The 455627-nt window shown below is 70.5% G+C and carries 414 protein-coding genes and 28 pseudogenes (2 of these 442 only partly in view); 225 read left to right on the top strand and 217 right to left on the bottom strand.

Annotated features, from left to right (window positions below; translation table 11 throughout):
- The 6 genes and pseudogenes from RI578_RS39360 to RI578_RS39330 form a co-directional block, all read left to right on the top strand.
- A pseudogene (locus tag RI578_RS39360) lies at positions 1-76 on the top strand (NF041680 family putative transposase); its annotated part reaches 1278 nt to the left of the window's first position; the annotation flags it as partial.
- Positions 77-1623: 1547 nt separating this feature from the next.
- Positions 1624-1758: pseudogene (locus RI578_RS39350) on the top strand (IS5/IS1182 family transposase); the annotation flags it as partial.
- Between the two features lie 267 nt (positions 1759-2025).
- The gene (locus RI578_RS39345) at positions 2026-2412 is read left to right on the top strand and encodes a DUF1330 domain-containing protein (protein ID WP_310875569.1); all 387 of its coding nucleotides are present in this window, start codon (positions 2026-2028) and stop codon (positions 2410-2412) included.
- Positions 2413-2642: 230 nt separating this feature from the next.
- A pseudogene (locus tag RI578_RS39340) lies at positions 2643-2976 on the top strand (DoxX family protein); the annotation flags it as partial.
- A 402-nt stretch (positions 2977-3378) separates the two neighbouring features.
- On the top strand, positions 3379-4821 hold the full coding sequence (locus tag RI578_RS39335) for an alanine/glycine:cation symporter family protein (RefSeq protein ID WP_310875568.1): 1443 nt from the start codon (positions 3379-3381) through the stop codon (positions 4819-4821).
- A gap of 150 nt (positions 4822-4971) precedes the next feature.
- Positions 4972-5289 (top strand): annotated as a pseudogene (locus RI578_RS39330) (hypothetical protein); the annotation flags it as partial.
- Between the two features lie 730 nt (positions 5290-6019).
- Here RI578_RS39330 and RI578_RS39325 read toward each other — a convergent pair.
- A complete protein-coding gene (locus RI578_RS39325) occupies positions 6020-6274 on the bottom strand; it encodes a hypothetical protein (protein WP_399062936.1) in 255 nt (84 codons plus the stop codon).
- A 182-nt stretch (positions 6275-6456) separates the two neighbouring features.
- Here RI578_RS39325 and RI578_RS39320 point away from each other — a divergent pair, with 182 nt between their 5' ends.
- A complete protein-coding gene (locus RI578_RS39320; RefSeq protein WP_310875567.1) occupies positions 6457-7266 on the top strand; it encodes a hypothetical protein in 810 nt (269 codons plus the stop codon).
- Positions 7267-7425: 159 nt separating this feature from the next.
- On the opposite strand, the gene RI578_RS39315 is transcribed toward RI578_RS39320, so the two are convergent.
- A complete protein-coding gene (locus RI578_RS39315; RefSeq protein ID WP_310875566.1) occupies positions 7426-8580 on the bottom strand; it encodes a HEAT repeat domain-containing protein in 1155 nt (384 codons plus the stop codon).
- A gap of 795 nt (positions 8581-9375) precedes the next feature.
- Between RI578_RS39315 and RI578_RS39310 the strand changes: the two genes are divergently transcribed.
- On the top strand, positions 9376-9549 hold the full coding sequence (locus RI578_RS39310) for a hypothetical protein (protein ID WP_310875565.1): 174 nt from the start codon (positions 9376-9378) through the stop codon (positions 9547-9549).
- Here the strand turns inward: RI578_RS39310 and RI578_RS39305 are convergent.
- Positions 9546-9719 carry a hypothetical protein gene (locus RI578_RS39305; RefSeq protein ID WP_310875564.1) on the bottom strand — a complete coding sequence of 58 codons (174 nt, stop codon included), beginning with the start codon at positions 9717-9719 and terminating at the stop codon, positions 9546-9548. The genes RI578_RS39310 and RI578_RS39305 overlap by 4 nt on opposite strands.
- Before the next feature lie 1060 nt (positions 9720-10779).
- Entirely contained in the window at positions 10780-13053 is a 2274-nt protein-coding gene (locus tag RI578_RS39300; protein WP_310875985.1) for an AbfB domain-containing protein, read from the bottom strand.
- Positions 13054-13463: 410 nt separating this feature from the next.
- On the opposite strand from RI578_RS39300, the gene RI578_RS39295 reads away from it, so the two are divergent.
- Positions 13464-13646 (top strand): hypothetical protein, encoded by a 183-nt coding sequence (locus RI578_RS39295; RefSeq protein ID WP_310875563.1) that lies wholly within the window; start codon positions 13464-13466, stop codon positions 13644-13646.
- A gap of 487 nt (positions 13647-14133) precedes the next feature.
- Here the strand turns inward: RI578_RS39295 and RI578_RS39290 are convergent, their stop codons facing one another.
- The 3 genes from RI578_RS39290 to RI578_RS39280 are packed head-to-tail and all read right to left on the bottom strand — an operon-like array spanning position 14134 to position 16290.
- Positions 14134-15312 carry a cytochrome P450 gene (locus RI578_RS39290; RefSeq protein WP_310875562.1) on the bottom strand — a complete coding sequence of 393 codons (1179 nt, stop codon included), beginning with the start codon at positions 15310-15312 and terminating at the stop codon, positions 14134-14136.
- A gap of 4 nt (positions 15313-15316) precedes the next feature.
- The gene (locus tag RI578_RS39285) at positions 15317-15646 is read right to left on the bottom strand and encodes a hypothetical protein (protein ID WP_310875561.1); all 330 of its coding nucleotides are present in this window, start codon (positions 15644-15646) and stop codon (positions 15317-15319) included.
- The gene (locus RI578_RS39280) at positions 15643-16290 is read right to left on the bottom strand and encodes a hypothetical protein (protein ID WP_310875560.1); all 648 of its coding nucleotides are present in this window, start codon (positions 16288-16290) and stop codon (positions 15643-15645) included. Before RI578_RS39280 ends, RI578_RS39285 begins: the two co-directional genes overlap by 4 nt.
- A 238-nt stretch (positions 16291-16528) precedes the next feature.
- Here RI578_RS39280 and RI578_RS39275 point away from each other — a divergent pair, with 238 nt between their 5' ends.
- Together RI578_RS39275 and RI578_RS39270 are read left to right on the top strand one after the other, a co-directional pair.
- A complete protein-coding gene (locus RI578_RS39275; RefSeq protein WP_310875559.1) occupies positions 16529-16762 on the top strand; it encodes a DUF6207 family protein in 234 nt (77 codons plus the stop codon).
- A 500-nt stretch (positions 16763-17262) separates the two neighbouring features.
- Complete coding sequence (locus tag RI578_RS39270; protein WP_310875558.1) at positions 17263-18273, top strand: hypothetical protein; 1011 nt, start codon at positions 17263-17265, stop codon at positions 18271-18273.
- Positions 18274-19320: 1047 nt separating this feature from the next.
- Here the strand turns inward: RI578_RS39270 and RI578_RS39265 are convergent.
- Positions 19321-19773: an ATP-binding protein gene (locus tag RI578_RS39265; RefSeq protein ID WP_310875557.1), complete on the bottom strand. Its 453-nt coding sequence runs from the start codon at positions 19771-19773 to the stop codon at positions 19321-19323.
- Between the two features lie 568 nt (positions 19774-20341).
- Between RI578_RS39265 and RI578_RS39260 the strand changes: the two genes are divergently transcribed.
- On the top strand, positions 20342-20557 hold the full coding sequence (locus tag RI578_RS39260; protein ID WP_310875556.1) for a hypothetical protein: 216 nt from the start codon (positions 20342-20344) through the stop codon (positions 20555-20557).
- Positions 20558-20915: 358 nt separating this feature from the next.
- Positions 20916-21911, top strand: coding sequence for a YihY/virulence factor BrkB family protein (locus RI578_RS39255; RefSeq protein WP_310875555.1), 996 nt, complete (start codon positions 20916-20918; stop codon positions 21909-21911).
- Positions 21912-21945: 34 nt separating this feature from the next.
- Here RI578_RS39255 and RI578_RS39250 read toward each other — a convergent pair whose 3' ends face one another.
- The 8 genes and pseudogenes from RI578_RS39250 to RI578_RS39215 form a co-directional block, all read right to left on the bottom strand.
- Entirely contained in the window at positions 21946-22224 is a 279-nt protein-coding gene (locus RI578_RS39250) for a hypothetical protein (RefSeq protein ID WP_310875554.1), read from the bottom strand.
- A 19-nt stretch (positions 22225-22243) separates the two neighbouring features.
- Positions 22244-22423, bottom strand: a pseudogene (locus RI578_RS39245) (DUF4235 domain-containing protein); the annotation flags it as partial.
- Positions 22424-22463: 40 nt separating this feature from the next.
- The gene (locus RI578_RS39240) at positions 22464-22577 is read right to left on the bottom strand and encodes an LPXTG cell wall anchor domain-containing protein (protein WP_310875553.1); all 114 of its coding nucleotides are present in this window, start codon (positions 22575-22577) and stop codon (positions 22464-22466) included.
- A gap of 9 nt (positions 22578-22586) precedes the next feature.
- On the bottom strand, positions 22587-22895 hold the full coding sequence (locus tag RI578_RS39235) for a DUF3618 domain-containing protein (RefSeq protein ID WP_399062925.1): 309 nt from the start codon (positions 22893-22895) through the stop codon (positions 22587-22589).
- Positions 22892-23329 carry a phage holin family protein gene (locus RI578_RS39230; RefSeq protein ID WP_310875552.1) on the bottom strand — a complete coding sequence of 146 codons (438 nt, stop codon included), beginning with the start codon at positions 23327-23329 and terminating at the stop codon, positions 22892-22894. Before RI578_RS39230 ends, RI578_RS39235 begins: the two co-directional genes overlap by 4 nt.
- Before the next feature lie 85 nt (positions 23330-23414).
- Positions 23415-23870, bottom strand: a complete 456-nt coding sequence (locus RI578_RS39225; RefSeq protein WP_310875551.1) for a phosphatase PAP2 family protein — start codon at positions 23868-23870, stop codon at positions 23415-23417.
- 152 nt (positions 23871-24022) lie between these two features.
- The gene (locus RI578_RS39220; protein ID WP_399063273.1) at positions 24023-25078 is read right to left on the bottom strand and encodes a YihY/virulence factor BrkB family protein; all 1056 of its coding nucleotides are present in this window, start codon (positions 25076-25078) and stop codon (positions 24023-24025) included.
- Between the two features lie 65 nt (positions 25079-25143).
- Positions 25144-25581 (bottom strand): DUF6463 family protein, encoded by a 438-nt coding sequence (locus tag RI578_RS39215; RefSeq protein ID WP_310875550.1) that lies wholly within the window; start codon positions 25579-25581, stop codon positions 25144-25146.
- Positions 25582-25760: 179 nt separating this feature from the next.
- Here RI578_RS39215 and RI578_RS39210 point away from each other — a divergent pair, with 179 nt between their 5' ends.
- From RI578_RS39210 to RI578_RS39190, 5 genes and pseudogenes are all read left to right on the top strand, one after another.
- Positions 25761-26351, top strand: coding sequence for a TetR/AcrR family transcriptional regulator (locus tag RI578_RS39210; protein ID WP_310875549.1), 591 nt, complete (start codon positions 25761-25763; stop codon positions 26349-26351).
- A gap of 917 nt (positions 26352-27268) precedes the next feature.
- Positions 27269-27678 (top strand): annotated as a pseudogene (locus RI578_RS39205) (helix-turn-helix domain-containing protein); the annotation flags it as partial.
- Positions 27679-28354: 676 nt separating this feature from the next.
- Complete coding sequence (locus RI578_RS39200; protein WP_310875548.1) at positions 28355-28909, top strand: DUF308 domain-containing protein; 555 nt, start codon at positions 28355-28357, stop codon at positions 28907-28909.
- A gap of 125 nt (positions 28910-29034) precedes the next feature.
- Positions 29035-29796 (top strand): ZIP family zinc transporter, encoded by a 762-nt coding sequence (locus tag RI578_RS39195; protein ID WP_310875547.1) that lies wholly within the window; start codon positions 29035-29037, stop codon positions 29794-29796.
- A 230-nt stretch (positions 29797-30026) separates the two neighbouring features.
- A complete protein-coding gene (locus tag RI578_RS39190; protein ID WP_310875546.1) occupies positions 30027-30596 on the top strand; it encodes a hypothetical protein in 570 nt (189 codons plus the stop codon).
- A gap of 84 nt (positions 30597-30680) precedes the next feature.
- Here RI578_RS39190 and RI578_RS39185 read toward each other — a convergent pair whose 3' ends face one another.
- The 4 genes and pseudogenes from RI578_RS39185 to RI578_RS39170 form a co-directional block, all read right to left on the bottom strand.
- Positions 30681-30944 carry a hypothetical protein gene (locus RI578_RS39185; RefSeq protein WP_310875545.1) on the bottom strand — a complete coding sequence of 88 codons (264 nt, stop codon included), beginning with the start codon at positions 30942-30944 and terminating at the stop codon, positions 30681-30683.
- A gap of 127 nt (positions 30945-31071) precedes the next feature.
- Positions 31072-31773, bottom strand: a pseudogene (locus RI578_RS42760) (ANTAR domain-containing protein); the annotation flags it as partial.
- Between the two features lie 105 nt (positions 31774-31878).
- Positions 31879-32190, bottom strand: a complete 312-nt coding sequence (locus RI578_RS39175) for a CBS domain-containing protein (protein ID WP_399062917.1) — start codon at positions 32188-32190, stop codon at positions 31879-31881.
- A gap of 280 nt (positions 32191-32470) precedes the next feature.
- Positions 32471-33295, bottom strand: a complete 825-nt coding sequence (locus RI578_RS39170) for a fumarylacetoacetate hydrolase family protein (RefSeq protein WP_310875544.1) — start codon at positions 33293-33295, stop codon at positions 32471-32473.
- A gap of 128 nt (positions 33296-33423) precedes the next feature.
- On the opposite strand from RI578_RS39170, the gene RI578_RS39165 reads away from it, so the two are divergent.
- A complete protein-coding gene (locus RI578_RS39165; protein WP_310875983.1) occupies positions 33424-34254 on the top strand; it encodes an NAD(P)-binding domain-containing protein in 831 nt (276 codons plus the stop codon).
- 54 nt (positions 34255-34308) lie between these two features.
- On the opposite strand, the gene RI578_RS39160 is transcribed toward RI578_RS39165, so the two are convergent.
- Positions 34309-34455 (bottom strand): hypothetical protein, encoded by a 147-nt coding sequence (locus RI578_RS39160; protein ID WP_310875543.1) that lies wholly within the window; start codon positions 34453-34455, stop codon positions 34309-34311.
- A 98-nt stretch (positions 34456-34553) separates the two neighbouring features.
- Here RI578_RS39160 and RI578_RS39155 point away from each other — a divergent pair, with 98 nt between their 5' ends.
- The gene (locus tag RI578_RS39155) at positions 34554-34961 is read left to right on the top strand and encodes a heavy metal-responsive transcriptional regulator (protein WP_310875542.1); all 408 of its coding nucleotides are present in this window, start codon (positions 34554-34556) and stop codon (positions 34959-34961) included.
- A 77-nt stretch (positions 34962-35038) separates the two neighbouring features.
- On the opposite strand, the gene RI578_RS39150 is transcribed toward RI578_RS39155, so the two are convergent.
- Positions 35039-35413, bottom strand: coding sequence for a metalloregulator ArsR/SmtB family transcription factor (locus RI578_RS39150; RefSeq protein ID WP_310875541.1), 375 nt, complete (start codon positions 35411-35413; stop codon positions 35039-35041).
- A 42-nt stretch (positions 35414-35455) separates the two neighbouring features.
- The gene (locus RI578_RS39145) at positions 35456-36517 is read right to left on the bottom strand and encodes an FAD-dependent oxidoreductase (RefSeq protein WP_310875540.1); all 1062 of its coding nucleotides are present in this window, start codon (positions 36515-36517) and stop codon (positions 35456-35458) included.
- A gap of 107 nt (positions 36518-36624) precedes the next feature.
- Here RI578_RS39145 and RI578_RS39140 point away from each other — a divergent pair.
- The 4 genes and pseudogenes from RI578_RS39140 (at position 36625) to RI578_RS39125 (ending at position 39227) form a co-directional block, all read left to right on the top strand.
- Positions 36625-38029: pseudogene (locus tag RI578_RS39140) on the top strand (NAD(P)-binding domain-containing protein).
- Positions 37989-38803 (top strand): annotated as a pseudogene (locus tag RI578_RS39135) (MFS transporter); the annotation flags it as partial. The pseudogenes RI578_RS39140 and RI578_RS39135, both read left to right, overlap by 41 nt.
- A 28-nt stretch (positions 38804-38831) precedes the next feature.
- Positions 38832-38987, top strand: coding sequence for a hypothetical protein (locus RI578_RS39130; RefSeq protein ID WP_310875539.1), 156 nt, complete (start codon positions 38832-38834; stop codon positions 38985-38987).
- Positions 38988-39104: 117 nt separating this feature from the next.
- On the top strand, positions 39105-39227 hold the full coding sequence (locus tag RI578_RS39125) for a hypothetical protein (protein ID WP_310875538.1): 123 nt from the start codon (positions 39105-39107) through the stop codon (positions 39225-39227).
- 168 nt (positions 39228-39395) lie between these two features.
- On the opposite strand, the gene RI578_RS39120 is transcribed toward RI578_RS39125, so the two are convergent.
- From RI578_RS39120 to RI578_RS39100, 5 genes and pseudogenes are all read right to left on the bottom strand, one after another.
- The gene (locus tag RI578_RS39120; protein ID WP_310875537.1) at positions 39396-39707 is read right to left on the bottom strand and encodes a hypothetical protein; all 312 of its coding nucleotides are present in this window, start codon (positions 39705-39707) and stop codon (positions 39396-39398) included.
- A 413-nt stretch (positions 39708-40120) separates the two neighbouring features.
- Positions 40121-40579: an SMI1/KNR4 family protein gene (locus RI578_RS39115; RefSeq protein WP_310875536.1), complete on the bottom strand. Its 459-nt coding sequence runs from the start codon at positions 40577-40579 to the stop codon at positions 40121-40123.
- Positions 40580-40647: 68 nt separating this feature from the next.
- Positions 40648-41312: pseudogene (locus RI578_RS39110) on the bottom strand (IS5 family transposase).
- A gap of 517 nt (positions 41313-41829) precedes the next feature.
- The gene (locus RI578_RS39105) at positions 41830-42291 is read right to left on the bottom strand and encodes a hypothetical protein (RefSeq protein ID WP_310875982.1); all 462 of its coding nucleotides are present in this window, start codon (positions 42289-42291) and stop codon (positions 41830-41832) included.
- Between the two features lie 53 nt (positions 42292-42344).
- Positions 42345-42491 (bottom strand): NUDIX domain-containing protein, encoded by a 147-nt coding sequence (locus RI578_RS39100; RefSeq protein ID WP_310875981.1) that lies wholly within the window; start codon positions 42489-42491, stop codon positions 42345-42347.
- A gap of 493 nt (positions 42492-42984) precedes the next feature.
- Between RI578_RS39100 and RI578_RS39095 the strand changes: the two genes are divergently transcribed.
- From RI578_RS39095 to RI578_RS39080, 4 genes are all read left to right on the top strand, one after another.
- Positions 42985-43188 (top strand): cold-shock protein, encoded by a 204-nt coding sequence (locus RI578_RS39095; RefSeq protein WP_121745217.1) that lies wholly within the window; start codon positions 42985-42987, stop codon positions 43186-43188.
- 228 nt (positions 43189-43416) lie between these two features.
- Complete coding sequence (locus RI578_RS39090) at positions 43417-44913, top strand: DEAD/DEAH box helicase (RefSeq protein ID WP_310875535.1); 1497 nt, start codon at positions 43417-43419, stop codon at positions 44911-44913.
- Between the two features lie 58 nt (positions 44914-44971).
- Positions 44972-45376, top strand: a complete 405-nt coding sequence (locus tag RI578_RS39085; protein WP_310875534.1) for a CBS domain-containing protein — start codon at positions 44972-44974, stop codon at positions 45374-45376.
- A gap of 49 nt (positions 45377-45425) precedes the next feature.
- Positions 45426-45740 carry an SCO5918 family protein gene (locus tag RI578_RS39080; RefSeq protein WP_310875533.1) on the top strand — a complete coding sequence of 105 codons (315 nt, stop codon included), beginning with the start codon at positions 45426-45428 and terminating at the stop codon, positions 45738-45740.
- Positions 45741-45865: 125 nt separating this feature from the next.
- Here RI578_RS39080 and RI578_RS39075 read toward each other — a convergent pair whose 3' ends face one another.
- Positions 45866-46225 carry a hypothetical protein gene (locus tag RI578_RS39075; protein ID WP_310875532.1) on the bottom strand — a complete coding sequence of 120 codons (360 nt, stop codon included), beginning with the start codon at positions 46223-46225 and terminating at the stop codon, positions 45866-45868.
- Positions 46226-46624: 399 nt separating this feature from the next.
- Between RI578_RS39075 and RI578_RS39070 the strand changes: the two genes are divergently transcribed.
- Positions 46625-47227 (top strand): GNAT family N-acetyltransferase, encoded by a 603-nt coding sequence (locus tag RI578_RS39070; RefSeq protein ID WP_310875531.1) that lies wholly within the window; start codon positions 46625-46627, stop codon positions 47225-47227.
- Positions 47228-47352: 125 nt separating this feature from the next.
- Here RI578_RS39070 and RI578_RS39065 read toward each other — a convergent pair whose 3' ends face one another.
- Entirely contained in the window at positions 47353-47850 is a 498-nt protein-coding gene (locus RI578_RS39065; protein WP_310875530.1) for a hypothetical protein, read from the bottom strand.
- Positions 47851-47896: 46 nt separating this feature from the next.
- On the opposite strand from RI578_RS39065, the gene RI578_RS39060 reads away from it, so the two are divergent.
- From RI578_RS39060 to RI578_RS39045, 3 genes and pseudogenes are all read left to right on the top strand, one after another.
- Complete coding sequence (locus tag RI578_RS39060) at positions 47897-48433, top strand: dihydrofolate reductase family protein (RefSeq protein ID WP_310875529.1); 537 nt, start codon at positions 47897-47899, stop codon at positions 48431-48433.
- Positions 48434-49082: 649 nt separating this feature from the next.
- Positions 49083-51125 (top strand): TerD family protein, encoded by a 2043-nt coding sequence (locus RI578_RS39050; protein ID WP_310875980.1) that lies wholly within the window; start codon positions 49083-49085, stop codon positions 51123-51125.
- Positions 51126-51325: 200 nt separating this feature from the next.
- Positions 51326-51700: pseudogene (locus tag RI578_RS39045) on the top strand (VWA domain-containing protein); the annotation flags it as partial.
- A gap of 315 nt (positions 51701-52015) precedes the next feature.
- On the opposite strand, the pseudogene RI578_RS39040 reads toward RI578_RS39045, so the two are convergent.
- Positions 52016-52286, bottom strand: a pseudogene (locus RI578_RS39040) (helix-turn-helix domain-containing protein); the annotation flags it as partial.
- A 310-nt stretch (positions 52287-52596) separates the two neighbouring features.
- On the opposite strand from RI578_RS39040, the gene RI578_RS39035 reads away from it, so the two are divergent.
- Positions 52597-52797, top strand: a complete 201-nt coding sequence (locus RI578_RS39035) for a hypothetical protein (RefSeq protein ID WP_310875528.1) — start codon at positions 52597-52599, stop codon at positions 52795-52797.
- Between the two features lie 268 nt (positions 52798-53065).
- Here the strand turns inward: RI578_RS39035 and RI578_RS39030 are convergent, their stop codons facing one another.
- The 3 genes from RI578_RS39030 to RI578_RS39020 form a co-directional block, all read right to left on the bottom strand.
- A complete protein-coding gene (locus RI578_RS39030) occupies positions 53066-54784 on the bottom strand; it encodes a RecQ family ATP-dependent DNA helicase (protein ID WP_310875527.1) in 1719 nt (572 codons plus the stop codon).
- 806 nt (positions 54785-55590) lie between these two features.
- Positions 55591-56439 carry a methyltransferase gene (locus tag RI578_RS39025; protein ID WP_310875526.1) on the bottom strand — a complete coding sequence of 283 codons (849 nt, stop codon included), beginning with the start codon at positions 56437-56439 and terminating at the stop codon, positions 55591-55593.
- 141 nt (positions 56440-56580) lie between these two features.
- Positions 56581-57165: a helix-turn-helix domain-containing protein gene (locus RI578_RS39020; protein ID WP_399062903.1), complete on the bottom strand. Its 585-nt coding sequence runs from the start codon at positions 57163-57165 to the stop codon at positions 56581-56583.
- 95 nt (positions 57166-57260) lie between these two features.
- On the opposite strand from RI578_RS39020, the gene RI578_RS39015 reads away from it, so the two are divergent.
- The 6 genes and pseudogenes from RI578_RS39015 to RI578_RS38990 all read left to right on the top strand — a co-directional run bounded on the left by RI578_RS39015 (position 57261) and on the right by RI578_RS38990 (position 61246).
- A complete protein-coding gene (locus RI578_RS39015; RefSeq protein WP_310875524.1) occupies positions 57261-57452 on the top strand; it encodes a hypothetical protein in 192 nt (63 codons plus the stop codon).
- An 88-nt stretch (positions 57453-57540) separates the two neighbouring features.
- Entirely contained in the window at positions 57541-57765 is a 225-nt protein-coding gene (locus tag RI578_RS39010) for a hypothetical protein (RefSeq protein ID WP_310875523.1), read from the top strand.
- A 119-nt stretch (positions 57766-57884) separates the two neighbouring features.
- The gene (locus tag RI578_RS39005; protein WP_310875522.1) at positions 57885-59477 is read left to right on the top strand and encodes an MFS transporter; all 1593 of its coding nucleotides are present in this window, start codon (positions 57885-57887) and stop codon (positions 59475-59477) included.
- Between the two features lie 146 nt (positions 59478-59623).
- Positions 59624-59728 (top strand): annotated as a pseudogene (locus tag RI578_RS39000) (helix-turn-helix domain-containing protein); the annotation flags it as partial.
- A 130-nt stretch (positions 59729-59858) separates the two neighbouring features.
- On the top strand, positions 59859-60377 hold the full coding sequence (locus tag RI578_RS38995) for a zeta toxin family protein (RefSeq protein ID WP_310875521.1): 519 nt from the start codon (positions 59859-59861) through the stop codon (positions 60375-60377).
- A gap of 713 nt (positions 60378-61090) precedes the next feature.
- Positions 61091-61246 (top strand): hypothetical protein, encoded by a 156-nt coding sequence (locus RI578_RS38990; protein WP_310875520.1) that lies wholly within the window; start codon positions 61091-61093, stop codon positions 61244-61246.
- Between the two features lie 174 nt (positions 61247-61420).
- On the opposite strand, the gene RI578_RS38985 is transcribed toward RI578_RS38990, so the two are convergent.
- Positions 61421-62260 carry an NAD(P)H-binding protein gene (locus tag RI578_RS38985; protein WP_310875519.1) on the bottom strand — a complete coding sequence of 280 codons (840 nt, stop codon included), beginning with the start codon at positions 62258-62260 and terminating at the stop codon, positions 61421-61423.
- Between the two features lie 92 nt (positions 62261-62352).
- Here RI578_RS38985 and RI578_RS38980 point away from each other — a divergent pair, with 92 nt between their 5' ends.
- From RI578_RS38980 to RI578_RS38970, 3 genes are all read left to right on the top strand, one after another.
- Complete coding sequence (locus tag RI578_RS38980) at positions 62353-62763, top strand: helix-turn-helix domain-containing protein (RefSeq protein ID WP_310875518.1); 411 nt, start codon at positions 62353-62355, stop codon at positions 62761-62763.
- 1163 nt (positions 62764-63926) lie between these two features.
- Positions 63927-64967 (top strand): terpene synthase family protein, encoded by a 1041-nt coding sequence (locus RI578_RS38975; protein WP_310875517.1) that lies wholly within the window; start codon positions 63927-63929, stop codon positions 64965-64967.
- A 210-nt stretch (positions 64968-65177) separates the two neighbouring features.
- The gene (locus RI578_RS38970; RefSeq protein WP_310875516.1) at positions 65178-65351 is read left to right on the top strand and encodes a hypothetical protein; all 174 of its coding nucleotides are present in this window, start codon (positions 65178-65180) and stop codon (positions 65349-65351) included.
- A 29-nt stretch (positions 65352-65380) separates the two neighbouring features.
- On the opposite strand, the gene RI578_RS38965 is transcribed toward RI578_RS38970, so the two are convergent.
- The 5 genes from RI578_RS38965 to RI578_RS38945 all read right to left on the bottom strand — a co-directional run bounded on the left by RI578_RS38965 (position 65381) and on the right by RI578_RS38945 (position 70926).
- Positions 65381-66298 carry a hypothetical protein gene (locus RI578_RS38965; RefSeq protein WP_310875515.1) on the bottom strand — a complete coding sequence of 306 codons (918 nt, stop codon included), beginning with the start codon at positions 66296-66298 and terminating at the stop codon, positions 65381-65383.
- Between the two features lie 111 nt (positions 66299-66409).
- Positions 66410-67600, bottom strand: coding sequence for a S1 family peptidase (locus RI578_RS38960; protein WP_310875514.1), 1191 nt, complete (start codon positions 67598-67600; stop codon positions 66410-66412).
- Between the two features lie 995 nt (positions 67601-68595).
- Complete coding sequence (locus RI578_RS38955; protein WP_310875513.1) at positions 68596-69174, bottom strand: TetR/AcrR family transcriptional regulator; 579 nt, start codon at positions 69172-69174, stop codon at positions 68596-68598.
- A gap of 164 nt (positions 69175-69338) precedes the next feature.
- Positions 69339-70730 (bottom strand): amidase, encoded by a 1392-nt coding sequence (locus RI578_RS38950; RefSeq protein ID WP_310875512.1) that lies wholly within the window; start codon positions 70728-70730, stop codon positions 69339-69341.
- Positions 70717-70926, bottom strand: coding sequence for a hypothetical protein (locus RI578_RS38945; RefSeq protein WP_310875511.1), 210 nt, complete (start codon positions 70924-70926; stop codon positions 70717-70719). Before RI578_RS38945 ends, RI578_RS38950 begins: the two co-directional genes overlap by 14 nt.
- Before the next feature lie 134 nt (positions 70927-71060).
- Between RI578_RS38945 and RI578_RS38940 the strand changes: the two genes are divergently transcribed.
- From RI578_RS38940 to RI578_RS38920, 5 genes are all read left to right on the top strand, one after another.
- Positions 71061-72365, top strand: coding sequence for an MFS transporter (locus RI578_RS38940; protein ID WP_310875510.1), 1305 nt, complete (start codon positions 71061-71063; stop codon positions 72363-72365).
- A gap of 49 nt (positions 72366-72414) precedes the next feature.
- Complete coding sequence (locus tag RI578_RS38935) at positions 72415-73317, top strand: MBL fold metallo-hydrolase (protein ID WP_310875509.1); 903 nt, start codon at positions 72415-72417, stop codon at positions 73315-73317.
- A 566-nt stretch (positions 73318-73883) separates the two neighbouring features.
- The gene (locus RI578_RS38930) at positions 73884-74219 is read left to right on the top strand and encodes a metalloregulator ArsR/SmtB family transcription factor (RefSeq protein WP_310875508.1); all 336 of its coding nucleotides are present in this window, start codon (positions 73884-73886) and stop codon (positions 74217-74219) included.
- Entirely contained in the window at positions 74219-74941 is a 723-nt protein-coding gene (locus RI578_RS38925) for a cation transporter (RefSeq protein ID WP_310875507.1), read from the top strand. The genes RI578_RS38930 and RI578_RS38925 overlap by 1 nt, the downstream gene beginning before the upstream one ends.
- Positions 74942-75303: 362 nt before the next feature.
- Complete coding sequence (locus RI578_RS38920; protein WP_310875506.1) at positions 75304-75570, top strand: hypothetical protein; 267 nt, start codon at positions 75304-75306, stop codon at positions 75568-75570.
- A 434-nt stretch (positions 75571-76004) separates the two neighbouring features.
- On the opposite strand, the gene RI578_RS38915 is transcribed toward RI578_RS38920, so the two are convergent.
- From RI578_RS38915 to RI578_RS38890, 6 genes are all read right to left on the bottom strand, one after another.
- Positions 76005-76883, bottom strand: a complete 879-nt coding sequence (locus tag RI578_RS38915) for an MFS transporter (protein WP_310875505.1) — start codon at positions 76881-76883, stop codon at positions 76005-76007.
- Between the two features lie 248 nt (positions 76884-77131).
- The gene (locus RI578_RS38910; RefSeq protein WP_310875504.1) at positions 77132-78172 is read right to left on the bottom strand and encodes an ABC transporter ATP-binding protein; all 1041 of its coding nucleotides are present in this window, start codon (positions 78170-78172) and stop codon (positions 77132-77134) included.
- Positions 78165-79175: an ABC transporter ATP-binding protein gene (locus tag RI578_RS38905; RefSeq protein ID WP_310875503.1), complete on the bottom strand. Its 1011-nt coding sequence runs from the start codon at positions 79173-79175 to the stop codon at positions 78165-78167. The genes RI578_RS38910 and RI578_RS38905 overlap by 8 nt, the downstream gene beginning before the upstream one ends.
- The gene (locus RI578_RS38900; RefSeq protein ID WP_310875502.1) at positions 79172-80149 is read right to left on the bottom strand and encodes an ABC transporter permease; all 978 of its coding nucleotides are present in this window, start codon (positions 80147-80149) and stop codon (positions 79172-79174) included. Before RI578_RS38900 ends, RI578_RS38905 begins: the two co-directional genes overlap by 4 nt.
- A 14-nt stretch (positions 80150-80163) precedes the next feature.
- On the bottom strand, positions 80164-81093 hold the full coding sequence (locus RI578_RS38895) for an ABC transporter permease (protein ID WP_310875501.1): 930 nt from the start codon (positions 81091-81093) through the stop codon (positions 80164-80166).
- A gap of 1 nt (position 81094) precedes the next feature.
- The gene (locus RI578_RS38890; protein WP_310875500.1) at positions 81095-82687 is read right to left on the bottom strand and encodes an ABC transporter substrate-binding protein; all 1593 of its coding nucleotides are present in this window, start codon (positions 82685-82687) and stop codon (positions 81095-81097) included.
- Between the two features lie 260 nt (positions 82688-82947).
- Between RI578_RS38890 and RI578_RS38885 the strand changes: the two genes are divergently transcribed.
- The 4 genes from RI578_RS38885 (at position 82948) to RI578_RS38870 (ending at position 88920) form a co-directional block, all read left to right on the top strand.
- Complete coding sequence (locus RI578_RS38885) at positions 82948-84219, top strand: glucarate dehydratase family protein (RefSeq protein WP_310875979.1); 1272 nt, start codon at positions 82948-82950, stop codon at positions 84217-84219.
- Between the two features lie 7 nt (positions 84220-84226).
- Positions 84227-85216: a 2-hydroxyacid dehydrogenase gene (locus RI578_RS38880; protein ID WP_310875499.1), complete on the top strand. Its 990-nt coding sequence runs from the start codon at positions 84227-84229 to the stop codon at positions 85214-85216.
- Between the two features lie 41 nt (positions 85217-85257).
- On the top strand, positions 85258-86169 hold the full coding sequence (locus tag RI578_RS38875) for a 5-dehydro-4-deoxyglucarate dehydratase (RefSeq protein ID WP_399062888.1): 912 nt from the start codon (positions 85258-85260) through the stop codon (positions 86167-86169).
- An 84-nt stretch (positions 86170-86253) separates the two neighbouring features.
- A complete protein-coding gene (locus RI578_RS38870; RefSeq protein WP_310875498.1) occupies positions 86254-88920 on the top strand; it encodes a SpoIIE family protein phosphatase in 2667 nt (888 codons plus the stop codon).
- Between the two features lie 37 nt (positions 88921-88957).
- On the opposite strand, the gene RI578_RS38865 is transcribed toward RI578_RS38870, so the two are convergent.
- The 5 genes from RI578_RS38865 to RI578_RS38845 all read right to left on the bottom strand — a co-directional run bounded on the left by RI578_RS38865 (position 88958) and on the right by RI578_RS38845 (position 95509).
- Positions 88958-90799 carry a hypothetical protein gene (locus RI578_RS38865; protein ID WP_310875497.1) on the bottom strand — a complete coding sequence of 614 codons (1842 nt, stop codon included), beginning with the start codon at positions 90797-90799 and terminating at the stop codon, positions 88958-88960.
- 4 nt (positions 90800-90803) lie between these two features.
- Positions 90804-91685 (bottom strand): carbohydrate ABC transporter permease, encoded by an 882-nt coding sequence (locus RI578_RS38860; protein ID WP_310875496.1) that lies wholly within the window; start codon positions 91683-91685, stop codon positions 90804-90806.
- Between the two features lie 19 nt (positions 91686-91704).
- Positions 91705-92682: a sugar ABC transporter permease gene (locus RI578_RS38855; protein WP_310875495.1), complete on the bottom strand. Its 978-nt coding sequence runs from the start codon at positions 92680-92682 to the stop codon at positions 91705-91707.
- A 92-nt stretch (positions 92683-92774) separates the two neighbouring features.
- A complete protein-coding gene (locus tag RI578_RS38850) occupies positions 92775-94106 on the bottom strand; it encodes an extracellular solute-binding protein (protein WP_310875494.1) in 1332 nt (443 codons plus the stop codon).
- 281 nt (positions 94107-94387) lie between these two features.
- Positions 94388-95509, bottom strand: a complete 1122-nt coding sequence (locus tag RI578_RS38845) for an ROK family transcriptional regulator (RefSeq protein WP_310875493.1) — start codon at positions 95507-95509, stop codon at positions 94388-94390.
- 368 nt (positions 95510-95877) lie between these two features.
- On the opposite strand from RI578_RS38845, the gene RI578_RS38840 reads away from it, so the two are divergent.
- Together RI578_RS38840 and RI578_RS38835 are read left to right on the top strand one after the other, a co-directional pair.
- The gene (locus RI578_RS38840; RefSeq protein ID WP_310875492.1) at positions 95878-97797 is read left to right on the top strand and encodes a phosphatase PAP2 family protein; all 1920 of its coding nucleotides are present in this window, start codon (positions 95878-95880) and stop codon (positions 97795-97797) included.
- A 115-nt stretch (positions 97798-97912) separates the two neighbouring features.
- Positions 97913-100963: a glycoside hydrolase family 38 C-terminal domain-containing protein gene (locus tag RI578_RS38835; RefSeq protein WP_310875491.1), complete on the top strand. Its 3051-nt coding sequence runs from the start codon at positions 97913-97915 to the stop codon at positions 100961-100963.
- Between the two features lie 90 nt (positions 100964-101053).
- Here the strand turns inward: RI578_RS38835 and RI578_RS38830 are convergent, their stop codons facing one another.
- From RI578_RS38830 to RI578_RS38815, 4 genes are all read right to left on the bottom strand, one after another.
- A complete protein-coding gene (locus RI578_RS38830) occupies positions 101054-101752 on the bottom strand; it encodes a nitroreductase (RefSeq protein WP_310875490.1) in 699 nt (232 codons plus the stop codon).
- A gap of 163 nt (positions 101753-101915) precedes the next feature.
- Positions 101916-102650, bottom strand: coding sequence for an NAD(P)-binding domain-containing protein (locus tag RI578_RS38825; RefSeq protein WP_310875489.1), 735 nt, complete (start codon positions 102648-102650; stop codon positions 101916-101918).
- 142 nt (positions 102651-102792) lie between these two features.
- Positions 102793-103386 (bottom strand): helix-turn-helix domain-containing protein, encoded by a 594-nt coding sequence (locus tag RI578_RS38820; RefSeq protein WP_310875488.1) that lies wholly within the window; start codon positions 103384-103386, stop codon positions 102793-102795.
- A gap of 222 nt (positions 103387-103608) precedes the next feature.
- A complete protein-coding gene (locus RI578_RS38815; protein ID WP_399062880.1) occupies positions 103609-104208 on the bottom strand; it encodes a CGNR zinc finger domain-containing protein in 600 nt (199 codons plus the stop codon).
- Positions 104209-104298: 90 nt separating this feature from the next.
- On the opposite strand from RI578_RS38815, the gene RI578_RS38810 reads away from it, so the two are divergent.
- From RI578_RS38810 to RI578_RS38790, 4 genes are all read left to right on the top strand, one after another.
- Positions 104299-105087, top strand: coding sequence for an MBL fold metallo-hydrolase (locus tag RI578_RS38810; RefSeq protein ID WP_310875486.1), 789 nt, complete (start codon positions 104299-104301; stop codon positions 105085-105087).
- A 389-nt stretch (positions 105088-105476) separates the two neighbouring features.
- Positions 105477-106244: an MBL fold metallo-hydrolase gene (locus RI578_RS38800; protein WP_310875485.1), complete on the top strand. Its 768-nt coding sequence runs from the start codon at positions 105477-105479 to the stop codon at positions 106242-106244.
- A 104-nt stretch (positions 106245-106348) separates the two neighbouring features.
- On the top strand, positions 106349-107449 hold the full coding sequence (locus RI578_RS38795; protein ID WP_310875484.1) for an LLM class flavin-dependent oxidoreductase: 1101 nt from the start codon (positions 106349-106351) through the stop codon (positions 107447-107449).
- A gap of 79 nt (positions 107450-107528) precedes the next feature.
- On the top strand, positions 107529-107672 hold the full coding sequence (locus tag RI578_RS38790) for a hypothetical protein (RefSeq protein WP_310875483.1): 144 nt from the start codon (positions 107529-107531) through the stop codon (positions 107670-107672).
- 147 nt (positions 107673-107819) lie between these two features.
- Here RI578_RS38790 and RI578_RS38785 read toward each other — a convergent pair whose 3' ends face one another.
- Positions 107820-108140: a helix-turn-helix domain-containing protein gene (locus RI578_RS38785; protein WP_310875482.1), complete on the bottom strand. Its 321-nt coding sequence runs from the start codon at positions 108138-108140 to the stop codon at positions 107820-107822.
- A 65-nt stretch (positions 108141-108205) separates the two neighbouring features.
- On the opposite strand from RI578_RS38785, the gene RI578_RS38780 reads away from it, so the two are divergent.
- Positions 108206-109042, top strand: coding sequence for an NmrA family NAD(P)-binding protein (locus tag RI578_RS38780; protein ID WP_310875481.1), 837 nt, complete (start codon positions 108206-108208; stop codon positions 109040-109042).
- Between the two features lie 111 nt (positions 109043-109153).
- On the opposite strand, the gene RI578_RS38775 is transcribed toward RI578_RS38780, so the two are convergent.
- The 6 genes and pseudogenes from RI578_RS38775 to RI578_RS38750 form a co-directional block, all read right to left on the bottom strand.
- A complete protein-coding gene (locus RI578_RS38775) occupies positions 109154-109621 on the bottom strand; it encodes a hypothetical protein (RefSeq protein ID WP_310875480.1) in 468 nt (155 codons plus the stop codon).
- Positions 109622-109837: 216 nt separating this feature from the next.
- Positions 109838-109981, bottom strand: a complete 144-nt coding sequence (locus RI578_RS38770; RefSeq protein WP_310875479.1) for a hypothetical protein — start codon at positions 109979-109981, stop codon at positions 109838-109840.
- 451 nt (positions 109982-110432) lie between these two features.
- Positions 110433-111437: an NADP-dependent oxidoreductase gene (locus tag RI578_RS38765; protein ID WP_310875478.1), complete on the bottom strand. Its 1005-nt coding sequence runs from the start codon at positions 111435-111437 to the stop codon at positions 110433-110435.
- A gap of 134 nt (positions 111438-111571) precedes the next feature.
- A complete protein-coding gene (locus RI578_RS38760) occupies positions 111572-111778 on the bottom strand; it encodes a hypothetical protein (protein WP_310875477.1) in 207 nt (68 codons plus the stop codon).
- 161 nt (positions 111779-111939) lie between these two features.
- Positions 111940-112557: pseudogene (locus RI578_RS38755) on the bottom strand (aldo/keto reductase); the annotation flags it as partial.
- A 57-nt stretch (positions 112558-112614) separates the two neighbouring features.
- A complete protein-coding gene (locus RI578_RS38750; protein WP_310875977.1) occupies positions 112615-113256 on the bottom strand; it encodes an SDR family oxidoreductase in 642 nt (213 codons plus the stop codon).
- Positions 113257-113274: 18 nt separating this feature from the next.
- Between RI578_RS38750 and RI578_RS38745 the strand changes: the two genes are divergently transcribed.
- Both RI578_RS38745 and RI578_RS38740 read left to right on the top strand, forming a co-directional pair.
- Positions 113275-113736 (top strand): TetR/AcrR family transcriptional regulator, encoded by a 462-nt coding sequence (locus RI578_RS38745; RefSeq protein ID WP_310875476.1) that lies wholly within the window; start codon positions 113275-113277, stop codon positions 113734-113736.
- A 12-nt stretch (positions 113737-113748) separates the two neighbouring features.
- A pseudogene (locus RI578_RS38740) lies at positions 113749-113964 on the top strand (DUF5713 family protein); the annotation flags it as partial.
- 46 nt (positions 113965-114010) lie between these two features.
- On the opposite strand, the gene RI578_RS38735 reads toward RI578_RS38740, so the two are convergent.
- Both RI578_RS38735 and RI578_RS38730 read right to left on the bottom strand, forming a co-directional pair.
- Positions 114011-114211 (bottom strand): hypothetical protein, encoded by a 201-nt coding sequence (locus RI578_RS38735; protein ID WP_310875475.1) that lies wholly within the window; start codon positions 114209-114211, stop codon positions 114011-114013.
- Between the two features lie 123 nt (positions 114212-114334).
- Complete coding sequence (locus tag RI578_RS38730; RefSeq protein ID WP_399062870.1) at positions 114335-114928, bottom strand: CGNR zinc finger domain-containing protein; 594 nt, start codon at positions 114926-114928, stop codon at positions 114335-114337.
- A gap of 116 nt (positions 114929-115044) precedes the next feature.
- Here RI578_RS38730 and RI578_RS38725 point away from each other — a divergent pair, with 116 nt between their 5' ends.
- From RI578_RS38725 to RI578_RS38715, 3 genes are all read left to right on the top strand, one after another.
- Positions 115045-115827, top strand: a complete 783-nt coding sequence (locus RI578_RS38725; RefSeq protein ID WP_310875473.1) for an MBL fold metallo-hydrolase — start codon at positions 115045-115047, stop codon at positions 115825-115827.
- A 627-nt stretch (positions 115828-116454) separates the two neighbouring features.
- A complete protein-coding gene (locus RI578_RS38720; RefSeq protein WP_310869917.1) occupies positions 116455-117654 on the top strand; it encodes a hypothetical protein in 1200 nt (399 codons plus the stop codon).
- Between the two features lie 10 nt (positions 117655-117664).
- Positions 117665-118252, top strand: a complete 588-nt coding sequence (locus RI578_RS38715; protein WP_310875472.1) for a hemerythrin domain-containing protein — start codon at positions 117665-117667, stop codon at positions 118250-118252.
- Between the two features lie 147 nt (positions 118253-118399).
- On the opposite strand, the gene RI578_RS38710 is transcribed toward RI578_RS38715, so the two are convergent.
- Positions 118400-118630: a YrhK family protein gene (locus RI578_RS38710; RefSeq protein WP_310875471.1), complete on the bottom strand. Its 231-nt coding sequence runs from the start codon at positions 118628-118630 to the stop codon at positions 118400-118402.
- A gap of 449 nt (positions 118631-119079) precedes the next feature.
- On the opposite strand from RI578_RS38710, the gene RI578_RS38705 reads away from it, so the two are divergent.
- The gene (locus tag RI578_RS38705; RefSeq protein WP_310875470.1) at positions 119080-119622 is read left to right on the top strand and encodes a DUF1707 domain-containing protein; all 543 of its coding nucleotides are present in this window, start codon (positions 119080-119082) and stop codon (positions 119620-119622) included.
- 267 nt (positions 119623-119889) lie between these two features.
- On the opposite strand, the gene RI578_RS38700 is transcribed toward RI578_RS38705, so the two are convergent.
- On the bottom strand, positions 119890-120354 hold the full coding sequence (locus RI578_RS38700) for a pRL2-23 (protein WP_310875469.1): 465 nt from the start codon (positions 120352-120354) through the stop codon (positions 119890-119892).
- 818 nt (positions 120355-121172) lie between these two features.
- Here RI578_RS38700 and RI578_RS38695 point away from each other — a divergent pair.
- The gene (locus RI578_RS38695) at positions 121173-122411 is read left to right on the top strand and encodes an IS110 family transposase (protein WP_310875468.1); all 1239 of its coding nucleotides are present in this window, start codon (positions 121173-121175) and stop codon (positions 122409-122411) included.
- 21 nt (positions 122412-122432) lie between these two features.
- On the opposite strand, the gene RI578_RS38690 is transcribed toward RI578_RS38695, so the two are convergent.
- Positions 122433-122663 (bottom strand): hypothetical protein, encoded by a 231-nt coding sequence (locus RI578_RS38690; RefSeq protein ID WP_310872074.1) that lies wholly within the window; start codon positions 122661-122663, stop codon positions 122433-122435.
- A gap of 183 nt (positions 122664-122846) precedes the next feature.
- On the opposite strand from RI578_RS38690, the gene RI578_RS38685 reads away from it, so the two are divergent.
- From RI578_RS38685 to RI578_RS38675, 3 genes are read left to right on the top strand one after another with little or no spacing between them, the layout of a single operon-like run.
- Positions 122847-123077 carry a hypothetical protein gene (locus RI578_RS38685; RefSeq protein ID WP_310875467.1) on the top strand — a complete coding sequence of 77 codons (231 nt, stop codon included), beginning with the start codon at positions 122847-122849 and terminating at the stop codon, positions 123075-123077.
- Complete coding sequence (locus tag RI578_RS38680) at positions 123065-123310, top strand: hypothetical protein (protein ID WP_310875466.1); 246 nt, start codon at positions 123065-123067, stop codon at positions 123308-123310. Before RI578_RS38685 ends, RI578_RS38680 begins: the two co-directional genes overlap by 13 nt.
- Complete coding sequence (locus tag RI578_RS38675) at positions 123291-123662, top strand: hypothetical protein (protein WP_310875465.1); 372 nt, start codon at positions 123291-123293, stop codon at positions 123660-123662. Before RI578_RS38680 ends, RI578_RS38675 begins: the two co-directional genes overlap by 20 nt.
- 282 nt (positions 123663-123944) lie before the next feature.
- Here the strand turns inward: RI578_RS38675 and RI578_RS38670 are convergent, their stop codons facing one another.
- Positions 123945-125297, bottom strand: a complete 1353-nt coding sequence (locus tag RI578_RS38670) for an MFS transporter (RefSeq protein ID WP_310875464.1) — start codon at positions 125295-125297, stop codon at positions 123945-123947.
- A gap of 154 nt (positions 125298-125451) precedes the next feature.
- On the opposite strand from RI578_RS38670, the gene RI578_RS38665 reads away from it, so the two are divergent.
- Together RI578_RS38665 and RI578_RS38660 are read left to right on the top strand one after the other, a co-directional pair.
- A complete protein-coding gene (locus RI578_RS38665; protein ID WP_310875463.1) occupies positions 125452-126417 on the top strand; it encodes a helix-turn-helix transcriptional regulator in 966 nt (321 codons plus the stop codon).
- 319 nt (positions 126418-126736) lie between these two features.
- Positions 126737-127453, top strand: coding sequence for a GAF domain-containing protein (locus RI578_RS38660; protein WP_399062862.1), 717 nt, complete (start codon positions 126737-126739; stop codon positions 127451-127453).
- A gap of 168 nt (positions 127454-127621) precedes the next feature.
- Here RI578_RS38660 and RI578_RS38655 read toward each other — a convergent pair whose 3' ends face one another.
- Positions 127622-128245, bottom strand: coding sequence for a hypothetical protein (locus tag RI578_RS38655; protein WP_310875461.1), 624 nt, complete (start codon positions 128243-128245; stop codon positions 127622-127624).
- Positions 128246-128420: 175 nt separating this feature from the next.
- On the opposite strand from RI578_RS38655, the gene RI578_RS38650 reads away from it, so the two are divergent.
- The gene (locus tag RI578_RS38650; protein ID WP_310875460.1) at positions 128421-129947 is read left to right on the top strand and encodes a helix-turn-helix domain-containing protein; all 1527 of its coding nucleotides are present in this window, start codon (positions 128421-128423) and stop codon (positions 129945-129947) included.
- Positions 129948-130026: 79 nt separating this feature from the next.
- On the opposite strand, the pseudogene RI578_RS38645 reads toward RI578_RS38650, so the two are convergent.
- The 5 genes and pseudogenes from RI578_RS38645 to RI578_RS38625 form a co-directional block, all read right to left on the bottom strand.
- Positions 130027-130584 (bottom strand): annotated as a pseudogene (locus tag RI578_RS38645) (alpha/beta fold hydrolase); the annotation flags it as partial.
- Between the two features lie 222 nt (positions 130585-130806).
- Positions 130807-131220, bottom strand: coding sequence for a GNAT family N-acetyltransferase (locus RI578_RS38640; RefSeq protein ID WP_310875459.1), 414 nt, complete (start codon positions 131218-131220; stop codon positions 130807-130809).
- Positions 131221-131357: 137 nt separating this feature from the next.
- Entirely contained in the window at positions 131358-132155 is a 798-nt protein-coding gene (gene istB, locus RI578_RS38635; RefSeq protein WP_310875458.1) for an IS21-like element helper ATPase IstB, read from the bottom strand.
- A pseudogene (gene istA, locus RI578_RS38630) lies at positions 132152-133785 on the bottom strand (IS21 family transposase). The gene istB and the pseudogene istA overlap by 4 nt, the downstream one beginning before the upstream one ends.
- Positions 133786-133940: 155 nt before the next feature.
- Positions 133941-134256: pseudogene (locus tag RI578_RS38625) on the bottom strand (alpha/beta fold hydrolase); the annotation flags it as partial.
- A gap of 4 nt (positions 134257-134260) precedes the next feature.
- Between RI578_RS38625 and RI578_RS38620 the strand changes: the two are divergent.
- Positions 134261-134545: pseudogene (locus RI578_RS38620) on the top strand (winged helix-turn-helix transcriptional regulator); the annotation flags it as partial.
- A 119-nt stretch (positions 134546-134664) separates the two neighbouring features.
- Here RI578_RS38620 and RI578_RS38615 read toward each other — a convergent pair.
- The 3 genes from RI578_RS38615 to RI578_RS38605 all read right to left on the bottom strand — a co-directional run bounded on the left by RI578_RS38615 (position 134665) and on the right by RI578_RS38605 (position 136129).
- Positions 134665-135105 (bottom strand): DUF2267 domain-containing protein, encoded by a 441-nt coding sequence (locus RI578_RS38615; RefSeq protein WP_310875457.1) that lies wholly within the window; start codon positions 135103-135105, stop codon positions 134665-134667.
- A 70-nt stretch (positions 135106-135175) separates the two neighbouring features.
- The gene (locus RI578_RS38610; protein ID WP_310875456.1) at positions 135176-135598 is read right to left on the bottom strand and encodes a DUF2267 domain-containing protein; all 423 of its coding nucleotides are present in this window, start codon (positions 135596-135598) and stop codon (positions 135176-135178) included.
- A gap of 93 nt (positions 135599-135691) precedes the next feature.
- Complete coding sequence (locus tag RI578_RS38605) at positions 135692-136129, bottom strand: Hsp20/alpha crystallin family protein (protein WP_310875455.1); 438 nt, start codon at positions 136127-136129, stop codon at positions 135692-135694.
- Positions 136130-136257: 128 nt separating this feature from the next.
- Between RI578_RS38605 and RI578_RS38600 the strand changes: the two genes are divergently transcribed.
- Both RI578_RS38600 and RI578_RS38595 read left to right on the top strand, forming a co-directional pair.
- Positions 136258-136914, top strand: coding sequence for a type III effector protein (locus RI578_RS38600; RefSeq protein WP_310875454.1), 657 nt, complete (start codon positions 136258-136260; stop codon positions 136912-136914).
- Between the two features lie 126 nt (positions 136915-137040).
- Complete coding sequence (locus tag RI578_RS38595; protein ID WP_310875453.1) at positions 137041-137409, top strand: FhaA domain-containing protein; 369 nt, start codon at positions 137041-137043, stop codon at positions 137407-137409.
- A 110-nt stretch (positions 137410-137519) separates the two neighbouring features.
- Here RI578_RS38595 and RI578_RS38590 read toward each other — a convergent pair whose 3' ends face one another.
- Positions 137520-137864 carry a MerR family transcriptional regulator gene (locus RI578_RS38590; RefSeq protein WP_310875452.1) on the bottom strand — a complete coding sequence of 115 codons (345 nt, stop codon included), beginning with the start codon at positions 137862-137864 and terminating at the stop codon, positions 137520-137522.
- Between the two features lie 613 nt (positions 137865-138477).
- Here RI578_RS38590 and RI578_RS38585 point away from each other — a divergent pair.
- From RI578_RS38585 to RI578_RS38565, 5 genes are all read left to right on the top strand, one after another.
- Positions 138478-138894, top strand: a complete 417-nt coding sequence (locus RI578_RS38585; protein ID WP_310875451.1) for an ATP-binding protein — start codon at positions 138478-138480, stop codon at positions 138892-138894.
- A gap of 351 nt (positions 138895-139245) precedes the next feature.
- The gene (locus RI578_RS38580; RefSeq protein ID WP_310875450.1) at positions 139246-140892 is read left to right on the top strand and encodes a TlrC/CarA/OleB/SrmB family ABC-F type ribosomal protection protein; all 1647 of its coding nucleotides are present in this window, start codon (positions 139246-139248) and stop codon (positions 140890-140892) included.
- A gap of 409 nt (positions 140893-141301) precedes the next feature.
- On the top strand, positions 141302-141865 hold the full coding sequence (locus tag RI578_RS38575; RefSeq protein WP_310875976.1) for a dipeptidase: 564 nt from the start codon (positions 141302-141304) through the stop codon (positions 141863-141865).
- A gap of 54 nt (positions 141866-141919) precedes the next feature.
- Positions 141920-145165, top strand: a complete 3246-nt coding sequence (locus RI578_RS38570) for a BTAD domain-containing putative transcriptional regulator (RefSeq protein WP_310875449.1) — start codon at positions 141920-141922, stop codon at positions 145163-145165.
- A 60-nt stretch (positions 145166-145225) separates the two neighbouring features.
- The gene (locus tag RI578_RS38565) at positions 145226-146512 is read left to right on the top strand and encodes a tachylectin-related carbohydrate-binding protein (protein WP_310875448.1); all 1287 of its coding nucleotides are present in this window, start codon (positions 145226-145228) and stop codon (positions 146510-146512) included.
- Positions 146513-146610: 98 nt separating this feature from the next.
- On the opposite strand, the gene RI578_RS38560 is transcribed toward RI578_RS38565, so the two are convergent.
- The 7 genes from RI578_RS38560 to RI578_RS38530 all read right to left on the bottom strand — a co-directional run bounded on the left by RI578_RS38560 (position 146611) and on the right by RI578_RS38530 (position 156827).
- A complete protein-coding gene (locus RI578_RS38560) occupies positions 146611-147603 on the bottom strand; it encodes a LacI family DNA-binding transcriptional regulator (RefSeq protein WP_310875447.1) in 993 nt (330 codons plus the stop codon).
- 130 nt (positions 147604-147733) lie between these two features.
- A complete protein-coding gene (locus RI578_RS38555) occupies positions 147734-149887 on the bottom strand; it encodes an alpha-galactosidase (protein ID WP_310875446.1) in 2154 nt (717 codons plus the stop codon).
- A 43-nt stretch (positions 149888-149930) separates the two neighbouring features.
- Positions 149931-151964: a beta-galactosidase gene (locus RI578_RS38550; RefSeq protein ID WP_310875445.1), complete on the bottom strand. Its 2034-nt coding sequence runs from the start codon at positions 151962-151964 to the stop codon at positions 149931-149933.
- The gene (locus RI578_RS38545) at positions 151961-152860 is read right to left on the bottom strand and encodes a carbohydrate ABC transporter permease (protein ID WP_310875444.1); all 900 of its coding nucleotides are present in this window, start codon (positions 152858-152860) and stop codon (positions 151961-151963) included. Before RI578_RS38545 ends, RI578_RS38550 begins: the two co-directional genes overlap by 4 nt.
- Positions 152857-153771: a sugar ABC transporter permease gene (locus RI578_RS38540; protein WP_310875443.1), complete on the bottom strand. Its 915-nt coding sequence runs from the start codon at positions 153769-153771 to the stop codon at positions 152857-152859. The genes RI578_RS38545 and RI578_RS38540 overlap by 4 nt, the downstream gene beginning before the upstream one ends.
- 72 nt (positions 153772-153843) lie before the next feature.
- Positions 153844-155196 (bottom strand): extracellular solute-binding protein, encoded by a 1353-nt coding sequence (locus tag RI578_RS38535; protein ID WP_310875442.1) that lies wholly within the window; start codon positions 155194-155196, stop codon positions 153844-153846.
- 443 nt (positions 155197-155639) lie between these two features.
- Positions 155640-156827 carry an MFS transporter gene (locus RI578_RS38530; protein ID WP_310875441.1) on the bottom strand — a complete coding sequence of 396 codons (1188 nt, stop codon included), beginning with the start codon at positions 156825-156827 and terminating at the stop codon, positions 155640-155642.
- A gap of 51 nt (positions 156828-156878) precedes the next feature.
- On the opposite strand from RI578_RS38530, the gene RI578_RS38525 reads away from it, so the two are divergent.
- A complete protein-coding gene (locus RI578_RS38525) occupies positions 156879-157625 on the top strand; it encodes a helix-turn-helix transcriptional regulator (protein ID WP_310875440.1) in 747 nt (248 codons plus the stop codon).
- A gap of 188 nt (positions 157626-157813) precedes the next feature.
- Here RI578_RS38525 and RI578_RS38520 read toward each other — a convergent pair whose 3' ends face one another.
- A complete protein-coding gene (locus RI578_RS38520) occupies positions 157814-158173 on the bottom strand; it encodes a MerR family transcriptional regulator (RefSeq protein ID WP_310875439.1) in 360 nt (119 codons plus the stop codon).
- 113 nt (positions 158174-158286) lie between these two features.
- Here RI578_RS38520 and RI578_RS38515 point away from each other — a divergent pair, with 113 nt between their 5' ends.
- From RI578_RS38515 to RI578_RS38500, 4 genes are all read left to right on the top strand, one after another.
- Positions 158287-158883: a DsbA family protein gene (locus RI578_RS38515; RefSeq protein WP_310875438.1), complete on the top strand. Its 597-nt coding sequence runs from the start codon at positions 158287-158289 to the stop codon at positions 158881-158883.
- Entirely contained in the window at positions 158880-159389 is a 510-nt protein-coding gene (locus RI578_RS38510) for a nucleoside deaminase (RefSeq protein WP_310875437.1), read from the top strand. Before RI578_RS38515 ends, RI578_RS38510 begins: the two co-directional genes overlap by 4 nt.
- Positions 159390-159399: 10 nt before the next feature.
- Entirely contained in the window at positions 159400-159720 is a 321-nt protein-coding gene (locus RI578_RS38505; protein ID WP_310875436.1) for a multidrug efflux SMR transporter, read from the top strand.
- A 69-nt stretch (positions 159721-159789) separates the two neighbouring features.
- Positions 159790-160230 (top strand): multidrug efflux SMR transporter, encoded by a 441-nt coding sequence (locus tag RI578_RS38500; protein ID WP_310875435.1) that lies wholly within the window; start codon positions 159790-159792, stop codon positions 160228-160230.
- Positions 160231-160325: 95 nt separating this feature from the next.
- Here RI578_RS38500 and RI578_RS38495 read toward each other — a convergent pair whose 3' ends face one another.
- The 6 genes from RI578_RS38495 to RI578_RS38470 form a co-directional block, all read right to left on the bottom strand.
- Positions 160326-162428 (bottom strand): fructose-specific PTS transporter subunit EIIC, encoded by a 2103-nt coding sequence (locus tag RI578_RS38495; protein ID WP_310875434.1) that lies wholly within the window; start codon positions 162426-162428, stop codon positions 160326-160328.
- A 118-nt stretch (positions 162429-162546) separates the two neighbouring features.
- A complete protein-coding gene (locus RI578_RS38490; RefSeq protein WP_310875975.1) occupies positions 162547-163527 on the bottom strand; it encodes a hydroxyacid dehydrogenase in 981 nt (326 codons plus the stop codon).
- 95 nt (positions 163528-163622) lie between these two features.
- Positions 163623-164579: a carbohydrate ABC transporter permease gene (locus RI578_RS38485; RefSeq protein ID WP_310875433.1), complete on the bottom strand. Its 957-nt coding sequence runs from the start codon at positions 164577-164579 to the stop codon at positions 163623-163625.
- Positions 164576-165496 (bottom strand): sugar ABC transporter permease, encoded by a 921-nt coding sequence (locus RI578_RS38480; protein WP_310875432.1) that lies wholly within the window; start codon positions 165494-165496, stop codon positions 164576-164578. Before RI578_RS38480 ends, RI578_RS38485 begins: the two co-directional genes overlap by 4 nt.
- 151 nt (positions 165497-165647) lie before the next feature.
- Positions 165648-166964 (bottom strand): sugar ABC transporter substrate-binding protein, encoded by a 1317-nt coding sequence (locus RI578_RS38475; RefSeq protein WP_310875431.1) that lies wholly within the window; start codon positions 166962-166964, stop codon positions 165648-165650.
- Between the two features lie 174 nt (positions 166965-167138).
- A complete protein-coding gene (locus tag RI578_RS38470) occupies positions 167139-168251 on the bottom strand; it encodes a substrate-binding domain-containing protein (RefSeq protein WP_310875430.1) in 1113 nt (370 codons plus the stop codon).
- A gap of 194 nt (positions 168252-168445) precedes the next feature.
- Between RI578_RS38470 and RI578_RS38465 the strand changes: the two genes are divergently transcribed.
- A complete protein-coding gene (locus RI578_RS38465; RefSeq protein WP_310875429.1) occupies positions 168446-170890 on the top strand; it encodes a polysaccharide lyase 8 family protein in 2445 nt (814 codons plus the stop codon).
- A gap of 5 nt (positions 170891-170895) precedes the next feature.
- On the opposite strand, the gene RI578_RS38460 is transcribed toward RI578_RS38465, so the two are convergent.
- The 5 genes from RI578_RS38460 to RI578_RS38440 form a co-directional block, all read right to left on the bottom strand.
- Positions 170896-171798: a fibronectin type III-like domain-contianing protein gene (locus RI578_RS38460; RefSeq protein ID WP_310875974.1), complete on the bottom strand. Its 903-nt coding sequence runs from the start codon at positions 171796-171798 to the stop codon at positions 170896-170898.
- An 84-nt stretch (positions 171799-171882) separates the two neighbouring features.
- Complete coding sequence (locus tag RI578_RS38455; protein WP_310875428.1) at positions 171883-173364, bottom strand: carboxylesterase family protein; 1482 nt, start codon at positions 173362-173364, stop codon at positions 171883-171885.
- The gene (locus RI578_RS38450; RefSeq protein WP_310875427.1) at positions 173361-173558 is read right to left on the bottom strand and encodes a hypothetical protein; all 198 of its coding nucleotides are present in this window, start codon (positions 173556-173558) and stop codon (positions 173361-173363) included. The genes RI578_RS38455 and RI578_RS38450 overlap by 4 nt, the downstream gene beginning before the upstream one ends.
- 89 nt (positions 173559-173647) lie before the next feature.
- Entirely contained in the window at positions 173648-175429 is a 1782-nt protein-coding gene (locus RI578_RS38445) for a glycoside hydrolase family 3 N-terminal domain-containing protein (protein ID WP_310875426.1), read from the bottom strand.
- A gap of 50 nt (positions 175430-175479) precedes the next feature.
- Positions 175480-176763 carry an MFS transporter gene (locus tag RI578_RS38440; RefSeq protein WP_310875425.1) on the bottom strand — a complete coding sequence of 428 codons (1284 nt, stop codon included), beginning with the start codon at positions 176761-176763 and terminating at the stop codon, positions 175480-175482.
- Between the two features lie 260 nt (positions 176764-177023).
- Between RI578_RS38440 and RI578_RS38435 the strand changes: the two genes are divergently transcribed.
- From RI578_RS38435 to RI578_RS38420, 4 genes and pseudogenes are all read left to right on the top strand, one after another.
- Positions 177024-177701, top strand: a complete 678-nt coding sequence (locus tag RI578_RS38435) for a TetR/AcrR family transcriptional regulator (protein WP_310875424.1) — start codon at positions 177024-177026, stop codon at positions 177699-177701.
- Positions 177702-177845: 144 nt separating this feature from the next.
- Positions 177846-178580: a D-Ala-D-Ala carboxypeptidase family metallohydrolase gene (locus RI578_RS38430; protein ID WP_310875423.1), complete on the top strand. Its 735-nt coding sequence runs from the start codon at positions 177846-177848 to the stop codon at positions 178578-178580.
- Positions 178581-178943: 363 nt separating this feature from the next.
- Positions 178944-181277 carry a ricin-type beta-trefoil lectin domain protein gene (locus RI578_RS38425; protein WP_399063266.1) on the top strand — a complete coding sequence of 778 codons (2334 nt, stop codon included), beginning with the start codon at positions 178944-178946 and terminating at the stop codon, positions 181275-181277.
- Positions 181278-181743: 466 nt separating this feature from the next.
- A pseudogene (locus RI578_RS38420) lies at positions 181744-182274 on the top strand (TetR/AcrR family transcriptional regulator); the annotation flags it as partial.
- Positions 182275-182286: 12 nt separating this feature from the next.
- On the opposite strand, the gene RI578_RS38415 reads toward RI578_RS38420, so the two are convergent.
- Positions 182287-183510, bottom strand: coding sequence for a saccharopine dehydrogenase C-terminal domain-containing protein (locus RI578_RS38415; protein ID WP_310875421.1), 1224 nt, complete (start codon positions 183508-183510; stop codon positions 182287-182289).
- A 159-nt stretch (positions 183511-183669) separates the two neighbouring features.
- On the opposite strand from RI578_RS38415, the gene RI578_RS38410 reads away from it, so the two are divergent.
- Positions 183670-184371, top strand: coding sequence for a TetR/AcrR family transcriptional regulator (locus RI578_RS38410; protein WP_310875420.1), 702 nt, complete (start codon positions 183670-183672; stop codon positions 184369-184371).
- 159 nt (positions 184372-184530) lie between these two features.
- Here RI578_RS38410 and RI578_RS38405 read toward each other — a convergent pair whose 3' ends face one another.
- The gene (locus RI578_RS38405; RefSeq protein WP_310875419.1) at positions 184531-185607 is read right to left on the bottom strand and encodes an Lrp/AsnC family transcriptional regulator; all 1077 of its coding nucleotides are present in this window, start codon (positions 185605-185607) and stop codon (positions 184531-184533) included.
- Positions 185608-185759: 152 nt separating this feature from the next.
- Between RI578_RS38405 and RI578_RS38400 the strand changes: the two genes are divergently transcribed.
- The 4 genes from RI578_RS38400 to RI578_RS38385 all read left to right on the top strand — a co-directional run bounded on the left by RI578_RS38400 (position 185760) and on the right by RI578_RS38385 (position 190382).
- Positions 185760-187022: an MFS transporter gene (locus RI578_RS38400; protein WP_310875418.1), complete on the top strand. Its 1263-nt coding sequence runs from the start codon at positions 185760-185762 to the stop codon at positions 187020-187022.
- Positions 186994-188289 carry an amidohydrolase gene (locus tag RI578_RS38395; RefSeq protein WP_310875417.1) on the top strand — a complete coding sequence of 432 codons (1296 nt, stop codon included), beginning with the start codon at positions 186994-186996 and terminating at the stop codon, positions 188287-188289. The genes RI578_RS38400 and RI578_RS38395 overlap by 29 nt, the downstream gene beginning before the upstream one ends.
- Positions 188286-189566, top strand: coding sequence for a hypothetical protein (locus tag RI578_RS38390; protein WP_310875416.1), 1281 nt, complete (start codon positions 188286-188288; stop codon positions 189564-189566). Before RI578_RS38395 ends, RI578_RS38390 begins: the two co-directional genes overlap by 4 nt.
- 198 nt (positions 189567-189764) lie before the next feature.
- Complete coding sequence (locus tag RI578_RS38385) at positions 189765-190382, top strand: M15 family metallopeptidase (RefSeq protein ID WP_310875415.1); 618 nt, start codon at positions 189765-189767, stop codon at positions 190380-190382.
- A 75-nt stretch (positions 190383-190457) separates the two neighbouring features.
- On the opposite strand, the gene RI578_RS38380 is transcribed toward RI578_RS38385, so the two are convergent.
- A complete protein-coding gene (locus RI578_RS38380) occupies positions 190458-191507 on the bottom strand; it encodes an NAD(P)/FAD-dependent oxidoreductase (protein ID WP_310875414.1) in 1050 nt (349 codons plus the stop codon).
- Positions 191508-191690: 183 nt separating this feature from the next.
- Positions 191691-192152 carry an SRPBCC family protein gene (locus RI578_RS38375; RefSeq protein WP_310875413.1) on the bottom strand — a complete coding sequence of 154 codons (462 nt, stop codon included), beginning with the start codon at positions 192150-192152 and terminating at the stop codon, positions 191691-191693.
- Positions 192153-192359: 207 nt separating this feature from the next.
- Between RI578_RS38375 and RI578_RS38370 the strand changes: the two genes are divergently transcribed.
- The 3 genes from RI578_RS38370 (at position 192360) to RI578_RS38360 (ending at position 194030) form a co-directional block, all read left to right on the top strand.
- The gene (locus RI578_RS38370) at positions 192360-193013 is read left to right on the top strand and encodes a GPP34 family phosphoprotein (protein ID WP_310875412.1); all 654 of its coding nucleotides are present in this window, start codon (positions 192360-192362) and stop codon (positions 193011-193013) included.
- Between the two features lie 188 nt (positions 193014-193201).
- The gene (locus RI578_RS38365; protein ID WP_310875411.1) at positions 193202-193579 is read left to right on the top strand and encodes a hypothetical protein; all 378 of its coding nucleotides are present in this window, start codon (positions 193202-193204) and stop codon (positions 193577-193579) included.
- Positions 193580-193646: 67 nt separating this feature from the next.
- Positions 193647-194030, top strand: a complete 384-nt coding sequence (locus tag RI578_RS38360; RefSeq protein WP_310875410.1) for a hypothetical protein — start codon at positions 193647-193649, stop codon at positions 194028-194030.
- Between the two features lie 32 nt (positions 194031-194062).
- On the opposite strand, the gene RI578_RS38355 is transcribed toward RI578_RS38360, so the two are convergent.
- Together RI578_RS38355 and RI578_RS38350 are read right to left on the bottom strand one after the other, a co-directional pair.
- Positions 194063-194602 (bottom strand): EF-hand domain-containing protein, encoded by a 540-nt coding sequence (locus tag RI578_RS38355; RefSeq protein WP_310875409.1) that lies wholly within the window; start codon positions 194600-194602, stop codon positions 194063-194065.
- A gap of 327 nt (positions 194603-194929) precedes the next feature.
- Positions 194930-195970, bottom strand: a complete 1041-nt coding sequence (locus RI578_RS38350; protein ID WP_310875408.1) for a LacI family DNA-binding transcriptional regulator — start codon at positions 195968-195970, stop codon at positions 194930-194932.
- A 116-nt stretch (positions 195971-196086) separates the two neighbouring features.
- Here RI578_RS38350 and RI578_RS38345 point away from each other — a divergent pair, with 116 nt between their 5' ends.
- Positions 196087-196938, top strand: a complete 852-nt coding sequence (locus tag RI578_RS38345; RefSeq protein WP_310875407.1) for a phytanoyl-CoA dioxygenase family protein — start codon at positions 196087-196089, stop codon at positions 196936-196938.
- A complete protein-coding gene (locus RI578_RS38340; RefSeq protein WP_310875406.1) occupies positions 196931-198349 on the top strand; it encodes a sugar porter family MFS transporter in 1419 nt (472 codons plus the stop codon). The genes RI578_RS38345 and RI578_RS38340 overlap by 8 nt, the downstream gene beginning before the upstream one ends.
- A 216-nt stretch (positions 198350-198565) precedes the next feature.
- Here the strand turns inward: RI578_RS38340 and RI578_RS38335 are convergent, their stop codons facing one another.
- The 4 genes and pseudogenes from RI578_RS38335 to RI578_RS38320 all read right to left on the bottom strand — a co-directional run bounded on the left by RI578_RS38335 (position 198566) and on the right by RI578_RS38320 (position 202896).
- The gene (locus tag RI578_RS38335; RefSeq protein WP_310875405.1) at positions 198566-199489 is read right to left on the bottom strand and encodes a class I SAM-dependent methyltransferase; all 924 of its coding nucleotides are present in this window, start codon (positions 199487-199489) and stop codon (positions 198566-198568) included.
- Positions 199490-199587: 98 nt separating this feature from the next.
- Positions 199588-200691, bottom strand: coding sequence for an NAD(P)-dependent alcohol dehydrogenase (locus RI578_RS38330; RefSeq protein WP_310875404.1), 1104 nt, complete (start codon positions 200689-200691; stop codon positions 199588-199590).
- Positions 200688-202060, bottom strand: a pseudogene (locus RI578_RS38325) (aldehyde dehydrogenase family protein). The gene RI578_RS38330 and the pseudogene RI578_RS38325 overlap by 4 nt, the downstream one beginning before the upstream one ends.
- Before the next feature lie 83 nt (positions 202061-202143).
- Positions 202144-202896 (bottom strand): (5-formylfuran-3-yl)methyl phosphate synthase, encoded by a 753-nt coding sequence (locus RI578_RS38320; RefSeq protein WP_310875403.1) that lies wholly within the window; start codon positions 202894-202896, stop codon positions 202144-202146.
- Between the two features lie 47 nt (positions 202897-202943).
- On the opposite strand from RI578_RS38320, the gene RI578_RS38315 reads away from it, so the two are divergent.
- Positions 202944-203603 carry a class I SAM-dependent methyltransferase gene (locus tag RI578_RS38315; RefSeq protein WP_310875402.1) on the top strand — a complete coding sequence of 220 codons (660 nt, stop codon included), beginning with the start codon at positions 202944-202946 and terminating at the stop codon, positions 203601-203603.
- A 298-nt stretch (positions 203604-203901) separates the two neighbouring features.
- On the opposite strand, the gene RI578_RS38310 is transcribed toward RI578_RS38315, so the two are convergent.
- Both RI578_RS38310 and RI578_RS38305 read right to left on the bottom strand, forming a co-directional pair.
- Positions 203902-204150 (bottom strand): hypothetical protein, encoded by a 249-nt coding sequence (locus RI578_RS38310; protein WP_310875401.1) that lies wholly within the window; start codon positions 204148-204150, stop codon positions 203902-203904.
- Positions 204151-204231: 81 nt separating this feature from the next.
- A complete protein-coding gene (locus RI578_RS38305; protein WP_310875400.1) occupies positions 204232-204423 on the bottom strand; it encodes a hypothetical protein in 192 nt (63 codons plus the stop codon).
- A gap of 285 nt (positions 204424-204708) precedes the next feature.
- Here RI578_RS38305 and RI578_RS38300 point away from each other — a divergent pair, with 285 nt between their 5' ends.
- Positions 204709-205200 (top strand): MarR family winged helix-turn-helix transcriptional regulator, encoded by a 492-nt coding sequence (locus tag RI578_RS38300; RefSeq protein ID WP_310875399.1) that lies wholly within the window; start codon positions 204709-204711, stop codon positions 205198-205200.
- A 69-nt stretch (positions 205201-205269) separates the two neighbouring features.
- Here RI578_RS38300 and RI578_RS38295 read toward each other — a convergent pair whose 3' ends face one another.
- On the bottom strand, positions 205270-206721 hold the full coding sequence (locus RI578_RS38295) for an amidase (protein ID WP_310875398.1): 1452 nt from the start codon (positions 206719-206721) through the stop codon (positions 205270-205272).
- Between the two features lie 315 nt (positions 206722-207036).
- Here RI578_RS38295 and RI578_RS38290 point away from each other — a divergent pair, with 315 nt between their 5' ends.
- Together RI578_RS38290 and RI578_RS38285 are read left to right on the top strand one after the other, a co-directional pair.
- Positions 207037-209343 carry a glycoside hydrolase family 78 protein gene (locus RI578_RS38290; RefSeq protein WP_310875397.1) on the top strand — a complete coding sequence of 769 codons (2307 nt, stop codon included), beginning with the start codon at positions 207037-207039 and terminating at the stop codon, positions 209341-209343.
- A 103-nt stretch (positions 209344-209446) separates the two neighbouring features.
- Complete coding sequence (locus RI578_RS38285) at positions 209447-210703, top strand: family 1 glycosylhydrolase (RefSeq protein ID WP_310875396.1); 1257 nt, start codon at positions 209447-209449, stop codon at positions 210701-210703.
- Positions 210704-210812: 109 nt separating this feature from the next.
- Here the strand turns inward: RI578_RS38285 and RI578_RS38280 are convergent, their stop codons facing one another.
- Positions 210813-212273: an MFS transporter gene (locus RI578_RS38280; protein ID WP_310875395.1), complete on the bottom strand. Its 1461-nt coding sequence runs from the start codon at positions 212271-212273 to the stop codon at positions 210813-210815.
- 256 nt (positions 212274-212529) lie between these two features.
- Between RI578_RS38280 and RI578_RS38275 the strand changes: the two genes are divergently transcribed.
- The 11 genes from RI578_RS38275 (at position 212530) to RI578_RS38225 (ending at position 222333) form a co-directional block, all read left to right on the top strand.
- Positions 212530-213153 (top strand): TetR/AcrR family transcriptional regulator, encoded by a 624-nt coding sequence (locus RI578_RS38275; protein WP_310875394.1) that lies wholly within the window; start codon positions 212530-212532, stop codon positions 213151-213153.
- A gap of 389 nt (positions 213154-213542) precedes the next feature.
- Complete coding sequence (locus RI578_RS38270) at positions 213543-214343, top strand: SDR family oxidoreductase (protein ID WP_310875393.1); 801 nt, start codon at positions 213543-213545, stop codon at positions 214341-214343.
- Positions 214337-215227, top strand: a complete 891-nt coding sequence (locus tag RI578_RS38265; protein ID WP_310875392.1) for a 3-hydroxyacyl-CoA dehydrogenase family protein — start codon at positions 214337-214339, stop codon at positions 215225-215227. Before RI578_RS38270 ends, RI578_RS38265 begins: the two co-directional genes overlap by 7 nt.
- 70 nt (positions 215228-215297) lie before the next feature.
- Positions 215298-216134: a cyclase family protein gene (locus RI578_RS38260; RefSeq protein ID WP_310875391.1), complete on the top strand. Its 837-nt coding sequence runs from the start codon at positions 215298-215300 to the stop codon at positions 216132-216134.
- A complete protein-coding gene (locus tag RI578_RS38255) occupies positions 216131-216487 on the top strand; it encodes a cupin domain-containing protein (RefSeq protein WP_310875390.1) in 357 nt (118 codons plus the stop codon). Before RI578_RS38260 ends, RI578_RS38255 begins: the two co-directional genes overlap by 4 nt.
- A gap of 1 nt (position 216488) precedes the next feature.
- A complete protein-coding gene (locus tag RI578_RS38250; RefSeq protein WP_310875389.1) occupies positions 216489-217310 on the top strand; it encodes a 3-keto-5-aminohexanoate cleavage protein in 822 nt (273 codons plus the stop codon).
- Between the two features lie 117 nt (positions 217311-217427).
- Positions 217428-218222: an IclR family transcriptional regulator gene (locus tag RI578_RS38245; RefSeq protein ID WP_310875388.1), complete on the top strand. Its 795-nt coding sequence runs from the start codon at positions 217428-217430 to the stop codon at positions 218220-218222.
- 79 nt (positions 218223-218301) lie between these two features.
- Positions 218302-219657: an MFS transporter gene (locus RI578_RS38240; protein WP_310875387.1), complete on the top strand. Its 1356-nt coding sequence runs from the start codon at positions 218302-218304 to the stop codon at positions 219655-219657.
- Between the two features lie 104 nt (positions 219658-219761).
- Positions 219762-220721, top strand: a complete 960-nt coding sequence (locus RI578_RS38235; RefSeq protein WP_310875386.1) for an amidohydrolase family protein — start codon at positions 219762-219764, stop codon at positions 220719-220721.
- 170 nt (positions 220722-220891) lie between these two features.
- The gene (locus RI578_RS38230) at positions 220892-221449 is read left to right on the top strand and encodes a quercetin 2,3-dioxygenase (RefSeq protein WP_310875385.1); all 558 of its coding nucleotides are present in this window, start codon (positions 220892-220894) and stop codon (positions 221447-221449) included.
- Positions 221446-222333: an alpha/beta hydrolase gene (locus tag RI578_RS38225; RefSeq protein ID WP_310875384.1), complete on the top strand. Its 888-nt coding sequence runs from the start codon at positions 221446-221448 to the stop codon at positions 222331-222333. Before RI578_RS38230 ends, RI578_RS38225 begins: the two co-directional genes overlap by 4 nt.
- Positions 222334-222459: 126 nt before the next feature.
- Here the strand turns inward: RI578_RS38225 and RI578_RS38220 are convergent, their stop codons facing one another.
- On the bottom strand, positions 222460-223044 hold the full coding sequence (locus RI578_RS38220; RefSeq protein WP_310875383.1) for a PadR family transcriptional regulator: 585 nt from the start codon (positions 223042-223044) through the stop codon (positions 222460-222462).
- Positions 223045-223156: 112 nt separating this feature from the next.
- On the opposite strand from RI578_RS38220, the gene RI578_RS38215 reads away from it, so the two are divergent.
- The 3 genes from RI578_RS38215 to RI578_RS38205 are packed head-to-tail and all read left to right on the top strand — an operon-like array spanning position 223157 to position 226679.
- Complete coding sequence (locus tag RI578_RS38215; protein ID WP_310875382.1) at positions 223157-224287, top strand: aromatic ring-hydroxylating dioxygenase subunit alpha; 1131 nt, start codon at positions 223157-223159, stop codon at positions 224285-224287.
- Position 224288: 1 nt separating this feature from the next.
- Positions 224289-225299 carry a PDR/VanB family oxidoreductase gene (locus RI578_RS38210; RefSeq protein WP_310875381.1) on the top strand — a complete coding sequence of 337 codons (1011 nt, stop codon included), beginning with the start codon at positions 224289-224291 and terminating at the stop codon, positions 225297-225299.
- A 48-nt stretch (positions 225300-225347) separates the two neighbouring features.
- Positions 225348-226679 (top strand): MFS transporter, encoded by a 1332-nt coding sequence (locus RI578_RS38205; RefSeq protein ID WP_310875380.1) that lies wholly within the window; start codon positions 225348-225350, stop codon positions 226677-226679.
- Positions 226680-226746: 67 nt separating this feature from the next.
- Here RI578_RS38205 and RI578_RS38200 read toward each other — a convergent pair whose 3' ends face one another.
- The 6 genes from RI578_RS38200 to RI578_RS38175 all read right to left on the bottom strand — a co-directional run bounded on the left by RI578_RS38200 (position 226747) and on the right by RI578_RS38175 (position 231670).
- Complete coding sequence (locus tag RI578_RS38200; protein WP_310875379.1) at positions 226747-227433, bottom strand: haloacid dehalogenase type II; 687 nt, start codon at positions 227431-227433, stop codon at positions 226747-226749.
- 78 nt (positions 227434-227511) lie between these two features.
- The gene (locus tag RI578_RS38195; RefSeq protein WP_310875378.1) at positions 227512-227763 is read right to left on the bottom strand and encodes a zf-HC2 domain-containing protein; all 252 of its coding nucleotides are present in this window, start codon (positions 227761-227763) and stop codon (positions 227512-227514) included.
- 56 nt (positions 227764-227819) lie between these two features.
- The gene (locus RI578_RS38190; protein WP_310875377.1) at positions 227820-228389 is read right to left on the bottom strand and encodes an RNA polymerase sigma factor; all 570 of its coding nucleotides are present in this window, start codon (positions 228387-228389) and stop codon (positions 227820-227822) included.
- 498 nt (positions 228390-228887) lie between these two features.
- Positions 228888-229967, bottom strand: coding sequence for a methyltransferase domain-containing protein (locus tag RI578_RS38185; protein ID WP_310875376.1), 1080 nt, complete (start codon positions 229965-229967; stop codon positions 228888-228890).
- Between the two features lie 81 nt (positions 229968-230048).
- Positions 230049-230894, bottom strand: coding sequence for a TVP38/TMEM64 family protein (locus RI578_RS38180; RefSeq protein WP_310875375.1), 846 nt, complete (start codon positions 230892-230894; stop codon positions 230049-230051).
- On the bottom strand, positions 230891-231670 hold the full coding sequence (locus tag RI578_RS38175; RefSeq protein WP_310875374.1) for a methyltransferase domain-containing protein: 780 nt from the start codon (positions 231668-231670) through the stop codon (positions 230891-230893). The genes RI578_RS38180 and RI578_RS38175 overlap by 4 nt, the downstream gene beginning before the upstream one ends.
- A gap of 251 nt (positions 231671-231921) precedes the next feature.
- Here RI578_RS38175 and RI578_RS38170 point away from each other — a divergent pair, with 251 nt between their 5' ends.
- The 8 genes from RI578_RS38170 to RI578_RS38135 all read left to right on the top strand — a co-directional run bounded on the left by RI578_RS38170 (position 231922) and on the right by RI578_RS38135 (position 241415).
- Positions 231922-233331, top strand: coding sequence for an FAD-dependent oxidoreductase (locus RI578_RS38170; RefSeq protein WP_310875373.1), 1410 nt, complete (start codon positions 231922-231924; stop codon positions 233329-233331).
- 292 nt (positions 233332-233623) lie between these two features.
- On the top strand, positions 233624-235060 hold the full coding sequence (locus RI578_RS38165; protein ID WP_310875372.1) for a radical SAM domain-containing protein: 1437 nt from the start codon (positions 233624-233626) through the stop codon (positions 235058-235060).
- Positions 235061-235063: 3 nt separating this feature from the next.
- Positions 235064-235852 (top strand): MTAP family purine nucleoside phosphorylase, encoded by a 789-nt coding sequence (locus tag RI578_RS38160; protein ID WP_310875371.1) that lies wholly within the window; start codon positions 235064-235066, stop codon positions 235850-235852.
- Complete coding sequence (locus tag RI578_RS38155) at positions 235849-236523, top strand: TIGR04282 family arsenosugar biosynthesis glycosyltransferase (RefSeq protein ID WP_310875370.1); 675 nt, start codon at positions 235849-235851, stop codon at positions 236521-236523. Before RI578_RS38160 ends, RI578_RS38155 begins: the two co-directional genes overlap by 4 nt.
- Positions 236520-237248 (top strand): TIGR04283 family arsenosugar biosynthesis glycosyltransferase, encoded by a 729-nt coding sequence (locus tag RI578_RS38150; RefSeq protein WP_310875369.1) that lies wholly within the window; start codon positions 236520-236522, stop codon positions 237246-237248. Before RI578_RS38155 ends, RI578_RS38150 begins: the two co-directional genes overlap by 4 nt.
- A gap of 39 nt (positions 237249-237287) precedes the next feature.
- Entirely contained in the window at positions 237288-238967 is a 1680-nt protein-coding gene (locus tag RI578_RS38145) for a radical SAM protein (RefSeq protein ID WP_310875368.1), read from the top strand.
- A 23-nt stretch (positions 238968-238990) separates the two neighbouring features.
- Complete coding sequence (locus tag RI578_RS38140; RefSeq protein WP_310875367.1) at positions 238991-240175, top strand: NAD(P)-binding domain-containing protein; 1185 nt, start codon at positions 238991-238993, stop codon at positions 240173-240175.
- Between the two features lie 97 nt (positions 240176-240272).
- On the top strand, positions 240273-241415 hold the full coding sequence (locus RI578_RS38135) for a polyprenyl synthetase family protein (protein WP_310875366.1): 1143 nt from the start codon (positions 240273-240275) through the stop codon (positions 241413-241415).
- A gap of 238 nt (positions 241416-241653) precedes the next feature.
- Here the strand turns inward: RI578_RS38135 and RI578_RS38130 are convergent.
- Positions 241654-242148, bottom strand: a pseudogene (locus RI578_RS38130) (transcriptional regulator); the annotation flags it as partial.
- Between the two features lie 2 nt (positions 242149-242150).
- Between RI578_RS38130 and RI578_RS38125 the strand changes: the two are divergent.
- The 3 genes and pseudogenes from RI578_RS38125 to rpmF all read left to right on the top strand — a co-directional run.
- Positions 242151-242603, top strand: a pseudogene (locus RI578_RS38125) (sigma-70 family RNA polymerase sigma factor); the annotation flags it as partial.
- 98 nt (positions 242604-242701) lie between these two features.
- Positions 242702-243538 carry a DUF4397 domain-containing protein gene (locus RI578_RS38120; RefSeq protein ID WP_310875364.1) on the top strand — a complete coding sequence of 279 codons (837 nt, stop codon included), beginning with the start codon at positions 242702-242704 and terminating at the stop codon, positions 243536-243538.
- Between the two features lie 81 nt (positions 243539-243619).
- Positions 243620-243790, top strand: coding sequence for a 50S ribosomal protein L32 (gene rpmF / locus RI578_RS38115; RefSeq protein ID WP_310875363.1), 171 nt, complete (start codon positions 243620-243622; stop codon positions 243788-243790).
- Between the two features lie 203 nt (positions 243791-243993).
- Here the strand turns inward: rpmF and RI578_RS38110 are convergent, their stop codons facing one another.
- The 7 genes from RI578_RS38110 to RI578_RS38080 all read right to left on the bottom strand — a co-directional run bounded on the left by RI578_RS38110 (position 243994) and on the right by RI578_RS38080 (position 250449).
- Positions 243994-245007, bottom strand: a complete 1014-nt coding sequence (locus RI578_RS38110; RefSeq protein ID WP_310875362.1) for a pyridoxal-phosphate dependent enzyme — start codon at positions 245005-245007, stop codon at positions 243994-243996.
- Positions 244965-245969 (bottom strand): GHMP kinase, encoded by a 1005-nt coding sequence (locus RI578_RS38105; RefSeq protein WP_310875361.1) that lies wholly within the window; start codon positions 245967-245969, stop codon positions 244965-244967. The genes RI578_RS38110 and RI578_RS38105 overlap by 43 nt, the downstream gene beginning before the upstream one ends.
- The gene (locus RI578_RS38100) at positions 245966-246775 is read right to left on the bottom strand and encodes a Rossmann-like domain-containing protein (protein WP_310875360.1); all 810 of its coding nucleotides are present in this window, start codon (positions 246773-246775) and stop codon (positions 245966-245968) included. The genes RI578_RS38105 and RI578_RS38100 overlap by 4 nt, the downstream gene beginning before the upstream one ends.
- Entirely contained in the window at positions 246772-247524 is a 753-nt protein-coding gene (locus tag RI578_RS38095) for a methyltransferase (RefSeq protein WP_310875359.1), read from the bottom strand. Before RI578_RS38095 ends, RI578_RS38100 begins: the two co-directional genes overlap by 4 nt.
- Positions 247525-247629: 105 nt before the next feature.
- The gene (locus RI578_RS38090) at positions 247630-248640 is read right to left on the bottom strand and encodes an ABC transporter substrate-binding protein (protein WP_310875358.1); all 1011 of its coding nucleotides are present in this window, start codon (positions 248638-248640) and stop codon (positions 247630-247632) included.
- Positions 248641-248654: 14 nt separating this feature from the next.
- A complete protein-coding gene (locus RI578_RS38085; protein ID WP_310875357.1) occupies positions 248655-249428 on the bottom strand; it encodes an ABC transporter ATP-binding protein in 774 nt (257 codons plus the stop codon).
- A 1-nt stretch (position 249429) separates the two neighbouring features.
- Entirely contained in the window at positions 249430-250449 is a 1020-nt protein-coding gene (locus RI578_RS38080) for an iron ABC transporter permease (RefSeq protein ID WP_310875973.1), read from the bottom strand.
- A 481-nt stretch (positions 250450-250930) separates the two neighbouring features.
- Here RI578_RS38080 and RI578_RS38075 point away from each other — a divergent pair, with 481 nt between their 5' ends.
- On the top strand, positions 250931-252169 hold the full coding sequence (locus RI578_RS38075; RefSeq protein ID WP_310875972.1) for an MFS transporter: 1239 nt from the start codon (positions 250931-250933) through the stop codon (positions 252167-252169).
- Between the two features lie 43 nt (positions 252170-252212).
- On the top strand, positions 252213-253007 hold the full coding sequence (locus tag RI578_RS38070) for a TauD/TfdA family dioxygenase (protein ID WP_310875356.1): 795 nt from the start codon (positions 252213-252215) through the stop codon (positions 253005-253007).
- Positions 253008-253518: 511 nt separating this feature from the next.
- Here the strand turns inward: RI578_RS38070 and RI578_RS38065 are convergent.
- The 5 genes from RI578_RS38065 to RI578_RS38045 all read right to left on the bottom strand — a co-directional run bounded on the left by RI578_RS38065 (position 253519) and on the right by RI578_RS38045 (position 257729).
- Positions 253519-254450, bottom strand: a protein-coding gene (locus RI578_RS38065; RefSeq protein ID WP_399062789.1) for an IS5 family transposase whose coding sequence is annotated in 2 segments (ribosomal slippage) — positions 253519-254072 and positions 254072-254450 — 933 coding nt in all. Because the reading frame shifts where the segments join, the coding sequence is not laid out codon by codon here.
- A gap of 55 nt (positions 254451-254505) precedes the next feature.
- Complete coding sequence (locus RI578_RS38060; protein ID WP_310875355.1) at positions 254506-254925, bottom strand: hypothetical protein; 420 nt, start codon at positions 254923-254925, stop codon at positions 254506-254508.
- 54 nt (positions 254926-254979) lie between these two features.
- Positions 254980-255657 carry a hypothetical protein gene (locus tag RI578_RS38055; protein WP_310875354.1) on the bottom strand — a complete coding sequence of 226 codons (678 nt, stop codon included), beginning with the start codon at positions 255655-255657 and terminating at the stop codon, positions 254980-254982.
- Positions 255658-255702: 45 nt separating this feature from the next.
- Complete coding sequence (locus RI578_RS38050; RefSeq protein WP_310875353.1) at positions 255703-256050, bottom strand: hypothetical protein; 348 nt, start codon at positions 256048-256050, stop codon at positions 255703-255705.
- A 173-nt stretch (positions 256051-256223) separates the two neighbouring features.
- The gene (locus RI578_RS38045; protein WP_310875352.1) at positions 256224-257729 is read right to left on the bottom strand and encodes a SulP family inorganic anion transporter; all 1506 of its coding nucleotides are present in this window, start codon (positions 257727-257729) and stop codon (positions 256224-256226) included.
- A gap of 408 nt (positions 257730-258137) precedes the next feature.
- On the opposite strand from RI578_RS38045, the gene RI578_RS38040 reads away from it, so the two are divergent.
- On the top strand, positions 258138-258557 hold the full coding sequence (locus tag RI578_RS38040) for a MerR family transcriptional regulator (protein WP_310875351.1): 420 nt from the start codon (positions 258138-258140) through the stop codon (positions 258555-258557).
- 64 nt (positions 258558-258621) lie between these two features.
- Here RI578_RS38040 and RI578_RS38035 read toward each other — a convergent pair whose 3' ends face one another.
- Both RI578_RS38035 and RI578_RS38030 read right to left on the bottom strand, forming a co-directional pair.
- The gene (locus RI578_RS38035) at positions 258622-259284 is read right to left on the bottom strand and encodes a VOC family protein (protein WP_310875350.1); all 663 of its coding nucleotides are present in this window, start codon (positions 259282-259284) and stop codon (positions 258622-258624) included.
- Positions 259285-259386: 102 nt separating this feature from the next.
- Positions 259387-260043, bottom strand: a complete 657-nt coding sequence (locus RI578_RS38030; protein WP_310875349.1) for a helix-turn-helix domain-containing protein — start codon at positions 260041-260043, stop codon at positions 259387-259389.
- 64 nt (positions 260044-260107) lie between these two features.
- Here RI578_RS38030 and RI578_RS38025 point away from each other — a divergent pair, with 64 nt between their 5' ends.
- Entirely contained in the window at positions 260108-261547 is a 1440-nt protein-coding gene (locus tag RI578_RS38025; RefSeq protein WP_310875348.1) for an MFS transporter, read from the top strand.
- A gap of 399 nt (positions 261548-261946) precedes the next feature.
- Positions 261947-262681, top strand: coding sequence for a dienelactone hydrolase family protein (locus RI578_RS38020; protein WP_310875347.1), 735 nt, complete (start codon positions 261947-261949; stop codon positions 262679-262681).
- 242 nt (positions 262682-262923) lie between these two features.
- On the opposite strand, the gene RI578_RS38015 is transcribed toward RI578_RS38020, so the two are convergent.
- From RI578_RS38015 to RI578_RS38005, 3 genes and pseudogenes are all read right to left on the bottom strand, one after another.
- Positions 262924-263841, bottom strand: coding sequence for an NADP-dependent oxidoreductase (locus RI578_RS38015; protein ID WP_310875346.1), 918 nt, complete (start codon positions 263839-263841; stop codon positions 262924-262926).
- A 93-nt stretch (positions 263842-263934) separates the two neighbouring features.
- Complete coding sequence (locus RI578_RS38010) at positions 263935-264831, bottom strand: RNA polymerase sigma-70 factor (protein ID WP_310875345.1); 897 nt, start codon at positions 264829-264831, stop codon at positions 263935-263937.
- 92 nt (positions 264832-264923) lie between these two features.
- Positions 264924-266130: pseudogene (locus tag RI578_RS38005) on the bottom strand (NAD(P)/FAD-dependent oxidoreductase).
- A 375-nt stretch (positions 266131-266505) separates the two neighbouring features.
- Between RI578_RS38005 and RI578_RS38000 the strand changes: the two are divergent.
- Positions 266506-267690, top strand: coding sequence for a serine hydrolase domain-containing protein (locus tag RI578_RS38000; RefSeq protein WP_310875344.1), 1185 nt, complete (start codon positions 266506-266508; stop codon positions 267688-267690).
- Positions 267691-267705: 15 nt separating this feature from the next.
- Here the strand turns inward: RI578_RS38000 and RI578_RS37995 are convergent.
- Together RI578_RS37995 and RI578_RS37990 are read right to left on the bottom strand one after the other, a co-directional pair.
- Positions 267706-268637, bottom strand: a protein-coding gene (locus tag RI578_RS37995) for an IS5 family transposase (protein ID WP_399062789.1) whose coding sequence is annotated in 2 segments (ribosomal slippage) — positions 267706-268259 and positions 268259-268637 — 933 coding nt in all. Because the reading frame shifts where the segments join, the coding sequence is not laid out codon by codon here.
- Between the two features lie 641 nt (positions 268638-269278).
- The gene (locus tag RI578_RS37990) at positions 269279-269761 is read right to left on the bottom strand and encodes a MarR family transcriptional regulator (protein WP_310875343.1); all 483 of its coding nucleotides are present in this window, start codon (positions 269759-269761) and stop codon (positions 269279-269281) included.
- 148 nt (positions 269762-269909) lie between these two features.
- Between RI578_RS37990 and RI578_RS37985 the strand changes: the two genes are divergently transcribed.
- From RI578_RS37985 to RI578_RS37960, 6 genes are all read left to right on the top strand, one after another.
- The gene (locus RI578_RS37985) at positions 269910-271073 is read left to right on the top strand and encodes a PP2C family protein-serine/threonine phosphatase (RefSeq protein ID WP_310875342.1); all 1164 of its coding nucleotides are present in this window, start codon (positions 269910-269912) and stop codon (positions 271071-271073) included.
- Positions 271074-271215: 142 nt separating this feature from the next.
- Positions 271216-272109 carry an STAS domain-containing protein gene (locus RI578_RS37980; protein ID WP_310875341.1) on the top strand — a complete coding sequence of 298 codons (894 nt, stop codon included), beginning with the start codon at positions 271216-271218 and terminating at the stop codon, positions 272107-272109.
- On the top strand, positions 272106-272531 hold the full coding sequence (locus RI578_RS37975) for an STAS domain-containing protein (RefSeq protein ID WP_310875340.1): 426 nt from the start codon (positions 272106-272108) through the stop codon (positions 272529-272531). Before RI578_RS37980 ends, RI578_RS37975 begins: the two co-directional genes overlap by 4 nt.
- Positions 272510-272953 carry an ATP-binding protein gene (locus tag RI578_RS37970; protein WP_310875339.1) on the top strand — a complete coding sequence of 148 codons (444 nt, stop codon included), beginning with the start codon at positions 272510-272512 and terminating at the stop codon, positions 272951-272953. Before RI578_RS37975 ends, RI578_RS37970 begins: the two co-directional genes overlap by 22 nt.
- Positions 272950-274023 carry a SpoIIE family protein phosphatase gene (locus RI578_RS37965; protein WP_310875338.1) on the top strand — a complete coding sequence of 358 codons (1074 nt, stop codon included), beginning with the start codon at positions 272950-272952 and terminating at the stop codon, positions 274021-274023. The genes RI578_RS37970 and RI578_RS37965 overlap by 4 nt, the downstream gene beginning before the upstream one ends.
- Positions 274010-275758, top strand: coding sequence for a PP2C family protein-serine/threonine phosphatase (locus RI578_RS37960; RefSeq protein WP_310875337.1), 1749 nt, complete (start codon positions 274010-274012; stop codon positions 275756-275758). Before RI578_RS37965 ends, RI578_RS37960 begins: the two co-directional genes overlap by 14 nt.
- A gap of 102 nt (positions 275759-275860) precedes the next feature.
- Here the strand turns inward: RI578_RS37960 and RI578_RS37955 are convergent, their stop codons facing one another.
- The 4 genes from RI578_RS37955 to sigJ all read right to left on the bottom strand — a co-directional run bounded on the left by RI578_RS37955 (position 275861) and on the right by sigJ (position 278977).
- Positions 275861-276358, bottom strand: a complete 498-nt coding sequence (locus RI578_RS37955) for a MarR family winged helix-turn-helix transcriptional regulator (RefSeq protein WP_310875336.1) — start codon at positions 276356-276358, stop codon at positions 275861-275863.
- A gap of 116 nt (positions 276359-276474) precedes the next feature.
- Complete coding sequence (locus RI578_RS37950; protein ID WP_383554594.1) at positions 276475-277074, bottom strand: GNAT family N-acetyltransferase; 600 nt, start codon at positions 277072-277074, stop codon at positions 276475-276477.
- Between the two features lie 68 nt (positions 277075-277142).
- Entirely contained in the window at positions 277143-277880 is a 738-nt protein-coding gene (locus tag RI578_RS37945; RefSeq protein ID WP_310875335.1) for a VOC family protein, read from the bottom strand.
- 161 nt (positions 277881-278041) lie between these two features.
- The gene (sigJ, locus tag RI578_RS37940; protein ID WP_310875334.1) at positions 278042-278977 is read right to left on the bottom strand and encodes an RNA polymerase sigma factor SigJ; all 936 of its coding nucleotides are present in this window, start codon (positions 278975-278977) and stop codon (positions 278042-278044) included.
- 181 nt (positions 278978-279158) lie between these two features.
- Here sigJ and RI578_RS37935 point away from each other — a divergent pair, with 181 nt between their 5' ends.
- From RI578_RS37935 to RI578_RS37925, 3 genes are all read left to right on the top strand, one after another.
- The gene (locus RI578_RS37935; RefSeq protein ID WP_310875333.1) at positions 279159-279641 is read left to right on the top strand and encodes a carboxymuconolactone decarboxylase family protein; all 483 of its coding nucleotides are present in this window, start codon (positions 279159-279161) and stop codon (positions 279639-279641) included.
- A gap of 46 nt (positions 279642-279687) precedes the next feature.
- Positions 279688-280518: an endonuclease/exonuclease/phosphatase family protein gene (locus RI578_RS37930; protein WP_310875332.1), complete on the top strand. Its 831-nt coding sequence runs from the start codon at positions 279688-279690 to the stop codon at positions 280516-280518.
- An 89-nt stretch (positions 280519-280607) separates the two neighbouring features.
- Positions 280608-281153: a YceI family protein gene (locus tag RI578_RS37925; RefSeq protein WP_310875331.1), complete on the top strand. Its 546-nt coding sequence runs from the start codon at positions 280608-280610 to the stop codon at positions 281151-281153.
- Positions 281154-281216: 63 nt separating this feature from the next.
- Here RI578_RS37925 and RI578_RS37920 read toward each other — a convergent pair whose 3' ends face one another.
- Complete coding sequence (locus tag RI578_RS37920) at positions 281217-281696, bottom strand: FAD-dependent oxidoreductase (protein ID WP_310875330.1); 480 nt, start codon at positions 281694-281696, stop codon at positions 281217-281219.
- Between RI578_RS37920 and RI578_RS37915 the strand changes: the two genes are divergently transcribed.
- The 3 genes from RI578_RS37915 (at position 281661) to RI578_RS42755 (ending at position 283111) form a co-directional block, all read left to right on the top strand.
- Positions 281661-281882: an ATP-binding cassette domain-containing protein gene (locus RI578_RS37915; protein ID WP_310875329.1), complete on the top strand. Its 222-nt coding sequence runs from the start codon at positions 281661-281663 to the stop codon at positions 281880-281882. The genes RI578_RS37920 and RI578_RS37915 overlap by 36 nt on opposite strands.
- Positions 281879-282412, top strand: coding sequence for an ATP-binding cassette domain-containing protein (locus tag RI578_RS37910; protein WP_310875328.1), 534 nt, complete (start codon positions 281879-281881; stop codon positions 282410-282412). Before RI578_RS37915 ends, RI578_RS37910 begins: the two co-directional genes overlap by 4 nt.
- 345 nt (positions 282413-282757) lie before the next feature.
- Complete coding sequence (locus RI578_RS42755) at positions 282758-283111, top strand: ATP-binding cassette domain-containing protein (protein WP_399062775.1); 354 nt, start codon at positions 282758-282760, stop codon at positions 283109-283111.
- A 273-nt stretch (positions 283112-283384) separates the two neighbouring features.
- Here the strand turns inward: RI578_RS42755 and RI578_RS37900 are convergent, their stop codons facing one another.
- The 7 genes and pseudogenes from RI578_RS37900 to RI578_RS37865 form a co-directional block, all read right to left on the bottom strand.
- Positions 283385-284920, bottom strand: coding sequence for a fused MFS/spermidine synthase (locus tag RI578_RS37900; RefSeq protein WP_310875327.1), 1536 nt, complete (start codon positions 284918-284920; stop codon positions 283385-283387).
- Between the two features lie 180 nt (positions 284921-285100).
- Positions 285101-286032 (bottom strand): IS5 family transposase gene (locus RI578_RS37895; protein ID WP_399062772.1). Its coding sequence is split into 2 segments (ribosomal slippage): positions 285101-285654 and positions 285654-286032, totalling 933 coding nucleotides; the frame shifts between segments, so codons are not numbered across the junction.
- A 55-nt stretch (positions 286033-286087) separates the two neighbouring features.
- Positions 286088-286727 (bottom strand): annotated as a pseudogene (locus RI578_RS37890) (calcium-binding protein); the annotation flags it as partial.
- Positions 286728-287098: 371 nt separating this feature from the next.
- A complete protein-coding gene (locus tag RI578_RS37880; protein WP_310875326.1) occupies positions 287099-287992 on the bottom strand; it encodes a nucleoside hydrolase in 894 nt (297 codons plus the stop codon).
- A gap of 78 nt (positions 287993-288070) precedes the next feature.
- Entirely contained in the window at positions 288071-288946 is an 876-nt protein-coding gene (locus RI578_RS37875; RefSeq protein ID WP_310875325.1) for a carbohydrate ABC transporter permease, read from the bottom strand.
- Positions 288947-288949: 3 nt separating this feature from the next.
- Positions 288950-289939 carry a sugar ABC transporter permease gene (locus RI578_RS37870; RefSeq protein WP_310875324.1) on the bottom strand — a complete coding sequence of 330 codons (990 nt, stop codon included), beginning with the start codon at positions 289937-289939 and terminating at the stop codon, positions 288950-288952.
- The gene (locus RI578_RS37865) at positions 289936-291273 is read right to left on the bottom strand and encodes an extracellular solute-binding protein (RefSeq protein ID WP_310875323.1); all 1338 of its coding nucleotides are present in this window, start codon (positions 291271-291273) and stop codon (positions 289936-289938) included. Before RI578_RS37865 ends, RI578_RS37870 begins: the two co-directional genes overlap by 4 nt.
- Before the next feature lie 177 nt (positions 291274-291450).
- Here RI578_RS37865 and RI578_RS37860 point away from each other — a divergent pair, with 177 nt between their 5' ends.
- Both RI578_RS37860 and RI578_RS37855 read left to right on the top strand, forming a co-directional pair.
- Positions 291451-292461 carry a LacI family DNA-binding transcriptional regulator gene (locus RI578_RS37860; RefSeq protein WP_310875322.1) on the top strand — a complete coding sequence of 337 codons (1011 nt, stop codon included), beginning with the start codon at positions 291451-291453 and terminating at the stop codon, positions 292459-292461.
- Positions 292462-292580: 119 nt separating this feature from the next.
- Positions 292581-293558, top strand: coding sequence for a LysR family transcriptional regulator (locus RI578_RS37855; protein WP_310875321.1), 978 nt, complete (start codon positions 292581-292583; stop codon positions 293556-293558).
- Between the two features lie 58 nt (positions 293559-293616).
- Here the strand turns inward: RI578_RS37855 and RI578_RS37850 are convergent, their stop codons facing one another.
- The 3 genes from RI578_RS37850 to RI578_RS37840 form a co-directional block, all read right to left on the bottom strand.
- The gene (locus RI578_RS37850) at positions 293617-295044 is read right to left on the bottom strand and encodes a mandelate racemase/muconate lactonizing enzyme family protein (protein WP_310875320.1); all 1428 of its coding nucleotides are present in this window, start codon (positions 295042-295044) and stop codon (positions 293617-293619) included.
- 242 nt (positions 295045-295286) lie between these two features.
- On the bottom strand, positions 295287-296351 hold the full coding sequence (locus tag RI578_RS37845) for a hypothetical protein (protein WP_310875319.1): 1065 nt from the start codon (positions 296349-296351) through the stop codon (positions 295287-295289).
- Positions 296352-296591: 240 nt separating this feature from the next.
- Positions 296592-297554, bottom strand: a complete 963-nt coding sequence (locus tag RI578_RS37840; protein WP_310875318.1) for a LysR family transcriptional regulator — start codon at positions 297552-297554, stop codon at positions 296592-296594.
- Between the two features lie 300 nt (positions 297555-297854).
- Between RI578_RS37840 and RI578_RS37835 the strand changes: the two genes are divergently transcribed.
- From RI578_RS37835 to RI578_RS37825, 3 genes are read left to right on the top strand one after another with little or no spacing between them, the layout of a single operon-like run.
- Positions 297855-299213: an MFS transporter gene (locus RI578_RS37835; protein ID WP_310875317.1), complete on the top strand. Its 1359-nt coding sequence runs from the start codon at positions 297855-297857 to the stop codon at positions 299211-299213.
- Between the two features lie 60 nt (positions 299214-299273).
- On the top strand, positions 299274-299969 hold the full coding sequence (locus RI578_RS37830) for an RraA family protein (protein WP_310875316.1): 696 nt from the start codon (positions 299274-299276) through the stop codon (positions 299967-299969).
- 3 nt (positions 299970-299972) lie between these two features.
- Positions 299973-300974, top strand: coding sequence for a sugar kinase (locus RI578_RS37825; protein WP_310875315.1), 1002 nt, complete (start codon positions 299973-299975; stop codon positions 300972-300974).
- Positions 300975-301036: 62 nt separating this feature from the next.
- Here the strand turns inward: RI578_RS37825 and RI578_RS37820 are convergent, their stop codons facing one another.
- Entirely contained in the window at positions 301037-301564 is a 528-nt protein-coding gene (locus RI578_RS37820; protein WP_310875314.1) for a 2,4'-dihydroxyacetophenone dioxygenase family protein, read from the bottom strand.
- A gap of 366 nt (positions 301565-301930) precedes the next feature.
- On the opposite strand from RI578_RS37820, the gene RI578_RS37815 reads away from it, so the two are divergent.
- On the top strand, positions 301931-302617 hold the full coding sequence (locus tag RI578_RS37815) for an SDR family oxidoreductase (RefSeq protein ID WP_310875313.1): 687 nt from the start codon (positions 301931-301933) through the stop codon (positions 302615-302617).
- Positions 302618-302698: 81 nt separating this feature from the next.
- Here RI578_RS37815 and RI578_RS37810 read toward each other — a convergent pair whose 3' ends face one another.
- Entirely contained in the window at positions 302699-303577 is an 879-nt protein-coding gene (locus RI578_RS37810) for a carbon-nitrogen hydrolase family protein (RefSeq protein WP_310875312.1), read from the bottom strand.
- Positions 303578-303800: 223 nt separating this feature from the next.
- On the opposite strand from RI578_RS37810, the gene RI578_RS37805 reads away from it, so the two are divergent.
- From RI578_RS37805 to RI578_RS37795, 3 genes are all read left to right on the top strand, one after another.
- Positions 303801-304712, top strand: coding sequence for a LysR family transcriptional regulator (locus tag RI578_RS37805; RefSeq protein ID WP_310875311.1), 912 nt, complete (start codon positions 303801-303803; stop codon positions 304710-304712).
- Positions 304713-304805: 93 nt separating this feature from the next.
- On the top strand, positions 304806-306167 hold the full coding sequence (gene hisD / locus RI578_RS37800; RefSeq protein WP_310875310.1) for a histidinol dehydrogenase: 1362 nt from the start codon (positions 304806-304808) through the stop codon (positions 306165-306167).
- Positions 306168-306357: 190 nt separating this feature from the next.
- Positions 306358-307803, top strand: coding sequence for an amino acid permease (locus RI578_RS37795; protein ID WP_310875309.1), 1446 nt, complete (start codon positions 306358-306360; stop codon positions 307801-307803).
- Between the two features lie 4 nt (positions 307804-307807).
- Here the strand turns inward: RI578_RS37795 and RI578_RS37790 are convergent, their stop codons facing one another.
- On the bottom strand, positions 307808-308806 hold the full coding sequence (locus tag RI578_RS37790) for a LacI family DNA-binding transcriptional regulator (protein ID WP_310875308.1): 999 nt from the start codon (positions 308804-308806) through the stop codon (positions 307808-307810).
- Positions 308807-309076: 270 nt separating this feature from the next.
- On the opposite strand from RI578_RS37790, the gene RI578_RS37785 reads away from it, so the two are divergent.
- From RI578_RS37785 to RI578_RS37755, 7 genes are all read left to right on the top strand, one after another.
- Positions 309077-310213: a cupin domain-containing protein gene (locus RI578_RS37785; protein WP_310875307.1), complete on the top strand. Its 1137-nt coding sequence runs from the start codon at positions 309077-309079 to the stop codon at positions 310211-310213.
- A gap of 35 nt (positions 310214-310248) precedes the next feature.
- Positions 310249-311034: an alpha/beta fold hydrolase gene (locus tag RI578_RS37780; RefSeq protein ID WP_310875306.1), complete on the top strand. Its 786-nt coding sequence runs from the start codon at positions 310249-310251 to the stop codon at positions 311032-311034.
- A complete protein-coding gene (hisD, locus tag RI578_RS37775; RefSeq protein WP_310875305.1) occupies positions 311019-312329 on the top strand; it encodes a histidinol dehydrogenase in 1311 nt (436 codons plus the stop codon). Before RI578_RS37780 ends, hisD (RI578_RS37775) begins: the two co-directional genes overlap by 16 nt.
- Complete coding sequence (locus RI578_RS37770) at positions 312326-313099, top strand: SDR family NAD(P)-dependent oxidoreductase (protein WP_310875304.1); 774 nt, start codon at positions 312326-312328, stop codon at positions 313097-313099. Before hisD (RI578_RS37775) ends, RI578_RS37770 begins: the two co-directional genes overlap by 4 nt.
- A complete protein-coding gene (locus RI578_RS37765) occupies positions 313096-313863 on the top strand; it encodes an aldolase/citrate lyase family protein (protein ID WP_310875303.1) in 768 nt (255 codons plus the stop codon). Before RI578_RS37770 ends, RI578_RS37765 begins: the two co-directional genes overlap by 4 nt.
- Before the next feature lie 124 nt (positions 313864-313987).
- The gene (locus tag RI578_RS37760) at positions 313988-315334 is read left to right on the top strand and encodes an MFS transporter (protein ID WP_310875302.1); all 1347 of its coding nucleotides are present in this window, start codon (positions 313988-313990) and stop codon (positions 315332-315334) included.
- A gap of 72 nt (positions 315335-315406) precedes the next feature.
- A complete protein-coding gene (locus RI578_RS37755; protein WP_310875301.1) occupies positions 315407-316408 on the top strand; it encodes an ester cyclase in 1002 nt (333 codons plus the stop codon).
- 52 nt (positions 316409-316460) lie between these two features.
- On the opposite strand, the gene RI578_RS37750 is transcribed toward RI578_RS37755, so the two are convergent.
- A complete protein-coding gene (locus tag RI578_RS37750; RefSeq protein WP_310875300.1) occupies positions 316461-316928 on the bottom strand; it encodes a MarR family winged helix-turn-helix transcriptional regulator in 468 nt (155 codons plus the stop codon).
- A 184-nt stretch (positions 316929-317112) separates the two neighbouring features.
- Here RI578_RS37750 and RI578_RS37745 point away from each other — a divergent pair, with 184 nt between their 5' ends.
- Positions 317113-317658: a GNAT family N-acetyltransferase gene (locus RI578_RS37745; protein ID WP_310875299.1), complete on the top strand. Its 546-nt coding sequence runs from the start codon at positions 317113-317115 to the stop codon at positions 317656-317658.
- A 32-nt stretch (positions 317659-317690) separates the two neighbouring features.
- Here RI578_RS37745 and RI578_RS37740 read toward each other — a convergent pair whose 3' ends face one another.
- Together RI578_RS37740 and RI578_RS37735 are read right to left on the bottom strand one after the other, a co-directional pair.
- On the bottom strand, positions 317691-318353 hold the full coding sequence (locus tag RI578_RS37740) for a response regulator transcription factor (protein ID WP_310875298.1): 663 nt from the start codon (positions 318351-318353) through the stop codon (positions 317691-317693).
- The gene (locus RI578_RS37735; protein ID WP_310875297.1) at positions 318350-319477 is read right to left on the bottom strand and encodes a sensor histidine kinase; all 1128 of its coding nucleotides are present in this window, start codon (positions 319475-319477) and stop codon (positions 318350-318352) included. The genes RI578_RS37740 and RI578_RS37735 overlap by 4 nt, the downstream gene beginning before the upstream one ends.
- Positions 319478-319705: 228 nt before the next feature.
- Between RI578_RS37735 and RI578_RS37730 the strand changes: the two genes are divergently transcribed.
- From RI578_RS37730 to RI578_RS37720, 3 genes are all read left to right on the top strand, one after another.
- Entirely contained in the window at positions 319706-320080 is a 375-nt protein-coding gene (locus tag RI578_RS37730) for a DUF6223 family protein (RefSeq protein WP_310875296.1), read from the top strand.
- Between the two features lie 332 nt (positions 320081-320412).
- On the top strand, positions 320413-321717 hold the full coding sequence (locus RI578_RS37725) for an ATP-grasp domain-containing protein (protein ID WP_310875295.1): 1305 nt from the start codon (positions 320413-320415) through the stop codon (positions 321715-321717).
- A gap of 12 nt (positions 321718-321729) precedes the next feature.
- Positions 321730-323829 (top strand): CocE/NonD family hydrolase, encoded by a 2100-nt coding sequence (locus tag RI578_RS37720; RefSeq protein WP_310875294.1) that lies wholly within the window; start codon positions 321730-321732, stop codon positions 323827-323829.
- Between the two features lie 57 nt (positions 323830-323886).
- On the opposite strand, the gene RI578_RS37715 is transcribed toward RI578_RS37720, so the two are convergent.
- The gene (locus RI578_RS37715) at positions 323887-324315 is read right to left on the bottom strand and encodes a VOC family protein (RefSeq protein ID WP_121750914.1); all 429 of its coding nucleotides are present in this window, start codon (positions 324313-324315) and stop codon (positions 323887-323889) included.
- A gap of 185 nt (positions 324316-324500) precedes the next feature.
- Between RI578_RS37715 and RI578_RS37710 the strand changes: the two genes are divergently transcribed.
- Together RI578_RS37710 and RI578_RS37705 are read left to right on the top strand one after the other, a co-directional pair.
- A complete protein-coding gene (locus tag RI578_RS37710) occupies positions 324501-325691 on the top strand; it encodes an FAD-dependent oxidoreductase (RefSeq protein ID WP_310875293.1) in 1191 nt (396 codons plus the stop codon).
- A gap of 10 nt (positions 325692-325701) precedes the next feature.
- Positions 325702-326640, top strand: coding sequence for a sigma-70 family RNA polymerase sigma factor (locus RI578_RS37705; protein ID WP_310875292.1), 939 nt, complete (start codon positions 325702-325704; stop codon positions 326638-326640).
- Positions 326641-326919: 279 nt separating this feature from the next.
- Here the strand turns inward: RI578_RS37705 and RI578_RS37700 are convergent, their stop codons facing one another.
- A complete protein-coding gene (locus tag RI578_RS37700; RefSeq protein ID WP_310875291.1) occupies positions 326920-327315 on the bottom strand; it encodes a RidA family protein in 396 nt (131 codons plus the stop codon).
- Positions 327316-327454: 139 nt separating this feature from the next.
- Between RI578_RS37700 and RI578_RS37695 the strand changes: the two genes are divergently transcribed.
- From RI578_RS37695 to RI578_RS37685, 3 genes are all read left to right on the top strand, one after another.
- A complete protein-coding gene (locus tag RI578_RS37695; RefSeq protein WP_310875290.1) occupies positions 327455-328429 on the top strand; it encodes a WYL domain-containing protein in 975 nt (324 codons plus the stop codon).
- A gap of 73 nt (positions 328430-328502) precedes the next feature.
- On the top strand, positions 328503-329480 hold the full coding sequence (locus RI578_RS37690) for a zinc-binding dehydrogenase (protein WP_310875289.1): 978 nt from the start codon (positions 328503-328505) through the stop codon (positions 329478-329480).
- Between the two features lie 107 nt (positions 329481-329587).
- The gene (locus tag RI578_RS37685; protein ID WP_310875288.1) at positions 329588-329968 is read left to right on the top strand and encodes a VOC family protein; all 381 of its coding nucleotides are present in this window, start codon (positions 329588-329590) and stop codon (positions 329966-329968) included.
- 87 nt (positions 329969-330055) lie between these two features.
- Here the strand turns inward: RI578_RS37685 and RI578_RS37680 are convergent, their stop codons facing one another.
- Positions 330056-331084, bottom strand: a complete 1029-nt coding sequence (locus RI578_RS37680) for a saccharopine dehydrogenase NADP-binding domain-containing protein (RefSeq protein ID WP_310875287.1) — start codon at positions 331082-331084, stop codon at positions 330056-330058.
- A 110-nt stretch (positions 331085-331194) separates the two neighbouring features.
- Here RI578_RS37680 and RI578_RS37675 point away from each other — a divergent pair, with 110 nt between their 5' ends.
- The 6 genes from RI578_RS37675 (at position 331195) to RI578_RS37650 (ending at position 335983) form a co-directional block, all read left to right on the top strand.
- On the top strand, positions 331195-332184 hold the full coding sequence (locus tag RI578_RS37675) for a helix-turn-helix domain-containing protein (RefSeq protein ID WP_310875286.1): 990 nt from the start codon (positions 331195-331197) through the stop codon (positions 332182-332184).
- A 108-nt stretch (positions 332185-332292) separates the two neighbouring features.
- Entirely contained in the window at positions 332293-333690 is a 1398-nt protein-coding gene (locus tag RI578_RS37670; RefSeq protein ID WP_310875285.1) for a M1 family metallopeptidase, read from the top strand.
- A gap of 139 nt (positions 333691-333829) precedes the next feature.
- Positions 333830-334411 (top strand): snapalysin family zinc-dependent metalloprotease, encoded by a 582-nt coding sequence (locus tag RI578_RS37665; protein ID WP_310875284.1) that lies wholly within the window; start codon positions 333830-333832, stop codon positions 334409-334411.
- 63 nt (positions 334412-334474) lie between these two features.
- Complete coding sequence (locus RI578_RS37660; RefSeq protein ID WP_310875283.1) at positions 334475-334711, top strand: hypothetical protein; 237 nt, start codon at positions 334475-334477, stop codon at positions 334709-334711.
- A gap of 97 nt (positions 334712-334808) precedes the next feature.
- Positions 334809-335408, top strand: a complete 600-nt coding sequence (locus RI578_RS37655) for an FGGY family carbohydrate kinase (RefSeq protein ID WP_310875282.1) — start codon at positions 334809-334811, stop codon at positions 335406-335408.
- Between the two features lie 62 nt (positions 335409-335470).
- Entirely contained in the window at positions 335471-335983 is a 513-nt protein-coding gene (locus RI578_RS37650; RefSeq protein WP_310875281.1) for an FGGY-family carbohydrate kinase, read from the top strand.
- Between the two features lie 13 nt (positions 335984-335996).
- On the opposite strand, the gene RI578_RS37645 is transcribed toward RI578_RS37650, so the two are convergent.
- From RI578_RS37645 to RI578_RS37620, 6 genes are all read right to left on the bottom strand, one after another.
- A complete protein-coding gene (locus RI578_RS37645; protein ID WP_310875280.1) occupies positions 335997-337037 on the bottom strand; it encodes a hypothetical protein in 1041 nt (346 codons plus the stop codon).
- A 29-nt stretch (positions 337038-337066) separates the two neighbouring features.
- Positions 337067-339568, bottom strand: a complete 2502-nt coding sequence (locus RI578_RS37640) for an Hsp70 family protein (protein WP_310875279.1) — start codon at positions 339566-339568, stop codon at positions 337067-337069.
- 15 nt (positions 339569-339583) lie between these two features.
- Positions 339584-340120: a hypothetical protein gene (locus RI578_RS37635; RefSeq protein WP_310875278.1), complete on the bottom strand. Its 537-nt coding sequence runs from the start codon at positions 340118-340120 to the stop codon at positions 339584-339586.
- Positions 340117-341451: a hypothetical protein gene (locus RI578_RS37630; protein WP_310875277.1), complete on the bottom strand. Its 1335-nt coding sequence runs from the start codon at positions 341449-341451 to the stop codon at positions 340117-340119. The genes RI578_RS37635 and RI578_RS37630 overlap by 4 nt, the downstream gene beginning before the upstream one ends.
- Before the next feature lie 53 nt (positions 341452-341504).
- On the bottom strand, positions 341505-342584 hold the full coding sequence (locus RI578_RS37625; protein WP_310875276.1) for a protein kinase domain-containing protein: 1080 nt from the start codon (positions 342582-342584) through the stop codon (positions 341505-341507).
- Between the two features lie 81 nt (positions 342585-342665).
- Positions 342666-343451 (bottom strand): polysaccharide lyase family 7 protein, encoded by a 786-nt coding sequence (locus RI578_RS37620; protein WP_310875275.1) that lies wholly within the window; start codon positions 343449-343451, stop codon positions 342666-342668.
- A 259-nt stretch (positions 343452-343710) separates the two neighbouring features.
- Here RI578_RS37620 and RI578_RS37615 point away from each other — a divergent pair, with 259 nt between their 5' ends.
- On the top strand, positions 343711-345615 hold the full coding sequence (locus tag RI578_RS37615) for a serine/threonine-protein kinase (RefSeq protein ID WP_310875274.1): 1905 nt from the start codon (positions 343711-343713) through the stop codon (positions 345613-345615).
- A 35-nt stretch (positions 345616-345650) separates the two neighbouring features.
- Here RI578_RS37615 and RI578_RS37610 read toward each other — a convergent pair whose 3' ends face one another.
- A complete protein-coding gene (locus RI578_RS37610; protein WP_310875273.1) occupies positions 345651-346439 on the bottom strand; it encodes an FHA domain-containing protein in 789 nt (262 codons plus the stop codon).
- A 225-nt stretch (positions 346440-346664) separates the two neighbouring features.
- On the opposite strand from RI578_RS37610, the gene RI578_RS37605 reads away from it, so the two are divergent.
- Positions 346665-347318, top strand: a complete 654-nt coding sequence (locus RI578_RS37605) for a YceI family protein (protein WP_310875272.1) — start codon at positions 346665-346667, stop codon at positions 347316-347318.
- Here RI578_RS37605 and RI578_RS37600 read toward each other — a convergent pair.
- From RI578_RS37600 to RI578_RS37570, 7 genes are all read right to left on the bottom strand, one after another.
- The gene (locus RI578_RS37600) at positions 347313-348848 is read right to left on the bottom strand and encodes a ricin-type beta-trefoil lectin domain protein (RefSeq protein WP_310875271.1); all 1536 of its coding nucleotides are present in this window, start codon (positions 348846-348848) and stop codon (positions 347313-347315) included. The two genes, RI578_RS37605 and RI578_RS37600, sit on opposite strands and share 6 nt — an antisense overlap.
- Positions 348849-348927: 79 nt before the next feature.
- Entirely contained in the window at positions 348928-350328 is a 1401-nt protein-coding gene (locus tag RI578_RS37595; protein ID WP_310875270.1) for a cellulase family glycosylhydrolase, read from the bottom strand.
- Between the two features lie 106 nt (positions 350329-350434).
- Positions 350435-351994, bottom strand: a complete 1560-nt coding sequence (locus RI578_RS37590; RefSeq protein WP_310875269.1) for an APC family permease — start codon at positions 351992-351994, stop codon at positions 350435-350437.
- Positions 351995-352256: 262 nt separating this feature from the next.
- Positions 352257-353264, bottom strand: a complete 1008-nt coding sequence (locus RI578_RS37585) for an Lrp/AsnC family transcriptional regulator (RefSeq protein ID WP_310875268.1) — start codon at positions 353262-353264, stop codon at positions 352257-352259.
- A 140-nt stretch (positions 353265-353404) separates the two neighbouring features.
- Complete coding sequence (locus RI578_RS37580) at positions 353405-354448, bottom strand: LCP family protein (RefSeq protein ID WP_310875267.1); 1044 nt, start codon at positions 354446-354448, stop codon at positions 353405-353407.
- A gap of 63 nt (positions 354449-354511) precedes the next feature.
- Positions 354512-355546: a GDP-mannose 4,6-dehydratase gene (locus RI578_RS37575; protein WP_310875266.1), complete on the bottom strand. Its 1035-nt coding sequence runs from the start codon at positions 355544-355546 to the stop codon at positions 354512-354514.
- On the bottom strand, positions 355543-356775 hold the full coding sequence (locus RI578_RS37570) for a UDP-N-acetylglucosamine--N-acetylmuramyl-(pentapeptide) pyrophosphoryl-undecaprenol N-acetylglucosamine transferase (protein ID WP_310875265.1): 1233 nt from the start codon (positions 356773-356775) through the stop codon (positions 355543-355545). The genes RI578_RS37575 and RI578_RS37570 overlap by 4 nt, the downstream gene beginning before the upstream one ends.
- Positions 356776-356886: 111 nt before the next feature.
- On the opposite strand from RI578_RS37570, the gene RI578_RS37565 reads away from it, so the two are divergent.
- From RI578_RS37565 to RI578_RS37555, 3 genes are all read left to right on the top strand, one after another.
- Complete coding sequence (locus RI578_RS37565; RefSeq protein WP_383559147.1) at positions 356887-357594, top strand: response regulator transcription factor; 708 nt, start codon at positions 356887-356889, stop codon at positions 357592-357594.
- Entirely contained in the window at positions 357591-359048 is a 1458-nt protein-coding gene (locus RI578_RS37560; protein ID WP_310875263.1) for a HAMP domain-containing sensor histidine kinase, read from the top strand. The genes RI578_RS37565 and RI578_RS37560 overlap by 4 nt, the downstream gene beginning before the upstream one ends.
- A gap of 138 nt (positions 359049-359186) precedes the next feature.
- Positions 359187-359633, top strand: coding sequence for a hypothetical protein (locus RI578_RS37555; RefSeq protein WP_310875262.1), 447 nt, complete (start codon positions 359187-359189; stop codon positions 359631-359633).
- Positions 359634-359699: 66 nt separating this feature from the next.
- On the opposite strand, the gene RI578_RS37550 is transcribed toward RI578_RS37555, so the two are convergent.
- The 6 genes from RI578_RS37550 to RI578_RS37525 all read right to left on the bottom strand — a co-directional run bounded on the left by RI578_RS37550 (position 359700) and on the right by RI578_RS37525 (position 366302).
- A complete protein-coding gene (locus tag RI578_RS37550) occupies positions 359700-361169 on the bottom strand; it encodes a hypothetical protein (RefSeq protein WP_310875261.1) in 1470 nt (489 codons plus the stop codon).
- Between the two features lie 246 nt (positions 361170-361415).
- A complete protein-coding gene (locus RI578_RS37545; protein WP_310875260.1) occupies positions 361416-362270 on the bottom strand; it encodes a DUF4394 domain-containing protein in 855 nt (284 codons plus the stop codon).
- A 160-nt stretch (positions 362271-362430) separates the two neighbouring features.
- Complete coding sequence (locus tag RI578_RS37540) at positions 362431-362889, bottom strand: MaoC family dehydratase (RefSeq protein WP_310875259.1); 459 nt, start codon at positions 362887-362889, stop codon at positions 362431-362433.
- A 54-nt stretch (positions 362890-362943) separates the two neighbouring features.
- Positions 362944-364491, bottom strand: coding sequence for a long-chain fatty acid--CoA ligase (locus tag RI578_RS37535; RefSeq protein ID WP_310875258.1), 1548 nt, complete (start codon positions 364489-364491; stop codon positions 362944-362946).
- A gap of 10 nt (positions 364492-364501) precedes the next feature.
- Positions 364502-365389 carry an amidohydrolase family protein gene (locus RI578_RS37530; RefSeq protein WP_310875257.1) on the bottom strand — a complete coding sequence of 296 codons (888 nt, stop codon included), beginning with the start codon at positions 365387-365389 and terminating at the stop codon, positions 364502-364504.
- A gap of 1 nt (position 365390) precedes the next feature.
- Positions 365391-366302, bottom strand: a complete 912-nt coding sequence (locus RI578_RS37525; protein WP_310875256.1) for an SDR family NAD(P)-dependent oxidoreductase — start codon at positions 366300-366302, stop codon at positions 365391-365393.
- Between the two features lie 208 nt (positions 366303-366510).
- Here RI578_RS37525 and RI578_RS37520 point away from each other — a divergent pair, with 208 nt between their 5' ends.
- On the top strand, positions 366511-366924 hold the full coding sequence (locus RI578_RS37520) for a MarR family transcriptional regulator (protein ID WP_310875255.1): 414 nt from the start codon (positions 366511-366513) through the stop codon (positions 366922-366924).
- Between the two features lie 65 nt (positions 366925-366989).
- Here the strand turns inward: RI578_RS37520 and RI578_RS37515 are convergent, their stop codons facing one another.
- The gene (locus RI578_RS37515; protein ID WP_310875254.1) at positions 366990-367451 is read right to left on the bottom strand and encodes a DUF3237 domain-containing protein; all 462 of its coding nucleotides are present in this window, start codon (positions 367449-367451) and stop codon (positions 366990-366992) included.
- Positions 367452-367667: 216 nt separating this feature from the next.
- On the opposite strand from RI578_RS37515, the gene RI578_RS37510 reads away from it, so the two are divergent.
- Both RI578_RS37510 and RI578_RS37505 read left to right on the top strand, forming a co-directional pair.
- Complete coding sequence (locus RI578_RS37510) at positions 367668-369317, top strand: ABC transporter substrate-binding protein (RefSeq protein WP_310875253.1); 1650 nt, start codon at positions 367668-367670, stop codon at positions 369315-369317.
- 29 nt (positions 369318-369346) lie between these two features.
- Positions 369347-370795: an amidase gene (locus tag RI578_RS37505; RefSeq protein ID WP_310875252.1), complete on the top strand. Its 1449-nt coding sequence runs from the start codon at positions 369347-369349 to the stop codon at positions 370793-370795.
- Between the two features lie 109 nt (positions 370796-370904).
- On the opposite strand, the gene RI578_RS37500 is transcribed toward RI578_RS37505, so the two are convergent.
- The 5 genes from RI578_RS37500 to RI578_RS37480 are packed head-to-tail and all read right to left on the bottom strand — an operon-like array spanning position 370905 to position 376167.
- Complete coding sequence (locus RI578_RS37500) at positions 370905-371693, bottom strand: ATP-binding cassette domain-containing protein (protein ID WP_310875251.1); 789 nt, start codon at positions 371691-371693, stop codon at positions 370905-370907.
- Positions 371686-372681: an ABC transporter ATP-binding protein gene (locus RI578_RS37495; RefSeq protein WP_310875250.1), complete on the bottom strand. Its 996-nt coding sequence runs from the start codon at positions 372679-372681 to the stop codon at positions 371686-371688. The genes RI578_RS37500 and RI578_RS37495 overlap by 8 nt, the downstream gene beginning before the upstream one ends.
- Positions 372678-373535 (bottom strand): ABC transporter permease, encoded by an 858-nt coding sequence (locus RI578_RS37490; protein WP_310875249.1) that lies wholly within the window; start codon positions 373533-373535, stop codon positions 372678-372680. The genes RI578_RS37495 and RI578_RS37490 overlap by 4 nt, the downstream gene beginning before the upstream one ends.
- A complete protein-coding gene (locus RI578_RS37485; RefSeq protein ID WP_310875248.1) occupies positions 373532-374482 on the bottom strand; it encodes an ABC transporter permease in 951 nt (316 codons plus the stop codon). The genes RI578_RS37490 and RI578_RS37485 overlap by 4 nt, the downstream gene beginning before the upstream one ends.
- On the bottom strand, positions 374479-376167 hold the full coding sequence (locus tag RI578_RS37480) for a CocE/NonD family hydrolase (protein ID WP_310875247.1): 1689 nt from the start codon (positions 376165-376167) through the stop codon (positions 374479-374481). The genes RI578_RS37485 and RI578_RS37480 overlap by 4 nt, the downstream gene beginning before the upstream one ends.
- 97 nt (positions 376168-376264) lie before the next feature.
- On the opposite strand from RI578_RS37480, the gene RI578_RS37475 reads away from it, so the two are divergent.
- The 5 genes from RI578_RS37475 to RI578_RS37455 all read left to right on the top strand — a co-directional run bounded on the left by RI578_RS37475 (position 376265) and on the right by RI578_RS37455 (position 380424).
- A complete protein-coding gene (locus RI578_RS37475) occupies positions 376265-376831 on the top strand; it encodes a TetR family transcriptional regulator C-terminal domain-containing protein (protein ID WP_310875246.1) in 567 nt (188 codons plus the stop codon).
- Between the two features lie 119 nt (positions 376832-376950).
- Positions 376951-378663: an amidohydrolase gene (locus tag RI578_RS37470; RefSeq protein WP_310875245.1), complete on the top strand. Its 1713-nt coding sequence runs from the start codon at positions 376951-376953 to the stop codon at positions 378661-378663.
- A 31-nt stretch (positions 378664-378694) separates the two neighbouring features.
- Complete coding sequence (locus RI578_RS37465) at positions 378695-379453, top strand: LuxR C-terminal-related transcriptional regulator (protein ID WP_310875244.1); 759 nt, start codon at positions 378695-378697, stop codon at positions 379451-379453.
- Between the two features lie 141 nt (positions 379454-379594).
- Complete coding sequence (locus RI578_RS37460) at positions 379595-380092, top strand: ATPase (RefSeq protein WP_310875243.1); 498 nt, start codon at positions 379595-379597, stop codon at positions 380090-380092.
- Positions 380089-380424 (top strand): metalloregulator ArsR/SmtB family transcription factor, encoded by a 336-nt coding sequence (locus RI578_RS37455; RefSeq protein WP_310875242.1) that lies wholly within the window; start codon positions 380089-380091, stop codon positions 380422-380424. The genes RI578_RS37460 and RI578_RS37455 overlap by 4 nt, the downstream gene beginning before the upstream one ends.
- A gap of 31 nt (positions 380425-380455) precedes the next feature.
- Here the strand turns inward: RI578_RS37455 and RI578_RS37450 are convergent, their stop codons facing one another.
- The 3 genes from RI578_RS37450 to RI578_RS37440 all read right to left on the bottom strand — a co-directional run bounded on the left by RI578_RS37450 (position 380456) and on the right by RI578_RS37440 (position 382846).
- Positions 380456-380788 carry a putative quinol monooxygenase gene (locus tag RI578_RS37450; protein WP_310875241.1) on the bottom strand — a complete coding sequence of 111 codons (333 nt, stop codon included), beginning with the start codon at positions 380786-380788 and terminating at the stop codon, positions 380456-380458.
- 165 nt (positions 380789-380953) lie between these two features.
- Positions 380954-381745 carry a VOC family protein gene (locus tag RI578_RS37445; protein ID WP_310875240.1) on the bottom strand — a complete coding sequence of 264 codons (792 nt, stop codon included), beginning with the start codon at positions 381743-381745 and terminating at the stop codon, positions 380954-380956.
- A 132-nt stretch (positions 381746-381877) separates the two neighbouring features.
- The gene (locus RI578_RS37440; protein WP_310875239.1) at positions 381878-382846 is read right to left on the bottom strand and encodes a DUF3500 domain-containing protein; all 969 of its coding nucleotides are present in this window, start codon (positions 382844-382846) and stop codon (positions 381878-381880) included.
- 362 nt (positions 382847-383208) lie between these two features.
- Here RI578_RS37440 and RI578_RS37435 point away from each other — a divergent pair, with 362 nt between their 5' ends.
- Positions 383209-385869 (top strand): hypothetical protein, encoded by a 2661-nt coding sequence (locus RI578_RS37435; RefSeq protein ID WP_310875238.1) that lies wholly within the window; start codon positions 383209-383211, stop codon positions 385867-385869.
- A 4-nt stretch (positions 385870-385873) separates the two neighbouring features.
- Here the strand turns inward: RI578_RS37435 and RI578_RS37430 are convergent, their stop codons facing one another.
- Both RI578_RS37430 and RI578_RS37425 read right to left on the bottom strand, forming a co-directional pair.
- Positions 385874-387241, bottom strand: a complete 1368-nt coding sequence (locus tag RI578_RS37430) for an APC family permease (protein WP_310875237.1) — start codon at positions 387239-387241, stop codon at positions 385874-385876.
- A gap of 173 nt (positions 387242-387414) precedes the next feature.
- A complete protein-coding gene (locus tag RI578_RS37425) occupies positions 387415-388254 on the bottom strand; it encodes an endonuclease/exonuclease/phosphatase family protein (protein ID WP_310875236.1) in 840 nt (279 codons plus the stop codon).
- Positions 388255-388439: 185 nt separating this feature from the next.
- Between RI578_RS37425 and RI578_RS37420 the strand changes: the two genes are divergently transcribed.
- Positions 388440-389279: an aldo/keto reductase gene (locus RI578_RS37420; protein WP_310875235.1), complete on the top strand. Its 840-nt coding sequence runs from the start codon at positions 388440-388442 to the stop codon at positions 389277-389279.
- Positions 389280-389303: 24 nt separating this feature from the next.
- On the opposite strand, the gene RI578_RS37415 is transcribed toward RI578_RS37420, so the two are convergent.
- The 6 genes and pseudogenes from RI578_RS37415 to RI578_RS37390 form a co-directional block, all read right to left on the bottom strand.
- The gene (locus tag RI578_RS37415) at positions 389304-389915 is read right to left on the bottom strand and encodes a DUF998 domain-containing protein (RefSeq protein ID WP_310875234.1); all 612 of its coding nucleotides are present in this window, start codon (positions 389913-389915) and stop codon (positions 389304-389306) included.
- Positions 389916-390004: 89 nt separating this feature from the next.
- Complete coding sequence (locus tag RI578_RS37410) at positions 390005-390526, bottom strand: hypothetical protein (protein ID WP_310875233.1); 522 nt, start codon at positions 390524-390526, stop codon at positions 390005-390007.
- Positions 390527-391015: 489 nt separating this feature from the next.
- Positions 391016-391201 (bottom strand): annotated as a pseudogene (locus RI578_RS37405) (hypothetical protein); the annotation flags it as partial.
- A gap of 158 nt (positions 391202-391359) precedes the next feature.
- Positions 391360-391698, bottom strand: a pseudogene (locus RI578_RS37400) (metal ABC transporter solute-binding protein, Zn/Mn family); the annotation flags it as partial.
- Positions 391699-391801: 103 nt separating this feature from the next.
- Complete coding sequence (locus RI578_RS37395) at positions 391802-393070, bottom strand: MFS transporter (RefSeq protein WP_310875232.1); 1269 nt, start codon at positions 393068-393070, stop codon at positions 391802-391804.
- A 199-nt stretch (positions 393071-393269) separates the two neighbouring features.
- Positions 393270-394388, bottom strand: coding sequence for an ABC transporter substrate-binding protein (locus RI578_RS37390; RefSeq protein ID WP_310875231.1), 1119 nt, complete (start codon positions 394386-394388; stop codon positions 393270-393272).
- Between the two features lie 230 nt (positions 394389-394618).
- Between RI578_RS37390 and RI578_RS37385 the strand changes: the two genes are divergently transcribed.
- The gene (locus RI578_RS37385) at positions 394619-395212 is read left to right on the top strand and encodes a VOC family protein (protein ID WP_310875230.1); all 594 of its coding nucleotides are present in this window, start codon (positions 394619-394621) and stop codon (positions 395210-395212) included.
- Positions 395213-395276: 64 nt separating this feature from the next.
- Here RI578_RS37385 and RI578_RS37380 read toward each other — a convergent pair whose 3' ends face one another.
- The 6 genes from RI578_RS37380 to rhaI all read right to left on the bottom strand — a co-directional run bounded on the left by RI578_RS37380 (position 395277) and on the right by rhaI (position 402961).
- Positions 395277-395918, bottom strand: coding sequence for an LUD domain-containing protein (locus RI578_RS37380; protein ID WP_310875229.1), 642 nt, complete (start codon positions 395916-395918; stop codon positions 395277-395279).
- Complete coding sequence (locus tag RI578_RS37375; RefSeq protein WP_310875228.1) at positions 395915-397339, bottom strand: LutB/LldF family L-lactate oxidation iron-sulfur protein; 1425 nt, start codon at positions 397337-397339, stop codon at positions 395915-395917. The genes RI578_RS37380 and RI578_RS37375 overlap by 4 nt, the downstream gene beginning before the upstream one ends.
- On the bottom strand, positions 397336-398091 hold the full coding sequence (locus RI578_RS37370; protein WP_310875227.1) for a (Fe-S)-binding protein: 756 nt from the start codon (positions 398089-398091) through the stop codon (positions 397336-397338). Before RI578_RS37370 ends, RI578_RS37375 begins: the two co-directional genes overlap by 4 nt.
- The gene (locus tag RI578_RS37365; protein ID WP_310875226.1) at positions 398091-399590 is read right to left on the bottom strand and encodes an FGGY-family carbohydrate kinase; all 1500 of its coding nucleotides are present in this window, start codon (positions 399588-399590) and stop codon (positions 398091-398093) included. The genes RI578_RS37370 and RI578_RS37365 overlap by 1 nt, the downstream gene beginning before the upstream one ends.
- An 86-nt stretch (positions 399591-399676) precedes the next feature.
- On the bottom strand, positions 399677-401722 hold the full coding sequence (locus RI578_RS37360) for a bifunctional aldolase/short-chain dehydrogenase (protein ID WP_310875225.1): 2046 nt from the start codon (positions 401720-401722) through the stop codon (positions 399677-399679).
- A 72-nt stretch (positions 401723-401794) separates the two neighbouring features.
- Positions 401795-402961, bottom strand: a complete 1167-nt coding sequence (gene rhaI / locus RI578_RS37355; protein WP_310875224.1) for an L-rhamnose isomerase — start codon at positions 402959-402961, stop codon at positions 401795-401797.
- A 284-nt stretch (positions 402962-403245) separates the two neighbouring features.
- Between rhaI and RI578_RS37350 the strand changes: the two genes are divergently transcribed.
- From RI578_RS37350 to RI578_RS37320, 7 genes are all read left to right on the top strand, one after another.
- Positions 403246-404775, top strand: coding sequence for a sugar ABC transporter ATP-binding protein (locus RI578_RS37350; protein WP_310875223.1), 1530 nt, complete (start codon positions 403246-403248; stop codon positions 404773-404775).
- Complete coding sequence (locus RI578_RS37345) at positions 404772-405827, top strand: ABC transporter permease (protein ID WP_310875222.1); 1056 nt, start codon at positions 404772-404774, stop codon at positions 405825-405827. The genes RI578_RS37350 and RI578_RS37345 overlap by 4 nt, the downstream gene beginning before the upstream one ends.
- A complete protein-coding gene (locus tag RI578_RS37340) occupies positions 405820-406851 on the top strand; it encodes an ABC transporter permease (protein ID WP_310875221.1) in 1032 nt (343 codons plus the stop codon). The genes RI578_RS37345 and RI578_RS37340 overlap by 8 nt, the downstream gene beginning before the upstream one ends.
- A gap of 65 nt (positions 406852-406916) precedes the next feature.
- Positions 406917-408002, top strand: coding sequence for a rhamnose ABC transporter substrate-binding protein (gene rhaS / locus RI578_RS37335; protein ID WP_310875220.1), 1086 nt, complete (start codon positions 406917-406919; stop codon positions 408000-408002).
- 64 nt (positions 408003-408066) lie between these two features.
- Positions 408067-408387, top strand: coding sequence for an L-rhamnose mutarotase (locus RI578_RS37330; protein ID WP_121750875.1), 321 nt, complete (start codon positions 408067-408069; stop codon positions 408385-408387).
- A gap of 78 nt (positions 408388-408465) precedes the next feature.
- Complete coding sequence (locus RI578_RS37325; protein ID WP_310875219.1) at positions 408466-409494, top strand: LacI family DNA-binding transcriptional regulator; 1029 nt, start codon at positions 408466-408468, stop codon at positions 409492-409494.
- A gap of 198 nt (positions 409495-409692) precedes the next feature.
- Positions 409693-412686 (top strand): family 16 glycoside hydrolase, encoded by a 2994-nt coding sequence (locus RI578_RS37320; RefSeq protein ID WP_310875218.1) that lies wholly within the window; start codon positions 409693-409695, stop codon positions 412684-412686.
- A gap of 45 nt (positions 412687-412731) precedes the next feature.
- Here the strand turns inward: RI578_RS37320 and RI578_RS37315 are convergent, their stop codons facing one another.
- The gene (locus RI578_RS37315) at positions 412732-415320 is read right to left on the bottom strand and encodes a SpoIIE family protein phosphatase (RefSeq protein ID WP_399062703.1); all 2589 of its coding nucleotides are present in this window, start codon (positions 415318-415320) and stop codon (positions 412732-412734) included.
- Between the two features lie 293 nt (positions 415321-415613).
- Here RI578_RS37315 and RI578_RS37310 point away from each other — a divergent pair, with 293 nt between their 5' ends.
- The gene (locus tag RI578_RS37310; protein ID WP_310875216.1) at positions 415614-416732 is read left to right on the top strand and encodes a helix-turn-helix domain-containing protein; all 1119 of its coding nucleotides are present in this window, start codon (positions 415614-415616) and stop codon (positions 416730-416732) included.
- Here RI578_RS37310 and RI578_RS37305 read toward each other — a convergent pair.
- Both RI578_RS37305 and RI578_RS37300 read right to left on the bottom strand, forming a co-directional pair.
- Positions 416669-417964: a hypothetical protein gene (locus RI578_RS37305; protein WP_310875215.1), complete on the bottom strand. Its 1296-nt coding sequence runs from the start codon at positions 417962-417964 to the stop codon at positions 416669-416671. The genes RI578_RS37310 and RI578_RS37305 overlap by 64 nt on opposite strands.
- Positions 417958-419334, bottom strand: coding sequence for an N-acetylmuramoyl-L-alanine amidase (locus tag RI578_RS37300; RefSeq protein WP_310875214.1), 1377 nt, complete (start codon positions 419332-419334; stop codon positions 417958-417960). Before RI578_RS37300 ends, RI578_RS37305 begins: the two co-directional genes overlap by 7 nt.
- Before the next feature lie 75 nt (positions 419335-419409).
- Between RI578_RS37300 and RI578_RS37295 the strand changes: the two genes are divergently transcribed.
- The 4 genes from RI578_RS37295 to RI578_RS37280 all read left to right on the top strand — a co-directional run bounded on the left by RI578_RS37295 (position 419410) and on the right by RI578_RS37280 (position 422526).
- Positions 419410-419538: a hypothetical protein gene (locus RI578_RS37295; protein WP_310875213.1), complete on the top strand. Its 129-nt coding sequence runs from the start codon at positions 419410-419412 to the stop codon at positions 419536-419538.
- 159 nt (positions 419539-419697) lie between these two features.
- The gene (locus RI578_RS37290) at positions 419698-420510 is read left to right on the top strand and encodes a M23 family metallopeptidase (protein ID WP_310875212.1); all 813 of its coding nucleotides are present in this window, start codon (positions 419698-419700) and stop codon (positions 420508-420510) included.
- Positions 420511-420620: 110 nt separating this feature from the next.
- Positions 420621-421511: an SDR family oxidoreductase gene (locus RI578_RS37285; RefSeq protein ID WP_310875211.1), complete on the top strand. Its 891-nt coding sequence runs from the start codon at positions 420621-420623 to the stop codon at positions 421509-421511.
- Between the two features lie 88 nt (positions 421512-421599).
- Positions 421600-422526 (top strand): NAD-dependent protein deacetylase, encoded by a 927-nt coding sequence (locus RI578_RS37280; protein ID WP_310875210.1) that lies wholly within the window; start codon positions 421600-421602, stop codon positions 422524-422526.
- Positions 422527-422580: 54 nt separating this feature from the next.
- Here RI578_RS37280 and RI578_RS37275 read toward each other — a convergent pair whose 3' ends face one another.
- Complete coding sequence (locus RI578_RS37275) at positions 422581-425556, bottom strand: LuxR C-terminal-related transcriptional regulator (RefSeq protein ID WP_310875209.1); 2976 nt, start codon at positions 425554-425556, stop codon at positions 422581-422583.
- A 439-nt stretch (positions 425557-425995) separates the two neighbouring features.
- On the opposite strand from RI578_RS37275, the gene RI578_RS37270 reads away from it, so the two are divergent.
- The 5 genes from RI578_RS37270 to RI578_RS37250 all read left to right on the top strand — a co-directional run bounded on the left by RI578_RS37270 (position 425996) and on the right by RI578_RS37250 (position 434326).
- Entirely contained in the window at positions 425996-427591 is a 1596-nt protein-coding gene (locus RI578_RS37270; protein WP_310875208.1) for a S8 family peptidase, read from the top strand.
- Positions 427592-427779: 188 nt separating this feature from the next.
- A complete protein-coding gene (gene lanKC, locus RI578_RS37265) occupies positions 427780-430398 on the top strand; it encodes a class III lanthionine synthetase LanKC (RefSeq protein ID WP_310875207.1) in 2619 nt (872 codons plus the stop codon).
- A 35-nt stretch (positions 430399-430433) separates the two neighbouring features.
- On the top strand, positions 430434-430562 hold the full coding sequence (locus RI578_RS37260) for a SapB/AmfS family lanthipeptide (RefSeq protein ID WP_121750866.1): 129 nt from the start codon (positions 430434-430436) through the stop codon (positions 430560-430562).
- A 162-nt stretch (positions 430563-430724) separates the two neighbouring features.
- Positions 430725-432500, top strand: coding sequence for an ABC transporter ATP-binding protein (locus tag RI578_RS37255; RefSeq protein ID WP_310875970.1), 1776 nt, complete (start codon positions 430725-430727; stop codon positions 432498-432500).
- On the top strand, positions 432497-434326 hold the full coding sequence (locus RI578_RS37250) for an ABC transporter ATP-binding protein (protein WP_310875206.1): 1830 nt from the start codon (positions 432497-432499) through the stop codon (positions 434324-434326). The genes RI578_RS37255 and RI578_RS37250 overlap by 4 nt, the downstream gene beginning before the upstream one ends.
- Before the next feature lie 37 nt (positions 434327-434363).
- On the opposite strand, the gene RI578_RS37245 is transcribed toward RI578_RS37250, so the two are convergent.
- Positions 434364-434963 carry a response regulator transcription factor gene (locus RI578_RS37245; protein ID WP_310875205.1) on the bottom strand — a complete coding sequence of 200 codons (600 nt, stop codon included), beginning with the start codon at positions 434961-434963 and terminating at the stop codon, positions 434364-434366.
- A 571-nt stretch (positions 434964-435534) separates the two neighbouring features.
- Here RI578_RS37245 and RI578_RS37240 point away from each other — a divergent pair.
- Positions 435535-435744, top strand: a complete 210-nt coding sequence (locus tag RI578_RS37240; RefSeq protein ID WP_310875204.1) for a hypothetical protein — start codon at positions 435535-435537, stop codon at positions 435742-435744.
- A gap of 23 nt (positions 435745-435767) precedes the next feature.
- Here RI578_RS37240 and RI578_RS37235 read toward each other — a convergent pair whose 3' ends face one another.
- Both RI578_RS37235 and RI578_RS37230 read right to left on the bottom strand, forming a co-directional pair.
- Positions 435768-436757, bottom strand: a complete 990-nt coding sequence (locus tag RI578_RS37235) for an MASE1 domain-containing protein (RefSeq protein WP_310875203.1) — start codon at positions 436755-436757, stop codon at positions 435768-435770.
- Between the two features lie 50 nt (positions 436758-436807).
- On the bottom strand, positions 436808-437638 hold the full coding sequence (locus RI578_RS37230; protein ID WP_310875202.1) for a PP2C family protein-serine/threonine phosphatase: 831 nt from the start codon (positions 437636-437638) through the stop codon (positions 436808-436810).
- Positions 437639-437794: 156 nt separating this feature from the next.
- Between RI578_RS37230 and RI578_RS37225 the strand changes: the two genes are divergently transcribed.
- Positions 437795-438613, top strand: coding sequence for a siderophore-interacting protein (locus tag RI578_RS37225; protein WP_310875201.1), 819 nt, complete (start codon positions 437795-437797; stop codon positions 438611-438613).
- Positions 438614-438641: 28 nt separating this feature from the next.
- On the opposite strand, the gene RI578_RS37220 is transcribed toward RI578_RS37225, so the two are convergent.
- Genes RI578_RS37220 through RI578_RS37210 form a run of 3 tightly spaced genes read right to left on the bottom strand, consistent with a single transcriptional unit; the run spans position 438642 to position 439999 of the window.
- A complete protein-coding gene (locus RI578_RS37220; protein WP_310875200.1) occupies positions 438642-439034 on the bottom strand; it encodes a VOC family protein in 393 nt (130 codons plus the stop codon).
- Entirely contained in the window at positions 439031-439333 is a 303-nt protein-coding gene (locus RI578_RS37215; protein WP_310875199.1) for a metalloregulator ArsR/SmtB family transcription factor, read from the bottom strand. The genes RI578_RS37220 and RI578_RS37215 overlap by 4 nt, the downstream gene beginning before the upstream one ends.
- Before the next feature lie 42 nt (positions 439334-439375).
- Positions 439376-439999, bottom strand: coding sequence for a glyoxalase (locus tag RI578_RS37210; RefSeq protein ID WP_310875198.1), 624 nt, complete (start codon positions 439997-439999; stop codon positions 439376-439378).
- 316 nt (positions 440000-440315) lie between these two features.
- Between RI578_RS37210 and RI578_RS37205 the strand changes: the two genes are divergently transcribed.
- The 5 genes from RI578_RS37205 (at position 440316) to RI578_RS37185 (ending at position 446688) form a co-directional block, all read left to right on the top strand.
- Positions 440316-441482: an alanine--tRNA ligase-related protein gene (locus RI578_RS37205; protein ID WP_310875197.1), complete on the top strand. Its 1167-nt coding sequence runs from the start codon at positions 440316-440318 to the stop codon at positions 441480-441482.
- A gap of 54 nt (positions 441483-441536) precedes the next feature.
- Entirely contained in the window at positions 441537-442946 is a 1410-nt protein-coding gene (locus tag RI578_RS37200) for an SMI1/KNR4 family protein (RefSeq protein WP_310875196.1), read from the top strand.
- A 63-nt stretch (positions 442947-443009) separates the two neighbouring features.
- Positions 443010-443729 carry a haloacid dehalogenase type II gene (locus RI578_RS37195; protein WP_310875195.1) on the top strand — a complete coding sequence of 240 codons (720 nt, stop codon included), beginning with the start codon at positions 443010-443012 and terminating at the stop codon, positions 443727-443729.
- Positions 443730-443848: 119 nt separating this feature from the next.
- Positions 443849-445066, top strand: coding sequence for an AAA family ATPase (locus RI578_RS37190; RefSeq protein WP_310875194.1), 1218 nt, complete (start codon positions 443849-443851; stop codon positions 445064-445066).
- Positions 445067-445086: 20 nt separating this feature from the next.
- Positions 445087-446688, top strand: coding sequence for a VWA domain-containing protein (locus tag RI578_RS37185; RefSeq protein WP_310875193.1), 1602 nt, complete (start codon positions 445087-445089; stop codon positions 446686-446688).
- Positions 446689-446720: 32 nt separating this feature from the next.
- Here the strand turns inward: RI578_RS37185 and RI578_RS37180 are convergent, their stop codons facing one another.
- Positions 446721-447791 (bottom strand): glycoside hydrolase family 43 protein, encoded by a 1071-nt coding sequence (locus tag RI578_RS37180; RefSeq protein WP_310875192.1) that lies wholly within the window; start codon positions 447789-447791, stop codon positions 446721-446723.
- 251 nt (positions 447792-448042) lie between these two features.
- On the opposite strand from RI578_RS37180, the gene RI578_RS37175 reads away from it, so the two are divergent.
- Entirely contained in the window at positions 448043-448492 is a 450-nt protein-coding gene (locus RI578_RS37175; protein ID WP_310875191.1) for a DoxX family protein, read from the top strand.
- A 102-nt stretch (positions 448493-448594) separates the two neighbouring features.
- On the opposite strand, the gene RI578_RS37170 is transcribed toward RI578_RS37175, so the two are convergent.
- Entirely contained in the window at positions 448595-449155 is a 561-nt protein-coding gene (locus tag RI578_RS37170; RefSeq protein ID WP_310875969.1) for a YciI family protein, read from the bottom strand.
- A 130-nt stretch (positions 449156-449285) separates the two neighbouring features.
- On the opposite strand from RI578_RS37170, the gene RI578_RS37165 reads away from it, so the two are divergent.
- The 7 genes and pseudogenes from RI578_RS37165 to RI578_RS37135 form a co-directional block, all read left to right on the top strand.
- Entirely contained in the window at positions 449286-449630 is a 345-nt protein-coding gene (locus tag RI578_RS37165; RefSeq protein WP_310875190.1) for an STAS domain-containing protein, read from the top strand.
- A gap of 243 nt (positions 449631-449873) precedes the next feature.
- Complete coding sequence (locus RI578_RS37160) at positions 449874-452138, top strand: alpha-N-acetylglucosaminidase (RefSeq protein WP_310875189.1); 2265 nt, start codon at positions 449874-449876, stop codon at positions 452136-452138.
- A 92-nt stretch (positions 452139-452230) separates the two neighbouring features.
- A complete protein-coding gene (locus RI578_RS37155; protein ID WP_310875188.1) occupies positions 452231-453088 on the top strand; it encodes a glycerophosphodiester phosphodiesterase family protein in 858 nt (285 codons plus the stop codon).
- A 61-nt stretch (positions 453089-453149) separates the two neighbouring features.
- Positions 453150-453317: pseudogene (locus RI578_RS37150) on the top strand (DNA mismatch repair protein MutT); the annotation flags it as partial.
- A 123-nt stretch (positions 453318-453440) separates the two neighbouring features.
- Positions 453441-454628: a site-specific integrase gene (locus RI578_RS37145; protein ID WP_310875187.1), complete on the top strand. Its 1188-nt coding sequence runs from the start codon at positions 453441-453443 to the stop codon at positions 454626-454628.
- Complete coding sequence (locus RI578_RS37140) at positions 454625-454960, top strand: helix-turn-helix transcriptional regulator (protein ID WP_310875186.1); 336 nt, start codon at positions 454625-454627, stop codon at positions 454958-454960. Before RI578_RS37145 ends, RI578_RS37140 begins: the two co-directional genes overlap by 4 nt.
- Before the next feature lie 196 nt (positions 454961-455156).
- Positions 455157-455627, top strand: the 5' end (the start) of a protein-coding gene (locus tag RI578_RS37135) for a hypothetical protein (RefSeq protein WP_310875185.1). Its footprint extends 1629 nt past the window's final position; only the first 471 of its 2100 coding nucleotides appear in the window; it begins with the start codon at positions 455157-455159; the stop codon falls past the right edge of the window.

The raw sequence follows: 455627 nt of genomic DNA, 5'->3' as shown, positions 1-455627 counted from the left end.
TGGCTCGAAGAACCAGCGGCTGGCCGCTCGTTACGATGTGGGCAAAGCCCTCGCGACCGGCGAGGCATACAGCCGCCTGACGCGGGACGGCGTGATCTTCGGCGGGGGCTCTCATGACAGGCGGCAACAGGTCCAGCACGGATATCGGCGGCGGTCACATCGGACTGGCCGTGACGATCATTGCTTTGATCGTTGTCGCCAGCTTCTCCGGCGCTCGCTGGACTTCGATCGTCGCAGGAGGCTTCACCGCCTGGTTCATCCTCGCGCTCACCGTCATCCACATCAGAGGCGGACCGCGGCAGGGAAGCTGTTCGACGGGCCTATGTCGTTCCTTGCGGCTGGGGTGACTACGTCACCCTGTGATGGGGTTAAACGACAAGCTCGGCTAGTCTTTTAACCTCTGTCCGTTTGGGTCTGCGGGCGCACCTCCGAGAGGCGCGATTTCTGATCACGCGGAAGGGGAGAGCTGTTCGCGCACCCATTTGGGATCGGGGTTGGTGTGTGGCTGGCCCGCCACGACGACGGTCGGCACGGTCTCGTTGCCGTCGTTGGATGCCCTCACCGCTGCGGCTCCTGCCGGGTCGCGCCAGATGTTGGCGCCGAGCTTGGTGCGCTCGGCGTTGGTGGCGATTTCCAGACGGTCTCGCGAGACCCACCAGCAGGCCAACGGTCACAGGGAGTAGGCACACCACAGAAGGTGGCTCTGTCGCTAATTCGGGGGTGGCGGCTTCTTGATCATGGTGAGAGCAGGATGCGGCGTCGTAGGAGATCGAATCTGGCGCGGCCGTACATCTGTCTCTTCAGCAGCTTGATCCTTGTGACGTTGCCTTCGACTGCTCCGGACGTGTAGGTCGCGGTGAGGGCGGCCTGGTGGCTGCGTGGTCGCGTCGCATGCCGTTGGCCAGAGTTCGGTATTCGCGTTGGCCGTCGAAACGGACGTCGGCGATCGAGACATCGAGGGCCAGGTGTTCACCGCGGCGGTCGCGGATCATGAGTGCCGGATGCGGGCATACTCGTTGGTCGTCGCGAGCGCGGGGTTTCGATCGCACAGTTCGTCGAGACCCTTTCGTGCAACGTTTGTGAGGCGCTCGGGCCGGCGCATGATCCAGTCGGTGGCCTTGCGGACGGTCAGATGAGGCAAGGGGGGCGCCGGGATCGCACCGCTGCGGTAGGGCTTCAAGTGCCGGCGGACGGTGTCGACGTCGCCGCGGTAGCCGAGCCGCTGGATTTCCCGGGTGAGGGCAGAAGCATCGGTGCAGCCCTCCAGCCAGCGATGGCGCAGGTAGAGACGGTAGTCGTCGATCAGGGTGGGTCGGTCGATGGCTGCGATGAGAAGTTCATCGGCGTCGGCGGCCCGTGCGAATCGGTTGGCAGTGCCGCGGCTGAGCTGGAGATCGCGGGCGGTGGCACGAAGGCTATCGCCGCGTTCGATGCGTTCGTGGATCTGCTGGTGGCGTTCGGGGGTGCGGGCGACCAGAGGCCGAGGCCGCCCGTGGATGCCCAGTTCTGCGCGGCTGGGGCCTTGATGGGGCGGGCCGCCTCCGGTCCGGACGTCGAGGAAGGTGAGAGGCTCTCTCCGGTCGGCGCGATGCCGCCCGATGACGCGTTCGACTGCTTGAGCCAGGTGACCGGCATCCGTGTGGGCCCTCTCGCGGCGCAGCAGCTGATCGTCGCCGCCACGGCATCCTGCTCACCGGCGGGAACCGACACGACGTCACCCAACTCCCGCCGCTGCAGGACCCAGTCCCACCGGGGCGACGACTTCGACAAGTACCGTCGCATGCTGTGGAAGCGCGGCATCGACCCAGCTTCCTCCGAACCGGCGCTCACCCGCCTGGACGGGCTGCACAGAGTCGACTTCCCGCCCGCTCGTGACCGACGTTTGCAGAAGGTCGAACTGATCATCCCACGAGAAGCAGGGCGTACCGACCGGGTGGTATGCAAGTGGGCCTGTCATCGCCTAGCCTCGTGTCACCCGGCCCGCGCGGGCGGGCCGCATCCTCCGACGACCGACAGGAGAAGCCCGTGGCTGTCGATCCCGACAAGGCGGTTCTCGACGCCTTCGCCAAGCAAGGCCCCGAGGGGCCGCTCGTCATGCTGAACCTCCTGCGGTTCACGCCGGGCGGCCGGCCGTCCTACGAGGAATACTCACGCCGGGCAGCCGTCTTCCTGAGCAGGTACGGAGGGGAACTGCTCTACGCAGGCGACGGCGCTGCACCCCTCGTGGCCGGAGAAGGCCAGGCTTGGGACGCCGTGCTGCTGGTGCGTTATCCCGACCGGGAAGCGTTCTGCGGCATGGTCGCCGACCCTGAGTATCAGCGGATCACCGCGCTACGGACCCGCGCGCTTTCCGAGGCCGTACTCCAACCGACCGCACCCTGGACATCTCGGTCCGGCTCACGACCGTCCTGAAGACGCGCAGACGGAGGCAGCGGTCACGCACCGGCGAAGCGGCCGACACGGCTTCACCCTCCCGTCGAGGGGAATCGCCGCTGCTCGAGCCCAGGCGCTCGACGCCGTGAAGGAACATGTCGCCGCCTCCGGCATGGGAGTCGCTTACGCCCAGCGAATGATCAACCCGAACCGCCGCCGGCTGATCCTTCGCCGCCCACCATTCCAGCAGTGCGACGACGGACACCGGCATGTTGATCCTGCGGCCGTTCACGGGCCTTCTGGTTGCCGGCCACGGCGTGCAGAAGGTCAGCTTCCACTTGGGCGGCAAAGGGCTGGCGGGCCGCGCGCAGGAGTTCGGGGGAGCCGGGTTCCGCGGTGGAGTCCTGACCGCGCCGGCGGCAGGCTGCGGCCAGATCGGGGCAGGGCTGCTGCGGGCCGCTGGGCTGCTCACCCCTCTGGCCGCGGCCGGCGCCGTCATGACCCTCGCGCTCCGGTCAACTGGCCGCACGGACTACGGGTGCAGAACGACGGCTGCTGTACCCCCTGGCCCTCATCGTCCTGCCTACCGCCCTGACGCTCACCGACCTGGCCGCTGCTCGGTCGGCACCCGCGGCATCAGGCGGTGCGGACCTCGGTCGGCTCACCCCTCATGCGGACAGTTCCTCGGCGGTACGCGGCTCCCCTCGCGGCCGGGCGCCCGATATGCGGGGCGTGCCGCTTCGGCAGCCGACTGCGGAGCATGCGTCGGCGACCAGCTCTGACGACGGCTTCGACCGGTGGCTTCCGGCACGCGTCGGATTCATGTGAGATAGAGCACCTTCAGGAACCATAGGCAGGATCGGCGACGCCAGCCTAAAGTCCTGGGGTTTGCGGAGCCTTTGCCTCCGCACCACCCGGCCCGTCCTTCCGCTCCGTACATGACCTGTACGCACATGCGGAAACCGGGCCGATTCCCCGACTCACGAGGAACCGGGAAGCATTCGCATGAGCACGTTGGAAACCTGGGTCGTCGAGTTCAACGACGCCTTCTGGACATACCTGCTGATTCCACTGGTCGCCGTCGCCGGTGTCTGGTTCACGCTGCGCTCCAAGGGTGTGCAGATCCGTCTCATCCCGGAGATGTTCCGGGTCTTCAAGGACAAGCCACAGTCCGGCATCAGCCCCTTCGGCGCCTTCAGCATCTCCGCCGCCGCGCGGATCGGCACCGGCAACATCGCCGGTGTGGCCACCGCGATCACCATGGGCGGCCCCGGAGCCGTCTTCTGGATGTGGATGATGGCCCTGATCGGCGGTGCCTCGGCGTTCGTCGAGTCGGTTCTGGCCCAGCTGTACAAGGTGCGCGACACCGAGCCCGGTACGTACCGAGGTGGCCCGGCCTACTACATGCAGAAGGCGCTCGGAATGCGCTGGCTCGGCGTGGTCTTCGCCGTTCTGATCACGCTGACGTTCGGGTTCGTGCTGACCGCGGTGCAGTCCAACACCATCACGGTGGCCACGAAGGGCTCCTTCGGCTCGGACGCCTCCTGGTTCAACCCCGTCCTCGGTATCGTGCTCGCCGTGCTGCTCGCGCTCGCGGTGTTCTTCGGCGTGAAGCGCCTGACGGCCGTCACCAAGGTCATCATCCCGGTGATGGCCGGGCTCTATCTGCTGGTCGGCCTGGTCATCGTGCTCCTCAACCTCGACAGCGTGCCGGGCATGCTCGGCGACATCATCGGCGGAGCTTTCGGGTTCCGCGAGGTCGCGGGTGGCGCCGTGGGTACGGCGATCCTGCAGGGCGTGCGGCGCGGCATGTTCTCCAACGAGGCGGGCATGGGTTCCGCCCCGAACGCCGCCGCGTCCGCGGAGACCACGCACCCGGTCAAGCAGGGCCTGGTCCAGACCCTCGGCGTCTACTTCGACACCCTGGTCATCTGCAGCATGACCGCCTTCGTGATCCTCTCCGCCAACCCGACGCTCGGTGAGCGCGGCGGCGCGGACGTCACCCAGTCCGCCTTCACCAGCGCGCTCGGCGACTGGGCCGGTCACCTGCTGACCCTGGTCGTCTTCATGGTCGCCTTCAGCTCCATGATCGGTAACTACTACTACGGCGAGTCCAACATCCAGTTCATCACCCGCAGCAAGAATGTGATGAGCTCGTACCGCGCAATGGTCATCGCCTGTGCCGTCCTCGGCGCCATCGGCTCCGTACCGCTGGTCTGGAGCCTCGCAGACGTCACGATGGGCGCGATGGTCCTGGTCAACCTGATCGCGATCATCCCCCTCGGCACGGTCGCCTTCCGCCTCCTCGACGACTACATGGCCCAGCGCCGCCAGGGCCTCGACCCGGTCTTCCGCAAGGACCAGGTACCGGGCCTGCGCGGCGAGGTGGAATGCTGGGGCGCGTCGGACGAGAACGCCACCCTCAAGGAGCGGACGCCGGTCGGCTGACTCTGACACGCGCGCCCCGACACGACCGTAGACGCCCGAGGGGCGGCATCCTGGAAGGGTGCCGCCCCTCGGGCGTCACGAGGCCGGGCGCGGCTGCGGCGCGAAGGGATGCACGGCCGCTGCGCCATCGAGCGCTTGATGGGCGAGGACAAAGGTGACCGGGTCCACTTCCGCTTCCGCTTTGACGGCGCCGACGCATATTCCGACCCCGCAGTGGATGCCTGCGCGGTCGACAAGGAGCGTGTGGCGTTGGGGTGTCAGACGGTTTACTCGTCCCAGGCGTTCGGGCCGGCCGACGATCCGCTCACGGGCGACGACTGGCTCGCCGTCGAGCACCCTGAGCAGGTTGCCGGAGTGTTGTTTATCCCCGATGACCAGTCCTACGACCGACGCACCTGTGAAGAGGACATCAAGGACGGTGGCGGGGTGCATCCTCCGGAACCGCCCATCAAGGGGGATCAGTTGTAGGGAGGTCAAGGTGGTTGAGCGTGAGGCACGAGTCTGCCGGCGCCCCGGTGTTTGTGCCGTTTGGTGGTCTGGGTTGCGTGCCCATCGCCTCGGTGCCACCTTGTCGCGGCCGCTCCGAATTCTCAGGATCGGCCACCGCTTCGGTTTCTTGATCGCTCGGCCCCAGTCCCGGCCGGACCGGGGCGGCAGCAGACAGGACCGCGCTGGCGGCCCGCTCGGCGGCGAGCCGAACTCGGGGCCCGCAGGCCGGTCAGCACTTGATCGTGTCCTGAAGGGCCTTTGAACGTCGGTATGGATTCGATCGACCGGCCGCGGCCCGGTTCGGCCATTGGAATTGGGCCGCCCCGACAGGCCTCTCGGTGCACCTTCCCGTCCCTCTACGCCCATCCGGCTTCGCTCGGGTCACCTTGTACCTGAGCGTTCACTCTGCGAACTGCGTGGGCCAGGCACTGTCATCGCATCCGCAAGTTCCAGATCCAAGCGGCTGCTCATGTCCACCTCGAACCGGCCGTGCGGATTCACATGGGTCCAGAACAACGGCGACAGCGTCCCACGGTCCGCGTCGGTGAGCTTGTCCGCCCGCTTCGGATCGGCCAGGACCTCCTACATCGGCAGCGTATTGACATTCACCAGCGCCGACTGGAGCAAGTGCAGCGCGAAACATGCTGGCCTCTTCCATCAGGGCGACGGTAATCGGCTCGTGGTTCGAGTCAGTCAGCAGAGCGGCGGATCAGCCCGGCGACACCGCACCCTCTGGCACTCCGAACCACTCCTCCAGCGCCTCCGCCAGCCCGGCCGTCGACTTCGGCGCATGCGCCCCTGCGTCGGCCGCCCAGGCCGTGCAGCCGTCCGGGCGGACGAGGAGCGCAGCCAGTTCCGGGCGGGACGGGCAGCCGACCGTCAGGGTGTCGACGCGGCCGGCATACCCCGCAGCGAGGGCCCGGTAGTGCATGGCGGCCTTCCCCGTGATCCCCAAGAGCCTCATCAGCCGGAGGGGGTCCGCTGTCTGCTGCTTCGTTGAGAATGCGGTCCTGGCACAGGCGGACCAGGGTGAGGCCTGGCGGCACGTCGACACGGAGCAGGGTCTTACCGACGGCGGGGTGGTCGGGGTCGAGCGCCGATCTCTGGCTGACGAGCAGGCGGGGTTGGTCGAGGCGGCCAGCGGCAGTGTCTGTAGTCAAGCCAGTCGGCGGCAATCTGGTGGGTGAGTTCCTCCGGGTAGAGGATGTGCCGTCGAAGGCCGCGGCGGATGACGAGGGTGCCGCGTGCGAGATCCAGGTCGCCGGTCAGGATCGTGCGGAGTTCGTGGACGGGCACGGCATGGACTGCGGCCAGGACGAGGACCAGACGCCCGAGCGGGGTCTTCGTCTGCTGCAAGGCGCTGGCCAGCAGATCGCTGGGGACGGCTTCGGGATGCCTGTCGGGTTCCCGACGCGAAGGTGCTGGGCGGGGTCGCGGAAGACCACCCGTTCCCGCTTCAATGTTCTGAACAAGCTGCGTAGGGCGAGGGCGAGCTGCCTGCGGGCACTCCCCGACGCTCTGCTCTACTACCGCAGCCACGGCACCGACACGGCGGGCAGCAGGGAGGGCGGCGGGTCGATGCTGCGGGCGTTCGTGGAAGTCGACCGGGCCACGATGGGAACCCGAGCGCCTCTCCTAAGCCCAAGACGATCAGGATCTGCAATCCGAGCAATCCGCCACGTCCTCAAATCCTTGATGCCCGAATCATCTGAGGAAGAAGAGCCGCCCTGGTCGCTTTCAAGAATCGCCATCAACGGCGCCATCAGCCGCGACAAGCTTGTCTGCGGCCTCCGGAAGTTCTTGCACAACCCAGATTCGGAGGCCAGCGTCGGCGGTCTCTTCCTCGGTGCGGTGTACACACCGGACGCAGCCACACATGGGGCGGGCCGGCAGCCGGGCAGTCAAGAGTCGAGAACTCGTGTCAGGACAGTGGCCAACCCTCTCAACCACCACTGACCAGCGGCAACACACCCAGGCCCGCTGCCACTCACCCACTGCCCCAAAACCGAAAGATCGCACGTGGAGATCACGATCGACGGCGGGGCGGGGCCGCCGCCGGCCGTCGCCCCCGCCCCGGCGCAGCCTGCCCAGCAGCCCAAACCCAACGCCAAGCCGTCAGCGGCGACGGAACCAACGGCGGCGCTTGGGTTGCGCCGCGCGGAATTCCTCAAGACGGGCCACGTCTGCCGGAGTGGCCACCGTGTCGAAGGCTGCTTTGGCTTCTTTCGCGGTTTCGTCGGCAAGGATGAGGCGGAACAGTGCTGTGCCCGAGAGAAGAGCGGCGCCGGCCTGGCTGTCGCCGTCGGCGGCGAGGCTATGGAGGGCCCGGACGACCGGCATTGGGTCCCTGATGTCGGCTAGCCGGGCCCGTACCCGGCCGTCGACGCGCTCGTCCCGTAGAAGGAGTGCCTCGCGAACCAGATCATCGGTGAGTGGGAAGTTGGCGTAGCCCCCGACGGACGTACCGCTGCCGCGTATCTGCCGAAGTGCCGAGATCGCCCGCCATCGCACGGAACTCTCCTGGTCAAGAGCCATCACGAGTAAGGTCGCCTCGATCTCGGCGGACGCCGCGACGTGGGTGAGGCCGCGGGTAGCAGCCCAGCGGACCTCTTCGTTGTCGTCGTCGACTGCAGCGAGGAAAGCCGTCGCGGGCACCTCTCGCTCGGCGGCGAGATCAGCAAGCAACTGCAAGAGGTTGACCCGCCCCTGCTCGGTCTCCTCCGTCTCGAACCTAGCGATCACCTGCCCCGGTGTGACGCCGTACTCGATGGCGACCGCCGCGATCTCGTTGGTCATCCTGCCGTTGCGTTCCGTGATGACTAGCCCGTCCATGAGCGCGTCAACCGGATCGGCCGCGTGGATGGTCCGCAGCGCCATCGCCGCGTAGTAGACACACGCTTGATCGCGAAGCGCCGCGACAAGAATGGGTGCGGCGCGCTGGTCACCGAGCGCATGTAGCGCCGTCACCAAGCCCTGCCGCAGCTCGTACGGGTCCCTGTACCCGCGCAGCTCTAGCAGCCCGGTCGGTTGGTCTCCGACGTAATCGGCACGCCACGCGTCGAATTCGGCCTTGGCCTCGGTCAACCTAGCAAGGTAGTCGGCGCGGTCGTCGAGCATCTGCTGCAGCCGTGCCACGAGCACGGGCACGGCGTCCTGTCCGATCTCCGTCAGCCGTGTGACAGCCCTGTCCCGCAGGCTCGGACCGCCCCAATCATCATCCCCAGTACGCCAGTTGGCGAGGTTCTCGATTAACTCGTTCAGCTCGGACACGGGCTCCACCCTAACGACAGGCACGGGGACCGGTCCCGCGATGGCTTCAAGCTGGGGTGCGCTTTGCCTCCAGCTCCACACCGTAGGCGGCCTGTAGTCCGTGCCACGCGCACACCGGTCGCCAGCCGATCCTCGAGTCATGAGCCGGTAATCGCACTGGCCTTCCCCGCCTCACATCGCAGACACCTCGTGGCGGCGCGAGCGCGCCAGCCCTGTGTGACGCGCGGAAGCCGACCACTTGGGTGACCTGTCGCCGCAGTCCTGCACGAAGGCCACCACCGTCGCCGCGCCGCGCGACCGGTAACCTCCACGCCCGCGTTTACCGCCCCCACGTCAGCACTCCCACTTGCCCCCGACGTAACGAATACCGGTACGGCTGTGCGCGATCAACCCTGCCTGGTACTCCGCGTCGCGTGCCATCGTCGGCGCCGGCAGGGAGCCAACGGGGGCACAACCGCGCACCGCCTCTCCCGACTCGCTGTGAGCAAAAGGGAGTCCACACGAAGAGGACCGGGCTGCGCTGGTCCCACCTAGCCCACCGGGAACGGCACCGCCCAAGCCGACCCGGAGTACGTATTCATCGCCAACGAGGCGAACTCTCGGCTGGAGCTCGAGACGTCCCCGGACGGGGACGGCGAGGTCGTCCTGGCGTCCCGCACCGCAGACACGCGGCAGCGCTGGCGCCACCAGACCGGGCACGGGGATTTGAGGGCCGACTCGCAGTTCATCGGGAGGCGGCTGACAGCCCCGGTCTGGGCCGGAGGGACCTGCAGGGGTCGCCGCATCGACTACATCATGATTCGCTGCGGCCCCTACGAGCCCACTCTGCGCACCATCTCCTGCCAGCGCGTCCTGGTGAGCCCGGTGAACGGCGTTTACGCGAGTGACCACTACGGCCAGGTCGCCGACCTGTCGATGCCCGAGCACCTGCCAGGCAGTGGAGTGATACTCCCCCACAGCGGTGTCTAGATGCGTGAGGGGAAATGGGCTTCGCGCCGCGCCCGTTCGGTGTCCTCGGGCTCTCCCAGCTCGGTCAAGATGGCGGCCAACAAGGTGATCACTTGGATCGTCAACGGGTCGTTTCGACCGCATGCGTCCTCCGCCATCCCCAGAAGGTCCGGCGCCTCGTCTTCGGCCACCTCAGACTGCCCTGCACCATGCAAGCCAGAGATCCGCCGGATCCGTTGCTCCACCACGTGCCGAGCACCCGGCCCCACGGCCCTGGGTGGGAGTGGCGGGACGGGCGGGACGCCAGCACCAAGCGGTTCATTGGGCGCACGGACACGGTGCCGCGCACGGTTGACAAACACAAAGGACCGCCAGCAGCAGGCAGACCCCGTGGAGGGAGGCCCGCACACGGTTGTAGCGTCCTCGCGCCGCGGGACCAGAGAAAGAGCGGGGACCAGGCAGGCGAGTGCGGCATGGACGCGGGTTCCGAGTGGGTAGTCGCCCGGGATTCGCGTGACGCGGCCTCATCGGTGTGGGGCCCGCGCCGGTCACCTCGGCCTTCGACGCCCGCAGACCGCTCGTCGCCGGCCAACCGCTGCCGAGGCTGCGCGAGAGCGCGTCGAGGCAACGAGAGCGCAGGGCTCAACCCGGGTACAGACGGAGCAGCCTGGCCCAGAGCCGGTCAGACGCACAGCGCCGCCGCTGACACGACCAGCACCGACGTGGTCAACGTCCCGACGGTCCCGTCCGAGGACCGTCGGCTTCGGAGTCCACCCGTGAGCGGGCCAGGGAAACGGAGAGGGCGCCAGTCCAGTGGGGAGGTACGCACGGACAACCCGACGCGGAGGGCCTTCGATCGGGCGAACACACGCGTGCGGTTGCACACCGCTGTGCCTCCGAGCCGACCCGCCGGACGGACGACCCGCCGAGGCCAGGGCCGAGGAGTCGAGCGCATTGAGGACGCCTGACAACAGGGTCGGAACCGTCCCGCTTCCTGTTCCGCCCCCGGATCGTCCCGGGTATCCAGGTCGACGTGGTCGGGTGCCAGCAGGCCTGCGCCACGGCGCACCGTGACGTGTCCGTCTCGCATGGCCTGATCGTGCCCACGACGGCATGCTCAGCCCCTCTCTCGGCACCCGGAAGTGACACTCGCGTGCTGCGGCCAAACCGTGCCCTCCGCAGTTCCGCCGGCATGCCCGCGAGGGGGCGGCCGCCGCCCCCTCGCGTCACCACATCATCACCACGGCCGGTTCACGGCGCCCATGGCGTCTCGACGGCCCAGGTGGTGTCCTCCGTGAAACTGGCCGGATTATCCCACTCGTGTGCGCCGCCCGGAGTCGCCAGCCACAGCTCGGCCCGGTAGTGGCGCAGACACTGGTCGGGGAAGTTGTACGCGGACAGGCGCACGCCTCCTTCCCCCTGGACGGCGCACCACGTGGCGTCCGCCCTGAACAGCGCGGAGTCACCGCCCTCCTTGTAGATCCGGAACTCCCGGTGACGCAGGTACTGGCCGGGGAAGTTGCGGGACTCGAAGGAGTAGCACCTGCTGTCGGCGAGGCCCGGCACGATCTTCCACGTGGCGTCGTTCTTCAGCAGGCCGGAGCTGCTCGCGTCGACGACCTCGGTGAAGCCGAGTCCGTCCTGGTGACGCACGTACCTGGTGGTGTAGCCGGGGGTCGTCACCCGCAGGGACTTGTACTGGTCGGTGGGCAGGGTGACCGGAGGCCGTGCGTTGCGGGAGGCGTTGATCAGGGCCTGGTTGGCGGCCTTCACCCGGCTCTCGTCGACTTTGACGACCTGACGGTCGTAGGTGAGCAGGCCGTTGACCTCGTTCTCGACGTCGGTGATCTCCGTGTAGACGGAGGCCGACAGGCCGAGCGGCATCTGGGTCTCGCGGATCGCGTCGATCAGCCCGACGAAACGGTTGTTGAGGTGAGCGAGGCTCGGCTGGTTCTCGTAGCTGAACCCGCCGCCCGGGTACCACTCGTGGCCAGCCACCCTGTATCCGAGTCCACCGAACTCGCCGAGCACCGCGGCCCGGGTGGCGGACGGCCTGGTGACGCCGGGACCCACATAGATGTGGTGGTCGATGACGTCGCCGTTGCCTCCGTCGACGGAGCCGCAACAGTTGATGCCGCTCATGTTGTTGACCAGGCGGGAAGGGTCGTACGCCTTGACCTTGTCGGCGATGCGGGCCTGGTCGTACTGGCCCCAGCCCTCGTTCTGGTTGACCCACATCACCACCGACGGCGAGCTGCGGTGCTGGTCGATGACGCGCTCGTACTCAGCCTCCCACTGCACGCGGGCGGCGCTGTCGGGGGTGCGCAGGTCCATCGACGGCATGTCCTGCCACACCAGCAGTCCGAGCCGGTCGGCCCAGTAGAACCAGCGCTGCGGCTCGACCTTGATGTGCTTGCGCACCATGTTGAAGCCCAGGTCCTTGTGCTTCTGCAGGTCGTGGCGCAGGGCCGCGTCGGACGGGGCGGTGTAGAGGCCGTCAGGCCAGTAGCCCTGGTCGAGCGTGCCGGTCTGGAAGACGAACTTGCCGTTGAGCAGGGGCCGCAGAACGCCGTCCACCTTGCCGAGCGAGACCGAGCGCATGCCGGTGTAGCTGCCGACGGTGTCGACGACCGCGGAGCCGGAGAGCAGCTCGGCCTTCACGTCGTACAGGAACGGGTCCTCCGGGGTCCACAGGCGCGGGCCGGGGACGGACACGGTGAACTGGGAGCCGACCGCGCCGGTCGCGCTGCCCACGGTCGAGCCGCCCGCGGACACCGTGACCCTGGCCTGGTGGCCGCCCAAACCGGCGCCACGCACCGTCACTTTCAGGGTGTTGTTCGCCAGGTCCGGCACCATGTCGAGGCGGGTGATGCGGGCGGGTGCGGTGGGCTCCAGCCACACCGTCTGCCAGATGCCGGACGCCGCGGTGTAGAAGATGCCGCCACCCGGGTGCGGGGCCACATCCCGGATGCGCTGCTTGCCGACGGCCTGGCCGCCGGTCTCCGTCGGGTCCCACACCGATACGACGATCGTGTTGGTACCGCCGTTGAGCAGCGGGGTGATGTCGTACGTGAAGGAATCGTAGCCACCGCTGTGGACCGCACCGGTCTGCTGCCCGTTGACCCAGACCGTGGTCCGCCAGTCACTGGCGCCGAAGTTGAGCTGGACGCGGCGGCCGTTCCAGTCCGCCGGGACGGTGAAGGTCCGCCTGTACCACAGCTTGTCGTCCTGGGTGATCCTGCGCTGGATGCCGGAGAGCGCCGACTCCGCGGCGAACGGCACCCTGATCCGGTCAGGGAAGGCGGCGGGCTGCCCGACGTCGGCGGCCGTGACGGCGAAGTCCCAGATGCCGTTGAGGTTCTTCCAGTCGGGGCGGGTGAGCTGCGGCCGTGGGTACTCCGGCAGCGGGTTGTCGACCGGGACCTCGTTCGTCCACGGCGTCGTCATCGGCGCGGGTTTCGGGGTCCACGCGGCCGTCTGGCCGGAGGCCGTCGACGTGGTGACGAGCAGGCCGGCGAAGAACATCGCACAAGCCGTCAGCAGTGCCGCGAGGGCGCGCCACCGTCGTCTCGGTCCGAGAGGGCTGAGCGAAAAGCGCATCAGTACTCCTTCGTGGAGGAGGTGCAATGGCGCAGGGAGACACCCGGACACAGAGCGCTGCCGCAAAAGAGGGACTGCAGCTGTCCGGTCTGTCCGCACGGAGGTTTTACATCGTTAGAAGGGCACTGTAAAGGCTCCTCGTCCAACAAGGCATCATCCGCCGGCGGGGTGATCGAAGAACTTGGCCGCCCCGTCCGCGGAACACATCCCGGACTCCGTACAGACCGAAGATCACCTCACCCGGCCGCCCCACAGATCGATTCCAAGGGTTCTCGCTTCTGCACACCGACCTGCACGGCCGCGGTCCGTCCACGGAGGTCGCGCCGCGCGAGCAGATGATCCTGCTGCGCGATGACCCACCCCTGCCGACACAGATGTGGGTCCTGGCACCGCAGATGTGGGAGGACCTGCTCACCGAGTATGGCTTCCGCGTCGACGCCATCGACCTGCTACCGCATCCCGACGAGAGCGCCACAGTGGTCCAGCAACTCACTCGCGCCCGCCGCCTGCCGGGCTGATCCACAGCCGCCTGCGGCACGCAGCCCGATGCCGGGCAGGCCCTGCGGCCACGAGCCTTATGAGACGTGGTAACCCTTCCCAGTTGTAACACCCCACCAGACAACGACCAGTTGCAGTCCTCCGTGCCGCATGTCTCCATGAGCCGGTCAATACCCGCAGATGGCATCCTCGTCCGAACGCCCGCATCATCTGGAACAGGCCGCCTTGCAGCACGGGATACGGCCCGCATCAGCCTTCGCCTAGTGCGCAGCCCCGAGGTACCTGGCAGATCATCGTGCCGCTGAACCGGCCGGCCAGCCCGTTCCTGGTCCCGGGCGACGAGCTGTCGCTGAACGGTCAGGTGGTCGCGCACGTCGAGCGGCGATCAAACCGATCCGGCGCCCCGGGCACTGGGCGCTGCTCGGCGGCAACACCGAGAGGGGTGAAACCTGCGCTGAAGGCATCGTCCGCGAACTCGACGAGGCGACCGCTGACCGAGCCGACCGACTAGGTCAGCACAGGGAGGGAGGTCAGCCCGCGCAGAAGGCGGGTGCGCTGCCATTGCAGCCGATCGGGTGGTACGGCGAGCCTGAGTCGAGGACAGCGGGCCAGGATGGCTCGCAGGGCGATCTCCGCTTCGGCCTTCGCCAGGGGCGCGCCGATGCAGCGGTGGATGCCGTGTCCGAAGCTGAGGTGGCCTGCGACCTTCCGGCTCAGGTCAAGCTGGCCAGGCGAGGGAAAACGCTTCGGGTCGTGGTTGGCAGCGCCGAACGCCACCAGCACGGGGACACCGGAAGGGATATCGGTGCCGCCAAGGGTGACGGCTTCTGTGGTGAACCGGAAGGTGGCTGTGCCAACGGGGGCATCGAAGCGGAGAAGTTCGTCGAGCGAGGCCGATACGGTCTCCGGGTTTTCCCGGAGTCGTTCCAGCTCGGCTGGATGCTGGAGCAGCGCCAGGACTGCGTTGCCGAGGAAGTTGGTGGTGGTCTCGTGTCCAGCGACGAGCAGCAGCACCGCCAGGGACACCAGTTCCTCCTCGCTGAGATGGTCGCTGCCGTCGCGCGCCGAGATCAGGCGGTCGAGGAGTGAGTCACCCGGGTGCAGACGCGTCTCGGTGATGAGGCCGGTCATGTACTCGGCGATGGCGTGCGATGTGGTGTCGATGAGGTCGGGCTTCCCGGCGGCGAACAGTTCTTTGGACCAGCGCTGGACGTCGGGTCGGTCGGCCTCGGGGACACCGAGCAGCTCGCAGATCACGATGACGGGTAGCGGTACTGCCAGGTCAGCGACGAGGTCGACCTGTTCGCCGGCAGACCACTGGTTCAGGAGCGTGTCCGTGACCTCTGCGATGAAGGGGCGGAGTTCCGCGACAGCTCCTGTCGTGAACGCGTTGGTCACCAGTTTGCGGAGGCGGGTGTGTTGAGGCGGGTCGCTGGAGAGCATGTTGTGCGTGACTGCGGGGTGCAGGCGGCGCCGTGATTTCTTGTCGGCGAAGAATGCGGCCGTGTCCTTCGAGAGCCGTGGGTCGGCGAGGGCCTTTCGGGCTTCTGCATACCCGGTGACCAAGTAGCTGCTGTGCCCACTCGCGCCGACCGGCACTTGCTGCACGGGGCACTTCGAGCGCAGGGCGGCATAGGTTGGATACGGGTCGTGCAGGAATGCTGGGTCTGTTGTCGGGTCGCTCATACGATCAGACTCCAACTGGATCGGGCCGGCCGTCGTCGGCGACACGCTCAAGGGCGCGGTGGGCGTAGGCGTCGGCCACCAGGAGCAGCCACTCCGTGTCAGCGCGGGCGATGGGCATCGCCCCCGCCATCGAGGCGACGCCCGAGACCCCCAGGATCAGTCCGACCTCATGGTTCGACAGGTCCACCGCCCGGCTGAGGAACAGCACCGAGGAGGCCAGGTACATGCCCACACCGACCGCGTCCGCCAGTTCGACCGCGTAGATCGGCGCCCTCGATACTCCGGCGCGGTCCGCGCGCGGTGCTTGTTCGGTGAGTGATGGCCCGTCGGTCACGTCTGCTCCTGGTCTGTGTTCCTCGGTGGTGGCATCGGGGGTGTGCTCACCCGTGACGCGCGCCGCCCGGAGGCGTCACCGGCCCCAGGCGCACGTCCAGCGCCTGCTCGACGGCCTCGGCCAGCGCGCGTGCCTCGTCCAGCGTCCCGGCCCGCAGCATGTAGCTGGCCAGATGGAGGGTGCGGGGCCCGGCTGACCTGCTGGCCCGGCCGGAAGCGCGGGCTGAGGTAGACGAGTTCAGGGAATCGCTCGCGCACCTTCGCCGCTTCCTCCTGCGAGGCGACACGCCACTCACCCTCCGGAATGGGCATGAACCGGTGCCAGGCCGCCCGGCGCAGCACGACGTCCTGGGTGGGCGGCAGGCGCAGTGCGGCCCGGCCGATCTGCGCCGCGTAGTCGTAGTCGGCCGCCGTCCGCAGGAGATCCGGTACGGGGCCACCGGCGCGGGCGTTGACCTCGATGACCGCCGGGCCGCGCGCGGTGAGGGCCACCTCGGTGTGCACGGCGCCGCTGGTCAGGCCCACAGCGCGGATCGCCCGGTCCGCGCAGACGATCACGTCCGCCTGTCGCGCCGCCGGAAGCCGTGAGGGCAGGATCAGGCCCTCCTCCGCATAGCCGTGCCGCAGGCGCAGCCGGTCCGTCACCACCAAGTGGTGGGCACGGCCATGCGGTGAGGCCCTGTGCCGTCCAGACGCAGCACGTCGAACACACAGCCGCGCAGGTTCCGAGAACCCCGGACACCAGGACACCGGGATCCGCACGTAAGGCTCAGAATCAGAACGGTTTCACTTCCGAGTGTCCTTCGGTGCCGCCACGCTCGCGCAAGGGTGAATGCGCAGCGGAATGAGAACCGCCGCCCCAGGGCGGGGCGTCGTGCCGGTCATGGAAGCGATCAACGATGTGCACGTGTTCGAACCCGGCCTGGTCGTGGTCGACATCGCCGCGGCCGACGACGACACCGCGTTCACCTTCCACACCGCCCTGGCGGCCGGTTGGGCCACCACCTCCGGGGAGCGCACGACACACGATCCGGGCCAGCCGGGCGTCTGGCTGCGCGGTTACCTCAACCTGCGCCAGCCCCTCAGCCCGCCCGACAGCTTCCACGGCCCCGGGTAGGCAGCTCGCGTCCCTGCAACCCGGGAAGCCGCTACGCGGACGGACTGTCCGTGGCCGGGGACGAAACCCCTTCCATCGTAGGCGCTGGAACATGCTCATGGAGAAGCGCGCCTTGCGCCATGGCAGAAGCAGCGCGCTCGCCATGCACAGCAGACCGGCGATGAGCAGGGCGCCGCGTACCCCCGCTGCGGCGGCGATGAGACCACCGACGATTACGAAGGCGGCCTGGCATGTCTTCGCGCCAACGGACCGGGAGGTGCCGACGCGGGACATGAAAGCGTCCGGTGTGGCCGCCATGCGATACGTGGTGGACGACGGGATGAAAACCCCGGCGGAGAAGAGCAGGCCGAAGTCGGCGGCCACGATGACGAACACGCCGAGAGCGCCGGAGGGCGTCAGCGGCACCCCGCGTGTCGTCCCTGCTTTTGCGACAGGAATACTGCCGGCACCCCCCCCACTTTGCGCGTCGCAGCACTCTTCCTGGAGGGATTCGGCCAACCATGACACTCCTTGTCCTTCCCTGTCTGCTGTTGCTCTGGTGCTGGCTCAAGTACGGCCTGCTGCCGCTGCGGTGGCAGCACTCCTACCTCGCCGGCCCCGATGCCCCGTTGCAACGCGCGTGCAGGGCTGCCGCCCGGGGCCGCTGGGAGCCCGCGGCCCAGCTCTTCGAGGACGCCGGCCAGGACTGGGAGCGCCGCTCCCTGTACGCACAGCGGTTGGGGGACGTCGCTGCCAGAGGGAGCGACCGTTGGCTGAAGGCATGGGAGAAGGCCCGGCCCGAAGACCCAGACGCCGCGCTCGTGGTGGCTCGCGCCAGGATCTCGTACGCGTGGGAGCTGCGAGGCGGTGCGTACGCGGACAGGACATCGCAAAGCCAGTTCGAGTCATTCCACCGGGAGTTGCTGGCCTCGCAGGACGACATCGGGCGGGTTGTGGCCCTGTGCTCCAGCGACCCCACACCGCTCGTCGCGGAACTCTGGAGGGCGCGCGGACTGGGCTACTCCCACGTGGGGATGGACGCGCTGTGGTCGCAGATCACGGACCTGGCGCCGCATCACTTCGAAGCACACACCAGTGCCCTCCAGTACTGGACCGCGAAGTGGCGAGGCTCGCATCAGCTCGCGCGGGAGTTCGCCGAGAGGTCGGCCGCCGGTGCGCCGCCGGGCAGTCTGCTGGCAGCGTTGCCGGTGATCGCCTGGTACGAGAGCCACGTGGACGAGCTGGGTCGTGTCGGATCTTGCACCCCTGATGTACGTGTACTGGTTGACGCGGCGCTCGCCGACGCAGCACTCGCTGACCCGGATCACCCGAGGCTTGCGGAAGTACGGCACCTGTTGGGGTACTTCCTGTACCTGCAGGGCCGGTACAGAGCAGCCAGGGAACAGTTCCGCCATGTCGACGGCTTCACGGAGGCACTCCCGTGGCGGTATTCACGCCTGACGCCGCTGCACTACCGTGCGGTCCGTACGAAGACGGGCCGCATGGCTCTCACGGAACGCCGGCGGCGCTGACCGCCAAGCCGCACTGGACGCAGCGTGGCCCGCCCGACGGGGACGTATCGGTCGACTGAACCCCCGTGCGGGCACACACCAGCACGCCGACAACTCCCGGACAGACCCCCGCCGACGATCGCCCCATGTGTGGCTGCTGCCCGCGAGTACGGTGTGCTGTCGGCCGCAGGCCGGAGCAAAGCGAGGACCTGGCCGGCGCCGCCGTTGACCGGCCGCCCGGCCTATGTGCCGATGATGCGTTGGGTCCTGTCCGGCGGATCATGGTCGGAGCGATAGTCGGATCGCGGCTGCGGTGATTGTGCCGTGGAAGACATATGCTCTCTTGTCAGGGAGAGTCCCGAAGCTGTCCACCGCGAAACGGCCGACGACCTGCGGCCCAGCGCACAGACGGTATTTCCAGGCCGCGGTGCCGGTGGGAAGGGCGTGCCTGAATGAGACAACGCAACGACGGTCAGGAGACCCTTGTCGGCCTTTGTCCCGCAAGGCGCGTTGAGCTCACAGTGCGTGACGATCGTCATCGTCGCCTGCGCGCGGGGCGTCCGCGGCGTGGGCGTGGGCGTGATGGACCTTGCGTTGGTCCGGCCTGTTGGGCATCCGGTGCCCGGACGGGCATACGTTCCGCCCTGCGGCCACCCATCGGTGACAGGACGTACAGGACCTGACCTCGCTCAGGCCTACCAGCCCGGAGGCCGTCAGGCGGCGTAGGCAGTCAGTGTTCCGCTTCACCCACACATTCCACTTTCTGGCCGCAAGTGCAGTAATGCCCGGCATCGGCCGGCTCCTTCCTGGGGCTATCAGCACAAGACCATCTGCCCGCTATTCCGTGTTGCTATCGCCTTGTGGCGTCGTTCGGAACGGGCCCGGTGGGGTGCATAGACTGCGCGGCCTTGCCGTCTGGCTGCACCAGTGAGTCCCGCTGTTACGGGGTCGCCAGCTGATGTGCTTCATGAGCGATCGCCGTCTCCGAAGAGTGCAGGAGGACGACGGCTTACCTCCGAGTCCGCGCTGCCCGCACCGCTACACGTTCTCTGCACAGCGCCGTCACCCTCATTCAGGGTCGTCCAGCAGGGCAATGCGGGCGATGATGCGTTTGCCGACGGGTTCCCGCTGTGCTGCGAAGCCCTGGGCGACGGCCATGACGATCTCCAGGCCGTGCTGGCCCACTCGCCCGACATCAGCGGCCCGGGCCAGCGGCAGCATGGGTTCCGAGTCCCAGACCACTACCTCGACCGTGTCACCGACAATGCGCAGGTCCATCAGCACCGGCCCCGGAGCGTACTTGCACGCGTTGGTGACCAGCTCGCTGACCACCAGCTGCGTCAGATCCATCGCACGCTGGCAGACCGGCAGGCCGTGCTCGGCCTGTACCCGGGTGAGGAAGTCCGCTGCCAGGTGACGGGCCTGGCCGATGCAAGTGCGGTCGCCGTCCAGGGGGACCGTGTTCTGTATGTTCTGCTCGTACCGGGCAGTGCCGTCCTCACCCACAGGCACTGATTCCATCACCACCCCGTTCACACTCCCGCACATACCCACGCCTGTGCGGCACATGCTTATTTGCCGGCCGCCCGCGCGCGGGCATCAGCCGTGCGGTGTAAGGCAGCAGATCTGGCAAGGACCCTGATCTGCGAGTATCGCCCCCATGGCTCAGCACCGATCGAGGAACGGCGGACCACCATGTACTGAGTCTGGCCGGAGAGGTCGACCATCACACCGCGCACCAGGTGCGGCAGGCACGGGAGTCTTTCCTCTGCGGGCGACACGCTGTGTCACAGATCGCCGGCCGTCCTTTCTGCGGGTGATCGCAGGAGGCTACAGTGACATGCCCGCTGGGCAGGCGCCTTCACCCGCCTCCTGCTCCGACCGGTCCCCGTCGGACGTCCCCAAGCGGGCCGGCGGTGCATACAGATTGCCCCCCGGCTGATACGCACCGCCCCACTCCCCGCCTCGGCGAACACCGTCCGATATGGGCTACTTGCCGGAAGGTCGCGTCTTCTTCACGCCCCTTGGGATTGTCCACCTCCCGGATACGGGCACCCGCCTGTCCTCACCGTGAGGGAGGGAACACCCTGTGCTGCTGCTTGCCGTCCTGCTGCTGCCCGCACTCAGTCTGCTGCTGGTGATCATGAGCCGCATCGAGGACCACTTACTCAACGACACCGACCCCACTCACCGCGCCCGGCATGCACGACCTCGCCACCTGCGTCTGGTCCCCGGCGGGAAGAGCGGAGCCAGCAGCCCGGTGCTCCCGGCGCAGCAGTCGGACCTGCGCAAGGACGCCGCCTGACTTTCCGGTGGCACCTTCCTTGGCGACGGGTCCGGGAGGAGGGCAGCGCCTTTGCCTCAGCAGCCCTCTGGAAGGTTCTGGAGCAGTGTTGGAGGAGACCGGCGATGACCTCGGCAGTGGGCAGGGCAGGTTTGGGCAGATGCTCCGGTAGGGCGCCCCACACGCGGTCAGCCGACGTCGCCTCGATGTCGAGAACCGTGTGACCGCGCGTCACGAGCAGATGACTGCTCTATCAGGGCGACAGTGCCGTGGTGCGGGTCGTCGGTCGCCGCTTTCGCGCGCAGGTGGCCCTAGCGTCGGTGGGGCTCAAGCAGTGTCCCCGCCGGCCGGCGTCGGGGCGGAGTGCGGCGGAGGAGTAATGGCGCCATCCGAAGAACCCGACCGCCCAGCCGGTGACCGCGGCGCGGATCCGGTGAAGGGGCCGGGCGATCTGCCGAAGCGGTCCTGGACCAGTGTGCTGAAGCGGACGATCAAGGAGTTCAAAGCCGATGCGTTGACGGACTGGGCGGCGGCCCTGACGTACTACGGCATCCTGGCGCTGTTTCCCGCCGTACTGGCCCTGCTGTCGATTCTGGGGCTGATCGGGAAGTCGGCGATCCAGCCGTTGATCGACAACGTCGCCGGCCTCGCTCCCGGGGCCGTGGGCGACATTCTGACCGCCATGCTCAAGCAGCTCGGCGGCGGCCAGGGCAAGGCCGGAATCGCCCTCGTCATCGGTATCGTCCTCGCCCTGTGGTCCGCCTCTGGATACGTCGCGGCGTTCATGCGTGCTTCCAACAGCGTGTACGACATCGGCGAGGGCAGGCCCGTGTGGAAGACCCTGCCGACCCGGCTGGGCATCACCGTCGCGGTCATCGTCCTGTTGGCCCTGACAGCGGTCGGCGTCGTCGTCACCGGCCCTTTGGCGCAGAAGGCCGGGGAGCTGCTGGGGCTGGGCAGCACCGTCGTCACCGTGTGGAACATCGCTAAATGGCCGGTGATGGTCCTTCTGGTGAGCCTGGCCATTGCCCTGCTCTACTGGGCCGCGCCGAATGTCAAGCGGCGCTTCCGCTGGGTCAGTGCGGGCAGCCTGCTGGCCGTTCTCATCTGGATCGTCGCGTCGGTGGCGTTCGCTTTCTACGTGGCGAACTTCGGCAGCTACAGCAAGACGTACGGCACCTTCGCCGGCATCATCATCTTCCTGGTGTGGCTGTGGATCACGAACATCGCCATCCTCCTCGGCCTGGAGTTCAACGCCGAGATGGAACGGCAGCGGGCGATCGAAGGCGGCCACCCGCCCGGCGACGAGCCCTACGCCGATCCCCGCGACACCCGCAAACTACCGCCCGACTCCCCGCACGGAGACGCCCGATGATCTCGAGAGAACGTCCGGGCTGGGAGAGGTCGTATCAGTCGTGCGGTGGTGGCTGGCTACGCAGCCGCTGCCAGTACTGGTGGACATGCTCTTCTGCCTCGCGCAGGACAGCATCGGGCTGCGGGACTGGCCCGGCCGGATCACTGGAGGGGGCCGCCGAGCCGTGTGGCGGGGTGGTGCGGCGCCAGGGCGGGCGGGCAGAGCTCGCTCCCTGACGCCGGGCGCGGGAGCGGGTGACGGCCCAACGCAGCAGCAGGACCAAGGCGGTGACCGTGCCCGCGGTCATCGCGGGCACGAGTTGGTGTGCGGGCATGAGCGGCGTCTCTTCCTGGTCAGCCGGGCCAGGTGCCGGTCAGGCGTCGGGTTGCCGCAGCGCCACCGAGGTCCACGGCCGTCTTGACGCCCGCGAAGATCGCGCCTTGCCGGACGGCAGCGGTCACGACCTCGCCCCACCCGCGTTCTTCGCCGGTGGCATCGGGTGCGCCCTCGTCATGTCCCAGCACCTTCCACACCCCCACCTTCGACGCCTTCATCTTCTGCCTCCTGTTGCGTTTACTGCCTCTTCTTGCGGCGCAGCAGCAGGCAGGCGACGACCAGCGCTGCTCCTGCGGCGATCAGCGGCGTGCGGTTGTTGCGTACCGGTTCGGGCGCCTGGTCGTGCCACATCTGCTGGGCCTACCCCGCCGTGGCCTTCGCCTGGTCCGCGGCTGCGGCGGCCTTGTCCTTGACCGGGTCGGGCAGCCTCTCCTGCACCAGGTGCGCGGCCTCGGCCGCCTTGGCCTTGACCTGCCCGGTCAGCTCTGCCGCCTTGGCGGACGCCTGCTCCTTGGCCTGGGCTGTCTTCTCCTGGGCGCGCGCCTTGACGTCGGTCTTGTCGGCCAGGGCCTCGACCATGTCCCCCAGTTCGTGGCGGGTGTGCTCGACCTGCTCGCGCAGCTCTTCGGGACTGGCGGCGGTGGGCTTGTCGTGGGGCGGCTGGGTCATCGCTTGGCACTCTCCTTGATCTCGGCCACGTCGGCCTTCACGCTGTCGATGGTCTGTTCAGCGGCCGGCGGGGCGGCCCGAGTGACTTCCTTCTTGCCCGTCAGCGCCAACACACCCGTCACCACACCGAGCACCGCAGTCACGATCAGGGCCGCCGCCCACACAGGCAGTACCACCGCAAGGGCCGCGATCGCCGTGGCGATCAGGGTCTGAAGGGTGAAGAAGCCGGCCAGGCCGGCCCCGCCGAAGAGGCCGCCGCCCTTGCCGTAGCGCTTGCCCTTCTCCTTCATCTCCGCCTGCGCCAGCCGCATCTCTGCCCGCACCAGCTCGGTCAGCTGCTGCGCCGCACGCTGCACCAGCTCCCCCACCGGCTCACCACTCGAAGAAGAACGCTCGGTGTGGCTGCCGAGGTCGGGACGGCTTGTCTCAGCCATCGTCGTCACCCTTCTGCCGTAGTAGCCACCCGAGTCCCACCGACAGGCGCAGGAACACCTGCCCGGCAGCACTGACACAACCCGTTCACGAGATCACCTTCTGTAGCGGGCGCGGGAGCCGGTGTACGGTCCATGCGCCGAGGCCGCCGATGGCGGCTCCGGCGGCGACGTCGCTGGGATAGTGCGCGCCCGAGTGCACCCGTTGCACCGCGACCGCCACGGCCGGCAGGGCACAGACTGCGCCGGCCGCCGGCCAGATCACCGCTACCGCTGCGGTGAACCCGGACGCGGCCGCGGTGTGCCCGGACGGAAAAGACGAGGAGTCGGGGCGGTCGTCGACGTCGTCGTGCGGAACAACCGCCTTGGGCGGGCGACGCCGCTCCCACACCGGCTTGACCACCGCGTTCGACAGAACCTCGGAGACCGCCATCGCGGACAGTCCCGCCAACGCGGCCCGCTTGCCCCGCATCCCACCCACCGCTGCCATGGCCAGCGCGGCGCCCCACCACAGCTTGGTCCGCTCCGCCGCTTCTTCCACCACCGGCGCACACCTGCGCACCCACCCGGGCCGCCACGCGGCCACACGCCGCAGCGGGCCCCGCTCCACCCGGCACAACTTGGCTTCCACGTTCATGACCGGGCAAGTCACCCGTGCGGGCCGTATCAATCCGTGCATGTACGGCAGCCGTAAGGTCACTGTTGTGCTTCGCGGCGGTCCTGCTCGTCCCAGGCGCGGGTGTCGCGCGGAGGTACGTAGGGCTCCTCCTCGGGATCCATGCCGCCGGCGATGGCACGCTGGCGGGCCATCTCCGCGTCGAACTCGAGGCCCAGCAGGATCGCGATGTTGCTGACCCACAGCCACACCAAGAAGATGATCACCCCGGCCAGCGTGCCGTAGGTCTTGTTGTAGGCGGAGAAGTTGGCCACGTAGAACGCGAAGGCGGCCGACGCGAGCATCCAGATAACCAGCGCGACCACGCTGCCCGGGCTGACCCACCTGAAGCCACGGCCCTTCACGTTCGGGGCCGCCCAGAACAGGATCGCGATCATGAGAACGACCAGGACCACCAGCACCGGCCACTTCGCGACCGACCACACCGTCAGCACGGTATCCCCGATACCCAGCGCGGCCCCCGCCTGCTCGGCGATGCCGCCGGTGAAGACCACGATCAGCGCGCTCACCACCGCCAGGACCAGCAGGACGACCGTCACCCCGACACGCACCGGAAGCACCTTCCACACCGGACGCCCCTCCGGCATGTCGTAGACCGCGTTCGCGGAACGGATGAACGCCGCGACATACCCGGAAGCCGACCACACCGCAAGCACGAGACCGGCCACGGCCATCAACGACCCGACACCGCCACGGCCCTGCAACTGCGTCACCGCATCACTGATGATGTCCCTGGCCGAACCCGGCGCCAGCTTCCGCAAGTTCCCCAGGACCTGGTCGGTCGCCGACTTCCCCGCAAGACCCAGCAACGACACCAGTACCAGCAGCGCGGGAAACAACGACAGCACCCCGTAGTACGTCAGTGCTGCCGCCCGGTCGGTGAGTTCGTCGTCCTGGAACTCCTTCACGGTTCCCCTGAGCACCGCCCACCACGACCGCTTACCCAGCTCTGTGGGCTCATCCGGCTCCCGTCGCTCCACCTCAGCGTCGGGGCCCGCCTGCGATTCCGGCAGCGCCGCCTCACGACCTGCTGTGCCACGCGCCCTGCCCCGGTCATCTCCTGAAGTCCCTACCATGACACCCGGAGTAACCACGTCTGATGTGAGCATGCCCGAACAAGGGAATCGGTGTCAGTGACCGTTCAGATTCCCCGCTCGCGGCCAATTGGTGGGGAAGCTGCCTGGTCGCAATTGGGCGCAGGGTTGTCGCGGCGGGCGCGGCCGGCTCCGATCAGCAGCAGGGCGCACGCGAGCACGAAGAGCGGCCAAGGCGTGAACGGGAGGACCACGGCGTCGACGACGGTCCAGCCCCCCAGCGTCCAAGCGATGAATGTCGGCGGGATGATGCCGCGGCGGTCCAGCCACAGCACCGTCAGGCCGACCAGGATGAGCGGTACGCCAAAGCTGTCCAGGCTCAGCCAGTACGCGCTGCCCGCCGGGCTCATATCGGCAAGGTCCTCGCTCCACAGTCCGCCGCTGAACCATGTCCCGGCGTGGCGCGCGGCTTTCTCCACCGTCAGGGCGCCGAGCATGTGCGCGGTTCCACATAACGTGATGATCCAGCCAGCCCACTTGATCATCTGAGTTTCCGTTCTTGTCGCGAAGCCACGGGGTGCGACTTCATCGCGGTTGTCTGTGCGTCGGGCGCCAATGATCTGTACAACTGCCGTTCCGATACTGCTGTTTCGATACTCTCGTTCCGTATCATGTGGGCATGACAGTGAGAAGGCAACGGGGTGGACGCCCCCGAGACAGTCGCGTGGATCACAGAATCCTGCAGACAACGCGTGAGCTGATCGACGAAGTCGGCTACCCGGCCCTGACCGTGGATCAGGTCGCGACGCGCGCCGGAGTGGGCAAGGCGGCGATCTACCGCCGCTACGCTTCCAAGGCCGAGATGGCATTCGTCGCCACCATGCACGAGCAGCAACCGCTTCCGTTGGCCTGCACCGGCTCCTTGCACGGGGACCTGCTGGCATTGGTCCGCACATTTCACGTCCGCATGACCGCCCCGGCGGCCCGACATCTGGCACCGGCCCTGATCAGCGAACTTGCCGTCAATCCTGAACTGGATACCCGGTTCCAGGAAACCTTCCTGGCCGCCGAACAGGCCACTTTCGCCGAAATAATCGAACAGGCCGTGGCCCGCGGCGAACTGGCCGGGACCGTCGACCCCGCGATGGCCCACCTGCTGCTGCTGGGCACCCTGGCGTCCGCGCTGTACATTCTCAACCTGCCCGTCGACGACGCGATGGTCACCGACCTCGCCACCGCCACAACAGCGGGAATCACCGCCCTGGCCGACCGGCACCACAGCGACCCCGGCGGAGCCGCCGAGCAGCGCCGATAAGGCCGTTTCTGCTGGTTGCTCGCCGCCCGGGACCCCACGGCCCCGCCCTCGTGCTCACCACAATGACCGCCCTTCCGCCGGCCAACACCTCGGTCTCCGCGATCCTCTCAGCCTCCCGCCCACCCGTCCGAAGACTGGGGGCGTTGCCGACCACCGGATGACCAGAACCCCGTTGCGTGTAGGGCACTGGAGTGACGGGGGCGTCTGTGGCCATGCGGCCGAAGCCAGTACCGTCGGTGCGGCCGGTCGATGCCGCCCCTCGTCTCACCACGCAGACAGGCCCGCCCAGCGCCGCGTACGGGCCTTCTCGCGAACACGGAGGACTTCCGCCCCTGCCCAGCAGGGAGGCAGAAGCCCTCCGGAGACCGCCTGGCCGTCAGCGCAGGCTCAGAAGCTGATGCACACGGGGCCCTGGTTGACGTTAACCACACAGACCTGCGTGACGTCGGCGTTGCACGCGTTCATGTCGCCCTGGTCCGTTTCCCCCCTTCCCGTCCTCGCTGTAGTCGGACGCCTGGCCGCCGGACGCCTTCGTCGCTGCTCCGTCCTGGCCCTGATTCAAGGACGGAGCAGCGACGGAAGCGGCCGGAGCCGTGGGTCCGTACGTCCATGCCTCGCCAACGTGAACAGCGGGGGCCGGATTGGCGGGTGCTGCAGGCGCCTGCGGGCTCCGGAAGCGGGCGGGGGGTGCCAGGAGCCGGCATAGAGTACACCGTCCAGTTCTCGCCTGCAACCTCTGCCGGGGAACGCTCCTGCAGATATCAACCCCAGCGCGGTAGCAGCGCTGACGGCGACAGCGGCGGCCTTACGGCCTAGGTGTATTGATCACGAGCGTTGTTAACGTCGGCGGGGCTTGATCATGGCGAAGACCTCCGGTGTGGTGGAGCTGTCTAGGACTGCACCGCACGGAGGTCTTCGTGTCCCACCATAATGCCCGGCTGACCGTTCACGGCAGGCGGCTGCTCATCGAGCGTGTCCGTGCAGGCCGTCCGGTCGCGCATGTCGCGGCCGAGATGGACATCTCCCGCGTCACGGCCCACAAGTGGGTTCGCCGCTGGCGGGCCGAAGGCGAGCAAGGGCTGCACGACCGCTCCAGCCGGCCCCGCACGACACCGCACCGCACCGCACCCCGGCAACGACCGAGGTCCGGGTGTGCCGCCTGCGTCAGGACCGCAAGCTCGGTCCCGCACGTCTGGGACCGATCCTGGGCCTGCCCGCCTCGACCACCCACCGCATCCTGACCCGGCACGGCCTCAACCGCCTGGTCTTCCTGGACCGGCCCACCGGGCAGGCCATCCGCCGCTACGAACGCGACCGGCCCGGCGAACGCACACGGCACCGACCTCCCACGCGCCCTTCCCTCGTCCTTTCCTGATGTCCCTTCCATGAGACCGGGAGCAACCGCGTCTGATGTGAGCATGCCCGAAGCAGATCTGCTTTGAAAGCACCGCCTCGCCGTGGTGGTACGCCCGTTGGCACACACAGGCCCTGGCCGTTGGCGCGGTAGGGGCCCGGCCTCCTACACACCTCCCGACAGGGCACGCTCCCAGAGACGTCCGCCAGAACGCGATGCCCGACTGCTGGTCGTGGAAATCCGGTGTCGGCCCGTCCTTCCACGTGCGCACGGCAGTGGAGGAGGGCAGGAGTTCTCACGGCAATCCCACACGGAACTCCACGAGGCGGCCACCCTCGCCGGGAAGCACTTCCCGCCGACCGGGCACCGTCCCCTGGAGGAGGGTGCGCCCCGCTCGCCACAGGGGGGGAGCAGCGGGGCGCACCCCTCGAGTGGCCGGGACACGCGCGCCTTTCACCGCTCCGACTCGCGCGGCCGCCGGCCCCCTCTACCGCGACAGGCACACTGGGGCGGCATGCCTCTGGGCCCCCAGGCCCCCGGGCCGGCGCCTTTGTCCGCCACGCGCCACACCGCATTCGGCAGAGTCGTCCCTGCGAGCAAACGGGGTACGCGGCACAGGCCGGATCGGACTCACAGGAGGGTAGGACACGTGCGACAGCCGCTTGCCTGGATGCTCGCCCTACGGGGCGCAGCGGCCGCGGCGTTCGGATTCTTCGCCCTGATCTGGCCCACCGTGACGGTAACGGCGCTCTCGCTGCTCTTCGGTGTCTATGCGCTGCTCGACGGCACCGCTCGGCTGGTCGCCGTTCTTCGACCGCACAAGGGACACGACGAGACCCACACGGCGCGGGCGAGTGGCGGCATCTTCAGTGTGACAGCCGGCTTCCTCGCCGTGGCGTGGCTGGGCTTCACCGGCTGGACGCTGGTCATTCTCATCGGTGCCTGGGCCATGGTGACCGGGGCCACCGAAATCTGGGCGGTCCTTCGGTCCCGCGGTGTGACTCACGAGCGGGTGCTGCTGGTGACCGGTGGCGCCGCCATTGCCGCCGGACTCCTGCTCTGGCTGCGCCCCGATCACGGAGCGAACGCCATCGCCGACGTGACCGGCGGCTACGCACTGATCAGCGGAGGGCTGATGCTTGCGGTCGCCTGGCGACTGCGGGACACCATGACACTCCCGTCGAAGGCCACACGTCACATCTGAGAGGCCCCGGCACGGTTGCGGGTTCCCCCTGGGCAGGAAGGCTGCGGCACACTCCCGCCGCGCCCTTGGTGGTCTGGCAGGGGTATGTACAGTTGATCGCCGATCCCGCGGGTACCCACGGGATCATGACAGAGGTGGTGCAGGCAGGTCTGTGGGGGCTGGTCGCGGGTTCGGCCCTGTTGTTCGGAGCTTTGCTGGGGTTCGGGCTGCGGGTTCCGCAGAAGGTGATCGCCACCGTGATGGCCTTCGGCGCCGGCGTGCTGCTGTCGGCGGTCAGCTTCGAACTGGTCGCGGAGGCGTACGACCAGGGAGGGCTGGCTCCTGCGGCTATCGGCACCGTGGCCGGTGCCGGCGCGTACACCGTGGGCAACGTGTGGCTGGCACGCCGCGGCGCCCGGCACCGCAAGCGCTCCGGCCACCGGCGGGCGCAGTCCCAACCGTCCGAGGTGCAGCAGGGCGGTTCGGGTCTCGCGCTCGCGCTCGGTGCGCTGCTCGACGGCGTCCCGGAGTCCGCGGTGATCGGCGTGAGTCTGCTCGACGGCGGGGCGGTCAGCCTGGTCACCGTGGCAGCTGTCTTCATCAGCAATGTCCCCGAGGGGCTGTCCAGCTCAGCGGGGATGAAGAAGGCCGGCCGCGGCAAGGCGTACGTCTTCGGAGTGTGGGGCGCGATCGCTGCGGCGAGCACGCTCTCCGCCATCGTCGGCTACACCGTGGTCGGCGGCTTCTCCCCCGCGGTGATCGCCGCCGTGACCGCGGTGGCCGCAGGCGCGATCCTCGCCATGATCGCCGACACGATGATCCCGGAGGCCTTCGAGGACGCCCACCTGGCCATCGGCCTGGTCACCGTCAGCGGCTTCCTCGTCTCCTTCGCCCTCTCCCACGCCTGAAGGCGCCGGCGAGCGGTGCATGGGCGGGCGCGACGCCTCCGGGAGACCGCCCGCAACGATTCGGGGGCCCGGTCGCCGGTTGCCCCAGACCTCGCAGGTCGTCGCTGCCTGGCCGGGGAATCGTCTGGGTCAGCCGTATTGGCGGTGACGGCGCGGTCCGGCGAGGGTGGGAAAGCACGCGACGCCTCGTCGTCGGCCCCCGCTGCCCGCCTGCCTGAAGGAGCACGATCATGTCCGGACGCCACACGCTCATCCGCAGCCTGCACGACGTAGGACTGGCCGCCTGGTTCGGCGGCTCCCTGATGGGTGCGGTCGGTCTCAACGGGGCGGCCGAGGACGAGGGCCCCACGGTCGCCGCCCGGGCCCGGATCGCTTCGGCCGGCTGGGCGAAGTGGGTACCGGTCAACGCCGCCGCCATCGGCGCACACCTCTTCGGTGGCGGCGGCCTGCTCGCCGTGAACGCCCACCGGGTCAGAATCCAGCACGGCGTCGGAGCCTCCACCACCGCCAAGACCGTCGTCACGGCGGCCGCCCTGGCCGCCACCGCCTACGCCCGCGTCCTCGGCAAGAAGGTGGAGCTGGCGTGCTCCTCGGCCCCCGAGGACAACGAGAAGGCCGGTCAGCACCCCATCGACCTGCACAAGGCGCAGCGTCAGCTCGCCTGCGCGCAGTGGGCGGTGCCGGCCCTCACCGGATGCCTCGTCATCCTCAACGCCCTCCACGGCGAGCAGCAGCGCCCCATGGAACAGTTCCACGGCATGTGGGAACACGCCCGGTCTACGGCCCCGCTCGTCCGGTGAGAGGCCCATTCCAGCAGTGAGATTCTGCGAAAAGGAAAGCCGCCCTCCTGGCGAGCAGCACATCGCGCTGCACGCCCGTCCCCCTCACCGTGGCGCAGCTCGGTGGTCCGGTGGCCGGCCCAGGTTCGGTCCGATCAGTTTCCGGACGGCGATCACGGCCGCGGCAGCGGCGATACTGCCCCACGACGGGTCGTCCGCGAGCCTGATCAGTCCGGCTGCACTCAAAAAGTCCAGCAGCACGCCCAGTGACACACTGACCTGACGCGTCACCGTGTAGGTCAGGGAGGCACTCAGCAGCCCCGTCACGGTCGTGAGGACGGCCGCCACATGCAGCCAGTCCGTCATCATGCGGCGGTCTTGTTCTCACCGGCGCCGAGCTCGACCCGTTCCTGCGCGATCTCCCGCCCGAGGAAGTAGTGAGAGCCGTACGGATGGCGGCGATGGCTGCCAGCTGCCCGATCTCGGTGAAACTCGGCGCTACCGCGGTACGCAGGACGTCGCCTGCGAGCTGGAACTCCAGTCCGAGGGTGAGGAGACGCCCGAGGCAGAGGCGGATCCGGTTGAAGCCGGACACCCTTCGGCCCCTGCGCAGGCCGGCGCGCACGAACTGGAGGAAAGCCCAGATGGCGCCGATGAAGATGATCAGCGCTCCGGCCGACTCGACGAGTCTGACGAGTACGCCGATCATGTTGCGCAGGGTCGATTCCGGCAGTACGCCATCGATAAGGGCATGCGGCGCCCATTCCCGTGCCCATAGCGCAGCCACCGCTCGCCGCGGCATCTCACCGGCCTGGTCCATCACGGAGCAATCCGAAGACAAACCGCCGGGCTCGGGGCCTCGGCGCCTTCCGAGCGCGGCCAGCGACGTGCGGCGCCGGAGTCTGGATGCCGTGAGCGCGCTACCCGCGGCTGCGGGACCGCAGCATCTGGCCCAGAGCGCGTCGTATCGGTAAGGGCAGTTGGTGCCGGTTGTCGAAGCCATCAGCTGCCGGGCGACGGCGTGCAGTTTCACGTTGTTGTGCTGGGACAGAGCCACCAGCACCTCCCAGGCCTCTTCTGGGGGGCAGCGTCCGATCACCATGATCATGCCGCGGGCCTGGTCTCTCACCGGGCGGGGCGCCAGAGCGTGCCGCAGCTGCGCATTCTCCTCGCGCAACCGGTGCGGCTCTCGTGCCATCTGGATATTCGTGCCGGGCTCGCCCGCGTCGGGCCCGGGGCGCCGGTGCGGCACAGTGCTCTCCTCATCCGCAGCCGGGCCGGTATGCGCGCTCGGACGCGGTGGTCAGGCGTGGGGGTCGGCGGCGCTCATGGCACCCAGGGCGGATTCATGGTCGTGCTCCACGGCGAGGTCGCCCAGGGCGACGATGCCGACCGGTCGGCCGTCGTCGACGACCGGCAGCCGACGCACCGCCTTGGAGCGCATCAGCTGCACCGCCCGGTCGATGTCGTCGTCGGGCGCGACGGTGACGAGCTCGCTGCTGCACGCCTCGGCCACCGTGCGGACGGAGACGTCACCGCCGTCGGCGAGGACGCGCACGGTCAGGTCCCAGTCGGTGACCAACCCGCGCGGCCGGCCGTGATCGGCTACCAGCACAGCATCGTGTCCAGTTCTGATCTGCGGCCGGGCTGGGCGGGCGAGCCCAAGTGGGACGGCTTCCGGGCGGCCGTCTTGGTCGATGCGGGCCGGGTGGTGATGGGGTGATTTGCCGGGTGCCAGCGTTGGTCGCGGTACGCCTTGGACGCATCGTCCTGGTCGGATGATCCGGGTGCGGGTTTGACGTCGCCGGCCTGGTAGTGCCATCAGTCGGCTGCGTCGCTTTCTCCTCGGGCCAGGTAGTGGAGGTAAGGGCAGCAGGCGGCGGCGCCGGGTCCGATCAGGCCGGTTGGGCCTGCGCCACGGCTGGGGCAGATGGTTGTGAGCGGGTGCGCAGCCGCACGGTCAGCGCGCTTACACAACCGGCGAGGATGCCGAAAACGAGCGCCGCGGGCACACCTGAGCCTATGGAGACGTAGTAGAGCAGTGGCCCGCCAGTGCTGCTCTGGTAGGAGAGCAGCAATTTCCAGATTTCACTCACCTCGACGCCGAGGGTGGTGGCGGCGACGGCGCCGAGCGCGTAGGCCGGGTAGGTCACGCGGTCGAGCAGGCCGGGCAGCAGCCGCAGTCCCCACCAGACCAGGGCGAGCAGTGCCACGTCGCCGAGGCGGTACAGCAGCCAGCGCCCCAAGTCGGAGCTGGTGGGCATGGTCCAGGCGCTGAGCTGGATCCACTGCCGCAGCGGCTCACCGGGCTCGGACAGCCGCCCTCCGGCCCCGGACCCGGTCTGGATCCGCCCGGCGACCCGGTCGTTGGAGAGCGCGACGAGGGCGAAGGCGACGACGAACCGGATGATCTCGGCGACCGGGAAGATCATGTCGGCAGTTGACGCCTTCTGCCGCAGCTCCCCGTTGGCCGTCATCCGCAGCTCGATGTCCTGAGGGCCTGGCAGTTCGTCGGGGGTGACGAGCCAGGGGCCGAGCGGGGTGAAGGTCTCGCAGTTCTTTCCCTTGTCCCGCTGGCCGCCGCGCTCCAGCTGGTAGGCGCGTTCGGACACGTCGTCGCAGAGGGTGTATCCGGCCACGTACGAGAGGGGATCGGTGGTAGGGCTCAGGTAGCGGGCGGTGCTTCCGTGCCGCAGGTCCACGCGGGGCAGCTCGGTCACCCCGCGGTCCGTCAGGGCGCCGGGGGCGAGCCGCGCCTGCAGCCGGGAGATGCCGTTCCCCGGCCAGGAAGTCTCAGGTGGGACACGTCCATCGCTATCCGGTCGTCGAGAGCCAGGGCGGGGCGCTCCTGCCCGGCCCGACATGCGGCGCGGTCCAGGTCGAGAAGCGCTACGACCTGCCCGTGCAGCACGGCACTCGCGTGGACGCCGTACGCCGCGACGCGGGCCGGCTCCTGGTCGAGGCGGAGACCGGCACGTGGCTGGCGAAGGCGGTCATCAGCGCGACCGGCAGCTGGTCGCGTCCCTTCCTGCCCGCTGTCCCCGGCCGATCCGTCTTCACCGGGCGGCAGCTGCACACCGTGGGCTACCGCTGTCCGGCCGACTTCGCCGGCCGCCGCGTCATCGTGGTCGGTGGCGGGAACTCCGGCGCCCAGATCGCCGCCGACCTCGCCCTGGACGGCGACGTCGAGGTGACGTGGGTGACCCAGCGCCCGCCGCGGTTCCTGGCCGACGACATCGACGGCCGCGCCCTGTTCGACGTCGCCACCGCCCGCCGCCGCGCCCTCTACGCAGGCCGCGACGACACCGGCGGCGTCGCCTTCCTCGGCGACATCGTCGCTGTGCCGCCGGTCCGCGCCGCTCGCGACGCCGGACTTCTGCACGTGAAGCCGATGTTCGCCCAGTTCACCGCCGACGGTGTCCAGTGGGCCGACGGCCACCGAGCCGACGCGGACGCGGTCATCTGGTGCACCGGCTTCCGCCCGGCCCTGGCCCACCTCGCCCTGCTGAACCTGCGCGGCCCGCGCGGGCACATCCCCACCGACGGCACGCGCGCCCTCGGCGAGCCGCGGCTGCATCTGCTCGGGTACGGCGACTGGACCGGTCCGGCCTCCGCGACCCTCATCGGCGTGGGCCGCCCAGCCCGGGACGCGGTGCGCGAGATCGCCGGGCTCCTGTGAGCGCGGGGGCAGCCGTCCCCGGCCGCGCGGTACCGGGCGGCCGGGGGCGTGCGACTACGCGCCTTTGACCATGGTCTGGCCGCAGCAGCATGTCGGGTTCTGCTGGCCGCCGCAGCTGGCCGGGGCGCCCTTGGTCACCGTCAGCTCGCAGCCGCAGTTCTCATCGGGGCAGCGATAGATCTCACCCTCACGGAACGGCATCGCGCTCACCTCCTTGTTCGCGTTTCTCTTCCGTCGCGAGCGACGCTAGAACCTGGCCCCTGGGGCAAGGTCAACACTGGGCGGAAGGAGGAACGCACATGGCCATGCAAGGGATGACGATCGGGCAGGCGGCCAAGGCCGCCGGGCTCACACGCAAGGCCGTCCGGGTCTACGAAGCGAAGGGGCTGCTGCCCAGGGCGGAGCGCAACCAGGCCGGCTACCGCCTCTACAACGAAGACGACGTCGAGCTGCTGACGTTCATCCGCCGGGCCCGCGCACTCGGCCTGCACCTGGACGATGTCGGCGAGGTCCTGCACGTCCGCCGCGGTGGAACCCCGCCGTGCGACGCTGTCCGCACCCTGCTCGACGCGCGCATCGCCGAGATCGACGCGACCATCACCGATCTCCTCGCGCTGCGCCAGACCCTCACCGAGACCCGTCGGGGCGCCGACGACCGGCCGTGCGGCGAGCCGGCCATCGTGTGCTCGATCATCGAGGACGCCTGAACCCACCGCCATGTCGGCCGCCACCTACGTGACGGCGGGGCCGCGGCGCACAACCAGAACGCCGGCCCGTTCGATCGTCAGGCCGCGGCCGGCATGGCCAGCAGCTTGCCCATCGCGGCGAGCACCGACGGCTCGACCCGGTGGTACACCCAGGTGCCGCGCCGCTCGGAGGTGAGCAGCCCGGCCTCCTTCAGCTTCTTCAGGTGGTGGGACACCGTGGGCTGGGAGACGCCGACGTCGGAGATGTCGCACACGCACGTCTCCCCGCCCTCGTGCGGGGCCACCGCGGAGAACAGCCGCAGCCGGACCGGGTCACCGAGCGCCTTGAACATCCGCGCGGCCGTTTCGGCCTCCTCGGCGGTCATCGGGCGCTCGGTCAACGGGGGGCAGCACGGCGCCACACCCTGACCTTCGGCGGTCTCGAGCAGTGGCAGCACCTTCGCATTCGGCATACGTCTATATTGACAGGAACCGAACCAGCACGGGCGGAGCTGTCACCCACGCGCAAGGTAAGCGGCCAAGCACCGGGCAATGCGCGCGGCGTCCCGGCCGACGCCGCGCAGCGAGTTCGACGACAGACTGCGCTGCCATTCCAGCCCGACGAACGCCAGCCCCGGCACACCGGTGGCGAGGCCCTCGCGGTGCCGGGGGTTTCCCTCGGTGTCGAGAGCGCCGTCGAGGCCGGCGAGGTAGGGCAGATCGGGGCGGTAGCCGGTGGCCAGCACGATCGCGTCGGCCTCCTCCCGCTGTCCGTCCGGCCAAACGAGTTTGGCTCCGTCAGCGCCGGTGAACAGCGGCTGCCGGTCCGGCCGACCGGCGGCCAGAGCGGCCCGGTAGCGGCCGTCGTCGAGCACCGGCTGGGCCGGCGGGCGCGACAGGAGCCGGCCGAGGGGTGCAGTGTCCAGGCCGGTGCGGGCCGTCCAGAAGTGCAGATCGCGGCCGAGGATGCGCTGGGCTGCGAACTTCACCGGCCCGCGGGTGGCGAGCGTGACCCGTGTCGTCCCTGCGAGCTCGGCGGCAATCTGCACCGCGGAGTTCCCGGCCCCGACCACAACCACCCGCCGGCCGGAGAAGGGGGCCGGCCTGCGGTAGTCGGCGGCGTGCAGCACCTGCCCGGTGAACCCGTCCAGACCCCGAAGCGAGGGCCGGTGCGGGCGCCCGAACGTCCCGGAGGCCGCCACGACCGCCCGCGCGGACAGCCGCCCGCCGCCCTCCAGTTCCACCCCGAAACCGCCGCCGGCGCGGAGGACCACACCGACGCGGCAGCCGGTGCGGATCTCGGCGTCCAGGCGGCCTGCGTAGGCGGCGAGGTAGGCGACGACCTCGTCGCGGTGCGGGTAGCGGTCGCGGTCGGCGCCCGGAAACGGCATTCCGGGCAGGGAGCTGTACCGGGCGGGTGAGAACAGCGTGAGGCTGTCGTAATAGTGCGGCCACGACCCGGCCGCACGGTCGGACGCCTCCAACACCACCGGCCGCAGCCCGCGCCGCAGCAGCGCGTGGGCGGTGGCGAGACCGGACTGGCCGCCGCCGATCACGGCGACATGGATGTGCTCCATGAGTAGCCCCTGGTTTCGACGAATGTCTATGTTGACGCTCATCAATACAGGTTTAATGCTGGGCCGCGCAAGCCATCGACAGATGTCGAAACACGCAAGGAGTCGCCGTGAACGCGCCCGCCACCACCGAGCTGCCCGTCGCCGTGATCGGGGCCGGACCCGCCGGCCTGGCCGCCGCCGCCCACCTGATCGACCAGGGCATCGAGCCCCTGGTCCTGGAGGCCGGGTCCACCGCCGGGGCCGCGGTGCGCGAGTGGTCTCACGTGCGCCTGTTCTCCACCTGGGGCGAGGTCGTCGACCCCGCCGCCGAGAAGCTCCTGGCTCCCACCGGCTGGACCCGCCCCGACCCGGCCACCTACCCCTCCGGCGGCGACTGGGCCGACCTGTACCTGCAGCCGCTCGCAGACGGCCTCGGCGAGCGGGTCCGCACCTGCCGCCACCGTCACCGGAGTCTCCCGGACCGGCCGGGACCGGGTCGTGGATACCGACCGCGAGCAGCAGCCGTTCGTCGTGCACGTCGCCCACGCCGACGGCCGTGAGGAGCGCGTCTTCGCCCGCGCCGTCATCGACGCCTCCGGTACCTGGTTGACGCCGTCCCCGGCTGGCGGCAGCGGCCTCGCCGCCCTCGGAGAGAAGGCCGCCGCGGACCGGATCACCTACCGCGTCCCGGACCTGAAGGACCCCGCCGTCCGGGCCCGGTACGCAGGCAAGCGCACCGCCGTGATCGGTTCTGGCGCCTCCGCGTTCACCGCCCTTGCCTACCTGGCCGACCTCGCCGAGGCCGACGACGGCGCGGGAACGAAGGGCGTGTGGGTCCTGCGCCGGGGCATCTCCGGCTCGACCTTCGGCGGCGGAGAGGCCGACCAGCTCCCGGCGCGCGGCGCCCTGGGCCTGGCGGCGAAGGCCGCCGTCGACGAGGGCCACGCGGACGCGGTCACCGGCTTCCGCACGGAGGCGATCGAGTGTGACGCCGACGACCGCCTGATCCTGGTCGGCGAGGACGGCCGCCGCCTGGACGCAGTCGACGAGGTGATCGTCCTGACCGGCTTCCGTCCCGACCTGTCCTTCCTCGACGAACTGCGCCTCGGGCTCGACGAGCGCCTCCAGGCGCCCGTCGCCCTGGCTCCGCTGATCGACCCCAACCAGCACTCCTGCGGCACCGTCTACCCGCACGGCCACCGCGAGCTCTCCCACCCGGAGCAGGGCGTGTACCTGGTCGGGATGAAGTCCTACGGCCGCGCCCCGACGTTCCTGGCGATGACCGGCTACGAGCAGGTCCGCTCCGTCGCCGCGGCGATCGCCGGCGACCTCGACGCGGCCGACCGCGTGGAACTCACCCTGCCCGAGACCGGAGTCTGCGGCGGCGCCGGCCTCTTCGACGCCCCCGACGCCGCTGAGGCCGACAGCGGCGGCTGCTGCGCGCCGGCGCCGCAGCTCGTCCAGCTCGGCGCCCCCGCCCAGGTCGAGGCGGCTGCCGAGCAGGCCCCGGCGGGCGGCTGCTGCGGCTCGTGACCAGCCTGGGGCCCCCGCACGCGGGGCCGCGACCGGAACAGGGGACCGGTCGCGGCCCCGCGCCGCCGTGCTCCCTCTGCGCCACGCAGATCATGAGCTGGGGCATCGTCTACTACGCCTTCCCCGTCTCAACCCCCAGATCACCGCCGCCACCGGCTGGCCGACCGGAGCGACCACCGCGGCGTTCTCCCTCGCTCTCGCCATCTCCGCACTAGCCGGAATCCGCGTCGGACGCATCCTCGACCATCGCGGCCCGCGCACCGTCATGACCGTCGGCTCGGTGCTCGGCGTCGTCAGCCTGCTGATCGTGGCCGCAGCGCCCAACCTGCCGGCCTTCTGCGCAGGTTGGGCGCTGGCCGGGCTCGCGATGGCGGCCACCTTCTACCAACCCGCGTTCGCCGCCCTCACCCGCTGGTGGGCCCCCGACCACATCCGCGCCCTGACCATCGTCACCCTCGCGGCGGGCTCGCCTCCACCGTCTTCGCACCCTTGACCGCGGCCCTCGCGGACCACCTGTCCTGGCGCCACACCTACCTCGTGCTCGCCGTCATCCTCGCCGCCGTCACCATCCCCGCCCACGCCCTGGCCCTGCGCGCACCCTGTCCCGACGGCCCAACCAGCCCGGCGCAGGCGACCGAAGGCGCGGCCGAGGTCGGGCGCAACCGCCCCTTCCTGCTGCTCGCCACCGCCTTCACCCTCTCGGGCTTCGCGATGTACGCCGTCGTCGTCGCCCGTCCCGCTCCTCCTGAGCGTGGGTACACCACCAGCCGGGCCGGGTGAGGCACGTTCGGGCGGCCTATCAGTGAGTTTCCAGCTGGCCAAGCAGTTGGCGGAGGTGCGGGCCGAGCGCGACGAACTTGCTGTCGCCGAACGTGTCCTTGAGCGGGTGAACGAGCAGCTCGTCGACGAACGCGCCCTGGTTGCGCCGATGCCCGGGCAGGTGGGCGGCCGGGCGTGATGCTGATCCCGCACCGCGAGCCGGGCTCGGACGAAAGCATGCTGCCGCCGCCTTACCAGCGCATCCTCGCCGCCGTGCGGCAGGCCGCCGGACCGGCAAGGCCGCGAGGTCGGCGAAGTGGTGGGGGTGGACGTCAGCGTGCGGGCCAAACTGGAACCACTACGCAGCAAGCTGGTCAGACTCGTCGATCGCGGCTGGCTGCGGAAACTGCCCGACGACCGGTTCACCACCCGCCTGTGACCAGGAACGCCGCCACTCGGAGCGGCTGGGCGCAGGCGTAACCGGGGTGCCCCCGACGGCCGTTGGACTTGTGTGACGAATACCAAAGAGCGCGCCGAGGACAACTACTCGCTTCTCTACCAGTGCCGTCTGCCGCTGTCCACGCACACCGTCAACCACCTCGCCGACCTACTGCGGCGTCACCTGAAAGCGATTGGGTTCCGGAGGCAAATCCTGCCGCCGGGCAAGATCGCGGTGATCGTCCTGGCCGTACTCCGCCACTACCAGCGCCAGGCCGACATGGCAGGTGGTAACAACGTGTCCGAGTCCACCGTCCGCCGCCGGCGCGGCGAGCTGATCGGACTGCTCGCCGCCCACGACGACCACATCCTGGCCCACCTGCGCGCCGCCGGCCTCGGGGCGCTGGCCGACCTCGGCTTCCGCGGCCTGGACAACGACATCCTCGACCCCGTGATCCTCACCGGCCACGCCGCCAGCCACACCCACACGCTCTCGCCAGGGCTTCGCTCACCTCAAGAACTGGCGGATACTCGCCAAACTCCGTGCCGATCCCGCCCGTGCCACCCAACTCTTGCGCGCATTGCTCGTCCTGACGAACCTCGAAGTCAACCGCTGACGGATGATCTTCTCCGCGAACTCACGCCCACGACCAGCGTGAGCACCCCGAGAACCGGTCACACCAGCCTTTTGAATTGCTTCTTCAGGTTGGCGAAGGCTCAAGCAGGGCCACCGCGTCGCCATCACCGCACGCGACGCCGACCGGCTCGCGGCCTTCTCCACCTCCGTCGCGGACCGGGACCGGCTCCTGACCATCCCCGGCGACACCAGCGGTGCCGTTCGGCGATGGACAAGACGGCTAGCAGCGGCTAACAGAATGGGCGTCGCGGGCTGACCTACAGAGATCCCGGCTCGCCGTCGGCAATGAACCGTGTCAGGGATTGCTCCAGCAGTTCTAGAAGCAGCCGCAGGTCATCGGCTACCTTGTCGAGCTCCGGTTCGTCCAGCGACGCCGTCCTCGTCCGATGAACCGACCCATCAGGGCCCGCGACGTAGGACAGGCCGCCACCGTTCGAGCCGATGACCAGACCGGGCCTCTTCTGGTTCGTGTCTACGTCGACAGCGCCGTACTCCTGGAGTCGCAGAAGGACGTCACTTGCTGGGTGCAGGAAGTAGCCGTTGCCGACGTCCGCCCAGGTGACGTCGCCAATGCTGTCGTAGAAGGTGACCAGGTCGGCCGGGATGAGGCTCGCTTGGGCAAGCGCGCGAGCCGCGGTTTGATCGTCGCGGTTGGCCGGCCGGACCTCGTTGACGCCAGGGGGAAAGCCGTGCCGGCGCCCGAACTCGCCTGTCATTACCGTGAGGGTCACGGAGACTCTGTCCGTCCACGAGGCCAGCCAGGCGGGTGCAAGCGAATGGTCACTCATGCGGCCGGATCATGGCATGAGCGGCGGACATACATGAGGTGACCGGCTAGTTTCAGGAATGTTTCGTGGATGTCGGCGCGTCGTTCCCACCGGATCGGCAGGCGTCGGAAGCCGTGCAACCAGGCAAAACTCCTCTCCACAACCCAGCGGTAGGTGCCCAGCCCGGTGCCGTGTCGGGTACCGCGGCGAGCAGGGACAGCGTTGCGTGACGTCGTTGCGGTTGCCGCCGGTCAGCAGGACCGCGAGCGGGGTGCCGCGCCCGTCAGTGAGCAAGTGATGCTTGGAGCCAGCTCGTCCCCGGTCGACCGGCGAGGGGCCCCGTCTGGCACCCCCGTTGAGGAGTCGACCACGCAACGGGACCAGTCCAGTCGTGAGACCGCGTTCAGCTCGACCAGCAGGACCTCGTGCAGCCGCTGCCAGACGCCGACCTGGTTCCAGTCCCGTAAGCGGCGCCAGCACGTCATGCCCGAGCCGAAGCCGAAGCCTTGCGGCAGGTACTCCCACTGGAACCCGGTGTGCAGCACGTACAGGATCCCGCACAGCACCTGCCGGTCTGGCAGCGGCTTGCGGCCCGGGTCCGAAAGCACCGCTCGCGCTGCGGCAACAGCGGCTCCAGGCGGTCCCACAACTTATCCCACACGATCCACGGCGACGTCCCCACACCGGACCGAAACGCTCAACTACTGTTCTGGAGGCGGCAATCAGGACCGAGCCACCTCTTTGTGTTAGTCGCTGTAAGTTCCACTCCCTGATGGATGGCAGGCACGCTGCGCAGCCCGCGATGCACTGAAGCTCTGTCAGCGCATCGCGGGGTGCGAAGAGACAGCCGCCCAGTGCGGGGCATGTCAGGCAGGATCTGCGTACCCGCCGTCCACGGTCGGGTGACTGTCGCCCGGGTACTCAGAAGCCCGCAGGTGCTCCCCCAGCGCCTGGATGACTCTCTGGGGAGCGACGAGCTCCTCGAGGACCTGAGTGGGAACAGCCTCGGCATCCTGCACGACCGCAATTGGTCCACAGGCCACCACTTCTACCCCCTTACGGCCTGTGTGCCGGGCCGATGAGTTTGCCAGTTGTATGGGGTCCTCCTTGTGACGATTCCGCCCCGTCGGCGGGACCAGGAAACGCCGGCCCCCGGCGCCTCAGCCGCTGCTGGAACCAGCCGGGTGAGCCATCTTCCTTCACCGCGGACCATGGTGATCGGAACCTGCAGTTGAAGGACGATCCCTGCTCGGTCGTCCGGCAGGCTCGGGGAGGCGACGGATCTGCTTGATGACGCGCTCACGCAGGAGGAGGTACTCCTCCCAGCGCCGAGGCAGAGCCCCCGGGGGGCGCTCGACGACACGGGCTGCGGTGACAGTCTGGCCATCCTGGAACTGCTCGCGCGTCAGGTCGAGCTCCACACCGCTGGGCAGCCGATTCCACCAGTGAAAGCCTTGCGGTTCCCCGCTGCAGTGGACCTCCCCAACCATGAGGTCGCCACCGAAGATGTCGTTCACAATCAGAGCCGTGACGTCACAGTGGCCCCACGCCGGGTTGCCGGGCTGCCAGCCGGCGCGAGCGAGGTCATCCGGAGAACAGGTGTAGGCGGCCCAACTGGTGCGCAGGGGTTTGTCGATGTCCAGCAGGTTCCAGGGGATCATCCCGTCAGCATCGCTCATCCGGATCCGGGACCAGGGACTCTGTCACGACAGCCTCATGTCCACCCCAACCAGGCTGATCTCCTCTGGCAAAGGAGCTTCGACATGAAACGCACGGACACACGAACGCCCAGCTCTTCGGACAGTTCCCGGGCTGCGGCTTCCTCATACGACTCGTCCACGTCCACGGCACCGCGGACCATCACGCCGGAACCACGGCAGCGGGCCAAGCGCTGCTGCAACCACTCGAACGCCAGCCGTTCGCCCTCCCACACCACCTGCTCCCCGTCCAGGCCGGTGTCGTCGGGCAGCTGCGAGAGGGCGGCAACCCCGGATTTCCCGGAACGCGGCCTCACCGCCGAGTGGAGGGCGCGCTCGCGTTGGACACCATGAGTTGCAGATCTCCTGGCCCTGGGCACCATTTATCTGCACCCGCGGATTGAGGATTTCAGGAAACAGGCACAAAGTTTCTTTACAGTAACGAGCGGAGCGGATTCGTTCAACACGCCCGGAGCGCCGCAACGTGCTACTGTCATGGTCAGTTGCAGTTTTGGTTCCCGAATTCCAGTGCTTCCTGTCGACCTCTGTGCGGATGGAAGTATTTTGGCACCGGTTTTTCCGGACGGGGCGATCATCGCGGCGACGCGGCGTCCGTACAGTGCAGGCGCCGACGCACTGCCCCGAAGGAGAAAAGACATGGCCAGTGGCACCGTAAAGTGGTTCAACGCGGAAAAGGGCTTCGGCTTCATCGAGCAGGACGGTGGCGGCGCCGATGTGTTCGCCCACTACTCGAACATCGCCGCCCAGGGCTTCCGCGAGCTGCTCGAAGGCCAGAAGGTGAACTTCGACATCGCGCAGGGCCAGAAGGGCCCGACGGCCGAGAACATCGTCCTCGCCTGACTCCGGCGCGCCCTTCGGCGCGCACTTCGTAGCTGGGGCCCGCATCCTTCGGGGTGCGGGCCCCAGCTGCATGCTTTTTCGTAGCCATTTTCACCTGCTGCACGACCGCGAGGAATCCGCAGAGTCAAGCACACGGGTTCCCGTTTCACTCGGCCTATTCTTGCAATTCTCCATGCGTTCGCTGCTGCGGGAATTCCTTGATATGTGCCGCATCGAGGAAGGTTCCGCATGAACCGCACACGCACGAACGACCGCTTCTCCCACACTCGCAGCGGCAGCGCCGCCCCCGCGAAGAACGGCGGCCGATACGGTTCCCCGGCCCGCTCCGGCGGGCCGTTCCGTTCCAACGGCGACGGCCGCGGCCGTCGTCCAGCCGCGGTACAGGGCGAGTTCGCCCTCCCGAAGACGATCACCCCGGCGCTCCCCGCCGCGGAAAGCTTCGCCGATCTCGACATGCCCACGCAGCTGTTGGCCGCCCTCGGCTCACAGGGCGTGGCCGTTCCGTTTCCGATCCAGGGTGCGACCCTGCCGAACTCCCTCGCCGGCCGCGACATCCTCGGCCGGGGACGCACCGGTTCCGGCAAGACCCTGGCCTTCGGGCTGGCCCTGCTGGCCCGTACGGCCGGACAGCGCGCCGAGGCCCGGCAGCCGCTGGGACTGGTCCTCGTACCGACGCGTGAGCTGGCGCAACAGGTCACCGACGCGCTCATGCCGTACGCCCGGTCGGTGAGGCTGCGCCTGGCCACGGTCGTGGGCGGGATGCCGATCGGCAGGCAGGCCAGCGCGCTGCGCGGCGGTGTCGAGGTCGTTGTCGCCACTCCCGGGCGCCTCAAGGACCTCATCGAGCGCGGCGACTGCCGGCTGGACCGGGTCCGTGTCACCGTCCTCGACGAAGCGGACCAGATGGCCGACATGGGCTTCATGCCGCAGGTCACCGATCTGCTCGACCAGGTGCACGCCGACGGACAGCGCATGCTGTTCTCCGCCACTCTCGACCGCAACGTCGACCTGCTGGTGCGCCGCTACCTGAGCGACCCCGTCGTGCACTCCGTCGATCCGGCAGCCGGCGCGGTCACGACGATGGAGCACCATGTGCTGCACGTCCACGGCGCCGACAAGCACGCGGCCACCACGGAGATCGCCGCGCGCGAGGGCAGGGTGTTGATGTTCCTGGACACCAAGCACGCCGTGGACCGTCTCACCGAGCACCTGTTGAGCAGCGGGGTCCGGGCCGCCGCCCTGCACGGGGGCAAGTCGCAGCCGCAGCGCACCCGTACGCTGACGCAGTTCAAGAACGGGCACGTCAACGTGCTGGTAGCGACCAACGTCGCGGCGCGCGGAATCCACGTCGACAGCCTCGACCTCGTCGTCAACGTCGACCCCCCGACCGACCACAAGGACTACCTCCACCGCGGCGGCCGCACCGCCCGCGCCGGCGAGTCCGGCAGCGTCGTCACCCTGGTCACGCCGTCCCAGCGCCGCGCCGTGACCCGCCTCATGGCGACGGCAGGCATCGTCCCGCAGACGACCCAGGTCCGCGCCGGGGCGGAGGCCCTGCACCGCATCACCGGCGCCCAGGCTCCCTCCGGTGTCCCGGTCGTCATCACCGTACCGGTGGCCGAGCGCCCCAAGAAGCGTGGCGCCACCTCGCGCGGCCGGCGCCACCCGGCTTCGGCGGCCCGGCGCGCGCCCGCCCGGCGGTCCGTCACAGACGCGGCAGCCTAGAACCATCCTGATCAGAAGGCTGGCCCATCAGTTGACCGAACCCTGCAGGAGGCACTACTTGACGCTGGTCCAGGCGCAAGCCCGCTCGATGAGCACCGACGCCGCGCACAGGACGGCCGCCGACGCGATGGACGCGGCCGGGCCTCAAGTCTGGGAGGACATGACCGTCGAGGTGGCGCTGTCCGTCATGGCCGCCGCCCGCACGGGTCGCCTCGTCGTCTGCGACGAGGACGGCCAGTACATCGATCTGGTCACCCGGGACCGGCTCAATGCCGTGCGGGACGGTTCCGGATACTCGGACCGGGTCCGTCTGCGGGACATCACCGCGACCGTCGGACCCCTCGTCTCCCCGCTGACCACAGTGGCCGAGGCCGAGCACGCAATGCGTCACCAGCGGTTCGGGGCCCTGCCCGTGGGTGACGAACACGGCAACGCCCTGGGCGTTCTCGCCCACTCCCGCTGACCAGCCTCACCATGGTCGGCCCCTGCCCCTCTTCTCACTGTGAGGCATCATGCGCTGTGTCATCGCCCGCTTCCCGTTCGAGCTCACCAAGGGCGGCGTGCTCGAAACGATGAAGGGCGTCAAGCCCGAGCCGGTCACCGGCGACTCGGTGATCATCGGACGCCGCCACTACCCCACCAAGCAGGTCGGTCAGGTCATCACCCGCCAGGACCGCCGTGACTTCAGCGGCGGCGAGGTTCTCCGGGCCATGGCCCGGCTCGGCTTCACCTGCCGCACCGCGCCCGAGGCTGCGACCGTGACCGCGAGGATCGTCGACCCGCTCCAGCGGGCTTCCGCGATGCTCGGCGCCCCCTTGTCCATCTGACCCGGCGGGACAGTCACGAACCAACAGCGGTCAGGGCCCTCACCGGCGCACGCGGGTGGGGGCCCTGACCGCGTGCCACGGCGTTCCCGGTCGGCGGCGGCCCCAGAGCGGGAGGCAGGTGGTGCTCAGTGATCGGAATAGCTGAAGTCACCCACGGTCCAGGCGCTTACGTCCTCGATCGCCACACGGTACATCCCGCCTGTTTCCGGGATCCCCATCGTGCCCTGCAGAATCCTCGCAACATGGAAGTGCAGATGCGTGGGCGGCCCGTCTCTTTCCACAGGGGTATCGAAGACGGCAGAGAACTCGCCCAGGTCGGCGGAGCCCGCCAGTACCTCCGACACCCTCTGCCTCCACACGGCTTCGGGGGCCAGGCGACCGGTGAGGACAGCGCCACCGGTAACCACGGTCAGGGACATCCGACTGCTTTGCCCGGACTCCACGAGGGCGACGATGTCAACGATCAGCCCGTCAGACTTCGACATGAGACGGGATTCTATACACCAAGCGGCCCGGACAGTAACGCCACTCGGTCAGAGCGGGCACTCACGGCCCTGCCACCCAAGGCCCGCGCATCACCGTTCCCGATCGTCGATCCCCCTCTGGCGTCGCTCACGCCGCAGGTCCTGATCGGTGCCTCCTGGAGACGGCCCGGAAGGCCTACCCCGCACCGCGATGCCCCATGTTTGTTCCGCCGGAGGTCAGGCTCCCCGCCGGTGACGCGACGGCCGAGGGCGGCGCCAGGACGGCGGAGACGGCCCCCAGGAGCGTCATGGCGTGGTGGGCGTTCAGGTGTGAGAGTCCGAGTCCCCCAGAACATCTGGTGGGCCCGACGACTGCACCGTTATGCTGCCACGTCCTACAGGTCAGGGAGGTTCCGCACCATGAGCAGCAGCCCGTTGCCGTTTCCCGATCGGATCGAGCTCACAGGGGAGGGCATCGTCCTGCGTGACTGGACGGAAGCAGACCTGGCCGTGATGCCGGATCTGTTCGACCATCCCGACATCGCGTACTGGACGCCGATCGTCTCGCCCTTCGACGAAGCGGCCGCTCGCGCACGGCTGGACAGAGAGCGGAACATACGGGCGGAGGGCACGACCATCCTGCTCGCCATCACCATCGACGGTCGCGCGCCGCTTGGCGAGGTGATGCTGCGGCGCGCTCCCGAGGGCACAGAGATCGGCTACGCGGTCGGCCCGGCGTACCGCGGCCAGGGGCTGGCCGCGCGGGCGGTGCGGGTGATGGCCGCATATGCCTTCGAGCAACTGGGTGTGGAAGAAGTGATCCTGGAGCTGGAGGCCGAGAACACCGCCAGCGTCGCCGTGGCCACCAAGGCGGGCTTCAGCCTGCTCGACGTGCCACTGATCGAGGGGGACGAGAAGGGACGCCCCTATGTCCTGCAGACGTGGGGCCTGCGGGCACCGGCGTCAGGCACGGAGCCAGCCGCCGTCGACTCTGCGTCCTTCATGCGGGAGCCACGCCGCTGAAGCTGTCGCCACGCTAATGGGTCTGTTTCGGTCCTTACTCGTCGAACCCGAAAATCGTAGCCGCGTGAGACCGCGGGCACCGAGGGCCGCCGGAAGCGCGCGCCCTTATGTGGTAGCGAGCCGGGCTAATGGTGCGGCCGATTGCAGAGGAAGCAGCCGTCCCAGAGCGGGAGCGCGCTGAGGACGCGGTGGCGCACGCACGAGGCCATCGAGGCCTCGTTCGGGCCGGGGAAACCGCGTGCGGCGCTGCTCTCGGCGGGTAGGACGCAGGTCTCCACCATGGTCGCGAAGCGGTGCAGGTAGTTGTGCACGCGGGGCGGGTGGTAGCCCAGCTCGCTCCAGCGATGTCCGCTCGCCGCGAGTGCTGTGGCACGCAGCACGAAGTCCTTTGCGCGGGCGCGTTCCCGCTCCGTCGTACCCCAGTCGAACTCCGCCAGGTCGAACCCGACGGCACCGCGCCCCATGACGTTCTGGTCCTGCAGGGTCAGCAGCGCCGCGAAGCGGAAGTCCCAGTCCTCGGAGGCGAGATCGGACACGGCCAGCATCAGCACGTCGATGAACACCGCGGTGGCGCCATTGGACAGGTCCAGGTCGTGGCTGCCGCCTGAGAAGATGTTGCTCACCGACCTATGATGCGGTCCCGGCCCTCCACCTGCTTGGAGAAGACGCATGACGGATGCCAGCACCGGCAAAGTGGTCGTGAACAGAGTGATGTCCCTCGATGGGTTCATCGCCGGTCCCGGCCAGACGATGGACTGGATCTTCGAGCACATGACGTCGGCGACGTTCCCGGAGGTCATGGCCACCACGGGCGCCATGCTCATCGGCCGGGGCACGTACGAGGTCGGCAAGCGCATGTCCGACGAGAACACCGACTACGACGGCGGGACGCGGTTCGTTCTCACCCACCGCCCGCCCGACGAGCCGGACCCCAACGTCACCTTTCTCACCTGCGACATCGAGGAAGCCGTGGCCACGGCACGCCGCGCCGCCGGCGACAAGAACCTGGAGATCCTCGGCGCCGACGTGGCTGCCCAGTGCCTACAGCGCGGCCTCGTCGACGAGATTCTGGTGTACGTGCTGCCGGTGCTGCTCGGCGATGGCGTCCGCTTCACGCCGCCGGGCCTCGACCGGATCGACCTGGAACCGTTCAGCAATGTCCAGTCAGGCGGGGTCACTATGCTGCGCTTCCACGTGCGCAAGTAGGCACGGTCGCCACTACCAGCCTACGCGAGTTGGACCGGCACCGAGACGCGAGCCTGGGACGACAAGGCCTCCCTGCATTCGAGTCGGCTTCGCAATCCTCGTGCTGCACCGGAGGCCCTGGCTTGCGCCCTTAAGGCCGGGCGCACCAGCCGCATGGAGAGGCCAGCCACCCTCCGCCGCGCAGCCTCACAATTTCACGGCACCGGCCATCACCACGAGACTCGAACTCATGTTGGAGCTGTTCACCGAAGGCTTCGGGCCGGCGGGTGAGCTCGACGGCCTGGGCCTGTGCAGCGGGCCCGGCACTCATTGTGGTTGCCGGGCACCGGCTTGCCGACAGCGACGACCAGGCGAGCGTCGGCGTCGATGACTACTGGGTGGTTAGTGGGACCGGTCGTTCCTGCTGGAGGCGACCAATGCCCCCTTTCCGCGGCCGCCCGCACCTCCGTCCGTCCGCCTCACTGTCTGCTTTCTCCTGCGAGGCCGTAGCGGGTCAACCATCCATCCGACTTCACAGAACCTCCACGTTCGCGCTCTGTGCGTAATACAGTTTTCCCGCGTGACTCGTCATCTTGTCGCGCAAGGGGGCAGATGTAGCGGAAATCCTCCGCATGCCCAAGGTGCGCCGCTGGGGGGCTTTGTGCAGAAAATGATCATGGGTTCGAACGTGGCCCTGGCGGACCTGAGCGACAACATCGGTTCAGTGATCGTCAGTCTGCGGTGGGCCAGTCCCACCGGCGAGGGCGACGCGGACGTGTCGGTCCTGCTGCTGGACGAAAACGGCAAGGTGCGCAGCGACGGAGACTTCTACTTCTACAACCACCCGGTGGCCGCCGATGGAAGCGTGCAGCTTCTGGGTAAGACGCCGACGTCGGACGGCAGTGAGGACCGGATCAGCTTCGACCTCACGGCCGTACCGCCAGCAATCGAGCGGATCGTCGTCGCTGCCAGCAGGTACGACGGGGCTCGCTTCGGTGACCTGGAGGACGTGAGGATCACGCTGGCCGACGCCGCCGGTGACAGCCTTCTGCGGTTCGCCGTCGATGACGCGGGCTCGGTGGCGGCGGTCATCTTCGGCGAGTTGTACCGACGGGGCGAGGGATGGAAGTTCCGTGCCGTCGGGCAGGGCTACGAATCAGGGCTTGCCGGGCTGGCGACGGATTTCGGCGTCGACATCGAGGACGACGCGGCCGAGGAGGCAGCGGCAGCGCTCGTCGCTGCAGAAGCCGGCGAGGAGGCGGACGCGACGGCTTCTGGGCCGGTCGAGGAACCGGTCGAGAAGGCGACGCTTGAGGCCATCCCTGCTCCTCGCCAACCGGAGGGCGCAGCCACCGAACCGAAGAAGCCGGCCGCTCGCCCCCGAACGGCGAAGAAGAAGGTCACCCTTCCCAGGACGGTGAAGAAGACCCTCGCGGAGAACGATTCCTGGAAGCAGGCCAGGCTCTTCCCGGTCTCGGTGCTCAAGAGCGACCGGGACCGCGAGATGCGCGCCACCTCGGTATTGCTGTCGGTGATGGCGCAGGTACCGGAGTTCAGTAGGAGGCTGACCGCGGGGTTCGGGGCTCCGGCGGGCCGCATGGAGACGTTCACGGAGGTCTCCCTGCCTCACGGTGACAGTCCGCGGCGCCCGGACGGGGTGATCCGCGTGGAACGGGCGGGCAAGTTGTGGACCGCGCTGGTCGAGACGAAGACGAACGGCAACGGTCTCAAGACCGACCAGGTGCAGGCGTACACGGACATCGCAGCACGCCGCGGTTACGAGGCCGTGATCACACTGACGAACGATGTCGCGCTGGAAGGCAGCCCGCTCGTCGACGTCAAGATCGACAAACGCCGCAAGCACAAGGTTGCCCTCTGGCACCTGTCCTGGGCAGAAGTCGCCCACCAGGCGCAAATGCTGATCAGGCACGAGGGAGTGAGCAACGCGACGCACGCGTGGCTGCTCCAGGAACTCCTGCACTACCTGCATCACGAGAACTCCGGCTGCCACGGTTTTCAGAATATGGGCCCCGCCTGGGTCCCCGTGCGCAACGGCATCGACGATGAAACCCTCTGCCAGGGCGACGCCCGCGCACTGGAAGTGGTCGAGAACTGGGAGCGACTCATCCGCCAGGTCTGCCTCAGACTGGGTGGCGAACTGGGAGAGAAGGTCCTTCCCGTTCAACGTGCCAAACGCGGAACCGGCCCCAAGGAACGCCGGGACCGCCTCGCCGACCAACTGTGCCTCGACGGCCGCCTCCATGCGGCACTGCGCATCGACAACACCCCAGGTGTTCTGGCCGTCAGCGCCGACCTGCGCACCGGGAAGCTACGCACCTCCATCGAGATTCCGGCCCCACAGCAGGGCTACCCCCTCAGCTGGGCCAAGCGACTCGTCCGGCGCCTGGCCGAGGCACCGGCCGACCTGCACATCGAGACCCTCACCGACAGCGATACCGGAGGCCCTCGCGGAACCCTGGAGCGACTCCGCCCCGAACCGGCGGACCTGCTCCCGAAGGAAAGCGGCACCGCAATCACCGGGTTCCGCCTGTCCCTGCTCAAAAGCATGGGAAGCGGTCGCGGCAACGCCGAGACCGGCTTCATCCGCAGCGTCGACGACGCCGTAGACCGCTTCTACACCACCGTCGCCGTCCACCTCGACACCCCAACAACACGCCGGACAACATCCGGGGAACGCGCCACGACCGGATGACGCCAAGACACAGCCGCGGCGACAGCGTCTGTGTCCGCCGGGGGGCTGTCTCTTGCGCACGCCTGCAGCCGGCCTGCGCGAGAGCCCACCTCACGCCTGCACCAGACAACGGGTATCGGAGGACGAGGCCGGCGAAAACGCCGAGGCAACCATGCTGATCGAGATCGGCGGCACGCTGAGCGTCGAACCACACCATGTGCAGCTACCACTGGGCCATGGACGAGGTCATCGACCACTACCTCCAATCCGACAGCCACTGCCCCGCCCTGGTCATCTTCCAGACCGACGGCGGCCCCACCAGCAAGTACGCTGCCGAGCGCTACCTGTGCAAAGCCGCGCGCCTTCCTCTGTTCTGGCAGTTCATCGGCTTCGGCGACCCCGACGACAACGAGTTCGCCTTCCTGCACAAGCTGGACACCCTCGCCGTCCCGACTCGTCGCATCGTCGACAATGCAGGCTTCTTCCATGCTGGGCGCACCCCGCATGCCATACCCGATGACCGCCTCTACGACCAGCTCTTGCAGGAATTCCCCGACTGGCTGACCGCCGCCCGCACCGCCGACATCCTGCAGTAGAGCCGTTGTATACCCACCGAACGTCCCATCAGCGACTGGACCGCACCACTACAGCATGGCGCACGCGGACGCGGGCGGTTCGGATCGAGCAGACGCGACGGCTGACCAAGCTGCGCGGGGAGGGTCTGGTGGACCGGGTGACGCTGCCGCAGCCCGGCCGGACCAGCTGCTGGTTCGTCACCCAGTACGGGGGCAGATCGTCTCCGAGTAGCCGGAGCTGCGGGACTGGCGACCTACGCGAACGGCGTCCGACCACACCGCCGCCCGGCTCCGGGACGGGCACGCGCTGACGGTGACGGAGACCGGGCAGGCCTTCACCTGTCCGGTGGGCCGGTCCGGGAAGGCGATGGGGTTGAGCCGGTGGCGGGCCAGGATCCGGTGGATGGTCGAGGCGGGCAGGCCCAGGATCGGGCCGAGGCGGCCGGACCGAGCTTCGGTCCTGGCGCAGGCGGCACACCTGAGCCTCGGTCGCCGCCGGGGTGCGGCGCGGTGTCGTGCGAGGTCGACTGGAGCGGTCCTACAGCCCTTGCTCGCCTTCGGCCCGCCACCGGCGGACCCACTTGTGAGCCGTGACGCGCCAGATGCCCCGAACCAGTCCCGCCTACCGCAGGCGGATCTCCAGGTCCGTGGACGGTCAGCCGCTACCGCGCCGCAGTTGGCCACCGCGGAACGTGCCGGCCCCGCCGGCCGCCGCCCTCGCATCGGAGGCGGAAACATTCCGGCAGCGACGCCAGGGTGCCTTCCTCCACTCCGTCACCGCAGAAGCAAGCCGCCCTCTCACACACGCCCGTCAGTTCCTCTCAGGTCGGTCCTCCTCCGAGAGGAACTGCAGCTCCATTGACGAGGATGCCTTTCCGTTCAAGACTTAAGGGTCGGCCCTGGCGACGAGGCCGCCCGTGATCAGGTCGGTCAACGCGGTGACCGCTTCGCCGTCGGTTGCCCGCTCCCGGTTCAGCTCGGCGGCGATCGCCTCGGCCGCGCCCAGCACCGCGAGCAGCCGGCCCATCAGCGATCTCGCCGACGACCTGCTGCGCTACGCCGTACCGCGGCACACCTACACCGACGCCATCGCCCTGCTCCTGCTGCGTAACCGATAGGACTCGTCCACGGCCTGCTCCGTAACGCGAAAGTCCGACACTGCAGACACCACCAACGCGTCAGCGCAGCGCCGATGACATCCTTTCGTTCAGGACGGGCCGGTCCTCATGCCCCCCCCCTTCGCGCTGTCGGTGGCGTCGAGAGTGGGACCACTTCGATGCCGGCCACTCCCTGGGCGCGCCGGCTGGGGTGCCGCGACAGCCGAACAGCCGGGCTTCGGGCGGCCTCGACGAGGGCCCCATGGGAACGGGTCCGGGTGCGTGACCACTACCGCGGGTCGTCGTCCGGTCCGGGCCGCCGCACCACTTCGAACAGATCGTTCCGGTCGGCCAGCGTCTCCAGGGACAGGGTGCGGTATCCGGCTTGGTCGAACAGCACAGTGATGCGGTCTCCATCCTCGCTGAGCACCGTTCCCCCGCCCCACTGACCGTGCCGTACCTGAGTACCGACCGGGTAGCGGGCGGCGGTGGGATGTACGGGCCGCTGGGCCTCGGCGGGCCCTTGGCCGCCGGTGACGTCCTCCGCCTCACACCGGTCGCAGTTGTCGCACGGCGGCTCGTAGACCTCGCCGAAGTATCCGAGCAGGAAGTAGCGGCGGCAGCCGGTTTCCTCGGCGTACGCCCGTGCCATGGCCACTCGCGTGCGGTCCGTACGCCGATGCGCCTCGGCCGTGCGTGCGGCCTTCTCCGCCGCCTCGCCAGGTGGTGTGTCCGGCGCCGGGCGTACCTCGCCCTCGTCTCCGGTGGCGACCGTTCCGGCCTCCTCCAGGAGGTTGACCGCGGCCGTCACGCGTGGGCGGGACAGACCCGTGTCCTGGCGCAGTTCCGCCAGGTCGGCCGGGTCATCGTGGTGGTCGTGGACGGCGTCGGCGACGTCCGTCAGCGCCCTTCTGCCGGTGGTGCGTGCGGCGAAGAACGTCTGCATTCCGGTGTCCTCGGGACGGTAGTACAGCACGGCGTTGGCCGGGCGGCCGTCCCTGCCGCAGCGGCCGATCTGCTGGTAGTAGGCGTCGAGCGAGCCCGGGAGCGCGGCATGCAGCACGTACCGCACGTCCTCCTTGTCGATGCCCATGCCGAAGGCCGAGGTGGCCACGATCACGTCGGCCCCACCGGACTGGAACGCCCGGTGCACCCGGGTACGCTCGGCGGCGCTCAGACCGGCGTGGTACGCCTCGGCCGCAAGTCCCAGTGAGGCCAGTTCCCGTGCGTAGTACTCGGTGTCCTTGCGTGTACCCGCGTACAGCAGGCCCGGTTTGGGCTCGGCCGCGGCCCGCTCCACGACGGCGTGGCGACGCTCGTTGTCGTCCTGGAAGCGCCTGACCTCCAACCGGATGTTCGGCCGGTCGAAACCGGTCACCAGCAATCTCGGGCGATTCATGCCCAGTCGCTCGGCGATCTCCTCGCGCACCGGCGGTGCGGCGGTCGCCGTGAGAGCCAGCAGAGAGGGCCTGCCTACTCGTCGTACGGCCTGTTCCAGACGCAGGTAGTCGGGCCGGAAGTCATGGCCCCAAGAGGACACGCACTGCGCCTCGTCCACCACGAACAGAGCGGGCCGTAGCTCGGCCAGCCGCTCGACCACCTCGTCCTTCGCGAGCTGCTCGGGCGCGAGATAGAGGAACCGAGCGCTGCCCTCGCTCACCTGCTTCCAAGCGGAGCGCTCCTCCGAGGAGGCGAGGTCGGAGTTCACGGCGACCGCGCCCGGCGACCGCTCGCCCCCGGGCAGGCCGGCGATCTGGTCGCGCTGCAGGGCCAGCAGTGGTGAGACGACCACGACCGGACCGTCCAACAGGAGGCCGGGGACCTGGAACACCGCGGACTTGCCGGAGCCGGTCGGCATCACCACCAGGGCGTCCGACCCGTCCAGCACCCATTCCATGGCTGTCAGCTGCTCCGGGCGCAGGTTGTCCCACCCGAAGACGTCCGCTGCCACACCGCGCAGTCGTGCGGCCCGCTGCCCGCCCGCGGCCGGTCCCGTCGTACCGCCCATGCCCAGTACCTCACTCCGTTCGCGTCGGCCAGCAGCCCGCGAGCATCCAGGCGGACGCCCTCGCCCGTCCGCATCGCCGAGCGCCTGTCTGCCTCGGTCGGCCGACCCGGCGTGTCCGCCGACGGCAGGGCCCCGGGTACCCCGTCGGTGGAGAACAACCGGTCGGTAGGAGAGGTGATCGGCGCTGTCCGGGGCGGAGCCCCCGTGCAGCTCGTAGCCGTAGCCGTAGCCGTAGCCGGGAAACGGCGGTCGATGGCTCCGGAGCACCCAGGTGGTGCAGGAGGAGGCGTCGAGCAACTCGAACAGGCAGGCCGCACACAGGGGATCGCGCACGTCCCGCCACCAGCCGGCCATGACCGCTCGGCCGGGGTCGACGCCGCGCGGGTCCGGCGGTGGGTCGTAGCGGGCGTGAGGCGCCCGACGGGCCGCACGGCCCTCGGACGGTCACGCCCGGGGGGCAGCCATCCCCGCGAGGCAGCGCTCGGTGAGACCGAGGGGGGCGGCGGCCTGCTCAGGGAGCGACTTCGTTCACCGACGCCCTTGGTTGCTTGCGCAGTCGGTCACCGGAGTCTGTCGGCCGTCGGGGTCGGTTGTGTGGCGAGTGCGGATCAGCTTCGCTGTCCTGCGGAACGAGGTTGGCGTACTCCTCGATGTGGGTGATCAGGCCGATCTGTCCGTCCGGCCCGGGTGAGCCGCGGCCGAGGTGACCGGTGTCGGACCCGGCCGGCGGCGGGTACCGCTCCCAGGGCCAGTCTCCTCCAGGCCGTGAACGCGTTTTGTGGGCAACGCGGGCCCGGAAGAGGCAGTCAGCCGTTACGACGCGCGGCCCAGACGGTGCGCTCGGTGCGCACCGCGAGGTCGTCGCGGCGCAGGATGCTGTGCGGGCTGTCGGTGTCGAGGAGCCGGTCGAGAGCGGCGACGTCGTACGTCGACAGGACGTCGATGGCCCTGTGACGCAGGCGCTGCAGGGTACCGAGGGCGTAGGCACCGATCGCCGGATTGCGGGACCCTTCGATGTCGACGGTGACGGTACGTTCGCCTTCGAGGGAGAAGCCGGCGGCTGTCAGCATGGGCCCCCAGTCCGCACCGCGGTGGGGCACATGGTGGGCGTGGAACTGCCGGCCGGCGGCGTGGCAGCGCTCCTCCAGGCCGGGCCGCTCACTCGGGGCGCCGGCGGGCAGGAAGCGCGGGAAGTCTGCGAGTTCCACGACGGCGAAGAGCCCTCCCGGCGCTAGCAGGTCGTACACGTTGCGCAGCGTCTGGTCCGAGTCGGCGATGTGGTGCATCGATGCGGACGCCCACACCAGGTCCGGGCTGCCGAGGTCCGGCCAGTCGCGCTGGTCCAGGTCGGCCAGGACCGTTCGCACGCGGTCGTCCACCCCCAGGGCACAGCTCTTCTCCCGCAAGCGTCGCAGGTGGCCGGCCGAGGCGTCGACCGCCGTGATCCGGGCACCGGGGAACCGGTCGAGCAGGGCGAAGGTGCCCGCACCTGTCCCGCACCCGAGGTCGACGACGTCGCGCGGGGGCGTCTGGACCGGCAGCCACTGGGTGATGGCGGCCGTGTGTTCGGCCAGGACTTCGGCGTCCAGGTCGAGAATCTCCGCTTGGCCGTCCCTGCTGTGCAGATGGTCATGGCCGTGGGGTGTGTGGGTCATGACCTCACAGTAGAACCGTCATGCGCGTACGGCACGACCTGTCCCCGAATACGCAAGAAGGAGGCTCCAGAGCATGCGAGCTGGGCAAAGCACCCGTGCCCGCACCGCATCACGACGTCATGTGCGTGAAACGCTTCCGCCTCAGTCGCCGGTGCGCTCGCTGTCGCCGTCGCGCTGATGGCCGCGGCGGGCGTCCCGGTCGAAGATGCCCAGGATCTCGCACGGCCCTCCCTCCGCACCGATGGCGTGGGGCAGCATGGTGGGGAATTCCGCGGCCTGGTTGGTCTCGACGCGGAAGCGGCGGTGGCCCAGCATGAGGGTCGCGGTGCCGGAAAGGACGACGAGCCATTCGCGCCCCGGGTGGGCGCGCATGCGGGCTGGGTTGTCCGGTGGGGGTTCGGTCATCCGCTGGCGGACGACGCTCATGCCCGGCTCGCCCTTCATGGGCCAGCGCATGAGCCCGTGGGCTCCGTCGATCATCGGGCTGGTGACGACGTCGTCGGACGCGGTCTCCACAAGCTGGTCCAGCGAGGTGTCCAGTGCGCGGGCGAGGATGACCAGTTGGTCGAGGGCCAGGCGGCGCTGGCCGTTCTCGATGCGGCTCAGCGAGGACTGGCTGATGTTGGCACGGCCGGCCAGTTCCTCGAGCGACCAGCCCTGCGCCACCCGCAGGGCGCGAATCCGCTTGCGTACGAGGCTGTCCAGATCACCATTGTCTTGCGTCATGGGCAACATTGTATGCCGGTACTGCATAGTGGGCTTAGCTTCGTGTGCAGAGGCCCGGGACCAGGCGGGCCAGCTCGAAGGAGAGGGCCGATGTCATGGCTACCGCAACCGCCCCGTACGAAAGCGGCATCCTGCCGGACGAGACCGTAGACAGCGTGGTGATCGGCGGCGGCGCCGGACTGAAGGACACCCGAGCCCGGTTCGCCGCCCGCGATGTTCGCGTCGTCGACACACCCGTCCAGGAGGTCGTCCCGGACGGAACCGGGAGGTGGCAGGAGTTCGCCTGACGGCGGCCAGGCCGTCGAACGTCGCATCCTGGCCGTCGCCACGCGGACGCACGACCGTACCGAAGGGCTGGACGGGCTGAAGCTGCCGATGGAGGACCTGCCCGACGTCGTGGGGCGCCGCTTCGCCTCCGGCATGGCCGGCACCACCGACGTGCCCCGCGTGTGGGTGGCCGGGAACGCCACCGACCTCACCGCGCAGCTCGGCGCCTTGGCTGCCGTCGGTGACCTGGCCGGCTCGCACATCAACGCCGTGCTGGTCGCGGCGGACGCCGACGCCGCCCTCGCCACCGGCCAGGGCACCGCGACCGCCTGAACGCCGGGCCCGTACCGGCTCGCACTTCAGCCGCACGAGGCCCTGCCCCCTGCTCCATCCACCCGGGTGACCGGCCCTGTTCCGGCGCTCGATTCACATGCCCTTTTTGAGAGGAACATATGAGTACGCACCCGTTCCGCCAGGTGGCGGCCGAGAAAGGCATGGGCGCGCCGGACGCGCGTCAGCTGCGCAGCATCCTGATCGCCGTCTCCATAGCCCTGATGGCCGTCATCGCGTCCGTATCGGGTTTGAACGTCGCGCAGACCCACCTCGCGGTCGAGTTCGACGCCTCGCAGAGCACTGTTCTGTGGATCATCAACATCTACACCCTGACCCTGGCGGCGCTGCTGCTGCCGCTCGGCGCGATCGGTGACCGCCTGGGCCGCAAACCCATGCTCCTCACCGGGCTCACCGTCTTCGGCATCGCGAACGTGGCAGCCGGCTTCGCTCCGAACGCCGAGGTGATGCTGGCCTCGCGGGTGGTCTCGGGTGTCGGAGCGGCCGTGATCATGCCGATCACCCTGGCCGTGATCACCTCCACCTTCCCGGAGGAACAGCGCGGCAAGGCGATCGGCGTGTGGACCGGTGTCGCCGGCGGCGGCGGCATCCTGGGCATGTTCCTGTCCGCCCTCCTCGTCGACGTCGCGGACTGGCGCTGGTTGTTCGTCCTGCCCGTGGTCCTGGTCGCCGCCGCGATGGCCATGACGCTCAAGTCCGTTCCCAACTCCCGCGAACGCTCCACGCACCCCTTCGACACACTCGGCGCACTGATCTCCGTGGTCGCCGTGGTCGGCCTCATCTCCGCCCTGCAGGAAGGCCCCGAGCGCGGCTGGACCGACGCCGCGTCGCTGACCGGTCTCGGCGTCGGACTCGTCGCCGCAGTGGCCTTCGTCGCCTGGCAGCTGCACCGCCGCGACGCCTCGCTCCTGGACGTGCGCCTGTTCCGTGAGCGCGGCCTGGCCGGCGGCTCCCTCACCCTGCTCGTGGTCTTCGGTGTCCAGGCCGGTGTCGCCGTGGTCCTCTTCCCGTTCTTCCAGGCCGTGCTGGGCTGGTCCGGGCTGCAGTCCACCCTGGCACTGATGCCGATGGCCCTCATGATGATGGTGCTGTCCGGCGCCGCCCCCAAGGTGGCCGCCCGCATCGGCTCCCGCTCGACCATGGCCGTCGGCATCGCGCTCGGCGCGGTCGGTCTGGCCCTGATGGCCCTGTTCGTCTCCGTCGACGGCGGTTACCCGGCCATCCTGCCCGGCATGATCGCCATGGGTGTCGGCATGGGCCTGGCGATGACGCCGTCCACCGAGGCCATCACCATGTCGCTGCCGCGCGAGAAACAGGGCGTCGCCTCCGCGCTCAACGACGTCACCCGCGAGTTCGGCACCGCGCTCGGCGTCGCCCTGCTCGGCGCCCTGGTCTCCGCCGGCTACCGCAACGCCATCGACGACGAGCTCGACCCTCTCCCCGCCGACACCGCGGACACCGCACGCGAAGGCATCGCCAACGCCCTTGAGGCATCCGGCGGCGCGGGCTCCCATGCCCAGGACCTCGTGCACGCCGCCCAGCAGTCCTTCGTTGACGGCTGGCAGCAGGCCATGTGGGCCGGCGTGGCGGTCATGGGCGTCCTGTCCGTCTACGTCGCCCTGCGGGGCCCGAAGTACGCCGTCCCCGCGCCGCGTCCCGACAGCGAAGTCGCCGAGGCCATTCCCTCCAAGTGATCTGCGACCGCCGGGACTCCCGGACGTACTCCCCTCCCGGCGGGCGCCGCGCGCCACTCCGCACCGGCCGCCCGGCGCCCGTACGCGGCGACGTCACGTAGATACGTCACCGGGACACCACGACCCACCGGGGACCCACCGAAGTCGAACTTGCCGAACGTCTCGGGATCAGCCGCCGTACCGTCCGCCGCGACATCGAGCGGTTGCGAGGACTCGGCTGTCCCTTGCGCGCCACCCCGGCGCAGCCGGGTACCAGCTCGGCGCCCGGCGCCCCGGCCGCCTGGTCCTTCCCGCAGTCCTCGCACGGCAGGCCTGGCGCACCGCTTCGGCGGCCGCCGCGCGTCGTCGGTGGCGTACCGCAGTTCCCAGCACCGCACCGAGGTGGTCGCACTCGCGACGCCGGAGGCGCGGAGCCAGTTCGGGATCCTCGATCGCTTCCTCGCCGAGGCCGCCGACGGAGCGGGCGGCCGATTTGTGTCCTGGGCGAACCACGACACCTGCGCGAAGACCATGCTTACGACTCTCGAGGTCATCGAGACCGAGCAGTTCGCCGACCGCATCATCGTGGTGACCCGCGACGCAACGGCTCTGTACGACAACGAGTTCGTCGATGGCGCGTGGGCCGCTGGCCCGCCGCCGACAAGGCCGTCGCTCGCGGGCGTTGCCGCGTGGTCGGCCCGGGAGACGGCCGGCTTCAATGACGACATCGCTCGCGCAGAGGTGCGTGTGCACCGAGATGTGCCGGGTGAAGACGAGCGCCTGGCCGTCGCACGGGACGCGCGGTTGGCCACCGCGCGTCCCGAGCCGGTCCGCCGCATCGCCCAGCCGCGAAGGCGCGCACCGGGCGTCGACCACCACCAGCTCTCGCCGCCAAGCACCGGTGGGTCTCCGACGAGCTGATCGTCCCGTCCTACCTGAGCGGCGTCGTGACTGCCTTAAGAGCTCGTAACAAGATCATGAGTGAGCCTTCGCCCAGGACGGACTCGGGTAGCCGTCGTGATCGGCCGGGACGTCCGGCGACGGGCGGGATGCCGTCGACCAGGTCGGAGCATCTGGGTGATGTCGTTGACGTTGGCGGCGGTGGTGATGACGTGCAGCGGGTGCCCTTGCCGTCACAGATCAAGTGGTGCTTGCTGCCCGTCTTTCGCCGGTCGACCGGCGACGGACCAGTCGCAGCTCCCCCTTATTCGCTCGGACATGAGAGCCGTCCACGCACGCGCGGGACCAGTCGAGTCCGCCGGCCGCGTCCAGCTCGGCAAGTAGGAGGTGGTGCAGTTTCTCGATACTCCGGCCTGCTGCCAGCGGGCCGGACGCCGCAAGCAGGTCTGTCCGGAGACGAAGCCCATTTTTAGGGGCAGGAGTTGCCAGGCGATGTCCTGGTGGGGACGTACAAGATGCCCTGCAAGCACATCCGGTCGTCCACCGGCTTCGGCCCCGGTGACCGCTCGGGCCCGGGCAGGAGCAGCGGTTCGATCCGTGCCCAGAGACCGTCGTCCACCATGCAAGGCCGAGTCGTCACACGACACGAGCGGCGGAGCCATCACATCGGTCACGCCTGACCAGGGCACATCGCCAAGATCCTGTTACGAGCTCTTAGCCATGGAAATCCCCCATTGACGATATTGATGTCTCCGCGCACGGGCGCGGAGCAGCGCGGCGGCCTCGACCGATGCGGCCAGGCGGCGCTGGAGGCGCGCAAGCTCAATCAGGATCGGCGCCACGTCCACGACGACCTCGGGCTCGGGAAAAGCCTCGCGGCTCAGCTGTAGGTTCTCGCGGTTCGGGTCCTGTTCAGAGACTGTGAGCTGCGGCTTGGACCCGGTGTCTCACGCCGTTTCCAAGCCGGCCAGTCTCACGGTTGCGTCCGAATCCCCGGACCGGCCACGAGGAGCAGCGGCCGGCCGGCAGGAAGCCGTCCACAGGACATCGCCCCGAGTTGTGCCTCAGCGAAATGCGGCGATGCTACGGGCGACCCAGTCGTTGAAAAGACGCGGAGCGCGGCCGAGGACTCGTTCCACGTCCGAGCTGATCCGCAGTTCCGCGGCGTTCGGGGCGGAGATGATGTCCAGGGTGTCGTCGGCGAGCTCCGGCGGCACGAACTGGGTCATCGCGGCCTTGGCCTCCTCGCGGGTGAGTTCGTGGAACCGCACCGGTGAGCCGAGCGCGGCGGCGATGACCTCCGCCTGCTGACGGGGCGTGATCACCTCGGGCCCGGTCAGCTCGAAGATTCCGCCAGTGTGCCGGTCGTCCAGCAGGCAGGCCGCAGCGACCTCGGCGATGTCCGCCGGGTCGACGATCGGAACCCCGACATCGCCGAAGGGTGCGGAGACCGTCCCTTGCGTGCGAACGGACTTCGCCCACGCCAAGGCGTTGGAGGCGAAGCCGCCCGGTCGTAGGACGGCCCAGTCCAGGCCGGACTCTCTCAACGCGTCCTCGACCGCGCGCATCGCGATCCGCGACGGGCCGAGCGGCCTGGTCGCCACGCCCTGCGAAGAGAGCAGGACGACTCGGCGGACCCCGCTTGCAGTGGCCACGTCGATGAGGTCGGTCAGCCTGGCTTCGGGGGCGTGCAGGTCGCCGGACAGTAGGAGGAACAGCGCCTTCGCCCCATCCAAAGTGGGGGCGAGGCTCTGCGGCTCGGCCAAGTCAGCCGGCACGTGCCGGACTCCGTCCGGCATTGCCGCCGCGTGCCGTGACACCGCCGTCACCTGCTCGCCCGCCTTGGCCAGGGCCTGCGTCAAAGGCCGGCCCACATTCCCGGTAGCCCCGGTCACCACGATCATGTTCAGCTCCTAGTCCGTTGTGCACTGCGGCAATTGACGCTAGAAGGCAGACTTACTTTTTGTAAGAACATACCTAGAGGTAAGCTCCAGACATGAGGGAAGGTGCGCAGCTGACGCAGGCCGAGGCGGGCAACCGGTATGAGGTGTTTCACACCGACTGCCCTGCGCGCGACGTGGTCGACCACGTGACCAGCAGGTGGGGTATCTGGGTGCTGATCGCCTTGCGGAGCACCGACCTTCGGTTTTACGAGCTGCGCGACAGCATCCAGGACATCAGCGAGAAGATGCTCGCTCAGACACTGCGCGCACTGGTCCAGGACGACCTGGTCTGGCGGAAGGTCGAGCCGACGACGCCACCACAAGTCACCTACGGGCTGACTGAGTTTGGCCAGGATCTCGGTGAGCCACTGACGGACTTGTTCGACCGGATCACCCAGCGGCTGGCAGCCAGCAGGACGTCTGCCACGGACAAGCCGACCGCAGAAGATCAACGGGTGCCGTAGCCCAATCCCGGTCTTCGACAACAGCGCCGCGTTGCCGCCGAACGCTCGCTGTCGCGGCGATCTCCCCCACCGCACACCTCCAAGCCCACGAGCGATGCCCCGTGAGCCCACGGCGTCAGCGAGCTTCCACCAGGGGCACCAGAAGCAGCGCCCAATCACCTGTACGAGTGAGCGGCTTGACCGGTCAGTCTCAGATTCGTGTCAGATAGGCCATCGCTTGGCCATCGCTCGTGAGATTTGGCCACGAAAGACCTCGCCGGGGCCCTGCGTGTCCAGGTCAGCCGCTGTCTGCACGCGGTGGATGGAATCCCACCGGAGCGCGGCCGTACTGCGTCGGTGGGTGGGTAGCGCGGGCCGCCGCACCGCCCTCCTCGTCGCGGTCCTGCGGGAGGGCCGCCGGTCGCCCGGCCCGCGAGACCGAGCAGAACAGGTCACTCTCTCCGCGACCACGTCCTCGATCCGCCGGACCGTGGCTGCCGGTGATCGTCGCTGCTCGAGGCTTCAGCACCTGCGAGGAGTGGTGCGGCGAGCCGTCGGCTCTCACTGAGCGCTGCCTCTCCGCGTTCGCGGGGGGGGGCGCGTCCGTACTCATGGCCAGCGGGCACCACTCCCCCGGCCTGAGTGAGTACCGGATGAGTAGTAGCCCCCTGCCCCCGAGCAGTCCCTGTGCCGCGCCGTGGTGGCCGGCGCTAGGCGCCATCTCCGGCCGGCGATGGACGCGCCAGCTGCCGTTACGTGCAGAGAAGTTCACCTGGCCGTCGGCATCGCCGCACCAGTGGTACACGCGACCGGCGCCCCATCTGGTTGAAGCTGGGTCTGCCCGTCCGGGCAGAGGCGCCGGTGGAGGAACCGACCCCGACCCCCGTGCCGACGCTGGACGAAGGACGTGCCGGCGGCGGCACAACGGTTCCCATGGGCCGTGGCCGCGCGGGTCTGGTGTCTGCTCCACAGCAATGCGGCGCGGGGGGCGAGGACCTGGCCGCGTGGGGGTACGGAGCTCGTGCGTGCTCTCTGCGTACCTTCACTCCGACGAGCCGACGTTCTTGCGCCCCTCGGCTGGCTGCCGCTGTCATCGTTGGTCGTGACACGCGCTCAGGCGTGATCTGTCGCGCTTGTGCGCGCGAGAGCGTCAGGGACGGGAAGTAGAAGGCGAAGGGTTTTCCATGGTCATCGGGGACATTCCCGCTTTCACCGGCACGCCCGTCGTGGGCCATCCCCACGTCGAAGAAATCCAGTCCCAGTCACTGGCGTGGATGTGTGACATGGGCCTGCTTCCCGTCCCTGAGCTACGGGCCAGGTATGCGGGCATGCGGGTGGGGGCATGGCCCAGCCATTGTTATCCGTACACCAGCTTCGACTACGGCCTGTTGCTCGCGTGCTGGTGGTCTTGGTGGACCTACGTGGACGATGTCGCACCGCAAATGGACTGCGATCAGTGGCTGAAGCTGTCGATGGACATGGAACACGTGCTGCGGTGCGCCGGGGACAGCGCGGTACCGACCGGTGGCTCAGACTCCGGTCAGCCGTTGCTGCGTTCCCTGGCAGACCTCTGCCGACGCACAGCCGCCGCCGGCAGCGACGCCTACTACGAGCAGGTCGCCGCCGGCAGCATCGACGCCCTTTACGGCTTCGGACTTGAGGCACTCAACGAGCGTCTGCACCGCATGCCGGACATCGACCTGGAGCTGTCGACGCACTGCGAGTACCTGCGGGGCCGGTACAAGACGATCGGGCTCATCGTCGACGTGGCTTACATCGAGGGCGCTCTCGGCTTCGACGTTCCGCATGCGGTGCGCCGCACCACCGCCTGGCAGGACGTGCTGGAGACGGCGTTCAGCGTCATGATCCTTCAGAACGACCTGGTCGGAGCGGATCGGGACGACGCAGCCAGCGACACCTACAACGCCGTCAGTCTTCTGTGCCGGCGGCAGGGGCTTTCCCCCGCGGACGCCGAGCGCCAGGTCACCCGCACCATCGCAGCCAGGATCACAGAGTTCCTCCACCTTGAACGCGTCTTTCCCGACCGCGTCATGGACCTTCATCTGTCCGCCCTGGATCTCCAACAGGTGCAAGACGTCATCGGCAAGGTGAAGATCATGAGCCAGGGTGCGCTGGCCTGGTACACCGAGACGTCCCGTTACATCCCCGAACAGAGCAGACAGACCCCCCTCGCGGTGCCAGACATGACTGAACCGGTGGTCTGAAGCCTCCTGGCCGAGCACCGCCGGTGCCGGAGTCGCCCTGCGTCCGACTACTGACGGCGAGCAGCAAGTCCAGCAATTTCCCGACCGGTTCGGCCTGGCGCTGGCCCACTCCGACCGCCGCACCGCCCGCGTTTACGAGAAGCGCCCCAGGCCGGCCGATAGGTGCCGCTGCCGTGGCCCTCCTCCCGCTGGCCCACTCCACTGGACGCGGTGATCGCAGAGGCGCGGCTGTCGACGGAGCATCAGGCAGGTCTCGTCCTCGCTGTCCCGGCCTACACCACCGGGGCGGGCACGTCGATCGGCGGCCGTACCTGGGTCGTTCGCGCGTTGACCCCGATCGGCGACGAGGTCGAACTGACCATCGGCGGCGCTTCCCGCACCTGAGTGCCGGTCTCGGAATCCAGCGTCCCGGTTCAGTCCCGTTCCCACTCGAGCCCGTACACCCCGGGCGGGCACTTGGCGGGGAGCACATGAGCGGCGTGGGAGGCGTCCAGTTCCACCCGGTGACGGTCACGCGGTTCGTCGCCGAGCCGTTCCCGGTAGTAGTAGTGGCAGTGTGCCGGGAGCGCGAGCGGATGGAACCGTACGTGCAGCAGGTAGGACCGGAGCGGGTCCCGGATACGGCGCTCGTGCGAGTGCGAGGTCATGGACGTGCGTCCGATACGAATGGTGTAGTCGACCACCGCTGTCTCGTTGCGGGCCAGGGGCCGGCCGAAGGAGATGTCGGCCACCACGCTGCACAGGTCCGGCACGAATTGTCTGCCGGTCAGTTCCCCGTTGCGTACGACGATGTCGACGTCGTCGGACGGCTGCGCGTCCAGGAAGTGGACGACGGTGACTTGCCGGGCACCGGCACTGACCGCGCGCAGGACGTTGGTCACGGTGATCTCGCGGATGGAGCGGTGCTCGTCCAGAGTCATCGTCTCGTGGCTGACGAGCAGTTGGGTGTCGGCGTTGAAGTGGGCGAATGCCTCGCCGAGGGCTTGCTCGAGGTCGGACTTGTCACCGTAGACGCAGCGGGCGGCGGTGGGATCGTGGGCCAGGGCTCGGCCCCGGGGGCGGTGGGGTCCGAGCAGGGAGCGCAGAGTGCCCGACTCGAGGCCGAGCATGGGCTCCAGAGCGTCGATGGCCTGCAGCGACTGGGAGCGCTCGGGTTGGCTGCGTCCACGCTGCCAGTGACTGAGTGTGGCCACGCTCACGTTGATGCCCTGCGCCTGCAGGCGGCCGCATATCCGCTCCAGGGGCAGTCCGCGGCGCCGCAGAGCATCTCGGAGGGCGAGGGCGAAGTTCGTTTCGGTTCCACAGTGATCGTGGCTCGAGCTGGTCGGCATGACTTCTTTCCACGGGAGTGCTGCCCCCTGCCGGCGACCGGACCGCCCGCCGACGGGACCGCCCACCGTAGCCGGTGAACGGTCCCTGGTCATCCGTAAAGCGGGCGGAGGTCAGTTGGTGTTCAGCGTCAGGCCGTAGTAGCTGAGCGCGTCGTCCAACGGCTGGAAGTAGGAGGAGCCGCGGGAGTTCACACCTCCCGTGCACTGCTGGCCGGTGGGGCCGCCGGAGGTCAGGCCCTGGGCCTGGTTGCCGGAGACGTAGGCGCCGCCGCTGTCACCGCCCTCGGTGCAGACGGTGGAGCTGCCGAGGCCGGTGACCACGGTGTCGGGGCCGCCGTTCTGGTCCGTGTACGTCACGCTGACGTTGTACGACTCGACCTTGCCGCAGGTCCAACCGGTGGTCTGGCCGGACTTGCACAGCGCGGCCCCCGAGGCGGCACGCTGGCTGCCCCTGACGGCGACCGGGCTGCTGTTGCCCCAGGTGCCCACGCTGGTGGCGATGGAGTTGCCGGCGTCGATGGCGGCGACGCCCATGTCCACACTGCGGGAGCCGAGCGCGAACCGGGTGTCCGTGGCCTTGGCGAAGCGCGCGTTGTCGTAGGACAGCACGGGGAGGTCCTGCACGCAGTGTCCGGCGGTGACGAGGTACTGCTTGCCGCTCCGGTCGTGGGCGCCGTAACCGACGGAGCAGACGAAGCCGTTGAAGGTCATCTGACTGCCGGGGTAGATCACCGCCTGCGGGACGAGTTCTTCCCGGCCGCGCACGATCCTGACCGCGGATCCGTACTTCTCGGCCTCGGTCAGGAAGGCCTTGGCGGCGGTGCCACGATCGCTGTTGACCTCGATCGTTACGGTGTCCGAGACCAGGTCGACACGCCAGGAAGCCACGCCGGCCGGCACTCGCTTGACCGCGAGCGTGTCCAGCTTCGCCTTGATCCGGTCCAGTTCGGTCTGGCCCCGGGCGGGGACCCGGGCGGCCAGTCCGGCCTTCTCCACCTTCTTGGCCTCTGCGGTGTCGTCGGCGTTGACGGTCAGCTTGCCGGCGGCGTCGACGAAGGCTCCGTCGGCCGATATTCCGCTCTTGGTCAGGCTCGCCAGTCTGGCCTGCTGTGTCGCCTGCTGGTCCAGACGCTCGACGGCGGCCTTCTCGCTGACTCCGAGTGATGCGGCGAGCGCCTGCACCATCTCCGGCTGGTACCGCGGGGCGGTTCCGGTGTCCTGGGCCTGGGCACCGCTCACGGCGGAAACCGAGAGAAGGACGCCGGCTGCGGCGACGAAGGCATACTTACGCGAAATGCGCACACTGATTCCTTCCAGTAGCAGGCAAGGTCGCGCAGCAGAGGGCGACTGCTTGCCTGGTGGCGACAGTTGGGGGATGGTCGCCACGCCTTGACTCTGGCCGAGCGGAGATCGGCTCATCAAGGCCCGGAGCAGCGAGGGTTTTTAACAGAGATGGTTCAAAACTGTATAGGTCCGCGCCGTGGGACGGGATGCGTAGCGGGTGGGGCGCCGCCAACCTGAATCGCGTCCCCAGCTCAGCCAACAGGAGTTAGTGGAGTAGCACCCGAGGGGGCCTTCTGGCGCCGCGAGATGGGTCGGCTGGTTCAACAACCAGCGTCTCCACAGCCATCGAAGACGAGCCGCCTCACGGGGCGACGCATGGCAACGAGCCCTTCCAGGTGGACTACCGGTGCGGGTCGGTGACAGTGCCTTCCAACGGGAGTCACTGCTACGTCGCGGACGTCGAAGGCACCGAGATCGAGTGCGGCCACCGACGGCCACTCACCGCTGAGACCGCCGTGATACCTGACGCCGCTGATCAGGCCGTCTTCAGCGGCCATCCGCCCCAGCGGGTGCCCTTCTCGCTGCGTATGCGGGCGCGTTCGCGGCGTTTGGCGGCCGTAATGCACAGTGGGCCGGCCACTCCTGTGAGGCCCGGGCCGTGGCCGCGCCGCGCCACCTCAGCCGGGCGTGGAGACGGTCGAAGACGAGGCGGCCTTCCTCCCACGGACCGCGACCGGGCTGTGGCCGTGACGGCGTTCGCCCGCGACGCGGGCCTCGATCCGGGACGGTGCCCCTGGGGATCCGCAAGCTGGAACAGGATCTGGGCGGCGAGCTCCTGGTCCCCGGCGGAGTCAAGCACCCCCGTGCAGTTCACCAGCCTCGGCGAGAAGGTCGTGGACGCCGCGGCGCCGTATACCGACCTGTTCGGTGATCCCCCCGGACCACTAGCCCGCAGGCATGAGCGACGCTGCATCCGGGCGGTATCCCTGCGCGCGGGCCGCGAGGAGTGTGGATCATGGGAGGGGGCGTTCTTGGCCCGCGTCGAGGAGCTCGGTCACGAGCCGACGGGCGTACGCGGCGTCGAGTCCGGCCGGGCGGAAGAGGATGCGGTACATGATGGGGGCGACCAGGCGGTCCATCGCCGTCTCGACGTCGGGAGTGTTCTCCTCGCGGTCGATCGCGCGGGCGAGCATGACGTCGACCTGTTCGGCCGCGTAGGCCGAGCACTGACCGGCGTTGCTGCCGTCCGGGTCGCCGAGCAGAGCGTCACGGATGTAGGCGCGGCCGGAGGGGGACGACATCTCGTCGAGGAACTGTTCGGCCCAGGCCGTCAGGTCGGACAGCAGGTCGCCGTGGCTCTCCGGTTCAGTGTCGGGCCGCAGGCGCTCTACCGCGACGTCCGACAGCAGCTCCTGCAGGTCGCCCCAGCGGCGGTAGATCGTCGAGGGGGTGACTCCGGCGCGCTGGGCGACCAGCGGGACGGTCACCGCGTCGCGGCCCCGCTCCGACAGGATTTCGCGGACAGCGGCGTGCACCGAAGCCTGGACCCGTGCACTGCGCCCGCCGGGGCGCACCATCGGCTTACGACTCATGACTCCACCTTAAAGCACGGTTATTGCGTTTAGGAGGAGCATGCGGCTCGACGGCCGCGTCAGGGCCTCCTCGCCGGTCTCCCCGCTGCGCGCATCCGGTCCTGATCCCGACCGGCCGAACGGCATAGGGGCCGGGCCGGAACCGTCCGGCCCGCACACCGCTCTCAGGCGGTCGGCGCGAGCGATCGGGCGGGCTGCGTCCGCTCGTAGGCGTGGCCCACCCGCAGCAGCTGCCGCTCGCCGAAGGGCCGTCCGAGCAGCTGCATGCCGATCGGCATGCCCGCCGTGTCGTGGCCCACCGGGACGGACAGAGCGGGCACTCCGGTGATGTTGGCCGGGGAGGACAGACGCACGTAGGCGTCGGAGACGGCCTCGGTCGAGCCGTCGGACCATGTGACGCTCTCCTGACCGGCCTTCACCGCGGTCATAGGGACCGCCGGGGCGGCGATCACGTCGACCTTCTCCAGGATGCGGGCCCATTCCTCCTGCATGAGCGTCCGGGAACGCTGGGCACGCAGATAGTCGCCCGCGCCCATCAGCTCACCGGCCTCCAGGAGGATGCGGACGTCCGCCTGGTACAGCTCGGGGACCGTACGCAGTGTGCCCTCGTGGTAGGCGGTGGCCTCCGGCACCATCAGCCCCCACTGGGTGGCCTGGATGTACCGGGTCATCGGGATGTCGATCTCGACGAGTTGGGCGCCGAGCGTCTCCAACTGCGCGATGCCCCGGCGGACTGCGTTCTCCACCTCCGCGTCGACACGGTCGAAGTAGTAGTTGCGTGGCACCCCGACGCGCACGCCCGCCAGGTCCGGCTCCCGTTCCGGCCGGTGGTCGACGGCGGGGGTGTCCAGCGAAGCGGGGTCGCGCGGGTCGTGCCCGGCGAGGACGGACAGGACCAGGGCCGCGTCCTCGACGGTGCGGGTGACCGGACCGACGTGGTCCAGCGACCAGGACAGCGACGTGACGCCGTGGCGCGGCACCAGCCCGTAGGTCGGCTTGAAGCCGACGACTCCGTTCAGCGCGGCGGGAACCCGGATCGACCCGCCGGTGTCGGTGCCGAGGGCGAAGGTCGCCGCCCCGGCCGCCACCGCCACGGCGGACCCGCCGCTGGAGCCTCCCGCGACCCGGCCGCGGTCCCAGGCGTTGCCGGTCTGCGGGGTGGTCAGGCCGTAGGCGAACTCATGGGTGTGGGTCTTGCCGACCAGGACGGAGCCTGCGGCCCGCAGCCGGGCGGCGACCGTGCTGTCGGCGGCGGCGCGGTGGCCGGCCCGGACCCGGGAACTGGCGCTGGTGGGCGAACCGGCGACGTCGATCAGGTCCTTGAGCCCGGCCGGGACGCCGTGCAACGGCCCCCGGAACACGCCGCGGGCCGCTTCCTGCTCGGCCTCCCGCGCCGCGCCGCGGGCCTGCTCGGCGGTGACCGCGACGTACGCCTCGACGTGCGGGTCCACCTGCTCGATGCGGTCGAGGACCGAGTCCACCAGCTCGACGGGGGACAGCCGGCGGGCCCTGATCTGCTGCGCGGCGTCGGCGAGGGTCAGCTCATACGGCTGCATCGCGCTTCTCCTTTCCGGCGCGGTAGGCGCCGGCGGGCGGGGTGTCCCCGAAGTCCAGCTCACGCAGGACCGCGACGACGGAGTGGATGTGCTGGGCGGTGGCGGCAACCGCGGCGTGGCGGTCATCGGGCAGCGGAAGTCCGGCACGGGCGGCCCAGCGGGCGGCCTCGGGCGGCGTGAGTTCAACGGAGGGCACAGTTTCTCCTGATCAGAGGCGTGGTTACGAGGCACTCCAGCACTCCACACCAAAAGCTAACGGTTTGCGTTAACCCGAACGTAGGGCCTACGGTCGGGTTAACGCAAATCCATTGCATTTACAGAAGGAGTCCCATGCCCGGCGTCATCTCCGACGTACAAGCGATGGCCGACGCATCCGCGAACTCCGACGCACCCGCGCACGTCGCTCGCCAGGCCACCCGCACCCGTACGTCTACGCAGAGGCGCACGGCTTCTTTCGCCCTCGACGTGTCGATACTCGCGGCCCTCCTGGCCGCGTCCAGCGCTCCGACCCCGCTCTACCCTCTCTACCAGGACCAGTGGGGCCTCTCCGCGCTCGCCGTCACCGTGGTCTTCAGCGCGTACGCCCTGGCCCTGTTGCTGGCCCTGCTCACCACCGGAGCGCTCTCCGACCACCTGGGGCGACGCCCCGTCCTGGCAGGCGCCCTGCTCATGGCGGCCGCCTCCATGGTCCTTCTGGCCTCAGCGGACGGCGCTGTCTCCCTGGCCATCGCCCGGGTCCTGCAAGGTGCGGCCACCGGCGCGGCCACCAGCGCCGCGGGCGCGGCGCTCCTCGACCTGGAAAACGCCCGGCGCCCGGGCCGGTCCGCCCTGGCCAACAGCGTCACCCCGGTCGCCGGCATGGCCACCGGCGTGCTCGTCTCCACCCTGCTCGTCAGTTTCGCCCCCGCCCCCACCGTCACCGTCTACGTACCGCTGGCGGCGTTGTTCCTCGCCCAGGCGATCGCGGCCACCTTCACCACGGAGACGGCCCACCGCCACGCGGGAGCGCTGCGGTCGCTGCGCCCGCGGGTCGGCGTCCCACCCCCGGCCCGCCGCACCCTGCTGGCCGCGGGCGCCGCCGTCGGCACCGTCTGGGCGCTGGGCGGCTTCTACTCCTCCCTCGGCCCGGCCCTCGTACGCCTGGTGGCCCCCGACGCCCCGCAAGCAGCCCGCGGCATGGTCTTCTTCACCCTCAGCGCCACCGCCGCGCTCACCGTATGGGCGCTGCGGCACAGGCCGCCCTACGCCACGGCGATCGGCGGCTGCCTGTCCGTCCTGCCCGCCGCGGCGCTGACCCTGAGCGGTCTGCACGGCGCCGGGCTGCCCGCCGTCTACGGCGGCGCGGTGCTGGCAGGCATCGCCTTCGGCGCCGTTTCCCAAGGGGCGCTGCGTATGCTCCTCGCCTCGCTCGACGAGCGGGACCGCGCCGCGACACTGGCCGCCTACTACATCCTCAGCTACCTCTCCATGAGCCTGCCCGCCGTCGCCGCGGGCGCCGCCACCCAGCACTACGGACTGGGGACCGCCTCACACGCCTACGCCATCACCACCGCTCTCCTCGCCCTGGCGGCCCTGGCGCCACTCACCGCGTCACGACGCGGGGCGGCCCATCCCGAAGCCGACCGCTCCCCCTGAAGAGAACAACCGACCACCTCCGCTGAAAAGAACAAGGAAACGACGCACCATGCGCACCTCCCCCGCCGCCACCCCCATCCCCTCCTGGAGCGTGGGCGGCGTCACCGTCCACCGCATCGACGAAGTCGCCCTGCCGCCCGCGACCGGACCCTGGCTGCTGCCCGACGCCACCCCCGAGGTGGTGACCGCCCAGGACTGGCTGCACCCCCACTTCGCCGGCCAGGACGGAATCCTGCACATCGACAGCCACAGCTTCGCCTTCGTCGCGAACGGGCTGCGCGTTCTCGTGGACACCGGCATCGGCAACGGCAAGGAGCGCGCCAACCCGGCCTGGCACAACCTGCGGACCGACTTCCTGGAGCGCCTCAGCGCCGCCGGTTTCCCCCCGGACTCCGTCGACCTGGTGGTTCTCACTCACCTGCACGCCGATCACGTCGGCTGGAACACACGGCACGTGAACGGCGAATGGGTCCCCACCTTCCCCAACGCCCGCTACCTCACCTCCCGCGCCGAGCGGGAGTTCTGGGCCACGTACGACATGGAGGAGGCACGCGAACAGATGTTCCGCGACTCCGTGATCCCGGTCGAACAGGCGGGTCTGCTGAGCACGGTCGACGTCCCGCACAAGGGGGCCGAGATCGCCCCCGGCCTGCGCTTGATCCCGACGCCCGGCCACACCCCCGGCCACGTCGCCGTGGAACTGACCAGCCAGGGTCAGACGGCGCTGATCTCCGGCGACTGCGTCCACCACCCCGTCCAGCTCGCCCACCCCGTCATCGGCGCCTGCGTCGACATCGATCCGCGACAGTCCGAGGCCACCCGCCGCGAGCTGCTCGGCTCCCTCGCCGGCACGGACACCCTCCTCCTCGGCACCCACTTCGCACCGCCCACCGCCGGCCGCGTGGTCACCCACGGGGACGCCTACCGGCTGGAACCCGTCCCTGCTTCCTGACGCCGTTGCCACGCCGTCCCGGTCACCGCAGGTATGGCCCAGCCCCCGGACCAGCTGGACGTGGTGATCACCCGACGGACGCACCGGCGAAACCGGCCCCGGACGGATTGCGCCCAGCCCTGGCCTGGCCAGGAAGCTATGTGGCTGGCAGCGCCGGTTGCACCGCAGGCAGGATTTCAGCCCGGGGCAGGTCTTACCGCAGCGGAAACACAGCTCCACCGACACGTCCGGGTGGCTGCGGTGAGAACGTCACAGACCAGCTCGTGGTTGTCGCAGCTCAGGCACCCTCCTGCTGAGACCGCTGCGCCCGGCCCGCATGTCCTGTGTGATTCGCTGCCGGGCCTCGTCGGGGAGGGGCGGGGTGACCTGCGCTCCTCTGTCCGCCGCTGGCCATCTATCGGGCGAAGCCACATAGCGCATGGACGGCATCGGGGCACCTGGGGCGCACCACTGTCCCGTGACAGGGCACCTGGACCGCTGCCATCAGAGTTGGAGTGATGCGGAAGCCCAACAGGCACCGACAGTGCAAGGTTTTGTGAATTCAGCCATGCGTGTACTGTCGTGGTGTGCTGACTCTCGCTGCTGACATCGAGGTGCTGGCGCGGTTCGGCCGCGCCCTCGCCGACCCGATCCGCTGCCGGATCCTCCTTGCCCTGCGCGAAGCCCCGGCCCATCCCGCCGACTTGGCCGATGCCCTGGACATCTCCCGGACCCGACTGTCGAACCACCTGGCGTGCCTGCGCGACTGCGGCCTGGTCGTCGGGGTGCCGGTGGGCCGGCGCACCCGCTACGAGCTCGCCGATGAACGTCTCGGGCATGCGCTGGACGACCTGCGCACCGCCGTGGTCGCCGTTGAAGCCGACAGGACGTGTGTGGACGCGGACGAGAAGGGCTGCTGCTGATGGCCGCCGGGATATCCATCGGCAAAGCCCCTTCCCCGGCCCGCCGCGACGTCCTCGCCAGGCGGATACGGCTGTTGGTCGCGGCCACCATCACCTACAACGTCATCGAAGCGGTCGTCGCGATCACCGCTGGGACGATCGCCTCCTCCACCGCGCTGATCGGCTTCGGGTTCGACTCCGTCATCGAGGTCTCTTCCGCCGCCGCGGTCGCTTGGCAGTTCTCCGCCTCTGACCACCCGACCCGGGAAGCCAGGGAGAGGCGCACCCTGCGGATCATCTCGGTGTCGTTCTTCGCGCTCGCCGCGTTCGTCAGCGTTGACGCCGTCCGCGCGCTGGCTGGTACCGGCGAGGCCGAGCGTTCCATTCCCGGCATCGTCATCGCCGCCCTCTCCCTCGCGGTCATGCCGTTCCTCTCCTACGCCCAGCGCGAGGCAGGCCGCGAGCTCGGCTCCGCGAGCGCGGTCGCCGACTCCAAGCAGACGCTGCTGTGCACCTACCTGTCCGCGGTGCTCCTGGTCGGCCTGGTCCTCAACGCCGCCCTCGGCTGGTCCTGGGCCGACCCGATCGCGGCCCTCGTCATCGCCGCCATCGCCGCCAAGGAAGGCCGCGACGCCTGGCAGGGCAAGGGCTGTTGCGCGGCCCCGGCCGCAGCAATGCCGCCCACCGGTGCCGAGGAGACCGACACCTGTGATTGCCGCTCCGGCTGCGACTGCTGTGGCTGACCGCATCACCTAACGCTGTGGGCCCTGGCGAGACACCGACTGGCTCAGCGAAAGTGCCCGCCGCTGCCCCGTCTCTCCCAGCCCGCACCTGTTGATCACCACCCATAGCGCCCACCACCCCAAAAACCTGACCGTGCCCTCACGGCGCCGGCGGCAGGGGTCCGACCTTCAGGCCGCCGCGGACGCGCAGCACGCGGGGCCGATGACGGAACCGGCCAAACTCCTCCGGTCGTTCCTGGTCGGTCTGGATCTTCGCCACCTCGCTCGCGATGACCCCTCTACGCGCAGACCGACGCCAGCGTGCCCAGGTCGGTGGGCTGTACGAGGTCGACCTGACGTCAGACGGCGCCACCCCGCGTACCGTGGCCACCCGTCTCGGGTGCAGCGTCCGCGTGGCGCTGGACGGCGCGGGCCGCGCGTACGTCTGCGACTCGGTCGGCGGCAAGGTGCACGAGGTCGTCGTGGCCGACGGCGAGGCCAAGGGCCGTCAGCGCATCGTGGCCGACGGCCTGGGCAACGTCAGCGGCATCGGGCTGGACCGCGACAACGGACTGATCTACGTCAGCAACCGGCAGGGCAAGCTGCTGCGGATCTCCGGCGTACTGCGCGGCGCCCCGGCAGCGTCGTAGCGAGGCACGGCCCCCGCGGGGGCCCGGACGACCGTGCTCACAGCGTGCCCAGTTCCACCGCGCGGGCCATGGCCCGGTACTACCCGACGTCCTTCGGGTGCAGGTGGTCGCCTCTGTCGTACGCGGGCGCGATCCGCTCCGGGGCCCGCGGATCTGCGAGAACCTTAGTGGCTCGACGGCCTCGCGAACAGCGGACTGGTCCCTCTCGGCGGTTCCCGCCCTTGCCGGCGCTCAGCGGTGTCATCTGGTGTCGGCCGCTGGGGGTGTGACGGTTGCTGCATCGCGGTGTCCGGCGAGGAGGGCTGCGGCAGATTCTGCACCGGGACCCAACGAGTAGTTGCCTCCGGGAACTGGAACGTTCCTGGAGGCAGCTCGCGGTGAGCGGGCACCGGGTTCGCGCCGGGAGGGGGAAGGCCGGCACAAGTCCCCCTTTTTCAGCTGCTCACCGCGCCGTGAGGACAGAGTCCTCTGCGGCGGTCTGGGTGGGTGCGGTGGTTTTGCGAGGAAGACCGGTCGTGATCAGAAGCCCGATCAGCATGCCCGCCGCGGTGAGCAGGACGACGAGGAACTCCCCGTCCGCGGTGGCATGTCTGAAGGGCATCTCCCGCCTTGCCGTCGGTGCCGACGTCGGCGATGGCGGTCAGGACGGCCAGGCCGATGGCGTTGCCGATGTTGAGGGTGGTGGAGGCCATGCCGTTGGCGATGCCCTGCTCGTTGGGGGCGACGCCGGTGGAGGCGGCGATCCACATGGCGGTCCAGACGATGCCCTGGTCGATGCCGGACAGGATCAGGCCCGGCAGCGCGGTCGTGTAGGTGGCGTCGGCATCGAACCCCAGGGCGAGGACAGCGGTGCCGACGGCACCGACGGCGAAGCCCGCGATCAGCGTGGTGCGGGTGCCCAGGCGGGTGGTCAGACGTTCACCGAGCTGGGTGCCGGTGGCGATGGCCACGGACGGGACGAGGAAGGCCAGCCCGGTTTCCAAGGCACTATAGCCGTGGACGTTCTGCATGAGGACGGTCAGGAAGTACGGCAGGGTCCCGAAGGTGGCCATGTAGATGAAGGTCACGGTCATGCCGACGCTCAGGCTGCGGTTGCGGAAGAGCCGGAACGGCATCAGCGGATCCTTGCTGCGCACCGGAGAGCAGCACGATCGGCCGGAGGAAGGCGCGTGGCGGCGGAAGAGACCGGTGAGGTGGGTGACCGCCCTCTCGATCAGTTCACCGGGGTCCAGGACCTGCCAGGAGGCCGGGGCGCCGAAGACCTTCTGGTCGGTGACGATCCGGGAGATGCCGTGCTCGTAGACCGCGAGCAAGTGGGCGTCCTTGTTGGTGGTGCGGTCGTACAGGGCGCGGGGGGGGCGACCTGGGCCTTCTCGCAGCGGGCGGCGATGGTGACGCGATCCTCGACCACACTCCCCTCCTGCAGAAGGCCGTCGGCGAAGGCACCCCCGGCGACATCCTCAAGCAACTCGAAGAGAGAGATCGACCGAGCCGGAGCCGCCTTCGCCTCCACGTCCGGCCACGCGCGCTGAACCCGTGAACAGGACGAACGCCGCACCGGTCAGGCCCGCGCGGACCGTACCTCCAGGGGGAAGTGGCACAGGGCGGTGTGGTCATCGCCCGCGTCCTCGGGCTCCCGGCCGACGACGGGGGGCGCCTCGGTGGCGCACGTGTCCTCGGCGCGCCAGCAGCGGGTGCGGAACCGGCAGCCGGAGGGGATGTCGAAGGGCGAGGGGATTTCTCCCTTGAGCTGGATCTCCTGGCCGTGGGCGGCGCGGGAGGCGTCCAGGACCGGTGCGGCCGACATCAGTGCGGCGGTGTAGGGGTGCTGGGGCCGGTCGAAGACCTCCTCGGTACCGCCGTGTTCGATGACCTTGCCCAGGTACATCACCGTCACCCGGTCGGAGATGTACCGAACCACGGACAGGTCGTGGGAGATGAACACGTACGCTACGCCGAGGCGGGACTGGAGTTCCGAGAGCACGTTGAGGACCTGGGCCTGGACCGACAAGTCCAGGGCGGAGACCGGCTCGTCACACACGATGAGGTCGGGGTCCAGGGCCAGCGCGCGGGCGATGCCGATGCGCTGGCGTTGACCGCCGGAGAACTCGTTGGGGTAGCGGTGGGCGTCGCTCTCCCGCAGCCCGACCAGGGACAGCAGTTCCCCGATCCGCTTCGCGCGGTCCCTGGCCCCCGGGACGACGTCCCGGTGGGTGCGCCACGGCTCGCCGATCAGATCGGCGGCCGACATACGGGCGTTGAGTGAGGCGAAGGGGTCCTGGAAGACCATCTGGACGCGGCGCCGCCAGTTCAGCAGTTCCTTGCCGCGCAGGGCGAACGGGTCGACACCGTCGTACCGCACCGTGCCCGCGTCCGGGCGTTCCAGCCCGAGCAGCACCCGGGCGAGAGTGGACTTGCCGCAGCCTGACTCGCCGACGAGCCCGAGGGTCTCCCCCCGGCCGAGCCGTACGTCCACTCCGTCCAGGGCCGTCAGTCGGCGGCGGCCGCTGCCGAAGCTCTTGGTGACACCACGGACCTCGAGCAGCGGCGGGTGTCCCTCGGTCCGGGGTCCGGGGGCCTCGGTGGTGGTGGACTCAGTCACGGTCGAGCTCCTCGGAGAAGTGACAGGCGGCCGAACGTCCGGCGCCGGTGGCGCGCAGGAACGGCCGCTCCCGGACGCAGCGCTCCCGCACCAGCGGGCAGCGGGCCTGGAAGACACACCCGGACGGCACCGCGCTCAGCTCGGGCGGGCTGCCGGGGACCGCGGGCAGCGGCTGTCCGCGCACGGCGTCCTCGGGGACGGAGTCGAGCAGTCCACGGGTGTAGGGGTGGCGGGGTGCGGAGAAGACCTCGCGCGCCGTGCCCTTCTCCACGACCGTTCCCGCGTACATCACGACGACGTCGTCGGCGCGCTGCGCGACCACGGCGAGGTCGTGGGTGATCAGTACGACGGCCATGTCCCGCTCGTCCTGGAGGTCCCGCAGCAGCCGCATGATCTGTGCCTGCACGGTGACGTCGAGGGCGGTGGTCGGTTCGTCCGCGATGAGCACGTCGGGGTCGAGGGCGACGGCCATCGCGATCAGCAGCCGCTGGCGCATGCCGCCGGAGAACTGGTGCGGGTAGGACTTGGCCCGCTGCCTCGGCTCGGGAATGCCGACGCGGGTCATCAGCTCGATCGCCTTCTCGTGGGCCTCGCGCCGGGAGAGCCCGCGGTGGATGCGGAACGGCTCGCCGATCTGCCGACCCACGGGCTGCACGGGGTTGAGGGCGGTCAGGGCGTCCTGGAAGACGATGGACAGGACGGGGCCGGCCAGTTTGCGGCGCTCGGCCGGGCTGAGCCGCAGGGTGTCCCTCCCCCGGACCCGTACGGCGCCCCCGGTCACCTCGGCGGCGGGGTCGAGCAGGCCCACGACCGACAGCGCGGTCATCGACTTGCCGCACCCGGACTCGCCGAGGAGGGCCAGGGTGCGGCCGCGGCGGACACTGAAGCCGACGCCGTCCACGGCGCGCACCGTCCCGGAGGCCGTGCTCAGGTCCACGCACAGCCCTTCGACGTCGAGGGCGAGGTCCGCGGCGGACGGGGCGGACGCGGATGTGGTCGTCACGGGATCATCTCCGGGGGAACGGCGGCGGAGGCTCCGCGGCGCTTGCGGGGCAGCGTCAGACGCCAGCGCTGGGCGGGGTCGGTGGCGATGCGGGCCCAAGCGGCGAGCACCGTGGCGGACACGGTGGTGAGCACGATGGCCAGCCCGGGCAGCACGGTGATCCACCAGGCGGTCTGGAGGTACTGCCGGCCCTGGGCGACCATCAGGCCCCAGCTGACGTCCGGGGGCTGGATGCCGATGCCCAGGAAACTCAGCGAGGACTCGGTGAGCATCACGAAGCAGAAATCGAGGGTGGCGACCGTCAGCAGCGTCGGCAGGGCGATCGGCAGGATGTGCCGGTAGATGATGTGCCGGCTGGGGGTGCCGAAGGTGCGGGCCGCGTCGACGAACAGGCGGCTGCGCAGTTCGGCCGCCTCCGCGCGGGAGGTGCGCAGATACACCGGAACGCGGGCCACGGCGAGGATGAGCACGATGTTGAGCGCGGAGGGCGAGAAGACGTACAGCACGACGACCGCGATGAGCAGGGACGGGAAGCTGAGGATGACGTCGGCCACGCGCATCGCCACGCTCTCCCGGCGGCCCCCGTGGTAGCCGGCCCACAGGCCGATCGCCGATCCGACGACCAACGAGCAGAGCACCGCGGGGACGGCCACGGACAGGGTCGTCGCCGCCGCGTCGATCAGCCGGGCCAGCACGCTGCGGCCGAGGACGTCGGTGCCGAGCAGTCCGTGGAAGCCGTCGCTCAGGGAGGGCGCCCGCAGGGAGGCGTCCAGGTCCTGGCGCTGTGCGTGGTCGCCGATGAACAGCCGGCCGAAGAGGGCGGCGAGGAGGACCACGGCGAGGATGACGGCTCCGACGGCGGCGGCCCGGTCCCGGCCGAGCAGTCGCCACCAGCGGGGCGGGCTCTTCCGGGCGGGGGCGGACTCCGGGGCGTCCTCACGCCCGTCCGCGGCGGAGAGTGCTTCTTCGGTCATGATGCTTCCTTCGCTCACGCGGCCGCCGCCTCACGTACTCGGGGGTCGGTCAGCGCGTGGCAGACGTCGACGAGGATGTTCAGCGCGAAGATCGTCACCGCCGTCATCAGGACGGCGGCCTGGAGGACCGCGAAGTCCCGCTGGAGGATGGAGTCGATCATGAGTTTGCCGATGCCGGGCCAGCCGAAGATCGTCTCCACGATGACGGCGCCGTTGACCAGGCCCACCGTCAGGTCGCCGGCGACGGTCAGCACCGGCGTCACGGCGTTGCGCAGGGCGTGGCCGAAGATGACCCGACAGGGCGTGGCACCCTTGCTGCGGGCGATCTTGACGTAGGGCGCGGAGAGCGCGGAGACCATGCTGCCGCGCACCACCTGGACGAGCACGCCGAAGGGGCGGATCAGCAGGGTCGCGATGGGCAGCACCCAGACCTCGGGCCCGCCGAAGATGCCCGAGGTCGGCAGCAGGTTGAGGCTGACGCCGAAGACCAGGACGCCCATGATGGCGAACCAGAAGTCGGGGATGCTGGCGGCCGTCATCGACAGCAGGCTGGCGATCCGGTCCACCGGGGAGTTGGGCCGGTAGGCGGCCAGGCTGCCGATCAGCACCGCGCCGGTGATCGCCAGCAGCATGGTGACGCCGGCGAGCTGGAGGGTGACGGGGAAGGCGTCCAGCACCATTTCGGTGGCGGACTGCCCGGTCCGCAGCGAGGTGCCGAAGTCCAGGTGCGCGGCGTCGACGAGGTAATTCCACAGCTGTGCCGGTACGGAGAGGTCGAAGCCCTGAGCGGCGGAGAACTCCGCGCGCTGTTCGGGGGTGGCGCTCAGCGGGAGATAGAGGTCGACCGGGTTGCCGGTCATCCGGGCCAGGAAGAACACGCCCAGCACCACGCATACGAGGGGGATGGCGCTGGAGAGGATGCGCTTGCGCAGAAAGGCGGCCATGTCAGTGCTGTCCCGCCTTCGCCGAGCCGACCTCTGCCAGCCGCATCTCGTCTCCGGTGGCGGAGTTCGGCTCGTACCGGATGGACGGTGACAGGCCGAGCAGTCCGCTCATGTGGGCCAGGTGGGCGTACTGGACGACCGACCTGTTCTGCTCCGCGAGCAGGCCGGCGAAGGCCTTCTGGCGCTGCTCGCCGAAGAGCGCGCCGGCGTCGGCGACGCGCCGGTCGAGTTCCTCGGTGCCGAAGGTGGACTGAGGGCCGTCGCTCAGCAGGTACTGGCTCGTGGTGAAGGCCGCGTCACCGGCCTGGTTGCCGTGCATGATCAGCAGGGCTATGGGGCCGACGTTCTTGGGCAACGGGCGTAGCTGGTACTGGAGTTGGGTGGCGGTGTCGGCCATGCGGACCTTGACGTTCAGTCCGATCCGCTGCATCTGGTACTGGAGGGCCTCCGCCGTCTCCGACACCCCGGCGAACATGCCGTTGCGTGCGACCAGGGTGATCTGCCGGTCGACGGGTACGCCGTCGGCCGCGGCCTCCTCGATCATGGCCTTGGCCCGTTCCACGTTCTGCCGGGTCGGTTCCATCTCCTCGTTGTGTCCGACCACTCCGGGCGGGACCAGTTGGCCGGCCGGTTCGGCGAGTCCACCGAGCAGGGCGTCGATGATGCCGTCCCGGTCCAGAGCCAGGTCGACGGCGCGGCGTACCCGTATGTCGTCGAGCGGCGCCTCGCGGCCGTCCAGCCGCAGCGCGGTGGTCTCGTTGTTGGGGTAGGCGACCGTGGTGTCCTTCTCGGCCTCGATGGGATCGAGGGCGACGGCGATCTCCGCCTCACGCTTGTCGATCATGGCGGCGCGGACGCTGGCGTCGCTGCGCCATACGTAGCGGGCGCGGGAGAAGTCGGGGGCGTCGCCCCAGTAGTCGTCGTAGCGGCTGAGGTTGATCGCCGCTCCGGGCTGCCAGGAGCTGACGGCGTAGGGGCCGGTGCCCATGGGGATACGGACCTTCGTCTCGGGGTCCGTCGTGCGCGGCACGATCTCCACGAAGCTCAGGCGCAGCGGCAGGATCGGATCGGGCTGCTCGGTGGTGACGGTCAGCCGGGTGTCGCTCTCCGCCTCCACCTTCAGGTCGTTGTCGCCGAAGACGTAGCCCTCGACGTTGCAGGCGAGGTCGGAGTTGACCGCCCGGTCGATGGAGAAGGCGGCGTCCTGCGCGGTGAAGGGCTCGCCGTTCTGGAAAGTCACTCCCTCGCGCGTGTCGAAGGTCCAGGTGCGGTCGTCGGTCTGTTTCCAGCCGGTGGCGAGCAGCGGGTGCAGCTCGCCGGAATCGGGGTCGCGTTCGACGAGGGGCTCGGTGATGTTGGACCTGACGACCACGCCGGTAGCGGTCAGCGATGCCTCGCAGGGTTCCAGGGTCGGTGGCTCCTGGGTGAGCACCACCCGAAGGGTGCGGCCATCGGCACGGCCGGCGTCACCGGCGGCACTGCCCGCCACGGCGCAGCCGCTGGACAGCAGCACCGCGCCCGCCAGGAGTGTCGCCGTCGGCGCGCGCAGGCGCCTTCGTCCGGTGGGCGGGAGGGAGGGAGCGGAGAACTTCATCGTCGACCTGTCTCCGGTGAGTGCTGGTGTGGCGCGTTCCACGTACGGCGACCGCGAGAGGCTGTCTACAGTTGCGTACTCAGTCCGCATCTGTGAACGCCGAAGCTAATCCGGCACTGCGGCAGCGTCAAGACATGCGCGGGAACGGATCCATCTCGCTCGCGCTGCTCACCTGCGGCATCGGGGCCCACCCATTGACACCACCTCAACAGGCTGTCTACAAATGAGAACGTCGACTACATATGAGGATGCCCTTCATGATGCGGACCTCAGAGCGGATCGCCGGCGTCACCGTGACCCCCGTGGCCTTCCGGGACCCGCCCTTGCTGAACGCGGTCGGAGTGCACGAGCCCTATGCGCTGCGCACCGTCGTGGAGATCACCACCGAGTCGGGTGTCAGCGGCGTCGGTGAGACCTACGGCGGAACGGTGCATCTGGAGCGACTGCGGCGTGCCGCCGACGAACTGGCCGGCATGGACGTGTGGCGGCTGAACGAGCTGATCGCCCGCACCACACGTGCGCTGGGTGCCGATACGACGGGCGGCGACGGCATGTCCGGCATGGTCACGGGCAGCAGCACGGTGGACCGGGTCATGTCCCCGTTCGACGTCGCCTGCCTGGACATCCAGGGCAAGCTCGTGGGTCGGCCGGTCAGCGATCTGCTGGGCGGAGCGGTGCGCGACTCGGTGCCCTACAGCGCGTACCTCTTCTACAAATGGGCCGCCCACCCGGGCCGGGAGGACGACGACTGGGGCCCCGCCCTCGACCCGGCGGGGCTGGTCGAACAGGCCCGCCGCATGATCGGCACGTACGGCTTCACCTCCATCAAGCTCAAGGGCGGCGTCTTCCCGCCCGACGAGGAGATCGCGGCGGTCAAGGCGCTGCGGAAGGCGTTTCCGGGGCTCCCCCTGCGGCTCGACCCCAACGCGGCATGGAGCACGGAGACGTCCCTGCACGTCGCCCGCGAGCTGAACGGCGTTCTGCAGTACCTCGAGGACCCGACCGAGGGCGTCGGTGGCATGGCCGCCGTCGCCCACGCGACCTCCACGCCGCTGGCGACCAACATGTGCGTGGTCTCCTTCGACGATCTCGCCCCGGCGGTGGCGAAGGGGGCCGTGGGCATCGTCCTGTCCGACCACCACTTCTGGGGCGGTCTGCGACGCTGTGGACAACTCGCCGCGATATGCGAGGCCTTCGGGCTCGGCCTGTCGATGCACTCCAACTCGCATCTCGGCATCAGCCTCGCGGCGATGACCCACCTGGCCGCCGCAACACCCCGGTTGACCTACGCCTGTGACACGCACTGGCCCTGGAAGCGGCCCGACGAGGACGTCGTCGACCCCGCCCCACTGCGGTTCAGCGAGGGTCGGCTCGCCGTGCCGACGGCTCCCGGACTCGGTGTGGAACTGGACCGGGAAGCCCTCGCCCGGCTGCACCGGCAGTACGTCGACTGCGGGGTGCGCGACCGCGACGACACCGGCTACATGCGCCGCTTCGAACCCTCATTCTCCATCAAGACCCCCAGGTGGTGAGCGGCCGATGCGCATCATGCTCAACCACCGCGTCCTGAGCCGCTTCCACGACCGGCTCAAGGCGTCCACACAGGGCGAACACGACTGGTTCGAGGCCTTCGACTGGGACGCCGCACGGCTCTCCGAGGCCGTCACCGACATCGACGTCTACGTCGGCTCGAAGCTGCGCCCCGAGGACGCCCGGCGCGCGCAGCGGCTGCGGCTCGTCCACGTCGTCGGCGCCGGCTACGACGGCATCCCGCTGGACTCGCTCCACCCTGGAGTCACGGTGGCCACCACCCACCACCACGGCCGCTCCATCGCCGAGCACGTGCTGATGTCGGTCCTGATGCTCTCCCGCGACGTCCTGGGCGCCGACCGCGCGCTGCGCGCCGGGCACTGGCGCAACGTGGCGGTCGATCCCGCGCTGCCCTTCGGGACCACGCTGCGGGGCCGCCGGGTGGGCATCATCGGCTTCGGCGAGACCGGCACCGAGGTCGCCCGGCTGTGCCAGGCGGCCGGCCTGCGCGTCCGCGCCGTACGACGCGACCCCTCGGCCCCGTTCCCCGCGGACCTGCGGCCCGACTGGGTCGGCGGCGACGACCGGCTGCCCGAACTGCTTTCCGACTCCGACATCGTGGTGGTCACCGTTCCGCTGAGCCCTGCCACCCGCGGACTGATCGGCCCCGCCGAACTGAAGGCCATGGGCCCCGAGACCCTGCTGGTCAACGTGGCGCGGGGGCAGGTGGTCCAGGAGGAGGCGCTCTACGAGGCGCTGGCCTCCGGCACCATCGCGGGCGCCGCGCTGGACGTGTGGTGGTCCGGCCCGCCCGACCCGCCGAGCCGGCTGCCCTTCCACGACCTGGCGAACGTGCTGATGACCCCGCACCACTCGGGCCACACCGCCGACACCTTCGCCGCTCGCGCGACCGAGATCGCCGAGAACATCGACCGGTTGGAGCGGGGGGACGCGCTGGCCAACGTGGTCCGTGCCGGTTCCCCCTCCACCGGCCACTGACCACACCACTCCCGTCCCTCCCCCAGAGTAGGAAAGCACTCATGCTCGAAGGCGTTCTCTTCTTCCCCGTCACCCCGTTCACCGCGACCGGTGACGTCGACCTCGACGCGCTGCGCCGGCACATCGCGGCCAGGGTCGACGCCGGCCCGGGCGGAGTCTTCGTCGCCTGCGGCACCGGCGAGTTCCATGCCCTGGACCACGAGGAGTACAGCCTGGTCGTACGCACCGCCGTCGACGCGGTGGGCGGACGCGTCCCGGTGTACGCCGGGGCCGGCGGCGCCGTCGGGCAGGCCCGCCGACTCGTGCGGGCGGCCGCGGAGGCCGGAGCGGACGGTCTGCTGCTCATGCCGCCGTACCTGGTCGAGTCCCCCGCCGCCGGGCTCGTCGCCTACACCCGTGAAGTGGCCGGCGAGACCGCCCTGCCACTGATCGTCTACAACCGGGCGAACGCCCGCTTCGACGAGCACTCGGCGGCCGCGGTCGCCCAGCTGCCCACCGTCGTGGGCTTCAAGGACGGCACCGGTGACCTCGATCTGCTCGCACGGATCGTCCCCGCCGTGCGGGAGGCGCTCGACGGGACCGGCAAACAGTTCCAGTTCTTCAACGGCATGCCCACGGCCGAGGCGAGCCAGCTCGCGTACCGGGCGCTGGGCGTGGAGCTGTACTCGTCGGCCGCCTTCGCCTTCGCGCCCGATGTCTCCCTCGCCTTCCACCGCGCGGTGGAGGAGGGCGACCAGAAGCGGATCGACGCGCTGCAGCGCACCTTCTTCCACCCGCTGGTCCGGCTGCGCGAGCGGGTCCCGGGGTACGCGGTGGCGCTGGTGAAGGCCGGGGTCACCCTGGAAGGCCTTGCGGCCGGACCGGTCCGACCGCCGCTGACACCCCTCACCGCGCCCGAGACCGAAGAGCTGGCGGCCATCATCGCCGAGGCACGCGCCGTACTCGCCTCCTGAACGCGCACAAGGGGTCTCGGGGCGTCCTGATGCCCCTTACGGGCATGAGTCGTCATTGTGCTGTTTCGGTGTTAAATGGACCGTATGGACCAACTGCTCCGGCGGGTGCGGTCCTGGCGTGGGATACGCAGCGTTGCCGGCCAGATATTCGCTCTTCAGGTCGTCGTCGTCATGGTCCTCGTGGCGTCGGCGGCCATCGCTCTGCTGCTGCAGTCACGGAGCGACGCCGAACGCGGAGCGAGGCAACGGTCACTCGCCGTGGCCGCTGCCGTCGCTTCGAGCCCCGCGGTGGAGCAGGCGGTCACCGCCGGCCGTACGAGCGCCGCACTCCAGCAGCAGGCCAGACTGACCCGCGAACGCTCCGACGTGGACTTCGTCGTCGTGATGAGTCCCACGGGCATCCGCTACACCCATCCGAACGCCGCCCAGATCGGCCGGCACTACATAGGCAGCATCACGGAGGCGCAGCGGGGCGGCATCGTCACCGAAACGACCACCGGCACGTTGGGCCCCTCCGTCCGGACCGTCGTCCCCGTGACCGGCCCCGAAGGCAAGGTCGTCGGGCTGGTGTCCGCGGGCATCACCGTCGACCATGTGAGTGGGGTCGCCGGACGGCAGGCGCCGATCGTCCTGGGGGCCACCGGGCTGGCGCTCGCGGCGGCCACCGGTGGAACCGCGCTCATCGGCAGGCGTCTGAGCCGCCAGACGCACGGGCTCGGACCGGTGCAGATGACGCGTATGTACGAGCACCACGACGCCGTTCTGCACTCGGTGCGCGAAGGTGTCCTCATCGTCGATCCGCACGGCTGTCTGCTCCTGGCCAAAGACGAAGCGCGGCGCCTGCTCGCACTTCCGGAAGACGTGAGCGGCCGGCCCGTCGCGGAACTGGGGCTCCCTCCGAGAGCCGAACAGCTCCTTCTCTCGGGCACCGCGACCACGGACCAGGTGATCGAAATCGGCGACCGGCTGCTGGCCGTCAGCCAGCGCCGCACGGCACAGTCCTCCTGGCCGGGGGGCTGGGTCGCCACGCTGCGGGACACCACCGAACTCAGCGCGCTGATGGGCCAGGTGGAAGTGGTCCAGGAACGGCTCAGGCTGCTGTACGACGCCGGGCTGCGCATCGGCACCACCCTCGACGTGACCCGCACCGCCGAAGAACTGGCGGAGTTCGCCGTGCCCAGGTTCGCCGACTACGTCACCGTGGACCTGGCCGATGCCGTGTTGCGCGGCGAGGAACCGGACCAGCTGGGCGCGGCGGAGCTTCGTCGTGTCGCGGTGCACGGCATCCGTCAGGACGCACCGCTGTACCCCGTCGGCGCGCTCATCCACTTCGAACCCGACACCCCGCAGGCGGCCGGCTACGGGTCCGGTCGGGTGACGCTGGAGAAGGACATGCCGGCCTTCTTCGGCTGGCAGGCACAGGACCCCGAGCGAGCGCGCAGGCTGGTGGCCCACGGCATCCACTCCATGATCGTCGCCCCCTTGCTCGCTCGGGGAGCGATCCTCGGTGTGGCGACCTTCTGGCGTTCGAGGGAGCCGGCTTCCTTCAACCAGGAGGACTTGTCGCTCGCGGAGGAACTGGCCGCCCGCGCCGCGGCGAGCACCGACAACGCGCGCCGCTTCACGCGTGAGCACACCATGGCGGTCACGCTGCAACGCAGCCTTCTCCCCCAGGCCCTGCCCGAGCAGAACGCGGTGGAAGTGGCGCATCGCTATCTCCCGGCGGAGGCGGGTCTCGGCGGCGTCGGAGGCGACTGGTTCGACGTCCTCCCTCTCCCCGGAGCGCGCGTTGCCATCGTGGTGGGCGACGTCGTGGGGCACGGACTGCACGCCGCCGCCACCATGGGCCAACTGCGCACCGCCGTGCACAACTTCTCGACGCTCGATCTGCCGCCCGACGAACTTCTCTGGCACCTGGACGAGCTGGTCACCCGCATCGACCAGGACCGCGACGGCGGCAGCGGAACACCGACGCTCACGGGCGCCACCTGTCTGTACGCGATCTACGACCCGGTCTCGCGTCTGTGCACCATGGCCAGGGCGGGCCACCTGGAGCCCATCCTCGTACATCCGGACGGCCAGGCCCACCTGCCCGGAGTACCGGCCGGCCCGCCGTTGGGTCTGGGCGGGCTGCCGTACGAGAACACCGAGGTGCTGTTGCCCGAGGGCAGCAGCATCGTGCTCTACACCGACGGCCTGATCGAGGACCGTCGGCACGACATCGACGAGGGCATCGAGCGCCTGCGCGGTGTCCTGGCGTCGGCCGGGCGCACACCGGACCAGATGTGCCAGGCAGCCATGGACGCCATGTTGCCCGTGACACCGCGCGACGACGTGGCACTCCTCGTCGCCCGCACCCGGCAGCTCGACGAGGAGCACACCGCGGCCTGGGACGTGCCCAACGACCCCTCGGCCGTGGCCGGTGTCCGCGCCGGCGCCACCCGGCTGCTGCGGGACTGGGGCATGGAAGAGGAGGCGTTCACCCTGGAGCTGATCCTCAGCGAGCTGGTCACCAATGCCATCCGGTACGCGACCGGTCCCATCGGTGTGCGTCTGATCCACGACCGGACCCTCATCTGCGAGGTCTCGGACGGCAGCGACGTGTCGCCGCACCTGCGCCGGGCCACCACCATGGACGAAGGCGGCCGGGGTCTCTTCCTCGTGGCCCAGTTCGCCGACAGCTGGGGCACTCGCTACACATCCGGCGGAAAGGTGATCTGGACCGAGCAACGCCTCGGCACGGAGCCATGACCCGGCCTGCATACCATCGCTGAGGCGTGTACCGGGCTCAGTGCGTCGGGGACGACAGCGTCAGCCGCGGTTCACCCTGCCGGTCCGGTGGCCCGAGCACCGCCATGAAGGACTCGGAGCGCAGCAGCAGCCCCTCCCCCGCCCGCTCGCAGCTTACGGTCAGCGGCTCGGTGGCCGGTGTCCCGTAGCGCACCGCGAAGACGTCGAGTCCCTCCGGCATGGCAGGCGCCGGTCCCGCTTCCAGGGCGGTCGTGGTTCGTATGTGCCGCCAGCCCGCGTCGGGGTCGCCGTAGCCGCGCGGATCGGCGGCCAGTTCGAAAGCGGCCTGCTGCTGGGTGAGTTCGGTGCGGGCGTCGAAGAAGTCGGGGCCGCGTTCACGAGGGTGCGTCAGACGGAGTTCGCCGGCCGACGCGACGAGCGGGAAGTCACCCACCCGGCGGAACCGGTGGCAGTCCGCGACCACATAGGGCATTCCCGCGAGCAGGTGACGCTTCCCGTCCAGCCGTTCGACGATCACGGTCGTCCACAGCCGAGTGCCGTCCGTGACGTACAACGACCGGACGTGCCGGAGCACATGGTCCGGGCCGACGACCGGTTTGCTCACCAGTTTGGCCGCGAGCCCGTCGGCCCGGCGATCCGCCACTCGCACGGCGCCCATCGGGCGGCACAGCAGGAATCCGTCCGTCACGGGTCCGAATCCGTGCTGCCGGTTGACGGCGGCCGCGATGAGGGCCGTGCCGCCCACCTCCATCACGGACGGTGTCATCCGGTCGTCGAAGGTAACCGTGACCGTACCGGATCGCAGTTGGTGGCGGGCGGGTGCCGTGCGCGGGGCGCGGTGCCAGCGGGTGGTGTCCTGGATCTGCCACACGAGCATGAACGCGAAGTGCCCGTCGAGACCGCCGTCGGCTCCGACCGCGTGTCTGACCCAGCGCGAGTCCCCGGCGTAGCGGCCGATGTCGGCGCCGATGCGGTGGCCGAAGTACCGCAGCCCGAGGACTGACTCGAAGGCGGAGTGCTGTTCGCTGTAGCGCGGCCCGCCGATGTCGAAGCCGCTCCCGCAGAGCCGCGCGTCGATGTAGCGGGCGAGGGTGTCGCCGTCCTCCGCGAAGACCTCCTCGCCGCTGACCCGGTGGGCCTGGGCGAGGAACGACAGGGAGATCGGACCGTAGTTGTTGTCGTACGCGCCGCCGTGCTCCGGGGGCAGGAGCGCGCCACGGTCCTGTACGCGGCGGACCCGAATCTCGTCGGCGTACAGCCGCATGGCGCGCTCGCGGACCGGGGCGCCGTCCCCGGGCGGAAGGTGACGGGCGAGCATCAGTCCGCCGACCACGCAGCCGATGGCCTGGTTCGCCGCGTCCTGCGGGTTGAAGACCGTGGCCTCGGTGAGCCAGCGCCAGTAACCGCCCGCCACGCTCAGCAGTTCGCGGTACTGCTCCTCGCCGACGAGCCCGTCGGCCGCGTCGAGCACGTTCACCGCCTGGAGCAGTGCCCACACCGTGCTCGGCCAGTCACCCACGGGGTGCGCACCGGCCTGAAGCACGTAGCGCGCGCACGGCAGACCGGAGTCGCGGACCGTCAGGTTCGGGTAGCCCGGGTTGTCCTCGGTGAACACGCGTGAGCGCAGGTGGAAGGCGAGGCCGCGGCGCACGGCTTCCGGCAGGCGCGGGTCCTTGGTGCGATGCCAGGCGAGGGCGAGCAGTGACGTGATGCCGAGTGAGGTGTCGCCGATGTCCTCTCGTGCGGCCGGGTGCTCGAGGTTGCCCTCGGGGGTGATCCGGGACAGTGCCGTCTCGGTGACGCCGGCCAGCACGGCATCGTAGGCGGCCGGGTCGTCCGGGAGATGGTGCAACTGGCCGTGCTGGTGGGGAAGGTGCATGTGCTCAGCCCTTCATGCCCGAGGTCGACAGGCCTTCCACCAGTCGCTTCTGGAAGATGAGGAAGCAGATGAGTGTCGGCAGGAGGGCGAGCGTCGACATGGCGAACATCGCGCCGTAGGAGGAGCCGCTCGTCTGGTCCATGAACAGCGTCAGGCCGAGCGGGACGGTGAACTTGTCGTTCTGCTGCAGGTAGACGAGCTGGTGGAGGAAGTCGTCGTACGTCCAGATGAAGGTGAAGATCGTGGTGGTGATCAGAGCCGGCTTCATCAGGGGCAGGATGATCTTCCAGTAGATCTGGAGGGGGTTGGCGCCGTCCATCATGGCGGCCTGGTCCAGCTCGCGCGGGATGGAGCGGATGAACTGGACCATCAGGAAGATGAAGAAGGCGTCCACCGCGAGGAACTTCGGCACGATCAGCGGCAGGAACGTATTGATCCAGGTCAGGTTGTAGAAGATCGTGTACTGCGGGATCAGGACGGCCTGCGTGGGCAGCATCAGCGTGCCGAGCATGAGACCGAACCAGATCTTCTTGCCGCGGAACTCGAAGCGGGCGAAGGCGTAGGCCGCGAGCGAGCAGGAGATCACGTTTCCGATCACCGCGCCGATCGTGACGATCAGCGAGTTGGTGATGTAGAGCGAGAAGGAGTTGCCGGAGCCGGTCCAGCCGTCGGAGTAGTTCTCCGGGTGCGGCGAGCTCGGGATGAGCCCCGGCTGGGTGAAGATCTCGGTGTCGGGCTTGAGTGAGCTGCTCAGCATCCACAGCAGCGGATAGAGCATGACGATCGCCACGCCGATGAGCACGGTGTGGATGAAGACGCGGCGTGGACCGGTGGCGGAGCGAAGCTTGTGCAGCGGCGACTTCGGGGATGCGGTGACGGCGGACATGGTGGGAAGCGCTCCTCGCTCAGTCGTCGTAGTGGACCCAGTAGCGGCTGGCGATGAAGTTGACCGCCGTGAAGCCGGCGATGACCAGGAACAGCACCCAGGCGAGCGCCGAGGCGTAGCCCATCTGCAGGTCGGTGAAGCCCTTCTTGTACAGGTACAGCGAGTACAGCATGGTCGAGTTGAGCGGTCCGCCGGATCCGTTGCTGACGACGAAGGCGGGGGTGAAGGTCTTGAACGCGTCGATGATCTGCAGAACCACGTTGAAGAAGACGATGGGCGTGAGCAGTGGCAGGGTGATCCTGAAGAACCGGGTGACGGGACTGGCGCCGTCGATCGCGGCTGCCTCGTACACGTCCTTCGGCAGTTGCTTCAGGCCGGCGAGGAAGATGACCATCGGGGTGCCGAACTGCCAGACGGCCAGCAGGATCAGCGTGTAGAGCGCGGTGTCGGGGCTGGAGATCCAGTCCTGGCCCTCGATGCCGAACCAGGCGAGGAAGTCGTTGAACAGGCCGTCGCCGCCGAAGAGCTGCCGCCACACGATGGCGATGGCGACCGCCCCGCCGAGCAGGGACGGCAGGTAGAAGGCGGCCCGGTACAGGCCGATGCCTTTCAGGTCGCGGTTGAGCAGCATGGCCACCGCGAGGGCGAGCGCCAGCTTCAGCGGCACCGAGACGACGACGTACAGCAGGGTGGCGTGCACCGAGTCCCAGAAGACCGGGTCGTCGGTGAACATCTTGCTGTAGTTGTCCATGCCGACCCACCGCGCGGGCGTCAGCAGGTCGAAGTCGGTGAAGGACAGGTACAGCGAGTCGAGCATCGGGTAGATCGTCAGGCCGAACAGGCCGACGAACCAGGGCGCCAGGAAGAGGTACGGCCACCAGCCCCCGCCCCGCCCTCTCGCGAGACGGCGGCGCATGCGGTCGCGGTCCCGCTGGTCGGACCGGGTCGCGGTGGCGGACTGCTCCCTCACGGCCTCGTCTGTCTTCGCGGTGGTCATACTCATCTCTCTGGCCTCTCCGGGTTCACCCAGCGCCGACCGGCGGCGGTCCGCCCACGGCTCTCGAACGGCACGTCGGCCGAGCGGTGCGCTCAGCCGCCCAGAACCCCGGCCGCTTGGTCGAAGAACTCGCCGAGTTGTGCCTTGATCGATTTCTTGCCGAAGGCGACGGCGAGGTTCGACTGGAAGAGCAGGTCCCAGATCTGGTCGGCTCCCTGCGGCGGGGGCGCGGGAGCGGGCAGGACGTCGGCCGCCTTGGAGACGCGCTTGGATATGTAGTCGGCCATCGCCATGTTCCGCTTGTCCGTCTCGTTCAGGCCCGAGGCGATCAGGTTGCGGGCCTTCTCGGTCGGCGGGATGCCGCGGTACAGCTGCATGTCCTTGATCGCCGTGGTGTCCTGAGCGAAGAACGACATGATCTTGACGGAGTCGGCGACCCGCTTGCTGGCCTTGGTGGCGCTCAGCAGCACACCGCCGTTGACGAAGTTGCCCTCACGGGCTCCGGACCCGTCGCCCTGCGGGGTGGGCAGGAAGTCGAGCTGCGCGTCGGTGATGGAGCCGCCGGCGCCGTAGACACCGATGTCGAAGGTGAACAGGGCCTTGCCGATGACGACCGCGTTCTTGGTGAGGTCGTTGTGCGCGGCGGAGGTGATCGCAGGCGGCGGGCAGGCGTTGAGCTTGCGCATCTCCGCCCAGTACTCCCACCACTGCTGGAGGGTGTCGGCGGTGAAGCCGATCTTCTTGCCGTCGTCGGAGAAGAACGTCTGGCCGTGCTCGCGGGCGAAGACCTCGAAGGCCTGGAGAGCGCCGCCACCGACGTCGTCGACGCCGTAGACCTTGCCGCCGCTCTTCTTGTGGACGTCCTGGGAGATCTTCCTCAGGTCGGTCCACGTCCACTCGGGGTCCGGGAACTCCAGACCCAGCTCCTCGAGGCCGCTGCGGTTGACGGTGAGCTGATTGACGCCGATGCCGGACGGGACGCCGTACAGCTTGCCGTCGACGGTGCCGGCCGCGAGCAGGGTCTTGGAGAAGCCCGTGAGGTCCAGGCTCTCGCCGACGTACTCGTCGATCGGGGCCAGGACGCCTTTGCGCGCGTACTGGGCCACCAGGGCGGTGTCCATCTGCAGCAGGTCCGGGGCGCTGCCGCCGGCGATGTTGGTGTTGAACTTGTCGAAGAACCCTTCGTATCCGGAGTAGGTCTCCCGGATCTTGATCTTCGGGTTCTTCTCCTGGAAGTACTTCAGCGCCTTCTTGTAGGCGTTGTGCCGGTCGTCGCTGCCCCACCAGGTCATGGTCAGGTCGCTGCTGGTGCTGCCGGCGCCGGTGCCACCGCTGCAGGCGCTGAGCGCGCTGCCGAGGGTGCCGGCGACGGCGAGGCCACTCGCGGTGCGGAAGAGGGTTCTGCGCGAGATCTGGTGACCCACCGGGTCCTCCTGGCGTACGTGACGGATCCCCGGCCGATCGAACGGCTCGGGCCTTGTCCATCGGGTCTGTTCCAAGGGGCAGGCGTCCCTGTGCGTGCGGCCTCGCCCGGCCGCTGCGCACTGACGGGCGGGGATCCCCGGCCACTTCGGGCCGCAGTCGTACGAGCGCGCCCTCGTACGGCTGCCGTACTTCGCGTACGGCCGGACGCCTCACCCGGAGCCGGGTCCCACCGGCTATGGAAAGCGCTTGTCCGGACATTGGCAGAACCACGTGCGAGCCGTCAATGCTTGACCCGTCTGCCATCGGTCACGGTTTGACGTCCATGGGCCACGGCGAGCCGGCTCGCGCCCGCCACGGTGCCGGTGTCGCCCAGCATGCTGCTGACCACCTCGGTGGGCCAGCTCAGCCGCGCCAGCTCGGCCCGTACACCGCGCAGGAGCTGCGGATACGCGCCCGTGCCGCCGCCCAGCACGAGCAGCCCGGGGTCCAGTACGGCGGTCACCGCGGCGGCGAGCCGGCCGATGTCCGCCGCGTGCCGTTCCACCACGGCAAGGGCTGTGGCATGACCTTCGTCGGCGAGGGCGAAGAGGCGTTTCACCGTACGGGGACACGGCCCCGCGGCGCTCTGCCAGGCATCCGCGGTCCTGCGCAGGAGGGAACGGGAGCCCATGTGCTCTTCCAGAGCCTCACGGCGCGGTTCACGGCTGTCGCTCCACGGGTAGGGCAGCCGGGCCACCTCTCCGGCCGCACCGTTCGCCCCGCTGAGCACGTGACCGCCGACGACGATGCCCAGGCCGATGCCCACGCCGACGCGCAGGTAGCCGAAGGTGTCTCTGCCGCGCGCGGCACCCTCGTGCAGTTCGGCGAGCGCGGCGCAGTTGACGTTGTTCTCCAGGTGGACGGGAACACCCGGGGGCAGCGCGACGGCCATGGCGTCGTAGACGGGTCCGGCCTTGGCGGTCGCGGGACGCATCCCGGCGCCTCGCCGGTCCTGTGCCGCGACGTCGCCCACCGCCACCACGATGGTCCGCAGCGGGGCGCCGGCCGGCAAGGCGTCCAAGGTCGCGCGCACGGTGTCGGCGGACTCCTCCCGCGACCCGGTCCCCTGGGCGAGCAGGCTGCCGTCCAGAGCGCATCCCCGCACCCGGGTGTGGCTGGGGCCGAGGTCGACGGCGAGTACGGCGCCGGCGGCGGGCCCGAGCCCGTAGACGGCGGCGGAGCGGCCGGTGCCGCCGGAGACGGTTCCGGAACGCGCGGCGAGTTCGGCTCTCTCCAGTTCGGCGACGGCCGAGGAGACGGTCGGCTTGGACAGACCCGCGCCGGCCGCCAACTGAGGCCGCGTGGCGGTGCCCTCCTGTGCCAGAACGGCGAACACCGCGCGTGCGCTCTCACTCAGATTCAAGGCTTCTCCCAGGTCGTGCCGCGGTGGTCCGGTGCGAGAGCACGCCGCTGCGGTCCGGTCGAACGTGGGCGGCGGTGGTCCGGTCGGAAAAGGTTGCACGGAACCGGGATTCCGTACCCTTGACGCACCCTACTTCGTTAGTTAACTTCCTAACGAAGTTGCGCGGTACCCGCCTGCCGTGCCCGTCAGGAGCCCGTCCCGGGGCTCCCCCAGTACTTACGCGAGGAAAGAGCACCGTGCAGGACACGGCTCGCCCGCCGTTCGCTCCGCGTGTGTGGGAGGGTGCGTCACTCGCGCCCTCATCCCCCGTGCCCTTCGTCGTGACTCCCCACCCCGCCCGTTGTGACTTCAGAAGGAAAGGCACCCTCATGCCCGGTGCGGTGCACCCCTGTTATCCCACGGACAGAGCCGCCGTCGACCGCCGGGCGTTCCTGCGGGCCTCCATGGGCGTCTCGGCCGGGCTGGCAGCCCTCCCCACGGTCCTCTCCTGGCCGGCGGCCGCCGCCTCGGCCGCCACCAACACCTCCGCCGCCTTCGTCGACGCGTACACCACGAACGTCGTCGGCAATCGCACGTCCGAGACCAACGCGGCCGTGCACATCCTCGACGGCTTCGCCCGCATCTGGAAGACGGGTGCGGCCTGGGACACCGGCACCGCGCTCCTGCCCGGTGTCCTGCGCGCCAACATGCGGTACTGCGCACACGCCACCCGGAGCCGCACGGAGGCCGAGGCACGCACGGCCTTCATCCAGGACCGCCAGCACCAGAGTTACGCGGTGATCACCGGGCTGGGCCCGCTCGCCGACCTGTACAGGAGTGGCGCCAAGGCCGTCACCGGCATCACCTCGGCGCCGGAGGGCATCCCGGCGGACAGGGTCCACGACACGATCCCGGCCGACGCGCCGGCCGGCTCAGCGCTGGGCGCCGGCGCCCACGACTCGGACCTCGGCAAGGTGGCGGAGCTCATCGACACCGTGCGCGGTCCGTTCGCCTCCAGCAACCCCTCCAAGCTCGCCTACCAGTACCCCCGTCCATGGCGCATGAACGAGGACAGCGAGGTCATCGACACGGGGAGGACGGACGAACAGGGCTTCCCCGTGTACGAGTCCGACGTCGTGGTCGTCCCGCAGCTGCTACGGCAGCGCGGCACCGCACCCGCCGACGACGGCGGCTTCACCAGCGGGCACACGAACGCCTTCTACCTCGCGGCCCTGGCCTTGGGCTACGCGGTCCCCGAGCGGTTCCAGGAGCTGGTGGCCCGGGCCTCCGAGCTCGCCCACACCCGCATCGTGGCGGGCATGCACTCCACCGTGGACGTGGTCGGCGGCCGGATCCTCGCCACCGCCCTCGCGGCCGCGGCCCTCGCCGACCCGAAGAACGCAGGTCTGAAGGCGGCTGCCCGCGCGCAGGCCGCCGCGTACTTCCAGAAGATGACGGGCACCACCTCGGACACCCTCTACGAGTACGCGCACTCGGCCGGCCCGGACACCGACCCCTACGCGGACCGCCGCGCCAACCGGGTGGCGGTCGGGCCCCGGTTGACGTACGTCCTGCCCAAGCGGCACACACACGACCCCATGACCGTGCCGAAGGGCGCCGAAGTCCTGCTGGAGACGCGGCTGCCCTATCTCTCGGCGGCCCAGCGCCGCGAGGTGCTCAGAACGACCGCGCTGCCCGCCGGGTACGTCCTCCTGGACGGCTTCGAGAAGTGGGGGCGGCTGGACCTCTTCGCCGCCGCCGACGGTTACGGGGCCTTCGACACGGACGTGTCCGTCACTCTGGACGCCGACGCGGGGGGTTTCGCCGCCGCCGACACCTGGCGCAACGACATCGGCGGCGTGGGCGCGCTCGTCAAGCGCGGCAGCGGCACGCTCACCCTGACCGGCGACAACGACTACACCGGTGGCACCAGGCTGGAGAAGGGCGTCCTCGCCACCTGTTCGGCAACCGCGCTGGGCGGTGGTGACGTGCGGGTGAGGGGCGGGGCACTGCGCGCGATGTCGCCGCTGCGGGTGCGCGGCTCGTACGTCCAGGAGGCCGGCACGACGCTCGACGTGACGCTCGCCGGGGCACGGGTACCGGCGCTGGAGGTGAGCCGTCGGGTGCTGCTCGACCCGGGCAGCAGGCTCGTCGTCCGGCTCGACGACTCCTGCCGTGCGCGGCGGGGCGCCGTCCTGCCGGTGCTCGAGACTCCCGCGCTGCGGGGGCGGTTCGGCAGCATCACGGTGGACGGGTTCGACGCCGAGCCGGTCTTCACGCCCCGCGGGCTGTCGGTACGGCTCGTCTGACCGGCGCGCCGAGCCGGAGGTCCTCGCCGACGACGGGTCGAGGTACACCCCGCCGGGCCGAGGTTCACCTCCGTGCTCGGTGGGCGAGTAAGCGTTCACCCATGAGGAGGCCTTCATGCACGACGAACGCCGGCGCATCGAGGATCGCGCCCGGCGCCTTCACGAACAGCGTGTGAGGCCCGCGATCTACGCCGCCACCGTGCCCCTCGACACGGAGGCCTGGCAAGCGCCTGGGGAGCCCGTCCCCTTCGAGGAGGCCGCCGCGGCGTCCTACGAGCCCTTCTCGATGGGCACCCCGTGGGGTCCGCCGTGGGGCACGACCTGGTTCCGGATACGCGGAAGGGTTCCCGCGGAGTGGGCCGGCAAGCGCGTGGAGGCCGTCATCGACCTCGGCTTCGTCGGCGGCTGGCCCGGCAACCAGGCCGAGGCGCTCGTCCATCGCACGGACGGCACCCCGCTGAAGGCCGTCAACCCCCTCAACCAGTACGTGCCCATCGCCCGTCCCGCGGCCGGCGGCGAGCGGATCGACTACCTGGTGGAGGCGGCCTCCAACCCGGACATCCTCGCCGACAACTTCTCGCGGACCACACCGCTGGGCGACATCATCACCGCCGGCGACAAGCCCCTCTACACCTTCCGGCGCGCCGACATCGCCGTCCTCGACGAGGAGGTGTGGCACCTCGACCTGGACATCCAGGTGCTGCGCGAGCTGATCCCGGAGCTGGGCGAGCACGACCCACGCCGCCACGAGATCGCGCACGCCTTGGACCGGGCCCTGGACCTGCTGGACCTGGAGGACGTCTCCGGCACGGCCGCCGACGTACGGGCCGCGCTGCGTTCCACCCTGTCCAAACCCGCGCATGCCAGCGCCCATGTCATCTCCGGTGTCGGCCACGCACACATCGACTCCGCCTGGCTCTGGCCGATCCGGGAGACCAAGCGCAAGACGTCCCGCACCTTCTCGAATGTCACCGCGCTCGCCGACGAGTACGAGGATTTCGTCTTCGCCTGCTCACAGGCGCAGCAGTACGAGTGGGTGCGCGCCACGTACCCGAAGGTCTGGGCTCGCATCCAGGAATCGGTCGGGCGGGGCCAATGGGTGCCGGTCGGCGGCATGTGGGTCGAGGCCGACGGCAACCTGCCCGGCGGTGAGGCCGTCGCCCGTCAGCTCGTCCACGGCAAGCGCTTCTTCATCGAGCACTTCGGCGTCGAGACCAAAGGCGTCTGGCTGCCCGACTCCTTCGGCTACAGCGCGGCCTACCCTCAGCTCGCCAAGCTCGCCGGCAACGAGTGGTTCCTCACCCAGAAGATCTCCTGGAACCAGACCAACAGGTTTCCCCACCACACCTTCTGGTGGGAAGGGATCGACGGCACCCGGATCTTCACTCACTTCCCGCCGATCGACACCTACAACGCCCGCTTCAGCGGCGAGGAGATGGGCCGCGCCACGCGCAACTACCAGGAGAAAGGCGTCGCCACCCGCTCGCTGGCCCCGTTCGGCTGGGGCGACGGCGGTGGCGGTCCCACCCGCGAGATCATGGAGCGGGCCCGCAGGCTGGCCGATCTGGAGGGCTCGCCGAAGGTCGTCGTCGAGCACCCCGACGCCTTCTTCGCCAAGGCCCGCGAGGAGTACCCCGACCCCCCGGTCTGGGTCGGCGAACTCTACCTGGAGCTGCACCGCGGCACCTACACCTCGCAGGCCCGCACCAAGCAGGGCAACCGCAGAAGCGAACACCAGCTCCGTGAGGCCGAGTTGTGGGCGACGACGGCCGCGCTGCACGTGCCGGACTACGCCTACCCGTACGAGAGACTCGACCGGCTGTGGAAGACGGTCCTGCTCCACCAGTTCCACGACATCCTGCCGGGATCGTCGATCGCCTGGGTACACCGGGAGGCCGAGGCCGAGTACGCGCGCGTGGCGAAGGAGGTCGAGGAACTGACGGCCGGGGCGCTCGCGGCACTCGGCGCAGGCGGACCCTGTGTCTTCAACACGAGCCCGGTCGAGCGCCGGGAGGTCGTACGGACCGCCGACGGCTCCCTGGTCCACACCGTCGTCCCGGCGAACGGCAGCGCGCCCCTCGGCGTCGGTGAGCGCCCGCGGCCGGTGACGGTCGCCGGCCGCGTCCTGGACAACGGCCTGGTACGAGTGGAGGTTGCCGAGGACGGCACCCTGGCCTCCGTACGCGATCTGCGAAGCGGCGGCCGCGAGATTCTCGCCGGCCGGGGCAACCTGCTGCGCCTGCACACCGACCTCCCGAACCACTGGGACGCCTGGGACGTCGACAAGCACTACCGGAACCGCTACACGGACCTGCTGGACGCGCAGTCCGTCACGGTGGTCGAGGAGGAACCGCTGCTCGGGGCGATCCGCGTGGAGCGCTCCTTCGGTAAGGGCTCCACGATCGTCCAGACCATCACTCTGCGTGCCGGCAGCCCTCGCATCGACTTCGAGACGCACATCGACTGGCAGGAGGCCGAGAAGTTCCTCAAGGCGGGCTTTCCAGTGGACATCCGGGCTGCCCACTCCTCCGCCGAGATCGCCTTCGGCCACGTCCAGCGGCCCACGCACACCAACACCAGCTGGGAGTCGGCCCGCTTCGAGGTCTCCGGCCACCGCTGGGTCCACATCGGCGAACCGGGCTACGGCGTCGCGGTCATCAACGACTCCACCTACGGGCACGACGTCTCGCGCACGGTCCGGGAGGACGGCGGTACGACCACCACGGTCCGCCTCAGCCTGCTCCGCGCCCCACGGATCCCGGATCCGGAGGCAGACCAGGGCAGGCACCGTTTCACGTACGCACTGCTGCCGGGCGCGACGATCGAGGACGCGGTCGCCGAGGGCTACGCGCTCAACCTGCCGCTACGGCTGGCGGACTCGGCCGGCCGCCCCGAGCCGGTCGTGTCCGTGGAAGGCACCGGAGTGACCGTCGAGGCGGTCAAGCTCGCCGACGACGCCTCGGGCGATGTCGTCGTGCGCCTCTACGAGTCCCGCGGCGGACGGGCCAGAGGCACTCTGCGCACGGGCTTCCCCCTGGCGGACGCCCAGCTCACCGACCTCCTGGAACGCCCGCTGACGACGGCGGACGCGAACGGCGACAGCGTCCCTGTCACCCTCCGCCCCTTCGAGATCCAGACGCTACGGCTGACCGTGCGGAAGGCCTGAGCAGGCCCTGCGGATGCCTGGTTCTGGGGCCGGCCGAGTGTCGGCCCCAGAGCCAGGCACAGCTCCGGATGGTTCCTGCGGGCGGAGAAACTACTGCCTGTCGAGGACTCCGGGGGTGTCGTGCAGGACCACGCTCCGCTGCAGCGGAACCCGGTCTGTGCGGAGCGTGTTCACGGGCGCCGCCGGGTCAGCGATGCCGAAGGAGATGCCGAACAGCAGCTTGAGCTCCGCGGGGACACCCAGGAACTCGCGGACGGTGTCGGCGTAGACGCCGAGTACGGTCTGCGGGATGCCGGCCAGCCCGCGGGCCGCCAGCGAGAGCAGGAAGTTCTGCGCGTACATGCCGATGTCGCCGGCCGTCCGTACGCCGTCGCCGAGTGCCGGCATGAACAGGAAGGCGGCATGGGGAGCGCCGTAGAACTCCAGGTTCTCGCGTACCGCCGCCCTCCTGCCGTCCCGGTCGGAGCGCTCGACGCCTCGGATCCGGTAGACACTCGCGCCCAGGGCCCGCGACCGCTCGAGGTAGAGGCCGTCCCCGTAGCCGTCGGTGAAATCCGGGGAGGTCCGCCCCTCCTCCTCGGCCCGGAGCAGCTCTTCGGCCAGGGCGTCCCTCGCCGCACCCGAGACGACGTGCACTGACCACGGCTGGGTGTTGCTGTTCGAGGGCGCCGTCTGCGCGTCTTCCAACACGCCGCGAATGTCCGAAGGGGACAGGGCGGTGGGCAGGAACTGCCGGGGGGAGCGTCGTGAGCGTGCGATCTCGGTGAAGGCTGATGTGGTGCCGGGCAAGGCGATTCCTCTCCTAGGCGCGCAGTCGCCGCCACGGCCGCCGCGGCCGCCGCGGCCGCCGCGGCACAGTGCAGTACGGCAGGCCACGAGAGGCGGTAGCCGAAGTGGGGGCTGTGCGCTCTTCATATTCGTCTGTGTGTGCACGAGAGCCGCGTCGGGTGTCTCAGCGGTGGGCGGCGCGGTTCATCTCGACGACGTCGTCGACGGTGGGGTTGGCCGGGAGGGCGGCGAAGCGTTCCGGGAGGCTGTCGCGGATGGCCGAGTCCTTGACGCGGTCGGCCGCGGCCAGGGCCGCCGGCAGCTCGTCGAGGGTCAGTTCGGTGCAGTAGGCGGGGCTGTTCGGCTGCTGGCGCCAGGAGTCGGCCAGCGTGCCGGCGTCGTAGGGGTCGAAACCGGTGTCGTCCACGAGCCGCATGGCCACACGCCGCGCCTCCTCGGAGTCGCCGGCGACGGGGATGGCGAGGCGGCCGGGTGTTCCTGCCGGAACACCCTTGGTCCGCTGGGTCTCTGCCAGGGCGGCGTTCCACACCTTGACCACGGGGCGCCCCAACTGCTTGGCGTTCCACACGCTCTCGACCTCGCCCTTGCCCACGGCCTCGATCTGCCCGCTGAGGTGTGGATAGTAGTTCGAGGTGTCGATGACCACCGTCTCTGCGGGAACCGAGGCGAACAGGCCGGCCAGCTCCCCCGCCACCCCGAAGGGGATGGCCAGGACGATGACGTCCCGGCCCTGGACGGCGTCGGTGAGCTCCGCCGCACGGGCCCCGGACTCCAGCACCTCCGCCCGGACGGCCTCGGGGCCTCGGGCGTCGGCCACCTGGACGTCGTGCCCGGCCGTGCTGAGCTTGGCAGCGAGGTTTCCGCCGATGGCACCGGCACCTATGACAGTAATTTTCATGATTTGTCCCTTACAAGGATGTGCCGCCCCTATGGAAGCGCGACGTGACGATGGCAGCGCGACGTGACGATGGCAGCGCGATGTGATGGCCGTGTGGTGGTGCCGCCTGGCCTTGCGGAGGCGAGACGCGGTGTCTGGCGCTTTACGCCTGGATGTCCTGCTCGCGGTAGCCGCTGGCGATGAGCGTGCGGAGCCGGTCGAGCGACTCTTCCTCGGTACCGGTGCCCTTGATCCAGGCAACGGAACAGGCCGCGAGGAACAGGTCGTGTCCCCGCACCGACGCGCGCACGCGCCCCGCGAGCTGCGCGGCTCGCACGTACTGATCGGTGGCGGCGATGAGGATGTCGCAGGGAATCGTGAGCGGGTTGTCCGGCTCCTGCGCCCGGGCCGCGGCCATCAGTGGGTCCGGCAGCCCACTGAAGGAGCTGAAGTACTCCTCCATCGCCCGCAGCCACTGCTCCAGCGCCTCGGCCGGGTCGCCGAGCTGATCGATGCCCGCCTGACGGGCCTCCAGTTCTTCGGAGCGCGTCTGCAGCACAGCCGCCAGCAGTGCTTCACGGGTGGGGAAGTGCCGGTACAGGGTGGCGGGCCCGACTCCCGCCTCCTTGGCCACTGCCTCCAGGGAGGTGCCGACCCCGTGCTGCAGGAAGTGACGCTGCGCGGTCTCCAGCAGGGCCACGCGGTTGCGCTGGACGTCCGCGCGGGGCTTGCGTCCCCGCAGTTCACCGGCGCTCATGCGCCCTCCCGCCTGCCGTGATCGTGCGGCCGCATCAAAACGGATGCTGCCTCCGTACATAGTCGAGAGTAAAACGGAGGGGGCATCCGGTCAAACGGGCGCTTCGTCTTCGCTGTCGGCGAATCCGCGGGCCGACGCCGCGGTGCACCCGAGCAGGCCGAGGGGGTGCACCGATCAGCACGAGCCGCTACCCGGTCCACCCGGCAGGGCAGCGCGGGCCCGTCACTCCGCCTTGGGCTGGGTGCGGCGGGCGTAGGCGCGGGCGGCGCGGGCGCGGTCGCCGCAGCGGGTGGAGCACCACTGGCGGCGGCCGTGGCGGAGCAGGTACCGGTTGCAGGGGGTGGAGCCGCAGGCGGTGAGGCGTTCGGCGTCGGGGCCGGTGAGCAGGTCGGCGGCGTCGGCGGCCAGGGCCGCCAGGGCGTGGTCGACGATCTCGGTGGTGGGGTGCGGTGTGGCGCGGTAGGGGCCGTTCTTGTCGTCCCACCGCAGGAGCGGGGCGGTGGGGACGCGGGTCATCGCGTCGTTGATGGCCGTGAGGGCGGCGGGAAGGGCGGGAAGCCCGCCGGCGTGGGAGGCGAACAGCGATCTGATCTGTTCGCGCAGCGAGCGCAGCTGGGCCGCACACATTTCCAGCATGCCGGCGTCGACCGGTGCGAGGCCGCGTTCCGTCAGCCAGCGGTTGGTGTGCGCTGGAGTGCCCAAGCGATCGACCGTGTGCCCTCCGGGCATGACGATCGCACTGTTGGCCAGGGCCAGGGAGAGGTGCTGCTCCTCCCCTTGCGCGGGCGGCGGAGCGGGCTCTTCGATCACGAACTCCTGCATAAGCCTCATGGTACGGCTTGCATGCTTCCGTGAGAAATGGTTACTGTCGTCTCACGTTTCACCAACCCCTATCCGTGAGGTCATCCTTCCGTGTCTGCTCCTTCCGCAGCGTCCACCCCGTTCCCGGTCCGCGTGTTCGGCGGACCGACCGCTCTCTTCGAGTACGGCGGTCTCCGCTTCCTGACCGACCCGACCTTCGATGCTCCCGGCGATCACCAGGCGCCCGCCGTGGTCCTGACCAAGACCGCCCCTTCCGCCGTCGACCCCGCCGACCTCGGACCCATCGACGTGGTGCTCCTCTCGCACGACGAGCACGCCGACAACCTCGACACCTCCGGTCGGGCCCTGCTCGCCGACGTACCCCTCACTCTCACCACACCCAGTGGCGGACAGCGCCTCGGCGAGAAGGCCACGGGCTTGGCCGACTGGCAGTCCATCGAGCTCGACCGCCCCGGCGGCGGCACAGTCACCGTCACCGGCGTGCCTGCCATCCACGGCCCCGGCCCGCGCCACGAGGTCGAGCCGGTCTGCGGCGAGGTTGTCGGTTTCCTCCTGACCGGGGAGGGCCTGCCCACCGTGTACGTCAGTGGCGACAACGCCTCCCTCGACGCGGTCAAGGACATCGCCGAGCGCTTCGCCCCGGTGGACACCGCCATCCTGTTCGCCGGCGCCCCGCGCTTCGCGGAGGTCTTCGACGGCGAGGTGATCGTCCTGGACAGTGCCCAGGCAACCGAAGCCGCCCAGCTCCTCAGCGCCCGCCGCGTGGTGCCCGTCCACTACGACAGCTGGGCCCACTTCACCGAGGGCCGCACCGAGTTGGCAGCCGCCTTCGCCTCCGCCGACCTGGCCGACCGTCTCGACTGGGGTCAGCGCCCCTGAACCGGGATGGCAGAGACCTCCACGGCGCCCTGTGCAGGCGCTGTTGACGGCGGCCAGCGCGGTGGCGGGGGCGGGGTGGCCGCCGACCTGGGCGGCGAGCAGGGCGCGCACCTGTTCGCGCAGCGAACGCAAGCGTGCCGCTGGTGGGCGCCCGACGGGGTGCCCAGTGCGTCGAGGAACTGGTCACCCGGCAGGGCGGTGACGCTGTTGGCGAAGTCGAGCGCGGGGTAGTGCTCAGCGCCCGGCACGGACGGACGGCAGCCCGGGGTCCACGGTGTCGACGATGGCGTCGACCCCACTCACGTTTCTCACGGTACGCCTTGCATTTATCCGTGACACACGCCTAGGGTCACGGATGTAGTCCCACCTATCCGTGAGGAGATGTCGTCATGGCAGCAACCAGCGCATCCAGCCAGCAGGCCCCCATTCGTGTCTTCGGAGGGCCGACCGCACTCATCGAGTACGGCGGGCTGCGGTTCCTGACCGACCCGACCTTCGACGCTCCCGGCAGCTACCCCTCCGGGCTGGCCAAGACCGCGCCTCCCTCCGCCGCACCCGCCGACCTGGGCCGCATCGACGTGGTGCTGCTGTCGCACGACGAGCACGACGACAACCTCGACACCTCGGGCCGTGCCCTGCTCGCCGACGTACCCCTGACCCTGACCACGCCCAGTGGCGCGGGCCGGCTGGGCGGCACCGCACGCCCCCTGAAGGACTGGGAGTCCATCGAACTCGACCGCCCCGGCGGCGGCACGATCACCGTCACCGGCGTCCCGGCCCTGCACGGGCCCGGGGCACGCGAGGACCTCGAACCCGTCGTCGGCGAGGTCGTCGGCTTCGTCCTGAGCGGTGACGGCCTGCCCACCGTCTACGTCAGCGGCGACAACGCCCAGCTCTCCCTGGTCCGTGAGATCGCCGACCGTTTCGGCCCGGTGGACACCGCTGTGCTGTTCGCCGGCGCGGTCCGCACTCCCGTCCTGGACCGCTCGCTGCTCACGCTCGACAGCGCTCAGGCCGCCGAGGCCGCCCGCATCCTGGGCGCCCGCCGCATCGTGCCGGTCCACTTCGACAGCTGGGCCCACTTCACCGAGGGCCGCGAGCAGCTCGTGGCCGCCTTCACCACCGCCGGATTGCTCGACCGCGTGGAACTGGCCTGACCTCGAACGCCCTGGCCGCCGCGGTGCGTCACGAGCTCACCGCGGCGGCCCATTCCCCGGCCCGGCCACCCGCGCCGGGCCGGCGCACCGCAGAAGGAATCCTCATGAACGACCCGATCAAGGGCACAGCCCACGGATCGGCTCCCGCGCCGTTGTCCGTCCTCGATACCGCCCTGGCCGGCCGCGGCATCAGTGCCACCGACGCTCTGGCCGGCAGCATCGCACTGGCTGAACTCGCCGAGAGGCGCGGCTTCACCCGCTACTGGGTGACCGAACACCACTCCATGCCCGGCGTCTCCTCCTCCAGCCCCGCCGTCCTGCTGGCCCGGCTGACCGCCCACACCACACGGCTGCGGCTCGGCGCGGGCGGAGTGATGCTGCCCAACCACCCGCCACTGATCGTCGCCGAGCAGTACGGCCTGCTCCAGGCCCTGGCCCCCGACCGGATCGACCTCGGTCTGGGCCGCGCCCCGGGCACCGACCAGGCCACCGCCGCCGCCCTGCGCCGTGGACGCTCCGACAACGACGACTTCCCCCAGCAGGTCGACGAGCTGCTGCACTTCCTCGACGACGACTTCCCCGAAGAACACCCCTACCACGAGCGCGTCTACGCCGTGCCCGGACCGGGACAGGACAAGGAGAACCGTCTTTCCCAGACAACCGGCCGCCCCTCGGTCTGGCTGCTGGGCTCCTCCGGATACTCCGCCCAACTCGCCGCCCACCTGGGCCTGCCCTTCGCCTTCGCCGCCCACTTCTCTCCCGAGCACGTCGCCGCCGCGCTCCAGCTCTACCGCGACCGGTTCACCCCCTCAGCCGTCCTCGCCGAACCGTACGCACTGGCCAGCTTCGCCGTCATGGCCGCCGACGACGAGCACGAGGCCCTGCGCCAGACACACAGCTACGCCCACAGCATGATGCGCATGCTCCACGGCAGGTCCTACCTGGTGCCCACGCCCGACGAGGCCGCCTCCTACTCCTGCACCGCCTCCGAGCAACAGGTTCTCGACCGCTGGACCAACAGCGTCCTGCACGGCACACCCGACCAGGTCACCGCGCATCTCAACCGCCTGCACGAGGCAGCCCGCCCCGACGAGATCATGATCGCCAGCGTGGGCCACACCCCTCATGCGCTCCTGCACTCAACAGAACTCATCGCCGACGCCTACATTCTGCCGACCACGCCGGCCCCCGTGTCCGTTCACTGAACGACCCCGGGCAGTTCGCGCGGGCCACACGCAAGGCACAGTCGACGTCGCCATCGCCATCGCCGGAGCCACCGGTGGTATGACCTCCGGGATCGTCGTGGCCGCAGCCAGCTACCCCCTCCTCGCCCTCACCGGCGCCGCCTTCGCACTGGCACTCCTCCCCGCAGTCATCGTCACCGCCCAGAAGAAGTCGCCCCGCACGTCTTCCTCGGAAGACCGATAGACCGGCACCGAACCTCGTCGACGCGGACGTGGAGGAGGTGTTCATGAAGGAAGCACATCAACCCCAAGCGGTACCTCCGCCAGCGCATGGACCAGGTTCTCGCCGACGAGCCCGAGGACGTCCGCGAGGCGTACCTCCAGGCGCGCCCTACGCGGGATCCGGCACCTCCATGGCCCATTTCCCCATGGCCTCCAGGACATCGCGCAGCCCCGTACCAAGAGGGGTCAGCGCGTACTCGACGCGCGGTGGGATCTCCGCGTACGTCGTGCGGGTCACGATGCCGTGCCGCTCGAACTGCCGCAGCCGGCTGGTCAGCGTGTGCGGACTGATGCCCGGCAGGGCGGCGCGCAGCTCGGTGAAGCGATGCGGGCCGTGCAGCAGTTCACGCACGATCAGGGTGGCCCACGGCCCGTTCAACAAGGTGAGGAATCGGGCGACACCGCACTCAGGAAGGCAAGGATCAGTCATGTTTTCGACGATAACTCCATTAGTGCAGTTGATGTAACCGGTGCTCTGCATGCACTAATGACTGCATGACCTACGTGATTCACGGCGCCACCGGCGCCCAGGGTGCCCCCGTCGTCGCCACGCTCGCCGCCGCGGGCAAGCCCGTGACCGCTCTGACCCGCGACCCGAACGCCGCCGTGGAGGGCGCGCGCACGGTGGCCGCCGGCTACGGCTCCATCGACGCACTGATCGAGGCGTACCGGGACGCCGACGGGGTGTTCGTCCACCTGCCGATGGTCTCCGAGGAGGACCGCCAGACCTACGCACGCAACATCGTGGCCGCAGTCCGCGAGGCCCGCCCGGCCCACGTGGTGTTCTCCACCAGCGGTGCACCGACCGACATCGGCGGCGCGGCAGCGGAACTGGCCTCCGGCCTGGCGAACAGCGGGGTGTCCCACGCCGTGATCGCGCCCACGCTGTACCTGGAGAACCTGCTCATGCCCTACGTCATCGACACGGTCCGCGAGCGCGACGCGCTGCCGTACCCGATCCGCACCGACTTCCCCGTCTCCTGGGCGTCCCACCTGGACATCGCCGACGTCGTGCTCGCCCTGTTCGACCGCCATGACGTGACCGGCCAAGTCTCTGTCGGCCAGTACCCGGCACTCACCGGACCGGAGCTCGCAGGGGCGTTCGGCGCCCACTTCGGCAAGGACGTCGTCTTCGAGCCGATCACCCCCGAGCAGATGCGGGCCTCCGTCGCGCCCGTGATCGGCGAGGGCCCGGCCGCCGACGTCGCCGGGCTCTACCAGGCCATGAGCACGCTGCCCCACCGGTCGATCGCACCGGAGAACTCCGCCCAGAAGCTGCTCGGCATCACCCCCCGTACCACCGGTCAGTGGCTGTCCGACATCGGCCTCTGACCACAACCAGTGTCGGCTCCGGCCGAGTTCGCCGAGGCTTGGCAGGCCGCCGTACGTGGCGGGCGGCCCGCCAAGCCTTCATTTGCTTCTGGACAGGCATCTATAGACAGCTCAACGGATCAGTGGCGAAGCCTGGGCTACGAACGCCTCGATCGCGTGTCTCGCCCGGGCGTCCAGTGCGTCCCGCTCGGCTTGGTCACGTGCGGTCGACACGTCCCGCGTGCACTCGTAGGCCTGCTCGGCAGCGAGGTTCACTCCCTGGTCATCAGTCAGCAACTTGACCCGGTAGAGCACTTGCCGTGTCACTGTTCGGAGGCGGTGTGCTTCATCGCGTGCCGTGATGAAGGCTTCTCCGTCAGGGTCATGCTGCTTGCGGTACCAGCGGTCCGCCTGGCCATGGCGGTAGTCCTCCACTGCCGCGGCGAACGAACTGTAAGTGGCTATCCGCTCCTGCCGGAGTGCCTCTGACCGCGCGAACAGCTCACTGCGTCCGGACGCGAGGCGCTGGAAGAGGTGCGTGATCACGGCACCCATGAGTGTGCCCCCGACCGCTACAACGCTTGTCCATATGGCTTCCATGGCACCAGCTGATCACAAAGGTGACTGACGCACTGTCAGTGCCGGCGTCTCGGGACGGCTGCGAATCCACTTCGTCAGCATGCGGGGTGCCGGTGCGGTGACCGGCCGCGGTGAGGTGCGCTACTCCCCCAGGTGGGCGCGCTCGTCTGTCTCCTTGGCGGCGGACAGCTTCGAACCCCTGGTCACCGCACGTGCAGTTGCGGTGTTCGCCGGTGGTCAACGGGCGAGGAACTCGACCGCGAGGGGCGCGAACTGCTGGTGGTGCTGGAAGACGCCGCCGTGACCGGAGTCGGGGTAGATGATCAACTCGCTGTCCTTGATGCGTCGGTGCAGGTCTTCGGAGAGGACCGAGGGCACCATGCGGTCGTTGTCGCCGTTGGCGATCAGGGTGGGCTGGGTGAGCTGCGACAGGTCGTCGGGGGTGGAGCGCCCCCACTTCTTGATCGCCTTCAGCTGCCTCTGGAATGCCTTGACCTCGATCTCCGCATCGCGGTCGGCCGTGCGCTCCTTGAGCCGGTTGACGAACGCGCGCGCGGCGGACTCGCCGGCGGCGTCGCGGTTGAAGAACAGGAACTCCTTGGGGTCCGACCGGGTCAGGGTGGCTCGCGTATGTCCCAGTACGTGGTGCCGGCGACCTTGTCGATGTCCTTGCCGCCCTTGGGCCCGGTACCGGTGAGGACGAGTTTGTGGACGACCTCTGGGTGCTTCACCACCAGGGCCTGGGCGATGAAACCACCGAGGGAGAAGGAGAAGACGTCGACCTTGTGACACCGCCGGCGGTGCGGAGCCGGTCGATGCCGGCGCGCCCGCCCTACGCCATCGAGACGACGACCTTGCCGGCCTTGGCCCGACACTTCTCGACGTACTCCATGGCTTGAAGGGTTTCGTCGAACGGGAAGACGCGGTCGACGACGGGGCGGATCTTCCCGGCGTCGATGAGAGAGGTGAGTTCGCGCAGCTGGTCGCCACTCGCCTTCATGAACAAGAACGAGTACGTCACGCCGAGGCGCTTGGCCCGGCGCCGGGTCGTGGAGCTGAGCGCGGTCATGGCCAGGCGGAGAGCCGGGTTCGCGCCGAGTTCGCGGGCGAAGGACGGGTCGGGCGGGCCCGCGACGCTGACGGTGATGCCGCCGGGCTTGAGTACACGCAGAGACCTGGCCAGGTTGTCGCCGCCGAGGGAGTCCAGGACGACGTCGTAGCCGTCGAGGATCTCGGTGAAGTCCTGGGCGCGGTAGTCGATGGCGACGTCCGCGCCGAGTTCCCTGACCACATCGACGTTGGCGGTGCTCACGGTGGTGGCCACGTGCGCGCCCAGGGCCTTGGCCAGTTGGACGGCGATGGAGCCGAGACCGCCGGCGCCCGCGTGGACGAGGACCTTTTGACCCGGCTGCACGCGTGCCCGTTCGACCAGCGCCTGCCATGCGGTGAGGGCGACCAGGGGCAGGGAGGCGGCCTCGGTCATCGTGAGGCTGTCCGGCTTCGGAGCCAGGTCGTCCTGGTGGACGGCGAGGTGTTCGGCGAAGGTGCCGATGCGGTCCTTGTCCGGCCGGGCGTAAACCTCGTCGCCCACCGCGAAGCGGGTGACGGACGGGCCGACCCGCACGACCTTCCCGGCGAAGTCGTTGCCCAGGACGAGCGGGAGACGGTAGGGCAGGAACGCCTTGAAGGCCCCGTCGCGCAGCTTGATGTCCAGCGGGTTGACGCTCGCCGCCCGGATCTCGACCAGGACCTCCTCGGCGCCCGCCTGCGGGTCGGCTACCTCTGCGGCGCGCATCCCGGCCGGGCCACCGTACTTCTCGACCAGGAAAGCCTTCATTGTCGTCTCCGTTCCGGTTCCCGTCCGTGGGAGGACGGGGTCTTCGTTCGTCCCGGGTTTCTCTCAGTACGAGATGGTTCGTGGCGTCTTCTTGACTTCGGCGCCGGTCGCCCCCCCCCAGCCGCGTTGACCCTTCAGGCCACCGGCACGACCGGGGCAGTGATCCGGTCGGCGGCGCCTCCCTGGATGCGGTCCAGGGAGACGCCGATCGCCTCGTGGGGAACGCCGAGCGGCACCGCGCTGAGGGAGAGGTTGCGCGGGCCGATGATCGGGACGAGCGTGGCCACGGACCTGGCGGCGCGCTCGCGCACCCAGGCCACCGCCACCTGCGCGGGCGACACGCCGGTCTCCTCGGCGGTGGCAGGACGGTGTCGACGACGAAGGTCTTTTGGTCGGTGCTCTCGGTATGGATGACCACGCCCAGGTCGCTCAGGCGCCCCTCGGCGGAGCTGCGGTACTTGCCGGTGAGCAGTTCGCCGCCGAGCGGGGACCACAGGGCGGCGCCGAGTCCGAGGCTCTCGGCCATGGGCAGGATTTCGCGGTCGGCTGTGCGTTCGACGAGGCTGTACTCGTGCTGGATGCCGATGATCGGGGCCTGGTTCCTCAGATCGGCGAGGGTCACCGCGCGCGAGACGCGCCAGGCTGGGAAGTTGGACAGTGCGGCGTGGTGGATCTTGCCGGCGCTCACCAGGTCGTCGAGTCCGCGCAGGAGCGCCTCCATCGGAGTCAGCTCGTCGGGGAAGTGCACCCACAGCAGGTCGATGTAGTCGGTGCCCAGGCGCTTCAGGCCGGCCTCCACGGAGGCGACCATGTTCTTGCGGCTGTTGCCGGTCTTGGAGATATCCGGCTGCGGCGCGGCACCGAGGGAGAACTTGGTGGCCAGGACGAAGTGCTCGCGGTCGGCGGAGATCAGCTTTCCGGTCAGTTCCTCCGACTCGCCGAACTGGTAACCGTCCGCGCTGTCCAGGAAGGTGCCGCCGGCCTCGGCGAAGCGGTCGGAGATCCGCCGTGCCTCGTCCGGTTCGGCTCCGGCGCCCCAGCCAGTGCCGAAGTTCGCGGTGCCCAGCGCGTACTCGGACACACGCAGTCCGGTCCGGTGTCCAAAGGCCGTGTAGCGCATGAGATGTCCTTGCAGCAGGGGTGGGAAGGCGGTCGCACCGGAGCGGAGAGGTGAGCGTCAGCCCGCGTTCGGCCGGGGTGCCGCGGACAGGCCCTGCTTGACGTACCGGCTGGTCTCGTCGGCGAGAACCTCCGGCAGGCCGGTCTCGATGCCGTACAGGGCCTGGGCCGCGACGTCGGCGGCGGCGGCCTTCTGATCGGCGGGGATGAGGGCGGCCATGTCGGTGTCCATGTAGCCGACGTGCAGCGCCGAGACGGTGATGCCGCGCGGTGCCAGCTCCTCACGGGTCGCATCGCTCAGGGCCCAGGCGGCGGCCTTGAAGGCCGCGTAGGAACCGAGGCCGGCCGGGTGGAACCAGGACAGGGCGGACAGGACGTTGAGTACGGAGCCGCCGCCGTTGCCCTCGATGACGGGGGCGAAGGCCCGGGTGGCAGCGAGCGGGCCGAAGAAGTTGGTCTCCATCTCGCGACGCGCGTCGTCCAGGTCACCGCCGATCAGCGTCGCGCCGGTGGAGATGCCCGCGTTGTTGATCAGCAGGGTCGCATCGGAGGCGATGCGGGCGGCCTCCCGTATCGACTCCTGGTCCGTCACGTCGAGGCGCAGCGGGATGACGCCCGGTACGTCGACCGTCTCGGGGCGGCGGGCCGCCGCGTACACCTGGACACCGCCTCCCGGCTGTTCCGGGAACAGGGCGCCCAGGTCAGCGTCGCCGACCTGATGAAGGCAGCCGGTCTCACTCACGGCGCCTTCTACAAGCAGTTCGCCTCCAAGGAGGCGCTCGTCGACGAGGCCACCGCCCACGCCTTCGGCGAGCTCGCCCGGCGCTACGCCGCCGGGCTCGAGCGGCACGAAGGGCAGCGCGAGGCAGCCCAGCGGGCCCTGATCGACACCTACCTCTCCGTCGAACACCGCGACGCCCCGGCGGACGGCTGCCCGGTCGCCGCACTCGCCACGGACATCGCACGTGAAGGCGGGGGTCGTGAGGCCCGTCGCGTCTACACCGAGGGGGCGGCCGACTTCGCCGATTTCCTCGACAGCGACGAGCAGGACGGCATCGTCCGCCTCTGCACCCTGTTCGGTGCGCTGGTCCTGTCCCGGGCCACCAAGGGCTCCCCGCTCTCGGAGGAGATCCTCGCCGCCGCGCACGCAGCCTTGGCCGGGGGCGCGGCGGTCGAGTAGGTGATGCGGGGTGTACTCACCCAGGCTTCGACGGAGGAGTTCAACCTGCTGTACGGGGAGTTCGTGGCGGCGGGGAGCGGGATCGAGACGGTTGCGCGTGAGTGGATCTGTGACGAGTTCTGCTTCGTCGCGTCGGCATACGGGTTCATGGACGCGGACGCCTCGTTGAGGTGGCCTCCGCCCGGCCCTCCGGCGTGTCCAGGCGGGCGTCGGGCTGCGGCGCGGTGAACTCGATCCCGGCCCGGCCGGGGAAGTGGTTGTTCGCGGCCAGGGCTCAGCCCTGAGCCCGTCCGGCCGCCTCGATCAGGTGGCCGGCCGTGTGCAGCGCGGCATGCGCGGTGCGCAGCGGCAGGTCGACGCGGATCTCGACCGGCTGTCCGACCGAGAATTCAGGCAGCGCGTCGTTGCCGCAGGCCACGGCCAAGGCCAGCCCGGAGTCGTGGTCGCGTACGGGAGTGATCTCGTGGCCGTCCACCTACCCGCGGTCGGCGGGCGCGGCTGACCGCCGGCCCCGCGGCCGGAACAGCCGTCGGCGCGGGTCGCGCAACTTCCAGGTGAGCGGTGTGCCGCGCCGTCCCGGCGGCGCCTGGCTGATGCGTCAGGTGCGTCCGGTGCGGCGGGCGTAGGCGCGGGCGGCGCGGGCGCGGTCGCCGCAGCGGGTGGAGCACCAGTGGCGGCGGCCGTGGCGGAGCAGGTAGCGGTTGCATGGGGCGGAGGCGCAGGCGGTGAGACGCTCGGCGTCGGGGCCGGTGAGGAGGTCGGCGGCGTCGGCGGCCAGGGCCGCCAGGGCGTGGTCGACGAGTTCCGAGGTGGGATTGGACATGGCGCGGTAGGGGCCGCTCTTGTCGTCCCAGGCCAGCAGCGGGGCGGTGGGCACGCGGGTCAGGGTGTCGTTGATCGCGTTGACGGCGGCGGGCAGGGCGGGGAGCCCCGCGACACGGGACGCGAACAGCGCCCGGACCTGCTCGCGCAGGGAACGCAGCTGCGCGGCGCACATGTCGAGCATGCCCGCGTCGACCGGGGTGAGGCCCTGCTGCGTCAGCCACTGGTCGGCCCCGGCAGGCGTACCGAGCTGGTCGACGTAGCGCCCGCCCGGCAGCGCGACGGCGCTGTTGACCAAGGCGAGTGAGGGATGCTGCTCCGCCCCCGGCGCCGGCGGCAGCCCGGACCCGGTGATGACGCTCTCTTCCATACCCCTCATGGTACGACTCGTCCGCAACCGTGACTCACGGTTGAGCTTGCCATCATCCATGACACCCACTTATAGTCGCATCACGGTTCAAGTAAATCTATCCGTGAGGGCTTGTTGTGTCTGTTTCCCGTGCGACCACACAGTTCCCCGTCCGCGTCTTCGGTGGCCCCACGGCCCTGTTCGAATACGGCGGCCTGCGCTTTCTGACCGACCCCACCTTCGACGCCCCCCGCTCCTACCCCGCGCCCCCCGGTGCCCCGGCCCTGACCAAGACCGCCCCCTCCACCGGCACCCCCGAAGACGTCGGCCCCGTCGACGTCGTCCTGCTCTCCCACGACGAGCATGACGACAACCTCGACAACGCCGGCCGCGCCCTGCTCGCCGATATCCCGCTCACCCTCACCACCACCGGCGGCGGCGAACGCCTCGGCCAGAAGGCCACCGGTCTTGCCGACTGGGAGTCCATCGAGCTGGACCGCCCCGGCGGCGGCACGCTCACGGTGACCGCAGTCCCCGCCATCCACGGCCCCGGCACCCGCGAAGAAGTCGAACCGATCGCCGGACAGGTCATCGGCTTCATCCTGACCGGCGAGGACCTGCCCACCGTCTACGTCAGCGGCGACAACGCCTCCCTCGACGCCGTCCGCGAGATCGCCGAACGCTTCGCCCCCATCGACACCGCGATCCTCTTCGCCGGCGCACCCCGCTTCGCGGAGATCTTCGACGGCGGACTGATCGTCCTGGACAGCGCCCAGGCCGCCGAGGCCACCGAGACCCTGGGCGCCCGCCGCGTGGTGCCCGTCCACTTCGACAGTTGGTCGCACTTCACCGAGGGCCGCGACGAGCTGGAGGCCGCCTTCACCGCCGCGGGTCTGGCCGACCGCCTGCAGCTGAGCTGAGCGCAACCAGCCCTCTTCCCTTCCTGTGGGGGTGCCCGGCTCGCCGGGCACCCCCACAGGCCGCAAACGCCCTACCCCGCCCTCTCCTGCGGGCGCGTGTGAAGGCACAGCCCTGCATTCCCCGTCCACGTCCCGAAGCAGTCAGTCATTTTCCGCTCCCCGCCACTCACCGCCTCCGGCACCGGCCCGGCGAACACCCGCACGCAAAAGCGCGTCCCGGCCGTGCTGTTCGCCTCCCAAATCCTCAGCGGCCTGCTCACCGCAGGCTCCGCGCTGACCGCCGGACCCTGATCGGCACGTCTTGGGGCGTAGCGAGGCAGCTGCCGTGCTCGCTGGTGAAGGAGGTGCCGCATGCGGCGGTCAACGCCGCTTGCACGTCCTCGGCGCGGTGGAGACGCACAAGGCTCTCATTCAGCGGAAGGCCGGTGGGGCTCCGGGTGGAGGGCGCCTGAGCACCTGATTGGTCATTCACTGGTCCACTGGGGGCAACCACGCGGGCGGTGAGCGGGCGCGGTGGCCAGAAATCGGTCGTTGAGGGACAGACTCGGTGGTGAATTCGCGTGCGTTGTTCCCTTCGGGGTACTTCGTCGGCGCGCGTCTCCCCCCTCGCGCTCAGGAGGCACCCTCATGACGTTCAATCCGCTGGAGCAGCGGGGTATCCCGCTGGACCGTCAGCTGCGTAGCTGGCGTGAGCTGAACGTGGATCCGATCGACCCGGACCACTGTGACCCGTACACCCGGTGCCGGATCATCACGATGAACGGGATCGAGGTGGAGGCGATCATGTTCAGCCACCAGCTCGCCCGGCACACCGTGGACCCGGAGATCAAGCGGCAGCTGGCGCGCGTGCGCTACATCGAGGCGCAGCAGCAGAAGGTGGTGAACTGGCTGCTGCCGGGTGTCTCCTCGGTGCTGGAGACGACGATCGCGTACGAGCAGGTGGCGGTGGACCTGACGGCGTGGGTGGCGCGGATGGAGCCGGACCCGTACCTGAAGCAGGCGTACCAGTTCGGTGTGCTGGAGGACTTCGACCACCTGTACCGGTACGCGAACCTGTACGAGATGATCGAGCACCGCAAGGCGGAGTCGATCGTCGACGGCCTGACCGAGGTCATGCCCGGCCGGCCCACCAGGCTCCACCACCGTAATCCGGTCGACAACGTCCGCGACCCGTACGCCAAGGACCAGACCGACCCGCTGTCGAAGCTGCACGCGCTGACGGTCATGTCGGCGGAGCAGCAGACCATGAACTTCTACATGAACACCGGTCCCACCTACATGGAGCCGATCGCCCGTCAGCTCTACCAGGAGATCGGGCTGATCGAGGAGGAGCACGTCACCCACTACGAGTCCCTGGTGGACCCGGGTGAGACGTGGTGGGAGCAGCTGGTCAACCACGAGTACAACGAGTGCTACCTCTACCACTCCTTCATGGAGCAGGAGAGCGATCCCAAGGTCAAGGCGATCTGGGAACTGCACCTGAACATGGAGCTGGAGCACCTGCACGCCGCCTGCGACCTCATGCGCCGCCACGACGGCCGCGACCCCGCCTCGGTGCTCGCCCCCGAGCTGCCCAACGTGCTCACGTTCGAGCCGAACAAGGGCTACCTGCGGGAACTGCTCGACACCCAGATGGACCTCACGACGCTCGGGGCGGGTTACGTCCGCGAGGCGCACGAGCGGTTCGAACAGATGCAGGAGCAGATCCACGGCGGCGAGGCACCCCCGAGCGACCGGGTGATGACCGAGCACGACGAGATGTTCGGCCGCGAGTACCGCGTCCAGACCGAGGGCGAGCACCCCGATCCCTCCCAGCGCGAGAAGTAAGGAGGCCGGGATGTCCGAGCTGAAGACCCCGCACGCCGGGGACGACCAGGCCAAGGACGACGACGTCGTCGCCCTGCTGATGCGCCAGCACGGTGACATCCGCAATCTCTTCGACGAGGTCGAGGCGGCCGAGGGCGAGGAGCGCCGCGATGCCTTCCGCCGGCTGGTGCGCCTGCTGGCCGTGCACGAGACGGCCGAGGAAGAGGTCGTCCACCCCTTCGCCCGGAAGGGATTCCCCGGCGGCGAGCAGGTCGTGAAGGACCGTCTCGCCGAGGAGAAGGCGGCCAAGGAAACACTGGCCGCCCTCGACGAACTGGACACCGACGACCCGAAGTTCATGCCCCAGCTGCTCAAGCTCCGCAAAGACGTCCAGGAGCACGCGCGGGCCGAGGAACGCTACGAGTTCAGCCACATCCGCCGCAGCACCGACGCCGCCAACCTGGCCGCGATGGCCAAGGCCATCAAGGCCGCCGAGGCCATGGCACCCACCCGGCCCCACCCGGGCGTCGAATCCGGGGCCAAGAACATGGCCCTCGGGCCGGTCGCCGCCCTCATGGACCGCACCAAGGACGCCGTCCGCAAAGCCATGGGGAACTGAAACTCGTCCCCCTCCGGCTCACCCCCGGGGTCCGCCAAGCCGGACCCCGGGCACGTGGCAGGACACTGGCCGGTTGCACCAAGGGCGCCGTCGACGCCGTGATCCGCCCGGCTCAGGAAAGGGGAGTCGAGGGCTCAGGTGCGGTGGTCAGCTCCCCACTCGCTGGCGGGTCCTGCGCGCGTGGCGGACGAACACTTCACCGAGGGTGCCCGCGAACATGCCCAGCGAGCCCGCCACAAACAGCCACAGAGCGACTTTCTCGAGACTTGGAAACAGGAAACACACACTACCGACCAGAAATGCCGTGTTGCCGAAGCCGCCGATCACCAAGTGGATCAGCGGAAAGTCCTGGAGCAGGTATCGTTCGAATCGGGCCAACAAGCCGTCATTCCTTCCGGTCCTGGGTCGTCCAATGGCTGCACGAGCTACTGGGGTACCGCCCGAAGCGAGGCAGGAAACACCCCGTTGCCGTCTCGCCGACCGCCACTGAGTCACCACGGACTGCCTCCGTCCGTGGGCTTCTGTCTCCGGTCATGGCCGTCCTCGCCGTCGAGCGCAGCACATGGGCCAGGACAGAGACCGTGGACGACGACCAGGCGGTGGCCCGTCCCCACGCGGCTCGGGATCGGCGATGATTCCGTCCGGATGCCGCCGACAGCACCAGGGTGAGGTCAGATGGTGCAACGCCGCCTGGTGCTTTGACCGCACAAGCTCGCCGGGGTCGACGATCGAGAGCATGATGACGAGCGGTCGGCCTCCCCATCGGGTACGCGCCCGCCATGGGCCTTGGAGGGTTCGCATCGCCGGCTCAGCAGTAGGGTGAAACGGTGACCTCCTTACCGGAAAACTCGCCGCCGCTGATCGGCGAAGGCGACCGCAATACGGCCGTGCAGCGCCTGCAGGAGGCGTACGCCGAAGGGCTCATCTCCCATGAGGAGTTGGACAAGCGCCTTCACCAGGCGCTTACCGCCAAGGCGCACAACGAGCTCTCATTAGCTCTGGTCTCGCTCCCCGAGGAGCACCCCGGAAGCACGTCGACGATCGCGGCCGCCGGCGGACGGATCCAGCGGCGCGGCGCATGGCGGGTACCTCGATTCCTCAAGGTCGGGTCAGCATATGGAAGGGTGCGCCTGGATCTGTCCCGGGCGATCATCGAGCATTCGCTCGTCGACATCGAGCTGCAGCTCGGAACCGGCGGGGCCAAAATCACGGTGCCTCGTGACGCGGTGGTTGACGTCGAAGGTTTGAGCACTGGGTGGAAGGACCTGCGCTACAAGGTGCCTCGGCGTTCCCGGCCCGGCGGGCCAACGGTGCGAATCTCTGGAACCATGGGCTTCGGACGCTTGAAGATCCGCCACGCCCGGCGTTGAGGCCGCATCCGGCGCTTCGGCCCCGCCGACTGCGGGGCGCCTCAACGGACGACCGCACTGTCGATTCCCTACAGAGGGATCGTTCGCAATTCCGAATCGGCAGCCGAGTTGTCGTGGGGCGTCGGGCGGCCAATCGTTGGAAGCCACGAACGGCAGGACCATGAAAGCCACACCCGGCGCCCATGAGTGAGCGACCTTGCGAAGGGCTCGCCCGATCCCGAATAAGAGCCCAGCGAACCTTGAGCGTATGCCATCCTGCACTGAGACTCAGCTGGAGATGGGCTGCACGGACTGAGGCGCCAGCGCGGCAACAGTCCTCAGAAACGCATGCTGTTGCTCGCGTGCCTCGTGCGGAGTGCACGTTTGCGTCTGGACACCAAACGTCGCGTCACGAGCGGCCGTCGCCAACTCGAGAAGGCTGTCGTCCCGCGTGGACAGCCGCAGCCGGTTCATCGCGTAGTTCACCTGCGACCGAGAAGCCCAACTTTCCTTCCTGGCCTCTCTTTCCTGCTCAGGCGTCGTCTCGGCAGAGGAACGCAGGCTCGTCTCCCAGTACAACCGCCCTCTGTAGTCCGTCAACGCGTCGGCCAGCATGATCGCTGCCTCTCGAAGACGCTGCAGCCCGGCTTCCCGCTCGGCCCGGACCGATATCCACCGTTGCAACAGTCCCGTGGCGAGTACTCCCAGCAGCGTCCCCGCCACAGCCACCACACTCGCCCACATACCGTTCATGGCCCCCGCCCTTCAAGTGAGATACATGCACTGCCGTCCTACCCACACGATCAATCTTCAGCGGGTACAGCTGCGTGACCTCGAACGCACCCGCCGGTGGACGCCGACGAGGAACGCCGCGAAGCCGAACACCAACAAAACTCCAGCGCTGCGGGTCACACCGAGCAGGCCGGCCACGGAACGATTGCCTTCACCCGTCTACGTACCGGCCGACTCGGGGAGCAGCCGGATGAATGCGCTGTCGAGTCATGCTCAAGACCTAATCCGTAGTTATGAGCGATCCGTCGGAGCGGGTGTTCCTCGGAGCGTTCGAGTACCAGACTGTGACATCCAGAGGCAGCCGGGCCGACAAGGCCTCAACGTAGACCGGGTGCGCGGTCTGGTGCGAGTGGTGGTGGCAGTCACGCAGGCGCCGGACGGATGCCTCACGACCGCCGAGCCTTGACGCCTAGCTGTAGACCGTGCGTCGTCCGGCGCCCGCGCGACCGCCACCACCTTCGTCGGCGCCGGACGGATTCCTAAAGCCAGCCTGGTCCATGAGGCCTCGGCTGAGACCTGGTGCCGTCCGGCGTCGTCAATCCCAATCGCCTTGATCACTCGTTGGCTTTGGTGGTGCGAGCCCATCGCACGGTGACCTCTTGATATGCCCGAGCCGTCTGAGCTCCCGCATAGACCGAGGCCCGTGGGGTGCGCTGGTGCCACGAACGGCTAGTGAGGTGGCGGCCCGACCGCGATGCGGTCGAGGCCTGGGATTAGGTCGCTGCGTGGCCCGCATGCGCTCGTGACCAGCGCAAACACCGAACTCTGGGGAGGGAATCTTGATCTACTGCGGAATCGACTGGGCGGAACGAACCCACGATGTCGCCTTGGTCGACGACACCGGCCAGCTGCTGGCGAAGCGGCACATCACCGACGACGCAGCCGGCTACAGGGTCCTGCTGGAACTGCTCGTCGAGTATGGCGACATCGAGGAGTGTCCGATCCCGGTCGCGATCGAGACCTCCCGCGGCCTGCTCGTCGCGATCCTGCGGACCGGCACGCGCAAGGTGTTCGCGATCAATCCGATGGCCGCCGCCCGCTACCGCGACCGGCACAGCGTTTCCCGCAAGAAGTCCGACCCCGGCGACGCCCTGGTCCTGGCCAACATCCTCCGCACCGACATGCACGCCCACCGGCCCCTGCCCGACGACTCGGACCTCGGCCGCGCGATCACCGTCCTCGCCCGCGCCCAGCAGGACTCGCTGTGGAACCGCCAGCAGCTCGCCAACCAGCTCCGCTCCCTGCTGCGCGAGTACTACCCCGCTGCTCTGGCCGCCTTCGCCAACTGGACCAACGGCCTGTGTCGACCTGAGGCCCGCGAGCTCCTCAAGACCGCCCCGACCCCGGCCCGGGCCGCGCGGCTGAACCGCACCCAGATCCAGGCCGCGCTCAAGCGCGCGGGTCGCCAGCGCGGCATCGAGGCCGAGGCCGAGCGCCTCCGCGAGGTCTTCCGCGCGGAGTGGGCCCACCAGCCGCCGCTGGTCGAGGACGCGCTCGGCAAGCAGATGCTCGCCCTCCTCATCCAGCTGGACGCCGCCTGCACCGCCGCCGACCAGCTCGCCGAAGCGGTTGAAGAGGCCTTCCCGCAACACCCGGATGCTGAGATCCTGCTGAGCTTCCCCGGACTCGGCATCCAGCTCGCCGCCCGAGTGCTGGCCGAGATCGGCGACGACCGCGCCCGGTTCGCCGACGCCCGCGGACTCAAGGCATACGCCGGCTCCTCACCCATCACCCGCGCCTCCGGCAAGAAGTCCGCCATCACCAGACGCTGGGTGAAGAACGACCGGCTCAACCACGCCGGCTACCTCTGGGCCTTCGCCTCACTCCGGGCATCCACCGGAGCCAACGCCCACTACAGGCGCCGCCGCGAACAAGGCGACTGGCACGCGGCCGCCCAGCGCAACCTCTTCAACCGCATGATCGGACAGCTCTACCACTGCCTGCAGCACCGGCGATGCTTCGATGAGAGCCTGGCCTTTCCGGCGTCACCTGAAGCGACAGAAGCCGCTGCTGCATAGATCAACCGACTGGGTCGCAGCTCACTTAGGGATGACCAGCCCGCGGTCACGCAGCTGAGGCAGACAGATCTTCAGGCAGGCCTCCACCGAGGCCGCATCAGTGCGCACGAGCAGGTCCTCATAAAAGGGGCCGCCGTTCGCGACGAAGGTCCACGGCCGGACGCCATCACGCATGCGCTCCGCATCCGCCTTCAAGAGCACCGTGACACCCTGCTCGGCCAGCGCCTCCATCACGCGCACAACGTCGACCATCGTTCCAACCCACCCGTTCGAATAGGGAGGTCACGCTACACGGGCCAGGGGGGTGCGACTTGACGGCATAGCAACGTGAGGTGTCTGTGGATCGGCTCGGGAAGGACGTACCTTCCCGGGTGATCGATCGATAGGCCACCGAGCAAGGCCGGTGTTCGCGGCACTGGCCGGGAAGGCGCCTCCGTGCTCAGCGTAGTGAATGACGACGGCACCACCACCAACCGCTCCTACCCGATCGACGAGATCGCCCGGAAGGGCGCGCGAAGGCGCCTGGCCGCCGCGCTGGAAGCCGAAGTCAACGCGTATACGGCCCAGTTGGCGAGCGACTCCGACGATCGTGTCCAGCACCTGGAAGTGCGCAACGGCTGCCACCAGCCGGCAAGGTCACGACCGCGGCCGGCGTGGTCGAGGTGAAGGCGCCACGCGTGAACGGCAGGCGCATCGACGAGGCCACGGGCGAGCGCAATAGGCTCTCCTCCGCCACTCTGCCGCCGTGGTGCCGCAAGTCCCCCAAGATCAACAATCGGCTGCCGCGGCAGTGGTGGGCCGACCACACCGCGTTCACGAACGACGAGCTGTCCGAAGCCGACTACGTCTGCGTGTGGGCCGACGAAGTTTCCCAAGGAGGTGGAGAAGTTCACCGATGATCAAGGCGCGGGCGGCATGACCGCCACCGGCATGCGGCCGGCCACCGCCGCGGACGAAGAGTACTGCTTCCAACTGCACAAAGCCGCCATGGGCGCCTACATCACCCAGATCTGGGGCTGGGACGAAGACGTCCAACGCGACTTCCACGCCCGCGCGTTCAGCCCTGGGCGCTGGCAGATCATCACCGTCGACAGCGCCGATGCGGGCATGGACGTCCTCGCGGTCAACCAGCGAGCCCATGCCCTCTACCGGCGCATGGGTCTGCACGAAGTCGCCCGGCACGGCAAGAACGACATCAAGATCAGGATGTCAACCAAGCCGCCTCTGCGCGGTCCGAGTCACGGATCTTGACATTGACTTCTGCTGTCCGAGGCCCGCGCCCTGCACGAGCACGACCAGGGCCGTCGCCGGCGGGTTCAGAGCACCGCGGTGCCGACGGAGATCGCCTGCGGAGTTCTGGGGCCGGAGGGTGCGGTCGCGCCCTCTTTGAGTTCGCAGAGCACGACCGCGAAGTGAGTAAAGGCATCAGCCATTACTCGTGGCAGCCTCTCGATTCAGTGCGCCGCCCAGGCTCACAGCGTGAAGCACCGCGAAGAGGGGCGAAACAGGGTCTCGAGGGCGGGTCCGGCGCTGTCAGCGCCGGGGCAGGGCGAGCGCGCACAGGGCGAACACTATGGCGAATGCCGCCTGGACGAGCATGCAGATCGCCAGCGCGTTCGTGTAGGCCTGACCTGTCGGGGCTGTGGAGCCGGCCAGGGTCGCAGCGAGGAGACCTCCGGCAACGGCGACGCCGAGGCCCATCGCGGCTTGCTGTGTGGTTTGAAGCACGCCGGATGCTGCTCCCGCAGACGCCGGAGGGACCTCGGCGATCATCGCTCCGACGAGCGGCCCGAACATGAGGGCCTGACCGACACCGACTCCGACGAGGAGGGCGGCGAACGTCCACGAGTTCAGGCCGGCACCCTGGAGGAATGCGGAGACGGCTGTGATGCTCAGGAGTGCGGCTTGGGTGAGGCCGCCGATGGCGAGGAGCCTGCGGAACCCGAAACGGGGCGCGAGTTTTCCCGACCAGATCGACACCGTGAGGAAGCACAGGGAGAACGGCAGCAGCACGAGGGCCGCGTGCATGGGAGACCATCCGAGCCCGGTCTGCGTGGAGATCGCGTAGAGGAACGTGAACCCACCGAACGCGGACTGGAGCATCAACGCCATCACCAGCCCGATCCGGTAGGAGCTGAGTCGAAACAGGGGCGGCGGAACGAGCGGGACGCGGTCACTACGGTGCAGCCGCAACTGCCACCGCCAGAATCCTGCGAAGAGTACGGGCGTTGCCCCCAGCAGCACCCAGCACCAGACCGGCCAGCCCAGCGCGCCGCCCTGGGAGATCGGGATCATGAGTGCCAGCAGGGCGAGCCCGAGGAGTGTCGTCCCGATCAGGTCGAGCGATCGGTGGCCGGGCGCACTGGTATCGGGCAGCCAGCGCAGCGCAGCGCCGAACGCGATCACGCCCATGAGCACGCTCATAGCGAAGATCATTCGCCAGGGGGCACCGAGCAGGGGGACGGACAGCAGCACGCCGCCGAGGACCTGACCGATCGCCGTGGCCCCGCCCGCGGTCGCACCGAACAGCGCGACAGCCCGGGCACGTTCGGGCCCCTGGGTGGACGCCGTGATCGTCGCCAGCACCTGGGGAACCATGGCCGAAGCGGAGATCCCGGTGAGGGCCCGCGCGGCGATCAACACGGTGATGCTCGGGGCCAGGGTCGCGACCAGGGAGAACAGGGTGAACCCGGCCATACCGAGCAGGAAGAGTCGGCGTCGTCCGTACAGATCCCCGAGTCTGCCCCCGAGGACCATCGGAACGGCGAACCCCAGCGCATACACCGACACCACCAACGACTGCTCGGCAGCCGTGGCCCCCAAAGACGCACCGATGTCGGGCACGGCGATACCCGCCGCCGCGAAACTGACCACCGACAGCAGCAACGCCGACAGTGTCGTCAGGAGTCGGCCCGTCCCGAGCCCCGGAGTTGGAGGCTCGGGCAGGCCCAGTGCAGACGGCGGCGCGGCGCGGTCGTCCTTCCTACCAGGTTCGCCTGTAGGGGAAAGCGGACTGCCCTGCGGTGCAGAAGATGTGGTCATGCCGTCGATCATCGAGCGCCGCTTATCCTGGAACCAGAAGTCCATTTATGGGGGTACTGCCACCACCCGCATACCGGGGCTCTCCGTACGGGAGGACGAAGACATGACAGAGACCGGGCCCGCCGCGGTACGGCGCGAGGTCGGTGACTTCCTCCGCAGTCGGCGCGAACGAGTAACGCCGCAGCAGGTAGGCCTCCCGTCCACAGGGCGACGGCGGACGCCCGGGCTACGGCGCGAAGAGGTCGCCGTCCTCGCGGGGGTCGGCGTCACCTGGTACACGTGGCTCGAACAGGGTCGGCCCATCAACGTCAGCACGCATGTCCTGCAGGCGGTCGCCCGAGCCCTGCAACTGGATGACACCGAGAGGCGGCACCTGCACCAGCTCGCCGGATCGAGTACGCCGAAAGCCCAGCCCTCTGCCGAATGTGATCCGGGGCTCATCGCGGCGTTTCAGCCTGTCCTGGACAAGCTCGACCCGTTCCCCGCGTGCCTGCAAACCCCGCTGTTCGATGTGGTGGCATACAACCGTGCCTACCGGTTTCTGTTCACCGACATGGACCTCATCCCGCCGGATGAACGCAACTGCGCGGTGCAGTTCTTCACCGACCCTGACTGGCGCAGCCGCTACGTCGACGTTGACCTGGTTGCCGCCCGGATGGTCGCGAGATTGCGCGCCGAGGTCGGCGCCGACATCGGCGCCCCTGCCGCTGGCGGAATCGTTGACGACCTCCGGGAACGATCAGAGGATTTCGCCCGCCTGTGGGCTCGTCACGACGTGCTGCCCCGGCAGTACGAGACAAAACGCCTCGACAGTCCTCTTGTCGGGCAGCTCCGGCTGAACTTCGTCTCCACCGATGTTCCGGAGACGGGACACCGGATGACCGTGATGACGCCGGCCGATGAGTCCACCTCCCTACGTCTGACCCAGATGGCGGGCCTCACCGCCGCGACTACGCGGGCGTAGAACTGTAGAACTGGAGAAAATCGCCGCTCGGGGCGGCACCTCACGACTGCGGCAGGCGTGCACGGTTGCGGTGTTCGCTATGGTGGAACGGGTGCTTGGGAAGCAGGCACGCCCGCGGCGCACGCATGTATGTGTGCCGCGGACACTGTTTCCTCCAGGATCTCAGGGAGTCCGTAGCGTGAGCCACGAATGCCGGGATGCGGCGCCTGCCGGTCGCGTAGCGCCTCGTGTCACCGTGACGGTCAGGGGCGCCCAACGGGGTGGCGTCGAAGAGCGTAATCGCCGGCTGGCTCATGCCGGTGTCGCACGTGCCCAGGAGGTGCTCGTCGGCCGCTACCGGTTGGCCGGCCCGCAGGTCTCCTTCGAGTTGCTGCGCCAGACGTCGCAGCGGTTCAACATCAGGCTGCACACCCTGGCCGACGCTGTCACGCATATTCCCGGGCCCGGCGCCGGCGCGGCACAGTGGTTTCCCCGTCGAGCCCGTTACAGTCCGCCGCCGCTGACGGGCCTGGGGGTGGAGGGACCCGAACGCCGCCACCACGGGGCCGTACTGAGGGCTGCGATGCGGCGGATGCTGCACATCACCGACACCGGGATGGGCAACGTGCAGCTGGCGGAAAACGGGCTGCTACGCCTGGAGAAGCACACGGGTCTGAACCAGGAGTTCACCGACTTCTTCGCGTTCGTCCAGGACTCGACCACGGCCTGCGCGCAGGCAGCCCAGGAACGACGTCAAGTCACGGTGAAGGACGCGGCCGTCGCGGACATCTTCGACGACGACTCCCGCCACGCCATCCTGCAGACAGGCGCCCGGGGAGTCCACAGTCTGCCTCTGACCAGTCCGTCCGGGGCGGTGCTGGGCATGGTCTCCTCCCACCACGAACGGCCCCTGCCCGGCCTCAGCCAAGCCCAGCTCGATGCTCTGGACACCCTCGGAACGCAGATCGGCCGATGGCTGCTCTGGCACCGGCACACCGTTGTCCTGGACGCCCTCGAGCACCTCCACAGCATCAGCATCAGCGCCACAGCCCGCTGACCATTCCCGGCCAGAGCTCAGCTGCCCACACCCGATCCCCCGGGCAGGGTGCCCAGGGGGAACTTGGCCGACGTACGACGGCCCCGCCCCGGGGCATGACCGATACGGGGCCGTCCTCCCGACCCCCGTGACGGGAGGACGGCCCCGGCCTTTGCGGTGGCCGCCCGGTCAGTACAGCTTGTCGACGGCCGTGCTCGTGGTCTTCTTGAAGGCGGCCACGGGCGCGTTCCCGAAGTCGCCCATCTGTCCCCACTCCACGACGGTGACGGTCCTGCCGTCCCGCCCGACCGACAGCAGGGCGATGTCTGTGGCGCCCCAGGACGTCTCGGTGTGCAGGCCCCGGACGCGGGCGCCCTCCTCGACCGGCAGCTTGCCGTAGTCCCGGCCCTCGGCCTCGACGTCGGGCGAGGACTCCTCGATACGGTCGGCGCAGGTGCGGATCAGGTCGTCGTAGTGCTTCGCCAGGGCCTTGGCCTGGGCGGCTGTTCCCGTCACGACGGTCAACTGCACGGCGCTGGTCTCCAGGTCGGTCCGGAACTCCCGGTGCCGGTAGTCGTAGGCGGGCACGCCCTCCGTGCTCACACAGAGGCCGAGTTCCTCCGGAAACCCGTCGGTGACCGGCCCGGCGGTCCAGGACGACGTCGGATGCGGCGGCAGCTGGGACGCCGACAGGAACTTGGGCGTGGGAGCCTTCGGCGCGGCGCCGGCGGCCGGTGCTGTGAGGACCGCGCCCACCGCGAGGGCGGCGACGGTGAGTGCGGTGAGAGCGCTCGTTCGGACGCGCATGGACATGGGTGTTCCCCCGTGGATGAGTGCGTGGACGTGGATGCCGCGGCGAGGCCGGCTGGTCTGCCCGGGCCTGGTCGGTGCCGCACCAAGAGCATCAGCGTTCACAGCGGCCGGGCGCAACAGCCGACGGCCGATCGGGCACGGTGGAACCATCCCAGCCCGTCTGACGTGCAGGTACATGGGGTGCCTGGGATACCGTCCCGGGCCGGATGGGCTCGTACGAGGACGGGGGGAACCTGTGTCGGCACAGGACGACGGCGACGGCATCGACGAGGTGGCGGAGTTCGCGGTGCTGCTGCGGGCCCTGAAGGAGCACACGGACCGGAGCTATGGCTCGCTGGCCCGCCGCCTGGGCATGAACACCTCGACGCTGCATCGCTACTGCGCGGGCGACGCGGTACCGCTCGACTTCGCCCCCGTGGAACGCTTCGCGGCCCTGTGCGGGGCGACCTCGGAGCAACGTCTGGAACTTCACCGCCGCTGGCTCCTGGCAGTGGCAGCCCGCCACCGGCCACGTACGGCGGGGGCGGCGGCGAGCACGCCCGACGCCACGGCGGCACAAGCCGTGGACGACGCGGCGGACGGACCGGACCCAGCGGTGGAGGGCATCACCGAACCGAACACGGCGCCGAAGGCCGCCGGCGGCCGCCCGGTCGCCACGCCGGACACAGCGCCGAAGGCCAGCAGCAGCCCGGTCGCCGAAACGGGCCCTGCGCCCGGACCGCCGGGCGCGCCCCCGCTCCCGCGCCGCCCCTGGTACCGCCGTAGACGCCTCGCGGTCGCCCTGGTCTCCGTCTCTGCCGTGCTCGCGACTCTCGGGACCCTGTCCGGCCTGCCGGACGGGCGGCGGACGTCCGCCGACGGTCCTGCCCGGGCCGCCGGTCCGACGGCGTCCGGCCCAGCGGCGTCCGGCATGGCGGAGGCCACGGCGCCTGAGCGACGGGGCGCATCGCCCAGCCCGAGCGGCACCCGCACCTACGAGCGGCCTTCGGGTTCCGCCACCCCGAAGAAGACGCCGGACACCTCTCACCCGCCCGGCGTGACCTCCGGCCCGCCCCGCGGCGAACAGCCCGCCGGGCTGCCGCTCACCTGGTCCGTCAACCCCCACGCCTGGAAGCTCGGTTGTGGTCACGACTACGTCATCGCCAAGCCGCCGCACCAGGTCCCCCCTCCCCCTGCACCGCAGGACGCCGTGCCCTGGGCGGCGACGCAGAGCGCGGTGCACGGCGGCGAGACGCTCGTGCAGCTGTCGGTACAGGGGCGCAGCGACACGGCCGTCGTGCTGGAGGCGCTGCGGGTGCGCGTGGTCGGCCGTACGGCGCCGGCCGAGGGCAACGCCTACGCCATGGACCAGGGCTGCGGCGGCTCGATCACTCCCCGGTACTTCGCCGTGGACCTGGACAAGGACCGCCCCATCGCCCGCGCGGTCGCCGGGAACGATTCCGGCACGCCGATCCCGGCCGTGCGCATGCCCTACCGCGTCTCGGCAAAGGACCCCGAGGTGCTGCTGGTCACCGCCGAGACCAGTTCCTGCGACTGCCGCTGGTACCTGGAACTGGACTGGTCCTCCCAGGGCCGCAAGGGCACCGTGCGCATCGACGACGACGGCCGCCCTCTTCGCACCAGCGCCATCAAGGGCCTGCCCCGGTACACGTACGACACTCTGGAACACCAGTGGAGGCCCGACAGCTCGGACACGGCTTAGTGATCATTTCAGGATGAGGTTCGGAGTCGTCGCAAGCAGACGCCACGCTACCGCGCCGGGCATCGGGCCGGTCGAGTGGTCAAAGGTCCGCCGCGAGGAACGGTCGCAGCAGGATCAGCAGGGCGTCGGGACGGTCCAGGGATGATGTGGCCGCAGTCTTCGATGACGTGTCCTTCCAAGTCATCTGCTAAGAGCGTAGTTGGTGTTCGAGAGCGCGGCCCACTGGGTGAGCGCCGATCGTCATCGCGGGGACGGTCAACCGAGCCGAGTCCACTGCCGACCGGATGTGGCGGGCGGACACCGGCAGCGCCCGGTACGGGCCGAACGCGGCGCGCAGCGCGTCGCTCGGCGCGTAGGCCCGGACTGTCGGGGCGCGCACGTCCCGCGGCACCCCGCGGCCGAGCGTGCCGCGGTCGAGGAACCACTCCACGTACCGCTCCTCGTGCCCCGCCAGCACCGACTCCGCCAGCCCGGGCTCGCCGTGGAAGCCGAACCACCACGGCGGGCCGTCGGCGAGGAAGCCCTCGGCCCCGGGCAGCCGGCCCAGCGACTCCATGACCACCAACCGCCGTACGAGGTCGGGCCTACGCATGGCCAGCAGGAAGGCGGGCGGGGTGCCGACGTCGAAGCCCACCACTGGCTTCGTTGATCTCTAGGAACAGCGTTTGTCGACCGGTTCCGGAGGCGGTTGGTGATCACCCAGCTCGCGGATGTCGATGACAAATGACGGCACTGTCGTGTCTGGGGACACGGGACGGCCAGCCGCCCGACAGGGCGGCTGGCCGTCGAGGGTGGGAGTAGTGACAGAGGCCGACCGGAAGGGAGACCGGGGGCGGTTCAGGCCACGTAAGAATCTCGTTTATGGCGCCATGTCACGCAGATCTGGGCGGTTCCTCGGCAGTCCGAAGCCCGCCATCTCTTTTTCCTCGTAGGACAGGAAGCCCAGACTCCGGTAGAACGCGTGGTTGCGCTTGCCCTCCGGTGACGACTCGTGGTCCGTGGACAGGAGGAAGAAGCGGCAGTGCGAGTAGCGCGGCATGAGGTCCTCGATCAAGGCCCGGCCGATGCCTTGCCGGTGATACGCAGGGTTGACCACGACGTCCTGGACGTAACAGATGTGCTCGTCGTCAGAGATGGTCCGGGCCAGTCCGAGGAGCGTTCCTGAACCGTCTCGTGCCGTGATGACGAGGTGCGAGTTCAGCAGGCCGCGGCAGAGCTTGTCGACGTCGCTGGTGTAGCCCTCCCAGCCGACCGAGTCGTAGAGGCTGAGCATCTCCTCATGATCGAAAGCTTCCTCTTTCGCTATGAACACACCAAAACCCCTATGCAGCGGACTGCTTCTGATTACGAACTCGACACCGCATCTGACTTCACGCTCGTCAAGCACGTCAAGATCGGCAGCCATCGAACTCAGCCGGCTTTGGCGGGTTCCTCGGCTCGTGCGCGGGTGCTGGCGAGGCGATAGGAGTCTGTTTCGGTCTCGATGATGGTGCCGTTGAAGGTGAGGCGGTCAACGATGGCCGCGCAGAGGCGGGGATCGGCGAAGGTCTTGGTCCAGCCGCCGAAGGACTCGTTCGAGGCGATGGCGACGCTGTTCTTCTCCTCGCGTTCCGTCAGGACTTGGAAGAGGAGTTCGGCGCCGCGTCGGTCGAGTTCCATGTAGCCGAGCTCGTCGATGCAGAGGAGGTCGACGCGGCCGTAGCGGGCGATGGTCTTATTCAGTTGCTTCTCGTCGGCCGCTTCGACCAGCTCATTCACCAGCTTCGTGGCCAGCGTGTAGCGGACGCGGTAGCCCTTCATGGCTGCTTCGGTGCCCAGGGCGATGAGCATGTGGGACTTGCCGGTGCCGGAGTCGCCGATCAGGCAGAGTGGCTGGCTCTTCTTGATCCATTCGCAGCTGGCGAGGGTGTGGATGGTGGCGGCGTCGATGTTGGGGTTCGCGTCGAAGTCGAAGGCCCGCAGCGACTTCTCCCGCGGGAATCCGGCCGCCTTGATCCGCCGCTCCGAACGGCGACGGGACCGGTCGTCGCCCTCGGTCATCAGCAACTCAGCGAGGAAGCCTCGATAGGCCATCTGGTCCTTCATCGCCCGGTCGGCGATGTCGGAGAACTCGTTGCGAATCGACGGCAACCGCAGAAGCCGACAGGCGCTGTCGATGGCGGCGTCGGCGGCCTGCTCGGTCAAGCCTCGCTGGCGGGGCAGGGTCACTGTGCTTCTCCCTCACGGTGGTCGCCGCCGCTGGTGCGACGGCGTCGGAGCAATTGGTCATAGGGGGCCACCGAGGGCAGCGGCCTGGTGTCCGCAGGAAGGTGCGCGAGCCGCCACTCGTGCAGGGACGTCACCGTCGCCGACGATTCGCCGGAAACCAGCCGGTCCGCTGCAGGGGCGGGCTCGGTCTCCGCCTGGGCGGCCTTGCGTGCTTCCAGAGCGACCGCGTCCGCGGTCATCGCCCCGGCCCGCAGGGCCGCAGCCAGGCCGGCGACGACATGCTCATGGGCCAGATGACGCCCCAGCAGAAGCACCTCGATCAAAGCCCGGGTGCCGTCCCGGTCACCATGTATCTTCCGGGCCTGATCCCACCAGGCGTCGTGAACCGGGGTGAACCTGCCTGCCGAGCGGGCCTGTTGCAGTGCTGTGGAGCCAGGGAAGGCGCCCGGCTTGCGAACCAGGACTTCCAGGTAGTGGTCCAAGTCCAAGCGGACGGCGCCCTTCGCGATCAGCCGTTCGTGCCGGGCAACTTCCACGTTCTGGTCGTAAACCACCAGGTGAGAGGCGTGAAGTACGACGCGCACGCGTTTGCCGATCAGCCGGATCGGGACCGAGTAGCGGTTGGTGCGGACCGGGATCTGGCCGTAGCGGTCGACCCGCGGGGTGAACAGCCGGCCCGTCTCGAACGGTTCCTCGGGCAGCGGCATCAGCAGCGGTTGTTCGAGGCGAAGTACTCCGCGACCGTCTTGGGCCTGGAGCCGATGCGGCGGGCGTCGTCCTGCCGGTCCCACTGCTCGACCATCTCATTCAGCTCGGCGAGCGAGGAGACCTCGGGGACGGGGACGAAGTGGTTGCGGCGGAAGTAACCGATCATCCCTTCGACTCCGCCCTTCTCGTGGGCGCCTTCGACGCCGGGTCGGCAGCAGAAGCTGTCGATGCCGAAGTGCGAGCGGAAGGCGATCCACCGGTCGGCCTCAACTCTTCCGCGGCTCTGCCCCAGCACCCTGGCGACGGCGGCCTTCAGGTTGTCGTAGCGGACCTTCGTCCTCGGCACCCCGCCCAGCGTCCGCAATACATGAACGTGGCCTTCGAAGAACGCTTCCTGTCCGCAGGAGGCGAACACGCGGTGGACGGCCTTGCCCGAGTACGACAACCGGAAGGAGAAGAGGTAGCAGGTCACCAGCTCGCCGCCCAGGCGCACCGTCACGTCACCGAAGTCGACCTCCGCTTCATGACCGGGCAGGTGCGTCTGCGGGACGAATGCTTCCAACGGAGCCTTGCCGGACTCGACCAGGATCTCGGGCTTCCGGCCGGCGATGTAGTAGCGCACCACCCCATAGGAGACGTCCGCCCCGTGCTCCTCGATCAGCCGGTGAAAGATCCGGGTGACCGTGTGCCGCTGCTTGCGCGGCGCGTCCAGATCCGCCCGCAGGATCCCGTCGATCACCGGCTTGTACGGGTCCAGCGTGGTGGCTCGGGGAGGCAGCTTCTTACGAGGCTCCGGCCAGGACGAGTCCAACGCCTTCCGTACCGTCCGCCACGTCACGCCGTGCTTGCGCTCAAGCTCCCGCATCGACATGCCGCCGCGATGGTCGCGCCGGATCGCCGCGTACAGCTCGACCTTCGACATTTGCGGCATGACCAGGACCTTTCACCAGGAGCATCCCGATGCTGCCCTGGCAAGAACCCCAGTGCCTCCCGAACTCATCAACATCACCCGACCGTGGTTCTGGGCGCCTCCCAAACCCGTCGACAAGTGACGTCGCTACTGCTCGATAAAGCCACCACCACGGCCGCGGAGGGGGCGCCGAGCACTTCCAGCAGGCCTTCGGCGTCATCGGCCAGCGTCCCGGCGTCGTAGCCCTCCGCGGGCCGGGCGCTGTCGCCGAAGCCCCGCAGATCCGGTGCGATCACCCGGTAGCGGGTGGCCAGTTCGCCGATGGCATGGCTCCACACCCGCCAGGTGTGCGGGAAGCCGTGCAGCAGCAGGACAGCGGGCCCTTGCCCTGCCGTCGCCACGTTGAGCTCGACGCCGTTTGGCCGTGACTCGGCGCGACCCGACCTCGGGGTGAGACTCGGGATGAGAGGGATCGGCGGGCAGGGGGACGGCTCTGGCGGTCAAGGTGCTGGCGGAGGCCTCCCCGCAGGAGGTGCGTTTCGCGGAACTGCAGCGCCGGATGCCCGGGATCTCACAGAAGATGCTCTCGGTGACACTGCAGAACCTGGTGCGCGACGGCCTGGTCACACGCCGCGTCGAGCCGACAGTTCCGCCCCGCGTGCACTACCGGATCACCGAACTCGGCCTGTCACTCGAGGTCGCGCTCGCCGGCGTCCGCGCCTGGGCCGAAGAGCACATGGCCGAGGTCGACCGGGCAAACGAGTTGAGCTGAGCCACTGTGTGGCTCCTGCCGGAGCCGGGTGCTTCGTCACCACCTTCGTCACCACCTCCCGGCGGACAGCACCGCACTGGCGTCCTTGCGATGCCCCCCCTGTTCTGTTCCGCCGGAGGTCAGGCTGCCTGGGTGAGTTCTGCGCGGCCGAAGAGGATCGCGTAGCCGGAGGGGAGCTGGGCGAGGATGCGGTCGAGCAAGTCGGGCCCGGCGATGCGGGCGACGACGCCCAGGACGGATCCGACGTCCCAACGGGTGGTGGCCAGGGTGCCGCCGGTGCGGGTGGCGAGGTCCCTGACGAAGGCCCAGCCGGTCATCGAGTCGGTGGCGGGTACCTGGGCGGCGAAGATCTGCGCGGCTTCGCGGGGCAGTCGGGCTGCCAGCTCTACACGTTCCTCGCCGGTGACGCGACGGCCGAGGGCGGCCAGGACAGCGGCGACGACTTCCTCGGCCCGTTCACGCGTGGGGTAGGCGCCGTTGTAGCGGACCTGCTCCAGCATCCGGTCGTACAACATGGCCGGGATCGTGGTGCCCGTCGCCGGGGCCGTCTTGGTCTGCATCGGTGAAGGGTGCCTTTCTCGCTCATGGGGTGGGTGACGGAGTGGTCCGGTGACCGCGGACACGGTGGCTTCAGTCACCGGATGTCGTATCGAAGGTCGTGGTGTCCTGCGGCCGGCCGAAGAGCAGGTCATATCCGGGCGGGAGCTGCAGCAGGATCCGGCGGGTCAGCTCCTCGCCCGCGGCGTCGGCGGTCACGCTGAGCACGGCGCCGATGTCCCAGGCCGCGGTCTTTTCGGTGGCTCCCTCGATCCACGCCGCGGTGGCCCGCACGAACCGTTCCGCGGACAGGGGCTCGGCGGCCTGGAGTGGATTGAGCAGGATCAGAGCGAAGGTCTCCGGGAGCCGGGCAGCCAGGTCCGCCCGGACCTCGCCGACCAGGTGCGCGCCCAGCAGTCCCAACACGGTGCGGGCGGCACGGTCCGCCTCCGCGCGAGTCTCGTACTCGCCGCGTTCCTGTACCTGGTCGAGGAACACGTCCCAGTGCATGGCCATCGGGATCCTCCTTGCCCTGACGGTCCGTGCCGGCGGGCGGAGGGCGGGCGCTGTGGGGAGCCGGCCCGCCCTCCGTCGCCGTGGGGCTGGGTCTCAGCCGGAGATCTCCTTGCGCCCCTCGCCGACGCCGATGGAGATCTTGCGCGGCTTGGCGCGCTCGGCGATCGGGACGCGCAGGGTCAGCACGCCCGCGTCGTAGCCGGCGCTGATGTGCTCGGTGTCGAGGGAGTCGGCCAGCACCACCTGGCGGGAGAAGACACCCAGGGGGCGCTCCGAGAGCTCCATCTGAATGTCGTCGCTCTTGGTGACGGGACGGCGTTCGGCCTTGACGGTCAGCATGTTCCGCTCGACGTCGATGTCGATCGCGTCCGGGTCGACGCCGGGCAGATCAAAGGCGATCACGTAGGCGTCGCCCTCACGGTAGGCGTCCATGGGCATCGCCGACGGACGCGACCAGGTGCCGGGCGTACTGCCGAACAGCTGCTGGGTGATCCGGTCGAACTCACGGAAAGGATCGGTGCGCATCAGCATCGTGAACCACCTCCAATACAAGTAGAACCGCTCATGCGCTGCTTCCTGTATTTCTTGTAGCATGTCATCGAAACGATGACAAGCGCAGAAGTCACCTGTCGGGTGACGTCCTCGAGTGGAGGTGAATCATGACCGCGGACCCCCAGAAAGCCGGTACGCAGCCCGCGTCGTTCCTCGCTGCCAAAGCGGCACTGGCGGCGATCGACGAAGCCGTCCACACCGCCCAGGGACCGCAGTCCGCAGAGCGGCCCGGTACCGAGGTCAGTCCCGACCAGGCCCTTGCCGCGCTGCTGCTCCTGCGCCAGGTCCGCGCCCATCTCGCGGGCTGGGAAACGGGACTGATCGAAACCGCACGTGATGCGGGGGCCAGCTGGGCCGAGCTCGCCCACCCCCTTGGTGTCGCCAGCCGGCAGGCCGCCGAACGCCGCTATCTGCGCCTGCGCCCCGGAGCCCCCGGCACCACCGGCGAACAGCGCGTACAAGCCACCCGGGACCGCCGCGCCGCCGACCGCACCGTCACCGCCTGGGCCCGCGGCAACGCCGCCGACCTGCGCCAACTCGCCGGCCAGGTCGTCGCCCTCACCGACCTCCCCGCCAAGGCCCGCACCCCTCTCCTGCGGGCACTCGGCCACGACGACGCCGCCGATCTCATCGACCCACTGGCCCGAGCCCGCGGCCACCTCGCAGCCGACCACTCAGAACTCATCGTCCGCATCGACAACCTCACCCGCCACACAGCCCAGCTCCGCACACCGGGGCACGGCAAACGCCAGTCCTCCGGGTAACAGACGGCTCCGCCCCCTCCGCGGCGTGCGCTGCGGCGGCGAAAGTGCACCCTTGTGGGCGAGCCTGCCTCACCTTCTGTGGGGCAAGCGCCTTCGATGGGAGTCCTTGTAACCAGCGAACGCGTCATGGAGCGCTGGGCCAGAAAGGTGTGGGTCCGCTTGCTGCCGGTCAAGCATGCACGGGGCGAAGCCTTGACCGCACTTTTACGGCAATGCGACGACAACACGCTGATTGTGGGCCGACGCAACCTCGTGGTACCCAACGCCTTCATCATCGAGTTACTGCCGGAGACCCACCAGTTGATCTCCGCCAGTCCTCTGCCGGTGGCACCAGCCCTCGCCACCGAAGTGCGCCGCCACGCCGCCCAGCAGGGTTACACCTTCGCCGGCCCTGTCACTGTCACCCTGTGTCCCGCGCCAGATGACACGACCGTCCGGTTCCGCGTCCACAGCCGCATCGCTCCGGCGCGTGGGCGACCGTGGCCGCGGACATAGTTCCTGCTCCAGTGGTGGCCTACGGACAGCATCAGGTCCATTCCCGTCCCGCCCGGCCGCCTGCGAAGAGGCGTCCGTAACCCGACCGCCGTCCTCTCGCGCAGGCCAGGTCAGGCGTCGGTCTTGTCGGAGCGGTCAGCGGGACGTTGGCGTAGTTGCTCGTTGATGCGCTGGGCTTCTTCGAGTTGGTCTTCGAGGACGATGATCCGGCAGGCGGCTTCGACGGCGGTGCCGGCGTCGACGAGTTCGCGGGCGCGGGCGGCGATGCGTAGTTGGTAGCGGGAGTAGCGGCGGTGGCCGCCTTCGGAGCGCAGTGGGGTGATGAGGCGGTGTTCGCCGAGGGCGCGGAGGAAGGCGGGGGTGGTGCCGAGCATGTCGGCGGCTCGGCCCATGGTGTAGGCGGGGTAGTCGTCGTCATCGAGAGGGGTGGCGGGGCGGGTACTGCGAGGGGGCATAGACCTCTTCTTCCGTGGACGCGTCGGGGGGCCCGGGCGCCGACTGGCGCCCGGGCCCCGAGCTTTCAACACCATCTGCCGGCTGACGTCAGCCGGTTTTCTTTGTCCGCTTCGGTCCGCCTGGGAGGGCGGGGCTGCGGGGATCGCGGATGCGTGACCGGGGACCACCTTCCAATCCGGGGCCTGCGGTACCCGGGCGGTCTTGCCTGGCCCGGGCGATCCTGATGGCGTTCGGCTCCTTACCTGTTTCGGTTGATCCGTCTGTACTGCTGGGTTGCGCGGTACTGCTGTGCGGCCCCTGGGGCCGCTCGGCCCGGCAGCCAGTGGAGGAACCCGCCACTTCCGGCTCCGCCACTCCGCTGCCGTGCCATCTCCTTTGACCTGCTGCGCGGCAGTTCGTCTCTGCCGCGCCCGTCGACTTCTGGGCTACGAGGAAAACGTTAGCCGGAGGCGACGCCAATGTCTACAGCGGACACGACAGGTTTACTCCATCCGTGGCCCCGGGGATTCTGTCTCTTTTGCACTCGGAAGGAGTACCTGCCTGGTTGAAGACCGATCGCGGGGGCACAAGCCCGACTCAGCAGTGCAACCGACCAGACGGGGTGCTTTGCGCATGAGCGAGACGGAAACAACCCATACCGCGTCCGCTGCGAGGCCCGTGGTGGTGGAGGACGACAGCCCTGCCGGTATCCCCCGCGCCCGCGAGGTGGCCCGCACCTTCGCCGACAACCTCGCACCGGCCCCGGCGGCCGAGACAGCGGAAACTCTCGCCCTGGTGGTGTCCGAACTGGCCACCAACGCACTGCGGCACGGCGGCGGCCGCTACCGAATGCGCCTGCACGCCGACCAGGACACGCTGCACGTCGCCATGAGCGACCCCAACCCCACGCCCCCGCGAGAACGGACTCCCGACCTCAACGGCGGCACCGGCGGCTTCGGCTGGCACATGGTCCGCCGCCTCACCAGCAACATCGCCATCACCCACGGACCCGGGCGCGGCAAGACGCTGCACGCAGCCCTCCCCCGGTGACCACCACCGAGGAGGGCAGTCATGCGCTCCACTGGCAGTCTGGCCTGCTACGGGCGCTGACCCGGTGGGGCCTGTGATCTCGGTGCCGTCGGGGCTCGTCGGCGGTCAGCCGGACACGGCGGCTGTCACTGTTCGTCCGACGCCGAGCGACTCGTAACGACTCAACGAATCGAGACGTATCGTCTTGCCAGTCGCCCCGTCATGTCGTACCGTCCTGCGCATGGGTTCCCTGTGAGATCAACGGTGCCGACCGCGTAGAGCAATGCTCCGCCGTCGCCGCACACAGCCGTGCAGTCATCCACCCCGAACCCGGCCCGCGCCGAAGCACGCGCGGCCAGGAGGAACCCGATCATGCACACCTCACAACTCACCCTTTGCCACGTCACCAAGCGCTACCCCGGCCGCACCGTCCTCGACCAGGTTTCCTTCACGCTCAAACCGGGCGAGAAGGCCGGTCTGATCGGTGACAACGGCGCCGGCAAGTCCACCCTCCTCAGGCTCGTCGCAGGTCAGGAGCGCCCGGACAGCGGCGAGGTGACCGTGACCGCCGCCGGTGGCATCGGCTACCTGCCGCAGACCATCCCCCTGCCCCCGACCGCCACCGTCCAGGACGCCGTCGACCTGGCACTCGCGGACCTGCGCACCCTGGAGGCAGAGCTGCGCCGGGCCGAGCAGGCGCTCGGTGACGGTGAGGACCCGGCGGCACTTGCGGTGTACGGGGTTCTCCTCGGGCGTTACGAGGCTCGGGGCGGCTACGACGCCGACCATCGGGTGGACGTCGCGCTGCACCACCTCGGCCTGCCGGCTCTCCGCCGCGAGCGCCGGCTGGGTACCCTCTCCGGCGGCGAGCGATCGCGTCTCTCCCTGGCCGGAGTCCTCGCCGGCCGACCGGAGTTGCTGCTGCTGGACGAGCCGACGAACGATCTGGACGATCAGGCCGTCGAGTGGCTGGAGGCGCAGCTACGGGCACACAGCGGCACGGTGCTCGCGGTCACCCATGACCGCGTCTTCCTGGAGCGTCTGACGGCCACGATCCTGGAGGCCGAAGCGGGACAGGTCACCCGTTACGGCGACGGTTACACCGGCTACCGTACGGCGAAGGCGGCGGAGCGCCGCCGCCGGCTCCAGGAGTACGACGAGTGGCGGTCCGAGCTGGCCCGCAATGAGCGGCTGGCCGTCGGTCACGCTGCTCGGCTCGACGCCATCCCGCGCAAGACGTCGCTGGCCAACTTCGGCCACGGCGGCTTCCGCGCCCGCGGCCGGGCGCACGGTGCGATGGCCCGCATCCGCAACGCCCACGAGCGGGTCGAGCGGCTGACCGCTAATCCGGCGGCACCGCCGCCGGAGCCGCTGGCCTTCACGGCGCGCATGGCGACCGGGTCCGTCGCCGACGGCACCGAGGCCGACTCCGACGAGCTGCTCGCCCTACGACTGTCGGACGTACGCGTCGGTGACCGCCTCCACCTCGGCTCACTCGCCCTCGGCCGCCACGGCCGGCTCCTCGTCACCGGGCCCAACGGCGCTGGCAAGACGACGCTGTTGAAGCTGCTCGCCGGTGAGCTGCGGCCGGACGAGGGCGCAGTGCGGGTGCCGGGCCGGGTGGGCCATCTGCGCCAGGGCGAGACACCGTGGCCGCCGGACTTGACGGTGGTCGAGGCGTTCGGGCTGGGCCGCGTGGGTACCGCCGACGAGCACGCCGACGCTCTGCTTGCCCTCGGCCTCTTCCGCCCCGCGGAACTCCGCATGCGCATGGGCGAGCTGTCGTACGGCCAGCGACGCCGCGTGGATCTGGCCCGACTGGTCTCGGAACCCGCCGATCTCCTGCTGCTCGATGAGCCGACGAATCACCTGTCACCGGCGCTGGTCGAGGAAGTGGAAGAGGCGCTCACCGGGTTCCAGGGGGCGATCGTGCTGGTCACACACGATCGTGCGCTGCGGAGGCGGTTCCAGGGCGAGCATCTGGAACTGCCGGGGAGAGCGGAAGTCCGGGTGGGGTGACGGCCGGCCGGGCCTGCCCCGGTTCACGGACACAGGAGGGGGAAGTCAGCCTCGGCCCGAAGAGATCGAGGGATGGCGACGGGCCCGCCGTCTGCACTGGGGCGCCGCATGCCCTGTACTACCGCATCGTCCACGAAGAACCCGACCTGAGCGCGCTGCCACCGGTGCTCGGCAACGGGAGTCGCCCACGTGTATGCGATGACCCCTCTGACCGTCCGCCCGAGGGCGCTCACTGCCGGCCGCCCGGCGGCGCGGTTTCGGAGAAGCGGGCTCAACTCCCTCTCCGCCCTCGAATCGCCCTCTATCGGCCACCCGCCACCCGCCACCCACCACCGGTGTTGAAGGATTCCCGCTCGGCTTTGAAGAATCTCTGAAGCCGGTCGTGACAAGGTGCCGCCGGTCGGTGTCCATGCCGTCGGAGGACAGAGTTCTGGAAGAGGTGACCCAGCCGGGTCAGGAGATGGCCGCGGTCCCGGTGCGCGAGTGCGGCGAGAAGCTGGTCGATCTGCGGGCGGTGCGCGCGCTGCGGCTCGCCGGCCGGCTCCCGCCGTCGGCGCCAACCCTGCTGCGGCTGGGAGTCGTGGACCGCCTGGTCACCGCGCAGACCATGCTGCCGGAGGGCCTGCGGCTGCTGGTCCTCGACGCGTATCGGCCCGCCCTGGCGAGGACCCGGCCCGGGTGCTCCGGACATGAGACCGGTGCGGCAGCCGACCTGACGCTCTGCACGGCCGACGGCGCCGAACTGTGGCCGGGAGCCGTCGGGTTGTGGCCGGATACGGCGGCCGATTCCAGTGCGGCATGCCCCGCGCCCGATCCCGTCGCGGCCGAGCACCTGAGTGTGCTGAGTCAAGCGTTGAGCTTTGCGGGGCTGAGTAACTACCCTGAAGCGTGGTGGCATTGGTCCCACGGTGACTGTTCATGGGCGTATCAGCGGGGTGTCGGTCAGGCGAGATACGGCCCTGTCGATCGCTGAGTGACGGCCGCCCGTCGGCCACTGCCGCCTCACAGCGTCGTTGAGGGGGACAGCGTGCTGCACTTGAGGCTGCTCGGCCCGGTCGAGGCCGACAGCGGGGACGTCCGGATCGAACTCGGCGGGGCCAAACCACGCGCCCTGCTGGCGGCGCTGGCGTTGGCCCCCGGGCAGGTGGTGCCCATCGACCGGCTCGTCGACGTCGTGTGGTCCGAGGACCCGCCGCCCAGCGCCCGCGCCCTGATCCACTCCTACGTCTCCACCCTGCGCCGCTCCTTCGCCCGGGCGGGGCACCCCGAGGTCATCGTCACCCGCGCGCCCGGCTACGTGCTGCGACCGGAGTCGGTCACGGTGGACGCGGACCGTTTCACCGCTCTGCGGAGGCAGGCCAAGGACCGCACCGCCGCGCGGGACTTCGCCGGGGCTGCGACGCTGCTGGACGAGGCCAGGGCGCTGTGGCGCGGCCCCGCCCTCTCCGGGCTGGCGGACTCGCTCCTCGGCGGGGAGGCCCGGCGCCTGGACGAGCTGCGGACCTCGGCCTCCGAGGAGTTCTACGCCGCCGAGCTGGCTCTGGGCCGGCTGGATCACCTCGCGGAGCTCACGGCCCTGGTCGAGGCGCATCCGGTCGACGAACGGCTGCGCGGCCTGCTGATGGTGACCCTCTGCCGGCTGGGCCGCCAGGCGGACGCCCTGGCCTGCTACCGGGCGGGCCGCGACGCCCTCGTCGAGGAACTCGGCATCGAGCCGGGGCCCGAACTCGACGCTCTGCACTCGGCCATCCTGCGCGGTGAGGACGACCGGCTGCTGCCCGGGAGCCCGCTCAGCCCGCCCACCTCCGGAGTCCACCGGCCTCCGGCCCACCTCCCGCCCGGATCAGTGGACTTCACCGGACGGTGCGCGGAATTGCGCGCCCTCACCGAGGGTCTGACGGCCAGGGCGAGCGCGGTGCAGGTGGTGGCCGGGCCCGGCGGCAGCGGCAAGTCGGCGCTGGCGGTGCACGCGGCACACCAGGTGGCGGCGCACTTCAAGGACGGCCAGCTGTTCGCGGAACTACGGGGCATGTCCGACTCCTCGGCCACCACGGACGAGACCCTGGGCGGTTTTCTGCGGGCGCTGGGTGTGCCGGACGGACTGCTGCCCCCCAGCACTCAGGCCAGGGTGGAGCTCTACCGCACCCTGCTCGCGGAGCGGCGCCTGCTGATCGTGCTCGACGACGCCGCGAACGAACAGCAGGTGCGGCCCCTGCTGCCGGCGGGCAGCGACTGTGCCGTGCTGATCACCGCGCGGGACCGGCTGGGCGGGCTCGCGGGGGCGCGCCTCACCGAGCTGGACGTACTGGCGCCACAGGAGGCGCTCTCCCTGTTCACCACGATCGTCGGTGCGGACCGGGTGCGGGCGGAACCGGACGCGGCGATCCGCATCCTCGCCGCGTGCAGCCATCTGCCGCTGGCCATCCGTATCACGGGGGCACGCCTGGTGATGCGCAGCAGACTGCCCCTGGCGGTGCTGGCCGACCGGCTGGACGACGAACGCCGCCGGCTCGACGAGCTGTGCGTCGGGGACCTCGCGGTACGCACCACCATCAGCCTGAGCTTCCAGGTCCTGGACGAACAGGCCCGGACGGCGCTGGGGCGGCTCGGCCACCTGGGGCTGCCGGACTTCTCCAGCTGGGTCGTCGGCTGGCTGCTGGGGGTGGCGGAGGCCGAGGCGCAGCAGCTGCTGGAGGCGCTGGTCGACACCCAGTTGGTGGGCTTCACGGGCGTGGACGCGGCGGGCGCCGACCGCTACCGCCTGCACGACCTGGTACGGCTCTTCGCCCGGGAGTACGCGGAGGAGAAGGAACCGGCCGACGTCCTGCGGGCGGCCGTGGAAGCACCCCTGCGCGGCTGGCTGGGGCTGTTGCACGCCGTCGCGGCGAGCCGTCCGCCGGCGGAGATGGTCTGGCAGCCCAGTCACTTCCTGGGGGATGCTGTGGGGGGTCGTGATTCGGCTGCGGCGCCGTCGTGGCTGGACGGCCCCCGCGGCGGAGCCGGACATCGATACGGTCACCCGCCCGTTGTACCCCTTGTGCCCCTTCGGGACGCTGCCGTAGCGTCGGCGCCCGAGCCGCCCGGCGACTACATCGAGCACGTCTGGCAGCCGCACCCCGCCACCCCTGCCCCGTCGCCCGACCTGCCCCGCGCCTACACCGAGCGCGTCCTCGCCGACGTAGCCGGATGGCTGGCCGGTGAGGAGCCCGCGCTGGCGCTTGCCGTGGAGCGTGCCGCCGCGCTCGGCCTGGACCGGCTGGTGTGCGAGGTGCTGTCGGCCCACACGGCGGTCGAGCTCGGCAACAACCGCTTCGAGTTCCGTGAACGGATCACCGGCCTCGCCCTCGACGCCGCCCGGCGCGTCGGCGACCAGCGCAGCAAGGCCGCCATGCACGCCGAATTCGCCCAGATGCGCTATGCGCAGGACCGGTTCACCGAGGCCCGAGCACACTACGGGGAAGCGCTCGACGGCTTCCGCATCGAGCATGATGTCCGGAGCCAGGCCGCCGCATTGGCCGGTCTGGGCACCGCATGCCGCGAGCCGGGGCATCTGACCGAGGCTCTGCACTTCCTGGACCAGGCCGGCGTCCTGCTGCGGGCCCTGGGCGACCACCGCGGCATCGCCTACGTCCACCGGATCCGCGGCTCGGTCCGGCTGGAGCAGGGGGACTACCCGGGCGCGCGGGACGACATCGACGTATCGCTGTGGGGATACCGCAAGGCCGGCAGCCGCCGCGGTGTCGCCCTGGCACTGCGCACCGAGGGCCTGTACCACCGTGCCCGCGGCGACTACGACGAGGCACTGCGTACCTGCGCCGAGTCCGCCGAGATCTTCGCCGGGCTCGGGGACGAGCTGATGCGCTCCTATGCGGTACGGGCCCACGCCAAGGTGCAGTTGCGGCTGGGCCGGGGCGCCGAGGCACTGCCCCGGCTGGAGTGGGCGCTGAGCGTGGCCGGCAGCGCGAACGACCGCTTCGGCCAGGCGGTGACGCTGCGGGTGATCGGGCAGCTGCATCTGGCCGAGGGACGGATCGACCTGGCACTGAGCTGCCTGAACTCCGCGATGGCCCTGTGGGAGGCGATGGACGTCCAGTTGTGGCGGGCCCGTACCGAGTACGACCTGTCCCTCGTCCACGCCGCGCTGGGTGACACGGCCGCCGCCCGGGCGGCCCGGACCCACGCCATGGGCGTCTTCGCGGACCGCGGTGCCCGCGAACACGTCGAGCTGCGGGGACAGTTGAAGGTCGGCGCAGATTGGTTGGAGGTCGATTGAAGGGGGCGCGTCGAGGCTGTGCGGTGCAACGACCGCTCACTCCCCAGGGGGGAAGACACCATGCGCAGAACCCTGCGGCGCTTGGTGACGGCGATGACCTGCGCGCTCGCCGTCACCCTGCTCGCCCTCACCACCGCCGTCGTCAGTGAAGTTTCCGCACCCACCACCGCCCACGCCTCGTCGGTCGGCGGGTCGATCAGCCGCAATGAGGTCCTGAACCGGGCGAAGTGGTGGATCGACAACTACGGCGTCATCTACAGCCAGAGCATGGCGGACGCCAAGCCGTCCGTGACCGGCGAGAAGTACCGGCCGGACTGCTCCGGATTCGTCTCCATGGCGTGGCGGCTGCCCAAGGTGAGCGGCAATGACCGCTGGACGGGCAACCTCAACTCGTTCGGCGACACCGCCACCTTCTCCGACCTGAACGACCTCCAGCCGGGTGACGCCATCCTGGGCAAGGACGCCGGCCATGTCGCCCTGTTCCACCGGTGGACCGACTCCAGCAAGACCAGCATGCAGGTCTACGAGGAGTACGACTGGGGCAAGGCGGGCCGTCACGCCACCCACACCAAGTCGTACTACGCGAACGCGGGGTTCGTAGGCGTCCGCTACGACGAGATCGTCAGGTCCACCGGCCCCGCCGTCGTCTACGGCGCCCTGAGCGACGGCCGCCTCACCTACACCCGGCTCGACACGGAGACCGGCAAGCGGACCCACGGCGCGGTGGCCTCCACGGCCAAGCTGGGCTTCACTCCGAAGGCCATGGCGACGCTCAACTTCAACACCGTCCTCGTGACCTCCACCGCCGGTCATCTGTACCGGGTCGACGTCATTACGAACAACACCTCGCTGGTCTTCTCCAAGCCGGTCGACCTGGGCAAGGGCTGGACTCACGACCTGCTCACCTACGACGGAAGCGGCCACCTCTTCGGCATCGCCGACGGCACCCTGCGCCGCTACAACATCGGGGCCGCCAAGCCCAGCGCCTCGCACATCACCGGGAACACCCTCATCGACACCGGGTTCACCCTGAAGACCCTCGGCTCCACCGGCCCGGACTGGCTGCTGGGCACCACGAGCGCCGGGGAGCTGCTCTCGTACAGGATCGACGGCGCCGGCGACTGGACCCGCTACGAGCTGAAGTCGTCCACCTGGCAGGTCATGGACGCCCTGATCACCCCGGGCGGCGGCGCCTTCTACGGCCACCGCGCCGAAGGCTCGCTGCACGCCTACCTCGACACCCTCCCGTACAACGGCAGCGGCGCCGACCTGGGGGGCACCGGCACGGTGGACGGCAGCGGCTGGACGCAGACCCTGTTGTCCGCCCAGCCCCGCACCGCGGCCTAGAGGCAACGCGTTCCGGTCGGGCCCATCGGCTTGACCGGAACGCGCCGGTCTGAGCGTCCCGGTCGGCCGGGCGGATGCCACGCCCCGGCGGCGTCCTGTCAGACAGAGGAGCGGGCCACGAACTCGGCCATCACATGGACTGTCTTGGGAGCCTGCCGACCGTTGAGCCGCTCGATGAGCAGTTGGGCGGCCGACCGGCCGACCTCGGCCGCCGGATAGCGGATGGTGGTCAGCCGGGGGCGCACAAGCGAGGCGAAAGAGGCATCGTCGTGGCCGATCAGGGCTACGTCACCCGGGATGTCGACGCCCAGTTCATGCGCCTTGTCCATGGCCCCGACGGCGATGACGTCGTTGCCGCAGAAGACCGCGTCGGGCGGATAGCGGCGGCTCATGAGCGCCCCGAATCCGGCCGCTCCAGCCTCTCGGGTGTGCTCACCCCGGACCACCAGTTCGTGCGGCAGCGACATGCCGAACTGCATGGCGAGAGCTCTGAGGTGTTCCAGGCGCGGGTCCCCGCCCGTGGCGTCGCGGGGGCCCGCGATCATCGCGATGCGCCGCCGCTGAGACGTGGACACCCGTTCCAACGCGCGCCGGGTGGCGACCCGGGCGTCGGGCGTCACCAGATCGATCGGGCCGAAGGAGACGTCGGCACTGATGACGACGGGCATGCCGGCGTCGACGAGCGGCTTGAAGTCCTGCTGCTTGAGCCGGAAGGGAGTGATGACGACGCCGGCGAACCGCTGGTGCACCGCCTCCGCCAGCAGGGCCCGCTCCTCGTCCCGGCGCGCGCCGGTGCCGCAGACCACGACGTGCAGCCCCAGGCCGCGCAGCTGCTCCTGAAGCGTTGCCGCGAGTTGGGCAAAGAACGGGTTCGCGATGTCCGGCACGATCAGCGCCACGAGACTGGACCGGCCGGTGCGCAGGCTGCGGGCCGTGACGTTGACGGTGAAGGACAGCTCCTCGATGGCGGCCTCCACCACGGCCCGGGTCTCGGGCGCCACCGGCCGCTTGCCGGAGAGCACGTAGGAGACCGTCGCGGACGACACCCCGGCCGCACGGGCGACGTCGGCCATGGTGACCCGCTCACGCACCACACACGCTCCCTTCCCGGCCACCCTACTTCACGTCCGTTCTCTCCCTGGAAGCGCTCTCACACGGAGGCCGCCCGGGACGCCCCTCGCAGCTTGTGAGCGCCGAGGAGGTGGGAGGAAGGGCACGCGCCTACGCCTCCCGCCCAGGAGCCGCAACGCGACGCAGGCGTACCAGCGTGCTCGCGCAGTCGCCGGGGGGCAGGTCGGGCAGCGGGAGGCCGTGGCCGGTCAGGGTCGCCCCGGACCATGTGCGCCCGGTCTCTTCGTCCCGGTACCGGGCTTCATCGTCCAGTCCGCGCAGTCGCAGGGGTGGCAGCGCGGGGCCGAACGCCGTGCTGGGCCGCCAGATCAGTACGGCGGCGCGGTCGCCGTCCTCACCGACGTACTGCACGGCGGCCAGGGGCCCTTCGCCGGGAGTCAGCAGGCGGTACTGCCGTCCGTGCTGCACCACGGGACGGATGTCCTTGTAGACCCGGACCAGTTCCGCGGCCTCGGCGAGTGCCGTGTCCGACCAGCGCGTCAGGTCCCCTCCGATGCCGAGGACTCCTGCCATGGCGCTGTGGAAGCGGAAACGCATCGGCACCACGCGGCCGGTCAGCGGGTTGGGACTGTCGGTCACCCAGGCGGACATGACACCGGCGGGGTAGAGCTGGCTGAAGCCGTGCTGGATGGTGAGGCGGTCCACCGCGTCGGTGTTGTCGGAGGTCCACACCTGGTCGGTGCGGGCGAGGATGCCCGGGTCGACACGTCCGCCGCCGCCCGCGCAGGCCTCGATCCGCAGGTGCGGGAAGTCCGCTCGCAGTCGGTCCAGTACGCGGTACAGACCCCGGGCGTGCTCCACGTGGACGCGTCGGGCGTCCGGTCCCGCCGCGTGCCCGCCCGCTTCGGTGAACGACCGGTTGAAGTCCCACTTGAGGAAGTCGACCGCGTTCTCCACCACGACCTCGCGCAGCCGGCTCAGGGCCCACTCGGTCACCTCCTGCCGGGAGAAGTCCAGGACGAGTTGGTTGCGCAGCTCGGTGGCGGTGCGGTCGGGCAGGTGCAGGACCCAGTCGGGGTGGTGACGGAACAGGTCGCTGTCGGCATTGACCATCTCCGGTTCCACCCATAGGCCGAACGCCATGCCCAGGCGGTGGACCTCGTCGGCGAGCGGGCGCAGTCCGCGGGGGAAGCGCTCGGGGTGCGGTGTCCAGTCGCCGAGTCCGGCCCGGTCGTCGTCGCGGCCGCGGAACCAACCGTCGTCGAGCACGAACAGTTCGGCGCCCAAGTCGGCGGCGCGCCGTGCGAGGGCCAGTTGGTTGTCCTCGCTCACCTCGAAGGAGGTGGCCTCCCACGAGTTGTACAGCACCGGCCGCGGTTCCTCCGGGTGGGGCAGGACGTGCGCGCGCAGGTGGTGGTGGAAGCCTCTGCTCGCGTGCCCGAAGCCGTGCGCGGTGTGCAGGGCGAGGCTGACCGGCGTGCGGTGCTTCCCGCCGGGTGCGAGCCGCAGTTCGATGCCCTCGTGGCCCTCCCCCGCCACCACGCCGGTCCGGCCGGCGGCGGTGCGCTGGACGGTGAGGCGCCAACTGCCGCTGGCGGCGAGCGCGACGACCCAGACCTCGCCGTGTTCCTCGCCCGCGTCCCCGGCGTCCAGCGCCGCCCAGGGGTTGGCGTGGTGACCGGTGTGGCCGCGGCGGCTCCCGATGGCCGTCTCGCCCACCGGCAGGGCGGGCCTTTCGAGGCGGCCCTCGCTGGACCAGCCGCCGTGCACGGAGCCGATCCGCCAGGCCGGCCGCTGCGGCAGCGGCCAGTGCGCCGAGGCGTACCGCAGCAGCAGGATCTCCCCGTCGTCGTCGGTGCCGGTGTGGTGGAACTCCGCCCACCGTTCCAGTACGTCGCCGTCGGCGGGGACGCGGTAGTGCAGATGCCAGGCCAGCGGACGGGTGCGGTCCCGCATGCGGACCACCAGGTGATCGTGCGCTCGCAAGGTCACGTCCGACACGGTCGGCTCCAGAGGGCTGGAGCCGTCGGCGAAACGGACGTCCAGGGCGGGCACGCCGAAGCGGGCACCGCCGTCGACGGGGTACTCCTCCACTCCGTCCCAGCGGCCGGCGAAGCTGTTGTCGTGCTCGGTCCACACCGGCAGCGCCACCGCGTCGACGAGGGGCAACGGAGCGCCCCAGTGGACGTGCCGCACTGTGCCCGCGGCGCGGTCCACCCTCAGTACGTACGCACTGTGGGTGGTGCGCAGCAGTACGGTGCCACTCGCTTCGTCGATCTCCACCATCGGGGCGGCATGCTTCATGATCACGTGTCCTCGTGGGTGGCTTCTCTGGAGCGTCGGCAGGTCAAGCCGGGGCGATCGTGAGGTCCTCGCGGACCACGACCACGTCGCCGGGCGGCACGACCACCCGGCCGTCGGTGATCTCCGCGCCGGCGACGCCAACTCCGCTGACGGAGACGTGGGCGGTGTCCAGCGTGTGGTTGATCAGGAAGAGGTACGCGTGCTCCTCCCCCGTGCGGCGTACCGCCTCCAGCCCCGGCGGGGCGTCGACGACGGGGTTCGCGCCGGCCTGGGCGCAGAGGGTGCGCAGCACCTCGCGCAGTGCCGTCACCGGCAGGCGGGTGGCCGTGTACCAGGCGGTGCCCCGGCCGAAGGAGTGCCGGGTGACGGCGGGGCCACCGTGCGCAGGCCCGCCGTCGGTGGTGTCCGCGAAGCGCAGCACCGGTGTGCAGCCGCGGGTTTCGACGCGTTCCACCCACTGCCGGACCCGTGTTCCGTCCTCCAGGAGGGCGTGGTCCTGGGTGCGCAGCGGCAGGTACTCGTCGACGACGAGTCCGAGGACTTCGCGCAGCGCCCCTGGGTTCCCGCCGAGGTGCACCCTGTCGTACTCGTCGACGACCCCGCTGAAGCAGCCGACGGCGAGATGCCCGCCCTGGTCGACGTAACGGCTGAGGTTGTCGGCATCGTGGTCGGACAGCAGGTAGTTGCTGGGGGCGAGGACGGCGCGGTAGCCGGTCAGGTCGGCGTCGGGCGGTACGAGGTCGCAGGTGATGTTCAGCGTCCACAGCGCCTCGTACCAGTCGCGGACCGCGTCCAAGTAGCGGGTCTGGTCCGACGGGCGGGCCTGCAGTTCCAGGGCCCACCAGGTGTGCCAGTCGAAGAGCATCGCGACGTCGCCGCGCACGCGGCTGCCGGTCACCTCCCTCAGCGCGGCCAGTTCGGCTCCCAGCGCTTTGGCCTCCTTCCAGACACGGCCTTCGGTGCCGGCGTGCGGAAGCATCGCGGAGTGCCATTTCTCGGCGCCGACGCGGGACTGCCGCCATTGGAAGAACATCAGCCCGTCCGCGCCCCGGGCGAGGTGGGCCAGACTGTTGCGGCGCATCTCTCCCGGCTGTTTCGCCACGTTGACCGGTTGCCAGTTGACGGCCGAGGTCGAGTGCTCCATGAGCAGCCAGGGCCGGCCCCGGGCCATGCCCCGGGCCAGGTCCGCGTTGAGCGCCAGGTCGATGTGTCCGTCGGGGTCGGCGGCCGGGAGGTAGTGGTCGACCGAGACAAGATCGCATTCGGCGGCGAAGGCGTAGCCGTCGACCTTCTTCTCCAGCGTGCCCATCACGTTGGTGGTGACGGGCACGCGTGGGGCGATCCGGCGCAGGATGGCGGTCTCCGCGCGGTGCCGGGTGAGCAGGGCGTCGGAGGAGAAACGGTGGTAGTCGAGTTCCTGTCCCGGGTTGCGGAAGGCCGTGGTGTCCCGGGGCGGGTCGATCTCTTCCCAGTCGCCGTAGCGCTGGCTCCAGAAGTCGGTGCCCCAGACGTCGTTGAGGGCGTCGAGGTTCTTGTACCGCTCCCGCAGCCAGGAGCGGAAGGCGTCCGCGCTGGTGTCGCAGTAGCACAGGGCGTTGTGATTGCCCCACTCATTGTGCACATGCCATACGACGAGTGCGGGGTGGTCGCCGTACCGTGCCGCCAGCGCCGTGACGAGGGCGTCCGCGGCTTCGGCGTAGGCGGGGCTGCTGGGGCAGAAGACCTGTCGGCTGCCGTGGGCGAGGCGGGTGCCCGAGGCGGTGACCGGCCGGGCGTCGGGGTGCTGCCGGGTGAACCACGGGGGCGGGGCGGCGGTTGCGGTGGCGAGGTCCACGGCGATGCCGTGTGCGTGCAGCAGGTCGAGGACCTCGTCCAGCAGGCGCCAGTCGTAGGTGCCGGGGCGCGGCTGGATGCGGGACCAGGAGAACACGCCGACGGTGACGAGGTTGACGCCCGCCTCACGCATGAGGCGTACGTCCTCCCGCCAGACCTCGCGCGGCCACTGCTCCGGGTTGTAGTCGCCGCCGTAGGCGATGCCCCCGAGAGTGCGGGTCACGTCGGTGAGGGGGTGGTTCACGATTTCACGGCTCCAGCGGCGAGTCCGGCGCGCCAGTAGCGCTGCAGGAGGAGGAAGGTGAGCACGATGGGCACGACGGAGATCAGGGCGCCCACGATGGTGAGGGTCTGCAGTTCGGGCAGGCGGCTGGTCTGCGACTGCCAGGTGAACAGGCCCAGGGTGACGGGGTACAGACGCTCGTCCTGCAGCATGATCAGGGGCAGCAGGAAGTTGTTCCAGATGACGACGAACTGGAACAGGAAGACAGTCACCAGGGCGGGCGCCATCAGGCGCAGTGCGACGGTGCGGAAGATACGGAACTCGCTCGCGCCATCCATGCGGGCGGCCTCCATCACCTCGTCCGGGACGGACGCGGCGGCGAAGATGCGGGAGAGGTAGACGCCGAACGGGCTGACGATGCTGGGGAGGAACACCGACCAGAAGGTGTCGGTGGCGTCGAACTCGGCGAACATCAGGAAGAGCGGCAGGGCGAGTGCGGTGGCCGGTACGAGGACGCCGCCGAGGACGACGGAGAAGACGGCTTCCCGACCGCGGAAGGTGTACTTGGCCAGGGCGTACCCGGCCGCGGCGGCCAGGAGCGTGGCGACGGCCGCGCCCAGGCCCGCGTACAGCAGGCTGTTGAGCAGCCAGCGGGCGTAGACACCGTCCTGCTGGGCGAAGAGCGAGGACAGGTTGTCGCCCAGGTGCCATTCGGCGGGGAGGAAACCGGGTGTGCTGACGAGGTCGCTCTGGCTCTTGGTCGACGACACGAGCAGCCAGTACACGGGCAGCAGCATGTAGCAGGCGACCGCGATCATGAAGGTGACGGCGACGGCGGTGGACACGCCGGTGCGCGGCCGTCGGCGCGTGGTGGGTGCGGGAGCGTGGGCCCCCTCGGTGCGGGTGAGGAAACTCATCCCTGCCTCCTGGAGGTGAAGCGCAGGAACGCGAACGAGAGGACGAACGTGACGAGAGCGAGGACCACGGAGAGGGCGGCTGCCTCGCTGTAACTGTCGCCCGAGGCGAGCGAGTACGCGGCGATGTTGGGGGTGTAGGTGCTCGTCACGCTGGTGGATATGGAGCGGAAGACCTGCGGCTCGGTGAAGAGCTGGAACGAGCCGATGATGGAGAAGACACCGGTGAGCACCAGGGCCGGCCGGATGATCGGGATCTTGATGCGCAGGGCGATGGTCCAGGCGCTCGCCCCGTCCACCCGGGCCGCCTCGCCGATGTCGGAGGGCACGGCCTGCAGGGCGGCGTAGATGATCAGCATGTTGTAGCCGGTGTACGTCCAGGTGACGACGTTGGCTATGGACCACAGGATGGCGTCGGGGCCGAGCAGGTCGACATCGGCGCCGACGTTCCGCAGCAGGTCCACCACGGGCGACAGCCGCGGGTCGTAGAGGAAGGCCCACATCAGGGCGGCCACGACACCGGGGATGCCGTACGGCACGAAGTAGACGAGCCGGAAGAACTTCTTGGCGCGCGCCACGGCGGAGTCCAGCAGCAGGGCGAGGACCAGGGAGAGCAGCAGCATCACGGGGATCTGCACGAGGGCGAATCCGAGGACGCGCAGCAGGCTCTCGGTGAAGTAGTCCGCCTGCAGGACCCGCGTGTACTGGTCGAACCCGGCGAACACCGTCTGCGTCCTGCCGAAGGTGCCGCCGGTCCGCTCGGTCTTGTGCAGGCTCTGCCAGAAGGCGTAGCCGACCGGGACGAGGGTGAAGAGGACGAAGGGGATGAGGAAGGGGGCGAGGAAGGCGTACGGGGCGAGGGTCCGGCGCGGGCGTCGGCGCGCCGGGGCCGGTGCGGCGGTGGTGGGAGTCACGGGCAGCCTTTGCGGTGCTGTTCCTGCCGCCCCGAGGCGGCAGGAAGGGCAGGAGGGGTCCGACGACGCGGTCTACTCGGTCACGTCGAGGGACTGCTTGCGCAGCGAGTCCGCGCTCTGCGCGCCGGTGTCCTTCAGCACGTCGCTCAGGGTGGTCTTGCCGCCGATCACGTTCGCCGTCCCGTCGCTGAGGTACCGGTAGGTGTCCGTCATCGTCGGGCCCCAGGTGAAGCCGGTGTCGACGTTGGCGGAGGCTTGCGCGAAGACGTCGAAGATCTTCTGCTTGCCGTAGAAGTCGACCGGCTGCTGCAGCGCGGGCAGCTCCAGGCCCGCCTTGGCCGCCGGGTAGAGCCCGCCCTCACGGTTGAGGATCGCCAGTGCCTCGGGGTCGGTGTTCAGCCACAGGGCGAACTTCGCGGCCTCCGCGGGGTGTTCGCTGCCGCCCATCACCGTGGTGGTGGACCCGCCCCAGTTGCCGGCCTGCTGGTCGCCCGCCTTCCACTGCGGCATCGGGGCGACCGCCCACTTGCCGTCGGTGGACTTGGCGTTGTCACGGATGGTGCTGTAGCCCCAGGCCGCGCTGACCCAGGTCACGACCTCGCCGGTGTTCCAAGCCTTGTACAGGGCCGGGGAGAAGCCCTGGAGGTCCGTGGCGACGAGCTTGTCGTCGATCAACTTCTGCCAGTAGTCGGCAACCTGGCGGCTCTCGGGCCGGTCGACGGTGACCTTCCAGGCGTCACCGTCGCGCTCGAACATGGTGGCCTTGTTCTGCCACAGCAGACCGGTGAACCAGTTCGGGTCCGTCTGGGAGAAGTGGGTGATGAACTTCCCCTCCTTCTTGAGCCTGCGGGCCTGCTCCGCGTACTCGTTCCAGGTGGCGGGGGCCTTCATGCCCAGCTGGTCGTATATGTCCTTGCGATAGAACAGGGCCATGGGGCCGGTGTCCTGGGGCACGGCCCAGACGCCGTCCTTGCCGTCGGCGCCGAACTCCACCTGGGACCAGGTCCAGTCGACGAACTTGTCGCCGGCCTCCTTGACCCCGGGGCAGGAGGAGATGTCGGTCAGGCCCTGCTTGAGCCGGAAGCTGGCCAGGGAGTCGTACTCGACCTGGCCGAGGTCGGGGGCCTTGTCCGCCTTCAGGGCGTTGGACAGGTTCTGGTAGGTGCCGGCGTTGCCCGAGGGAACCGTCTTCAACTTGACCTGGATATCCGGGTTTTCCTTGTTCCACACGTCGATGGCCTTCTGGATGCCGGGGACCCAGGACCAGTAGTCCAGCGTGACCTGGCCGGAGGCGGGCTCGCACGACCCGCCGGCCGCGCCGTCGGTCTCGTCGCCACCTCCTCCACCGCAGGCGGTCACCGCGGTGAGGGTCAGTGCCACTCCGCCGAGCATGCAGCGTCTGGCCAGGTAAGTGCGAGCAGGCATCACCATGAGGTCGCTCCTTGCGCCGATGTCCGCTCCGACGAAGCGGTGGGCACAAGAGATAACGCGAACCCACAGAAGTCAACAGCGCAGGAGGAGAAAGTCGACCTCGATCCTCGTTCGCAATCAGACCGTTACATCGCGCACAGTGATTGAATGGCTGTTGACCTGGAGTTTTAAGGATTCAGTCGACACGGGCGGACAGCGCTCCCGCCGTGCGGAATCGATTACGTTCCGGCGCCCGGCGCCGCCCTCCAAGAACATCGGCGCACACCGGGAACGGCCCGATCCAGCTGTCGGGCCGTCACCGAGCAGAGCTACTCGTGCGATTGCCTTAGCGAACTCACGCGAACGGATCGGTCGGGGTGCAGGAACGATGACTCACAGGACCGACCACGCACGAGTGGGGCGGAGCGGGTTCCGGCCGGGTCCTTGCGGAATCGGGGTCAGGCGTCTTGCCGTGCGGATGCGGGCCCCGGTGCGGTGGCTCGGGGCTCGGGTGCGGTGGGTTCGGGCAGGGTGCGGAAGAGGAGCCAGCTCAGGGCGGGCATGGCGATCAGGGGGGTGAGGGCTGTGCGGAGGGATGTGGAGTCGGCCAGGTGTCCCAGCAGGGGGCTGATGAGGCCCCCGATGCTGACGGTGAGGCCGAGGGTGACGCCGCTGGCGGTGCCGATGCGGGAGGGCAGGTAGTCCTGGCCGAGGGTGACTTGGAGGGAGAAGGGGACGTACAGGCCGGCGGAGGTGAGGGCCACGAAGAGGAACATGACCGGGCCGGGTGTGTAGATCACTCCGGTGACGGCGGCGATCGAGAGCAGGTAGGACCAGCGGGAGACGCGGACGCGGTCGTAGCGGTTGGCCAGGGAGCCGCCCAGGACCGAGCCGACGGCGCCGCCCAGGAACAGCAGGAACAGGGCGATGGTTCCCGCGGTGGTGCTGTCCTGCATGCGCTGCTGGGCGTAGAGGGAGATGAAGGTGCTCAGGCCGGTGAAGACGATGGAGCGGAAGACGACCGCCAGGGACAGTCTCACGAACGAGGCCACATCGTCCGCGCTCCGGGGCGCCTCCGACCTGGACGTGCCGGCCTGGGGTCGGGCGAGCATCCGCAGGACGGGCACGCACAGGGCGGCGCCGGCGAGCGCGGGGATGACGAGCACGGGTGTCCAGTGCAGGGAGCCGTGTCCGATCGCGGCCGCCACCATGAGCGGGGCGAGCGCGAAGCCGATGTTGCCGCCGAGGGAGAACCACGCCATCGCGCTGTGGCTGCCTTCGCTGACCAGTCGGGCCACGCGGGCGGATTCCGGGTGGTAGGCGGCCACACCGACTCCGGAGACCGCGACGAAGAGCAGAGTAAGTCCGTAGGAGCCGCTCAGGCCGCTCAGCGCGATGCCCACACCGCCCAGCAGGGTGCTGACCGGCAGCAGCCACGGCATCGCCCACCGGTCGGTGAGCGCACCGAACAGCGGCTGGGCCACCGACGACAGCAGGGAAGCGGCCAGCACGATGCCGGAGGCCACCGCGTAGGTGTAGTCCCGTTCGGCCACGAAGAACGGGATCAGCGCCGCGACGGCGCCCTGGTAGATGTCGACGCAGGCGTGCCCCACGGCCAGCAGGGAGATCGATGTTTTCCTTCGCACGCCTCCCATGCTGGGAGAAGCATCGCTGTCGCGCTTTCGATAGATTGACAGATGATGCAGGAAATCCGCCACACCCCCGTCGCGCCGACCCGGACCCAGCGTCTTGCGTCCGGCGGCGAGATCGACGCGCACCGCCACGACGACCACCAGATCGCGTACGCCAGCAAGGGCACCATCGCGGTGACCACCAACGCCGGCTCCTGGGTCGCCCCCGCCACCCGCGCGCTCTGGATCCCCGCAGGCACCGTCCACCAGCACCAGGCCCACGGCGAACTCGACCTCCACCTCGTCGGCCTGCCCACCACCGAGAACCCCCTCGGTCTCGACAAACCGGCCGTCCTCGCCGTCAGCCCGCTCCTGCGCGAACTCATCGTCGCCTATACCTGCGACCCCGATAACGACAGCCCGCCCCGACTGCGCCTGCGCGCCGTCATGCTCGACCAGCTCGCCCTCTCCCCCGAGCAGCCGCTGCACCTGCCAACCCCTACGGACCCTCTGCTCCGGGAACTGCACGACGTCCTGCGCGCCGACCCTGCCGACAACCGCTCCCTCGACGACCTCGGACGCCGGATCGGCGCCAGCGCCCGCACCCTTTCCCGCCGCCTCCGCGCCGACCTCGGCCTCACCTACCCCCAATGGCGCACCCAGATCAGGCTCCACCACGCCCTGATCCTCCTGGCCGACGACACCCCCGTCACCACCGTCGCCCACCGATGCGGCTGGTCATCGGCCAGCACCTTCATCGACGTCTTCCGCCGAACCTTCGGCCACACCCCCGGCGCACGCCCCACCACCTGACACCGGTGACCACCGCCACGGCGTTCCGCCCGTCCCAAGTACGGTGCCCAGCCCTGTCGTTGGCTGATGCGCGCACAGCCCAATGGCTGCCCGGCCGGTCTCGACGTGGTGCGTGAGTACGAATGGCGGCCGGAACAACGTGTGGGCGGGGTCGCGATCGCGGTCGGCAGGGCGTGCGCTGCCGTTGGTCACGGGGCTTCACCGGGCAAGGCCGTGTCGATGCGGAGCGCCTGCAGGGTGTCGAGTTCGCGGTCGATGTCGCGTCGCTTGGCCTCCAGGCGCTCGGCCTCCTGGGCGAACAACTGCTCCATGAGACCGTTGCGCTCTTCGAGCGGGGCCTCCATGCAGGGAAGCACTTCGTCGATGGTGGTGCTGCCCAGGCCGGCGGCGAACAGGTGCTGGATCATGACGACCCGCTCCACCATGGAGCTGTCGAAGTCGCGCCAGCCGCCAGGGGTGCGCTCGGAGCGGATGAGCCCGTGTGCCTCGTAGTACCGCAGGGACCGGGTGCTGACGCCGCTGGCAGCCGCCAGCTCGCCGATGCGCATGAGACCTCCTGAACCGTTCGCCAACTCCCGTTCCTTGAAGTTGACACCGGCGTGAAGTTACACGATCTGGGTGTCGCACCCACAGGGGGTGCCTCGGGGAACCGGAGGTCGCCGTGACTGCTCAGATCCATGTGTGGTCGGACTACGTCTGCCCGTTCTGCCTGATGGCCGACGAGCTGATTGAGCGCGCGATCACCGATCGGCCCGATGTCGAAGTCGTCCACCACGCTCACGAGCTGCGTTCCCGGCCGACGCCCACCCTGCGGCCGGAGGACCCGTACCTGCCCGACATCTGGGAGCGTGCCGTGTACCCGATGGCACGTCACCATCAGGTGCCGATGCGGTTGCCGGCCATCTCGCCGCAGCCCTACACCGAGCTGGCCTTCCGGGGCGCCCAGTACGCCGCGGAGCAGGGGCGGGCCCACGCCTACCACCGTCGCGTGATGACGGCGTTCTTCCGCGAGGACCTCGACGTCGGCGACCGCGCGGTCCTGGTCCGGCTGGCCGAGGAGGCCGGGCTCGACCCGGCCGCCTACGCGGCGGCCCTCGACGAGCAGGAGTACGCCGAGCGGCACCGGCAGGCACTGGCCGAGTCGGCGCGGATGAACATCACCGTCGTGCCCACCATCATCATCGGCACCCGGCGCATCGAAGGCGTCGCCACCGAAGGCGTGATCCGCCGGGCCCTGCACGAAGCGGCCGCCGCATGAGCGCGGACACGTCCCGGCTCACGGCTCTGATGGCCGACGCCGTGGAGACCTGCGTCCGCCGGGTCGAGTCCGGCGGGGTTCCCTTCGTCGGACTGCTCGTCGCCGACGACGGGTGGGTCTCCGACCCCGGCGTGAACCTCGTCGACGAGACCGGCGACCCCACCGCCCACGCGGAGATCGTCGCCCTGCGCAAGGCCGTCCGGGCCCGCGGCCGGGCTGCTCTGCAGGGAGCCACCCTGCTGGCGACGGGAGAGCCGTGTGCACTGTGCTACCGCGTCGCCGCCGCCCACGGCATCGCCGCGGTCCGCTTCGCCGTCGATCGCGACACCGCCGCCGCGTGGGGCTTCGACTACCGGGCCGGCTACGCCGTCGACGCGACCGACCGGCTGCCGCTGGCGGCGACGGCCCGGCCCCTCCCGGTGGAGCGGGGCCTGGCCCCCTTCGCCCGCTACCTCGACCTGCACCGCGACGGCTTCACCACCCACTCGTCACCCACCACCACGTAAGGACACCGTCATGCACTGGCTCTACCTCGCCATCGCCGTCGTCTTCGAGATCGCCGTCGCCCTCACCGCCGGCAAGGCCCAGGGCTTCACCCGGCCCGGCTGGACCGCCGCCACCCTGGTCAGCGGTGGCATCGCCACCTACCTCCTCAGCCAGGCACTGCTGACCTTCGAGGTCGGCGTCGGCTACGCGATCTGGACCGCCGTCTCCGGCGTCGGAATCGTCGTGCTCGGCGCCCTCCTCTTCGGCCAGCGTCTGGACTGGCGCAAGTTCGTGGGCATCGCCGCCGTCATCGTCGGAGTCGTCGGCCTCCAGCTCAGCGGAGCAGCCTGACCACACCGGAAACCAACCAACCCCGCCCCGCCCCGCCCCGCCGAGACCGTCCCCGAGGAGAGAACTCACATGTCCAGCGCCACTGCCCCCACCGCCGACAACACCACCCCCACCACCGCCACCACCGAGAACGTCACCGCCCGCAGCGACCGAGCCCGCGCATGGCTGGTCCTCCTCCTCGCGGGCGCCTTCGAGATCGCCTACGCCTTGGCCGTAGGAGGCAGCCAGGGCTTCACCGTGCTCTCCTGGTCCCTGATCGCGGTGGCCTTCTTCCTGCTGACGCTGTTCTCCCTGAGCCTGGCCCTGCGCACCATCGACGTAGGCATCGGCTACGCCGTCTGGGCCGGCATCGGCGCCGTCGGAGCGGCACTGCTCGGCCCGGTCTTCTTCGATGAGACCCTCACCCCGGTCAAGGCCCTCTGGCTCACCGTGATCATCGGTGGCGTCGTCTGGCTCAAGCTCGCGGACAGCTCCAAGCAGACGCGGACCGAGCGGTCCGCCCACCAGTGACGGTCACGGCAGCCATACATGCGAGGGCGGGCCCGGCGATGCCGGGCCCGCCCGCTCGTACGGGGCTACGTCCAGCGCATGGCGCGGTCGAAGCGCTACTGAACCTCGGCCAGCACGCGCAGAATCGCGGCCTCGTCCTCAGCCGTCTGCAGCCGTGCTCTGAAGTCGGGGTCCATCAACTTCCGCGACAGCAGCGCGAGAATCCGAAGATGTTCGTCACCGGCGGCAGCCTCCGGCACAGAGATCATGAAGACGAGCTTTGCTTCCGTCCCGTCGAGCGAGCCCCACTCGATCCCCTCCGCGGACCGTGCGAAACCGACGACCGGTGCGGTGACAGCATCCGTCTTGGCATGCGGAATGGCGATCTCCTCGCCGAGCCCGGTCGTGCCCTGCTCCTCGCGCCGCAGCGCGGTCCGCACGAGCTCCTCGACGTCGGCGACCTTGCCGGTGGCGGCGAGCAGGCTTGCCATCTCACGGATGGCGGCCTCCTTGTCGTGCGCGTCCAGCTGCCGCTTCACCGTCTGCTCGGTGAGGTACCCGGAGAGTACTTCGGGTTCGGGTTGGGGTTCGGGTTCGGCCGTTGCGGCAGTCGACGCCGGGGCGGACGCGGTGACCTGAGTGGCGGATACGGAGCCCTTTGCGGCCGCACTGGCTCCGACGGTGGCGGCTCCGGGCTCGGGTGCCGTGGCGGGGTGCGGCACGGACACCGGTCCGGCCTGCTTCTCCTGCTTGGCGGACTGACGGCTCGCCTTCAGCTCCAGGAGCGCGTTCGTGGCCAGGGCAGTGACAAGCACACCCGCGACGATCGCCACGAAGAACATGGCCACACCGTCGATCGCCGTGAACACGGCGACGATCGGCCCGCCGTGCGGTACCGAGTCCTCGACCCCCGCGAGGCCCGCGATGGCGCCGGCGACCGCTCCACCCAGCATGTTCGCCGGGATGACCTGCGCCGGTCGCGCCGCCGCGAAGGGGATGGCGCCCTCCGAGATTCCGAAGAAGCCCATGAACAGCGCCGCGATGCCGGTGTCTCGTTCCTGCTGCGTGTAGAGCTTTCGGCGCAGCAGCGTCGCCAGACCCTGTCCCAGGGGCATCACCGGGATCGCCGCCGCGGCCATGCCCATGACCGCGTTGTTGGTGCCGATCAGACCGGTGCCCACCAGGAACGCCGTCTTGTTGACCGGGCCGCCCATGTCGAAAGCGATCATCAGACCGATGACGGCGCCGAGCACGATCGCGCTCGACCCGGTCATCCCGTTCAGCCAGCTGGTGAGGTGTGTGAACACCCAGGAGATCGGTGTGCCGATGACGTAGATGAAGAACAGGCCGACGATCAAGGTGGACACGATGGGAACCACGATGATCGGCATGATCGGCTGTACGAACTTCGGCACCTTGATCTTACGTATCCACAGCACGACATAGCCCGCGAGGAAACCGGTGGCGATCGCGCCCAGGAAGCCGGCGTTGGCGTCAGCGCCGTAGATGCCGACGCCGTCGTAGGCGAGGAAGCCTCCGATCATGCCCGGAACGAGCGCGGGCCGGTCGCCCAGGGCGAAGGCGATGTAACCGGAGAAGATCGGCAGCATCAGCTTGAAGCCCAGGCCGCCCAGGGCGTTGATGTCGTACCAGAAGGAGTCCTTCGGGATCTCGATACCGTCCGGCGTCGTATGCCCGCCGATCGCCAGCGCCACCGCGATGAGCAGCCCGCCGACCACGACGAACGGGATCACGAAGCTCACGCCGTTCATCAGCGCCTTGTATGCCGCGCTGCGCTCCTTGCCGCTACCGGACGAGGCCGCGGCGGGGGTGGCGCCGCCGCCGTCCCCGCCGCCATGCACGGGCGCGCTTCGCACCTGCTCGATGAGCTGCTCGGGGTGACTGATGCCCTCGGACACCCCGACCGACAGGACCCGCTTGCCTTCGAACCGGCCGCGGTCGACGTCCTTGTCCGCGGCGATGATGACGCCGTCGGCACCTCTGACATCGTTGTCAGTAAGGACGTTCTCGGCCCCGATGGAGCCTTGCGTCTCCACCTTCATCTCGATGCCGAGGGCGTCCGCCGCCTGCTGCAGCTTCTCCGCCGCCATGTAGGTATGCGCGATGCCGGTGGGGCAGGCGGTCACTGCGAGCAGCTTCAGCTTCTTCTGCTGCGCGGCCGCCCCGCCGCCGGAGTGGGCGTCTGCCGGACTCGTCACGTGGTTCTCCTTTGCGCCTTCTCGCTTCAAGGCCGCACAAGCGTGCGCGGCGGCCCTGCGTGCGTCCCTGCAATGCCACATGTTTGCACAGGAGCGAAAGTGCAAAGGAACAGCCGCCTCACGCCGTCCGGGCCAGGTCCTGGGGTCCCACACTGTGGGCGAAGGGCAGGCCCCGGGCGTAGCGGGAGATCTCGGCGGCGGCGTAGTCGGCCATGCGGCCGAGCTCGCTGCCCAGGGACCCCGCGATGTGCGGGGTCAGGAGCACGTTGGGCAGCCGGTACAGCGGCGACTCGGCCGGGAGCACCTCGGGGTCGGTGACGTCGAGAACCGCGTGGATGCGGCCGGACGTCAGGTGGGTGATGAGTGCTTCCGTGTCGACCAGGGAGCCGCGTGCGGTATTGATCAGTGTGGCGCCGTCGGGCAGCAGGCCCAGCCGCCTGGCGTCGAACATGTGGTGTGTCTCGGGCAGTTGCGGAGCGTGGATGGAGACGACATGACTGCGCCGGGTCAGTTCGTCGAGGCCGACGGACCGCGCCCCGAGAAGGGCGGCGCCGGTGTCGTCCAGATACGGATCGTGGACCAGGACGGTGAAGTCGAACGGACGCAGCAGTTCGATCACGCGGCGACCGGTACGAGAGGCGCCGACGATGCCGACGACGCGCCGGTAGTTGCCGTGGCCGGCGAAGTAGGGCAGCAGTGGGTAGGCGGCGCGCTGTTCACGGTAGGCGCACGCGCTCTCCAGGATGCGCTTGCCTGTGAGCAGGATCGTGGCCACCGTGTACTCCGCGACCGGCAGCGCGTTGGCGGCTGCCGCGCTGGAGACGGTGATGCCGCGGGCCCACACGGCGTCGGTCACATGGTGCTTGACGGACCCGGCGGCGTGGACGACTGCTCGCAGCCGGGGCATCGCCGCGAGGGCCCGCTCCGTCAGCGGTGGGCAGCCCCAGTGGGTGAGCAGGACCTCCGCGTTGGTGAGGGCCTCGGCGGCGGACGGGTCCGCGAAGTCGGTGACCAACAGGTCGGGGTCGAGGTCGGCCGTCTCGCTGAGCAGGTCGATGGCGCCCTCCTCGCGCAGGGCGTCGCGAGTCTCCAGGGACATCGCGAGGACGGTGTGCGGGCGCCGCGGGCGGGGGCCGGGTGTGAGTCGGGGCAGTTCGGTCGCGGCCGGCGCCGTGGTGTGCCTTTCGGTCATCGTCACTTCACCGCGCCCGCGGTGAGACCGGAGCGCCAGAAGCGCTGGAGGCAGACGAAGGCGATGATCAGGGGAAGGACCGAGATCAGTGCCCCCACGATCGTCAGCATGTAGAACTCCGGGTTCTGCTGGGAGGACTTGCTCCAGATCGCCAGGCCGAGGGTGACCGGGTAGAGCTTGTCGTCGCTCAGCATGTAGAGCGGCAGGACGAAGTTGTTCCAGCTCGATGTGAAGGTGAAGAGGAACAGGGTGACGAAGCCCGGGGCGATCATCGGCAGGCCGACCGAGCGGAACACGCGCCACTCCCCCGCGCCGTCCATGCGGGCGGCCTCGATCACCTCGTCGGGGATGTACCCCTCGGAGAACACCCGGGCGAGGTAGACGCCGAAGGGGTTGACCAGCAGGGGAACCAGGACGGCCCAGTAGGTGTTGTCGAGGCCCGCCTTGCCGGCCAGCAGGTACTGCGGCAGCACGAGGACGGCACTCGGGACGAGGACGCCCAGCAGCACCAGGCCGAACAGCTTCTCCTTGTGCCGGAAGTCGTACTTGTCGAAGGCGTAACCGACGGCTGTGCTGACGAAGGTGGAGGCCAGGCAGCCCAAACCGAAGTACAGGACGCTGTTGAGCAGCCAGCGTCCGTAGATACCGTCGCCGTAGGAGAACAGATCACCGAGGTTGGTGAAGAGGTTGAAGTCGGCGAAGGTGAATCCGCCGGTGCCGACGAGATCGCCGTGGGACTTCGTGCTGGCGACGAAGAGCCAGGTCAGGGGCATCAGGGTGTAGCAGGCGAAGAGGGCGAGGATGCCGTTGACGACGGCTTTCGAGGTCCACGAGCCACTCGGACGGACACGCTTCCGGGCTCCTGGGCGGGGGCCGGGTGGCCGCCTCCGGGTCTTCGGGCCGCTCCCCTTTCCGCCGGTGCGGGGGGTGGGAGACCCGGTGACGGTGTGGGTGGTCATGCTGCCTTCCAGCGGTTGCCGAGCTTGGTGACTGCGTAGGAGAGGGCGCCGGCCGTCAACGCGATCAGGATCGCCGCCGCGGAGGCGAGGCCGGGCTGGTGGTCGACGAAGGCCGCCTTGTGGACGAACATCACCGGTGACCAGTCGCGGTTGATGGCCTCCGACTGTGTGGTGAGCATGTAGGGCTCGTTGAAGAGCTGGATGGCGCCGACGCAGGTGAACAGGAGGCTGAGGACCAGGGCGGACCGGATGTGGGGGACCTTGATCTGGAGCGCGGTGCGGATGGCCCCGGCGCCGTCCATCGTGGCCGCTTCGAGCGTCTCCCGGGGGATCGCCTGAAGCGCGGCGTAGAGGATCACCATGTTGTATCCGACGTAGTGCCAGGTCACGATGTTGACGACCGAGGGGATGGCGAGGGGCGCGGAGAAGAAGTCGACGCTGAGGCCCACCGAGTCGAACCAGTCCATCACCGGGCTGAGACTCGGGGAGTACAGGTAGACCCAGATGATGGCGGCGATCACGGTGGGCACCGTGTAGGGCAGGAAGAGGGCGAGCTGGAACAGCCGCCTGGCCCGTGCGACGGTCGAGTCCAGCAGCAGGGCGAGGAGCAGCGCCGCGCACGTCATCAGCGGGATGTAGACCGCGACGTAGCCGATGACGTGGACGAAGGAGGCGCGCAGGGCCGCGTCGCCCAGTGCGTCGGCGTAGTTGCCGAGGCCGACGAAGACGCTCTCGGTACCTCCGAAGCCGAGGCCGGAGGACCGTTCCGCGAACAGGCTCGTCCAGACCGCGTACCCGATGGGGGCGACCATGACGAGCGTGAAGAGGACGAAGAAGGGCACGAGGTAGGCCGCGGCGGCACGGCGTTGGGCGCGCCCGGCAGCGGGGCGGGCAGGGGATGGAGCCGGGACTGTCATGGAGTCTCCTGACCGGGGCGCCGGGCACGGCGGGGCCGGAACAGTGTCGGGTCGGGGCGGTGAGGCGGCCGGACGGGCCGGGGACCGGCGGTATTCGGCGGCCGCCGGGCGCGGCTCAGCCGGCGCTCTTCGGCGGCCGCCGGGCGCGGGCTCAGCCGGCGGTCTTCAGTCCGCGGTCGTCGAGCGCCTTCAGCGCGGCCCGCTGGGCCGCCTCGAAGCCGGCCGACCAGCCGCCCTTGGCCACGGCGCTCTCGAACGCCTCGTTCACCGAGCCCTGCACCGGGCCCCAGGTCCAACCGGTGACGACGGTGTCCACCTGGTCGGCGGCGACCTGGTAGAGGTCGTTGGCGAAGTAGCCGTCGGCGGCTCGGGCGAACTCGGTCGCCGCCACCTTCTGCAGGCCGGGGTCGGCGGGCAGGACGCTGCTCGGTGCCTCGGCGTCGGCGAGCCGGGCCTTCATGGCCGCCGGATCGGTGGTGAGCCACTCGATGAACTCCGTCGCGGCTTCCGTGTGTTCGCTGCCCTTGGGTACGGCGAAGGAGGTGCCGCCCCAGGTTCCGGTCGCCGGTGTGCCGTCCCACGTGGGCAGCGGCGCCACGGCCCACTTGCCCTTCTGTTCCGGTGTCTGGGATATCAGACCGGCTCCGCTCCAGGGGGCGCCGATGAAGGCGGCGACCTGGTTCTTCTTCTTGGCGGTGCTCTCCTCCTCACTCCACGCGGGGTGGTTGAGCACCAGGCCGTCGCCCACCAGGCCGTCCCAGAACCCGGCGACCTTCTGGGCGGGCTTGTCATCGATGTTCACGGTCCAGGCGTCGCCCGCGACGCCGAAGCCCTGGGAACCCGCCTGCCAGGCCAGTCCGTTGATGAAGGGAATGTCGCCGCCCTTGGGGGCGTTCAGGATGCGGGTCCCCTTGTCGGCGGCCTTGATCTTCTCTGCCGCCTTCTCGAACTCGGCCCAGGTGCTCGGCACTTCTACGCCGGCCTTCTCGAACAGGTCGGTCCGGTAGTAGAGGAGCTGCGGGGTGACGTCGAAGGGGACGCCCCAGGTACGGCCGCCCGGAGTGACCAGCGACTGCAGGCTCTCGGGGAACGACTTGACCAGCTTGCCGGAGCGTTCGGTCAGGTCCTCGAGGTTTCCCTGGCTGGCGAACTCGGGGAGCATCGCGTACTCCATGCCGACTACGTCGGGTGCGCTGCCGGCCTTGATCGCGCTGTCGATCTTGGAGTAGCCGTCGGTCCCGGCGGTGATCTCGGTGTACTCGACCTTGATGTCCTTGTGCGTGGCGTTGAACTTGTCGACGACCTCCTCGGTGCCGACCATCCAGGACCACATGGTGAGGGTGACCGGTTCACCGTCCGACGCCCCGGACGTGCCGCCGCCCCCGCCGCCGCAGGCAGTGGCGAGGAGGGCCAGACAGCCCAGGGAGGCCGTGAGGGCGAGACGGGGTATGCGGTGGGCGGGCTTCATGAGCACTGGCTCCTCGATGAGCAAGGCGCCTCAGCGGCCGGAGGCGATTGCGGTCATCATTTGCGCAGAACGATCGCCCGTCAAGACCGAACGACCAACTCGATCAAAACAATCATCCAAGGATCCGGCTGCTCCTGACCCGGCTGCTCCGCTCTTCGACGACCGGACGGAGGCTCAGCGCGGCGGCGCGCAGGACGCCCGCACCGTGAGCCGGGGTACCAGCGAGACGTGCCGGCTCGGCGCCGAGGCACCCGGGCCGGCACCGAGCCGGGCGAACATCATCTCGACGGCCGCCTCTCCCACGGCCGACCGGGGCGGGGCCACGGCGGTCAGCGGCACATCGGCCAGCGCCGCCATCTCGTCCTCGTACGCCACGAGCGACACGTCGGCCGGGAGGGAGAGACCCCATTCGCGCAGCCGTTGCACGACGCCGATGGCGGTCTGGTCGTTGTGGACGATCGCCGCGGTGATCCCGTCGTCCGCCACCGATTCGTACAGCAGCCGAGCCGCGGCCTCCAGGGCGGCCGGGTCCTCCGGATCGACCGACACGATCGGCGGCGCCGACAGGCCACGGGCCGCGACGGCGGCCTCGTACCCCTCGCGGACCTGCGGTGACGTCGGGTTGTCCTGGGCGAGCAGGGCTATCCTGTCGTGCCCCAGCCCGGCGAGATGGTGGACGGCGGCGGCGCCACCGAGCACATGGTCGGAACGCACACTGTCCAGACCGGCCAGCCGGCCCCCGAGAGGGACGCGCCGGTCCACCAGGACGGCCGGGACCCGCAGCGCCAGCAGCTGTTCCTCCTGCGCCGTACTGGGCACCCCGCGTTCCCAACTGGGCTGGAGCAGCAGGCCGTCGACGCCACCGTCGAGCATCCGCCCGATCTGCGCGGTGTCCTCCTCGGACCGCCAGTGCGCGATCCCGAGCACCAGTCGGCCGCCGCGCGCCGCCACGGCGTCCTGGGCGCCCTTGACCAACTCCGCGAAGTAGTGCTCCATGCTGGGCACGACCATGCCCAGGACGACCGCGGCGGATGCCGGCGGTGCGGGCGATTCCGTCCCGGAGGCCGTCGGTTCCGGGCCGTGCCCGACCGGCCGCGGCCGCTCGGGCCACGAGACCGAGCCGTGCAGTCTGGTCAGCCGGCCCTGCTCGGCCAGCGCCTCGACATCGCGCCGCACGGTGACCGCGGAAACCCCCAGTTCCCCCGCCAGCTCCGTGACCCGGAGACTGCCCCGTCTGCGCACGATCTCCAGCACCCGTTCATGGCGCTGATTGACATGAGACCGCATCCGTCGTCCTCCCGGTGAACCCCCGATTGCTGCGCGTTCCACCGTACTCTACTGATCGAATCTTACGAAGCTTACGTATTGAGCATCTCGCACACATCGTGCTAGAAACCCATCCACCCCTCGGGGCGAGGCCCCTCTCCCCTCCCCTCCCCTCCCCTCCCCTCCCCTCCCCTCCCTCCAGCCTTGGAGACATCATGCCGACACCCTGGTCCCGCCGCGGCTTCGTCAAGGCGACGGGCGGTGCCGCCGCCGCGCTGAGTCTTGCCGGAACCGCCTCGGCGACGATCCCGACCAGTCCCGCCCACGCCGCGCCCGCCGAGTTCGAGAACCTCAGAGCCACCTGGCGCGGGCTGGTACTCGGCTCCGGCTTCAGCCCGACCGCGGAGCCCTTCGCCTCCAAACTCGCGCAGTTGGGCAGGAGCGCCGCCGGCTGGAGGAGCACGATGCGGCCCGCGCCGGGCTCCCTGTGGCCGGACATGGTGTGGCTGGACCCGGAGCCCGACACGGACACCGAGTCGTACGCCTACTCCGCACAGATCCAGCTCACCTTCCAGCGGCTGCGTTCCATGGCGGAGGCCTACGCCCAGCCCGGCACCGGTCTGACCGGCGACGACGCCTTCGCGCAGGACGTCGTGACCGGCATCCGGCATACGGTCGGCGACGTCTACCACGCGGGCCGGGCCCGCTACGGCAACTGGTACAACTGGCAGATCGGCGGCCCCCAGGCGCTGCTGGACGCGGCGATCATCCTCTACGACCACCTGGACGCCGAGCTGATCGTCACGATCACGGAAGCCGTCCGCAGCTTCGTGCCGGACAGCGCGGTGGCGTCCTACACGGGCACCTCCACCGGCGCCAACCGCGTCGACCTGTGCCGGACGATCGCGCTCAGCGGCCTGGTCGGCGAGGACGCCGACCGGCTCGCCGTCGCGGCCGGGGCCCTCTCCCCCGTCTTCCCCTACGTGACCTCCGGGGACGGCCTCTACCGTGACGGCTCCTTCGTCCAGCACACGTGGGTGCCCTACGCCGGGTCGTACGGCGCGGACCTGTTCACCGGCCTCAGCCTGCTCCTCGCGCTGCTCGCCGGCTCCCCCTGGGAGGTCACCGACCCCGCCCGGCAGAACTACTTCGACGCCGTCGAACGGGCCTGGGCACCCTTCCTCCACAACGGTCTGTGCATGGACGCCGTCTCCGGTCGCGCCATCTCGCGGGGCCTGCCGCCAGGTGATCCGAAGGGCGCCAACGACGACCACCTGCGCGGCCACTCGATCATCGCCTCCATCGTGGCCCTGGGCGAGGCCGCGAGCACCGAGCAGAACGCGCGCTGGCGTGCCCTGGCGAAGGGATGGATCCAGCGGGCCCGCTTCAGCCCTCCGCACACCAACCCGATGCTCAGTGTCCACAAACTCGCCCAGCTCCACAGCGTCGTGCACGACACCGCGGTCAAGCCCCTGCCCGAGCCGGTCGAACACCGCCTCTTCCCCTCCCAGGACCGGGCGGTGCACCGCCGCCGCGGGTGGGTGGCCTGTCTGTCCATGGCGTCCGATCGCATCGCGCACTACGAGTGGGGCAACGGGGAGAACCTCCGCGGCTACCACACCGGCGCCGGCTGGCTCTGCTGGTGGGGGGACGACTACGCCAACGAGCAGTACTCACAGACCTTCTGGGCCACCGTGGACCCCAACCGACTGCCCGGCATCACCGCCTCCCAGAAGAGGCTCGCCGACGGCCAGGGCGGCCAGTGGGGCGCCGAACGCCCCGCGGTGAAGTGGGTCGGCGGCACGACCGACGGCACGTACGCCGCGGTGGGCCAGCATCTGAAGGGCCTGGCCTCGACACTGGAAGCGCGCAAGTCCTGGTTCTTCCTGGACGAGGGGATCGTCTGTCTGGGCGCCGGCATCACCGCTTCGGACGGCGAGGCGGTCGACACCGTGATCGACAACCGCCGCCTCGGCCCCACCGGCACCAACGCCCTCACCGTGGACGGCCACCGCAAGCCCGCCTCGCCCGGCTGGACCGAGACGCTGACCGACCCGAGCTGGGCGCACATCGCCGGCCACGGTGGCTACGTCTTCCCGGCGGGCGGCCGCGTCACGGCACTGCGCGAGGAGCGCACCGGCCGATGGAGCGACATCAGGACCGGCTCCTCCACCACCCCCTTCACCGACCGCTATCTCACCCTGTACGTCGACCACGGCACCGATCCGGTCGACGGCGCCTACGCCTACGTCGTGTTGCCCGGCGCCGGCGCCGCCCGCACCGCCGCCACTGCCGCGAGCGCACAGGGTCTGCTCAGAACGCTCGCCAACACACCACAGGCCCAGGGCGTCCACGTACCCTCCCTCGGCTTCACCGCCGTCAACTTCTGGACCGCCGGGAAGGTCGGCGACCTCACCGCCGACGCCCCCTGCTCGGTACTGATCCGGCGCCGGCGCGACGGGACCGCGGCCGTCTGCGTCTCCGACCCGACCCGTACCCTCACGACGCTCACCGTGACGTGGCGGCACCGGGTCACCGCGGTCCTCTCGCGGCCCGGCACGGTCGAGCGGGCCGTATCCGGCCGCGACCTGACCCTCACCTTCGGCGATCTCACCGGCGAGGCGGGCGCCACCCAGAAAGTCATGGTCAGGACCGGATGACGAGCTCAGACCGCCGCGTACTTCGCGACCGCCCCGGTGACCTGGTCGCCGTCGAGGGGGAAGCCGGGGAAGCGGGCCAGGCGCGCGAGGGGGATGGCGCGGATCATGGGTCCGCTGTGCGGATCGGACAGGATCGCCCCGAACCCTTCGGTGCCGAGCAGTTCGCGCAGCCAGGGGCCGGCCGCCGGATGGGCGAGCCACTGTTCCGCCGTGGAGTCGGCGTGCAGCGGAACGGCGAAGGTCTCCCCCGTGAGCTCGACGGTCGTCTCCAGGCGGATGTCGCGGGAGGACGCGCCGACACGTAGGGCGAACTCGCCGCCCTCGACCGTCCAGCGCCCCATGGCCTCGTGCCAGAACGCGAAGGCCCGGCGGCCCAGCGTGAGGGTGACCGGGGCGCTGTGCCCCGGTTCCAGCCGGACGCGCGCGAAGGCCCGCAACTCCCGCGCCGGGTGGTGGACGGTCGACTCGCGGTCGGTGACATACAGCTGGACGGTCTCCGTGCCGGCCCTCTCACCGGTGTTGGTCACCGTCAGGGTGACCTCGACCCGCGGGTCGTCGCCGTCGGCTCGGACGGTGGCGGTCAGGTCGCTGTAGGCGAAGGCCGTGTACGACAGACCGTGCCCGAAGGGGTAGGCCACCGGCAGCTGCCGGGTGTCGTACCAGCGGTAGCCGATGAGCAGGCCCTCGCCGTAGCGGACCTGTCCGAACGCGCCGGGGAAGGCGCCGACGGCCGGGGTGTGCTCGTAGCGGACGGGGTTGGCGTCGGCCACCGCGTGCAGCAGCTCGACCTGCTGCGCGGGCAGGTCCATGCGGGTGCGGTCGTAGCCCTCGGACTCGTACGACGGGGGGAGCCCGAGGAACAGGACGGCGACGTCGGCATCGGCCGCGGCACGGACGGCCTCCGCGATGAGTGCGGGGTCGGCGTCCTGCTAGCGTCAACTCCAGGTAGGTGCGAAGGGAGGAAGCCCTCGGGCGGCACGGTCTGTCTCGGATCACCGCGACGGCTGGGGCGGCGCCCAGATCTTCCTCACGGCGCGCAGCGGATCGTGCCGGACGCGCGGTGGATCGTTCCAGAGCATGGTCGCGCGATCCGCACAGCTGTAGCGCGGCCATGACGGTCCCGGGTCCAGGTCTCGGACGAACGCGACCCAGGCCGCGTGCATGGTGTCGGCCAGGTGTTGCGGCGGGCTGTCGCCGAGGGCGGCGGTGACACCCTCGGCTTCGAGGAGGTCGAAGGCGTACGGCAGGTCCGCGCAGTGGTACGCCAGACCCTGGGCGGTGGCTGACCAGAGGAACTGGTAGAGCCAGGTGGGGCGTTGGCGGCGCGCTCGGGCTTCAGCGATGGCCAGCGCCGGTGCGCGGAACATCCTGTCGGTGAGGGCATGGCCGCACAGGGCGCCCGGCTCACTCGCGTGGTCGGCGTACGTGTCGAGGAAGAGCCGGGTCCGCTGGTCGTCGAGGCCGAGGTCGGCGAGCATGCCGTGCAGGTCGGCGTCGGTGAGACCGGGTTGCGGCATGCCGTTGAACTCGTGCGCGGTGAAGCCGGCCATCAGCGGGACGTCTGCGCCCGCGTCACCGGCGGTGAGGGCGTCGGGCACCGCCTCGGGGATCAGCTCGCCGTCGGCGAAGGGGGCGAGGGCGAGCGTGGGCAGCCGCCGACTGCCGGGGGCGGGAGCGGTGAGCGCGTCCTGGTGGACGAGAAGGTCGGCGTCGGTCATGCGCTGGAGCGCGGCAGCGGTGGCGGGGACGCCGGTCCGCCGGGTGAACCGTGCGGTGACGGCCTCGGCCGTGTGCCGGTCCTGGGGCTCCATGACGGCGCCGGACGCGGAGATCGCCGCCCGGAACAGGCCGCGGGCGGTGGGTGTGGCGAGCAGGGTCTGGACGGCGCCGCCGCCCGCCGACTGGCCGGCGATGGTGACCTTGGCGGGGTCGCCGCCGAAGCAGCCGATGGTGTCTCGGACCCACTCCAGGGCCGCGATCCAGTCGCGGACGCCTCGGTTGTCGGGCGCGTCGGGCAGGTGGAGGAAGCCCTCGACGCCGAGCCGGTAGCCGAGGGAGACGAGGACGATGCCGTCGCGGTTGAAGGACCCGCCGTCGTACCACGGGCTCGCGGCCGAGCCTGCGACGAAGCCTCCTCCGTGGATCCATACGAGGACCGGCAGGCCGGCGGTGGGCGAGGGGTCGGGGGTGAAGACGTTGAGGTTGAGCGTGGCGGCGCCGGGGATGGTCGGCTCGGGGATGGTGGTGACGTCGGCGAACGGCCTGCGCTGTGCGGTCGGTCCGTAGGAGGTGGCGTCGAGGACGTCGGTCCAGGGGTCGGGCGGCACGGGTGAGGCGAACCGGAGTTCCCCGACGGGCGGCCGGGCGTAGGGGATGCCGAGGAACCGTGCTCCGGTGGCGTGGCGCGCACCGCGTACCGGGCCGTGCGGCGTCCGGAGAATCACGGACGTCGTGGCGGTGGTGTCGTGGCTCACGAAAGACTCCAGGAAGGCAACTCGCGCAGACCGGCCGACGGCCGGGAGGAGCGGAGGTGCTCCTTCGACGCGGAGGATGACGCGGAGGGTGACGCAGGGGGTGACGAGGTGTCGGCGGCGGCCACGCCGAGGGTCGACAGGACGGCGCCGGACACGGCCGTGGCGGCGAGGAGTTCGCGAGGGGTGAGGACCATGAGCGGATTCCTTCACGTGTGGGACGGGGACCGGGGGCGGCGTCGGGTCAGGCGGCGGCCGCCCCCGGTGGACTGAGCGGACCGATGGTTCAGAGGTCCAGGCCGGCTCCGTACGGGAAGAGCGGGTCGTCGGTGTCGTGCGGCACGTCCGGGCGGGAGCTCTCGACCGCGGCCATCGAGCGGGGCATCTCGAACGGCAGCCGTCCCTCGGCGCGGGCGCGGCCGAAGGCCACGTCCAGCAGGGCCGCGTCGTCCGCGCCGTAGTCGGCGATGAGTGCGGCGGCCCGTTCGGCGATCTCGGGGACGACTGCGGGCCGTTCGAGGTTGAGGAACACGACGGTCGGCACGGTGTCCAGCAGCCGCAGGACCGGCCCCAGTTCGTCCTCGGTGAAGTCCAGCCGTCCGGAGTGGAACAGTGACTCGAAGCGGTTGTCCCGCTGCTCGTACGGGGTGTGCAGCCGCAGTACGGCGAGGTCCGCGTCGGCCGGGTCGCCGACCACGTCGCCGTAGCGGGCCGCGACGGTGGCGTCGACGCCCTCGGCGTACAGCTTCGGGCGTTCCGGGGTGACCGGGAGGGTCCGGTCGCGGTTGACCAGGACGGTCAGCGAGCGGCGCTGGGCGGCCTCGCCGGCGGCGCGGAACTCGCTGTCGCCGACGATCTCCTCGGCCAGGTCCGGGTCCACGTACGGGTTGTCGAAGAGGCCGAGCAGGAACTTCTCGCGCAGCAGGCGGCGTACGGAGACGTCGAGGCGCTCCTCGCCGATGCGGCCGGAGCGCACGAGTTCGACCACGACCTCGGGGCACGCCTCGCCGCCGAACTGGTCGGCGCCCGCGTCGATGGCCTTCGCCGCGCGCGCGGCGACCGTGAGGTGCTCGATGCCCCAGGCGCGGGCCTGGTGCAGCTCGCCGAAGATCTCCTGGTCGGTGAGCAGGCCCCAGTCGGTGCAGACGATGCCCTCGAATCCCAGCCGCTCGCGCAGCAGGCCGGTGACGACGCCGTGGTTGAAGCCGAAGCCGACCTCTTCCCAGTCGGTGCCGACGGGCTGCCCGTAGTACGGCATGATCTGCGAGGCGCCGGCGGCGATGGCGGCCTCGAACGGCTGGAGGTGGTGCTCGCGCATGCCGCCGGGGTAGATCTGCTCCTTGCCGTGCGCGAAGTGGGGGTACTCGCCGTCCTTCTGGGGGCCGCCGCCGGGAAAGTGCTTGACCATGGTGGCCACACTGTGCGGACCGAGCGTGTCCCCCCGGCCCTGGAAGCCGCGGACGTACGCCTGGACCAGCTCGCTCGTCAGGGTGGCGTCGGCGCCGAAGGTGCCCGCCTGGCGCGACCACCGGGGCTCGGTGGCGAGGTCGATCTGCGGGTGCAGGGCGACACGCAGGCCGACCGCCATGTACTCGCGGCGGGCGATGTCGGCGAAGCGGTGGACGAGTTCGGGGTCGCGGACGGCGGCCAGGCCGGTCGGCTCGGGCCATGCGGAGAACGCCCCGGCGTTCATCGAGGCGCCGATGTTGGCCGTGAAGGAGTGGCGGGGGTCGGTGGAGACGGTGACCGGAATGCCGAGGCGGGTGCCGGCGGCGAGTTCCTGGACGGCGTTGTGCCATTCCGCCAGCTGTCGGGGTCCGGCCGTGCCGAAGAGGTTGAAGTGGCTCATCAGCTTGGTGCGGATCGCACCGCTGGTGTCCGCGGGGACGAGCCCCTCGTCGCCGGCCTCGACGGGCCGGCCGTCGGGGTGCAGCGGCAGCATGGTGTGGAAGAGCAGACCGGCCTTCTCCTCCAGGGTCATCCGGCCGAGGAGGTCGGCGACCCGTTCGTCCACCGTGCGGGAGGGGTCCTGGTACGGGTGGCCGTCATTGCGTCGGGCGGGGGGCATGGGTTCCTCCTGGTAGAGGCGGGCGGGTGACCGGGGGGGCGACCGCGCTGTCAGCGGACGCCGCGGATCGGGACGACGGCGAGGGCGCCCAGGATCGTGATCGCGGCTCCGGTGACGAACAGCGCGGTGTAGCCGCCGAGCGAGGCGACGACCAGCGAGGCCATGAACGGGGCGATGATCTGAGGGCCGGAGTTGGCCACGTTCAGGACGCCCATGTCGCGGGCGGCGTCGTCCGCGCTGGGCAGGACCAAGGTGACCAGCGCGGTGTCCACCGCCATGAAGCAGCCGAAGGACAGACCGGTCAGGACACAGAAGACGAGCATGCCGGCCCAGGTCGGGGTGACGACCGGGATCACCATGCCGATCGCGGTGAAGACACAGGAGATCGCGATGAACGGCTTGCGGCGGCCGATGCGATCGGAGAGCACACCGCCGGCCACGGTGGACAGCAGCATGCAGACGGAGCCGAGCGGGGAGACGATCGCGACGGCGCCGGCCGGGGACAGCCCCTCGGGCAGGTCGCTGTGGTCCTGGAGGATGTACAGCTGGTAGAGGATGACGGCGAAGTAGCCGAGCATCATCAGGAACCGGCCGATGAAGGCCCACCGGAAGTCGTCCGCCTTCATGGCGGAGCCGAACGCGGAGAGCTGGCGGCCCAGGGGCACCGTCTCGATCACGGGCAGCCTCTCTTCCCGGACCATGGCCGTGAACAGCGCCGCCGCCACGGCGATGACCGCGCCGAGGACGAGGTAACCGGTCCGCACGTCGTGCGGGACGAAGACCGTCGCGACGGTGACGCCGATGATCGAGCCGATCGGCATGCCGATGCCGACCATGGCGGAGGCGAGGCCGCGGCGCTCCGTCGGCACCCGGTCGGGGACCACGGCGGTGATGGCGGCCTGGTAGACGTTCATCATCGCCTGGACCAGGCACCAGCCGATGGTGACCAGCAGGATGCCGCGCACCGCGCCGAGCAGCGCGAGGGCGCCCAGTGCTGCGAGTCCGCCGCCGAGGATCCACGGGTTGCGCCGTCGGGAGCGGTCGGACAGCAGTCCGGCCAGCGGGTTGAAGAGGGTCGCGAACACGGCGGCGACGCCGGACACCAGTCCCAGGTTGGCGACCTTGTCCGCCGGGTCCAGCGCCTCCACCTGCACGGGCAGCAGCACCTGGCCGACGCCCATGTAGACCATGAACATCGCCGTGTGACCGATGGCCAGCAGGGACAGGAGCCCGCCCAACGCCGTGGAGGTGCGCTGCGGCGCCGACGTCTCGTCGGTGCTCACCGCGACCTCTCCCACGGGTGCGTCGTGCGTATCAGGTCTGGAACTGCTCATATCCGGCCTCCTGGGTGGCGGCTCTCACGGGCGGGAACGCAGAGAGGGGGTCGCCGCCGGCGGCAGCGCGGGACGTGGGCGGCGCAGGCGGCTCGTGCCGCCGAACACCGGACTGTGTCGCGGACGCGGCGTCGGGGCGGCTCCCGCCCCGTGTGGGCGAGCACAGGCAATCACGAAATCTGAGCGGGTAGTGGGTTTTCAAAAAGTGGCTTGGATCACACTTCTGTGGGTTGCCCCGGCGCTCGACTACGGTGATCGGCATGGACCGGACGAACAGCCTTCGGCGCGGAGGCGGCGCCACGGCGCGCGGCCCCTACGCCGTCGGTGACGAGCGCCGACGGCGCATCCTGGACGCAGCCGTGGAGCACTTCGCGCAGTGGGGCTTCCACGCCTCGTCCCTCGCCCGCATCGCGAAGGACGTCGGTGTCACGCAAGGCGGCCTGCTGCACCATTTCCGCAGCAAGGAGGACCTGCTCGTCTCCGTTCTCGAGCGGAGCGAGGAGAACGACGTCGAGCAGTTCTTCTCCTCGGAGTTCGACTCCGCGGCGGACTGCTTCCTGCGTCTGATCGAGCTCGTCGACCACAACGGCCGCCGCCCCGGCCGCACTCGGATGTTCAACGCCCTGGTCGGCGAGTCCTGCGAACCCGGCCACCCCGCGCACGCCTTCTTCACCCGCCGCTACGACAAGGTCGTCACGCAGCTCTCCGGGACCCTCCGGGCCGCTGTCGACACGGGCGAGCTCCTCCCCCGCACCGACTGCGACGCGGTGACCCGGGAACTCGTGGCCGTCATGGACGGGATCCAGCTCCAGTGGGCCCTCAGCCCGGACTCCACGGACATGGCGCAACGCCTGCGCACCTACCTGGACCGGCTGTACCGGTCGATCTCCACCACCGGCACGGACCTGCCGCCCACGGCGCCCCCCGCCGGCGGCTGAGGTCAGGGCCGGACGGTCCGCGCACCGGACCGGCCCTGGTCCACTCGATCAGACTCGGAGCCACCTGGGGCGCCATTGACGCGCGTAGCCCGTTGCCGCACGCTGAGCGTCGGATGTTGTCGACTCAACGGTCGGGAGGCCGGGATGTTCAGACGCATGTCACGTCTGCTTCTCTCACTTGTCATGCTCATGGCTGGCGCGGTGGTCGGGGTCGGCGCCACCGCCGGTGCCGCGCACGCCGACTCCTGCTACACCTGGAACCGCACCCTCTCCCAGGGGTCCTCCGGCGGCGACGTGACCCAGCTGCAGATCCGGGTCGCCGGCTGGGTGACCTCCGGCGAGCGGCTCTCCTACGACGGTCAGTACGGCGCACGGACCGCCGCCGCCGTCAAGAAGTTCCAGGCCGCGTACGGACTCAGCGCGGACGGTGTCGCCGGGCCCGCCACCTTCAGCAAGATCTACGCCCTCCAGGACGCGGACTGCACGCCCGTCCACTTCAGCTACGCCGAGCTCAACAAGTGCAACTCCGACTGGTCCGGCGGCGCGGTCTCCGCGGCCACCGCCAAGTCGAACGCGCTCAAGACCATGTGGAAGCTGGAGGCGATGCGGCACGCCCTCGGTGACGTGCCGATCAACATCTCCAGCGGCTTCCGCTCCCGCGCCTGCAACAACGCGGTCGGCGGATCCGCCACCAGCCGTCACCTGTACGGCGACGCCGCCGACCTCGTCGGCTCGCCGAGCCTGTGCCGGCTCGCCCAGCAGTCCAGGACCCACGGCTTCTCGGAGATCCTCGGCCCGGGCTACCCCGGCCACAACGACCACACCCACGTGGCCTTCGACCCGTCACCGTACTGGTCGGCTCCCACCTGCGGCATCTGAGTCGGCGTGACCGCCGGAACCGGCGGCCCTCGGGAGTGAGGGAGAGCAGGTGGTGAGTGTTCCGGGCCCGTTCGCCAGGAACACCCACCACCTCCGCACGACTCACCTTTTTCCTCACTCGTGACAAAGCATGGACGGCCCCGGCAGAAGTCCCTACTGTGTCCGTTGCGACGCTGAGCGCCCCATGGCCCACGCGTACGCCCCTCCGTATCCGGGACGACGGCGCGCCCCGGCAGCGGTGGATCTCTCGCTTACCCGATCGAGTTCCTCATGCCCGAGGGACCGTCAGGAGGTCACGTGTATCCACGGCTGTACCCCCGCCGGCTCGGCAGACGCCTGGCCGGAACGCTCATCGCTTCCTTACTGGCCGTCGGCCTGTCGTCGTCCCCGTCTCCCGCGGGCACCCCGGCCGCCGCGGACCTCCCCCCGCAGGAACCGGGCGTCACGCTGCGCGTCTTCGACGTGCAAGCCCCGTTGAACGAGATCTGCACACTGAAGGCGGGCCAGACCCCGAACGTCGACAAGCTGATGCCCGTGGTCGACTGGTCCTCGGCCGAGGACTTCGGTCTGGAGAGCAACTTCGTCACCCACGTCCTCGGCAACCTGGACGCCGCCCAGGCGGGCAGCTACACCTTCCGGCTCACCAGCGACGACGGCTCCCGTCTCTGGATCGATGACCAACTGGTCGTCAACCACGACGGCCTGCACGGACCGGAGCCCAAGGACGCGACGGTCGACCTGACGGCCGGCTCCCACTCCCTGCGCATCGAGCACTTCGAGCGCGACGGCGGTCAGCAGCTCACCCTGGCCTGGAAACCGCCGGGCGCCCCGGGCTTCAGTGTCGTGCCGAACTCGGTGCTCAGCACCGACGCCGACGTCGTACGCGTGACGGCACCCGGCCGCAAGGAGTGCGAGGGAGGTACGGACTCACCGGGAGACGGCCTGCCGCTCACCGGTGTCCACCCGAACTACACCCTCACCAACCTCCGGCCGGACGGTTTCGAACCGCAGGTCTCCGCGATGGACTGGCTCCCGGACGGACGTCTGGCCGTGGCCACCTGGGGCGGCAGCAACAACACCGCGGGCGAGGTCTACCTGCTGAGCAACGTCACCGGCGCCACCGGGCCGGACAAGGTGACGGCCAAGAAGGTCGCCTCCGGCTTGAAGGAGCCGATGGGCATCAAGCACGTCGACGGCAAGCTCTACGTCTCGCAGAAGCACGAGCTGACCGAGCTGAACGACACCGACGGCGACGAGGTCACCGACCAGTACCGGCGCGTGGCGACCTGGCCGTTCGGCGGCAACTTCCACGAGTTCGCCTTCGGCCTGCTGTACCAGGACGGGTTCTTCTACCTGAACCTGTCGGTCTCCATCAACTACGGCGGCGCCACCACGGACCCGCAGCCCGCCGAGAACCGCGGTACCACCATCAAGGTGAACAAGGAGACGGGCGAGGTCTCCTACGTCGCCGGCGGACTGCGCACCCCGAACGGCATCGGCTGGGGCCCCGAGGGCGACCTCTTCGTCACCGACAACCAGGGCGGCTGGCTGCCCTCGTCCAAGCTCGTGCACATCAAGCAGGACCGCTTCTTCAACCACTACACCAACCCGGACGGGCCCTTCGACTCCCAGCCGGTGACCAAGCCGGTGCTGTGGCTGCCGCAGAACGAGATCGCCAACTCGCCGAGTACGCCGTTGCAGTTGAAGGACGGTCCCTTCGCCGGCCAGATGCTGTTCGGCGACGTGACCTACGGCGGGATCCAGCGCGGGTTCCTGGAGAAGGTCGGTGGCGAGTACCAGGGGGCGGTCTTCCGTCTCACCCAGGGGCTGGAGGCCGGCGTAACCCGGATCAGCGTCGGCCCGGACGGGGCGCTCTACGCGGGCGGTCTGGGCGCGGGCGGCAACTGGGGCCAGGAGGGCAAGCTCACCTACGGCCTGCAGAAGCTGACCCCCAACGGCGCCGACGCCTTCGACATCGGCGCCATGCGCGCCGTACCCGGCGGCTTCGAGCTGGAGTACACGCAGCCCCTGTCGACCGACACGGCGAACGAACTGGCCAACCGCTACAGGATCAAGCAGTGGCGGTACGTGCCGACGGCCGACTACGGCGGCCCCAAGGTCGACGAGGAGACACTCACCGCGCAGTCGGCCACGCTGTCCGCCGACCGCAAGACCGTCACCCTCGCCGTCCCGGGCCTGAAGGCCGACCGCGTGGTCCACGTCCGCTCGCCCCGTCCCTTCAGCTCGGCCGACGGCGAAGCGCTGTGGAGCACCGAAGCCTGGTACACGCTCAACAAGCTGCCGGGCGGAGCATCCGGAACGGGTGAGGTGAAGGGCGTCAACGGCAAGTGCCTCGACGTCGACAACTCCCAGACCGCCGACGGCACCGAGGTCCAGGTGTGGACCTGCAACGGCACCGGCGCCCAGCAGTGGACGCTGCCCGGCGACGGAACCGTACGCGCCCTGGGCAAGTGCTTGGACGTGTCGGGCGGCGGCACCGCCGACGGCACGAGGGTTCAGCTGTGGACCTGCAACGGCAGCGGCGCACAGACCTGGCTGCCCCAGGCCGACGGCACGGTGCGCAACCCGCAGTCGGACAAGTGCCTCGACGCCTCCGGCGGCATCTGGAACGACGGCACCCCGGTCCACCTGTGGACCTGCCACACCGGGCCCAACCAGAAGTGGACCCTGCCCTGACGGTCGGGCCGACACCACCCCACGGGTGGCACCGGTGAAAGGCGGGCTCCGGCGCCCCCGCGGGGAAGCCGGAGCCCGCTTCATTGAGTGAGGCCGTGACCGTAGGGATACAGAGCGCCTGTGCCGTCGGCGCGGGGGACGGTGACGGGCAGCCGGCCTCGGGATGCGGTAGACGGAGGCGTCGATGCGCTTCTCGGTCAGCTCGCCGTCGGCGACGGCGTCGAGGACGGCCCGGTGGGCGACGGCGGTGTTCGGCGGCATCAGGCGCTGGTCGGCTCCCGCTCGACCTGGTGCAGGCGGGCACGCGACGGGGGTTCGACGAGGCCTTGGGTGCCCGGCCCTCTCCACCCGGAATGCGTCATGGAAGGCGGGAGTTGTCGGTGGCGGCAGCCATGATGGAGGCGTGGACCACAGCCTTGTCATCGCAGCCGCACAGGCCGTCGGCATCCGGTGAGGCCTCGGCGCCACGAGGGTGCGGGACGTCGCCGATCAGGCGGGGGTGGCGACGGGTACGGTCACGTACTACTTCCGGGAGCTGGACGAGCTCTTCGACCTGGTCTTCGCCGAAGCCGTCGACCGTTTCTGCACCGACCGCGAACAACACGCCGACTCCCACGACGACCCCGGCCGGCGGCTCATCGCCGTGCTGAGGTCCGGCCTGCCCACCGGCCCGGACGACGAACTGTGCTGTCTCCTGTACGAGTTCTCGCCCCAGGCCCGGCGCCGGCCCGGCGACGCCCTGCTCCGCAAACAGCTCTACGAGCGTCAGGTGGCCCTCTACCGGCGCATCCTCGTCGACGGTGCCGAGCGCGGCGCCTTCACTCTGCGCAGCCCCGCCGGGCAAGTGGCCGCGAACCTGGTCGCCCTCGAGGACGCCTACGGCTACCACGTCATCGCGCAGACCTCCATGCGACGGGACGAGGCGGAGCGGCACCTGTTCGGCTACGCCGCCCTGGCGACCTCCGCCTCCCTGCCCTCCCCCGTGGAGGCGATGTGACCGGCCAGGCCGTCAGCCCTCTTCGCGCAGGCCCCAGGGGGACCCGTACTCGGTGAGCAGGTCGAGGAAGGGCCGGGCCGGGAAGGCCTCGGGACCGAGGACTCCCCTGCCCTCCCAGGCTCCGGTGGCGAGGAGTTCGAGGGCGACGACCGGGTTGATCGCGGTCTGCCAGACGACGGCCTGTGAACCGTACTCACGCATCGACCACTCGTTGTCGACCACGTGGTACAGGTACACCTCGCGCTCCTTCCCGTCCCTGGTGCCCTTGACCCAGGTGCCGGCGCAGGTCTTGCCGGTCATCCGGTCACCCAGGGTCGCCGGGTCGGGCAGGCAGGCGGCCACCACGTCGCGCGGGGAGACGGCGACCGGCCCGTTCGCGCCGGGCACCGTCACCTTGGCGGTGGAGTCGAGGCCGAGCTCGTGCAGGGTGCGCAGCTTGGTGATGAAGTCCTCACCGAGGCCGTACTTGAACGTCACTCGGCGCGCGTCGACCCAGCGGGGGATCAGCAGCACCTCCTCGTGCTCGACGTTCACGCATTCCACCGGGCCGATGCCCTCGGGGAAGTCGAAGGTCTCCGGCTCGCTGAAGGGAGCGGTGGTGAACCAGCCGCGGTCCTTCTCGAAGACCACCGGCGGATTGAGGCACTCCTCGATCGTCGTCCAGATACTGAACGACGGCGCGAAGTCGTAGCCCTCCACGGTGAGGTTGGCGCCGTCACGGACACCGATCTCCTCGATGTCGTCGAAGAGTTCGTCGGCGGCGTACCGGGCGAAGACGTCCGACAGGCCGGGCTCCACACCCATGCCGACCAGGGCCAGCCGCCCGCACTCCTCCCAGCGGCCCGCCAGGCCGAACTGCTCGTCGCCGAGCTTCACACCGCACTCCTCGTGCGGGCGGTCGGCGTGCGGGGCGGACAGTGACATCGCCATGTCCAGGTAGTGGGTGCCCGCGGCGAGCGCCGCTTCGAACAGGGGCATCACGAAGCGCGGGTCGGTCGCGTTGAGCAGGACGTCGCAGCGGTGCTCGGCGAGCATCCGGCGCACGGCCCCACCGTCCGAGGCGTCCAGCCGCCGCGCCGTGAACCGGTCGCCCTGCTCCCCCAGCGCGGCGACGGCGGCCTCGGCACGGGTGAGGTCGTAGTCGGCCACGACCATGTGGGTCAGGAACTTCCTGCGGGCAGCGATCCGGGTGACGGCGGTGCCGACACCGCCCGCGCCGACGAGAAGTACACGCATGTCGGACACCTTTCGTGCTCCTTGTGAGGGGGGCGAGCGCCTCCCCGGGTGCCCTGATGGAACGGGACGGCGAGAGATAAGGTCAACCGCGTTGGCATAAGGGTTGGCAAACGCGTGGGTACGAGAGCCACCGGTCGCGGTGGTGGCAGGGAGGGTGCGATGGCCAAGCAGGTGGTACGGGAAGAGGCGCGGCGCAGGCGGCGGCCGACCCGGCAGGGGACGGTGCTGACCGAGACACTCATCGTGCACACGGCGCTGCGGCTGCTGCGGGAGCACGGCAGCACCGGACTGACCGCCCGGCGCCTGGGCCTCGCGCTGGGCGCGGACCCGAGCACCCTGTACCGGTACTTCGCGGGCATGGACGACCTGACCCGGGCCATCGGGGACGAGTTGATGGGCCGGGCCCTGGCGAGCTGGACGGCGACCGGTCACTGGCGTACGGATCTGCGTGCCCTGGGGCTCGCCATCCACTCGGCCTACCTCGCCCATCCGCAGGCCGCCGTGCTCACCGCGAGCCGGGTCACCGGGCGCCCGCGGGAGATCGCGGTGGACGAGGCGATCCTCGGCATCCTGCGCGGCGTCGGCCTTCCGGACGAGACCGCCGTCCGCGTCTACCACGCCTTCATCGACCAGAGCCTGGCCTTCGCCGCTCTCGACGCCGGGGCGCTCGCGCTGGCGGAGGAGACCCGCACGGCCGACGAGGAGATGTGGGGCACCACCTACGCAAGGCTGCCGGCGACGTCGCATCCCCATATCGCCGCCACCGCCCGGCTCCTGACCCGGCGGATGCCGCACAGCGCCTACCCGACCGCCCTGGAGATGCTGCTGGACCACACCGCGGCCCAACTGCCCTCGCAGTGAACCGACCGGCGGCCCCGAAGGCCGGTGCCTCACCGGCCGTGCTTATGGTCCTCGGCATCGGTACCGGCCTGCCCACCGCCGGCAACACGCACGAACTGGCCGAGCGCCTCGCGCCGGAGAGCCCTGCTGGGTCGGGGGTGTCGCTGTCGGATCGACCGCTCAGGCGGGACAGGCCGCCGCTGTGATCGGTACGTGCGCGCCGCCCCGCCCGTCGCGGTCCAGGAGCCGGCCCATGCGTTTGGCGGTGTGGAGGGTGATGCCGCGTTCGCTGATCCGCAGTTCCGGGTGGCGGCGCAGTATCCGCTCCTCCAGGGCGGCGCAGTCGCCGGGGGAACGCAGCCACACCGACAGCAGCAGGTTGTCGCGGCCCGTGACGGACGCGCACAGCCGGGTCTCGGACAGCCCGGCCAGCGCCTTCGCGACGGCCTCCACGCCGGGGCCCGGCGCCGCGATCCGGAAGTTCGCGATGACGGGCCAGCCGGCCAGCCGCTGGGTCAGGTCGCACCGGAAGTAGACCTCGCCTCCCGTGATCATCCGCCGCAGCCGTCGGCGTACCGTCGTGTCGCTCAGTCCGCACTCACGCGCCAGTTCGGCGTGGCCACGACGCGCGTCCGCGCCGAGGGCGATCAGGAGCCGGTGATCGCTCTCGTAGGGGCCCGTGCCCGGCCTCGCACGGCCATGGCTCTCGCCGCCGCGCAGATCCGCGCGCTGCCGCTCGTTGAGCGTGTGCACCAGCCATCCGCTGCCCTCCCGGTGGACGGCGGTGCAGATACTCAGCCGCACCGAACGGACCGTGTCCAGGCCGCCCAGCCGCCGGGTCACGAAGTCGTCGAGGGAGGGCAGGTCACGGGCGGCGACACCCAGGAACAACTGGTGTTCTCCCGTGGTGCGTTCGAGGCTGAACACCGGGCCCCAGGACCGCAGTCGGGTGGTCAGGGAGTCCACCGCCGCCGCCTCGCAGGAGAGGTCCACGTAGCCGACCACCGAGGCGTGCCGCGCGGGATAGGCCGTGATCCAGGCCACGCCGCTGTCGGAGAGACGGCGCCATCGGCGGGCCGCGGTGGTGGCGTCGATGCCGATGACCGCGGCGATCCGCGACCAGGGCGCCCGGGGGTCCAGTTGCAGGGCCTCGACCAACGCCAGGTCGATCTCGCTGAGTTCGGTGACGTCGTCGTGGGCGAGGCCGGTGGGCCCGGGCGCGGCGGGTGGCGGGAGGGCGGTGTCGGTGGGGTGCACGCGTCTCATCCTGTCAGGGCCGGCGGGCAGGGGTTGGCGGTTTTCCGGCAGGGAATGGGCGCGCGTGCCGGATTCCTGCGATACGGAGGCGCTGAACGGCGGACGGTGCAGGGTTTCCGCCAAGCGTCGGCTCGCCCAGCGGGAGGACACCCGTGCACCGAACCACTCGAACCACCGCGGTCCTGCTCTTCGTCGCCTGGGCCGTGGACTACATAGACCGACAGGTCATCAACCTGGCCCTGCCGTCGATCGGAGACACCTTCGGTCTCACCCACGGCGAGCGGGGCATGATCCTCTCCGCGTTCTTCGTCACGTACGCGCTCACGCAGATACCCGGCGGGCTGATCGCCGGCCGCTTCGGCGGGGTCCGGGTGATGTGCGTGGCGCTCGCCCTGTGGTCGTTGTTCACCGGGCTCACGGCGATCGCCTGGTCCTTCGCCGCTCTGCTCGCCTTCCGCTGCCTCTTCGGTGTGGCCCAGGGCCTGTTCCCGGCGGCCGCCCTCGAAGCGCTCAGCCGCCGCAGCGTCCCCGAGCAGCGGCTCACGGCCAATGGCTGGGTACAGAGTTCCAACGCGGTCGGTGGTCTGCTGGCCGCCGTGCTGGGCGGGCTGCTGCTGGCGCACTGGGACTGGCGCGTGATGTTCGTCGCCGTCTCCGTACTGGGCCTCGTGGTCGTGGTCGCGATCCGCCGCTGGATGCCCGCCCCGCTTCCGGCGGAACGGACCGGCCCCGTCCTGCACCGCGGCGGCAAGGGCGCCTCCGCCCTGCTGCGGTCCCCGGTCATCTGGGGTTTCGCGGTGATGTTCTTCGCGTACGACACCGTGGTCTGGGGCCTCAACAGCTGGAGCGCCTCCTACCTGATGGAGGAGCGCGGTCTGCGCGTCAGCGACGCCGGGCTCGTGTCCCTGGGGCCGACGCTCTGCGCGGCGGTCGCCGCCGTCATCGGCGGGCGGTTGTCCGACCGGTTCGAGGGCCGGCCGCGTCGCATCGTCGTCCCGGCCATGTCCGCCGCCGCCGTGCTGCTGGTCGTACTGCCGCTCACCACCTCGCTGGGCGGGTTCGTGGTGGTGGGCACGCTCATCAGCGCGGTGATCGGCCTGTGCTACATGCCCTGCTTCTCGGTGCCCCTGCGCAGTCTTCCCCCGGACCTGGCGGGTGCCGCGTCGGGCATCATCCTCTTCGGCGGGCAGCTCTCCGGGATCGTGGTGCCCACCCTGTTCGGCCACGTGGTCGACGTGTGGTCCTACCGACTCGCCTTCTGGTCGCTGGCCCTCGGGCCCGTCCTCGCGATCGCGGCCGTGCTCTGCCTGCCCCAGACCTCCCACCGTTTCCTGGCGCGTCTTCGCGCCGTCGTCGGCGACATTCACACGAAGGAGGACGACAGCGATGCGTCCACAGCTCCCCACTCCGCCTGACACCGGCCTGGCCGCCGGTCTGGCGGCCCACCTCCCGCACTGGGAGGAGGTCTACCGCGAGCTGCACGCCCACCCCGAACTCGCCTTCGAGGAACACCGCACCGCGGCCACCGTCCTGCACGAGCTGTCCCACCTCGCCGGCTGGGACGTGACCGGGCAGGTCGGGGGCACGGGCGTGGTGGCCGTGCTGCGCAACGGTGACGGGCCGGTGTTGTGGCTCAGGGCGGACATGGACGCCCTGCCCGTACACGAGGCGACCGGCCTCCCCTACGCCTCCACCGAGGCGGGCGTCATGCACGCCTGCGGTCACGACGTGCACGTGGCCGCCCTGCTGGGGGCCTGCCGGCAGTTGGCAGCGCAGCCCGAAGCCTGGCGGGGGACCGTGGTGGCCGTCTTCCAGCCCGCCGAGGAGGTGGGCCGCGGGGCGCAGGCGATGCTGGACGACGGTGTCCTCGACCGGTTCCCCGGCCCCGAGGTGGTCCTCGGCCAGCACGTGGGGCCGCTGCCCGCGGGCCTCGTGATCACCAGGCCGGGGACCGTCATGGCCGCGGCCGACAGTGTCCGCGTCACCCTGCACGGAGCGGGCGCCCACGCCTCCACACCCCATCTCGCCGTCGATCCGGTGGTGATGGCGGCGGCTGTGGTCATGCGGCTGCAGACGCTGTCCGCGCGGTTCGCGCCGCTGATTCCGTCGCCTCTCCTCACGGTCGGTGCCCTGCATGCCGGCACCGTCCCGAACGTCATCCCGCACACGGCGGAACTTCTCTGCAGTCTCAGGACGTTCGACGAGCAGACCCGCGAGGAGGCGCTCGCCGGCCTCGGGCGCATCGTCCGCGCGGAGGCGGAGGCACAGGACGCGCCCGCGCCGCCGGACATCCAGACGTACGACTCCTTCCCGCTCACGGTCAACGACGCGGACGCCACCGAACGCGTCCTCATGGCCCTGGAGGCCGGCGGCACGCTCGGCCACGTCCTGCCCGCTCCCCTCTCGGCCAGCGAGGACTTCGGCCGCTTCGCGACGGCCGCCGGCTGCCCGTCGGTCATGTACCACTTCGGCGGCGCCGACCCCGCGGGCTTCGACGCCGAGGCCGTCGCCGCCCTGGAACGCGGAGCGCTCCCGCCGGGCACGGTCATGAACCACTCCCCGCGCTACGCACCCTCCGCACCCCACGCCGTGGCCGCCGGGGTCCGCCACCTCCTCACCGCAGCCGGGGCGTGGCTGACTCCGCCCGCGACCGCCAACTCCCTTGAATGGACAGCCCGATGACGCACTGGAAGCCCCTCGTGCTCGCCGCCGCGCTCGCCCTGTCGACGGCCGCGCCCGCCACCGCCGCGCAGACCGGCAGTCCGGGACGCGACGCGTCCGCCGCACCCGCCGTGCCCGACTGCGCCTGGCGACCACTGGGTTACCGGTCGTCCAATGTGGCCTACCCGGACACCAACTCCCAGTACTGGCTGCTGCACTACACCGTGCAGCAGGACCTCACCATCGAACTCGACGGCCGTTACCCCGACGCCCGCTATGCCTCGTTCGCCTCCTACGACGCGTCCCGCGACAGCTTCACCGGCCCCGACGGCGCCCCCGCCGTCCTTACCGACCACCAGATCGCGCCGGACCGGGGCAGTCACAACCCCTACCGGGAGCACAGCCGCCCCGGGGGCAAGTTCACCGTGTCGGTCACCGACCGGGCCGGCGACCGACGCAACGCCCTGCCGCTCGCTCCCACCGGAACGCCCGAGGGCGCCGAGGGGACGGTGATCTACCGCGTCTACCTGCCGCACGGCGAGATCCGGCTGCCGAAGGTCACCTTCCTCCGCGACGGCCACCGGGTACGCGTCGCGGCCTGCGACGACGCACTGACCACCGGCGTCGCCGCGCCGTCGAGGGGCACGGCGCAAGGTGCCGAGGGGACCGGCCCCGCGCCCGCACCGCCCGCCACCGCGAGCGAGCCGCCCCGGCCGGCCTTCTCCCGCCTGGGCGGCTCAGGACTGTACCCCAACCCCGACAACGCGTACGTGGCCACCGGCTTCGACGCCCCGCCGCCGGGGCAGGTCCTCGTCGTACGCGGCAAGGCGCCCGCGGGGACGACCGGAGACCGTGCGCGGCCCTGGCCCGACCCCGAGGCCCAGGTGCGGTACTGGTCGATGTGCAACAACCTGTGGTGGGGACCCGGCGAGGTCGTCGCCAACCCCCTGCCCGACGGCACGGTGGACACCGGCTGCCGCACCGACCACGACACCCGTCTCGCCGCCGACGGCACATACACGTTCGTCGTCGGCACGGAGGAACAGCGCGCGACCGTCGAGAGCGTTCCGGGCGTCACCTTCCTGCCGCTGTCCGCGGCGACACCGACCGACAAGCATCTGCTGATCCTCCGCAACATGCTGGCCGCCCCGGACTTCGCGGAGGCGATCCAGCGAGTCCCCGTCGGCAGCGAACCTGCCCGCACCGCCGAGGTGATGGGCGACCACTACCCGAGGACGGCTTACTGCGAGCTCACCGCGCTGACCGACTCCGGCCCGGACGCCTGCCCGGTCGGCTGAGCGCCACGAGGCGGCCGTCCCGGAAGACCTCACCGCGGAAGACGAGACGCGTGCGGCGATCTCGTCACGGGGCGGCCCGGGGCGTCTGCCCTCGACGATCGGCACACACCTGCTGTCGATGCTACGAATCGGCACATATCGTCGGCGTATCGAGATGCGCATACGGGCCGGCAACACCGCGCTGCCTTGACTGGCGGCATGCCTCGCCTCACACCTTCAGCACGAAGCAAGGCCCGCCGAATACACCGACTCCTCGCCGTCGGCCTGACAGCCGTCACGGCGGCGATCGCCACTGCATGCGTCTCCCCACAGCAAAAGCCCCCGGCCGCCGGGTTTCCCGCCGCGTCCTCCCCGCCGTCCGCGTCCGAGGCCGACGGTGTCGTCCCCGACGGCGTGACCGTCCTCGATGACGAGGTTCCCGCGGTGGCCAGGCTCCACCCCGATCTCCTCGATGCCCTCCGCCAGGCCGCGACAGCCGCCGCGGACGACGACGTCACGTTCTACGTCAACAGCGGCTGGCGTTCCCCGGCGTACCAGGAGCGGCTTCTTCGTGAGGCGGTCTCCAGGTACGGGTCCGAGGACGAGGCTGCCCGCTGGGTGGCCACCGCGGACACGTCTCCTCACGTGTCGGGGGACGCGGTCGACCTCGGCCCGTCCGATGCGACGGACTGGCTGTCCGAGCACGGCGCCGAGTACGGCCTGTGCCAGATCTACCGCAACGAGCCCTGGCACTACGAACTGCGCCCCGAAGCGATCGACGACGGCTGCCCGACCATGTATGCCGACCCCACCGAGGACCCGAGGATGCGGCAGTGACCGGCAGCGAGCGGAGACGGACCACGACGCGGGCCGACACGGCGCTCCAGCGCTCGGCGGGCCGGCGCTCGGCGGTCAGGATGCCTGGACTTCGTCGAAGAGGGCGAGGGCTTCGGCGGGATTCGGGCTCACGAGGCGTTCCAGACCCGCCGTCGTGATCTCCGCCCACGTGCCGGCCCGCGCCCACATCCGTTCTTCGAAGGCGCGGACGACCTGGTCGACATCTCCGGGGCCGGTGGCGATCGACTCGGCGAGTTCGGCGCCTTCCAGCATCGCCAGGTTCGCGCCCGCCCCCAATGGGGGCATCAGGTGGGCGGCGTCGCCCAGTAGCGTCACCCCGACGACGTGCGTCCAGGTGTGGGACACGGGCAGGACGTGGAGGGGGCGGTGGACGAAAGCGCCGCCGTGGCGGAGGAGTTCGAGGACGGGAGCGGCCCAGCCGTCGAACCGAGCCAGCAGGCTCGATCGCACGGCCTCGACGTCCGCCGGGTCCAGGTTCGTGTGCCAGACCAGCGGTACGCGGAACTGGGCGTACACCTTCACGTGGCCGCCGCCGTTGCGCTGAGCGACGAGCGCCCGGTTCACGCCGTACACGGCAACGGAACCGTCGCCTGTCAACCGGGCGAGGTCAGGGTGACGGGTGTCGATGTCGTCCACAGAGGTCTCGACCAAGGTGACGCCGGTGTAGTGCGGCGTCACCGACGAGACCGCGGGGCGCACCCGGGACCAGGCGCCGTCCGCGCCGACCACGAGGTCGAACCTCTCCTGTCGCCCGTCCTCGAAATGGACCAGCACGCCGCCCCGGTCCCCCGGCACCACCTGCGTCACGCCCCGCCCCCACTGGACGTCGAGAGGGCCGAGCAGCAGGTCGCGAAGCTGCCCGCGGTCGATCTCGGGATTCGCGGTGTCGCCCGGGCGGGGCCGCCAATCGCGCAGGACGGTCCCGGCCGTGTCCAGGATGCGCATGGCCTGCCCCTCGGGACGGGACAACGCCTGGAACTCCGCCAGCAGCCCCGCCTTGTCCAGCGCCGACTGACCCAGCCCTTCATGCAGGTCCAGCGTGCCGCCCGGAGGGCGGGCATCGGGGGCGGGACCGCTTCCGACAACGGCGATCCGGGGTCTCATGCCGGTAACTGTATGGCGCGCCCTCAGAGGCTCATCTGCTGTGCGCCGGGGCCGGCGACTGTGGCCGCGACGCAGTCACGGCGGCGCCCGCGACAGTCGCGGCGGGCCGGCGCCAGCGCCGACGCGGCGGCGCCATGCGGTCGCCGGCGCCGACAGCACTGCGCTTCAGGGGCAGGACAGGGGTCACTCACCCGGCCTGATGCGCCCGCGCCAGGCTCCGGACTCACCGCCGCGGCCCTCGATGTACTCCTTGAAACGCTGCATGTCGCCCTTCACCCGCCGGTCGATCACTCCGAGCATGTCACCGGTCTTCTCCGCGACGCCGGTGGGCTCGACCTCCATGACGAGCTCGACCCGAGTGTGCGTGTCGTCCAGGCGCTGGAAGCGGACCGTGCCCTTCTGCTTGCTGTCACCCGTGGTCGTGCGCCACGTGATGCGCTCGTCGGGGAGCTGGTCGACGATCTCGGTATCGAACTCGCGCTTCACTCCGCTGACGTTGGTGGTCCAGTGGTTGCGGCGCTCATCGACCTGCCTGACTTCCTCCACGCCCTCCATGAACTGCGGGAACTTCTCGAACTGGGTCCACTGGTTGTAGGCGGTGTGCACCGGAACGTCGACTTCCACCGTTTCCTTGACCGTGCTCATCTGGCAACCTTCCTCTCTACTGAATTCGTCGCATCCGGCGCCGGCGACCGGTCCGCGGCCTCGGCACGCCGAAGCGAGTACCCGCAGATCAGCCGTATAACGTCCGGTCAGCACTTGGGCAGGCCGTGGTGGCCGTGGCGACGCGTCTGCTGACCGGTGGGTCGTGGCGGGACACGGCCGCCCGGTTCGAGCAGCACAATGGCGAGCATGAACACTGCTCGGGATCTGTTCGTCATCACCCTGGAAGTGCCGTCCAGCCGACCGATCGCGCAAGGCGACGTCTCCTTGGTCCTCGCGGGCGCCGAACTCGTCGATCTCCGCGACGCACACGTCCTGCGCCTGGACGGCGACCGCATCGTCCCCCTCGACGATCACCCCGACGGCACGGACGCCCTCACGGCGCAGGCCGCCGCCCAACTCGTCACGGAGCCGCCGTACGAGACGGTGGAGCAATGGCTCTGGCGGCGGGGCCGCGGGCTGGCCGGTTCCTACGCCGATGACCTCGCCGCGCGGACTGCGGGCGACGCCCGCGGTGGACTCCTGCCGCGGTTCCTGCGCCACTTCGCTCCCAACCGCTCCCAGGAGCCCTCCGTCCGGCCACTCCACGAAGCCACAGACCCTCATCAGGGACTGGACGACTCCGTTCTGGCCGCCTTCGCGGGCACGCTCGGAATCGGGGAAGCGGCGCCGCCGCCACCCACCGAACCCACCGAACCCACCGACACGACCACGGCCGATCAGGCGGACGACGTCGGGCTCATTCTCGCCGTGGTGAGCGACGCGCTGATGGAGCTCGAGGCCGAACGTCAGCGACGCCAGATCGAGCAGGATGCCTACGACAACGTGTGGCGCGCGCCCTGACTCCACACGTACTGCCGCACTCGCGGCGCCGCGCATCGGCGTTGGGTTGGGACGGGGCCGGGAGAGGTCCGCGTGCGGGTAGGGTCCTTCGGCATGCGCACAACACCTCCCGGCATACGCCCGGTCAGCCTCCGCGCCGTCCTCGAGGCGCTGCGGGACGCCGCCCGTGTCCTGGAACGGGGCCGCCGGTGAACACCCCCCGCTGGGTCACCCCTCGCCGTCTCGGCGCCGCCGCCGCGATCTACGGCGTGTTCGTCTCGGGCTGGTACCTGGGGCAGCCTGTGACCCCCGAATGCCGCGTCGACCAGGCCGCCCTCGACCGGATCACCGAGGAGTACGAAACCGGGCCAACTCCCACGCCCACTCCGACGCGGACGGCGTACCCGCCACAGTACGACTCGGAGACCCGCCTCCCGCGCGACCCGACGCCGGAGCCGTTCCACGACCTGCCCAGGGTCGCCGACGACGGGCTGTCCGTGACGCTCAGGGCCTACGCCGTCGCCTGCGTCAACGATACGAGCGAACGCCCCCGTCTTCAGGGGTGGTTCGAGGGCCACTGGTGGTAATGAGGTGGCGTGACCCGGTGTGTCCGCCGACGCGGGCGACGGCCTCGTGCCGTGGGACACTCCCCGGGTGCCTGCCTGGATAACCCTGCGCCGTCTCGGCGCCGCCACCACTCTGTACGGCGTGTTCCTGGCCGGGTGGTGGCTGGGCCAGCCCGTTCGCTCCGACGGCTGCCTCGAGGACAGGTCCGCCGTCGGCGCGGACGGTCGTCCCGCGTCCGTGGAGCCGGCCGACCCCGGCCGGTACCTCGCGAGCCTCGACCTCGACTTCGGACTCCTCGACTGGGCAGACGACTTGGACGGCTACCGCGACGGCGAGTACGGTCCCAACGACTACGGACACGTCCTGCAGGGCGAACTCGAAGCGCACGTCACGTCCGGTGCGACTTACACGACCTGCTCCTACAAGAAGCGCGCCCGCCTAGTGGCATGGATCAACGGCGACTGGGGCTGACGGTCGAAGAGGCGCCCATGCATGTCTCGGCGTTACCGGGTCTCGGCCGGGACCAGGTGGTCGCCAGGGATGCCGGACTTCTCCGGGCGGTAGTAGTCCCTGATCCCGTCCGCCCAGGTGGACACGCGGATGCGGTCCTCCGCGTCCGGGCCGAAGGCCTGGAAGAGCGCCTCGATGTTGGGCCGTTGGAACCCGATCGCGATCATCAGCGAGACGAACTCGGGGCGGGCGACGAAGCCGTCGCCGTCCGGATCGCCCATCGCGGCGAGCGCTTCCGCGAACTCGTCCACGGTGGCGTCGAACCGTTGCGGATTGAGGACGACGGAGGTGAACTCCTCCGGGCTGACCCGGCCGTCGCCATTCGCGTCCAACTCGTTCAGCAGCGTTTCCCCGTAGCGACGGAAGGCACCGGCGAGCCGGTCCGCGGTCGCCTCGTGGGCATCCGGTACCGCGGCCACGACGCGATCGCTCATCAAGTCGAAGTCGGAGAGCTCCAGGTATCCGTTCCCGTCGGCGTCGAAGAGGGAGAAGACCAGCTCGATACGGTCGGTCGCCTCGGTGGTGGGCGTCATGGTGCACCCCTGCCTTTCCTGATGAAACGTCTTCGGCGAGTTGCTCGCCGGGACCCGGCCCCGGCGGCTGACTCACTCTCCAGGAACTTCGACCACTCCGGCAGGAAAGAGCGGCACTTCGCACCCGAACGAGGGGACTCCTCTCATCCGCGCATGAAGCGGGGCGGGTCTGGACATCACCGCGGCCATGACACCCGCGCGGGACACCCGCGCGGGACACCCACGCGGGACACCTGCGCGGACAACCAGGCGTTGATCCTGACCGAAGGACGTTCCCCCCCCAACACCCTGGTCACCGGGCGGCCGAGACGGTGTGGAACGAGGTCTTCAGCCGGTGCGGCGGCCGCTGCTCGCGCGTACTTCGAGGTGGTGCGGGATCACGATGTCGAGGGGCGCCACAGTGGAGGCCGGGCTGTATATGCGATCGGCGAGGCACTGCAGGGCCCGCTCGGCGATCTGTCGCTTGTCCGGCACCACGGTCGTCAGCGGCGGGTTGGCGTACTGCCCGTCCTCGATGCCGTCGAAGCCCACGACGGCCAGCTCCCCCGGGACGCTCAGACCACGTGCGTGAGCGATGTGCAGTGCGCCCAGGGCGAGTTCGTCGGTGAACGCGAAGACCGCGTCCGGCCGGGCCTCCGCGTCGTCCGTCCGGGCCGCCGCGTCCAGCAGGGCGGTCATCGCTTCCGCTCCGTCCTTGCGGTGCAGGGTCGTCACGGGCTGCTCCAGGGCGGGGTCGGGCTGCAGCCCGGCGCGCTCGATGGCCCTGCGGTATCCCTCCAGGCGCTGCCGGGCCGTCTCGTTGCGCAGATGCGGCTGCGGACCGATCGCCGCGATGCGCCTGCGGCCCGACTCGAGCAGGTGGGTCGTGGCCTCGTCGGCCGCCAGAACGTTGTCGACGGCGACACGATCGGCGAGCCCGTGCGGCTGCCGCTCGCCCAGGAGGACGACGGGCACGTCACGGGACCGGTCGGTCAGTTCCTCCGGTCCGAGGGCCCAAGGGCTGATGATCAGGCCGTCGACCAGACGACCGCCGGCCCCGTCCAGGAGCCGCTGCTCCGCCTCCGGGTCCCCGAACGTCTGGTCGATGACGACGGTCCAGGAGCGGTCCTGGGCTGCATGGACGATGAGGCTGGCGAGTTCGCCGAAGTACGGTGAGTAGAGTTCCGGAATGGCCAGGCCGATCAGGCCGGTACGTCCTGCGCGCAGATTGCGGGCGGCCACGTTCGGCCGGTAGCCCAGCTCGTCCAATGCGGCCTGGACCCGGACCCGTGTTTCCTCCGCCACCGAAGCCGAGCCGCTCACGACGTTGGACACGGTGCGGGTGGAGACCCCCGCCAGGGCGGCGACATCCTTCAGACGACTACTCACAGCCGACATCCTCGCACGTCGCGGTAACGGTCACCAGATTCTTCGGGCTACCTATTGCAACGTCGCATTCAACGTCGCAACATGGTCGCACTCCGCACAGCGCAAGGAGGCGCATCATGAACGTGCCTGTTTTCCCCGGCATCGACGTCGTCGACCTGGACCTCGACGTGTCCGGGGACGTGGAATCCCTGTACACGGACGGCATCACCGCGCGTAAGGGCGCGTTCACTCCGCAGTGGGCCGACCGGCTCGGCGAGGACGTCGACAGGGCGTTCGAGGAGGCCCGCTCACGTCCCGGCGGCGCGGTAGGCCGCGGACCGAACCGCTACTACGTCGAGATCCACCCCGAGCAGATCCGGGGCTTCGTGGACCTCGTCGACCATCCCTGGGTGCGTTCCCTGTGCACCGCGACGCTCGGGCCGGACTACCGCATCGTGGAGCTCGGCTTCGACGTCCCGCTGGAGGGCGCCGTGAACCAGCCCTGGCACCGCGACTTCCCCATGCCCGAGGAGACCCGCCGCGAACGGCGCCTCACCTCCCTGGCCTTCAACGTGACCACCGTCGACACCGAGGAGGACATGGGCCCCTTCGAGATCGCTCCCGGCACCCAGTGGGACGACAGCGAGGAGTTCGAGCACGGCATGTTCCCGCCCCGGTCCCACTACGGCCGCTACGCGGAGCGGGCGGTGCGCAAGTACCCGAAGCGCGGTGACATTTCTGCGCGCACGGCCCTGACCGTTCATCGAGGCACCACCAATCACTCCGCGAAGCCCAGGCCCGTACTGGTCCTGGGCGTCGACGGGCCGGAGGCGACGAACGGCGACCGGCACGACACGGCGGTCACCCGGGCCTACTGGGAGGCGCTGCCGGACCGGGTGCGGCGCCACCTGGACTGCCCGATCGTGGACGAGCTGACGCCGGTGACGCAGAAGCACACCATCGAGGGTCTGGTCATGGGCGATGCCTGAGACCCTCGCGGCCACCCCCGCGACCACCGGGACCGGGTCGCCCGGCCGGCAGCCGGCCCAGGTCTACGCGGTCGCGGCGGTGTCCGCTCTGGGCGGCCTGCTCTTCGGCTACGACACGGGCATCATCTCGGGTGCCCTGCTCTATCTCCGCGAGGACCTGGGGCTGTCCTCCCGGGGGCAGGAGATCGTGGTCAGCGTGATCCTGGTCGGTGCGATGGTCGGGGCCCTGTGCTCCGGCCGTCTCGCCGGACGTTTCGGACGGCGCCGGGTGATCCTCTGGGTGGCGGCGGTCTTCGGCGCGGGCGCGTTGGGAGCCGCCCTCGCGCCGGGGACCGGGACCCTGATCGCCGCTCGCTTCGTACTCGGCCTGGCCGTGGGCGGAGCGTCCAACATGGTTCCCGTCTACATAGCCGAGCTGGCTCCCGCGGCCATCCGCGGCCGCCTCATGGTCCTGTTCCAACTGATGGTGGCCATCGGGCAGTTGATCGCGTACCTCTGCGGTTGGCTGTTCGCCGGCAGCGGCGGGTGGCGGATCATGTTCGGGCTCGCCGTCATCCCGGCGGTGGTGCTGGCGGTCGGCATGCTCAGACTGCCGGAGAGCCCTCGGTGGCTCGTCGAGCACGGTCACGAGGACGTGGCGAGGGCCGTCCTGCGACGCCTTCGCCCGCGTGACGCGGATGTCGCGGCCGAGATCAGCAGTATCCGTGAGGTCTCCGTCGCCTCTCCCCGCGCCGACCGCCGTGCGCTCACCCGGCCCTGGGTCCGGCCGGCCCTGGTCGTCGCCCTGGGCGTGGCCGCCTTCTCCCAGCTGACCGGGATCAACGCCGTCGTCTACTACGCCCCGACGATGCTCTCGGACGCCGGGTTCGGCGACTCGATCGCGCTTCTCACCGGCATCGGCATCGGCACGATGCTCGTCATCGCGGGTGTCACCGGTGCGGTCGCCGTGGACGCGCTCGGCCGGCGCCGCACGATGCTCTGTTTCGTACCGCTGTCCGGGCTGGCCATGACGGTACTGGGAGCCGCCTTCCTGATGGACGACTCCCCCGCCCAGCGCTGGACCGTGATCGCCGCGCTGTTCGCCTACATCCTCTTCAACGGGATCGGCATGCAGTCGGTCGTCTGGCTCATCGCTCCGGAGATCCTCCCGCTGAGCGTGCGCGGCCCCGCGACGAGTCTGGCCACCCTCACGGTCTGGGGGTTCGACCTGCTGATCGCGGTGACCGCGCTGAGCACGATCAACGCCGTCGGGCGGTCGGGGACGTTCTTCATATACGCCGCGATGAACGTGCTGTGCGTGGTCTTCGTGGTGTTCAAGGTTCCCGAGACACGCAACAGGTCGCTCGAGAGCATCGAGAAGGCGCTACGGGCCCCCGGCGGTCTGCGGCGCAATCTGACGGCGCGATCCTGACCGCGGCGCCCGGCGCACCAACCCCGTGGGAGGTACCGGGCCCGCACCCGGCCCCCGGGTGAGCGGCCGGTTCTGCTCGATCAGCGCGTCCGCGGCGATGACCACGAGCCCGATCAACATGTCCACGGCCCCTGCGCGGCAGGAGGACAGCCACGCGGGTCGAGACGGTCCGGCAACGCGTCGGACGCGGCTTCGACCTGCGCGAGCGGGGCGCCGCTAGCGCACCGAGCGCGGCTTGTCCGCGAAGACCCACCGGTTGCCCGCGAGGGCGTCGTTCTCCTCGGGCAGCGGGCCGCGGCCGTGCCGGTGGGTGAAGTCGAAGGGGGTGCGGACCGAGGTGGACCAGCCGCTGTTCGCCAGATGGGCCGCGGAGTCGGGCCTCGGCTCTCTGCTGAACAGGTGCAGCAGGTCGATACCGAGTTCCTGGTGCGTCGACCTGTACAGCGGACTGTCGCGGTACTCCATCAAGTCCTTCTCGAGCTTGACCTCGAACGCCAGCGCGCTGCCCGCCGCACTCAGCCGGTCCACCGTGCTGATCAGGTAGGTCTCCGCCGCGTTGGGCAGGTAGAACAGCAGGCCCTCGGCCAGCCACACGGTGGGCGCCGCCGGGTCGAAGCCGGCTGCCGTCAGCGCGCCGACCCAGTCGGCGCGCAGATCGACGGCGACCGGTACGCGCGTCGTCACCGGTGCCGCCGACAGTGCGCCCAGCACCTCGTGCTTGAACGCGAGGACACCGTCCCTGTCGATCTCGAAGATCACACAGTCGGGTGGCCAGTCGAGGCGGAAGGCCCGGGTGTCCAGCCCCGCCCCGAGCAGGACCACCTGGCGGGCGCCGCCGTCCCGGACCGACCGGAGGACGAACTCGTCGAGCACGCGGGTCCGCAGCCCGAAATAGCGGGCGAAGCGCCCCCACAGCGGGCTCGCGTCCCCGTCCGGCGCCTGGTGCAGGCGGACCGGCCAGTGTGCGGACGCCGGTGCGGAGAGCACGAAGTGCTCCGCGTAGACGTCCTGGGCGAGGCTGTCGGGGCGGTGGGTCTCGATCGCCCGCGCGGCGGCGACCAGGAGGGCGGTGAGACCGACCCCTCCCGCCACGCCGTCCATGCCCTCCGCGCCGGTGCTGCGATGTGCCGTATCGGCCATGCGTTCTCCCCTGGTGCGAGTGGTAGGAGTGGTACGAGTGGAGGCCGGCGTCTGAAGGGGACGGCAGCTCAGGTCGGACGCGTCGTGCGAGGCCTGGTTCACCGCTCCCGTCCTTCCGGGATCAGGACGGGTTTGACGACGCGGCCCGTCTCACAGTCGTGTTCGGCCTCGTTGATACCGGCGAGCGGATAGGTACGGATCAGTCGGTCGAAGGGAAACCGCTCGGCCTGCCAGAGGGCGGTCAGCCGCGGGATCAGCAGTCCGGGGACCGCGTCACCCTCGCAGATGTGGGAGATCCTGCGCCCGCGGTCCAGTGTTCCCGGTTCCAGCGGCAGCGCGGTGTGGAGCCGTGCCACCAGGCCGAGGTGCCCGTTCGGACGCAGCGACCGGAGCGCATCGTTGATCAGTTTCGCGGAGCCCGTGGTGTCCAGCGCGTACCGCGCTCCCCCGCCGGTCAGCCGCTGGATACGGTCGGGAAGTCCGGCCGACGCGGCGTGCAGCGGAAGGGCGTGGAAGCGCTCGGCCAGGGCCAGCCGTTCGGGGTGCCGGTCGACGGCCACGGTCACCGCGCCGGCGGCGTGCGCCGCCATCACCGCGGCCAGCCCCACCGCTCCCGCGCCGAAGACCGCGAGAGTGTCACCCGGCCCGACGCCGAAGGAGTTGAGGACCGCTCCGGCGCCGGTGAGGAAGCCGCAGCCCAGTGGTCCGAGCAGTTCGAGGGGCAGCGCGGGATCGACCCGGACGGCATTGCGGGCCGGGACCAACGCGTACTCGGCGAACGAGGACTGGCCGAACCACCGAGGAGCCATTTCCGTGCCGCCGGCGTCGGTGAACCGGCCGGCCTTCTCCTTGCGCCCTCCGAAGAGGTTCAGCGAGGCGAAGGAGTCGCAGTAGGCGGGGGCCGCGCCCATGCAGTTGTGGCAGTGACCGCAGGAGTCGAAGCTCAGTACGACGTGGTCGCCGACGTTCAGACCGGTGCGGGCGCCGCCCGTCTCCACGACGATCCCGGACCCCTCGTGACCGAGCACGGCCGGGAGCGGTGAGCGGCCCGCCGAACCACGGACCGCGAGGTCGGTCCGGCACATCCCGCAGCCCGCGATCCGGACCAGGATCTCGCCCTCGGCCGGCCCCTCCTTCAGCATCACCTCCTCGACGGTGAACGGGTCCTCGTACGAGCGCAGTACCGCCGCACCGAACTTCACGTCACGCCTCCTCGGGACGCCTCCTCGGGCCGGTGCACGACGAACGGGCTGAGGTTTCCGTAGAGACCCCACGGTCCGCCCGCGACGCCGACGCCGCTCTGCCCGACACCGGCGAAGGGCTGTGCGAGGGACAGTTCGGCGTGGTGGTTGATCCACGCGGTTCCGCACTCCAGGCGGTCGGCCACCGTCGCGGCCAGGTCGAGGTCGGTCCCCCACACCGAGCCGCCCAACCCGAAACCGGTGCCGTTGGCGGCCTCGACGGCCTCGTCGAGGGTTCCGTACGGCAGCACCGGCAGGACGGGGCCGAACTGCTCCTGCGTCACCACCGGGCTGTCGGCCGGTACGTCGGCGAGGATCGTCGGGGCGAAGAAGTACCCCGGCCGGTCCAAGCGGTGCCCACCGGCGGCGGCACGGGCGCCGTCGGCCAGGGCCCGGGCCGTGTAGTACTCGACGCGGGCCAGTTGAGGGGCGTTGCTGACCGGTCCGAGCCGCGAGTGGGGGTCGAGGCCGGGCCCGACGACGGCCGTCTTCGCCCGGTCCGCCAGCGCCTCCACCACCCGTGCGTGGAGACGGGCCGGGGCGTAGACGCGCTTGACCGCCATGCAGACCTGCCCGCAGTTGCGGAACGCCGCCCAGAACAGCCGGTCCGCGCTCGCCTCCACATCGACGTCGTCCAGCAGGATGGCGGCGTCGTTGCCACCGAGCTCCAGGGTGACCCGTGCGAGCGAGGCCGCCGCGCTCGCGGCGAGGGCCCGGCCCGTGGCCGTCGACCCGGTGAAGCTGACGTGACGGATTCCCGGGTGCGATGCGAGCCGGGCGCCGAGTGGCTCACGCCCGGTGACGATCGTCAGCACCCCCTCGGGCAGGACGCCGGAGAGGACGGACCCCAGCAGCCGGGTGGCGAGGGGCGTGAACGGGGAGGGCTTGAGCAGCATGGTGTTGCCCGCGGCGAGCGCCGGCGCGAACTTCGCCGACGCGAGCTGCAAGGGGAAGTTCCACGGGACGATGGCGGCGACGGGCCCGAGCGGTCTCCACCGCAGCTCGCTGCGTACGGGGCGGCCGTCCGTGATCGGCTGGGGCCCGGCGTCCAGCTCGGCGAAGTAGCGGAGCCGGGCGGCGGTACGGGCCACCTCCGCGTACGACTCGGTCAACGGTTTGCCCTGTTCACGGGTGAGCAGGGGGCGAGATCGGCCGCCGCCGCCTCAACGGCGTCCGCCGCCGCGAGCAACGCGGTTCTGCGGGCGCCTGGGTCGGCCCGCCAGCCGCGCCAGGCCGCGTGGGCCCGGTTGACGAGCGCGTCCAGCTCGTCCGGCCTGTGATCGGGAGCCTCGTCGAAGGCCTCGCCCGTCGCCGGATCGACGACGGTCAGGCCCCCGTCCCCGCCCCCACCCCCGCCCTGGCCACTGGGCCGTTGCGGGGAATGCAGGGAATGTCCTGTCACCACGGCGGGGGTCAGCTCGCCGTGGAGGCGGCCGCGTGCTCCCGGACATGCCGGTCCATCTCCGCCCGGAACGCCGCCACCAGGTGCGGCTGGATCCGGCCGGAGTTGCGGTCGCCGCCCTCGCAGACGGCACCGCGCACCCCGACGATGTCCGTCTCGATACGGGCGAGTTCTCCCAGGTCGCCGACCTTGACGCTGCCCGCCAGCGCGGCGAGGAGTCCGGCGTCGTGGGCACGCCGCACGAACTGCGCGCATACGTCGGGCGGAAGGTGGTCGAAGAGCCGGGTGCCGTCCTTGACCGCGGTGTCGAGCATGGCGGCGTCGCAGCCGGAACGGCGCGCGATGTCGGGCAGCGCGAGTGGGTTGACGCAGCCGATGCGGTGGGCGTCTGCGTAGCCGGAGGCGACGACGAACGCGTCCGCCCGGTAGTCCTTCACCGCGCGGACGACCCCTCGCATGACGTCGACGGCCTGTTCGGGTGTCGTGCACCCGTAGAGGCCGACCTTGATGTAGGTGGCTCCGGAGACGGCCGCACCGAGCGCCGCCTGGGCCACCGTGCCGGGCTTGTACGGTACGTCCCCCACGGTGGCGGAGACCGGTTTGTCCGCCGGCACCGCCGTACGGATCTCCCTGATGACCCAGGGGAAGTTCGCGCCGAGGGAGCCCTCGTCGGGCTTCTTGACGTCGACGATGTCGAGGTGCTCGGCCGCCTTGGCGCAGTCGAGTGCCTCGTCGACACCGTCGGGAGAGATGAGAAGCAACAAGGTGGAATTTCGCCAAGGCGTACGCGGCGGAGAACGAGAACAACCTCGTGAACGCGTACTACGAACGGCCCGCGATGTTGACGCTCGCCGGAGACGTGGCCGGCCACCGGGTCTTGGACGCCGGCTGCGGCTCAGGGCCCCTGACCGCCGCACTGCGCGACCGCGGTGCGGTCGTCACCGGGATCGACGCCAGCGCCGGGATGCTCGCACTTGCCAGGCGGAGGCTCGGTGACGACGTAGCCCTGCACCTGGCCGACCTGAGCGACCGCTTGCCATTCGATGACGGTGCGTTCGACGACGTGGTCGCGTCGCTGGTCCTGCACTACCTTGGGGACTGGGAACCGACGTTGGCCGAGTTGCGGCGAGTGCTCAGGCCCGGCGGCCGGCTGATCGTGTCGGTGGACCACCCTGTCACGGCCTACACGATCCGGGACCCTCGGCCCGACTACTTCGCGAACACGAGCTATACCTTCGACTGGATGCTCGGCGGGCAGTCCACCCCGATGCGACTCTGGCGCAAGCCGTTGCACGCAATGATCGATGCTTTCACCACCGCCGGATTTCGTCTGTCCGTCATCAGCGAGCCGCAGCCTGACCCAGCCGCCCGTGACCTGTTCCCCGACGGCTTCCGCGACCTTTCGACCAAGCCGTGCTTCCTGTTCTTCGTCGTCGAGGTACCGCCGTCGGTCACCGGCCCGGAGGGCTGATCAGTCGCGGCGTCGAAGACGCCGAGCCGACACCCCGATGACACAATTTCAGGTCCCCGGCCTTGCCCCGCCGATGCCGCGAAGCCAGCCGGATGGAGAGGGCCCGGCCGGGAGGGCGGGCCGCCGTCCCGGCCGGGCGGCACGACCGCGCCAGGCTGGGAGGTGTCAGCACGAGCCGCTTCCTTCACGCTAGGCCGCCACGGCCGTGCCCGCGCGCGGAGCGCCTGGTCAGTGGGCCGACGGGGTGCCGCCTTGCTCAGCGGCTCACCCCCCATGATCGCGGACGCGGCCGGCGCACCTACTGCGTCGGACCGGCGATGTGCCGAGGGAAGAAGGCGAACTTCACTCGGTAGTCGGGATGGTCCTTCCAGCGGTGGGCGATGTGCTTCAGGGTCTCCCAGTCGTCTGCTGCCGATCGAACACCGTCCGTCTCAGCCCGCAACAGGCTGGCAGTGCTCGCGGCGCGGGCGACTTCGTATTCCAAGGCGTCGACGGCGAGCATCGCGTCGCGAGCGTCTTCCTGGTAACTGTGCACGGGCAGCCTCACGTCGCTCCCGGAGGAAGGCGCCGAGTTGGTCGAAGTCGTCCGCTGTGAGTGCCATGCCCTGCTCTCCTGGATTCGGACTGCTCAGCGGCTGGATTCGGTGATGCCGGCCGCCGGCTCCCCCACCACTGCCAGCACGCCCTGGCCGAACGCGGTCGGTGCCACGAGGATGCCGAAGACCAGGACGATCAGCACGGTCAGCTTCTCATCGTTGCGGCTGCGTGCCTGGGTACGCCGGCCCAGCCGCACGACCTCCTGACAGGTTGTAGCCAGCACGCATTACTGAGACGTCCGTATCCTGCAAGGTTGGCGGCAAATACCTGTCAGATCGGCCGGATTGGCCGTCTTGCCTCCGACGGACCCCGCCCGCAGCCGCGCTCACATCTCGTCCGGACCCACCGGGCCAGGAGAACCGTTCGCGTTCCCAGTACTGGCGGCGGCGCCGCTACGGCGGACCCGAAAGCGACGGTGGTCGCCGGTTTCAATGTGTGCGTAGGGCGAGTTGCGATGCATGCCGCATTCCGATTGTTCAGTGCGTCGGGGGGATGTAGCGTCGCGATCATGGAATCACTGATCGGAACCACCACCGACCAGGCGCCTGCGAACCCGGCCGCCACCGATGACATGCTGGACACACAGCCGGTCGGCTACTGGTGTGGCCTGACGCATACGACCGTCACCCGGCATCTGCGTGACGCCATGGCCAAGATCGACGTCACGCAGCCGCAGTACTGGGTGCTCAACCGCGTGAACGGCGGTCCCACGGCGCCGAGCCGTGAGGAGGTCATCGCGCAGCTGACGCATCTCGCTGACGGGCCACACGAGATCGCCAGGGTCGTCGACCAGTTGCACCACCGCGAATGGCTCCGGATCGACGACGGACAGCGCCTGTACCTCACGGATGCCGGGGAGGCCGCCAGAGTCCAACTCCGTGAGCTGGCGACCGAGGTACGCGCCGTGGTCCACCAGGGCATCAGCGACGAGGAATACGTGGCCGCGCTCAAGGTGCTGCGCAGGATGGTGGCCAATGTCGAGGGCGGCGGGGGGTCGTAGTCATCCCGTTGCCGCTCTGTGCTCTTGTGGCCGCCCGGGGAGAACTCGACGGGTACCCGGTGGGACGCGTTACTTCGGTGCCTGGAAGCCGCCGATCTGCTGTTCGAGCAAGTCGGCCAGCCGCAGTGTGGTGCGATCCTCGAACATCGGACCTATGAGCTGCACTCCCACCGGCAGACCTTCGGAGGACCGACCCGTGGGTATCGCGGTGGCGGGCAGGCCGGACATGGTGGCCAGACCGGCCCAGACGAGCTGGTCGAAGAACGGGTACTCGACGCCGTCGATGTCGAGCCGACGCCCCAGCAGATCAGGGCTGTGGTCGTGCGGGAACGCGGGAGTCGGGGTGATCGGACACACCACGGCATCGAACTCGCCGAACAGCTGCCGCCAGCCGTGACGGTGGAGCTCGCGACGGTTGTTCACCTCGATCCAATCGCTGTGACTCAACACCATCCCGCGCAGCCGCGCCGCGTCGAGACTCTGGTCGTCCGCGCTCAGTCCGGCGGCACGGGCCTGCAGCTGCTCGTACGCTTCTACGGGAAAACGTGCAACGGAGCCCGAGAACAGCAACTGCGTGTAAAGCGTCGCGTCTTCGGCCAGATCGGGCAGCAGCGGACTGTGCCGTTCGACGTGGGCGCCGCCGTCTACAAGTGCTTCGGCCACCCGGTTCACGCCGGCCCGCACATCGGACCCGGTCGGAATGAACGGATGCTCGTCGAGGACCAGGACCCGGTACTCGCTCAGCCGCTCGTGGCGCGCGGGCGGCAGGGTCAACTCGTGCGCCACGCCGAGCGTCAGCGGGTCCGGCCCGGCCATGACGTCGAGCAGGAGTGTGAGATCGCCTGCGGTGCGCGCCATCGGGCCGACGACGGCGAGGTCGAGGTCGACCGGCAATGCCGGTGTGGCCGGCGGGACCATGCCGCGGGTCGCCGCCAGCCCAAGTGTCGGCTTGTGCGCGTAGACACCGCAGAAATGCGCGGGGGTACGCAGCGAACCGGCGATGTCGGAGCCGATGGACAATGCGCCGAATCCAGCCGCCAGGGCCGCCGCTGATCCGCCGGAGGACCCGCCCGACGTACGATCGTGATCCCACGGGTTGTTGGTGGTGCCATAGATCTCGTTGAAGCTCTGCAGATCTTGCAGACCCAAGGGCACATTGGTCTTACCGAGCACCACCGCGCCAGCGGCTTTGAGCCGCGACACCTGCACCGCGTCCTCGGCCGGTACAAAGTCCCGGTACTGCGGCATGCCCCAGGTCGTGGGCATCCCGGCGATGTTGTAAGACTCCTTGACTGTCACCGGAATACCCAGAAGCGGCCGATCCTCGCCCCGACCGAATGCCTGGTCGGCATGTCGTGCAGCCACCCGGGCACCATCGAAGTCGGACACACAGACCGCGTTGATCGCTCCCCCGTCCCGCTCGATCCCAGCGATCGCCGCCTCAGTCAATTCCACCGAGGACACCGCACCAGCACGCAACGCGGCCTTCAACTCTCCGGCCGACCGAAAATTCCAATCCATGAATTCGACGCTAACGGACCGCTACAGAGGACATAAAATCCCACTTCCCGCAACGGAAAAGTGCGCGAACACTGTGGCGAGAGCCGTCAGCAACGTCCGAGCCCGCAACAACGAGGCTCGCTGAGTGAAGACCAAGGATTCGACTTTCTGGGGTTCGACCTCAGAAAGTGCGTTGCCTGTGGTTGATCGCGCGGTCGATCGCACCTGACTGAAGGCGTGCGTCTGGTGGCCCGTCGCCTCACAGGCCCATCCGTGACGTACACCACACCCTCTAATACCTAGCTTTCACTAGGTATTAGTCGCATGATGGCCGCCATGCTTCGCCACTGGACCCCGACCGCACGCGTCGTCAGCCCCCGCCCCACCGGCCCCGTCCCCGCCGAAGGCGGCGCCCGCCCCGCCGCGCTGCTGCGTGGTGAGTTCACCACGCGGGCAGCGGTGCGATCGGCGCAGCTCCTCGTCACCGCCCTCGGCGTCTACGAGCTGGAGCTCAACGGAACCGTGGTGGGCGACCACGTCCTGGCCCCCGGCTGGACGAGCTACCGCCACCGGCACCGCTACCAGTCCTTCGACGTCACGACCCTGGTCCGCGAGGGCCGCAACGCCTGGGGAGCCCAGCTGGCCGACGGCTGGTACCGGGGTCTGCTCGGATTCAACGGCGGCACCCAGGACATCTACGGTGAGCACACCGGTCTCCTCGTCGAACTGCGCATCGAGTACGCCGACGGCTCCGTCGACACCGTCGGCACCGGGGACAGTTGGCGCTGGAGCCCCGGGCCCGTCCGCGCCGCCGGTTTGTACGAGGGTGAGGAGTACGACGCCCGCCGCGAGCAGTCGGGCTTCAGCGAGGTCGGCTTCGACGACTCGGCGTGGCAGGCGGTCGAGATCCTGGACTTCGACACCGCCGTCCTCTTCCCGGCCGACAGCCCGCCGGTGCGCCGCATCGAGCACCTCGCACCCGTCTCCGTGACCACCTCGCCCACGGGCCGGACCGTCCTCGACTTCGGCCAGAACCTCGTCGGGCGGCTCCGCATCCGCGTCCGCGGCGAAGCGGGCCGCACGGTGAGCCTCCGCCATGCCGAGGTCCTGCAGGACGGCGAACTGTGCACCCGTCCGCTGCGGTACGCCACCGCCACCGACCGCTACGTCCTGCGCGGCGACCCGGCGGGCGAGGAGTGGGAACCTCGCTTCACCTTCCACGGCTTCCGCTACGCCGAGGTCGAGGGCTGGCCCGGCACGCCCGACCCCGCCGACGTCACGGCCGTCGTCCTCCACAGCGACCTGCGCCGCACGGGGTGGTTCTCCTGCTCGGACGACTCCCTGAACCGCCTGCACGAGAACGTGGTGTGGGGGATGCGCGGCAACTTCGTCGACGTACCCACCGACTGCCCGCAACGCGACGAGCGCCTCGGCTGGACCGGCGACGTCCAGGTCTTCGCCCCCACCGCCGCCTTCCTCTACGACGTCCGTGACTTCCTGCGCTCCTGGCTGCGCGACCTCGCCGCCGACCAGGGCGACGACGAACGCCACGTCCCCCCGGTGTTCAGCCCCGACATTCCGGTGATCACTCCGGTGCCCGTCCCGCCCGGCAACCCGCCGATGGCCGGCTGGTGCGACGCGTCCGTCATCGTCCCCTGGGTGCTGTACGAGCGGTACGGCGACACCGAGGTGCTGCGCGCCCAGTACCCCTCGATGCGTGCCTGGGTCGACGCCATCGACCGGATCGCCGGGCCGGCCCGGATCTGGGGCGAGGGTTTCCAGTTCGGCGACTGGCTGGACCCGACCGCCCCCGCGGACGATCCCGGCCGCGCGATGACGTCGTCCACCCTGGTCGCCACGGCGTACTTCGCGCACTCCGCACGGCTGTTGGCCCGCACCGCCGAGGTCCTGGACGACCGCCACGATGCCGCTCGATACCACGCCCTGGCCGACGCGGTCCGCGACGCCTTCCTCGCCCGCTTCCACACCGGCGGTGGGCGCCTGACGGAGGAGACCCAGACCGCCTACGCCCTCGCCCTGTGCTTCCGGCTGCTGGAGAACGACGCCGAGCGCGCGGAGGCCGGACACCGGCTGGCGGACCTGGTGGCCGGACGCGGCCATCGCATCGGCACAGGCTTCCTCGGCACCCCCCTGGTGTGCGACGCGCTGACCGACACCGGACACGTGGGCGCCGCCTACCGGCTGCTGACCCAGCGATCCTCCCCTTCGTGGCTCCACCAGGTCGACATGGGCGCCACCACCGTGTGGGAACGGTGGGACAGCATGCTGGACGACGGCAGCGTCAACCCCGGCGAGATGACCTCCTTCAACCACTATGCACTCGGTGCGGTCGCCGACTGGATCCACCGAACCGTCGCCGGCCTGGCACCCGCAGAACCAGGCTACCGACGGCTGTTGATCCGTCCCCGCCCCGGCGGCGGCCTCACCTGGGCAAGGGCCGAGCACGACACTCCGTATGGCCGGACCGAGACCGGATGGCGTCTCGAAGGGGACACCCTGCACGTCGACGTCCTCGTGCCGCCCCACGTCACTGCACTCGTCGATCTGCACGGCGCGGAACCCGTCGAGATCGGGCCCGGCCGGCACTCCTTCTGGACCCCGTTCAACGCAACCGCACGGTGACGTCCGTTCATCGGCTCAGGACGACCCGCTCAACGGCTCAACGGCTCAACGGCTCAACGGCTCAACGGCTCAACGGCTCAACGGCTCAACGCAAGGATCACACATGACGCACACCAGCCTGCCCGACACATTCCTGTGGGGCGTGGCCACCGCGGGGCACCAGAACGAGGGCCACAACAGTGCCAGCGACACCTGGTTCCTGGAGAACACCACGCCCTCCCTGTTCCGCGAGCCGAGCGGACCGGCGTGCCAGGGCTACCAGCAGTGGGACACAGACCTCGATCTGGCCGCCGGACTCGGACTCAACGCCTTCCGGTTCTCCGTCGAGTGGGCCCGCGTCGAACCGGAGCGCGGGGTCGTATCCACCGAGGCCCTCGACCACTACGAGCGCAAGGTCGACGGCTGTCTCGAACGTGGCATGGCCCCCCTGGTGACCTTCAACCACTTCACCTCACCGCACTGGTTCGCTGCGAGCGGTTCCTGGACCGCCGACGACGCCCCGGCACGGTTCGCCGAGCAGTGCGACCGGGTCATGGCCCGCTTCGGCGACCGCATCGCGTACGCCGTGACCCTCAACGAACCGAACCTGGAGCAGTTGCTGCAGGCGGGCGGAAAACTCCCGGCCGAGGCGGAGACGCTCAAGACGCAGATGCTCGCGGCAGCCGCACGCGCCGCCGGAAGCGACACCTACGCCAGCGCGAATGTCATCCCCGCCCACCGACAGGACGAGTTCCAGGCGGCGTTCACCCGTGCCCACCGCGCCGCCCGCGACGCGATCAAGGCCCGCCGCGGCGACGTGCCCGTCGGCGTCTCCATCGCCATCGCCGACGAAGTGGCGCTGCCTGGCGGCGAGGTACACCGGGACGCGAAGCGCGCCGCGGTCTACGACCACTGGCTGCGCGAGGCCCGTAACGACGACTTCATCGGCGTACAGAACTACGAGCGCATCGTCCACGGCCCCGACGGCGAGGTGGCGGTCGACGGTGAGCTCAACGGCATGGGCACGGCCATCGCACCGGAGTCCCTCGCCGGCGCCGTGCGCTACGCCCACGAGGTGGCGGGAGCACCGGTCCTCGTGACCGAGCACGGCATCCAGACCTCGAACGACGCACAGCGCGCCGCCTTCGTGCCCGCCGCGGTCCACGGGCTGGCGGCCGAGGTCGGCGCGGGCACACCTGTCCTCGGATACTGCCACTGGACGCTCATGGACAACTTCGAGTGGATCTTCGGGTACGGGGCTCAGCTCGGCCTGCACGAGGTGGACCGCAAGACGTTCCAGCGCCGTCCGAAGCCGAGCGCGAAGGCGTACGCGGACGTCGTGCGGAGCTACCGAGGTACGCCCGCCCCCAGCTGGACCTGACCAGGCCGGTGAGTCCGACCCGCGCCGCGCAGCGGACGTACTCACAGCTCGCCGCCCACCAGCGCCTCTGCATGCCGCGGAGGTGCTGGTGGGCTACGGCCGTGGGCGGCTAGGCGGCGTCGGTGTCCGCGGGGTCCCGCAGTGGCGGGATGAACAGTGAGATCGCCAACGTCAGCGCGGTGAGCAGCGCTCCGGCCCAGAAGAGCCAGGCGTAGCCGCCGTCCTGGTAGAAGGCGGTGCCGTCCACGACGGTGCTGTGGGTGGCGAGGGCGGCGAACGAGAGGGCGGTGACGATGGCGCCGAAGAAGTTGATGAGCATGTTGAGCATGCCGCTGCCCAGGCCCTGTTCGTCCTTGGAGACCACGCCGACGACCAGCACCGGTGCTCCCGCGACGACGAGACCGGCGCCGAGGTTGGCCAGGCACGAGGTGAGGATGAGTTGGGTCTCGTCGGCGTGGAAGAAGCCCACCAGGCCGTAGCCGACCGCCATCAAGGCCAGTCCCGTCCACCAGATCAGGCGTGCGTCGGTCCTGCGCAGGAGGCGGCTGGCGACGAGGCCGGCCCCGAACATCACGACGTTCCAGGTCGCGCTGACGACGGCGTTGTGCTGCGCGGTCCACCCGAGACCCGCGGACACGCCGGGGATGTGAGGGTAGAGGGCGAGCAGGATCGCCATGCCGGGCATGGTGTAGGCGACGGACTGAGCGAGCCCTCCGGTGACGAGAACCAGGGCGACCGGGCGGCGGCTGAGCACCTTCAGGTCCAGGATCGGGTGGGCGCTGGAGCGTTCCACGAAGAGGAAGACGACCAGCGCGGCGAAGCCGACGGTGAGCCAGCCGAGGGTTTTGGCGTCGGCCCACCCCCAGCTCTGCCCCTGGCCGACCGCGTAGACGACCGCCGTCAGCCCTCCGCCGAGCACCAGGCCGCCGAGCCAGTCGAAGCCGGGCCGGCGGTCGTGCCGCGGGGTCTGCGGCACCAGGAAGGCGATCAGCGCGAAGCCGACGGCGGAGGCCGCGGCGAGGAACCACATCACGCCTTCGTAGCCCCAGCCGTCGACCAGCCAACCGGCCAGGAACGGCGCGGTCAGGGCCACCAGGCCGAGACTGCTGCCCAGGACGGCGCTGGCCGACTTCACCAACCGTGGGGGAAAGACGTCCCGCACCGCGGGGAAGGACAGGGCGGCGAACGGGCCATAGCAGCCGGCGACGGCCCGTCCGACCAGCAGAAGCCAGAAGCTGCCCGCCATCGCGGCGATCACGTCTCCGACGACCCCCAAGCCGGTCATCACGAGCATGAGCCGCTTCTTGCCGTACCGGTCACCCAGTTTCATCACGAAAGGCGTCAGCAGCGTCGAGACGAGGACGACGGTCAGACCGAACCAGGCCACGTGGGTGGTGTGGAAGCTCTGCGCCACGCTGGCGGTGGCATTGGCGCCGAGGATGCCGGCGGCGGCCAGGAGCTGGGTCGGCCAGATGAGCGCGATGAGTATGGCGACCAGTCGCGGGGTCCATCCCGCGGTGCCGGTGGGCGATGCTGCGTCGAGCGGGGGGCTGGCAGACGTCGGCGTCATGGAGCCGCTCCTTTCGCGAACAGGGCAGGGTCGGGGTCGGAGTCGGGGTCGTGTGTGGAACTGCCAGGCCGTGATCCAGGGCTCACATCTCGGCCACAGGCTCGAAACGCTCCCCGGCTTCCGGTTGATGATGAGGTCAATACTTAGTGGATACTAGGCATTAGAGGAGTGATGCACGTCACACGCGCACGACTTCCGGGGCGCTCCCGCCCGGCGGCAACGGAAGCGGGCGGCGGGCACTCGGTAGATTGGCGGCATGGGGACACCACGGGGGCCGCGCGGCGGCTACGCAGCAGGGCTGGCGAGGCGCAACCAGATCCTCGAGGCCGCACTGCTGCGCTTCGGCCAGGACGGTTACCGCAAGACCTCACTGGCCCGCGTCGCCCGCGACGCCGGCATCACCGACGCCGGGCTGCTCCACCACTTCCGCGACAAGCAGCAGCTACTGCTGGCCGTGGTGCAGTACTGGCACCAGCAGCTCGACGAGCAGTGGGCACGCGTGTCCGACTCGGTACGGGACGCCTTCCGCTGCCACCTGGAAGACACGGCCAAAATCCTCACCACACCGGGAATCCTCGAACTCGCCGTCGTAGTGGGCGCCGAGGCCACCGCTCCCGACCACCCCGCGCACGACTTCTTCTCCGGATGGCAGGAGAAGGGCGTGCAGGAACTCGCGGACCGCCTGCGCACCGGCGCCACGACGGGCGAGCTCAAAGCGGACCTTGACCATGAGCGCATCGCCCGGGAGTGCGCGGCACTCGACACCGGGCTGCGGGTCCAGTGGCTGACCAGCGGACGTTCCTTCGACTTGGTCGCCGTGATGGGCTCGCACCTGGACCGCCTGATGCGCCACATCTCGGCCGACGGCGAGGGGCTGTAGCGCTTCGGGGAAACGCCAGAGCTGGTCGGACACGTGGGGCGGCCGCCGCAAGGCGGTCGGCGTGACGGCCGGCCCCGACCCCGACCCCGCCCCGCCCGTCGCGCTGTGCTGCCTGCTCGGCATGCTGTTGAGCCAGGCCGCCCTGGGAGCTCTGTGACCGCAGTACGCCGGTGAAGCTCCTCAACGGCAGGCCGCGCTCATGCACGAGCGAGTCTTCCGAGCCGCCGTCGCTGAGCCCAGAGGCCTGCGACAGCACGAGGTCCGCGACAGCGGTCCGGAGCCACGTGGGCAGCAGATTCCGCACGGCCCATTGACCACGAGCACAACCACCCCTACGTTGAACCGCATTCCGGCACGATTGATTCGCATCACGGAACCAGGGGGTTCTCGTGGCACTCGTTCCTGCTGTTTCCCCTCTCTCCCACTTCACGGTGGAGGGGCGTTCCATCGTCATCACCGGGGCCACCGGCGCCCTCGGCAGTACGGCGGCACGCGCCCTGAACGCCCTGGGCGCTCGGCTCACCCTCGCCGGCGGCAACGCCGACAAGCTCGACGCGCTGGCCGCGGAACTGGACGGTCCCGGACCGGTCGAGACCGTCCGGCGCAGGCCGGACGCTCCGGACGATGCCGAGGCGATCCTCTCCGCCGCCGTGACGACCTACGGTGACGTGCAAGGACTGCTCGTCGCCTCCGGCATGAACCACGTCGCGCCGATCACCGAGATGAAGGTCGAGGACTTCGACGCCGTGCAGTCGGCGAACGTTCGCGGCTCCTGGCTCATGTGCCAGGCGGTGGGGCGGCACATGCTCGGCCACGGCGGCGGCGGCAGCGTGGTGCTGGTGTCCTCCACTCGCGGCCGGCTGGGTCACCCCGCCGGATACTCCGCGTACTGCCCCTCCAAGGCCGCGGTCGACCTGCTCGGCCGCAGTCTCGCCGCCGAGTGGGGCGGTTCCGGAGTCCGGGTGAACGTGCTGGCTCCCACCGTGTTCCGCTCGGAGCTGACCGCCTGGATGTACGAGGACGACGAGAAGGCCACCGCGACCCGCGAAGTCATGCTCGCCCGCATCCCACTGGGTCGGCTGGCCGAACCGGAGGACTTCGCCGGAGCGTTGATCTACCTGCTCAGCGATGCCTCGTCGTTCGTCACCGGACAGGTGCTGTACCTCGACGGGGGGTACACCGCATGCTGACAGTCGCCGTCGTCGGCGCGGGCCTGATGGGCCGCGGCATAGCCGAGGTGTTCGCCGGCGCGGGCCATCCAGTACGTCTGCACGACCTCGACGGCGCCACCGTGCACAGCGCGGTGGAGAGTCTGCGGACGCTCGAAGGGGCCGTCGACGGCAGCACCGACCTCGCAGAAGCCGTCACGGGAGCCGGCCTCGTCGTCGAGGCCGTCGCCGAGAATCTCGCCGCCAAGCAGGATCTGTTCGCCCAGCTCGACCACCTGCTGCCGGACGCGCTGCTCGCCAGCAACACCTCCGTGCTGCCGGTGAGCAGCATCGCCGAACGCACCGCCCGACCCGAGCGAGTCGTCGGCACCCATTGGTGGAACCCGCCCGGCCTGATCCCTGTGGTCGAGGTCGTCCGCGGCAAGCACACCAACGAGGAAACGATGGAGCACACCGCGGCGTTGCTGACGTCCCTCGGCAAAGTGCCGGTGCGCGTCGAGCGCGATGTACCGGGATTCGTCGGCAACCGGCTCCAGCACGCCCTGTGGCGCGAGGCGATCGCGCTGGTCGCGAACGGGGTGTGCACCGCGGAGACAGTCGAGACGGTCGTACGCAACACCATCGGCCTGCGTCTGGCCGCCATGGGTCCCTTGGAGAACGCCGACTACGTCGGGCTCGATCTCACCCTGGCCATCCACGATGCGGTCCTGCCCGACCTGAACCGCTCGCCCACTCCTTCCCCACTGCTCAGTAAACTGGTGGCGGCGGGCGACCTGGGCGCCAAGAGCGGCCGCGGCTTCCTGACCTGGCCCGAAGGCAGCCGCGAACGGGCAGGCGCACGCCTGGCCCGGCACATCACCCGGCAACTCGCGGCCACGGCGGACAACGACCCGCCCACGGCGTGAGCTGCCCCTCCCCGCTTCTCCACCCAAGCGGCCCCGCCCGGACACCGATGAAGAACGAAAGGCAGAAACCATGTCCAACACCCCCTTCGCCTGGCCCCTCGGGCCCAACGAGCAGGGACTGGAGTTCTACGACCTCTCCCACCCGTGGGGGCACGGAACGCCGTGCTGGCCGTACTTCGAGGACGTGAAGATCGAGCGCCTGCACAGTATGTCCAAGTCCCGCGTGCTCACCCAGAAGATCACCACGGTGATGCACTCGGGCACCCACATCGACGCCCCCGGCCACGTCGTGGAGAACACTCCGCTGCTCGACGAGATACCGCTCAGCTCCTTCTTCGGCACCGGTGTCGTCGTGTCCATCCCCAAGAAGAAGTGGGAGGTCGTCACCGCCGCCGACCTGGAGGCCGCCAGCCCCGAGATCCGTCCCGGCGACATCGTCATCGTCAACACCGGCTGGCACCACACGTACGGCGACAACAGCGACTACTACGCCTATTCGCCCGGCTTCTACAAGGAGGCCGGAGAGTGGTTCGCCGCCAAGGGCGTCAAAGCCGTCGGCACCGACACCCAGGCACTCGACCACCCGCTGGCCACCGCCATCGGCCCGCACGGCCCCGGCGCGCCGAACGGCCTCCTCCCGTGGGCCTGCGAGGAGTACGAGACCGAGACCGGCCGCAAGGTCGCGGACGACTTCCCCGAGTGGGAACCGTGCCACCGCGCCATCCTGTCCAAGGGCATCATCGGGTTCGAGAACGTCGGCGGCGACCTTGACAAGGTCAGTGGCAAGCGCGTCACCTTCGCCGCGTTCCCCTGGCGCTGGACCGGCGGCGACGGCTGCATCGTCCGCCTGGTCGCCATCGTCGACCCCACCGGCGCGTACCGGATCGAGAAGGGTGAGCGCGAATGAGCGCTCTGCGCGTCACCCGGCTCGACCAGGCCCCGCCGTACCAGCCGCCGTCGCACCACGGCGTCGGCGCACTGCGGCTGCAGGGCCACGAAGCCGGCCCGACCACGCGGTTCTGGACCGGGCTGTCGTACTACCTGCCCGACGGGGCGGCGGACGCGACGCCCACGGTGGAGGAGACGGTGTACGTCGTCCTCGACGGTGAACTCGTGGTCACCGCCGACGGCGAGGAGGCAACGCTGCGCCCCCACGACTCCGTACACCTGGCCAAGGGCCAGGTCCGCTCGGTGGAGAACCGCTCCAGGCGACCGGCCACCCTGCTCGTCACCGTCGCCCTGCCATACGAGGAGACCTGACGTGGGCGTCGTCATCACCGTCGCGCCCACCGGGCCGATCGCCACGAAGGCCGACAACCCCGTTCTGCCCACCTCTCCGGAGGAAATCGCCGGAGCCGTCACCGACGCCTACCGGGCCGGCGCGTCGGTCGCCCACATCCACCTGCGCGACGAGCGCCAGCGGCCGACCGCCGACCTGGAGACCGCGCGCCGGACCATGGGCCTGATCACCGAGCGCTCCCCGATCCTCGTCCAGCTCTCGACCGGAGTGGGGCTCAGCGTGCCGTTCGAGGAGCGGGAGCGGCTGGTGGAGCTGCGGCCCCGCATGGCCACCCTCAACCCATGCTCGATGAGCTTCGGCGACGGCGAGTTCCGCAACCCGCCGGACAAGGTGCGCCGCCTGGCGGCCCGCATGCGTGAGCTCGGCATCAAACCGGAGCTGGAGATCTACGACACGGGGCACCTGGAGGCGTGCCTGCGCTTGTGGAAGGAGGGGCTGCTCGCCGAACCGCTGCAGTTCTCCATCGTCCTAGGCGTCCGCGGCGGCATGGCCGCCACCGCTGACAACCTCCTCACCATGGTCCGCCGACTGCCACCGGGCGCGATCTGGCAGGTCATCGCGATCGGCCGGCACAACCTGCCGCTCACCGCGATGGGCCTGGCGCTCGGCGGCAACGCCCGCGCGGGCCTGGAGGACACCCTGCACCTGCGCAAGGACGAACTCGCCCCCGGAAATCGAGCCCTCGTCGACCGGGCGATCGCCCTCGCCCGCGACCTGGACCTTCCCCTCGCCGGGGTGGAGGAGACCGCACAGCTCCTCGGCCTTCCGGATCGCATGACCTGAAGGGGACGCCCCGACCTCTGGAGACCGGGAGAAGGGAGCTGCACGGAGGTCGTGTCACCCGGACCGCACCCATGCGGCAGGCTGTCCGGGACACGACGTACGAAGGGAACACACGCCATGACGGCGGTTGACGAGCACTCAAGGCCGGGGCGCGGCAGCGCGGGCGGCATCCAGGTCATCGCACGAGCGGCGGAGGTGCTGCGCCTGCTCCAGGCAGCCCCGTCCGGCCTCACCCAGGCGGAGGTGGTCGAGCGGATCGGCCTCGCCAAGTCCACGGTCCACCGCATCCTCGGTGCCCTGGAGGCGGAAGGACTGGTGACGGTGGCCGGCACCCGCGGGCGGTACCGGCTGGGCCCCGAGATCCCCCGCATGGCCGCGTCCGTGCGGTCAGCGATGATCGTCGACCTGCGTCCCTATCTCGAGGATCTGTCTCGCCTTCTCGAGGAAACGGTCGACCTGTCGATCCTCGAGGACCATCAGGTGGTCTTCGTCGACCAGGTCATCGCCGACCGTCGGCTGCGCGCGGTCAGCGCGGTCGGCGCCGGCTTCCCCCTGTATTGCTGCGCCCCCGGCAAGGCACTTCTCGCCGCCCTGCCGGCGGCCGCGCTCGAGGACGCCGTACCGCACCGGCTCACCGCCGAGACCCCACATACCCTCACCACCCGCTCCGCGCTGCGGGGCGAGCTCGAAGACATCCGCCGCACCGGCATCGCCTTCGACCGTGAAGAGCACACCCTCGGCATCTCCGCCGCCGGCGTCGCCATTCGTACCGCGGCCTGGGGCACCGCAGCCATCAGTGTGCCCACCCCGACGCAACGCTTCTCCGGGCGCGAACGGGCGATCACCGAGGCCCTGTCGCAAGCCAGGGAGCGCATCGAAACGGACTTCGGCGTCATGGAGCCGGCACCGTGACGACGCGTCGCTCGGCTCGGTGCACGTGCTTCCCGCGTCCTCCTCCCGCACCGTTCCCGAGACAGAAGGAATCGCCCTCATGAAAGCGAAACCGTCTCCAAGAGGCCCCGACCCGCAACGTCCCGCGACTGTATGGCTGTTCATCCTCATGGCCGCCCTCATCGCGATGTTCGAGGGCTACGACCTGTCCGTGTACGGGGCCACTGTGCCGGCCTTGCTGCGCGAGCCCGGCTGGGACCTGTCCAAGGGGGAGGCGGGCGACATCGGTTCGCTCGTCGCCGTCGGCATGCTGATCGGGGCCGGCATCGCCGGGGCCGCCGGGCGGCGCCTGGGCACCCGCCGGCTGCTCCTGAGCGGTCTGTCGTTCTTCTCCCTGTGCATGCTCGGCTCCGCTCTGGCCGACGGGCCGGGTGTGTTCGCCGCGTCCCGTCTTTTCGCCGGCATCGGTCTGGGCGTGGTGCTGCCCACGCTCACCGCCGTCGTGGGTGAGATGTCCGTGCCGCGGGTGCGTGCCCGCAACATCGCGGTCATGATGGCCGGTTCATGCGTCGGCTCCCTGGGAGCGCCACTTCTCGGCTCGTGGCTGCTGCCGGACGTCTCCTTCCGGGTGCTGTACCTCGTCGGCGCGGCCGCTCTGATCACTGTGGTGCCGTGGGCCTTGCTGCGCCTGCCCGAGAGTCCGCGGTACCTGGTGCGTACCGGCCGCGCGGCCGAAGCCGCCCGGACCGCCGTCCGGTTCGGGCTGCCGGCCCCGCGACCGCCCTCCACGTCACAGCCCGGGCACCGGTTCCTCGGGCTCGGCCCGCTGCTCCAGCGCCCGCTGGTCGTCACCACGTTGCTGTTCTGGGTGATGACCTTCTGCGGGCTGCTGCTGATCTTCGGCTTCAGCACGTGGCTGCCGACGCTCATGCAGGCCGGCGGCTTCTCCATCGGCTCGGCCCTGACCATGACGTGCCTGTCGTGGATCGGCGCGGGTGTCGGCATGGTGCCCGGAGGGGTGCTCGCCGACCGGTTCGGTCCCAAGCGCGTGGTGAGCGGCGCCTTCCTCGTCGGGGCCGCCGGTCTGCTCCTGATGAGCCGGAATCCGGCCGGCTGGGTGCTGTACCTCTGCCTGCTGCTGTGCGGCTTCGGGCTGCTGGCCTGCCAGGCGTTCGTCAACGCCTACCTGATCGGCAGCATGCCGGCGGAGCTGCGCGTCCCGGCCGTCGGGTGGTCGTTGTCCGTCGGCCGGCTCGGCGCCATCGCCGGCCCGTCGCTCGGCGGGCGGATCCTCGACTCCGGGCTGGGCCTGGAATGGAACTTCTACTTCTTCGCCGCCACCGCCGCCGTCGGCGCCACGGCGGCGATCGCCGTGCCCACCGGTCCGCTCGGCCGTCCCGCCCGGCGCCGGACGACCACTGCTCTCGGCCCGGCCGGCAGCGCCTCGGCCGTCTGAGCCCCGTTTCCGCACCGGCTCCGCCGCCCTCCGCGCCTCACTCGGGCCGTGCCCGCCGGCCGTGCATCCCCTCGTAGCCACACGCTCCCCGGAGAACCCCAGCCATGAAGAAGATCGCGATCGAAGAGCACTTCACCACCGCCGCCCTCGCCCACTACAGCCTGCCCGCCGCGGCTCTGTTCGACCCGCCCCAGTGGGACGCCGCCATGCGGCGACTGCTGGACTTCACCGACGTCCGACTGCCCCAGATGGACGAGCTCGGCATCGACATGGAGGTGCTGTCGCTGACCGCCCCCGGTATCCAGGCCGAGACGGACACCGCCGTGGCGGTCGAACGGGCCGCCGAGGCCAACGACTTCCTCGCCGAGATCCTCCGCAAACACCCCACCCGCTTCTCCGGTTTCGCCGCACTGGCCCTGCAGAACCCGGACGGCGCCGCGGCCGAGCTGGAACGAGCCGTCACCCAACTCGGCCTGCGAGGTGCCCTGATCAACGGTCACACGCACGGCGAGTACCTGGACGCGGACAGGTTCCGGCCGGTGTGGGAGCGCGCCGAGGCTCTCGGCGTGCCGATCTATCTGCACCCGGCCAGCTCCTACGACGTGTGGCACAACGTACGCGGCCACGAGGAACTGATCGGGCCGATGTGGAGTTGGGGCGTGGAGACCGCGACCCACGCCCTGCGCATCGTCTTCGGCGGCGTCTTCGACCGCTTCCCCGGTGCCACCCTCGTCCTCGGCCACATGGGCGAAGGACTGCCCGGCCACCTGTGGCGCCTCGACAGCCGATGGCACTTTCTCAACCAACGCGGCATCCACCTGGCCAAGCCACGCCCCTCGGACTACGTCCGCGACAACATCATGATCACCACCAGCGGGGTGTGCGACCACGCCCCCCTGCTCGGCGGCCTGCTCGCGCTCGGCGCCGACCGGATCATGTTCTCCACCGACTACCCCCTGGAGAGCAACCAGGAGGCCGTCCGCTTCATCGAGACCGCCCCGATCAGCGAGACCGACCGCGCCAAGATCTGCCACCTCAACGCCCGGCGCTTGCTGAGCCTCTGATCAACCGAACCCGCACCCCCCTGTACGGAAGTGGTCTCCTCCCCCGCCCGCGCCGTGCCGCGATGGGGCCGGCTACTCGCGAGCAGGCCGGCGGCGACCACTTGATTTCGACGACCTCTAATGTCAGGCTACCTGACATAATCCCAATGGCACAGATCCGAGGAGACGGCATGACCATCGAATACGCCACCCGCTACCGACAGGCGTCGCGCATTCCCCCGGAGCCCGGCAAGCCGTACTTCATCGAGAAGGGCGAGGGGGACCGCGCCCACCTGTTCGGCGATCTGATCACCATCTACGCGGGCGGCGAGCAGACCGAGAACACCTTCAACTTCTTCACCGTCGAAGGCCCGAAGGGCGACATCATCCCGGCCCACCTGCACACCGACACGCACGAGGTCTTCTACATCACCCAGGGCGCCGTTCGGCTGTTCGTCGAGGACACCGAGGGCGATCAGCAGGAGAAGCTGCTCACCCCCGGCGACTTCGGCTTCGTGCCCAAGAACTGCCGGCACGCCTACCGCATGGAGCGCCACCACAGCCAGGTCGTCGGCGTCGCCGCCGGCCCGGGGGGCACCTTCGAGCGGTTCTTCGAGAACCTGGGCGCGCCCGCGGAGCAACTCGGTCTGCCGCACCAGCCCGTCATACCGGCACCGCACAAGTTCGCCAGCGTCCCCGAGCAGTACGACGTGCGTTTTCTGCCGGACCACCAGTGGCGGAACCGATGACGGCGACCGGGCCCTCGCTGCGGGAACTGATCGCCGCACCTCACCCCGACCACGCTCCGCTGCCGCCCGCCGCCCCGAGCGAGCCCGGCGTACGCGAACTGCGCGGCGTGCCCTACGCCGAGGTCGAGGGCGGCCGTCCCCTGGAACTCGACCTCTGGTTGCCCGGGGCCTCCCGGACAGGGCCTCTTCCGCTGGTGCTGTTCGTACACGGCGGCGCCTGGCGACGAGGCCGGCGTGACGACATGGGTATGCGCACGCGTCACTGGGCCCCCGGGCCCTTCGCACGCATCGCGGCGGAGGGCTTCGCCGTCGCCTGCGCCGACTACCGGCTCAGCGCCGAGGCCACCTTCCCCGCCCCCTTCGACGATCTGCGCGCCGCCCTGCGCTGGCTCACCCTGCGCTCCGCCGAACTCGGCATCGACACCAGCAGAACGATCGTGTGGGGCGAGTCCGCCGGCGGACATCTCGCCTCTCTCCTCGCCCTGACCCACACCGAGCCGCCGCTGGTCGGCGCCGTGATCTGGTACGGACCGAGCGACCTCACCACCGCACGGGGCCGCTTCACTCCCGAGGACGCCGCCACCCCCGAGGCGCTCATGCTCGGCACGGCCCCGGCCGCCGCCCCGGAGCGTGCCCGTGCGGCCAGCCCGCTCACCCACGCGCACGCCGACGCGCCTCCGTTCCTTCTCGTCCACGGCGAGCAGGACACCATGGTGGACTGCTCACACAGCCGATCCCTCGCCTCGGCCCTGGAGAACGCGGGGTCGCCGGTCGAGTTGAGGACGGTGCAGCACGCCGACCATGGCTGGCATGGGCTGCCCGATGACCAGGTGGAGGGGCTCTTCACCCACTCCCTGGCGTTCGCCCATCGTCTCGTGGTCTGACCCCGGGAACCGGCGCCCGCCCGAGCCGGCCGAGGCGATTACCGACCCCGCGTGCCGGTGGCGGGCCGGCCTCGGGGATGGCCGACTGTCCGCAGGCGGGGCCGAAACGACAGCCCGGCGTCGGGATCAGGAGTCGTACAGTTCGTCGACGAGCGCGAACCCGTCCGCGATCCAGGCCAGTTCGGTGCGGGCGCGGGCGATGAGGCCGTCGTAGGCGTACACCTTGTAGCGCACCGCGAGCTCGGCCTCGCGCTCGGTCAGCTTGGACAGGCGGGCCGCCAGGGTGGGATGGGTACGGTCGACGAGCGCGGCCCGGGTACCTTCGAGCATGCTCAACTGCTCCTCCCAGTACGCCTGCTGTGCCCGGAGATGCTCACGCACCGATGCGGGGTCGGCGAAGTCGAAGTAGGCCGCCTTCAGGTACGCCGGATCGCGCTGTCGCTGAGGCGTCAGCGGGGACCCCATCCACTCCCGGAAGTCGGCGAGACCGGCGTCGGTGACGTGGTACTCCTTCTTCGTCCCCTTCTTGCCCCAGGGCACCTCGACCGAGGTGAGCAGCCCGTCGCGCTCCATCCGGTTGAGCTCGGGATAGATCTGCGAGTCCGGGGCGTGCCAGACGTGGGCCACCGAGCGACTGAAGCTTTTCGAGATGTCGTACCCGGTCATCGGACGACCGGTGAGCAGCGCGATCAGCGCGTAACGCAGCGACAAGGCCCCTCCCCCTCCGGATTTCTCAGGCTACCGGCTATTGCCATCTAACTATATCCATAGTTAGTTTGTGGCCCACCCGACACATACCTCTCTTCATAGGGAGTTCGTTCGCATGCCCCGCACCGCCTCCCCCTCGGACACCGCGCCACCGACCACCGCTGCCGCGAAGATCTTCAACCACCCCCGCAACGCCTGGTACGCCGCCGCCTGGGACCACGAGGTCACCGGCAAGCAACCGCTGGCCCGTACGGTCGCCGGCGTGCCGCTGGCGTTGTGGCGCGGCACCGACGGCCGCGCGAGCGCCCTCGCGGACGCCTGCTGGCACCGGCTCGCGCCGCTGTCGAAGGGCAGAATCCTGGGCGACGAGCTGCAGTGCCCGTACCACGGTCTGCGCTACAACGCGACCGGTCGCTGCACCGGAATGCCCGCACAGGAGACGATCAACCCCAGCGCGGTGGTCCCCTCCTACCCCGTCGTCGAACGTCACCGGTACGTCTGGGTCTGGGTCGGCGATCCGGACCTGGCCGATCCGACCACGGTGCCCGACATGCACCAGATGGACGACCCCGCCTGGGCCGGCGACGGCGAGACGATCCACGCCGACTGCAACTACCAGCTCATCCTCGACAACCTCATGGACCTCACCCACGAGGAGTTCGTGCACTCCTCGAGCATCGGCCAGGAGGAGCTGTCCGAGTCCGAGTTCGACATCACTCACGAGGGCAATACGGTGACCGTCACCCGGTGGATGCGCGACATCGACGCCCCGCCGTTCTGGCTGAAGAACATGCGGGACAAGTTCCCGGGCTTCTCCGGCAAGGTCGACCGCTGGCAGATCATCACGTTCGAGGCGCCGGGCACCATCCGTATCGACGTCGGTGTGGCGAAGGCGGGTACCGGTGCTCCCGAGGGGGACCGCAGCCAGGGCGTCAACGGGTACGTGATGAACACGATCACCCCCGAGACCGACCGCACCTCCCACTACTTCTGGGCATTCATGCGCGACTACCGCCTGGACAGCCAGACCATCACCACCCAGCTGCGCCAGGCGGTGCACGGCGTCTTCGGTGAGGACGAGGAGATGCTGCGCGCCCAGCAGCACGCCATCGACACCAACCCCGGGCACGAGTTCTACAGCCTCAACATCGACGCCGGCGGGATGTGGGTACGCCGGATCCTCGAGCGCATGCTCGCCGCCGAGGGACGCCCCTCCTCCGCGCCGGCCGCCGGTCAGGGGGCCTGAGATGGCGGTGCAGACACAGAACCGCCGGCAGCGCGCCCGTGTGGTCGAGGTCTCCGACGTCGCCGACGGTATCCGTCGCATCGTCCTGGCCCCCGAGCAGCCCGAGCACGCCGCGCCCGGCACGCACATCGACATCGAGATCGAGAGCGGGGACGGCGTCCGCCGGGTGCGTTCCTACTCCGTGGTGCGCTCCGAGGACGGCGGCCGCCGGCTGACGCTCAGCGTGCGCCTCTCCCCCACCTCGTCCGGTGGCTCGGCGGCGATGCACCGACTGCGGGTCGGGGACGGCCTGACCGTCACCGGGCCGCTGCAGAACTTCCCGCTCGCGGTCGGCGCCACCCGCTACGTACTCGTCGCAGGCGGCATCGGCGTCACCGCGTTGGTGGCCATGGCCACCGCGCTGCGCCGGCGCGGTGCCGACTACCAGCTGGTGCTCGTCGGTCGCAGCCGCGCCGTGATGGCGTACGTCGACGACCTGGTCGCCGAGCACGGCTACCGCGTGCGCGTCCACGTCGACGACGAGGGCACCTCGCTGGCGATCGACGACCTCGTCGCCGGGATCGCCCGGACACCCGCCGGCGCGGGCACCGAGCTCTACATGTGCGGCCCGATCGGGCTCATGAACGCCATCTCGCGGAGTTGGGCCGAGCACGAACTGCCGGCGACCAATCTGCGCTTCGAGACATTCGGTTCCAGCGGCCGTTACCCGGCCGAGGAGTTCCTGGTGCGCCTGCCCGACCTCGACCGGGAGATCACCGTCGCACCCGACACCTCGATCCTCGACGCCCTCGAGGCAGCCGGGGTCGACACGCTCTCGGACTGCCGCAAGGGCGAGTGCGGGCTGTGTCTGGCGGAGGTGGTCGACTCCACCGGCACCATCGACCACCGCGACGTCTTCCTGAGCGAGACCCAGAAGGAACGCTCGAACAGGCTGTGCCTCTGCGTCTCCCGAGCAGTGACACCCGACAGCGGCTCGGGCGATCCCGCTGTCCTCTCCCTCCGCCTCACCTGAGCCGGTGCACCACCGGGTCCGCACGGACCCCTCACCACCTGGACACCCATGATCACCGCACGCATCTCGCAGGCACCGATGAGCGGCTACCAATGGCTGATCGTCGCCCTCTGCACCTTCATGAACTGCCTGGACGGCTTCGACGTCATGGCGGTCGCCTTCACCGGGCCGTCGGTCACCAAGGAGTTCGCGCTCAGCGGCTCGGAGTTCGGCCTGCTGGTCTCGGTCGGCCTGATCGGGATGGCGATCGGCTCGATGCTGCTCGCCCCCTTCGCCGACCTCATCGGTCGACGCCCGCTGATCCTGATCAGCCTCGCCCTCGGCACGATCGGCATGTTCGGCGCGGCGATGGCATCGTCGGTGCCGGTGATGGGCATCTCCCGGCTCATCACCGGCATTGGTGTCGGCGCCATCCTGGCCAGCACGAATGTGATCGCCAGCGAGTTCTCCAACGCCAAGAACCGCGGTCTGGCCATCGGCATCTACACCGCCGGGTACGGGATCGGCGCCACCGCGGCAAGCCTGGTCGCCAAGGCCACCGTGGGGGGCGACTGGCGGATCGTCTTCTACGCCGGCGGTGTCGGGACCCTGCTCGCCCTGATCGTGATCGCCGTAGTCCTGCCCGAGTCGGTCGCCTTCCTCGAGCAGCGCCGACCCAGCGGCGCGCTGGAGCGGATCAACCGGACACTGGCCCGGATGCGGATGGAGCCCGTCACCGACACCGACCTCGACCAGGCGGCCGCCACCCGGACGGGCACCGAGCGGGCCGGGACGGGATGGCTCAAGCAGCTGCTGACCCCGACGATCCTGCTCTGGCTGATCTTCATCACGATCATGTTCGGCTTCTACTTCGTCAACAGCTGGACCCCTACCCTCCTGGTCGAAGAGGGCCTGTCCGAGAGCGCGGCGGTGACCGCCGGGATGGCGATCTCGATCGGCGGCACAGTCGGCTCGGTCCTTTACGGCGTCGCCGCCCGGGTGCGTACGCCGCGGGTGGTCCTGATCGGGTTCTCCCTACTCGCGGCCGCGATGATGATCGTCTTCATCGTGAGCACCTCGACGCTGTGGCTCGGGTTCGGCATCGGCGTCGTCGTCGGTGCTCTGATCAACGGCTGCATCGCTGGTGCCTATACCGTCGGTCCGCCGCTCTACCCGGCCAACGTCCGCAGTGTCGGCATGGGCTGGGCACTCGGGATGGGACGCATCGGCGCCATCCTGTCCCCGACCATCGCCGGCCTGCTCAAGGACACAGGTGCCTCCGCGACCCTCCTCTACGTCGGTGCCGCCCTGGTGGTCGCCGTCTGCGCGCTCGTCCTGGTGGGCCTGCGCCGGTACGACCCCGAGTCCGCTCCCCCGGCGAAGGAAGCACTCGCCGTCTGACGTACCGTCCGGTCCGGGAAACCGCCCACGAGGCTGTGAACGAGGCAGGAAGGCGCCCCTGGAGGACTTAGCCGAGCATCTCGGCGAGTTCGCGCAGATTTTGGGCCCTGTACGTCGGTGGGATCATGACTTCCGGGTAGGCCGCCGGACCCCGGCGCAGCCATGCGCCGCCGAGTCCCGCCCGTTGGGCGCCATCGACGTCCCACGGGTGGACGGCGACCAGCATCGCCTGGTCGGGTCGCACGCCGACGTGTTCGACGGCGTACCGGTAGGCGGCCGGAGCCGGCTTCCAGCACCGCGGCCCGCCCACGTCCAGCTGGGCCTCGAAGCAGCCGAGAACCCCGGCTCGCGTGAGCAGCCGCTCCGTAAGAGCCGCGCGGCCGTTGGTCATGGTCACCAGCCGGAACCCCGCCCGGTGCAGAGCCTGCACGCCATCGGGGACATCGGGGTGCACGTCCAACTCCGCGAAGCCGTCCAGCACGTAACGCGCCGCCTCCTCGACCGCCTCGCTGTCACCCGGCCATCCGTGGACGGTGGGCAGCAGGGCCCGGATCCCGTCTCGGGCCACGGCGGAGAACTCCGCGAAGGCTCCGGCAGCCGTGAGCGCGAAGCCGTCGCGCAGCACCCCCGCGAACCAGGTCTCGAGCAGGTGCGGGGGTGCGCCGACTTCCTCGAAGCGGACCCGGAGCGGGCTCAGGTCGCTGAGGGTCTCGTTGACGTCGAAAACGAGCACCTGCGGGTTGCGGTTGCTCATGGTCTCCTCCTCAAGACTGGGGCCGCCACGTGCGTCCCGTGAGTCACGACGGAGCGTGCGTCACCTGGCGTGCCGGCGCTACCGTGTCGCGCTCTCCTCTCCGCCGTCGTACTCAGCAGGCGGATCACTCAGGAGCGACTCGCCGAAGACACGGAGCCGGCCCAAGGCATCGGTATCCGGCTCCTCCCTGCGGGCCAGCGCGTTGTGGATCTCCTGGTAGACAGACGCTTCCAAGCCACAGCGCCGGCAGTCCTCCAGGTGTGCCGCGAAGCGGCGCGCCGTGATCTCATCGGTTTCGCCGTCGAGGTAGGACTGGAGCCCGCGGGCCACCTGCAAGCAGTTCATTCGGCGTTCGGCCGACGTACGCCGCCACCATGGACGCCTCTTCACATCACACCTCGTTTCGGCGCCAGTCCTGCCGTGGCCAGGCGCGCCCGTATCCGTTTGCGCGCCCGGTGCAGCCGGCTCATCACGGTGCCTTCGGGCACATCCAGCAGGTGGGCGGCTTCCGCATAGGTGAGGCCGTCGATGTCGACCAGTTGCACCACTTGGCGGTGCTTGTCCGGCAGTGCGCACAGCGCCTCGTCCACCACCTCGTCGAACGCCTCGCCCACAACGATCTCTTCCGCCGAACCACTGGCGCCCGTGGTGCTCAGCCGGTCCAGATCGGTGTCCGGGTCGTCCAGGAGATGGGGACGGCGGCGGCGGTGGCGATTGATCTCGGCCCGTCGCATGATCGTCAGCAACCACGCGCGCGGATGCTTCCCGTCGAAGCGGTCCACGGCCCGGTAAGCGCGCAGCAGGGTGTCCTGCACGAGATCCTCGGCGTCCGCCGGCTGTGAGGTCAGCGTCATCGCCACCCGCAACAGCACCTCCACCTCCGGCAGCACATGGGCGGCGAACGCCTTGGCCCGAGGGTCCGCCGGGCCCAGTGGCGCTGTCACTTCTTCTTCCACGCGGTGGAAACCCCTGATCTGCGGCTCCGCATTCCATCTCCTTCTGATTCTTGTGTTGCCGATCTCCGTCGAGACGGGGCCGAGGAGCTTCCCGAGGCTGGAATGCCGCGTACAGCAGGGCGGGTTTCCGCTGCATGAAATGGCAGCGCGTTCCCGGGCCGGGGCGAATGTGGGCCGAGTGCCGGGAGAAGGTACGCCATGTGCGGCTGCACGGCGAGGTGGAAGCGTACGCCGATGGGCAGCTCACGGGTGCGCATCGCATGCAGGTGGCCGCTCACATCGCCTGCTGCTGGGCGTGCAGCGGCAGCCTGCAACTGCTACAGCTGATCAAGGCGTCCCTCCGGCACAGCCCTCGGCGGACGCCCCCCTCCCTCGCGTCGGCCCGAGTCCGGCGCTTCGCTCAGGACCTCACCACGCCTACGGGCGAGGGCCGGCCCGGCCGTTGACGGGCGCCGGCCCGACAGGTGAGTCCTGGTGGCCCGGCGCCCCGGCCCGCTGTCAGCAGCAGCCCGACGGGGCGCCCGTGCCCGGTGCAGTCGTCCCCTCCGCGGGATCGCACGGGAACAGGCCGAAGTGGTGGCTCTTGTCTCCGGTGACGGTGAAGTGAGCCGCGTAGCGGGTTGCGCCGAGCATGTCGGCGGTATTGCCGCAGACGAGCATCGGCTTGCCGGTATGGAAGCGGTGGTGGTCGTCCAGGTCGAAGGCGTGGGGGTGCTCGGTGAGGGTGCCGCGGTAGACGGCGACCTGGCCGTAGTCCTCGCAGCGGTCCTCGAGGGGCAGCTTGAAGGCACGGACGGTGCGGGAGGTGAAGGTGGCGAATCCGATCTTCCGCTCGATCTCCGGGTCACTGATCGTCACGGGAGAGGACGCGGTGGCTCGGGCGTCCGGACATCCGTTGTCTGCCAAGATGCGGCGGAAGTCCTCGGTGTACAGGGCACCCGCCAGGCACTCCCCGACGAGGACGGGATCGTCGAGGAGGGCGGACGGCAGGCGCCGGTCGGCGAAGATGTCGGAGAAGTACAGCTCGCCGCCGGGCTTGAGGACGCGGAAGATCTCGGAGACGACGCGCGGCTTGTCCGGAGACAGGTTCACCACGCAGTTGGACACCACCACGTCCACGGAGCCGTCCGGGATGCCGGCCGCTGTCAGGTCCTCGATGTAGCCGTGCCGGAAGTCGGTGTTGGCGTGGCCGAACCGTTCCGCGTGCCAGTCCTGGTGGCGGCGGGCCACGGCCAGCTGTTCCTCGGTCATGTCGACGCCGATCACCCGGCCGGCGGGGCCGACCAGTTGGGACAGCACGTAGACGTCCCGACCGGTGCCACAGCCCAGGTCGAGCACGGTGGCGCCCTCAAGCGCGGGAGGGATGGGTGAACCGCAGCCGTAGAAGCGCTCCATGACCTCGTCGTGCACCTGGGCCAGAGCCGCGGCGATGTGTGGCGGCGGCGCCGTGTCCGTGCAGCAGGCCGAGGTCTTGAGGTCGGCGGAGGAGGCAAGCACCTTCCCGTAGTAGTCCCTGACCGATTCCGCCACGGATGCGCGGGCTGTCCGCTGTACTGGGGGTACGTCGATCGTCGCCATGTGCTCTCCCTGATGCGCGTCTTCTCGTGCTCCGGCCGGCGGTTCGCCGGGCCGCGACGGGAACCCGCTGTGCGGCGGTCGTCATTCCCCGCCCGCTGCGCCGTGATCCGTCCCGATGGTGGGTGTCGGGGCAGCGCGTCCCACTGCCGGTGGCGCCTCACTGCCGGTGGCCGGTGGCATCGGCGTGGCTTTTGCACCCACCGACTCCGACGCCGGGGAGCGGACCCGCCGTGCGGCCCACCAGCCCCCCGCGCTCAGCGCCGCCAGACCGGCCAGCGCGATCCACAGCCCGGGGGACGTGGGATCGCCCAACGAACCACCGAGCCCGGTGTAGACGACGGTTCCCGGCACGATGCCCAGGGCCGTGGCGGTCACGTAGGAGGAGAAGCGCACACCGGCCACCCCTGCCCCGTAATTGATCAGCGAGAAGGGGAACAGCGGTACCAGCCGCAGAAGGAGAACGGCTGCGAACCCTCGGCGCGTCAGGTAGGCGTCCAGCCGGGCCAGCCGTCCCGAGCCCGCGTAGCGGGCCACCACCGGGCGCCCCAGCCAGCGGGCGACGCCGAACGACAGTGCCGCGCCCGCCGTCGCTCCCGCGAGCACCGCGCCGATCCCCAGGGGCAGCCCGAACAGCGCCCCGGCGGACGCGGTCAGTACCGAGCCGGGCAGCAGGGCCGTCACCGCCAGGGCGTAGCAGACCGCGAAGATGACCGGGCCCCACCAACCGAGCGAATCGATCCACTGGCGCGCCTCGCGCATCAGGTCCGCGCCACCCCAGGCCACCCAGGACGCGAACGCCACCAGCAGGGTGATCAGGACGGCCAGCCGTACCCACGCCGTGCCCGTCGGCCGCTCCGCCGCCCCCTCCGGGCCGGAATCGGACGGCGCGGGAGGGAGTGCGTGGGAGGGGGACGGCGTGCGCCTCATATCGGCTCCGGTGACGGTTGCTGGGCGGGAAGGTCGGCCACCACGCGGCGCAACGGCAACTCCAGGCGCCGTCCCGAGGACGCCCACCGCGCCAGGGAGCGCTTGGCTGTCTGGGCGCGGTGGTGGGTCAGTCCGGGCAGGTACAAGGCATCGGCCAGCAGGGCCGCCGCTTCGGCCGACTCGATGGCCAGGGTGAAGACGCGCCGCTCGTCGCGGCGGACGCGGAACCCCGCCGCGCCCAGCAGGGGCGCCAGCCCGTCGCGGGCCTGCGGGTTGGGCCACGGCTGGCGCACGGCGCGCAGGGCTGCCATCACGCGGAGCCAGCCGAGCAGGCCGGACGGGGAGAGCCCGGACTGGGAGGGCACCAGCGCCGCGAGCGTCCCCCCGGGCCGCAGCACGCGCCGGATCTCCCCGAGCACCTGCGGCAGCGGGGTGACGACCGGCAGGCATATGGCCGCACAGACGGCCCCGACGCTCGCGGAGGTGACTGGGAGCGCGTCCGCGCCGGCCCTTACCAGCGGCCAGCGGCCCCGGCGCGCCGCTTCCGCGAGTTCCGCCGCCGACAGGTCGACGCCGACCCAGTCGGCGTCCGGCAGCTCGTCGCGGGTGGGTGCCGAGCCGCAGGCCAGGTCGAGGATGGTGCCGCGAGCGCCGTGCAGCGGTTCGGCGAGCCAGGTGTAGGGAGAGGCGTCGGCCAGCGAGAAGAGCTGCTCGGTGATACCGGGGTGCGCGTGGTGGTAGGCGGTGATGAAGCGCCGCCAGTCCGGTTCGTCCATCCGGCCCTGCCTCTCGACCCGCCCATGGCGGACTGCTCGCCCTGCCCTTGCCGTCGGGAACCCTGCCGGGCCGGCTTCCCATTCCGTCGCGGACACGCCGGACGCGGACGGATGACGGGGAGACGGCGATCGTGACCGTGATCGTGGGGCTGGGAAAGGGAAGGACCGGACTGGGTCAGCGGGTTCCCCTCACGTCCCACGACCGCAAGCCGACCGTCACACGACGGCGCACCGATGAGAAAGTCCGAACCATGAGTAGGTACGACCTGGTGGTCATCGGCGGTGGCAGCGCCGGGTTGACCGCGGCCCGCACCGCCGGGCGTTTCGGCGCCCGCACGCTGCTCGTTGAGCGGGACCGGCTGGGCGGGGACTGTCTGTGGACGGGATGCGTACCGAGCAAGGCGCTGCTCCACGTGGCCGCCGATGTCCAGGCGGCCCGCCGCGCCGCTGCCTACGGCCTCCCGCCGGTGTCCGGCCCGGCCGACCTCGCGGCGGCCATGACGGAGGTGAAGCGGGCGATCGGCGCGATCGAGCCGCACGACTCGGCGGAGGCGCTCGCCCCGTACGGCGTCGAAGTCGTACACGGCGCCGCGTCCTTCACCGGCCCGGGCACCCTGACCGCAGGCGAACGGAGAGTCTCCTTCCGGTACGCCCTGATCGCCACCGGCTCTTCGCCGGCCTTGGCGCCGGTCCCCGGCCTGGCCGAGGCCGGACCGCTGACCAGCGACACGGTCTGGGAGCTGTCCGAACTCCCGCGGCGCATGGTGGTGCTGGGCGGTGGGCCCGTCGGCTGCGAGCTGGGCCAGGCGTTCGCCCGGCTGGGCTCGCAGGTCACCCTCGTGGAGGCCAAGGACCGCCTGGTCCCCGGCGAGGAGCCCCGTGCCTCTCAGGTCCTGCGGGAGCGACTGGAAGCCGAAGGCGTCACCGTCCTGACCGGCTACCGCGCCGAAAGAGTCGACACCGGCGCCGTGCACGGGCCCGGCGGGCCGCTCTCGTACGACGCGCTGCTGGCCGTCACCGGCCGCGGCGCCAACACCCGAGGGCTCGGCCTGGAGCGTGCCGGTGTCGAGCTGACCGACACCGGCGATGTCCGCACCGACGGACGGCTGCGCACCACCAACCACCGCGTCTACGCCGCCGGGGACGTGACCGGCCGTTCGGCCTTCACCCACCTGGGCGGCGTGCAGGGCGGGGCAGCGGTCACCGACGCCCTCCTCGGTGTGCGCCGCCCCGTCGACCACCGGGCGGTGCCCTGGGTGACGTACACCGATCCCGAGGTCGCCCGGGTCGGACTGACCGCCGACGAGGCACGCGAGAAGTACGGCGACACCGCGCGTGTCCACACCCTGGAGAACGACCGGGTCGACCGCGCGGTCACCGACGGCCGCACCGAGGGCTTCACCACCCTGGTGCTGGGCCCGCGCGGAAGGATCGTCGGGGCGACGGTGGTGTCACCGAGGGCCGGGGAGACGATCGCCCATCTGGCGGCGGCGGTACGCCAAGGCTGGACGCCCTCCGACTACGCCCGCACCGTGCACCCCTACCCGACCTACGCCGACGGCCCCTGGCACACGGCGCTGGCCGACGTCTACGCCCGTCTGGCACGGGGCAGCGGTCCCATCGGCGCGCTGCTGAAACTCCGCAGAAGGGTGATCCGGTGATCCTCCGTCTCGTCCTGGGCGCCGTCCTCGCGGTGACGGCACTGGGCCGGCTCGCTTCGTTCGACGCCATGCCCGCCCTGCTGACCCGCCTACGGTCTGACGTCCGGCCCGGCCTCGACCGCCCTGGCCGTGTTCCTGATCGGTACCGAGGCGCTGACGGCCGCCCGGTTCCTCGTCCGGCCGACCCAGGCGTTCGCCCGCGGACTCGTTCACTGTGGCACGGACTCCGGCGGGCCCCCTCGCTTCGCGTCCGGCCCGTCACCGCGGCCCTGAATCTGCGGGAGAGCCACTGATGCGGATCATCGCGAGACTGCGTGCCCTCGAACGTGCCACCCGTCCCTACGACACCGAGTTCGCCGAGGCCATGGAACGCCGCTGGGCGGAACTCCCCGGCACTGCCAGGACGCCCGGCCAGATCCTCGGCCGGCACGGCGTCGGCTGCGAGGGCACCCACGGCGTCTTCCCCAAGTGCAACCTTAAGTGCACCCCCTGCTACCACTCCCGGGACGCCAACCAGGTACGTGTGGACGGCCCTCACACCCATGAACAGGTTGCCGCGCAGATGCGCCTGCTCCGTGAGTTGCGGGGTCCGCGCGCCCACACGCAGCTCATCGGCGGCGAGGTCAGCCTGCTCGCCCCCGACGACCACGCCGCCGCCCTCGCGATCATGCGGGAGCACGGCCGGGAGCCGATGAGCTTCACCCACGGCGACTTCGACTACGACTACCTCACCCGGCTCGCGCTCGGCCCCGACGGCACACGACGTTTCGGACGGCTGTCCTTCGCCGCGCACTTCGACAAGTTCATGTACGGCCGGCGCGGCATCGAACGCCCGTCGGACGAGCAGGCGTTGAACCCGTACCGGGCCCGTTTCGCCGCCATGTTCTCCCGTCTGCGGCGCGAACACGGGGTGCGGTTCTTCCTTGCACACAACATGACGGTCACGCCGGGCAACCTCGACGAGGTGGCCGGCGTGATCCGCGACTGCCGTGCGATGGGCTACGGCATGTTCTCGTTCCAGCCCGCCGCGTTCCTCGGCGACGAGCGCCGCTGGAAGGAGAAGTTCCGCGAGGCGACCCCCGACGCGGTGTGGGCGGAGATCGAACGCGGCGCCGGAACCCGGCTGGACTACCGGGTCTTCGAGAACGGCGATGTGCGCTGCAACCGCACCGCCTACGGCTTCTACGTCGGCCCCCGCTGGTATCCGTTCCTCGACGGCGACGACCCGCGCGACCTCGCCGTACGCGACGCGTTCTTCCGCTACTTCGGGAAGATGACCTTCACCGGTACCCCGCCCGCCCTCCTCGCGGCCAGGATCCTGCGGGTGGTGGCGCGCCACCCCTCCACCGCGGTGACCGCGTTTCGCTGGCTGGCCCGCACCGCCCGCCGCGTCGGATGGACGAGGCCGGCCCGCCACGGGATGCGGGTCCGTCCGGTCACGTTCGTGATGCATCAGTTCATGGACGCCGACGTCGTCGCCCCGGCCTGGGAGATGATGCGGCGAGGCGAACGCGCCGCGGAGCCCCGGCTGCGCGAGACCCAGGAGAGGCTGGCCGCCTGTCACTACGCCATGGCCCACCCCGAGGACGGCACCGTCGTTCCCGCCTGCGTGCAGCATGCCGTGCTCGACCCGGCCGAGAACGCGGCCCTGCGCACCCTGCTGCCGATCGTCGAGGTCCGTACCCCGGACGACAGCCCGCCCGGAACGTCACCGAAGGAGAAGAAGTAGACCATGCGCATAGGTGTGATCACCGGCTCCGGCAGCTACGACTGGCCCCACCTGGAGGGCGCGGCCGAGCGGACCGTCGTCACCGGCCACGGCGAGGTCACCGTCACCGAGGGGCGCCTCGGAGACGTGGAGATCGTGCAGCTGTCCCGGCACGGTGCCGGCCACCACCGGCTCTCCAGCCAGGTCGACCACAAGGCGAACCTGGCTGCTCTCCTGGCCTGCGAGGCGGAGGCGGCGGTGTCCCTCACCGTCTGCGGCTCCCTGGACCCGGACCTGCGGCCGGGCTCCCTGGTGGTCTTCGACGACCTGTACTTCCCCGCCAACCGTCTGCCGGACGGCACGCCTTGCACCTGGTACGCCACCCCCGGCGAGGCGGGGCGCGGACACTGGATCTTCGACCGGCCGTTCAGCGAGCCACTGCGCAAAGCCCTGATCACCGCCGCCGAGCAGACCGGGTTCCCCGTCGCCGCACGGGGCGTGTACGGACACGTCGACGGCCCCCGCTTCAATTCCCGCGCCGAGGTGGCCGCCCTGGCCGCGGCCGGGGTGAGTGCCGTCAGCCAGACCGCCGGTCCAGAGGTCGTTCTGGCCGGGGAGGCCGAACTGCCCATGGCCCTGGTCGGCTTCGTCACCGACTACGCCAACGGCGTCGCCTCCGAACCGGAACCGGTGCAGGCGCTGCTGGACCGCATGGCGGCGAGCAAGGAGGTCTTCGCCACGCTGGCCGGGCACGCGCTGCCCGCTCTGGACGCCTTGAGCGGTGCCGGTTTCGTCTACCGGTTCGACGCGTGAACGCCCCCGCCCACATGGGCGTCCCCGCGATCCTGGTCATGGCCAAGGCGCCCGTGCCCGGCACGGTCAAGACCCGGCTGCACCCACTGCTGAGCCCGCAGCGCTGCGGGCGACTCCAGGCCGAACTCATTCGCCACACCCTCGCGCTGGCCACGGCGCACACCCCGCGCACCTACCTCGCCTACGCTCCGCGCGACGGCGAGGACGCCATCGGCACGACCGTGCCCGACGGCGTCCGACGTCTCCTCCAGCGCGGTGATGACCTCGGACAACGCCTTGCCGCCGCCATAACCGACGCCTTCGCGGACGGCGCGGGGCCGCTGCTGGTCATCGGCACCGACGCGCCCACCCTCACCCCCGGCCACCTGACCGCCGCGTTCACCGCCCTGGAAGACCGGGACGTGGCGCTGGGCCCCGCGCTCGACGGCGGCTACTACCTGATCGGCCTGCGGGCCGCCCACACCTCGGTCTTCGCCCTCCCCCCGGACCTCTGGAGCACGGATCGCGTACTCGCGGCGACCCGCACCCGCGCCCGCGCCGACGGACTCGGCGTCCGACTGCTGTCTCCGCTGCGGGACCTGGACACCCCGGAGGATGCCGCCGCGCTCCTGCCCGATCCCGCGCTGCCCGCGCCGATCGCCGCCCTGCTCCAACCCGTGGAGGCACCATGACACGGGTGTCGATCATCGTCCCGGTGCTCAACGAGGAGACCGGGGTCCAGCGTGCCGTGAGCCGCCTGTGCCGGGACTTCCCCGACTGCGAGCTGATCGTCGTGGACGGCGGCTCCACCGACGCCACGGCCGAACTCGCCGCCGTCCACGCCACCGTGATCGCCAGTGAGCGTGGCCGGGCACGGCAGATGAACGAGGGCGCCCGGCACGCGTCCGGCGACACCCTGTGGTTCATCCACGCCGACACCGACATCGATCCCGGCGCACTGGACCAGATCCGGGCCGCGCTCGCCGACCCGGCCGTGGTCGGAGGCGGCCTCACCCTCCGCTTCGACCGCCGCACCCCCGGCCTGGACTACCTCGCGTGGACGTCCAACGCCCGCGCCCGCCGGCTCCATCACATCTTCGGCGACCAGGCCATGTTCATCCGCCGCAGCGCGTTCGAGGCCCTCGGCGGCTTTCCCGACCTGGCCATCATGGAGGACCTGGAGATGTCGCGGCGCCTGCACCGTCGCGGCCGGCTGTGCGTGCTGTCCGCCACCTCGACGGCCTCCTCGCGTCGCCTGGTCGCCCACGGAACCTGGCGCATGATCGCCTTCATGCAGTACCTGAAACTGCTGTACTTCGCCGGCGTCGGCCCGGAGGCCATCCGCGCCCGCTACACGGCGGGCCCCCGCCTCCTGCCGGGCCGGCGCCCGGGGGCAGCACGGACCGGCCGGCCCTGAACGCCCCTCTGCCCTTCCGACACCTTGGAGACCGACCCCATGCGTATCGCCGTCTGCGGAGGCCCCTACGGCAACCCCTACGCCCTCCAGGCATTTGTCGACGACGCCCGAGCCCGCGGCTGCGAGCGGCTGTTCTGCCTGGGCGACCTCGGAGGCTTCGGCGCCGAGGTCGACGCCCTGTGGCCGATCCTGTCCGACAACGGCGTCGAGTGCGTCGCCGGGAACTACGACGTGGCCATCGCCCGCGGCGACACCGACTGCGGCTGTGGGTACCGCGACCCGAAGGACAACGAGTACGCCCAACTCGTCTACGACCACACGCTCGCCACCACCAGCCGTGACTTCGCCGCCTGGATGGGCACCCTGCCCACCGAGCACCGGGAGACCATCGACGGCGTCGACGTCCACATGGTCCACGGCTCGACCCTGGCGCTGAACGACTTCTGGTGGGCGTCGCTCCCCGAGGAGCAGCACCGCCTCCGTGCCGAGGCGTCCGGAGCCGACGTCGTCCTGTGTACCCACAGCGGACTCCCCTGGCACCGCCGCATCGGAGACACCCTCGCCGTGAACGTCGGTGTGCTCGGCAAACCCGCCAACGACGGCCGTCGCGAGGTCTGGTACGCGATCCTCGACCTGTCCGACGGGCACGTCACCGCCGAGCTGGTCCCGCTCGCGTACGACTGGCGGGCACAGGGCCGCTCGATGCGTGCCGCCGGGCTCCCCGAGATCTTCGCCGAGACCATCGAGACCGGCTGGTGGACCACCTGCCTCGAGATCCTGCCACCGCGTGAGCGTTCCCGCGGCCGCTACCATCTCTACCGCTCGACCCTGCCCTCCGGCTTCCGCCCTGCGGACGACGGCTGGGGCGATACCGCGCCCAAGGCCCTGGAAGGCGGCGACCGGCCGGTGGTCCCGCTGTTCGGCACCCCCTACTTCCCGTCGCGGCTGTGGGTCTACACCAACTTCCACTGCAACCTGGCCTGCGACTACTGCGCGGTCGCCTCCTCCCCGAAGGCGGTCGCCCGCACCCTGCCCGCCGACACCTTCCGCGCCCTCGTCGACGAGGCCGTCCAGGCCGGGTTCACCGAGCTGTACCTCACCGGTGGCGAACCCTTCCTGCACCCGGACATCATCGGGCTTCTGGACTACGCCTCCGCCGAGCTGCCCACCGTCGTGATGACCAACGCGATGCTGCTGCGGGGCCGCCGAGCCGACGGTCTCGCGGACCTGGCCGGACGCAAGCTCACCGTCCAGACCTCCCTGGACGGCGCCACCGCCCACACCCACGACCGGCACCGCGGCCCCGGCTCCTGGCAACGATCCGTCGACGGCATCCGGCACCTGATCGACCTCGGTCTGCCTCCGCGCGTCGCCCTCACCGAGACCCCGGACAACACCCACGAGATCCCCGCCGTCGCCGAGCTGCTGGCCGGCCTCGGTCTGCCCGCCGACCACTTCGCCGTACGTCCGCTGCTCCGCCGCGGCTTCTCGGAGACCGGAGTGGAGATCGGCGAGGATTCCAGCGTCCCCGAACTGACCGTCACCGCCGACGGACTGCACTGGCACCCCGCCGGCGCCGACCTCGCCAGCAGCCCCGACCTCCATCTCGCCCCCGTCGGCACCCCGCTCGCCACGGGCCAACAGCTGGTCACCGAGCGGTTCTTCGCCGCCCGCCTCACCGACGGCACCCTGCCCCGCCCCGTCCACTGCGCCATCTGACCCGTACGGAAAGGGAGCCCACCATGCAGCGACACGTCGCGATCCTCGGCGCCGGCCCCGTCGGCCTCGACGCCGCCCTCGCCTGCACCGACGCCGGATGGCCGTTCACCGTCTACGAGGCCGCGGACACCGTCGCCGCCCACGTGCGGGCCTGGGGGCATGTCCGGCTCTTCACCCCGTGGGACCTCAACGTCTCCCGCCGGATGCGGACCCACCTGCCGCACGCCCCGGCCGGCGACGACTGCCCCACCGGCACCGAACTGGCCACCCGCCTCCTCGACCCGGTCGCCGCGCTGCCCGCCCTCGAAGGCCGCATCCGGTACGGCACCCGCGTCGCCGCCGTCGCCCGCACCGGACTGCTCAAACACGAGCAGATCGGCACCGACACCCGAGCCGCCGCGCCCTTCACCCTCCTGCTGGACAGTCCCGACGGCGAGGCGACCGCCGAGGCAGACCTCGTCCTGGACTGCACCGGCACCTACTCCCACCCCAACACACTCGGCCTGGGCGGCATCCCCGCCCCGGGCGAGCGCGCCATCGCCGACCGCATCACCCGCGCCCTCCCGGACACCCGCGACCCCGGCCGCTGGGCCGGAACCGTCCTGCTCGTCGGTGCCGGAAAATCCGCCCAGACCGCGGCCCGCGACCTGGCCGCTCTGCCCGACACGCGCGTCGAGTGGTCGGTGCGCAGCCCCGCACCCGACTGGGGCGCCGTACTCAACGACACTCTGCCCGGCCGTCAGCATCTGGTGGACACCTCCCGCGCCCTCGTCGACGGCGCCAATGACCGCGTCACCGTCCACACCGGCGCCCACGTCCGGGCCCTGCACGGCGCGGGCGACCGGGTGCGCGTCACTCTGACCACCACCGGCGGCCCGCGCGAGGTCGTCTGCGACCACATCGTGGCGCTGACCGGCTACACCGGCGACGCCTCCCTCTACCGGCAGTTGCAGGTCCACGAGTGCTATGCCACCGGCGCCCCGATGAACCTCTCCGCCGCCCTCCTCGGCTCGGCGGGCGGCGACTGCCTCGCCCAGCCGTCCGTCGGCATCGACGCCCTGCGCAATCCCGAACCGCACTTCTTCATCCTGGGCGCCAAGTCCTACGGCCGCCTCAACACCTTCCTGCTGCGCACGGGATACGAGCAGATCGACCAGCTCGCCGCCGCGTACACCGCCGAAGCAGAGCCTCTACCTGCCGGTACGTAACTGGACGGACGTGCCGGACAGGAATCAGCGCATCCGGGACGGGGCACTCGGCGGAAGCACTGACTGGCAGACAGCCGAGAGCGGGAAGGGATCGTGCATGCTTGAGATGCCGCCGATGGCGGCCCCACCGGCCGAACCCGTCGACGCCCCCCTCACCGCGCCCGACGCCACGAGCGCTGTCGGCACCGTCCTCAAGCAGGTCATCGACGTACGCCTACGTCACTCACATGCCGTTGACCCCGTGTTCGCCAAGGAGCTGGCCGATCGCCTGGCTCGGCTGACCGAGCGAGGCGGCAAACGGCTGCGCACGGCGTTCGCCTGCTGCGGCTGGCGCGCCGCGGGCGGCTCGGGTGACACCACGGCGGTGCTGCACACCGGTGCCGCCCTCGAACTGCTCCAGGCGTGCGCCCTCGTACACGACGACGTGATGGACGGGTCCTTGCAGCGCAGGGGCGCACCGGCCATGCATGTCGAACTCGCCCGCGCGCACTGGGCCGCGGGCATGCACGGCTCCGCGGAGTCGTTCGGGACATCCGCCGCCGTGCTCGCCGGTGACCTCGCGCTGGCCTGGGCAGACGACCTGCTGACGGAGACGGCACTCGGCACGCCGCACGGACGGCGCCTGCACGAGGAGTGGCAGGCGATGCGTACCGAGATGGTCGCCGGGCAATACCGCGACCTGCGCGCTCAAGCCGCTCGTTCGTCCGGTGTCGACGAGGCTCTCTCCATCGCCGCCCTGAAAAGTGCCCTGTACACCGTCGCCCGGCCCCTCGCGCTGGGGGCGTCGCTGGCCGGCGCCGACGACCACGCGCTGGACGCGCTGCGGGCGGCCGGCCGATGCGCTGGACTGGCCTTCCAGCTCCGTGACGATCTCCTCGGCGCCTTCGGCGACCCGGCGCTGACGGGCAAGCCGGCCGACGACGACCTGCGGTCGCGCAAGCTCACCTGTCTCCTGGCCGTCGCACTGCGACTCGCCGACGCCACCGGGGACCATCACGCCGCGGCAACGCTGGCACCGGACGGGGGCCCCAGGTCCGAGCATGCCGTCGAGCGGATGCGGGCGGCACTGAAGCGCACCGGTGCCCGGGACCTGGTGGAGGCGAAGATCTCGGAGCTGACGGACATGAGTCTCGGGCACTTCGAGCGTGCCGGCGCACCCCCTGCCGTACGGCACGAGTTCACCAGGCTGGTCCAGCGCGCGACGGGCGTGCCTCAGCGCCGTGCGGAGGAGGCCGCGTGAGGAGGGCCGCCGCCGGGACCGACCGACCATGTCGTCCAGGTGCAGGCAGCACAGGGGCTCTCGGGCCAGGATCCGCCAGGGCAGTACAGCGTCCGGCGCGGTGAGTGCCGCTCGGCCGGCGCCCCGAAAGCACGCCGACACTCGACGACGGGCGAAGCGGGAGCGACCGCCGGTCCGGCGGACCACGTTCCCGCCGGGCGTTGCCGGGCGCCACGGCCGATCGCCCCGGACGGTGATGTCACGAGGACACCGACGACTCCAGGGCGGCGACGGCCTCGGCAAGCCCCGAAGGGCGCGCCAAGCCGGCCACTGTCTGCCCCGCCCAGCCGGGTCCGAGGGTCAGGACGACCGGCCCGCGACGGGCACCACGCACTCCCCACCGCATCGCGGCCACGTGCTGGGCCAACGGCCGGCTGGCGGTGCCCCGGGACTGGGCCCACAGCCCCACCGCGGCCGGCCCGGTCCTGCGCACCGCCGCGACGAGCGACTCGACGGGCAGGGCACCGCCGAACATCCGCACGGGAACACCTCGCTCGGTGAGTGCCGCGGACAGTACTTCCGGGGGCAGCGTGTGGTTCTCCCCCGGTACGCAGGCGAGCACCGTGGTGGCGCCGGGACGGTCCGCGACCGTGTTGGGCGTGGTTCGCCGTAGCGCGCCGGAGACGTGCCAGGACAGGAAGTGCTCGACCTCGACGTACTTCTCCCCCGATGTCTCCCACTTGCGGCCGACGGCTCATGGCCGCCCGGTCCCTCGGCGACGCCTACGAGGCCGAGGACGTGACGCAGCAGGTCTTCATCGGCGCCTGGCGCGGGCGGCACGGTTTCCGGCCCGAGCGGGGCGCGCTCGGCTCCTGGCTGGTCGGCATCACGCGCGGCAAGATCGTCGATGCGCCGGCAGCCAGGACGAGGCGTCTGGCCCTCGTCGACTCGGCCGTTCACGAGGCCACGCCCGCCCGGTTCGTCCAGTCGGCAGCTGACGAAGTACTGGACCGCGTGCTGCTCCTCGATGCCCTGTCCCGGCTGCCTCACGCTCAGCGAGAGGTGCTGTGCATGGCCTTCTACAAAGACCTCACGCAGGTCCAGATCGCGGAACGCACCGGTGTGCCCCTGGGCACGGTCAAGAGTCACACCCGCCGCGGCCTGCACCGGCTGCGTCTGGTGATCGACCAGGCCCGCGCGCACGGCACGAACGACTGGCCGAACCGAAGGAGCCATGCCGCGGGCGCATCCGTGGCACCGCGGAACCGCGAAACACAACCGAGACTCCGCTCGAAGGGATGATCCCCATGACTTCCCGGACCCACATAGCCGTCGCCGCCTCGGCCGGTGCCTGCGCCCTGGCCCTCGGCGTGACCGCACCCGCCATGGCGGCTCCCGCCCAGGCACAGGACAAGGCCATGGTCTCCGTCTTCCACGGCATTCCGGGAATGACGGTCGACGTCTACGCCAACGGTGACGAGCTGCTCAGCGACTTCGAGCCCGGCACGGTCACCGATCCGCAGTCCCTCGACGCCGGGACCTACGACATCCGGATATTCGAAGCGGGCCAGAGCCCCGACGGCACACCGGCCCTCCAGAAGCAGGTGAAGGTGCCTGAAGGCGGCAACGCCACGGTCGCCGCCCACCTCTCCGCCGACGGCGAACCCCGGCTGACGGCATTCACCAACGACGTATCGAAGGTGGACGCCGGCAAGGCACGCCTGACGGGCCGCCATGTCGCGGCCGCTCCCGCCGTGGACGTACGGGCCGGTGGGCAGCCCGTCTTCACCGACCTGACCAACCCCAACGAGGACACCGCGGCAGTCGACGCGGGCACCGTGAACGCCGACGTCGTCCTCGCCGGCACGGACACCGTGGCCATCGGACCGGCCGCCCTGGACCTCAAGGAAGGGACGAGCAACGTCGTCTACGCCTGGGGCAGTGCCGAGGACAAGAACCTGGCCCTGGCCACCCAGACGTTCAGCGGCATGGAATCGATGCCCAGCAGAGCGCACGCGGGCGGCAGCGGCGCCGCCGCCACGCCGAACTCCCCCGACCAGTGGCTGGCCTGGGCCGCCGCGGCCGGAGCGATCACAGTGACGGGCGTCCTGGTGGCTCGCCAGGTCGCGGGCCGACGCGGCTGACGCCGCGCGTCCGCCACATCGTTATGACATCCATTTTCATGAATCGTCTGGCTCGCTCACCGATCGCGCCCGGAGGTCCTCATGGCCGTACCAAAACGCAAGATGTCACGCAGCAACACCCGTCACCGCCGCGCGCAGTGGAAGGCCACGACGCCGCAGCTGGTGACGGTCACGGTGGACGGCGTGCGGCACCGCGTCCCCCAGCGGCTGGCCAAGGCGTACGACCGAGGCCTGCTCCGCCCCGAAGGCTGACCCCGGCATGACCGACGCCCCCTCGCGGCGCCTTCCCGTCACCGTCCTCCAGGGATACCTCGGTGCCGGAACCGGCTGGCGCGCGAGGGGCGTTTCGACTACCTCCTCATCGAGTCCTCCGGTCGCCGAGCCGTCGGGTCCCTACGAGGGCCGCTGACGCTGGGACGCTCTCCCGCCGTCACGCGGCCCGTTCCTGTGGCGACCTATCCGAGGACCGCTCCCGCGGGCGCCGGTGACCCGTCCCATCTCATACGTGACCAGGGGAGGGCCAGTTCGTCCGTGCCGCGTACCGGCCGGGGGGCCAGGTCCTCGATACGCGCGGCCTCCCGGTGCCGGGCGAACACGGTGTCGACGTAGCGATGGCCGGTGTCGGCGGCGATGAACAAGGCAGTACGGCCGGGCTCTTCGCGGCGTTCCCACTGGGCAGCGAGGTAGGCGGCTCCGGTGGACAGGCCCGCGAACACGGCGTGCCGGCGCAGCAGGTCGACGCTGCCGGAGAGGGCGGCGTCGAAGGCGAGCCAGTGCAGGATGTCGTAGAGGTCGTGGCGGACGTTGCCGAAGGGAATGGAGCTGCCGATGCCGGCGATGATGATCTCCGGATCGGCGACGTGCTCGCTGCCGAAGGTGACACTCCCGTACGGCTGGACGCCCACGAGTCGCACGTCGACGGATCGTTTACTCAGGTAGTGGGCGAGGGCGCCGGTGGAGGCGCCGGAGCCCACGCCGCCGACGAAGGTGAGTGAGTCGCCACCGGTCCGGTCGTGGATGAGTTCGGCGACGGCTTCGTAGCCGAGGTAGTGGATGTCGTCGTGGTACTGGCGCATCCAGTGGTAGTCCGGGTTCTCCCGCAGGATCTCGCGGACGCGGGCGACGCGGCGGTTCTGGTCGTGCTTGAGGCTGCTGCTGGGCGGCATCTGCTCCAGATGGGCGCCGAGTACGTCCAGTTGGGTGCGCAGGGTGTTGTCGACGGTGGTGGAGCCGACGATGTGGCAGCGCATGCCGTAGCGGTGGCAGGCCAGGGCGAGTGCGTAGGCGTAGATGCCGCTGGAGCTGTCGACGAGGGTGTCGCCGCGCCGTACGGATCCGGTGTCGAGCAGGTGGCGTACGGCGGCCAGGGCGGAGACGACCTTCATGGTCTCGAAGCGCAGGCAGAGGAGGCCGTCGTCGAGGCGTATCAGGTCCGGGCGGCCGATGGCTTCCGAGATGTGTTCGTCCACGGGAACTCCTCGCTGGTGTGGGACGCGAAGGTGGTGAAGGTCCGGGTCGGTGTGATGCCCTCGCGGTCCAGGGCACGGGTGCAGCGGCGCAGTCTGTGGTGCAGTCCGGGAGTGCGGGGGTCGTAGAGGACGCCGGCGACGTTGCCGCTGTGGGCGATCTGCACGCCGACGGCACCCGTGCTGTCGGCGATGCCGGTGAGGACCGGGAACTCCTGGTGCCGCAGGACGCGTTGGCGCAGGCGGGCACTGGCGGTGCTGACCCGGCCGAGCAGGGCGGTGTCGACGTCGGTCACCGCCCTGCGGAGCATACGGCGCAGGTGTCCGTAGGCGGCGAGGTCGTCGTCGTGATGGAGGGCGGGGAGGGAGAGGGTGTCGATCGGTGCGCCTCCGGCGAGCGCGCACCCGACCACCACGGCGGGCGGCAGCGCGGAGCCCAGGACTTCAAGGACACGGCCCTCGCGCTGCGCGAAGAGCAGTGGGCGTGAACCGTGCATCAGGGGGTCGCTGGCGCCTTCGGCGCGCACCGCGATCCGGGCGATCGTCTCCGCCGGCAGCAGCACGCCCCAGGAGTCGGCGACCGCCCGCACAGTGGCGATGACGTCACTGGTGGAGGAGCCCATGCCGAGACCGACGGGGAGGCCCCCGGTGAGGGTCAACTCCCCACCGCAGGGCTCCGCGCCGCGGCGTGCGGCGCACTCCCGTACCGCGAGTGCGGCCGCCGCCCGCGCCTTGGTCCGGCCGGCGGGTGTCACCGTCACCTCGTCCGGCGAGCTGCCGGGCCGGTGCGCGAAGCGGGCGGTGCTGCCCGGTCCGTTCATGGGCAGCGTGACCAGTGCGTGGACGGTGCGACGCCGCTCGTCGAGGAAGACGCCTTGCAGGATCTCGCCGTGGTGGCAGGCGGCGCGTCCGGTGCCCTCCGTGCCACGGGCCGCGGCCTTCGGCGGGCGGGTGGCGGCCGTCATGCGTCGGCCGCCACCCGGTAGCGGTACAGGGTGGTGGGTTCGGCGCTGAACTGGGAGAAGGGGAAGGGCTCCGCGGACAGGGCGGTCACGCCCTGTCCGAGAAAGGCCCGTGCCACGGCGCTGCCGGTCTGGGCGTAGACCACCAGGGGCACGCCGCGTTCGCGGCAGCGAGCCAGGACGGTGTCGAAGCTGCCGTTGCCGAGGGTCATGCCGGTGGCCACGACGGCGTCGGCGGTGTCGAGGACCTCGTGCATGTCATCGGTGACCAGGTCGCCCCATTGGGTGGTGCGCAGGTTGAAGTCGCAGAGCAGGGGATCACCGCCGCGCTCGCGGATGGCCGCGACGAGCGGGTTGACCACCCCGATCAGACCGACCTTGACTCCGGCGTCGATGTTCAGGAGCCCGGCGATGGCTGCGTCCCGGGCCAGCGCCCGGGTCTCGGGCGTCCCGGCGGGCAGGGTGACCGGTTCCGCCTCGGTCGCCTCCCGGTGCGGGCGGGCGGCGCTGAGGCAGGCGTCGAGCGCGGCGATCCGCAGCGGCCTCGGCGCCTCGCGCAGCAGTGTGTCGAGCGTGGCACCGGAGGCGTCGCGGCATATGGAAGCGTCGACCTCGCCCGCCTCGAAGGCGCAGCCGCCGAAGGAATCGCCCAGGCGGACGAGGACGTACTGGTTGAGGTACGTGGTGTTCCCGCCGGCCAGCCGGGTGCCGTGGTGCACCCAGAACACGCTGGTGGCGACGAGGTCGGCGGGGCGGGGGCCGTGCTCGCCCGCCAGGACTGCGGCCAGGAGTTCCTCGGTGTTCTTCATCGCTGTCCTCCGGTGCGGGGCGTGTCGTGGGTGATGCGGAAGAGGAAGGTCAGCACGCCGTCCTGCCAGTCGTGGAGATGGTCGATCCGCGGGCTGAGCCCGTGGTCCAAGGCGTGCTGGACCAGGGCCCGCAGATCCGCGGTGTTGGAGGCGATGACGTAGATCTCGCCGCCGGGGGCCAGCAGGTCCCGTTCCGCGATCTGGGCGAAGAACTTCGCCAGCAGCGGTGCGCCCACGCAGACGTTGCGTACGACGTCGGGGTCGTCGCTGACGGTCTGGCTGACGGCGGGCGGGTTGAAGGTGACCACGTCCAGCCGGGCATCGTCGGGGAGAGCGTCGAAGACGTCACTCACCGCGGGGAGGAACGCGGTGTCGGGGCGCTCGCCGACCAGGCGCCGGTAGTGACCGGTGGCGGCGGCCACGCTCTCCGCGTGGACGTCGAGGGCGTGGATCTCCCGAGCGCCACGGATGCCCGCCGCCACGGCCTCGACGCCCAGGCCGACACCCATGGCGGCGTATCGGAGGCCGCGGGTCTCGATACGGCCGTCGAGCACCCGTTCGTGGATCAGGCGGCTGGTCCAGCCGGGTATGAAGACGCCGGGCGGAACGTCGAACGTCCAGCCGTTCCACTCGTAGGAACGAGTGGTGTGCAGGTCGGCCTTGGGCTGGTTGAGGGTGATGATCCGGTCGGCGGGCAGGGGCGGGGGCAGCTGCTCCAGAAGAGCCTGGCCGATCGCGTAGCGGTCCATGGGGTCCTTTTCTTCTCGCACAACGGGGTGGTCTGTGCCCACGTCGAAGTCCGGCCTGTCCGGCGGGCGTTCACGTCCGCCGGACAGGCCGTGGCGCGCGGTGACTCAACCCTTGAGTTCGCGCAGGTAGGTGGCGAACTTCTCCAGGCCGTCGATGTTGCGGGGGCCGCTGATGCCCTCGTTGTAGTCGAGGACGAAGAAGTTGTTCTTCTTCACGGCCGGGAGTCCCCTGGTGTGAGGGGATTTCTTCAGGAAGTCGATCTTCTTTTCGGCGGGCAGGTCGCCGTAGTCGAGGATGACGACGACTTCGGGCTCGGCCTCGGCGACGGATTCCCAGTTGACCTGGGTCCAGCGCTCGTCGAGGCCGTCGAAGACGTTCCGGCCGCCCGCCGTCTTGATGATGTCGTTGGGGGGCACCTGGTTGCCCGCGGTGAACGGCTGGTCGGTGCCGGAGTCGTAGAGGAAGACGGGCACCGGATCACCTTCCGGGGCCTTGGCCTTGACCTCCTCCACGCGCTTCTTCAACCCGCCGACGACTTCCGTGGCCTTCTCCTCGACCCGGAAGATCTTGCCCAGCCGTTCGAGGTCGGTGTAGAGAGCCTCGAAGGGGCTCATCTTCTCGGGGTGGCCGGGGTAGTTGAAGCAGCTCTCTGTGTGCATGAAGCTCTGGATGCCGAGCTTGTCGAGGATCTCGGGCGTGATGCCCCGCTCGTCCTTGAAGCCGGAGTTCCAGCCGGCCACGACGAAGTCGGACTTCGCCTCGACCACGACCTCCTTGTTGAGGAGGTCGTCGCTGAGCAGCTTCACCTTCGCGTATTCGGACGCCCACGGGGACTCGCTCACCGGCGGGTTCGCGGGAGGCATCACATAGCCGTGCACGTGCTCGGTCAGACCGAGGGCGAACAGTTTGTCCGCGCTGCCGCCTTCGTAGGCGACGGCCCGCTCGGGCACCGTGTACTCCACCGGTTCACCGCAGCGCTTGACGGTGACCTTGCCGGACGCCTTGGCGTCCGATTCGACCTCGGCGCCGCATCCGCTGAGCACCAGGGCAACCGCCAGGGCGGAGCCGAGAGCGGCAGGTCGGCGGACCGGGGCGAGGGTTCGGGTTGTACGCATGCGTGAGTAGCCTTTCAGCGGGCTGAGTTGAGCGAGTACAGAAGCTGGGGGTCGCCGGTCAGCGGGTGCGGGACGACGCTGGCCGTGACACCGAAGACGTCAGCGACGAGCTGCGTCGTGAGTACGTCCACGGGGGTGCCGGAGGCGACCAGGCGGCCCTGGGAGAGCACGCCGAGCCGGTCGCAGGCCGCCGCGGCGAGGTTGAGGTCGTGCAGGACGACGAGGACGGTGAGCCCCGCCCCGCGCAGGAGCGAGAGCAGGTCGACCTGGTGGCGGACGTCCAGGTGATTGGTCGGCTCGTCCAGGACGAGGATCTCCGGTTCCTGCACGAGCGCCCGGGCCAGCAGGACGCGCTGGCGCTCACCGCCCGACAGCGTCAGAACGCCCCGGTGCGCGAGGTGGGCGATGTCGAGCTGGTCCATCGCCCGCTCGCACAGGTCGCGTTCTCGGCCGCTGAGCGCCTGGTTCCCACGGAGGTGGGGCGCCCGTCCGAGCGCGACGACCTCCTCGACCGTGAAATCGAAGTCGACGCCGCCGTCCTGAGTCATGGCCGCGATGGTCTGTGCGCTGTGCCGCATCGGGAGCCGGGTCAGGTCCTGCTCGCCCACCCAGACGGTTCCGGAGCTGGGACGCAGCGCCCGGTACACGCACCGCAGCGCGGTTGACTTGCCGCTTCCATTGGGCCCCACGAGCCCCACGACCTGACCGTCCGGCACCTCCAGGGACAGTCCGCGCACGAGGCTCTTACCGTCCATCACCACGGAGAGTTCATCGAGTTCAAGGTCCACGTCAGCGCCCTCCGAAGGTGTAGCCCCTGCGGCGCATCAGGGCGATGAAGACGGGCACCCCCACGAGCGCGGTGATGACCCCGAGCGGCAGCTCGCGCGGGGCGACCAGGGTCCGCGCCGCCAGATCGACCCACACCATGAAGATCGCTCCGACCAGTGGCGCCACGGCGAGCACGCGAGCGTGCGTGGCACCGACGACCATCCGCACCACATGCGGCATGACAAGTCCGACGAACGCGATGGCGCCGCTCACGGCGACCATGACGCCCGTGACGAGCGAGACGAGGACCAGCAGCACCTTGCGGTACCGGTCGGGATCGAAGCCCAGGCTCGCGGCGGTCTCATCGCCGAGGGAAAGAACGTCCAGTGCCCGCCCGTACCGGTACAGGACCGCGAGGCCGGCCAGCACCACGATGGAGACGACGGGCAGCGCGCCCCAAGTCGCGGCGCCGAAGCTGCCCATGGTCCAGTAGAGGACCATGCTCGTCGCCTCGCTGTCCGGCGCGAAGTAGATGATCAGGCTCATGACAGCCTGGAACCCCAGCGACATGGCCACGCCCGTCAGTACGAGGCGCAGCGGTGACAGCGCGCCCCGGCTGGAGGATGCGGCGTACACCAGGATCGAGGCGACGAGCGCACCGATGAAGGCACCGACGGAGACGGCGTAGATGCCGAGTATCGCGAACCCTCCGGTGACCGTGACACCGACGGCACCGACGGAGGCGCCCGACGAGACACCGAGGACGAAGGGGTCGGCCAGCGCGTTGCGCACCATGGCCTGGATCGCCACTCCGACCGCACTCAGTCCGGCTCCCACCAGTGCCGCCAGCAGCACGCGCGGTGTACGGATCTGCCAGATGATCTGGTAGGTCGTCACCTCGTCGGGGCCGACGCGCCCTCCGCTGAGAGCCGCCCACAGATGACGGGCGGTCTCCCCCGGGGTGACGACCGCGGGACCGAGTCCGATGGCGACGACGACGGACACGAGCAGGACGGCGGCCAGCACCACGCAGCCGAGCAGGAGCGCCTTCCGAGATGCGAGCCGGCCCCGCGCAGGCGCCGCGGCCCGAGGCGCCGACGCCTCGGCCGGTTCGGCCGTGTCCCCGTCGGCCGAGGCCACGGAGGTCGAGGACGGAGGCACGTGCGTTACCTTCACTTTCCCTCGCTAATGAAAATCATGTTCATGTCGAGAACTTAGCATGCGGACTCGACATGCGGACTCAACCCGGCAGACAACCCGGACCGACAGGCACCACAGGACTGCGACTCCCGTCCCGAGGCGGCGGCCGAGAGCACTCTAATGGAAATGATTATCACTGCGATAGTGTGTTGCCGACGCCGCGCTGCCCGTCGCGTGCCACGGCCGGTCCCGCCGCACAACCTCGCTCTCAGGCAGGGCCGTTGCGGCCGGCTCGCGCCCGATCCGTCACCCCTTCAACAGGACAGGAGTGCTTTCCGTGCCCACCCCCTCCGCCCCTTCCACCTCCGCCGAGGCTCCGCCCCTGAAGCAGCGCTCGATCCTGCTCGACCTGGCCTTCCTCCGTCTCTGGACGGGCGCCACCGCATCGGGCCTGGCCACCTGGGCGCTGCCCTTCGTCCTCGGCCTCGCCGTCTTCGAGCGAACCCTGACCGCCACCGAACTCGGCCTGCTGCTCGCCGCGCGCACCGTCGGGTTCCTCGCCGCGGTGCCCGTGGCCGGAGTACTGGCCGACCGGCACTCCCGCCGGGGCGTCGTCCTGTGGGCGGGGCTCGCCGCCGGAGCCTCAGCGCCGGTGATCGCCGTCGGACTGGACCGCTCGGTGCTTCTGATGGCGGCGGCCGCCGCGGTGGCCGGAGCCGGCCAGGGCGCCTGCCGACCCGCCTACCAGGCCCTGACCGCCGAGGTGGTCGACGCCGACCGCAGGCAGCAGGCCAACGCCGCCATGACCTTGGCGGTACGGGTCACCACGCTCGTGGGACCTTCACTGGCCGCGCTGCTCGCCGTCTTCCTGGACACCTGGGCACTGCTGGTGGGCATCGGACTGCTCTGGCTCGTCGCGGCCTGCGTTCCCGGACGCGGCGCACGGCCGGGGGGCGCGCAAGACACGTCGGAGCCCTCAGCCGCGACGGGCGGGGCATCCTTCCTGGCCGAGTTCACCGAGGGCGTCCGCGAGGCTCGCAGGCACCCCTGGTTCCTCGCCGGTCTCGGCGCGCTGACCGCCGTCATAGCCACCGGCTACTCCGCGACCGGCGTCGCCCTCCCCATGGTCAGCCGCGACGAATACGGCACCGAGGTCGTCCTCGCGGGCGCGATGACCGCCTACACCGCCGGAGCGCTGGGCGGTGCGCTGCTCATTGCCCGCTGGCGCCCCCGCTCCCCCGGCCGGGCCGCCCTGGCCGGCCTCGCCGCCTACGGATTCGCCCCGCTCAGCCTCATCTTCCCCGTGCACCCGGTCGTCGTGATGGCCGCCTACGCCGTCGCGGGTATCGGCATCGAGCTGTTCAACGTGCCGTGGTTCACCGCCGCCCAGCGCGAGGTCGCACCGGACAAACTGGCCCGGGTCTCCTCCCTCGACTTCCTGCTCTCCTACGGCCTCGCCCCGGTCGGCCTCGCCGTCATCGCCCCCGCCATCGACGCCTTCGGTCCCGAGGCGGTCCTCGCGGGCTGCGCGCTCATCTGCTTCGCTGCACCCGCCACCGCCGCCCTGGTGCCCAGCACCCGCACCTTCTCCGCCGCACCCGGGCGCAGCGACGCCCACTGACGGCCGCAGCGAAGAACCCACCCCTGACGGGCAGCCTGGAGCCATGCACACACACGCTCATTCCCACCCTCCACAGGACGTCCTCGCCTCCGGCCCAGGCATCGTCCCCACCCGCGTCCCTCACGGACGCGTTCGCGAAGCGCGCGAACTGCTCGCCCGCGACGGGGCGGTGATCCTCACCGGCCACGAGAACACCTCCGACGCCTTGGTGGTCGCCGCGGCCCAAGTCATCGGCGACCGCCTCCGCGAGCTGTACCCGCACCGGGTCCGCACCTCACGCGAAGGCACGCCGGTCCACCTGCACGCAGACAGCTTCGACATCGTCGTCGACATCGGCGGCGTACCCCACCGGCGTCGACACCCCGACGAGGACCACGTCCTCGTCCAGTGCACACGGCCGGCACCCCACGGGGGCGACTCCTTCGCACTGGACGCCTACGCCTTCGTCGACGGTCTCGCCTCGACCGACCCCGCTCTCCACGCCTTTCTCACCGGCTCGGACGTCGATCTGTACGGCGCGTGGGCGGATCTGCGCGGGCTCCCGGCGAACCCCCGGATCGGGCGGCACGTCGAGTACACACGGACCGGACGGCGCATCGTGCGCCGCACGGACGGCGCCGTGCCGATCCACCGCGACCCCGACATCGAACACATCCGCACCCAGCTCGCCCGCCTGACCGCCGCCGTGCACGGCATCGAACCGTCGCTCCCGCGCTTCCCTCTCGACGAGGGCGACATCCTGGTCCTCGACAACTACCGCTGCTGGCACGGACGGGACGGCCACACCGGTGAACGCACCGTCCGCATCCTCACCGCGCGCAGCTCCGACGCGGGCTGAGGCCCGGCGTACGCTCGCGCCGGTCAGTGCCGGTGGTGACACCCGCTGATCGGCGCGGATCAGGAGAACGGTGGTCTGGTCATCGGCTCGAACGGCGGCGGCCTGTCCCGTGAGGTGCGCCAGTCCCGCACGCGTCACTGGCGTAGAGCCAGCCTGCCGTCTTCTCTGGGGGTAACCGTGTGGCGCGAGGCGAGTGGAGAACACTTCGTGCAGCTCAGCGCCGGTGCGATCGACACTGCCGCGTGCAACATGTGTGGCGCCACCGCACCTTCGAGTGGTCTCGACTCGACGACCGGAACTGAAGGTCACTCAACAGAGGCAGCACTTCGTGTCGTCTCCGGGCTGGAGATCCGGGTGCCGTCGCTGATGAGGCCGCGTGAGGAGCTGGACCGCAACCGCCGAAGAGATCCTGGCGAAGGTCCGTCTCGTCCAGACCAACGTCAAAAGCTCCTCGCAAACAACTCGAAGTGATGCAAACAGGATTACGAGACACTAGGCACTGTTTCTCGGATCATGTGCGGAGCCAGACCATGAGGGCTGCGAGGGCGACGGTGCCGAGGTAGATGTAGGCGCGTTTCTCGTAGCGTGTGGCGACGGCGCGGAAGCCCTTGAGTCGGTTGATGGCACGTTCGACGGTGTTGCGCTTCTTGTAGTGTTCGCGGTCGAATCCGATGGGCCGACCGCCTTGAGATCCTCGGTTGTGCCGGTGCCTTTGCTGGTCGAGACGTTCGGGGATGGTGTGCCGGATTCCGCGTCGTCGCAGGTAGCGCCGGTTGCTTCGGGACGTGTAGGCCTTGTCGGCCAGCACGTGGCCGGGCCGGCTGCGGGGCCGTCCCACTCCGGATCGGGGTACGGAAATCCGCTCCAGCACCTGCTCGAGCTGAGGGCCGTCACCGTAGTGTCCCGGCGTCAGAACGAAGGCGAGGGGCCGGCATCGTCCGTCGGCGGCGAGATGGATCTTGGTTGTGAATCCGCCGCGGGAGCGGCCCAGGCATTCGCCGATCTGACCACCTCCTCCAGGCGGAAGGCCAGTTTCCGCAGCACCGGATCGACCTGGTTCGTCCCCCGGCCGTTCCCCTTTTGAGCATCCAGGGCCGACGGCTTCTTCCTCGCACCGGCGGCGTGCTGATGGGCCCGCACTGCGGTCGAGTCCACCGACACGTCCCAGTCGATCCCACCCGCGGCATCTTCGGCGGCCTGGATACGGGACAGCAGCATCTTCCACGTTCCATCCGCTGACCAGCGGCGATGCCGCTTATAGACCGTCTCCCAGGGCCCGAACCGTTCCGGCAGATCCCGCCACTGCACCCCCGTCCGCACCCGGTAGAGCACTCCGTTGATCACCCGACGGTGATCGCTCCACCGACCTCCCCGCGCACCGCCAGGAGGTAAGAACGACTCCAGCCGAGCCCATTCCGCGTTCGTCAGATCCCCACGACCCATGAAGCCAGCCTGACCCCAACACCCCGCCCAAGTCAGGAGATCCGAGAAACAGCGCCTAGCGCCGCCGGTCGAACTTCCTGGCAAGAGACCGGAGGCCAGACGAGGAACGACGAGCCTCCTGAAGATGCTGACGTTCCATGAGGAGCCTCATATATGCACTGTAATCCTCGCCAGAAATAATGGCAGCGGTGCGAAATACCTGGCCGTGTTTCGCGTCAATCTCAGCCATGATCCTGGAGATATCAGCAGCGACAAATTCGACTACGGCAGCCGCCTCGCGAAGATAATGTGCCGCCTTGGTCTCGTCGAGCGCACTTCTCGACTCCACCTCGCGCAGTAGCTCGCGCATCCGGGCATCAACGCCCTGTACGTCCAACCCCTCTGCTTCAGCCGGCCAGCCAATGCGGCCGTAGCGGTCGGGTCCGTAGTGCGCGATGTACTCGCTGATGATTATTTTGGCTCGACGCCGCAGCATGCTCGGTGTCCTACCACAGGGCTGTTGTCGGCGGGAAGGCCGGCCGGGCCAGCCCTATCCGGGTCGATGGCCGCACGGCAGGACAATGGCTTCTGCGTCAGCCGCGTTTCCGTTGGAGTTCGTCGATATCAGCTGGGGCTCCCAGTCCCGGCTCTTGCCGCGCCTGAGCACCCAGCACCTGTGACAGCCGCTTCTCCAACTGCTGGACGCGGGCGGCCAGGCGGGTGGTGCGGGACTGGGCGTTCGCGAGATCGGCTGGAGCGAGGCCCGGTTCACCGGCGAGGTGCCAGCCGGGTCCTGAGCCGTCGGTTCGAGCTCGGCCGCATGGACGATTTCGAGCAGGTCGCGGTGACGATATGAGAAGCTGCGATCGGCTCCGGCTTGCCGGGCGATGGCCGAGACGCTGATTGGCGTGCCGTTCCTCGCGGCGTTCTTCACCGCGGTTGCGACCCGCTGGCGGCGCCGCTCGGTGTCGGCCTGACGGCCGTCACGCATGGCAGGAATCACGGCAGCCTCCGGCAGCAGCTTCGTCACCAACTGCCCGTCGACCTCGACGACGACCGGAATCATGATGTCGGGCAGAGCGTTGACCCAGGCCCGATGGGCATCACCGATCGAGCCGATCGGCCTCGTTCCTTCCGGGTTGGCCACCGGGCTCGGCAGCAGCTTGAGCTGGCCGGCCGGAGTGCCGGGGAATCGATCGCGTACCCATTCCTGCTGTGCAGTGATCACGGCGGCGGTCGCCTTCGCGATCGGCGGACGACGGCCCAGCCGGGATCACGCTGACCCGGTGGTGAGCCCCGAAGACGCCGGCCTCGGCGAGGAACGCGACCCGGTCGCAGAAGCGCGGATGATCATTCTCAGGTCATCGTCCATCCCCGCGCGGACCAGGTCGTCCTCTCCCAGCGTCTCCAGGCTGGGGACTTGGAGCAGGCGCAACTGATCGCTGATGTGCCGCATCCGGTGATCCTTGGTCTTCGCCTCCCGGGCGGTGCGGATCTGGAGGCAATAGAGGAGCTCGGCGACCAGCCGGTCGGGCAGTCCGCGCAGGCTGACCTCGCGGTTGACCGGCACCGACGACGAGGTCAGGCGCCACCGTTCCTCGTCTCCGTCGAAGGGTCCCAACCTGTGGGCCTTCGGCAACTACCCAGGCTTTGTTCGCGGGTTCGTCGCGAACCGAGCCACCACTGCGGCCCTTCGCCGGAGTAGAGCGCCAGGACGGTACGGGAGGGCCCCGGCCTGTCGGGCCGGGACCCTCCGCTGTGTTCGTGCGGACTGTGTTCGTGCGGGCGCGAGGGTCAGTGGCTGCCGGCGAGTTCGCCGGTGAGCTTGCCGTGGAGGTCGGCGCTGGGGTCGTTCAGACCAGTGATCTGGACACTCTTGCCGCGCTGCTTGTACTTCGTCTCGATCGCGTCGAGAGCGGCGACGGAGGAGGCGTCCCAGATGTGGGCGGCGGAGAGGTCGACGACGACCCTTGTCGGGTCGCCGGCGTAGTCGAACTGGCCGACGAGGTCGTTGGAGGAGGCGAAGAACAGCTCGCCGGTGACCCGGTAGACGACCGTGCTGCCGTCGGGGTCGGTGACGGCGGTGACGTGGGCGAGGTGGGCGACGCGTTTGGCGAAGATGACCATGGCAGTGATCGTGCCGACGACGACTCCGATGGCGAGGTTGTGGGTGGCGACCACCGCAGTCACGGTGATGACCATCACGGCGATCTCCCCGGCAGGCATCCGCTTGAGGGTCTTGGGCGCGATGGAGTGCCAGTCGAAGGTCGCGAAGGACACCATGACCATGACGGCGACCAGGGCCGCCATGGGAATGTCGGACACGACCGGCCCGAAGGCGATGCACAGGACCATGAGGAAGCCGCCGGCGAGGAACGTCGAGACCCGGGTGCGGGCGCCGGACACCTTCACGTTGATCATCGTCTGGCCGATCATGGCGCAGCCGCCCATGCCGCCGAAGAAGCCGGTGACGATGTTGGCAACGCCCTGGCCGATGGACTCGCGGGTCTTGGAGGAGTGGGTGTCGGTGATGTCGTCGACCAGCTTGGCGGTCATCAGGGACTCCATCAGGCCCACCAGCGCCATCGCGAACGCGTACGGGGCGATCGTCGTCAGGGTGTCCAGGGTGAACGGCACGTCCGGCAGGCCGGGTACCGGCAGAGAGGACGGCAGGGCCCCCTTGTCGCCCACGGTCGGCACCGCGATGCCGGCCGCGACCGTGATGACGGTGAGGATGGCGATCGAGACGAGCGGGGCCGGGATCACCTTGGTGACCTTCGGGAAGAACACCATCAGCGCGAGACCGCCGATGATCAGCGGGTACACCGCCCAGGGCACGTGGTGCATCTCGGGCACCTGAGCCATGAAGATCAGGATCGCCAGGGCGTTGACGAAGCCCACCATCACCGATCGCGGCACGAACCGCATCAGCTTCGCCACCCCGAGTGCGCCAAGCACGACTTGAATGACACCGGCGAGGATGACAGCGGCGATCAGGTAGCCCAGGCCGTATTCGTGATTCAGCGGGGCGATCACGAGGGCGTTGGCGCCGGTGGCGGCGGAGATCATCGCCCGGCGTCCGCCGACGATCGAGATGACCACGGCCATGGTGAACGAGGCGAACAGGCCGACCGCGGGGTCGACACCAGCGATGATCGAGAACGAGATCGCCTCGGGGATCAGCGCGAGGGCGACGACCAAGCCGGCCAGAACCTCGGTGCGCCAGACCTTCGGGTTGTTCAGCCAGTCCGGTTCGAGGCCGCGCAGTCGCGCGGCGGGAGTCACAGCAGCAGAAGACAAGAGGATGCGTACCTGTCGTGCTCGGGCACGCCCCTATGTCAGGCCGGGGGCGTGCGGGAAGGACGCGCGGAGGGCCGGGCCGGCACCTCGCGGACGGCCCACGGAGCGGGCCGGAAGCCGAAAAGAGGGGACGTGAGGTGGGGCGGCGCCCACGGGCGGCCGGCGGCTCACGCCCGGGAGCGAAGGGTCACGGCGGGCAGGCGGCGGCGATCGGCGTCATGGGCTCACGCACGCTCTCTCCTGCAAGAAGTCGGATCTTCGTTGGGGGCGTCGTCGGCCCCGGGACGGCAACAGCGGGGCAGCCGGGCCGCCCTCACCACGGATAACTCTACCTTAACGTTAGAGTAGAGATCGGCAGGGCCGCACGGAACTCGGTCCGCCACGAGGAGAAGGGCCAGGGACACGGGCGTGGACGGCAGGCACATGCAGATCGGCGAGGTCGCCGCGCGGACGGAGCTGTCCCTGCGCACCATCCGGCACTACGAGGAGACCGGGCTGGTCAGCCCCTCCGCCCGCTCCCAGGGCGGATTCCGCCTCTACACGGAGTCCGATGTACAGCGGCTCATGGTCATCCGCCGCATGAAACCGCTGGGCTTCTCCCTGGAGCAAATGCGCGACCTCCTCGACGCCACCGACCGCCTCGACCACGCCGACACGGCTGACGGCGCCGAGCGCGAGGCACTCCTGGAGCGGGTGCGGACCTACGAACAGGACGCCAGCCGCGAGATCGAAAAGCTGCGCATCCAGCTGACCCGCGCCGAAGACTTCGCCGCCACCCTCCGCACCCGCCTTGACGCCGCGCACCCCGAGCACGGTGCCGCGGCCTGACCTTCGGCCATCAACCGGCACCGCGCGCCGCGCACCGGCTTTTGGCAGTCGCCTGCCCGGCGGTTCACGTGGCAACAGCCCGGATGCGGAACGTCAGTCCGTCCAGGCTGGTCAGACGCTGCTCGCCGACGGTATCTTGCCCGTCCGGCATTCCGTGTCCCAGAACGCGTGCACGGCCAGCTATGGCTTCCGGATCGTCAACGGCGACGACGAGCTCCCAGCAGGCTGCGTGCTCCTCGGGGCCGTGCAGCGGGACGAAGTCCGCGCAGCTGGGCACTGTGTCGAGCACGTCCCGGTAGAAGCGGCGAGCCTGCTCGGGGCGGGGGCAGGCAAGGACCATGCGCTGTGGTGTACGCGTCGACGGAGACCATCGGTTGGAAGGGGGCGTCTGCCACAGGGAGAAGGCCGCGCCCATGGGATCGATCAGGGTGGCGATGCGGCCCTGGCCCCCGGCGTCGAAAGGCGCGAGCACGAGTTGGGCACCCGCCGCGATGGCGGCTTCCGTGCGGGCCTCGACGTCATCGACGGCGAGGTAGTAGGCGATGTGCGCAGGAGTGCCCGGCGGATAGATCGGAGAGCTGAGGTCGCTCACGCCGCCGATCTGATGACCGTCGACGAAGATCTTGATCGCGCGGCGCCAGTCGCTTTCGTCCACGGCGAACCGCCAGCCCAGCACAGCGGAGAAGAAGGCTGCCGTGCCCGGTACGTCGTGCGTCTTGACGTCCATCCAGCAGAACTCGTTCAGCGCACCGAGGTGAGGTGTCGTCGTCAACTGCCTGCCCTTCTTGCCGTATCGACCAGCTGCCGTAGTAGCTGACTTGTTGTCTTCTCAGCAACCCGTTTGAGGCTGGTAGCCGTGGAGGAACGCCCGCACCCCGGCGGTGATGAGCGCGGTACGGACCGGGCCGGACAGCGGCGCGGCACCATGATGGCTGCGCTCGGACACCGCACCGGAGGTCAGCAGGAGATAGTGGTCGGCCGCCAAGGCGGCATCATCCACGTCCAGGATCCCGAGGTCGGCCAGGCGGCGCAGTTGGTGGGCCAGTTCGCGTTGGGTGCGCTGCGGTCCGGACCGGTCCCACGCCTGGAGCAGGCCGCGCGGCAGGTGTCCCGCCTCGGCCCGCATCCGGCGTACGACGGCGAAGTGGTCGGCGAACTCGGCACGCGGCCTGTTCCAGGCCGTGGCCAGGGCGAGCAGGGCCGCCTCCAGGCGGTGCTCTTCGCTCACGGGTCCCAGGTGCCGTTGGGCGAGGTCGACCAGGACGTCGGCCACCCGTGTGGAGCTGTCCTCGATGACTGCGGCGAACAGCTCCTCTTTACCCCTGAAGTGGTTGTAGATGGTGCGGGTGGACACCTCCGCCTCGGCGGCGATGGTCTCGATGCCGGCGGCGGTGAATCCTTCACGGCCGAACACGGCACGGGCCGCCGTGGTGATGGCTTCACGCTTGGCGACGCGGCCCCGCGGCACACCGGTCGGTGCAGACACGCACACTCCCCTTATCTGCAATACGGGTATTACCTTTCTGCCATCGTCATTGTACTTTCTGAGGATGGTCAACCCCAGCGAACCGGAGAAGAAAACCGCCGGCACCGATGGTTCGGACGCCGGCGAGGGCGCGGCTGCGGGGCGCACGCGATGGGCGACGGTTGCCGTCTCCGCGCTGGCCACGCTGCTGGTGGCCAGCGAGTTGAGCATGGCTGCTTTCGCGCTGCCGCTCATCGCCGCCGACCTGGACGTCACCGGCGGTGCGACAGCGTGGGTGCTACTGGCCTACCAACTGCCCCTGGCCGCACTGGCCCTGCCCGCCGGCCGCTGGGTCGACCGCAGTGACCCCCGGCCCGTGTTCGCCGCCTCCCTGATTCTGGTCGCCGCCGCCAGTGTGCTGGCCTCCGCCGCTCCGCAGTTCTGGCTTCTCCTACTCGCCCGGGTGCTCCAGGGAGTCGCGGCGGCCGCCTACCTCGCCGTCTATCTGCCGGTGGTGCCTCTGGCCGTACGGCCGGGCCAGCGCGGCCGGGCCATGAGCTACCACGCCACGATCATGATGGTCGGCAGTATCGCCGTCGCACCTCTCGGCGGCTGGCTGGCCGACGCCTACGGATGGCGTGCGGTGATCTGGGCCAAAGCGCCCCTGCTGCTGGCCGCCGCCGTGCTGGGCCTGCTCACCGTGCCCGCCCGCGCCCGGGCCGCGGACAACTCGAGGCCGGCGGGGCGAGCACTGGCGGGGGACGTGCTGCTCGTCGGGGCCGCGGTCACCGCTGCCCTGCTGGCGATCGAACAGAGCGGACACCGCCCTGCCTGGGCAACAGTCTTCGCCGTCCTCGCCCTCGCCCTGGCTGCGGGATGGACACGCCTGGACACCTCCCGGCCAGTCCTCATGCTCCTGCGCCGCGGTCCACTGGGATGGCCCACGCTGGCGCTGACGCTCAACGCCTCGGTCATTGGCCTGATCACCTTCCTCCTGCCGTTCTTCATCAGCGACGTGATGCACCGCGGCCCCGGGCTCCTGAGTACCGCCCTGGTCTTCTTCATCGCCACCAGTGCACTGATAACGCCGCTGGCCGGACTGCTGGCCGACCGCTTCCGCCCTCTGCCGGTAGCCGCATGGGGCGGCGCTCTGACAGTCGCGGCTCTCCTGCCGATGCTCACCCTTGCCCCGGACGCAGGCTTGACCGACCTGGCCTGGCGCATGGTGCTTCTGGGCATCGGGATGGCCCTGTTCAACTCCCCGAATATGACCGCGATCCTGGACGCGACCCCTGACAACCACGCCGGAACCGTCGGCGGTCTCACCAATCTGGCCCGCACCCTGGGAACCACCCTGGGGCCGGCCCTGGCCGCACTCGGCTGGACCCTGGGCTCCGGCGGCACAAGCGGCTTCCGAGGCGGCGTGTGGGCCCTGTCCCTACTGACTCTGGTCGCTTTCGCAGCCCTGCTGGCCGCCGTCCGCGCAGGCCGAAGCAAGACGCCAGTGAGCTTCCCAGCCTCATGAGCGGCGGTGCGTGCTTTACCCCCGCGTCAGGCCGTCTGCCCTTCAGTGCGACGACGTAAAGCGCAAGGACTCACTGTTCCGTGGCTGCGCAGGCGGCGAGGTAGTCCGCCCATCTCATCTTCTGGGAGGCGAGAAGAGCCAGTTGCCGACCGCCCGCGAACACCACTGTGGGGCTGGTGGGCTGGCATCGGCTTCTTGTGGTGGGCTACGTTGTGCAGTCATGACTACCGGGACGGCATTGCGCCACACACGGATTGGTGACCCGGTGCTCTTCTGAGCGCCGTACGGGCCGGTGCCGGCCCGCTGTTGCATCGAGGATCTTGCGCTGCTGCGCGGGCTCCGCCTCCGTCGTGTTGATCACAGGCTCGACACACATCAACCACGACAGGAGAATTCGTCATGCCCACCAAGATGTTGCAGATTCCCACCGCGGACGGCCAGGCCGACGCGTTCGCTGCCTTCCCCAGTGGTGAGGGGCGGCACTCAGGGGTGCTCATGTACGCGGACGGCTTCGGGATCCGGCCCGTGCTGCGGGAGATGGCCCTCGGACTGGCCGGGCACGGATACTACGTACTCGTGCCCAACCTCTTCTACCGGCACGGTCCGGCACCGGTGATCGAACTTCCCGAGCACATTGGAGAAGAGGTCCGGCCGGCGCTCTTTGCCCAGCTGATGCCCCTGATCGAGGCGCACACCAAAGAACGCGTCCTGAGCGACGCCGACGCCTATCTCAAGTTCCTCACCTCTCAGCCAGAGGTCAGCGCCGGGCCGGTCGCGGTGACCGGCTACTGCATCGGCGGACTCCTGGCGACGCGCACCGCCGCGGCCCACCCCGGCCAGGTAGCCGCACTCGCGGCATTCCACGGGCCGGTGGGAGTCGACGGACCCGAGAACCTCTCCAAGATCACCGCCGAGGTGCATTTCGGCCACGCCGAGAGCGACTTGACGCCCGAGGCCCTCAGCGAGCTCAACCAGGCACTGGACGAGGCAGGCGTCGGCTACACCTCCGAGATCTACCCCGGCACCGTCCACGGCTTCACCATGTCCGACACCGATGCCTTCAACGCCGCCGCACTGCGGCTTCACTGGGACCGCCTGCTGCCCCTTCTCGACCGCACCCTGACCAAGAGCTGAGGCTCGGCCCGAGAAGCAAGCCCGAGGTACACGTCTCCGGAGCACTGGTGCGATGTTCCGGAGTCGGTGGAGGGTGGGCGGCGCCGATGCCCTGGCCGTCGGGCATCTGGTCAAGGGTGCGGTCGAGCAGGTTCGGTTCCAGCGCTGTGGCCCACCCCGTCCACGGCCGGAGCTTCTCGGGGCTGCCGGTCGCCCGGTGACGTCAGGTCACGGTCGCCGGGCCGGTGCCCGCGTCGCTCGGGTCAGGGGGTCAGGACGGTCTTGCCGGCCAGGTCTCCGGCGGCAGCCGGGGCGCGGACCGCGGCCTGGTCGGCGCGCAGCCGCTCGGCCAGGTCTCCGCCCTCGGCCCGGGCGGCCAGCTCGGCGAGCTGGGCGACGTCGCTGCGCGCGAACACGTGTACTGTGCGCACCCCGCGCCCGGCATCCTGCGGGCCGGGAGTGGTGACGCTGACGAAGGCTCCGCCGTCGGCGACCAGGTCCACCAGCTGCGCGTTCTCCTCGGGGCCGGCGGGAGCCAGTTGCAGCACCACGTCGAAGTGCTGCCCAGTCAGCGCCTGCACAACGGGGGTCACGGCGTAGTCGACGATCCGGTCCGCGCCGTAGGAGCGGACACGGTCGCGGCTGCGCGCACCGGCGGTCGCGGTCACGGTGGCACCGGACTGCGCGGCAAGCTGGACGGCGTACCCGCCCACTGCGCTGCCTGCGCCGTTGATCAGGATGTTCTGCCCGGGCTTGAGGTCGGCGTGTTCGAACAGGGCCTGCCATGCCGTCAGCCCGACGAGGGGCAGGGCCGCGGCGTCGGCCAGCTCGACGGTGCGGGGAGCGGTGGCCAGCGCCTCGGCGGAGGCGGCGACGTATTCGGCGGCCGCGCCGGGCGCGGTCGCCGGCAGAAGCGCGACCACCGCGTCCCCCACGCTCCAGTTGGGCACGCCCTCGCCGACCTCGGTGATGACTCCGGACAGGTCGAGGCCGGGAACGTGCGGGAAGGCCAGTGGGATCAGGTCCTGTCGCAATCCCGCGCGGAGGCCGGAGTCCGCGTCGTTGTACGAGGTGCCGGCCACCTGCACCACTACTTGACCCGCACCTGGCACCGGCCGGTCTGCCTCCTCGTGGACGAGCACGTCGCTGCCGCCGTAGGAGTGGTAACGCACTGCCTTCATGAATCCTCCCCTTCGCTTGCTTGCATGGCTCATCGGTTATCTCCCTGGTGGGTCAGCTGGAGCAGGGCTCGTGGCCGAAGCGGCCCCTGGTGTTCACCGCAGGGTGAGCGGGGCCTCGGATGTGATGTGGGAGAGTTTCTCCGGGTTGCGAACGTAGTAGAGGCCGGTGATGCGGCCGTCCTCGACGCCGATCGCCATGACGCCGTCGATCTCGCCGTCCAGGCGGACGAGGAGTGCCGGGTTGCCGTTGACCAGGGTCGGTTCGGTGGAGAACGTGCCTTCGAACTTGCCCACGCCCCCGGCGAACATACGGGCCACGCGCTCGGCGCCGGTGACCGGCCGCAGCGCGGCGTGTTTGATGCCGCCGCCGTCGCTCATCAGGACGACACCAGGGGCGAGTATCTCAAGGAGGGCCTGCGGGTCCCCGGTTTCGACGGCGTGCTGGAACGACTCCAGGACCGCCTGGCCCTCGTTCGGGGAGACCACTCGGCGGGGGCGGCGGGCGTCGACGTGCCGGCAGGCGCGGTGGGCGATCTGACGGACGGCTGCGGGGCTCTTGTCGACGGCGGCCGCTATCTCGTCGTAGCCGATGTCGAAGACCTCGCGCAGCACGAACACGGCGCGTTCCACCGGTGACAGCGCCTCGAGGACGAGCATCAGGGCCATCGACACGCTCTCGGCGAGCTCGATGTCCTCGGCCACGTCCGGCGCGGTGAGCAGCGGCTCGGGCAGCCAGGGGCCGACGTATGCCTCCCGGTGGCGCTTGATGGTGCGCAGCCGGTTGAGCGTCTGGCGGGTGGTGATCCGGACCAGGTAGGCGCGCTGGTCGTTCACCTGCCCCAGGTCGGCCTTGACCCAGCGCAGCCAGGTTTCCTGGACGACGTCTTCGGCGTCGGCGGCCGATCCGAGCATCTCGTAGGCGACGGTGAAGAGCAGGTTGCGGTGGGCGATGAACGTCCGGGTCGCCGGGTCGGTGGCGCCGTCGCTCATCTCTCGTCCCCTCTCCTCGTCCTTCGCGGTCGGCTCGGGCGGCCGACCGCCTTCGTATGCGTCCGCAGCAGGATCCTCGCAGCAGGCACCGGTCAGACCGCCCGGTCGGCGGCGGGTGCCTCGGCGCGGTGAGCGCGTAGCAGCTGCCGTCGCTTGGCGACACCTCCCGGCATGCGATGCAGCCTGTACGAACCGGGCTTGTGCGCCTCTCCGGCCAGGTGCCTGGGAATGCCCTTGCAGACCAGTTCCTTGATCCTGGCGCCCAAGCCGTCGTCGATGTGCAACCACACCGCGGCGTCGGACCTGTTGGCGAACTGGTAGATGCCCGCCCTTCGGCCCAGGCTGATGCACTGGGCGTACATCGACTGATGAAGGTTCTCCGGCTGCTCACCCGCGAGTCGGCTGAGCACGGTGTCGGCGGCCCGCGCGCCCAGCGGCACCGCGTTCAGACAGCTCATCCGCAGCGGCAGGCCCGACGGTGCCGCCGAGTCCCCGGCCGCCAGGATGCGCGCGTCGTCCACGCTCGTCAGCGTCTCGTCCGTGAGCAGGCGCCCCACCGCGTCGGTGCTCAGCCCGCTGCGGACGGCCAGATCCGGAACACCGAAGCCGACGGTCCAGACGGTGACCTCGGTCGGCAGCTCACGGCCGTCGGCAAGCCGCACGGCTTCGCGGGTGACCGCCGCCACCGTCGCGTCAGAGCCGTCGATGACCGTCACACCCAGCTTGGCCAGCCGCTTCGCGACCGAGCGCCGGCCCCGGCTGTGCAGATACGGGCCCAGCACACCTCCGCACACCAGGGTCACCCGGCGGCCGGCCTCCGCCAGCTCGGCGGCGGTCTCGATGCCGGTGGGACCGGCGCCGACCACTGTCACGGGGGCCGTCGCGGGCGCTGCGTCGAGGGCCGGGCGCAGCCGCTGTGCTTCCCTCCAGCGTGGCGATCGGGTAGGCGAACTCGGCCGCCCCTGGCACGCTCGGTTCGGCGCTGCCGCTGCCCACCGCGTAGATCAGGTAGTCGTAGCCGAGCGCGCCGCCGGCCGTCAGTGTCACGCTGCGCCCGGCCACGTCGATCCTGGTGACGGTGTCGACCACCACCCGGACGCCCTCGGCCAGGACGTCCCGGTAGGAGACGACCGCATCGTCGGATCCGCCGACCAGCTGGTGCAGCCGGACCCGATGGACCAGGTCCGGGCGCGGGTTGATCAGCGTCACTGTCACGCCGTCGCGCAGCATCAGCCGGTTCGCGGCCATCACGCCCGCGTATCCGCCACCGATTACGACCACATGCGCGTTCCCCGTCATCATGCCTCCTCCGATTCCAGGTGTTCGGCCTCAAGACACCGATCTATGGGACTCTGTGACAGGACGTGAGTCAGGTCACTTCACGAGGCTCGGCTGGAGCTGAGACCACAGGGGCGCCGGGTGCGCGCGAAGTCGGCTGGAGGCAAGCCGGCCCGTCGTCGTCGAGGCGCTGTTCGTAAGTGCATTGCATGGTCGTGCCTTTGTTGACGACGGCTCGACGCGCAGCGTCACGGGAGGGGGGTTAACCCGACCACCGATCCGGTTGGCCGCCCCATCGCGCGGGCCCGTGCTCGGCGGGCACGGTGGCTCGCACAGAGTGGCGGGACTTGAGGCGCATCGCCGCAGCCATGGCCCTTGGCAGTCAAGGAAGTACACGTGACGAATCACAAGCGTACGCTGGCCAGCACACTCACACTCGCCGTGGTGGTCGGCGTCACGGGGGCCGCGCTCCCGGAGAGCACCACCGCCACGACCACCACTGCGAAGTCCGCCACCGCCACCGCCACCGAGCATGCCCGGCTGCGGGAAGTCCTGCGGCGGCTGACCACCGTCGACGGCGCGCCCGGAGCCCTCGCCGAGGTGCGGGACGCACGCGGCAGCACAGTGCTGACCAGCGGCATCGGGAACGTGAAGAGTCAGGCGCCGGTGCACCGCGACAGCAGGTTCCGGATCGGGAGCATGACCAAGACGTTCACGGCGACGGCCATGCTCCAACTGGTGGGACAGCGCCGCGTCGACCTCGACGCTCCGGTGGAGCGCTACCTGCCCGGCGTCGTGCGCGGGCACGGCAACGACGGACGCGTCGTCACCGTCCGCCATCTGCTCCAGCACACCAGCGGCCTCCCCGACTTCCTCGACTACTTGAAGCCGCAGGAGATCGTCAAAAATCCGCTGGCCCACCGCGATGCCCGAGACCTCCTGGACATGGCACTCGAACATCCCCCGACCTTCGAGCCGGGCACCGACTGGGAGTACACGAACACGGGCTACCTGCTGGCCGGCATGATCATCGAGAAGGTGACCGGCCACACGTACGGCGACGAGATCCGCGAGCGCATCATCGAACCGCTGCACCTGCGCGAGACGTACGTGCCGCGCACCTCGACGATCCCCGGCCCGCACCCGCGTGGATACGCACAGCCCGGCGAGGACGCGCCGCTCCTGGACATCACGAGGATCAGTCCCTCCGTCGGGGGTGCGGCGGGCGGAATGATCTCCAGTGGCACCGACGTCAACCGGTTCCTGGGCGCCCTCCTGCGAGGCGACCTACTGGGCCCGGCCGAACTCCGGGAAATGATGAGGACCCGGCCCACGGGCAACACGGACGGCCGCGCGTACGGCCTCGGGCTGGAGAGCAGGCCGCTGCCCGGCGGCGGCCTCTACTGGGGGCACACGGGTGACTTCCTGGGGTACGAGACGATGGCCGGCGCCACGGTCGACGGCAGGCAGGCGACGGTCATGGTGAACCTCGGTCCGGGGAGTTCGGACGCACAGAGCGACGACATCAAGACGGCCGTCCAGACGGCGCTCGCCGAGGGCTGCCCTTCGACCCGTCATTAGGCACTGTTTCTCGGATCATGTGCGGAGCCAGACCATGAGGGCTGCGAGGGCGACGGTGCCGAGGTAGATGTAGGCGCGTTTCTCGTAGCGTGTGGCGACGGCGCGGAAGCCCTTGAGTCGGTTGATGGCACGTTCGACGGTGTTGCGCTTCTTGTAGTGTTCGCGGTCGAATCCGATGGGCCGACCGCCTTGAGATCCTCGGTTGTGCCGGTGCCTTTGCTGGTCGAGACGTTCGGGGATGGTGTGCCGGATTCCGCGTCGTCGCAGGTAGCGCCGGTTGCTTCGGGACGTGTAGGCCTTGTCGGCCAGCACGTGGCCGGGCCGGCTGCGGGGCCGTCCCACTCCGGATCGGGGTACGGAAATCCGCTCCAGCACCTGCTCGAGCTGAGGGCCGTCACCGTAGTGTCCCGGCGTCAGAACGAAGGCGAGGGGCCGGCATCGTCCGTCGGCGGCGAGATGGATCTTGGTTGTGAATCCGCCGCGGGAGCGGCCCAGGCATTCGCCGATCTGACCACCTCCTCCAGGCGGAAGGCCAGTTTCCGCAGCACCGGATCGACCTGGTTCGTCCCCCGGCCGTTCCCCTTTTGAGCATCCAGGGCCGACGGCTTCTTCCTCGCACCGGCGGCGTGCTGATGGGCCCGCACTGCGGTCGAGTCCACCGACACGTCCCAGTCGATCCCACCCGCGGCATCTTCGGCGGCCTGGATACGGGACAGCAGCATCTTCCACGTTCCATCCGCTGACCAGCGGCGATGCCGCTTATAGACCGTCTCCCAGGGCCCGAACCGTTCCGGCAGATCCCGCCACTGCACCCCCGTCCGCACCCGGTAGAGCACTCCGTTGATCACCCGACGGTGATCGCTCCACCGACCTCCCCGCGCACCGCCAGGAGGTAAGAACGACTCCAGCCGAGCCCATTCCGCGTTCGTCAGATCCCCACGACCCATGAAGCCAGCCTGACCCCAACACCCCGCCCAAGTCAGGAGATCCGAGAAACAGCGCCTAGGTCCTGTACCGCGAATCTTGTGACCACCCGCAGAGGAGCACCGCACACGCCCCGGCGGTCAGCAACCCGCCGGTGAGGAAGGTGCCACGCACGTCGGCCAGCGGCAGAACCAATGCTCCGAGTGCGGCGCCCGCCGCGGGCCGGTGGTGCAGGACATGCCCGCCGCCTGCGCGGTTACGGCAGCGGTCAGCGAGAGCTGAGGGAAGCGGCGAGGGAAGACGACGACCCGAGTCGGAGCCTCGTGCACCTCAAGTCGCGACGCAACACGGGCCGACTGAGGCGTCGGTTGCGTCGAGGGCCGACAGCGTGCGCGAGGTACGCGAGAGAGACGGTGACGGGTGCGGGCGGTGGTGAAGGCGTGCGGCAGTGGCCTTGCCCGGCGGCTTAGCGGGTACCAGGTGGCTGAACGAGAGAGGGGGAGGGACTGTTGCCGTTTGACAACTATAGTCGTGAGGCAACAAAGTACCCGTGGCGAAACGTGGATGAGGAAGGGGCCGGGATGCTCCGATGGGCCGGCGTTGTACCGCACGCCGGCTGCCGACGTGGCGCCTGGCCGGGACGTCTGGCGCGGCAGCGCTCGCTTCAGGCGGACCGGGCTTCGGAGTCGGCCTCATGGTGTATCTGGCCTGCCGCCGCGTCGCAGAAGGCTTCCAGGCCTTCGAGCAGCGCCGCCCTTTTGGCCGCGGGCATGACGTCCAGTACCGCCCGCAGTTCACGCTGCCTGCGTTGGCGCAGGTCGTCGAGGAACGCGCGGCCTCGATCGCTGAGGTGCAGCCGCACCTCGCGGCGGTCGGACGGGCTCACTACGCGGTCGACGAACCCGGTGGCCTGGAGCCGGTCGCACAGCCGGCTGGTCGAGGGCGGCGTAGAGGCGAGGGAGTCGGCGAGAGTGCGCAGGTTGATGCCCTCGTGGTGTTCGAGAATGAGCAGCACTCGCAGCTGGGAGGCCGAGGCGGGAGCCGTCGAGGCGCGGCCCCAGAGCACTTCCAGGAGCTCCGCGGCCGTTGAGGTCACGCGTGCGACCTCGTCGGGCTGTGGGCGGGGGCGGATAGTACTCACGGCCATACTCTCGCAGACGCTGGGACGGATGTCAGCGTACTAGGACCGCCCTCCGGCTGCCGATGTCTCGGGTAGCCAACTTCCTCACTTTGATCATACGTCCGAATATTCGCGGCAATCCAGGTATGCCAGATAAATGATTGGACTTCCCGTCATGAACAGATTCGTGATCGCTGAACGTGCTGTCCGTACGGCGGCACCGCATGACTTGCTCGACGCTGTCCGTCGTGTACTGGTCGAGCAGTACGCGGCGGACGGTGTCGAGCTCTTCATGGCCGATTACGGGCTGACGGTGCTGCAGCCAGTGTCCGTACTGCCGCACACCCTGGAGCCGGTGTCGGTGCACAACACCGCCGAGGGCCGGGCGTTCGGCGCCCAGGAGCCGTTCGTGGAAGACGCGCCGGGGGGTGGCTTGGTGCGCGCGCATCTGCCGGTGACCGTGCGTGGTGACCGGCTGGGCGTGCTGTCGGTCGTGTTGCCGGGCGGGGACCATGTACGCGGATGCCTGACGGAACTGGCCGAGATCGCCGAGGTGCTCGGGCGCGAGGTCGTCGTGGCGGAGCGGGACACCGACCTGTATCTGCAGGCGCGCCGCAAGGACCGGCTCACGCTGGCGGCCGAGATGCAGTGGCAGCTCCTGCCCGGCCGTTCCTCCACTCGGCCCGAGTACGAGCTGGGCGCTCAGCTGGAGCCCGCGTATGCCATCTTCGGCGACAACTTCGACTGGTCCGCGACCGCGGAACACCTGATGCTGTACGTCACCAACGGCATGGGCGAGGGCATAGAGGCCTCCCTGCTGACGAACCTGGCCATCAACGCCCTGCGCAATGCCCGGCGTGCGGGCCTGCCGCTCCCCGACCAGGCGGCCCTGGCCGACCAGGCGGTGTACGCCCAGTACCGGGGCGAGTGTTACCTGTCGGTGCTGATGTTCGACTTCGAGCTCGCCACCGGCCGGGCCTGGGTAGTGGACGCCGGGTCGCCGCAGATGCTCCGGCTGCGGGAGGGAAGCGTGGAGCGCATCGAGCTGGAGGCACAGCTGCCGCTGGGCATGTTCGAGGAGACCGACTACGTGGCCCAGGAGTTCCGGGCCGAGCCCGGCGACCGCCTGGTTTTCGTCAGCGACGGCGTCTATTCGGTCGCCTCACCGAAGGGCGAGGCCTACGGGGACGTCGCACTGGCCCGCGCGATCCAGGCCACGCGCCTGCTGCCGGCCGCCGAGGTTCCGCGGGCCATCCTGCGGGAGCTCACGGGTCACCGCGGCCGGCGGATCCCGGACGACGACGCTCTCGTGGTCTGCCTGGACTGGCTGGGACAGTGACCAGCGGTGCCGCACCGAAGCCCGCGCCGGGTAACGCTTGTTCGCGCCGCGCTTCCGGGGCTAATGTTTGCCATATAGCAATTATTGTCGAAGTGCATGCCGTTCGGCGGCGTGGAGTCTGTGCGCAAGGGAGACGATGTAAGTGTCGGAGCGGGACGCGGCCCAGGAGCCGGCGGCGCGGCAGGTAGGCGCCTTCCTCGACCAGCGCCGGGAGCAGCTCGCCCAGCGCTGGGCGGACGCTCCCCTGTTCCGCACGGTCTTCACCGTCTCCCGTGACGAGGCGGTCGAGGCGGGCAAGGCCGTGGTGGACGCGCTGGCCGTCGTTGCCTCTTCCGGCCGGCCCGAGGACGTCGCAGCGCCCGGCTTCGCGGCAGTCCGTGACCAGCTGGGACGTATGGCCGCGTCCCGTGCCCGGAGCGGGTTCTCGCCGGCCCAAGTCGCCGATGAGGTCGCCACGTTGCGGATATCGGCTACGGAATTGCTGCTCGCGGAGTTCCCCGACCCCTCGGACCAGCAGGGCCGGGATGCCGCGCTGGCTCTGACCGTTCTGATGGGCACCCTGCGTCTGGTCGTGATGGAGACGGCGCTCAGCGCGGGCGAGGAGCTCATCGCGCGCCAGCGTGAGCAGCTTCTCGAGGTGGCCACCCCGGTGATCCGGCTGTGGGACGGCGTCGTGGCGGTACCGCTGATCGGCACTCTCGACAGTGCCCGCAGCCAAGTCGTCATGGAGAGCCTGCTGGAGGCGATCGTCGCTCAGCGTGCCCAGTACGCCATCCTGGACATCACCGGTGTGCCCACGGTCGACTCCCTGGTCGCCCAGCACCTGATGAAGACCGTGGCCGCCGCACAGCTGATGGGTGCCGAGTGCATCGTCTCGGGCATCCGCCCGGCGATCGCGCAGACCATCGTCCACCTCGGCATCGACCTCGGACCCATCACCACGCGCGCCGGCCTGGCCGATGCCCTCGCCTACGCCCTGGGCCGGCAGGGCATCGAAGTCTCCCCGCGGACGCCCTCGGTTGCGGGCCGACGGTGACCTTGCGGCCCGCGGTCTCCGTACCGGTCCTGGAGCTGGGCGACATCCTGCTGGTCACCCTGCAGGGAGATCTGCACGACGGCGCGGCAGAGCAGCTTCAGCACGACATCACCCACCGCATCGCACAGCAGTCGGTGAACGGCGTCGTCATCGACATCTCCGGCGTGGAGATCGTCGACTCCTTCCTGGGCCGCGTCCTGGCCGAGATCGCCGCCAGTGCCCGCCTGTTGGCAGCGCGGACGGTACTGACCGGGATGCGCCCCGCCGTCGCGATCACGTTGGTCGAACTGGGACTCGCCCTGCCCGGCCTGCGCACCGCCCTGGACGTCGAGAGCGCGCTGACCCTGCTGGGAAACGCTCCCTCGGCGGCACAGTCCCCACATCCGCAGGAGGGCGCGTCATGCAAGCCCAACTCGGCCTGACGACCAGGATCGCGATCGGCTCGGACGCCGACCTCGCCTGGGCGAGGCATCAGGTGCGCCAGGCCGCGGCCGCACTCGGCTTCAGCCTGGTCCAGCAGACGAAGCTGGTCACCGCTGCCAGCGAACTGGCCCGCAACACTCTCGTCCACGGCGGCGGCGGACATATGGAAATGACCGCGCTGGACGACGGCCAGGCCCGTGGGCTGCGACTGTCCTGCATCGACGAAGGCCCCGGAATCCGCGACATCGATATGGCCATGACCGACGGCTACACCACCGGCGGTGGCCTTGGCCTGGGCCTGAGCGGGGCAAAGCGCCTGGTGCAGGAGTTCACCCTGGACAGCCGGCCCGGACAGGGCACCAATGTCACCATCACCGAGTGGATCTCCGCACTGCCCACTCCCCGCAGCGGTGTCGTGTGAGCCGCGTCTGGGATGTGCCGGTGCACGACACCACACGCGTCCGGGATGTACGCGTGGCCGCCGAGGCGGCGTGCGCCCGTGCCGGACTCGATTCCCAGCGCACCGCCGTCGGCGCACTGGTGGCCACCGAGCTGGCCACCAATCTCCTCAAGCACGCGGGCGGTGGCCGCATCGTGATCAATCTCGCCCAGGATCCCGACATCGGCGAGGGCACGTCGTCGTGGGTCCAGGTCACCTCACTCGATCACGGGCCTGGTATCCCCGACGTGGAAGCAGCACTGCGTGATGGCTGCACGACAGTTCCGGCCTCGCTCGGCGCCGGACTGGGGACGTGCCTGCGCGTGTCGAACACCTTCGACCTGCACAGCCGACGCGGACAGGGCACCGTGGCAGTGGCTCGCGTCGGGCCCGCACCCGCCGCCCGGGCTCGCATGCTCCGCCCCGGTAGAGGCGTGCGAGCCGGCGGCATCAACGTCTCGCTGGCTCAGGACGAGTACTCGGGTGACGCCTTCGGCTGCGTGCGCTCGGGCAGCCGTCTGACCCTCATGCTGGCCGACGGGCTCGGGCATGGCATCAGGGCCGCGCAGGCCGCCGTCGCCGCCGTCGCCCAGCTGCGGAACACCGTGGGCCGGCCTCCGGACGAGGTCCTGCGCAGCATCCATGGAGTGCTGCGTTCCACCCGGGGCGCGGCCGTCGTCGTTGGCCAGGCCGACGTGGCCACCGGCAGGTTCTCCTTCTGCGGGGTCGGCAACGTCGGTGCGCGGCTTCACTCCGGCGGCACCTGGCGACCGCTGCTGTCCCACCCGGGCATCGTGGGGGCGCGCCTGCCGGCGTCCCTGCCCCTGCAGCACGGAACGTGGCGGGCCGACAGCCTCCTCCTCGTGCACAGTGACGGCCTGCCCAGCCGCTGGACGCCGCCCACCGATCCCCAACTCCTCACCCTCGACCCCGCCCTGATCGCAGCAGTCGTACTGCGCGAAGCCAGTAGCGCAGCGCGCCCTCTGCGTGACGACACCAGCGTGGCCGTACTGACCAACGGCCACCGTGCGTATCCCGATGACCGTCCCTGACATCTGGCCGATCGGCTCGTCCACCGACGCGGCACGCGCCCGGACAGCCGTGGCGCGCCTCCTGTCCGACGCAGGCGTTCCCCTGCTGGAACGTCTGCGTTTCGTGACGGCTCTGACCACCCGGTTGCGTCACTGTCTTGAGGAACGAAACGGCGATGGCGCGTACGAACTCCAGCTGCACCTGCATCGGCCCGCCCCCGGCACCGACGGGCAGCTGCAACTAGCCCTGCGTCGTACCGGACAGCCGCCACAGGAGTCCGGATGGCACCTGACGGCCACCGTCCACGAACCCGGACGGCTCGGCCTGGTCGGCCTCCCCTGCCCGGACCGCACCGTGCTGGCCGACGCACTCATCGCCGCCGACGAGGACGCGGGAGAGGCCCTGCGGCGCCTGGACGAGCAGCACAGCCTCGTCCGCTTCCACCGGGAGGAACTGCACCACACGAACCAGGGTGTTTTGGCCCTCCACGCCGAACTCGACGCCGCCGCTCTGCGCCAGCGGGAACTGCTGGACGCCGAACGGCAGGCACGCTCGCAGGCCGAGAACGCCCGGCGCCTGCTCACCTTCCTCGTCACCGCCAGCGCCGCCGTCAGCGCGTCCCTCCGCCACGACGACATCCTGCGACGCCTGTCCAGCCTCCTCGTGCCCGACCACGCCGCGCACGTCGATGCCTGGCTCTTCGACGAAGACCAGAAGGGGCGCGGCAGTCACCGCGCCATTCCCCGACCGGCCGCCGCCGTGGTCGCCGCCCGCACCGGCCGTCCCCAGCTAGCCGCCGCTCGCCCCGGCGAACTGCCCGGCATCGACGACCTTCCGCCCTCGGCGCTGACCCCGGACAAGACCATGCTGTCCATCCCCCTCTCCGCACCGGGACCGGAAGTGATGGGTGTGCTCACCCTCACCGCACCAGGACCCGCCTTCGACCCGGACACCTGCCTCATGCTGGTCGAACTCACCCGACGAGCAGGCGTCGCCCTCGAACACGCCCGCCGCTACGAACAGCACAGGGACACCGCCCAGACCCTGCAACGCGCGCAGCTCACCGACCTGCCCGCCACACCGGGGCTGTCCCTGGCCGCCCGCTACCTGCCCGCCACCCGCGCGCTGAACATCGGCGGCGACTGGTACGACGCCTTCACCCAGCCCGACGGCAGCTTCCTCGCCGTCATCGGAGACGTCACCGGCCACGGACTCGACGCCGCCGTGCTGATGGGCCAGCTACGCACCGCGCTGCGCGCCTACGCGGTCTCGGGTGACGGCCCGGCCGGCATCCTCACCCGGATGCACGGCATGCTGCACCACCAGCAGCCCGAGCTGTACGCGACCGCGGTCCTGGCCCGGTTCAGGCCGGGCGAGCCGGGCATCACCTGGGCGACAGCCGGACATCCCCCGCCCCTCGTGCGACTGCCCGACGGCACGGTCCGCGTCCTGGATGCCGCACCCGGTCCCATGCTCGGGGTGCCCGTGCCGTACGAGTACCAGGAGCACGCCGCCGACCTGCCACCCGGCTCGACTCTGGCCCTCTACACCGACGGGCTGGTCGAGCGGCGAAAGGAGGACATCGACGCCGGCATCGGGCGCCTTGCGCAGGCTTTGAAGGCGCTGGACGCGGTGGACCTGGCACACGATCTGGACGCTGCGGCCGAGGGTCTGCTCAAGCCGTTGCTGCATGGTTCCGAACGCGACGACGATGTGTGCCTGCTGCTCTGCCACACCACCGTCACCATGCCGTGACGCACATCTACCCGTCCAAGTGACGGTGCGCGTCACGGGGGTTCGGGAACCGCGAGGAGGGAAGGCGGGCGCCACCCATGCCGACCCGGGTGCGCCCTGTCCTCACGGGCCCCCGGGCAGCGGTGAACCGGATTCCCGCGCTGCCAGGAAGGCCCGCATACTCCGACTCAGCGCCGCGCGGTCGGCGGGTTCCATCCCGGCCAGCACAGCGGTGAGCGCCTGCGCTCTACGCCCTGCGACGTCGTCCAGCACCCGGTGTCCTTGCGCGGTGAGACTGAGCTGCACCTCACGACGCTTGTGCGGGTGCAGCGCACGTACCAGCAAACCAGCGGCTTCGAGCCGGTCACACAACCGACTGGCGGTGGGGAGCCCTACAGCCAGCCGTTCGGCAAGGCCGGTGAGATTGAGGTCAGGTACCGCCTCCAGCGCCCGCAGTGCCCGCAGTTGGTGCACGGACAACCGCAGCACCGCCTCCTGAGCAGCCAGCGACCACAGACTCGTCAAAGACTCCACGGCGTCGGCAATCTCCAGGGCGACGTCCTCGGGGCCATCGCCCGAGCCTCTCACATGGCCGCCGCCCGAACTGCCGAGACCAGTCACAAAAACATCACTCTCAGTAACCTCTAGCGCGGGCAATACGGGGTTCCCGTTCAAACGCTGCTACCCGAAGAGCGCGGAGGCAAGCGATACCGAGGTGGGCCTGTTGAGGCAGCCCTTCAGTCCTGGGGGTCACGCAGGCCGACGCAGTCGAGGGCCCAGAACGCCTCCGAGTAGACGAAGGTGCCCGTCATCCACGGCTCGTGAGCGGACAACCGGGCGACCTGGAACGCGGCTTCAGGGATACGCAGCGACGGCGAACGGAAGCCCACCGCGCCGGCGCCCTCGAAGCCGCGCGTGCCGTAGTAGTGCGGCGAACCCTCCAGGAACACCAACGGCACACCCTGGCTGTCGGCCGCCTCGAGGGCGTGGGCGACGAGCTGCGTACCGATGCCCTGGCGCTGGAACTCGGGGACCACGCCCAGCGGTGACAGCGACAGGACGTCCACGATCCGGCGCGGAGCGTCCAACCGCGTCGCGCTCAGCAGGACATGCCCGACGACCCGGTCATCAACGACCGCGACGAAGGACATCGGCGCCAACGCGGCCTCCGCGACGCGAAGTGCCTCCACGAGACCGGGAACCCGATCGCTGTCCCCGAAGGCGCGCGTATGGACCTCGCGCACCTCTCGGTGGTCGTCGGTGGTCTCCTGCCGGATCACCAGCCCGGCACCAGCGGTAGCGATCCGGGAGCCCGCAGGCGCATCGTGTGAGGTCATGGCCGCGAGGGTAGATCGCATGGCGGCTCAGCGCGAGGCGATTACGGCACGGGAGGAGGATCTCCGCGTCAGCCCCGGCCCAGGACGCAGAACTCGTTGCCCGCCGGATCGGCCAGAACGACCCAGGAGACGTCACCCTGACCCACATCGGCCCGTACCGCGCCGAGGCCTTCGAGCCGGGCGACCTCCTTCGCCTGGTCCTCGACGGGGTCGGACATCACGTCGAGATGGACGCGGCTCCGTACGACCTCGTCGTCGGGCGTGCGGCGGAACTCCAGGAACGGTCCGACGCCCTTGACGGAGCGCAGCAGAGCCCGGTCGTCGGTCAGCTCGTGGACGGTCCAGCCGATCGCCTCGCCCCAGAACCGGACCATGGCCCGTGGGTCGGCGCAGTCGACGACGACGGCGGCTATCGGCCCGGTGTCCCGGTAGAGGTCCCGGGGCTCCAGGACGCTGAACACGTTGCCTTCCGGGTCGGCCATCACCGTCCACGGCGCGTCGCCCCGGCCCGCATCGGCAGGCGTCGCCCCGAGCTCCTTCAGACGTGCGACCAACTCCGCCTGATGGACGTCGGAGGTGGTGGCGAGCTCGATGTGCACGCGGCACTTCACCGTCTCCGGGTCCGGGACGCGGACGAGATCGATGCAGACGGCGGCCGGGTCGGGCCAGTCGAAGCCCACGGGTTCCAGGTTGGTGACACCGGGCCCCTCGCTGGAAACACCCCAGCCGAGCGCCTCGGCCCAGAACTGGCCGAGCGCCGAGTCGTCCCGGGCCTTGAAGTTCACCTGAACAAGTTGCAGCGTCATGCCGCACACCCTAGGTGCTCCCCCATCGGGCAGGCCTGCGAGATTCGGACAGCAGAACCTCGGCACCGCGGTGGAACAAGGCCGCGCTGCGGGCAGGTCGGCGTGGAAGACGGTCGGGCCGTCGTCCTCGACCGCGGGGGCCTCCCGTTCGAGCACGCCCGTCAGCTCGTCGTCCAGGGACGCAGCTTCTCGGGATTGGCGACGGCCCAGAAGTTCCTGATGCGGTCGCCCGCGACTTCGAACGCGATGACCACCGCGGTGACCCCGCCGCGCTCGACGACCAGGCCGGGCTGACCGTTGACCGTGCGTTCCACGATCGTCAGGTCGTCCGCCGTCGCGGTGACGGCCACCAGGTACCGCGCGATCTGCTCGTTGCCCACGACGGGACGGGGCGCTGCGCTGGCCAGACCTCCGCCGTCGGCGACCCCCGTGGCGTCGGGGTCGAGCAGGTCGATCAGGGCCGCGATGTCCTTGGCCTCCCACGCGAGTTTGAAGTCTCTGACGAGAGCGGCCTGCCGCGACGCCCGGGCCGCCGACACTTCGGACGCGCGGAGACGGCGGCGGGCCGCGGAGGCCAGCTGTCGGCAGGCCCCCGGCGTACGGCCGACGATCTCGGCCACTTCGGCGAAGGGATAGCCGAAGACGTCATGGAGGATGAACGCGACACGCTCGGCCGGCGTCATCGCGTCGAGCAGGACGAGGAAGGCCATGGTGACCGACTCGTCGAGCGTCACACGGTCAGCCGGGTCGGTGGTGGCCCCGCCCTCCCTCCCGCCGGACCACTCCGCGCGATCGGGCAACGGCTCGGGGATCCACTCGCCCACATACCTCTCGCGCCGCGCCCGCGCCGAGCCGAGCTGGTCGAGGCAGATGCGGCCGGCCACCTTGGTCAGCCACCCGCCTGGCGACTTGATGCCCTCCTGCTGCTCCTGGGTCATGGTGTACCAGCGGGCGTACGTCTCCTGCACGACATCCTCGGCGTCGGCCAGGGAGCCCAGCAGTCGGTAGGCGAGATTGGTGAGCCGACGCCGCTCGCTCATGATCGTGCTCAGAGCCGGGTCGAGGCGAACGCCTCCCGGCTCGGTTTCGGTCCTCATGTCTCGCCACTCCTTCGGTCGCGTCCGGCCAGGCCACACCGGTATGACGAGACAGCCCCTCCAAATGTGAGGTGACATGCCGACCTCACATCCGCTGGGGCCGCGTCGTCATACCGGTAGCAACGTCGACTCACGCACGGCCGTTCCACGGTGGAACGGCCCTGCGGGGAGGGGAGAGAGCATGGAAGCCCGTTTGAACCTGTTCGCCCAGCCGGTGGCGGCCCAGTTCCTGAAGCATCTCGCCACGGCGGGCAAGGCCGTGTCGGATTCGGCGCTGCCGGCCACCACGCAGGAGCTGGTGCGCATCCGCGCCAGCCAGATCAACGGCTGCGGATTCTGTCTGGACATGCACACCAAGGAGGCCGCACACGCCGGAGAGAGCGCGGTGCGCCTCCACCTGGTCGCGACCTGGCGGGAGGCGTCGGTCTTCACCGACGCGGAGCGAGCCGCCCTGGAGCTGACCGAGCAGGGCACCCGCGTCGCCGACGCGGCCGGTGGCGTCACCGACGAGGCCTGGACCGACGCCGCGCGGCACTACGACGAGGAACAGCTCTCGGCCCTGGTGTGCCTCATCGCCGTCATGAACACCTTCAACCGCCTCAACGTCATCGTCCAGCGACCCGCGAGCGACTACCAGCCCGGCCAATGGGCCCAGTGGGCCTAGGGAACCCGAAACCCCACCCGAGCCACGGACAGAAGGGAACTTCGCAGTGACAAGGCTGCGCGTCCTCACGTTGAACGTGTGGAACACCCGGGGAGACAGCGCCGCGCGCATGGCGCTGATCAACGCTGAGCTACGGCGACGCGCTCCGGACCTCGTCGCGTTCCAGGAGGTCATGCCCGGCCAACTGGACCAATTGATCGCCGGCACCGGGCTGCACGGCACCGACCAGTCGCAGATGTCCATGGCGGCGCCGCCCTTCGCTGAGCGGTACGGCGGCACGGCGGTCGCGACCCGATGGCCGCATCGCATCGTCGAAGTCCTCGACCAGCGCGGCACGGACGCGCCCGACGTGCCGTGGCTCACGCTGGCGGCACACGTGCCGCTGCCGGATCTGGGCGAGGTGCTGTTCGTCGCACCCACGACCTCGTTCCGGCTCGACATGGAGGCGGCACGCGAGCGTCAGGTGATCGCCCTCAGCGACCTGGACGCCCGGCACCGGACGGCCTTGCCCACGATCATGGCCGGTGACTTCAACGCGGACCCGGACACAGCCGGCGTCCGCTACCTGACCGGCCGGCAGTCGCTCGCAGGACGCAGTACGCACTATCACGACGCGTGGGAGGTCGCGGGTTCCGGGCCCGGCCACACCTGGTCGACGGACAATCCCAACGCGTCCGAGGACATCGCTCGTCTGGTGCGCCAGCCACGGCACCACCGTCGGCTCGACTACGTCCTCGTCGGCTCGCCACACGCTCATCCGCACGCCTTCGCCCACGTTCTCGACGCCCGGCGCGTGTTCGACGAACCCAGCGACGGTGTGTGGGCCAGTGACCACTGCGGTGTCGTCGTCGATCTGGACCTGGGAGTAGTCCAGTGACCCGGGCACGGGTCACTGTCGACCACGCAGGCGGCAAGGCGCCGCATCCGCACCCCTGACGCCCTCTTCCCACACAGGAGCATCCCAGCATGTCCATCACGTCCCTGCCCGGCGAACTGTCAGGCAACTACCTCCTCGACACCACACGTACGCGCGTCGGTTTCATCGCCCGGCACACCATGTCCACCAGGGTGCACGGGCGGTTCGAGGAGTTCGAGGGCAACGCGCACCTGGACGTCGGCCACCCGTCGAAGTCCGAGATACGGCTGACGATCCGGGCGCGGAGCATCCGGACCGGCAAGCCGCAGCGCGACGATCTGCTCGGCGGCAAGTTCCTGGACGCCGACGGCCACCCGAATCTCACCTTCGTCTCGACCAGGGTGGAGCAGGCCGAGGAGAACGTCTTCAGGGTCACCGGCGATCTCACCATCCGCACCGTGACCAGGCCGGTCACCGTGGTGTTCACGCTGACCGGCACGGAGACCGGACCCCGGGGAGCCTGCCGGATCGGCGCCCGGGGCAGAGCCACCATCGACCGCAACGATTGGGGTGTGAACTGGAACGCCATGACCACGGCCATGGTCAGCCCCAAAGTCACCCTCGACTTCGACGTCTCCGTGGTCCGCCGACCCTGACGGGACGGGCGTAGGCACGGTCCCGTTGGCCGTCGGCGTCCTCAGCCAACGGGACCGTGGCCCTCAACCGTGGCGGGCGAGGTGCTCCTTGAGCGAGAACCCCTTGGCCGTGGCGTCCTCCGGTGTCAACCTGACCCGCCTCCCCAGAAGTCGCCGGGCCGCCCCGGTCAGCCGTGCGGCGACCGACTCCGCGTGGCCGACGGCGTTCTGCACGGATTCCAGCCGCGAAAGGTTCCCGGAACTCGCCTGCGGAAATGCCGCGCAGTCACCGATGGCGGAGATGTGCGGATCCGCGGTGAGCAGGCGGGAGTCGGTGATGATGCCGTCACCCACCGGGAGGCCGGCCGAAGTGGCCAGGTCCGTGCGGGGACTGACTCCGACACCGACCAGGACCAGATCCGCCGGCAGCACGTCGGCGCCGTCCAGTTCGACCGCCGTCACCTGTCCCCGGCCGTCCCCCCGCAGTGCCGCGACGCCCCGGCCGAACAGGAGCCGGGTGCCTCGCTGGTGGTGCAGCCGTGTGAAGCACTCGGCGGTCCGCACCGAGACGACCCGGGCGAGTGGGCGGGCGTCCTGCGCCTCGACGACGTCACCGTCCGCTACCCGGGTCGCACCCGGCCCGCGCTCTCCGGCGTCTCCCTCACCGTCCGCCCCGGTGAACATCTCGCCCTCGTCGGCCCGAGCGGCGCGGGCAAGTCCACGCTCCTGGCACTGCGCCTCGGCTCGTGACCTCCGAATCCGGCCGGCTCGGGGTCGACGGCACGGACCTCGCGCACCTCGACCCCGACGACTGGCGCGCCCAGGTGGCCTGGGTGCCCCAACTCCCGCATCTGTTCGCGGCGTCCATCGCGGACAACATCCGCCTCGGGCGGCCCAACGCGAGCGACACCGAGGTGCGGCGAGCGGCCCGCACCGCCTTCGCGGACGGCTTCATCGAGGCGCTGCCGAAGGCGTACGAAACCCCGCTCGGCGAACATGGTGCCGGGCTCTCGGCGGGGCAGCGGCAACGCATCGCTCTGGCCCGCGCGTTCTGCAAGAACGCCCCCATTCTGTTCCTCGACGAACCGACCGCTCACCTCGACCCCGACAGCGAGGCCGTCGTCAGCCGCGCCACGGTCCGCCTCATGCGGGGGCGGACCTCGATCGCGGTCGCTCACCGCACGAGCCTGCTGCCGCACGTCGACCGGGTCGTCACCGTGCGCGCCGGCCGCCTCGTCCTCTCCCGACCGGCGCCCGTGGAAGGACTGGTGACCTCATGACCGTCCACGGCCGACTCGCGGTTCCCGTCCGGCCGGGCGGGCCCCGCCCCACCGTCCGACTCCTGCAGCACCTTCTCCCGCACTGGCGCCGGCTGCTGCTCGCAGCGCTCGCCTCGGCCGGCAGCGAGTTGGCCGCCGCCGCGCTGATGACCACCGCCTGCGGTTCGTCGACTACGAAGCCGGGAGCGTCCTGGTCGCCGGACGCGAACTGCGCGAGATCGCGGGCAGCGAAGCCCGCCGCGTCATCACCGGGATGACCCAGGACGCCCACGTCTTCCACACCACGATCCGCGCCAACCTGCTCCTGGCCCGCCCCGACGCCACGGACACCGACCTGCGCGAGCAGTGCGCAGGGCCCGGCTCCTGGAGTGGGTCCAGTCGCTGCCCGACGGCTGGGACACCCTCCTCGGCGAGGACGGCGCCGCCATGTCCGGCGACCAGCACAGTCGTCTGTTGCTCGCCCGCGCGCTGCTCGCCGACCCGCTCGTCCTCGTCCTGGACGAGCCCACCGAGGGACTCGACCCCGACACCGCCGCGGCCGTGCTGGCCGACATCCTCGACGCCACCCGCGGTCGCACCACGCTCCTGGTCACCCACGATCCAGGGGTGCGGGATTCGATCATTCATCTCCACAACGGCTGGGCGGCGACACAACCCGCCCCCAAAGACCGTAAGACGCAAGCAGAGACAGCAGGCTGACGGCAAGTGCGAGCACCAGGTCCGCTGTTCCCCTCGGAGTGCCTCCTCGTGCAACGCTGCTCGATCTGATGGCGGCATGAAGGCCCTCCGCACGGTGCGACGTCAGGACGCACTCAAGCTGCTCGCGAACCCGAACCATGACAGGGACGCGACGCTGCTGAGTGAGGGGCACAGCTCCCGGAGCTTGGCTCGAGGCCGTGCTGCTCGACGGCGATGAGCCTGAAATTGAAGTCCCTGAACGTGGCCATGCGCACAACACAGACGGACGTCCGGTCACTGACTGCTAGGTGGGCCGTAGGGCTGGAGGAGCTGGTCGACGGGTGCGTAGTCGTCGGTGAGCACCTGGGCGTCGTCGATCCAGGAGGTGAGGTCGTCGCCGGAGGCGATCCTCCAGCCGGTTCGCCGGGCATCAAGCGCTTCCTGGGTCGCGCGTAGGTCGACCTGCCGGTCGGAGGCGAGCACCACCATGTTGCCGCCCTTCGCGGTGGTGGTCCGGCTGAGGCCGATGTCGCCGGGTTCACCGATGAGGACGACATGTTCGAAGGTCTCGGCCAGGGTGGCCACTTCGGCGCGTGCGAATTCCAGAGCGCCATGATCGATGAGGTTGGCGATGTACAGGCCGTCCTCGTCGAGCACCCTGCGTACGTCGGTCATCGCCTCGACCGTGGTGAGGTGCCATGGGACGCTGACGCCCCCGAAAGCGTCGCCGACGACGAGGTCACGGCTGTTCGTGGCCAGTCGTCGCAGGCCGAGCCTGCCGTCCTCCGTGCGTACGTCGATACCGGCCTGCGGCGTCAGACCGAGTTGGTCATGGTTGATGCGCACGACCCCGCTGTCGATCTCGGACACAACACTGTGCGTCCCGGAACGCGTCGCCGCGAGGTAGCGCGGCAAGGTGAGACCGCCGCCGCCCAGATGGTGAGCGGTGAGTGACTCTGCTCCGGGGTAGGCGGTGTCGACCACCGAGGCGATGGCGCGCACATACTTGAACTTCAGGAAGGTCGGGTCGTCGATGTCGACGTACGAGTGCCTCAAACCGTCCAGGACGAGTGTGCGGCCGCCGACCCGGTCGGGATCCGCGACGACCCGTGCGCAGTGGTACCTGGTCTCCGTGTCGCAGGCACCGGGCGCCACACTGCCGGCGAGGCCGCCGGCGACGACCACGAGTATGAGGGCAGGGGTGCTGATCCACCCGCGCATGCGCCACTCGACCAACGCCGAGCCGACCACCAGCAGCACTCCGAGGCCGATGAGGATGCCGCTGACGGGCCAGCGCGAAATAAGGACGAAGCCGGTGAGGACGGTGCCGAAGATGGCGCCGACGGTACCGACGCCGGACAGCCGTCCGACGACCGTTCCGGTCTCGGCAATGGTGGTGAGACGCAGTTTGGTCACCACGGGCGTCACCGCGGAGAGCAGCGCGCCCGGCAGGAGGACAGTCAGCGCCGCGATCAACAGGAGCATCGCTGGTGCCCACTCCGCGGTGGTGCGGAGCACGGCAGGGGTCAGCGCGACGACCGCTCCCGACACCCCGAGCGAGGGCCCCAGAAGCCGGCGTGGATTGACCTGGTCGGCTACGCGCCCGCCCAGCCAGGAGCCGGCAGCGATCGCGGTGAGGGCGATGCCGATCACCATGGTGCTGGTCTCGAGGGTGAGGCCGAGATAGGGGGCCAGCAGCCGCAGAGCGACGATCTCGACCACCAGGACCGCGGCGGAGGACCCGAAGACGAGCGCGGCAGCCGCACGGGAACCCAGGCCGCCGCTGTCGGGCGTGCCCTCGGCGAGAGGCGCGGAAGACGATCCGGTCATGGGCGACATCCTGGCATGCGGTGGGAACACGGGCAGGGGTTGAGAGAAGGCCGTCATCTCCCACTCCGCTGCGGAGGGCCGTTGTCGGTCGTGAGCGCCCGGGCCGGGAACTGGCCGACTGGTCACCGCGTTCGCTTCGGCGCCTGCGGGCGACACGCGCCCTAGGCACTGTTTCTCGGATCATGTGCGGAGCCAGACCATGAGGGCTGCGAGGGCGACGGTGCCGAGGTAGATGTAGGCGCGTTTCTCGTAGCGTGTGGCGACGGCGCGGAAGCCCTTGAGTCGGTTGATGGCACGTTCGACGGTGTTGCGCTTCTTGTAGTGTTCGCGGTCGAATCCGATGGGCCGACCGCCTTGAGATCCTCGGTTGTGCCGGTGCCTTTGCTGGTCGAGACGTTCGGGGATGGTGTGCCGGATTCCGCGTCGTCGCAGGTAGCGCCGGTTGCTTCGGGACGTGTAGGCCTTGTCGGCCAGCACGTGGCCGGGCCGGCTGCGGGGCCGTCCCACTCCGGATCGGGGTACGGAAATCCGCTCCAGCACCTGCTCGAGCTGAGGGCCGTCACCGTAGTGTCCCGGCGTCAGAACGAAGGCGAGGGGCCGGCATCGTCCGTCGGCGGCGAGATGGATCTTGGTTGTGAATCCGCCGCGGGAGCGGCCCAGGCATTCGCCGATCTGACCACCTCCTCCAGGCGGAAGGCCAGTTTCCGCAGCACCGGATCGACCTGGTTCGTCCCCCGGCCGTTCCCCTTTTGAGCATCCAGGGCCGACGGCTTCTTCCTCGCACCGGCGGCGTGCTGATGGGCCCGCACTGCGGTCGAGTCCACCGACACGTCCCAGTCGATCCCACCCGCGGCATCTTCGGCGGCCTGGATACGGGACAGCAGCATCTTCCACGTTCCATCCGCTGACCAGCGGCGATGCCGCTTATAGACCGTCTCCCAGGGCCCGAACCATTCCGGCAGATCCCGCCACTGCACCCCCGTCCGCACCCGGTAGAGCACTCCGTTGATCACCCGACGGTGATCGCTCCACCGACCTCCCCGCGCACCGCCAGGAGGTAAGAACGACTCCAGCCGAGCCCATTCCGCGTTCGTCAGATCCCCACGACCCATGAAGCCAGCCTGACCCCAACACCCCGCCCAAGTCAGGAGATCCGAGAAACAGCGCCTAGGCGTCCGCGAGGAGGGGGTCGTACGGGGTGCTGGTGCGGCGGGCGGACATGAAGGAGAGGAAGTCGCTCACGAAGGCGCTCCGGCCGTAGGCAGCCCCGTGGTGGCGAGGTCGCGGTGGAAGGCGGTGCGAAAGAGGTTCCGGTACTCCTCCGTGTCGATGGTTCCGCTGCCGTCCTTGTCGGTGGCGTCGAAGAGGACCTCGGCGACGCGGATGAGCGCGGCTCCCGCGAGGGAGGGCACGGCCGCGGCGTACTCCTGCGCGCTCACCCGGCCGTCGCCGTCCGTGTCGAGGGCAGCCTGAAGTTCGCGCCACCAGGCGGCGAAGGCGTCGTACAGCCGAGTCTCCTCGGGCTCGTCCAAGTCGAGTCGGGTGTGAGGAGGCGGAGCAGGGCCGACGCCCGCTTCGTGCGGCCGCGCAGGGCGGCCACGGTCCGGGCTCGGGGGTCGTCGCTTCCGGGTGACAGGGAGACGAGTTCGATGATGCTTCCGGCGTTGAGCCGGCCGTCGGGCAGGAATCGAGCCGGCCCGGCGGCGAGGTACGCGCCCTGTATGAAGGCCGCCTCGATGATGTCGATGACGGTGGCCTCGGCGGCCTGGTGGCCCGCCGTGCGCGGCAGTGAACGTCGCTGCGCCCACCGCCCGTTGCCATCCATCACGCACGCCACGTGTCGGGGCACCGCGCGCCCCGCTCCGTCGCTCCGCCGTTCCCGGCGGGGCAGGTCCACCGTCGCGGAGTGTCCACCTGGAACGTCGTAGTCCGTCATGCCCGGCCCCGCTCCCCCCGCAGTGACGCAACCGGTAGTGCCGTGCTCGCTCACGCCTGTCCCGCCTCGTCCCCCGCCCTCACCGGCGTGTTTCCTGCCGGGATTCTGGCAGCAAGGAGAGGGAGGAGCCGATGAAGCTGTGGGTGAAGGACAGCGGGAGGCGTGAGGTGAGGTTCTCCAGGGTGCCGATCAGGTCGATGGTTCGTTGATCGAGACCGGCGTGCTCGGGAGTGGTTCGGTGGTCAGGCTCCGGCCCCGGCGCGGACGATGCGGGCGACGATCTGCTCGGCCACGGCCGGCAGGTCGGCGTCGGTGACGAGGCGGACCGGGCCGGCCGGGTCGGCGTGGAAGACGGTCAGGCCGTCGTCCTCGACCGTGACGTGGCCGCGTTCGAAGGTGTACAGGTCGGGACGCAGCATCGACAGGGCGGTGATCGGGTCGTGCGGGGTGGTCCAGGTGCGGCTCTTGAACTCGATCCAGGTGTCGATCTCCCGGGCCAGGGCGGTGCCGTAGGGGCCGGCGGCGCGAATCGCCTCGATGCCGTCGCTCTCCACGCGGAAGCGGGTGGTGGTCTCCAGGCCGCTGACGACCATGGGCAGCCCGGCCTCGAAGACGGTGCGGGCGGCGGCGACGTCGCTGAGGATGTTGTGCTCGGGCTTGGCGTCCGGGCCGAAGAAGCCGCCCATCAGGTACACGGTGCCGACGGCCTCGGCGAAGTCCTCGTGTCGTTGGAGGGTCTGTGCCAGGTTCGCGAGCGGTCCGATGGCCATCACGTCGACCTCGCCGGGCCGGGCCCGGACGGTTTCGGCGAGGAAGTCGGCGGCGTTCAGGTCGTCGCGGACCGGCTCGGTGTGCAGGTCGTCGAAGCAGGTGCCCTCGTGGCCCGGCCACCACACCTCCTTGCCCGACAAGGTCTCGGCAGCGCCCGGGACGACGGTCGGGGCGTGGCCGGCGAGGGCGGCGAGGCGGTGGGCGAGCCGGGCGCGCAGCAGGGTGTCGCCGTAGACGGTGGTGATGCCGACCAGGTCGACTTCGGGCGAGCCAAGGAGGACGCCGAGCGCCAGGGCGTCGTCGACGTCGCTGCCGATGTCGGTGTCGAGGACCAGGGCGCGGGGGTGCGGGTGGTTGGCGGTCATGTAAGGCTCCGTGGGCGGTGAAACGAGTGGGAAGAGTGGAGTGGTGGGGCGAGTGGAGTGGTCGTCGTGGGCCGGGGGCTACTTCAGGCCGCTGCCTGCGATGGACTGGGTGAAGTAGCGCTGGAGGCGAAGTAGTACCAGCAGGGGGATGAGGGTGAGGATCGCCGCGGCGGCGAAGACCTGTCCGTAGTCGACGACGAGCTGGCCCTGGAGGGTGCTGAGCGCGATCGGGCCGAGCTGGCGGCTCGGTTCGGTGCCGATGAGCAGCGGCCACATGTACGACTGCCACTGGAAGGTGAACAGGGTCAGGCCGGCGCCGATGAGGGCGGGGCGGGAAAGTGGCAGGTAGATCTTCCAGAAGACGCCCCACCAGCCGAGGCCGTCCATGCGGGCGGCTTCGACGAGTTCGCGGGGCACGGCGAGGAAGAACTGCCGGAGCAGGAAGATGGCCAGGCCGTTGCCGATGCCGGGCAGCATCAGGCCGAGGTAGGTGTTCTGCAGTCCCCAGTCCCGGAGGGTGGCGGACAGCGGGATGGCGATCGCGTCGAAGGGGATCATGAAGCTGAGGAGGATCACGGCGAACACCGCGCCCCGGGCGGGGAAGTCGAAGACCGACAGGGCGAACGCGGCGGTGGCCGACAGCAGCAGGCCGACGACGATCACCGCGGCGGCCACGCCGACGGAGTTGAGCACGGCCCGGCCGAAGTCGCCCTGGAGGAGGGTGGCGTAGTTGTCGAGCGTGGCGTGGGTGGGGACGAAGGAGCGCCAGGTCAGCTCGTCCAGGCCGGCGAGCACCTCGTCGCCCGGCCGCAGGGAGCCGGCCAGTACCCACAGCAGGGGCAGGGCGAACAGCAGGCCGATGGCGGCGGCGACGACGGCGGGAGCGTGCCGCAGGGGGGCATGCCGTCGGTGGGCGGTGCGGGCGGGTGGGTCGGTGAGGGTGTCGGTGGTCATGGGTTACTCCTCGCCGCGCATCAGCCGGTACTGGACGCCGACCACCACCAGGGTGATGGCGACCAGGAGCACCACTTCGGCTTCGGCGTAGTGGATGTCGCCGACGCTGTAGGCGCGGCGGAAGACGTCGTACATCATCAGGTTGGTCGAGCCTTCGGGGCCGCCCTGGGTGAGCAGTTGGACGGGGGCGAACACGAGGAAGTTCGCGACGGTGTCGGCGACGAGGACGAAGGCCAGGGGGCGGCGCAGCAGCGGCAGGGTGATGCGGGTGAAGCGCTGCCATGCGGAGGCGCCGTCGACGGCGCAGGCGTCGTAGACCTCGCCGGGGATGTCCTGGAGGCCCGCGATGAGGAAGGTCATCCAGTAGCCCACGCCGACCCAGGACATCAGCACGATGAGGGAGGGCAGTGCCTGCTCGGGGCTGGTGAGGAAGCGCTGGTCGGGCAGGCCCAGAGTGTGCAGCAGGGCGTTGAGGGGGCCTTCGGGCCGGTACAGGATGCTCCAGATGACGGCTGAGACGGCCGGCGGCACGGCGATGGGCAGGAAGACCAGGGAGCGCCAGAAGCGGGCGCCGGCGAAACGCCGGTTGAAGAAGACGGCGAGGGCGAGGGCGGCGGCGACCTGGAGCGGGTTGATGACCAGGCTGAAGACGAGGGTGACCAGGATGCTGTCGCGGAACTGGGGGTCGTGGAACAGGTCGCCGTAGTTGTCCAGGCCGACGAAGCGGGTGACGCCGTCGGTGAGGCTGTGGTGGTGGAGGCTGTCGACGACGGCCATGCCGGCGGGCAGCAGGCGCAGCACCACGAGGGCGAGCACGGCGGGGGCGAGGAAGCAGAGGGCCGGCTTGAGCTGGGATGCCTTCCGGGAGGGCAGCGCGGGCTCAGCGGACGTGGTGGGGCGGGTGGGTGGCTCGCCGTGCTCGGCGGCCGGGCGGACGGAGGTGTGTGCGGAAGTACGGGCGGAGGCGCGGGGTGTGGTGCGGGGTGTGCTCATCGCAGGCGCTCCCAGGTGCGGACCAGTTCGTCCGCCGCGTCGGCCAGTCTGGAGTCGGCGGGCGAGCCGTTGCGGATGTCGGAGAAGGCGGAGCCCATGACCGTCTCGAACTGGGTGTAGCCGATGCTGCGGGGGCGGCTGACGGCCGTGTGCGCGAGTTCGTGGCGCATGATCCGGGGCACGCCCTCGGTGGCGCGGGTGGCTTGGCGTTCGAGGTCGGCGGTGTAGCGGTCGAACGCCTCGCGGTTGGCGGGGATGAGCGGGGAGACGGCGACGGAGGCGAGGTTCCCCTCGGGATCGAGGGAGGCGAATTCGGTGAACCGGCCGGCCTCTTCGGCGTTCAGGCTGTACGGGTTGACGCCGATCGACCAGGAGCCTGTCGGGGTCACGGGCCGGCCGTCGGCGAAGTACGGCAGCGGGGCGACGCCCCAGTCGAGGCCCTTCACCGCGGCGAACTCGCTCAGTTTGGAGGGGCCGCCGACGAAGAAGGCGGCCTTGCCGGTGCTGAACAGCGAGGAGGTCTGGGCCTGGGTGACGGCCCGGGGTGCGAGGCCGTCGGCGAAGAGCCGGCCGTACCAGGTCATGGCGCGGACCCAGCCGTCGGTGGTGACCGCTGGGGTGAGCATGTCGTCGCCGGTGATGCCGGAGCCGCCGCCCAGGCCCTCCACGAGGGGCTGGAGGCAGTAGTAGGACTGGATCTGCTCCAGGACCAGGGCGTACTGGGCGCCGGTGCGGTCCTGGGTGCGGCGGCCGGCCTCGGTGGCCTCCTCCCACGTCCAGCGGTCGGCCGGGTCGGGGTGGGGCGGGCGGACGCCGGCGGCGTTGAGCAGGCGGGTGTTGTGGAAGAGGTACTGGGTCGACGTCCACAACGGCAGTGACCACAGGTGTCCGTCCCAGGAACTGGCGGTGTACTGCTCCTCGCTGACGGCGGCGCGGGCCCGGGCGTCGGTGCCGTGGCGGGTGGCGCCGAGGTCGGTGAGGAAGCCGCGGGCGGCGAGCGCCGGGACGCGCGGCTGGTCCGCGAAGTAGACGTCGATGGCGGTGTCCTTCGCGGTCAGCCGCAGTTGGAGCACGTCGCTGAGCTGGGTGGGCGGGATGGCGGTGTAGTCGACCCGGGATCGCGGCCGGGCCGTGCGGTACGCGTCGGTCAGGGGCCGCAGGCTTTCGGCGGTGTTGGGGCCCAGGAAGCGCAGGGCCGTGCCGCCGTCGGCGGTGCCGCCGCGACCCGAGCAGCCGGTCAGTGCCGCGCCGCCGGCGGCCGCGAGGGCGGCGCCGAGCAGTCCTCTGCGGCTGAGGCGGCCCGTGGGCGGGCCGGAGGGTGGAGGGGAGGCCATGACCAATCCAAATCGTTTTGCATCACACGAGGATCGTGGGAGCACAGGCTTGGGGCGGGCAGCGCATTCTCGGCGTCGACCCGGAGCAGCACGCTACAAAACGTTTTGCATTTTGGGTAGAGTGCGGGGAGACCGAACGAACGGCGGGGCAGACCGCCGACGGGTGACGGAGGCGGGATGCGGCACAACGGCCGGGCCACCATCGTGGACGTGGCGACGACGGCGGGGGTGAGCGTCACCACGGTGTCCCATGTGCTCAGCGGCCGCCGGCCGGTGTCGGCCGCCACCCGCGCCCGGGTGGAGGAGGTCGTACGGCGCCTCGGATACCAGGCCGACCCGTCGGCGCGCGGACTGCGCACTCAGCGCACGCGTCTGCTCGGCCTGGTGGTGCCGGACATCACCAACCCCTTCAACGCCGAACTGGCCGCCGGTCTGCAGGAGGCGGCGCTGGCCGAGGACTACCTGACGGTGGTGTGCGAGACGCCGAAGGAGCCGTCCCGGGTCCGCGCGGTGATGCGGCAGCTCACGGCACGCCGGATCGACGGCCTGGTGCTGGGCCGGTATCCCACCGACGAGGGGGTGCTCGACGCGCTGCTGGCGACCGGCGCGCCCGTGGTGCGGCTGGGCGGCCGACTGGACGCCGGGCCGGGGGACGTCGTGCACGCCGCCGAGACCGAGGGCATGCGGGACCTGGTACGGCACCTGGTGCGCGACCGCGACTACCGGCGGATCGGCTTCATCGGCGGCGCACCGGGCGCCGAACCGGGCGGCGATCGCCATCGCGGCTACCGGGAGGCGTTGACCGAGGCCGGGCTCGCGGTGCCCGAGGAGCTCGTCGTGTGGACGGACTTCACCCGCGAGGGCGGCCGGGCGGGCGCCGCCCGGCTGCTGGCCGCCGCCGAACCGCCCGACGCGATCGTCTGCGCCAACGACCTCATCGCGATCGGCGCCCTCGACACGGCACGGACCTCGCGCCTGCCGGTACCCGGCCGGGTGGCGATCACCGGTTACGACGACATCGAGGCGGCGGCGCTGGTCTCCCCCGCCCTGACCACCGTACTGAACCCGGCCAGGGAGATCGGGCGGTCGGCGGCCCGCGTGCTGACCGACCGGCTCGACGGGCGGGACGACGGGCCGGCCAGGGAGGTGCTGCTGGCGCACCGGCTGGTACGGCGCGAATCCGCCTGATGCCCGATGAGGGTTCGGTCCTCATGACGGCTGCTTTCTTCCGCGTTCGAGGCGGACCGCCGCAGACGCCGTGCCGCACCGTGCGGGCGGCCGGTCCGGCAGAGGGAATCGGGGACCCGTTGGAATACCGCACGGAGTGGCTGCGCAGCTTCGTGGCCGTGGCCGAGCACGGAGGGTTCTCCGCGGCCGCCGCCGCGCTGTACCGGTCCCAGTCGCGGGTCAGCGCACATGTGGCGGCGCTGGAGAAGGCCCTGCACGTGAAGCTGTTCGACCGGACGCTGCCGCCGACGGTCCTGACCCCGGAGGGCCGTGAACTGCTGCCGCTGGCCGGGATGGTGCTGCGTCAGACGCGGCGCATCACCGAGACGGCCGCCGAGGTACGCCGCGGGCGGCGCGGCGAGGTACGCCTCGGCATCTGCACCGGCGCGGCACCCTTCCTCCTGCCCCGGACCCTGATGTGGCTGCGGCGCGTCCGGCCGGACGTGCGGGTCGAGACGGCCGAGGACACCACGGCCGCACTCAGGAGCCAGTTGCGGGAGGGACGGCTCGATCTGGCCGTCGTCCCCGTCAGCGGCGACGGGGAGGACGCCGAACCCCTCCTCGGGTGGTCGCGCCTGTGGCGGGAGCAGTTCGTCGTCGTGGCGGCCGGGGACATGGCCGCCGAGCTGCCGGCGCGGCTGTCCCCCGCCGAACTGCGCGGCCGTCCCCTGGTGATGACGGACGACGCGGCGGACGCCCTGGCCGGGGTGCTGCCCGGTGCCGGCCGCGGCGGGCGGGCCAGCCTGCCGTCGCACGACCCCGGCCGGCCCCCGGCCGTTCTCCGTACGCCGCAGGCGCAGACCGTCGTGGCACTCGTCCGACTCGGCTGCGGTGTGGGCGTGGCGGACCTCCTGGCTCTGCACGCGACCGATCTGACGGACGTCACGTCCGTCCGGCTCACCGGCACGCCCACGCACCGGGAGATGGCACTGGGCAGACGTACCGACCGCGCCGACTCCCCCGCGCTGCGGGCGGTGGCGCGCTGCGTGCGGCTCGCGGCGCTCCCCGCGGCCGCCGCCCAGTCCCGAAGCGGCGCTCCCCCGTTCCCGGCACGGTGAGGCCGTGGCCCGTACGCGGCGGCGCATGGCGTCCGCCGCCGCGTGCACGGCCGTCCGATCAGCTCCAGGTGCGGTCCCAGGCGACCTTCTTGTTCCACTCCGGGGTCGGGGCGAAGAGCTTCTCGCCCTTGAGGAGGTGCTTGGCCATCTCCTTCTCGTCCATCTCGATGCCCAGCCCCGGCTTGTCGGTGAGCTGGTACCAGCCCTTGTTCATCAAGGGCTCCTCCTGCTGGACGAGGTCGTTCCAGAACGGCACGTCCGTGGCGTGGTACTCGAGGGCGACGAACGTCTCCGTTGCCGCCGCGATGTGCGCACTCGCCATGGCGCCCACCGGGGAGCCGGCGTAGTGCAGGGGCATCGCCTTGCCCTTCTCGGCGGCGTAGTCACCGATGCGCTTGGTCTCCAGGATGCCGCCGGCCGTGGCCGGGTCGGGCTGGATCAGGTCGACGGCGTCCTCGTCGCACAGCTTGCGGAAGGCCTCGAGTCCGTAGATGTCCTCGCCGGTCATCGTGGGCACGTTGACGGCCTTGGTGATCTCCTTCCAGTCCTCGGTGTGGAACCACGGGACGAGGTCCTCCAGCCATGCCAGGTTGTACCGCTCGAAGCGGTTGGCCAGCCGGATCGCGGTGTTGACGTCGAAGTGGCCGGTGTGGTCCATGCCCATCGGTATGTCGTACCCGATGGCGTCCCGCACCGCCTCCACGTACTCGGCCATCATCTCCAGGCCCTTGTCGGTGAGTTGCACCATCGTGAAGTTGTGCTGCGTCTGGCCGTACGACCCCGGGTCGCCGTTGTACTGCTCCAGGTTGTCATCCCAGTAGCTCCCGCCGACGACGGTGCCCGGCTTCTTGGCGACGAGTTCCAGGCCGAGGTCCATCTTGAGGAAGGTGAAGCCCTTGTCGACGCGGTCCTTCATGCGGGCCGCGTACTCCTTCGGGTTCTCGGACTCCGTGGTGTCGGTGTAGAGGCGGATCTTCTTGCGGTAGGCCCCGCCCAGGAGCGCGAACACCGGGACGCCGTACGCCTTGCCGGCCAGGTCCCACAGGGCCATCTCGACGCCGGACACACCACCGCCGCGGCGGCCGTGGTTGCCGAACTGCTTGATGCGCTTGAACAGCATCTCGACGTTGCAGGGATTCTCGCCGAGCAGGCGGGACTTGAGTTCGAGGGCGTAGCGCTTGTCCGCGTCGTCGCGCACCTCGCCGTAGCCGCTGATGCCCTGATTGGTGGAGATGCGGACGATGGGGCTGGTGAAGGGCACGCCGTCCAGGACGGCCACCCGCAGGTCGGTGATCTTCAGCTGGGAGGGCTTGGAGGCCCGGCTGACGTTCTGGGAGAGGTAGTCGACCTGCTCCTCGACGGGCCGCATGGCCAGGGCGCCGAGGCTGAGGCCGCCCAGACCGGCGGCGGAGAGCTTGAGCAGGCTACGCCGGGACTTTCCCTCGGAGCGGGTGGTCTCTTCGGGGGCGGACGCTTCGTCGCGCATGGGTGAGCTCCTCGTTTCGGGCGTGAGTGGGGTCGGGGACCCGGGGATGCCCCGGCCGCGGTGGCAAGGTCCCGCCGTGGCCGGGGTGGTAGGGAGCGGCCGCACGGGCGGGCGGCCGATGACGTGGGGGTGGCGGGTGATGGGCGGGCCCGGTCCGCACCGGTGGCTGGGTGCCGGCCACTGGGTGCCCAGCCGAGGTGGCTGGACGTGTGCCTGCAACCCGGTGTTCGGCCGAGGCGCGCTCAGTCGGAGGCGTCGATGATTTCCTGGACCCGGTCGGCCGGGACCGGCAGCTTGTCCTTGTTCTCCTTCAGCCAGCCGAGGAAGTCGTCCTTGATCTTCTGCTCTACCTCGTCCCAGCCCTTGTCCAACTGGCCCGACGTGTAGGTCCCGTCGGCCAGGCGTTCCTTGGTGAACATGTCGCGCAGCAGCGACACCTCGGCATCCTCGATGAGGCCCTCGGCGAGGTGCGCCGGGACGAAGACGACGCCCTCGCGTTTGGCGATCACGATGTCGCCGGGCAGCACGACGGCCTCCCCGATCCGGGTGACACGGTTGACGCCGGTGAGCATGACGTTCTGGATGTACGAGGGGTGCCAGCCGCGGACGAAGGCGTTGAACCCCTTGATGTCCTCCAGCTCCTCCAGGTCCCGCAGGGTCCCGTCGAAGACGACGCCGTTGCCGGTCCTCTTGTGGATCGTGCTGCCGAGGTTTCCGCCGATGAGCGTTCCGTCCTGGACCTTCCCGAATCCGTCCGCGACGTACACGTCACCCTTCTGAAGTTTCTCGATCGGCCAGGTGTTCATCTGGCCGTCGTTTCCCGCGGCGTGGCCGGCGTCGGTCATTCTCTTTTCCAGGCCGGGATTGCTCGGCATGTACTGGGCCGTGAGTGCCCGACCGATGATCGTCCTGTTCTCGTGGATCATCTGCCAGCCGCCGGCGAATTGGTTCGCGTACCCCTCGCCCTTGAGGTAGCCCCACGCCTGTTCGATCGAGACGACCTTCATGCGTTTGAGGAGGTCGTCGGAGACCTTGGGGCGGCCGTCGGGGAACCGGGCGCCCTTCCAGTCGGCGGTCAGTGCCAGGACCTGGGCCTTCGACGCGACGGGATTGACGTCCCGCGATGCGGCCGACGCGGCCGCCGGCCCGGACTTCACGTCCGCGGCTCCCGCCCCGGCCTCGTACCGGGCGGGCGCTCCGTGCTGGGGCGAGCCGCCGGGGACGGCGAATGCCGTGACGGCCATTCCACCGGCGAGCAGCACGGATACACCGGCCGTGGCGGACGCCAGATACTTCGGTTTCTGCATCGGATTTCCTCCAGGGAGATCCACGGGAGGCGCGCCCGGACGCACCAAGGGACATTTCCGGGCCGGGAATGAGGCGGTGCGAGCGAGCACCGATTCGGCACGCGGAATTCTGAGGAGGCCGATGTCCGCGTTCCGACCGACCGAAAGAGTAGGGGCGTGTTCGGGGGACAGGAAGGACCGCGGCGCGATACCCGGATTCGCTTGGCGAATAGCGGCCGGGCGGCACCTCGTCCACGCGGGTCAGGGGGAGGGGACGGTGGCCGCGGCGTTGGGGGCGAGACGGCGGGTGCCGCTCGGGACGTCGGAGGACTCGATCTCCCTCAGCAGGGTCCGCGCGGCGGGTGTCAGGGGGTTGGTCGCGTTCCAGTGGACGGCGACCCGCCGGCCGCACGGCACGTCCATCATCCGCGCCACGACCCCGGTGGCGTCCGCCGAGGTGACCGCCAGCACATTGGTGACCCCGATGCCCAGGCCGCTGCGGACCAGGCCGATGAGTGTCTGGGGCTGGTTGGTGGCCTGGACGGCGTTGGGCTCGAAGCCGCGTTCCCTGAACGCCCGGTACGTCTCGAAGCCCATGGCCTCGGGAGATCCCAGCCTGCCTATCGTGATCAGCGGATACTGCGCGACCCTGCCGACCGGCAACGGCTCCGGCAGACCGGCCAGCGGATGGTCGGGCCGGTGGACGACGACGAGCCCTTCCCACCACAGCGGGCGTGACTCCACGGACGGGCCCGGCGGCGGAGACATGGGGCGCAGGGCGATGTCCACCTCACCCGCCGCCAGCGCGCCGTCGAGTTCCAGGGTGGGGCGTTCCACCAGGACGACCTTGATGGCGGGCCGGGTACGCGCCATGCGTTCCAGCAACTGCGGCACGAACGCCGCGCTCGCGCTGGGGAAGCTGCCCAGGGTGACGATGCCACGGGCGGCCCCCCGGTGCGCGGCCATCCGGTCCTCCGCGTCGGACAGCTGGCGCAGCATCGTGCGGGCGTGCTCGGCGAGGACGGCACCCGCGTCGGTGAGCGCGACCGGCCGCTGATCCCGGTCGAACAGCGGGACACCGGCCGCCCGTTCGAGTGCGGCGACGTGCACGCTGACCCGGGGCTGCGAGCGATGCACCACCTCGGCCGCCGCGCTGAAACTTCCCGTGTCGATGACGCCGAGGAAGGAGACCAACCACTCGAGACGCAGATCTGTTCGCAACATGCTGCCTGGGTGTACGCCCCCGCGAGGGCCGTCGGCAAGAGTGTCGTGCCCTGCGGATGAGGGGCGATCCGGAAGACGAATAGGCGCATCCGCGCCGCGGGCTTAACCGCGTCGGCCCAACCGTTCTACGCTCACGCTCCATCGTCCCCGCCACGGCCCCTCGTCCGGCCGACCGCCACGAGGGCCGTGCCCCAGGCCGCGCCGACACAGTGCCGAGCGCAGGCAGGCGGATGTCCCGGCACGCCCCGTCCGGGCCCGCTCGCGCTCATGTCCGGTGCCCGCTCGCAACAGGAGCTCTCGATGACCCAAGTCCCTCCGCCCGCACCGCCGCCCGGGCGCGTCCGCTGGTCGATGATCTGGCTTTCGTTCGGCGCCATCACCATCAACTACCTGGACCGCGCGAACCTGAGCATCGCGCTGCCGTCCATGCAGGAGGAACTGGACCTGTCGAAGACCGTCACCGGCCTTCTGCTCGGCGCCTTCTTCTGGACGTACGCGGCCTTCCTGCCCGGTGCCGGCTATCTCGTCGACCGCTTCGGCGCGCGCCGGATGATGGCCTTCGCCCTGATCGCCTGGTCGGTATCCACGATGCTGGTGGGCGCCGCGACCGGCTTCATCGTGCTGCTGATGCTCCGGCTGCTCCTCGGCGCGGTGGAGTCGCCCGCGTATCCGTCCAGTTCGCAGATCGTCGGGCGCTGGTTCCCGGTGCGCGAACGGGGCATGGCCGCGTCGATCTTCGACAGCGGCGGCCGCGCCGGCACCGCGATCGCGCTGCCCGTCACGACCGCCGTCATCGCCTGGCTCGGCTGGCGCGGTTCGTTCGTGGCCGCCGGTCTGCTGGGCCTGGCGTTCAGCATGCTGTGGCTGAAGTTCTACCGGGACGTCGACGAGCACCCGCGCCTCGGAGAGGCGGAGCGCGCCTACATCCGGGACGGTGCGACGGCCACGGCCGGTCAGGACGGCCCTCCGGCCATGCCGTGGTTGCAGCTGCTGCGCTACCGCACGGTGTGGGGCATGGTCCTCGGCTTCTTCTGCCTGTCGTTCGTCCTGTACTTCTTCATCACCTGGTTCCCGTCCTACCTGGTGGACGAGCGGGGCTTCGACCTGCTCAAACTCGGCTTCCTCGGCATGCTTCCGGCACTGCTGGCCATCCCCGCGCAGTGGTTCGGCGGCTGGCTGCAGAAGTGGCTGCTGGTCCGGGGCCGCTCCGTGACGTACGCGCGCAAGTTCCCGCTCGTCACGGGCCTCGTGCTGTCCTCCGTGATCGTCCTCGCCGGCTACGTCGAGAACGCGTACGCCGCGCTGGCCCTGCTCGCCCTGTCCCAGTGCGCACTGTGCTTCGCCGCGTCGAGTCTGTGGGCCCTGCCCGCCGACGTGGCGCCCAGTCCGGCGAACGTGGGATCCATCGCGGGTATCCAGGGCCTGGCCTCCAACCTGGCCGGGTTCGTCAGCCCGCTGGTCGTGGGCGCGCTGCTGGACACGTTCGACGGGTCCTACCTCGTGCCGCTCGCGGTGGCGGGCGGGATGTCCCTGGTGGGCGCCCTGGTGTACGGGTTCGTCCTGCGCTCGCTCGTCCCGCTGGGCTCCGACCGACCGGACCGGGGCGAGGGCGGGAAGGGCGCCGCGGCGGAGCCGGTCAAGCCGGAGGCGACCGCCTGACACCCGCCCTCCTTCCTTCCTTGTTGTTTTGCTGCCACTCGACGAAAGGGCTACGCCTTCATGTCCGACACCACTTCCTCCGACGCTTCCTCGCGCGAGTCCGCTCACTACCCCGAGGACGTCCTCGAGGCGTTCCGGTCGATCACCACGGCCTCCCTCGCCGACGCCGTGGAGCAGCACGGCCGGCGCGGTTACCTGACCGGCGCCGTCCACCAGGTCGCCCCGGGGTCCGGCACTCTCGTCGGTCCCGCGGTGACGGTGCGGGAGATCCCGGCCGACGAGTCACTGCCTCCCGAGCACGCGCTGCAGGCCATCGACGAGGCCGCTGCCGGCAGCATCGTCTGCATCGACGCGGGCGGCGCCGACGTCGCCGTGTGGGGAGGGCTGATGACGGCCGGTGCCGTGGCCCGCAAACTGGCCGGCTGTGTGCTGGACGGAGGCGTCCGGGACGTCACCGAGATCACCCGGGACTTCCCCGGCTTCGCGGTGTACGCCCGCACGGCGGTGCCGGCCACCACCCTGGGCCGGATGCGCACCGTGTCCCTCAACGAGCCGGTGGTGGTCGGCAGCGTCGACATCCGCCCCGGTGACCTGATCGTCGCCGACCGGGACGGCGTCGTACGCGTCCCGGCCGACCTCGTGGACGCCGTCCGGCGCACCGCGGAGGAGATCGAGGAGCGGGAGAAGGAGCAGACCCGCCTCATCCTCGACTCCGGTTCGCTGCGCGCCGGTCTCGCCCGCTACCACCGGATCTGAGACATGACCGCCTCCGACGCAGCCTCTCCGAACGACGACGCCGAGCAGCACAGCAGTACGGGTCCGCGGTTCGCGGAGTTCCTCGCCCTCGGCGAACCGCTGGCCGAGTTCAACGCGGAGAACGAGGGCCTCCTCACCGGAGCCGGACGGTTCACCCTGGGTTTCGGCGGCGACACGTCCAACGCCGCCGTCGCCGCGGCCCGCACCGGGGCCCGCACCGGCTACCTCACGAGAATCGGTGACGACGCCTTCGGACACCTGCTGCTTGACATGTGGCGGAGCAACGGCATCGACACCTCCGCCGTGATCCGTGAACCCGGCGGGGAGACGGGGCTGTACTTCGTCACGCGCCAGCCGGAAGCCGGGCACCGCTTCACCTACCGGCGCGCCGCTTCGGCCGCCAGCCGTCTGTCCCCGGCCGACGTACCGCTGGACGTCGTCGCCCGGGCGGGCCTCCTGCATGTCAGCGGCATCACCCAGGCGATCTCGTCCTCCGCCTGCGACACCGCTCTGCACGCCATGCGGGCGGCGCGCCAGGCGGGCACTCTCGTCTCGTACGACCCGAACCACCGTCCCGCGCTGTGGCCGCTGGAGCGGGCGCGAGCCGTGATCCTGCACAGCGCGTCCCTGGCCGACATCGTGCTGCCGAGCCTGGAGGAGGGGCAACTCGTCACGGGCGAGACAGACGCCGAGGCGGTCGTGGAGTGCTTCGCCCGGCTCGGGCCCCAAGTGGTGGCGCTGAAGATGGGCGACAGCGGTGTGCTGCTCTGGAACGCGGGCCACCTCACCCACGTCCCGGCGCACACCGTGCGTCCGGTGGACGCCACGGGCGCCGGTGACACGTTCGACGGCGCCTTCGGGGCCCGTCTGCTGGCGGGCGACACCCCACTGGCGGCGGCCGAGTACGCCGTGGTGGCCGCGGCCCTGACGACCACGGGACTGGGCGCCGTCGATCCCATTCCGCACCGCAGGACCGTGGAGGAGATCAGGTCGGCCGCGGGCTGACCGCCTCGCGCGTGCGGACGCACCCGCGGCCGGTGGTGCCGGCCGCGGGTGCAGCGCGTACGTCAGCGGATGAACTGATCCACGAAGTCGGCCCCGAGCCCGACCTTCGTGTAGTGCTCGCGACACATGTCGATCTTCGTGAACGTGTCCTCGTACCCCGTCTGCACGCCGTTTTCGTCGACGTAGGCCATGGCACCGGTGATGTTGAAGAACGTGATCATTTCCTGACAGTCCTCCGGCACGGCGAGCGTGTGGATCTCTCCCGGGGGTTCGTAGACGAAGTGTCCGGCCTCGGCGACCCAGTCGTGTTCGTAGTAGTGCCACCTGCCCTTGAGGACGTAGCCGAACACGGCGCCGGGGTGGCGGTGACGCGACACGATGCCGGCTGCCGTGACCTTCAGCAGGTTGCACCACTGTCCGGTGACGGTGTTGAACATCAGGGGCCGGAACCAGACGTCGGGCGCCTGTGGCACCCATACGCGGTCGTCGTCCGGCAGCGCGGGCACGGCTATTTCCGGTGGCACGACCGATGAGTGCGGGATGACGGGGCCGCCACCGCGGGAGTTGGCGGGCTGGGATGAGGCGTTCATGGTGCGAGTCCCTCTCGTCGTAGCTGCTTCGGTTTGTCCCGCCGCCCTGTCGACGTGGACGTACGGCGGTACGCGCGCGGCCGGGCGACCGGGGCCGGCCCGGCCGCGGCACCACCCAACCCGCGGGTCACCTCACGTCTCGACACTCATTCCGTAAGGGAATCGGGGCCATTCGCGCTGCGCGCACCCGGTTCGCCCGCCCGTCCTCGTCGGCAGTCGCATGGCCGCCATCTGCTTCGCGCATGGACGCTGATGCGCGGTACGGACCTGCCGTTCAATCGGCGTCGGTACATCAACGAGACGGAACACCGAGGAGCAGCCGTGCACGCTGGACCAAGGACGACGCCAGGCGGCAGGACCGTCGTCGTGACCGGGGGGACTCGCGGCATCGGGGCGGCGGTCGCGAGGCGGTTCGCGGCCGACGGCGACGAGGTCACCGTGGCCGACCTCCACACCGACGGCGTCGAGGACACCCTTCCGCGAGGAATACGTGCGGTGACGGTGGACGTGACCCGGGACAGTGAAGTGCGTGCCCTGCTGGCGCGGTTCGCCCGGGTCGACGTCCTGGTCAACGCCGCCGGCGTCATCGCCCGGGACCGCGAGTACGAGATCGACGCCTTCGAGCGAGTGGTCGCGGTCAACCTCACCGCCGCCATGCGGTGCTGCCTGGCCGCCCGTGAGGCCCTGGCCGCCGCGCCGCACGGCTGCATCGTCAACGTCGCCTCCATGCTGAGCTTCTTCGGCGGTCCCAGGGTCCCGGCCTACAGCGCGAGCAAGGGCGGCGTGGTGCAGCTCACCAAGGCACTCGCGGTGGCGTGGGCGCGGGAAGGCATCCGGGTCAACGCCGTCGCGCCCGGCTGGATCCGTACCGGGCTGACCGACGACGTACAGGCGAACGACGAGGCGAACCGACGCATCATCACCCGCACCCCGATGCGCCGTTGGGGCGAGGCCGGTGAAGTGGCCGGCGCCGTCGCCTTCCTGGCGGGAGCCGACGCCGCCTTCGTCACGGGCACGGTACTCGCCGTGGACGGCGGGTACCTCGCGGCGTGAGTGCCCCGGCGGGGCGGGACCACGGGCACCCCTCCGGGCGGGGCCGGTGCCTGGCGACGGTGCTGCCGAGGTTCTGGCCGGTCACCGGCGTGGCAGTCCGCTGCGCCACCGCGCCGGGTCGATCCGGCCCTCGTACAGGGGGAGTTCCAGCGGCTGCCGGCCGTGCTCGAACGGGTCCCAGACGCGGGTGAGACCCGCGGTGCCGTGCTCACGGACCCGGCGGGCCTCGGCGAGGTCGGGGACGTCCGTCACGACGATCTCGGGTTCGGAGCCGGACTCGGCGCGTGCCCGGCCTTCGGGGTCCACCACGACGCTGCGGCCTGTCCCGTCCGGGGGCGCGGCGTTCACACTGGCCATGAAGACCTGGTTGACGATCGCGTTCGCGCGGGCGATGACCAGTTCCTGGGTACGGTCGACGGTAGGTGTGCGTACGAGGTTCAGCACGAGGTCGGCGCCCTGCCACGCCAGGTGCCGCGTGACCTCCGGGAACCAGGCGTCGTAGCAGATCGACAGGCCTACGCGTCCGTGGCCCTCCACGTCGAAGACGACGAAGCGGTCGCCTGCCGCCGTGGTCTCGTAGGGGTGCCACGGGAAGATCTTGCGGTACTCGGCGACCCGCCTTCCGTCGGGTGCGTACACCGGTGCCGTGTTGTAGACGCGGCCGTCGTCGCCGCGCTCGTAGACGCTTCCGGGGACGAGCCACAGCCCGAGTTCGCGGGCCAGGCCGGCCAGCATCGTGCCTCTGGGGCCGTCGAGTTCCTGTGCCGCGGCGCGCATGACCCGCTCGGGGTCCTCGTCCGGCCGGTGCCCGCACAGGTGCAGTTCGGGGAACGCGAACAGCCGGACGGCGGGGTGGGTGCGGGCGAGTCGGCGCACCTGGTCGGCGAACAGGTCGAGGCTGTCGTCGGCGTGGTGGAGGGCGGCCGTCTGCACCAGGCCGAGCGGCAGGGGGGTGGGCATGGCGAAGGGCACCTTCCGCGTTCGGTGGCGTAGGGACGAAGGGGGTGCGCAGCAGCGAATCATCCGGCCGTGCGCGGGACAAGCCCGGCCTCTCCTGTGACATCCACAGGAGAAACCTGTGCCCGCGTTCCAGTGGGGGCCGCTGGTCCCCGTAAGGTTCCGGCATGTCTGTCACCTGGCCCTCATCCGTTCCGGCCGCGTCCTTCCGGGAAGGACGGACCGCATGACCCTCAACCAGCTCAGGGCCTTCGTCGAGGCCGAGCGGCTCGGGTCGTTCACCGCCGCGGCCAAGGCCATGGACATCGCCCAGGCCTCGGCCTCCGAGCTGGTCCGGCGCCTGGAGGCGGAACTGGACACGGAGCTGTTCGTCCGCGGCAGCCGCACGCTGACCCTCACGACCGCCGGCCAGGAACTGCTGCCGTACGCGCAGGAGGCGCTGGCGGCGGCGGACAGCGGTATGCGCGCCGTGCACTCGCTGGGCTCGCTGGGCGGCGGCACGGCGACGTTCGGAGTGCTCCGGAACGCCGACTACTACCTGCTGGCGGACCTCGTGCAGATGTTCCACGCCCGCTATCCCGAGGTCCGGGTCCGGCTCGTCGGCCAGAACTCCGCGGAGACCGCCGCCGCCGTGGCCGCCGGGCGCATCGAGGCCGGGCTCGTCGTCCTCCCGGTCGACGACGAGGAACTCGCGGTCACACCGCTGCTGCGCGACGAGGTGTTCTACGTCAGCGCCGACCCGGAGCTCACGCGCACGCCCGTGACCATCGAGGCGTTCTCGCGCGCCCCCCTGGTGCTGTACGACGCCCACTACGGGTGGCAGGACCCGACGCGGCGGCAGCTCGCGGAGCGCGCCCAGCTGGCCGGCGTGCGGATCGATCCGCTGATCGAGCTGGAGCACGTCGAGGCGGCCGTGAAGCTGGCCGCGGTCGGCGTCGGGGACACGATCGCCAGCCGCGCGGTCGTCAGCGGCCCGTCGTTCCCGTCGGGGCTGCACACCGCGTCGTTCGCCGAGCCGCTGTACGACACGATCGCGCTGGTCCGCCGCCGGGGCCGGCCGCTGTCGCGTGCCACCCGGGAACTGGCCCGGCTGGCCGAGGACACGTTGCGGGAGCTGCGCCAGAACCTGGCGGTGTGACCGGCCCGCCGCACAAGCCACAGGAAAACCCTGTGGTTCGCTGAGGACTGGCCCCTCTAGTCCTGTGGCTGCGTCGCGCTTAGCGTTCCCGGCATGCAGATCACGCACGAAGAAGCACAGGCCCTTCCCCCTCTCCAGTGGCTGAAGAAGCCCGCCGTCGACGGCCCTCCCGCCCAGCGCGATCCCAAGGTCGTCGAGCGGGTCTCGCAGATGCTGCGGGAGATCGAGCGCAAGGGCATGGACGCGGTCCGCGCCTACGCCGAGGAGCTCGACGGCTGGTCCGGCGACCTGGAGATCGGCGAGGCCGAGCTGAAGAAGTCCGGGGACGCGCTGCCCCCGGACGTCCGTACCGCGCTGGAGATGGGGTACCAGCGCACGCACCGCTTCGCCGCCGCGCAGCGCGAGCACCTGACCGACTTCGAGATCGAGCTGGCCCCCGGGGTGAACTGCGGCCAGCGGTACGTCCCCGTCTCCCGTGTGGGGGCGTATCTGCCGGCGGGCCGGTTCCCGTTGCTGGCCAGCGCGTTCATGACCGTCAACGTCGCGAAGACGGCCGGTGTGCCGACGGTCGTGGCGTGCACGCCGCCGTCCGGCGAGCACGGCGCCCACCCCGCCGTCCTGTACGGCGCCCACCTGTCCCGGGCCGACCGGGTGTTCGCCGTCGGCGGTGTCCAGGCGCTGGGCGCGATGGCCTTCGGTCTCCTCGGGGAGGCGCCGGTCGACATGCTGGTCGGCGCGGGCAACGCCTTCGTCACAGAGGCCAAGCGGCAGCTGTTCGGCCGGGTCGGCATCGATCTGCTCGCGGGCCCGTCGGAGGTGGCGGTGATCGCCGACGACAGCGCCGACCCGGCGTGGGTGGCGGCCGACCTGCTCGGTCAGGCCGAGCACGGTCCCAATTCGCCCGCCGCGCTCATCACCACCTCCGAGGCGATGGGCCGCGCGGTCGCCGCCGAGGTGGAGAGCCAGTTGGAGAGGCTGACGACGCGGGACATCGCGGGGCCCGCCTGGCGTGACTTCGGCTCCGTGATCGTCGTACGGGACCGGGACGACGCGGTCGCCGTCGCCGACGTCCTGGGTCCCGAGCACCTGGAGGTGCACACCGATGACGACGACTTCTACCTGCGCAACCTGACCAACTACGGTTCGCTGTTCATCGGCCCGTGGTCCACCGTGGCGTACTCCGACAAGGGCATCGCCGGTACGAACCACGTCCTGCCGACGGGCAAGACCGCCCGCTACAACGCGGGCCTGTCGGTCTCCCGCTTCCTCAAGCCGCTCACCTACCAGCGGGCGACCGAGGAGGGCACGGCCGCGCTGGCGCCCGCCGTCGAGCGCATCTCCGCCTTCGAGGGTCTCGCCGCGCACGGGGCGACGGCCACCGTGCGCATCGACCGGGTCGGCCGTACGTCCTCGGCGTTCGACTCCGTCCCCGCGCCGCTGCGCGAGCGGCTCTGAACCGTCGCCGTCACGGCGCCGCCGCGCGGACGGGACGGCTGGACACCCGGAGCGCCCGCGACGCACGGCGCGGGCGCTCCGGGCGCCGCGGACGGCAGGCCCACCGCTTCTCCGCGGCGCCGCGGACGGCACGGCCCGCCCCCTCCGGCCGGGCTTCCGCTCCCCGCTCCCTCCTCCCCCGAGGTCTCCCATGCACCACCGCTCTTCGTCCGCTCCCCCGTCGGGCGCCCCCGGCACCGCCCTCACCCAAGGGCTCAAGGGCCGCCAGATCACCATGATCTCCATCGGTGGGGTGATCGGGGCCGGACTCTTCGTCGGTTCCTCCACCGCCGTCGCGGCGGCCGGGCCCGCCGTGCTGATCTCCTTCCTCCTGGCGGCCGCCCTGGTCGTCCTGGTCATGCAGATGCTCGGGGAGATGGCGGTCGCGCACCCCGACACCGGCTCGTTCTCCACGTACGCCGACCGCGCCCTGGGCCGCTGGGCGGGTTTCTCCATCGGCTGGCTGTACTGGTGGTTCTACATCCTCGTGATCCCCATCGAGGCGATCGCCGCCGGCGAGGTCCTCGGCGGCCTCCTCGCGCTGCCCAGCTGGATACCGGCCCTGACGCTGATCGCCGTCCTGGCCGGCAGCAACCTTCTCGCCGTGCGCAACTACGGCGAGTTCGAGTACTGGTTCGCGCTCCTCAAGGTCATCGCCATCGTGGCGTTCCTCGCCCTAGGTGTGCTCGCCGTCCTCGGCCTGCTGCCGGGATCCGACGCCCGTGGAGTCGGTCACCTGTGGAGCGAGGGCGGCTTCGCGCCGAAGGGCGGCATGGCCGTACTCGCCGGGCTGCTCACCGCGATGTTCAGTTTCCAGGGCAGCGAGATCGTCACCATCGCCGCCGCGGAGTCCGAGGACCCGAGGAAGAACATCAAGAAGGCGGTACGTGCCGTCGTCTGGCGGCTCGGACTCTTCTACATCGGATCGATCTTCGTCGTCGTCAGTCTCGTGCCGTGGAACTCGGACGCGCTCGCCGACGGCTCCTACCAAGCCGTCCTCGACCGCATGAACATCCCCGGTGCCGGGCGCATCATGGACGTCGTCCTCGTCGTCGCCGTCAGCAGCTGCCTGAACTCGGCGATCTACACCGCGTCCCGCATGGCCTTCTCCCTGGCCCGGCGCGGCGACGCCCCGGCGGCCTTCGCCGTCACGTCCGCGACGGGTGTGCCGCGTACCGCGGTCGTCGCGTCCACCGTCATCGGCGTCGTCGCCGTGATCGCCAACTACGTGCTGCCGGGGGTGTTCACGTACCTCATCGCATCCAGCGGCGCGATCGCCCTGATGATGTATCTGGTCATCGCGCTCACCCAGTACGCGACCCGGCGCGGGGGAGGACCCGAGCCGTCCGAGGTGCGGATGTGGGCGTTCCCGTACCTGACGCTCGCGACCATCGCGTTCATCGCGGGCGTACTGGTCCTCATGGCGGTTCTTCCGGGGCACCGGCTCGAACTGTGGCTGTCGCTCGGACTCGCCGCCGTGCTCGTCGGAGTCGGAGTGCTGCGCCAGCGGCGGCTCCGCGCGCTGCCTCCGGCCGAGTCCCGGGCCGGTGCCGAGGCGCCCTCGACGTCCTCGCCGGCCGATGCCGTACGGGGGTGACGGCTCAGGCCGGCGGCCCGTGCGTCCCCCGCGGCACGAACTCCGTCGGCAGGACCAGGCGCTCGCCCGCGGGATCCGCCTCGCCCGTGATCCGGCGGACCAGCAGGCGTGCCGCCTGACGGGCCAGCTCCGGCAGGTCATGGCGGACCGTGGTGAGGCGGAGCACCTCCCAGGAGGCCATGGGGAGGTCGTCGAAGCCGATGACCGTGAGGTCGCCGGGTACGCGCAGGCCGGCGGCGCGGGCCGCGTTGAGGACACCGACCGCCACCACGTCGTTGCCGCAGAACACGGCGGTGGGCGGCTGCGCCGCGTCCAGCAGGAAGGGCAGGGCCCCGTATCCGGTGTCGTACTCGAACGGCCCCCGTACGACCCGGTCCTCGGGCAGGCCGATGCCCTCGTCGGCGAGGGCCAGGCGGAAGCCGAGTTCCCGTTCGCGCCCCGTGGTGGTGTTGACGGCACCGAAGATGCCCGCGATGCGGCGGTGCCCGAGCCTCGCGAGCTCGCGGGCCACGAGGCGGCCGCCGCCCTCGTTGTCGACGACGGAGGCGTAGTCGCCGGCCCGGCCGGTGTCGCGGTTGAGGAACACGTACGGGACGTCGCGGCGGTCCAGCTGGGCCGGGAGGCGGGAGTCGGTGGTGGCCGTCGCGAGGACAACGCCGTCGAGCGACTGGTCCAGGAGGTTCTCCTGGGCGACCGCCTCGTCGGAACGCTCGGTCAGGAGCATCATCCGGTAGCCCAGGGTTTCGAGTTCGTCGTGCAGAGGCGCGACGACATGCGGGTAGAAGGGGTTGGTCAGGTCGGTCACGATGACGCCGATCCGCCGCGTGGAGCGGGTGGACAGGGAGCGGCCCACTTCGCTCGGCACATAGTTCAGCGCGCGTGCCGCCTCCCTGACCTTCTCCCGCGTCACCGGCGACACGCGGGGGTCGTCCCGCAGGGCACGGGACACCGTCGGCTGGGAGACGCCCGCCAGCCTCGCCACGTCATGACTCGTGATCGCCATCGACCCTCTTCTCGTAGTTCGCCGCGCCCCGCGGCACCCTCCCAGCCAGGATACGTATGTATCGGATGGTCGGTTCTACGCGGGTCGCATGCAAAGCCTCTTCTCGTTCGGCCGGAAACCGGCGTAAGGCAATCCCGACCCACCCCTTGACATTGCCGGTGAGGCGCCCTGTCATGGGAATGCATACGTATTCACGAGCCGCGTGGCCAGTCTCTGTTCGCGGCACTCCCCCGCGCTGTCCACGGGACCGCCAAACCCACAGGAGTCGTCATGCCCGATGCCGTCGTGTCCCCCTCCGAACTCGACCGGCGCACGATCCGCCGCAGCGAGTTCGTCTCCTGCAACCAGGCGTTCATCGACTGTCGTACGCCGGGCTCGGACCGCAAGGAGAACTACGCGATGATCGGTCCGGGGGTGTCGCAGGCGGCCGGCCAGTTCGTCAATCTGCGCCTTCCGCACGGTTACAACATCGGTGCCGCGGCCATGCCCCACGGCATCACCAACAATCTGCACCTGCACTACACGGCCGAGGTGTTCGTCTGCACCGAGGGCGAGTACCTGCTGCGCTGGGGCGCCGACGGCACCGAGGGCGAGCTGCCGCTGCGCGCCGGTGACATCGTCTCCGTCCCGACCTGGATCTTCCGCGGGTTCACCAACACCGGGCCGGACGACGGATGGCTGTTCACCGTCCTCGGCATGGACGACACCGGCGGCATCATCTGGGGCCCGTCCGTACTGCGCGAGGCCGAGGGGCACGGCCTGTACCTGACCGCGGACAACCAGCTCGTCGACACCGTCGCCGGGGACGAGATCCGCGAGGGCGCGGAACTCGTGCGGCCGATGGCGCAGGAGCACATCGACCGGCTGCGCCACTACAGCCCCGAGGAGATGAGGCGCCGGATCGCCGCGACGGACGAACTCGTGTGGTCCGAGAACCCGTTCCTCGACAGCTCGCTGCCCGGCGCGGGCGCACGCCTGAGCTGTGTCATCGGGTACGGCATGACCGAGGACCCGCACCAGGAGCCGCGCATCTTCAACCCGCACGGCCACAACGTCGCCTGGCTGCGGGCCGACCCGGGCCAGGGGGTCTCCACGCACCGCCAGCACGAGACGCAGACGCTCATCGTGAAGGACGGCCAGTGGGAGATCACCCTCAACCGCACGGACCCGGTCTCGGTGCGACTGGGCCCGCGCGACATGCTCTCCGTGCCGCAGGACGCCTGGCGGACCCTGCGGAACGTCGGCGACGACCGGGGCGATCTGCTCGTGGTCAACTCCGGTGACGGACGGGTCCGTCTCGAATGGGACGAGGAGGTCGTCAAGGCCGCCGCCGACGCCGGGCTGGGCATCGACCACAACGGGTACGTCGCGCCGTACGCGCTCCTGCCCCACGCCGCACGCCGCTGATGCCCCTCCCCTCCCCCGCCCCTTCGGACGGGCCGATGCCACTGGTCACCGTCCCGGGCATGCTGTGCGACGCGAGCCTGTGGTCGGACGTCGGCTTCCCGGACGGGCACCCGGTGCACCACATCGCGCTGACCGAGCCGTCCGTCGGGGAGCTGGCCGACTCCGTACTGTCCGCGACGACCGGCCGGTTCGTGCTGGTCGGGCTCAGCCTCGGGGCCATCGTCGGGTTCGAGGTACTGCGCCGGGCCCCCGAGCGAGTCGCCGGGCTGTGCCTCGTCTCCACCAACGCGGGGGCGCCGCGCCCCGAGCAGTACGCGGCCTGGCGCGCGCTGGACGAGCTGGCCGGCGAGGGCCGGTTCGACGCCGTGGTCGAGCGGACCCTGCCGGGCATGTTCGCCCGGGACCCGGCGCCGGACCGCCTCGCGGAGCGTTACCGCCGCATGGCCCGCTCGGTCGGCGCACGCGCCGCACGCGCCCAGCTCGCCGCGCAGGCCACCCGCCGGGACGCCCTCGCCGCCCTGCGCACCGCCCGCTGCCCCACGGCCGTGGTGTGCGGCACACGCGACGCCCTGTGCCCGCCCGGCTTCCACCGGGCCATCGCCGACGCCGTCCCGGGTGCCCGGCTGCACGCGGTGCCGGACGCCGGGCACCTCCTGCCGTGGGAGCGGCCGGATGCGCTCACGTCGGTCCTCGACGGCCTCGTGACAGCCGCGCAGGTCGGCCACCGTCTCGCGCGGGCGGGCCGGCCCCTCCGCTCCACCGCCCTCACCCCACCCCTTCCCTCCCTCCATACGAAAGAGCCGCCATGCCCCACCACCTGAAGTCCGCCGTCCCCGCCGGTCAGGTCCGCGCCGCCCGCGCGGACGTCGCCGAGCGCGTCACCGGGATCCTCGACGACATCCGCGAGCGCGGCGACGAGGCCGTCCGCCAGTACTCGGAGAAGTTCGACGGATGGAGCCCCGAGTCGTTCCGGCTGTGCCAGGACGACATCGCGCGGATCGTCGCCGACGTGCCCGGAACCGTCCTGGACGACATCCGCTTCGTGCAGGAGCAGGTACGGACGTTCGCGCAGGCGCAGCGCGACTCGATGCACGACATCGAGATCGAGACGCTGCCGGGCGTGCGCCTCGGCCACCGGCACGTGCCGGTCTCCGGCGCGGGCGCGTACGTGCCCGGCGGCCGTTACCCGCTGACCGCGTCCGCCCACATGACGATCGTGACGGCCAAGGTGGCCGGCGTCTCGCGGGTGGCTGCCTGCACCCCGCCGATCCGGGGCGAGATCCCGGCCGCGACCGTCGCCGCGATGCATCTCGCGGGGGCCGACGAGATCTACCTGCTCGGCGGAGTGCAGGCCGTCGCGGCACTCGCCGTCGGCACGGAGACCATCGGTCGGGTGCCGATGATCGCGGGCCCGGGCAACGCCTACGTCGCCGAAGCCAAGCGGCAGTTGTTCGGCGAGGTCGGCATCGACCTGTTCGCCGGTCCCACCGAGATCCTGGTCGTCGCCGACGAGCACGCGGACCCCTTCGTGGTCGCCGTGGACCTGCTGTCGCAGGCCGAGCACGGGCCCGACTCCCCCGCCGTCCTCGTCACCACCTCCGAGGACCTGGGCCACGAGGTCGAGCGGCACATCGAACGCCTGCTGCCCACCATGCCCACCAGGGACTTCGCCGGGCCGGCCTGGCGCGACCACGGTGAGATCGTCGTGGTCGACTCGCTCGACGAGGCGTTCACGACCGCCGACTCCTACGCCAGTGAGCACGTGGAGGTCCTCACCGAGAACCCGCGCCAGGCGCTGGAGCGGATGCACGACTACGGGGCGCTGTTCCTCGGCGAGGGCACGTGCGTCTCGTACGGCGACAAGGTGATCGGCACCAATCATGTGCTGCCCACCCGCGGCGCGGCCCGCTACACGGGCGGGCTGTGGGTCGGCAAGTACCTCAAGACGGTGACGTACCAGGAGGTGACCGACACGTCCTCCTCCGCGCTGCTCGGTGAGGTGTGCGGACGCGCCGCACGTGTCGAACTGTTCGAAGGGCACGCGCGCTCGGGTGACGTCCGCGCGGCCAAGTACGGCGGCGCCGCGCTGCCGTGGAACGAGGAGGCGGGCGCGTGACCGGCACGACGGCCCCGCTCGCGGGCCGCACCGCGCTGGTGAGCGGGGGCGGCAACGGCCTGGGCGCCGCCATCGCCCGGTCCCTGCTGTCCGACGGGGCGCGCGTGGTCATCACGGGCCGCACCGAACGCACACTCAAGGAGACGGCCGCACGGCTCGGCCCGGGCGTCGACCACCACGTCTGCGACGTCTCCCGGCCCGGCGACGTGGAGGCGCTCGCGGAGCAGCTCGCGGACGAGGAGATCTCCATTCTGGTCAACAACGCCGGGGTCGCGGGGCCCGTCGCGGCGCTGGCGGACGTCGCCCCCGAGGAGTGGGACGAGGTCTTCGCCGTGAACGTGCGCGGTGTGTTCCTCATGTGCCGCGCCTTCCTGCCGCCGATGACCCGGCGCGGGGCCGGCGACGTCATCAACGTCGCCTCCGTGTCGGGCAAGCGACCCCTGCTGCGGCGTACGCCCTACTGCGCGTCGAAGATGGCCGTCATCGGGCTCACGACGACGCTCGCCGGTGAGGTCGGGCCACTCGGCGTGACGGTCAACTCCCTGTCCCCCGGCCCGGTTTCCGGCCCTCGCATGGAGCGCAACTTCCGGCTCGAGGCGGAGCGCACGGGCAGCAGTTACGCCGAGGCCGAAGCCGCGTTCGTGTCACGGTCGGCGCTGGGGCGGATGGTCACCGAGGCGGAGGTCGGCTCGGCCGTGACCGCGATGCTGCGGATGCCGGGGCTGTGCGGGGCCGACATCGACCTGTCGGCCGGGATGGTGGCCCGATGACGCCGCGCGTGCCCCGGCGGCGCCCGTCGCTCAAGGGGCGGCTCGGGGCCGGGGAGCGGCTGTACGGCGCTCTGCTGCGGCTGCCGTCGGAGACGCTCGTCGAGATGGCGGGTGTCGCGGGGCTCGACTACGTGGTCCTGGACTGCGAGCACGGGCCGGCCGACATGACCGCGCTCCAGCACCATCTGACCGCCGCGGCGGCGCAGGGCGTCGACGTTCTCGTACGGGTCGGCACCGCCGAACCGGCACTGGCCCTGCGCTGTCTCGACCTCGGCGCGGCGGGCATCATCCACCCCCACGTCGACAGCGCCGAGGACGCCCGGCGGGCCGTCGCCGCGGACCATTACCCGCCGCTGGGGCAGCGCGGTTTCGCCACGTACAGCAGAGCGGGGCGCTTCGGCACCGTGCCGGCGCGGGAGCATCTGTCGGCGGGCGAGGACACCGTGGTCGTGGCGATGATCGAGACGGAGCGGGCCTGTGCCGCGGCCGGGGAGATCGCCGCGACGAAGGGCGTGGACGCCGTCCTGGTGGGACCGTCCGACCTCGCGGCGGACTGCGGTTTCCCCGGCCAGGACGTCATCGACGGTCTCACCCGGAGCGCCCATCGGGCCGCGCGTGCGGCGGGGCGGGCCGTGATGACGATCGTGCCGTCGGCGACGGCCGCCCGCGGGGCCGAGGAGGCGGGCGCACAGCTGATGCTGTTCAACATGGCTGCCGTCCTCATGGACACCTTCCGCTCACTCGTGCCACCGACACCCGACTGAGGAACCCTCCGTTCCGGCCGCTCCGCACACCCCTTGACGCCACCCCGGACGCTCCTTAACGTTCACCGCAGTTCATCGATTTCATACGTATGCATCTCTATTCATCCGCGCGATCGGAGAAGCCATGTCCGCTGCAGCGCCACCCACCGCCGCCGTCGGCGTCCCAGAGGACACCGCGCAGAAGCGGAAGGCGATACGTCGCGCCATCGGCGCAGGAAGCATCGGTAACTTCGTAGAACAGTTCGACTACGGCCTCTACGGCTACATGGCCCCGATCATGGCCCCGGTCTTCTTCCCCGAGACCGACAAGAGCGTAGCGGTCATCAGCACGTACGCGATCGTCGCCATCTCCTGCCTGTTCCGTCCCCTGGGCGGCACGCTGGTCGGCCGCTGGGGCGACCGGGTGGGCCGCAAGAAGGCACTGCTCTACACCATCGTCTTCATGGGCGTCACGACCGCGCTGATCGGGCTGCTGCCCACCTACCACGCGGTCGGCATCCTCGCCCCGCTGCTCCTCCTGCTGCTGCGCGTCGTGCAGGGCATGGTCTCGGGCGGCGAGTACGTGGGCGCGGTGGCGTTCGTCGTGGAGTGGGCGGAGCCGAACCGCCGCGCCTACTACACCTCGTTCGCCTCCAACAGCTGCTTCCTCGGCATCCTCGCGGGGGCCGGGACCGCCGCGCTGACCAGCTGGTTGATCCAGGGCCCCGCTCTGGAGTCGTGGGGCTGGCGGTTGCCCTTCATCCTGGCGCTGCCCCTGAGCCTGGTCGGGATGTGGCTGCGCCGGCACATCTCGGAGTCGCCGGAGTTCGTCCGCGCGACCGAGAACGGCGCCGACGTGGTGAAGGCGCCGGTCCGAGAGGCGCTGCGCTCGCAGTGGCGGCCGATCCTCGTCTTCTGCGGGGCCTCCATCATGCTGGCGATCCTGTCCTACACCTGGGTCACCTTCTATCCGGAGTACCTGACCGGCACGCTCGGTCTGCCCCGCTGGATGGGGCTGGCGTCCAACGCGATCTCGGTGGCGGTGCTCATTCCGCTGCTGCCGCTGGCCGGCATCCTCTCCGACCGCATCGGCCGCAAGCCGATGCTGATCGCCGGGGCCGTCGCCTGTCTCGTCCTGGTGCCGCTGGCGTTCAGGGTCGGCGAGGGCGGCACGTTCGGCGCCGCCGTCGCGAGCCAGCTCATCTACATCGTCCCGGAGTTCTTCCTCACGGGCATCGTCACGGTCTGCGCGGCCGAACTCTTCGCCACGCGGACCCGGTTCAGCGCGAGTGCGATCGCGTACAACAGCTCGTTCTCCGTGTTCATGGGCATCACGCCGTTCGTGGCGGCCCTGCTCGTGAACACCTTCGACACCATCTACGCCGTCTACGCCTACCTCGCCGCCGGCGCGCTCCTCGGCCTCGTGGTGGTGACCTGCTTCATGACGGAGACGTACCGCAGTCAGCTGGGGGCCGACAAGTTCGCCCGCTGAGTCGTCAGTCGTCACATACGTATACGCACGCCGGGACACCGAGAAACCGGCACATCGAGAGAGGGAACCACCATGCCGCTCGACCCCATCGCCTACCAGCCGTACGCGGACCCGGACGACTTCATCCGTGAGGTGACCGACCGCATCTGGGTGGCCCGCGACATCGACCACATCGTCGAGAACTACGAACCGGACTCCATCGTCCACACCAGCCTGGGCACGGTCGTCGGACGCGACGGAGTGATCGAGGGCAGCACGATGCGCATGGCCTCGGTACCCGGTCACGTCGGGCAGGCCGAGGACGTGGTGTGGGAGGCACGCGGCGACGACGCGTTCCTCAGCTCGCACCTGGTCTTCTCCGCCGACGAGCACCTGCAGGACGGCCGCCTTGTGCCCGTCCGCAAGCGCACGGTGGCCAACTGCCTCTACCGCAGGGGCCGGATGGTCGAGGAGTGGGTCGTCCGTGACGATCTCGCGGACTGCCTGCAGCTGGGGCTCGACCCGGACGAGGTCGCCCGCGGGCTGCGCTTCCAGGGGTACACCGGGTCGATGACCGAGGCCGCTCCGAAGGAGGTGCTCCGGGTCGGTGACAGCGGGGAGCGCCCCGACCAGTTCCGTCCCGAGTGCGAGATGGTGCTGGAGTTCATCGAGGACGTGTGGTCGCAGCGGCGCCTGAACAAGGTCCATGACTACATGGACCGCGACCTGTTCCTGCACACGATCGGCGACCGCACCGTCATCCGCCCCGAGCGCTACCAGGCCGATCTGCTGGCCATGGTCGGCCCGTTCCCGGACGCGCGGTTCGCCGTCCGTGACGTCCAGGCGAACTACAACGAGCGGTACGCGGGTCTGCGCGTCGCCGTCATGTGGACCATGCATGGCACGTACCGGGGCACGCCCACCTTCGGCGCTCTGACCGGGCAGCCGGTGACCGTGCTCGGCGTCTCCCAGTTCCTGATCCAGAACGGCCGGATCGTGCGGGAGTACCGCGTGTACGACGAGATCTCGCTGCGCGCCCAGATCAACGCGGCACGCGGGGACGGCACTGACGAGGTCGACGCCAACATCTACTGAGCCGCACACCCCGGAGCTCCCGTCGGACAACAGCGGCGGGGGCTCCGCGCTGTCAGGCGACCGTCGCGCCCGCGTTGCGGATCAGTCGCCGGAGCACTTTCAGCGTGGTGACGTAGTCCGCGTCGTCTATGCCCTCATGGAGGGCGGCGCGGATCGCGGGCGCGTTGCGCGCCAGGTCGACGCGGGCCCTCTCCCCCTCCTCGGTGAGCCATAGGCGGTGCTCTGCGTCCCGGGACAGCCAGCCGCGTTCCAGGAGCACCTCGGCCTCCGCCGCCAGATCGTCCTCGGGGCGGACGTAGGAGGTCATGGCCTCCCGCAGCTCGGACAGGGTCATACCCTCGCCGTCGGGGGAGATGTCGTTCCTCGACAGGTTGCGCAACAGCCAGAACTGGGGCTGGGTGTAGCCCTTTTCGGCCTGCCGGGCCCGGGCGTACGAGATGAGCGCCTCGTAGGCGACGCCGGTCCAGTACGCGGCGGGCTGTCCGGCGAGTTCGGCGTCGGAGATCTGCTGGGTCGCCATGGGGTGTCCCTCCTGCGTTTCGGTGCGGAGCCTGCGCGCTCCGCGGGTCATACAGGGAACGTACGACCTCAAGTGCGGTTGAGAGCAAGCAGGTGATCTTCAGGAGGTCGTCGGCGCGGAGTCGGGAAGTCGACCGGTCAGCGAGCCTTGATCGCTTCCGAGCCCGGTGGCTAGGTTGGCCGGCATGGTTGACCTCAGACCCCTCGCCTGGCCGCCTGCCCCGATCAAGACCGAGCGGCTCGTACTCCGCGAGTCGGAGGCCCGGGACCGTGCGGCGGTCATCGAGCTGAACGCCTCGCCGGAGGTGGGCACCTATCTCGGTGGCCCTCGACCGCGCGCCGAGCTCGAACGTACGGTGCCCGAGGTGCCCGGACGGCGCCCCGGCTTCTTCGTGGTCGAACTCGACGGGGCGGCTGTCGGCACCATTCAGCTCGACCCGCAGGACCCCGAGCGTCCGGCCGGGCGACGGGAGGCCGGGGAGACCGAGCTCGGCTACTTGTTCCTGCCGGAGGCGTGGGGGCGCGGGTACGCCACCGAGGCGTGCACAGCCGCACTTGACTGGTTCGCCGGCGCGCTGCCCGGTGAGCCGGTGGTGCTCTACACCCAGACGGCCAACGCCCGCTCGATGCGCCTCGCGGCGAAGCTGGGGTTCACCGAGCTGGAGCGGTTCGAGGCGTACGGTGCCGAGCAGTGGTTCGGCGTGCGGTCTTCGGCCGGACCGCCCGCTTGAGCTCGTGCGCGACAGCGCGGATCGCGCTCGGGTCAGGCGTTGCGCGGGGTGACCAGGCCTGATTCGTAGGCGAGGACCACGAGCTGGGCGCGGTCGCGGGCGTGGAGTTTGGCCATGGCCCGGTTGATGTGGGTCTTGGCGGTCGCCGGGCTGATGACCAGGCGGGCGGCGATCTCGTCGTTGGACAGGCCCTGTGCGGCGAGGGCGACCGCCTCACGCTCGCGGCTGGTCAGTTCCTCCAGGCCGCCGCGGGCGCGGGCGGGGGGCGGCTGGGTAACGTACCGGTCGATGAGCTTGCGGGTGATGGCGGGCGCGAGCAGGGCGTCACCGCGGGCGGCGACGCGTACGGCGTGCAGGAAGTCCTCCGGCACGATGTCCTTGACGAGGAAGCCGGCGGCGCCGGCGCGCAGCGCGTCGAAGACGTACTCGTCCATGCCGTAGTTGGTCAGCATGACGACGTGCACCCCGGCCAGGGCCGGGTTCGCGGCGATGCGCCGGGTCGCTTCGATGCCGTCCATGACGGGCATCTGGATGTCGATGAGTACGACGTCGGGCAGCTGCTTCTCGACCAGCGCCAGGCCCTCTTGGCCGTCGGCTGCCTCGGCCACCACCTCGATGTCGTCTTCGAGGGCGAGGAGCGCGCGGAAGCCGCTGCGGATGAGCGGCTGGTCGTCGACCAGCAGGACACGGATCACGACGTTCCGTTCGTGGGGAGTTCGGCCTGGACGGTGAAGCCGCCCGCGCTGTGCGGCTCGGTGCGCAGCCGGCCGCCCAGGGCCGTGACGCGTTCGTGCATGCCGAGCAGCCCGAGGCCGGACGTCGGCGCGGGGCTCGGGGTGGCCTTTCCGTCGTCGTCGACGCGGATGGCGAGGGCGCCCGGCCGGTAGTCGATCAGCACCGAGGCGGTGGTGGCGGCGGCGTGCCGGGCGACATTGGTGAGCGACTCCTGAACGATCCGGTAAGCGGTCCGGCTCACCGCGGCCGGCACGGCGTGGGGACGGCCCTCGATCGCCAGCGTCGTCTCCAGGGCGGTCGTTCGGAACCGTTTCACCAGGTCCGGGATGTGGTCGAGTCCGTGCGGCGGGGTGGTGTCGTCGTCGCGCAGCGCCTCCAGGGTCGCGCGCAGTTCCCGGCTCGCCTCCCGGCCCGCTTCCTGGATCGCGAGCAGGGCCTCCGGCACCTGCTCGCCCCGCCTCCGGGCCACGTGGACGGCGACCTCGGACTGCACCTTGATGACCGAGATCTGGTGGGTGAGCGAGTCGTGCAGCTCCCGCGCGATGCGCAGCCGCTCCTCGTCGGCCCGACGTCGCGCGGTCTCCTCACGGGTCCGCTCGGCTTCGTCCGCCCGCCGTTCGGCCTGCCGCACCGCCTCTCCGGCGGCGAACGCGGCGATCAGCCAGGCGATCTCCAGGGTGTTCCGGGCCTGCGTCACGAGCTCACGCGCGGGCCCGTCCTCGAAGACCAGGGCGGTGAGCTGCAGCACCGCCAGCAGGCCGACGGAGGCGGCCAGTGTGACGGCGCGGTGCCCGGCGCGTACCGCGCCGTAGACGGCGACCAGGTAGGAGACGGCGAGCACCTCGAACCCGGTCGCCTGGTAGCCCGCCGCGCACAGTCCCGTGACGGCCAGGACCAGGAGCGGTGCCCGGCGGCGCGCGGCCAGCGCCAGCCCGCCGGCCGCCAGCAGAACGGTGCCGAGCAGCTCGCGGTCCCCGGCGGGATGCGGACCGGCCGGCCCGCTGCTCAGCAGCAGCGCCGTCACGCCCGCGGCGATCGACCAGTCGATGATCCCGGCCGGGACAGCGAACCGTCCTTTGTCCATGGGTGCACCGTAGCCCGATGCGGTGGTGGGCGAGTCCGGCCCACGGACGACCGGTCGGCTACCGCGTGTGCGGTATCCGCGCGCCGCCTGCCGCGTCCGCGGTACGTGGATGCCGCAGCGGCGGCAGCGGCAAATGCCCGCGTCCGCCGGACGACCGGCAGGGAGAACGGCGCGCATGCTCGAGCCCGTCGAACGTCGCGATCAGCGGCGGAGAAGGAGGAGAGCGGCATGAGTGCTTCAGCAACGCTGATGGCGGCCGTCGAGGGCGGAGTCATCGGCGACGGGCGGACCGGGGCCAACCTGGCCCTCGGGGTGGGGCTGCTCGGCCTGGCCATCGGCTGGCCGGCCCTGACCCGCGCCGGCGGCCGGATCAGCACCGGCAACGCGCGCACCGGCGGGATGTCGGCCATCGCGGTGGGGGCGGTCGGCACGATCCTCGCGGTACTGCACGTGGCAACCGCCGGCGGCGGCCCCGGCACCGGCAACGGGCTCGTCGGCGCCGTCGCAGCGATACCGCTGGGCCTGGGCGCCGTGTTCCTCGGCCGCCAGGCGCTGATCCGCTCGCGCCGCGACGACCGGCCGACCGATCGGACGACCGTCTGACCGTTATCCGTCTCCGGGCCACGGCCTGCGTGCGGCCACCGCACCGAGAACACGTCGGCGTCACTCTTCGCGCCGCGTGCACTGCTCAGGCCCGACGGGGACACACGCGGTGATCCGCTTCCCCATGGGCCAACGGGCGACGACCACTTGGGCGCCGACCACGTGCACGAGATGGCGAACGACCAGGGCCGGAAGGGCCGGCGCCGCCCCCGGCCACCTGCACGCCGCCGCCGGCCCCCGCCGCTGAGCGGGAGTTCCGACGTGGCTCCGCCCGATGGTTGCCCGCGCCGTGGAGGGGTACCCCGTCGATCTTGGGAGGAGAGAGGAGAGTCGTGTCTGAGGACAATGTCAAGAACATCTTCGTGGTCGGTCTCGACGAGGCCAACCTTCCGACACTCCAGGCCGTACCGGGCGCCGATTCACTGCGCTTCCACGGCCTGTTGACGGTGGAGGAGCTGCAGGACGGCGAGGTGTCGCTACCAGCGGTCGTGGAGAAGGCACAGAAGGTACTGGACGCCTTCGACGGAAGCATCGACGCGATAGTCGGCTACTGGGACTTCCCGGTCAGCACCCTCGTCCCGATCCTCGGCGAACGGTACGGCACCCGGACCACCAGCCTCGAGTCGGTGGTCAAGTGCGAGCACAAGTACTGGAGCAGGCTCAAGCAGCAGAAGGTGACGGACCGGCATCCGCGCTTCGGCCGCGTCGACCTGGAGGCGGATCCGCCGCGTCCCCCGGACGGCGTGCGGTTCCCGATGTGGCTGAAGCCCGCTTTGTCCTATTCGTCCGAACTCGCCTTCGGGGTCGGGGACGAGGAGGAGTTCCGGGCGGCCGTCGCGGAGATACGCGAGGGCATCTCCCGTATCGGCCGCCCCTTCGAGCACATCCTCGACCAGGTCGAGCTGCCGCCGGAGATGGACGGTGTCGGTGGCCGCGTGTGTCTCGCCGAGGAGTCGCTGTCGGGTGTGCAGGTCGCGGTGGAGGGTTACGTGCACGAGGGGGAGGTGACCGTCTACGGCACGCTGGACTCCATCGACTATCCGGACACGCCGTGCTTCCTGCGTCACCAGTACCCGTCCATGCTGCCCCCGCAGGTCGTCGCCCGGCTGCACGAGGTCACCGAGCGGGTGATGCGCCGGATCGGCTTCGACTCGGCGACGTTCAGCGTGGAGTACTTCTACGACCCCGGCAGCCAGGACATCAGCCTGTTGGAGATCAATCCGCGCCACTCGCAGTCGCACGCCGAGCTGTTCCAGTACGTGGACGGTGTCCCCAACCACCACCCCATGGTCGCCCTCGCCCTCGGGGATGACCCGCGCATGCCCCACCGGCAGGGCCCGTACGCGATGGCGGCCAAGTGGTACCACCGGTGGTTCACGGACGGAGTGGTGCGCCGCGTGCCCTCCCCCGAGGACATCGCCCGCATCGAGAGCGAGATACCGGGCGTACGGATCGAGGTCATGCCCGAGCCCGGCCAGCGGCTTTCCGACCTTTCCCAGCAGGACAGTTACAGCTACGAACTCGCACACATCTTCACCGGCGGCGACGACGAACAGGACTTGCGCAGAAAGTACGACCAGTGCGTCGCTGCCCTGGGCCTCACCTTCGACGAGCCGTCCGAAGGAGCGCGAGGTTAAGGAGCACCGACCATGCGTCATGTGACCCACCTGCCGTACACGACGAAGGAAGAGGAACACGTCGTCATCCCCATGTCGGACGGCGTCCGTCTGTCGGCGCGGATCTGGCGGCCCACGTCGTCGGATCAGGAGCCCGTGCCGGCGGTGCTGGAGTACATCCCGTACCGCAAGCGGGACCTCACCGCGGAACGCGACTCCATCCACCACCCGTACATCGCCGGGCACGGCTATGCCTGCGTCCGCGTCGACCTGCGGGGCACCGGCGAGTCGGAGGGGGTGCTGCGCGACGAGTACCTGGAGATCGAACAGCGCGACGCCGAGGAGGTGCTGGCCTGGCTCACCGAACAGCCCTGGTGCGACGGCACCACGGGGATGATGGGCCTGTCCTGGGGGGCGTTCGCGGCCCTCCAGGTGGCGGCCCGGCGGCCACCGAGCCTGAAGGCCATCGTCATCGCGTCCTTCACCGACGACCGGCACGCCGACGACATGCACTACATGGGCGGAGCCATGCTGTCGGACAACCTGGCCGAGGCGGGCACCATGTTCGCCTACGCCACCTGTCCCCCCGACCCGGCCGTGGCCGGCGACCGCTGGCGGGACATGTGGCACGAACGCCTCGAACACGCACGGCCCTGGGTCCTGGAGTGGCTGCGCCACCAACGCCTCGACGCATACTGGCGGCACGCCTCGGTCGCCGAGAACTACCAGGACGTACGCTGCCCGGTGCTCGCCTCCAGCGGCTGGGCGGACGGCTACTCCAACGCGGTCACCCGGCTGCTCGCCCACCTGGACGTGCCCAGGAAGGGGCTCATCGGCCCCTGGTCGCACAAGTTCCCCCACCTCGGTGAGCCGGGCCCCGCCATCGGCTACCTGCAAGAAGTCGTGCGCTGGTGGGACCACTGGCTCAAGGGCGTCGACAACGGCGTCATGGACGGTCCGATGCTGCGGACGTGGATGCAGGACAGCGTCCCACCGTCCACCTCGTACGAGGAACGGCCGGGACGCTGGGTGGCGGAACCCCGCTGGCCGTCCCCGCACGTCCACCCGGTCACGCACCCGCTCATCGGGCACCGGATCGCACCTCCCGGCGCGCTGGACGGAGAGACGGCTCCCGAGACGGCCGAAGTCACGAGCGAACGGACAGAAGAGACAGGCGGGACAGGAGGAGCCGAGGATCGCGACGTCCTGACCGTGCGGTCCCCGTTGTCCGTCGGGCAGTTCGCCGGCAAGTGGGCCTCCTACAACGCACCCCCCGACCTGCCCTACGACCAGCGCGAGGAGGACGGCGGCTCACTGGTCTTCGAGACCGCCCCGCTCACCGAACGGGTGGAGATCCTCGGTTCGCCGACCCTCGACCTCGACCTGTCGGCCGACGAACCGGTCGCCATGGTGGCCGCGCGGCTGTCGGACGTCCGCCCGGACGGAGCGGCCACCCGGGTCACCTACGGCCTTCTCAATCTCACCCGGCTGGACAGCGCGGAGCAGCCCGAGCCCCTCGTGCCCGGCCGTCGTTACCGCGCCACGGTCCACCTCAACGGAGTGGCGCAGAGCTTCCCGCCCGGCCATCGCATCCGGCTCTCCCTGTCCACCTCCTACTGGCCGCTCGCCTGGCCGCCGCCGAAGCCGGCGATGCTCAGCGTCCACGAGCACTCCAGCACGCTCACCCTCCCCGTCCGGCCCCCGGAGAAGGCCGACGACACCCTGGCCGCGCCGTTCGGCGAGGCCGAGGGCACCCCGCCCATCAACACCACGACGGTGACACCGCCGGAGGAACGGTGGGACGTCAAGCGGGACCTGGTCGGCTACCACTCCGAGCTGGACACGGTGAAGGACCGGGGCACGGTCCGCTTCGAGGACATCGGTCTCGACGTCGGCCGGCGCGCGCACGAACGCTACGCCTCCGTCGCCGACGACTTCACCTCCGTGAGCGGCGAGTCCACGTGGACCATGGACTTCCGGCGCGACGACTGGAACGTACGGGTGGTCACTCACACCCGTCTCACCTGCGACGAAGGCCGGTTCTTCGTCGACGCGACACTGGACGGGTACGAAGGCGGCCGACGGGTGTTCTCGCGCACCTGGAACGAGACGGTGCCCCGCGATCTGCTCTAGTGATCCGAGCCGAGCCGATCCGAGCCGATCCGATCCGAGCCGATCCGAGTCGGAGGCTCAGTCGAGACAGAACTCGTTGCCCTCGATGTCCTGCATCACGATGCACGAGTCGTTGCCGTCGTACAGCAGCCGCACGCGTACCGCGCCGAGCGGGATCAGGCGTGCGCACTCGGCTTCGAGTGCGGCGAGGCGCTCCTCGCCCACGAGCCCGGTGCCGACCCGCACGTCGAGATGCACCCGGTTCTTGACGACCTTCCCTTCGGGAACGCGCTGGAAGAACAGTCGCGGGCCCGCACCGGAGGGATCGCCGCATGCGAACCACGAACCCCGTTCTTCACGCGGCCGCGAACGATCGAAGTCGTCCCATGTGGCGAACCCCTTCGGCGGCGGCGACACGACGTACCCGAGCACCTCGCACCAAAAGCGCGCGAGGCGCTCGGGTTCCGCGCAGTCGAAGGTGACTTGGAACTGCTTGATCGAAGACATCGGCGCACCCTAGCAGGGGGTTTTGCTGCCCATCTCCCGGTAGGGACGGGCCCCGGCGCGGCCAAGCACCTGCCCGGGCTCAGTCGCCCGTGCCAGGCTGGTGACCCACGTCACATCCGGCTCCTGTCAGCAATCGGGACGCCATCTCGTTCAAGGGGCACGCGAACGAGACAGGGAGCAACGCCATGAAGCACCGCATCGTCGTACTCGGCGCCGGATACGCCGGGGCCTTCGCGGCCGGAAACCTGGCCCGCCGGCTCTCCCCCGCCGACACCGAGATCACCGTCGTCAACGCCGTGCCCGTCTTCGTCGAGCGGATGCGGCTCCACCAGCTCGCGAGCGGCCAGGACGTCGCGTTCCGCGAGCTCGCCGACGTGTTCGCGGGCACCGGGGTGCGGCTGCGCCTGGCGCGCGTCACCGGCGTCGATCCGGAGCGCAGGGCCGTCGCCGTGACCGGCGAGGACGGGCCCGGCGAGCTCGCGTACGACACGCTGCTCTACGCGCTCGGCAGCTCCGTCGCCCACCACGGCGTCCCCGGGGCGGCCGAGTACGCCTTCGATGTGACCGGCCGTTCCTCGGCGCTGCGGCTGCGCGAGCGCCTGGCCGGCCTGGACGAGGGCGGCACCGTGCTGGTCGTCGGTGAGGGGCTGACCGGCATCGAGACGGCCACCGAGTTGGCCGAGTCCCGGCCCGACCTCTCGGTCGCGCTCGCCGCCGGCGGCGAGCTGGGCACCTGGCTCTCGCCGGGGGCCCGCCGTCACCTGCGCCGGGCGTTCGACCGGCTCGGCATCACCGTCCACGAACACACCCACATCGAAGCAGTCGAGCCGACACGGACGATCACCGCCGGCGGTACCTCCGTCCCGGCCGACGTGACCGTGTGGTCGGCCGGGTTCGCCGTGCACCCCATCGCGGCCGCCAGCGGCCTGGAGGTCGCCGAGACGGGGCAGATCGTCGTCGACCGCACCATGCGCTCGGTCTCGCACCCGGACGTCTACGCCGCCGGCGACTGCGCCTACGCGATCGGCGACAACGGCCGGCCGCTGCCGATGTCCTGTGCCTCGGCCGGCTTCACCAACATGCAGGCGACCGCCGCGATCATCGCGCGCCTGACGGGCGGCGACGTCCCGACCACCGGACTGAAGTACCACGGCAACCACATCAGCCTCGGGCGGCGGGACGCGATCTTCCAGATGGTGGACGGGGACGTCCGGTCGAAGTCCTGGTACCTCGGCGGCCGGACCGCCGCGCGACTCAAGTCGGGCGTGCTCAAGGGGGCCGGGTGGGGCATCGCCCACCCGACCTTCGGCATGCCCAAGCGCAAGCGTCGCCTGGTCACCACGCCTGAGCGGTCCGGTGTGCTGGGCGCCGCATAGGCTGTCGCGCATGGACAGTGCAGCCGTCGATCGTTTCGAGGCCAGCCGGGGCCGGCTGGCCTCGCTCGCGTACCGGCTGCTCGGCTCGGCCGCCGACGCCGAGGACGCCGTACAGGACACGTTCCTGCGCTGGCAGGCCGCGGATCACGAACGGGTGGAGGTGCCGGAAGCGTGGCTGACCAAGGTCGTCACCAATCTCTGCATCGACCGGCTCCGCTCGGCGCAGTCGCACCACGAGCGGGCGGCCGGTGCCTGGCTGCCCGAGCCGCTCCTGGCGGGTGACCCGATGCTCGACCCGGCCGACACCTTCGAGCAGCGCGAATCGGTGGCCTTGGCCGTACTGACCCTCATGGAGCGGCTCTCGCCGGTCGAGCGGGCCGTCTACGTCCTGCGTGAGGCCTTCTCGTACAGCCACGCCGAGATCGCCGGGATCCTCGACATCACCGAGTCCGCGAGCCAGCAGCACGTCCACCGGGCCCGGGGCCGGGTCACCGCCGAGCGCCGCCGCGGGGGTGAGGCCGACCCCGCGTCGGCCCGCCGGATCGTCGAGGAGTTCGTCGCCGCCGCCACGTCAGGGCGCACGGAACGACTGGTGGCGCTGCTCACCGACGACGTGACGGCGGTCTCGGACGGCGCCGGACTGGCCAGGCGGCTGCTGCGGTACAGGACGCGCGAGCGCGTCGCCTCCTACGTGCGGGCCGGCTTCAGGCCCACTCCGGCGAAGCGGCGGCTGGCCGGTGGCTCGCCTGCGATGCATATCGCGTGGATCAACGGCGCCCCGGCCGTCCTGGCAGTGATCGAGGGCCGGGTGGTGGGCGCCGTGGCGTTCGAAGTGCGCGAGGGCAAGGTCGCGTCCCTGTACGGCATCGCCGCCGCGGACCGGCTGGCGCGCCTCAGCGAGTCCTGGCGGCGGCGCGGATCCGGCGCGCCGGTCATCGAGGCGTGGTGACCCGGGCCGGAGCAGGCGGGAAGGCCGCTAGGGCCTGTCGTTTGGATCTTGCCGGCGTCGCGGGGCTCGGGTGGGCTGAAAGGCGCAGCCTCTCGGTGGCCCAGGCTCGCGATGGGCGGGTTCGGGAAGGCGTCTGCGCAGGTCTTCCTCCCCCGCCGTCAGGCGACCGGGGAAGGCGGCCGTCGGGCAGGGCTTCCAGTGGTTCGAAGCCCTGCCCGTCGAGGGCTGGTTCGCCGGTCTCCGGCCGACGCGCTCGCTACGAGCGGTCGCGAGGCCGTGTCACGCGACGGCGGTTCCCTCGAGCTCGACCATCAGGTCGGGAACCGCCAGCCGTGCCACCCCGAGCATTGTGGTGGTCGGTGCCACTCCGGCCGCGCCCAACCGCGACGCCAGCAGGCCGTAGTGTTCGAAGAGCCCGTCGACGTCGGTGGTGTAGACGTTGAGCCGGACGAGGTTCGCGAGGGACATGCCGGCCTCGCCGAGCACGGCCTCCAGATTGTCGATGGTCAGCGCCAACTGCGCCGCCATGTCACCGGCGTGCTGAGGCTTGCCCTCGCCACTCATCGAGGCCTGCCCGGAGCAGTACAGGGTCCGGGTGGCCCCGGAGACGATCTCACCCTGGTTGTAACCCATGTCCACCGACCACGTCCACGGGTTGACCGTCGATCGCTCCATTGCCACATCAGCTCCATTCGGTTCACCGGCAGCAGTACGTACGTCCGAGGACTCCGCAACCACCGTCCTCGGCATCACGTCGACAAGCCTCCCTGCGAATGACGACGTCCTTGGTCATGTATTCCGCTAACGTGCTCGGATGCGTGCCGACCGGTTGATCTCGTTGGTGCTTCTGCTGCGCCGACACGGTCGGCTGACCGCGGCCACGCTCGCCCGCGAACTGGAGGTGTCCACCCGCACCGTGCTGCGCGACATCGAGGCGCTGTCCGCAGCCGGCGTCCCGGTCTACGCCGAACGCGGGCGGCGCGGCGGATTCGCGTTGTTGCCCGACTTCCGGACCGATCTCACCGGACTGCATCACGACGAGGCCCTGGCCTTGCTGGTCGCCGGCTCGGGACGCGGCGAGCGGGTGTTCGGCCTCGGTTCGGCGCTCGCGTCGGCCATGCGCAAGGTGGCCGACGCGCTGCCCGAAAGCCATCGCGACACCGCGAGCGACGCGGCCCGGCGATTGCTCGTCGACCCGGAGACCGACCTGCTCTCGCGCCGCCTTCCCACCGAGGAGTTGCCCGACCCCACGATGATCGAGGTCCGGCGCGCGGTGCTCGTCGGCCACAAGCTGCGCATCCACTACGCGGCCACGGGCCAGGCCCCGCAGTGGCGCACCGTGGACCCGATCGGTCTGGTCACCGTGCACGGCAGGGGCTACTTGCTGGCCACGAGATCCGGCACGGACCGCACCTACCGCCTGTCGCGGATGTTGGCCGCCGAGGAACTCCCAGAACCGGCGGAGCGACCGAACCAGGTCGATCTGGACCGGATCTGGCGGGAACGCTGCGCGCAGTTCCTGTCCGAGGGCGACCAAGTCAGCGTGCTGGTACGGGTGAACCCGCTGCGGAGGGAGGAACTGGTGAGCACCGCGCTGGCCGTCCGTGCCGAGGAACCCGACGCGGACGGCTGGCCGCGGCTGGAGGTGATCTACCAGGACGCACGACACGCCGAGTGGGCGCTGTGGCAGCTCACCACGGACGCGGAAGTGCTGGACCCGCAGTGGTTGCGCGCCTCCCTGCGCGACCGCGCGGCCGCGATGGTCTCCTGTTACGGAGTGTCGTCCTGATGAGGCTTGACCTCAAGTCAAGTCGAGGTCGCAGAGTGGGAGTTCTTCTGCCGGCCTCCTGGAAGGAACGGCCATGCGCGCCGTCGTGCTGCACGAGTTCGGACCCGCTGACAACCTCCGTCACGAGACGATGCCCGATCCGGTTCCGGGTCCGGGCGAGGTCCTCGTCTCGGTGAGGGCCGCGGGAGTCCACCAGATCGAGACGGCGCTGCGCGAAGGACTTCAGATCGGTCCGCCGCTTCCCCAGCTTCCGGCGGTCTTCGGGGGCGAGGTGGCCGGCGTCGTCGAGTCGGTCGGGCCGGACGTGGACACGGCCTGGATCGGCGCCAAGGTGGTGACCTCTCACGGCAGGCCGGGCGGCTACGCCGAGCTGGCCGCCGCCGACGTCGCGTCCCTGCACCGGATCCCGGCCGGACTGGGCTACGAGGCCGCCGTCACGATGGTCGTCACCGGCACCACCGCCATCGGCCTGCTCGACATCGCGGAGCTCACCTCCGACGACGTCGTTCTGGTCACGTCCGCCGCCGGTGGGATCGGCCGTCTGGTCGTCCAGTTCGCCCTCCGCCTCGGCGCCACGGTGATCGGCGCGGCGGGCGGTCCGGCCAAGACGGCGGCCGTGCGGGAACTGGGCGCCGATGTCGCGGTCGACTACAACCTGCCGGACTGGGCGGACACGGTCCGCGAGTCCCTGGGCCCGCGCGGTGTCACGGTCGTTCTGGACGGGGTCGAGGGCGGCAAAGGACGGGCCGCCTTCGGACTGCTGGCCGGAGGCGGGCGCCACCTCAGCATCGGTGCGGCCTCCCGGGAGGAGTTCCGCCCGGGCGAGGCGGAGCTGAAGGAGCGCGGCGTACGCTTCACCGACGCGCTAACCCTGCTGTTGGCGGGCCAGGACGCGCCCGCCGACGAGGCTCGCGCACTCGCGGCGGCCGCCGAGGGGAGCCTGGTGCCCGCCTTCCAGACCTTCCCCCTGTCGCAGGCCGCAGCCGCGCACGCCGCCCTGGAGGCGCGGGAAACGACAGGCAAGGTCGTTCTCGTCCCCGACGCTCGATGACGAGTACTTCGTCCGGTACGGTCGCGGCATTGTTGTCGCTGCTGGGTGCCATGGGGTTCGTGTACGGACTCCCCTGCCTTCCACAGAACTGAGAGTAGGTTTCGTCAATGGCATGTCGTATCAGTGAACTTGTGCTCGGTTGCCGCGACCCCGAGGTGCTGGCGCGGTTCTGGTGCGAGGTCCTGGACTTCGTCGTGCTCGATCGCGAGGACGACGGCACGCTGGAGATCGGGCCGCGCGAGGGGTTCGGTGGCCCGCAGCCGACCATCATCCTCAGTCGCAGGGACGAGCCGGAGAAGGGGAAGTCCCGGCTGCACATCGACGTCAACGCCACCGACCGGGATCAGGACGCCGAGCTGGAACGCCTTCTCGCGCTGGGTGCGCGCCCGGCCGACATCGGCCAGACGGGGCAGGAGCAGTGGCATGTCCTGACCGACCCCGAAGGCAACGAGTTCTGCCTGCTCAAGGCCCGCCTCAATCCGCTCTGAGGCTCGTCGCGCGGCTTCCGACGACGCACCGCCGCGCCGTCCCCGTGCAGGACCCGTTCCCGATCGGTCCTCCGGCTCCGCGCCCTCCTACGGGTGCAGTTCCAGGCTGATGTGCGGGGACAGCGCGCGGAGGAAGTCCGCCGCGTCGAAGGCCTCGCCCGCGGAGACGACCCCGACCGCGGCGGCACGTCCGTCGAGGACACGGCCGAGCGCTTCCACCACCAGCGGCGCGGTGACGGCGTAGATGTCCTGTCCCCGGGCCACGGCGCGCCGTTCGGTGTCACCCGAGCGCACCAGGACGTCGACGAGGAAGGTCTGGGCGGACCGCCCGCGCTCGTCCACCGCGGCCGGTGTCGGCGTGTCCGGGGCGGCGATGTCGCGGGCCGCCTCGACCGTCATGTAGGTGCGCACTTCGGGAACGGTCAGGTGGCTCGGTATGGTCACGACGTCGGCCATCGTGAACTCCGCGATCACGGGGCGCGGTCCCACGGGGGCGGGGAAGGGCCAGTCCTCGGTCCGCGCGGCGTCGTTCGTGTACTCCAACCGCCCGCCGGTGTAGCGCACCCGCCGGCCGTCGCGCCGCTGCCGTGAGACGGCGCCCGCCGTGCGGGTGCCGGTGGTGGGGTGCCAGTCGCTCAGTGCGTAGGCGATGTGCGCCTCGTCGGCCACCGTCCAGTCACCCATCGCGGCGGAGGCCAGCAGGTCGCCGAGTCCGCCGAAGAAGGCCATCGCCGGGACGATCACTGCCCCGGCGTCCCGGGCCCGGTCGGCGAAGTGGGCGAAGGTGTCGGCGTTGGCCTCGATCTCGGCCGCCACGTCGAGGTACGGGAGTCCCGCCCGCAGGGCCGCCTCGATCACCGGTGCGGCCGTCACGGCGAAGGGGCCGGCGCAGTTGATCACGGCCGCCGCTCCGGCAAGCGCACGGTCGAGCGAGGCAGGGTCGTCGACCGACGCCGGGCGGGCCTCCAGCCCCGTCTCGTATGCCAGTTCCTTCAGTTTGCCGACGTCGCGACCGGAGAGGACGAGGCGGAAGCCACGCTCTCTCAGCTCTGCGACCACGAACCGCCCGGTGTGCCCGTACGCGCCGAACACCGCCACTGTCTGGCCCGACTCCATGAGTTCTCCCCTTCACTCGAACGACCCGCTGCGCTCCGACACGAACATCCTCACGAGAACCGGCCCCCGCCACTACTGTCCGGAACGCCATCACCCATACAATTCCGGACATGACCACTGTCGCGCTGGCCGCCACCGACGGCATGCTGCATTTCGAACTGTCCTTGGCGTGCGAGGTCTTCGGGACCGGACCGGCGGACATGGTCGACCCCTGGTACCGCCTCTCGGTCTGCGGCCCGGGCCCCGTGCGGGTCGGCCGCTTCCGGCTGGAGCCCGACCACGGACTCGACCACCTCCCGCACGCCGACACCGTCGTCGTGCCCGGGTGGGCCGACATCGACCGGGATCCGCCGGCCGAACTGGTCGAGGCGGTGCGCGCGGCCCACGAGGCCGGCGCGCGTGTGGTCTCCCTGTGCACGGGTGCCTTCGTGCTGGCCGCCGCCGGCCTGCTGGACGGCAAGCGCGCGACCACGCACTGGGCCCACACCGAGGAACTGGCCCGGCGCCACCCACGGGTGACGGTGGACGCGGACGTCCTCTACGTCGACAACGGCAGCGTGCTCACCTCCGCCGGCAAGGCAGCGGCCATGGACCTGTGCCTCCATCTCGTCCGCCTCGACCACGGCTCGTCGGTCGCCAACAGGCTCGCCCGCCGCCTGGTCGTGCCGCCCCACCGGGACGGCGGGCAGGCCCAGTTCGTGACCACTCCGGTCCCCGCCCCGGCCAACCACCCGCTCGCCGAGCTCTTCCCCTGGATCCTGCAGCGCCTCGACCACCCGCTCACCGTCGAGGACCTGGCCCGCCAGGCACGCATGAGCTCGCGCCACCTGGGCCGCCACTTCAGGTCGGCGACCGGCACCACCCCGCTGCGGTGGCTGCTCACCCAACGCATCCGCCACGCGCAGGAACTGCTGGAGACCAGCGACGACACCATCGACGCGATCGCGACGGCAACCGGCATGGGCACCGCCACGACGCTGCGCCGGCACTTCCACCGGACGGTCGGTGTGCCGCCGGACGCCTACCGCCGTACCTTCCGCTCGCGGACCCGACCCACCCGGACGACCCCGGAGCCCGCGCCTCCCCGTCCGATCCGGTGACCGCTTCGCCCGGCGGCGGACCACCCCGTCGAGCCGACCGCGATCATCGGGCGTGCGAACCACCCAACTCCGCGCGGAACCGGGCGTGATGTGGCAGTATCCGCTGGCATGACGCCCTCAGCCGTGTGGTCGTTCCCGTCCGGTCGTCGCCTGTTCGTCGTGCTGCTGGTGCTGGTCGTGTCGGTCGCCTTCGGCGCGAGTGACGCCGGCTCGACGACCGGGGGGCCGGACGTGTCGAGGGCCGCCGCGACGCCCGATCGCGCTCGCTACGACGTGACGCTGCGCTCCGACGCCGACGGCGGCCACTGGACCGGACGGCAGCGGGTGTCGTTCCGGAACGCGTCCGACCGTCCGCTGCGCGAGGTGTACCTCCGTCTGTGGGGCAACGGCGAGGACCAGTGCGGTACACCCGACGCGCGCTCCCCCGTCACGGTCTCGCACGTGGACGGTGGCAAACCGGACGGCCTCGCCGTGAACTGCACGGCCCTGCGCATCGCTCTGCCGAAGCCGCTCGCGCGCGGTCAGCGGACGTCCGTCGCCTTCGACGTCTCCATCACCGTCCCCGACCGCAACGCCCGCTTCGGCCGCGAGGGCGCCTACCGCTTCCTGGGCAACGCGCTGCCGGTGCTCGCCGTGCACGACGCGAAGGGGTGGCACCTCGACCCGTACGTGGCGACGGGCGAGAGCTTCTACGCCCTGACGGGCGACTTCCGGGTCCGTCTCGACCATCCGTCGGCACTCAAGGTGCCGGCAACCGGCCACACCCGCACCCTTCCCGGCGGGACCGGCCGCACGGTCACGCTCAGCGTCGCGAACCGGGTGCGGGACTTCGCCTGGGCCGCGGGTCCGTTCCGCACGGCGACGGAGACGACGCCCGGCGGCGTGCGGGTGAAGTCGTACTGGGCACCCGACACCCCCGCCGCGGGCGTGCGCCTCAACCGCGTGGACGCCGTCGCCTCGATCGACCGGTTCGGCAGGGAGTTCGGCCGCTACCCGTACGGCGAGATCGACCTGGTGATGACCAGCGGCTTCGGCGGCGGCATGGAGTACCCCGGCCTCGTCCTCCTGGGCACCACCGAGGAGGGCAGCGCCGTCGTCCACGAGGTGGCGCACCAGTGGTGGTACGGCATCGTCGGCAACGACGAGTACGCCTCACCCTGGCTGGACGAGAGCTTCGCCCAGTACGCCAATGCCCGCTTCCACGGCTGGGACACCCGCGACTGCTGGTCGGACGTCTACTGGCCCGACGACAGCACCGCGCTGACCGCCTCGATGGCCTACTGGTCGCGGCACCCCGGCGAGTACCACCTCGTCTACACGGCCGGACCCTGCGCCCTGGCCGACCTCGAACGCACGCTCGGGGCCGACACCATGGCACTGCTCCTCAAGCGATACGCCCAGGACCACTGGTACGGCGTCTCCACCACCGCAGACTTCAAGAAGGCCGCCCAGGCCCTGACGGACGAGGACCTCGGCCCCTTCTGGGAAACCCACCGCATACGCTGACGGCCCGTCCCGCGACATGCCGAGCCCGGCCGAGCCGAGCCGCAGTGTCGGATTGGCGGATTGGCGACCGTGTGCGGTGGGCAGGGAGCCAGATGGTGTCATGCACACGACTGCCCTTCCCCCACAAGGAGGTCGAATCATGCACGTCCGTACCCTGACCGGCGGCCTGGCCGCGGCTCTGCTGCTGTCGCTCCCCCTGCTGAGCGGCCAGGCCGTGGCCGCCGAACCGTCCGGCGGCACCACGCTCCCCCTGTCCGCCGCCCGGGTGCTCACCTACGACGCGAGCGGCTCCGCGGAGTTCGCGTCCGCGGTCGACCGGGGCGCGGCCATCTGGAACGAGAGCGTCGACGGCGTGGAACTGCGTCCCGCCGCATCCGGGCAGCGCGCCAACATCCGGATCCTCGCCGACAACGGCTGGCCGCGCGCCCTGCCCACCTCCCTGGGCAACGGCACCGTCTACATCGGACGCCAGGCCGTGAACCAGGGCTACAACACGGTGCGCATCTCGTCCCACGAGCTCGGCCACATCCTGGGCCTGCCGGACCGCAAGCCCGGCCCCTGTTCCAGCTTGATGTCGGGCTCCACCGCGGGCGTCCCGTGCACCAATCCCTACCCGAACGCGGCCGAGAGGGCCGAGGTCGAGGACAACTTCTCGACAGGGTTCTCGGCAGCCTCCCGGGCACCGGTGCCGGCGCCGCGGGCCGCCACGGTCGGGGGCTGACCGGTCGCACGGGCCGCGGGTCGTCGATGGGGCATCGCCGCGTCCGGGCCTAGGATCGGGAGCGTGGACATTCCCCATGACCTGATCGTCCTTGAGCGGGCGGCGGAAGAGCAGCGTGCGCGCCTCGCCGGACTCGACGGCGAGGAGTTCGACGTACAGCACCGGGCCTGGCAGGAGGCCGCCCAGGCCGCGCAGGCGGCGATCGCCGATCACGCCACGGTCAGCGGCCAGTCGGCGGAAGCCGTCGAGAGCGAGGTCAAGCGCGCCGTCCGGCGGACGGAAGAGGACCCCGCCGAGTAGCCGGCCGCGGGGTGAGCGCGGCGACCGTCGGGCCCTGGCCGAACGTCGGCCGTCCGGCCCGTGGCGTCCGGGCCGGACGCCACGGGCCGGCGCCGGCGTGACCGTGTTCGACGCCCACGGGCGTGCCGTCAGCGAGGGCCGTGCCGCGCTGCGCCCCTACGACACACCGCGCCCGGGCGTCGTGGAGCATCCGGACGACGACCTGTGGACGTCGATCGGCGTCGCGAGCCGGGCCGCGCTCGCCTCGTTCGACGGGGACCCGGCGGACATCGCGGGGGTGGGGCTCTGCACGATCCGCTTCTGCCACGCCGTACTCAAGGCGGACGGCACGCTGGCCCAGCCCGTCATGAGCTGGATGGACGAGCGCGTCGGCCTGCCGTACACGGACACGAATCCGCAGGCCGCCCGCGTCACGACCAGCTCCGGCTACATCAGTCACCGGTTGACGGGGAACTTCCGTGACACGGCGGCCAACTACGCGGGCAGGTGGCCCCTCGACCCGGACACCTGGCGGTGGACCGACGACGACGCGGAGATCGCCGAACTCGGCATGCGGCGCGAGCTCCTCTTCGACCTCGTGCTGCCCGGCGACATCCTCGGAGAGGTCACCGACGCCGCGGCGCGGCACACGGGCATCCCCGCCGGCGTACCCGTGGTCGCCACGGCCAACGACAAGGCGGCCGAGGCCCTCGGCTAGGTCAACTACGCCTCCGTGCCGCGCTCCTACCTGTACGAGTCCGGCGGAGTGCGGCGCGGCATGTGGACGGTCAGCTGGCACCGCGACCTGCTCGGCGAGGAGGTCACCGCCGCGGCGCGCGCGGCCGGGCTGAGCGTGGAGGACTGGGCTTCGACGGACGCCACAGCCGCTTCCACATCTACCGGTCGATCCTCGAAGCCCTCGCGATGACGATCCACGACACGACGGAACGCATGGCGGAGGAACTCGGCACCTCGTACCGCGAGGTCATCGTCTCCGGTGGCGGCGCACGCTCCGATCTGATGATGCAGATCCACGCCGACGTGCACGGCATCCCGGCCCGCCGCGCCGAAGCGTCCAGTGCCGCGGGCCTGGGTGCCGCGGTCTGCGCGGCCGTGGGCCTCGGCGTGTACGCCGACTTCGAGGAGGCCGTCACCCAGATGGTCCGCCCCGGCGAGGTCTTCCTCCCGGACCGGGACAACCACGACCTCTACCGCCGGCTCGAGGCGGTGTACCGGGACGTCCGCGACCACACGGACGCGCTCTACCGCCGCACGCACGACATCTTCGGTTGAGCGGAGCCGTCGGCTATCCGGGCGTGATCACCACCGTGACCGTCCGGTTCCTCGCGTCGGTCGCGTGCGCCGCGTCGCGCTGGTCCGCGCTGGCCGTGGTGAAGGCGGTGAGGGGCTTGCCGCTGGCGGCGCTCAGCTCCCGGGCGGCGATGAGGGCGCGCCAGAGGGAGAGGACGGAGCCGCCGCTGGTCGGGGCGCCGGGCACGGTAGCGGTCTGGCCGTAGATCTCGACACGCACCGTCCGCCCGGCCAGTCGTTCCCCGAGCCGGGTGAGCCGTTCGGCGCCGGTCGGGGTCAGCTGAGCGCCCTCGGAGAACAGCCCGTCGGCGAAGGTGACCTCCACGGAACTCGCCTGCACCACCGGGCTGATGCCGGGCGCCCGCAGGGTGTCGGCCAGCGCCGTGGCCGCCTCCGTCCGGCGGGCCGTCTCGCGGACTTCGTCTCGTGCCCGCTCCGCCCGGCGTTCGGCGTCGAGGCGCTCGGCGAGCTGTTCCGCGCTCTCGGCCCGCGACGGACCCGCCTGCGTCGTGCCTCCGCCCGCGCCGTCGGTGAGCACGACCGCGCAGGCCGTGATCGCGGCCACGGCGCAGACCGCGGCGGCCAGTGCCGTGCCGGCGCGGTGCCGGGAGAGTGCCGCTCGCGGGCCGCGTCGGCCGAGCCGGTCGATCCTCGCCAGCCCGGCCGCCGCGGCCGGATCCCCCGGTCGCCGTTCCTGGACCCGCCGCCAGTACTCCGCCGACCGGGCCAGGTCTCCCCGCTGCGCGTACACACGGGCCAGCAGGTCGAGTACGTCCCGATGCGTCGCGACGCCGGGCTGGTCGGCCTCGTGCAGCAGGCGCAGGGCACCGTCCGGGTCGCCGGAGCGGGCCGCCGTCCGGGCACGCGAGACGAGCAGCGCGACCCGGAGCGACTCGGCGGCGGGGGCCGTGGCCCCGGATTCCGCGACGCCGGTTTCCGGACGGCCCGGCCCAGCGCCGTCCGTCACCGTGCCCTCCTTGCCGGTGGACAGGATCGCGCCGGGCGGGACACCCGTCGGGATTCGGGATGTGGACACCGTCGACTCCTCGTGCCCTCGTGGGCTGACTAGTTGATACCGCCGGAGAGCCGCTCGGCCTCCTCGGCGGCTCCCGGGGGCAGCAGTCGGCGCAACCGCTCATTGACACCGGCGAGGGCGCGGCGGTCGCCCGCCGCAACGGCGCGCCGTCCCTCCAGGATCGCGGCGTCCGCCTGGGCGCGGGAGAACATCTCGTCGCGCATCTCGACCAGCGCGTGGAAGACGGCGTACTCCCACTGGTCGGTGCGGCGCAGCAGTTCGACATGGAATTCCCCGGCCCGCTTGATGAGCCGCCGCAGGTCCGCCGGGGTCGCGTCGTCGCCGAGCGAACTGGCGCGGTCGCGCATGCTCTGCAGCTCCCGCCGGTCCGACGGGCCGCCGCCGACCTGCTCGACGATGTCCTCGCAGGCGCTGAGCAGATCCCACAGTTCGCGTTGCAGTCCCGGGATCTCGATCGCCTCCTCGATGTCGTCGAGCTGTGCCTCCACGTCGCGGATCCGCCGGTCGCTGGTGACGGCGGCGCCCGTGTCGACGGCCGCCGCGTCGACCTCCTTGCGCAGTTGGGGGATGGTCTTCTGATCCGAGAGATCCTCCAGCCGCGTCCGTGCCTGCTCGGAGTGGATCTCCTCGGCCTGGTCCTGGAGGAGGTGTGCCCGCTGTTCCAGATCGTGCAGGCGGTCCACGAGCTCGGAGTGTTCGGGGGCGAGCAGCTCCGATCGGTTGATACTCGCCTCGAACTGCTGCTCAAGCAGGGGGATGTCGGCGGTGACGAGGACCTCGCGGTTGCTCGCCTGGATCTCGAAGGTCACCTCGACCTCGCTCTGGGCGGGCAGGTCGATCCGGATGTCGCGCGGGCGGATCTCGAGCAGCCCCACCCGGGTGTTGCGGTCGGCGCGCCTGCGCTCGCCCTCCAGCAGGGGGATGCGGATGACGGCGTCCGGCTGGGTGCGGCGCAGCGGGATGGTCGTCCGGTAGGGCTTGGTCACCTGGGCCGGCAGCGTGGTGCCCTTGCGCAGCAGCGGGTCGAAGGTTCCGTCGGCCTTGCCGATGCCGAGGGTGCCGGTGAGCACCGCGTCGCCGGGGACGACGGCCGCGTGGGCGATGGAGAAGGTGTCCCCTGCCAGGTTCCGCCGGGTGCCGGAGTTGTCGGTCAGCTCCACGGTGAAGCGCGACCTGGCGTCGGCGTCGATGGCCACCTCGGTGTAGAAGCTGCCGTCCGTGCCCAGTTCGGTGCTCGGGCCCCGGAACGGCGGCCGGCCATCGGGGTTGCTGAGGGTGACGGTGAACCGGGCCCAGTCCACCGCGCCGCCGCTGGTCACCTTGCCGGAGACGGGGATGCCGGTGGTGTCGACGGACTGCGCCGGGTAGTGGAGCTGGATCGCGAACTCGCCCGGGGCCGCCCTGTGCGGCTTCTTGGGCAGCCGGACCGTGCGGGCGAACACGGCGGCTCCGCGCGCGACCACGGTGGTGGGGTCCTGGCTGTGGTCGAGACGGATTCCGGGGCCTTCGACCGGGTCGGCGAGCAGTTCGCGCAGCCCGGGGCTGAGGGTGGCTCCGCCGACCAGGAGCAACCGGTCGATGTGGTCGGGGCGCAGCGAGCTCTGGGCCAGCGCGTCCCGGCAGAGCCGGATGGCGCGCGTGTAGAACGGCAGGGCCAGATCGTCCAGGGCGCCCCGGGTCAGTGTGAACTCGAAGGGCTCGGTGCCGCCGCTGCCGTCGTCGAGGTCGGTGGAGATCTCGACCGAACCGGCGCGGGAGAGCGCGATCTTGGCGTTCTCCGCCTCCAGCTTGAGCTTGGCGAAGTTCTTGCGCCAGCGGCGGCGGTTGTTGCGGCTGAAGTCCGCCAGGCCGAGGTCCCGCCGCACCGCGGGGGCCAGCAGGTCGTCGACCAGGGCCCAGTCGATGAGCTTGCCGCCGAGGTAGGGGTCGCCGGCGTGCTGGATCAGCTGCAGCTCACCGTCGCGCTTGCTCATCAGGGCCGCGTCGAAGGTGCCGCCGCCCAGGTCGAACACCATCCAGTGGGCGGAATCGGAGGTGTCCTGCACGCCGTAGGCGATGGCGGCGGCGGTCGGCTCCTGCACCAGCGGGCAGTGCTCGCCGAGCCCGGCGAGGGCCGCGGCGGAGCTGGTGGCGTTGTTCTGGTTCAGGGCGAAGGACGCCGGGACGGTGATGACGGCCGCCTCCGGCTGGTGACCGTACTCGTGTGCGGCGTCCTGCCGCAGGGACTTGAGCACCTCGGCGGAGAGCTCCTCGGGCGTGAGCGTGATGCCCGTACGCTCGAAGAGGCGGCCCGCGCCCGCCGCCCCCATCTCCAGTTTGAACTCGGCGTACGCGTTGTCGGGATCGCTCTCCGTGCGTTCCCTGGCCCGCCTCCCCACGTGGATCACCCCCTCCTTGGGGACCCACACGGCAGAGGGCGTGAAGTCCCAGCCGTCGTTGTTCTTGATGACCCGTACACCGTCGTCCTCCGCCACCGCGATGGCGCTGTTGGTGGTGCCGAGGTCGATGCCGAAGTCGATGGTCTCGCGCATGGTCGTTCTCCTTGGTCACGTGCCAGGGTGTGGTTCGGGTGCGGGCCTGCCGACGATGACCTGGCCCATCCGGATCCGTTCGCCACGGAAGTAGACCGACGGCCGTACGGTCTCCAGCACGACCTCGCGGTCCAGTTCCGGTTCGTCCTGGAACACCAGGACCTCCAGGGACTGTCCGGAGTCGAACGGCTTGCCGTCGTGCTCCTGGATCTCCAGCCCGTCGTCGGCGAGCGCCTGACGGCTCGCGTGGACCTGGCGGCGCACTTGCCGCAGGTCGGCCGCGGAGAGGGGGCCGGTGCCCTGGTCGAGTTTGCGCTGGGCGCGCCAGAGGCCGATGGCCGCACCGAGCAACGCGTCCGTGCCGGCGCCCTCCGGGGTGCGGGCCTGCTCCGCGAGCGCTTCGGCGGCCTCGACCTCGGCGAGCACGGCCGCGGCCCAGTCGGCCTGGGCCGGTTCCAGCAGCGGCCGGGGGACGCGGAACTCGGCCGGGTGCCTCAACTGGCCGAGCAGGGCGCGCACATCGCGTGCTCGCCGGTGGATGCGGGGTGTCATCGGTACCTCCTGCCGGCCCGGTGGATCCGGAACCGCGCGTACCACTCCGTGAGCTTCTCGGCGGCGCCGTAGAGCAGACCCACCACGAGGAAGGCGCCGACGCCCGCTTCCCACCCCCTGGTCACCCACAGGGCGGTCACCGCACCGATCATCAGGGCGGCGAGCAGACACCCCCACCATTCACCGCCCGAGACGGTGGACGGCTGTCCCGGTGCCGCGCCCGCGAGAACGCCGCCCAGGGACCAGTCGTAGATGACGTCCCAGTTCTCCTTGAATTCCCTCACGTGGCGTTCCGGCGCGATTTCGTAGGCCCTCTCCGCGAGTTCGACCACCGTGCTCCGCTGCTTGGGACTCGGCCGGACGGACTGGTGGTAGCCCAGCATCGCCACCGCGAGGTTGCCCACGCCCACCGCGACGATGTGCGCGACGTCGTCGTACCGCCAGTCCGACACGAACGCCCGGAATTCCCCGAAGCGTTCGAACGCCGGGAGCACCCTCTGCCGCACGATCAGGTCGGCGTCCCCGAAGAGCCGGGCGTCCTTCTTCTCGTTCGTGGCCCGCAGGGCGTCGATGATGTCCTGGACCGTCTCCTCCACCGTCTCCTCGAAGAGTTCGTCGAAGAGCCCCGAGAACGCCCTGTGTTCCGCCCAGCCGGCGCAGACTCGGGCCAGCCGCGGCCGGAAGTCCGGGTCGGTGGCCAGTGCCCGGAACGGGGAGACGAGCAGGCGGGGCAGTGCGGCGAGGAAGTCGTCCGCCGTGTGCTCACCCAGCCGGGGATCGTCCAACTCCGTGAGCCGGTGGGCGATGTGCCGACGGAACTCGGTGCGTTCCAGCAGCGCTCCCCAGCCGCCGGCCGCGCCCTGCCAGAGCATGTCCCGTCCGTCCGTGGCGGCGTGGACTCGTCCGGTCTCCGCCTCCAGCGCCATCGCGTGGAAGCGCACCGCGTCGTCGTGCTCCTCGTGCACGGACGCGGGGCAGCCGCACTCCGGTCCGGGTTCGCCCCACCGCCACAGGAGTTCGTCGACCAGCCGGCGCCTGGGGTCCTGGAACTCCTCGAACGCGGCCCGGACCTCCTCTTTGCGGAACGCGCCGGCGACGGGTGAGTCCGGATCCGCGGGCCGGGTGTCCTCGACCGCGAGCCGGGCCTCCAGCCGCTGTCGGTGCTGCCGTACGGCGCGCCCCTGCGCTTTGACGGGGAGCCCGGTGACGGCGAAGGCGTTGTCGCGGTACAGCCGTGTTCCGGCCAGATCCGTGAAGCGGGACAGGTTTCCGGTGCCGTTCCGGGAGTCGGACGGCTCGCCCCTCCGGTCGCCCGCAGTCGTCTTGTCCATCCGCTCTCCATACGTCCGCTGCCCGTACGTCCGTTGCTCGCGCGTCACGCCCTTCACATGACCACCCCCCGGCGCCACGTCATCAGCCGAGCCATGTGCCGTTCCCGGAGCCGGGGATGCCGGCTGACGGTCTCCTCCAGCTGATTGGCGGCATCGGCCAGTCGCCCCGGCATCCGAGAGAGCTCGATGACCGCTCGCACCTGCTCCTCCACGGACCGCTCCACCGCAGTCTCCCGCGGTGGCGGCCCCGCCCCCGTCGACTGCCGTAAGGCCTTGGCCCGTTCGGCGACCTCACGGGCCGTGGCGGGCCGGTCGGCCGCTTCCACGTGCAGCATGTCGGCGACCAGCCGGTCCAGTTCGGGTTCCACGCCGTCGTTGAACGCGCTCGGCGGCAGCAGTGGCTGGTTGAACCGCTCCAGCGAGAAGGACTGCACCGGGTCGCCGCCGTTGTACGGGAAGTGGGCGGTGAGCAGGAAGTACGCGATGGTGCCCAGCGCCCAGACGTCCCCGGCGCACGAGTAGCCCGTACCTCGGCGCAGCACCTCCGGCGGCATGTAGGCGACGGTCCCCTGGGCGCTGGCCGCCATCGTGCCCGGGTCGGTCTCCTTGGCCAGCCCGAAGTCGCTCACCTTCACCCTCAGTCCGGACTCGTCGTAGGTGATGAGCACGTTGGCCAGCGACAGATCACGGTGCACGATCGGGTGCGGCCGCTCATGAGCGACGGCGAGCCCTTCCGCTGCCTGCCGCAGTACGGCCGCGGCCTCGCCGACCGGTACCGCGCCGGAGTGCGAGTCGACCAACCGCTCCAGGCTGCCGCCGGCCACGTACTCCATGGTGATGTAGCCGCGCATCCCCTCGGAGGTCTGCACGGTGCCCGCGTCGAACACCCGGATGATGTTGGGGTGTCCCAGGGTGGAGAGGATGCGGGCCTCGTCGAAGAGCCTGGAGGTCGCCTCCAGCGAGGCCACGTGCTTGAAGATCTTCAGCGCCTGCCAGCCGAGGATGTGGTGCCGTACCCGGTACACCTCGGCGAACGCGCCCTCGCCCAGCCTGTGGTCCACGACGAGCGCCGAGTTGATCCGCTGTGCACGGATCAGCAGTGTCCCCTCCACGCCCGTCGCGTCCCCCGTCATCCGCCGCGCCCCTTCCCGTGCCCTCGGTCGGCGCCACCGTGGCACGCAGGTCCCGGGAGGGGTCCCGGGACGCGCGCCGGTTCAGGAGTGGGTGACCTCGATGCGGGAGATGCGGACCTCGCCGTGGTTGTCGTCGGCGCACGGCTCGGAGTTGTCGCAGTTGGCCTGCGTATAGGCGCCTGCCTTGAAGTAGTTGGTGTCGGAATCGTGCGAGATCGTGGTCTCGCGGCGGCCGTTGTAGTACACGGCGATCCGGCCGTTCTCGGCCACGAACCTGGCCTCGAACTCGGTGCCCAGGTCGTAGTCGTCGGTGACGAGGTGGTGGTGACGGTCGTCGCCGTCGGTGATGTAGAGGCTGCTGCCTTCGAGACGGAAGACGGTGACGTCGTCGTCCCCGCCGTGGACCTGCGCGCCGACCAGGTACGGCCGCTCGGCGGGCAGCGCCGTGAACGCCTCCCTGACCACGAGCGTGTGGGTGCCGTCCGTGGTGGACCAGGCGGCCTCGTCCTCGCCGCCCTCCGTCATCTCGCGCAGTTCGGCGCGCGGGTAGCTGGAACCTCCGGTCGTCACACCGTTGACCGCGGCCCGGAACCTGACCGCGTCGCAGCCGGATTCGGCCCGGAACCAGGGCTCGGCGGAGTAGGCCGCCAGCTCGGGCTGGGTTATCTCGGTGGGGTCCTCGTCGTCGCCGGTGGGCAGGGTCAGCTTCCAGTCCGTCAGGTCGAGGACGTCGGCGGGGTGCGCGCACCGGGCGGCCGCCGCCCGCTCGTGCGCGGCCCGGGTGTCGGCGTGGGCGTTCAGGGTGAGCGTGGCGGTCGTGACGGCCGCGGTGATGCCGGCGAGCACGGCGGTCCGGGTGCTGGGCATGGCGGGGCTCCTCGCGTCGGAGTGTTCGGAACGGGCCGAACGCGCACGGTAGACGCCCCTGTCGGGACCCCTCCCGTGCCTCGCGGTCCCGGGCCGGTCCCCGTGCTTGACCGGTCCCGGGTTTGCGCACGCTGCGTGCGACTGTGAAGGCTCTGGGTAGACACTGTGTGCGGCCCGCCGTGCACAGTAGGTTCGAGGCGTACGCGCGGCCCCGGACCGTGGCCGTGTGCGTTCCGGACTCGACCGAGGGGGAAGATCCGTGCGTTCCGGTGAGGAGTTCGCCGACCGCTATGTCCTCAAGGAGGTCGTCGGCGCGGGACGGGGCGGCGACGTGTGGCTGGCCCACGACACGGTGGTCGGCCAGGACGTCGCACTCAAACCGGAGCGGACGGACGGCGAGAGCGAGACCGCGCTGCGGCGGCTGCTGGGCGAACCGCGTGCCATGGCCAAGTTCCGCGGCCACCCACATGTGGTGACCCTCTTCGACGTGGTGACTGTGGAGCAGGACGGGCCCGGGTCACGCACGTACTGGTTCGTCATGGAGTACGTCCCCGGCGGCGGCCTGGACCGGTGTCCGACGGTCTCTCCCGAGCGGGCGGCCCGCATCGGCGCCCAGCTCGCCGACGCGCTGGCCGCCCTGCACGAGGCGGGCATCGTCCACTGCGACGTCAAGCCCGCCAACATCGGCGTCACCCGGCACGGGTCCGCGAAGCTGCTGGACTTCGGCGCCGCTCACCGGGTGGGCGGCACCGAGACCATCACGGTCGACGGCCCGTTCAGCTTCACCCCGGACTTCGCGGCCCCCGAGCTGGCCCGGGGCAACCTCCCCCGGCCCGCCTCGGACGTGTTCTGTCTCGCCGCCACCCTCTACGCGCTGGTCACCGGGGCGCCGCCGCGCGGGGGCGCGCCCGACGACGACGCCCCCGCCGGGACGGCGGAGGACGGGGAGGAGTCGGAGCGCCTGCGGTACTGGAAGGCCGAGCAGGGCGTCGTCGAGCTGGACTCCGCCGCCGTGGGGCCGCTGTACCCCGTGCTCACCGCCATGCTGCGACGCGACCCCCGGCAACGCCCCTCCGCCGCCGAGGCCGGGCGCCTTCTGGAGCAGGTCGCCGGATCCGAACCGGCACCCTCCCGGGACACGGCCACGACCGTCACCGGACGTCGCCGGTGGCGGCGACCGCTGATCGCGGCAGGCCTGGCCGTCTGCGCCTTACTGGCGCTGGGGCCGGCCCTCGTCCCCGGCACCGACGGCGGCAGGGCCACGCCCCGGCCCAGCCAGAGCCGGCCGACGGACGCCTCGGACGGCGAACCGCACACACTGGTCGGTGATCCGCGCACGGCCGACGTGTGCGCCCTGTCCCACCCCGCCGCGCTCGAACCGTTCGGCGACGCGAGGGTGGACGCGGACTACGGGAACTTCGACCGCTGCGACATGCTCGTGAGCGTCGACGACAGGACCCGGATCGACGTCTCGATGCGCCTCCTCGACGGCTCACCCCCGGAGGGGACGACGCCCTCCCGCACCGTCGGGCGGATCGGCATCCTGGAGGAGGAGTCGGAGAGCGAGGAGTGCCAACTGCTACTGACGTCGGACGCCGACGGCGCGCTGGTCGAGGTCCGCGCCAACATGGGCGAGGGCTCCGTGGTCGGCGGCACCGCGACCCTGTGCGCGGTCGCCGGCAAGGCCGCCGAGAGCGCCGCCGAGGTCCTCGACCGGGGCCCGCTCCCCCGCCGTTCCCCGCCCTACCCGCGCACGTCGCTGGCCTGGGCGAACGCCTGCGATCTGCTCGACGCCAAGGCGCTGTCCGCGGTTCCCGGCCTCAAGGTGGACGTGCCGGACGTCGGCGTCGCGAACTGGAGCTGCGAGTGGTCGAGCGACGTCGACGACCTGGATGCCGAAGTGGCCTTCTTCCGGGACCAGCCCAGGTCCGCGGCGGACGGCACGGCCCTCAGCCTCGCCGGATACCGCGCCGTGACGGAACCGGGTGACGACGGGGACACCTGTTCGGTCTTCGTCGAGTACCGCAGGTACAGCGGCCAGAACGCCAAGACCGCCGCCGAGATGGTGCGCCTGGACATCACGGGGCAGCGGCCCATGGATGAGCTCTGCGGGATGGCGGAGGACCTCGCCGCCTCGGCCGCGGCGGAACTCCGGGCGCGATGACGCGGCGCTGATCCGCTGCTCCGCCGGCCCCTCGTTCAGGACGCGGGGTCGGGCCAGGGCTCGTCGTCCTCCATCAGCTCCAGGTCCGGCGGCACGAGCGTCGTCGACTCCACCAACCCCTTGATCAGGTTGTGCAGCAGGCTGTTGTCGCCCGGGCGGCCCTGCGCCTTGTCGTGCAGCAGCGGATACCGGAAGCCGGTGCGGTGCAGGCGGTGGCGTACGACCTCGATCCGGTGTTCGATCCTGCGCTCGGTCCAGTTGGCGTCCGGGTGCAGGTAGCCGAGCTGCTTGGCGGCCGTGGCGTACGTCAGAGGGCGCGGCTCCTCCTCGTACAGCAGGTATCGCTGGCCGAGGACGACCAGCAGCAGCCGTTCGTCGTCGTCGAGCGCCCAGGTCTCCGGACGGACGGTCTCGGCGCGGCGCCGCGACACCGGCCCCTGGTCGTCGTGGCCCGCCACGTACAGCTCGACCAGATGCTCGCGGTAGCCGGAGCCCTTCACGAACAGCGGGGTGTAGCCGGTGGCGAGCGGGATCGCGTCGGAGCTGAGGTGCATCATCCGGCCGCGGGGCAGCCGGACGAGCTGCTGCCCGGTGTTGCGCAGCCACCACAGGCCCTGACGGTATGTCAGTTCTCCGTGCCGGCGGCTCACCCGCAGGTCGTCCACGCCCACCCCCAGGTCCACATCGGGCTTCTCGCCCCGCCCGAAGCAGACCGTCAGCCCCGGTCGGGGCGGCGCGCTCAGCTCACCGGTGACCGTGCGGGCGTGCAGCGTCCCGGGCTTGGTGGGCGCGACACCGCGCGCGAGGCTGGCGGAGAGGGGCATCGCTGGTCTCCTCGGTTCTCGGCGTACGGCGTACCGACCAGTGTCCGCCCCCTCCGCGGGACCCCTCCCGAGCCGGGCCGCCGCCGCGACGCGAGCACATTATGTTGGTCCTGTGCAGCTTCGCGGTCGACCCCATGGAACCCGGACGAGGCGACCCATCTCGCTGGGCGGTGCCCGGCGACGCCGTGATAGCACGGAGTACCAGATGGGAAAGGGCTCACGATCATGGGTATCTTCAGCCGTCGCCAGACCGCCGTCATCGAACGGAACCCGGCTGACGACACCGGCGTCTCAGGCGCGGAGGCCGCGGCCCGGAGCGTCGCGCTCGACCCCGCGCTTCGCGCGCTGACCGGTCGATGGACCATCGACCGACCGCACAGTCGCATCGGATTCTCCGTACGGCACGCGATGGTCACGACCGTGCGAGGGGCTTTCGCCGACTACGACAGCACGTTGTACTTCGACGGAGCCCGGCCCTCCGAGTCGCGGGCCGACCTCGTCATCCGGGTCGCCAGTGTCGACACGGGCGTGGAACAACGGGACGCGCACCTCATCGGCCGCGACTTCTTCGACGTGGGCCGCTACCCGGAGATGGTCTTCCGCAGCACCTCCACCGTCCACGAGGGCGGTGAGACCTTCCGCATGACCGGGGACCTGACCATCCGCGACGTCACCCGGCCCGTCGATCTGCAACTCGACTACCTCGGCTCGGTCCTGGACCCGTTCGGCGCCGAGCGGGCCGGCTTCGACGGCACCACCACCATCGACCGTACGGAGTGGGGCCTGGTCTACAACCAGCGCCTGAAGGCGGGCGGCACCATGGTGAGCGAGAAGGTCCGGCTGCAGTTCGACATCTCCGCGGTCCGGTCGCCGTCATAGGGCCGTGAAGTGCTGGTTCTCCGAGCCGTCGCAGTTCTGGATCCGCAGCGGCTCGCTCGGGCCGGCCAGGGTGAGGCAGAGCCCTCGCGCGGACGTCGGCCGGATCGTGGCCCCGTCGCGGACGAACTTCTGATGTGCCCCGCCGTGGCAGTTCCACAGGACCAGGCCCGTGCCGGCCGGATACCTGGTGTCGGGGACGTCCAAACAGCGGTCCTGGGTCAGCTCGGTATGGATGGTGCCCCGAGCCGGGTCGTACCACCAGCCCTGGTTGCGGCCACCGTGGCACTCCCAGCCGAGGACCCGGGTGCCGTTGGCGCTCTCGGCGGCGCCGACGTCCACGCAGGTGCCGGTCGCCCGGTTCGTCAGCGGTCGGTAGGCCGTGTCCCAGGCGTACGGGAAGAGGACCGGCTTGCCGGAGGAGTCGACGTCCGCGCAACTCGCCTCGTCGGCGCCCGAGGCGTACAACTGCGTGAGGCAGGAGGCGAAGGCGGCGTGGCCGCGCTTGTTGGGGTGGAAGGACTGGCGCAGGGAGTTCTCGTCCGGCACGCCGGGCTTGGAGAGGTCGATGTAGGCGCCCCGGGCCCAGGTGTCCTCCATGCAGACCTCGTGGCCGTGGAAGAGCCGTGAGTTGTCGAGGTAGATCGCGCCGGTGTCGGCCGCGGCCTCACGCATTCCGCGTTCGAAGGCGGGGACCGCGCTGTCGCGTCCCCAGGCGGTGTCGGAGTCGTATCCCAGCCCGCCGCAGGCGAGTTTGCCGGCGAAGGCCGGGTTGTCGCGGAAGTCGGGGCCGATGGGGCTGGGGTAGCCCATGAGGACGAGTTTGTAGTCGCCGTCGGCGTAACCGGCGTCCCTCATCACGCTCTTCAGGTCGCGCACGGTCTGCTCGACCTTGGGCACGAGAGCGTCGACGCGGTCCTGCCAGCCGGGGGCGTACTTGGATTCGCAGGGGCCCTGGAGGAGCAGGTAGCGCGTGACGCAGTCGGTCATGACGGGGCCGAACTGGAGGTCGTCGTTGGCTCCGGCGACCAGCAGCACCATCTTGACGCGGGTGTTCCGCGCCTTGATCGCGAGGCTGTCGCTCTGCACGAGTTCGTCGGCGTACTGCTTGGCGCCGCCGATGCGGATGTTGCCGGTGTACGCGCCGGAGCACGACACGTCGAGCGTGAGGTCGGCGGGGATCCCGGTGCGGTGGATGGCGGCGTCCGGCGAGCGGTGGCACCAGTTGTCGGGGCCGTTGGTGCCGGGTTCGTAGGTGCCGATCCCCTCCCCCGAGATCTCGCTGTCGCCGAGTGAGATCAGGCTGGTCCTGCGGTCGCCGAGAGGTCGTTCCGCCGGGTTTCCGTAGAGCTTGGTGGCCTCGGCGGCGCGGATGGCCTCCAGTTCGGAGGAGAGCGGTACGGAGGAGACGGACTCGGCGGAGCCGGGCCGGGCGGCCTGCGCGGGGGCGGCGGCGGTGATGGATCCGCATGCCACCGCCACCGCGGCGGCGGCCGCCGTCAGCCAGTGGTGTCTGTGCCATGTGCCCTTCACTGCACCTCCTGGTGATGGGGTTACCAGGGGTTGTACTGGCCGGTAGGCGCCGTGGGAACACTCGAAACAAGACAACTACTCAACTTTTACGCGGAGTGACGACGACGGTGACATGCGCGCCGGGCCGCGCCCGCACGCGCGCGATCGCCGCGCGGTCACCCGGCAGCACGGGCGTGGCCGTGCGGGCGCCGGTCAGCTCGATGCGCCAGCCGCCCGCCCGGGGCGGCACGGAGATCTCGGTGACACCGCGCCCGGCCCGGTACGACAGCCGGAAGGCTCCGCTGCCCGGCTCGTGGACCTCGGCGGTGACCCGGCCGGCGACCGCCGGGGCGTACGGCGCCGCGGTTTGCTCCTTGTTGGTCCGGAAGCGTCCCTCCGCGTCGACGGCGCAGTATCCGCCGCCGTAGCACCACGCGTAGCCCGCCCAACCGGAGCTGTAGCGGTTCAGGGACGACAGGGCGTCCCGGTAGAAGCGCCCCATGTTCGGCAGGGAGTTGTTGAGCGGGCCCCACTCTCCCACCACGACGGGAACGCGGTATCGGCGCGGATAGACGGTCACCGCGGACTCGTACGCCTCGATCCAGCCGGCCGAAGGGTCGTAGTCGGCGCCCGCCTCCATCGCCGTGTTGTAGAAGTGGGGCGCGTAGACGGCCTTCGGGTCGTCGATCCGGCCCAGGCCGGTGGGGACGCCCTCCCCCACGATCGGGGTGGGTTCGAAGAAGATCCAGGAGTCGTCGTCGACGGACCGCACGGCGTCGGCGAGGCGGTTGTACAGGGGCGTGAGCTGATCGCGCTCTATGCGCCGGGCCGCCGTCGGCAGGTCCTCGCCCTGTCCGATCTCGCCCATGGGTTCGTTGATCAGGTCGTAGCCGAGGACGGCCGGATGGTCCCGGAAGCGTCCGGCCAGCACCCGCCACATGTCCGCCTGCGCGCGCCGCAGGTCCGGGTCCTCGTAGAGGTGGGTGAAGGCACGCTGCACGGCCGGTTCGAAGTACTCGGCGAACCAGTCGTCGGGGTGCGGCTGGAACGGCAGCCCGTCGGTCCTCGTCGCCCACTCGGGGATGCCGCGGTGCCCGAACGCGGGCCCGAAGACGTCCTGGTGCGCGTCGATCAGGACGTGGACGCGGTGCTTGTGCGCCCAGTCCAGGACGCGCTCGATCCGGCGGAGGTATCGCTCGCTGTACCGGCCCCGCTCGGGTTCGAGGTCGTCCCAGAAGACCAGCAGCCGCGCGAAGTTGAAACCCCGGGCCCGCAGGTCCCGGAAGTGCCGCTCGCCGATCGCGGACAGAGCGGCCTCGCCGCGGTGGGTCTTGTCCTCGACGTTCCAGCCGCGCAGGGTCAGGACCCGGCCCCGGTCGTCCGTGAGCCGGGGTATGCCGAGGGGCGGGTCCCGGTGGTCCTCGACGGCGGCCTTCGCGTGAGCGGTTCCGGTGGACAGCAGGACGACACAGACGAGCGCGGCGCACAGACGGCGGTACATGGGACCTCCGGCACGGTCGGTCGACAGTGCCGCAGATCACATCAGGAAAGCTGAGGATTGTTCAAGAGTGCGGGCGCCGACGTCCGTCACGGCCCGCCTCGGCGTCTCAGTCCTCCGCGATCAGGGCGGGAGTCGACCGGGTGAGCACCTCGCCGCGGAAGAAGGCGGGGCTGCGCCGGCGCATCACGCACATGATCACCACACCGAGTGCGAGCAGCCCCACGCCGATCACGAAGACGGATCCGACCCCGAGGACGGACGATCCGCTGCCGTAGGCGGGGTCCCACATGTCGGCCAGCGTCTTGACGAAGACGGCCGCGAGCAGGCCGCCGCCGACGACCGGGAAGAGCCCCTTGAACATCAGGTCGCGCCCGGACCTGAGCAGGTCGGCGCGGAAGTACCAGGCGCAGGCGAAGGCCGTGAGGGCGTAGTAGAAGCAGATCATCAGGCCGAGCGCGTAGATCGTGTCGACCAGTACGTGCTCACTGACCAGTGTCATCACCGTGTAGAAGACGCCCGTGGCGATGCCCGCGGTGACCGTGGCACGGCCCGGGGTGCGAAAGCGCGGGTGGACCCGGGCGTAGGAGGCGGGCAGTGCCTCGTACGTCGACATGGCCAGGACCGTGCGGGCGACGGGGATGAACGTCGTCTGCAGGCTCGCCGCCGCCGACGCGAGGACCGCGACGAACAGCAGGACGCCGAGGCCCGGGCCCATCACGGGGCCGGCGAGCGCGGCGAAGACGTTGTCCGACGTGTCGGGGTTGGCGAGTCCGAGGCCCTGGTCACCGGAGCCCACGACCATCTGCGCGGCGACGCCCGTGGCCAGGTAGGAGCCGACGAGCACGATCATGGCGACGAGCGCCGCCCGGCCCGGCGTACGGCTGCTGCCGCTGGTCTCCTCGTTGGCCGTCAGACAGGCGTCCCAGCCCCAGTACATGAAGATCGACAGCGACAGGCCCGCCGTGAAGGCGGCGAACGACTGGACGGCGAACGGGTTGAGCCACGACCAGGAGAAGTCGGCCGAGGTGGGGAGATCAGCGCTCCCGGCCTTCGAGAAGGCCATCGCCACGAAGACGGCCAGCACCACGAGTTGCAGCGCCACCAAGGCGTACTGCAGGCCCTTGGTCGCCGTCATCCCGCGATAGCTGATCACCGTGGCGATCGCGATCAGCGCGAGGCAGGTCACGATGTGCACGAACTTGTTGCCGTCCAGTTCGGCCACCGTGGCACTCCCGGTGATCTCTCCCGCGAGCAACCAGAAGTACGAAGTCGCCACACCGGCCAGGTTCGACAGCACGATGATCGTGGCGATCACCAGGCCCCAGCCGCACATCCATCCCACGCGCGGACCGAACGCCTGCACCGTCCAGGTGAACGACGTGCCGCAGTCGGGCATCGCCTTGTTCAGCTCGCGGTAGGCGAAGGCGACGAGCAGCATCGGCAGGAAGCCGGCGAGGAACACCGCCGGCATCTGCAGTCCTACCTCGCCGGCGGTCGAGCCGAGCGTGGAGGTGAGGCAGTAGACCGGGGCCACGGTGGAGACGCCGATGACGGCACTGCCCATCAGGCCTACGGAGTTCCCGTTGAGGCCCTTGGCGCGCATACCTTCGGCGGAGGCACCGTCGCCCGGCTCGGGGGCCTCCAGCCGCACGTCGAGCTGAGTCATGAACAAGACGTTAAGTCCTGCGGTTTCCGTGGTGGCCGTTACATGACTCGACCCGCCTTCACTCACTTCACCATGGGATTGAAGGCAGCTTCGGTAATACGCCTGCACTGCGGAGGAGAAGGGTCGGCATCACTCGCATCTCCCAAAGAGCGAGCGATGACTGTCCGATATTCGGTTATCGCAGAAGTGGCCGATTCACGCGGTTCGGATACGCCGCATGACCTGCGTCACACTTCCGGAACCCGTGGAGGGGCGGGCCTGCTCACAGGCGAGCCGGCGCGCCCGCGCGCTTGTAGGTGCGCATCAGGAGCGAGGTGTCCGCCGAGTGCAGTCCGGGCAGGCCGCTGAAGGCGCGGGCCACGAACGTCCGCAGCTCGGCCATGGAGGCATGGCTCGCGTAACCGAGGATGTTCGTGCGCCCGGTGGTCAGCGCGAGGTGGCGTACGGACGGCTCCCGCGCGAGGACGCGTACGGCCTCGTCCACCGCGCCCGGGTGGACGGTGAGCCGGAAGCGCCCCTCGACCGGGTAGCCGAGGACGGCCGGTTCGGCGAGCAGCCGCAGATGCAGCGCGTGCGAGGTCATCAGCCGGGCGAGGCGTCGCCGGGCCGTGGTCTCGCCGACGCGCAGCTCGCGGGCGAGACGGCTGAACGGGATCCGCGCGTCCTGTTCCAGCAGCGTGACGAGGGTGCGGTCGAGCGCGTCGAGCGGGGGCGGGTCCGGCAGGGGGCGGCCCTCGCTGACCGTACGGCGGACGAAGGTGGGCTCGGGATCGAGGGGTGACCAGTCGTTCGCCGTGAGCAGGAGCCGCAGGACCACGGACGAGTGGACGTCCCGTACGCCCTCGATCCGGCCGATTCCCTCGTCGACGGCGGTGAACAGCTGCTCGTGATCGTGTGCCTGGAGTTCGGCGAACACCTGAAGGTCACCGGTGGCGACCTCGACGGACCAGACGTCGGTCCGCCTGGCCAGGGCCGTCGCCGTCTCGTGCACCCGGCCCGGCAGGGAGGTGACGGCCAGCTCGGCGACGATGCCTTCTCCGAGGTACTCGGGCACCAGCGCCGCCGTGAACCGTACGAGGCCGGTGCCGGTCATGCGTTCCAGACGGCGCGCGACGGTGCGCTCGTGCACGCCGACCCGGGTGCCGACGTCGGCGAGGCCGGCACGGGGCTCGCGGCCGAGCACACGCAGGATCGCGTGGTCGACGTCGTCGAAGGTGGACGGCGATCGGCCTGGCCTCCGACGAGCACCATCGCTCGTCGCTCTTGGCACGTCTCGCGAATCGGCGGGCGGCAGAGGCGGCGGCCTGTCTCTGAGAGCCGCCCGTCCCGGACTGCCTACCGCCGTCGTCCCGGGCCTCCGGCCGCCGTCACCCCTCGACCGCGGCCGGCCTCGGGTCGGCCCGGCGGCCTTCAGGGCGCGGGCGGGAGCGGCCCGTCGCCGCGGACGGCCCGCCAGAGTTCCGTGGCCTCGGGCTGGGCGGCCACTACGCGGTTGGGGTCCTGGGGGTACGGCCGTACGGGCAGGGTGCGGAAGTCGATGTCGTCGGGTTCGATGCCGCTCAGGCTGCGCGCCAGCGCCGTCAGGGCCCGCAGGGAGCCGAGGTCCTCGTCGGTCGTCAGGGCCGAGGTGGCGGTGTCGGCGACCCGGTACAGGCGGACGGGGTCGCTCAGCAGCCGGTCGGACCGCAGCTGTTCGGTCAGGGCCGCGAGGAACTTCTGCTGGAGCCGTATGCGGCCCAGATCGCTGCCGTCCCCGATGCCGTGGCGGGTGCGCACGAGGGCCAGTGCCTGCTCCCCGTTCAGGTGATGGGTGCCCTCGGTGAGGTCCAGGCCGCTCTTGGGGTCGTGGATGTCCTGCGGGACGGAGATCCGCACCCCGCCGATCGCGTCGATGAGCTTCTTGAAGCCCGTGAAGTCGACCTCCACGACGTGGTCGACACGCACCCGGCTCATCTCTTCCAGGGTCTTCACGGTGCAGGCGCTGCCGCCGACCGTGTAGGCGGTGTTGAACATCGCCGCCCGCTCCTCCGGCGTCGATCCGCCGTCCGGCCGGGGACAGGGCGGCCGGTGGACGACGGTGTCGCGGGGGACGCTGATGACGGCGGCGGTGGTCCGGTCGGCGTCGAGGTGGACGAGCATCGCGGTGTCGGACCGCGCCCCGCTGACATGGGCGCCGTAGGCTCGGTTGGCCCCGGCCCGGGAGTCGGAGCCGAGCACGAGGATGTTGGTGGCCCCTTCCGCGGTGCGCGCCGGCCGGTCGTCGCCCAGTCGGGCGTCGATGTCGGTGGTGGCCAGGTTGCCGTCGAGTCGGTGGTAGGCCGCCCAGCCGCCGAGGGCGAGGGTCGCGCAGAGCAGCCCGCCGGCCCCGTACAGGGCGCGGCGGCGGGAACGACGCCGACGGGTCTTGTCGGCGTGGCGGGCGCCACGGGCGTGGCGGGCGAGGGTGAGGCGCACAGTGGATGACCTCCGTGGGGACGGCCCCGCGGGGTGGACGTCCCGCAGGGCCGCTCGGGTCCGTCAGACGTGGTAGCGGTCGGTGGCGAAGAGACGGAGGTTGTCGGCGACCCAGTCGGAGGTGTGCCGGAGCCCTTCCTCCAGCGAGACCTCCGGCTGCCAGCCGGCCCAGTCGCGGGCACGGGAGTTGTCGGAGAGCAGGCGCTGCACTTCGCTGCCCGCGGGGCGCAGCCGGGCGGGGTCGACGACGATCTCGGCGTCCCGGCCGGACGCGGCGATGAGTGCCTTGGCCAGGTCGCCGACGGAGATCTCCTGGCCGGTGCCGAGGTTGACGGCGTGCCCGACGGCCCGGTCGCAGGCGGCCAGGGCGAGGAAGCCGGCGGCGGTGTCGGTGACGTAGGTGAAGTCCCGGGTGGGGGTGAGTGAGCCGAGGCGGATCTGCCGGGTGCCGGAGTGCAGTTGGGACAGGATCGTGGGGATGACCGCGCGGGCGGACTGCCGGGGTCCGTAGGTGTTGAAGGGGCGGACGACGGTGACGGGGAGTTCGAAGGCGTGCCAGTGCGACAGCGCCATCATGTCGGCGCCGATCTTCGAGGCCGAGTACGGCGACTGCGGCTGCAGCGGGTGGTCCTCGCTGATCGGCGCGGTGCGGGCGGTGCCGTAGACCTCGCTGGTGGAGGTGTGCACCAGGCGGCGCACCGCGTGCCGTCGGCATGCCTCGGCGATGTTCTCGGTGCCGACGACGTTGGTCTGGACGTAGGCGCCCGGGGACTCGTAGCTGTAGGGGATGCCGATGAGGGCGGCGAGGTGGAAGACGGTGTCGCAGCCGGCCACGGCGTCCATCACCCGGCCCGCGTCGCGGACGTCTCCGGCGAGCATCTCGACCGGGCTGTCCGGGTCGGTGAAGTGGTGGGCGAGGTGGCCCTTCTCGGCGTACGGCTTGTAGTGGACGAACGCGCGGACCTCGGCGCCGCGGGCGACGAGGAGGTCGACCAGGGCGGAGCCGATGAACCCTTCGGCTCCGGTGACCAGGACGGTGCGGCCGGTCCAGTCGAAGTCGGCGGTGGTGTGCGGGGCGGGGGTGCGCGGGATGGTCATGCCGGGGTCTCCGTGTCGGTGTGGTGGGCGGGCAGGGGTCGGTGGCCGGAAAGGGCGGGGTCGCCCGGGTGCGGTGCCGGTCGGCCGGACAGGCGCAGGACGTGTGCGGCCAGCAGGTCGGCGGCCTGGGCGTGGGTGCCGGGGTTGGCCGCGGCGGCCATGGCGGCCAGCCGGGACGGATCGGTCAGCAGCGGCGCGACCAGGGTGGCCAGCCGGTCGGCGTCCGTCTCGGCGTCGGGCAGCAGCAGACCGGCGCCGACGTCGGTGAGGACGCGGGCGTTGTGGGTCTGGTGGTCGCCGGGGGCGTACGGGTACGGCACCAGGACGGCGGGAGTACGGGTGGACGCCAGTTCGGCGACGGTCGACGAACCCGCTCGGCAGACGGCCAGGTCGGCGGCCGCGTACGCGAGGTCCATCCGGTCGAGGTAGGGGACGGCCGTGGCGACGCGGGCGGCGCCGGACCGGTCCAGCTGCCGCCGGGTGTCCTCCAGTGCGGCCGGACCCGTCTTGATCAACAGGTGGACGTCGGTGCGGTGCCGCCAGTGCCGCGCCAGGCCGGTCGCCGCGGCGGTGAGCCGGGCGGCGCCCAGGCTGCCGCCGTTGACCAGCAGCAGCCGGCCGTCGCCCGGGACGCCGAGCGCGTGCCGGGCGGCGGCCCGGAGTCCCGGGCGGTCCAGCGCGGCCAGCTCCGCGGCGATCGGCATGCCCACGGTGTCGGCGTGCCGGCCGCCGGAGAGGTGTTCCCGGGACTCGTCGAAGGCCAGGGTGATCCGGTCGGTCAGCATGGCCGCGAACCGGTTCGCGCGGCCCGGTACCGCGTTCGACTCGTGGATCACGCTGGGCAGGCCGGCCATCCGGGCCCCGACGATCACGGGTGCGCTCGGGTAACCGCCCATGCCGACCGCGACCTGCGCGCCCTGCTCGCGCAGGATCGCCCGGCACTGGGCGCCGGACTTGGCCAGCGCGGCGGGCAGCAGGAAGCGCTTCGCGCCCAGCGACGGATCGAAGGGGATCATGTCGACGGTGTGCAGCGGGTAACCGGCCTCGGGAATGAGCCGGGTCTCCAGCCCGCGTGTCGTGCCGACGAACGAGACCACGGCATCGGGTACGGCCCGCCGCAGCGCGTCGGCCAGTGCCAGGCCGGGATAGATGTGGCCGCCCGTGCCGCCGGCGCCGATCACCACCGACAGACGGGACTGGGGGGTTCGCGGTATTCGCGGTGTCCTCATGGGGGCCACGCTGCTGACGCGCTCTAAGAGAGATCTAAGAACCGGCGCCCCGGACCGACGCGCGGCCTGGCACCGCCACGCTGGACGGACGGTATAAGAGGTCTCTCAGAAATGCTTTGGCAGGCTGGTGCCGTGGCGAAGCGAATTCTGGTGGTGGACGACGAGCCGGAGGTGCGGGCCGCCGTCGAGGACGGCCTGACCGTCGAGGGGTACGCGGTGCGGGGCGCCGCCGACGGTCTGGCGGCACTGTCCGACGTGGCGGTCTGGCAGCCCGACGTGATCGTCACCGACGTGCTGATGCCGGTGCTGGACGGTCTGGGGCTGTGCCGTCGGCTGCGTGCGATCGGGGATCGTACGCCGGTTCTCGTGCTGACCGCGCTGGACGCGGTGAGCGAGCGGGTCGACGGGCTGGACGCGGGCGCCGACGACTACCTGGTCAAGCCCTTCGCGTTGGACGAGCTGACCGCCCGGGTGCGAGCGCTGCTGCGCCGGGCCGCTCCCGAGGGGCCGGAGGACGGCGGCCGGCTCGCCTTCGCCGACCTGGAGGTGGACCCGGAGACCCGCACCGGATGGCGCGGGGGGCGTGCCATCGAGTTCAGCCACACGGAGTTCGCGCTGCTGGAGCAGTTGCTGCTGAATCCCGGTCAGGTGCTGCCGCGTGCGGTGCTCTTCGAGCTGGTCTGGGGCCGCGACTTCGGTCCCGACTCCAACTCCCTCGCGGTCTACGTGGGCTACTTGCGGCGCAAGCTGGAAGCGGGTGGCGAACCACGCCTCGTGCACACGGTGCACGGCGTGGGGTACCGGCTGGACACGGCATGAGCGGGCCGGAGGGGTCCCGCGGCGGGGCGTCGTGGCGTGCGCTGCTCGGCCGGCTGCGCGACCGCGCGCCGCGTCGACTGCGTACCCGGCTGGCGCTGGCGGCCTCCGCCGCGGTCGCGCTCGTCGTGGTCGGTGTGTGTACGGCGGCCTTCCTGGTGCTGCGCTTCAAGCTCCACCAGCAGCTCGACCAGAGCCTCGCCCAGTCGGCGAACCTCGTCTCGCGCCAGGAACATGCCTCCGGGCCGGGCGTCGTCCGGGCGGAGTGCCGCTACCTGGGCGCTCCGGCCTGCGCGCAGATCGTCCCGCGGGACCCCGCCGACGATCCCGCCGAGCCCTACGCCCTGCCGGTGTCCGACGGGACGCGCGAGGTCGCGGCCGGCCGGCGGGAGCCCTCGTACCGCGCCATCACCGTCGCCGGTCATCCGGCCCGCATGCTCACCACCTCCTACGGTGACGGCAGAGCCGTGCAGGTGGCGTTGCGTTCCGACGTCGCCGACCGGGGCGTGCGCCAGGCGGCCTGGCTCCTGGTGGCCGTGGGGGCGGCCGGCGTCCTCGCGGCGGGTGGCCTCGGCTACGGCGTCGCGCGCACGGGGCTGGCACCGGTCACCCGGCTCACGGCCACGGCGGAACGGGTGGCCGCCACCCGGGACCCGCGGCACCGCATCACCCTGCCCGGACCGGCGCCCCGCGGCCCCGCCCGCGACGACGAGATCACGCGGCTCGCGGCGACGTTCAACACCATGCTGGAGGAGCTGGACCGCTCCGTCACCGCCCAGCGGCGGCTCATCGCCGACGCCTCCCACGAACTGCGCACCCCGCTGACCGCCCTGCGGACCAACGCCGAACTCCTCGCCCTGGCCGACCGGCTGCCCGCGGACCGGCGGGAGCGGGCCGCCGGGGCGCTGGTGCGGCAGTTGACGGACGTCACGAACCTGGTGAACGACCTGATCGAGCTGGCCCGCGACGAGGAACCGCGTCCGCTGCTCGAACAGGTCGATCTGGCCGGCCTGGCCCGGCACACCGTGGACACCGCCCGGGAACGCTGGCCCCAGGTCCGCTTCGACCTCCGCACGACCGGCCGGGCCACCGGCGCCCTGCGCCCCGGCATCCCCTCCCGACTGGCCCGTCTGCTGACGAACCTGTTGGACAACGCGGCGAAGTTCAGCCCGCCGGGCGGCGAGGTGGAGGTGGTGGTCGACGACCGGGAGCTGACCGTCCGGGACCACGGGCCCGGTGTCGCGCCCGGGGACCTCCCCCACATCTTCGACCGCTTCTACCGCGCCCCCTCGGCCCGCTCACTGCCCGGTTCCGGACTGGGCCTGGCGATGGCCCGGCAGATCGCCCGCACACACGGGGCCACGCTCACCGCGGAGCAGGCTCCCGGCGGCGGTGCGCTGTTCCGCCTCTCCTTCGGTCCCTGGCCGGAAGCTCCACGCGCGTGGGTCGCGGAGTGAGGCCCGCGCCGCGTCCGAAGGGGTCGCGTGCCGACGGTCCGCCTCCGTGCCGGCGTGCCACCGTCTGGGCGGTCGTGGTCTGCCGGGCATAGCCTGCGGCACAGTGTCACGTACGTCAGCTGTCTCAGGAGGTACCGCATGCCTCAGCTTGTGACGTCTCGGGAGTTGGACGTCGTCGTGGACCACCGGCTGTTCGGCCTGGTCGACGAGGAGGGCCAGGAGGGCGAGCGGCCGGCGTCGCCGCGGTCGGTCGGCAGTTTCGTCAGTTCCAACGCCACCATGCTCTACATCGGGTCGGACGAGGACATTCTCAACGCGCGGTTGCGGCTGGAGGCTTGGGACGGACCGGCGACCGCCCCCGCGGACGAGTGGCCGTCGACGGAGGTCCTGTCGCTGGACCTCCCCTCGGGCCGGTTCCTGGTGGACGAGATCGCCGCCGGGGGGAGGTCGGACGTCTTCCGGCTCCCGCATGCCGGCCGGTGGCGGGCGCGGGTGGGCTGGCGGGAGAACGCCCCCGCCCCGGACGGCGGCTTCGCGGAGCCGGGCGGCTGGGCACTGGTCCAGTTCTGGCCGGACGCGGGCTGAGCGGGATCGATACGTGTGCGGGGCCCGACCTCGTCGGCCGGACCCCGCACAACCACTGGTCAGCGGTCAGCGGATGGGGATGTGGAACGCGTCCTGGTCGAGCAGCCGGTCGACGTCGTACCAGCGGCCGAGGCGCCTCCCGGCTTCCTGGTTGACCTCACTGTTGACCCATCGCGCCGAGTAGTGACGCTCGTACTGGGCACCGCCGTACGGTTCGTCGGGGAACAGGTGTCGTCCCGCGCCCTCGTAGGTCGAGGCCATGGGGTACTCGTCGCAGTCGTACGGACCCTGGTTCACCGGGAGGGTCGCCTTGAGGTCCTGCATCGCCTTGGTGGCGCAGTAGTTGCGGACGATGCGGCGGTTCTCGTCGTACCGGAAGCCCTGCTTCTCGCCCTTGGCCTGTGCGAGACGGTGGATCGGGTCGCCGGGTGTGCCTCCGGCCAGGTGCTTGTCCGCCTGCGTGGGCATCGTGGCTCCAGGGTTGGCCCGGGCCTCTTCCAGGTGGGTGGCGACGCCGGCCACCTGCGCGTCGGACTTCGTGTAGGACATGCCCGGCACCGCCCGGTCGAACACGGACCCGAGCTTGTGCGACTGGAGGTACCACGCCGAGTCGAACCGCATGCCGCCTTCGGGGCTCTCGGTGTCGATGATCTGGAAGTACCAGGGCAGATCGAACTCGTACTCGATGTGGAACACGCCGGTGGCGATCTGCTCACCCCACAGCGGGTCCGAGCTGATCGCCTGGGAGGCGATGTCGAAGTACGCCTCGTCGTTCACGCGCCACTCGTTGATGGTCTTCTCGGTCTCCTCGTTCTCGTGCGCGTAGCAGGCGTGGTCGTCGTTGAGGTTGGAGTCCTCGTCGGTGTAGGTGCCCTCGCACTCGATGGCGGCACTCATGTCCGCTCCGGAGCCGGCGAACGGACCGGTGGTGACGATGTTCTCGACCTTGAGCCGGAAGTCCGCCCAGCGGAAGTTGGGATGGTCCTCGTGTCCGCCGACCTTGCCGTAGCCGATCAGGGTGTTCGTCGAGGAGTAGACGCCGGTGATCTTGCACTGCGGCGGGAAGAGGCCGCATTCGAAGGCCGGCATGAACAGCAGGTGCTTCTGGCAGTACGAGTAGCGGTTCTTGATCCACCCGGCGTCCTGCGATGCCGCGTCGGAGTTGGCGCCGCACTCCTCCCAGTTGGTGTAGTCGTAGATGTCGGCCGGGATGCGGCCGTTCGGGAACCGTGAGGAGTCCACCACGTAGCTCGCCGGGTCCGCGGCGAGGGCCGCATTCTTCGTCATCTGTGAAGGACCCGCGGATGTCGACGGCTTGATGCCCAGCCGGTCCAGATCGCCGCGCTTCGTCACTTCCTCGACGAGCTTCTCCGGGTCGGCGATGAGCGCCGGGTCGGATATGACGTACGGGGTGATCTTGTAGGTGGTCTTTCGGTCTTCCTGCGGACTTTGCGCCTGGGCCGGCAGGGCGCCGACCAGCAGCAGAGCCGCGGCGGCCAGGCCTGTGAAGGCCGCCTTGAGGCGTAAGGATGTCACTGCGCCGTTCCCCCTGTGAGTGCAGTAGGCGTGCGATACGCCAGTACAAACCCAAGGAGTGGTCGTGTACAGGTCAAGTACGGCCAATGGTCCGGCGCGGTGGGCTCGCTCCAGAGCCAGCTCAACGCCTTCCGCGCTGCGTGCCCGCCTGTCCGAAAAGCAGGGGACCGATCGGACCCGGGGACGGCCTGCGAGACTCCGATCAGGGTCTCGCAGGCCGCCTCCTGCCTTGCCCGAGTGGTGCGGCTACTTCTGGTCGACCGGCAGGGCCAGGTCGGTGACCTGGTACTTCTTCGGGAACGCACCCATGTCCGTGGCCTTGCCGGCCAGGATGTCCACCCCGTACAGGCGGTAGGTGCCGCCCGAGCCGATGGCGGCGAACCCGTGGTTCGTGCCGGTGGCCGGGCTGTAGTGGATGTCGAAGCCGGCGTCCAGGCGCGCGTCGACGCCGAGGCTGCCGGTGGGAGCGAGGGTTCCGGCGTTGGCCGGCGACTGCAGCGAGATCCGGTCGGCCATCGTGTCGAGGTCGAACAGAGTCGTCGCGGTCGCCGCGCTGAGGTCGTTGTTGGTGTACGCGGCGCCGGTGACCCCCATGGCGGTGGACGGCGGGGTCGTCGGGTTGGTGAGCGTGCCGTCGACGGTGGTGGCACGCGGGGCCGCCGGGTCGTCGATGTTGTGCCGCAGGTTCTGCCCCGTGTCGGAGATGACCCGCAGCCGGTTCGCGGCCGGGTTGAAGTCCACACCGAAGGCGGTGCCGGAGAGCGCCACCGTCAGCTGGGAGGTCTTCGTCGCTTTGGCGTTCATGGTGTTGAGGGTGTAGACGCCACCCTTGTCACCGACGCCGTACAGCCTCTCGTTCTGCACCCGGAAGTCGATTCCCACGAGCCTGGTGTCCCCGGACAGCCCGGAGACCTTGCCCAGTGACCAGGTCTTGGCCGGCTCGTCGACCTTGAACTCGACCAGACGCTGGTCGCTGGTGAGACCGACCGCGGTCAGCCCTCTGTGCTGGGACGCGGCCGGCGTGCCCGGGGCTGCGAGTGCCGGGACGGTGCACAGGGCGGCGAGAACCACCCCGGCCGTCGCGACAGTACATTTACGCATCTCTTGTTCCCTTTCAGGAGGCCTCGGCCTGAATCGCCGAAGGCTCTGAACGGGATCCGTCGCCGCCTGCCGGGCGGACTGGCGGCGACCGCGAAGGCCACCCGAATGGCCCCCGTCCGTGTGCGGGGCCTGCTCTGTGCTTCGGGGCCGCCGGGAGACGTCAGGCGTAGTGGCGGTACACGGCCTGGGCCACGCAGGCGGGCTTGTCGCTCCCTTCCGTCTCCACGGTGAACGTCAGCGGCATCTGGACACCGTTGCCCTTGACCTCCTGCACGCTGCCGACGGCGCCGTGCAGGCGGATCCTCGCCCCGACGGGGACGGGGCTGGGGAAACGGACCTTGTCCAGGCCGTAGTTGACGCTCATGGACACGCCGGTGATGTCCAGCAGCTCACCGAAGAGCGGGATGATGAGGGAGAGGGTGAGATAGCCGTGGGCGATGGGGCCGCCGAAGGGACCCTTCTCGGCCATCTCCGGGTCGGTGTGGATCCACTGGTGGTCGTCGGTGGCGTCGGCGAAGGTGTCGACCCGTTCCTGGGTGATCTCTCGCCATTCGGTGCGGCCGAGGTCGGCTCCGCTGAGGGACTTGAGCGCGTCGAGGCCGTTCGCGGTGGTGGGCACGGGGGTTCCTCTCGGTGGGGCGGGCACGGGTGAGGCGGGCCGGAGGGGCGCGCCCTACGGGTGGGGGCGATGGTCGGTGGGGGCGCTCGCGTAGCGGTCGCGCACGACGGGCTTGATGATCTTCCCGGAGGCCGTGCGAGGCAGGGTGTCCGTGACGACCACGGACTTGGGGATCTTGTACTTGGCGAGCCTGCCCCGCAGGTGGCCGAGGATGTCCGGCTCGTCGGCGACGGCTCCGGGCTTCAGGACGACGACGGCGCGGCCCACTTCGCCCCAGGTCCGGTCGGGTATGCCGATGACCGCGCATTCGCTGACGGCCGGGTGGGTGAGGAGCACGTCCTCGACCTCGGCCGGGTACACGTTCTCCCCGCCCGAGACGAACATGTCCTTGACCCGGTCGACGATGTAGGCGAACCCGTCGGCGTCGATGCGGGCGACGTCGCCGGTGCGCAGCCAGTGGCCGTCGGTCAAGGCGGCCTCGGTGTCGGCGGCTCGGCCCCAGTAGCCGGTCATGACGTTGGGGCCGTGGACGAGGATCTCGCCGCGGTGTCCGGGTTCGGCGTCGCGTCCGTCGGGCAGCACCACGCGGGTGTCGGTGAAGAAGTGCGGGACTCCGGCGGAGCCCGCCTTGGCCGCGGCCTGCGCCTTGTCCAGGAAGAGGACTCCGGGGGACGCCTCGGTCATGCCATAGCCCTGGCTGAAGGCCAGTCCGCGGGCGAGGTACGTGTCGATGGTGCGGGTGGGGACCGGTGCGCCGCCGCAGCTGACGGTGCGCAGGCTGGACAGGTCCGTCGTCGCCCAGCGGGGCAGGGCGGCCATCGCGTCGTACATCGTGGGGACGGCGAACATGTGGGTGACGTGCCGGTCCTCGATGGTCTCCAGTACCCGCTCGGCGTCGAACGCGCCGAGCAGCACCACCCTGCCGCCCTTGAGGAGGGTGGGCAGGCACGTCATGTTGAGGCCCGCGGTGTGGAACAGGGGCGCGACGACCAGGGTCACCTCGTCCGCGGCGAGGTCCGTGTCGACGAGGACATTGACGCTGTTCCAGGTGATGTTGGCGTGGGAGAGGACCGCTCCCTTGGGCCGGCCGGTGGTTCCGGAGGTGTACATGATCATGCAGGGGTCCTCGGGGGCCACGGTCTCGTCCAGGGGGTCGGTCCCGCCGGCCGTGAGCAGTTCCTCGTAGCCGAGGGCGCCGTCGCCGGGCCCGTCGAGCGCGACGCGGTGACCTACGCCGGCCCGGTCGGCGGCGGCGCGGGCGGCGTCGGCCTGCTCCGGCGCGTGGACGAGGACGGTGCTGCCCGAGTCGGACAGGCCGTACGCCAGTTCCGGGGCGGCCAGCCGGATGTTGAGCGGGACGAAGACCGCACCGAGTGCACCGGCCGCGAACAGCGTCTCCAGGAAGGCGGGGTGGTTCGGTCCCAGGTAGGCGATCCGGTGGCCGCGTGCCACGCCCAGTGCGCGCAGGGCGTGGGCGAGGCGCAGGACGCGCTGGTGCAGCTCGCGGTAGGTCCAGGTGCGGTCCTCGTGGACGAGGGCGGTCCGGTCGGGTGTCTTGCGGGCCCGGCGGGCCGGCCACGAGCCGATGCCTTGGTTCAACACGGCGACTCCTTCAGTCCTTGGTCAGACCGAGCAGACGGGCGGCGTTCTCCTTGAGGATCTTCGGCCGGACCTCGGGCTTGATGTCGAGCTTCTCGAAGTCCGCCAGCCACCGGTCGGGGGTGATGACCGGGTAGTCGGAGCCGAAGAGGACCTTGTCCTGGAGCAGGCTGTTGGCGTAGCGCACCAACTGCGGCGGGAAGTACTTCGGCGACCAGCCGGACAGGTCGATGTAGACGTGCGGCTTGTGCGTGGCCACGGCGAGGGCCTCGTCCTGCCAGGGGAACGACGGGTGCGCCAGGATGATGCGCAACTGCGGGAAGTCCACGGCGACGTCGTCGACAAGCATGGGGTTGGAGTACTTCAGCCGTATCCCGCCCCCGCCCGGGACGCCGGCGCCGATGCCGGTCTGGCCGGTGTGGAACAGGGCGGGCACGCCGAGTTCCTCGATGGCCTCGTACAACGGGTAGGCCATCGGGTCGTCGGGTGAGAAGGCCTGGATGCTGGGGTGGAACTTGAAACCCCGTACGCCGTGCTCCTCCACCAGGCGCCGGGCCTCCCTGACTCCGGCCCGGCCCTTGTGCGGGTCGATACTGGCGAACGGGATGAGCACGTCGGCGTGGGCGGTGCAGCTCTCGGCGATCTCCTGGTTGGAGATCCTCGGGTGCCCGGTGGCGTGTTCGGCGTCCACGGTGAACACCACGGCGGCCATGCGGCGTTCGCGGTAGTGGGCGGCCATCTCGTCGATCGTCGGCTGCCGGTGACCGTGCGCCTTGAAGTACTCCTCCGAGGCACCGAGGAGTTCGGGGCTGAGCGCCCCGTGGCCGTCCTTGGACACCTCGGCGTGGGTGTGCACGTCGATGGCGGTCAGCCGGTCGGGATCAAGGGTGAGGTCGCCCATCTCAGGCCCCCGGCGCCTGCGGAGCCGGAATGCCGTACGTCTCCGGCTCGGCGCCGACACCGCCGGTCCACTCCTCGGCGATGGCGTCGGCGCTCCAGCCTCCGTCGGCGAAGGCGACCGCCTTCTCCTTGGGGTGCGCCCACAGCGCCAGCCGGTCGCCGCCGATGCCGATGGCCTGCCCGGTGACGTCCTTGGAGGCGTCCGAGGCCAGGAAGGTGATCAGCGAGGCGACGTCCTCGACCGTGCCGAGGCCCTCGTCCCTGCGCAGCCAGTCCGGCAGCGGATCGCCGGTGCGCTCGGCCTCCTCGATGACCGGCCCGAACGCCGGGACGGTCTTGGTCATCTCGGTGGCCGCGACGGGCACGACGGCGTTGACCGTGATCTCGGCCCTGGCCAGCTCCATCGCCCAGGTGCGCGCCATCGCCACGATGCCCGCCTTGGCGGCGGCGTAGTTGGTCTGACCGAAGTTGCCGCGCTGTCCGGCCGGCGAGGAGATCAGGACGAGGCGGCCACCGGTGCCCTGCTCCCGCATGCGGGTGGCGGCCGCGCGGGCGCAGGTGAAGGTGCCGCGCAGGTGGACGCGGACGACGGCGTCGAAGTCGTCGTCGGTCATCTTCCACAACACGCGGTCACGCAGGATGCCGGCATTGGTGACCAGCACGTCCAGGCGCCCGAATTCCCGCACCGCCGCGTCCACCAGTTGCTGGGCCGCCTCGCTGTCGCCCACGGCCGCCACGACACCGGCCGCCTTGCCCCCGTCCGACGTGACGGTGGCGACGGCGGCGTCGACCGCGTCCTGGTCGACATCGTTGACGACGACAGCGGCTCCCGCCGCGGCGAGGGCCCGGGCGTACCCGAGCCCGAGACCGCGTCCGCTGCCCGTGACGACGGCGACTTTCCCGTGCAGATCCATGGAGGGTGCCTCTCGTGTGGAGGGGAGGAGTTGTGCGCCCGGCACAGGCCGGGATCGACAGGAATCCTGATGAACAACAGCCTTCAGTCTGGTAATCAACAGGATTCCTGTCAATGCCCTAGGGTGAGACGTACCGCCGCACCGGCGGTGTCCGTCGCAGGAGCCACCCGGAGGGCCCCGCCCGGCCCATCACCACAGGAGGACCGACGTGAGCGCCTCGCTGCTCTACCTGGTCAAGAGAACGGAGTTGGCGGTGCGCGCCCGCCTGGACGAGCTGCTCAAGCCGGCGGGTGTCACGGCGTTGCAGTACACGGCCCTCACCGTGCTGGAGCGGCACGACGGCATCTCCGCCGCGCAACTCGCCCGCGACTCCTTCGTCACCGCCCAGACCATGGCCGACATGGTCCGCGCACTGGAGAACCGCGGCCTGATCCGCCGCGAACCCAACCCCGACAACCGCCGCGAGCGCCTGATCCTGCTCGCCGACGCGGGACGCCGGCTCCTGGCCGAGTACGCCGAGCCGGCTCGCGGACTCGAGGACCGCATGGTCGCCGGCCTGGACGCCGAGCAGGTCGACCTGTTCCGGGACGCGCTGAACCACGCGTGGCGGTCACTTTCCTGAACCGCGTGCATGGCGGACGCCGCCGGTGACCGGTGCGGACACGCCGGTCACCGGCGACACGACCGCTACCCGAGCGCGTACATGCGGATGGCGACGACGTCCTCGCCCTCCGGGCGGGCGAGACCGACGAAGACCGTCTCGGCGAGCCAGCGGTGAGCGGGTGCGTCCGTACGGAAGACCGGTGACGTCCGGTAGTAGTGGCCGGCCTCCGTGACCTGCAGGTCCCCGTCGAACTGGTCCGGGCTGTCGGCCTTCGGCCGGTAGTAGCCACGGTTGACGATGTCGATCACGGCACCGTCGTCGGCCTGGAGCAGATAGCGCGCCTCCAGCTCGCAGACCTCCCCCCGCGTGCTGCTCCAGTCGCCGCCACCGGGCAGCACCTTCCCGCGCAGGCGAGGTCCGTCCACGCTGCCTCCGACGATGGGCGTGAACTCGGCGACCTCCCCGTCACCGTGGCCGATGTGCAGCGTGCCGGTCACCTCGGCACGTATCTCGAAGGCGAAGACGAGGGCGGGAGTGAAGGACATGGCACTTCTCCGATTCTCCAGGCGGGATGACGTGCTCGTTCAGCACGCGTGATCGTCGTGCAGCGCTCTTGACTCGTTAGCTCACCAGATGCAAGCGTGTTACGCAACAGCGTTATATGACGTTCGTTTACGACGGCCCGTCGGCAGTCTCACCTCCCCGTCGCGGGCCTCCCCCTTCCCTTTGCTTTCTCACTCCTCTCGGCAAGGAGCATCGCCATGGCTGCGAAGAATCGAGTGCTGACGGGGCTCGTGGGCGTGGGGCTGCTGGCCTCGACGGCATGCACCAACTCCTCGAACGAAGCCGGCGAGACCCCCGGGAGCGCCGACCGGCTCACCACCACCACCGAGCCCGGAACCTCCGAGGTCGACCGCGTGACCTGGGCGCTTCCCTACGGCGAGCCCACGACCCTGGACCCCGCGAAGGTGGGCGACTACTCACCCCAGACGGTCGGGGCGAACCTCTGCGACACGCTGACGCGGATGAACGCCGACTTCTCACTGAGCCCCGGACTCGCCCGGAAGGTCACCTGGACCGACGACCGCACCCTGGTGCTCGACCTGCGCTCCGACGTGAGGTTCTGGGACGGCTCCCCCATGACGCCCCAGGACGTGATCCACAGTCTGGAGCGGCAGCGGGACCCGAGGACGCAGGCCCTCTACGGGAACTACCTCGCCGCCGTGACGTCCATCAGGGCCACCGGCCCGCATCAGGTGACCCTGCGCACCAAGACCCACGACCAGACCCTGCCGAAGGCACTGTCGACCTCGTTCGGCGCGGTGAACAAGAAGGCGTACACCGAGAAGGCGGGTTCCGCCTACGGCAGCGCCAAGGGCGGCCTGATGTGCACGGGACCGTTCGAGCTGGGTGCATGGAAGTCCGGCGACAGCATCACACTCGAACGCAACGACGCCTACTGGGACACCGGGCTCAAGCCCAAGGCGGCCCAGGTCACCTTCAAGTTCATCACCAACAGCAACACGCTCACCAGCGCGCTTCTCTCCGGTGAGGTGGACGGCACCTACGAACTGCCGCCCAGCAGCGCCACCGCGCTCGCCAAGGCCGGCAGCGGCGCCGTCCATCTCGGTCCGTCCACCCAGAACGTGCTGCTGATACCCGCCGGCGATCAGTCGCCCGCCGCCGACCGCGCGCTTCTGGACGCCCTGTCGCACGTCATCGACCGCGAGGCACTGATCAGACACGTCTTCGGCGGTGACGCCACCACCCTGAAGTCACTCGTCCCGCCGCTCACCTGGAGCGGTGACGAGGCGGCCGCCCGGTACGACGCCGCCTACGAGAAGCTGCCCGCCGCACCGAAGCCGGACGTGGAGCGGGCGAAGCAGCTGCTGGAACAGGCCGGTCCGGTCTCCCGGCCCCTGGTGGCCGCCATCCCCGCCGGTGACCAGCGTGGTCTGCAGGCACTGACGTTCATCCAGGCCGCGGCCAAGAAGATCGGCGTCGACATCGAGATCAAGCAGCTCCAGCCCACCGAGATGTCCTCCCTCTTCTACGACCCCTCGGTCCGCGAGGGCCTCGACCTCGTCCTGACCTTCGGATACGTCACCATGCCGGACCCGGCGTCCTACGTGGCCGAGAGCGTCACCCCCCGCGGCCTCTTCAACTGGACGAACTACGACAACCCCGATGTCACCCGGCTCCTCGACCAGGCACGTGCCTCCGCCGACCCGGCGGCGACGGCCAAGGCGTACACCGAGGCCCAGGCCCTCTTCACCCCCACCACCCCGGTGGTCTACCTGGCCACCACACACGAACGGATGTTCATGAACAAGCGCCTCAGCGGCGCACCCACGTCGTTCGCCTACATGGGCATGCCGTGGGCCGCCCACCTCGGCGGCACCGGCAGGTGACCCGCATACCCTCATCACAGGAGACAACGATGACCGACACTCCGGGCGGCAAGCCGCTGTGGGACCGTTCGGCTGCCGAACTGGCCGCCGGAATCCGTGCGAAGGACTTCTCCGCGACCGAGGTCGCCAAGGCCTTCCTCGCGCGTATCGACGAGACCAACCCGCCGCTCAACGCCCTGGTGGACATCCGTCCCGAGGATGCGCTGGTCCAGGCCGCCGCCGCCGACACGGCGGTCGCCGCGGGCGGTGAGCTGCCCCCGCTGCTCGGTGTCCCGGTCTCCACCAAGATCAACACCTCGCTGCGCGGATACGCCAGCTCGCACGGCGTCGCGGCCTGGGCCGGTGCCGTCGCCCAGGACGACGCCGTGTGCGTCGCCGGTCTGCGCGACGCCGGGGCGACCCTGCTCGGCCGCAGCAACAGCCCGGCCTTCGCCGTGCGCTGGTTCACGGCCAACGACCTGCACGGCAGGACACTCAACCCGTGGCACTCCGGCCACACCCCGGGCGGCTCCTCCGGAGGGGCCGCCGCCTCGGTGGCCGCCGGGATGACGCCGATCGCGCAGGGCAACGACATCGGTGGTTCCGTCCGCTTCCCCGCCTACTGCTGCGGCGCCGTCGGCCTGCGTCCCACCGTGGGACTGGTCTCCGGTGTGGAGCCGCACGGCGCACAGGAGTTCGACAGCCCGATGTCCTTCCAGACGATGGCGGTGCACGGGCCGCTCGGCTGGACCGTCGACGACGTCCGCCGCGGTCTGCACGCCATGGTGACCCCGGACCTCAACGACCCCGTGGGACTGCCGGCCCGCCCGCCCCTGGGCAGGCCCGGCCCGGTCAAGGTCGCGATCGTCCGCGACGCGGGACTGGCCAGACCGCACCCCACCGTGAACGCCGCCATCGACGACGCGGCCCGCTGGCTCGGCGAGGCCGGCCACGAGGTGGAGGAGATCGAACTGCCGCTGCTCGGCGAGGCCGCCCGGCTGTGGTCGCTGCTGCTCTACCAGGAACTGCGGACGATGATGTCCGAGATCGAGCTGTTCGGTGACGATGCCGTACGCGTCTCGCTCGTTTCCTCCTTCGCGGCGGCCGCGGAGATCTGGGGCGAACAGCCCAGCCTCACCGAGTACATCAGGGGCTACGCCCGTCGCGGCACCCTCATCAGCCGCCTTCAGCGGTTGCTGGGCGACGACCGCATACTGCTCACGCCGGTCTGCGCCGAGCCGCCCTTCGAGCAGGACGCGGATCTCGCCGGCGACGCCCGGCTGAGCGAGCTGCTGGCCGCGCAGTGGCCGATGCAGGCGGTCCCGGTACTCGGCTTCCCGGCGATGTCCGTCCCGACCGGCGTCAGGGACGGGCTCCCGTCCGGCGTGCAGCTGATCGGCGGACGCTTCCAGGAGGACCTGCTGCTGCACGTCGCCACGGCGATCGAGGCCCGGGCGACGCGGGCCCGGCCGTCGTTCGCCGGCGGACTCTCCTCCTGACTGCCTGGCCTCCATGCGGGAAGAGGACGTTTGCCCCGCCCCGTCCGGGGCGGGGCAAACGTCTTCTCGTCACGTCTTCTCGCATTGGGGCATGCTCCGCGTGCCCCCGTCAGGCGGCAGCCGTGCCCGCCCTTCTCCGCGGTCTCCAGCCCGGCTTGGGAATGGACTCGATCAGGCGCTGGGTGTACGGATCCTGCGGACTGCCCAGGACGGTTGCGACCGGACCGTGTTCGACGGCCCTTCCCGCCCGCATCACCAGCACGTCGTCACTGATGTGCCGGACTGCCGCGAGGTCATGCGTGATGAACAGCAGGGCGGTCCCGGTGTCCGCGCGGATCCGCGCGAGCAGGGCCAGGATCTGCGCCTGGATGGAAACGTCCAGGGCCGCGATCGCCTCGTCCAGGATCAGCACCCGCGGCTCGGCCGCCAGTGCGCGTGCGATGGCGACGCGCTGACGCTGTCCGCCCGACAGCGCCTTGGGCAGGGAACCCGCCTGCCGGTCGTCCAGGCCCACCATGTCGAGCAGCTCCTCCACCCGGTCCCGGAGCTGGTCCGAGGGCGGGCGCCGGTGCAGCAGGACCGCCTCGGCGACGGCGTCGCGCACACGCTGGCGCCGGTCGAGGGACGAGTAGGGGTCCTGGAAGACCATCTGGATCCGCCGGCCGCCGGCGCGTCTCCCGCGCGATCGCGTCCGTCCCGGCCGCCGCTCGTCGCCCGCGACGACGACGTGTCCGCCGCTGGGCGTCTCGAGCCCGGCGATCATGCGGGCGGTGGTCGTCTTGCCGGAGCCCGACTCGCCGACGACCGCCAGGGAGCCGCGCTCCGGGAGCGAGAAGGTCACGTCGTCCACCGCGACGAAGTCGCCGAACACCTTGCGCAGGTTGCGCACTTCAAGCATGTCTGCCTGCCTCCTCGGGCGAGAACGTGTGGGGGAAGTGGCAGGCCGCCGTGCCGTCACCGGCGGAACGCGGTAGCGGTCGGTCGCTGCGGCACAGCTCCCGCACGCGGGGACACCGGGCGCTGAAGGCACACCCGCGGGGCACTTCGAAACCGGACAGGGGCCTGCCGGAGATGGCACGCAGCTCCGCGTCGGCGGCGTCGACCGAGGGACGGGAGGCGAGGAGGGCGCTCGTGTACGGGTGTGCGGCGCCGCCTCGCAACCGGCCGGCGGGCAGTTCCTCCACCGTCGTGCCCGCGTACATCACCGCGACCCTGTCGCACACGGCGGCCGCCAGTTCGAGGTCGTGGGTGATGAACAGCATGGCGAGCCCGCGGGCTTCGCGGGTCTCTCCGATGATGGCCATCACCTCTTCCTGTGTCGTGACGTCGAGCGCGGTGGTCGGCTCGTCGGCGAGCAGCAGCCGCGGTTCGGCGGCGAGCGCGGCGGCGATCATGACGCGTTGGAGCAGGCCGCCCGACAGCTCGTGGGGCCGTTGCCGCATCCGCCGCTCGGCGTCGGCGATGCCGACCTCCCGCAGGATTCCCACGACTTTCGTGGTCGCGGCGGCGACCGGAACACCGCGTGCGGTGGTCAGCCCCTCGATCAGGAAGTCGCCGACGCTGCGGGCCGGGTTGATGTGGGCTCTCGGGTCCTGGAACACCATGGCGACATCGGCGGCACGGAACGCGCGCAGGCGCTCCGGCCTCATGGCCGGTACGGACTCCCCCGCGAACAGCAGGTCTCCGTGGACGCGCGCGCCCTTCGGCAGCAGTCCCAGTACGGAGCGTGCCGTCAGGGACTTGCCCGATCCCGACTCGCCCACGAGGGCGACGGCCGTGCCCTCGGGGATGCTCACGTCGGCGCGGTGGACGACGGTGCGCACGGCCCCGTCGAGGGGCAGGTCGATTCTGAGCGCGTTGATCTGGAGCAGCGGTGGTGAGCTCATGCGTTCTCTCCGAGCAGGCGTCGGGACAGCCCGGTCCCCAGCAGGTTGAACGCGACGACGACGACCAGGATGGCGAGGCCCGCGTACAGCGACTGCTGTGGATGACCGGCGAGGATCGAGGGGGATCCGTTGGCCACCATCAGTCCCCACTCCGGGTCCGGGGGCTGGCTGCCGAGGCCGAGGAAGGAGATCGCGGCGACGTCGAGCAGGGCGTACCCGAAGCCGATGGTGGCCTGGACGAGGACGAGCGGCAGCAGGTTGGGCAACAGGTGCCGCAGCCAGATGCGGGTGGTGGGGGCGCCGAGGAGCCGCAGTGCCGACACGTACGGCAGGTTGCGTTCCTTCATCGCGGCCGACCGGACCACGCGGGTGATCAGGGGCAGGTAGGCGATCGACAGGGCCACGAGCGGCGCGGTGAGTCCCGCTCCGAAGACGGCCGCCACGAGGACGGCCATGATCAGGCCCGGGAAGCCGAACACGACGTCCAGAGCGCCCGAGATGAATCGGTCGATCCAGCCGCCGAACCAGGCGGCGGCCAGCGCGAGGAGGGTGCCGAGTGTCGTGGAGACGGCTATCACCACGGCGGGGGCGGCCAGGCTGGCCCGGGTACCGGCGATCAGCCGGGACAGGATGTCGCGTCCGGTGTCGTCCGTGCCGAACAGATGGGCCGCGGAGGGACCGGCGTTGACATTCAGCGGGTCGACGGCGTTCGGATCGTGCGGAGCGATCAGTGGCCCCAACACGGCCAGCAGGACGAACAGGGCGACGACACATCCGGCACCGAGCATCAGGCGGTCCCGGGGGCGTCCGGTCCGCGGCTCGGGGGTGGTCCGGGTGAACAGGGCGGAGGTCATCGGGCCCCCTTCTGTGCGGCTCGGGGGTCGAGTGCGGCGCTGACCAGGTCGACGGTGGTGTTGATGACGACGAACACGACCACGAAGATCAGTGACACGGCCTGGACGACGGCCATGTCCTGCTTGGAGGCCGCCTCGATCATGAGAGCTCCGAGTCCGCCTGTGCCGAAGGCCTGCTCGGCGACGGCGGCGGTGGCGATGAGGCCGGCGATGCCGACGCCGGACACCGCGAAGACGGGGGCCGACGCGTTGTGCAGCACGTGCCGTCTGATCACCGTCCATTCGGGTACGCCGCGGCTGCGTGCGGTCTCCACGTGCTCCGAGCGCGTCTCCGCGCGGACCGCGGTACGGGTCACCTGGGCGACGTAACCGATCCAGGTCATCGCCAGCGCGAAGGCGGGCAGCGTCAGGTTGGAGAGGGTGCCGGTCAGGCCCTCGCCGGAGCCGTAGACCGGGAACCACGGGAGCTGGACGGCGAAAAGCCAGATGAGCAGGACCGACATGACGAAGGTCGGCACCGCCATCGCGCCCGCGGTGAGGGCCGTGGTGAGCGTTTCCGTGCGGCCGCCGCGCAGCGCGGCGAGGGTGCCGATGGCGGTGCCGACGGTGAGGACGAGGACGGAGGCATACCCGACGAGGGCGAGGGTGTCGCCGGCCCGCGCGCCGATGAGGTCGGCGACGGAGTCGCGGTAGACCAGGGACTGGCCGAAGTCACCGTGCAGGCAGCCGCTCAGCCACTGCCAGTACCCCTGGATGAACGGATCGTCCAGGTGGTATTCCTGGCGGATCCCCGCCAGGACCGCGGGGTCCGGGTCGCGGCTGCCGCCGACGAGCAGGGTGGCCGGGTCTCCGGGTGTGAGGAACATGGCGCCGTAGATCGCCAGGCTGGAGACGAGCACGGTCACGACGAGCATGCCGAGCCGGGTGGCGAGGAAACGGAGGTTCAACTGGGGTCACCTCCGTCGCCGCTCGCGGGCAGGACGGTCAGGCGCAGCCGGGAGGGGTGGGCGGGTCCGGTCCGGAGCGTCTGCAGGCTCGCCTTGGGAGCGGTCGTGAGCCACGGGCTTTCCCGTGAGCCTGAGTTGGGCAGGTGGTTCGGGAAGTCGCTGCCGGCGATCATCAGTGCGAGTCGGTGACCCGGGCGTACCCGGTAGCCGGTGTGGCCCAGGGCGATCTCCACCTCCCTGGGGCCGTCGGCCTGCGCACAGCCGCGCACGATCAGGCGCGCCGTGCCGTCCGGTGCGAGATCGAGGAGGCGCACGAACACGTCGAACGTCGGTGCCGTGCTCTCCACATGCAGCACCGCGTGCACGGGGCCGGCCAGGTCGAGTGGTGTGCCGGAGGCGGTGCTCGTGAACACGAGGACGTCGTCCCGGTCGAGGGTGCGGCGCTCGTCGACGTGGTCGCGCAGCTGCATGAAGGTGTCTGCCGCGGCCGACGGCACGAGATCGTCCGGGTCGTAGCGCCACTGCGCCGATTCCGGTCCGTCGGCCGCGTCCGGGGCGAGCTTCCCCCCGGGGACCGTGCCGGCCGCCGCGGCCGGGTCCGTCAAGTGCAGCTCGGTGACCGTGGCTTCGGGCAGCGGCCAGGTGGAGGCGGTGTGCCAGCCCTCGTGGCCGAGCTTCCAGCGCACGCGGGGCAACGACTCGGGCCGGGCGGTGCCCTTGAGGAAGACGTCGAAGAACTCGACGGCGGGACCCGTGTAGGAGTCGAGCATGCGCTCCAGGGCGGCGTCGTCGACGAGGTGGTCGGCTTCGGGCGACACCGGGGCGTTCTCCAGGAAGTAGTTCTCGTGGTCGATGGTGTCGGCGATCAGGTACTGCACTGCCGCCCATCCGGGACGCCGGGCCAGTTCGGTGTAGTCCCGCATGTGGGCGATGCCGAGGTTGTCGAACCAGCCCACGCAGTGCAGGACGGGCACCGGTCGCGCCTCATAGGGATGAGGCCCGTTGTACGGGGCGAGGGGGATGCCGCCGACGACGAGGTCGAAGCCGGCCGAGCGCTTGCCGATCGCGGCGAACGCCTCGTCGTACGCGGCGACGAGCGGACGCCTCGTGAGATCGACGTCGAACTCATAGGTGTCGTCGTCCGTCCAGACCTGCGCCTGGTAGGTGGCTCCTTCCAACCACAGGGGCTGTGGGCCGGAACCGGTGTCGTAACTGGCGATACCGGGGCCGTTGTTGGTGCAGGTGACCCGGGGGACGATCGCGCGGAGAGCGGGATGCTGACTGGAGACCGCCGACCACTGGGTGAATCCGTAGTAGGAGTCGCCGAACATCCCGACGGTCCCGTCGGACCACGGCTGGCGGGCGATCCATTCGAGGGTGTCGTACCCGTCGTCCACTTCTCCGGTCCAGCCGAGCGTCTGCCCCTGCGAGCGGAACTTGCCGCGGACGTCCTGGACCACCATGACGTAGCCACGTGCCGTGAAGCGTTCCGCGATCCGGTCGAAGAAGACGTATCGGCTGTTCTTGTCGTACGGCAGACGGACCAGCACGCTCGGTGCCGGACTCTCCGGATCGGCGCCGTACACATCGGTGGCCAGGAGCACACCGTCACGCATGCGCACCATGTGCTGCTGCGCGTGCGACGGGACGGGCTCCGGGGTGACGCGCTTGATGGCAAGGCTCATGAGGCCTCCACGGAAGCAAGGTGAAAAAACAGCGTGATATAACAGAGTTGCATTTCGCTTGTTCAGCGTCAACCCCCCTCTGAGCTAGGTTGCTGCCATGCCGATCGACGTCGACGAAGTCCAGCGCCGCAAGGCAATCGCCCAGGCGACCCTCGCTGTTGCCGCCCGTGAAGGGGCGAGCGCGGTCACCATCCGTGCCGTCGCCAAGGAGCTCGGCGGCTCCACGGCGATGGTCACCAACTATGTGCCGACACGGACAGCTCTGATCACCAACGCCGTCCGTGCGGCCGAGTCCCGGTGGCGGACCGACCTGGAAGCCCGCCTGGGCGATCTGGTCGGCGTGGATCGGCTGCGGGCGACGGTGGAGTGGCACCTCAGCACCGAACCCGAGGACCTGCTGTTGCGGACACTCTGGGTCGAGATGCTCTCGTCGGCGCACAACGACCCCGCCGAGGTCGACCGCCAGGAACCACGTGAAACGCGCCAGGAGCTCCTCGAAGCGTCGGCGGCCGCAGGCGTTCCGGACGCCGGCCTCGCCGCCGACGTCCTGTCACTGCTGACTCGCGGCTACTACGTCTCCACCATGGAGGAGCCCGCCTATTGGACACCGGAGCGGGCCGCCCGGGTGGCCGGCGCGGTCGTGGACGCCCTCATCGACGACTGAGAAGGCCTGGTGCACATCGGTGGAATGACCGATGTGCGGGAGGCGGGGGTGTCGTCATAGTCCTCGGGAGATCGTTCGCGGGTGGCCGTCGTGCGCCCGGCTTTCGAAGAGGACCTTCCATGGACACGTATGCGGATCTGGTGTTTCTCGGCGGACGGGTGGTCACGGTCGACGCCGAGTTCTCCGTCACCTCGGCCCTGGCCGTGACCGGCGGAATTATCAGCGCCGTCGGTGGGCGGGACGACGTCGCGCCGCTCGTCGGGCCCGGCACCCGGGTGATCGACCTGCGCGGGGCAACGCTGCTGCCGGGTATCAACGACTCCCATCTGCACGGCTGCGCGTTCGGCATGGCGACGCCACCGCTCTCCGTCGACCTCGGCCACCCCACCGTGTCCTCCCTCGCGGACGTGGCCGAGGCGGTGCGGGTGGCCGTCGGGCGAGCCCCGGGCGGGCAGTGGATCACGGGGCACGGCTGGGACACCGGTTACCTCCAGGAGTGCGTCACCGATCCGTCGCGGCTGCCCTCGCGGCACGACCTGGACGACGTGAGCCCGGACCACCCCGTCGTCCTGTACTCCTTCTCCGGGCACGCCACCTGGGTCAACTCCAAGGCGCTGGAGCTCATCGGCGTCGACCGGCACACCCTGGCACCGCCCGGCGGGGCCGTCGTCGTGGACGACGCCGGGGAGCCGACCGGCCTGCTCCACGAGGGCGCCCAGGCCCTCATCCAGAACGCGCTGCCGCCGCTCAGCCGGCAGGAGCGGACCGACGCGATCAGGTCGACCCTCGCCACGCTCGCCCGGCTCGGCGTGACCAGTTACACCGAGCCCGGGCTCGGTCCCGGCGGCGACGGCATCATGCGGGGAGCGCTCGGCACGCAGACCCTCGACGTCTACCGCCGACTGCTGGCCGAAGGGGAACTGACCGCCCGCGTAGGCGTCCTGCTCCTGCCCACCGGGATGGCGGGCACGGCCGAGGAGTTCGCCCGCACCCTCACCGCCCTCGGCGAATCCGGAGGGTCCGGCGACACGGATCCGCGCCGCCTCGCCATCCACGGGGTCAAGGTCTTCGCCGACGGCATCGTCCCCAACAAGACGGCCTGGATGAACGAGCCGTACGTCGGCGGTGGCTGCGGCTCCCTGTGCGTCGGCGGCGAGAACGACACCGAGCGGACCGCCGAGATCGGCGCCATGGTCCGGCATGCCCACACCGCCGGGTACCAGCTGGGCGTCCATGCCACCGGCGACCGGGCAGGCGACACCGTCGCGGACGCCTTCGCCGCGGCCATGGCCGAGTATCCGCGACCCGACGCCCGCCACTACGTCATCCACGGCGACTTCCTCACCGCCCACAGCATGAAGGTCCTGGCCGCGCACGGCTTCGGCGTCAACATGAACCCCACCATCAAGTGGACCGTCGCCGACATGGAGGAGGAGTTCGTCGGCGCCGAACGGGCCGCGTACGCATGGCCCTACCGCGACGCCATCGACGCCGGCGTGCGGGTGGCGAGCGGTTCCGACGCCCCGGTCACGTTCCCGGACTGGCGCCAGGGCGTCGCCACCATGGTGCTGCGCGAGTCGAAGGCCACCGGCCGGGTCAGCGGCCCCGACCAGCGCATCGGCCTGGCCGAGGCGATCCGTACGTACACGATCGACGCGGCCTGGCAGGACTTCGCCGACGACTGGAAGGGCTCCCTGGAGCCGGGCAAGGTCGCCGACCTCTGCGTACTCGACGGGGACTTGCTCGACGCCGACCCCCACGACATCCCGGAGATGCCCGTGGTGCTCACCGTCGTGGAAGGGCGGGTCGTGCACGACGCCCTTCGCGATTGACGTATCCCGGGCACATGATCATCCTTGGCGGATGGCAGCGGAGCGGAGCACGGCGGACATCCTGGACGCGGCCGTCCACGTCCGTGAGGCCGCCCGGAGCGCCACGAGCGGCGAGACCGGCGTCGACGCGGTCCTCGCGGCGCTGTCGGAGGTGATGGCGTACGACCACGCCTCCCTGGCCCGGTGGGATCCGCTGCGCCGACGCCACACCACCCTGGCGGGAAGCTACCCGGACGACGCCACGGCCTACATCGAGACCCGCCTCCACCACGACCCCGTGTTCCCCGTGCTCCGCAGCCCCGCCCGGGGCGGCCTCTGGCTCAGTGACGTCCCCGGGCAGCTGCTGGCCGCCTCCCCCGGCTTCCAGGAGGTGCTGCGTCCCCTGGGCGTCGAGGACGGCGTGGCCCAGTGCCTGTTCGCCGCCGACGGCCGGTACGTCGGGATGCTGAACGTCAGCACCCGCCGTCCACGGCGCACGTCCGACCCGGCGCGCGCCGTGGTCACCCTGCTCACCGAGGCGCTCGCCGCGGCCGTCGGCTCCCCGGCGTGCGCACCTCCCCGCCGGGTCGCCGCGGATGCTCGGCGACCCGGCGGCCTCTCGCCACGGGAACTCCAGGTGCTGGCCGAACTCACCACCGGCCGCACCAACCGTGAGATCGCCGAGCGGCTGCACATCACGCCGCGCACCGTGGGGACCCACATCGAGCACATCCTCGCCAAGCTCGACCTGCCCAACCGCGCGGCCGCCGCCGCCAGAGCCGCCGCCTGGGGCATCGAACCCTCCCGCTGAGGCACCTCCGCCGACGATCCCGGGACCGTGTGCCGACAGGTCCGGTTCCGTCACCGATGAGTTAGGTGCAACCTTTCGGTTGCACTGGATGGCGAGAAGTGCAACCATTGAGTTGCAGCGAGAGAAACGAGGGAGAAAGCCATGAACGACACCACCCACAAGGGCGCGGAGCTCGACGAACTCGACCGGATCGCCCGGCAGATCGACATCGACGCCCCGGCCGACCGGGTATGGGAGCTGGTAGTACGGCCCGGCTGGTACATCAATGACGGCGCGGTCGAGGACGAGCAGCACCTGAGCCACGAGGGCGACGTGGCCGTGGTGCGCCACCCCTCGCTGGGCGAGTTCCGCTTCCGGACGATGGAACTGGACAAGCCGCGCTACGCGGCGTTCCGCTGGATCGGAACCCCGTCCCGGGACGAGTCGACACCCTCGACCCTGGTCGAGTTCTGGATCGACGAGCGGGACGGCGGCGGGGTGACCCTGCGCGTGGTGGAGAGCGGGTTCTCCGGCCTCGCCGACGATCCGGCGGCGTGGCTGAAGGAGCGCGAGGGCAACGACAAGGGCTGGCTCACCGAGCTGGCGGCCGCGAAGGCGTTCGTCGAGAAGAGCGCGTCGGCCCCGACGGGGCACTCGTGACCGCCCCCGCCCTTCCCGACGTGTGTGCCGCGCTCGGCGACGCGACGCGCTGGGAGATCCTCACCCGGCTCGGCGAGGGCCCCATGTCGGCGTCCGCGCTTGCCAGGGTCCTGCCGGTGAGTCGGCAGGCGATCGGCAAGCACCTGGAGGTGCTGCGCGAGGTCGGGTTGGTCGAGTCCGAGCAGCGCGGGCGCGAGGTCGTGCACGTCGCCGTCGGGGCCCGACTCGGCGCGCTGGCCCACGAACTCGACCGGATAGGCCGCTCCTGGGAGACCCGTCTGTCGCGGATCAAGGAACTGGCGGAGCGTCCCCGACCGGACGCCACGGGCTGACGACCTTCCAGGCCGAACCGGGCCGCGCGTCTCACGCCTCTCCCGGGACCGCCATCTCCCCGAGCAGGGACCAGTCCTCCTGCGGGACCGTGACGTTGACGATCCGGGGCGTCTCCACCAGGTGGGGCGGCAACGTCCTCCGGGCCTCGGCGAAGTGGCCGGAACCGACGTGGGCGGCACCGGCCTCTTCGTCGCGGAACGCTTCGAGCAGCACGTACTCGGTCGGGTCGTCGACGCTGCGGGACCAGTCGAACCACAGGCACCCGGGTTCGCCGCGGGTCGCCTCGGTGAAGGCGCGGGTGATGTCGGGCCAGGCGTCGGCGTGCTCGGGCCGGACGCGGAACCTGGCGGTGATGAAGATCATGGGTGGGCCTCTCGGACGTGCGGGAACGGCCGTTCCGACGGGCAGGGGATCACGAACACGCGTCCCCGGACGCGTCGGACGCGGGTGAGCCACCGCCGGGCCGGCGCAGCGGCCCGGCGAGTGGTTCGGCGAGTGCTTCGGCGAGTGCTTCGGCGAGTGCTTCGGTCACCCTTGGGTCGGGGTGAGCACCACGAAGTCCGCGTTCGACGGATCCACGCACACGGCCAGCCGGCCGACGCCCTCCGCGTCCTCGGGGCCCATCTGCACCCTGCCGCCCTTCTCCGTGACCGCGGCGACCGCCGCGTCGCAGTCGCTGACGGCGAAGACCGGGTGCCAGTACGGTCGGCCGTTCGCCAGGGCGAGATCCTGTTCGCGGACCTCCATGAGGCCGCCGTGCATACGCTCCTCGGCAAGGCCGGCCGGAGTGATGAGAGAGTACGTGCCCCCTCCGCCCGGCAGCGCCATGTCACCGAACTGCCAGCCGAAGACACCGCCGTAGAACTCCTTGGCCGCCGCCGCGTCGCTCGTGTACAGCTCGGTCCAGCACAGTGAGCCGGGCTGGTCCACCAGCTCGACACCCTTGTCCTTCCCCGGCTGCCATACGGCGAACTGGCCGCCCGAAGGGTCGCTGTACTGGGCCATCCGGCCCCAGTCGTCGAGATCCATCGGCGCCACCCGCACCGTGCCGCCCGCGCTCCGCACGGTCTGGGTCGTGGCGTCCGCGTCACTGACGCAGTAGTAGATCATCCAGGCGGGGCGCGCGCCTTCCTCGGTGAGCTTGCCGAGCCCGGCGACGACCTTGCCGTCCTTGCGGAACATGCCCCCTTCCATGTCCTCTCCCATGGACTCGTAGTCCCAGCCGAACACGGCGCCGTAGAAGGCCGCGGCACCGCGGACGTCGGGGGTGCCGAGGTCGAGCCAGCAGGGAGAGCCGGGGACGAAGTCGTTGGTGATCACGGCGATACCCTTTCGCAGGTCCTGTGTGGACTCAGCGTGACACCCCGCACTGACACACGCCCGTCGTGCTGGTCCGGTCCGCACGGGCTCCCATGACCTGTACTCCCCTTACCTGTGCCGTTACCTGTGCTGTTACCCGTGCTGCTGCGTGTAGTGCGCGCGCAGCAGGTCCGCGCCCCAGTCGTGGCGGACGTGCCGCCAGACCGAGTGGGCGTGGTTGCCGTCGTCCTGGGTGTTGTCGTACTCGATGAGCAGGTCCGGGGCTCGGACGCAGTAATAGTGCCGGTCCCCGGGTGCGCGGCCACCGGCCCAGGCGAAGGAGAGGGCGTCCAGTCCACGCGCCACCATGTCGGACCAGCACTCCCGCGCGTACTCCGCGGGCGCGCGGTCGAGGTAGCGGCGCACCAGGCGCTCGAGCAGCCGCTGCTGGCCGGGGGTCATGGCGCCGTACGGCAGGCCGGCCGGCAGCAGGTCCGGATCGGCGAACGGGTCGGCGCGGGTCAGGATGTCGTCCGGCGGCGCGGCGGCGAAGACCGCCCTCGCCCGTCGGCCGACGTCCAGGTCCGTGACCAGGTCCCGGGCCAGATCCTCCTCCGGCCCCAGCAGCCGGCGCCCGGCCTGCGGGCCGTCCGCGATGCGCGCCGGCTCCGCACCGATGAAGTGCGGCGTCACCCGGATCCCGGCCGCCGTGATCAGTACGTGTACGGCGAGGTGGTGGCCGTTCATCCGCCAGCCCCAGGGACCGTCACCGTCCGGGTCGCCCAGCAGCCGCACCCAGTAGCGGTCGGCCCCCGTGGCGCCGACCATGGCGCGGCGGTGCCGCTCCACCTCGATCGCGCCGCGCGCCAAAGCCGCGCCCGGTGCACTGTGCGCCGCGGCCAGCAGCGCATCGACAGCCTCGCGCTGCCGGCCGCCGAGACCCTCGGTGGGCAGACCGGGGCGCGGGCCCGGCAGATAGGTCCACTCCCGCAGTTCGGGCGCGTCCAGCCTGGCGGGCCCCGCTCGCAGCTCGCTCACCTGCTCCGGCTCCAGCACGGAGAGCAGCGCACGCACCGCCTCCCGCATCTGCGCGGCCGCCGCCTCCGATCGATGCCCGTCCACCGTTTCTCCTCCCCCTCGGCCCTCGACGCGGCGCGTCCTCGGGGCGGTGCCACACTTTGCGATACATGGTCCGCCACCCGGCCGCGAGGGACACCGTATTCCCGGGTCGGCGGACACGCGGGAATCCTCCCGCAACCGGAGGGCCACCGTCACTCGTGCACCTTGCACGTTCTGGCGCAAATAGCGCATCGGACGTGACGGACGCGGGTAGCCTGCCAGATATGCCAGAGACGGGGTCCCCTTTCACCGGCGCGTCCGAACTGCTGTCCACAATCGGGGAGTTGGTTCAGCGGCCCCGGTTTCTGGCCAGGACCTCGGACGACGAAGTTCGAGGCGAGCGGCCACTACCGCTGGTGTGTCTCGTGCGCGACCGAGGTACGGACGATTTCCTCTCCGCACTCAATGAGCGGCTGGAGGCGTCCGACCACCGGTCCTCGGTACCCCACGCCTATATCGACGCCCACTCGGTGGAAGACTCGGTGACGGACCGCTGGCAGGATGTCCAGGACCGGTCGCTCCCGCTGATTCCGCTGCTCGACGAGCTGAGGACCAAACTCGCCGGCGACCGCTTCGGCCCCGGGCGTCCCTTCCGCTTCGACTACTACCGGCTGGCCGACTGGCTGACCGGACAGCGGCTTTCGCCCACGCCGGGACGCCACGAGCAACAACTGGCCGACCTGCTGCGCCATTGGAGTGGCCGGGCGCACCGGTCGGACCCCGGCGCTCTCACCACCTCCACGGCCGCCGCCCCCTCGGCCTTCAGCCTCATCGGATCCACCCTGTATCTGCTCGTGGAGGTCGGCCGCCGTATGGGGCTGCGCTGGCTGGGGCGGCGCAGCCCCGGCCTGGGGCGGGAGGCACGCTGGTTCATGCGGCGACAGCCGTTCATGGTGCCCCGCCACTCGACCAGCTTCCGCGGGTTCGCCGAGCGGCTCACGGAACGCGGCCGGGAAGCGGAGAGCCCCGAGCAGATCAAGAAGCTGCTGGTGCACGCGTTCCTGGAAGATCTGCGCCGGGCGTACCGCCGTCGACGCTGGGTCGTCTTCCCCAAGCGCTCCGGATGGCGCCGTACGACCTACACGACCGTCCTGCTCGACAATCTCACCGAAGGCAATGGCGGCTGGGAACTGCTGCGGCTCATCAGCGAGGTCCGCAACGAGACCGGAGAACTCGACCCCCTCCTCGTCGTCGCGGCAACCGACGAACGCCCGGCCGCGCTCGAGGCAGGGGACTCCGGCACTCTCTGGAGTCCCCAGGATGCCCCTGCCGCGCTGACGGCGTGGCTGGACAACCTGCCCAGCAAACGGCAACGCCTGGTGGAGAACGCCCGTTACCTGTGGATCGCGCTGCCGCCCTCGCAAGTGAGCCGGCCCGACGGCCGGGAAGCCCGGGTGAGACCAGGGGGCTTCCGTCCGCCCTCGCCTCCCTTGCTGGCCCGACGGGGCATCGGTGAAACCCTGCTGACGATCGCCATGGTCCTGGTGCTGCTTCCCGTGACCCGGAACGTCATCGACTCGTGGGCCGCCGAGTGCGTCTACTTCCGTTCCGGCTTCCACGACGGCGTATCGGTCAAGACCGTCGAGATCGGCCCGGACGACCGCCAGTGCATCGGCTACAGCGACGACGCCGTGCAGATCTTCGGCACCAACCAGCGCCTGCGCTGGGCCCAGCAGGCCATCTTCGCGCAGAACGAGGCGGCGAAGAAGCTGCACCGCCAGCAGCCCGGCCGCCCCTATCTCAGCATCGTGCACTTCGTAGGGCTGACCCACCGAGAGGCCGCGCCCGACACCGATCACGCTGCCGCGGAGGAACTCGAAGGGCTCCTCCTGCGCCAGCGGGCACAGAACGTCAAGTCCAAGACGCAGCCGCTCCTGCGTGTCATCGTGGCGAACGGCGGAGACGGTATGCGCAAGGCGCCCGAGGTGGCGCGTGACATGCTCCGACCGCTGTTCGACAAGGATCCCTCGGTGGTCGCTGTGGTCGGGCTGGACCGCACGGTCAGGGAGACCGAGCAGGCGATCACCGAGATCGGCCTCGCCGGTGTTCCGGCCATCGGTACCACTCTGACCGGTTCGGGGCTGGGTGACAGATCGCCGCTGTACTTCCAGATGGTCCCGGACAACACGGTGCAGGCTCAGCTGATCGCCGGCTACGCGCAGCTGCTCGAGGCGCGGAAAGTCACTCTGTACCATCCTGAAAAGACGGACAGTTACATCGACACCCTGGCCGAGGCAGCTGATGCGGAGCTGGGCGAGCGGAACGTGCCTGTGGCAGAGGCGACTTGGGATGAATCAGCCGGTGAGGTCGCTTCCCTGTGTGCGGACGGCGTCGACCGGAGCGATGAGATCGTCTACTACATAGGGCGCGAGGACGACTTCGGGGACTTCATCCGATCCGCGACCAACGGCTGTACCAGTCAGCGGAAGCTGCCCCTCATCGTCGCCGCCGACGCGGTCTCCCGGTTCGTCGCGCAGGGGGAGAATCGTAAGCAGAGTGCGCTGGCGAACAGGTCGATGTCGTACGTCGGGATGGGCAGCCTCGTCACGCTGGCGGGTGCGTCGTGCTCACAAGAGGGGCGTCCCGCGCCCCTGATGGGAATCGGGACGCCCTTGGACGCGTTCTGCGCGGGCTACGGAAAACTCCGCACGGAACTCGGGAAGGCGCTGCCCGAGAAGGAGTCACCGCAGACGCCGTGGCCGGCCGAACGAACCGGCACGGCGTACGACGTGGCGGGACTGCTCGTCGAGGCCACTTCCACATTGCACCAGCAGTTGGACACAGAGACGAAGGAAGCGGCGCCGCACCGGGCGGCGATCGCCCAGGAGCTGCGGGAGAACACCTACCAGGGGGCGACCGGGAAGATCGACTTTCGGGCGTCACGCATCGGCAACGAGCGCAATCTCGCGATCCTGCGGATCGCCAATATCCACGACATGGGCTCCGCACCCACCTGCCTGTACATGAAGGGCGACCTGTTCGACGCGCAGCAGCAGCGCGCCCCGGACACCGGTTGCCCCGAGTAGCGGCTCACCCCTCGCCGCGTGCCTTCATCACCGCCCTGTTCAGCACCCACAGCCCGATGCCGATGACCAGCAGCACGCCCGCCCGGATGTAGACGTGCGCGGGCCGGTCGGACAGAGGACTGGCCAGAATGAGGGAGGTGACCGCGCCCAGCACCGGCAGAGCGGTCGGCGTACGGAAGTGCTTGTGCTCGACGCGGTCGCGGCGCAGGACCAGTACGGCGATGTTGACGACGGCGAAGACGCACAGGAGCAGGAAGGCCGTGGTGTCGCCGAGGCCCGCGATCTCCCCGGTGGAGACCAGTCCGATGGCGAGCACGGAGACGAAGACGATCCCGACGACCGGCGTACGTCGCCGGGGAAGAACGCGGCCCAGGGCGCGCGGCAGGATGCGTTCGTTCGCCATGCCGTAGCAGAGCCGGGAGGCCATCATGATGTTGATCAGTGCCGAGTTCGTGACCGCGAACAGGGCGATCAGCGCGAACAGCTTCGGCGGAAAGTCCAGCCCGCCTGCCTTGACGACCTCCAGCAGCGGGCCGCTGGAGCCCTCCAGCACGCGGTAGTCGACGAGCAGCGAGGAGACCAGGGCGACCAGGACGTAGATGGTCCCGGTGACGGCGACGCCGATGAAGATGGCACGCGGAAACGTACGCACCGGATCCTGGGTCTCCTCCGCCATGTTGACGGAGTCCTCGAAGCCCACGAAGGCGAAGAAGCCGAGGGCCGTCGCCCCCAGCACGCTGGTGATCAGTGCGTAGCCAGTGCCCCCGGCCTGGAACTCGCCGAGCCGTGAGGGGTCGCCGTCTCCGGTGAGGACCGCCCAGGCACCGACGGCGAGGATGACGAACAGGCCGGTCAGCTCGACGACGGTGAGGACCACATTGGTCTTCACCGACTCGGACACGCCGCGCAGATTGAGGGCCGCGAGGGCGAGGATGAAGAGGATCGCGATGAGAGTGGGCGGGAAGAAGTCCGTGAACTCGGCGAGGTAGTCGCCACTGAAGGCGCGCGCCGCCGCGCTCGCCGAGGACAGACCCGAACACATGACCATGAAGGCGACGATGAAGGTGAGGAACGGTACCTGGAACGCCTTCTGGGTGTACAGCGCGGCCCCGGCCGCCTTCGGATACTTGCCGACGAGTTCCACGTACGAGGCCGCTGTCAGGATCGCCACGACGAACCCGATGACGAACGGCAGCCACAGCGCCCCGCCGACCTTGCCCGCGACCTGACCGGTGGTCGCGTAGATGCCGGTACCGAGGATGTCGCCGATCACGAAGAGGATCAGCAGTTTGGGACCGATGGCCCGCCGCAAGGGAGTGTCGTCGCCCGCTCCCTCCGGCGCAGCAGTGGCGTCTCGTCCGCCTGTGGTCACGGAGGCTCCCCCCTGAAGTGTCTGGTACTGAACAACGTCTCCCCTGCCCGGAGGGCCGGTGGATCATGCCCGGGCATACTGCACTCGGAAGCACGCCGACGGGACCGACGCCGGCGGACTTGCCGCATGCCGGGGCTCGGCACCGGGACGAGGGAGACCGACGTGGAGGCTCTTCAGGCCGGGTCCACGTCGGTGTGCAGCAGGTGGTGGTCCGAGTACTGAGTGGGTCGCACGCGGTGTTCGAGCGGGGTGATGCCTCGCAGGAAGACGTAGTCGAACTTGCTCTGCCAGTCGGTGGTCGGCTCGCAGGAGCCGGCGGGCGAGGGGCGGCACTGGGGGTCCGTGTCCGCGGCCAGGGCCCACATCGGGGCGAGTTCGGGAGCGTCCGGCACGGCGTTGAAGTCGCCGAGCACGACCGCGCGATCGTGCCGAGCGACCTCAGCCGCGAGTACGCCGGCCTGGTCCGCTCGGACTGCTTCCTGACGTCGCTGGGCGAGGTGCGTGTTGAAGACCCGGACGGGCTGACCGCCCACCAGGGTGGTGACCGCCATGTACCCGCGGTCTTCGGAACCACCGTCGGGGTATTCCACGTGGACGCGGTCCGTCATCGGTGCTGCCGAGAGGATCGCCTGGCCGAAGCCCCCCGGATTCCACGGCACTCCCCCGCAGCGGCCCCGGTGTTGAAGGACCATCCCGTACTCGACGTGATAGACCAGCCCGTAAAGGCTCTCCAGATGATCCCGGATCCTCTCGACGTCACGCACGCACGCTTCCTGCAGGCCGATGACCTGGGGCGCGTATGTCGCGATCTCCGCCGCCCGGTCGACGTTGCTCACCTCGCAGGGGTTGCAGATGTTCCACGTCATGACCCGGTTCGGGACGACATCCCCGACGGCATCGACGGGGAGTGACCTCACGAAGAGGGCACCGCCCGGTGTGCTGGGGCCGACGAGCAGCATGCAGACCACGGTCATGGCGCCTGCGAGCAGCCACCTGCCCCTTGCGAGCACCATCGCCTCCTGATTTGTCGATCCACATGGCATCCGACGTCTCCACACGCAAGGTTATGGGACGGGGCGACACGGACGGCTTCGTCGATGGCCGCCCGGTTCGGCCGCCCGGTTCCGGCAGTTGGGGGACGGACGTCGTCGTGACCAACTGCGATGCTAGCTTTGCCTCTTGAGCCAGGGGACAGCACATGACATCGACTACGTTTCGTATCGGCGGGGACCTGGGAGTACGGCGGCTCGGGTTCGGGGCCATGCACTTGTCGACGGAGCCGGGTGCGGCCCGCGAGAACTCTCTCGCGGTGGCCCGGAGGGCCGTTGAGCTGGGCGTCACTCTGATCGACACCGCGTATATGTACGGCGGGGGCGCCAACGAGGAACTGCTGGCCGAGGCCCTGCACCCTTACCCGGATGGGCTGCTGATCACCACCAAGGTCGGCCTTGCCCGATCGGGTCCTTCAGGCGAGTGGAAGCTCGATGGGCGGCCGGCCGTTCTGCGCGATCAGGTCGAGCGGGCCTTGCGCCGGCTGCGCGTTGAACGGATCGAGCTGCTCCAGTTGCACCGGATCGATCCGGAGACGCCGCTCGCCGATCAGCTCGGCACGCTGCGGGACCTGCGAGCCGAGGGCAAGATCGGCCGGATCGGGCTGTCCGAGGTCACCGTGGACGAACTTGACCAGGCACGGCGGATCGTCGATGTCGCGAGCGTGCAGAACCGCTACAACGTGCTCGACCGCGAGCACGAACCGGTACTCGCCGCCTGCGAGTCCGCGGGGATCGCGTTCCTGCCGTGGCGTCCTGTCGCCTGGGGAGATTCCGGAGCGAGGGCCGAGGTAGCCGCTGTGGCGGACGAACTCGGTGCCACTCCCACGCAGGTTGCGCTCGCATGGCTCCTCGGCCATTCGCCCGTCGTCCTCCCGATCCCGGGCACCGCCCGGGTGAACCACCTGGAGGAGAACCTCGCCGCGGAACGCGTCCACCTGACGTCCGGCCACCGCGATCGCCTCGACCGGCTGTCCGACCTGGCGTAGGCCCTGACGCCCGGTACGGAACTCCTAGCCAGGGCCGGCAGTCCGCTCGGCCGGTACCTCGGAGTGGTGAGGGCAGGAGGCGGCGACCACGAAGGGCCACACCGACTGGATGAACGTCACGACGCGTTCCGCGACGCCGGCGTTACCGTGTCGGTGCATCTCGATCAGGAACCATGCTCCACCGGCGGCCATCAGGACGGTCACCACGATCGAGGGCGCAAGCCTCAGAGCCCAGGGGGCGGCTGCGCCGCCGTTGGCGGCCAGTACCGGCCACACTGCCAGAAGTGTGAATCCGACTGCCACCACCGTTCCGTGACGCAGTGAACCCCCGCTGGTCGGTGCGGGGAGCAGTGCCACCGCCAGCGCCGCGAGACCGCCGCCGCCCAACGCCACGCGTCCGGCGGTGGCAGCTGTCCGCAGTCCCCAAGCCGTCAGCAGGTGGCAGGCGCCCAGAGCCAGGAACGCCGCCGTCATCACCCAGAACCCGGAAGCCCCGTAGGCCCCCAGGGCGCTGATCGTCTCGGTGACGGGGTCGTAGGCGGGCCCTTCGAACAGTGCCGCGCCCGTCCAGCCTCCGATCAGCAGGAGGGGCGCACACCCCGACGAGAGCAGGACCCATCTGGGGGCAAGTCGCATTGGATCACCATAAAACGTCACCCCCGCCCGGAGCCGAACCCGGGGCTTCTCCGGCCGCGGCATGCGCGGCACGCCGCCCGACGGAGTGGTCAGGCGGCGTGGCAGAGCACCGCGGGGGCGGCCGGGGCGGAGTCGCGGGCCACGGTCGCGGGCACGGGGCGAGCGGTGGGGACGGTGGCCGCGACCTGCGAGCGATGCCGTGCGAAGACGACGAGGCGCAGCACCGCGAACCGCGCGACACCGGCGAGTGCGGAGGCGGACAGGTAGACGACCTGCTCGAGCACCGCACCGGGCGCCGCCACCAGCTGGTGAAGGGCCAACGTCGCCGCGCAGGTCACCGCGTACGCGGCCGCCGCGGACCCGGCCGACTGCGCGTGCTGGCGCCGGGTCGCGTGCCCGCCCGCGCCGAAGGTGAAGCGGGCGTGCAGCTCGGTCGCGAGCAGGGTGGAGCCCGCGGTGATCAGGGCGTTGGCCAGCATCCAGGGGATCCAGAGGGCGACGACCGCCACGGCGAGGCTGGAGGCGATCCCCACTCCGCCGCCGCAGAGCACGAAACGGGCGAAGGAAGTGAAGGGCCCGGGTGCCCGCTGCCGACTCTGTGCTATTTCCATGATCCGCCCCCTGCCGGCTCACCAACGAAACGCGCACTTCCCGATCCGTGCGACTGTCGCCCCGCTGTTTCCAACATAGGAAACGCTACGTTGCGTTCACTATGTAGGCAACCGAATTTTTGCACGTGAGCGCTATTGCCACAGGCAGAACGCTTTTAATCGTTGCAATGTCCCGAACTTAATGCAACGAACTCTGTTGCCGCTCGTTGCAATGGCGGAACCACTGGGCGTCCGGCCCCTACGCCACCGCATAGTCTTTCCCTCATGACGCGCGCGTGGGTGTTGCCGATGGCGTTCGTGGTCTGCGGCGCACTCGTCGGGCGACGAGACCGTGCCGACCGTCATGGTGGCAGGCCGACCGCACGTCAACCCCGACCCTGAATGGCTGCGCGGACAGATCCCTCCGACCGCTTCCTGAACGGCGGGGCGAGCGGCGCGCTTCAGCCCACCCAGGCACGCGCCTCGTGTTGTGCCTGGGTGGGCCGGGGGTCAGTGGCCGGCGGCGACGCCGGACAGTTCGTTCGTGCTCTTCGGCAGCGTCACCGACGTGACCTTCTCGCCGGACTCGATGTCGACGGCGTGCAGCTTCCGCTGGCCCGGTTCGGAGACGTACGCGGTGTGGTCGCGGACGAAGAGGGTGGGCCGGGCCTGCTGCCAGTCCAGCGGCTCCTGCCACTTGTCTGCGTATCGCCTTGCTCACTGTGTGTGTTCCTTTCCGGCCGCACGGAGGCGGCGTCGGTGTCTCTGTCGGTGGCGGCCGGTCGTGCCAGCGCGGTGGCGCGGTGGCGCGGTGGCGCGGTGGCGCGATCGTGCGGTCGTGCGGTCGTGCGGGTTCAGTCGCCGGGGAGGCCGTCGGTCATCGCGGTGGTGTTGGCGCGCATCATCTGCAGGTAGGTGCCGGCGCCCTTGCCCTTCTCGGTCAGCGACTCGGAGTAGAGCTCGACGACGCGGACCCCGCCGCCCAGTTCCGTGCGCAGCACCTCGGCCGGCCGCTTGGGCTGGGAGGAGTCGGCGAACACCGTCCGGACCCCGGCCTCCCGCATGGCTTCGGTGAGCGAGCGCAGGTCGGAGGAGCTGGGCGAGGCCAAGGTGGTGCCGCTGGGGAGCACCGCACCGATCACCCGGAAGCCGAAGCGTTCCGCGAGGTAGCCGAAGACGTGGTGGTTGGTGACACCCCGGACTCGCGGGCGGCGTCCACGTGCCGCAGTACGTTCTCAGATCTGGCAACCGGCCTGACGGTGTTGTCCGGTGCGGGGATGCCGGAGTCCGTGGAGTTCATCGCCGGTAGGCGGTGGCGGCGACGGCGGGCAGGAGCGCGAGGGACAGAACGCCACCGGTGAGGGCGAGGACGGGGTAGCCGCCGGCGGCGACGACCAGGCCGGAGGCCATGCCGCCGGTGGCGCCGGCGACGGCGATGGAGACGTCGACCAGGCCCTGTGTCTTGGCGCGGGTGGCCAGCGGCACCGTGTCGGTGATGATCGCGGTGCCGGACACGAGGCCGAAGTTCCAGCCCAGCCCGAGCAGGGCCAGGGCGAGTGCGAGCAGAGCCACGGAGTCGCCGGGAGCCACGGCGGCGAGGATCCCGGCGGCCAGGAGCGTTACGCCGGAAGCGGCGGCGACCTTCATGCGGCCGAAGCGGTCGACGAGCCGGCCGGTCAGCGGGGAGGGCAGGTACATGGCGCCGATGTGGATGCCGATGACGAGGCCGGAGGCGGCCGTGGAGTGGCCGTGGTCGTGCATGTGGACGGGCGTCATCGTCATGACCGCGACCATGACGAGCTGAGTCAGGACCATCACCAGCGCACCGAGGACGACTCCCCCCGGCGCTTTTCCCGCGGCCTGCTCCTGGGGCGACGGTGTGCCGACCGTACTGCTCTCCCGGGACGCTGCGATCGTGCGGGCCAGGAGCAGCGGGTCGGGGCGCAGCCAGAGGGCGAGGACGAGGGCGGCCAGGGCGTAGGCGGTGCCGGACAGCAGGAAGAGGCCGGCGAGGTGCGGGATGCCGAGGGTCTCGGCGAGGGTGCCGGTGGGTGCGGCGAGGTTGGGGCCGGCGACGCCGCCGAGGGTGGTGGCGACCAGGACGGTGGAGACGGCGCGGCCCCGGTGGTCGGGGGTGGCGAGGTCGGCGCCCGCGTAGCGGGCCTGGAGGTTGGTGGCGGTGCCGGCGCCGTAGACGAACAGGGCCGTGAACAGCAGGACGGGGTTGTCCAGGACGGCGGCGGTGATGACTCCCGCGCTGCCCAGGGCGCCGGTGAGGTAACCGGCGGCCAGGCCGGGGCGGCGTCCGCGGGCCTGGGAGATACGGCCGACGGCGATGGCAGCCAGCGCGGACCCCGCGGTGACCAGCGCACTGGGCAGCCCGGCGAGGGTGGTCGAGCCGAGCATGTCGTGGGCGAGCAGGGCGCCCACGGTGACACCGGCGGCGAGGCCGGCACCGCTGAGGACCTGGGAGGCGACCAGGACGCGCAGGATGCGGCGCTGCGCCGGGGCGGGGTCGGGTATGCCGGAGGCCGCAGTCGGGTGCGCGGGAACGGGCGTGGTCACGAGGGCTCTCCACGGGTCGGTGCGGGTGAGCCGAGCTGTTCCGGCTCTCGGCGAGGGCCGCGCCGCGCACGGCGAGCAGGTCGGCCTCCGGCCCGGGCTTCGGCGAGCGCACCGCGGGACGCGTCGGCACAGGAACCGCCACGTGATGCGTTGCCGTGGAAGTGCGTGAGGTGCGACCGGGCTCGCAGCTCTTCGCGGGTCACTTCGGCGGAGGCGCCAGGACCCGAAAGCGACCGGGTTCCGCCGGATCCCGGTCGACGACTTGGACTGGTGCCCAGGCCCACTGCCATACGCTGATGCCTGGCGTACGGGAGAACCGGATCTGCCCGCGGGTGCCTTCCACCGCGACGCTCGGCCAGGATGCGGCGGTGCGCGCCCGTTCCACGCCGTGAGCACGCAGCACATCGGCGAGGACGGCGACCGTGTCGTACCCCTCGAAGGCGACGAAGGAGGGCGCTTCGGCCAGCCGCTCGCGGAGGGCCGTCTCCACTCGCGCACCGAGTGGGCCGAGGCGCTCGGGCAGGTAGCGCAGGAACGGGACCGCGGCGCTGTCGTCGCCCAGCGAAGCCGCCCATTCGGCGAACTCCGGTTGCCCGGCCGGAGCGCCGATCATGATCCCGGCGAGGCGCTGGTCGCGGCGGACGGACCTGACGATCGACACTGCCGGCTCCGGGTGGCCGACCAGAAGGACGAGGGCTGTCGCGCGCTCGGTGACGAGTTCGTCGCACACGGCCGTGGGGTCGAGAGCGCGCATGTCGAGTTCGGTGACGGTGCCGCCGCGTGGTGCGAGGCAGTCCCGCAGGACGCGGGCCCCGGATGCCCAGTAGACACTCGGCTCGGCGGCTACGGCGATTCGGCTGTGGCCCGCGTCGAGGAGGAAGTCCGCGTAGATCCGCCAGCCGTGCGACTGCGCCGGGGCGAGGCGCGCGACCCACTCCGTCGGCTGGTCGGTGAGCGCGTCGAGAACGGCTGACGAGCAGAGGAAGGGCAGGCCGAGGGCGTCGGCCCTGGCGGCGGCGGCGCGGGCGACGACGCTGTGATACTCCCCCGCCAGGGCAGCCACGCCCAGGCCGGCCAATTCATCGACGGCCGCCGCGGCCTTCTCGGGATCGGCGGCGGTGTCCCGGACCAGCAGTTCGAGTGGTCTTCCGACGATGCCACCGGCGTCATTGACTTCGTGAACGGCCAGTTCGAGCCCGGCGAGCAGGTGCCGGCCCGCCTCGGCCCAGCCGGGACGGGACAGCGGAACGAGCGCGCCGATCAGGACGGGTGATCGGTCGGTCGGCTCAGCCGCCGGCGACGATGGTGGCGCATTCACGTGTTGGCGTCTCCCGTGCGTGGGTTGGGGTTGCGGCTCTGACCGTCCCGGACATTGCATCCGCCACCAGCACCGAAAGGCAACCGACTATTTGTTCGCCGAGCCGCCCGGTGACGATGGCCGACTTGCCCTGCAAGCTAAGAGAAGTAATGGGGTGATTGCATAACGCACTATGCATGCATGATGCATACAGCCCTTCGGTAAAGGGTTCGACGGCTTGGGGGAACGAGATGCTGACCGGGATCGTGATCGACGCGCTGGATGTCGCGCGCATGGACCGCTTCTGGCTGGACGCGACGCGCGGCCGGACGGGCGGCCTGCGGCTGCGGTTCGTGCCGACCGCGAAGCCGAAGGCGGCGCACAAGAACCGACTCCACCTCGACCTGGCCGGAGGACCGGACTGGCGGGCCGAGGTGGCGCGGCTGCTCGCACTCGGTGCGACGCGGGCCGACATCGGCCAGGGGGACGTCCCCTGGGACGTGCTCGCCGATCCGGAGGGCAACGAGTTCTGCGTGCTGCGTCCCGGCCATCCCGGCGTGCTCGCCGACTCCGGACTCGTCGCCATCTGCCTCGACGTCGCCGAGGAGAACCGCTGCGCGCAGGCGGCCTTCTGGCAGTCCGAGGCCGACTGGCACGCGGTCGAGTCCCACACGTGGGGCGTCCGGCTGCGCCAGGAGCCCACCAGCACGGTCTCGCTGGTGCTGGGTCCGCCCGCGGCGCCGAAGGCGGGGCGGAACCGGCTGCGTTTGGAGGTCACCCATGGCGATGGGGAACCCGGCGAGTTCCTCGACGCCGGCGGGAACGAGTTTCTGGTCGCGCGTTGACCCCCGACTGTTCGGGCGTCGAGCCGCTCCCGAAAGCTGCCCTGTCCGCCCGTCGACCGCGAGGTCAGTCCACCACCAGGACGACCTCCAGGGTCCGGGGCCCGTGGACGCCTTCCACCCGGTCGAGTTCGATGTCGCTCGTCGCGGACGGGCCGGAGATCCACGTGGTCGGGCGGGTCGGGTCGAGGCGCGGCATGGCCTGCGGGAGCGAGGCGACCACCTGACCGGGTACGTCGACGACGCAGATGTGCAGGTCGGGGATGAGGGTGAGGGCACGTCGGCCCTGCCCCGGGCCGGCGTCGAGTACGACGGTGCCGGTCTCCGCGACGGCGAGGGCGCAGCCGGTGACCACGGCGTCGGCGGAGTCGAGCTCTGCCGGGGTCAGGGGCGGGTCGTCGTATCGTCGCCGGGCGTCCGAGTCGGCCAGCCAGGCGCCGGGCAGGCCCGGCGGTACGACGACGGAACGTGCGCCGTGGTCGGCGAGGAGCCGGCCGATGAGTGACGGAAGTCCCTGCCGGGTGCCGCGGTGCACGCCGGCCCGGTAGTCGACGAGGTTCTCGTGGAGGAGGTCGAGCACCGTGACGGGGTCGTCCGGCGTGTGGCTCACGAGATAGTCGCGCGTGACCTCGGGGGCCTCGGGCGCTTCGGCGAGGGCCCTGCGCACCCTGCCCAGGACTCGGTCGCGGGAGGAGGACGGAGACGTCATGCGTGGTTCTTCTTCCACCAGTCACGGAAGGGTTCGGCGGGTATGGCCGGCAGGTCGCGGCTGTTGGTCCACTCACGCGCGCCGGGGCCGGGAAGCCGTTTGGGATGCAGCTTCCGGGTCCTGGAGGCGAGCCGTTCACCGGCGTTGAGAGCGGCCGGGTGGTCGAGCAGCCAGGTCGCCGTCCGCATCGCGACCCCCTCCAGACGGTGCCCTTTGCCGCCTTGGTCGGCGACCTTCTCCCGCAGGTGCACCAGGACTTCGGGGATGTCGATGGCGACCGGGCACACCTCGTAGCAGGCACCGCAGAGCGAGGACGCGTACGGCAGGGAGGCGTCGATCTCGCTGCCCGTGCCCCGCAGTTGCGGGCTGAGGATCGCGCCGATCGGGCCCGGGTACACCGAGCCGTAGGCGTGGCCGCCGGCCCGCTCGTAGACCGGGCAGACGTTCAGGCACGCCGAGCAGCGGATGCAGCGCAGTGCCTGGCGGCCGACCTCGTCGGCGAGGGTGTCGGTGCGGCCGTTGTCCAGCAGGACCAGGTGGAAGGTGCGGGGACCGTCGCCGTCGGTCGTGCCCGTCCACATGGTGGTGTAGGGGTTCATCCGCTCGGCGGTGGACGAGCGGGGCAGGAGCTGGAGGAAGACCTCGAGATCGCGCCAGGTGGGGATCACCTTCTCGATGCCGACCACGGAGATCAGGGTCTCGGGCAGGGTCAGGCACATCCGGCCGTTGCCCTCGGACTCCACGACCACGAGTGTGCCGGTCTCGGCGACCATGAAGTTGGCGCCGGAGACGCCGACCTTGGCGCGCAGGAACTTCTCCCGCAGGTGGAGCCGGGCCGCCTCGGCGAGTTCGGCCGGCGTGTCGGTCAGGCCCTCGGGGGCCGGGCGGCCCCACTCGCCCATCTCGGAGCGGAAGATGTCCCGGATCTCGCCGCGGTTGCGGTGGATCGCCGGCACCAGGATGTGCGAGGGCCGGTCCCTGCCCAACTGCACGATCAGCTCGGCGAGATCGGTCTCGTAGGCGCGGATGCCCTCCGCCTCCAGCGCCTCGTTGAGACCGATCTCCTGCGTCGCCATCGACTTGACCTTGACGACCTCCGACTCCCCGGTCGCCTTCACCAGGTCCGCGACGATCCGGTTGGCCTCCTCGGCGTCGGCGGCCCAGTGCACCGTCCCCCCGGCCGCCGTCACCGCCTCCTCCACCCGCACCAGATACCGGTCCAGATGCCGCAGCGTGTGATCCTTGATCCGCTTCCCGGCCTCGCGCAGCGCCGCCCAGTCGTCCAGCTCCGCGACCGCACGGGCCCGCTTGTCCCGGATGGTGTGCGTCGCGTGCCGCAGATTGCCCCGCAGGGTCGTGTCCCGTACGGCGTCCCGTGCCGCCTCGGGGAAGGACGGCATTCCCATGAAGGTCCCACTCATCGCAGCGGCTCCTCTTCCGTGCTCGCGAGGATCTCCGCGAGGTGCAGCGCCCGCTGCGGTGCCTGCTGGCGGCGCAGCATGCCGCCGATGTGCATGAGGCACGAGTTGTCGGCGCCGCACAGCACGTCCGCGTCCGTGGACAGGGCGTTGCGGATCTTGTCGTCGCCCATCGCCTCGGACACGTCGGCGTTCTTCACGGCGAACATTCCGCCGAAGCCGCAGCACTCCTCGGCGCCCGGCAGTTCCACGAGTTCCAGTCCCTTGACCGCCTCCAGCAGCCGGCGGGGCCGGTCGCGCAGGCCGAGCACGCGCAGCCCGTGGCACGAGGGGTGGTAGGTGACCGTGTGGGGGAAGTAGGCGCCGACGTCCGTCACCCCGAGCACGTCCACGAGGAACTCCGTCAGCTCGTGCACGTGCGGCACGAGGGACGCGGCGGCGTCGGCCAGCTCCCCGCCCCGGCCCTCGGCCACCGCCCTGGCGCCGATGCGGGGGTAGTTGTCGCGGACCATGGCGACGCAGGAGCCGGAGGGGGTGACGACGTGGTCGTAGCCCTCGAAGGCCCGGGCCATGCGGCGCACCAGGGGTTCGGTCGCGCGCCGGTAGCCGGTGTTGTACTGCGGCTGGCCGCAGCAGGTCTGGGCGGCGGGGAAGTCCACCTCGACTCCGAGGCGCTCCAGCACCTTGACGGTGGCGATCGCCGTGGACGGGTAGAGGGCGTCGTTGACGCAGGTGGCGAAGAGGGCTACGCGCATCAGGGCTCCGTTCGGGCAGGGCTGAGCCTGGCGGCTGCCGCGTCCCAGGCCGCGCTGTCGCCGCGTGGGGTGTAGCGCCGGAGGTGCTGGGTCGAGGCGACGAGTCGGCGCATCGCCGCCAGGTCGGCCACCAGCCCCGCGGCTCGGGCCTGGACGAGGATGTTGCCGAGTGCGGTGGCTTCGGTGGGCCCGGCGACGACGGGCAGTCCGGTGGCGTCGGCGGTGAGTTGGCAGAGCAGGTCGTTGCGGGAGCCGCCGCCGACGAGGTGGACGTGGGTGATGTCGCGGCCGGCGAGTTCGGCCGCCTGCCGCAGGGTGCGGCGGTGGGCCAGCGCCAGGCTCTCCAGGATGCAGCGGACGACGGCACCCCGGCTGCCGGGGACCGGCTGGTCCGTACGGCGGCAGTACTCGCGGATCCGTTCCGGCATGTCGCCCGGGGCGAGGAACCCGGGGTCGTCCGGGTCGACGACCGCGCCGAACGCCGTGCACCGGGCGGCCTCGGCGAGGAGTACGGGGATGTGTGCGGGCGGGCCCTGCGCCTCCCAGGTCCGGCGGCACTCCTCGAACAGCCACATGCCCATGATGTTGCGGAGGTAGCGGACGGTGCCGTCCACGCCCAGTTCGTTGGTGAAGTTCGCGGCCCGGGATGCCTCGGTCAGCACCGGGGCGTCCAGTTCGAGGCCGGCCAGGGACCAGGTACCGCACGAGATGTAGGCGAAGTGCGGTTCGGTGGCCGGGACGGCGGCGACCGCGGAGGCGGTGTCGTGCGAGGCGACGGTGACGACCGGGGTGCTCGCGTCGAGACCGGTGTGGGCGGCGACGTACGGCAGGAGGGTTCCGGCCGGGTCGCCGGGGTGGCGCAGGGGCGGCAGCAGGGCCGGGTCGATGGAGAGCCGGTCGAGGAGTTCTCCGGACCAGCCGCGTTCGCGGGCGTCGAAGAGGCCCGTGGTGGAGGCGTTGGTCGCCTCCGCCCCGATGGTTCCGGTCAGCCAGTGGACCAGCAGGTCCGGGATCAGCAGCAGGGTGCGGGCAGCCTCCAACTGGCTGCTGCCCGCCGCCGAGGCGAGCTGGAAGACGGTGTTGAACGGCAGGTGCTGGAGTCCGGTGATCCGGTACAGCTCCTCGGGCCCGACGCGGGGCCGGACGCGCTGGGCGGCGTCGTCGGTGCGGCTGTCCCGGTAGTGGTACGGGGTGCCGAGGAGTACGCCGTCGGCGTCGAGGAGTCCGTAGTCCACCGCCCACGTGTCCACACCGATGGAGACGACCGAACCGGCCCGGGCGGCCTCCCGCAGTCCGTCGACGGTTCCCTGGAACAGTGCGAGCAGGTTCCAGTGCAGTCCGTCGGGCAGGCGTACGGGCGTGTTGGGGAACCGGTGGGCCTCGGTCAGGTCGAGGTTGTCCGGCCCTACCCGGCCGAGGATCACCCGTCCGCTGGTGGCCCCGAGGTCGACCGCGGCGAACGCCGAGGGGAAGGCCGAGGAGGCCGGGGTGGTGGTCACGTGGTGTTACCTCCGCTGTGCGCGGCGAGGAGTGGGGTCCCTGATGCCGCCGCGGCATCGCACCGGCATCAGGGCGGGCTCGTGGGTCAGCGCAGGAACGCCGCGGCGACACCCGCGTCCACCGGGATGTGCAGGCCGGTGGTGTGGGTGAGGTCGCCGCCGGTGAGGGCGAAGACCGCGTTCGCCACGTGCTCGGGCAGCACCTCGCGCTTGAGCAGCGTGCGCTGGGCGTAGAACTCGCCCAGCTTCTCCTCCTCCACGCCGTACACGGCGGCCCGCTCGGCGCCCCAGCCGCCGGCGAAGATGCCGGAGCCGCGGACGACTCCGTCGGGGTTGACGCCGTTGACGCGGATGCCGTGCGCGCCGAGTTCGGCCGCCAGCAGCCGCACCTGGTGGGCCTGGTCGGCCTTGGTGGCGGAGTAGGCGATGTTGTTGGGTCCCGCGAACACGGCGTTCTTGGAGGCGACGTAGACGATGTCGCCGCCGAGCTTCTGCGCGGTCATCACCCGGGCGGCCTCGCGGGAGACCAGGAAGGAGCCGCGGGCCATGATGTCGTGCTGAAGGTCCCAGTCCTTGGCCGTCGTCTCCAGCAGCGGCTTGGAGATGGAGATGCCGGCGTTGTTGACGACCAGGTCGACGCCTCCGAAGGCGAGTACGGCCTCGGCGAACGCGGCGGCGATCTGCTCCTCGCTGGTGACGTCCGCGGTCACGGCCACGGCCCTGTCCGGGCCGCCGAGTTCCTCGGCGACGGCCGCCGCGTTCGTGGCGTCGAGGTCGGCCACCACGACACAGGCGCCCTCGGCGGCGAGCCGGTGCGCGATGGCCCTGCCGATGCCGGAGCCGGCGCCCGTGACGAGCGCGACCCTGGTGGCCAGCGGCTTGGGCGCGGGCATCCGGCGCAGCTTGGCCTCCTCCAGGTCCCAGTACTCGATGCGGAACTTCTCGGACTCCTCGATGGGGCTGTAGGAGGAGACGGCCTCGGCGCCGCGCATCACGTTGATCGCGTTGACGTAGAACTCGCCGGCGACACGGGCGGTCTGCTTGTCCTTGCCGAAGGAGAACATGCCGACCCCGGGCACCAGCACGATCGCCGGGTCGGCGCCGCGCATGGCCGGTGAGCCGGGGACGGCGTGCCGTTCGTAGTACGCCCGGTACTCGGCGCGGTACTCGGTGTGCAGCTCCGTCAGCCGGGCGATCGTCTGCTCCAGCGGCGCCCCGGCGGGCAGGTCGAGGACCAGCGGTCGGACCTTGGTGCGCAGGAAGTGGTCGGGGCACGACGTGCCCAGGGCCGCGAGACGCGGGTGCTCGGCGCGGGAGAGGAAGTCCAGCACCGTCTCGGAGTCCGTGAAGTGGCCGACCTGCGGCCGGTCGGCGGAGGCGATCGCGCGGACGTGCGGGGCGAGCGCGGCGGCACGGGCGCGTCGCTCCGCGCCGGGCAGCGGCTCGTAGCCGTCCCGCACCGGGCCGAACGGTTCGGGGCGGCCCCGGTCGGCGAGGAACGCCTCGGCGGTGCGGATGATGTGCAGCGAGTTGGCCTCGCATTCCTCGGAGGTGGCGCCCCACGCGGTGACACCGTGGCCGCCGAGGACGCAGCCGACGGCCTGCGGGTTGGCCTCCTTGACCGCGGCGATGTCCAGGCCGAGCTGGAATCCGGGCCGCCGCCACGGCACCCACACGACCCTGTCGCCGAAGCACTCGGCGGTCAGCTTCTCGCCGTCGGCCGCGCAGGCCAGCGCGATACCCGAGTCGGGGTGCAGGTGGTCCACATGGGCCGCGTCGACCAGACCGTGCATGGCGGTGTCGATGGACGGCGCGGCGCCGCCCTTGCCGTGCAGGCAGTAGTCGAACGCGGCGACCATCTCGTCCTCGCGCTCCACGCCCGGGTAGACACCCTTCAGGGCGTGCAGCCGGTCCAGGCGCAGCGCGGCCAGTCCTTCGGCCTTCAGCGTGCCCAGGTCGCCGCCGGAGCCCTTGACCCACAGCAGCTCCAGCTCACCGCCGGTGACGGGGTCGGTGGCGGTGCCCTTGGCGGAGGTGTTGCCGCCCGCGTAGTTGGTGTTGCGCGGGTCCGAGCCCAGCCGGTGCGAGCGCGCCAGGAGCCCGGCGACTTCGGGATGAATGGCGGAGGCCATGATGCTCTTTCCTTCGGGATGAGTTGACGACGGAGGATGCCTGAGAGGTCGCGCGGCGCCCCGGAAACGCGGTTACGCGCCCCAGCCGGCCTGCTCGCCGCCCACGCGTTCGGCGACGATCCGCTCCTGCCAGCCGCTGGCGCGGTAGGCGGCGATCGGGTCGGGGTTCAGGCCCTTCTCCTCGCGGATCTCCGCCAGCAGCGGCCGGACGTCGGTGTTGTACGCGTCCATCAGGACGGCGTTGGACGCCAGGACGTCGCCAGCTGCCTGGGCCGCGGCCAGTGCCTCGTCATCGACCAGCAGCGCCTTCGCGGTGGCTTCCTGGACGTTCATCACCGAACGGATGACCGCCGGGATCTTCGCCTCGATGTTGTGGCACTGGTCGAGCATGAAGGCCACGCCGGCGGCGGGGTCGAGGCCGCCGTTCTTGATGACCTCGCGGAGGATCCGGAAGAGCTGGAAGGGGTCGGCGGCGCCGACCATCAGGTCGTCGTCGGCGTAGAAGCGGGAGTTGAAGTCGAAGCCGCCGAGCTTTCCCTCGCGGAGCAGGACGGCGACGATGAACTCGATGTTGGTACCGGGCGCGTGGTGCCCGGTGTCCACGACGACCTGTGCCTTCGCACCGAGCTTCAGGCAGTGCGCGTAGGCCGTGCCCCAGTCGGGGACGTCGGTCGTGTAGAACGCGGGCTCGAAGAACTTGTACTCCAGGAGCATCCGCTGGTCCTCGCCCAGGCGCTCGTGGACGGCGTGGAGGGCCTCGGCGAGCCGGTCCTGGCGGGCCGTGATGTCGTCCTGGCCGGGGTAGTTGGTGCCGTCGGCGAACCACAGCTTCAGGTCGCGGGAGCCGGTGGCGTCCATGATGTCGACGCACTCCATGAGGTGTGCGAGCGCCTTGCGCCGCACCGCGGCGTCCGGATGGCAGACACTGCCGAGTCTGTAGTCGTCGTCCTGGAAGACGTTGGCGTTGATGGCGCCCAGTTCCAGGCCGCGGTCCTTCGCGTGCGCGGCCAGCGCCGTGTAGTCGTCCACCTCGTCCCAGGGGATGTGCAGCGCCACCCGGGGTGTCACGCCGGTGAACTCGTGCACCTTGGCGGCGTCGTCCAGCTTCTCGCGCGGGGTGCGCGGCACGCCGGGCTGCGCGAACACCTTGAAACGCGTGCCGGAGTTGCCGTAGCCCCAGGAAGGCGTCTCGACCCGCTGGTCGGCGAGTGCGGTTCTCACGGCAGTGATGTCAGGCATGTCCACCTCTGGATGCGCAAGTTGCCCCTTCATGGGGTACTTGAATTGACCTGTCGTATGAATCGATTCAGGCTGCCGCCGAAACTAACCCGTGAGGCAACCTCCGTCAAGGGTCTCCGCAGCGCTCGACCCAGCTATTTCCTGCCACCTAGCCGCAAAATCCGGGCGACCGAACGAGTCCCGGACCCTTGACGTCCCGGACGCGCTGAAGCTAGCTTCCCGGCAACTCCATTGAAACATTTCACTGCGGCGTTTCCGCTCGGCACACGTACTGGAGAGAACTCATGACTCGTCCCGAACCGGAGACCACTCCGGTGCTCGCCCTGGAGGGAGTGAGTAAATCCTTCGGCGCCGTCCGAGCCCTGCGTGACGTCTCGCTGCGGCTGTACGCGGGCGAGGCCCACGCCCTGGCGGGCGAGAACGGCGCCGGCAAGTCCACCCTGATCAAATCTCTCGCAGGCGTGCACCGTCCGGACACCGGAACGGTCCTCCTCGACGGCGAGCCGGTGGACTTCCACAGCCCGGCGGACGCCCGCGACGCGGGGATCGCCGTGATCTACCAGGAGCCGACGCTCTTCCCCGACCTGTCCGTCGCGGAGAACATCTTCATCGGACGACAGCCCCGGCGCTCCCTGGGCAGGGTGAACCACCGTACGGTCAAGACGGCCGCGGCCGAACTCTTCGCCCGCCTCGGTGTCGCCCTCGACCCCGACCAGCCGGCCCGCGGACTCTCCATCGCCGACCAGCAGTTGGTGGAGATCGCCAAGGCCCTGTCCTTCGACGCCCGTGTCCTCATCATGGACGAGCCGACGGCGGCGCTCACCGGCAGCGAGGTGGCCCGGCTGTTCGGCGTGGTCGAGACGCTGCGCGAGCAGGGATCGGCGGTGCTGTTCATCTCGCACCGCCTGGAGGAGATCTTCGAGCTGTGCCAGCGGGTCACCACCCTTCGGGATGGTGCCTGGATCGCCAGTGAACCCCTGTCCGACCTCGACGAGGACGGTCTGGTGCGCCGCATGGTCGGCCGCGATCTGGAGGAGCTCTACCCCAAGCAGCAGACCCGGATCGGCGAGGTCGCCCTCAGCGTGCGCCGGCTGACGCGCGAAGGCGTGTTCACCGACGTCTCCTTCGACGTCCGGCGCGGCGAGATCCTCGGCCTCGCCGGTCTGGTCGGGGCGGGTCGCAGTGAAGTGGCCCGCGCGGTCTTCGGCGTCGACCGGTTCGACGGCGGTGAGGTCGAGGTGCTCGGCCGGAAGCTTCCGCCGGGAGCTCCGAGCCTGGCCATGGCCGCCGGACTCGCCCTGGTGCCCGAGGACCGCCGCGCCCAGGGCTTGGTGATGGACATGTCCATCGAGCGGAACATCGGGCTCACCGGCTTCGCGGCCACCTCCCGGGCCGGGCTGATGAACCGGCGGGCCGAGCGCAGCCGCGCCGTGGACTGGGCGACGAGGCTCCAGGTGAAGTACGCACGCCTGGCCGACGTCGTGGGGACGCTCTCGGGCGGCAACCAGCAGAAGGTCGTACTGGCCAAATGGCTCGCCACGGCCCCCCAGGTGCTGATCGTGGACGAGCCGACCCGCGGTATCGACGTGGGGACGAAGGCGGAGGTGCACCGTCTGCTGTCCTCGCTCGCCGCCGACGGGGTGGCGGTGCTGATGATCTCGTCCGACCTGCCGGAGATCCTCGGCATGGCCGACCGGGTCCTGGTGATGCACGAGGGCCGGCTGACCGCGGAGATCCCCCGGGCGGAAGCGACCGAGGAGAGCGTGATGGCAGCCGCGACCGGCCGCACCGACCGAGGGAGGAAGGCGGCATGACCACGACCGTCGAGCCGGTGCGGCCAGAGGTGGCAGCCGAGTCCGTCGCCGCGCGGCGGCTCATGGACAGGATATTCAAGGTCCGCGAACTGGCCGTGATCGCGGTGCTGGTGGTGATGCTCGGCGCGACCCAGCTGTCCAACTCCGAGTTCCTCTCGCAGCAGGGCATCAGGGACCTGATGCTGAACGCGACCATCCTCGTGCTGGTCGCGATCGGCCAGGCGATGGTGGTGATCACCCGCAACGTCGACCTGTCGGTCGGCTCCGTGCTGGGCATCTCCGCCTTCGCCGCGGGGCTCTACCTCAAGGACGGCGGCCACCCGCTCCTCGCCGTCCTGCTGGCCGTGGCGGTCGGTGCGCTGTTCGGCGTGGTCAACGGCACACTGGTGAGTCTGGGCAAGGTGCCGGCACTGGTGGTGACCCTGGGCACCCTCTACATCGTCCGCGGCATCGACTCGATCTGGGTCGGCTCCCGCCAGATCACCGCGAGCGCCCTGCCCGACGGCTTCGTGGACTTCGGCAGCGACGGCATCGGGGTGGTCCCCTACCTCGCACTGCTCACTCTGGCCGTCCTGGTCGTCGTGGCCTACTACCTCCGCAACTACCGCAGCGGACGGGACATGTACGCCCTGGGGTCCAACCCGGAGGCCGCCCGGCTCGCCGGTGTCCCGATCCGGGCCCGCATCATGACGGCCTACGTGGTCTGCGGGGCGCTCGCCGGACTCGCCGGCGCCCTGTACCTCGCCAGGTTCGGCAACGTCGACTCCAACACCGGCAACGGGTACGAACTCGTCGTGGTGAGCGCCGTGGTCGTCGGCGGCGTCGCCTTCACCGGCGGATCGGGCACCGTGTACGGCGCCGCGCTCGGCGCCGTACTGCTGACCTCCATCAACGGTGTGCTCCCGGCCCTCGGCGTGAGTTCGGTCTGGGTCACCGCCATCAACGGCTTCCTGCTGCTGCTCGCCATCGCCGTCGACCGGGTTCTGGCGCTCAGAGTCTCCGGAGCCCTGCGCAAGAAGGCCGCACAGTCGAGGAGTGCCCGTCATGCCTGACACCACCGTCAAGTCCCCCGTGCTCTCCCGTCTCGGCGGCGCGGTGCGCTGGGACACCTCGGTCGGCGTTCTGCTGGTCGTCCTGCTGATCTCTTCGTTCTCCTTCGTGGAGAACTTCGGCAACGCCCTGAACGTGTCGTTCCTCATCGGCAACACCCTGCCCATCGCCCTGATCGCCCTGCCGATGGCGATGCTCGTGGTCTCCGGCGAGGTGGACCTCTCGGTCGCCTCCACGGCCGGTCTCTCCAGTGCCGTGATGGGCGCGCTGTGGAACGCCGGCCTGGCGATCGAGACGATCATCCCGCTCTGTGTTCTGCTCGGCGTGGTGTGCGGCCTGGTCAACGGCCTGCTCGTCACCCGGCTCGGGCTGCCCTCGCTGGCCGTCACCATCGGAACGCTCGGCGCCTACCGGGGCATCGCGCAGATCGTGCTCGGCTCCGACTCCGTGACCGACTTCCCCGTTCAGTACCTGGACTTCGGTGCCGGCCGGTTCGGGGACACGTTCCTCCCGTACGCCGTCGTCCCGTTCGTCATCCTGCTGGCGATCGCCGTCGTCGTGCTGCACGCCACGCGCTTCGGCCGGTCGCTGTTCGCCATCGGCGCCTCCGAGGAGGCCGCCCGCTTCGCCGGTGTCCGGGTCAAGCGGCTCAAGCTGGCCATGTTCGTGTCCACGGGTGTGATCTCCGCTCTCACCGGTGTCTTCTGGACGCTGCACTACGCCAGCGCCCGCTACGACAACGCCACCGGACTGGAACTGTCCGTGATCGCCGCGGTGCTGCTCGGCGGCATCGACTTCGACGGCGGCAAGGGCACGCTCGGCGGCGCCATCGCCGGTGTGTTCCTGCTCGGCACGATGCAGAACGTCATGAGTCTGCTGAACGTCTCCGCCCAGTCCCAGACCGTGGCGACCGGCGTCCTCCTGGTGATCTCCGTTCTCGCCCCGCGGATCGGCCGCCGGATCTCCCAGGCACGGGCCAGAGGGAGAACGGCCGCCTCCCCACCGCTGACGGCCCCTTCCCCGTAGTCCCTCGCCACTGGCTCCTCTCCGGCCCTCCCCTCCCCCCTCCCTCACAGGTAAAGGAACTCCCCATGTCCGGCACCACCGCCAGATCACGCCGCCTGACCCTCGCACTCACCACCGTCACCGCACTCGCGCTCGGCGCCACCGCCTGCGGCGGCACCACCAAGGACGACGCGTCCAAGGACAACGGCAGCGCGGCCGTCGGCAAGGCCGACCCCGACGCGGAGACCAAGAAGGGCCTCACCGTCGCCTTCCTGCCCAAGCAGGTCAACAACCCGTACTTCACCACCGCCGACAAGGGCGGCGAGAAGGCGCTCGAGGAACTGGGCTCCACCTACAAGGAGGTCGGCACCAGCAGCGGCACCGACACCGCCGGCCAGGTCAGCTACGTCAACACCCTGACCCAGCAGCAGGTCGACGCCATGGCCGTCTCCGCGCAGGACCCCGGCGCCCTGTGCACCGCACTCAAGCAGGCCATGCGCAACGGCGTCAGTGTCGTCACCTACGACTCCGACACCAACAAGGACTGCCGCCAGGTGTTCGTCTCCCCGGCCTCCGCCGAGGACCTCGGGCGCACCCAGGTCGAGCTGCTGGCGAAGCAGATCGGCGGCAAGGGCGAGATCGCGATCCTGTCCGCGGCGCAGACCGCGACGAACCAGAACACCTGGATCGACGTCATGAAGGAGGAGCTGAAGAAGCCCGCCTACAAGGACATCAAGCTCGTCAAGACCGCCTACGGCGACGACGACGCCCAGAAGTCGTTCCAGCAGACCCAGGGGCTGCTCCAGGAGCACCCGAACCTGAAGGGCATCATCTCCCCCACCACCGTCGGTATCAAGGCGGCCGCCCAGTACCTGTCCGGCTCCAAGTACAAGGGCAAGGTCAAGCTCACGGGACTCGGCACCCCGAACGACATGCGCGCCTACGTCAAGAACGGCACCGTCGAGGAGTTCGAGCTGTGGGAGCCGGCCAAGCTCGGCGCACTCGCCGCCCACGTCGCGGTCGCCCTCGAATCCGGGCAGATCACCGGCAAGGAGGGCGAGACCTTCAGCGCCGGCGACCTCGGCACCATGACCATCGGCGCGGACGGTGTCGTCTCTCCGGGTGAGCCGACCGTCTTCGACAAGGCCAACATCGACGAGTACGACTTCTGATCCGTACGACACTCGTGGGGCCCCGGCATCGTCGGGGCCCCACGCTCGGCAACAGGGTGATCCGATGCAACGCGTCTGCTTTCTTCTCAAGGTCCGCTCCGAGATGGTCGCCGAATACCGCGAGCGCCACAGGGACGTGTGGGCCGACATGCTCGCCGCGCTCTCCCGGGCCGGCTGGCGCAACTACTCCCTCTTCCTGCGGGAGGACGGCCTGCTCGTCGGCTATCTGGAGACCGACGACTTCGAGGCGGCCCGGGCGGCCATGGACGCGACCGAGGTGAACACGCGCTGGCAGGCCGAGATGGCGGGGTTCTTCGAAGCACTGGACGGACAGGCACCCGATGCCGCCATGCGTCCCCTCACCGAGGTCTTCCACCTGGCCTGAACCGGAACCCCGGCATCGCAGGACGAACGCTTCCCCGGACCGGCTCGACGGCCGGGGGCAGGACAGCAGGGAACACACATGACGCACTCCACGCCGACGGTCGGCATCAAGGACGTGGCGCGGGAGGCCGGCGTCTCCGTGGGCACGGTCTCCAACGTGCTCAACCGGCCCGGCCGGGTCTCGCAGCGGACGCGACGTCATGTGGAGCAGGTGATCGCGCGGCTGGGTTACGTGCGCAGCGAGTCCGCCCGGCAACTGCGGGCGGGCCGCAGCCGTGTCATGGCGCTGCTCGTCCTCGACATGGGCAATCCGTTCTTCGTCGACCTGGCCCAGGGAGCCGAGCGCACGGCCCGGGACGCGGGACTCGCCGTCACCCTGTGCAACAGCGCGCAGAGTGCGCGGAAGGAGGCGGAGTACCTCGAACTCTTCGCCGAGCAGCGGGTCCGCGGGGTACTGGTCACCCCTGCCGACCCGAGTGGGCGCAGCCTGGTCGACTTCCGCCGGCACGGTATTCCCTACGTTCTGGTGGACCGGGTGGCCGGCGACGCGGAGGGCTGCTCCGTCTCGGTCGACGACGTCACGGGCGGTGCTCTGGCGATCCGTCACCTCACCGGCGCCGGGCACGGTTCCCTCGCCTATGTCAGCGGACCGCCCCATCTGAGGCAGGTGCGGGACCGCCGGACCGGGGCGCTGGAAGCCGTCGCCCAGGCCGGTCTGCCCCCCACGGCGTTGCGGGAGATCCCCACCGAACGCCTCGACGTGGCCGCCGGACGCGACGCGGGGGCCAGAGTGCTGGGTCTGGCCCAGCGGCCCACCGCCGTCTTCTGCGCCAACGACCTGCTGGCCCTCGGCGTGCTCCAGTTCATGTACACGGCCGGGGTCAAGGTCCCCGACGACCTCGCCATCGTCGGGTACGACGACATCGAGTTCGCCGCCGCGGCGACCGTACCGCTGACCTCCGTCCGCCAGCCCGCCCGCGCCATGGGCGCCATGGCCGCCGACCTGCTTCTCCAGGAAGCCGGCGACCAGGCGGACGAGCACCGTCACCAGCACGTGGTGCTCCAGCCCGAGTTGGTCGTCCGCGGTTCGAGCCTGCCCGGTCGCTGAGGCCCGCCGCGCGGCCAATATGTTCGGGGACGGGGAAACCCGACCCGGCATCCGCGTTCTTCACCCGTTGACGAACAGAGTTTGTACTCACTGATGACAAACTTATAGACGCGGCGAGCAAAAGGCTCCTATGGTATGCGACGCCCGGTCGTCTTCAGGCATCTCGCGCACACCACGCGTCACCCCCGGGGAGGATGCATGAGTTCACGGTCCCGCTCCAGAACCCGCGGACGGCTGGCCGGTCTGGTCGCCGTCTCGTTCCTGTTCGGCTGCTTCACTTCCGCGCCCGCCGGCGCCGCCGGCCCGGCCGACGACCTGCCGCCGCAGGAACCGGGCGTCACACTGCGCGTCTTCGACATCGGACAGCCGATGAACGAGATCTGCGTGCTCAAGCCCGGACAGACCCCGAACGTCGACAAGTTGATGCCCGTCATCGACTTCTCCACGGCCGAGGACTTCGGCATCGGTGACAACTTCGTCTCGCAGGTGATCGCGAACATCGAGGTCCCCGAGGACGGGGCCTACACCTTCCGGCTGACCAGCGACGACGGCTCGCGCCTGACCATCGACGACCGGACGGTCATCGATCACGACGGCCTCCACGCGGCCGAGCCCAAGGACGGCACGACGACACTGACGGCCGGTCACCACGCCCTGCGCGTCGATCACTTCGACCGCACGAACGACCAGCAGGTGACGCTGGAGTGGAAGCCGCCCGGCGCGGCGGACTTCGCCCTGGTCCCGAACTCCGCCCTGAGCACCGACGCCGACGTCGTACGGGTCACGGCCCCCGGCCGCAAGCAGTGCGAGAGCGGCACCGACACCCCCGGCGACGGGCTGCCCCTGGACGGCGTGCACCCCGACTACACGCTGACGGACCTGCGGCCCGACGGCTTCGAACCCCAGGTCACCGGCATGGACTGGCTCCCGGACGGCCGGATGGCCATCACCACGTGGGGCGGCACCGACAAGACCGAGGGCGAGGTCTACCTCCTCGACAACGTCACGGGCGCGACCGGTCCCGACAAGGTGACGGCGAAGAAGGTCGCGAGCGGCCTCAAGGAGCCCATGGGCATCAAGGCCCTCGACGGGGCCCTGTACGTGTCGCAGAAACACGAGCTCACAGAGCTGCGCGACACCGACGGCGACGACGTCACCGACGCGCGGCGCACCGTGGCGACCTGGCCGTACGGCGGCAACTTCCACGAGTTCGCCTTCGGCCTGCTCTACCGCGACGGGCACTTCTACCTCAACCTCTCCGTCGCGATCAACTACGGCGGCGCGACGACGGACCCGCAGCCGGCGCCGAACCGGGGCACCACGATCAAGGTGAACAAGAAGACCGGCAAGGTGACCTACCTCGCCGGAGGCCTGCGCACCCCGAACGGCATCGGCTGGGGCCCCGGCGGCGACCTCTTCGTCGCCGACAACCAGGGCGGCTGGCTCCCGGCCTCGAAGCTGGTCCGCATCAAGCCCGACCGCTTCTTCAACCACTACACCAACCCGGCCGGCCCGTTCGACGACCAGCCGGTGACCGAACCGGTGCTGTGGCTGCCGCAGAACGAGATCGCCAACTCCCCCAGCACCCCGATCCTGTTGAAGAAGGGCCCGTACGCCGGCCAGATGCTGTTCGGTGACGTGACCTACGGCGGACTGCAGCGCGCCTTCCTGGAGAAGGTGAAGGGCAAGGACCAGGGCGCGGTCTTCCGCCAGACCCAGGGCCTGGAGGCGGGCGTCAACCGCATCACCCAGGGCCCGGACGGCGCGATCTACGCGGGCGGCCTGGGCGCCGGGGGCAACTGGGGCCAGGAGGGCAAGCTGTCCCACGGTCTGCAGAAGCTCACCCCGAACGGCGGCAAGGCGTTCGACATCCGCGCCATGCGGGCCGAGCGGGGCGGTTTCGAGCTGGAGTACACCCAGCCGCTGTCCCAGGAGACGGCGGACAAGCTCGCCGAGAGCTACCGGGTCGAGCAGTGGCGCTACGTGCCGACACCGGCGTACGGCGGCCCCAAGGTCGACGAGGAGACCCTCGCCGTGACCTCCGCACGGCTGTCCGAGGACCGGAAGAAGGTCACGCTGCGGATCACCGGGCTCAAGCCCGACCGTGTGGTGCACGTCCGCTCACCCCGTCCGTTCAGCTCGGCCGAGGGTGAGACGCTGTGGAGCACCGAGGCCTGGTACACGCTCAACGCCATGCCGGGCAAGCAGCCCCCGACGACGTCGTACGAGGCGGAGGAGGCGCAGCGCTCCGGCGGCGCCGGCGTCAACACCGATCACACGGGCTACTCCGGCAGCGGCTTCGTGGACGGCTACGGCACCCAGGGCGCGGCCACCTCGTTCACCGTCGACGTGGACAGGAAGGGCACCTACGACGTGGCCCTGCGGTACGCGAACGGACCGAACCCCTTCACCGGCACCAAGACGGTGAGCGTGTACGTGGACGGCAGGAAGGTGAAGCAGTCGAGCCTGCTCAGTACGGGCGGCTGGGACGACTGGTCCACGCGGACCGAATCGCTGAGGCTGCGCAAGGGAGCCAACACCATCACCTACCGGGTGGACGAGGGCGACACCGGACACGTCAACCTCGACATGATCAGTGTCCATCCCGAGGGCGAGCGCGTCGTCCTGTTCGACGGCGCCGACCGCGCGGCCTGGCAGCAGACGGACGGCCGCACCGCGCAGTGGCCGCTGACGGACGGCGGGATGGAGGTGTGCTGCGGCGACCTGCGCACGAAGCAGGCGTTCGGTGACTTCAAACTGCACGCCGAGTTCTGGCTGCCGGAGCTGCCCACGGACGTCACGGGCCAGAACCGGGCCAACAGCGGCATCTACCTCCAGGACCGCTACGAGATCCAGATCCTGGACTCGTACGGTGACACCACGCCCGCGGACAACGAGGCCGCCGCGATCTACCAGCAGAAGGCCGCCGACGCCAACGCGGCCCGCCCGCCGGGCACCTGGCAGACGTACGACATCACCTTCCGCGCGGCGCGCTTCGACGACCAGGGCGCCAAGACGCAGGACGCGCGCGTGACGGTGGTGTGGAACGGCGTGACCGTCCACAAGGACGTGGCGCTCAGCGGCCCGACCGCCGGGGGCGCTCAGGAGGGGCCGGCTGCGGGTGCGCTGCGCCTTCAGGACCACGGCAACAAGGTGCGGTACCGCGACATCTGGATCGAGCCGTTGTCGTAGCGGCTCACGAGACGGTGGCCGGCCCGGACGTGCCCGGGCCGGCCATCACCGTCGCGTCTGCTCCGACCAGATGACCTTTCCGGTCTCGGTGTAGCGGGTTCCCCAGCGGTCGGCCAGCTGGGCCACGAGGAACAGGCCGCGGCCGCCCTCGTCGGTCGTGGCCGCGTAGCGCAGGTGCGGCGCGGTGCTGCTGCCGTCGGAGACCTCGCAGATGAGGGTCCGGTCGTGGAGCAGCCGGACCCGGACAGGATCGGTGCCGTAGCGCACCGCGTTGGTCAGCAGTTCGCTGAGGATCAGCTCCGTCACGAAGGCCGCCTCGTCCAGGCCCCACTCGGCGAGCCGGTCGGTGACCTCGCGGCGGATACGGGAGACGGCGGCCGGGTCCCGCTCCACGTCCCAGGCGGAGACCCTGGACGGATCGAGCACGCGGGTGCCGGCCACCAGGAGGGCCACGTCGTCGGACGGCCGGGACGGCAGCGTCGCCAGCACATCCGCGCAGGTCTCCTCGGGTGTTCGCCCGGCCCGGGCGAGGCTCCGGCGCAGCAGCTCCATGCCCTCGTCGATGTCGCGGCCCCGGGTCTCGACGAGGCCGTCCGTGTACAGCACGAGCCGGCTGCCTGCGGGCAGGTCGAGCTCGACCGCTTCGAACGGCAGGCCGCTGCCGACGCCGAGAGGCAGCCCGACGGGGCTGCCCGGGAAGTGCACGGACCCGTCGGGCAGCACCAGCGCGGGGCTGGGATGTCCCGCCCGGCTCAGGGAACACCGGCCCGCCACCGGGTCGTAGATCGCGTAGAGGCAGGTCGCCCCGGCGATCTCGGCGCTGTCCGCACCGCCCTCCTGGTCGAGCCGGGAGACCAGTTCGTCCAGGCGTGCGAGGAGTTCGTCGGCCGGCAGGTCGAGAGCGGCGAAGTTCTGCACGGCGGTACGCAGCCGTCCCATGGTGGCGGCGGCATGCAGACCGTGGCCCACGACGTCGCCGACCACCAGGGCGACACGGGTCCCCGGCAGCGCGATCACGTCGAACCAGTCGCCGCCCACCCCGGCTTCGGCCGGCACGTACCGGTGGGCGATGTCGAGGGCGTCCTGCTCGGGCAGCCCGCTCGGCAGGAGGCTGCGCTGCAGGGTCACCGCCGTCTGGTGCTCGCGGGTGTAGCGACGGGCGTTGTCGACGCACACCGCGGCCCTGGCGGCCAGTTCCCGAGCGAACACCTCGTCGTCCGCGTCGAAGGCTGCCGGGTTCTCCGAACGCCAGAAGTTGACCAGGCCGAGGACGACGCCCCGTGCGTGCAGGGGGACGGCCAGGACGCTGTGGAAGCCGTACTCGATGATCCGTTCGGCGTGTGCCGGGTCCTGCCCGTACCGGCCGAGTACGGTCTCCACGTCCGCGTCGGGCAGGGAGTGCCGCTCGCCGTCGCCCAGGGAGCCGGGGCTGGTGGGCACGGTGCCGGTCACCCGCCCCGGGGGGTGCAGCGGGTGGTCGTCGCGCAGGCCGGCGACGGCGGCACGCCGCACCTGTACGACCGTGCCGTCCGACTCACGCGGTTCGTCCCCCCGGAACACCGACAAGGCCAGGTCCACGGTGGCGAAGTCCGAGAACCGCGGAGTGGCCACCCGGGTCAGTTCCTCCGCGGTCGTGGTCACGTCGAGGGTGCTGCCGATCATCTTGCCGGCCTCGTAGAGGAGCAGGAGACGCTCGCGCACCGCCTCGGCCCGGCCGATCACCGCGGCGAGTTCGGTGGTGTCCCGGAGGGTCGCGACGGCGCCCGGCGGCCCGCCGCGGTCGCCGGTGACCCGTACGTTGACCGCGAGCAGCCGCTCCCCCACCGGCACCACCTCGTCGGTGGTGGGTCGCCCGGACTCCAGCAGTTCGGCGATCCGGGAGCGCAGGCCGCACTCGGCGACCGGGCGCTCTTCCACGTCCGCCGGGAGCCCGAGCAGTCTGCGTGCCTCGTCGTTGGCGAGAACGAGCCTTCCCTTTCCGTCGACGATCAGCACTCCCTCCCGGACGGCGTGCAGGACCGCGTCGTGGTGCACGTACATGCGCGTCATCTCGGCGGGGCCGAGCCCGCGGGTCTGACGGGACAGACGCCGGTTCACCAGGGCCGAGCCGCCGAGCGCGAAGACGAGTCCGCCGGCGGTGCCGCCGAGGATGACCGGGATCTGACGGCCGACGGACTGGTTGATGTCGCCGAGTGTGATCTCGACGGCGACGATGCCGGCGACCGAGCCGTCGTCCCGGAAGACGGGGACCGTGGAATCGACCGCCGGCCCGACGCTCGCGTCGAGTTCCGTCGTCAGGGGAGTGCCCTGCACCACCTTCTCGTAGGGGCCCAGAACACGCTTGCCGATGAGATCCGGATCGGGATGCGTGTAGCGGATCCCCTGGGTGTCCGAGACGACGACGAAGGCGACGTCGGCCGCTTCACGGACCGCCTCGGCCCGGGGCTGCAGCGCGGCCGTCGGATCGGGACTGTCCAGGGCCGCCGCGGTCCCGGGGGCGTTGGCGAAGGTCTGCGCGACCGACAGGGTCCTGCGCCGGGCCTCCTCGGTGCCGTCCCGCCGGACCTGCAGCACCAGGGCGATCACCGCGGCCACGGCCAGCAGCGCCACCAGCACTGCCTGCAGCAGAAACACCTGTCCGGCGACGCTCCGCACCTTCGGTCCACGCTTGGCGGGGCCGGGCCGTGCCTTCGGTCCCCGCGGCCTTGGGTACAGCCGGGACACAAATTCCCGGAAAGGGCTATTCGCGGACATATGCCTGATTATTGCCCTCGCTCGGCGGGCCCTGCTCCGCGACACCGCTTGACCGCGACACGAACCGCGGCCCGACGCCCTATGGCGTACGCGCGTAGACCTCGGGCACCATTCGTCCTGCACCGCATGCCCGATCACCCCACTGTCAGCACGACGCACGGCATGGAGGCCCGGTGCTTCAAGTGGAGTTCGACGAAGGCGCGTTGACCCGATTAGGGGTGGCGCCGAGCGCCGACCCTCTCTGGGAGACGGTGCTCAGCCTTCACCTGTTGCAGAACGGTCAGGAATCCCTGGCCTACGACCCCTGGCGGCGCGAGGTGCGCGTCGCCCTGCGCCGTACCGGACTCGCCGACGACGTCCGGGCGTTGCTGCCGCTGTGCCCGCCCGCGGGGTACTTCCCGGACTTCCTCACGCCCGGTCGTGGCGACCTTGCCCTGGAGGACGGTGTGGACCGGGTGCAGTCGACGCCCCGGCGCAGACTCGTCGCCGAACTCGCCCGGCTGTGCGCGGACTTGCGTGGTCCGGTGCCGCGCAGTGTGCGGTGGGTGGCCACCGGTGACGCGTCCGCGCTGCGCTGGCTGGGCGGTACCCTGCGGCGCTATCACGCCCTTGCCGTGGCACCGTACCTGTCCGTGATCCGCGGGCGGGCCGCGGAGGACCGCGCCGGTCGAGCCGAGGCTGCTCTCGACGGTGGCGCCGAGGCGCTGCTGGCGAGCTACGCGGAGCTGCCGGGCTGGCGGCGGCAGGGCTCCCGGCTCGCGGCCCCCTACCCCGAACCCCGGCTGCTGCGTCTGGGCGGGCGCCCGCTGACCCTGCTGCCCGGCTTCTTCTGCGTACGCACCCCGCTGGCCCTGGTGGACGAGTCGCTGCCGCTCGTGCTGGTGCATCCGCTGGACCCGGCGCCGGGCTGGCTCCCCCGGTTGCGTGCCGGCGGGGCCAGACCGTCCGTCGCCCAGCTGATCGGTGCTTCCCGGGCCCACGTCCTGGAGTCGCTGGAGATCCCGATGACGACGACGGCCCTGGCCACGGCGCTGCGCCTGGCTCCGTCCACGGCGAGCCGGCACGCGGCCGTGCTGCGTGAGGCGGGGCTGGTGGCGACCCGCCGCGAGGGCAACCGGGTGCTGCACCGCCGCACCGCGCTGGGGTGCGCGCTGCTGGACGGGGCGGCTCCCGCGGTGGGAGCCGCCCCGGCAGCGCCGCCGGTCGCCCGCCGAAGCCCTCCGCGGGCTCAGCAGGTGGGCACGCCCGGGAGCCAGGATTCGGCGACGTCGATGAAGATGTTGGAGACATAACCGCCGTAGTCGGGCAGGTAGGACCACCCGTCGTTGCTGTAGCCGGCGTAGTTCACGAGCTGGCCGTGGACCTGGCACCTCACCCGCACGGTCGTGGGGCCGGGCAGGCTCGCCACGCGGGTGGAGGTGGTCGTCGCCTGCTGCCGGACGCTCACGTCGGTGCCCCACGTCGGGAACGACGTGGTGTCGCCGCCGCCGTCGGTCCACAGGTAGGTGACGGTCACCCAGCCGTTGTCGTCGAGGCCGACGTTGTAGAAGGTTCCGTCGGCCAGGTCGATGCCGGCCGGATTGGCGACCTGCCGGCCGAACTCGTCCCGGCCCCCGTTGTAGCCGTTCTCGTACGCCGCCTGCGCCTGGGGCAGGCCCCGTGGCAGGTCCTTCCACTGCTCGCGCTGCGCGGAGGGGTTCCAGTGGTCGTCGTGCGTGTTCCACGGGCCGACGTCCCACACCGGCGCCGTCTCGCAGCGGGCCGGCCCGCACACCTGCACCGAGTACTGGCCGCTGCCCTTGGGCGACAGGGCCCTGCGCGAGGGGAGCGCCACGAAGTGGTCGTTCTCGCGGATGACGTGGCCGTTGGCCGTGGTGTGCCCGACCAGCCCCTCACGGGTGGCGTAGACGCGGGCCGAGAAGGCGGCGGCCGCCTTCGGCGTGGGTTCGACGGGGGTGCTTCCCGTGTCGTCCGCTGTCAGCGTCAGGGCTCTCACGACCGCTGTGGCCCCGCCCTCGGCGTTCCACAGGGTGAGCCGGGCCTGGACGTCGACGACGTCGCGCGGCAGTTCCACCGCGGTGCCGGTCACCGCCTGACGCCACTCGGTCCAGGTTCCGCCGGCCGTCCGGCCCCGCACGTCGACCTCGACGCTCGCCGCCTCGGGCACCGTCGCGTCGAGGTCCACGGTGACCCGGTTCACCGGCCGGTCCACGCGGTGCGCCTCCAGCACGGCGGAGGCGTAGCCACCGTCCCGGCCCAGGGAGGCGGGGCTGACGGAGCCGTCCCGCACCCGCAGGGCGCCGGCGGCGTACTCGACGTTGACGTCGTCGGCGCCCGTCCGGGTCAGGTCCGGGCGCCAGGAGTCCGAGGTGGACGCGGAGGCGGCGCCGGCGGCCGGAGCCGTGGCCAGTGCCGATCCGGCGAGGGCGAGGGCGAGCAGGCAGGCCGTGCCGCTCAGTGCGCGCGAGGACCGTGTTCTGCGGCGCGCGGCGGAGCTCCCGCGCCGGGTGGAAGGGGTCAGCATGTGGGCACTCCAGGGAGCCAGGCGTCAGTGACGTCGATGAAGATGTTGGAGAGGTAACCGCCGTGGTCCGGCAGGTACGACCAGGCATCGTTGCTGTAGCCGTCGTACTCCACGAGTCCGCCGCGGACCTGGCAGGCCACGCGGACGGACGTCGGTCCGGGCAGGCTCGCCACCCGGGCGGAGTCCGTCGACGGCTGCTGCCGGACGCTCACGTCCGTGCCCCACGTCGGGAACGGTGTGCCCGTGGCACCGTCGTCGCCGCGGACCAGGCTCAGGTAGTAGGCCCAGTCCCAGTGCGGGCCGGGGTCGGTGTGGTCGTTGCCGGGCACCTCGCTGTGTCCGACGATGTGCGCGCGGTCCCGCGGAATGCCGTACTTGTCGGTGAGATGGCGGGTCAACGCCGCCGACGAGCGGTACATGGCGTCGGTGAACCAGGCGGGATCGCTGACGTAACCCTCGTGCTCCACGCCCACGGAGTGGGGGTTGGCCGAGCGGGCGTGCCAGGCGGTGTCGCGTTCGCGGACCGTCTGGGTGATCTGCCCGTCCGAGGACCGCACCACGTAGTGGGCGCTGACCTGTGCGGCCGGGTCCTGGAACCAGCTGATGGAGCCCGCGTAGGAGCCCTGCGTGACATGGACGACCACGGTCGTGATCGCCGAGCTGCGTCCGGCGGAGTAGTTCCCGGAGTACGCCGGGTTCCAGAGTGCGGACGGATAGTCCACGGCCGCGGTCGGCGCCGCGACGGCCTCGGCCTCGGCGTACGCGCCGCGCTCGGGCCGCACCGCACGCGGCGCGACGGTGACCCGCTCGCCGCCGGTGACGTGGGTCCCGATGCCGTCGCCGAGGATGTCGTAGACGGCGTCGGCGTACAGGCGGGCCGCGGACTCGCTGCCGGAGGCGCCGTAGCGGGCCGCGACCGGATACCAGGCGCCGAGGCGGTCCCGGTCGGCGGCGTCCAGGCCGGCCTCGTCGGCCAGTGCCCGCAACACGGCTGCCCCGCCGTGGATGTTGGCGCCTAAGTCCTGCTTGAGTTCGGCAACGCTCGCGCCGGTCAGCCGCGCGGCCCGTTCCAGGGTGTGCCGTCCGGGGTTGCTGACCAGGTGCATCATGCCGTAGCCGTTGTCCTGGCTGGGCAGGCCGGCGTGGCCGTCGAGGCGGGTCTCGCCGTAGCCGACGGCGACCAGGAGGTCCCGGGGGACGTCGTAGGCGGCCGCCGCACGGGCGAAGGCGCGGTTGACGGCGGTGTCGGGCGCGGACGGCGCCGGCGCGGCGGCGGCCGGGGCCGGCTGGCCGGTCAGGGCCAGGGCGGCTGCCACGGCCGCGGCGCACACTGCGCTGCGGACGCGTCCGACGAGGAGTCCGGAGGACATGTGGGGGTTCTCCGCTCTCTCCGGTGCCCACGGGTGTGTGTGGGGGTGGTCTGCGGGCGGGCACGGACTCTGCGGGTGGGCCCGGACCTCGTGCCGACCGTCGTGATGCCCGACCGCGCGGGCACCGGAGTACGCGGCCGGCCGGTGCCGCGGGCCGAACAGGGCCTGGGGACACGGGAGTTCGCCGTGCCGGTGATCGCATGATGGATCGCCCACCTTGTCGTGGGCAAGTCATTGCAGCCTGAGCGAAACACACCGCCACCGCCTTGCCCCGCCGACGGCGCCTCCCTACTTTGTGCCGCGGTCCGCCGTCCCGACGGGCGGCGGTCTCCTGCTGCTTTCCCCACGAAGGAGCGATCCGCCATGCCACTCAGACGCCTGTGGGCCGTGACCGCCGCCGTGCTGTGCGCGCTGGCCGGCCTGTTGCTCGGTCCCGTCCAGCCGGCCGGCGCGGCCACCTCCGGTGCGGCCCTGGCCGCGGCCCCGAACTTCAAGGCCCCGTACCCCTGCGGCCAGAAGTGGACCTACAGCCACCACTCGGCCGAGGTCCGCCGGGCGCTGGACTTCGTCCGCGCCGACGGCGGCACCACCAACGGCACGCCGGTCCTCGCCTCCGCGGCGGGCACCGCCTACCGGCACTTCCAGGCCGACGGCGCCGGGAACTACATATCCATCGAGCACGGTGGCGGCTGGCGCACCTACTACTTCCACCTCTCCGCCTTCAGCGTCCCCGACGGTGCCCAGGTCGCCCAGGGCCGGCAGATCGGAACCACCGGCAGCACCGGCAACTCCAGCGGCCCCCACATCCACTACGAGCAGCTCTACAACGGCGTCGGCCAGGACATCCGCATCAACGGCGGCGCGCTCGCCTACCCGGGTGGCTATCACCAGTACTACCTGACCAGCGACAACGACTGCGGCGGGGCCGGCACGCCGTTCACGACCTGGGGCAGCGGGGTGCGGGTGCGCGCCGACGCCCGTCTCGCCTCTCCGGTGGTGGCCACGCTCCCCGGTCCCACCGGCGTCCGGGTGCTGTGCCAGAAACAGGGCGACACGGTGAACGCCGAGGGCTACACCAACAACTGGTGGAGCAAGCTGCGCGACCAGAACGGCTTCGTCAGCAACATCTACATCGACCACCCCGCGTCCCAGCTGCCCGGCGTCCCTCTCTGCTGACCCGGCGCGCGGTCGGCGGACGTGTCGCTCGCAGGTGGAGAGGCTTTTCGGACGGACCGGCCAGGGAACACGGTCGCTGACCGCGCACCGCGAGACATCAGGAGGCAGACGTGGCGGACGACCAGCACGATCAGCAGAATCCGACCGAGCAGTACCCCCGCCCCGACTTCGCCTCGCAGGACCAGCCGCACCCGGGCTGGACCGGGCCGATGGACCCGCCGCCCGACCACGGTGAGGATTCCTACCGCGGGTCGGGCCGTCTGGTGGGCCGCAGGACCGTCGTCACCGGCGGTGACTCCGGCATCGGCCGAGCGGTGGCCCTGGCCTTCGCGCGCGAGGGTGCCGATGTGCTGTTCACCCACCTCGCCGAGGAACAGGACGAGGCACGGGAGACCTCCCGCCTGGTGGAGGACGCCGGGCGGAAGGCCGTCGCCGTCTCCTGCGACATCCGTGAGGAGGAGAACTGCCGGGCCTTGATCGACCGGGCCGTGGCGGAGTTCGGCGGTATCGACGTCCTGGTGAACAACGCGGCCTACCAGATGGCCCAGCCGGACGGCATCGAGGCGATCACGACGGAGCAGTTCGACCGGGTCGTGCGGACGAACCTCTACGGCATGTTCTGGCTGACGAAGTTCGCCCTGCCGCACATTCCCGAGGGCGGCAGCGTCATCAACACCACCTCGGTCCAGGCGTACAAGCCCAGCCCGCACCTGTTGGACTACGCGACGACCAAGGGCGCGATCGTGACCTTCACCCAAGGGCTGGCCCAGATGGTCGCGGAGCGCGGCATCCGGGTGAACGCGGTGGCCCCGGGGCCGGTGTGGACTCCGCTGATCCCGGCGACGCTGCCGGACACCGCCGAGTTCGGCAAGCAGAGCCCCCTGGGCCGTCCCGCGCAACCGGCCGAGCTGGCACCGGCGTACGTCTATCTCGCCTCGCAGGAGGCCGGCTACGTCACGGCGGAGATCCTGAACGCGACCGGCGGCACGCCACTGCCGTGACCGTGGTCCGGTCCGTGGGGCCGGGGTGCCGCGGCCCCACGGCGCCGGTCGGCCGGACCGCGGGCAGCCCGTTCCGTACCCTGGCGGCATGCGCATGCGCCCCACTCTGAGCTGGACCCCTGCCGAGGACCTGCCGCCGGGCACCACCGACCCGGAGCCGGTCGTCGACGCGCTGAGCAGCGGCGGCGTGCTGGTGCTCAGCGGGGCGGGCATCTCCACCGAGTCGGGCATCCCCGACTACCGGGGCGAGGGCGGCAGCCTGAGCCGGCACGTCCCGATGACCTACCAGGACTTCACCGCCGATCCCCAGGCTCGACGCCGGTACTGGGCGCGCAGCCACCTCGGCTGGCGCACCTTCGGCCGCGCCCGCCCCAACGCCGGGCACCGGGCCGTCGCCGCGTTCGCACGGCACGGCCTGCTCAGCGGGGTGATCACCCAGAACGTCGACGGTCTGCACCAGGCAGCCGGCAGCGAGGGCGTCGTGGAGCTCCACGGAAGCCTGGACCGGGTCGTCTGCCTGTCCTGCGGTGCCTTCAGTCCGCGCCGGGTACTCGCCCGGCGGCTCGAGGAGGCCAATCCGGGCTTCGATCCGGTGGCCGCGGGGATCAACCCCGACGGTGACGCCGACCTCACCGACGAGCAGGTCGGGGACTTCCGTGTGCTGCCCTGCACCGTCTGCGGCGGCGTCCTCAAACCGGACGTGGTGTTCTTCGGCGAAGCCGTTCCGCCGCGGCGGGTCGAGCACTGCCGCGAGCTGGTCCGCGACTCGGCCTCACTGCTGGTACTGGGCTCCTCGCTGACGGTGATGTCCGGGCTCCGGTTCGTCCGCCAGGCGGCCCAGGACGGGAAGCCGGTGCTGATCGTCAACCGGGACCCGACGCGGGGCGACCGGCACGCCCTCACCCGGGTCGCGCTCCCGCTGGGAGCCGCCCTCACCGGCGTGGCCGAACAGCTGGGCATCTCCCTCGACGGCCACGGCGGGCACGGCGGCCCGGGGGACGTCATGACGGCCTGACCGGTGCCCCGGCCGGCCCCGGCCGCGTCACCGCCCCGCGATGCCGTCCCCGTCTCACCGCCCCACGGCGCCGTCCCCGTCGCCGGCCACGGCGATGTCCGTGCGGGAGCTGACGTTCAGCTTGCGCATGATGCGCGCCACGTGGTGCTCCACGGTCCGGGTGGACAGCACCAGGCTCTCGGCGATGTCGCGGTTGGCTCGTCCCTGGACGACGAGCCGGGCCACCTCCTGTTCGCGCGGGGAGAGTTGGTCGCCGTAGCCGAGGCGTCCGCGGCGGTGTGTGGTGACGATGTCGTGGCGGCGCAGCAGCCGGTGGCAGCGGGCGACGTCCCAGCGCGCCCCCAGCCTCCGGTACTGCTCGATCACCCCGTGGACCGCGCGTACGGCTGCCTGTTGCCGCTCGGACGCGTCCCGTTCCGCCGCCTCCGGACCGGGCAGGAGGCACCGTCCTCGGGCCTCGGCGGTCCGAGCCGCGTCGAAGGGGCGGCCGAGGCGGCGCCACTCCGCCTCCGCCTCGGCCAGCAGGAGGGCCGCTCGGTCGGGCCGCCGCTCCTCCTCGGCCAGCAGTGCCCGGCACACCGTCAGCGCCACGCGGGCGGCGGGCGCGTCGCGGTCGGCGGTGCCCGCGTCGAAGTCCGCGACGATCCGGTGCGCCCGCTCGGCCCGGCCGCTGCCGCACAGGGCTTCGACGGCCGTGGGGACGACCTCGGTGGCCCACACCCAGCCACCGGTCCGCTCCAGGTGTCGCAGGGCGCCCTCGACGGCGTCGCACGCCTGCCCGGGCCGGCCGGCCTCCAGGTGGACGCGGGCGATGGCCGCGGCGGACGCGGTGATGATGACGCCGGTGTCGTAGCGGGTCGTACGGGCGGCCTCCGCGAGGTCGCGGCGGGCGCGGGGGACGTCGCCCAGCACGTGCAGGGCGGTCAGCCCGCGCACCAGCATCGCCTCCGCGGTCAGGTCGGGTATCTCCTGGTACAGCCGTGCGGTGTGGTCGGCGTCCTGGTGCAGGCGCTCCCACCGGCCCTCGTGCCAGGCCAGCACCAGGCGCCCGGTCTGCGTGAGCCCCTCCAGGTACGGGCTGCTGGTGTCGGCGAGTCCGGCGGCCGCGCGGAAGAGGAACTCCCTCGCCTTGTCGGCGTGTCCCAGGGCCATCGAGGCGTGCGCCAGATTGGTCCAGCCTCGGGCGTACTGCGCCGCCTCCATGACCGACGAGGCGGGGCCGCGCAGCGCGTCGGCCGCGGCCCACGCCCGGTGGTCACCGAGCAGCATGAGCGCGGTGGCGCGGTTGGCGGCCATCGCCGCCCTGGCCACCGGGTCCGTGACCCGCCCGGCCACCGCCTCCGCCCGCTCCAGCCAGGCCACGTGCCGTCGCACCGGCCAGCCCTGGATCGACGGGATGGCGGCGACCAGCATCGCCCGTACCGCGGTCCGCGGGTCCGAGACCTCCAGGTCGGGGATGGCGCGGGCGACCTCGTCGAGGCTGTCGAGCGCGCCCCCGCTCTGGTTGCGCAGGACCACGGCGAGGTGGAGGCGCATCTCCCCGCTCAGCCGGGGCGGCGGCGCGTCCTCGTCCAGCACCCGCCGCACCGCGCTCACCACCTGCTCCCCGGCCCTGGCCAGTTGCGCCGTGCGGGCCAGCTTGGCGGCGGTGCGGATACGGCCCCCGGCTCTCGGTTCCTCGGTGACCGCCTGGGTGTAGAGGGTGGTCGCGGCGGTGTAGTCGCCCTCGGCCGCGGCCCGGTCCGCGGCCGCGACAAGGCAGCGCAGGCCCTCCTTCGTCCGGCCCGCCGCCCGGTACAGCCGGGCCAGCTCCGCGAGCGGCGGCGGTCCGCCGCGGCGCCGCAGCGCCCGTGCGGCCCGCAGACTCAGCCACGCCAGTCTCGGCCCCGGCATGTCGTCCAGCACGGCCTGCCGGTCCAGCGGGTGCCGGAAGCACGGGTGCGGTCCGTCGGCGCGGAGCACCGACCGCCGTACCGCCTGGGCGACGGCACGCTCGGCCCGCCCGGGTTCCAGGTCGGCCACCTCGGCCAGGGTGTCGACGGTGACGGGCAGGTTCAGCACCGCCGCCGCCTCCACGACCCGTTGCGCGTCGTCGGTGAGCGGTCCGCGCCGCTGCGCCAGATCGCGTCTCAGCCGCGACGGCACCCCGGCGGCGAGCACGGCCCGCACGGTGCCCTCGGCCGGTGCGACGCCCTCGGCCGCTCCCGTGGTGCCGCCTTCGCACACGGCTCGCAGCAGGGCCTCCGCCGCGGCCGGGAAGCCGCCCGTCCGCGCGTGCACCGCCTCCGCGGACCCCGGCTCCGTCGCCCGCTCCCCCAGTCGGCGCCGGACGAACTCGCCCGTCTCCTCCGGCGTCCACGGTCGCACCTCGACCTCCTCGACGAGCACGTGGTCCGGTACGCGGATGCCGAGGGCCGGCAGCCCCGGAGCCCGGCGCTCGGTGAGGACCAGTCGTAGCCGGGGCGGCGGATCCGCCAGCAGTCGGTGCAGCAGGTCCCGGGTCGCCGGGTCGGCCCAGTGGACGTCCTCCACGACCATGACCGCGGGGCCGTGGGCCGCCAGCAGGGAGCGGACCGCGCGCGGCAGCAGCCCGCGCCACACCTCCGGATCGGCGGCGGCCTCGGGCGGCTCCGGGAGCCGGTCCGCCAGTTCGGGCACCAGTGCGGCCACCACCCCGGTCAGCGGGGGCAGGGCCGTTTCCGCCCCGTCCGCGCGGTACGGCAGCCCGGCCAGGGCGTCGGCGATCGGGGTGAGGGCGGTGTCCTGCGACACGTCGGGGCAGACACCGCGCAGCTGCGCGCAGTCCCGGAGCCCGTCGTCGGCCAGCGCCTCGTCCACCAGCCGGGAGGCGCCCGCACCGGCCTCGCCGCGCACGACCACGACACACGGTGGCCGGCGGAGCGCCGCACGGACCCGGGCCACCTCGGCGGTGCGCCCGACGAACCCGGCGGCAGTGCCCGCTGCCGCGGGGTCCGTCCCCCGCGGTCCGGCGCCGTCACCTGTCCCGGGACCGGGGAAACGTCTCTCCACAGGTGCCTCCTCGGCGCCGCCCACCACGCTCGTGCGCAGGTGGTCTACCGGTCGGCGGACTCCGGTGCAATAGGTGTCCACCACCCAGGCATTGGAGACGCCGTCCACCCCGCCCGGTCCCGTACCCGGGCCGACCCGTCGTCGCCGTTCTTTGGGTAGGGCTACGGATTGCCGGGGTGCGGCCGGACGCCCGAAGCTCTGAGCGGTCGGCCGCCGCAACGGCCGCCCGTTCCATCAGACGCGGTGTCGCCCGGCGCCCCACTCCGCGCGGCACCCGCCCAACCCCGCCCCACCGCTCGTGGACCGCTCAGGACACCGGTGGCGAGATTGTCATGCACTCGCCACGCCCTGCACTCCCCACGTACTGGGTGGCTCACGCCGCGACGGCTGCCGCCGTCCGGATCCGACCCGGTTCCGGACCGCTCTCAAGGGAGAAACCATGGAGTTCGACGCTCGCGCCGTCCGGCGCGTGCTCGCCGTCGGCGCCAGTGCCGCCCTGCTCTTCGGGGCCGCCACGACCGCCGGGGCCGCCCCCGTACCGCCCGGCGACGGCGAGGGACGCATCGTCGGCGCGGACCGTCCGGGCGCGGTCGACGGTTCCTACATCGTGACCTTCGAGGACTCGGTCGCCCGGGCCGACGTGCCGGCCTCCGCGAAGGCGCTGGCCAAGCGGCACGCGGGCAGCCTGCGTTACACCTACACGGCCGCGCTGCGCGGCTTCGCGGTCAGAATGAGTGAGGCGGAGGCGAAGGAGCTGGCCGCCGACCCGTCCGTGGCCCGCGTGGAGGCCGACGGCGTCGCCTACGCGGTCGACACACAGACCAACCCGCCCTCGTGGGGGCTGGACCGCATCGACCAGCGCGACCGGCCGGTGGACTCGCGCTACACGTACTCCACCAAGGCCTCGAACGTCACGGCGTACATCGTGGACACCGGTATCCGCATGTCCCACCGCGACTTCGGCGGCCGTGCGGTCAGCGGGTACGACTTCATCGACAACGACCGCGACGCCTCCGACTGCCAGGGCCACGGCACGCATGTCGCCGGTACCGTCGGCGGTGCCGCGCACGGCGTCGCCAAGGGCGTCGAGCTGGTCGGTGTCCGGGTGCTGAACTGCCAGGGCACGTCCGGCAGCACCTGGGGGCCGGTCCTCGCGGGCATCGACTGGGTCACCAAGAACGCGGTCGAGCCCGCCGTGGCCAACATGAGCATCGGAGGCGGCCGGACCCAGTCCGTCAACGACGCGGTGGCCGCCTCCATAGCCTCCGGCGTCACCTGGGTGGTCGCCGCCGGCAACAACAACGCCGACTCCTGCCAGTACTCCCCGTCCTCGACACCGTCGGCGATCACGGTCGGCGCCACGTCCGCCAACGACGCCCGCTCGACCGGCTGGTCCAACGGCCAGGGCTCCAACTACGGCTCCTGCCTGGACCTCTTCGCTCCGGGCAACGCCATCGTGTCCACGTCCAACGCGGGCGACACCGCCTCCCAGTCGATGAGCGGTACGTCGATGGCCGCACCGCACGCGGCGGGCGCGGCCGCACTGCTGCTGTCGGCCAACCCGACGTGGTCCCCGGTCCAGGTGCGTGACCGGATGGTCGCCGACGCCACGTCCGACCGGGTCGGCGACGCCCGGGCCGGCTCGCCCAACAAGCTCCTCCACACCGGGACCGGCACGCCGCCGCCCACCGGACCCCTGTTCGAGAACACGGACGACCACACCATCCGTGACAACGCCACCGTCGAGTCCCCCCTGCCGGTCACCGGAGTCGGCGGCAACGCCCCGGCCGACCTCTCCGTCAAGGTCGACATCCGGCACACCTTCCGCGGCGACCTGCGCGTGGAGCTGGTCGCCCCCGACGGCACCACGTATCCGCTCAAGGACTACGACAGCAACGACAGCTCGGACAACGTGCAGGCCACCTACGCCGTGGACGCCTCCGCCGAGACGGCCGACGGCACGTGGAAGCTGCGCGTGAACGACAACTGGGTCAACGACACGGGGTACATCAACGCCTGGTCGCTCCAGTTCTGACCACCCGCTCCCCCCTGTGACACGGGCTCCGGGCCACCCCCTCCCCTGGGCGGCCCGGAGCCCGCCGCACGGCCGGGCCAAGTTACCTGTGCGTTCCGCACGTCGGAGACGTGACAGCGGTGACTGTCGGGGACCCGGCGGCGCGTGACAGCGTCTTGCCCGGCACCGACCAGGTGAAGGGAGCAGGCGTGAACAAGGGCTACGCCGTGTACTGCGACGCGGATCCGCACTTCTACGACGCGCCGCACCGCACCGGCCCCGGCACCCGATCGGCGGGCACCCGGTACGCGGCTGCCACCCTGCCCGTACCGGCGGGATGGCAGCGTGGGGAGAGCGGCGACTGGCTCGCTCTGCGCCCGCCGGCCGCCGTACTGCCGGCGCAGGGCTGGAAGATCCACGTCTCCGCCTGCCTCGACAACGCCGAGTCCGTCCTGGAGCGGGTACGGCACCACTGCGTCGAGCGTGGCATCGCCTTCAAGTTCGTGCCCAGCCGCTACCTGCTGCACCAGCGCAACGCCAAGTACGCGGACCGGGCGGGCAGCGGCAAGTTCGTCACCGTGTACCCGGCGGACGAGGAGCAGTTCGAGCGCCTCGTGGGCGAGTTGGCCGCTCTGCTGGACGGCGAGCCCGGACCGCACATCCTGAGCGATCTCAGGATCGGCGACGGCCCGGTGCACGTGCGCTACGGCAGCTTCACCCGCCGCAACTGCTACGACGAGAGCGGGGAACTGCGGCCGGCCGTCGCGAACCCCGAGGGAGTACTCGTCCCCGACTTCCGCGGCCCGGTCTTCCGTGTCCCCGACTGGGTGAGCGTGCCGGCCTTCCTCCAGTCCCACGTCGACGCACGGGCGACGGTGACCCTGGCCGGCATCCCGTACACCGTCGAGTCGGCGCTCCACTTCTCCAACGGCGGTGGTGTCTACCGGGCACGGGACACCCGTACCGGCGAGGTGGTGGTCCTCAAGGAGGCCCGTCCGTACGCCGGGCTGGCGGCCGACGGTGCCGACGCGGTGACCCGGCTGCATCGCGAACGCCGGGCCCTGGAACAGCTGTCGGGCCTGTCCTGCACGCCCGAGGTGCTGGACAGCTTCGCCGTCGGGGAGCACCACTTCCTGGTGCTGGAGTACCTCGACGGCAAGCCCCTCAACACCTTCTTCGCCCGGCGGCACCCGCTCATCGAGGCGGACCCGGACGAGCGACGGCTGACCGAGTACACCGAGTGGGCGCTCGACGTCCACGCCCAGGTGGAGCGGGCCGTCGAGGAGGTGCACACGCGGGGCGTGGTCTTCAACGACCTGCACCTCTTCAACATCATGATCCGCGACGACGGGCGGGTGGCCCTGCTGGACTTCGAGGCCGCCCACCGCGTCGACGAACCGGGCCGGCAGACGGTCGCCCACCCCGGTTTCGTGGCACCTGCCGGCCGGCGGGGCACCGCCGTGGACCGGTACGCGCTGGCCTGTCTGCGCCTGGCCCTGTTCCTGCCGCTGACCAGTCTGCTGGCCCTGGACCGGCGCAAGGCGGAGCACCTGGCCGACGTGGTGGCGCGGCAGTTTCCCGTGGAGCGCGCCTTCCTCGACGCGGCGCTCGACGAGATCGCCGACTCCTCCGACCGGCGTCCGGCGGCACGGCCCACCACCGAGCACTTCGTTCCCGTTGTGCCGGGCGACTGGCCCCGCAGCCGGGACTCGATGACGGCGGCCGTCCGGGCGTCGGCCACTCCGTCGCGCGAGGACCGTCTCTTCCCCGGCGACGTGGCTCAGTTCGCCACCGCCGGCGGAGGGCTCTCGTTCGGCTACGGAGCGGCCGGCGTGCTGTACGCCCTGGCCGAGAGTGGGGCGGAGCGCGACGAGAGCGAGGAGCAGTGGCTGCTCGACCGGACCAAGGAACTCCCGTCGGGAATGCCGTTCGGCTTCCACGACGGGATCGCGGGAGTCGCCTGGGCCTTGGACCACCTCGGCCACCGGGCCCGGGCGCTGGATCTCACGCGTCTTCTCCTCGAGCATCCCCTCGACGCTCTCGCCACCGACCTCCACAGCGGAACGGCCGGAGTGGGCCTGGTCCTGGACTCCCTTGCCGCCGCCACCGGCGACTCCGCCCTGCGCGACGCGGCCATGCGGTGTGCCGAACTGAGCGCCCGGTGCCTGCCGGCCGACGCACCGGGCCGAGGGTCCGAACGCCGGAATCGAGCCGGTCTCCTGTACGGCGCCACGGGCAGCGCCCTGCTGTTCCTGCGCCTGTACGAACGCACGGGGGACACCGGCCTGCTCGACCTCGCGGGCGACGCGCTGCGCCAGGACCTCGCGCGCTGCGTCCGCGGCGCGGGAGGCGCGCTCCAGGTGGACGAGGGCTGGCGCACGATGCCGTACCTCGGCGCGGGCAGCGTGGGCATCGGCATGGTGCTCGACGACTACCTGGCGCACCGCGCCGACGAGCGGTTCGAGCAGGCACGGGAGGAGATCGTGCGCGCGGCGCAGGCCATGTTCTACGCCCAGCCGGGGCTCTACCGCGGCGTGGCCGGCATGGTGCTGTACCTCGGCCGTACGACGGCCACCGGACCGGGCACCGGCCCCGAGGCCGTCCGGCGCCAGACCGACGCGCTGACCTGGCACGCCATGTCCTACCGCGGTCATCTCGCCTTCCCCGGCGAGCAGATGATGCGCCTGTCCATGGACCTCTCCACCGGCACGGCCGGATGCCTGCTGGCCGTCGCGTCCGTGCACGGCGACCGGCCCGCCGGTCTGCCGTTCCTCCCACCGCCGCGGAGAGTGCCGCGGCCCATGAGCCGGCCCCTTCAGGGGTCGTGAAGAGAGCACCCGTTGTCCTACGAAGGGAAGCGAACATGAACCTGTTCGAGCTGCAGTCGATGGAGACCCCCAAGGAAGAGGCCATGGGCGACGTGGAGACCGGCAGCCGCGCGAGCCTGCTGCTCTGCGGCGACAGCAGCCTCAGCGTCACGACGTGTAACTGACGTCCGAGTCGGCCCGCCGCGATCAACGCGGCGGGCCGCGCGCCGCGGTACCGGCGCCCCGGCCCACCGCCCGGGCGCCGGTACCGCGCTTCGTCGCCGCCCGTGCGGCGCCGACCACGAGGAGGGCAGCTGGTGGGAAGGGACCCGGGCCGGCGGCGGCCGATGCGTCAGCGGCACGACTCGCCCGGCTCACCCGGCACCGACCCAGGGCGGGGGCCCGAACTGCTGGTCCTGGTGTGCTCGGTGGTGGCGGCGGCGGTCGCCGTCGTCCAGCCCCTCGTCCTGGGCCGCACACTGGACCTGCTGCTGCACGACGGTGCCGTGGGCCCCTGGCTCCTGGCGAGCGCCGCACTGCTCGTCGGCGAGATACTCCTCGACGGTCTCACCGCGCTGCTCACCGGCCGGTGCACCGCCGACTGGACGGCCTCCATCCGCTCGCGCGCCCTCAAAGGCCTGTTGCACGCGGTGCCGGATCTGGCCCGGCCCCATTCTCCCGGCGATGTCGCGACCCGGCTGACCCTCAACGCCTCCGACGCGGGCGCCGCGCCGGCCGCCAGGGCCGCGCTCGCGGCCTCGCTCCTCACTCCGGCCGGCGCGCTCGTCGCACTGGCCGTCGTGGACGTGTGGGTCGCCGTGTGCGTGCTGGCCGGACTTCCGTTCCTCGCCCTGGTGCTGCGGGCGTTCGCGCGGGACACGGGTGCTTCGGTCGGGGCCTACCAGCGGGTGCAGTCGGACATCGCGTCCCGGCTGCTGGAGACCATGGAGGGCGCGGAGACCATCGCCGCCGCCGGCACCGCCGCACGTGAACGCGAGCGCGTGCTCGGCCCGTTGGCCGAACTCGGCACGCTGGGCGCACGCATGTGGAGGCTGCACGGCAGGGCACTGGCCACCGGCGGTGTCCTGGTCCCGCTGCTGACGGTGGCCGCCACCGCGGTGGGCGGCCTGCGGCTCGGCGCCGGGGCCCTCAGCGTCGGCGAACTGCTCGCGGTGTGCCGTTACGCGCAGTTGGCCGCGGGGTTCGGCGGGGCCGCCACGCTGGTCGGCGCGCTGGTCCGGGGCCGCAGGGCGCGGGAGCGCACCGCGACGCTGGAACGACTGCCCGCCCTGGCCTACGGAACCCGGACACTGCCCCCGGCGGGCCCCGGCACCCTCGAGCTGCGCGAGGTACGGGTCCTGCGGGACGGGACGGAAGTCCTGCGGGCGGACCACGTGGTGGTGCCGGGCGGTCTGACCGCCGCGGTCGTGGGACGCAGTGGCGCGGGCAAGTCCGTCCTGGCCGCCGTCGCCGGCCGGCTCATCGATCCCGACCGGGGCCAGGTCCTGCTGGACGGCACACCTCTCGGACTTCTGACCCGCTCCTGTCTACGCGCCGAGGTCGGCTTCGCCTTCGCGCGTCCCGTCCTGGGCGATCGCACCGTCGCCGAGGCGGTGGCGGCCGGGCCGCGCACCGTGTCACCCCACCAGGTCAGGGCGGCTGTTCGCCTCGCGGACGCCGAAGCCTTCGTACGCCGCCTGCCGCGGGCATACGACACCCGGCTCGCCGACACGCCCCTGTCCGGCGGCGAGTACCAACGTCTGGGACTGGCGCGGGCCTTCGCCCACGCGGGCCGGCTGCTGGTGATGGACGACGCCACCTCCAGCCTCGACACCGCCACGGAGCACGCGGTGGAACAGGCGCAGCGCCGCTCGCCCCGCGGCGCCACACGGCTGGTCGTGGCACACCGGCCGTCGGTCGCGGCCCGGGCGGATCTCGTGATCTGGCTGGACGACGGCCGGGTGCGGGCGGTCGGCAGCCATCGGCGACTGTGGGAGGAGGCGGCCTACCGGGCGGTGTTCGGCACGTGCGAGAACGGTGTCGGGCCGGTCTCCGCCGAGGACGGCCCGGGCGGGACCCGTCACGGTCGGACCGGCCTTCCGCGCGAAGAGGCGCGACCGTGACAGCCACCGGCCGAGGACCCGCGGCAGAGCCACGGCGCGAGTCGGGGACCCTGCGACGGGTCGGGCCGCCCGCCCGCCGCTTCCTGGCCGCACGCAGAACGGTCCTCGCACGACTCGCAGCATGGTCGCTGGCCGAGTCGGCACAGACCTTCCTGGTCGGCTACGGCGTCGCGCAGGCCGTCGACCGGGGATTCCTCGCCGGTGACACCCGCACGGGTCTCGGCTGGCTCGGGGTGGCCGCCCTCGCCGTGGTACTCGGCGCGCCCGTGATCAGGGGCGTCTTCGCCGAGCTGGCCGGACTGACGGAACCACTGCGCGACCGGCTGGTGCGGCGGGCGGTCGACCAGTCCATGGCCCGTGCCCTGGCCCGTCCCGGTGGCGGGGACCGCGCCGCCGTCTCACGGCTCACCAACCAGGTCGAGATCGTGCGGGACAGCTTCGCCGGGCTCGTCCTCACCTTGCGCTCGTTCGTCTTCACCGCGGCCGGAGCCCTGGCGGGACTGTTCTCGCTGGACCCGGCGCTCCTCGTGGTGGTCCTGCCGCCGCTGGCCGGTGGCCTGACCCTCTTCCTGCTGACGCTGCGGCCCATGGCGGCGGCGCAGCGCCGTGCTCTCAACGCGGACGAGGCACTGGGCGATCACGCCACGCGTGCCCGCGGGGGGCTGCGTGACATCACCGCCTGCGGTACCCAGGCGGAGACGGCACGAAGCGGAGCACGGCTCATCGCGGACGCCGCCGCCACGTCCCGTGTCCTCGCCCGCTGGGCCGCGGTGCGCACCCTCGCCCTCGGTGTCGCGGGTCAGCTGCCCGTACTGCTCCTGCTGGTCGCCGTGCCGTGGCTGCGCGGCAGAGGTGTCACGACCGGCGCTCTGCTCGGGGCGTTCACCTACCTCGCCCAGGCCCTGCTGCCCGCCCTGCACACCCTCATGACCGCGATCGGCGCGGCGGGAACCCGGCTGCTCGTGGTCCTGGACCGGTTCACCGTGCCGGAGGCGCCGCCGTCCCCCGCCGGGGCGGCGCCACCTGCGGCGCTGCCCGGGCGTGCCGGGCTGCCGCGACCCCCGGTCCGCTCCCCGCTCCCGCCGATTCCGGCGCCGTCGCAGCGGGTTCCCGCGGTGGAACTGCGCGCGGTGACCGTCGGCTACGGCGCCCGGGCGGAGCCGGTCCTCGACGCCCTCGACCTGCGCGTCGAGGAAGGCGAACACCTGGCCGTCGTGGGCCCCAGCGGCATCGGCAAGTCGACCCTCGCCCGTCTCATCGCCGGGACGTGCGCGCCGTGGAGCGGTGTGGTGCGGGTGACCGGCCGGACGGTCGCCGGCCGGGGGGCGGCGGAGCTGGCCGCGCTGCGCGTCCTGGTGCCCCAGCAGGCGTACGTCTTCACCGGTACGGTCCGGGACAACCTCGCCTACCTGCGGCCGGACGCCGCCACCAGCGACATCCAAGCCGCCGTCCGAGACCTCGGAGCCGCTCCTCTGGTCGAGCGCCTGGGCGGGATCGGCGCGCCGCTGCGCCCCGACGACCTCTCGCAGGGCGAACGCCAACTGATCGTCCTGGCGCGCGCTCACCTGTCCACGGCACGGCTTCTCCTGCTCGACGAGGCGACCTGCCATCTCGACGCGGCGTCCGAGGCGCGCGCCGAGGAAGCGCTCGCCCGGCGTCCGGGAACACTGCTCGTCGTGGCGCACCGCATGTCGTCCGCGGTCCGCGCCGACCGGATTCTGGTGCTGGACGGCGTCCGGGCGGCCCACGGCACCCACCGGGAGCTGCTTGAGCGGTCGTCCCTCTACCGCGACCTGGTGGGGCACTGGAGCCGAACCGGAGGCTGACCCGCGAGCCGTGCCCCAGCGTCCGCGTGCCCGCCGCTCACATCCAGCCGGCGCCCTGGACGATGCGAATCGCGTCCACGCGGTTGCGCGCCCCGACTCTCCGGATCGCACTGGCCATGTAGTTGCGGACGGTCCCCCGGGAAAGGTGCAGACAGGCGGCGATCTCGGCGACGGACGCCCCCTGCGACGCCTGGAACAGGACGCTCAGCTCACGGGCGGTCAGTGGCATCTCGGAGGCCCGCAGCAGTGCGACGGTGAGCCGCTCGTCGAGGAACCGTTCCCCCTTGGCCACCGTGTGCACCGCCGCGATCAGCCGCTGCGACGAGGCGTCCTTGTCCACGAAGCCGAGCGCTCCCGCGTCGAACGCCCTGCGCAGCACACCCGGCCGCTCCGGCGCCGCGAGGACGACCAGCCGCGTCCCGCAGCGGTCCCAGACGGGCACTCGGCCGGCCTCGCCGGGCGGTCCCTCCAGACAGTCCCCGTCGACCACACACACGTCCGCGGGTAAGTCGTCGTCGTCCGGGCCGTCCCCGCGGGACGACATGGAGGAGACGTCGAGTCCGTCGGCCGACCGCAGCAGTTGCACCAGTGCCGACCGCAGCAGCGTCGCGTCGTGCACCACAAGAACGCGGACCATGTACAACCCCCTGGTTTCCCCGGCCGCCCGTGGGCCGCCGGGCTCGTCCCCCTACCGGTCCCCAGCCGTCTGCCCCCGAGCGCCGCACAAGAAGCACGGAGCTCGATCACGCCCGGGGCCCACCGTCGGCAATACGCCGTTCTGAGCGCCGTCGGGGAGGGAGAGGCGACGCGGAATCGGGCCGGAACGCGTCGGTGGCCCGCGTGGAATCGGGCGGCGGCACTCGGTGCCGACCTCGCCCGTGGGCTGTTCACATCGCGGTTGGTGGTGCCGGGCGGCCGGCGGACAGCGCGACGCGGCGAGGCCGTGCCGTTCGCTACCGGAGAGTCACAGACCGAAAACAGGCGAAGTGAATGTGGCCCGAATGCCCAGTGCACCCGTCCGGCGCGTCATCACCCCGCACGGCCATGCCCCGCGGCGCTTCCCGCCGTCGGGGCGTCCGTCGGGGCGTCCGGGGGGGCGCCCGGGGGGCCATAAGGATGGCCGGAGGCCGTGTCGAGCGGCCCTCGCGGAGCCGGTCGGCCATCCTGGGCCGGAAGCGGCGCCCTCCCCCACGATTAGGAGCACGGCCATGCCGACGGACCCGGTTGGACGTTTCCTGGCGGCTCTGGACCCGGATCACCGGGATGCCGTCAGTACGAAGCCTCGCGAGGAGCAGGAACGACTGGCGGAGGACTGGGAACGGGAACTCCGGACGGACACCGATCTCGACACCCTCGACGAGTTGTCCCCGTCGGCGGCGGAGGCCGAGGCCGCCAGGCGGGTCCTGGGCGACCGCTGACCCATCTTGCCCACGGCTCCCACTCACCGGACGCCTCCGCCGGACGACCCCGTGCTCCCGGGGCCCCCGGCGTTCAGATGCTGCAACGCCTCGACCAGTTCCTGGCAGGCCCGTTCCACGGACCGTCTGGTGTTGATCTGTTCGCTGATCACTGAGGACAGCAGGAGCGCGGTCAGGCCCAGGGTTCCGTTGAACGCCTGAAGCTTCATCATCGTCTCGATGTCGGTCAGCCTGGCGAAGGAACCGGCCTCTTCCCTGGCCGCGACGGTGGCCATCACGGAGGCGAAGAGGGCGCACGGCATGCCGCCCGCCAGCTGGAAACGCAGCGCGGCCCAGATCAGCAGCGGATACACCAGGAACAGGACGCTGACCGAGCTGTACGTGACCAGTGGCACCAGGACGCACACGACGAGTGCGAGCCCCGCGGCCTCGCCCCATCGACCGGACGGGGGCGGCCAGCGGGCCCGGTGCAGCAGAAGCAGCAGCGGAGTGACGATCACGACGCCCATCGCGTCACCCACCCACCACGCCAGCCAGACGAGCCAGAAGTCGTCGGCGGCGAGCTTGTTGGTGAGGGCGAGTGTGCCGACGCCCACGCCCGAGCTGATCAGCATGGCTGTCATCGCTCCCAGGAACACGAGCGTCAGGCCGTCGCGCAAGCGGCTCAGACTCACGCGGAATCCCACCGCGCGCAGCATCAGACAGGCGCACGCGGGCGCGAGGGTGTTACCGAGCACGATCCCGGCGGCGGACAGACGGGGAGCGGTCAGAGACGCGACCACCAGCAGGGCGCCGACGGCGATGCCGGGCACGCACCGCAGTCCGAAGAGCAGCAGGCAGGCCACGGCGACGCCGGTGGGCGGCCAGATAGGGGTGACCACCGCGCCGTCCGCGACCAGTTGCTGCGAGAGCCCCAGGCGTCCCGCCGCGTAGTAGCAGACGGCGACGAGCAGCGTCTCGCAGACGAGGACGATCGGTCGCGGCCAAGCACGGATACCCACCACAGCAGCCATCAGACACCGAGGCCGACGCATCAGCGAGGCGAGCCGCGCATCGTCCCGCCCTACGGCGTAACAGCACGTCCGTCATGGCCGACGACGAGCACGGCCGCGTCGTCCTCGTGCCCCACCAGTTCCGCGTTCTTGAGCACGGCGGCCGCCAGCGAGTGCGCCTCCATGCCCGCGACGGCGGCGACGCCTGCCAGCCGCACGACCCTTGCGAGCCCTTCGTCGACGCTCAGGGAAGGCCCTTCCACCACGCCGTCCGTGAGCAGGACGAAGACTCCGCCCGTGGTGAGCCGGTACCGGGTCACCGGGTACTCGGTCCCCTTGAGGACGCCCAGCGGTGGCCCCCCTTCGTCCTCGGAGACCTCCGCCTTGCCGTCGGCCGTGGCCCATACGCAGGGGATGTGCCCGGCCCGCGCGCTCTCCAGGACGCCGGTGGCAGGGTCGAAGCGCATGAAGGTGCAGGTGGCGAAGAGGTCCTTGTTCAGGGAGAGAAGCAGGTCGTTCGTGCAGGCGAGCAGGTCGCCGGGCTCACTCGTCACGGAGGCGAGCGCCCGCAGGCCCACGCGGATCTGCCCCATGAAGGCCGCCGCGTCGATGGCGTGGCCCTGGACGTCTCCGACGGAGAGGCCGATACGGCCGTCGGGGAGTACGAAGGCGTCGTACCAGTCCCCGCCCACGTTGAGTCCGGCGTACGCGGGCGAATAGCAGGCGGCGAGATGAAAGCCGGGGACCGTGGGCAGGCTCGCGGGAAGCATGTCGCGTTGCAGCGCGACCGCCAGCTCCACCTGGGACCGGCGCAGCTCGGCCAGCTCCCGTGTCTGAGTGGTCAGCGATGCCAGCCTGGCCAGCAGCTCTTCACCGTCAGGTGCGGGACGCTTGCGGAACATCGACCACTCCCGGGCCATCCGATCCGCCTGTCCTCGCGGCGGCGCCTCTAGAAGCCGGACGGTCCAAGTCTCTCATTCGCCTCGGCAACAGGCATACCGAAGCCGAACCGACCGTGGCCGAGAGGCTCCAGCCCAACTTAGGTTAGCCTGGCCTGCATGGCGAAGGTCCGTCGGCTCATGCCTCAGCAACCCGGAATGTTCCGCGCCCGTGTGGTGCGCACGGAACGTGTCTCCCCGTCCATGCAGCGGGTGACCGTCGCCGGAGCGGAACTCGCCGAGTTTCCGTGGCTCGGGTACGACCACTGGTTCCGTCTGTTCCTCCAGCTCCCCCATCAACGGCGCCTCCGGCTACCGGAGTACACCGGCTCCCAGTGGTGGCAGCCCTACCTCGCCATCCCCGAGCACGAGCGGCCGCACTGCGCCAACTACTCCGTGGCCGACTTCCGTCAGCAGGCGGCGGAGATGGACATCGATTTCGTCGTGCATCGCGGCCCCGGGGGCGAGATCGAGGGCAGAGCCGCGATCTGGGCCTGCCGGGCCGCCCCGGGCGACGCCCTCGCCGTGCTCGACCAGGGCATCCTCTTCGACTGCCCGCACGACGCCTCCGAGGTCACCGTCGTGGCCGACGAGACCGGGTTGCCCGCCGCGGCGGGCATTCTGCGCTCCCTGCCCGGCGGGACCGTCGGACGGCTCATCCAGGAGGTCCCCACCGCGGCTGACAGGCGTGTGCTGGACGGTCCGGCCGGCGTGACCGTCTCCTGGGTCGTGCGTCAGGACAGCGGCTCGGTGCCCGGCGCCGCCGCGCTCCGTGAGCTGCGACGGCTCGCCTCCACCGATGCGACGGGGTACGCGTTCGTGGTCGGCGAGTCGACCCTGGCCACCGAGGGCCGCAGGCACCTGCACCGCCTGGGGTTGCCCAAGGACCGCATCACCTTCTCGGGCTTCTGGAAGCACGAAGCGGCTCAGGCCGCCTGACGAGGAAGGGCCGCGGCCGGAAGCCCACTCACCGCGCCTGCCCCGCGATCATGATGAGGTTGCCGCAGGTGTCGTCGAAGACGGCGGAGACTTCGGGACCCATCTCAAGGGGTTCCTGGGTGAAGTGCACGCCCAGGCCACGCAGGCGCTCGTACTCCGCCTTCACATCGTCGACGGCGAACTGGGCCAGCGGGATGCCGTCCTCGACGAGCGCGTCGCGGTAGGCCTTGACGGCCGGGTGGCCGGCGGGCTCCAGGAGGAGTTCGGTGCCGCCGGGCTCGTCGGGCGACACGACGGTCAGCCACCGGTCCTGCTCCCCCACCGGCACGTCGTGCTTCGTCACGAAGCCGAGAATCTCGGTGTAGAAGCGCTGGGCCTTGGCCTGGTCGTCGACGAAGACGCTGGTCAGATGGATCTTCACGGGGTGCTCTCTTCCGGTTGGGACGTGTCGGGCCCGAGCCATCGCTCCATGCCCCGCCGCAGCGGGGCCGTGTTCAGCTCGTGGAACTTGTAGCGGCCCTCCCGCCTGGTCTCGACGAGCCCGGCTGCCTCCAGCACGGCGAGGTGCTGGGAGATCGCCTGGCGCGAGATGGCGAGCTGGTGCTTCATGCTCAGTCTCGAGCAGATCTCGAACAGTGTCTGTCCGGACTTCTCGGCCAGCTCGTCGAGGATGGTACGGCGGGTGGGGTCGGCCAGGGCTTTGAAAAGGTCGTCGGCCACGTCCACAGGATAGGCAAGCAACCACTTGCCTATCAAGTCGTACTACCGGACCGCGGTCGCGACCTCCCAGGCGAACCCGTCCGGATCGGTGAAGGAACCGTCGCCGCCGCCGATCGTGAGCCCGTGCGGTCCGGTGCCCTCGGGAGAGACTCCGGCGTCCTTGGCGAGGGCGCGACGGCCGTAGAGCGCCAGCTTGATGGAGTTCGGCGGTGTTTCGAACTCCACGTACTTGCGCCCGAAGCTCTTGCCCACGGTGAGGCCGCGAGCGACGTAGAACCTCTTGGTCGCCACGACGTCCTCGACGCCCAGCAGGAGTACGAACTGGTCGATCCGCCGGGTGGCCGGGCCGGTGTCCTTCTTCGCTGAGGTCGCGATCTTCCAGAGCGCCCCGTCGGGGGCGCGTACGACACCGCCGTATCCCCAGAAGGACTTCGTGGCCGGCTTCACGACCGACGCCCCGGCGGTCACCGCCGCGTCGATGAGGCCGTTGACGGTGCCCGGCTGGGACACGGTGAGCGACAGGGTGAAGCCGCGGAAGCCGGTGGCGGGGGTGGTCTCCGACGCCCGTACTCGTACCTGGCTGCCCAGGCCGAAAGCGGCGTCGTAGAAGCGGGTGGCGGCGGCGGGGTCGTTCGCGCCGAGGGTGACGGAGTCGATGGAGGCCATGCACCGAAGGTATGGGCGGCCCCGGCCCAGGTGCTTCTCCGATCCTGACCGCTTCGTGCCCCAATAATCGCGTGCTCCGCACCGGAACACACGTTACCTTCGTCGGTATGAACGTCATCGGCCGAACCATCTCCGCGACCGCGCGAGCGACCAGCTCGCCGGTTGCCGCCGCCTGACCTTCTTCTCTCCCCACCGGCGACCGGAAACGGCCCGTCGGTGGTTTTCTGTGACGTTCCGACGTCCTCGCCTCCGAGTGACGACCACGCGGTCCCGTTGTCCGGTGCCTCTCCCGCTGCGACGCGAAGGAGTCACCCTCATGAACACCGAGCGCATCGTCCGCACGTTCGTCGAGTACTTCGAGGAACACGGTCATCGCCGGATCAGCGGATCGACACTGCTGCCGCCGCCCGGCGACACCGTGCTGTTCACCACTTCCGGCATGCACCCCATCACCCCGTATCTGGAGGGCCGCCCTCACCCACTGGGCCGGCGGCTGGTCAACGTGCAGCGCTGTCTGCGCACCACGGACCTGGACGAGGTCGGCGACAGCACTCACCTGACGGTGTTCGAGATGCTCGGCACCTGGTCACTGGGCGACTACGACGGCTCGCGGAGTCTCGACTGGGGCTACAGGCTGCTCACCGAGGGACTGGGTGTCGATCCGGGCCTGCTGCACGCCACCGTCTACGGCGGCGACGACCAGGTCGGGCCGGACACCGACTCTCTGCGCCTGTGGCAGGAGCGCGGCGTGCCCGTGGAACTCACGGTGGAGGACAACTGGTGGTCGAACGGGCCGACCGGCCCCTGCGGGCCCGACTCGGAGATCTTCCTGTGGAGCGGTGACACCCCGCCCCGGTCGACGCCCACCCGTGACGACCGCTGGGTGGAGGTGTGGAACCACGTGATGATGCGCCACCGTCGCCTCGACGACGGCCGCCTCGTACCGCTTCCCCAGCGCAACGTCGACACCGGGCTGGGCCTGGAGCGCCTCGCCTCGCTGTTGCAGGGCAAGTCGTCGGTGTTCGAGTGCGATGTCTTCGACCCCTGGCGGCGTGTCGTGCCGTCCCTGTGGCCACTGGACGAACCGTCGCTCCGCCTGGTCCACGACCACCTCCGCTCGGCCGTCGTGATCGTCGGCGACGGGGTCCGCCCGGCCAACACGGGCCGGGGTTATGTGCTGCGGCGCCTGCTACGACGGGTGCTCACCGTGCTGTGGCGGGACGACCCGTCGCGCGGTCTCGGCGACCTGCCGGACGAGTTGGTCTCACACACCCTCGACCACTTCCGGCAGGAGGAGGAGCCCGGCCGCGTACGTCGAGTCCTGCTGGAGGAGGAACACCGGTTCGGCCAACTCATGGAACGCGGGCGGAAGGTGCTGGCCCGGCCCCGGTTCCGCGGCCCGCTGGGAGACGAGGATTTCCATTACCTGCACGACACCCACGGTCTGCCGCGTGACCTGGTGGTGAGCCTGCGCCAGGAGTGACGGCTCGCGGGGCCCTGGCGCTTCGATGTCAGTGGCCCCGCGTACGGTCTGCGCATGGCTGACCGGAACCCTTCCCCGAACTCGGTGCACGACTTCTCGACCTGGGCGCCCGTACTGCGGCTTCTGCGCGACGGCGGCACGCGGGAAGCGACCGCGTCCTCGCCGCTGCGCGTGACGGGACGCATCGGCCGACAGAGTCGGAGTCTGCCTCTGCGACGACAGGCGTCCCCGAGTGGGCGGGCCGTCCAGGAGGCGGACACGCGGGACGAGACGGAGGCGGTGGAGCGGGTGCGTCACGCGCTCGTGGCCGCCGGCATCGACGAGATCTCGTTCACGACGAAGATAGTGCCCGCCGGGGAGACCGCGATCCGCCTGCTGGCGCGCAGTCCCGCCACGGAGTCCGGACTCGGCCCGCATCCGGGCGCGCTGCTCCTGGTCGAGGGCGCCGTGCCACAGCCTTGGCGCTGCCTTCCCGACCCGGTGCCCGGCGCGGTACCGGCCGCTTCCGCGGACCCGGCGCTGCTGGAGCGGACAGTCCGTGAGCGGTTGCCCGACGCCGTCGGCGCGACCGAGGCGGAGATCGCGGGTGCCGAAGCGCGCCTCGGCGTCACCCTGCCCGAGGAGCTCAAGGCGCTCTACCGGGTGACACGGTCCCGGTGGGAGGACTGGGGCGACGACCATGAGGCACCGGCGCGGGAATGCGCCGCGGTCGGCTGTGAACTCTTCCCGTTGGACGACGTGTACATCGCCGACGCGTCGTCCCGCCATTGTTCGTGGACGTTCGCGGCGATGGAGGCGGTCGTCACTCCGCCCCACGCCGCCGTGCAGGGCCTGGTCGGCTCACCCGGCTGGCTCGTCTTCGGGGACAACGGCGGCGGGGACCGGCTGGCGGTCGACCTGACGCCCGGCCCGAGCGGACACCTCGGGCAGATCATCATGATCGGCCACGAGGAGAACGTCGGTGCCTCACTGGTCGCGGACTCGCTCACCGACCTGGTGACGGACCGGCTCGGCGAGCCTCGTGGCGGCTCGCACGAGGACCGGCCGCCGGCCGTCGCCCACGTCAACATCCGAAGCCTGCCCAGCATCGAGGCCGCCGCGCACCCCGGCCTGGAGGTGCTGTCCATCGGCGTGTGGGACGCCGAGCCGCTCAGCCTCGCCCCGGTCATCGGACTGCCCCGGCTGAGGACCCTCGTCGCCTATCCCGGTACGCTCGCCGATCCGCTGGAGATCGCCGAACTCACCGCCCTGGAGTACCTGGAGATCGGTCCGGAGGAATGGCGCGTCCTCCTGGACGCGGACGCCGTCCCGCGCGGTCTGTCGGCCGCCGCCGTCAAGGTGCACGGTGACGATGACCGGGACGTGGCGCCCGTCAGGGCCGTCGTCAACGAACTCCTGGCCCTCTGGGGCCGGCCTCAGATCATCCAGACCGTCCTCCGGGGCGACCTCGGCCCCACGCCGTAGCCGACGCCGAGGGTTCGCCTCACAGACACCCTTCCGCCCCCGCTTCGTACAGGAGACGCTCACATGCCAGACCTGGAGATCGATGCCCTCGTGTTCGACGTGCTCGGCACTCTCGTCGACGAACCCGGCGGTGTCCGCGTCGGCATCCGTGCGCTCGGCCCGTCTCTCGACGACGCCCGGGTCGAACAGCTTCTCTCGCTGTGGCAGCGGCACGTCGACCGCGAGCAACGCCGTATCGTCGCCGGCGCCCGCCCCTACGTCACGAGCGACCTGCTCGACCTGGAAGCCGCACGGCTCGTCGCCGATGCCGTCGGGGTCGGCGACCCGACGGCCGTGGCGGCGCTGGCCGAGTCGGGTCGCAGGCTCGCGCCGTGGCCCGACACCGTGGCGGGCCTCGCCCGACTCGCCGAACGGTTCCCGCTGATCGGGCTCTCCAACGCCGGCCGGGCGGCGCTGCTGGAGCTCAACGCCCACGCCGGACTGCGCTGGCACCAGGCCCTGTCCGCCGAAGACGCCCGGACGTACAAGCCGGACCCGGCGGTCTACCAACTGGCCATCACCGTCTCCGGACGACCGCCGGAACGGCTCCTGATGGTCGCGGCCCACGCCTGGGACCTGCGCGCGGCACAGGACCTCGGCCTGCGCACCGCCTACGTCGCCCGCCCCGTCGGCGAACCGCCCGCGTCCTCGGACCGCTTCGACCTGCACGCCGACGGCCTGGCCGACCTGGCCGACCGGCTCGACCACGGCCAGGGGCACGTTCGGCGGGGCGGGCGGTCGTAGAATTCGCCTGTTCCGCGGCCGGCCCGTCCTGACCGGACGGGAGTTTCCCGAGTCGTGGTCTTCAGCTGGACAGGACAGGCCTGACGGCCCAATCGACCGCCAGACGCAAGGAGTTGGCCATGGCCCCACAGGACGCACACGGGGCCCAGGCCGCGCAGGACACGGCCCGGCGATTGCGGACGATCAGCGGCGAACTGGCGGACCGCTTCTACGAGCGTGCCGACGTGGTGCGGACCCTGGTCGTGACGCTGCTGGCCGGGCAGCACTCGTTGGTGCTCGGCCCACCCGGAACGGCGAAGTCCGAGATGGCCCGGGAGCTCACCGGCAGGATCGAGGGTGCGTCCTACTGGGAGATCCTCCTGTCGAAGTTCACCGCGCCGACGAGGATGTTCGGCCCCATCGACGTCGCCGCGCTGGCCCGCGGCGAGTACCGCCAGGTCTACGACGGCCGCGCCACGACCGCGCACGTCGCGTTCATCGACGAGATCTTCAAGTGTTCCACGGCCGCGCTCAACGAGACGCTGGGCTATCTGAACGAGCGGATCTACCATCCCGAGAGCGGCGGCGAACCGATCCGCTGCCCCCTGATCGGGGCCATCACCGCGAGCAACGAACTGCCCAGCGGAGAGGATTCGGCCGCGATCTACGACCGGCTGCTGGTGCGGGTCGAGGTCAAGTACCTGGAGGACCCCTCGAACTTCGCCTCGCTGGTCCGCTCCGCCGTCAGCCGCCCGGCGGCACCGGCACGCACAACGGTCCAACTGGCCGCGTTGCAGCACGCCGTGACCGAAGCCGTCCCTGCCGTGGACGTCCCCGACGCGATCGTGGACGCGGTGTGTACGCTGCGGGCCGCCCTGCGCCGCAAGGAACTCGTGGCGTCCGATCGCCGCTGGCGGCAGGCGGTGGGCCTGCTCCAGGCGTCCGCGTACCTCGACGGCCGCCCGGCGGTATCCGAGACCGACCTGTCGGTGCTGACTCACGTGCTCTGGAACTCCCCGGCCGAACGTCCGGCCGTCGAACGCGAGGTACTGCACCTGGTCAACCCCGACGCCAAGGAGGCACTCGACCTCGCCGACACCATCGACGAACTGGAGGCCCAGCTCGACGCCATGGCCGGGCAGTCCCGCGAGGCACTGAGCGAGTGGGTCATCAAGAAGGCCCACAACCAGCTCGCCATCGCGGGGCAGCAGTTGGAGAAGCTGCGCGAGGAGGCGGCGAGCGCCGGCCGCTCCACCGCCGCCATCGACCGGGTCACCGGCCGCCAACGCGCCGTACGCGCCCGCGTCCTCACCGAGGCCCTCGGCGTGGACGCGAGCACGGTGCAGGCCCAGCTCTGAGGACCGGGGCGACGGAGACCATGGAAGCGACACCGGGCAACCTCGGCGAATGGGCGGGCCGGGCCGAGAAGTGGCTGGTCCTGTCCTCCGCGGCGCCAACGCGGTACACCACGGCCGTGGTCGCGGACCGGTTCGACCGGATGACATGGCGCGACACCTACGAGCAGTCGACCGGGCTACGCGAGCTGGCCGAGGAACTGAACGAGCGCCACGACCACACCGCCGACCTCCTGACCGACGTGTTCCTGGCCGCGTACAAGGCCGGCCCGCGGCTGCGCCGGCCCGCGGAGATGGACCCCGCCCGGCTGGTGAACCACCAGGCCATCACCTCCTTGGTGGACTCACCGGAGTTCGCGGAACTGCACCGGGAGACGGTCGGCGACCCCTACGCCGCCGCCATGGCCGTACTCGCCCAGGCCCCCGCACTGCGCCGCATGCTGGACGGCTCACGGGAGGCGCAGGACCGGGCGGAACAGGCGAAGAAGGCCCGCCAGGACGCCGACGGCGCCGCGGCCGCGGTGGGCGAGGCGCTCCAGGCCGCCGCCGAGGACGCTACCGTTTCGGCCGCCGACGCCGTACGGCAGGCGATCGAGGCCGCCGAGGCCGCCGACGCCGCTGCGCGGGAGGCCACCCAAGGCGCCGCGCAGGCCCTCGCGGTCGCGGTCCCCGGCATCCGCTCCGCCACACGGAACGCGGCTTCGCAGGCCGCCGAGTCCGCGCGGGAGGAGACGGCGCTGATGCGGGCATGGGGAGTCGGCCCCGGCGAGCTGGAGCGGATGCCGTTCGGCCGGCGCGCCCGGCTCGCCGAGCGGCTGCGCACCGGCCGTCTCGCACAGTGGGCCGAACTGATCGGCCGCTTCCGGAAGATGGCCGACGGCGAGCGCGCCCGCAGGGTGGAGAACGCCACCGGCGAGCTGGTCGGCGTCACACTCGGCGACGACCTCTCCCGCGTCATCCCCTCCGAACTGGTCAACCTCGGCCTGCCCGAGCTTCGTGCGGTCTTCGCCGCGCGCTACGCCGCGGGAGAACTGATGCTCTACGACAGCCAGGGAGAGCAGACCACCGGCCAGGGCGCGATCATCGCGTGCGTGGACACCTCGCACTCCATGTACGAGGCGGGGCCGGGTGGGATCACCCGGGAGGCGTGGTCCAAGGCCTGCGCCCTGGCCCTGCTGGATCAGGCCCGCCATGCGGGGCGCGACTTCGTCGGCATCCTGTTCGCCGCCGCCGACAAGCTCCAGGTCTTCCGCTTCCCGGCCGACCGGTCCGCCGACCTCGCCCAGGTCATCGAGTTCGCGGAGACCTTCCTCGGCGGCGGCACCAGCTACCAGAGGCCGCTGACGGCGGCCCGCGAACTGCTGGCGGAGGAGTTCAACGACGCCGCCCGCAGGCGCGGCGACATCGTGATGCTCACCGACGACGACTGCGGCGTCACCGAGGAATGGATGCGCGGCTGGAACGACGCCAAGCATCTGCTGGGCTTCCGCGTCTTCGGCGTGGCCATCGGCGCCCCACGCGTCGCCGAGGCCGACTCGGTCCTCGACGCGCTGTGCGACAACCTGCGTTCCGTGGAGGACTTCACCGACGTGCACGCCGCCGCCGACCTCTTCCGTGTGATCTGACGAGGAGTCGCGCCCGCGCGGGCGCTGTGGCCCTACTCGAAGAACTTGAGGCTCCAGCCGGTGTCGTTGTCGGGGCCGGGGACGTTGGCGCGGCTGTAGGTGGTGCCGCCCCACCAGCAGAAGGTGCCGGTGTACCAGTACCGGTTCTCCCACGAGTACGGCGTCCCCTTCGGCACCGCGTGGAACATCAGCGGGAACCTCGGGCCGGCGGGCGGGCTCGTGGCGATGTCGCCGTCCAGCAGGACGAAGCTGTGGTGGCCGGGTCCGTTGACGTGCAGTGTCGGGTCCCAGCCGGGCATCATGGTCGCGCGGTTCGAGCCGAACAGGCAGCCGTTGGACTTGTACCAGTCCCACACGTGCGTCGGGTCGCCGCCGGCCCGCAGTCTCAGGTCGGCGAGACAGTACTGGTCGCTCCAGCTGCCGTTGGCGGAGTACGCGATGTGCAGCTGCCCATTGGGGTCCCTGACGGGTTCGGGCCCCTCGTTGATGAACGGGTTGCCGACCACCCGCTCCCAGCTCTCCCGCGGTTGCGAGATTACGTGCCGCGCGCCGGTCGGTGTGGTCGGGCTGCTCATCCGCGCGATGTAGAGGTTCTGCTCGACGTTGGTGTCGCCGGCCCAGCCCGACCAGACGAACCAGCGTTGCCCGTTGAAGGTGAACAGGGTTCCGTCGATGGCCCACTTGTCGTCCGGCAGGGCCAGCCGCGTCTCGGCGGTGTACCCGCTGTCCGGAGCGGCGGAGCTGATGACGTACATCCGGTGGGCCGCCCCTCGGCCGGCCGTGAAGTAGATGTAGTAGCGGCCGCCGTCCCGCACGATCTCGGGAGCCCACACCTCACCTCGGTCGCGGGTGTCCGACCAGACCTGCCGAGCGGGTGCCGACGCCAGACCGGCCGTCGACGCGGCCTGACGTACCGCGAGCCCGCCACCGGTGGACTGCACCGAGACATAGGTGCCACCGACCCGGATCACACTGGGGTCGGCGGCCCGGAGGCTGGTCCGGTCCGCCTGCGCGGACCCGGCGGACGACAGGAGCAACACGACGGCGAGGACACCGGACAGCGCGGCCGCGACGGCGCCGGAGGCGCGGCGGGGGCGCTTCATGGTCCATTTCACCGGTGGACGTCCAGGCAGGGGCGACATGTCCCTCCACTTCCACGCGTCTGATTTACATCGATGGAAGAACGCACGCTCAGCATCGTGATTGGTGGCGGACATGTCAATACGGTCGTCGCCACCAACGGCGCCCTCCGCTGAGTCGAACATCCCGCGCGCACGTAGGTAGTACGGGAGGGCTCTCGCCCTCCCGGCCCGCGTCGCCCGAGGACGCACACCGATTCGAGGAGAGCGCACCGATGAGCACCGCACGCCTGAACGACCGGCTGACCAGGCAGCAGCCCCTGGTCCTCGGACTGTTCCGCATCGTCCTGGGCCTGCTGTTCACCAGCGAGGGCGCTGCCACGGTCTTCGGGCTACTGGACCGGCCGGCCAGCCCCGCGGGTGACTGGCCCTTCTGGTACGCCGGAGTCATCGAACTGGTCGCCGGCGCCCTGGTGCTCATCGGCGCGGCGACGCGCGGCGCGGCGTTCCTCAGCTCGGGGGCCATGGCCTTCGCCTACTTCACCGAGCACCAGCAGGACGGCCTCTTCCCCCTGCAGAACGGCGGCCTGTCCCCGGCGCTGTTCTGCTGGGGGTTCCTGCTGCTGGTCTTCTTCGGACCGGGCTCCCTGTCCCTGTCGGGACTGCTCCGCCGCGGCGACACCGTTCCGGACGCCGCACAGCCGGTGACCGGGCGGGCGTCGTGACCGTACGGCACGAGCGTCGCCACCGGTACCGGGCGTGAGAGGCGCTTCGAGGGTGAGGCCGGCCGTGGTCGACGGCGGCGGCGGATTCGCCGCCGCCGTTCGCTACGACCGCCCGCCGAACTGCCAGTTGTGAACCTCGATGTCGGCGTACCGGTCCGTCGTGAGGACGGCACGTGCCGCATTCGGGTCCGGTGCCCGCATCAGCACCGCCGTGCCCAGCCAGCTGGCGCCGTCGTCGGACAGCAGGGGGCCGTACGCGATCAGTTCGTCCTGGTCGGGCGGCACCGCGAGGTCGGCGGCCCGACCTGTGCCGAGGCCGAGCACCAGATATCTGTCGCCGCCGCTCCGACCCCCGGGAAAGTCCCACATGGTGCGCCCCAAGACGTTGCGCCACCGGCGCAGCAGCACGTCGCGGTACACACCTGCCTGGTAGCCGGGCTCGCCGAAGGCGAACTCACGGGCAGCGGCGGCATCCGGAAGGTCGACGATGTGCACGCTACCCGTGGGTACATCGCCGTCGCCCTTGCCGTCACCGGTGAGGGTCGGGCCGCGGGCGATCATCTCCCTGGAGTAGCGGTCCATGTAGGACCAGTGCTCTTCCAGCAACTCGTGTCGGAGCGCCACGGACCCGGGCCTGTCGCGGTGGTAGCAGAAGAACTCCATGGCGTCAGTCTTCAGCATCGAGCGAACCCGCCACACGTTCGCCTCCGGTCACCCTTTGGCCAGCCGTTCGTGCATATGCAGAACGAACGTGCGGCGCAACCTCTCCCCAGGGCATCGCCGTTGGGTATGCATGGAACCTCCAATCGAGATCAGCTACAGCGATGTCGGCGGCTGGACCATCGTGGAGCTGTACGGGGAGGTGGACGTGTACACGGTGCCGATGATCAAGCAGTACATGATCGAGCGGCTCGCGGACGGCCACCGTCGCTTCATCGTCGATCTGCGCCAGGTGACGTTCATCGACTCCATGGGCCTGGGCGTCCTGGTCGGCGTCCTCAAGCGCATCCTGACGGTCCATGGCGAGCTCAAGCTGGTCATCACCGACGCGAACACCAAGCAGCTCTTCGCCCTGACCGGGCTGCGGCACGTCTTCCCCATCTACGACTCGGTGTACCAGGCGAGACGGACATCATGAGACCGGTCGGATCCACCACCCACCCTTGAGGTGGTGCGGTTGTCCTGGCGGGCTGGGCCCGCGGCAGAGCGAGGGCGACGGCTCGCGGCAGAGCGAGGGCGACGGCTCGCGGACACTGACGCCGGCCAGCCGAACGCTCGTGGCCGAAGAGCGACGTACGCCCAGGGGTGCCGCCTTGACTGGTGACCCGCCGACCCTCATATTCACCAACACCCCGTCGCTCACTCCCATTCGAGGTGACCAGTGAGAAGCCTCAGAGCCTGGGCTGCCCTGTACGCAGCCGCTGCCCTCGTCCTTCTCACCACGGCCCTGAGCCCCGCCCCCACCTCCCCGGCGGCCGCCTCCCCACCGGGCGAGCCGGCCTTCGCCACCCACCCCGCCAAGGCGGTGCTCGCCCGGCTGTTGCCGCGCCACGTCTCGCAGTTCAGCCTCGTTCCGGTGCGTCGCCCGTCGTCCGGGGACTACTTCAGCGTCTCCGGCCACGCGGGCCACGTGCGCGTACGGGGCACCAGTCCCGCCGTGATCCTCAGCGGCGTCAACTGGTATCTCAAGTACACGGCCAAGGTGGACATCGGTTGGCCCGGGCGGAGCACGGCGAGGCTGCCCCGCACCCTGCCCGCGCCCACGGGCACCGTCCGCAAACACGCTTCGGTCCCGCACCGCTTCGCGCTCAACGACACCGACGACGGCTATTCCGGTGCCTACCGCGACTGGGCGTCCTACGAGAGGCAGATCGACCTCCTCGCCCTGCACGGTGTGAACGAGGTCTTCGTCCAGATGGGTGCCGACGCCGTCTACTACGAGACGCTCCAGGAGTTCGGCTACTCCGAGAAGGAACTGAGATCCTGGATCCCCGGTCCGGCGCATCAGCCGTGGTGGCTGATGCAGAACATGTCCGGCTTCGGCGGCCCCGTCTCCGAGCGGCTCATCCAGCAGCGGGCAGACCTCGGCCGCAGGATCGCGAACCGGCTGCGCCAACTCGGTATGACTCCCGTACTGCCGGGCTACTACGGCACCGTGCCTCCGGGGTTCACCGAGCGGAACCCCACCGGACCGGTCGTCCCGCAGGGCGACTGGGTCGGGTTCGAGCGGCCCGACTGGCTCGACCCGCGCAGCGAGGCGTTCCCCAGGGTCGCCACCTCGTTCTACCGCCACCAGCGTGAGCTGTTCGGCGAGTCCACCATGTACAAGATGGACCTCCTGCACGAGGGCGGACGGCCGGGGAACGTGCCTGTCCGGGACGCGGCCCAAGCGGTGATGAACGCCCTCCAGACCGCGCGCCCCGGCGCCGTGTGGACCCTGATCGGCTGGCAGAACAACCCCTCGACGCAGATCATCGACGCCGTCGACAAGAGCAAGCTGCTCATCGTCGACGGACTGTCCGACCGCTACAACGGACTCGACCGGGAAGCCACCTGGCACGGCGCGCCCTACGCGTTCGGTACGATCCCCAACTTCGGCGGTCACACCACTGTCGGCGCCAACACCGCCGTCTGGGCCGAGCGCTTCGACCAGTGGCGCACCAAGCCCGGCAGCGCACTCTCGGGCATCGCCTATATGCCGGAAGGCACCGGCGGCAACCCGGTCGCCTACGAGCTGTTCACCGAACTGGCCTGGCGCACGGGCCCGCTGGACCACCGAGCGTGGTTCGACGAGTACGCGGAACGCCGCTACGGCGGTGCCGACCCGCACGCCGCCCGGGCGTGGGAGCTGCTGCGCACCGGCCCGTACAGCACACCGTCCGGGACCTGGAGCGAGTCCCAGGACAGCCTGTTCACCGCCCGCCCCCGGCTGACGGCCACCAACGCGGCCAGCTGGAGTCCCGGTGCGATGCGTTACGACCCGAGCACGGTGCACCGGGCGCTGGCCGAGCTGCTCCAGGTCGCACCGGCACTGCGTACCACCGACGCCTACCGCTTCGACCTGGTCGACGTCGCCCGTCAGGCCCTGGCCAACCGCAGCCGGACCCTGCTCCCACAGATCAAGGCCGCCTACGACGCCAAGGATCTGCCCGGCTTCCGTGAGCGGGCCGCCGAGTGGAAGAGCGACCTGGCCCTGCTGGACCGGCTGCTCGCCACCGACACCCGGTTCCTCCTCGGCCCGTGGCTGGAGGACGCCAGATCCTGGGGCCGCACGAAGGCGGAGAGGGCCGCTGCCGAGTTCGACGCCCGCTCCATCCTCACCACCTGGGGCCACCGCTCCGGCAGCGACTCGGGTGGCCTGCGGGACTACGCGAACCGGGAGTGGTCCGGGCTGGTCTCCGACTTCTACGCGATGCGCTGGACGACGTACCTCGACTCCCTCGACACCGCGCTGGCCACCGGCCGGGCACCCGTGGCCATCGACTGGTTCGCACTGGAGAACGCCTGGAACCAGCAGCGCGACAGCTACCCCGTCCGAGCGTCGGGCGACCCCGTGGCACTGGCCGCCGCCGTCCTCGATGCCCTGCCCACTCCTGCTCCGGCCGGGCCGCCGTCCGGGGCCGGGCCGGCCGGGGGCGACGCCTGACGGGACGTTCCCCGTCCTCGGACAGCCGATTCACCGATCCACTCCGCCGGTTGGTCGATCGTCTCGAGAGGCTGGAGGCTGTAGTGAAGCAAGTGGGCAACAGACGTGTCGGTGTCGTGGTGGCCGTGCTGAGCGGTCTGACCTTGGCCGCGGCAACATCGACGACCGCGCACGCCGACGACCGGTCCGACGACCGGCCCGACGCCATCGCGCACCGCGGATCGTCCGGCATGGCACCGGAGAACACCGCGGCCGCCATCGACCTCGCCGTCGACCAACGCGCCGACTTCGTCGAGATCGACGTCCAACGCACCAAGGACGGCAAACTCGTCAACTTCCACGACTGCACCATGGAACGCACCACCGACATCGAAGAGGTCTACCCCGACCGCCCCCGCTACCGCGTCTCCGACTTCACCTGGGCCGAACTCCGCAGACTCGACGCCGGCTCCTGGTTCCACCACGACTACACCGGCGAACCCCTCATCACCGTCGACCACGTCATCTCACGCATCGACCACACCCGCACCGGACTCCTCGCCGAAATCAGCCCCTGCGGCCACTACACCGACATCGCCACCGACCTCGCCGAAAACCTCCAGAACAAACCACGCTACGTCCGCCGCGCACTCGCCCGCGAACAACTCGCCGTCCAGTCCTTCCAGACCGACGACGCCCACCAATTCCACACCCACCTGCCCGACATCCCCATCGGCCTCCTCGACGCCGACCGCCCCACCGACACCGAACTCCTCGAACTCAGCACCTGGGCCGACCAAGTCAACCCCCAACACACCGTCACCGACCAGAACCTCGTCGACCGCATCCACCAACTCGGCATGGACATCAACGTCTGGACCGTCGACGAACCCGGCGCCATACGCAAAATGACCACCCTCGGCGTCGACGGCATCATCACCGACTACCCCCAATCCCTCACCCAGCGTTGACCCACGGAGCAGATCGCGCGTGCGGTGGCTCCCGCGGGCTCCCGGGGTGTGGAATGGCCTGGTGAACTCTCGTACACCCGGCCCCGAGCGCCCCGAGCGCGCCCGCCCCGCCTCCCACAGCCTGACCGGTGTCGGCCTCGCCGTCCTCGATCCCACCGGACGGGTCCTGCTCGGCCTCGGCCACGACGGCCGCTGGGAACTAACTGGAGTACGAGCGGGTTCCTGCGAGTGCTGAAGCGGTACGTCGTTCCATCTCAGCTGGTAGGAGGCTCGCCCGGCTCGATGAGCGGCCACCCCGGATCTTAGGCTGTTCTCCTGAATTTCAGGAGTTGCTGCTGTAATTTCTCCATCCATGGCAGATCTCAGGACGCGCGTGCTCTCCCTCGTGCCGCCGCCCAGCGAACCGTCCTCCGCGGATGTGGGGTTGCCGGGCGGCGAACCGGGGCTGAGCGATGTGTTGCTGCTGCAGCGCCGGTACGCCGGCGCGGTCGACCGGGAGGACGAGCAGCTGTTCTTCATGGACACGCTGGTCGAGTACCAGTGGGCGCGAGATGTGGCGGGCCTGGCGTCTTCGACGCTGGACCGGCTGACGAAGCCGGTGATCGAGGTGTGTGACCACTACGGGGTGGCGCCCTGGCGGTTGACGCCTCGTCACGTCGATGCCTACTTCGCCGGAGTCGGCAAGCGCCAGGCGCCGACGGTCCGATCGAAACTGAACCGGATCGACCACTTCTTCGCGTTCCTGGAGCAGCGCTACGCGCACGAGATCTTCCGGCGGTTCGGGGCGGCGGTCGAGTCGCCGATCGATCCGTTCAACCGGCACGCACACCGCGGCGACTTCGGCCTGCGGGTGCCGCCGTCGGCGCGGGCGGTCGGCGAGTTCTTCGCCAGCTGGCGGCGGGAGCTGGCGCACGCCCGCAAGGAGGCGGTGGCGTGCAGGGACTACGTGATGGCGAAGTTGATCTACATCTCCGGGGTACGCGCTTCGGAGCTGTGCCAGATGCGCATGAAGGACCTCCACTGGGAAGCGGGCGACTTCGGGCGCTTCGTCGTCCAGGGCAAGGGCGCCCGAGGATCGGGCCCGCGGCAGCGCGAGGCGTTCCTGTTCGCCGAGGGCCGCGAGTTGCTGTGGTGGTACGTGGAGGAGGTGCGCGGGTTGTTCTCGGACGACCCGGAGCACCCCGAATCGCCGGTTTGGCCCTCGGAGCGGCTGGCCCGGGATCTCGGGGGCGGGCCGAGTCCGGTGGGGCCGGCGGTGACGACCTCAACGCTGCGGAAGGCGCTGGTGCGGGCCTCGGCGGCTCACCTGTCGGGTCCGGTCGAGCGGATCTTCCCGCATCTACTTCGGCACGCTTGTGCCACACACCGCTACGAAGCCGGCATGTCGCTGTGGGAGGTGCAGAAATTGCTTGGCCATGACTGGACGACGACCACGGTTCGGTACATTTTGTCTGCTCAGGGCGATCCGGAGATGGCGAGCCGGCGCTCGTCGGCTCGGGCATCACAGCGATTGCGCGTGGACGCGGGGGGTCTGTCGTGAAGTGGAACTTGCGGTGGGCGGCGGCCAACCGGGGCATCTGGAGGCCTAGCGAGCTGATGCCCGTGTTCGCGGAGGTCGGATTCACTCCGTCGCTGTCGAAGGTCTCCGCGCTCTGGTCGGGCACACCGGTGACGGTGCGGCTGGAGGACCTCGACCTGATCTGCGCCGCGCTGGACTGCACGGTCGCGGACCTGCTGGTCGCGGAGCCCGTGGCCCGGAAGACTCCGGCAGTCCAAGACGAGGAACTGGCGAAGGCCGCGGGAGAGCAGCCGCGGCCCGTGCCACGCCGGCCGGGCGGAACGGGGCGACCGAGGTCGCTCCCGCCGAACTGACATGACCCGACCACGCATACGCGTCCCTTCGCTGGGGCAGTGCTCGGGGTGTCTCGGCTGGGGACCGCGAGCGCAAACACCTTTCTGTTCCCCGTGCCACCAGTGGCGCTCCAAGCCTTACCACCCGGCAGCCGAGTGCCGGCGCTGCAAGCGGCTGTGGCGGGTCAACAAGGAAGGCTTCTGCCGGGCATGCGTCGTGGCGATCACCGAGTACGACGCGGCCTGGTACTACGAGCCCGTCCAGGCCGCACGCCGCCCGGTGTGGACCCAGCTCTCGTTCTGCCTGCCGGCATCCATCCGGCGGCCCGCGGCGCCCACCGGCACCTACCGCCTGCACTCCGACGGCCGCTACCAGACACCTGGCTGGGCACGCGCCCAGCGCCCGGCCGCCGTCCTGAACGATGGGCGGATCTGCCCGCCGGCAGTACGCGGACAGATAGCCATGTTCCCCGCGCCCTACCGACTGCTGGAACACCACGCCGTCCTGCTCCGCGACCGGCTCCGGGGCGATCTGGAACGACTGAAACCGCTGATCAACGAAGTACAGAAAGAGCACCGCCTGGGCCGCACCTGGCGCGTCAGCGCCAAGGACGCCTTGGCCCTCGCTCTGGCGGCCCGCGACGCCGCAGGCCAGGACCTGGTCGACGCCGCCATCCTTGACGCCCTG

The organism is Streptomyces sp. BB1-1-1 (assembly GCF_031597775.1).
GTDB classification, from domain to species: domain Bacteria; phylum Actinomycetota; class Actinomycetes; order Streptomycetales; family Streptomycetaceae; genus Streptomyces; species Streptomyces thinghirensis.
This window is presented reverse-complemented; position numbering and strand designations above follow the sequence as displayed.

What these genes read in the sequence shown, in the direction of transcription:
- RI578_RS39335 (WP_310875568.1), top strand. Translation starts at nt 3,379, where the DNA reads ATGAGCACGTTGGAAACCTGGGTCGTCGAGTTCAACGACGCCTTCTGG.
- RI578_RS39325 (WP_399062936.1), bottom strand. Translation starts at nt 6,274, where the DNA reads ATGAGGCTCTTGGGGATCACGGGGAAGGCCGCCATGCACTACCGGGCC.
- RI578_RS39310 (WP_310875565.1), top strand. Translation starts at nt 9,376, where the DNA reads ATGATTCGCTGCGGCCCCTACGAGCCCACTCTGCGCACCATCTCCTGC.
- RI578_RS39300 (WP_310875985.1), bottom strand. Translation starts at nt 13,053, where the DNA reads ATGTTCTTCGCCGGCCTGCTCGTCACCACGTCGACGGCCTCCGGCCAG.
- RI578_RS39295 (WP_310875563.1), top strand. Translation starts at nt 13,464, where the DNA reads ATGATCCTGCTGCGCGATGACCCACCCCTGCCGACACAGATGTGGGTC.
- RI578_RS39290 (WP_310875562.1), bottom strand. Translation starts at nt 15,312, where the DNA reads ATGAGCGACCCGACAACAGACCCAGCATTCCTGCACGACCCGTATCCA.
- RI578_RS39275 (WP_310875559.1), top strand. Translation starts at nt 16,529, where the DNA reads ATGGAAGCGATCAACGATGTGCACGTGTTCGAACCCGGCCTGGTCGTG.
- RI578_RS39270 (WP_310875558.1), top strand. Translation starts at nt 17,263, where the DNA reads ATGACACTCCTTGTCCTTCCCTGTCTGCTGTTGCTCTGGTGCTGGCTC.
- RI578_RS39265 (WP_310875557.1), bottom strand. Translation starts at nt 19,773, where the DNA reads ATGGAATCAGTGCCTGTGGGTGAGGACGGCACTGCCCGGTACGAGCAG.
- RI578_RS39255 (WP_310875555.1), top strand. Translation starts at nt 20,916, where the DNA reads ATGGCGCCATCCGAAGAACCCGACCGCCCAGCCGGTGACCGCGGCGCG.
- RI578_RS39250 (WP_310875554.1), bottom strand. Translation starts at nt 22,224, where the DNA reads ATGCCCGCACACCAACTCGTGCCCGCGATGACCGCGGGCACGGTCACC.
- RI578_RS39240 (WP_310875553.1), bottom strand. Translation starts at nt 22,577, where the DNA reads ATGTGGCACGACCAGGCGCCCGAACCGGTACGCAACAACCGCACGCCG.
- RI578_RS39235 (WP_399062925.1), bottom strand. Translation starts at nt 22,895, where the DNA reads ATGACCCAGCCGCCCCACGACAAGCCCACCGCCGCCAGTCCCGAAGAG.
- RI578_RS39230 (WP_310875552.1), bottom strand. Translation starts at nt 23,329, where the DNA reads ATGGCTGAGACAAGCCGTCCCGACCTCGGCAGCCACACCGAGCGTTCT.
- RI578_RS39220 (WP_399063273.1), bottom strand. Translation starts at nt 25,078, where the DNA reads ATGGTAGGGACTTCAGGAGATGACCGGGGCAGGGCGCGTGGCACAGCA.
- RI578_RS39215 (WP_310875550.1), bottom strand. Translation starts at nt 25,581, where the DNA reads ATGATCAAGTGGGCTGGCTGGATCATCACGTTATGTGGAACCGCGCAC.
- RI578_RS39195 (WP_310875547.1), top strand. Translation starts at nt 29,035, where the DNA reads ATGACAGAGGTGGTGCAGGCAGGTCTGTGGGGGCTGGTCGCGGGTTCG.
- RI578_RS39190 (WP_310875546.1), top strand. Translation starts at nt 30,027, where the DNA reads ATGTCCGGACGCCACACGCTCATCCGCAGCCTGCACGACGTAGGACTG.
- RI578_RS39185 (WP_310875545.1), bottom strand. Translation starts at nt 30,944, where the DNA reads ATGATGACGGACTGGCTGCATGTGGCGGCCGTCCTCACGACCGTGACG.
- RI578_RS39160 (WP_310875543.1), bottom strand. Translation starts at nt 34,455, where the DNA reads ATGCCGTTCCGTGAGGGTGAGATCTATCGCTGCCCCGATGAGAACTGC.
- RI578_RS39155 (WP_310875542.1), top strand. Translation starts at nt 34,554, where the DNA reads ATGGCCATGCAAGGGATGACGATCGGGCAGGCGGCCAAGGCCGCCGGG.
- RI578_RS39150 (WP_310875541.1), bottom strand. Translation starts at nt 35,413, where the DNA reads ATGCCGAATGCGAAGGTGCTGCCACTGCTCGAGACCGCCGAAGGTCAG.
- RI578_RS39145 (WP_310875540.1), bottom strand. Translation starts at nt 36,517, where the DNA reads ATGGAGCACATCCATGTCGCCGTGATCGGCGGCGGCCAGTCCGGTCTC.
- RI578_RS39115 (WP_310875536.1), bottom strand. Translation starts at nt 40,579, where the DNA reads ATGACAGGCGAGTTCGGGCGCCGGCACGGCTTTCCCCCTGGCGTCAAC.
- RI578_RS39105 (WP_310875982.1), bottom strand. Translation starts at nt 42,291, where the DNA reads ATGATCCCCTGGAACCTGCTGGACATCGACAAACCCCTGCGCACCAGT.
- RI578_RS39100 (WP_310875981.1), bottom strand. Translation starts at nt 42,491, where the DNA reads ATGGTCCGCGGTGCCGTGGACGTGGACGAGTCGTATGAGGAAGCCGCA.
- RI578_RS39095 (WP_121745217.1), top strand. Translation starts at nt 42,985, where the DNA reads ATGGCCAGTGGCACCGTAAAGTGGTTCAACGCGGAAAAGGGCTTCGGC.
- RI578_RS39090 (WP_310875535.1), top strand. Translation starts at nt 43,417, where the DNA reads ATGAACCGCACACGCACGAACGACCGCTTCTCCCACACTCGCAGCGGC.
- RI578_RS39080 (WP_310875533.1), top strand. Translation starts at nt 45,426, where the DNA reads ATGCGCTGTGTCATCGCCCGCTTCCCGTTCGAGCTCACCAAGGGCGGC.
- RI578_RS39075 (WP_310875532.1), bottom strand. Translation starts at nt 46,225, where the DNA reads ATGTCGAAGTCTGACGGGCTGATCGTTGACATCGTCGCCCTCGTGGAG.
- RI578_RS39070 (WP_310875531.1), top strand. Translation starts at nt 46,625, where the DNA reads ATGAGCAGCAGCCCGTTGCCGTTTCCCGATCGGATCGAGCTCACAGGG.
- RI578_RS39060 (WP_310875529.1), top strand. Translation starts at nt 47,897, where the DNA reads ATGACGGATGCCAGCACCGGCAAAGTGGTCGTGAACAGAGTGATGTCC.
- RI578_RS39050 (WP_310875980.1), top strand. Translation starts at nt 49,083, where the DNA reads ATGATCATGGGTTCGAACGTGGCCCTGGCGGACCTGAGCGACAACATC.
- RI578_RS39030 (WP_310875527.1), bottom strand. Translation starts at nt 54,784, where the DNA reads ATGGGCGGTACGACGGGACCGGCCGCGGGCGGGCAGCGGGCCGCACGA.
- RI578_RS39025 (WP_310875526.1), bottom strand. Translation starts at nt 56,439, where the DNA reads ATGACCCACACACCCCACGGCCATGACCATCTGCACAGCAGGGACGGC.
- RI578_RS39020 (WP_399062903.1), bottom strand. Translation starts at nt 57,165, where the DNA reads ATGACGCAAGACAATGGTGATCTGGACAGCCTCGTACGCAAGCGGATT.
- RI578_RS39015 (WP_310875524.1), top strand. Translation starts at nt 57,261, where the DNA reads ATGGCTACCGCAACCGCCCCGTACGAAAGCGGCATCCTGCCGGACGAG.
- RI578_RS39010 (WP_310875523.1), top strand. Translation starts at nt 57,541, where the DNA reads ATGGAGGACCTGCCCGACGTCGTGGGGCGCCGCTTCGCCTCCGGCATG.
- RI578_RS39005 (WP_310875522.1), top strand. Translation starts at nt 57,885, where the DNA reads ATGAGTACGCACCCGTTCCGCCAGGTGGCGGCCGAGAAAGGCATGGGC.
- RI578_RS38985 (WP_310875519.1), bottom strand. Translation starts at nt 62,260, where the DNA reads ATGATCGTGGTGACCGGGGCTACCGGGAATGTGGGCCGGCCTTTGACG.
- RI578_RS38980 (WP_310875518.1), top strand. Translation starts at nt 62,353, where the DNA reads ATGAGGGAAGGTGCGCAGCTGACGCAGGCCGAGGCGGGCAACCGGTAT.
- RI578_RS38975 (WP_310875517.1), top strand. Translation starts at nt 63,927, where the DNA reads ATGGTCATCGGGGACATTCCCGCTTTCACCGGCACGCCCGTCGTGGGC.
- RI578_RS38965 (WP_310875515.1), bottom strand. Translation starts at nt 66,298, where the DNA reads ATGCCGACCAGCTCGAGCCACGATCACTGTGGAACCGAAACGAACTTC.
- RI578_RS38955 (WP_310875513.1), bottom strand. Translation starts at nt 69,174, where the DNA reads ATGAGTCGTAAGCCGATGGTGCGCCCCGGCGGGCGCAGTGCACGGGTC.
- RI578_RS38950 (WP_310875512.1), bottom strand. Translation starts at nt 70,730, where the DNA reads ATGCAGCCGTATGAGCTGACCCTCGCCGACGCCGCGCAGCAGATCAGG.
- RI578_RS38940 (WP_310875510.1), top strand. Translation starts at nt 71,061, where the DNA reads ATGCCCGGCGTCATCTCCGACGTACAAGCGATGGCCGACGCATCCGCG.
- RI578_RS38935 (WP_310875509.1), top strand. Translation starts at nt 72,415, where the DNA reads ATGCGCACCTCCCCCGCCGCCACCCCCATCCCCTCCTGGAGCGTGGGC.
- RI578_RS38925 (WP_310875507.1), top strand. Translation starts at nt 74,219, where the DNA reads ATGGCCGCCGGGATATCCATCGGCAAAGCCCCTTCCCCGGCCCGCCGC.
- RI578_RS38900 (WP_310875502.1), bottom strand. Translation starts at nt 80,149, where the DNA reads ATGACCGAAGAAGCACTCTCCGCCGCGGACGGGCGTGAGGACGCCCCG.
- RI578_RS38895 (WP_310875501.1), bottom strand. Translation starts at nt 81,093, where the DNA reads ATGGCCGCCTTTCTGCGCAAGCGCATCCTCTCCAGCGCCATCCCCCTC.
- RI578_RS38890 (WP_310875500.1), bottom strand. Translation starts at nt 82,687, where the DNA reads ATGAAGTTCTCCGCTCCCTCCCTCCCGCCCACCGGACGAAGGCGCCTG.
- RI578_RS38885 (WP_310875979.1), top strand. Translation starts at nt 82,948, where the DNA reads ATGCGGACCTCAGAGCGGATCGCCGGCGTCACCGTGACCCCCGTGGCC.
- RI578_RS38880 (WP_310875499.1), top strand. Translation starts at nt 84,227, where the DNA reads ATGCGCATCATGCTCAACCACCGCGTCCTGAGCCGCTTCCACGACCGG.
- RI578_RS38875 (WP_399062888.1), top strand. Translation starts at nt 85,258, where the DNA reads ATGCTCGAAGGCGTTCTCTTCTTCCCCGTCACCCCGTTCACCGCGACC.
- RI578_RS38870 (WP_310875498.1), top strand. Translation starts at nt 86,254, where the DNA reads ATGGACCAACTGCTCCGGCGGGTGCGGTCCTGGCGTGGGATACGCAGC.
- RI578_RS38865 (WP_310875497.1), bottom strand. Translation starts at nt 90,799, where the DNA reads ATGCACCTTCCCCACCAGCACGGCCAGTTGCACCATCTCCCGGACGAC.
- RI578_RS38860 (WP_310875496.1), bottom strand. Translation starts at nt 91,685, where the DNA reads ATGTCCGCCGTCACCGCATCCCCGAAGTCGCCGCTGCACAAGCTTCGC.
- RI578_RS38855 (WP_310875495.1), bottom strand. Translation starts at nt 92,682, where the DNA reads ATGACCACCGCGAAGACAGACGAGGCCGTGAGGGAGCAGTCCGCCACC.
- RI578_RS38840 (WP_310875492.1), top strand. Translation starts at nt 95,878, where the DNA reads ATGCCCGGTGCGGTGCACCCCTGTTATCCCACGGACAGAGCCGCCGTC.
- RI578_RS38835 (WP_310875491.1), top strand. Translation starts at nt 97,913, where the DNA reads ATGCACGACGAACGCCGGCGCATCGAGGATCGCGCCCGGCGCCTTCAC.
- RI578_RS38825 (WP_310875489.1), bottom strand. Translation starts at nt 102,650, where the DNA reads ATGAAAATTACTGTCATAGGTGCCGGTGCCATCGGCGGAAACCTCGCT.
- RI578_RS38820 (WP_310875488.1), bottom strand. Translation starts at nt 103,386, where the DNA reads ATGAGCGCCGGTGAACTGCGGGGACGCAAGCCCCGCGCGGACGTCCAG.
- RI578_RS38815 (WP_399062880.1), bottom strand. Translation starts at nt 104,208, where the DNA reads ATGCAGGAGTTCGTGATCGAAGAGCCCGCTCCGCCGCCCGCGCAAGGG.
- RI578_RS38800 (WP_310875485.1), top strand. Translation starts at nt 105,477, where the DNA reads ATGGCAGCAACCAGCGCATCCAGCCAGCAGGCCCCCATTCGTGTCTTC.
- RI578_RS38795 (WP_310875484.1), top strand. Translation starts at nt 106,349, where the DNA reads ATGAACGACCCGATCAAGGGCACAGCCCACGGATCGGCTCCCGCGCCG.
- RI578_RS38790 (WP_310875483.1), top strand. Translation starts at nt 107,529, where the DNA reads ATGACCTCCGGGATCGTCGTGGCCGCAGCCAGCTACCCCCTCCTCGCC.
- RI578_RS38785 (WP_310875482.1), bottom strand. Translation starts at nt 108,140, where the DNA reads ATGACTGATCCTTGCCTTCCTGAGTGCGGTGTCGCCCGATTCCTCACC.
- RI578_RS38780 (WP_310875481.1), top strand. Translation starts at nt 108,206, where the DNA reads ATGACCTACGTGATTCACGGCGCCACCGGCGCCCAGGGTGCCCCCGTC.
- RI578_RS38775 (WP_310875480.1), bottom strand. Translation starts at nt 109,621, where the DNA reads ATGGAAGCCATATGGACAAGCGTTGTAGCGGTCGGGGGCACACTCATG.
- RI578_RS38770 (WP_310875479.1), bottom strand. Translation starts at nt 109,981, where the DNA reads ATGGTGCCCTCGGTCCTCTCCGAAGACCTGCACCGACGCATCAAGGAC.
- RI578_RS38765 (WP_310875478.1), bottom strand. Translation starts at nt 111,437, where the DNA reads ATGAAGGCTTTCCTGGTCGAGAAGTACGGTGGCCCGGCCGGGATGCGC.
- RI578_RS38745 (WP_310875476.1), top strand. Translation starts at nt 113,275, where the DNA reads ATGAAGGCAGCCGGTCTCACTCACGGCGCCTTCTACAAGCAGTTCGCC.
- RI578_RS38730 (WP_399062870.1), bottom strand. Translation starts at nt 114,928, where the DNA reads ATGGAAGAGAGCGTCATCACCGGGTCCGGGCTGCCGCCGGCGCCGGGG.
- RI578_RS38720 (WP_310869917.1), top strand. Translation starts at nt 116,455, where the DNA reads ATGACGTTCAATCCGCTGGAGCAGCGGGGTATCCCGCTGGACCGTCAG.
- RI578_RS38715 (WP_310875472.1), top strand. Translation starts at nt 117,665, where the DNA reads ATGTCCGAGCTGAAGACCCCGCACGCCGGGGACGACCAGGCCAAGGAC.
- RI578_RS38700 (WP_310875469.1), bottom strand. Translation starts at nt 120,354, where the DNA reads ATGAACGGTATGTGGGCGAGTGTGGTGGCTGTGGCGGGGACGCTGCTG.
- RI578_RS38690 (WP_310872074.1), bottom strand. Translation starts at nt 122,663, where the DNA reads ATGGTCGACGTTGTGCGCGTGATGGAGGCGCTGGCCGAGCAGGGTGTC.
- RI578_RS38665 (WP_310875463.1), top strand. Translation starts at nt 125,452, where the DNA reads ATGCCGTCGATCATCGAGCGCCGCTTATCCTGGAACCAGAAGTCCATT.
- RI578_RS38655 (WP_310875461.1), bottom strand. Translation starts at nt 128,245, where the DNA reads ATGTCCATGCGCGTCCGAACGAGCGCTCTCACCGCACTCACCGTCGCC.
- RI578_RS38650 (WP_310875460.1), top strand. Translation starts at nt 128,421, where the DNA reads ATGGGGTGCCTGGGATACCGTCCCGGGCCGGATGGGCTCGTACGAGGA.
- RI578_RS38640 (WP_310875459.1), bottom strand. Translation starts at nt 131,220, where the DNA reads ATGCTCAGCCTCTACGACTCGGTCGGCTGGGAGGGCTACACCAGCGAC.
- RI578_RS38615 (WP_310875457.1), bottom strand. Translation starts at nt 135,105, where the DNA reads ATGCAGACCAAGACGGCCCCGGCGACGGGCACCACGATCCCGGCCATG.
- RI578_RS38610 (WP_310875456.1), bottom strand. Translation starts at nt 135,598, where the DNA reads ATGGCCATGCACTGGGACGTGTTCCTCGACCAGGTACAGGAACGCGGC.
- RI578_RS38605 (WP_310875455.1), bottom strand. Translation starts at nt 136,129, where the DNA reads ATGCTGATGCGCACCGATCCTTTCCGTGAGTTCGACCGGATCACCCAG.
- RI578_RS38600 (WP_310875454.1), top strand. Translation starts at nt 136,258, where the DNA reads ATGACCGCGGACCCCCAGAAAGCCGGTACGCAGCCCGCGTCGTTCCTC.
- RI578_RS38595 (WP_310875453.1), top strand. Translation starts at nt 137,041, where the DNA reads ATGGAGCGCTGGGCCAGAAAGGTGTGGGTCCGCTTGCTGCCGGTCAAG.
- RI578_RS38590 (WP_310875452.1), bottom strand. Translation starts at nt 137,864, where the DNA reads ATGCCCCCTCGCAGTACCCGCCCCGCCACCCCTCTCGATGACGACGAC.
- RI578_RS38585 (WP_310875451.1), top strand. Translation starts at nt 138,478, where the DNA reads ATGAGCGAGACGGAAACAACCCATACCGCGTCCGCTGCGAGGCCCGTG.
- RI578_RS38580 (WP_310875450.1), top strand. Translation starts at nt 139,246, where the DNA reads ATGCACACCTCACAACTCACCCTTTGCCACGTCACCAAGCGCTACCCC.
- RI578_RS38575 (WP_310875976.1), top strand. Translation starts at nt 141,302, where the DNA reads ATGCCGTCGGAGGACAGAGTTCTGGAAGAGGTGACCCAGCCGGGTCAG.
- RI578_RS38565 (WP_310875448.1), top strand. Translation starts at nt 145,226, where the DNA reads ATGCGCAGAACCCTGCGGCGCTTGGTGACGGCGATGACCTGCGCGCTC.
- RI578_RS38555 (WP_310875446.1), bottom strand. Translation starts at nt 149,887, where the DNA reads ATGAAGCATGCCGCCCCGATGGTGGAGATCGACGAAGCGAGTGGCACC.
- RI578_RS38545 (WP_310875444.1), bottom strand. Translation starts at nt 152,860, where the DNA reads ATGAGTTTCCTCACCCGCACCGAGGGGGCCCACGCTCCCGCACCCACC.
- RI578_RS38535 (WP_310875442.1), bottom strand. Translation starts at nt 155,196, where the DNA reads ATGCCTGCTCGCACTTACCTGGCCAGACGCTGCATGCTCGGCGGAGTG.
- RI578_RS38525 (WP_310875440.1), top strand. Translation starts at nt 156,879, where the DNA reads ATGATGCAGGAAATCCGCCACACCCCCGTCGCGCCGACCCGGACCCAG.
- RI578_RS38520 (WP_310875439.1), bottom strand. Translation starts at nt 158,173, where the DNA reads ATGCGCATCGGCGAGCTGGCGGCTGCCAGCGGCGTCAGCACCCGGTCC.
- RI578_RS38510 (WP_310875437.1), top strand. Translation starts at nt 158,880, where the DNA reads ATGAGCGCGGACACGTCCCGGCTCACGGCTCTGATGGCCGACGCCGTG.
- RI578_RS38505 (WP_310875436.1), top strand. Translation starts at nt 159,400, where the DNA reads ATGCACTGGCTCTACCTCGCCATCGCCGTCGTCTTCGAGATCGCCGTC.
- RI578_RS38500 (WP_310875435.1), top strand. Translation starts at nt 159,790, where the DNA reads ATGTCCAGCGCCACTGCCCCCACCGCCGACAACACCACCCCCACCACC.
- RI578_RS38490 (WP_310875975.1), bottom strand. Translation starts at nt 163,527, where the DNA reads ATGTCCCTGGAGACTCGCGACGCCCTGCGCGAGGAGGGCGCCATCGAC.
- RI578_RS38485 (WP_310875433.1), bottom strand. Translation starts at nt 164,579, where the DNA reads ATGACCACCCACACCGTCACCGGGTCTCCCACCCCCCGCACCGGCGGA.
- RI578_RS38480 (WP_310875432.1), bottom strand. Translation starts at nt 165,496, where the DNA reads ATGACAGTCCCGGCTCCATCCCCTGCCCGCCCCGCTGCCGGGCGCGCC.
- RI578_RS38475 (WP_310875431.1), bottom strand. Translation starts at nt 166,964, where the DNA reads ATGAAGCCCGCCCACCGCATACCCCGTCTCGCCCTCACGGCCTCCCTG.
- RI578_RS38470 (WP_310875430.1), bottom strand. Translation starts at nt 168,251, where the DNA reads ATGCGGTCTCATGTCAATCAGCGCCATGAACGGGTGCTGGAGATCGTG.
- RI578_RS38465 (WP_310875429.1), top strand. Translation starts at nt 168,446, where the DNA reads ATGCCGACACCCTGGTCCCGCCGCGGCTTCGTCAAGGCGACGGGCGGT.
- RI578_RS38450 (WP_310875427.1), bottom strand. Translation starts at nt 173,558, where the DNA reads ATGGTCCTCACCCCTCGCGAACTCCTCGCCGCCACGGCCGTGTCCGGC.
- RI578_RS38445 (WP_310875426.1), bottom strand. Translation starts at nt 175,429, where the DNA reads ATGCCCCCCGCCCGACGCAATGACGGCCACCCGTACCAGGACCCCTCC.
- RI578_RS38440 (WP_310875425.1), bottom strand. Translation starts at nt 176,763, where the DNA reads ATGAGCAGTTCCAGACCTGATACGCACGACGCACCCGTGGGAGAGGTC.
- RI578_RS38435 (WP_310875424.1), top strand. Translation starts at nt 177,024, where the DNA reads ATGGACCGGACGAACAGCCTTCGGCGCGGAGGCGGCGCCACGGCGCGC.
- RI578_RS38430 (WP_310875423.1), top strand. Translation starts at nt 177,846, where the DNA reads ATGTTCAGACGCATGTCACGTCTGCTTCTCTCACTTGTCATGCTCATG.
- RI578_RS38415 (WP_310875421.1), bottom strand. Translation starts at nt 183,510, where the DNA reads ATGCGTGTACTTCTCGTCGGCGCGGGCGGTGTCGGCACCGCCGTCACC.
- RI578_RS38410 (WP_310875420.1), top strand. Translation starts at nt 183,670, where the DNA reads ATGGCCAAGCAGGTGGTACGGGAAGAGGCGCGGCGCAGGCGGCGGCCG.
- RI578_RS38395 (WP_310875417.1), top strand. Translation starts at nt 186,994, where the DNA reads ATGCGTCCACAGCTCCCCACTCCGCCTGACACCGGCCTGGCCGCCGGT.
- RI578_RS38390 (WP_310875416.1), top strand. Translation starts at nt 188,286, where the DNA reads ATGACGCACTGGAAGCCCCTCGTGCTCGCCGCCGCGCTCGCCCTGTCG.
- RI578_RS38385 (WP_310875415.1), top strand. Translation starts at nt 189,765, where the DNA reads ATGCCTCGCCTCACACCTTCAGCACGAAGCAAGGCCCGCCGAATACAC.
- RI578_RS38380 (WP_310875414.1), bottom strand. Translation starts at nt 191,507, where the DNA reads ATGAGACCCCGGATCGCCGTTGTCGGAAGCGGTCCCGCCCCCGATGCC.
- RI578_RS38375 (WP_310875413.1), bottom strand. Translation starts at nt 192,152, where the DNA reads ATGAGCACGGTCAAGGAAACGGTGGAAGTCGACGTTCCGGTGCACACC.
- RI578_RS38370 (WP_310875412.1), top strand. Translation starts at nt 192,360, where the DNA reads ATGAACACTGCTCGGGATCTGTTCGTCATCACCCTGGAAGTGCCGTCC.
- RI578_RS38355 (WP_310875409.1), bottom strand. Translation starts at nt 194,602, where the DNA reads ATGACGCCCACCACCGAGGCGACCGACCGTATCGAGCTGGTCTTCTCC.
- RI578_RS38345 (WP_310875407.1), top strand. Translation starts at nt 196,087, where the DNA reads ATGAACGTGCCTGTTTTCCCCGGCATCGACGTCGTCGACCTGGACCTC.
- RI578_RS38340 (WP_310875406.1), top strand. Translation starts at nt 196,931, where the DNA reads ATGCCTGAGACCCTCGCGGCCACCCCCGCGACCACCGGGACCGGGTCG.
- RI578_RS38335 (WP_310875405.1), bottom strand. Translation starts at nt 199,489, where the DNA reads ATGGCCGATACGGCACATCGCAGCACCGGCGCGGAGGGCATGGACGGC.
- RI578_RS38300 (WP_310875399.1), top strand. Translation starts at nt 204,709, where the DNA reads ATGGAATCACTGATCGGAACCACCACCGACCAGGCGCCTGCGAACCCG.
- RI578_RS38295 (WP_310875398.1), bottom strand. Translation starts at nt 206,721, where the DNA reads ATGGATTGGAATTTTCGGTCGGCCGGAGAGTTGAAGGCCGCGTTGCGT.
- RI578_RS38290 (WP_310875397.1), top strand. Translation starts at nt 207,037, where the DNA reads ATGCTTCGCCACTGGACCCCGACCGCACGCGTCGTCAGCCCCCGCCCC.
- RI578_RS38285 (WP_310875396.1), top strand. Translation starts at nt 209,447, where the DNA reads ATGACGCACACCAGCCTGCCCGACACATTCCTGTGGGGCGTGGCCACC.
- RI578_RS38280 (WP_310875395.1), bottom strand. Translation starts at nt 212,273, where the DNA reads ATGACGCCGACGTCTGCCAGCCCCCCGCTCGACGCAGCATCGCCCACC.
- RI578_RS38275 (WP_310875394.1), top strand. Translation starts at nt 212,530, where the DNA reads ATGGGGACACCACGGGGGCCGCGCGGCGGCTACGCAGCAGGGCTGGCG.
- RI578_RS38265 (WP_310875392.1), top strand. Translation starts at nt 214,337, where the DNA reads ATGCTGACAGTCGCCGTCGTCGGCGCGGGCCTGATGGGCCGCGGCATA.
- RI578_RS38260 (WP_310875391.1), top strand. Translation starts at nt 215,298, where the DNA reads ATGTCCAACACCCCCTTCGCCTGGCCCCTCGGGCCCAACGAGCAGGGA.
- RI578_RS38255 (WP_310875390.1), top strand. Translation starts at nt 216,131, where the DNA reads ATGAGCGCTCTGCGCGTCACCCGGCTCGACCAGGCCCCGCCGTACCAG.
- RI578_RS38245 (WP_310875388.1), top strand. Translation starts at nt 217,428, where the DNA reads ATGACGGCGGTTGACGAGCACTCAAGGCCGGGGCGCGGCAGCGCGGGC.
- RI578_RS38240 (WP_310875387.1), top strand. Translation starts at nt 218,302, where the DNA reads ATGAAAGCGAAACCGTCTCCAAGAGGCCCCGACCCGCAACGTCCCGCG.
- RI578_RS38235 (WP_310875386.1), top strand. Translation starts at nt 219,762, where the DNA reads ATGAAGAAGATCGCGATCGAAGAGCACTTCACCACCGCCGCCCTCGCC.
- RI578_RS38230 (WP_310875385.1), top strand. Translation starts at nt 220,892, where the DNA reads ATGACCATCGAATACGCCACCCGCTACCGACAGGCGTCGCGCATTCCC.
- RI578_RS38225 (WP_310875384.1), top strand. Translation starts at nt 221,446, where the DNA reads ATGACGGCGACCGGGCCCTCGCTGCGGGAACTGATCGCCGCACCTCAC.
- RI578_RS38215 (WP_310875382.1), top strand. Translation starts at nt 223,157, where the DNA reads ATGCCCCGCACCGCCTCCCCCTCGGACACCGCGCCACCGACCACCGCT.
- RI578_RS38210 (WP_310875381.1), top strand. Translation starts at nt 224,289, where the DNA reads ATGGCGGTGCAGACACAGAACCGCCGGCAGCGCGCCCGTGTGGTCGAG.
- RI578_RS38205 (WP_310875380.1), top strand. Translation starts at nt 225,348, where the DNA reads ATGATCACCGCACGCATCTCGCAGGCACCGATGAGCGGCTACCAATGG.
- RI578_RS38200 (WP_310875379.1), bottom strand. Translation starts at nt 227,433, where the DNA reads ATGAGCAACCGCAACCCGCAGGTGCTCGTTTTCGACGTCAACGAGACC.
- RI578_RS38185 (WP_310875376.1), bottom strand. Translation starts at nt 229,967, where the DNA reads ATGGCGACGATCGACGTACCCCCAGTACAGCGGACAGCCCGCGCATCC.
- RI578_RS38180 (WP_310875375.1), bottom strand. Translation starts at nt 230,894, where the DNA reads ATGAGGCGCACGCCGTCCCCCTCCCACGCACTCCCTCCCGCGCCGTCC.
- RI578_RS38175 (WP_310875374.1), bottom strand. Translation starts at nt 231,670, where the DNA reads ATGGACGAACCGGACTGGCGGCGCTTCATCACCGCCTACCACCACGCG.
- RI578_RS38170 (WP_310875373.1), top strand. Translation starts at nt 231,922, where the DNA reads ATGAGTAGGTACGACCTGGTGGTCATCGGCGGTGGCAGCGCCGGGTTG.
- RI578_RS38165 (WP_310875372.1), top strand. Translation starts at nt 233,624, where the DNA reads ATGCGGATCATCGCGAGACTGCGTGCCCTCGAACGTGCCACCCGTCCC.
- RI578_RS38160 (WP_310875371.1), top strand. Translation starts at nt 235,064, where the DNA reads ATGCGCATAGGTGTGATCACCGGCTCCGGCAGCTACGACTGGCCCCAC.
- RI578_RS38150 (WP_310875369.1), top strand. Translation starts at nt 236,520, where the DNA reads ATGACACGGGTGTCGATCATCGTCCCGGTGCTCAACGAGGAGACCGGG.
- RI578_RS38145 (WP_310875368.1), top strand. Translation starts at nt 237,288, where the DNA reads ATGCGTATCGCCGTCTGCGGAGGCCCCTACGGCAACCCCTACGCCCTC.
- RI578_RS38140 (WP_310875367.1), top strand. Translation starts at nt 238,991, where the DNA reads ATGCAGCGACACGTCGCGATCCTCGGCGCCGGCCCCGTCGGCCTCGAC.
- RI578_RS38135 (WP_310875366.1), top strand. Translation starts at nt 240,273, where the DNA reads ATGCTTGAGATGCCGCCGATGGCGGCCCCACCGGCCGAACCCGTCGAC.
- RI578_RS38120 (WP_310875364.1), top strand. Translation starts at nt 242,702, where the DNA reads ATGACTTCCCGGACCCACATAGCCGTCGCCGCCTCGGCCGGTGCCTGC.
- rpmF (WP_310875363.1), top strand. Translation starts at nt 243,620, where the DNA reads ATGGCCGTACCAAAACGCAAGATGTCACGCAGCAACACCCGTCACCGC.
- RI578_RS38105 (WP_310875361.1), bottom strand. Translation starts at nt 245,969, where the DNA reads ATGACGGCCGCCACCCGCCCGCCGAAGGCCGCGGCCCGTGGCACGGAG.
- RI578_RS38100 (WP_310875360.1), bottom strand. Translation starts at nt 246,775, where the DNA reads ATGAAGAACACCGAGGAACTCCTGGCCGCAGTCCTGGCGGGCGAGCAC.
- RI578_RS38095 (WP_310875359.1), bottom strand. Translation starts at nt 247,524, where the DNA reads ATGGACCGCTACGCGATCGGCCAGGCTCTTCTGGAGCAGCTGCCCCCG.
- RI578_RS38090 (WP_310875358.1), bottom strand. Translation starts at nt 248,640, where the DNA reads ATGCGTACAACCCGAACCCTCGCCCCGGTCCGCCGACCTGCCGCTCTC.
- RI578_RS38070 (WP_310875356.1), top strand. Translation starts at nt 252,213, where the DNA reads ATGCACACACACGCTCATTCCCACCCTCCACAGGACGTCCTCGCCTCC.
- RI578_RS38060 (WP_310875355.1), bottom strand. Translation starts at nt 254,925, where the DNA reads ATGCTGCGGCGTCGAGCCAAAATAATCATCAGCGAGTACATCGCGCAC.
- RI578_RS38035 (WP_310875350.1), bottom strand. Translation starts at nt 259,284, where the DNA reads ATGGACGTCAAGACGCACGACGTACCGGGCACGGCAGCCTTCTTCTCC.
- RI578_RS38025 (WP_310875348.1), top strand. Translation starts at nt 260,108, where the DNA reads ATGGTCAACCCCAGCGAACCGGAGAAGAAAACCGCCGGCACCGATGGT.
- RI578_RS38020 (WP_310875347.1), top strand. Translation starts at nt 261,947, where the DNA reads ATGCCCACCAAGATGTTGCAGATTCCCACCGCGGACGGCCAGGCCGAC.
- RI578_RS38015 (WP_310875346.1), bottom strand. Translation starts at nt 263,841, where the DNA reads ATGAAGGCAGTGCGTTACCACTCCTACGGCGGCAGCGACGTGCTCGTC.
- RI578_RS38010 (WP_310875345.1), bottom strand. Translation starts at nt 264,831, where the DNA reads ATGAGCGACGGCGCCACCGACCCGGCGACCCGGACGTTCATCGCCCAC.
- RI578_RS37990 (WP_310875343.1), bottom strand. Translation starts at nt 269,761, where the DNA reads ATGGCCGTGAGTACTATCCGCCCCCGCCCACAGCCCGACGAGGTCGCA.
- RI578_RS37985 (WP_310875342.1), top strand. Translation starts at nt 269,910, where the DNA reads ATGAACAGATTCGTGATCGCTGAACGTGCTGTCCGTACGGCGGCACCG.
- RI578_RS37970 (WP_310875339.1), top strand. Translation starts at nt 272,510, where the DNA reads ATGCAAGCCCAACTCGGCCTGACGACCAGGATCGCGATCGGCTCGGAC.
- RI578_RS37960 (WP_310875337.1), top strand. Translation starts at nt 274,010, where the DNA reads ATGACCGTCCCTGACATCTGGCCGATCGGCTCGTCCACCGACGCGGCA.
- RI578_RS37950 (WP_383554594.1), bottom strand. Translation starts at nt 277,074, where the DNA reads ATGACCTCACACGATGCGCCTGCGGGCTCCCGGATCGCTACCGCTGGT.
- RI578_RS37945 (WP_310875335.1), bottom strand. Translation starts at nt 277,880, where the DNA reads ATGACGCTGCAACTTGTTCAGGTGAACTTCAAGGCCCGGGACGACTCG.
- sigJ (WP_310875334.1), bottom strand. Translation starts at nt 278,977, where the DNA reads ATGAGGACCGAAACCGAGCCGGGAGGCGTTCGCCTCGACCCGGCTCTG.
- RI578_RS37935 (WP_310875333.1), top strand. Translation starts at nt 279,159, where the DNA reads ATGGAAGCCCGTTTGAACCTGTTCGCCCAGCCGGTGGCGGCCCAGTTC.
- RI578_RS37925 (WP_310875331.1), top strand. Translation starts at nt 280,608, where the DNA reads ATGTCCATCACGTCCCTGCCCGGCGAACTGTCAGGCAACTACCTCCTC.
- RI578_RS37900 (WP_310875327.1), bottom strand. Translation starts at nt 284,920, where the DNA reads ATGACCGGATCGTCTTCCGCGCCTCTCGCCGAGGGCACGCCCGACAGC.
- RI578_RS37880 (WP_310875326.1), bottom strand. Translation starts at nt 287,992, where the DNA reads ATGACCGCCAACCACCCGCACCCCCGCGCCCTGGTCCTCGACACCGAC.
- RI578_RS37875 (WP_310875325.1), bottom strand. Translation starts at nt 288,946, where the DNA reads ATGACCACCGACACCCTCACCGACCCACCCGCCCGCACCGCCCACCGA.
- RI578_RS37870 (WP_310875324.1), bottom strand. Translation starts at nt 289,939, where the DNA reads ATGAGCACACCCCGCACCACACCCCGCGCCTCCGCCCGTACTTCCGCA.
- RI578_RS37865 (WP_310875323.1), bottom strand. Translation starts at nt 291,273, where the DNA reads ATGGCCTCCCCTCCACCCTCCGGCCCGCCCACGGGCCGCCTCAGCCGC.
- RI578_RS37860 (WP_310875322.1), top strand. Translation starts at nt 291,451, where the DNA reads ATGCGGCACAACGGCCGGGCCACCATCGTGGACGTGGCGACGACGGCG.
- RI578_RS37850 (WP_310875320.1), bottom strand. Translation starts at nt 295,044, where the DNA reads ATGCGCGACGAAGCGTCCGCCCCCGAAGAGACCACCCGCTCCGAGGGA.
- RI578_RS37845 (WP_310875319.1), bottom strand. Translation starts at nt 296,351, where the DNA reads ATGCAGAAACCGAAGTATCTGGCGTCCGCCACGGCCGGTGTATCCGTG.
- RI578_RS37840 (WP_310875318.1), bottom strand. Translation starts at nt 297,554, where the DNA reads ATGTTGCGAACAGATCTGCGTCTCGAGTGGTTGGTCTCCTTCCTCGGC.
- RI578_RS37835 (WP_310875317.1), top strand. Translation starts at nt 297,855, where the DNA reads ATGACCCAAGTCCCTCCGCCCGCACCGCCGCCCGGGCGCGTCCGCTGG.
- RI578_RS37830 (WP_310875316.1), top strand. Translation starts at nt 299,274, where the DNA reads ATGTCCGACACCACTTCCTCCGACGCTTCCTCGCGCGAGTCCGCTCAC.
- RI578_RS37825 (WP_310875315.1), top strand. Translation starts at nt 299,973, where the DNA reads ATGACCGCCTCCGACGCAGCCTCTCCGAACGACGACGCCGAGCAGCAC.
- RI578_RS37820 (WP_310875314.1), bottom strand. Translation starts at nt 301,564, where the DNA reads ATGAACGCCTCATCCCAGCCCGCCAACTCCCGCGGTGGCGGCCCCGTC.
- RI578_RS37810 (WP_310875312.1), bottom strand. Translation starts at nt 303,577, where the DNA reads ATGCCCACCCCCCTGCCGCTCGGCCTGGTGCAGACGGCCGCCCTCCAC.
- RI578_RS37805 (WP_310875311.1), top strand. Translation starts at nt 303,801, where the DNA reads ATGACCCTCAACCAGCTCAGGGCCTTCGTCGAGGCCGAGCGGCTCGGG.
- hisD (WP_310875310.1), top strand. Translation starts at nt 304,806, where the DNA reads ATGCAGATCACGCACGAAGAAGCACAGGCCCTTCCCCCTCTCCAGTGG.
- RI578_RS37795 (WP_310875309.1), top strand. Translation starts at nt 306,358, where the DNA reads ATGCACCACCGCTCTTCGTCCGCTCCCCCGTCGGGCGCCCCCGGCACC.
- RI578_RS37790 (WP_310875308.1), bottom strand. Translation starts at nt 308,806, where the DNA reads ATGGCGATCACGAGTCATGACGTGGCGAGGCTGGCGGGCGTCTCCCAG.
- RI578_RS37785 (WP_310875307.1), top strand. Translation starts at nt 309,077, where the DNA reads ATGCCCGATGCCGTCGTGTCCCCCTCCGAACTCGACCGGCGCACGATC.
- RI578_RS37780 (WP_310875306.1), top strand. Translation starts at nt 310,249, where the DNA reads ATGCCACTGGTCACCGTCCCGGGCATGCTGTGCGACGCGAGCCTGTGG.
- hisD (WP_310875305.1), top strand. Translation starts at nt 311,019, where the DNA reads ATGCCCCACCACCTGAAGTCCGCCGTCCCCGCCGGTCAGGTCCGCGCC.
- RI578_RS37765 (WP_310875303.1), top strand. Translation starts at nt 313,096, where the DNA reads ATGACGCCGCGCGTGCCCCGGCGGCGCCCGTCGCTCAAGGGGCGGCTC.
- RI578_RS37760 (WP_310875302.1), top strand. Translation starts at nt 313,988, where the DNA reads ATGTCCGCTGCAGCGCCACCCACCGCCGCCGTCGGCGTCCCAGAGGAC.
- RI578_RS37755 (WP_310875301.1), top strand. Translation starts at nt 315,407, where the DNA reads ATGCCGCTCGACCCCATCGCCTACCAGCCGTACGCGGACCCGGACGAC.
- RI578_RS37750 (WP_310875300.1), bottom strand. Translation starts at nt 316,928, where the DNA reads ATGGCGACCCAGCAGATCTCCGACGCCGAACTCGCCGGACAGCCCGCC.
- RI578_RS37745 (WP_310875299.1), top strand. Translation starts at nt 317,113, where the DNA reads ATGGTTGACCTCAGACCCCTCGCCTGGCCGCCTGCCCCGATCAAGACC.
- RI578_RS37735 (WP_310875297.1), bottom strand. Translation starts at nt 319,477, where the DNA reads ATGGACAAAGGACGGTTCGCTGTCCCGGCCGGGATCATCGACTGGTCG.
- RI578_RS37730 (WP_310875296.1), top strand. Translation starts at nt 319,706, where the DNA reads ATGAGTGCTTCAGCAACGCTGATGGCGGCCGTCGAGGGCGGAGTCATC.
- RI578_RS37720 (WP_310875294.1), top strand. Translation starts at nt 321,730, where the DNA reads ATGCGTCATGTGACCCACCTGCCGTACACGACGAAGGAAGAGGAACAC.
- RI578_RS37715 (WP_121750914.1), bottom strand. Translation starts at nt 324,315, where the DNA reads ATGTCTTCGATCAAGCAGTTCCAAGTCACCTTCGACTGCGCGGAACCC.
- RI578_RS37710 (WP_310875293.1), top strand. Translation starts at nt 324,501, where the DNA reads ATGAAGCACCGCATCGTCGTACTCGGCGCCGGATACGCCGGGGCCTTC.
- RI578_RS37705 (WP_310875292.1), top strand. Translation starts at nt 325,702, where the DNA reads ATGGACAGTGCAGCCGTCGATCGTTTCGAGGCCAGCCGGGGCCGGCTG.
- RI578_RS37700 (WP_310875291.1), bottom strand. Translation starts at nt 327,315, where the DNA reads ATGGAGCGATCGACGGTCAACCCGTGGACGTGGTCGGTGGACATGGGT.
- RI578_RS37695 (WP_310875290.1), top strand. Translation starts at nt 327,455, where the DNA reads ATGCGTGCCGACCGGTTGATCTCGTTGGTGCTTCTGCTGCGCCGACAC.
- RI578_RS37690 (WP_310875289.1), top strand. Translation starts at nt 328,503, where the DNA reads ATGCGCGCCGTCGTGCTGCACGAGTTCGGACCCGCTGACAACCTCCGT.
- RI578_RS37685 (WP_310875288.1), top strand. Translation starts at nt 329,588, where the DNA reads ATGGCATGTCGTATCAGTGAACTTGTGCTCGGTTGCCGCGACCCCGAG.
- RI578_RS37680 (WP_310875287.1), bottom strand. Translation starts at nt 331,084, where the DNA reads ATGGAGTCGGGCCAGACAGTGGCGGTGTTCGGCGCGTACGGGCACACC.
- RI578_RS37675 (WP_310875286.1), top strand. Translation starts at nt 331,195, where the DNA reads ATGACCACTGTCGCGCTGGCCGCCACCGACGGCATGCTGCATTTCGAA.
- RI578_RS37670 (WP_310875285.1), top strand. Translation starts at nt 332,293, where the DNA reads ATGACGCCCTCAGCCGTGTGGTCGTTCCCGTCCGGTCGTCGCCTGTTC.
- RI578_RS37665 (WP_310875284.1), top strand. Translation starts at nt 333,830, where the DNA reads ATGCACGTCCGTACCCTGACCGGCGGCCTGGCCGCGGCTCTGCTGCTG.
- RI578_RS37640 (WP_310875279.1), bottom strand. Translation starts at nt 339,568, where the DNA reads ATGCGCGAGACCATCGACTTCGGCATCGACCTCGGCACCACCAACAGC.
- RI578_RS37635 (WP_310875278.1), bottom strand. Translation starts at nt 340,120, where the DNA reads ATGACACCCCGCATCCACCGGCGAGCACGCGATGTGCGCGCCCTGCTC.
- RI578_RS37630 (WP_310875277.1), bottom strand. Translation starts at nt 341,451, where the DNA reads ATGGACAAGACGACTGCGGGCGACCGGAGGGGCGAGCCGTCCGACTCC.
- RI578_RS37625 (WP_310875276.1), bottom strand. Translation starts at nt 342,584, where the DNA reads ATGACGGGGGACGCGACGGGCGTGGAGGGGACACTGCTGATCCGTGCA.
- RI578_RS37620 (WP_310875275.1), bottom strand. Translation starts at nt 343,451, where the DNA reads ATGCCCAGCACCCGGACCGCCGTGCTCGCCGGCATCACCGCGGCCGTC.
- RI578_RS37610 (WP_310875273.1), bottom strand. Translation starts at nt 346,439, where the DNA reads ATGCCCCTCTCCGCCAGCCTCGCGCGCGGTGTCGCGCCCACCAAGCCC.
- RI578_RS37605 (WP_310875272.1), top strand. Translation starts at nt 346,665, where the DNA reads ATGGGTATCTTCAGCCGTCGCCAGACCGCCGTCATCGAACGGAACCCG.
- RI578_RS37595 (WP_310875270.1), bottom strand. Translation starts at nt 350,328, where the DNA reads ATGTACCGCCGTCTGTGCGCCGCGCTCGTCTGTGTCGTCCTGCTGTCC.
- RI578_RS37590 (WP_310875269.1), bottom strand. Translation starts at nt 351,994, where the DNA reads ATGACTCAGCTCGACGTGCGGCTGGAGGCCCCCGAGCCGGGCGACGGT.
- RI578_RS37575 (WP_310875266.1), bottom strand. Translation starts at nt 355,546, where the DNA reads ATGACCATCCCGCGCACCCCCGCCCCGCACACCACCGCCGACTTCGAC.
- RI578_RS37570 (WP_310875265.1), bottom strand. Translation starts at nt 356,775, where the DNA reads ATGAGGACACCGCGAATACCGCGAACCCCCCAGTCCCGTCTGTCGGTG.
- RI578_RS37565 (WP_383559147.1), top strand. Translation starts at nt 356,887, where the DNA reads ATGCTTTGGCAGGCTGGTGCCGTGGCGAAGCGAATTCTGGTGGTGGAC.
- RI578_RS37560 (WP_310875263.1), top strand. Translation starts at nt 357,591, where the DNA reads ATGAGCGGGCCGGAGGGGTCCCGCGGCGGGGCGTCGTGGCGTGCGCTG.
- RI578_RS37555 (WP_310875262.1), top strand. Translation starts at nt 359,187, where the DNA reads ATGCCTCAGCTTGTGACGTCTCGGGAGTTGGACGTCGTCGTGGACCAC.
- RI578_RS37545 (WP_310875260.1), bottom strand. Translation starts at nt 362,270, where the DNA reads ATGCGTAAATGTACTGTCGCGACGGCCGGGGTGGTTCTCGCCGCCCTG.
- RI578_RS37530 (WP_310875257.1), bottom strand. Translation starts at nt 365,389, where the DNA reads ATGGGCGACCTCACCCTTGATCCCGACCGGCTGACCGCCATCGACGTG.
- RI578_RS37525 (WP_310875256.1), bottom strand. Translation starts at nt 366,302, where the DNA reads ATGGATCTGCACGGGAAAGTCGCCGTCGTCACGGGCAGCGGACGCGGT.
- RI578_RS37515 (WP_310875254.1), bottom strand. Translation starts at nt 367,451, where the DNA reads ATGTCCTTCACTCCCGCCCTCGTCTTCGCCTTCGAGATACGTGCCGAG.
- RI578_RS37510 (WP_310875253.1), top strand. Translation starts at nt 367,668, where the DNA reads ATGGCTGCGAAGAATCGAGTGCTGACGGGGCTCGTGGGCGTGGGGCTG.
- RI578_RS37505 (WP_310875252.1), top strand. Translation starts at nt 369,347, where the DNA reads ATGACCGACACTCCGGGCGGCAAGCCGCTGTGGGACCGTTCGGCTGCC.
- RI578_RS37500 (WP_310875251.1), bottom strand. Translation starts at nt 371,693, where the DNA reads ATGCTTGAAGTGCGCAACCTGCGCAAGGTGTTCGGCGACTTCGTCGCG.
- RI578_RS37495 (WP_310875250.1), bottom strand. Translation starts at nt 372,681, where the DNA reads ATGAGCTCACCACCGCTGCTCCAGATCAACGCGCTCAGAATCGACCTG.
- RI578_RS37490 (WP_310875249.1), bottom strand. Translation starts at nt 373,535, where the DNA reads ATGACCTCCGCCCTGTTCACCCGGACCACCCCCGAGCCGCGGACCGGA.
- RI578_RS37480 (WP_310875247.1), bottom strand. Translation starts at nt 376,167, where the DNA reads ATGAGCCTTGCCATCAAGCGCGTCACCCCGGAGCCCGTCCCGTCGCAC.
- RI578_RS37475 (WP_310875246.1), top strand. Translation starts at nt 376,265, where the DNA reads ATGCCGATCGACGTCGACGAAGTCCAGCGCCGCAAGGCAATCGCCCAG.
- RI578_RS37470 (WP_310875245.1), top strand. Translation starts at nt 376,951, where the DNA reads ATGGACACGTATGCGGATCTGGTGTTTCTCGGCGGACGGGTGGTCACG.
- RI578_RS37465 (WP_310875244.1), top strand. Translation starts at nt 378,695, where the DNA reads ATGGCAGCGGAGCGGAGCACGGCGGACATCCTGGACGCGGCCGTCCAC.
- RI578_RS37460 (WP_310875243.1), top strand. Translation starts at nt 379,595, where the DNA reads ATGAACGACACCACCCACAAGGGCGCGGAGCTCGACGAACTCGACCGG.
- RI578_RS37450 (WP_310875241.1), bottom strand. Translation starts at nt 380,788, where the DNA reads ATGATCTTCATCACCGCCAGGTTCCGCGTCCGGCCCGAGCACGCCGAC.
- RI578_RS37425 (WP_310875236.1), bottom strand. Translation starts at nt 388,254, where the DNA reads ATGGTGCTCGCAAGGGGCAGGTGGCTGCTCGCAGGCGCCATGACCGTG.
- RI578_RS37420 (WP_310875235.1), top strand. Translation starts at nt 388,440, where the DNA reads ATGACATCGACTACGTTTCGTATCGGCGGGGACCTGGGAGTACGGCGG.
- RI578_RS37415 (WP_310875234.1), bottom strand. Translation starts at nt 389,915, where the DNA reads ATGCGACTTGCCCCCAGATGGGTCCTGCTCTCGTCGGGGTGTGCGCCC.
- RI578_RS37410 (WP_310875233.1), bottom strand. Translation starts at nt 390,526, where the DNA reads ATGGAAATAGCACAGAGTCGGCAGCGGGCACCCGGGCCCTTCACTTCC.
- RI578_RS37385 (WP_310875230.1), top strand. Translation starts at nt 394,619, where the DNA reads ATGCTGACCGGGATCGTGATCGACGCGCTGGATGTCGCGCGCATGGAC.
- RI578_RS37380 (WP_310875229.1), bottom strand. Translation starts at nt 395,918, where the DNA reads ATGACGTCTCCGTCCTCCTCCCGCGACCGAGTCCTGGGCAGGGTGCGC.
- RI578_RS37375 (WP_310875228.1), bottom strand. Translation starts at nt 397,339, where the DNA reads ATGAGTGGGACCTTCATGGGAATGCCGTCCTTCCCCGAGGCGGCACGG.
- RI578_RS37370 (WP_310875227.1), bottom strand. Translation starts at nt 398,091, where the DNA reads ATGCGCGTAGCCCTCTTCGCCACCTGCGTCAACGACGCCCTCTACCCG.
- RI578_RS37360 (WP_310875225.1), bottom strand. Translation starts at nt 401,722, where the DNA reads ATGGCCTCCGCCATTCATCCCGAAGTCGCCGGGCTCCTGGCGCGCTCG.
- rhaI (WP_310875224.1), bottom strand. Translation starts at nt 402,961, where the DNA reads ATGCCTGACATCACTGCCGTGAGAACCGCACTCGCCGACCAGCGGGTC.
- RI578_RS37350 (WP_310875223.1), top strand. Translation starts at nt 403,246, where the DNA reads ATGACTCGTCCCGAACCGGAGACCACTCCGGTGCTCGCCCTGGAGGGA.
- RI578_RS37345 (WP_310875222.1), top strand. Translation starts at nt 404,772, where the DNA reads ATGACCACGACCGTCGAGCCGGTGCGGCCAGAGGTGGCAGCCGAGTCC.
- RI578_RS37340 (WP_310875221.1), top strand. Translation starts at nt 405,820, where the DNA reads ATGCCTGACACCACCGTCAAGTCCCCCGTGCTCTCCCGTCTCGGCGGC.
- rhaS (WP_310875220.1), top strand. Translation starts at nt 406,917, where the DNA reads ATGTCCGGCACCACCGCCAGATCACGCCGCCTGACCCTCGCACTCACC.
- RI578_RS37330 (WP_121750875.1), top strand. Translation starts at nt 408,067, where the DNA reads ATGCAACGCGTCTGCTTTCTTCTCAAGGTCCGCTCCGAGATGGTCGCC.
- RI578_RS37325 (WP_310875219.1), top strand. Translation starts at nt 408,466, where the DNA reads ATGACGCACTCCACGCCGACGGTCGGCATCAAGGACGTGGCGCGGGAG.
- RI578_RS37320 (WP_310875218.1), top strand. Translation starts at nt 409,693, where the DNA reads ATGAGTTCACGGTCCCGCTCCAGAACCCGCGGACGGCTGGCCGGTCTG.
- RI578_RS37305 (WP_310875215.1), bottom strand. Translation starts at nt 417,964, where the DNA reads ATGCTGACCCCTTCCACCCGGCGCGGGAGCTCCGCCGCGCGCCGCAGA.
- RI578_RS37300 (WP_310875214.1), bottom strand. Translation starts at nt 419,334, where the DNA reads ATGTCCTCCGGACTCCTCGTCGGACGCGTCCGCAGCGCAGTGTGCGCC.
- RI578_RS37290 (WP_310875212.1), top strand. Translation starts at nt 419,698, where the DNA reads ATGCCACTCAGACGCCTGTGGGCCGTGACCGCCGCCGTGCTGTGCGCG.
- RI578_RS37280 (WP_310875210.1), top strand. Translation starts at nt 421,600, where the DNA reads ATGCGCATGCGCCCCACTCTGAGCTGGACCCCTGCCGAGGACCTGCCG.
- RI578_RS37270 (WP_310875208.1), top strand. Translation starts at nt 425,996, where the DNA reads ATGGAGTTCGACGCTCGCGCCGTCCGGCGCGTGCTCGCCGTCGGCGCC.
- RI578_RS37260 (WP_121750866.1), top strand. Translation starts at nt 430,434, where the DNA reads ATGAACCTGTTCGAGCTGCAGTCGATGGAGACCCCCAAGGAAGAGGCC.
- RI578_RS37255 (WP_310875970.1), top strand. Translation starts at nt 430,725, where the DNA reads ATGCGTCAGCGGCACGACTCGCCCGGCTCACCCGGCACCGACCCAGGG.
- RI578_RS37245 (WP_310875205.1), bottom strand. Translation starts at nt 434,963, where the DNA reads ATGGTCCGCGTTCTTGTGGTGCACGACGCGACGCTGCTGCGGTCGGCA.
- RI578_RS37240 (WP_310875204.1), top strand. Translation starts at nt 435,535, where the DNA reads ATGCCGACGGACCCGGTTGGACGTTTCCTGGCGGCTCTGGACCCGGAT.
- RI578_RS37235 (WP_310875203.1), bottom strand. Translation starts at nt 436,757, where the DNA reads ATGGCTGCTGTGGTGGGTATCCGTGCTTGGCCGCGACCGATCGTCCTC.
- RI578_RS37230 (WP_310875202.1), bottom strand. Translation starts at nt 437,638, where the DNA reads ATGTTCCGCAAGCGTCCCGCACCTGACGGTGAAGAGCTGCTGGCCAGG.
- RI578_RS37225 (WP_310875201.1), top strand. Translation starts at nt 437,795, where the DNA reads ATGGCGAAGGTCCGTCGGCTCATGCCTCAGCAACCCGGAATGTTCCGC.
- RI578_RS37210 (WP_310875198.1), bottom strand. Translation starts at nt 439,999, where the DNA reads ATGGCCTCCATCGACTCCGTCACCCTCGGCGCGAACGACCCCGCCGCC.
- RI578_RS37205 (WP_310875197.1), top strand. Translation starts at nt 440,316, where the DNA reads ATGAACACCGAGCGCATCGTCCGCACGTTCGTCGAGTACTTCGAGGAA.
- RI578_RS37200 (WP_310875196.1), top strand. Translation starts at nt 441,537, where the DNA reads ATGGCTGACCGGAACCCTTCCCCGAACTCGGTGCACGACTTCTCGACC.
- RI578_RS37195 (WP_310875195.1), top strand. Translation starts at nt 443,010, where the DNA reads ATGCCAGACCTGGAGATCGATGCCCTCGTGTTCGACGTGCTCGGCACT.
- RI578_RS37190 (WP_310875194.1), top strand. Translation starts at nt 443,849, where the DNA reads ATGGCCCCACAGGACGCACACGGGGCCCAGGCCGCGCAGGACACGGCC.
- RI578_RS37185 (WP_310875193.1), top strand. Translation starts at nt 445,087, where the DNA reads ATGGAAGCGACACCGGGCAACCTCGGCGAATGGGCGGGCCGGGCCGAG.
- RI578_RS37180 (WP_310875192.1), bottom strand. Translation starts at nt 447,791, where the DNA reads ATGAAGCGCCCCCGCCGCGCCTCCGGCGCCGTCGCGGCCGCGCTGTCC.
- RI578_RS37175 (WP_310875191.1), top strand. Translation starts at nt 448,043, where the DNA reads ATGAGCACCGCACGCCTGAACGACCGGCTGACCAGGCAGCAGCCCCTG.
- RI578_RS37170 (WP_310875969.1), bottom strand. Translation starts at nt 449,155, where the DNA reads ATGGAGTTCTTCTGCTACCACCGCGACAGGCCCGGGTCCGTGGCGCTC.
- RI578_RS37165 (WP_310875190.1), top strand. Translation starts at nt 449,286, where the DNA reads ATGGAACCTCCAATCGAGATCAGCTACAGCGATGTCGGCGGCTGGACC.
- RI578_RS37145 (WP_310875187.1), top strand. Translation starts at nt 453,441, where the DNA reads ATGGCAGATCTCAGGACGCGCGTGCTCTCCCTCGTGCCGCCGCCCAGC.